Annotated in this window: 421 protein-coding genes, 2 tRNA genes and 5 pseudogenes (1 of these 428 only partly in view); 206 read left to right on the forward strand and 222 right to left on the reverse strand. The window is 66.9% G+C overall.

What is annotated here, in order from left to right; translation table 11 throughout:
- Nucleotides 1-10: 10 nt before the first annotated feature.
- Genes OHB23_RS00005 through OHB23_RS00025 form a run of 5 tightly spaced genes read right to left on the reverse strand, consistent with a single transcriptional unit; the run spans nucleotide 11 to nucleotide 5,153 of the window.
- Nucleotides 11-1,060 (reverse strand): zinc-binding dehydrogenase, encoded by a 1,050-nt coding sequence (locus tag OHB23_RS00005; RefSeq protein ID WP_328810437.1) that lies wholly within the window; start codon nucleotides 1,058-1,060, stop codon nucleotides 11-13.
- Entirely contained in the window at nucleotides 1,036-2,619 is a 1,584-nt protein-coding gene (gene phnE / locus OHB23_RS00010) for a phosphonate ABC transporter, permease protein PhnE (RefSeq protein ID WP_328810438.1), read from the reverse strand. Before phnE (OHB23_RS00010) ends, OHB23_RS00005 begins: the two co-directional genes overlap by 25 nt.
- A complete protein-coding gene (phnC, locus tag OHB23_RS00015) occupies nucleotides 2,616-3,410 on the reverse strand; it encodes a phosphonate ABC transporter ATP-binding protein (protein ID WP_328810439.1) in 795 nt (264 codons plus the stop codon). The genes phnE (OHB23_RS00010) and phnC (OHB23_RS00015) overlap by 4 nt, the downstream gene beginning before the upstream one ends.
- Nucleotides 3,411-3,421: 11 nt before the next feature.
- Nucleotides 3,422-4,390 (reverse strand): phosphate/phosphite/phosphonate ABC transporter substrate-binding protein, encoded by a 969-nt coding sequence (locus tag OHB23_RS00020; RefSeq protein WP_328810440.1) that lies wholly within the window; start codon nucleotides 4,388-4,390, stop codon nucleotides 3,422-3,424.
- Between the two features lie 40 nt (nucleotides 4,391-4,430).
- A complete protein-coding gene (locus tag OHB23_RS00025; RefSeq protein ID WP_328810441.1) occupies nucleotides 4,431-5,153 on the reverse strand; it encodes a phosphonatase-like hydrolase in 723 nt (240 codons plus the stop codon).
- Between the two features lie 108 nt (nucleotides 5,154-5,261).
- Here OHB23_RS00025 and OHB23_RS00030 point away from each other — a divergent pair, with 108 nt between their 5' ends.
- The 4 genes from OHB23_RS00030 to OHB23_RS00045 all read left to right on the forward strand — a co-directional run bounded on the left by OHB23_RS00030 (nucleotide 5,262) and on the right by OHB23_RS00045 (nucleotide 9,419).
- Nucleotides 5,262-5,975 carry a GntR family transcriptional regulator gene (locus OHB23_RS00030; protein WP_328810442.1) on the forward strand — a complete coding sequence of 238 codons (714 nt, stop codon included), beginning with the start codon at nucleotides 5,262-5,264 and terminating at the stop codon, nucleotides 5,973-5,975.
- A gap of 77 nt (nucleotides 5,976-6,052) precedes the next feature.
- Nucleotides 6,053-7,207: a TIGR03364 family FAD-dependent oxidoreductase gene (locus OHB23_RS00035; protein WP_328810443.1), complete on the forward strand. Its 1,155-nt coding sequence runs from the start codon at nucleotides 6,053-6,055 to the stop codon at nucleotides 7,205-7,207.
- The gene (locus tag OHB23_RS00040; protein WP_328810444.1) at nucleotides 7,204-7,902 is read left to right on the forward strand and encodes a phosphonatase-like hydrolase; all 699 of its coding nucleotides are present in this window, start codon (nucleotides 7,204-7,206) and stop codon (nucleotides 7,900-7,902) included. The genes OHB23_RS00035 and OHB23_RS00040 overlap by 4 nt, the downstream gene beginning before the upstream one ends.
- A 203-nt stretch (nucleotides 7,903-8,105) precedes the next feature.
- The gene (locus tag OHB23_RS00045) at nucleotides 8,106-9,419 is read left to right on the forward strand and encodes an MFS transporter (protein WP_328810445.1); all 1,314 of its coding nucleotides are present in this window, start codon (nucleotides 8,106-8,108) and stop codon (nucleotides 9,417-9,419) included.
- Between the two features lie 15 nt (nucleotides 9,420-9,434).
- On the opposite strand, the gene OHB23_RS00050 is transcribed toward OHB23_RS00045, so the two are convergent.
- A complete protein-coding gene (locus OHB23_RS00050; RefSeq protein ID WP_328810446.1) occupies nucleotides 9,435-10,184 on the reverse strand; it encodes a GntR family transcriptional regulator in 750 nt (249 codons plus the stop codon).
- Between the two features lie 336 nt (nucleotides 10,185-10,520).
- On the opposite strand from OHB23_RS00050, the gene OHB23_RS00055 reads away from it, so the two are divergent.
- From OHB23_RS00055 to OHB23_RS00065, 3 genes are all read left to right on the forward strand, one after another.
- Nucleotides 10,521-11,081: a hypothetical protein gene (locus OHB23_RS00055; protein ID WP_328810447.1), complete on the forward strand. Its 561-nt coding sequence runs from the start codon at nucleotides 10,521-10,523 to the stop codon at nucleotides 11,079-11,081.
- A complete protein-coding gene (locus OHB23_RS00060; RefSeq protein ID WP_328810448.1) occupies nucleotides 11,078-12,268 on the forward strand; it encodes a PrsW family intramembrane metalloprotease in 1,191 nt (396 codons plus the stop codon). The genes OHB23_RS00055 and OHB23_RS00060 overlap by 4 nt, the downstream gene beginning before the upstream one ends.
- A 64-nt stretch (nucleotides 12,269-12,332) precedes the next feature.
- On the forward strand, nucleotides 12,333-14,645 hold the full coding sequence (locus tag OHB23_RS00065; RefSeq protein WP_328810449.1) for a putative bifunctional diguanylate cyclase/phosphodiesterase: 2,313 nt from the start codon (nucleotides 12,333-12,335) through the stop codon (nucleotides 14,643-14,645).
- Nucleotides 14,646-15,398: 753 nt separating this feature from the next.
- Here the strand turns inward: OHB23_RS00065 and OHB23_RS00070 are convergent.
- The 5 genes from OHB23_RS00070 to OHB23_RS00090 are packed head-to-tail and all read right to left on the reverse strand — an operon-like array spanning nucleotide 15,399 to nucleotide 20,541.
- Complete coding sequence (locus tag OHB23_RS00070) at nucleotides 15,399-16,448, reverse strand: zinc-binding dehydrogenase (RefSeq protein ID WP_328810437.1); 1,050 nt, start codon at nucleotides 16,446-16,448, stop codon at nucleotides 15,399-15,401.
- The gene (gene phnE / locus OHB23_RS00075) at nucleotides 16,424-18,007 is read right to left on the reverse strand and encodes a phosphonate ABC transporter, permease protein PhnE (protein WP_328810438.1); all 1,584 of its coding nucleotides are present in this window, start codon (nucleotides 18,005-18,007) and stop codon (nucleotides 16,424-16,426) included. The genes OHB23_RS00070 and phnE (OHB23_RS00075) overlap by 25 nt, the downstream gene beginning before the upstream one ends.
- Complete coding sequence (gene phnC, locus OHB23_RS00080) at nucleotides 18,004-18,798, reverse strand: phosphonate ABC transporter ATP-binding protein (protein WP_328810439.1); 795 nt, start codon at nucleotides 18,796-18,798, stop codon at nucleotides 18,004-18,006. The genes phnE (OHB23_RS00075) and phnC (OHB23_RS00080) overlap by 4 nt, the downstream gene beginning before the upstream one ends.
- An 11-nt stretch (nucleotides 18,799-18,809) precedes the next feature.
- A complete protein-coding gene (locus tag OHB23_RS00085) occupies nucleotides 18,810-19,778 on the reverse strand; it encodes a phosphate/phosphite/phosphonate ABC transporter substrate-binding protein (RefSeq protein WP_328810450.1) in 969 nt (322 codons plus the stop codon).
- A 40-nt stretch (nucleotides 19,779-19,818) separates the two neighbouring features.
- Nucleotides 19,819-20,541, reverse strand: a complete 723-nt coding sequence (locus OHB23_RS00090) for a phosphonatase-like hydrolase (RefSeq protein WP_328810451.1) — start codon at nucleotides 20,539-20,541, stop codon at nucleotides 19,819-19,821.
- Nucleotides 20,542-20,649: 108 nt separating this feature from the next.
- Between OHB23_RS00090 and OHB23_RS00095 the strand changes: the two genes are divergently transcribed.
- From OHB23_RS00095 to OHB23_RS00120, 6 genes are all read left to right on the forward strand, one after another.
- A complete protein-coding gene (locus OHB23_RS00095; RefSeq protein WP_328810452.1) occupies nucleotides 20,650-21,363 on the forward strand; it encodes a GntR family transcriptional regulator in 714 nt (237 codons plus the stop codon).
- Between the two features lie 36 nt (nucleotides 21,364-21,399).
- Complete coding sequence (locus tag OHB23_RS00100) at nucleotides 21,400-22,581, forward strand: TIGR03364 family FAD-dependent oxidoreductase (RefSeq protein WP_328810453.1); 1,182 nt, start codon at nucleotides 21,400-21,402, stop codon at nucleotides 22,579-22,581.
- A gap of 121 nt (nucleotides 22,582-22,702) precedes the next feature.
- A complete protein-coding gene (locus tag OHB23_RS00105) occupies nucleotides 22,703-23,263 on the forward strand; it encodes a hypothetical protein (protein ID WP_328810454.1) in 561 nt (186 codons plus the stop codon).
- Entirely contained in the window at nucleotides 23,260-24,447 is a 1,188-nt protein-coding gene (locus OHB23_RS00110) for a PrsW family intramembrane metalloprotease (RefSeq protein ID WP_328810455.1), read from the forward strand. The genes OHB23_RS00105 and OHB23_RS00110 overlap by 4 nt, the downstream gene beginning before the upstream one ends.
- Nucleotides 24,444-25,076, forward strand: coding sequence for a hypothetical protein (locus OHB23_RS00115; RefSeq protein WP_328810456.1), 633 nt, complete (start codon nucleotides 24,444-24,446; stop codon nucleotides 25,074-25,076). Before OHB23_RS00110 ends, OHB23_RS00115 begins: the two co-directional genes overlap by 4 nt.
- Nucleotides 25,073-26,284, forward strand: a complete 1,212-nt coding sequence (locus OHB23_RS00120; RefSeq protein WP_328810457.1) for a PrsW family intramembrane metalloprotease — start codon at nucleotides 25,073-25,075, stop codon at nucleotides 26,282-26,284. The genes OHB23_RS00115 and OHB23_RS00120 overlap by 4 nt, the downstream gene beginning before the upstream one ends.
- A 50-nt stretch (nucleotides 26,285-26,334) precedes the next feature.
- Here the strand turns inward: OHB23_RS00120 and OHB23_RS00125 are convergent, their stop codons facing one another.
- Nucleotides 26,335-26,724, reverse strand: coding sequence for an ACT domain-containing protein (locus OHB23_RS00125; protein ID WP_328810458.1), 390 nt, complete (start codon nucleotides 26,722-26,724; stop codon nucleotides 26,335-26,337).
- 413 nt (nucleotides 26,725-27,137) lie between these two features.
- Between OHB23_RS00125 and OHB23_RS00130 the strand changes: the two genes are divergently transcribed.
- From OHB23_RS00130 to OHB23_RS00140, 3 genes are all read left to right on the forward strand, one after another.
- Nucleotides 27,138-27,698, forward strand: a complete 561-nt coding sequence (locus OHB23_RS00130; RefSeq protein ID WP_328810459.1) for a hypothetical protein — start codon at nucleotides 27,138-27,140, stop codon at nucleotides 27,696-27,698.
- The gene (locus OHB23_RS00135) at nucleotides 27,695-28,885 is read left to right on the forward strand and encodes a PrsW family intramembrane metalloprotease (RefSeq protein ID WP_328810460.1); all 1,191 of its coding nucleotides are present in this window, start codon (nucleotides 27,695-27,697) and stop codon (nucleotides 28,883-28,885) included. The genes OHB23_RS00130 and OHB23_RS00135 overlap by 4 nt, the downstream gene beginning before the upstream one ends.
- Before the next feature lie 154 nt (nucleotides 28,886-29,039).
- A complete protein-coding gene (locus tag OHB23_RS00140) occupies nucleotides 29,040-31,247 on the forward strand; it encodes a putative bifunctional diguanylate cyclase/phosphodiesterase (protein ID WP_328810461.1) in 2,208 nt (735 codons plus the stop codon).
- A gap of 1,140 nt (nucleotides 31,248-32,387) precedes the next feature.
- On the opposite strand, the gene OHB23_RS00145 is transcribed toward OHB23_RS00140, so the two are convergent.
- Entirely contained in the window at nucleotides 32,388-33,077 is a 690-nt protein-coding gene (locus OHB23_RS00145) for a TetR/AcrR family transcriptional regulator (protein ID WP_328810462.1), read from the reverse strand.
- An 85-nt stretch (nucleotides 33,078-33,162) separates the two neighbouring features.
- Here OHB23_RS00145 and OHB23_RS00150 point away from each other — a divergent pair, with 85 nt between their 5' ends.
- Together OHB23_RS00150 and OHB23_RS00155 are read left to right on the forward strand one after the other, a co-directional pair.
- The gene (locus OHB23_RS00150; RefSeq protein WP_328810463.1) at nucleotides 33,163-33,522 is read left to right on the forward strand and encodes an MFS transporter; all 360 of its coding nucleotides are present in this window, start codon (nucleotides 33,163-33,165) and stop codon (nucleotides 33,520-33,522) included.
- A gap of 152 nt (nucleotides 33,523-33,674) precedes the next feature.
- Nucleotides 33,675-34,163: a monooxygenase family protein gene (locus OHB23_RS00155; RefSeq protein ID WP_328810464.1), complete on the forward strand. Its 489-nt coding sequence runs from the start codon at nucleotides 33,675-33,677 to the stop codon at nucleotides 34,161-34,163.
- An 80-nt stretch (nucleotides 34,164-34,243) separates the two neighbouring features.
- On the opposite strand, the gene OHB23_RS00160 is transcribed toward OHB23_RS00155, so the two are convergent.
- Nucleotides 34,244-34,726, reverse strand: coding sequence for a winged helix-turn-helix transcriptional regulator (locus OHB23_RS00160; RefSeq protein ID WP_328810465.1), 483 nt, complete (start codon nucleotides 34,724-34,726; stop codon nucleotides 34,244-34,246).
- A gap of 88 nt (nucleotides 34,727-34,814) precedes the next feature.
- Here OHB23_RS00160 and OHB23_RS00165 point away from each other — a divergent pair, with 88 nt between their 5' ends.
- Nucleotides 34,815-35,516 (forward strand): SDR family oxidoreductase, encoded by a 702-nt coding sequence (locus tag OHB23_RS00165; RefSeq protein WP_328810466.1) that lies wholly within the window; start codon nucleotides 34,815-34,817, stop codon nucleotides 35,514-35,516.
- 29 nt (nucleotides 35,517-35,545) lie between these two features.
- A complete protein-coding gene (locus OHB23_RS00170) occupies nucleotides 35,546-35,965 on the forward strand; it encodes a tautomerase family protein (protein ID WP_328810467.1) in 420 nt (139 codons plus the stop codon).
- Nucleotides 35,966-36,198: 233 nt separating this feature from the next.
- Here OHB23_RS00170 and OHB23_RS00175 read toward each other — a convergent pair whose 3' ends face one another.
- Together OHB23_RS00175 and OHB23_RS00180 are read right to left on the reverse strand one after the other, a co-directional pair.
- Nucleotides 36,199-37,449, reverse strand: coding sequence for an MCE family protein (locus tag OHB23_RS00175; RefSeq protein ID WP_328810468.1), 1,251 nt, complete (start codon nucleotides 37,447-37,449; stop codon nucleotides 36,199-36,201).
- On the reverse strand, nucleotides 37,446-39,029 hold the full coding sequence (locus OHB23_RS00180; protein WP_328810469.1) for an MFS transporter: 1,584 nt from the start codon (nucleotides 39,027-39,029) through the stop codon (nucleotides 37,446-37,448). Before OHB23_RS00180 ends, OHB23_RS00175 begins: the two co-directional genes overlap by 4 nt.
- Nucleotides 39,030-39,082: 53 nt before the next feature.
- Between OHB23_RS00180 and OHB23_RS00185 the strand changes: the two genes are divergently transcribed.
- Nucleotides 39,083-39,736, forward strand: a complete 654-nt coding sequence (locus OHB23_RS00185; RefSeq protein WP_328810470.1) for a winged helix-turn-helix transcriptional regulator — start codon at nucleotides 39,083-39,085, stop codon at nucleotides 39,734-39,736.
- A 3-nt stretch (nucleotides 39,737-39,739) separates the two neighbouring features.
- On the opposite strand, the gene OHB23_RS00190 is transcribed toward OHB23_RS00185, so the two are convergent.
- Both OHB23_RS00190 and mftR read right to left on the reverse strand, forming a co-directional pair.
- The gene (locus OHB23_RS00190; protein ID WP_328810471.1) at nucleotides 39,740-40,612 is read right to left on the reverse strand and encodes an alpha/beta fold hydrolase; all 873 of its coding nucleotides are present in this window, start codon (nucleotides 40,610-40,612) and stop codon (nucleotides 39,740-39,742) included.
- 216 nt (nucleotides 40,613-40,828) lie between these two features.
- Nucleotides 40,829-41,449 (reverse strand): mycofactocin system transcriptional regulator, encoded by a 621-nt coding sequence (mftR, locus tag OHB23_RS00195; RefSeq protein WP_328811691.1) that lies wholly within the window; start codon nucleotides 41,447-41,449, stop codon nucleotides 40,829-40,831.
- 103 nt (nucleotides 41,450-41,552) lie between these two features.
- On the opposite strand from mftR, the gene mftA reads away from it, so the two are divergent.
- Genes mftA through mftG form a run of 6 tightly spaced genes read left to right on the forward strand, consistent with a single transcriptional unit; the run spans nucleotide 41,553 to nucleotide 46,611 of the window.
- Complete coding sequence (gene mftA, locus OHB23_RS00200; protein WP_222633524.1) at nucleotides 41,553-41,663, forward strand: mycofactocin precursor MftA; 111 nt, start codon at nucleotides 41,553-41,555, stop codon at nucleotides 41,661-41,663.
- An 8-nt stretch (nucleotides 41,664-41,671) separates the two neighbouring features.
- Nucleotides 41,672-41,953, forward strand: a complete 282-nt coding sequence (mftB, locus tag OHB23_RS00205; RefSeq protein WP_328810472.1) for a mycofactocin biosynthesis chaperone MftB — start codon at nucleotides 41,672-41,674, stop codon at nucleotides 41,951-41,953.
- Nucleotides 41,950-43,236: a mycofactocin radical SAM maturase gene (mftC, locus tag OHB23_RS00210; RefSeq protein WP_328810473.1), complete on the forward strand. Its 1,287-nt coding sequence runs from the start codon at nucleotides 41,950-41,952 to the stop codon at nucleotides 43,234-43,236. The genes mftB and mftC overlap by 4 nt, the downstream gene beginning before the upstream one ends.
- 47 nt (nucleotides 43,237-43,283) lie before the next feature.
- Complete coding sequence (mftD, locus tag OHB23_RS00215; RefSeq protein ID WP_328811692.1) at nucleotides 43,284-44,471, forward strand: pre-mycofactocin synthase MftD; 1,188 nt, start codon at nucleotides 43,284-43,286, stop codon at nucleotides 44,469-44,471.
- Between the two features lies 1 nt (nucleotide 44,472).
- Nucleotides 44,473-45,150: a mycofactocin biosynthesis peptidyl-dipeptidase MftE gene (mftE, locus tag OHB23_RS00220; RefSeq protein WP_328810474.1), complete on the forward strand. Its 678-nt coding sequence runs from the start codon at nucleotides 44,473-44,475 to the stop codon at nucleotides 45,148-45,150.
- Between the two features lie 15 nt (nucleotides 45,151-45,165).
- The gene (gene mftG / locus OHB23_RS00225) at nucleotides 45,166-46,611 is read left to right on the forward strand and encodes a mycofactocin dehydrogenase MftG (RefSeq protein WP_328810475.1); all 1,446 of its coding nucleotides are present in this window, start codon (nucleotides 45,166-45,168) and stop codon (nucleotides 46,609-46,611) included.
- Nucleotides 46,612-46,777: 166 nt separating this feature from the next.
- Here the strand turns inward: mftG and OHB23_RS00230 are convergent, their stop codons facing one another.
- From OHB23_RS00230 to OHB23_RS00280, 11 genes are all read right to left on the reverse strand, one after another.
- On the reverse strand, nucleotides 46,778-48,220 hold the full coding sequence (locus tag OHB23_RS00230; protein ID WP_328810476.1) for an NAD(P)(+) transhydrogenase (Re/Si-specific) subunit beta: 1,443 nt from the start codon (nucleotides 48,218-48,220) through the stop codon (nucleotides 46,778-46,780).
- Nucleotides 48,220-48,561 (reverse strand): NAD(P) transhydrogenase subunit alpha, encoded by a 342-nt coding sequence (locus tag OHB23_RS00235; protein WP_328810477.1) that lies wholly within the window; start codon nucleotides 48,559-48,561, stop codon nucleotides 48,220-48,222. Before OHB23_RS00235 ends, OHB23_RS00230 begins: the two co-directional genes overlap by 1 nt.
- The gene (locus OHB23_RS00240; protein WP_328810478.1) at nucleotides 48,561-48,713 is read right to left on the reverse strand and encodes a hypothetical protein; all 153 of its coding nucleotides are present in this window, start codon (nucleotides 48,711-48,713) and stop codon (nucleotides 48,561-48,563) included. The genes OHB23_RS00235 and OHB23_RS00240 overlap by 1 nt, the downstream gene beginning before the upstream one ends.
- Complete coding sequence (locus OHB23_RS00245) at nucleotides 48,710-49,822, reverse strand: NAD(P) transhydrogenase subunit alpha (RefSeq protein WP_328811693.1); 1,113 nt, start codon at nucleotides 49,820-49,822, stop codon at nucleotides 48,710-48,712. Before OHB23_RS00245 ends, OHB23_RS00240 begins: the two co-directional genes overlap by 4 nt.
- Nucleotides 49,823-49,886: 64 nt before the next feature.
- Nucleotides 49,887-50,747, reverse strand: coding sequence for an SMP-30/gluconolactonase/LRE family protein (locus OHB23_RS00250; protein WP_328810479.1), 861 nt, complete (start codon nucleotides 50,745-50,747; stop codon nucleotides 49,887-49,889).
- 514 nt (nucleotides 50,748-51,261) lie between these two features.
- Entirely contained in the window at nucleotides 51,262-52,419 is a 1,158-nt protein-coding gene (locus OHB23_RS00255) for a sugar ABC transporter substrate-binding protein (protein WP_328810480.1), read from the reverse strand.
- Nucleotides 52,420-52,463: 44 nt separating this feature from the next.
- Complete coding sequence (locus OHB23_RS00260) at nucleotides 52,464-53,528, reverse strand: ABC transporter permease (RefSeq protein ID WP_328810481.1); 1,065 nt, start codon at nucleotides 53,526-53,528, stop codon at nucleotides 52,464-52,466.
- 26 nt (nucleotides 53,529-53,554) lie between these two features.
- A complete protein-coding gene (locus OHB23_RS00265) occupies nucleotides 53,555-55,069 on the reverse strand; it encodes a sugar ABC transporter ATP-binding protein (RefSeq protein ID WP_328810482.1) in 1,515 nt (504 codons plus the stop codon).
- Between the two features lie 584 nt (nucleotides 55,070-55,653).
- Nucleotides 55,654-57,120: an aldehyde dehydrogenase family protein gene (locus OHB23_RS00270; protein ID WP_328810483.1), complete on the reverse strand. Its 1,467-nt coding sequence runs from the start codon at nucleotides 57,118-57,120 to the stop codon at nucleotides 55,654-55,656.
- 590 nt (nucleotides 57,121-57,710) lie between these two features.
- A complete protein-coding gene (locus tag OHB23_RS00275) occupies nucleotides 57,711-58,544 on the reverse strand; it encodes a mycofactocin-coupled SDR family oxidoreductase (protein ID WP_328810485.1) in 834 nt (277 codons plus the stop codon).
- Nucleotides 58,537-59,442: an HpcH/HpaI aldolase/citrate lyase family protein gene (locus OHB23_RS00280; protein ID WP_328810486.1), complete on the reverse strand. Its 906-nt coding sequence runs from the start codon at nucleotides 59,440-59,442 to the stop codon at nucleotides 58,537-58,539. The genes OHB23_RS00275 and OHB23_RS00280 overlap by 8 nt, the downstream gene beginning before the upstream one ends.
- A 184-nt stretch (nucleotides 59,443-59,626) precedes the next feature.
- On the opposite strand from OHB23_RS00280, the pseudogene OHB23_RS00285 reads away from it, so the two are divergent.
- Together OHB23_RS00285 and OHB23_RS00290 are read left to right on the forward strand one after the other, a co-directional pair.
- A pseudogene (locus OHB23_RS00285) lies at nucleotides 59,627-60,379 on the forward strand (NADPH-dependent F420 reductase); the annotation flags it as partial.
- A complete protein-coding gene (locus OHB23_RS00290; protein WP_328810487.1) occupies nucleotides 60,376-60,921 on the forward strand; it encodes a nuclear transport factor 2 family protein in 546 nt (181 codons plus the stop codon). The pseudogene OHB23_RS00285 and the gene OHB23_RS00290, both read left to right, overlap by 4 nt.
- Before the next feature lie 66 nt (nucleotides 60,922-60,987).
- Here OHB23_RS00290 and OHB23_RS00295 read toward each other — a convergent pair whose 3' ends face one another.
- Entirely contained in the window at nucleotides 60,988-62,097 is a 1,110-nt protein-coding gene (locus tag OHB23_RS00295) for a Zn-dependent alcohol dehydrogenase (RefSeq protein WP_328810488.1), read from the reverse strand.
- Nucleotides 62,098-62,407: 310 nt separating this feature from the next.
- Between OHB23_RS00295 and OHB23_RS00300 the strand changes: the two genes are divergently transcribed.
- Together OHB23_RS00300 and OHB23_RS00305 are read left to right on the forward strand one after the other, a co-directional pair.
- Nucleotides 62,408-63,082, forward strand: a complete 675-nt coding sequence (locus OHB23_RS00300; RefSeq protein WP_328810489.1) for a TetR/AcrR family transcriptional regulator — start codon at nucleotides 62,408-62,410, stop codon at nucleotides 63,080-63,082.
- Entirely contained in the window at nucleotides 63,079-64,170 is a 1,092-nt protein-coding gene (locus OHB23_RS00305) for a CaiB/BaiF CoA transferase family protein (RefSeq protein WP_328810490.1), read from the forward strand. Before OHB23_RS00300 ends, OHB23_RS00305 begins: the two co-directional genes overlap by 4 nt.
- A gap of 58 nt (nucleotides 64,171-64,228) precedes the next feature.
- Here the strand turns inward: OHB23_RS00305 and OHB23_RS00310 are convergent, their stop codons facing one another.
- The 11 genes from OHB23_RS00310 to OHB23_RS00360 form a co-directional block, all read right to left on the reverse strand.
- Nucleotides 64,229-65,299: an acyl-CoA dehydrogenase family protein gene (locus OHB23_RS00310; protein ID WP_328810491.1), complete on the reverse strand. Its 1,071-nt coding sequence runs from the start codon at nucleotides 65,297-65,299 to the stop codon at nucleotides 64,229-64,231.
- Entirely contained in the window at nucleotides 65,296-66,447 is a 1,152-nt protein-coding gene (locus tag OHB23_RS00315) for an acyl-CoA dehydrogenase family protein (protein ID WP_328811694.1), read from the reverse strand. The genes OHB23_RS00310 and OHB23_RS00315 overlap by 4 nt, the downstream gene beginning before the upstream one ends.
- 32 nt (nucleotides 66,448-66,479) lie before the next feature.
- A complete protein-coding gene (locus tag OHB23_RS00320) occupies nucleotides 66,480-67,289 on the reverse strand; it encodes an enoyl-CoA hydratase/isomerase family protein (RefSeq protein ID WP_328810492.1) in 810 nt (269 codons plus the stop codon).
- Between the two features lie 17 nt (nucleotides 67,290-67,306).
- The gene (locus tag OHB23_RS00325) at nucleotides 67,307-68,104 is read right to left on the reverse strand and encodes an enoyl-CoA hydratase/isomerase family protein (protein WP_328810493.1); all 798 of its coding nucleotides are present in this window, start codon (nucleotides 68,102-68,104) and stop codon (nucleotides 67,307-67,309) included.
- Nucleotides 68,105-68,111: 7 nt separating this feature from the next.
- Nucleotides 68,112-68,876, reverse strand: coding sequence for an SDR family NAD(P)-dependent oxidoreductase (locus OHB23_RS00330; protein ID WP_328810494.1), 765 nt, complete (start codon nucleotides 68,874-68,876; stop codon nucleotides 68,112-68,114).
- Nucleotides 68,877-68,949: 73 nt separating this feature from the next.
- Nucleotides 68,950-70,080: a thiolase family protein gene (locus OHB23_RS00335; RefSeq protein ID WP_328810495.1), complete on the reverse strand. Its 1,131-nt coding sequence runs from the start codon at nucleotides 70,078-70,080 to the stop codon at nucleotides 68,950-68,952.
- A 116-nt stretch (nucleotides 70,081-70,196) separates the two neighbouring features.
- Nucleotides 70,197-70,940 (reverse strand): SDR family NAD(P)-dependent oxidoreductase, encoded by a 744-nt coding sequence (locus tag OHB23_RS00340; RefSeq protein ID WP_328810496.1) that lies wholly within the window; start codon nucleotides 70,938-70,940, stop codon nucleotides 70,197-70,199.
- Between the two features lie 46 nt (nucleotides 70,941-70,986).
- Nucleotides 70,987-71,766 carry a crotonase/enoyl-CoA hydratase family protein gene (locus tag OHB23_RS00345; RefSeq protein WP_328810497.1) on the reverse strand — a complete coding sequence of 260 codons (780 nt, stop codon included), beginning with the start codon at nucleotides 71,764-71,766 and terminating at the stop codon, nucleotides 70,987-70,989.
- 56 nt (nucleotides 71,767-71,822) lie between these two features.
- Nucleotides 71,823-72,626 carry an amidohydrolase family protein gene (locus OHB23_RS00350; protein ID WP_328810498.1) on the reverse strand — a complete coding sequence of 268 codons (804 nt, stop codon included), beginning with the start codon at nucleotides 72,624-72,626 and terminating at the stop codon, nucleotides 71,823-71,825.
- Entirely contained in the window at nucleotides 72,623-73,777 is a 1,155-nt protein-coding gene (locus tag OHB23_RS00355; RefSeq protein ID WP_328810500.1) for an acyl-CoA dehydrogenase family protein, read from the reverse strand. The genes OHB23_RS00350 and OHB23_RS00355 overlap by 4 nt, the downstream gene beginning before the upstream one ends.
- On the reverse strand, nucleotides 73,774-75,177 hold the full coding sequence (locus tag OHB23_RS00360; RefSeq protein WP_328810501.1) for an aldehyde dehydrogenase family protein: 1,404 nt from the start codon (nucleotides 75,175-75,177) through the stop codon (nucleotides 73,774-73,776). The genes OHB23_RS00355 and OHB23_RS00360 overlap by 4 nt, the downstream gene beginning before the upstream one ends.
- A 226-nt stretch (nucleotides 75,178-75,403) precedes the next feature.
- Between OHB23_RS00360 and OHB23_RS00365 the strand changes: the two genes are divergently transcribed.
- Nucleotides 75,404-76,636: an acyl-CoA dehydrogenase family protein gene (locus OHB23_RS00365; RefSeq protein WP_328810502.1), complete on the forward strand. Its 1,233-nt coding sequence runs from the start codon at nucleotides 75,404-75,406 to the stop codon at nucleotides 76,634-76,636.
- Nucleotides 76,637-76,641: 5 nt separating this feature from the next.
- Entirely contained in the window at nucleotides 76,642-77,646 is a 1,005-nt protein-coding gene (locus OHB23_RS00370; RefSeq protein WP_328810503.1) for an acyl-CoA dehydrogenase family protein, read from the forward strand.
- Nucleotides 77,647-77,720: 74 nt separating this feature from the next.
- Here OHB23_RS00370 and OHB23_RS00375 read toward each other — a convergent pair whose 3' ends face one another.
- The 5 genes from OHB23_RS00375 to OHB23_RS00390 are packed head-to-tail and all read right to left on the reverse strand — an operon-like array spanning nucleotide 77,721 to nucleotide 84,245.
- Nucleotides 77,721-78,464 carry an SDR family NAD(P)-dependent oxidoreductase gene (locus tag OHB23_RS00375; protein ID WP_328810504.1) on the reverse strand — a complete coding sequence of 248 codons (744 nt, stop codon included), beginning with the start codon at nucleotides 78,462-78,464 and terminating at the stop codon, nucleotides 77,721-77,723.
- A 1-nt stretch (nucleotide 78,465) separates the two neighbouring features.
- A complete protein-coding gene (locus tag OHB23_RS00380) occupies nucleotides 78,466-80,550 on the reverse strand; it encodes a hydantoinase B/oxoprolinase family protein (RefSeq protein WP_328810505.1) in 2,085 nt (694 codons plus the stop codon).
- Nucleotides 80,540-82,633: a hydantoinase/oxoprolinase family protein gene (locus OHB23_RS00385; RefSeq protein ID WP_328810506.1), complete on the reverse strand. Its 2,094-nt coding sequence runs from the start codon at nucleotides 82,631-82,633 to the stop codon at nucleotides 80,540-80,542. The genes OHB23_RS00380 and OHB23_RS00385 overlap by 11 nt, the downstream gene beginning before the upstream one ends.
- Entirely contained in the window at nucleotides 82,633-83,205 is a 573-nt protein-coding gene (locus tag OHB23_RS22920) for a Zn-ribbon domain-containing OB-fold protein (RefSeq protein WP_442973004.1), read from the reverse strand. Before OHB23_RS22920 ends, OHB23_RS00385 begins: the two co-directional genes overlap by 1 nt.
- A complete protein-coding gene (locus tag OHB23_RS00390) occupies nucleotides 83,151-84,245 on the reverse strand; it encodes a thiolase family protein (RefSeq protein ID WP_328810507.1) in 1,095 nt (364 codons plus the stop codon). Before OHB23_RS00390 ends, OHB23_RS22920 begins: the two co-directional genes overlap by 55 nt.
- A 296-nt stretch (nucleotides 84,246-84,541) precedes the next feature.
- Between OHB23_RS00390 and OHB23_RS00395 the strand changes: the two genes are divergently transcribed.
- Genes OHB23_RS00395 through OHB23_RS00410 form a run of 4 tightly spaced genes read left to right on the forward strand, consistent with a single transcriptional unit; the run spans nucleotide 84,542 to nucleotide 87,827 of the window.
- The gene (locus OHB23_RS00395) at nucleotides 84,542-85,147 is read left to right on the forward strand and encodes a MaoC family dehydratase (protein ID WP_328810508.1); all 606 of its coding nucleotides are present in this window, start codon (nucleotides 84,542-84,544) and stop codon (nucleotides 85,145-85,147) included.
- 9 nt (nucleotides 85,148-85,156) lie between these two features.
- Nucleotides 85,157-86,080, forward strand: coding sequence for an HpcH/HpaI aldolase/citrate lyase family protein (locus OHB23_RS00400; protein WP_328810509.1), 924 nt, complete (start codon nucleotides 85,157-85,159; stop codon nucleotides 86,078-86,080).
- A complete protein-coding gene (locus OHB23_RS00405) occupies nucleotides 86,077-87,264 on the forward strand; it encodes a CaiB/BaiF CoA transferase family protein (RefSeq protein ID WP_328810510.1) in 1,188 nt (395 codons plus the stop codon). Before OHB23_RS00400 ends, OHB23_RS00405 begins: the two co-directional genes overlap by 4 nt.
- A 38-nt stretch (nucleotides 87,265-87,302) precedes the next feature.
- Nucleotides 87,303-87,827, forward strand: a complete 525-nt coding sequence (locus tag OHB23_RS00410; protein WP_328810511.1) for a MaoC family dehydratase — start codon at nucleotides 87,303-87,305, stop codon at nucleotides 87,825-87,827.
- Nucleotides 87,828-87,859: 32 nt separating this feature from the next.
- Here OHB23_RS00410 and OHB23_RS00415 read toward each other — a convergent pair whose 3' ends face one another.
- Entirely contained in the window at nucleotides 87,860-88,606 is a 747-nt protein-coding gene (locus OHB23_RS00415) for an NADPH-dependent F420 reductase (RefSeq protein ID WP_328810512.1), read from the reverse strand.
- Nucleotides 88,607-88,964: 358 nt separating this feature from the next.
- On the opposite strand from OHB23_RS00415, the gene OHB23_RS00420 reads away from it, so the two are divergent.
- The 4 genes from OHB23_RS00420 to OHB23_RS22925 all read left to right on the forward strand — a co-directional run bounded on the left by OHB23_RS00420 (nucleotide 88,965) and on the right by OHB23_RS22925 (nucleotide 92,585).
- Complete coding sequence (locus tag OHB23_RS00420) at nucleotides 88,965-90,089, forward strand: oxidoreductase (protein WP_328810513.1); 1,125 nt, start codon at nucleotides 88,965-88,967, stop codon at nucleotides 90,087-90,089.
- Nucleotides 90,090-90,211: 122 nt separating this feature from the next.
- Complete coding sequence (locus OHB23_RS00425) at nucleotides 90,212-91,954, forward strand: CocE/NonD family hydrolase (protein ID WP_328810514.1); 1,743 nt, start codon at nucleotides 90,212-90,214, stop codon at nucleotides 91,952-91,954.
- An 83-nt stretch (nucleotides 91,955-92,037) separates the two neighbouring features.
- On the forward strand, nucleotides 92,038-92,181 hold the full coding sequence (locus tag OHB23_RS00430) for a hypothetical protein (protein ID WP_328810515.1): 144 nt from the start codon (nucleotides 92,038-92,040) through the stop codon (nucleotides 92,179-92,181).
- A gap of 104 nt (nucleotides 92,182-92,285) precedes the next feature.
- Entirely contained in the window at nucleotides 92,286-92,585 is a 300-nt protein-coding gene (locus OHB23_RS22925) for a WhiB family transcriptional regulator (RefSeq protein ID WP_442973005.1), read from the forward strand.
- Here OHB23_RS22925 and OHB23_RS00435 read toward each other — a convergent pair.
- Nucleotides 92,546-93,505, reverse strand: coding sequence for a DMT family transporter (locus OHB23_RS00435; protein WP_328810516.1), 960 nt, complete (start codon nucleotides 93,503-93,505; stop codon nucleotides 92,546-92,548). The two genes, OHB23_RS22925 and OHB23_RS00435, sit on opposite strands and share 40 nt — an antisense overlap.
- Before the next feature lie 76 nt (nucleotides 93,506-93,581).
- Here OHB23_RS00435 and OHB23_RS00440 point away from each other — a divergent pair, with 76 nt between their 5' ends.
- A complete protein-coding gene (locus OHB23_RS00440) occupies nucleotides 93,582-94,433 on the forward strand; it encodes a LysR family transcriptional regulator (protein ID WP_328810517.1) in 852 nt (283 codons plus the stop codon).
- A gap of 110 nt (nucleotides 94,434-94,543) precedes the next feature.
- On the opposite strand, the gene OHB23_RS00445 is transcribed toward OHB23_RS00440, so the two are convergent.
- Nucleotides 94,544-96,184: a CocE/NonD family hydrolase gene (locus OHB23_RS00445; protein WP_328811695.1), complete on the reverse strand. Its 1,641-nt coding sequence runs from the start codon at nucleotides 96,182-96,184 to the stop codon at nucleotides 94,544-94,546.
- A 50-nt stretch (nucleotides 96,185-96,234) separates the two neighbouring features.
- Nucleotides 96,235-96,792: pseudogene (locus OHB23_RS00450) on the reverse strand (zinc-binding dehydrogenase); the annotation flags it as partial.
- A gap of 13 nt (nucleotides 96,793-96,805) precedes the next feature.
- Here OHB23_RS00450 and OHB23_RS00455 point away from each other — a divergent pair.
- Nucleotides 96,806-97,954 (forward strand): LysR family transcriptional regulator, encoded by a 1,149-nt coding sequence (locus tag OHB23_RS00455; protein ID WP_328810518.1) that lies wholly within the window; start codon nucleotides 96,806-96,808, stop codon nucleotides 97,952-97,954.
- Nucleotides 97,955-97,999: 45 nt separating this feature from the next.
- Here the strand turns inward: OHB23_RS00455 and OHB23_RS00460 are convergent, their stop codons facing one another.
- On the reverse strand, nucleotides 98,000-98,587 hold the full coding sequence (locus tag OHB23_RS00460) for a TetR/AcrR family transcriptional regulator (protein WP_328810519.1): 588 nt from the start codon (nucleotides 98,585-98,587) through the stop codon (nucleotides 98,000-98,002).
- Nucleotides 98,588-98,720: 133 nt separating this feature from the next.
- Between OHB23_RS00460 and OHB23_RS00465 the strand changes: the two genes are divergently transcribed.
- The 4 genes from OHB23_RS00465 to OHB23_RS00480 all read left to right on the forward strand — a co-directional run bounded on the left by OHB23_RS00465 (nucleotide 98,721) and on the right by OHB23_RS00480 (nucleotide 103,489).
- Complete coding sequence (locus OHB23_RS00465; protein ID WP_328810520.1) at nucleotides 98,721-100,055, forward strand: NtaA/DmoA family FMN-dependent monooxygenase; 1,335 nt, start codon at nucleotides 98,721-98,723, stop codon at nucleotides 100,053-100,055.
- Between the two features lie 33 nt (nucleotides 100,056-100,088).
- Complete coding sequence (locus OHB23_RS00470; protein WP_328810521.1) at nucleotides 100,089-101,564, forward strand: DHA2 family efflux MFS transporter permease subunit; 1,476 nt, start codon at nucleotides 100,089-100,091, stop codon at nucleotides 101,562-101,564.
- A gap of 6 nt (nucleotides 101,565-101,570) precedes the next feature.
- Complete coding sequence (locus tag OHB23_RS00475) at nucleotides 101,571-102,353, forward strand: NADPH-dependent F420 reductase (protein ID WP_328811696.1); 783 nt, start codon at nucleotides 101,571-101,573, stop codon at nucleotides 102,351-102,353.
- A 125-nt stretch (nucleotides 102,354-102,478) separates the two neighbouring features.
- Nucleotides 102,479-103,489: a zinc-dependent alcohol dehydrogenase family protein gene (locus tag OHB23_RS00480; RefSeq protein WP_328810522.1), complete on the forward strand. Its 1,011-nt coding sequence runs from the start codon at nucleotides 102,479-102,481 to the stop codon at nucleotides 103,487-103,489.
- A 309-nt stretch (nucleotides 103,490-103,798) separates the two neighbouring features.
- On the opposite strand, the gene OHB23_RS00485 is transcribed toward OHB23_RS00480, so the two are convergent.
- Nucleotides 103,799-104,749, reverse strand: coding sequence for a hypothetical protein (locus tag OHB23_RS00485; RefSeq protein ID WP_328810523.1), 951 nt, complete (start codon nucleotides 104,747-104,749; stop codon nucleotides 103,799-103,801).
- A 142-nt stretch (nucleotides 104,750-104,891) separates the two neighbouring features.
- Here OHB23_RS00485 and OHB23_RS00490 point away from each other — a divergent pair, with 142 nt between their 5' ends.
- Nucleotides 104,892-105,296 (forward strand): winged helix-turn-helix transcriptional regulator, encoded by a 405-nt coding sequence (locus tag OHB23_RS00490; protein ID WP_328811697.1) that lies wholly within the window; start codon nucleotides 104,892-104,894, stop codon nucleotides 105,294-105,296.
- 27 nt (nucleotides 105,297-105,323) lie between these two features.
- Here OHB23_RS00490 and OHB23_RS00495 read toward each other — a convergent pair whose 3' ends face one another.
- Nucleotides 105,324-106,163 carry an SDR family NAD(P)-dependent oxidoreductase gene (locus OHB23_RS00495; protein WP_328810525.1) on the reverse strand — a complete coding sequence of 280 codons (840 nt, stop codon included), beginning with the start codon at nucleotides 106,161-106,163 and terminating at the stop codon, nucleotides 105,324-105,326.
- Nucleotides 106,160-108,259, reverse strand: a complete 2,100-nt coding sequence (locus OHB23_RS00500) for a fatty acid desaturase (protein ID WP_328810526.1) — start codon at nucleotides 108,257-108,259, stop codon at nucleotides 106,160-106,162. Before OHB23_RS00500 ends, OHB23_RS00495 begins: the two co-directional genes overlap by 4 nt.
- Nucleotides 108,260-108,364: 105 nt before the next feature.
- Between OHB23_RS00500 and OHB23_RS00505 the strand changes: the two genes are divergently transcribed.
- Complete coding sequence (locus OHB23_RS00505) at nucleotides 108,365-108,988, forward strand: TetR family transcriptional regulator (protein WP_328810527.1); 624 nt, start codon at nucleotides 108,365-108,367, stop codon at nucleotides 108,986-108,988.
- 118 nt (nucleotides 108,989-109,106) lie between these two features.
- Here the strand turns inward: OHB23_RS00505 and OHB23_RS00510 are convergent, their stop codons facing one another.
- From OHB23_RS00510 to OHB23_RS00520, 3 genes are read right to left on the reverse strand one after another with little or no spacing between them, the layout of a single operon-like run.
- Complete coding sequence (locus OHB23_RS00510; protein ID WP_328810528.1) at nucleotides 109,107-109,745, reverse strand: 3-oxoacid CoA-transferase subunit B; 639 nt, start codon at nucleotides 109,743-109,745, stop codon at nucleotides 109,107-109,109.
- Nucleotides 109,742-110,398 carry a 3-oxoacid CoA-transferase subunit A gene (locus OHB23_RS00515; RefSeq protein WP_328810529.1) on the reverse strand — a complete coding sequence of 219 codons (657 nt, stop codon included), beginning with the start codon at nucleotides 110,396-110,398 and terminating at the stop codon, nucleotides 109,742-109,744. Before OHB23_RS00515 ends, OHB23_RS00510 begins: the two co-directional genes overlap by 4 nt.
- Nucleotides 110,398-111,588 (reverse strand): thiolase family protein, encoded by a 1,191-nt coding sequence (locus OHB23_RS00520; protein ID WP_328810530.1) that lies wholly within the window; start codon nucleotides 111,586-111,588, stop codon nucleotides 110,398-110,400. The genes OHB23_RS00515 and OHB23_RS00520 overlap by 1 nt, the downstream gene beginning before the upstream one ends.
- Before the next feature lie 57 nt (nucleotides 111,589-111,645).
- On the opposite strand from OHB23_RS00520, the gene OHB23_RS00525 reads away from it, so the two are divergent.
- Nucleotides 111,646-112,605, forward strand: coding sequence for a LysR family transcriptional regulator (locus OHB23_RS00525; protein WP_328810531.1), 960 nt, complete (start codon nucleotides 111,646-111,648; stop codon nucleotides 112,603-112,605).
- A 206-nt stretch (nucleotides 112,606-112,811) separates the two neighbouring features.
- Here OHB23_RS00525 and OHB23_RS00530 read toward each other — a convergent pair whose 3' ends face one another.
- Nucleotides 112,812-113,741: a helix-turn-helix domain-containing protein gene (locus OHB23_RS00530; protein ID WP_328810532.1), complete on the reverse strand. Its 930-nt coding sequence runs from the start codon at nucleotides 113,739-113,741 to the stop codon at nucleotides 112,812-112,814.
- Nucleotides 113,742-113,984: 243 nt separating this feature from the next.
- Between OHB23_RS00530 and OHB23_RS00535 the strand changes: the two genes are divergently transcribed.
- The gene (locus OHB23_RS00535) at nucleotides 113,985-115,001 is read left to right on the forward strand and encodes a carbon-nitrogen hydrolase family protein (RefSeq protein ID WP_328810533.1); all 1,017 of its coding nucleotides are present in this window, start codon (nucleotides 113,985-113,987) and stop codon (nucleotides 114,999-115,001) included.
- 222 nt (nucleotides 115,002-115,223) lie between these two features.
- On the opposite strand, the gene OHB23_RS00540 is transcribed toward OHB23_RS00535, so the two are convergent.
- The 5 genes from OHB23_RS00540 to benA all read right to left on the reverse strand — a co-directional run bounded on the left by OHB23_RS00540 (nucleotide 115,224) and on the right by benA (nucleotide 123,527).
- Nucleotides 115,224-115,997, reverse strand: coding sequence for an alpha/beta fold hydrolase (locus tag OHB23_RS00540; protein WP_328810534.1), 774 nt, complete (start codon nucleotides 115,995-115,997; stop codon nucleotides 115,224-115,226).
- Nucleotides 115,998-116,115: 118 nt separating this feature from the next.
- Nucleotides 116,116-118,821, reverse strand: a complete 2,706-nt coding sequence (locus OHB23_RS00545; protein ID WP_328810535.1) for a LuxR C-terminal-related transcriptional regulator — start codon at nucleotides 118,819-118,821, stop codon at nucleotides 116,116-116,118.
- Between the two features lie 71 nt (nucleotides 118,822-118,892).
- Nucleotides 118,893-121,637 (reverse strand): benzoate 1,2-dioxygenase electron transfer component BenC, encoded by a 2,745-nt coding sequence (gene benC / locus OHB23_RS00550; RefSeq protein ID WP_328810536.1) that lies wholly within the window; start codon nucleotides 121,635-121,637, stop codon nucleotides 118,893-118,895.
- 16 nt (nucleotides 121,638-121,653) lie between these two features.
- A complete protein-coding gene (gene benB, locus OHB23_RS00555; protein WP_328810537.1) occupies nucleotides 121,654-122,160 on the reverse strand; it encodes a benzoate 1,2-dioxygenase small subunit in 507 nt (168 codons plus the stop codon).
- Between the two features lie 2 nt (nucleotides 122,161-122,162).
- Nucleotides 122,163-123,527, reverse strand: a complete 1,365-nt coding sequence (gene benA / locus OHB23_RS00560; RefSeq protein WP_328810538.1) for a benzoate 1,2-dioxygenase large subunit — start codon at nucleotides 123,525-123,527, stop codon at nucleotides 122,163-122,165.
- A 198-nt stretch (nucleotides 123,528-123,725) separates the two neighbouring features.
- Between benA and OHB23_RS00565 the strand changes: the two genes are divergently transcribed.
- From OHB23_RS00565 to OHB23_RS00600, 8 genes are all read left to right on the forward strand, one after another.
- Nucleotides 123,726-124,652, forward strand: coding sequence for a LysR substrate-binding domain-containing protein (locus tag OHB23_RS00565; RefSeq protein WP_328810539.1), 927 nt, complete (start codon nucleotides 123,726-123,728; stop codon nucleotides 124,650-124,652).
- Nucleotides 124,649-125,752, forward strand: a complete 1,104-nt coding sequence (locus tag OHB23_RS00570) for a mandelate racemase/muconate lactonizing enzyme family protein (RefSeq protein ID WP_328810540.1) — start codon at nucleotides 124,649-124,651, stop codon at nucleotides 125,750-125,752. Before OHB23_RS00565 ends, OHB23_RS00570 begins: the two co-directional genes overlap by 4 nt.
- A 74-nt stretch (nucleotides 125,753-125,826) precedes the next feature.
- Nucleotides 125,827-126,693: a catechol 1,2-dioxygenase gene (gene catA, locus OHB23_RS00575; RefSeq protein WP_328810541.1), complete on the forward strand. Its 867-nt coding sequence runs from the start codon at nucleotides 125,827-125,829 to the stop codon at nucleotides 126,691-126,693.
- Nucleotides 126,694-126,698: 5 nt separating this feature from the next.
- Nucleotides 126,699-126,983, forward strand: coding sequence for a muconolactone Delta-isomerase (catC, locus tag OHB23_RS00580; protein WP_328810542.1), 285 nt, complete (start codon nucleotides 126,699-126,701; stop codon nucleotides 126,981-126,983).
- Nucleotides 126,984-126,987: 4 nt separating this feature from the next.
- Nucleotides 126,988-127,914, forward strand: coding sequence for a helix-turn-helix domain-containing protein (locus OHB23_RS00585; protein ID WP_328810543.1), 927 nt, complete (start codon nucleotides 126,988-126,990; stop codon nucleotides 127,912-127,914).
- A gap of 106 nt (nucleotides 127,915-128,020) precedes the next feature.
- On the forward strand, nucleotides 128,021-129,529 hold the full coding sequence (locus OHB23_RS00590; RefSeq protein WP_328810544.1) for a GMC family oxidoreductase: 1,509 nt from the start codon (nucleotides 128,021-128,023) through the stop codon (nucleotides 129,527-129,529).
- Between the two features lie 47 nt (nucleotides 129,530-129,576).
- Nucleotides 129,577-131,040, forward strand: a complete 1,464-nt coding sequence (locus OHB23_RS00595; RefSeq protein ID WP_328810545.1) for a benzaldehyde dehydrogenase — start codon at nucleotides 129,577-129,579, stop codon at nucleotides 131,038-131,040.
- A gap of 66 nt (nucleotides 131,041-131,106) precedes the next feature.
- On the forward strand, nucleotides 131,107-132,396 hold the full coding sequence (locus OHB23_RS00600; protein WP_328810546.1) for a benzoate/H(+) symporter BenE family transporter: 1,290 nt from the start codon (nucleotides 131,107-131,109) through the stop codon (nucleotides 132,394-132,396).
- On the opposite strand, the gene OHB23_RS00605 is transcribed toward OHB23_RS00600, so the two are convergent.
- A complete protein-coding gene (locus OHB23_RS00605) occupies nucleotides 132,384-133,295 on the reverse strand; it encodes a LysR family transcriptional regulator (RefSeq protein ID WP_328810547.1) in 912 nt (303 codons plus the stop codon). The two genes, OHB23_RS00600 and OHB23_RS00605, sit on opposite strands and share 13 nt — an antisense overlap.
- 111 nt (nucleotides 133,296-133,406) lie before the next feature.
- Between OHB23_RS00605 and mdlC the strand changes: the two genes are divergently transcribed.
- From mdlC to OHB23_RS00625, 4 genes are all read left to right on the forward strand, one after another.
- Complete coding sequence (gene mdlC / locus OHB23_RS00610) at nucleotides 133,407-134,990, forward strand: benzoylformate decarboxylase (protein ID WP_328810548.1); 1,584 nt, start codon at nucleotides 133,407-133,409, stop codon at nucleotides 134,988-134,990.
- Nucleotides 134,991-135,010: 20 nt separating this feature from the next.
- Nucleotides 135,011-136,372, forward strand: a complete 1,362-nt coding sequence (locus OHB23_RS00615; protein WP_328810549.1) for an FAD-binding oxidoreductase — start codon at nucleotides 135,011-135,013, stop codon at nucleotides 136,370-136,372.
- A 249-nt stretch (nucleotides 136,373-136,621) separates the two neighbouring features.
- Complete coding sequence (locus tag OHB23_RS00620; protein ID WP_328810550.1) at nucleotides 136,622-137,947, forward strand: MFS transporter; 1,326 nt, start codon at nucleotides 136,622-136,624, stop codon at nucleotides 137,945-137,947.
- 330 nt (nucleotides 137,948-138,277) lie between these two features.
- Nucleotides 138,278-140,518 carry a putative bifunctional diguanylate cyclase/phosphodiesterase gene (locus OHB23_RS00625; protein ID WP_328810551.1) on the forward strand — a complete coding sequence of 747 codons (2,241 nt, stop codon included), beginning with the start codon at nucleotides 138,278-138,280 and terminating at the stop codon, nucleotides 140,516-140,518.
- Nucleotides 140,519-140,667: 149 nt separating this feature from the next.
- Here the strand turns inward: OHB23_RS00625 and OHB23_RS00630 are convergent, their stop codons facing one another.
- Entirely contained in the window at nucleotides 140,668-142,002 is a 1,335-nt protein-coding gene (locus OHB23_RS00630) for an MFS transporter (protein ID WP_328810552.1), read from the reverse strand.
- 463 nt (nucleotides 142,003-142,465) lie between these two features.
- Here OHB23_RS00630 and OHB23_RS00635 point away from each other — a divergent pair, with 463 nt between their 5' ends.
- Nucleotides 142,466-143,152, forward strand: a complete 687-nt coding sequence (locus OHB23_RS00635; protein WP_328811698.1) for a nitroreductase — start codon at nucleotides 142,466-142,468, stop codon at nucleotides 143,150-143,152.
- A gap of 715 nt (nucleotides 143,153-143,867) precedes the next feature.
- Here the strand turns inward: OHB23_RS00635 and OHB23_RS00640 are convergent.
- The 5 genes from OHB23_RS00640 to OHB23_RS00660 form a co-directional block, all read right to left on the reverse strand.
- Nucleotides 143,868-145,280 carry a cytochrome P450 gene (locus OHB23_RS00640; protein WP_328810553.1) on the reverse strand — a complete coding sequence of 471 codons (1,413 nt, stop codon included), beginning with the start codon at nucleotides 145,278-145,280 and terminating at the stop codon, nucleotides 143,868-143,870.
- Entirely contained in the window at nucleotides 145,277-146,416 is a 1,140-nt protein-coding gene (locus tag OHB23_RS00645) for a DUF6545 domain-containing protein (protein WP_328810554.1), read from the reverse strand. The genes OHB23_RS00640 and OHB23_RS00645 overlap by 4 nt, the downstream gene beginning before the upstream one ends.
- Nucleotides 146,413-146,895: a hypothetical protein gene (locus OHB23_RS00650; protein ID WP_328810555.1), complete on the reverse strand. Its 483-nt coding sequence runs from the start codon at nucleotides 146,893-146,895 to the stop codon at nucleotides 146,413-146,415. The genes OHB23_RS00645 and OHB23_RS00650 overlap by 4 nt, the downstream gene beginning before the upstream one ends.
- Before the next feature lie 31 nt (nucleotides 146,896-146,926).
- Nucleotides 146,927-147,145 (reverse strand): hypothetical protein, encoded by a 219-nt coding sequence (locus OHB23_RS00655; RefSeq protein WP_328810556.1) that lies wholly within the window; start codon nucleotides 147,143-147,145, stop codon nucleotides 146,927-146,929.
- Nucleotides 147,146-147,339: 194 nt separating this feature from the next.
- Nucleotides 147,340-147,729 (reverse strand): hypothetical protein, encoded by a 390-nt coding sequence (locus OHB23_RS00660; protein WP_328810557.1) that lies wholly within the window; start codon nucleotides 147,727-147,729, stop codon nucleotides 147,340-147,342.
- An 814-nt stretch (nucleotides 147,730-148,543) separates the two neighbouring features.
- Here OHB23_RS00660 and OHB23_RS00665 point away from each other — a divergent pair.
- The 15 genes from OHB23_RS00665 to OHB23_RS00735 all read left to right on the forward strand — a co-directional run bounded on the left by OHB23_RS00665 (nucleotide 148,544) and on the right by OHB23_RS00735 (nucleotide 162,744).
- Nucleotides 148,544-149,617, forward strand: a complete 1,074-nt coding sequence (locus tag OHB23_RS00665) for a hypothetical protein (protein WP_328810558.1) — start codon at nucleotides 148,544-148,546, stop codon at nucleotides 149,615-149,617.
- A gap of 273 nt (nucleotides 149,618-149,890) precedes the next feature.
- The gene (locus OHB23_RS00670; protein WP_328810559.1) at nucleotides 149,891-150,496 is read left to right on the forward strand and encodes a hypothetical protein; all 606 of its coding nucleotides are present in this window, start codon (nucleotides 149,891-149,893) and stop codon (nucleotides 150,494-150,496) included.
- A 26-nt stretch (nucleotides 150,497-150,522) separates the two neighbouring features.
- Entirely contained in the window at nucleotides 150,523-152,196 is a 1,674-nt protein-coding gene (locus tag OHB23_RS00675; protein WP_328810560.1) for a cutinase family protein, read from the forward strand.
- A 29-nt stretch (nucleotides 152,197-152,225) separates the two neighbouring features.
- Nucleotides 152,226-152,870 (forward strand): DUF6668 family protein, encoded by a 645-nt coding sequence (locus tag OHB23_RS00680; RefSeq protein WP_328810561.1) that lies wholly within the window; start codon nucleotides 152,226-152,228, stop codon nucleotides 152,868-152,870.
- 43 nt (nucleotides 152,871-152,913) lie between these two features.
- The gene (locus OHB23_RS00685) at nucleotides 152,914-153,207 is read left to right on the forward strand and encodes a hypothetical protein (protein ID WP_328810562.1); all 294 of its coding nucleotides are present in this window, start codon (nucleotides 152,914-152,916) and stop codon (nucleotides 153,205-153,207) included.
- Nucleotides 153,204-153,515, forward strand: a complete 312-nt coding sequence (locus tag OHB23_RS00690) for a hypothetical protein (protein WP_328810563.1) — start codon at nucleotides 153,204-153,206, stop codon at nucleotides 153,513-153,515. The genes OHB23_RS00685 and OHB23_RS00690 overlap by 4 nt, the downstream gene beginning before the upstream one ends.
- Nucleotides 153,512-153,796 (forward strand): hypothetical protein, encoded by a 285-nt coding sequence (locus OHB23_RS00695; RefSeq protein ID WP_328810564.1) that lies wholly within the window; start codon nucleotides 153,512-153,514, stop codon nucleotides 153,794-153,796. The genes OHB23_RS00690 and OHB23_RS00695 overlap by 4 nt, the downstream gene beginning before the upstream one ends.
- 41 nt (nucleotides 153,797-153,837) lie before the next feature.
- A complete protein-coding gene (locus OHB23_RS00700; protein WP_328810565.1) occupies nucleotides 153,838-154,446 on the forward strand; it encodes a hypothetical protein in 609 nt (202 codons plus the stop codon).
- Complete coding sequence (locus tag OHB23_RS00705; RefSeq protein WP_328810566.1) at nucleotides 154,443-155,264, forward strand: hypothetical protein; 822 nt, start codon at nucleotides 154,443-154,445, stop codon at nucleotides 155,262-155,264. The genes OHB23_RS00700 and OHB23_RS00705 overlap by 4 nt, the downstream gene beginning before the upstream one ends.
- Nucleotides 155,261-156,778, forward strand: a complete 1,518-nt coding sequence (locus OHB23_RS00710) for a hypothetical protein (RefSeq protein ID WP_328810567.1) — start codon at nucleotides 155,261-155,263, stop codon at nucleotides 156,776-156,778. Before OHB23_RS00705 ends, OHB23_RS00710 begins: the two co-directional genes overlap by 4 nt.
- Nucleotides 156,775-158,274 (forward strand): SCO6880 family protein, encoded by a 1,500-nt coding sequence (locus tag OHB23_RS00715; RefSeq protein ID WP_328810568.1) that lies wholly within the window; start codon nucleotides 156,775-156,777, stop codon nucleotides 158,272-158,274. The genes OHB23_RS00710 and OHB23_RS00715 overlap by 4 nt, the downstream gene beginning before the upstream one ends.
- A gap of 138 nt (nucleotides 158,275-158,412) precedes the next feature.
- Nucleotides 158,413-160,191, forward strand: coding sequence for an ATP/GTP-binding protein (locus OHB23_RS00720; protein WP_328810569.1), 1,779 nt, complete (start codon nucleotides 158,413-158,415; stop codon nucleotides 160,189-160,191).
- Nucleotides 160,191-160,517, forward strand: coding sequence for a transposase (locus OHB23_RS00725; RefSeq protein WP_328810570.1), 327 nt, complete (start codon nucleotides 160,191-160,193; stop codon nucleotides 160,515-160,517). Before OHB23_RS00720 ends, OHB23_RS00725 begins: the two co-directional genes overlap by 1 nt.
- On the forward strand, nucleotides 160,514-162,151 hold the full coding sequence (locus OHB23_RS00730; RefSeq protein ID WP_328810572.1) for a peptidoglycan DD-metalloendopeptidase family protein: 1,638 nt from the start codon (nucleotides 160,514-160,516) through the stop codon (nucleotides 162,149-162,151). The genes OHB23_RS00725 and OHB23_RS00730 overlap by 4 nt, the downstream gene beginning before the upstream one ends.
- A gap of 17 nt (nucleotides 162,152-162,168) precedes the next feature.
- Nucleotides 162,169-162,744, forward strand: a complete 576-nt coding sequence (locus tag OHB23_RS00735) for a hypothetical protein (RefSeq protein ID WP_328810573.1) — start codon at nucleotides 162,169-162,171, stop codon at nucleotides 162,742-162,744.
- Between the two features lie 3 nt (nucleotides 162,745-162,747).
- Here the strand turns inward: OHB23_RS00735 and OHB23_RS00740 are convergent, their stop codons facing one another.
- Complete coding sequence (locus tag OHB23_RS00740) at nucleotides 162,748-162,957, reverse strand: Lsr2 family DNA-binding protein (RefSeq protein ID WP_442973052.1); 210 nt, start codon at nucleotides 162,955-162,957, stop codon at nucleotides 162,748-162,750.
- A 153-nt stretch (nucleotides 162,958-163,110) separates the two neighbouring features.
- Here OHB23_RS00740 and OHB23_RS00745 point away from each other — a divergent pair, with 153 nt between their 5' ends.
- On the forward strand, nucleotides 163,111-164,127 hold the full coding sequence (locus OHB23_RS00745) for a hypothetical protein (RefSeq protein ID WP_328810574.1): 1,017 nt from the start codon (nucleotides 163,111-163,113) through the stop codon (nucleotides 164,125-164,127).
- Complete coding sequence (locus OHB23_RS00750) at nucleotides 164,124-164,651, forward strand: DUF2716 domain-containing protein (RefSeq protein ID WP_328810575.1); 528 nt, start codon at nucleotides 164,124-164,126, stop codon at nucleotides 164,649-164,651. Before OHB23_RS00745 ends, OHB23_RS00750 begins: the two co-directional genes overlap by 4 nt.
- A 173-nt stretch (nucleotides 164,652-164,824) precedes the next feature.
- Here OHB23_RS00750 and OHB23_RS00755 read toward each other — a convergent pair whose 3' ends face one another.
- Entirely contained in the window at nucleotides 164,825-165,523 is a 699-nt protein-coding gene (locus OHB23_RS00755; RefSeq protein ID WP_328810576.1) for a hypothetical protein, read from the reverse strand.
- Between the two features lie 484 nt (nucleotides 165,524-166,007).
- On the opposite strand from OHB23_RS00755, the gene OHB23_RS00760 reads away from it, so the two are divergent.
- On the forward strand, nucleotides 166,008-166,538 hold the full coding sequence (locus OHB23_RS00760; RefSeq protein WP_328810577.1) for a hypothetical protein: 531 nt from the start codon (nucleotides 166,008-166,010) through the stop codon (nucleotides 166,536-166,538).
- Between the two features lie 326 nt (nucleotides 166,539-166,864).
- Here the strand turns inward: OHB23_RS00760 and OHB23_RS00765 are convergent, their stop codons facing one another.
- A complete protein-coding gene (locus OHB23_RS00765; RefSeq protein WP_328810578.1) occupies nucleotides 166,865-167,476 on the reverse strand; it encodes a hypothetical protein in 612 nt (203 codons plus the stop codon).
- 68 nt (nucleotides 167,477-167,544) lie between these two features.
- On the opposite strand from OHB23_RS00765, the gene OHB23_RS00770 reads away from it, so the two are divergent.
- Nucleotides 167,545-168,048, forward strand: coding sequence for a hypothetical protein (locus tag OHB23_RS00770; protein ID WP_328810579.1), 504 nt, complete (start codon nucleotides 167,545-167,547; stop codon nucleotides 168,046-168,048).
- A gap of 189 nt (nucleotides 168,049-168,237) precedes the next feature.
- Here the strand turns inward: OHB23_RS00770 and OHB23_RS00775 are convergent, their stop codons facing one another.
- Complete coding sequence (locus OHB23_RS00775; RefSeq protein ID WP_328810580.1) at nucleotides 168,238-169,365, reverse strand: hypothetical protein; 1,128 nt, start codon at nucleotides 169,363-169,365, stop codon at nucleotides 168,238-168,240.
- A 708-nt stretch (nucleotides 169,366-170,073) separates the two neighbouring features.
- Here OHB23_RS00775 and OHB23_RS00780 point away from each other — a divergent pair.
- From OHB23_RS00780 to OHB23_RS00790, 3 genes are read left to right on the forward strand one after another with little or no spacing between them, the layout of a single operon-like run.
- Entirely contained in the window at nucleotides 170,074-171,198 is a 1,125-nt protein-coding gene (locus OHB23_RS00780; protein ID WP_328810581.1) for a hypothetical protein, read from the forward strand.
- A complete protein-coding gene (locus OHB23_RS00785; RefSeq protein ID WP_328810582.1) occupies nucleotides 171,195-173,147 on the forward strand; it encodes a type IV secretory system conjugative DNA transfer family protein in 1,953 nt (650 codons plus the stop codon). The genes OHB23_RS00780 and OHB23_RS00785 overlap by 4 nt, the downstream gene beginning before the upstream one ends.
- Nucleotides 173,147-173,575, forward strand: coding sequence for a DUF4913 domain-containing protein (locus tag OHB23_RS00790; protein WP_328810583.1), 429 nt, complete (start codon nucleotides 173,147-173,149; stop codon nucleotides 173,573-173,575). The genes OHB23_RS00785 and OHB23_RS00790 overlap by 1 nt, the downstream gene beginning before the upstream one ends.
- Nucleotides 173,576-173,625: 50 nt before the next feature.
- Here the strand turns inward: OHB23_RS00790 and OHB23_RS00795 are convergent, their stop codons facing one another.
- Nucleotides 173,626-174,630 (reverse strand): LolA family protein, encoded by a 1,005-nt coding sequence (locus OHB23_RS00795; protein ID WP_328810584.1) that lies wholly within the window; start codon nucleotides 174,628-174,630, stop codon nucleotides 173,626-173,628.
- Nucleotides 174,631-174,904: 274 nt separating this feature from the next.
- Entirely contained in the window at nucleotides 174,905-179,746 is a 4,842-nt protein-coding gene (gene mobF / locus OHB23_RS00800; RefSeq protein ID WP_328810585.1) for a MobF family relaxase, read from the reverse strand.
- 330 nt (nucleotides 179,747-180,076) lie between these two features.
- Between mobF and OHB23_RS00805 the strand changes: the two genes are divergently transcribed.
- A complete protein-coding gene (locus OHB23_RS00805) occupies nucleotides 180,077-180,445 on the forward strand; it encodes a hypothetical protein (RefSeq protein WP_328810587.1) in 369 nt (122 codons plus the stop codon).
- A 17-nt stretch (nucleotides 180,446-180,462) separates the two neighbouring features.
- Nucleotides 180,463-181,080: a hypothetical protein gene (locus OHB23_RS00810; RefSeq protein ID WP_328810588.1), complete on the forward strand. Its 618-nt coding sequence runs from the start codon at nucleotides 180,463-180,465 to the stop codon at nucleotides 181,078-181,080.
- Between the two features lie 13 nt (nucleotides 181,081-181,093).
- On the opposite strand, the gene OHB23_RS00815 is transcribed toward OHB23_RS00810, so the two are convergent.
- Entirely contained in the window at nucleotides 181,094-181,408 is a 315-nt protein-coding gene (locus OHB23_RS00815; RefSeq protein WP_328810589.1) for a hypothetical protein, read from the reverse strand.
- A 138-nt stretch (nucleotides 181,409-181,546) separates the two neighbouring features.
- Here OHB23_RS00815 and OHB23_RS00820 point away from each other — a divergent pair, with 138 nt between their 5' ends.
- The 4 genes from OHB23_RS00820 to OHB23_RS00835 all read left to right on the forward strand — a co-directional run bounded on the left by OHB23_RS00820 (nucleotide 181,547) and on the right by OHB23_RS00835 (nucleotide 183,957).
- A complete protein-coding gene (locus OHB23_RS00820; RefSeq protein ID WP_328810590.1) occupies nucleotides 181,547-181,834 on the forward strand; it encodes a hypothetical protein in 288 nt (95 codons plus the stop codon).
- Nucleotides 181,835-182,024: 190 nt separating this feature from the next.
- The gene (locus tag OHB23_RS00825; protein ID WP_328810591.1) at nucleotides 182,025-182,402 is read left to right on the forward strand and encodes a hypothetical protein; all 378 of its coding nucleotides are present in this window, start codon (nucleotides 182,025-182,027) and stop codon (nucleotides 182,400-182,402) included.
- Nucleotides 182,399-183,391 (forward strand): hypothetical protein, encoded by a 993-nt coding sequence (locus tag OHB23_RS00830; protein ID WP_328810592.1) that lies wholly within the window; start codon nucleotides 182,399-182,401, stop codon nucleotides 183,389-183,391. The genes OHB23_RS00825 and OHB23_RS00830 overlap by 4 nt, the downstream gene beginning before the upstream one ends.
- On the forward strand, nucleotides 183,388-183,957 hold the full coding sequence (locus OHB23_RS00835; RefSeq protein ID WP_328810593.1) for a thermonuclease family protein: 570 nt from the start codon (nucleotides 183,388-183,390) through the stop codon (nucleotides 183,955-183,957). The genes OHB23_RS00830 and OHB23_RS00835 overlap by 4 nt, the downstream gene beginning before the upstream one ends.
- Nucleotides 183,958-183,981: 24 nt before the next feature.
- On the opposite strand, the gene OHB23_RS00840 is transcribed toward OHB23_RS00835, so the two are convergent.
- The 4 genes and pseudogenes from OHB23_RS00840 to OHB23_RS00855 form a co-directional block, all read right to left on the reverse strand.
- On the reverse strand, nucleotides 183,982-184,338 hold the full coding sequence (locus tag OHB23_RS00840; protein ID WP_328810594.1) for a hypothetical protein: 357 nt from the start codon (nucleotides 184,336-184,338) through the stop codon (nucleotides 183,982-183,984).
- A gap of 135 nt (nucleotides 184,339-184,473) precedes the next feature.
- Nucleotides 184,474-185,061 (reverse strand): DnaB-like helicase N-terminal domain-containing protein, encoded by a 588-nt coding sequence (locus OHB23_RS00845; protein WP_328810595.1) that lies wholly within the window; start codon nucleotides 185,059-185,061, stop codon nucleotides 184,474-184,476.
- A gap of 15 nt (nucleotides 185,062-185,076) precedes the next feature.
- The gene (locus tag OHB23_RS00850; RefSeq protein WP_328810597.1) at nucleotides 185,077-185,226 is read right to left on the reverse strand and encodes a hypothetical protein; all 150 of its coding nucleotides are present in this window, start codon (nucleotides 185,224-185,226) and stop codon (nucleotides 185,077-185,079) included.
- 42 nt (nucleotides 185,227-185,268) lie between these two features.
- Nucleotides 185,269-185,391, reverse strand: a pseudogene (locus OHB23_RS00855) (NrdH-redoxin); the annotation flags it as partial.
- Between the two features lie 205 nt (nucleotides 185,392-185,596).
- On the opposite strand from OHB23_RS00855, the gene OHB23_RS00860 reads away from it, so the two are divergent.
- The 7 genes from OHB23_RS00860 (at nucleotide 185,597) to OHB23_RS00890 (ending at nucleotide 192,747) form a co-directional block, all read left to right on the forward strand.
- The gene (locus tag OHB23_RS00860) at nucleotides 185,597-186,796 is read left to right on the forward strand and encodes an IS110 family transposase (RefSeq protein ID WP_328810598.1); all 1,200 of its coding nucleotides are present in this window, start codon (nucleotides 185,597-185,599) and stop codon (nucleotides 186,794-186,796) included.
- 529 nt (nucleotides 186,797-187,325) lie between these two features.
- The gene (locus OHB23_RS00865) at nucleotides 187,326-189,392 is read left to right on the forward strand and encodes an MMPL family transporter (RefSeq protein ID WP_328811699.1); all 2,067 of its coding nucleotides are present in this window, start codon (nucleotides 187,326-187,328) and stop codon (nucleotides 189,390-189,392) included.
- A gap of 26 nt (nucleotides 189,393-189,418) precedes the next feature.
- On the forward strand, nucleotides 189,419-189,676 hold the full coding sequence (locus tag OHB23_RS00870; RefSeq protein WP_328810599.1) for a YgaP-like transmembrane domain: 258 nt from the start codon (nucleotides 189,419-189,421) through the stop codon (nucleotides 189,674-189,676).
- Nucleotides 189,677-189,744: 68 nt separating this feature from the next.
- Entirely contained in the window at nucleotides 189,745-190,167 is a 423-nt protein-coding gene (locus OHB23_RS00875) for a DUF302 domain-containing protein (RefSeq protein WP_328810600.1), read from the forward strand.
- Complete coding sequence (locus OHB23_RS00880; RefSeq protein WP_328810601.1) at nucleotides 190,164-190,943, forward strand: sulfite exporter TauE/SafE family protein; 780 nt, start codon at nucleotides 190,164-190,166, stop codon at nucleotides 190,941-190,943. The genes OHB23_RS00875 and OHB23_RS00880 overlap by 4 nt, the downstream gene beginning before the upstream one ends.
- Before the next feature lie 60 nt (nucleotides 190,944-191,003).
- On the forward strand, nucleotides 191,004-192,380 hold the full coding sequence (locus tag OHB23_RS00885; RefSeq protein WP_328810602.1) for an MBL fold metallo-hydrolase: 1,377 nt from the start codon (nucleotides 191,004-191,006) through the stop codon (nucleotides 192,378-192,380).
- Nucleotides 192,381-192,477: 97 nt separating this feature from the next.
- Nucleotides 192,478-192,747: a metal-sensitive transcriptional regulator gene (locus tag OHB23_RS00890; RefSeq protein ID WP_222633379.1), complete on the forward strand. Its 270-nt coding sequence runs from the start codon at nucleotides 192,478-192,480 to the stop codon at nucleotides 192,745-192,747.
- Nucleotides 192,748-193,105: 358 nt separating this feature from the next.
- Here the strand turns inward: OHB23_RS00890 and OHB23_RS00895 are convergent, their stop codons facing one another.
- From OHB23_RS00895 to OHB23_RS00905, 3 genes and pseudogenes are all read right to left on the reverse strand, one after another.
- Nucleotides 193,106-193,693, reverse strand: coding sequence for a DnaB-like helicase N-terminal domain-containing protein (locus tag OHB23_RS00895; RefSeq protein WP_328810603.1), 588 nt, complete (start codon nucleotides 193,691-193,693; stop codon nucleotides 193,106-193,108).
- 15 nt (nucleotides 193,694-193,708) lie between these two features.
- Entirely contained in the window at nucleotides 193,709-193,858 is a 150-nt protein-coding gene (locus tag OHB23_RS00900) for a hypothetical protein (protein ID WP_222647698.1), read from the reverse strand.
- A gap of 89 nt (nucleotides 193,859-193,947) precedes the next feature.
- Nucleotides 193,948-194,073, reverse strand: a pseudogene (locus OHB23_RS00905) (glutaredoxin family protein); the annotation flags it as partial.
- Nucleotides 194,074-194,307: 234 nt separating this feature from the next.
- Between OHB23_RS00905 and OHB23_RS00910 the strand changes: the two are divergent.
- Nucleotides 194,308-194,487 carry a hypothetical protein gene (locus OHB23_RS00910; protein ID WP_328810604.1) on the forward strand — a complete coding sequence of 60 codons (180 nt, stop codon included), beginning with the start codon at nucleotides 194,308-194,310 and terminating at the stop codon, nucleotides 194,485-194,487.
- Between the two features lie 150 nt (nucleotides 194,488-194,637).
- Here the strand turns inward: OHB23_RS00910 and OHB23_RS00915 are convergent, their stop codons facing one another.
- Entirely contained in the window at nucleotides 194,638-195,594 is a 957-nt protein-coding gene (locus OHB23_RS00915) for a DUF4192 family protein (RefSeq protein ID WP_328810605.1), read from the reverse strand.
- 38 nt (nucleotides 195,595-195,632) lie between these two features.
- Nucleotides 195,633-195,773, reverse strand: a complete 141-nt coding sequence (locus OHB23_RS00920) for a hypothetical protein (protein WP_222626631.1) — start codon at nucleotides 195,771-195,773, stop codon at nucleotides 195,633-195,635.
- 548 nt (nucleotides 195,774-196,321) lie between these two features.
- Here OHB23_RS00920 and OHB23_RS00925 point away from each other — a divergent pair.
- Nucleotides 196,322-197,200: a TIR domain-containing protein gene (locus OHB23_RS00925; protein ID WP_328810606.1), complete on the forward strand. Its 879-nt coding sequence runs from the start codon at nucleotides 196,322-196,324 to the stop codon at nucleotides 197,198-197,200.
- Between the two features lie 123 nt (nucleotides 197,201-197,323).
- Here the strand turns inward: OHB23_RS00925 and OHB23_RS00930 are convergent, their stop codons facing one another.
- Nucleotides 197,324-197,464 (reverse strand): hypothetical protein, encoded by a 141-nt coding sequence (locus OHB23_RS00930; RefSeq protein ID WP_328810607.1) that lies wholly within the window; start codon nucleotides 197,462-197,464, stop codon nucleotides 197,324-197,326.
- A gap of 111 nt (nucleotides 197,465-197,575) precedes the next feature.
- Entirely contained in the window at nucleotides 197,576-197,863 is a 288-nt protein-coding gene (locus tag OHB23_RS00935; RefSeq protein WP_328810608.1) for a hypothetical protein, read from the reverse strand.
- 476 nt (nucleotides 197,864-198,339) lie between these two features.
- On the opposite strand from OHB23_RS00935, the gene OHB23_RS00940 reads away from it, so the two are divergent.
- A complete protein-coding gene (locus OHB23_RS00940; RefSeq protein WP_328811700.1) occupies nucleotides 198,340-198,714 on the forward strand; it encodes a histone-like nucleoid-structuring protein Lsr2 in 375 nt (124 codons plus the stop codon).
- Between the two features lie 376 nt (nucleotides 198,715-199,090).
- Here the strand turns inward: OHB23_RS00940 and OHB23_RS00945 are convergent, their stop codons facing one another.
- The 7 genes from OHB23_RS00945 to OHB23_RS00975 all read right to left on the reverse strand — a co-directional run bounded on the left by OHB23_RS00945 (nucleotide 199,091) and on the right by OHB23_RS00975 (nucleotide 204,768).
- Nucleotides 199,091-200,746: a ParB/RepB/Spo0J family partition protein gene (locus OHB23_RS00945; protein ID WP_328810609.1), complete on the reverse strand. Its 1,656-nt coding sequence runs from the start codon at nucleotides 200,744-200,746 to the stop codon at nucleotides 199,091-199,093.
- Between the two features lie 135 nt (nucleotides 200,747-200,881).
- A complete protein-coding gene (locus OHB23_RS00950) occupies nucleotides 200,882-201,142 on the reverse strand; it encodes a hypothetical protein (RefSeq protein ID WP_328810610.1) in 261 nt (86 codons plus the stop codon).
- 31 nt (nucleotides 201,143-201,173) lie between these two features.
- Nucleotides 201,174-201,470: a hypothetical protein gene (locus tag OHB23_RS00955; protein WP_328810611.1), complete on the reverse strand. Its 297-nt coding sequence runs from the start codon at nucleotides 201,468-201,470 to the stop codon at nucleotides 201,174-201,176.
- A 1,271-nt stretch (nucleotides 201,471-202,741) separates the two neighbouring features.
- Nucleotides 202,742-202,912 (reverse strand): hypothetical protein, encoded by a 171-nt coding sequence (locus OHB23_RS00960; protein ID WP_328810612.1) that lies wholly within the window; start codon nucleotides 202,910-202,912, stop codon nucleotides 202,742-202,744.
- A complete protein-coding gene (locus OHB23_RS00965) occupies nucleotides 202,909-203,238 on the reverse strand; it encodes a hypothetical protein (protein WP_328810613.1) in 330 nt (109 codons plus the stop codon). The genes OHB23_RS00960 and OHB23_RS00965 overlap by 4 nt, the downstream gene beginning before the upstream one ends.
- Nucleotides 203,239-203,268: 30 nt before the next feature.
- Nucleotides 203,269-204,009 carry an ArdC-like ssDNA-binding domain-containing protein gene (locus OHB23_RS00970; protein WP_328810614.1) on the reverse strand — a complete coding sequence of 247 codons (741 nt, stop codon included), beginning with the start codon at nucleotides 204,007-204,009 and terminating at the stop codon, nucleotides 203,269-203,271.
- A 159-nt stretch (nucleotides 204,010-204,168) separates the two neighbouring features.
- Nucleotides 204,169-204,768: a hypothetical protein gene (locus tag OHB23_RS00975; RefSeq protein ID WP_328810615.1), complete on the reverse strand. Its 600-nt coding sequence runs from the start codon at nucleotides 204,766-204,768 to the stop codon at nucleotides 204,169-204,171.
- A 208-nt stretch (nucleotides 204,769-204,976) separates the two neighbouring features.
- Between OHB23_RS00975 and OHB23_RS00980 the strand changes: the two genes are divergently transcribed.
- From OHB23_RS00980 to OHB23_RS00990, 3 genes are all read left to right on the forward strand, one after another.
- Complete coding sequence (locus tag OHB23_RS00980) at nucleotides 204,977-206,104, forward strand: tyrosine-type recombinase/integrase (RefSeq protein WP_328810616.1); 1,128 nt, start codon at nucleotides 204,977-204,979, stop codon at nucleotides 206,102-206,104.
- Nucleotides 206,104-206,451 (forward strand): helix-turn-helix domain-containing protein, encoded by a 348-nt coding sequence (locus OHB23_RS00985; protein WP_328810617.1) that lies wholly within the window; start codon nucleotides 206,104-206,106, stop codon nucleotides 206,449-206,451. The genes OHB23_RS00980 and OHB23_RS00985 overlap by 1 nt, the downstream gene beginning before the upstream one ends.
- A gap of 248 nt (nucleotides 206,452-206,699) precedes the next feature.
- Nucleotides 206,700-207,851: a hypothetical protein gene (locus OHB23_RS00990; protein WP_328810618.1), complete on the forward strand. Its 1,152-nt coding sequence runs from the start codon at nucleotides 206,700-206,702 to the stop codon at nucleotides 207,849-207,851.
- On the opposite strand, the gene OHB23_RS00995 is transcribed toward OHB23_RS00990, so the two are convergent.
- On the reverse strand, nucleotides 207,827-208,069 hold the full coding sequence (locus tag OHB23_RS00995) for a hypothetical protein (protein WP_328810619.1): 243 nt from the start codon (nucleotides 208,067-208,069) through the stop codon (nucleotides 207,827-207,829). The genes OHB23_RS00990 and OHB23_RS00995 overlap by 25 nt on opposite strands.
- Nucleotides 208,070-208,558: 489 nt before the next feature.
- On the opposite strand from OHB23_RS00995, the gene OHB23_RS01000 reads away from it, so the two are divergent.
- Nucleotides 208,559-209,350 carry a hypothetical protein gene (locus OHB23_RS01000; protein WP_328810620.1) on the forward strand — a complete coding sequence of 264 codons (792 nt, stop codon included), beginning with the start codon at nucleotides 208,559-208,561 and terminating at the stop codon, nucleotides 209,348-209,350.
- Between the two features lie 95 nt (nucleotides 209,351-209,445).
- Nucleotides 209,446-210,183: a nucleotide-binding protein gene (locus OHB23_RS01005; protein WP_328810621.1), complete on the forward strand. Its 738-nt coding sequence runs from the start codon at nucleotides 209,446-209,448 to the stop codon at nucleotides 210,181-210,183.
- A gap of 273 nt (nucleotides 210,184-210,456) precedes the next feature.
- Here the strand turns inward: OHB23_RS01005 and OHB23_RS01010 are convergent, their stop codons facing one another.
- The 5 genes from OHB23_RS01010 to OHB23_RS01030 all read right to left on the reverse strand — a co-directional run bounded on the left by OHB23_RS01010 (nucleotide 210,457) and on the right by OHB23_RS01030 (nucleotide 214,964).
- Nucleotides 210,457-211,032, reverse strand: coding sequence for a recombinase family protein (locus OHB23_RS01010; protein WP_328810622.1), 576 nt, complete (start codon nucleotides 211,030-211,032; stop codon nucleotides 210,457-210,459).
- Between the two features lie 229 nt (nucleotides 211,033-211,261).
- Nucleotides 211,262-211,621: a hypothetical protein gene (locus OHB23_RS01015; protein WP_328810623.1), complete on the reverse strand. Its 360-nt coding sequence runs from the start codon at nucleotides 211,619-211,621 to the stop codon at nucleotides 211,262-211,264.
- A 177-nt stretch (nucleotides 211,622-211,798) separates the two neighbouring features.
- Nucleotides 211,799-212,557, reverse strand: coding sequence for an SDR family oxidoreductase (locus OHB23_RS01020; protein ID WP_328810624.1), 759 nt, complete (start codon nucleotides 212,555-212,557; stop codon nucleotides 211,799-211,801).
- Entirely contained in the window at nucleotides 212,554-213,354 is an 801-nt protein-coding gene (locus OHB23_RS01025; RefSeq protein ID WP_328810625.1) for an enoyl-CoA hydratase/isomerase family protein, read from the reverse strand. The genes OHB23_RS01020 and OHB23_RS01025 overlap by 4 nt, the downstream gene beginning before the upstream one ends.
- Nucleotides 213,351-214,964, reverse strand: coding sequence for an AMP-binding protein (locus OHB23_RS01030; RefSeq protein ID WP_328810626.1), 1,614 nt, complete (start codon nucleotides 214,962-214,964; stop codon nucleotides 213,351-213,353). Before OHB23_RS01030 ends, OHB23_RS01025 begins: the two co-directional genes overlap by 4 nt.
- A gap of 123 nt (nucleotides 214,965-215,087) precedes the next feature.
- Here OHB23_RS01030 and OHB23_RS01035 point away from each other — a divergent pair, with 123 nt between their 5' ends.
- The 4 genes from OHB23_RS01035 (at nucleotide 215,088) to OHB23_RS22930 (ending at nucleotide 218,980) form a co-directional block, all read left to right on the forward strand.
- The gene (locus tag OHB23_RS01035) at nucleotides 215,088-215,708 is read left to right on the forward strand and encodes a TetR/AcrR family transcriptional regulator (RefSeq protein WP_328810627.1); all 621 of its coding nucleotides are present in this window, start codon (nucleotides 215,088-215,090) and stop codon (nucleotides 215,706-215,708) included.
- Between the two features lie 920 nt (nucleotides 215,709-216,628).
- The gene (locus OHB23_RS01040) at nucleotides 216,629-218,029 is read left to right on the forward strand and encodes an MFS transporter (protein ID WP_328810628.1); all 1,401 of its coding nucleotides are present in this window, start codon (nucleotides 216,629-216,631) and stop codon (nucleotides 218,027-218,029) included.
- A 215-nt stretch (nucleotides 218,030-218,244) separates the two neighbouring features.
- Entirely contained in the window at nucleotides 218,245-218,658 is a 414-nt protein-coding gene (locus OHB23_RS01045; protein ID WP_328810629.1) for a hypothetical protein, read from the forward strand.
- Nucleotides 218,615-218,980 (forward strand): hypothetical protein, encoded by a 366-nt coding sequence (locus tag OHB23_RS22930; protein ID WP_442973006.1) that lies wholly within the window; start codon nucleotides 218,615-218,617, stop codon nucleotides 218,978-218,980. Before OHB23_RS01045 ends, OHB23_RS22930 begins: the two co-directional genes overlap by 44 nt.
- Before the next feature lie 668 nt (nucleotides 218,981-219,648).
- Here the strand turns inward: OHB23_RS22930 and OHB23_RS01050 are convergent.
- The 8 genes from OHB23_RS01050 to mmsB all read right to left on the reverse strand — a co-directional run bounded on the left by OHB23_RS01050 (nucleotide 219,649) and on the right by mmsB (nucleotide 229,945).
- Nucleotides 219,649-220,398 (reverse strand): enoyl-CoA hydratase-related protein, encoded by a 750-nt coding sequence (locus tag OHB23_RS01050; RefSeq protein ID WP_328810630.1) that lies wholly within the window; start codon nucleotides 220,396-220,398, stop codon nucleotides 219,649-219,651.
- Between the two features lie 108 nt (nucleotides 220,399-220,506).
- A complete protein-coding gene (locus tag OHB23_RS01055) occupies nucleotides 220,507-221,703 on the reverse strand; it encodes an acetyl-CoA C-acetyltransferase (protein ID WP_328810631.1) in 1,197 nt (398 codons plus the stop codon).
- Between the two features lie 61 nt (nucleotides 221,704-221,764).
- Complete coding sequence (gene pntB, locus OHB23_RS01060; protein WP_328810632.1) at nucleotides 221,765-223,201, reverse strand: Re/Si-specific NAD(P)(+) transhydrogenase subunit beta; 1,437 nt, start codon at nucleotides 223,199-223,201, stop codon at nucleotides 221,765-221,767.
- Between the two features lies 1 nt (nucleotide 223,202).
- A complete protein-coding gene (locus tag OHB23_RS01065) occupies nucleotides 223,203-224,795 on the reverse strand; it encodes a Re/Si-specific NAD(P)(+) transhydrogenase subunit alpha (RefSeq protein WP_328810633.1) in 1,593 nt (530 codons plus the stop codon).
- A 117-nt stretch (nucleotides 224,796-224,912) separates the two neighbouring features.
- Entirely contained in the window at nucleotides 224,913-225,881 is a 969-nt protein-coding gene (locus OHB23_RS01070; protein WP_328810634.1) for an NADPH:quinone oxidoreductase family protein, read from the reverse strand.
- A 99-nt stretch (nucleotides 225,882-225,980) separates the two neighbouring features.
- Nucleotides 225,981-226,970, reverse strand: a complete 990-nt coding sequence (locus tag OHB23_RS01075; protein ID WP_442973007.1) for a zinc-binding dehydrogenase — start codon at nucleotides 226,968-226,970, stop codon at nucleotides 225,981-225,983.
- 47 nt (nucleotides 226,971-227,017) lie between these two features.
- Nucleotides 227,018-228,496: a CoA-acylating methylmalonate-semialdehyde dehydrogenase gene (locus tag OHB23_RS01085; RefSeq protein ID WP_328810635.1), complete on the reverse strand. Its 1,479-nt coding sequence runs from the start codon at nucleotides 228,494-228,496 to the stop codon at nucleotides 227,018-227,020.
- Between the two features lie 543 nt (nucleotides 228,497-229,039).
- On the reverse strand, nucleotides 229,040-229,945 hold the full coding sequence (mmsB, locus tag OHB23_RS01090) for a 3-hydroxyisobutyrate dehydrogenase (RefSeq protein WP_328810636.1): 906 nt from the start codon (nucleotides 229,943-229,945) through the stop codon (nucleotides 229,040-229,042).
- A 134-nt stretch (nucleotides 229,946-230,079) separates the two neighbouring features.
- Here mmsB and OHB23_RS01095 point away from each other — a divergent pair, with 134 nt between their 5' ends.
- Together OHB23_RS01095 and OHB23_RS01100 are read left to right on the forward strand one after the other, a co-directional pair.
- A complete protein-coding gene (locus OHB23_RS01095; RefSeq protein WP_328810637.1) occupies nucleotides 230,080-230,973 on the forward strand; it encodes a LysR family transcriptional regulator in 894 nt (297 codons plus the stop codon).
- A gap of 257 nt (nucleotides 230,974-231,230) precedes the next feature.
- Entirely contained in the window at nucleotides 231,231-231,437 is a 207-nt protein-coding gene (locus OHB23_RS01100; RefSeq protein WP_328810638.1) for a hypothetical protein, read from the forward strand.
- A 47-nt stretch (nucleotides 231,438-231,484) separates the two neighbouring features.
- Here the strand turns inward: OHB23_RS01100 and OHB23_RS01105 are convergent, their stop codons facing one another.
- Nucleotides 231,485-231,610 (reverse strand): hypothetical protein, encoded by a 126-nt coding sequence (locus OHB23_RS01105; protein ID WP_328810639.1) that lies wholly within the window; start codon nucleotides 231,608-231,610, stop codon nucleotides 231,485-231,487.
- Nucleotides 231,607-232,611 (reverse strand): helix-turn-helix domain-containing protein, encoded by a 1,005-nt coding sequence (locus OHB23_RS01110; protein WP_328810640.1) that lies wholly within the window; start codon nucleotides 232,609-232,611, stop codon nucleotides 231,607-231,609. Before OHB23_RS01110 ends, OHB23_RS01105 begins: the two co-directional genes overlap by 4 nt.
- Nucleotides 232,612-232,809: 198 nt before the next feature.
- Between OHB23_RS01110 and OHB23_RS01115 the strand changes: the two genes are divergently transcribed.
- The 4 genes from OHB23_RS01115 to OHB23_RS01130 all read left to right on the forward strand — a co-directional run bounded on the left by OHB23_RS01115 (nucleotide 232,810) and on the right by OHB23_RS01130 (nucleotide 236,013).
- On the forward strand, nucleotides 232,810-233,442 hold the full coding sequence (locus OHB23_RS01115; protein ID WP_328810641.1) for a LysE family translocator: 633 nt from the start codon (nucleotides 232,810-232,812) through the stop codon (nucleotides 233,440-233,442).
- 242 nt (nucleotides 233,443-233,684) lie between these two features.
- Nucleotides 233,685-234,902, forward strand: a complete 1,218-nt coding sequence (locus OHB23_RS01120; RefSeq protein WP_328810642.1) for an FAD-dependent oxidoreductase — start codon at nucleotides 233,685-233,687, stop codon at nucleotides 234,900-234,902.
- Entirely contained in the window at nucleotides 234,899-235,381 is a 483-nt protein-coding gene (locus OHB23_RS01125) for a MarR family winged helix-turn-helix transcriptional regulator (RefSeq protein ID WP_328810643.1), read from the forward strand. Before OHB23_RS01120 ends, OHB23_RS01125 begins: the two co-directional genes overlap by 4 nt.
- Nucleotides 235,378-236,013: a VC0807 family protein gene (locus OHB23_RS01130; RefSeq protein ID WP_328810645.1), complete on the forward strand. Its 636-nt coding sequence runs from the start codon at nucleotides 235,378-235,380 to the stop codon at nucleotides 236,011-236,013. The genes OHB23_RS01125 and OHB23_RS01130 overlap by 4 nt, the downstream gene beginning before the upstream one ends.
- Nucleotides 236,014-236,463: 450 nt before the next feature.
- Here the strand turns inward: OHB23_RS01130 and OHB23_RS01135 are convergent, their stop codons facing one another.
- A complete protein-coding gene (locus tag OHB23_RS01135) occupies nucleotides 236,464-236,610 on the reverse strand; it encodes a hypothetical protein (protein ID WP_328810647.1) in 147 nt (48 codons plus the stop codon).
- Between OHB23_RS01135 and OHB23_RS01140 the strand changes: the two genes are divergently transcribed.
- From OHB23_RS01140 to OHB23_RS01150, 3 genes are all read left to right on the forward strand, one after another.
- Entirely contained in the window at nucleotides 236,603-237,082 is a 480-nt protein-coding gene (locus tag OHB23_RS01140; protein ID WP_328810648.1) for an epoxide hydrolase family protein, read from the forward strand. The genes OHB23_RS01135 and OHB23_RS01140 overlap by 8 nt on opposite strands.
- Nucleotides 237,083-237,103: 21 nt before the next feature.
- Complete coding sequence (locus OHB23_RS01145; RefSeq protein ID WP_328810649.1) at nucleotides 237,104-237,748, forward strand: hypothetical protein; 645 nt, start codon at nucleotides 237,104-237,106, stop codon at nucleotides 237,746-237,748.
- Nucleotides 237,749-237,856: 108 nt separating this feature from the next.
- Nucleotides 237,857-238,144 (forward strand): DUF1905 domain-containing protein, encoded by a 288-nt coding sequence (locus tag OHB23_RS01150; RefSeq protein WP_328810650.1) that lies wholly within the window; start codon nucleotides 237,857-237,859, stop codon nucleotides 238,142-238,144.
- A 123-nt stretch (nucleotides 238,145-238,267) separates the two neighbouring features.
- Here OHB23_RS01150 and OHB23_RS01155 read toward each other — a convergent pair whose 3' ends face one another.
- The 6 genes from OHB23_RS01155 to OHB23_RS01180 all read right to left on the reverse strand — a co-directional run bounded on the left by OHB23_RS01155 (nucleotide 238,268) and on the right by OHB23_RS01180 (nucleotide 244,478).
- Nucleotides 238,268-238,804 carry a hypothetical protein gene (locus tag OHB23_RS01155; protein WP_328810651.1) on the reverse strand — a complete coding sequence of 179 codons (537 nt, stop codon included), beginning with the start codon at nucleotides 238,802-238,804 and terminating at the stop codon, nucleotides 238,268-238,270.
- Nucleotides 238,805-238,849: 45 nt separating this feature from the next.
- Nucleotides 238,850-239,110, reverse strand: coding sequence for a DUF3263 domain-containing protein (locus OHB23_RS01160; protein WP_328810652.1), 261 nt, complete (start codon nucleotides 239,108-239,110; stop codon nucleotides 238,850-238,852).
- 571 nt (nucleotides 239,111-239,681) lie between these two features.
- Nucleotides 239,682-240,119, reverse strand: coding sequence for an NAD(+)--rifampin ADP-ribosyltransferase (gene arr, locus OHB23_RS01165; protein ID WP_328810653.1), 438 nt, complete (start codon nucleotides 240,117-240,119; stop codon nucleotides 239,682-239,684).
- Between the two features lie 408 nt (nucleotides 240,120-240,527).
- Nucleotides 240,528-241,751, reverse strand: coding sequence for a DUF4041 domain-containing protein (locus OHB23_RS01170; protein WP_328810654.1), 1,224 nt, complete (start codon nucleotides 241,749-241,751; stop codon nucleotides 240,528-240,530).
- 40 nt (nucleotides 241,752-241,791) lie between these two features.
- Nucleotides 241,792-243,060, reverse strand: a complete 1,269-nt coding sequence (locus OHB23_RS01175; RefSeq protein WP_328810655.1) for a hypothetical protein — start codon at nucleotides 243,058-243,060, stop codon at nucleotides 241,792-241,794.
- 176 nt (nucleotides 243,061-243,236) lie between these two features.
- Nucleotides 243,237-244,478, reverse strand: coding sequence for a DUF3761 domain-containing protein (locus OHB23_RS01180; protein ID WP_328810656.1), 1,242 nt, complete (start codon nucleotides 244,476-244,478; stop codon nucleotides 243,237-243,239).
- 243 nt (nucleotides 244,479-244,721) lie between these two features.
- Here OHB23_RS01180 and OHB23_RS01185 point away from each other — a divergent pair, with 243 nt between their 5' ends.
- Nucleotides 244,722-245,726 carry an Abi family protein gene (locus OHB23_RS01185; RefSeq protein WP_328810657.1) on the forward strand — a complete coding sequence of 335 codons (1,005 nt, stop codon included), beginning with the start codon at nucleotides 244,722-244,724 and terminating at the stop codon, nucleotides 245,724-245,726.
- 326 nt (nucleotides 245,727-246,052) lie between these two features.
- On the opposite strand, the gene OHB23_RS01190 is transcribed toward OHB23_RS01185, so the two are convergent.
- The 5 genes from OHB23_RS01190 to OHB23_RS01210 form a co-directional block, all read right to left on the reverse strand.
- Complete coding sequence (locus tag OHB23_RS01190; RefSeq protein ID WP_328810658.1) at nucleotides 246,053-247,201, reverse strand: XRE family transcriptional regulator; 1,149 nt, start codon at nucleotides 247,199-247,201, stop codon at nucleotides 246,053-246,055.
- Complete coding sequence (locus OHB23_RS01195) at nucleotides 247,194-247,910, reverse strand: hypothetical protein (RefSeq protein WP_328810659.1); 717 nt, start codon at nucleotides 247,908-247,910, stop codon at nucleotides 247,194-247,196. Before OHB23_RS01195 ends, OHB23_RS01190 begins: the two co-directional genes overlap by 8 nt.
- 86 nt (nucleotides 247,911-247,996) lie before the next feature.
- Nucleotides 247,997-249,169 (reverse strand): site-specific integrase, encoded by a 1,173-nt coding sequence (locus OHB23_RS01200; RefSeq protein ID WP_328810660.1) that lies wholly within the window; start codon nucleotides 249,167-249,169, stop codon nucleotides 247,997-247,999.
- A gap of 452 nt (nucleotides 249,170-249,621) precedes the next feature.
- Nucleotides 249,622-250,422 carry a ParA family protein gene (locus tag OHB23_RS01205; RefSeq protein WP_328810661.1) on the reverse strand — a complete coding sequence of 267 codons (801 nt, stop codon included), beginning with the start codon at nucleotides 250,420-250,422 and terminating at the stop codon, nucleotides 249,622-249,624.
- Between the two features lie 846 nt (nucleotides 250,423-251,268).
- Complete coding sequence (locus OHB23_RS01210; protein WP_027506918.1) at nucleotides 251,269-251,466, reverse strand: excisionase family DNA-binding protein; 198 nt, start codon at nucleotides 251,464-251,466, stop codon at nucleotides 251,269-251,271.
- A 273-nt stretch (nucleotides 251,467-251,739) separates the two neighbouring features.
- Here OHB23_RS01210 and OHB23_RS01215 point away from each other — a divergent pair, with 273 nt between their 5' ends.
- Both OHB23_RS01215 and OHB23_RS01220 read left to right on the forward strand, forming a co-directional pair.
- Nucleotides 251,740-252,237, forward strand: a complete 498-nt coding sequence (locus OHB23_RS01215) for an XRE family transcriptional regulator (protein ID WP_328810662.1) — start codon at nucleotides 251,740-251,742, stop codon at nucleotides 252,235-252,237.
- Between the two features lie 521 nt (nucleotides 252,238-252,758).
- Nucleotides 252,759-253,535, forward strand: coding sequence for a tyrosine-type recombinase/integrase (locus OHB23_RS01220; RefSeq protein WP_328810663.1), 777 nt, complete (start codon nucleotides 252,759-252,761; stop codon nucleotides 253,533-253,535).
- 141 nt (nucleotides 253,536-253,676) lie between these two features.
- Here OHB23_RS01220 and OHB23_RS01225 read toward each other — a convergent pair.
- From OHB23_RS01225 to OHB23_RS01235, 3 genes are all read right to left on the reverse strand, one after another.
- Nucleotides 253,677-253,748: transfer RNA gene (locus tag OHB23_RS01225), tRNA-Thr, on the reverse strand.
- 25 nt (nucleotides 253,749-253,773) lie between these two features.
- On the reverse strand, nucleotides 253,774-254,910 hold the full coding sequence (locus OHB23_RS01230) for a GGDEF domain-containing protein (RefSeq protein ID WP_328810664.1): 1,137 nt from the start codon (nucleotides 254,908-254,910) through the stop codon (nucleotides 253,774-253,776).
- Nucleotides 254,911-255,070: 160 nt separating this feature from the next.
- On the reverse strand, nucleotides 255,071-256,162 hold the full coding sequence (locus tag OHB23_RS01235; RefSeq protein WP_328810665.1) for a GGDEF domain-containing protein: 1,092 nt from the start codon (nucleotides 256,160-256,162) through the stop codon (nucleotides 255,071-255,073).
- 205 nt (nucleotides 256,163-256,367) lie between these two features.
- On the opposite strand from OHB23_RS01235, the gene OHB23_RS01240 reads away from it, so the two are divergent.
- Nucleotides 256,368-257,837, forward strand: coding sequence for a threonine/serine ThrE exporter family protein (locus OHB23_RS01240; protein ID WP_373425300.1), 1,470 nt, complete (start codon nucleotides 256,368-256,370; stop codon nucleotides 257,835-257,837).
- A 3-nt stretch (nucleotides 257,838-257,840) separates the two neighbouring features.
- Here the strand turns inward: OHB23_RS01240 and OHB23_RS01245 are convergent, their stop codons facing one another.
- From OHB23_RS01245 to OHB23_RS01260, 4 genes are all read right to left on the reverse strand, one after another.
- A complete protein-coding gene (locus OHB23_RS01245; protein ID WP_027506921.1) occupies nucleotides 257,841-258,089 on the reverse strand; it encodes an MbtH family protein in 249 nt (82 codons plus the stop codon).
- Complete coding sequence (locus OHB23_RS01250) at nucleotides 258,086-259,459, reverse strand: lysine N(6)-hydroxylase/L-ornithine N(5)-oxygenase family protein (protein WP_328810666.1); 1,374 nt, start codon at nucleotides 259,457-259,459, stop codon at nucleotides 258,086-258,088. The genes OHB23_RS01245 and OHB23_RS01250 overlap by 4 nt, the downstream gene beginning before the upstream one ends.
- An 86-nt stretch (nucleotides 259,460-259,545) precedes the next feature.
- Nucleotides 259,546-275,670 carry a non-ribosomal peptide synthetase gene (locus OHB23_RS01255; protein ID WP_328810667.1) on the reverse strand — a complete coding sequence of 5,375 codons (16,125 nt, stop codon included), beginning with the start codon at nucleotides 275,668-275,670 and terminating at the stop codon, nucleotides 259,546-259,548.
- A 31-nt stretch (nucleotides 275,671-275,701) separates the two neighbouring features.
- A complete protein-coding gene (locus tag OHB23_RS01260; protein WP_027506922.1) occupies nucleotides 275,702-276,514 on the reverse strand; it encodes an alpha/beta fold hydrolase in 813 nt (270 codons plus the stop codon).
- Nucleotides 276,515-276,677: 163 nt separating this feature from the next.
- Between OHB23_RS01260 and OHB23_RS01265 the strand changes: the two genes are divergently transcribed.
- The 3 genes from OHB23_RS01265 (at nucleotide 276,678) to OHB23_RS01275 (ending at nucleotide 279,209) form a co-directional block, all read left to right on the forward strand.
- On the forward strand, nucleotides 276,678-276,845 hold the full coding sequence (locus OHB23_RS01265; protein ID WP_200933864.1) for a hypothetical protein: 168 nt from the start codon (nucleotides 276,678-276,680) through the stop codon (nucleotides 276,843-276,845).
- Between the two features lie 119 nt (nucleotides 276,846-276,964).
- Nucleotides 276,965-278,440 (forward strand): alpha,alpha-trehalose-phosphate synthase (UDP-forming), encoded by a 1,476-nt coding sequence (locus tag OHB23_RS01270; protein WP_328810668.1) that lies wholly within the window; start codon nucleotides 276,965-276,967, stop codon nucleotides 278,438-278,440.
- A 13-nt stretch (nucleotides 278,441-278,453) separates the two neighbouring features.
- Complete coding sequence (locus OHB23_RS01275; protein ID WP_328810669.1) at nucleotides 278,454-279,209, forward strand: FAD-binding oxidoreductase; 756 nt, start codon at nucleotides 278,454-278,456, stop codon at nucleotides 279,207-279,209.
- A gap of 3 nt (nucleotides 279,210-279,212) precedes the next feature.
- On the opposite strand, the gene OHB23_RS01280 is transcribed toward OHB23_RS01275, so the two are convergent.
- The 4 genes from OHB23_RS01280 to dnaK are packed head-to-tail and all read right to left on the reverse strand — an operon-like array spanning nucleotide 279,213 to nucleotide 283,337.
- Nucleotides 279,213-279,635: a heat shock protein transcriptional repressor HspR gene (locus OHB23_RS01280; RefSeq protein ID WP_027506925.1), complete on the reverse strand. Its 423-nt coding sequence runs from the start codon at nucleotides 279,633-279,635 to the stop codon at nucleotides 279,213-279,215.
- A 27-nt stretch (nucleotides 279,636-279,662) separates the two neighbouring features.
- Complete coding sequence (gene dnaJ / locus OHB23_RS01285; RefSeq protein WP_328810670.1) at nucleotides 279,663-280,844, reverse strand: molecular chaperone DnaJ; 1,182 nt, start codon at nucleotides 280,842-280,844, stop codon at nucleotides 279,663-279,665.
- 43 nt (nucleotides 280,845-280,887) lie between these two features.
- The gene (gene grpE, locus OHB23_RS01290; RefSeq protein ID WP_328810671.1) at nucleotides 280,888-281,496 is read right to left on the reverse strand and encodes a nucleotide exchange factor GrpE; all 609 of its coding nucleotides are present in this window, start codon (nucleotides 281,494-281,496) and stop codon (nucleotides 280,888-280,890) included.
- Nucleotides 281,493-283,337: a molecular chaperone DnaK gene (gene dnaK, locus OHB23_RS01295; protein ID WP_027506927.1), complete on the reverse strand. Its 1,845-nt coding sequence runs from the start codon at nucleotides 283,335-283,337 to the stop codon at nucleotides 281,493-281,495. Before dnaK ends, grpE begins: the two co-directional genes overlap by 4 nt.
- A 452-nt stretch (nucleotides 283,338-283,789) precedes the next feature.
- On the opposite strand from dnaK, the gene OHB23_RS01300 reads away from it, so the two are divergent.
- The gene (locus OHB23_RS01300; protein ID WP_328810672.1) at nucleotides 283,790-284,647 is read left to right on the forward strand and encodes an ABC transporter ATP-binding protein; all 858 of its coding nucleotides are present in this window, start codon (nucleotides 283,790-283,792) and stop codon (nucleotides 284,645-284,647) included.
- Nucleotide 284,648: 1 nt separating this feature from the next.
- Nucleotides 284,649-285,776 carry an ABC transporter permease gene (locus OHB23_RS01305; RefSeq protein WP_328810673.1) on the forward strand — a complete coding sequence of 376 codons (1,128 nt, stop codon included), beginning with the start codon at nucleotides 284,649-284,651 and terminating at the stop codon, nucleotides 285,774-285,776.
- A gap of 5 nt (nucleotides 285,777-285,781) precedes the next feature.
- Here OHB23_RS01305 and OHB23_RS01310 read toward each other — a convergent pair whose 3' ends face one another.
- Nucleotides 285,782-286,498, reverse strand: coding sequence for an SDR family oxidoreductase (locus OHB23_RS01310; RefSeq protein ID WP_328810674.1), 717 nt, complete (start codon nucleotides 286,496-286,498; stop codon nucleotides 285,782-285,784).
- Nucleotides 286,499-286,649: 151 nt separating this feature from the next.
- On the opposite strand from OHB23_RS01310, the gene OHB23_RS01315 reads away from it, so the two are divergent.
- On the forward strand, nucleotides 286,650-287,483 hold the full coding sequence (locus tag OHB23_RS01315; protein ID WP_328810675.1) for a hypothetical protein: 834 nt from the start codon (nucleotides 286,650-286,652) through the stop codon (nucleotides 287,481-287,483).
- A 24-nt stretch (nucleotides 287,484-287,507) separates the two neighbouring features.
- Here the strand turns inward: OHB23_RS01315 and OHB23_RS01320 are convergent, their stop codons facing one another.
- Entirely contained in the window at nucleotides 287,508-288,803 is a 1,296-nt protein-coding gene (locus OHB23_RS01320) for a lipase family protein (RefSeq protein WP_328810676.1), read from the reverse strand.
- A 181-nt stretch (nucleotides 288,804-288,984) separates the two neighbouring features.
- On the opposite strand from OHB23_RS01320, the gene OHB23_RS01325 reads away from it, so the two are divergent.
- A complete protein-coding gene (locus tag OHB23_RS01325) occupies nucleotides 288,985-289,542 on the forward strand; it encodes a hypothetical protein (RefSeq protein WP_156380616.1) in 558 nt (185 codons plus the stop codon).
- A 2-nt stretch (nucleotides 289,543-289,544) separates the two neighbouring features.
- On the opposite strand, the gene OHB23_RS01330 is transcribed toward OHB23_RS01325, so the two are convergent.
- From OHB23_RS01330 to OHB23_RS01340, 3 genes are all read right to left on the reverse strand, one after another.
- Entirely contained in the window at nucleotides 289,545-291,014 is a 1,470-nt protein-coding gene (locus OHB23_RS01330; RefSeq protein ID WP_328810677.1) for a dynamin family protein, read from the reverse strand.
- The gene (locus tag OHB23_RS01335; protein WP_328811702.1) at nucleotides 291,011-292,840 is read right to left on the reverse strand and encodes a dynamin family protein; all 1,830 of its coding nucleotides are present in this window, start codon (nucleotides 292,838-292,840) and stop codon (nucleotides 291,011-291,013) included. The genes OHB23_RS01330 and OHB23_RS01335 overlap by 4 nt, the downstream gene beginning before the upstream one ends.
- Before the next feature lie 239 nt (nucleotides 292,841-293,079).
- Entirely contained in the window at nucleotides 293,080-298,725 is a 5,646-nt protein-coding gene (locus OHB23_RS01340) for an IniB N-terminal domain-containing protein (RefSeq protein ID WP_328810678.1), read from the reverse strand.
- A gap of 353 nt (nucleotides 298,726-299,078) precedes the next feature.
- Here OHB23_RS01340 and OHB23_RS01345 point away from each other — a divergent pair, with 353 nt between their 5' ends.
- From OHB23_RS01345 to OHB23_RS01370, 6 genes are all read left to right on the forward strand, one after another.
- A complete protein-coding gene (locus OHB23_RS01345; protein WP_328810679.1) occupies nucleotides 299,079-300,899 on the forward strand; it encodes an Hsp70 family protein in 1,821 nt (606 codons plus the stop codon).
- Complete coding sequence (locus OHB23_RS01350; protein WP_328810680.1) at nucleotides 300,896-302,839, forward strand: LuxR C-terminal-related transcriptional regulator; 1,944 nt, start codon at nucleotides 300,896-300,898, stop codon at nucleotides 302,837-302,839. Before OHB23_RS01345 ends, OHB23_RS01350 begins: the two co-directional genes overlap by 4 nt.
- Nucleotides 302,836-303,921 (forward strand): hypothetical protein, encoded by a 1,086-nt coding sequence (locus OHB23_RS01355; RefSeq protein WP_328810681.1) that lies wholly within the window; start codon nucleotides 302,836-302,838, stop codon nucleotides 303,919-303,921. The genes OHB23_RS01350 and OHB23_RS01355 overlap by 4 nt, the downstream gene beginning before the upstream one ends.
- A 164-nt stretch (nucleotides 303,922-304,085) precedes the next feature.
- The gene (locus OHB23_RS01360) at nucleotides 304,086-305,180 is read left to right on the forward strand and encodes a hypothetical protein (protein ID WP_328810682.1); all 1,095 of its coding nucleotides are present in this window, start codon (nucleotides 304,086-304,088) and stop codon (nucleotides 305,178-305,180) included.
- Between the two features lie 201 nt (nucleotides 305,181-305,381).
- Nucleotides 305,382-306,653, forward strand: coding sequence for a S1 family peptidase (locus OHB23_RS01365; RefSeq protein ID WP_442973053.1), 1,272 nt, complete (start codon nucleotides 305,382-305,384; stop codon nucleotides 306,651-306,653).
- 458 nt (nucleotides 306,654-307,111) lie between these two features.
- Nucleotides 307,112-307,450, forward strand: a complete 339-nt coding sequence (locus tag OHB23_RS01370; RefSeq protein ID WP_308115504.1) for a hypothetical protein — start codon at nucleotides 307,112-307,114, stop codon at nucleotides 307,448-307,450.
- Nucleotides 307,451-307,520: 70 nt separating this feature from the next.
- Here OHB23_RS01370 and OHB23_RS01375 read toward each other — a convergent pair whose 3' ends face one another.
- Nucleotides 307,521-308,204 (reverse strand): ammonium transporter, encoded by a 684-nt coding sequence (locus OHB23_RS01375; protein ID WP_222633020.1) that lies wholly within the window; start codon nucleotides 308,202-308,204, stop codon nucleotides 307,521-307,523.
- A 493-nt stretch (nucleotides 308,205-308,697) separates the two neighbouring features.
- On the opposite strand from OHB23_RS01375, the gene OHB23_RS01380 reads away from it, so the two are divergent.
- The 3 genes from OHB23_RS01380 (at nucleotide 308,698) to OHB23_RS01390 (ending at nucleotide 313,319) form a co-directional block, all read left to right on the forward strand.
- Nucleotides 308,698-312,078 carry a (Fe-S)-binding protein gene (locus OHB23_RS01380; RefSeq protein WP_328810683.1) on the forward strand — a complete coding sequence of 1,127 codons (3,381 nt, stop codon included), beginning with the start codon at nucleotides 308,698-308,700 and terminating at the stop codon, nucleotides 312,076-312,078.
- 325 nt (nucleotides 312,079-312,403) lie between these two features.
- A complete protein-coding gene (locus OHB23_RS01385) occupies nucleotides 312,404-313,159 on the forward strand; it encodes a type IV toxin-antitoxin system AbiEi family antitoxin domain-containing protein (RefSeq protein ID WP_328810685.1) in 756 nt (251 codons plus the stop codon).
- Nucleotides 313,146-313,319 carry a hypothetical protein gene (locus OHB23_RS01390; RefSeq protein WP_328810686.1) on the forward strand — a complete coding sequence of 58 codons (174 nt, stop codon included), beginning with the start codon at nucleotides 313,146-313,148 and terminating at the stop codon, nucleotides 313,317-313,319. The genes OHB23_RS01385 and OHB23_RS01390 overlap by 14 nt, the downstream gene beginning before the upstream one ends.
- 90 nt (nucleotides 313,320-313,409) lie before the next feature.
- Here OHB23_RS01390 and lhgO read toward each other — a convergent pair whose 3' ends face one another.
- The 5 genes from lhgO to OHB23_RS01415 all read right to left on the reverse strand — a co-directional run bounded on the left by lhgO (nucleotide 313,410) and on the right by OHB23_RS01415 (nucleotide 317,503).
- On the reverse strand, nucleotides 313,410-314,588 hold the full coding sequence (lhgO, locus tag OHB23_RS01395) for an L-2-hydroxyglutarate oxidase (protein WP_328810687.1): 1,179 nt from the start codon (nucleotides 314,586-314,588) through the stop codon (nucleotides 313,410-313,412).
- A 16-nt stretch (nucleotides 314,589-314,604) separates the two neighbouring features.
- On the reverse strand, nucleotides 314,605-315,072 hold the full coding sequence (locus OHB23_RS01400; protein WP_222640661.1) for an SRPBCC family protein: 468 nt from the start codon (nucleotides 315,070-315,072) through the stop codon (nucleotides 314,605-314,607).
- On the reverse strand, nucleotides 315,069-316,121 hold the full coding sequence (locus OHB23_RS01405) for an AAA family ATPase (protein WP_328810688.1): 1,053 nt from the start codon (nucleotides 316,119-316,121) through the stop codon (nucleotides 315,069-315,071). Before OHB23_RS01405 ends, OHB23_RS01400 begins: the two co-directional genes overlap by 4 nt.
- Nucleotides 316,118-316,747, reverse strand: a complete 630-nt coding sequence (pnuC, locus tag OHB23_RS01410; RefSeq protein ID WP_037186937.1) for a nicotinamide riboside transporter PnuC — start codon at nucleotides 316,745-316,747, stop codon at nucleotides 316,118-316,120. Before pnuC ends, OHB23_RS01405 begins: the two co-directional genes overlap by 4 nt.
- Nucleotides 316,748-316,816: 69 nt before the next feature.
- Entirely contained in the window at nucleotides 316,817-317,503 is a 687-nt protein-coding gene (locus OHB23_RS01415) for an SOS response-associated peptidase (protein ID WP_056444003.1), read from the reverse strand.
- An 85-nt stretch (nucleotides 317,504-317,588) separates the two neighbouring features.
- Here OHB23_RS01415 and OHB23_RS01420 point away from each other — a divergent pair, with 85 nt between their 5' ends.
- The 4 genes from OHB23_RS01420 to galK are packed head-to-tail and all read left to right on the forward strand — an operon-like array spanning nucleotide 317,589 to nucleotide 322,249.
- Nucleotides 317,589-318,362, forward strand: a complete 774-nt coding sequence (locus OHB23_RS01420; RefSeq protein ID WP_027506946.1) for an ABC transporter ATP-binding protein — start codon at nucleotides 317,589-317,591, stop codon at nucleotides 318,360-318,362.
- Nucleotides 318,359-319,894, forward strand: a complete 1,536-nt coding sequence (locus OHB23_RS01425; RefSeq protein ID WP_328810689.1) for a hypothetical protein — start codon at nucleotides 318,359-318,361, stop codon at nucleotides 319,892-319,894. The genes OHB23_RS01420 and OHB23_RS01425 overlap by 4 nt, the downstream gene beginning before the upstream one ends.
- Before the next feature lie 55 nt (nucleotides 319,895-319,949).
- Entirely contained in the window at nucleotides 319,950-321,095 is a 1,146-nt protein-coding gene (gene galT, locus OHB23_RS01430; protein WP_328810690.1) for a galactose-1-phosphate uridylyltransferase, read from the forward strand.
- Entirely contained in the window at nucleotides 321,092-322,249 is a 1,158-nt protein-coding gene (gene galK, locus OHB23_RS01435) for a galactokinase (RefSeq protein WP_328810691.1), read from the forward strand. Before galT ends, galK begins: the two co-directional genes overlap by 4 nt.
- Here galK and OHB23_RS01440 read toward each other — a convergent pair.
- Complete coding sequence (locus OHB23_RS01440) at nucleotides 322,240-323,256, reverse strand: DUF3068 domain-containing protein (protein ID WP_328810692.1); 1,017 nt, start codon at nucleotides 323,254-323,256, stop codon at nucleotides 322,240-322,242. The two genes, galK and OHB23_RS01440, sit on opposite strands and share 10 nt — an antisense overlap.
- A 5-nt stretch (nucleotides 323,257-323,261) precedes the next feature.
- Nucleotides 323,262-323,441 carry a DUF2613 domain-containing protein gene (locus OHB23_RS01445; RefSeq protein ID WP_235579024.1) on the reverse strand — a complete coding sequence of 60 codons (180 nt, stop codon included), beginning with the start codon at nucleotides 323,439-323,441 and terminating at the stop codon, nucleotides 323,262-323,264.
- Between the two features lie 147 nt (nucleotides 323,442-323,588).
- Here OHB23_RS01445 and OHB23_RS01450 point away from each other — a divergent pair, with 147 nt between their 5' ends.
- The 11 genes from OHB23_RS01450 (at nucleotide 323,589) to OHB23_RS01500 (ending at nucleotide 332,547) form a co-directional block, all read left to right on the forward strand.
- Nucleotides 323,589-324,029, forward strand: coding sequence for a phage holin family protein (locus OHB23_RS01450; protein ID WP_222633031.1), 441 nt, complete (start codon nucleotides 323,589-323,591; stop codon nucleotides 324,027-324,029).
- Nucleotides 324,026-324,397 carry a DUF3618 domain-containing protein gene (locus tag OHB23_RS01455; protein WP_051613631.1) on the forward strand — a complete coding sequence of 124 codons (372 nt, stop codon included), beginning with the start codon at nucleotides 324,026-324,028 and terminating at the stop codon, nucleotides 324,395-324,397. Before OHB23_RS01450 ends, OHB23_RS01455 begins: the two co-directional genes overlap by 4 nt.
- On the forward strand, nucleotides 324,394-324,666 hold the full coding sequence (locus OHB23_RS01460; RefSeq protein WP_328810693.1) for a DUF4235 domain-containing protein: 273 nt from the start codon (nucleotides 324,394-324,396) through the stop codon (nucleotides 324,664-324,666). The genes OHB23_RS01455 and OHB23_RS01460 overlap by 4 nt, the downstream gene beginning before the upstream one ends.
- A 22-nt stretch (nucleotides 324,667-324,688) precedes the next feature.
- Nucleotides 324,689-325,267: a hypothetical protein gene (locus tag OHB23_RS01465; protein ID WP_056443995.1), complete on the forward strand. Its 579-nt coding sequence runs from the start codon at nucleotides 324,689-324,691 to the stop codon at nucleotides 325,265-325,267.
- A complete protein-coding gene (locus OHB23_RS01470; protein ID WP_222633033.1) occupies nucleotides 325,264-325,911 on the forward strand; it encodes a hypothetical protein in 648 nt (215 codons plus the stop codon). Before OHB23_RS01465 ends, OHB23_RS01470 begins: the two co-directional genes overlap by 4 nt.
- Nucleotides 325,912-325,996: 85 nt before the next feature.
- Nucleotides 325,997-327,268 (forward strand): pyridoxal phosphate-dependent aminotransferase, encoded by a 1,272-nt coding sequence (locus OHB23_RS01475; RefSeq protein ID WP_328810694.1) that lies wholly within the window; start codon nucleotides 325,997-325,999, stop codon nucleotides 327,266-327,268.
- A complete protein-coding gene (gene add, locus OHB23_RS01480; RefSeq protein WP_328810695.1) occupies nucleotides 327,265-328,272 on the forward strand; it encodes an adenosine deaminase in 1,008 nt (335 codons plus the stop codon). Before OHB23_RS01475 ends, add begins: the two co-directional genes overlap by 4 nt.
- 461 nt (nucleotides 328,273-328,733) lie before the next feature.
- A complete protein-coding gene (locus OHB23_RS01485) occupies nucleotides 328,734-329,987 on the forward strand; it encodes a YibE/F family protein (protein ID WP_056443987.1) in 1,254 nt (417 codons plus the stop codon).
- A gap of 155 nt (nucleotides 329,988-330,142) precedes the next feature.
- On the forward strand, nucleotides 330,143-330,397 hold the full coding sequence (locus OHB23_RS01490) for an acyl carrier protein (protein WP_027506958.1): 255 nt from the start codon (nucleotides 330,143-330,145) through the stop codon (nucleotides 330,395-330,397).
- A gap of 6 nt (nucleotides 330,398-330,403) precedes the next feature.
- Complete coding sequence (locus tag OHB23_RS01495) at nucleotides 330,404-331,600, forward strand: acyl-CoA dehydrogenase family protein (RefSeq protein ID WP_027506959.1); 1,197 nt, start codon at nucleotides 330,404-330,406, stop codon at nucleotides 331,598-331,600.
- Nucleotides 331,601-331,602: 2 nt separating this feature from the next.
- The gene (locus tag OHB23_RS01500; protein WP_328810696.1) at nucleotides 331,603-332,547 is read left to right on the forward strand and encodes an amino acid--[acyl-carrier-protein] ligase; all 945 of its coding nucleotides are present in this window, start codon (nucleotides 331,603-331,605) and stop codon (nucleotides 332,545-332,547) included.
- Between the two features lies 1 nt (nucleotide 332,548).
- On the opposite strand, the gene OHB23_RS01505 is transcribed toward OHB23_RS01500, so the two are convergent.
- From OHB23_RS01505 to OHB23_RS01515, 3 genes are all read right to left on the reverse strand, one after another.
- The gene (locus tag OHB23_RS01505; RefSeq protein WP_328810697.1) at nucleotides 332,549-334,966 is read right to left on the reverse strand and encodes a glycosyl hydrolase 2 galactose-binding domain-containing protein; all 2,418 of its coding nucleotides are present in this window, start codon (nucleotides 334,964-334,966) and stop codon (nucleotides 332,549-332,551) included.
- Complete coding sequence (locus tag OHB23_RS01510) at nucleotides 334,963-335,967, reverse strand: DUF1839 family protein (protein ID WP_442973008.1); 1,005 nt, start codon at nucleotides 335,965-335,967, stop codon at nucleotides 334,963-334,965. The genes OHB23_RS01505 and OHB23_RS01510 overlap by 4 nt, the downstream gene beginning before the upstream one ends.
- 79 nt (nucleotides 335,968-336,046) lie before the next feature.
- A complete protein-coding gene (locus OHB23_RS01515) occupies nucleotides 336,047-337,027 on the reverse strand; it encodes an Hsp70 family protein (protein ID WP_222650764.1) in 981 nt (326 codons plus the stop codon).
- Nucleotides 337,028-337,499: 472 nt separating this feature from the next.
- Here OHB23_RS01515 and OHB23_RS01520 point away from each other — a divergent pair, with 472 nt between their 5' ends.
- The 8 genes from OHB23_RS01520 (at nucleotide 337,500) to OHB23_RS01555 (ending at nucleotide 348,652) form a co-directional block, all read left to right on the forward strand.
- Complete coding sequence (locus OHB23_RS01520; protein WP_328810698.1) at nucleotides 337,500-338,582, forward strand: glycosyltransferase family 4 protein; 1,083 nt, start codon at nucleotides 337,500-337,502, stop codon at nucleotides 338,580-338,582.
- Nucleotides 338,579-339,736 carry a glycosyltransferase family 4 protein gene (locus tag OHB23_RS01525; protein ID WP_027506965.1) on the forward strand — a complete coding sequence of 386 codons (1,158 nt, stop codon included), beginning with the start codon at nucleotides 338,579-338,581 and terminating at the stop codon, nucleotides 339,734-339,736. Before OHB23_RS01520 ends, OHB23_RS01525 begins: the two co-directional genes overlap by 4 nt.
- On the forward strand, nucleotides 339,726-341,111 hold the full coding sequence (locus tag OHB23_RS01530; protein WP_328810699.1) for a lipopolysaccharide biosynthesis protein: 1,386 nt from the start codon (nucleotides 339,726-339,728) through the stop codon (nucleotides 341,109-341,111). The genes OHB23_RS01525 and OHB23_RS01530 overlap by 11 nt, the downstream gene beginning before the upstream one ends.
- Nucleotides 341,108-342,109: a CgeB family protein gene (locus OHB23_RS01535; RefSeq protein WP_027506967.1), complete on the forward strand. Its 1,002-nt coding sequence runs from the start codon at nucleotides 341,108-341,110 to the stop codon at nucleotides 342,107-342,109. Before OHB23_RS01530 ends, OHB23_RS01535 begins: the two co-directional genes overlap by 4 nt.
- A gap of 36 nt (nucleotides 342,110-342,145) precedes the next feature.
- Nucleotides 342,146-343,552 carry a hypothetical protein gene (locus OHB23_RS01540; protein ID WP_051613634.1) on the forward strand — a complete coding sequence of 469 codons (1,407 nt, stop codon included), beginning with the start codon at nucleotides 342,146-342,148 and terminating at the stop codon, nucleotides 343,550-343,552.
- Nucleotides 343,543-345,540: a Wzz/FepE/Etk N-terminal domain-containing protein gene (locus tag OHB23_RS01545; RefSeq protein ID WP_328810700.1), complete on the forward strand. Its 1,998-nt coding sequence runs from the start codon at nucleotides 343,543-343,545 to the stop codon at nucleotides 345,538-345,540. Before OHB23_RS01540 ends, OHB23_RS01545 begins: the two co-directional genes overlap by 10 nt.
- A 68-nt stretch (nucleotides 345,541-345,608) precedes the next feature.
- On the forward strand, nucleotides 345,609-347,303 hold the full coding sequence (locus OHB23_RS01550) for an alpha/beta hydrolase (RefSeq protein WP_328810701.1): 1,695 nt from the start codon (nucleotides 345,609-345,611) through the stop codon (nucleotides 347,301-347,303).
- The gene (locus OHB23_RS01555; RefSeq protein WP_027506969.1) at nucleotides 347,300-348,652 is read left to right on the forward strand and encodes a glycosyl hydrolase family 28-related protein; all 1,353 of its coding nucleotides are present in this window, start codon (nucleotides 347,300-347,302) and stop codon (nucleotides 348,650-348,652) included. Before OHB23_RS01550 ends, OHB23_RS01555 begins: the two co-directional genes overlap by 4 nt.
- Nucleotides 348,653-348,655: 3 nt before the next feature.
- On the opposite strand, the gene OHB23_RS01560 is transcribed toward OHB23_RS01555, so the two are convergent.
- Both OHB23_RS01560 and OHB23_RS01565 read right to left on the reverse strand, forming a co-directional pair.
- Nucleotides 348,656-349,915, reverse strand: coding sequence for a glycosyl hydrolase family 28-related protein (locus tag OHB23_RS01560; RefSeq protein ID WP_231476457.1), 1,260 nt, complete (start codon nucleotides 349,913-349,915; stop codon nucleotides 348,656-348,658).
- Nucleotides 349,916-350,146: 231 nt separating this feature from the next.
- Nucleotides 350,147-350,923 (reverse strand): GNAT family N-acetyltransferase, encoded by a 777-nt coding sequence (locus OHB23_RS01565; RefSeq protein WP_155957120.1) that lies wholly within the window; start codon nucleotides 350,921-350,923, stop codon nucleotides 350,147-350,149.
- A gap of 180 nt (nucleotides 350,924-351,103) precedes the next feature.
- Here OHB23_RS01565 and OHB23_RS01570 point away from each other — a divergent pair, with 180 nt between their 5' ends.
- From OHB23_RS01570 to OHB23_RS01580, 3 genes are read left to right on the forward strand one after another with little or no spacing between them, the layout of a single operon-like run.
- Nucleotides 351,104-351,394 (forward strand): phosphopantetheine-binding protein, encoded by a 291-nt coding sequence (locus tag OHB23_RS01570; protein WP_308123935.1) that lies wholly within the window; start codon nucleotides 351,104-351,106, stop codon nucleotides 351,392-351,394.
- Complete coding sequence (locus OHB23_RS01575) at nucleotides 351,391-352,953, forward strand: sugar transferase (RefSeq protein ID WP_328810702.1); 1,563 nt, start codon at nucleotides 351,391-351,393, stop codon at nucleotides 352,951-352,953. Before OHB23_RS01570 ends, OHB23_RS01575 begins: the two co-directional genes overlap by 4 nt.
- Nucleotides 352,954-352,958: 5 nt before the next feature.
- On the forward strand, nucleotides 352,959-353,495 hold the full coding sequence (locus OHB23_RS01580; protein WP_328810703.1) for a YdcF family protein: 537 nt from the start codon (nucleotides 352,959-352,961) through the stop codon (nucleotides 353,493-353,495).
- A 141-nt stretch (nucleotides 353,496-353,636) separates the two neighbouring features.
- On the opposite strand, the gene OHB23_RS01585 is transcribed toward OHB23_RS01580, so the two are convergent.
- A complete protein-coding gene (locus OHB23_RS01585) occupies nucleotides 353,637-355,193 on the reverse strand; it encodes an Hsp70 family protein (RefSeq protein ID WP_328810704.1) in 1,557 nt (518 codons plus the stop codon).
- Nucleotides 355,194-355,330: 137 nt separating this feature from the next.
- The gene (locus OHB23_RS01590) at nucleotides 355,331-356,653 is read right to left on the reverse strand and encodes an NAD(P)/FAD-dependent oxidoreductase (protein ID WP_222633055.1); all 1,323 of its coding nucleotides are present in this window, start codon (nucleotides 356,651-356,653) and stop codon (nucleotides 355,331-355,333) included.
- A gap of 112 nt (nucleotides 356,654-356,765) precedes the next feature.
- Here OHB23_RS01590 and OHB23_RS01595 point away from each other — a divergent pair, with 112 nt between their 5' ends.
- The 5 genes from OHB23_RS01595 to OHB23_RS01615 all read left to right on the forward strand — a co-directional run bounded on the left by OHB23_RS01595 (nucleotide 356,766) and on the right by OHB23_RS01615 (nucleotide 359,634).
- Complete coding sequence (locus OHB23_RS01595) at nucleotides 356,766-357,878, forward strand: GGDEF domain-containing protein (protein WP_328810705.1); 1,113 nt, start codon at nucleotides 356,766-356,768, stop codon at nucleotides 357,876-357,878.
- Between the two features lie 26 nt (nucleotides 357,879-357,904).
- Nucleotides 357,905-358,417: an arsenate reductase/protein-tyrosine-phosphatase family protein gene (locus OHB23_RS01600; protein WP_222647944.1), complete on the forward strand. Its 513-nt coding sequence runs from the start codon at nucleotides 357,905-357,907 to the stop codon at nucleotides 358,415-358,417.
- An 85-nt stretch (nucleotides 358,418-358,502) separates the two neighbouring features.
- On the forward strand, nucleotides 358,503-358,877 hold the full coding sequence (locus tag OHB23_RS01605) for a hypothetical protein (protein WP_328810706.1): 375 nt from the start codon (nucleotides 358,503-358,505) through the stop codon (nucleotides 358,875-358,877).
- Between the two features lie 2 nt (nucleotides 358,878-358,879).
- Complete coding sequence (locus OHB23_RS01610; RefSeq protein ID WP_328810707.1) at nucleotides 358,880-359,254, forward strand: CrcB family protein; 375 nt, start codon at nucleotides 358,880-358,882, stop codon at nucleotides 359,252-359,254.
- Entirely contained in the window at nucleotides 359,251-359,634 is a 384-nt protein-coding gene (locus OHB23_RS01615) for a hypothetical protein (RefSeq protein ID WP_037186944.1), read from the forward strand. The genes OHB23_RS01610 and OHB23_RS01615 overlap by 4 nt, the downstream gene beginning before the upstream one ends.
- Here the strand turns inward: OHB23_RS01615 and OHB23_RS01620 are convergent.
- Both OHB23_RS01620 and OHB23_RS01625 read right to left on the reverse strand, forming a co-directional pair.
- Nucleotides 359,616-360,200 (reverse strand): YdcF family protein, encoded by a 585-nt coding sequence (locus OHB23_RS01620; protein WP_328810708.1) that lies wholly within the window; start codon nucleotides 360,198-360,200, stop codon nucleotides 359,616-359,618. The genes OHB23_RS01615 and OHB23_RS01620 overlap by 19 nt on opposite strands.
- Nucleotides 360,201-360,296: 96 nt before the next feature.
- Complete coding sequence (locus OHB23_RS01625) at nucleotides 360,297-360,857, reverse strand: LecA/PA-IL family lectin (protein WP_328810709.1); 561 nt, start codon at nucleotides 360,855-360,857, stop codon at nucleotides 360,297-360,299.
- A 285-nt stretch (nucleotides 360,858-361,142) separates the two neighbouring features.
- On the opposite strand from OHB23_RS01625, the gene OHB23_RS01630 reads away from it, so the two are divergent.
- Nucleotides 361,143-361,328 carry a hypothetical protein gene (locus tag OHB23_RS01630; RefSeq protein WP_027506979.1) on the forward strand — a complete coding sequence of 62 codons (186 nt, stop codon included), beginning with the start codon at nucleotides 361,143-361,145 and terminating at the stop codon, nucleotides 361,326-361,328.
- A gap of 206 nt (nucleotides 361,329-361,534) precedes the next feature.
- Here the strand turns inward: OHB23_RS01630 and OHB23_RS01635 are convergent, their stop codons facing one another.
- Nucleotides 361,535-363,121, reverse strand: coding sequence for a polysaccharide biosynthesis tyrosine autokinase (locus tag OHB23_RS01635; RefSeq protein WP_442973009.1), 1,587 nt, complete (start codon nucleotides 363,119-363,121; stop codon nucleotides 361,535-361,537).
- A 285-nt stretch (nucleotides 363,122-363,406) separates the two neighbouring features.
- On the opposite strand from OHB23_RS01635, the gene OHB23_RS01640 reads away from it, so the two are divergent.
- The 3 genes from OHB23_RS01640 to OHB23_RS01650 all read left to right on the forward strand — a co-directional run bounded on the left by OHB23_RS01640 (nucleotide 363,407) and on the right by OHB23_RS01650 (nucleotide 365,340).
- On the forward strand, nucleotides 363,407-363,889 hold the full coding sequence (locus OHB23_RS01640) for an Lrp/AsnC family transcriptional regulator (RefSeq protein ID WP_328810711.1): 483 nt from the start codon (nucleotides 363,407-363,409) through the stop codon (nucleotides 363,887-363,889).
- 148 nt (nucleotides 363,890-364,037) lie between these two features.
- A complete protein-coding gene (locus OHB23_RS01645) occupies nucleotides 364,038-365,075 on the forward strand; it encodes a GGDEF domain-containing protein (RefSeq protein ID WP_328810712.1) in 1,038 nt (345 codons plus the stop codon).
- Nucleotides 365,076-365,151: 76 nt separating this feature from the next.
- Nucleotides 365,152-365,340, forward strand: coding sequence for a DUF2795 domain-containing protein (locus tag OHB23_RS01650; RefSeq protein WP_056443925.1), 189 nt, complete (start codon nucleotides 365,152-365,154; stop codon nucleotides 365,338-365,340).
- Nucleotide 365,341: 1 nt separating this feature from the next.
- Here the strand turns inward: OHB23_RS01650 and OHB23_RS01655 are convergent, their stop codons facing one another.
- The 5 genes from OHB23_RS01655 to OHB23_RS01675 form a co-directional block, all read right to left on the reverse strand.
- On the reverse strand, nucleotides 365,342-366,106 hold the full coding sequence (locus tag OHB23_RS01655; RefSeq protein WP_328810713.1) for a GAF domain-containing protein: 765 nt from the start codon (nucleotides 366,104-366,106) through the stop codon (nucleotides 365,342-365,344).
- Nucleotides 366,103-366,879, reverse strand: a complete 777-nt coding sequence (locus OHB23_RS01660; protein ID WP_328811704.1) for a GAF and ANTAR domain-containing protein — start codon at nucleotides 366,877-366,879, stop codon at nucleotides 366,103-366,105. The genes OHB23_RS01655 and OHB23_RS01660 overlap by 4 nt, the downstream gene beginning before the upstream one ends.
- An 88-nt stretch (nucleotides 366,880-366,967) precedes the next feature.
- Nucleotides 366,968-367,711, reverse strand: a complete 744-nt coding sequence (locus OHB23_RS01665) for a polyprenol monophosphomannose synthase (RefSeq protein WP_204869894.1) — start codon at nucleotides 367,709-367,711, stop codon at nucleotides 366,968-366,970.
- Between the two features lie 233 nt (nucleotides 367,712-367,944).
- Complete coding sequence (locus OHB23_RS01670; protein ID WP_328810714.1) at nucleotides 367,945-369,216, reverse strand: O-antigen ligase family protein; 1,272 nt, start codon at nucleotides 369,214-369,216, stop codon at nucleotides 367,945-367,947.
- Nucleotides 369,213-369,974 (reverse strand): CDP-alcohol phosphatidyltransferase family protein, encoded by a 762-nt coding sequence (locus OHB23_RS01675; protein WP_328810715.1) that lies wholly within the window; start codon nucleotides 369,972-369,974, stop codon nucleotides 369,213-369,215. Before OHB23_RS01675 ends, OHB23_RS01670 begins: the two co-directional genes overlap by 4 nt.
- A gap of 113 nt (nucleotides 369,975-370,087) precedes the next feature.
- Here OHB23_RS01675 and OHB23_RS01680 point away from each other — a divergent pair, with 113 nt between their 5' ends.
- Genes OHB23_RS01680 through OHB23_RS01690 form a run of 3 tightly spaced genes read left to right on the forward strand, consistent with a single transcriptional unit; the run spans nucleotide 370,088 to nucleotide 372,895 of the window.
- Nucleotides 370,088-370,546, forward strand: a complete 459-nt coding sequence (locus OHB23_RS01680) for an adenylyltransferase/cytidyltransferase family protein (RefSeq protein WP_204869891.1) — start codon at nucleotides 370,088-370,090, stop codon at nucleotides 370,544-370,546.
- Nucleotides 370,543-371,658, forward strand: coding sequence for a glycosyltransferase (locus OHB23_RS01685; protein WP_328810716.1), 1,116 nt, complete (start codon nucleotides 370,543-370,545; stop codon nucleotides 371,656-371,658). The genes OHB23_RS01680 and OHB23_RS01685 overlap by 4 nt, the downstream gene beginning before the upstream one ends.
- On the forward strand, nucleotides 371,648-372,895 hold the full coding sequence (locus tag OHB23_RS01690; RefSeq protein WP_328810717.1) for a hypothetical protein: 1,248 nt from the start codon (nucleotides 371,648-371,650) through the stop codon (nucleotides 372,893-372,895). The genes OHB23_RS01685 and OHB23_RS01690 overlap by 11 nt, the downstream gene beginning before the upstream one ends.
- On the opposite strand, the gene OHB23_RS01695 is transcribed toward OHB23_RS01690, so the two are convergent.
- The 15 genes from OHB23_RS01695 to OHB23_RS01765 form a co-directional block, all read right to left on the reverse strand.
- The gene (locus tag OHB23_RS01695) at nucleotides 372,846-374,066 is read right to left on the reverse strand and encodes a glycosyltransferase (RefSeq protein ID WP_328810718.1); all 1,221 of its coding nucleotides are present in this window, start codon (nucleotides 374,064-374,066) and stop codon (nucleotides 372,846-372,848) included. The two genes, OHB23_RS01690 and OHB23_RS01695, sit on opposite strands and share 50 nt — an antisense overlap.
- A gap of 216 nt (nucleotides 374,067-374,282) precedes the next feature.
- Nucleotides 374,283-374,459: a hypothetical protein gene (locus tag OHB23_RS01700; RefSeq protein WP_328810719.1), complete on the reverse strand. Its 177-nt coding sequence runs from the start codon at nucleotides 374,457-374,459 to the stop codon at nucleotides 374,283-374,285.
- Nucleotides 374,456-374,818: a hypothetical protein gene (locus OHB23_RS01705; RefSeq protein ID WP_328810720.1), complete on the reverse strand. Its 363-nt coding sequence runs from the start codon at nucleotides 374,816-374,818 to the stop codon at nucleotides 374,456-374,458. The genes OHB23_RS01700 and OHB23_RS01705 overlap by 4 nt, the downstream gene beginning before the upstream one ends.
- A 500-nt stretch (nucleotides 374,819-375,318) precedes the next feature.
- Nucleotides 375,319-377,430: an acyltransferase family protein gene (locus OHB23_RS01710; RefSeq protein WP_328810721.1), complete on the reverse strand. Its 2,112-nt coding sequence runs from the start codon at nucleotides 377,428-377,430 to the stop codon at nucleotides 375,319-375,321.
- A gap of 1,081 nt (nucleotides 377,431-378,511) precedes the next feature.
- Nucleotides 378,512-379,582 carry a polysaccharide pyruvyl transferase family protein gene (locus tag OHB23_RS01715; protein ID WP_328810722.1) on the reverse strand — a complete coding sequence of 357 codons (1,071 nt, stop codon included), beginning with the start codon at nucleotides 379,580-379,582 and terminating at the stop codon, nucleotides 378,512-378,514.
- On the reverse strand, nucleotides 379,579-380,616 hold the full coding sequence (locus OHB23_RS01720; protein WP_328810723.1) for a glycosyltransferase family 4 protein: 1,038 nt from the start codon (nucleotides 380,614-380,616) through the stop codon (nucleotides 379,579-379,581). Before OHB23_RS01720 ends, OHB23_RS01715 begins: the two co-directional genes overlap by 4 nt.
- Nucleotides 380,613-381,719 (reverse strand): glycosyltransferase, encoded by a 1,107-nt coding sequence (locus OHB23_RS01725; protein ID WP_328811705.1) that lies wholly within the window; start codon nucleotides 381,717-381,719, stop codon nucleotides 380,613-380,615. Before OHB23_RS01725 ends, OHB23_RS01720 begins: the two co-directional genes overlap by 4 nt.
- A gap of 40 nt (nucleotides 381,720-381,759) precedes the next feature.
- Nucleotides 381,760-383,007, reverse strand: a complete 1,248-nt coding sequence (locus OHB23_RS01730; protein ID WP_328810724.1) for a hypothetical protein — start codon at nucleotides 383,005-383,007, stop codon at nucleotides 381,760-381,762.
- A gap of 92 nt (nucleotides 383,008-383,099) precedes the next feature.
- A complete protein-coding gene (locus tag OHB23_RS01735; protein WP_328810725.1) occupies nucleotides 383,100-384,473 on the reverse strand; it encodes a flippase in 1,374 nt (457 codons plus the stop codon).
- Nucleotides 384,474-384,518: 45 nt separating this feature from the next.
- The gene (locus OHB23_RS01740; RefSeq protein ID WP_328810726.1) at nucleotides 384,519-385,580 is read right to left on the reverse strand and encodes a nitroreductase family protein; all 1,062 of its coding nucleotides are present in this window, start codon (nucleotides 385,578-385,580) and stop codon (nucleotides 384,519-384,521) included.
- The gene (locus tag OHB23_RS01745; RefSeq protein ID WP_328810727.1) at nucleotides 385,577-386,677 is read right to left on the reverse strand and encodes a polysaccharide pyruvyl transferase family protein; all 1,101 of its coding nucleotides are present in this window, start codon (nucleotides 386,675-386,677) and stop codon (nucleotides 385,577-385,579) included. The genes OHB23_RS01740 and OHB23_RS01745 overlap by 4 nt, the downstream gene beginning before the upstream one ends.
- A complete protein-coding gene (locus OHB23_RS01750; protein ID WP_328810728.1) occupies nucleotides 386,674-388,029 on the reverse strand; it encodes a hypothetical protein in 1,356 nt (451 codons plus the stop codon). Before OHB23_RS01750 ends, OHB23_RS01745 begins: the two co-directional genes overlap by 4 nt.
- Nucleotides 388,026-389,048 carry a glycosyltransferase gene (locus OHB23_RS01755; RefSeq protein ID WP_328810730.1) on the reverse strand — a complete coding sequence of 341 codons (1,023 nt, stop codon included), beginning with the start codon at nucleotides 389,046-389,048 and terminating at the stop codon, nucleotides 388,026-388,028. The genes OHB23_RS01750 and OHB23_RS01755 overlap by 4 nt, the downstream gene beginning before the upstream one ends.
- A gap of 925 nt (nucleotides 389,049-389,973) precedes the next feature.
- Nucleotides 389,974-390,984, reverse strand: a complete 1,011-nt coding sequence (locus tag OHB23_RS01760) for a GDP-mannose 4,6-dehydratase (protein ID WP_328810731.1) — start codon at nucleotides 390,982-390,984, stop codon at nucleotides 389,974-389,976.
- A complete protein-coding gene (locus OHB23_RS01765; protein WP_328810732.1) occupies nucleotides 390,981-392,054 on the reverse strand; it encodes a glycosyltransferase in 1,074 nt (357 codons plus the stop codon). Before OHB23_RS01765 ends, OHB23_RS01760 begins: the two co-directional genes overlap by 4 nt.
- 255 nt (nucleotides 392,055-392,309) lie before the next feature.
- On the opposite strand from OHB23_RS01765, the gene OHB23_RS01770 reads away from it, so the two are divergent.
- Nucleotides 392,310-392,894, forward strand: coding sequence for an acyltransferase (locus OHB23_RS01770; protein WP_261782283.1), 585 nt, complete (start codon nucleotides 392,310-392,312; stop codon nucleotides 392,892-392,894).
- On the opposite strand, the gene OHB23_RS01775 is transcribed toward OHB23_RS01770, so the two are convergent.
- Nucleotides 392,864-394,216 carry a P-loop NTPase gene (locus OHB23_RS01775; RefSeq protein WP_328810733.1) on the reverse strand — a complete coding sequence of 451 codons (1,353 nt, stop codon included), beginning with the start codon at nucleotides 394,214-394,216 and terminating at the stop codon, nucleotides 392,864-392,866. The genes OHB23_RS01770 and OHB23_RS01775 overlap by 31 nt on opposite strands.
- 252 nt (nucleotides 394,217-394,468) lie before the next feature.
- Between OHB23_RS01775 and OHB23_RS01780 the strand changes: the two genes are divergently transcribed.
- Genes OHB23_RS01780 through OHB23_RS01815 form a run of 8 tightly spaced genes read left to right on the forward strand, consistent with a single transcriptional unit; the run spans nucleotide 394,469 to nucleotide 403,524 of the window.
- Nucleotides 394,469-395,464: a GDP-mannose 4,6-dehydratase gene (locus tag OHB23_RS01780; RefSeq protein WP_328810734.1), complete on the forward strand. Its 996-nt coding sequence runs from the start codon at nucleotides 394,469-394,471 to the stop codon at nucleotides 395,462-395,464.
- The gene (locus tag OHB23_RS01785; RefSeq protein WP_051613483.1) at nucleotides 395,461-396,009 is read left to right on the forward strand and encodes an acyltransferase; all 549 of its coding nucleotides are present in this window, start codon (nucleotides 395,461-395,463) and stop codon (nucleotides 396,007-396,009) included. The genes OHB23_RS01780 and OHB23_RS01785 overlap by 4 nt, the downstream gene beginning before the upstream one ends.
- Nucleotides 396,009-397,130 carry a glycosyltransferase family 1 protein gene (locus tag OHB23_RS01790; RefSeq protein WP_328810735.1) on the forward strand — a complete coding sequence of 374 codons (1,122 nt, stop codon included), beginning with the start codon at nucleotides 396,009-396,011 and terminating at the stop codon, nucleotides 397,128-397,130. Before OHB23_RS01785 ends, OHB23_RS01790 begins: the two co-directional genes overlap by 1 nt.
- On the forward strand, nucleotides 397,127-398,305 hold the full coding sequence (locus tag OHB23_RS01795; RefSeq protein WP_328810736.1) for a hypothetical protein: 1,179 nt from the start codon (nucleotides 397,127-397,129) through the stop codon (nucleotides 398,303-398,305). The genes OHB23_RS01790 and OHB23_RS01795 overlap by 4 nt, the downstream gene beginning before the upstream one ends.
- On the forward strand, nucleotides 398,302-399,417 hold the full coding sequence (locus OHB23_RS01800; protein WP_328810737.1) for a glycosyltransferase: 1,116 nt from the start codon (nucleotides 398,302-398,304) through the stop codon (nucleotides 399,415-399,417). The genes OHB23_RS01795 and OHB23_RS01800 overlap by 4 nt, the downstream gene beginning before the upstream one ends.
- On the forward strand, nucleotides 399,414-400,814 hold the full coding sequence (locus OHB23_RS01805) for an O-antigen ligase family protein (RefSeq protein ID WP_328810738.1): 1,401 nt from the start codon (nucleotides 399,414-399,416) through the stop codon (nucleotides 400,812-400,814). The genes OHB23_RS01800 and OHB23_RS01805 overlap by 4 nt, the downstream gene beginning before the upstream one ends.
- Nucleotides 400,811-402,040 (forward strand): acyltransferase family protein, encoded by a 1,230-nt coding sequence (locus OHB23_RS01810; RefSeq protein WP_056443883.1) that lies wholly within the window; start codon nucleotides 400,811-400,813, stop codon nucleotides 402,038-402,040. Before OHB23_RS01805 ends, OHB23_RS01810 begins: the two co-directional genes overlap by 4 nt.
- The gene (locus OHB23_RS01815) at nucleotides 402,016-403,524 is read left to right on the forward strand and encodes a cellulase family glycosylhydrolase (RefSeq protein ID WP_328810739.1); all 1,509 of its coding nucleotides are present in this window, start codon (nucleotides 402,016-402,018) and stop codon (nucleotides 403,522-403,524) included. Before OHB23_RS01810 ends, OHB23_RS01815 begins: the two co-directional genes overlap by 25 nt.
- 75 nt (nucleotides 403,525-403,599) lie before the next feature.
- Here OHB23_RS01815 and OHB23_RS01820 read toward each other — a convergent pair whose 3' ends face one another.
- Nucleotides 403,600-403,770 carry a hypothetical protein gene (locus OHB23_RS01820; protein ID WP_328810740.1) on the reverse strand — a complete coding sequence of 57 codons (171 nt, stop codon included), beginning with the start codon at nucleotides 403,768-403,770 and terminating at the stop codon, nucleotides 403,600-403,602.
- 480 nt (nucleotides 403,771-404,250) lie between these two features.
- On the opposite strand from OHB23_RS01820, the gene OHB23_RS01825 reads away from it, so the two are divergent.
- Nucleotides 404,251-405,687: an HNH endonuclease signature motif containing protein gene (locus OHB23_RS01825; protein ID WP_328810741.1), complete on the forward strand. Its 1,437-nt coding sequence runs from the start codon at nucleotides 404,251-404,253 to the stop codon at nucleotides 405,685-405,687.
- On the opposite strand, the gene OHB23_RS01830 is transcribed toward OHB23_RS01825, so the two are convergent.
- From OHB23_RS01830 to OHB23_RS01840, 3 genes are all read right to left on the reverse strand, one after another.
- A complete protein-coding gene (locus OHB23_RS01830) occupies nucleotides 405,654-406,493 on the reverse strand; it encodes a DUF72 domain-containing protein (RefSeq protein WP_328810742.1) in 840 nt (279 codons plus the stop codon). The two genes, OHB23_RS01825 and OHB23_RS01830, sit on opposite strands and share 34 nt — an antisense overlap.
- Nucleotides 406,494-406,568: 75 nt before the next feature.
- Complete coding sequence (locus OHB23_RS01835) at nucleotides 406,569-407,207, reverse strand: DUF6226 family protein (protein WP_328810743.1); 639 nt, start codon at nucleotides 407,205-407,207, stop codon at nucleotides 406,569-406,571.
- Nucleotide 407,208: 1 nt separating this feature from the next.
- Entirely contained in the window at nucleotides 407,209-407,712 is a 504-nt protein-coding gene (locus OHB23_RS01840; protein ID WP_328810744.1) for a hypothetical protein, read from the reverse strand.
- A gap of 76 nt (nucleotides 407,713-407,788) precedes the next feature.
- On the opposite strand from OHB23_RS01840, the gene OHB23_RS01845 reads away from it, so the two are divergent.
- Nucleotides 407,789-408,145 carry a hypothetical protein gene (locus OHB23_RS01845; RefSeq protein WP_328810745.1) on the forward strand — a complete coding sequence of 119 codons (357 nt, stop codon included), beginning with the start codon at nucleotides 407,789-407,791 and terminating at the stop codon, nucleotides 408,143-408,145.
- Nucleotides 408,146-408,194: 49 nt separating this feature from the next.
- Here the strand turns inward: OHB23_RS01845 and OHB23_RS01850 are convergent, their stop codons facing one another.
- Genes OHB23_RS01850 through OHB23_RS01860 form a run of 3 tightly spaced genes read right to left on the reverse strand, consistent with a single transcriptional unit; the run spans nucleotide 408,195 to nucleotide 411,539 of the window.
- On the reverse strand, nucleotides 408,195-408,896 hold the full coding sequence (locus OHB23_RS01850; protein ID WP_328810746.1) for a TetR/AcrR family transcriptional regulator: 702 nt from the start codon (nucleotides 408,894-408,896) through the stop codon (nucleotides 408,195-408,197).
- A gap of 14 nt (nucleotides 408,897-408,910) precedes the next feature.
- A complete protein-coding gene (locus OHB23_RS01855) occupies nucleotides 408,911-410,563 on the reverse strand; it encodes an FAD-dependent oxidoreductase (RefSeq protein ID WP_328810747.1) in 1,653 nt (550 codons plus the stop codon).
- 4 nt (nucleotides 410,564-410,567) lie between these two features.
- Nucleotides 410,568-411,539 carry an AurF N-oxygenase family protein gene (locus OHB23_RS01860; protein WP_328810748.1) on the reverse strand — a complete coding sequence of 324 codons (972 nt, stop codon included), beginning with the start codon at nucleotides 411,537-411,539 and terminating at the stop codon, nucleotides 410,568-410,570.
- A gap of 375 nt (nucleotides 411,540-411,914) precedes the next feature.
- Here OHB23_RS01860 and OHB23_RS01865 point away from each other — a divergent pair, with 375 nt between their 5' ends.
- Nucleotides 411,915-413,588 carry an EAL domain-containing protein gene (locus tag OHB23_RS01865; RefSeq protein WP_328810749.1) on the forward strand — a complete coding sequence of 558 codons (1,674 nt, stop codon included), beginning with the start codon at nucleotides 411,915-411,917 and terminating at the stop codon, nucleotides 413,586-413,588.
- 17 nt (nucleotides 413,589-413,605) lie between these two features.
- Nucleotides 413,606-414,418, forward strand: a complete 813-nt coding sequence (locus OHB23_RS01870) for an SDR family oxidoreductase (RefSeq protein WP_328810750.1) — start codon at nucleotides 413,606-413,608, stop codon at nucleotides 414,416-414,418.
- Nucleotides 414,419-414,455: 37 nt separating this feature from the next.
- Here the strand turns inward: OHB23_RS01870 and OHB23_RS01875 are convergent, their stop codons facing one another.
- A complete protein-coding gene (locus tag OHB23_RS01875; RefSeq protein ID WP_328810751.1) occupies nucleotides 414,456-415,637 on the reverse strand; it encodes an RtcB family protein in 1,182 nt (393 codons plus the stop codon).
- Between the two features lie 80 nt (nucleotides 415,638-415,717).
- Between OHB23_RS01875 and OHB23_RS01880 the strand changes: the two genes are divergently transcribed.
- Both OHB23_RS01880 and OHB23_RS01885 read left to right on the forward strand, forming a co-directional pair.
- Nucleotides 415,718-416,359, forward strand: a complete 642-nt coding sequence (locus tag OHB23_RS01880) for a class I SAM-dependent methyltransferase (RefSeq protein ID WP_328810752.1) — start codon at nucleotides 415,718-415,720, stop codon at nucleotides 416,357-416,359.
- 87 nt (nucleotides 416,360-416,446) lie between these two features.
- Nucleotides 416,447-417,322, forward strand: a complete 876-nt coding sequence (locus tag OHB23_RS01885; protein ID WP_328810753.1) for a type IV toxin-antitoxin system AbiEi family antitoxin domain-containing protein — start codon at nucleotides 416,447-416,449, stop codon at nucleotides 417,320-417,322.
- A gap of 40 nt (nucleotides 417,323-417,362) precedes the next feature.
- On the opposite strand, the gene OHB23_RS01890 is transcribed toward OHB23_RS01885, so the two are convergent.
- The 5 genes from OHB23_RS01890 to OHB23_RS01910 form a co-directional block, all read right to left on the reverse strand.
- Nucleotides 417,363-418,370, reverse strand: a complete 1,008-nt coding sequence (locus OHB23_RS01890; protein ID WP_328810754.1) for a FecCD family ABC transporter permease — start codon at nucleotides 418,368-418,370, stop codon at nucleotides 417,363-417,365.
- A complete protein-coding gene (locus tag OHB23_RS01895) occupies nucleotides 418,367-419,389 on the reverse strand; it encodes an ABC transporter substrate-binding protein (protein ID WP_328810755.1) in 1,023 nt (340 codons plus the stop codon). Before OHB23_RS01895 ends, OHB23_RS01890 begins: the two co-directional genes overlap by 4 nt.
- A gap of 171 nt (nucleotides 419,390-419,560) precedes the next feature.
- Nucleotides 419,561-419,728, reverse strand: a complete 168-nt coding sequence (locus OHB23_RS01900) for a hypothetical protein (protein WP_155957070.1) — start codon at nucleotides 419,726-419,728, stop codon at nucleotides 419,561-419,563.
- Nucleotides 419,729-419,827: 99 nt separating this feature from the next.
- The gene (locus OHB23_RS01905) at nucleotides 419,828-419,986 is read right to left on the reverse strand and encodes a hypothetical protein (protein WP_155957071.1); all 159 of its coding nucleotides are present in this window, start codon (nucleotides 419,984-419,986) and stop codon (nucleotides 419,828-419,830) included.
- A 70-nt stretch (nucleotides 419,987-420,056) separates the two neighbouring features.
- On the reverse strand, nucleotides 420,057-422,003 hold the full coding sequence (locus tag OHB23_RS01910) for a CocE/NonD family hydrolase (RefSeq protein WP_442973010.1): 1,947 nt from the start codon (nucleotides 422,001-422,003) through the stop codon (nucleotides 420,057-420,059).
- Here OHB23_RS01910 and OHB23_RS22935 point away from each other — a divergent pair.
- Nucleotides 421,957-422,088 (forward strand): annotated as a pseudogene (locus OHB23_RS22935) (hypothetical protein); the annotation flags it as partial. The gene OHB23_RS01910 and the pseudogene OHB23_RS22935 sit on opposite strands and share 47 nt — an antisense overlap.
- A 76-nt stretch (nucleotides 422,089-422,164) precedes the next feature.
- Here the strand turns inward: OHB23_RS22935 and OHB23_RS01915 are convergent.
- The 4 genes from OHB23_RS01915 to OHB23_RS01930 are packed head-to-tail and all read right to left on the reverse strand — an operon-like array spanning nucleotide 422,165 to nucleotide 426,007.
- The gene (locus OHB23_RS01915; protein ID WP_328810757.1) at nucleotides 422,165-423,463 is read right to left on the reverse strand and encodes a hypothetical protein; all 1,299 of its coding nucleotides are present in this window, start codon (nucleotides 423,461-423,463) and stop codon (nucleotides 422,165-422,167) included.
- Entirely contained in the window at nucleotides 423,460-423,906 is a 447-nt protein-coding gene (locus OHB23_RS01920; RefSeq protein WP_328810758.1) for a hypothetical protein, read from the reverse strand. The genes OHB23_RS01915 and OHB23_RS01920 overlap by 4 nt, the downstream gene beginning before the upstream one ends.
- Nucleotides 423,903-424,091: a hypothetical protein gene (locus OHB23_RS01925; RefSeq protein ID WP_222638821.1), complete on the reverse strand. Its 189-nt coding sequence runs from the start codon at nucleotides 424,089-424,091 to the stop codon at nucleotides 423,903-423,905. Before OHB23_RS01925 ends, OHB23_RS01920 begins: the two co-directional genes overlap by 4 nt.
- The gene (locus OHB23_RS01930) at nucleotides 424,088-426,007 is read right to left on the reverse strand and encodes a hypothetical protein (RefSeq protein ID WP_442973011.1); all 1,920 of its coding nucleotides are present in this window, start codon (nucleotides 426,005-426,007) and stop codon (nucleotides 424,088-424,090) included. The genes OHB23_RS01925 and OHB23_RS01930 overlap by 4 nt, the downstream gene beginning before the upstream one ends.
- 111 nt (nucleotides 426,008-426,118) lie before the next feature.
- Between OHB23_RS01930 and OHB23_RS01935 the strand changes: the two genes are divergently transcribed.
- The gene (locus OHB23_RS01935) at nucleotides 426,119-426,802 is read left to right on the forward strand and encodes a TIGR00266 family protein (protein ID WP_328810760.1); all 684 of its coding nucleotides are present in this window, start codon (nucleotides 426,119-426,121) and stop codon (nucleotides 426,800-426,802) included.
- A 9-nt stretch (nucleotides 426,803-426,811) separates the two neighbouring features.
- On the opposite strand, the gene atzF is transcribed toward OHB23_RS01935, so the two are convergent.
- The 8 genes from atzF to bluB form a co-directional block, all read right to left on the reverse strand.
- Nucleotides 426,812-428,509, reverse strand: coding sequence for an allophanate hydrolase (gene atzF / locus OHB23_RS01940; protein ID WP_328810761.1), 1,698 nt, complete (start codon nucleotides 428,507-428,509; stop codon nucleotides 426,812-426,814).
- Nucleotides 428,506-430,497, reverse strand: a complete 1,992-nt coding sequence (locus OHB23_RS01945) for a 5-oxoprolinase/urea amidolyase family protein (protein WP_328810762.1) — start codon at nucleotides 430,495-430,497, stop codon at nucleotides 428,506-428,508. Before OHB23_RS01945 ends, atzF begins: the two co-directional genes overlap by 4 nt.
- Entirely contained in the window at nucleotides 430,494-431,138 is a 645-nt protein-coding gene (locus OHB23_RS01950) for an urea amidolyase associated protein UAAP2 (RefSeq protein ID WP_328810763.1), read from the reverse strand. The genes OHB23_RS01945 and OHB23_RS01950 overlap by 4 nt, the downstream gene beginning before the upstream one ends.
- The gene (locus OHB23_RS01955) at nucleotides 431,135-431,956 is read right to left on the reverse strand and encodes an urea amidolyase associated protein UAAP1 (RefSeq protein ID WP_328810764.1); all 822 of its coding nucleotides are present in this window, start codon (nucleotides 431,954-431,956) and stop codon (nucleotides 431,135-431,137) included. The genes OHB23_RS01950 and OHB23_RS01955 overlap by 4 nt, the downstream gene beginning before the upstream one ends.
- On the reverse strand, nucleotides 431,953-433,506 hold the full coding sequence (locus OHB23_RS01960) for an amino acid permease (RefSeq protein WP_222638827.1): 1,554 nt from the start codon (nucleotides 433,504-433,506) through the stop codon (nucleotides 431,953-431,955). Before OHB23_RS01960 ends, OHB23_RS01955 begins: the two co-directional genes overlap by 4 nt.
- A 102-nt stretch (nucleotides 433,507-433,608) precedes the next feature.
- Nucleotides 433,609-434,433, reverse strand: coding sequence for a Fic family protein (locus tag OHB23_RS01965; RefSeq protein WP_328810765.1), 825 nt, complete (start codon nucleotides 434,431-434,433; stop codon nucleotides 433,609-433,611).
- Nucleotides 434,430-435,776: a putative nucleotidyltransferase substrate binding domain-containing protein gene (locus OHB23_RS01970; RefSeq protein ID WP_328810766.1), complete on the reverse strand. Its 1,347-nt coding sequence runs from the start codon at nucleotides 435,774-435,776 to the stop codon at nucleotides 434,430-434,432. The genes OHB23_RS01965 and OHB23_RS01970 overlap by 4 nt, the downstream gene beginning before the upstream one ends.
- Before the next feature lie 9 nt (nucleotides 435,777-435,785).
- Complete coding sequence (gene bluB, locus OHB23_RS01975; protein WP_222650708.1) at nucleotides 435,786-436,433, reverse strand: 5,6-dimethylbenzimidazole synthase; 648 nt, start codon at nucleotides 436,431-436,433, stop codon at nucleotides 435,786-435,788.
- 81 nt (nucleotides 436,434-436,514) lie between these two features.
- On the opposite strand from bluB, the gene OHB23_RS01980 reads away from it, so the two are divergent.
- A complete protein-coding gene (locus OHB23_RS01980; RefSeq protein WP_328810767.1) occupies nucleotides 436,515-437,243 on the forward strand; it encodes a TetR/AcrR family transcriptional regulator in 729 nt (242 codons plus the stop codon).
- On the opposite strand, the gene OHB23_RS01985 is transcribed toward OHB23_RS01980, so the two are convergent.
- A complete protein-coding gene (locus OHB23_RS01985; protein WP_328810768.1) occupies nucleotides 437,228-437,974 on the reverse strand; it encodes a GAF and ANTAR domain-containing protein in 747 nt (248 codons plus the stop codon). The genes OHB23_RS01980 and OHB23_RS01985 overlap by 16 nt on opposite strands.
- A gap of 226 nt (nucleotides 437,975-438,200) precedes the next feature.
- On the opposite strand from OHB23_RS01985, the gene OHB23_RS01990 reads away from it, so the two are divergent.
- Complete coding sequence (locus OHB23_RS01990) at nucleotides 438,201-439,025, forward strand: GAF and ANTAR domain-containing protein (protein WP_328810769.1); 825 nt, start codon at nucleotides 438,201-438,203, stop codon at nucleotides 439,023-439,025.
- On the opposite strand, the gene OHB23_RS01995 is transcribed toward OHB23_RS01990, so the two are convergent.
- From OHB23_RS01995 to OHB23_RS02010, 4 genes are read right to left on the reverse strand one after another with little or no spacing between them, the layout of a single operon-like run.
- Nucleotides 439,009-439,749, reverse strand: a complete 741-nt coding sequence (locus OHB23_RS01995) for a hemerythrin domain-containing protein (RefSeq protein WP_328810770.1) — start codon at nucleotides 439,747-439,749, stop codon at nucleotides 439,009-439,011. The genes OHB23_RS01990 and OHB23_RS01995 overlap by 17 nt on opposite strands.
- 23 nt (nucleotides 439,750-439,772) lie before the next feature.
- Nucleotides 439,773-441,143, reverse strand: coding sequence for a cytochrome P450 (locus OHB23_RS02000; RefSeq protein WP_328810771.1), 1,371 nt, complete (start codon nucleotides 441,141-441,143; stop codon nucleotides 439,773-439,775).
- Nucleotides 441,144-441,184: 41 nt separating this feature from the next.
- A complete protein-coding gene (locus OHB23_RS02005) occupies nucleotides 441,185-441,925 on the reverse strand; it encodes a GAF and ANTAR domain-containing protein (protein ID WP_328810772.1) in 741 nt (246 codons plus the stop codon).
- Nucleotides 441,922-442,668 carry a GAF domain-containing protein gene (locus tag OHB23_RS02010; protein WP_056443790.1) on the reverse strand — a complete coding sequence of 249 codons (747 nt, stop codon included), beginning with the start codon at nucleotides 442,666-442,668 and terminating at the stop codon, nucleotides 441,922-441,924. Before OHB23_RS02010 ends, OHB23_RS02005 begins: the two co-directional genes overlap by 4 nt.
- A gap of 176 nt (nucleotides 442,669-442,844) precedes the next feature.
- Here OHB23_RS02010 and OHB23_RS02015 point away from each other — a divergent pair, with 176 nt between their 5' ends.
- The gene (locus OHB23_RS02015; RefSeq protein ID WP_328810773.1) at nucleotides 442,845-443,114 is read left to right on the forward strand and encodes an ANTAR domain-containing protein; all 270 of its coding nucleotides are present in this window, start codon (nucleotides 442,845-442,847) and stop codon (nucleotides 443,112-443,114) included.
- Nucleotides 443,115-443,123: 9 nt separating this feature from the next.
- Here OHB23_RS02015 and OHB23_RS02020 read toward each other — a convergent pair whose 3' ends face one another.
- The 3 genes from OHB23_RS02020 to OHB23_RS02030 all read right to left on the reverse strand — a co-directional run bounded on the left by OHB23_RS02020 (nucleotide 443,124) and on the right by OHB23_RS02030 (nucleotide 446,818).
- Nucleotides 443,124-444,527, reverse strand: coding sequence for a sugar transferase (locus tag OHB23_RS02020; RefSeq protein ID WP_037186361.1), 1,404 nt, complete (start codon nucleotides 444,525-444,527; stop codon nucleotides 443,124-443,126).
- A gap of 292 nt (nucleotides 444,528-444,819) precedes the next feature.
- Nucleotides 444,820-445,467, reverse strand: coding sequence for a phosphate signaling complex PhoU family protein (locus OHB23_RS02025; protein ID WP_222646732.1), 648 nt, complete (start codon nucleotides 445,465-445,467; stop codon nucleotides 444,820-444,822).
- A 76-nt stretch (nucleotides 445,468-445,543) separates the two neighbouring features.
- Entirely contained in the window at nucleotides 445,544-446,818 is a 1,275-nt protein-coding gene (locus OHB23_RS02030) for a sensor domain-containing phosphodiesterase (RefSeq protein WP_222646733.1), read from the reverse strand.
- A 213-nt stretch (nucleotides 446,819-447,031) separates the two neighbouring features.
- Here OHB23_RS02030 and OHB23_RS02035 point away from each other — a divergent pair, with 213 nt between their 5' ends.
- Together OHB23_RS02035 and OHB23_RS02040 are read left to right on the forward strand one after the other, a co-directional pair.
- The gene (locus OHB23_RS02035; protein WP_328810774.1) at nucleotides 447,032-447,562 is read left to right on the forward strand and encodes a DUF6328 family protein; all 531 of its coding nucleotides are present in this window, start codon (nucleotides 447,032-447,034) and stop codon (nucleotides 447,560-447,562) included.
- 49 nt (nucleotides 447,563-447,611) lie between these two features.
- Nucleotides 447,612-448,055 (forward strand): ATP-binding protein, encoded by a 444-nt coding sequence (locus OHB23_RS02040; RefSeq protein WP_051613502.1) that lies wholly within the window; start codon nucleotides 447,612-447,614, stop codon nucleotides 448,053-448,055.
- A 3-nt stretch (nucleotides 448,056-448,058) separates the two neighbouring features.
- On the opposite strand, the gene OHB23_RS02045 is transcribed toward OHB23_RS02040, so the two are convergent.
- From OHB23_RS02045 to dcd, 4 genes are all read right to left on the reverse strand, one after another.
- The gene (locus OHB23_RS02045; protein WP_328810775.1) at nucleotides 448,059-449,003 is read right to left on the reverse strand and encodes an Hsp70 family protein; all 945 of its coding nucleotides are present in this window, start codon (nucleotides 449,001-449,003) and stop codon (nucleotides 448,059-448,061) included.
- Between the two features lie 113 nt (nucleotides 449,004-449,116).
- A complete protein-coding gene (locus OHB23_RS02050) occupies nucleotides 449,117-450,238 on the reverse strand; it encodes a hypothetical protein (RefSeq protein WP_328810776.1) in 1,122 nt (373 codons plus the stop codon).
- Nucleotides 450,239-450,302: 64 nt separating this feature from the next.
- Nucleotides 450,303-451,862 (reverse strand): Hsp70 family protein, encoded by a 1,560-nt coding sequence (locus OHB23_RS02055; protein WP_328810777.1) that lies wholly within the window; start codon nucleotides 451,860-451,862, stop codon nucleotides 450,303-450,305.
- A gap of 98 nt (nucleotides 451,863-451,960) precedes the next feature.
- Nucleotides 451,961-452,527 carry a dCTP deaminase gene (gene dcd / locus OHB23_RS02060; RefSeq protein WP_027506388.1) on the reverse strand — a complete coding sequence of 189 codons (567 nt, stop codon included), beginning with the start codon at nucleotides 452,525-452,527 and terminating at the stop codon, nucleotides 451,961-451,963.
- A gap of 72 nt (nucleotides 452,528-452,599) precedes the next feature.
- On the opposite strand from dcd, the gene OHB23_RS02065 reads away from it, so the two are divergent.
- From OHB23_RS02065 to OHB23_RS02075, 3 genes are all read left to right on the forward strand, one after another.
- Nucleotides 452,600-452,673 (forward strand) — tRNA-Gly (locus OHB23_RS02065).
- 172 nt (nucleotides 452,674-452,845) lie between these two features.
- Nucleotides 452,846-453,652, forward strand: a complete 807-nt coding sequence (locus OHB23_RS02070; protein WP_328810778.1) for a transglutaminase-like domain-containing protein — start codon at nucleotides 452,846-452,848, stop codon at nucleotides 453,650-453,652.
- A 73-nt stretch (nucleotides 453,653-453,725) separates the two neighbouring features.
- Entirely contained in the window at nucleotides 453,726-455,054 is a 1,329-nt protein-coding gene (locus OHB23_RS02075; RefSeq protein WP_328810779.1) for a lipase family protein, read from the forward strand.
- Between the two features lie 110 nt (nucleotides 455,055-455,164).
- Here OHB23_RS02075 and OHB23_RS02080 read toward each other — a convergent pair whose 3' ends face one another.
- The 6 genes from OHB23_RS02080 to OHB23_RS02105 all read right to left on the reverse strand — a co-directional run bounded on the left by OHB23_RS02080 (nucleotide 455,165) and on the right by OHB23_RS02105 (nucleotide 457,931).
- Nucleotides 455,165-455,389 (reverse strand): hypothetical protein, encoded by a 225-nt coding sequence (locus OHB23_RS02080; RefSeq protein WP_328810780.1) that lies wholly within the window; start codon nucleotides 455,387-455,389, stop codon nucleotides 455,165-455,167.
- A 16-nt stretch (nucleotides 455,390-455,405) separates the two neighbouring features.
- Nucleotides 455,406-455,843 carry a hypothetical protein gene (locus tag OHB23_RS02085; protein WP_027506393.1) on the reverse strand — a complete coding sequence of 146 codons (438 nt, stop codon included), beginning with the start codon at nucleotides 455,841-455,843 and terminating at the stop codon, nucleotides 455,406-455,408.
- Nucleotides 455,840-456,298 carry a Fur family transcriptional regulator gene (locus OHB23_RS02090; RefSeq protein WP_328810781.1) on the reverse strand — a complete coding sequence of 153 codons (459 nt, stop codon included), beginning with the start codon at nucleotides 456,296-456,298 and terminating at the stop codon, nucleotides 455,840-455,842. Before OHB23_RS02090 ends, OHB23_RS02085 begins: the two co-directional genes overlap by 4 nt.
- A gap of 46 nt (nucleotides 456,299-456,344) precedes the next feature.
- Entirely contained in the window at nucleotides 456,345-456,518 is a 174-nt protein-coding gene (locus OHB23_RS02095) for a CDGSH iron-sulfur domain-containing protein (RefSeq protein ID WP_231476425.1), read from the reverse strand.
- 49 nt (nucleotides 456,519-456,567) lie between these two features.
- A complete protein-coding gene (locus OHB23_RS02100; RefSeq protein WP_328810782.1) occupies nucleotides 456,568-457,245 on the reverse strand; it encodes a HemK2/MTQ2 family protein methyltransferase in 678 nt (225 codons plus the stop codon).
- Between the two features lie 101 nt (nucleotides 457,246-457,346).
- Nucleotides 457,347-457,931, reverse strand: coding sequence for a TetR/AcrR family transcriptional regulator (locus OHB23_RS02105; protein WP_027506396.1), 585 nt, complete (start codon nucleotides 457,929-457,931; stop codon nucleotides 457,347-457,349).
- 227 nt (nucleotides 457,932-458,158) lie between these two features.
- On the opposite strand from OHB23_RS02105, the gene OHB23_RS02110 reads away from it, so the two are divergent.
- On the forward strand, nucleotides 458,159-459,073 hold the full coding sequence (locus tag OHB23_RS02110; RefSeq protein ID WP_328810783.1) for a DAPG hydrolase family protein: 915 nt from the start codon (nucleotides 458,159-458,161) through the stop codon (nucleotides 459,071-459,073).
- Between the two features lie 9 nt (nucleotides 459,074-459,082).
- On the opposite strand, the gene OHB23_RS02115 is transcribed toward OHB23_RS02110, so the two are convergent.
- A complete protein-coding gene (locus OHB23_RS02115) occupies nucleotides 459,083-459,787 on the reverse strand; it encodes a GAF and ANTAR domain-containing protein (RefSeq protein ID WP_328810784.1) in 705 nt (234 codons plus the stop codon).
- Between the two features lie 95 nt (nucleotides 459,788-459,882).
- Here OHB23_RS02115 and OHB23_RS02120 point away from each other — a divergent pair, with 95 nt between their 5' ends.
- The gene (locus OHB23_RS02120; RefSeq protein WP_222638843.1) at nucleotides 459,883-460,944 is read left to right on the forward strand and encodes an NAD(P)H-binding protein; all 1,062 of its coding nucleotides are present in this window, start codon (nucleotides 459,883-459,885) and stop codon (nucleotides 460,942-460,944) included.
- A gap of 45 nt (nucleotides 460,945-460,989) precedes the next feature.
- Nucleotides 460,990-461,373: the beginning of an SDR family oxidoreductase gene (locus OHB23_RS02125; protein ID WP_307109540.1), read on the forward strand. 531 nt of this gene lie beyond the right edge of the window; only the first 384 of its 915 coding nucleotides appear in the window; its start codon is at nucleotides 460,990-460,992; its stop codon lies beyond the right edge, outside the window.

Raw genomic sequence — 461,373 nt, forward strand, 5'->3', positions numbered from 1 at the left:
GGTGACAACGTCAGCGCACGTGCGGAGTCACCGATGATCGCAGGATGCCGGGCCGCGTCGGCACCAGCACCCGCGCGAGATCTGCCAGCGGCACGGGAGTGTCGATCACCTCGGCCCACGGGTACCTTCCCTCGGTCGCGTCGAGGAATGCCACGGCCTGCGAGAGGTGACGGGGTTCGTAGTTGTGCACTCCGGTGATGGCCCACCAGTTCCGGACGACAGCCTCGGGGTCGACGGAGATCGGCGGGCCGGGGGCCACTGATCCGGCGAGGACGAACCGGCCGCCGATGTCGAGCCGGTCGAGGGCGGACTGCAGGGCCGCCGCTGCCCCGGTGAAGTCGACGATCACGTCCGCGTCGCCGCCGTCGTCGTCGATCCCTCCGAAGCGTCGAGAGATGTTCTGTCGCGCCGGGTCGCGGTCGATGACGCGGACGGTCTCCGCACCACGCTCGACGGAGGCAGCGGCCGCGGTGACGCCGAGCATCCCGGCACCCATGACGAGCACTCGCTTTCTGCCGAGATTCCCCGCCGCCTCCAGCGCTGCCATGACCGTCGCGGTCGCGCAGGCTGCCGGAGCGGCAACGGCGTCGGGCATCGACTCCGGGACCGGGACCACGGCCGTTCCGCGGGGCAGGACGATGTGCTGGGCGTACGAGCCGCTCAGCATCCACTCCCCCGTCGCCGGCTCGTGTCCCACCTTGCGGACGTGCAGGCACTTGGCGGTGAAACCGGAGGTGCAGCGCACGCAGTGTCCACAGGGCACGGTCACCGACCAGACGACACGATCACCCGCCACCAGAGCGGCACCGTCGGCGCTGATCGCTCGTGCCCCGTCGCCGAAGGCAATGATCCGGCCGATCGCCTCGTGCCCGAGGATGGAGGGGCACGGGGCCGGTCGTCGCCCGGACACCGTGTGCAGGTCGCTCCCACACACGGTGGCGAGGTCGATACTCACCAGGACCTCGCCGGGTGCCAGCTCGGGGATCTCGAGTGTGCGGACGTCGATTCCGTCCGGTGTCCACAGCGCCGCTCGCGTCAGGCCAGGAGTGATCTGATCCATCCGGAGATCCTTTCCACGGTGTAGACGACGACGAAGATGACCAGGACGATCGCGCCCGCGACGTCGAAGTTGAGAGTGCGGATCGACTCGAAGAGCAGGAAGCCGATACCGCCGGCGCCGACGATGCCGAGGATGGTGGAGGTGCGGATGTTGACGTCGAGGAGATACAGGCTCGAGCCGATCATCGACGGGATCGCCTGTGGGATCACTGCGTTCACGATGCGATTCCACCACCCTCCTCCGACGGAGGAGATCGCTTCGAGTGGGCCCGGGTCGATCTCCTCGACGGCGTCGGCGACGAGCTTGCCCAGGAATCCGATCGACCCGATGGCCAGAGCGCAGGTACCGGCGACCGGACCGAGTCCGAGCGCCGCGACGAACACGACGGCGAGAATGAGTTCGGGAACCGCGCGCACCAGCAGGATCCACGACCGCGCCGCCCAGTACACCGCGGGGTGTGGGGTGACGTTGCGGGCGGCGAGGACACCGACGGGAATGGACAGTACGACGCCGATGGCGGTGGCGACGACGCCGATGGCCACGGTCTGCACGGCGGCATCCACGAGATCGATACCGAGCGAGGAGAAGTCGGGCGGGATCATGCGGCCGAACACGTCCATCGACGGTCCGATCCACGTCAGCAGCGACCGGGGGTCGAGCTCGAGGACGACGAACGATGCGATGGTTGCCCCCACCAGTACCGCGCCGGAGCCGATCTTCATCGCTCGGTCGCGACGCGGGCCCGCCTTCGACGGGACGAGCAGCATGCGTCTGATCGCGATGGCCGCCAGCTCCATCGCGGCGATGATCACCAGGATGACGAGAACGATGCCGAGGGCGCGGGGGTAGATCAACCCGCGTAACGCGTCCTGCAGCGCGAAGCCGATTCCGCCGGCGCCGACGAATCCGAGCACCACGGACATGCGCAGGTTGATGTCGATGCGGTAGACGAAAGCTCCGATCCAGGCGGGAACCACCTGCGGCACCACGGCATTGATCATCTCGCGGATGTACCCGACCCCGGTCGCGCGCAGTGCTTCGCGAGGACCGTCGTCGGCTTCCTCGATGGCGTCGGCGAACAGTTTGCCGAGCATGCCGATCGAGTGCAACGCCAGGGCGAGGATGCCCGGCAGCACGCCGATGCCGAGTGCCCGGACGAACAGGACGGCGAACAACAGGTCGGGCATCGCACGGCAGAAGGTGATGATCGCCCGCGCCGCGGTGTACACGATCGGATGGGGGGTGGTGTTCCGGGCTGCGAGAAAGGCAAGGGGGACAGAGACGATGGCGGCCAGGACGGTGCCGAGGACCGCCATCAGGAGCGTGTCGAGAGCGAGAGAGACGATACGTTCGGAGTCGTCGAGGCGCGGGGGCAGCATGCGCGCGATGAGGCGTCGTACGTCGTCGAGTCCGTCGATGAGCGCGGCGGGCGCGAACTCGATGTATTCGGCGGAGAGCACGGTGAGAACGACCGCGATCGCGGCGAGTGACGGCAGGAGCCACCGCCGCCGCGGCCGGGTCGGTGGCGGTTCGGTTCTCGGTGTCGCGGTGACGGTCATGACGGGAACGCCGCCGACCTGACGTCCCCGGGCGGGGCGATGCGCTGGTAGATCGGCATGATGTCCTCGCGCATCAGACCCGCGGCCGGGCGGTCGAGAACGACCTCTCCGTCACGCAGGCCGACGAGGCGGTGAGCCCAGCCGAGTGCGAGGTCGACCTGGTGCAGGGTGCACACCACGGTCAGTTTCTCCTCGGTGCACACGCGTTGCAGGAGGTCCATGACCACGCCTGCGTTCTCCGGGTCGAGTGAGGCGACGGGTTCGTCGGCCAGGACGATGCTCGGTCGCTGCATCAGGGTGCGCGCGATGGCGACGCGCTGCTGCTGCCCGCCGGAGAGGGTGTCCGCTCGGCGCTCGGCGAAGTCGGCGAGACCGACACGGTCGAGGCACCGCAGGGCTTCCGCTCGCATCGCCTTGGGGTACGTTGCCGCGCCGTATCGAGGCACGGTCAGACGTCCCAGGCCTCCGACGAGGACGTTCTCGAGGCAGGACAGGCGGCCGACGAGATTGAAGTGCTGGAAGACGAAACCGACGTCCTTACGGACCTCGCGTGCCGATCGGCGGGACGCCAGGTCCACGCGAGAACCCAGTGTGGTGATGGCGCCGGACGTGATCGGGTGGAGTCCGTTGATGCATCGCAGCAGCGTCGACTTGCCGGATCCCGAGAGCCCGAGAAGCACGAGCATCTCGCCGCGGAGGACGTCGAGGTTGACGTTGTGCAGTGCGGTGGTGGTGCCGAAGGTCTTGGTGACATCGCGTGCACTGACGACGATGTCCTTACGGTCGATCATCGCGTTCATGGTCAGCCCTGGCACTTCTGGGAGCCGGTGACCTCGCACACGTGGCGGACGCCGTCGTAGTCGCTGTCGTCGGCCGGGACGACACCCCATGCGTCCTCGTCGGTGATGCGGCACTCTTCAGCGCAGATACCGTCGGCGACGAAGGCATCGGAATTCATGCCCTCGCTGAACACCTCCTCCAGCTTGGCGATGGCATCGGTACCCAGATCGTTGTTCGCCGCGAAGAGTGATCCGGCGATCGTCTCCGACTTCCACACCGTCTTCAGCTCGCCGGGAGCCAGTTCGCCGTTGTCGATCATCGTGCGGTCGACCATGGTGTCGAAGGCGAAGCCGGCGTCGCAGTCGCCTGCCTTGACGGCCAGCGCGGAGGCGTCGTGTCCGCCCGCGTAGATCGGTGTCACGCCAGCGGAGATGTCGGCCTCGGAGCCTGAGGCGATGACTCCTTCCTCGATCAGTCCCGCCGACGGGTACAGAAAGCCGGAGGTGGAGCTGGGGTCGACGAAACAGACCTTCTTGCCGGCGAAATCGGCGAGCGAGTCGACAGAGGGGTTGTCCGCGCGGGTGATTCCGTAGGACTGGTATCCGGGGGGTGTGCCCTCGTCCTGCACCACGGCACCGAGGGGAGTCATCTCGGCGCCATTGATGCCGGCGACCACGTAGGCGAAGGGTCCGAAGAAGGCGAGGTCGACGTTGCCGGCGATCAGCCCTTCCACGACGCCCGCGTAGTCGGAGGCCTGAACGAACTCGACGGTGGAGCCGGTCTCGCGCTGCAAGCGCTCGATGACGGGGTCGTAGCTCGCACGCAGGTCCGTGGAGTTCTCGGCGGGGATCGCCGCGAGCGTGATCGTCTCCGGAAACCCTTGATCGTTGGTTGTGTCGGCGGTGGAGCTCGAACAGCTCGCAGCAACGAGTGCGGTGGCGGAGAGAAGCGCTGCGGAGGTCACAGCACGGCGGGAGGCGAGAATGGGCATGGCGTGGTGTCCGTTCGGTGAGGTGGGCCGGAGGGTCGGGTCAGGGCAGGAGCAGAGCGGGGAGGTCGGCGACACTGGCGAGCACGTGCGTCGGACCGGCGGTGCGTAGCTGCGCCTCCGAGTGGGCGCCGGTGAGTACACCGACGAGGACGGAAGCCCCTGCGCGCCTACCGGAGTCGATGTCGTTGGAGGTGTCTCCGACGACGGCGACGGCGGCCATGTCGCTGACCCCGGTGCGCAGGGCTGCGGTGAGGACGAGGTCGGGGAACGGTCGTCCGCGGCCGGCGTCGCCGGGTGCGAGGTAGGCGTCGGCGAGGTCGTGCCAGTGCAGGGTGTCGAGGATGCGGTGTTGCGTCGTCGTGGAGAATCCGGTGGTCAGCACGACCTTGATTCCGGCGTCGCGCAGAGCCGTCACGGTCTCCACGGCTCCGGCGATGGCCTGCACCCCGGTGTCGATGCGAGCGTCGTAGGCCGATTCGAAAGCGCTGTTCGCCGCTCGGGCGCGGTCCTCGTCGCCGAAGAGGGCGCGGAAGACCTCGATCTTCGACTGGCCCATGGTGTCGAGGACGTACCGGCGGGCATCGGCGCGTTCGGTGCCCGTGTCCGGGAGGCCGACGGCGGTCGCGGCTGTGTCGAAGGCTGCCAGGACCAGGCCGTCGTCGGAGACGGTGGTGCCGGCCATGTCCAGCACGACGAGTTCGACGACGGGCGTCCGGGCGGGAGAGGTAGCGGCGGTCACGGTGGGGGCGGGCGCATTCGGCATGGGACAGACCCTGCCGGTTGGTATAGACCAGAAGAGGGTCGGGCCGTGAACAGCTGATGAACGTGCGTCGACCATTTGGTCTAGACCTATTTTTGCTATGGTGTCGCCATGGCCGTCGACACCGAACCTCGGATGCTCAAACATCAGGTCGTGCGCAGGAGCCTCGATGCCCTGCTCGACGGGCTCTCACCCGGTGACCCGTTCCCTTCCGAGCGGGATCTGGCCGAGGCGCACGACGTCTCGCGAGAAACACTGCGCCAGGCCATCCGGGAGTTGTTGGTGGCGGGCAGAATCGAGCGTCGAGGTCGTGCGACGGTAGTGGCGGCTCCCAAGGTCGTCCTCCCTCTCGCCGTGGGCTCCTACACCGAAGCCGCACGCGCGAAGGGCATGACCGCCACGCGTCTGCTCGTCGGCTGGAGCACCTATGGAGCAGACGACACCCTCGCCGAAATGCTCCACGTCGACCCCGGTACGCCCGTGGTGGAACTCGAACGCGTCTTCACCACGGACGACACCCGCGTCGGTCTCGAGACGACCCGGATTCCCGCCGCGCGTGTTCCCGAGCTGAGGGACAGCTTCGATCACCGCTCCTCCCTCTACTCGGAGCTCGCCGTCCGCGGCATCGTCTTCGGACGGGTCGTCGACACCATCGAGACAGTGCTCCCCGACGCGCGCGAGGCCGCTCTGCTGGCAGTGGACACCCGCACCCCGATGTTCCTGCTCAACCGCACCTCCTACGACGACCTCGGGGTGCCGATCGAACAACGGCGCTCGCTCTACCGCGGCGACCGGATGACCTTCACCGCCGTCATGGACGCCTGACACTCGGGTATATATACAGCAGGTAAATTCGGCGAACCTGTATTGACAAGTTGCGGTCCAGGGTCGACAGTTTGTTCATGCACAAGCACACAAACTACGACGTCGTGATCGTCGGCGCAGGCATCATCGGTCTCGCGCACGCCTATCATGCCCACCAGCGCGGTTTCCGAGTCGCTGTCGTCGACCATGCCACCGCGGTCGTCGGCGCATCGGTCCAGAATTTCGGACATGCCTGCATCACAGCGCAATCGGGCGAGGCGCTGCGCTACGCCGGAGCCGGACGCACGCACTGGTTGGACCTGTCACGCAAGGCCGGCTTCTGGTCGTCCGAGTCGGGCACCCATTGCGTGGCCCGTCATGACGACGAACTGGCGGTCCTCCGACAGTTCGCCGAAGTTCGGGGACCGGAGCAGGCACAGCTGCTCGATCGCGACGAGGTCCTGAACAGACTCCCCATCTCTGCCGATGGTGTCACCGGCGGGTTGTTCATGCCTCTCGATCTCCAGGTGGACCCGCGCCGCGCCGCGCCGTCGATCGCCCGTTGGCTCGAGAACTCCGGTGTCGACTTCCATTGGCGCACGGCAGCGACGTCATTCGACCCCGGGGTTGTTCGCACCACTCGCGGCGATCTGTACGCAGACACCGTGTTCGTCACCGTCAATTACGACATCGACCGACTCTTCCCCGAGTACGCCGAACGGGGAGGTCTCCTGCGGTGTCGCCTGCACATGTTGCGAGCCCACATCGAACTGTCGACGCGGCTGCCGACTCCCCTGTTCACCGGCTGGTCCCTCTTGCGGTACTCGGGTTTCGAGGGGCTTCCCGCCGTCGTCGATGTCGCCACTCGGTTGGCAGAGGAGTTTCCCGACTACCTCGACCTCGACCTGCACCAGATGTACACCCCCCAGCCGGACGGCACGATTTTGATCGGTGACACCCACATTCGTGAGACGTCGGCATCTCCGTTTCAGAGCGAAGCAGGGTTCGAGGCCCTCGTCACGGAGGCGAAAGCCATGTTCGGTGTCGACCGGATCGAGGTCACCGAACGCTGGCAGGGTGTCTACAGCTCAGCACCCGACTCGGAGTTCCTTCTGGTCGAACCGATCTCGGGTGTCCACGTCGTCACGGTCACCACCGGAATCGGTATGACCACCAGCTTGGGGCTGGCCGAATCCAGCCTCACTCGCGCGCTCGAACAGAACGCGTCAACCCAGATAGGAGTCGATGCATGACCACGTCCGACACTCACCCGATCAGCCTCGTCGTGTTCGACATGGCCGGAACCACCGTCGAGGACCGAGGACTGGTGCAACAGTCCTTCGCAGCCGCCGACGAACACGCCGGACTCTCCCGCGACGAACAGGACAGAGCTCGTATGCTCACCTACGTCACCGACACCATGGGCCAGTCCAAGATCGACGTGTTCAGACACCTCAGCGGAGGCAACGAAGAGCAGGCTCAGTCCGCGAACAAGGCGTTCGAGGACCGCTACGGACAGCTCGTTCGGGACGGTCACTGCAGCGCGATCCCGGGTGCAGCGGACCTGCTGCACGATCTTCGATCCGACGGCATCAAGACAGCCTTGACCACCGGGTTCGCGCACGAGACCCAGTACGCCATCCTCGATGCCCTCGGTTGGCGAGACATCGCCGACGTCGTCCTGTGCCCCGGCGACGGCATGCGTGGACGCCCCTTCCCCGACATGCCACTGACCGCGCTGCTCCGCACGAGCGCCCCGTCCGTCCAGGCCATGCTCGTCGTCGGCGACACCACGTCCGACATCACCAGTGGCCTCCGATCAGGAGCACGAGTGGTCGTCGGAGTCCTGACGGGCGCTCACGACGCCGACCAACTCCGCGCGGCGGGTGCGACACACATCCTCGAGAGCGTTGCCGACCTGCCCAGCCTGATCGACGCGGTGAACTGAGCCGGCTCGACACTTCTCGAACCCGCACCACCCTCGCCATACCGCCTCGTCGTCCGAGTGGGCAGCCGCATCGACGCCTCATGCTCGCGGATCTCCCGCTCGTCGCGCAGCCTTCCGCGCGGCGAGCGAGGACAACTTTCCTCGATGTTCTTCTTCGCACGACGCTGCGAGTGCTCTCGCGCGTCCGAATCAAGGTGCACAAGATGACGAAAGCCCTGACCTCGACCCCCGAGAAGATCGCCCGTTACGAACGCTGGCGATTCCAGATCTTCGCGATCACCTGGATCGCCTACGCCGGCTTCTACTTCACGCGACAAGCCTTCTCGGTCGCCAAACTCGGAATCCTCGAAGATCCCGTCCTGTCCACGACCCTGACCAAGTCCACGCTCGCCAACCTCGACGCCGTCTACCTCGCCGCCTACGCCCTCGGGCAATTCGTCTGGGGCTCGGTCTCCGATCGATACGGCCCCAGAATCGTCGTCCTCGGCGGCCTGGCCATTTCCGCTGTCGCCACCCTGTTCATGGGACTGCTGCCCGCGCTGGTCTTCCTGCTTCCCTTGATGATCGTGCAAGGGCTGTCGCAGTCGACCGGGTGGTCCGGCACCTTGAAGAACATGTCGCAGTTCTTCTCCATCAGCGAACGGGGCCGCGTCCTCGGTCTGTGGAGCACCAACTACGCCTTCGGCGGACTGGTCGCTGCACCCGTTCTGGGCTGGTTCGCCTACAGCATCTTCGACAGCTGGCGGGCGGCCTTCACCACCGGTTCCGTCGTGGTAGCGGTCATCTTCGTCCTCGTCCTGATCTTCCAGCGGAACAGCCCGACCGACGTAGGCCTCCCGCCGATCGAAGAGTATCGACCGAACACCGAGATCGCCCCGCTCGCATCCGAATCCGCCGTTGCCGTGCCCACACAGTCGGTGCGCGAGACATTCTCCGTCGTGATCAGAGACAGAATGGTCATGACACTCGGTGCAGCCTATTTTCTCCTGAAACCGGCGCGCTACGCGATTCTCCTGTGGGGCCCGGTCATTGTCGCCGAACGCCTGCAGAACGCCGACAACTTCGTCGCCATCACCGTTCCGATCGCGTTCGGAGTCGCAGGGGTGGCTGCACCGATCCTGATCGGCCGGATCTCCGACAAAGTATTCAAAGCCCGCCGCATTCCCGCGTGCGTGCTGAGCCTCGTCGCCTTGACCGTGATTCTGGCGTTGTTCACTCCTCTCACCGCCGCCGGCAACGTGTGGATCATGGTGGCCGTGCTCGCTGTCATCGGGCTCACGGTCTACGGAGCGGACGCCATGATCTCGTGTGTGTCCGCCGTGGACTTCGGAACGTCCAAACATGCAGGGGCCGCAGCGGGAATCATCAACGGCTGCGGTTCGATCGGAGCGATCTTCGGTGGCCTGCTTCCCGGCTACCTCGACACGACGACGCTGTTCTACGGCTTCGCGGGCGCCGCGTTCCTCGCGATGCTTCTGCTTCTCCCGCACTGGAATCGGATGCCCGCGGCAGACTGACGGCCACCTGCGCTGTCAGGAACCGTGGTTGTCCGGCGCGATCATGCGCGGATCGACCGTCCGCGAGTTGACGATGCTGAAGACGACCTGGTCGGAACGGTAGCGATCGTCTGCGAATTCGAACGCGATTCCGTTCTCGTCTCGGGAGGTCCGGCGTTCACGCAGCAACGGACTGCCCACAGCGATGCCGAGGCTGTCGGCGTCCACCGCATCGGCCGACACAGCATCGAGCAGGTGCGACATCGACTCGAACCTCACACCGAGGCCGGTCAGGTAGTCGGTGATCGAGCCCGAGTCGGTGTCGAAATCGAACAACAGCGAACCCACGGAATCGACGAACACGCTTCGTTCGATCATCGTGGGTTCGCTGTCGAGATAACGGACGCGAACGACTTCGACCACGAAATCGTCGATGTCGATCCCCAGCGTCTGTGCAGCGACTGCTGACGCCCGCCGACGCGACACCTCCAGCGTCTTGCTGCCCGATCTGCGCCCAGTGCGCCGCGCCCACTGAGAGAACGGAGTGAACGTGTCCAGGGTCTGCGCAGAATGATCGGAGCGCACCACGGCCGGACGACCTCGAGAAAGGTGGACCGCCCCCTCTGCTGCGAGCGACGCCAACGCTTGTCGCACCGGCCCGCGAGAGACCCCGTACTCGGCGCAGAGCGCACTCTCACTCGGAAGAGACTGCCCCACCGCATAGTCGCCACTCGCGATCAACGCACGAAGTCGCCGAGCGACGAACTCGTGCCTCGCCTCGGCCACGCTCGATCACATCCCCCCACTCGACAGGTACGGCCCCAATCGTAAGCCGCAGCTCGGCGACCTCCCGCACGGCGGTCGCCGCCCGCCCGCGAGTGGTGTGCGTTCGACGCATCGCGCGGATCGGCCCGCATGTCATTCGACCGAATGACACGGCGATCAAATGAACTGCATCGTCACAACGACGACCCCACGCAATGCTTCATCATCTGAAATAGTGATTGCACCCAAACATCGGAGAACACGTTGGTATCCCACACAGAATCACCGACAAGACCCGAGCATCCTCACCGCCGTCGACCACCCGCCGACCACCGCTTCCTCGGCCTCGACACCCGCGTGTTCCCGCACGCCCTGGTAATCCTCGCCGTCTGGCTGCTCTGGGTCATCGCCGTCCCGGCCCTCGACTCCGCTGTGTCGCAGGAGAACCCCGTGCGCTCCGGTGATCGGCTCTCGATCACCGACAGCGTGACGATGACACCGGCCACCGAATGGAACATCGCCAGCGGATTCCGAGTCGACGAGCGCGCGACCGACGACTCCCTGCCGAGCATCGAACTGACTCGGGGCAACATCTTCCTGACCGTGCGCGCCGACTCCTTCGACGGGACACCCGACGACCTGCTCACCCAGGTCGACACCGTCAGCGCCTCCGTCAGCGGGAACTCGGTCCTCGGCCTGTCCGGAGCGCGTACCCCGTTCGTCACCGACACCGGTCTGACCGGTGTGCAGGTCACCTTCACCACTCCCAGTGCCGCCGGGTCGCTCACCGCCTTCGTCGTCGACGGCACCGGTCTCGACGTCGAGGTGTCCGGTCCGCCGGCACAGATCACCGACCGCACTCCCGAGATCACCGCCATGATCGCCAGCATCACCGCCGAGAATCGAGCAGCCCAGTGAGCACCGACACCGTCAGCGCCCGCAGCCGCGCCCTCGAGACGACCGCGTGGGGCGAGAAGTTCCACTTCGTGCAGCCCCGCAACATCGTGTTCTGGATCTACCTGTGGCTCTGCGCCGCAGGGCTCGTGAAGGGGTGGCAGGAATTCTCCCCGTTTGCCGGGTACTTCGGTCGCGCCCTGCTCATCGCGGGCGTCGTCGGCGCCGTCAGCGTCGCGGTGTGGACGTGGTGGTTCCGACACATCGACCGCTACGAACGCCAGCCACTGGCCCTGGTGATCACAGCCTTCGTCTGGGGCGCCACCGCCGCCCCCTTCGCCATCGCCCTCACCGCCAACGGCGCCATGGGATCGCTGTACGCGAAATTCTTCGGCCAGGTCTTCGCGCAGGACTGGCAAGCAGGACTGACCGCCCCGTTCGTGGAGGAGACCGCCAAGGGAGTCGGGATCGTCGTCCTCCTCGCCCTGGCACCGCGTCTGGTGCGCACCCCTGTCGACGGCCTGCTGCTGGGCGCGTTCCTGGGCCTGGGATTCCAGACCAGTGAGGATCTGCTGTACTCCGTCGCAGGCGCAACCCAGGGTTTCGGCGCTCACCAGACCGACGGACTGATCGAATCCATCGGTACCCGGATCTTCTCCGACATCGTCTCCCACCCCCTCTTCACCGCCCTCTTCAGCGCCGGTGTGATCTACCTGATCGGCACACCAGCGCAACCGAGACGCATCGTCCGAGGCCTGGCACTGATGCTCGCACCGGTCATGGTGCACGGAATCTGGGATTCGATGGTCGCCCTGTCCGGTGGCAGCCAGGTCCTGGCGGGCGTGCTCCTGATCGGCGACTTCGTGTTCGCCTTCACCGCGCTGTGGATCGCGTTCGTATGGGCGCACCCACGCGAGTCACAGTTCGTCCGTGAAGTCCTCGCGCCCGAAGTCGAGTCCGGGGTCCTCACCGACGAGGAGATCACCGCCGCCGGTGGATGGCGCCAACGACGCCACTACGTCAAGGCCGGAACCGACCGTGCCGACCGGCGTCGACGCGGGCACATCCTCGCTGCGGCTCTCGATCTCCTGGCCGACCTCGCCGCCGGCAAGGGACACGACACCCCCGACGTGATCGCCGCACGCGAGGAGATCACCCGCATCCGCGGCGGCGCACTGCACTCCGACACGCACCCGTCGACCGCGCCGTGACGCAACGCCCTTCTCACGCGCGGACGGTTCTCGGCTTCTGCGACCACCAGGTGCGCAGCCCGAGATGATCCCGCGCACGGGGGACACGTCCCCACGGGGAACAACTCTGCGCGATGCATCGCCGCCGCCGCCCACGTCGAGGATGTGGACGGCGGCGGCGATCGCCGTCGGGATCACCGCCATCGGCGTGGCGTTGGCCCTCACCCCTGGTGACCACTTCTTTCGCGGTGAGTTCGAGTGGTCGTATCTCCTGACACCGGTTGTCGGTGCGTACACCTGTTCCCTGGCAGCAACCCGGACCCGAGGTATCGACCGCCGGTTCTGGTCCCTCATGACAGCGTCGATGGCGATCTGGCCCGTCGGGCAGCTGATGTTCATCATCACCTCGGCCGTAGGCGCCTACACGTTCCCCTCCTGGGTCGAGATCCCCGTCGTCGCCTCCAACACGATCACGGTCGTCGCGCTGGTGCTCTATCCCCGGCACGGGGCGGCATTCACCGCGCGCAACGTCCTCGACGCCTTGATGGTCAGCCTCTCCGTCGGCCTGATCACCTGGCACCTCTGGCTGCGCCCACTGGTCGAAAACCTGGACGGCGCAGCCGAACTGCGCAGCGTCGCCGGGTTGTACTTCCCTCTCGTCGGTGCCTTGCAGCTGACGCTCGGCATCCTTGCGCTGGGTCGTGCGAAGTACCGCGACCAGCTCCCGCTGACCGTCATCGTGCTGGGTCTCGTCCTGTTGGCAGCCGGCGGGATCTGGTACGCGCAATGGCAATCCGACGGTTCCACATCCACGTCGGGCTTCGCCTTCAACATGCTCGGCAACCTGTGCACGACCCTAGCTCCGCTTCTCGTCTTTCGATCAGCCGACCGATCCCGACGGGCACGGGCAGTGCTGTATCCGACATCCATCGTCCCGTACATCCCCGCCGCCGCTGCTGTCACCCTGTCTGTGGTCTCCGTGCACCGGGGCACCGCGCAATCGGCCGAACTCCTCGTCGTCCTCGTGGTGATTCTGATGCTCTCCGCTCGCCAGTACGCCGTGCTGTGGCAGAACACCCAGCTCCGGCGAACCATCGAGGACACCGAACGACAGATGCGCCACCGCGCCCACCACGACGCACTGACCTCGCTGGCCAATCGGGCTCACCTGCGGGAGAGACTCGACCACCTGACCGAGGCGCGCGAGGAATCCGCGGCCACGGTGTCGCTTCTGTTCATCGATCTGGACGACTACAAGATCGTCAATGACACGCTCGGACACCGGATCGGCGACCAGGTGCTCGTCGACTTCGCCGCGCGCCTGCGGAACGGTATCCGCCGGGCGGACACGATCGCACGCCTGGGCGGCGACGAGTTCGTCGTCCTGCTCGACGACGTCGACGAGGCCGCGAGCACCGTCGCCGCACGAGTGCTCGAGATCCTCGACGAACCGTTCACCCACGACGGCCACACCGTCACCGTTTCCGGCAGCATCGGCGTCGTCACCCACGGGCCGTCGGACCCTCCCACGACATCGGAGGAGATGCTCGCCCGCGGGGACACCGCGATGCTGCGAGCCAAGCGATCCGGGAAGGGCACCGTCGTCGAGTTCGACACCGGCATGGCCCTGGTCGACCTCGACGACACACACCTGCGCGCGGCGCTCACCACCGCGATAGAGCTCGAGACGCTCGGCATCGCACTGCAGCCCATCGTCGACACCGCCACCGGACGGATCCGGGGAACCGAAGCGTTGCTACGCCTCTCGCGCGGAAGCACGGCAGTCGACCCACTGTCGGTCGTCGCCGCCGCGAGCCGGGGAGGCATCCTCCCGGAACTCACATCCGCCGTCCTGCAGCACACCGGCCGGCGCATCGCACCCAGCGCCGGCGACTCTCCGCACCCTGGAACCATCCACGTCAACGTTCTCCCTGTCGAACTCGACACTGCGCACCTCGAAGCGTCACTGAGATCCGTGTTCGACACCGGTCTACTACGACCCGACGACCTGGTTCTCGAGATCGCCGAGAACGCCATCGCAGCGCACCACGAGGACATCCGCCGCGGCATCGCGAAGATGCACGCCCTCGGCGTGCGGATCGCGCTCGACGACTTCGGCAGCACCGACACCAGCCTGTCGACTCTGGCTGCGCTCGACGTCGACATCGTGAAACTCGCACCGACACTCGTCGACGCACTCGATCGACTGCCCAGGATGGCCACAGTCGTCAGCTCTCTGGTGCAGTTGGCCGACAGCCTGGGCGCCGTGGTCATCGCAGAAGGTGTCGAACGGCCCGGGCAGCTCGACATGCTGCGCCACCTCGGAGTGCCCCTCGCCCAGGGGTACCTGCTCGGTGCTCCCCACCTCGACACCGCGCGGTCCGCTACCGCGATCTGACGCCACAACACACCTCTGGGCAGGCGTCGGCCCTGGCCTTCGTCGGGCGGCCCGGCCCCCATCACGAGGCTGTCGAGAACGAACGGTTCATCCCGTCGATGAAGGTATGAACACGTCCATGCCGCCGGCGATCGACGCGAAGCGAGTGGTGTCCGTCCACAGAAGTCCTTGCAAGTCCGCGACGGTAGTGGCCATTCCTGCGCTGAAGTCCACCCACGGCCACTGACGTCCACCCGCGTCCATCGAACGAGTTACGAACGAGTTGTGACAACTCGTGACATCGAGCCGAGATTCGGCAGTTCTCGCAGGTGACCGGACGCCCCTGGACCGTGGCGGACCTGCGCGGACGTACCGGGGGAAGTCGTGAAACGAGAGGTCAGATCAGGCTATTTAGGAGCATTTGTGCTGGTCAGAGGCATATCGAGAGCCTCCTTTCGGGATTGAACCGAAGACCGCTCGCTTACAAGGCTTCGACGACCCGATCAGGTGGATCCACCTGGACTCACGAAACCCGTCCTGAAATGCTCCCTTGTCCACTGGCGTCCGCCTCGGTCCACCTCCGTCCGCTCCGACTTGTGACACTCTCGTGACACCGAGAGTGAGCATCTCGACCGAGTTCGTCTGGTATCAACCTGCACTGCAGTAGATCTCGTCGATGTGGGTAACCGCATCTCGATGACAGCGCTCCCGCGTTGGAACCATCGGTGACGACCGCCCCGGTCCGAGAGAGTCGAGACCGCGGTGGTGACAACGTCAGCGCACGTGCGGAGTCACCGATGATCGCAGGATGCCGGGCCGCGTCGGCACCAGCACCCGCGCGAGATCTGCCAGCGGCACGGGAGTGTCGATCACCTCGGCCCACGGGTACCTTCCCTCGGTCGCGTCGAGGAATGCCACGGCCTGCGAGAGGTGACGGGGTTCGTAGTTGTGCACTCCGGTGATGGCCCACCAGTTCCGGACGACAGCCTCGGGGTCGACGGAGATCGGCGGGCCGGGGGCCACTGATCCGGCGAGGACGAACCGGCCGCCGATGTCGAGCCGGTCGAGGGCGGACTGCAGGGCCGCCGCTGCCCCGGTGAAGTCGACGATCACGTCCGCGTCGCCGCCGTCGTCGTCGATCCCTCCGAAGCGTCGAGAGATGTTCTGTCGCGCCGGGTCGCGGTCGATGACGCGGACGGTCTCCGCACCACGCTCGACGGAGGCAGCGGCCGCGGTGACGCCGAGCATCCCGGCACCCATGACGAGCACTCGCTTTCTGCCGAGATTCCCCGCCGCCTCCAGCGCTGCCATGACCGTCGCGGTCGCGCAGGCTGCCGGAGCGGCAACGGCGTCGGGCATCGACTCCGGGACCGGGACCACGGCCGTTCCGCGGGGCAGGACGATGTGCTGGGCGTACGAGCCGCTCAGCATCCACTCCCCCGTCGCCGGCTCGTGTCCCACCTTGCGGACGTGCAGGCACTTGGCGGTGAAACCGGAGGTGCAGCGCACGCAGTGTCCACAGGGCACGGTCACCGACCAGACGACACGATCACCCGCCACCAGAGCGGCACCGTCGGCGCTGATCGCTCGTGCCCCGTCGCCGAAGGCAATGATCCGGCCGATCGCCTCGTGCCCGAGGATGGAGGGGCACGGGGCCGGTCGTCGCCCGGACACCGTGTGCAGGTCGCTCCCACACACGGTGGCGAGGTCGATACTCACCAGGACCTCGCCGGGTGCCAGCTCGGGGATCTCGAGTGTGCGGACGTCGATTCCGTCCGGTGTCCACAGCGCCGCTCGCGTCAGGCCAGGAGTGATCTGATCCATCCGGAGATCCTTTCCACGGTGTAGACGACGACGAAGATGACCAGGACGATCGCGCCCGCGACGTCGAAGTTGAGAGTGCGGATCGACTCGAAGAGCAGGAAGCCGATACCGCCGGCGCCGACGATGCCGAGGATGGTGGAGGTGCGGATGTTGACGTCGAGGAGATACAGGCTCGAGCCGATCATCGACGGGATCGCCTGTGGGATCACTGCGTTCACGATGCGATTCCACCACCCTCCTCCGACGGAGGAGATCGCTTCGAGTGGGCCCGGGTCGATCTCCTCGACGGCGTCGGCGACGAGCTTGCCCAGGAATCCGATCGACCCGATGGCCAGAGCGCAGGTACCGGCGACCGGACCGAGTCCGAGCGCCGCGACGAACACGACGGCGAGAATGAGTTCGGGAACCGCGCGCACCAGCAGGATCCACGACCGCGCCGCCCAGTACACCGCGGGGTGTGGGGTGACGTTGCGGGCGGCGAGGACACCGACGGGAATGGACAGTACGACGCCGATGGCGGTGGCGACGACGCCGATGGCCACGGTCTGCACGGCGGCATCCACGAGATCGATACCGAGCGAGGAGAAGTCGGGCGGGATCATGCGGCCGAACACGTCCATCGACGGTCCGATCCACGTCAGCAGCGACCGGGGGTCGAGCTCGAGGACGACGAACGATGCGATGGTTGCCCCCACCAGTACCGCGCCGGAGCCGATCTTCATCGCTCGGTCGCGACGCGGGCCCGCCTTCGACGGGACGAGCAGCATGCGTCTGATCGCGATGGCCGCCAGCTCCATCGCGGCGATGATCACCAGGATGACGAGAACGATGCCGAGGGCGCGGGGGTAGATCAACCCGCGTAACGCGTCCTGCAGCGCGAAGCCGATTCCGCCGGCGCCGACGAATCCGAGCACCACGGACATGCGCAGGTTGATGTCGATGCGGTAGACGAAAGCTCCGATCCAGGCGGGAACCACCTGCGGCACCACGGCATTGATCATCTCGCGGATGTACCCGACCCCGGTCGCGCGCAGTGCTTCGCGAGGACCGTCGTCGGCTTCCTCGATGGCGTCGGCGAACAGTTTGCCGAGCATGCCGATCGAGTGCAACGCCAGGGCGAGGATGCCCGGCAGCACGCCGATGCCGAGTGCCCGGACGAACAGGACGGCGAACAACAGGTCGGGCATCGCACGGCAGAAGGTGATGATCGCCCGCGCCGCGGTGTACACGATCGGATGGGGGGTGGTGTTCCGGGCTGCGAGAAAGGCAAGGGGGACAGAGACGATGGCGGCCAGGACGGTGCCGAGGACCGCCATCAGGAGCGTGTCGAGAGCGAGAGAGACGATACGTTCGGAGTCGTCGAGGCGCGGGGGCAGCATGCGCGCGATGAGGCGTCGTACGTCGTCGAGTCCGTCGATGAGCGCGGCGGGCGCGAACTCGATGTATTCGGCGGAGAGCACGGTGAGAACGACCGCGATCGCGGCGAGTGACGGCAGGAGCCACCGCCGCCGCGGCCGGGTCGGTGGCGGTTCGGTTCTCGGTGTCGCGGTGACGGTCATGACGGGAACGCCGCCGACCTGACGTCCCCGGGCGGGGCGATGCGCTGGTAGATCGGCATGATGTCCTCGCGCATCAGACCCGCGGCCGGGCGGTCGAGAACGACCTCTCCGTCACGCAGGCCGACGAGGCGGTGAGCCCAGCCGAGTGCGAGGTCGACCTGGTGCAGGGTGCACACCACGGTCAGTTTCTCCTCGGTGCACACGCGTTGCAGGAGGTCCATGACCACGCCTGCGTTCTCCGGGTCGAGTGAGGCGACGGGTTCGTCGGCCAGGACGATGCTCGGTCGCTGCATCAGGGTGCGCGCGATGGCGACGCGCTGCTGCTGCCCGCCGGAGAGGGTGTCCGCTCGGCGCTCGGCGAAGTCGGCGAGACCGACACGGTCGAGGCACCGCAGGGCTTCCGCTCGCATCGCCTTGGGGTACGTTGCCGCGCCGTATCGAGGCACGGTCAGACGTCCCAGGCCTCCGACGAGGACGTTCTCGAGGCAGGACAGGCGGCCGACGAGATTGAAGTGCTGGAAGACGAAACCGACGTCCTTACGGACCTCGCGTGCCGATCGGCGGGACGCCAGGTCCACGCGAGAACCCAGTGTGGTGATGGCGCCGGACGTGATCGGGTGGAGTCCGTTGATGCATCGCAGCAGCGTCGACTTGCCGGATCCCGAGAGCCCGAGAAGCACGAGCATCTCGCCGCGGAGGACGTCGAGGTTGACGTTGTGCAGTGCGGTGGTGGTGCCGAAGGTCTTGGTGACATCGCGTGCACTGACGACGATGTCCTTACGGTCGATCATCGCGTTCATGGTCAGCCCTGGCACTTCTGGGAGCCGGTGACCTCGCACACGTGGCGGACGCCGTCGTAGTCGCTGTCGTCGGCCGGGACGACACCCCATGCGTCCTCGTCGGTGATGCGGCACTCTTCAGCGCAGATACCGTCGGCGACGAAGGCATCGGAATTCATGCCCTCGCTGAACACCTCCTCCAGCTTGGCGATGGCATCGGTACCCAGATCGTTGTTCGCCGCGAAGAGTGATCCGGCGATCGTCTCCGACTTCCACACCGTCTTCAGCTCGCCGGGAGCCAGTTCGCCGTTGTCGATCATCGTGCGGTCGACCATGGTGTCGAAGGCGAAGCCGGCGTCGCAGTCGCCTGCCTTGACGGCCAGCGCGGAGGCGTCGTGTCCGCCCGCGTAGATCGGTGTCACGCCAGCGGAGATGTCGGCCTCGGAGCCTGAGGCGATGACTCCTTCCTCGATCAGTCCCGCCGACGGGTACAGAAAGCCGGAGGTGGAGCTGGGGTCGACGAAACAGACCTTCTTGCCGGCGAAATCGGCGAGCGAGTCGACAGAGGGGTTGTCCGCGCGGGTGATTCCGTAGGACTGGTATCCGGGGGGTGTGCCCTCGTCCTGCACCACGGCACCGAGGGGAGTCATCTCGGCGCCATTGATGCCGGCGACCACGTAGGCGAAGGGTCCGAAGAAGGCGAGGTCGACGTTGCCGGCGATCAGCCCTTCCACGACGCCCGCGTAGTCGGAGGCCTGAACGAACTCGACGGTGGAGCCGGTCTCGCGCTGCAAGCGCTCGATGACGGGGTCGTAGCTCGCACGCAGGTCCGTGGAGTTCTCTGCGGGGATCGCCGCGAGCGTGATCGTCTCCGGGAAACCCTGGTCGGTCATCGTGTCGGCAGTCGAGCTCGAGCAGCTCGCAGCAACGAGTGCGGTGGCGGAGAGAAGCGCTGCGGAGGTCACAGCACGGCGGGAGGCGAGAATGGGCATGGCGTGGTGTCCGTTCGGTGAGGTGGGCCGGAGGGTCGGGTCAGGGCAGGAGCAGAGCGGGGAGGTCGGCGACACTGGCGAGCACGTGCGTCGGACCGGCGGCGCGTAGCTGCGCCTCCGAGTGGGCGCCGGTGAGTACACCGACGAGGACGGATGCTCCTGCGCGCCTACCGGAGTCGATGTCGTTGGAGGTGTCTCCGACGACGGCGACGGCGGCCATGTCGCTGACCCCGGTGCGCAGGGCTGCGGTGAGGACGAGGTCGGGGAACGGTCGTCCGCGGCCGGCGTCGCCGGGTGCGAGGTAGGCGTCGGCGAGGTCGTGCCAGTGCAGGGTGTCGAGGATGCGGTGTTGCGTCGTCGTGGAGAATCCGGTGGTCAGCACGACCTTGATTCCGGCGTCGCGCAGAGCCGTCACGGTCTCCACGGCTCCGGCGATGGCCTGCACCCCGGTGTCGATGCGAGCGTCGTAGGCCGATTCGAAAGCGCTGTTCGCCGCTCGGGCGCGGTCCTCGTCGCCGAAGAGGGCGCGGAAGACCTCGATCTTCGACTGGCCCATGGTGTCGAGGACGTACCGGCGGGCATCGGCGCGTTCGGTGCCCGTGTCCGGGAGGCCGACGGCGGTCGCGGCTGTGTCGAAGGCTGCCAGGACCAGGCCGTCGTCGGAGACGGTGGTGCCGGCCATGTCCAGCACGACGAGTTCGACGACGGGCGTCCGGGCGGGGGAGGTAGCGGCGGTCACGGTGGGGGCGGGCGAGTGCGGCATGGGACAGACCCTGCCGGTTGGTATAGACCAGAAGAGGGTCAGGCCGTGAACAGCTGATGAACGCGCGTCGACCATCTGGTCTAGACCTATTTTTGCTATGGTGTCGCCATGGCCGTCGACACCGAACCTCGGATGCTCAAACATCAGGTCGTGCGCAGGAGCCTCGATGCCCTGCTCGACGGGCTCTCACCCGGTGACCCGTTCCCTTCCGAGCGGGATCTGGCCGAGGCGCACGACGTCTCGCGAGAAACACTGCGCCAGGCCATCCGAGAGTTGTTGGTGGCGGGCAGAATCGAGCGTCGGGGTCGCGCGACGGTAGTGGCGGCTCCCAAGGTCGTCCTCCCTCTCGCCGTGGGCTCCTACACCGAAGCCGCACGCGCGAAGGGCATGAGCGCCACGCGTCTGCTCGTCGGTTGGAGCACCTATGGAGCAGACGACACCCTCGCCGAGATGCTCCACGTCGACCCCGGTGCGCCCGTGGTGGAACTCGAACGCGTCTTCACCACGGACGACACCCGCGTCGGTCTCGAGACGACCCGGATTCCCGCCGCGCGCGTTCCCGGGCTGATGGACAGCTTCGATCACCGCTCCTCCCTCTACTCGGAGCTCGCCGTCCGCGGCATCGTCTTCGGACGGGTCGTCGACACCATCGAGACAGTGCTCCCCGACGCCCGCGAGGCGGCGCTGCTGACAGTGGACACCCGCACCCCGATGTTCCTGCTCAACCGCACCTCCTACGACGACCTCGGGGTGCCGATCGAACAACGGCGCTCGCTCTACCGCGGCGACCGGATGACCTTCACCGCCGTCATGGATGCCTGACTCTCACCGCCCTCCCCGAGAAAGCGAACCACCCACGTGAGCACATCGACCCACTACGACGTGGTCGTCGTCGGCGCCGGCATCATCGGACTGGCCCACGCCTATCACGCACACCAGCGGGGACTGGCGGTCGCCGTGGTCGATCACGCCGAGACCGTCGCCGGAGCGTCGGTGCAGAACTTCGGCCACGCCTGCATCAGCGCACAGTCCGGAGACGCCCTCACCTACGCCCGCGCCGGCAGACACCACTGGCTGGATCTCTCGCGCAAGGCGGGCTTCTGGGCCTCCGAGACCGGAACACACTGCGTCGCCCGCCACGACGACGAGTTCGCCGTCCTCGAGCAATTCGCCCAGCGACACGGTCCGGATCGAGCACAGGTACTCGACCGCGACGAGATCCTCGAACGCCTGCCGATCTCGGGCACCGGAGTCGTCGGCGGCCTGTATCTGCCGGAGGACCTCCAGGTCGACCCACGCACCGCGGCACCGGCCATTGCGAGGTGGCTGCACGAGTGTGGTGTCGACTTCCACTGGCGAACGGCGGCAACGGCCTTCGAACCCGGTGTCGTCCACACTTCCCGCGGTCACCTCACTGCCGATACCGTCTTCGTCACCGTCAACTACGACATCGACCGACTCTTTCCCGAGCTCGCCGAGACCGGTGGGCTCCTGCGGTGCCGGCTACACATGCTGCGCGCCGTCCTGCCGTCCACCGCACCGCTCCCCACGCCACTGTTCACCGGATGGTCGCTGCTGCGCTACTCCGGCTTCGCAGACCTTCCCGCCACACCCTCACTGGCTCAGCGCCTTCAGGCAGATTTCCCCGACGCGGTCGAACTCGACCTCCACCAGATGTACACCCCACAACCGGACGGGTCGATCCTGATCGGTGACACCCACGATCGCGACGTCGACACCTCGCCCTTCCAGAGAGAGGACGGGTTCGAGCTGTTATTGCGCGAAGCGAGAATGCTTTTCGGTGTCACATCCGTCGACGTGGTCGAGCGATGGCAGGGCGTGTACAGCTCCGCACCGGGATCCGAGTTCCTGCGAGCAACACCTGTACCCGGAGTTCACGTCGTCACCGTGACTACCGGGATCGGAATGACCACCAGCATGGGGCTGGCCGAGTCCAGCCTCACCGGGTCGGCAACCTCCGGGGCCGGCTTCGGTGGCGCTCACAAGTACTGGCCCAACGCAATGGTTCACCATCTGTAATAGTGAGTACACCCAATCATCGGAGACTACTTTGGTATCCCACACAGATGCCCGGACCAAACCCGAACATCATCGCCGTCGGCCACCCGCCGATCACCGCTTCCTCGGCATCGACACCCGCGTGTTCCCGCACGCGCTCGTGATCCTCGCCGTCTGGCTTCTGTGGACCGTCGCCCTTCCCGCCGTCGATTCCGCCCTGCCGCAGGATGATCCGGTGATGCCGGGCGATCTGCTCTCGGTGACCGAGAGCGTGACGATGAGACCGGCCACCGACTGGAACGTTGCCAGTGGATTCCGGATCGACCAACGCGGCGCCGACGATTCGGTTCCGAACATCGAGCTGACTCGAGGCAACATCACCTTCACCACGAGGGCCGACACCTTCGACGGCACGCCCGACGAGCTCCTCACCCAGGTCGACGCCGTCAGCGCCGCCACCGGAGGTGGTTCCGTCCTCGAGCTGTCCGGGTCGCCCACCCCGTTCGTCACCAACACCGGACTGACGGGTGCGCAGGTCGACTTCGCCACCCCCAGCATCGCCGGATCGATCACCGCCCTCATCGTGGACGGCACGGGAATCGAGGTGCAGGTGTCCGGTCCCCCGGAGCAGATCACCGACCGCGCCCCCGAGATCACCACCATGATCGCCAGCATCAGCGCCGAGAATCGAGAAGCCCAGTGAACACCGACGCCCTCAGTGCACGCAGCCGTGCCCTCGACACGACCGCATGGGGCGAGAAATTCCGCTTCGTGCAGCCCCGCAACATCGTGTTCTGGATCTACCTGTGGCTCTGCATCTCAGGGGTCGTGAAGGGGTGGCAGATGTTCTCACCCCTCGCCGGATACTACGGCCGCGCCATGTTCATCGCTGCCGTGGTCGGCGTGATCAGTGTCGCGGTCTGGACGTGGTGGTTCCGGCACGTCGACCGCTACGAACGCCAACCTCTGACCCTGGTGATCGTGGCCTTCTTCTGGGGCGCCACCGCCGCCACCTTCGCGATCGCCGTCTCCGCCAACGGCACCCTCGGATCGCTGTACGCGAAGATCTTCGGACAGGTCTGGGCGCAGGACTGGCACGCGGGACTGTCCGCACCGTTCGTGGAGGAGAGCGCGAAGGGCGTCGGGATCGTCGTACTCCTCGCCCTCGCTCCCCGGTTGGTGCGCACCGCCGTCGACGGTCTGCTGCTGGGAGCTTTCATCGGTCTCGGATTCCAGACCAGCGAGGATTTGCTGTACTCGGTCGCCGGCGCCACCAAAGGGTTCGGTGCGCATCAGACCGACGGGCTGGCCCACTCCATCGGGCTGCGCGTCTTCTCCGACATCCTCTCCCACCCCCTCTTCACAGCCTTGTTCTGCGCCGGCGTGATCTATCTGATCGGCACTCCGGCACAGCCGCGGCGCATCATCCGGGGCCTGGCTCTCATCGTGGCACCCGTCCTGATACATGGCATCTGGGATTCCATGATCGCGCTGTCCGGCGGTGACGGCATCGGCGTGATCGTCGTCATCATCGGCGACTTCGTATTCGCGTTCACTGCACTGTCGATCGCGTTCGTCTGGGCGCACCCCCGTGAAGCACAGTTCGTCCGGGACGTCCTCGCGCCAGAGGTCGAGGCCGGTGTCCTCACCGACGAGGAGATCACCGCCGCCGGCGGGTGGCGACAACGACTTCAGTACGTCCGCGCAGGAACCGGTCACGCCGATCGTCGCCGACGCGGACACATCGTCCGCGCCGCCCTCGATCTCCTGGCCGACCTCGCCGCCGCCAAGGGACAGGACACCCCCGATGTCATTGCGGCGCGCGAGGAGATCTCGCGACTTCGGCACGGCCGCCCGACAACCGTGACCGCGCAGGGCCATTCATGACATCGACCGCTCCGGATCATCACCTGACACGTGTTCCGGCAGAGCACCGCGTTCTCGGCCTCGATCGGCGCACGCTGCTACCCGCACTGGTCGTGACCGGGGTGTTCCTGCTGCTGACCGTCGTGGTGCCCCGAATCGACACCTTCATCCGCTGGGACGACTCCGTGCGCGCCGGCGAACGATTCGCGCTCGCGGACACCATCGACATCACGCCCATCACCGGGTGGAGCGTCGAGAGCGGCTTCCGCCTCGACGAGGAGAGCACGAGCCAGCAGACCGGCGAACTCACCGTCACCGGAGACGGAGTTTCCGTGGACGTGTTCCCCGGTTCCTTCGACGGGACCCCGGCAGAACTGCTCGAGCAGACGGACAAGGTCACCACCCTCGCGAACGACCCCACGTTCCGCGTTGTCGGCGACGTGACCACGCTCACCACCGCCAGTGGGGAAACCGGTGTGATGCAGCCGTATTCGAGTGTCATCAGCGACGGACTGGCCGCCGCGTTCGTCATCGACGGCACCGGCCTTCGGGTCCGCGTGTACGGCCCGCCCGCTCAGATGATCGCCTCCGCCGCGGACGTCGAGGACATGCTCGCCAGCATCCGCACAACCGACAGGAACAACTCGTGAGGGACACCGACACCGACTCCTCGACGGACTCGGCGCACACCGACTCGATCGAACGCCGGCGCCGTGCCGTGGAGGTGTCCGGGTGGGGCGAACGGTTCCACTTCCTGCAACCGCACAACGCGTCGTTCTGGGTGTACATCGTGCTCACTGCCATCGGCGTGCATCAGACATGGGCCTACTTCGCACCCGAAGCCTCCTTCTACGCCGGCGGTTACGCCGTCGCCGCCATCCTGTGCCTGCTGTGCGGTGTCGCCTGGTTCCTCTGGTTGCGCCACATCGACCGCTGGGAGAGGCAACCCGGATCGCTGGCGGTGGCAGCAATCGTGTGGGGCGCGATCCCCGGCACCTTCGCGTTCGCCATGACCGCGAACACGGCGATGCTGAGCATCTACCCCAAGCTCTTCGGCCAGGAATGGGCAGCGAACTGGGGTGCCGGCGCAACGGCACCGATCACCGAGGAGGCCGCGAAGCTCTGCGGGTTCCTGCTGCTGATGAGTCTGGCACCGCGTCTGATCCGCACCGCCAACGACGGTCTCATCGTCGGCGCGTTCATCGGACTGGGATTCGGTGTCTTCGAAGATTTCCTCTACGCCGTCAATTCCGCGGCGACGAACTTCGGGACCGACCCCGCCGGTAACGCGGCACACATGGCAATCACCAGAATCGGCGCCAGTTTTGTCTCCCACCCCCTGTTCAGCGCCCTCGTCTGCAGCGGTGCCGTCTACCTCATCGGGACCGCGGCGCAACCCCGCAGAATCGGACTCGGGTCGATGTTCGTGGCCGCTGGAGTGTTCCTGCATTTCACCTGGGACGATGCCGTCGGACTCGGAGCCGGCAACGGATTCGTCATGTTCGGTGTCATGATCGCCTCGGTCATCCTCGCCTTAACCATGCTGACGATCGCGTTCCGCCGCGCGGCACCACGTGAACACCGATTCGTTCGCGACATCCTCGCCCCCGAGGTCGACCGCCAGTTCCTGACGGACGCGGACATCGACGAAGTCCTCGATCCCGACGTACGCAAGGCTCGCCGCAAGAGTGCACCGAACCGAGCAGCGCGCCGCGCGGACGCCCACCTGCGCACCGCGATACTCGACCTGGCCCACGACGTCGCCCGGGACGACGGAGCCGACACCCACGCTGTGCGGCACTCCCGGTCGGAGGTTCGGCGACTTCGTACCGTCGCAGACCTGGCCCGCACCCCGTAAGACCGGTGAGCGGGAAACCGCTGCCGCAACGAGCACGTCGTCGGTCTCGTTCAGCCGTTGACCGAGATCCGATGTCCCGCAGCGGTCATCGCGATCACGGCGTCGTCCCGGCGACCCGCCGGGACCAGGACGAGATCTCCGTCGAAGGTGGAGACGACGAAGACCGGGCACCCGATGTCCGCCAACGGGGTCGTCATCGCGGCGACGACCCCCGTGGTCCCGAAAGCGATCGCCCCCTCGGTGTAGAACGCCACCCACGGACCGTCGATCACGGCGTCGGCGGGGACATCGGAGTCCACACACACGAGGGACAACTCCCTCGAGGTGCGCGTGACGGACAGTGCACGCGAGACATCCACAGTCGCGTGTGGATCGAGACGAGCTACGACGTAGGACTCCTCGAGCTGAACCAAGCTGACAGAAGGGAAAATGTCGGTCACGGTAGATCCTCACCGGCGGCGCGGAAGGCCGGTGTCACGGCCACGAGTATCGCGCTCGCGACGAGTGTCACACGGCGGTGACAGCTCGGTCACGCCGCCCCGACCTCCAGCGCATGTCCACAGGAGACGCGGCATACGCCTGCGTCCCGGCCCGAGCCTCCGGCATCACCAGCAGCGTCGCCGCCGATGGCGCCGTGTGTCATTCAACCGAATGACGCGGCGGCAGTGGGGCGCCCGATCGAACTCCATCATCGCGACGACGACCCACGCAATGCTTCATCGTCTGAAATAGTGATCTCACCCAAACATCGGAGATCACGTTGGCATCTCACCCAGAAGCACCGATCAGACCCGAACATTCGCATCGCCGTCGGCCACCCGTCGATCACCGTTTCCTCGGCCTCGACACCCGCGTGTTCCCGCACGCCGTGGTGATCCTCGCCGTCTGGCTGCTCTGGGTCATCGCCGTTCCCGCCCTCGACTCCGCTGTGGCACAGGACGACCCGGTGCGGCCGGGCGATCGGCTGTCGATCACCGACAGCGTGTCGATGACACCGGCCACGGAATGGAACATCGCCAGCGGCTTCCGAGTCGACGAGCGCGCGACGGACGACTCTCTGCCGGGCATCGAACTGACCCGGGGCAACATCTTCCTGACCGTGCGCGCCGACTCCTTCGACGGGACACCCGACGACCTGCTCACCCAGGTCGACACCGTCAGCGCCTCCATCAGCGGAAACTCCGTCCTCGGCCTGTCCGGAGCGCGTACCCCGTTCATCACCGACACCGGCCTGACGGGTGTGCAGGTCACCTTCACCACGCCCAGTGCCGCCGGGTCGCTCACCACGTTCGTCGTCGACGGCACCGGTCTCGACGTCGAGGTGTCCGGTCCGCCGGCGCAGATCACCGACCGCACTCCCGAGATCACCGCCATGATCGCCAGCATCACCGCCGAGACTCGAGCAGCGCAGTGAGCACCGACACCGTCAGCGCCCGCAGCCGCGCCCTCGAGACGACCGCGTGGGGCGAGAAGTTCCACTTCGTGCAGCCTCGCAACATCGTGTTCTGGATCTACCTGTGGCTCTGCGCTGCAGGGCTCGTGAAGGGGTGGCAGGAGTTCTCACCCCTCGCCGGATACTTCGGCCGCGCCCTCCTCATCGCCGTCGTCGTCGGCGTCGTCAGCGTCGCGATCTGGACGTGGTGGTTCCGGCACATCGACCGCTACGAGCGCCAACCACTGACCCTGGTGATCGCGGCCTTCGTCTGGGGTGCCACCGCCGCCCCCTTGGCCATCGCCCTGACCGCCAACGGCGCCATGGGATCGCTCTACGCGAAGTTCTTCGGTCAGGCCTGGGCGCAGGACTGGCACGCAGGGCTGACCGCCCCGTTCGTGGAGGAGACCGCCAAGGGCGTCGGGATCGTCGTCCTCCTCGCCCTCGCACCACGGCTGGTGCGCACCCCTGTCGACGGCCTGCTGCTGGGCGCTTTTCTCGGCCTGGGGTTCCAGACCGCCGAGGATCTGCTGTACTCCGTCGCCGGCGCCACCGAAGGTTTCGGTGCGCACCAGACCGACGGGCTGATCGGATCGATCGGCACCCGTATGTTCTCCGACATCGTTTCCCACCCCCTCTTCACCGCCCTGTTCAGCGCCGGCGTCATCTACCTGATCGGCACTCCGGCACAGCCGCGACGCATCGCTCGAGGCGTGGCCCTGATCCTCACGCCCGTCGTGGTGCACGGCGTCTGGGATTCTATGGTCGCGCTGTCCGGTGGCAGCGAGGTCCTGGTGGGCGTGATCATGTTCGGCGATTTCGTGTTCGCATTCGTTGCACTGTGGATCGCGTTCGTGTGGGCTCACCCCCGCGAATCACAGTTCGTCCGTGAGGTTCTCGCACCCGAGGTCGAGTCCGGGGTCCTCACCGACGAGGAGATCACTGCCGCCGGCGGGTGGCGACAACGACGTCGCTACGTCAAGGCCGGAACAGATCGCGACGATCGCCGCCGACGCGGACACATCATCGACGCCGCCCTGGACCTCCTGGCCGACCTCGCCGCCGGCAAGGGACAGGACACCCCCGACGTGATCGCCGCACGTGAGGAGATCACCCGACTCCGCGGCGGCGCACTGCATGCCGACACGCATCCGTCGACCGCGCCGTGACGCAGCGCCGTTCTCACGCGCGGACGGTTCCGGGCCTCTGCGACCACCAGGTGCGCTGCCCGAGATGATCCCGCGGACGGATGACATATCGCCACGGGGAACGACTCTGCGCGATGCACCGCCGCCGCCCACCTCGAGGATGTGGGCGGCGGCGGTGATCGCCGTCGGGATCACGGCCCTCGGCGTGGCGCTGGCCCTCGCACCTGGTGACCACGTCTTCCGCGGTGAGTTCGAGTGGTCGTACCTGCTGACACCGGTGATCGGTGCGTACACCTGTTTCCTGGCAGCAACCCGGACCCGAGGCATCGACCGCCGGTTCTGGTCCCTCATGACAGCGTCGATGGCGATCTGGCCCGTCGGACAACTGATGTTCATCATCACCTCGGCCGCAGGGGCCTACACGTTCCCGTCCTGGGTCGAGGTCCCCGTCGTTCTCTCGAACACACTTACCGTCGCTGCACTGGTGCGTTATCCTCGCCACGGGGCGGCGTTCACCGCACGCAACATCCTCGACGCCCTGATGGTCAGCCTGTCCGTCGGCCTGATCACCTGGCACCTCTGGCTGCGCCCACTGGTCGAGAACCTGGGCGGCGCAGCCGAACTGCGCAGCGTCGCGGGGTTGTACTTCCCCATCATCGGTGCGCTGCAGCTGACGCTCGGCATCCTCGCGTTGGGTCGGGCGAAGTACCGCGATCAGATACCGCTGACCGTCATCGTGCTGGGTCTCGTCCTGCTGGCCGCCGGCGGGATCTGGTACGCGCAGTGGCAATCCGACGGATCGACCTCCACGTCCGGCTTCGCCTTCAACATGCTCGGCAACCTGTGCACGACCCTCGCTCCGCTTCTCGTCTTTCGAGCAGCGGACCGATCCCGGCGAGCACGGGCCGTGCTGTATCCGACATCCATCGTGCCGTACATCCCCGCCGCGGCGGCCGTCACCGTGTCGGTGGTCGCCGTGCACCGGGGCACCGCGCAATCGGCCGAACTCCTCGTCGTCCTGGTGCTGATCCTGATGCTCTCCGCCCGCCAGTACGCCGTTCTGTGGCAGAACAATCGCCTCCGGCGAACCATCGAGAACACCGAACGGCAGATGCGCCACCGAGCCCACCACGACGCCCTGACAGGTCTGGCCAACCGAGCGCACCTGCAGGAGAGGCTCGATCAGCTGACCGACACTCGCGGCGGAACCCCGTCCCTTCTGTTCATCGATCTCGACGACTACAAGATCGTCAACGACACGCTCGGACACCGAATCGGCGACCAGGTGCTCGTCGACTTCGCCGCGCGCCTGCGGAACGGCATCCGCCGGGCGGACACGATCGCACGCCTGGGCGGCGATGAATTCGTCGTCCTGCTCGACGACGTCGACGAAGCCGCGAGCACCGTCGCCGCACGAGTGCTCGAACTTCTCGACGAACCGTTCACCCACGACGGCCACACCGTCACGGTCTCCGGCAGCATCGGCGTCGTCACCCACGGACCGTCGGACCCTCCCACGACATCGGAGGAGATGCTCGCCCGTGGGGACACCGCGATGTTGCGAGCCAAACGATCAGGGAAGGGCACCGTCGTCGAGTTCGACACCGGCATGGCACTGGTCGACCTCGACGACACACACCTGCGCGCGGCGCTCACCGCCGCGATAGAGCGCGAGACGCTCGGCATCGCACTGCAGCCCATCGTCGACACCGCCACCGGACGGATCCGGGGAACTGAGGCGCTGCTACGTCTCACGCGCGGGAGAACAGTCGCCGACCCACTGTCGGTCGTCGCCGCCGCCAGCCGGGGCGGCATCCTTCCGGAACTCACATCTGCCGTCCTGCAGCACACTGCGCGGCGCACCTCCCCCGGCGACGACCATCCTCATCCCGGCACCATCCACGTCAACGTCCTCCCGATCGAACTCGACACCGCGCACCTCGAAGCGTCATTGAGATCCGTGTTCGACACCGGCCTGCTCCGACCCCACCAACTGGTCCTCGAGATCGCCGAGAACGCGATAGCACCACACCACGACGACGTCCACCGCGGCATCGCGAGGATGCATGCACTCGGCGTGCGGATCGCGCTCGACGACTTCGGCAGCACCGACACCAGCCTGTCGACTCTGGCTGCGCTCGACGTCGACATCGTCAAACTCGCACCGGCACTCGTCGACGCGCTCGATCGACTGCCCAGGATGACCACCGTCATCAGCTCTCTGGTGCAGATGGCCGACAGCCTGGGCGCCGTGGTCATCGCAGAAGGTGTCGAACGGCCCGGGCAGCTCGACATGCTGCGCCACCTCGGGGTGCCCCTCGCCCAGGGGTACCTGCTCGGTGCTCCCCACCTCGACACCGCGCGGTCCGCTACCGCGATCTGACGCCACAACACACCTCTGGGCAGGCGTCGGCCCTGGCCTTCGTCGGGCGGCCCGGCCCCCATCACGAGGCTGTCGGAAACGAACGGTTCATCCCGTCGATGAAGGTATGAACACGTCCATGCCGCCGGCGATCGACGTGAAGCGAGTGGTGTCCGTCCACAGAAGTCCTCGCAAGTCCGCGACGGTAGTGGCCATTCCTGCGCTGAAGTCCACCCACGGCCACTGACGCCCACCCGCGTCCGTCGAACGAGTTACGAACGAGTTGTGACAACTCGTGACATCGAGCCGAGTTTCGGCAGTTCTCGCAGGTGACCGGACGCCCCTGGACCGTGGCGGAACTGCACGGACGTACCGGGGAAAGTCGTGAAACGAGCGGTCAGATCACGCTATGTTGAGGCATTTATGCAGTTCAGAGGCATTTCTAGAGCCTCCTTTCGGGATTGAACCGAAGACCGCTCGCTAACAAGGCTTCGACGACCAGATCAGGCGGATGCACGTGGACTCACGAGAACCGGTCTGAGCTGCTCTTTTGTCCACTGGCGTCCGCCGCGGTCCGCCTCCGTCCGTCCCGACTTGTGACACTCTCGTGACACCGAACGTCGGCCCGACTCGGACTTCCGTGCGCCGCATACCGTTGCACAGCAATCTATTCCGCGCGTGCAGTCCGGTACAACGTGTCCGAAGCGAAACAACGCGGCTTTCGCCAGAGCGATACAAGTTATACATAACTCACGACCGGGACGAACTCGTAGTGGCAGAACCGATAGCCGACCACCTCGCGGCGCTACCGAGCGGTGGGGAGAAACGCGGCCACCGAGGCGATCGATATCAACACGATAAGGCTGCTGAAAATGGCCGGACACATCGAGGCCGTGCCGAAAACGCTTGCACCTCATTCGATCTCCCGCAAATCCGGTTCCCTCGCGGGCGGTAGGCGCTGCCTGCGCCGGTGGTGCCCAGCGAGGTGATGGCGATTGCGCCCGTTACCGACAGACCGGCGGTCTGTCCTATCGACACCCCACAGCGAGAACGTTCCGAACCGACGGCCGAAGTCCGTTTCGTCGCCGTGGTGGGATTATAGGACTGCGCTGCGACCATGGTCAGCCGGTTGCCTGCCACCAACCTGATTGCCGGTTACCTCTAATGGTCGACCGCGTCGAGAAGGCATGTCTCGTAGGCGTCGAGTGCTCCGCGCGTTGCGCGAGCGCGGTCGTCGCCGATACCGACGAGCTGGGCGATCGCCATGGGCGCGAGGACGCTCGCGACTGCGTCGCTGTGATCGGCGAAGTGGCCGGCCGCTTCGAGCGAGACGAACCCGTGTACCAGGCTCCACAACTGGGCGGCGATCTGTTCCGGGTCGTCGATGTCGGCGCGACCGGCCGTCACCAGTCGGTGGCAGCTGCGTACCAGAACGGCGTAGGCCTCGCGGAAATGCTGTTGTGGCACGAGGGGAGCGGACGCGCGGTAGGTTCCGCGCGGCGAGAGTCCGAACATCAGGTCGTAGAGGTGCGGATTGCGCTGCGCGAAACCTCTGGCTCCCAGGGCCATGGCGAAGAGCTGCACACCGGGGTCGTCGTTCGACGCGGCCGCGTCCTCGAGAGTCCCTGTCAGCGTCGCGTATCCCCGCACCACGACAGCGTCGAGCAGTCCGCCCACGTTCCCGAAGTGGTGGTAGACCGTGATCGTCGAGGAGCCTGCCCTGTCGCTGATGCGACGGACCTTCATCTCGGCAGGGCCTTCCTCTGCCAGGACAGCGACGGCGGCGTCGACGAGGCGCTCGCGGGTGGATCCGTCGTCCGCCGTGCGGTCGGAGTCCCGTCGAGCGGCCATGACGTCATGGTCGCACAGCTTCACCGCGACAAACGGTATCGCCGATTCCGTCGTAGCGAAGCAGAGCGACTGCTATAACTCTGTTATGACGCATCGAGTCCGCCGCTGGCGCAAGATGGCCGCGCTGGTGGCTCTGTGCTGCGCGGTGTTCGTGGTCAATGTCTCCACCACGATCGTCGACATCGCGCTGCCCACCCTCGTCGAGGACCTGGGGGCGTCCACGCGCGATCTGCTGTGGGTGGTCGATTCCTTCAACCTGGCATTCGCTGCGTTGGTGCTGGCCGGGGGATCGCTCAGCGACCGGTTCGGTCGCCGTCCCTTCCTCGTGGGCGGGCTCGGGGTCTTCGCGGTCGCATCGGTGAGTAAGGCGTGGAGTGGTGAGCCCGCCCAGCTGATCGCGCGGCGGGCGCTGGCCGGTGTCGCGGCTGCCGGGTGTACCCGGTGACGCTGTCGATTCTGACCAACGTGTCCCGGGAGCGGTCCGAACGCGTCATGGCCACCGGATCGTGGTGGGTCACCTCCCTCGCGAGTGGGCTGACCTAGCCCCTCCTCCCGTCGCACTCGGCGACGCGGACCCTCCCCCTGAAAGGGTTGACCATGGATGTCGAAGCTGGCCGGTACACCGCAAACTACGAGGACGACTTCGTCGTGCTGTTCATCGGTCTCCGAGTGAACAGTCTGTGGCGCATCAGAGAGTGGTTCCCGGTCTTCCGAGACGCGTTCTCCATGACCAAGGAGGCACTGAACCTGCCCGACACCCCACTACTGAACTCGAACACGGTGTGGTCGGTGTCCGATCCACGGCTGTTCTTCTTCGTTCAGCATTGGCGCTCGTTCGACGAACTGACCAGTTGGGCGAACGATTCCGATCTCCAACACAAACCCGCACGCAAAGCGTTCTTCAAACGCACTGCCTACAACGGACACGTCGGAGTTTGGCACGAGGCGTACGAGGTCAAGTCAGGCCGCTTCGAGGCGATATACGCCAACATGCCCAGAACGAGCCTGGCATCGGTCGGAGACTACCGGGAATTGCGCAGAACGTCCCGCGCGAAGGACCGAATGGGAGACCCGACAGCGCACTGAGGTGATGTGCCGCCGGCTACCACGCCTCGAGGCAAAGTCGAAGCTTCGTTTCTGCCGCGTCGAGCGACCCCCACCGGGATTCACGGGAGCCGAGGCCCCGACCATCGGACCTCGATGTCCCGCGATGTCAGGTTGAAGACCTCGCCTGCGCTGACGCCGACCCTGACGGGTTCGCCGCTGTCGCGATGGACGAAGGCCAGCGGCGGCGCACCACCCTGCAGATGAGCGTCGCCCCACTGCACCAGAGAGAACACCACGGGCAGCAGGTCTTCACCTGCCGCTGTCAACCGGTATTCGTCCCGTGGTCGGGACCCTTCGTCCCGGTACGGCGTTCGGGCGAGAACGCCGGCGGACTCGAGGTGGCGTAACGACCGCGACACCGTCGGTGCGGATGCACCGGTACGCATGACGAAGTCATCAAACTTGGAGGTGCCGTAGAAACTTTCCCGCAAAACCATGAATGATGCCTTGGTGCTCAGGACTTCGAGTACCAAAGTGATCGAGCACCGCTCCGCCTTCCACCGAGTCCGGTCGGCGAGTCGGTTGTCGAGAGACAAGGGCATGACCGAACTATAACTAATGCTTGCGTTATCCAGGTACGGGATGTTCCACTCTGACTAAAGATTGAATTAGTCAGAGGGGAAGGCATCGATGACCACACTGGTGGACAAGACGGTTCTGGTGACCGGGGGGCGCCGCGGACTCGGCGCTGCGCTCGTGGACGGCGCGCTGGAACGTGGGGCTCGCATGGTTCACTCGACTGCACGCTCGCCCTACACCGATGAACGAGACACCGTCGTGACCCACGTACTCGATGTGCGCTCGCATGAATCGGTCAATTCCCTCGCCGCAGGCCTCGGCGACGTCGACATCGTGATCAACAACGCAGGAGTACTGCTACCGGCGCCCCTGCTCACCGGCGCGTTCGATGATGTCGTGGACACCTTCGAGGTGAATACCTTCGGTCCGCTTCGCGTCGTTCGTGCATTTGCCCCGGTGCTCGCTGCGCGTGGCGGCGGTGCAGTGGTCAACGTGCACTCGGTGCTGTCCTGGCTCGCTGGTAGCGGGGCGTACGGCGCATCGAAGGCGGCGATCTGGTCGGTGACGAATTCGCTGCGCAGCGAGCTGGCCGGCCAGCACACACACGTTCTCGGAGTACACGCGGGTTTCATCGACACCGAGATGGTGACCGACGTCGATTTGCCCAAGACCTCTCCGTCCGTCATCGCCGACCGCGTACTCGACGCTCTCGAAGCGGGTGATGCGGAGGTCCTGGCCGACCAGGTCAGCGTATCGGTCAAAGCGATGCTCGGCGGGCCGGTCGAGCACCTGGCCTTCGACCGCGCCCACTAGACGCCGCCACCGGACAGGAACATACATCGATGCCTCTATGGAAGATCGTCCACACACCCGGCCTGTTCACCGAGACGGACAGAACTCAGCTCTCCCGCGACATCACCGACCGATACGAGAAGGCCGGACTTCCCCGCTTCTACGTCGTGGTCACATTTGCCGAGACCGACCCGAGCAACATCTACGTCGGAGGTGAACAACGGCCGACCGTACGAGTCGAGATCGCCCACATCGCCCGGCATCAAGACGGTGCGACAGGTCGACGCCGCGTTGCACAGTGGGTCAACGACGTACTCGCTACGCACCTGGACCGGGAGGGGCTGCACTGGGAATTCCACATCGACGAGACCAGCGAAGAATTGTGGATGATCAACGGTTACGTACCCCCACCCGGCCGATCCGAGGCGGAGAAGGCGTGGCGGACGGCAAACCGGCCAATGGACTACTGACCGCGTCAGTTCGGATCGATCCCCATTCCGCTCACTGAGGCGACAGTCATCGAGAACGCCGAAGGAGGGACAGCGCTTTTTGGGTCTGTTCGGTTCGGGAATGGCACGTGATGTGCCCACGAGGACGAGTGCACGCCAGCCGAGACCACGAGATCGCGATTCCGAGGGAGGCGTAGTGCCTACGGCGCAGCAATCGTCGCCACGACTGCCTCGCATTCGAACACGCGCCGAGTTCAACGAACTGTGACACCGAGCAGCGGGGCAAGTTGTTGCGCGATCGGGTTGAGGTCGAGAGCGCCGGGGTCCGCCTTCGGCTTGTCGTCCCACGGTTGTGGGACTGCAGGATCGAGATAGGGGACGCTGCCCGCACCGCGTACTCCGGTGACCGCCCCCCTCGGCGCTGTGCATCCCGCCGACAGGTCGATCGGGAAGTCCTGCGCGGTCTCGTCGAAGTTCGGATCGAGCGCACGCTCACGCTCCAGAATCCGCTGGGTTCCCTCGTACCCGACCGTGCACGGAGGTGGGTTGTTCGTCTCCAGCACAAGACCGAAGTGAGTGGTGCCGTCGCCGGGACTCTGCGACTTCGCACCCTCCGCCAGGCCGGGCAGGAATTGCAGCAGTGGTCGCAGCGCCCAGGCCCGTGGGCCGATCGCCGACGTTGCCGATGCAAGGTCGGTGGCGACGGACGTGACGGACGGCCCGGAGGCCGCGACCAGCGCGCCGGTCTCGCGAGCGGCGTCTGTACCGGTGTCGACGAGGCGGCGCAGATCGCCGTCGTTCGACCGCAGTTGCGCCGTGATCTGCTCGAGGCCCGCGCTGAAGTCGGTGATCGCGGACGCCTGATCGCTCTGCGTGTCGAGCACGGTCCTGCCGTCGCGGACCAGGTCGACCGTCGCGGGCAGCGCGTCGAGCTGCGCCGCGCTGAGACTGTCGAGCGACTCGACGAGGGTGGCCAACTCGTCGCCCATGCCGTCGAAGCCGTCGCCGAGCTCGGTCACGACGGTCCTCAGATCGTCGACGGGGATGCTCCGAGCCAGCCCGTCGACGTTCGCGAGCACGCTCTCCACCGGGACGGGGAGAGACGTGCGGGCACGATCGACCACAGATCCTTCGGCGAGATAGGGGCCGGCATCAGTGTTCGGCCGCAGATCGATGTACTGCTCGCCGATGGCCGAGCGGGCGGCGACGACGGCCGCGCTGGATGCGGAGATCGGTGGCGCGTCGTCGTCGATGAACACGTCGACGTCGACGCCGTCGTCCACCAGCCGTAGCGCGCCGACCCGTCCGACGGGGATACCCCGCGAGGTCACCTCGGCATTGGTGAAAATACCGCCGGAGTCGGTGAGCTGCACCGTGACCGTGTACTGACCGATGCCGAGCAGCGAGTCCATCCGCACGTACGACCCGCCCGCGACGGCGACCGCGACAGCCACCACCGCGAGGGCGCCGAGCTTGACGTATGTCGACCGGTCCGTGGCGCTCATGCCGTGGTGACGTCCGCGCGGTGCGCCGGGCGACCGGATTTGCTCTCGTCGGTCGTGCGAGGACGCGACGGTAGGAAAGTCGCTGCCACCACGGCGCCGACGGCGGTGACTCCGGCCGCCACGTAGGAACCGGCCGCGAGACCGTCGAGGAACGCACTGTTCGCCGCGTCGGTGACCGACTGCGCCAGCCCGGAATCGCCCCCTGCGCGAATCTGCTCCGACACGACGACGGCCTGACCGACGGACTCGCCGGCGATGTCACGAACCTCTGTGGGCAGCGCCTGGACGACGGCGGAGTCACTGAGCGACGAGACGTACAGCGACGCGTAGACGCTGCCGATGACGGCGACACCGAGCGTGCCGCCGACCTCTCTCGTCGCGTCGTTCATGCCGGAACCGATGCCGGCCTTCTCCGGTGTGACGGCACCCATGATGGCCTCTGTGGCGGGGGCCGAGGTGAGGCCCAGACCGAGGCCCAGGGGAATCATCTGCAGCGCGATCTCGAGGTACGAGGTGTACTCGCTCACGGTGGAGATCCAGAGGAAAGCGCCCGAGAACAGGACGAGGCCGCCGGCGACAACCAGCTTGTTGCCGATCCGCAGCGCGAGCACCGTGCCCAGGACCGAGCCGACGGCGATGGAGGCGGCCACGGGGATGAACTTCACTCCGGTGTCCAGCGGGCCGAATCCCCGCACCAACTGGAAGTACTGCGAGATGAGGAAGATGAAGCCGAAGAGGGCGAAGTAAGCGAAGGTGACGGACGCGCTCGCCGCGGTGAAGCGCATGTTCGCGAACAAGCTCACGTCGATCATCGGATCGTCCTGGCGTCGCTCCCACAGCACCAGGGCGACGAACAGTGCGGCAGCGGTGGCGAATCCGACCAGGGTGGTGACGCTGCTCCAGCCGTGTTCCGGTGCCTCGATGACCGTGAACACGAGACTGCCCACAGCGAGAACCGACAGGACGAGTCCCCCGTGGTCGATGCGAGGGGTCGCCGGGTCTCGTGAGGTGGTGATCACCACGACCGAGACGAGAACGGCGACGGCCGCACCGACGGCGAGAGCGAGGAACACACTGCCCCACCAGAAGTGCTCGAGGAGCCACCCACCGAGGATCGGCCCGCACGCCACCCCGACACCGGTGGTCGCACCCCAGATCCCGATCGCGCGTGCCTTCTCGGCACGCTCGGTGAAGACGTTCGACAGGATCGACAGCGTGGTCGGGTAGACGAACGCCGCACCCAGGCCCATGACGCCCTGCCACGCGATCAGTTGCCCGGAGCTCTCCGCGAACGACGCACCGACGGCTCCGCCGCCGAAGACGGACAGACCCAGGACGAGCGCACCCTTGCGCCCGTACCGGTCGCTGAGACTGCCGAAGGCGAGAACGAACGTGGCGAACAGCAGGTTGTACGCGTCCACGATCCACTGCAACGCCCTGTTGTCGGCGGACAGATCGAGAGCCAACGACGGCAACGCCACGTTGATCGCCGTCGTGGCGAGGCTGATCGCGAGGGTCGCGGCGCACAGCACCAGGAGGACGGGGAGTCGCGACGTCGAGCGTCGCTGCAACAGATTCACAACTTGATTATTTCAAGTAGTTGAATGATTTTGTCAAGCGTAGGCTTGGAACCGTGAAGTCCTACGGAGAGTTCTGCGCGCTCGCCCGAGCGCTCGACGTCGTCGGCGATCGCTGGACAATGCTCGTTATCCGGGAGCTGCTGATCGGCCCGAGCCGGTACTCGGATCTGCATCGCTCGCTGCCCGGCATCGCCACCAACCTGCTGGCGCAACGGCTGCGGTCGCTCGAGGACGCCGGCGTCGTCCGATCGTCCGACGATCCCGCGCCCGTCTCGGCGAGGGTCTACTCACTGACCGAGTGGGGCCGTGGCCTGCGGCGACCTCTCGTGGAACTCGCTCGATGGGGAGTGCCGCTGATGGCGGCGGGCGTGAACGGCGACCACACCCGCGGCCCGTGGCTCGGGTTCGCCGTCATGGCGCTCTACCCGGAGCGCGCGGGAACGACGTACCCGGACGTCACCGTGCGCCTCGACGTCGACGGCGCCACCCTGCTGCTGAGCTCCACGGCCGACGGCGTCACCACCACCGCGTCCGGCCCCGACGACGTGGCCGACGTGGTCGTCACCGGGACGTCCGAACAGGTCTTCCGCACGCTGTCCGCCGATCGGACCGGAGGCGAGCACGCTCGCGTGACCGGTGCCTCGGACGCGCTGCAACGCTTCTTCGAGCTGACGGCGTCGGTGCCCGCCTCCGTGGTCTCGGCCTGACGCTCAGTCGATCATCGCGGCAACGGCATCGGGCTTCTCCAACGACAGGAAGTGACCCGCTCCCTCGATCCGATGCACGTCTGCGTGGGGCAGGGCCCGGACGTGGGCGCGGCGATCGGACTCGCGGGACCAGTCACGGTCACCGTGCACCAGCGTGACCGGCACGTCCACCCTTTCGTACGTCGACCGCGCGGCGATCAGGCTCGGGAGAGCCCGATACACGGCGCGGGCTACACCGGGGTAGCCGGGCCGACGCCCCACCCGGAGGAGTTCGGTCAGGTAGTCCTCGGTCAGCGCCGACCGGTCCCCGAGGCCTCCGCGCAGGATCTGCCGCACCACGGGCCTCGGTTCCACCCCGGCCAGCAGTGGTCCGACGATCGGCGCAGTCACCCCGCCGATGATCACCCTCGCGAGAAGCCCGGACCTCAGGATCCCGCCCGCGTAGTCGTAGGGATTGATCGCGACGACACGCCGGACACGGTCCGGGCGCTCGGCCGCGGCGGTGAGCGCGAGCACCGCACCCATGGACTCCCCCACCACCGTCACGTCCCGCAGGTCGAGCCCGTCGAGCAACCTCAGCACCCCTGCTCGCATGGCAGGTTCCTCGTAGGACGCACCCGGAACGATGTCCGACCAGCCCATTCCCGGCAGATCGAGCGCGTACACCGTGTGACCGGGCAGTAGATGCGGCAGCAGGCGGTGGAAGTGCTCGGCTTGAGTCCGCACGGTGTGCAGCAGGAGGACAGGCGACCCGCTTCCGCCATGCAGGTACCGGAGTCGACCCGACCCGGGCGCGTCACCCACCGCGGCCTGCAGAACGTGGTTGCTGGTTCCCGCGATGGACAGGGTGCTGGTGCCGTGATTCGCGTCGAGCATGAGAGCCTCCGAATACTTGATTTTATCAAGCTATCACGCATTCGTATTTACGATCGAGGCAGCCCGATTCCTCTTCCCTTTTTAGCGTCGACGGTGCGGTCGATTCCAACACTGCGGACACATCGACACGGGGTCCCAGTGTCCGCCGCGGCGTCTCGATGCCCCGCCCGTGACGTCGAGCCCGGCGAAGGCCCGCGCCTCGCTCGTACCCTCAGGTCACACATCGGGTCTGTGACGCAAACCCTGGTAGAGCGGTTCGGACGCCCGTCGCAGCAAGTCCGACAATGCGGCTCCGTCGTCGGCGAGCCACTGTTCGTATGCGGAGATCGCCACGCCGAGTGCAAGCCAGCCGGCGGTCCGCGGATAGAGGTCGTTCGGACCGAGGCCCTCACGCGAGGCCACGAAGCCGGCGATGACGGCCCGCCATCCCTGGTACATGACCATCGAGTACGCCTGCAGGGCGGGCACCTCGAAGATCAATCGCATTCTGACCCGGTGCACGTCGCGTTCCTCGTCGGGAAAAGAGTTGAACTGCAACAGCGCAGCCATCACCGCATCGGGCACTGACATGGATTCCGGCATCTCGTCGAGCAGACGCTGCAGAACGTGAAGCCCGGCGTCGAAGTCTCCCCAGGGAACTGCGTTCTTGGAAGGGAAGTAGCGGAAAAAGGTCCGACGGGCGATACCGGCGGCCTCGGCGATGTCGTCGATGCTAGTCGCATCGAACCCCCGTTCGGCGAACAGCGCGATGGCTACGTCGCTGATGCCGCCCCTCGTCGTCGCCGGCGGTCGCCCCACCGTGCCGGACGGTTCCTGCTCCACCACGAGATCCCCCATTTCCGCCATCTGTTTACTTTGTGCACTCGATGCCATTATCGTCTGTGGTGTGCGACACCAGTCGGTGATCACGCACCCCACATCACATACCGCGGAGGTTCTCATGTCCGATCAGTCGAACACCACGTCTGAAGCATCGCAGTCCGAGGAGCCGTTGGTGCAGGAGTCGCTGGTGGAGGAAGTCTCCATCGACGGCATGTGCGGCGTGTATTGAGTCGACCGATGAACATCGACGATCGCTGGCAGCTGCACCCACAGGTGGCGCTGCGTCCGGAACCGTTCGGCGCGTTGCTCTATCACTTCGGGACCCGCAAGCTCTCGTTCCTGAAGAACACGGCGATCGTCGACATCGTCCGGTCGCTGCCCGACCACGACGACGCGCGGTCGGCGTTGACGGCGGCGGGCGTGTCGGACGAGGCGATGCCCCGCTACGCCGACGCGCTCGCGGTGTTGGCGCGCTCGAACATGATCGTCCCCTCCCCCGTGAAGGAAGACCCGGCATGACCTCCACCCTCGCCCGCCCCGAGCAACCGGTCGGCCGCCTGGTCGACCAGTTCGAACTCGGGCTCGACGCTCCCATCTGCCTGACGTGGGAGCTCACCTACGCCTGCAACCTCTCCTGCGTGCACTGCCTGTCCTCCTCCGGGCGGCGCGACCCCCGGGAACTGTCCACCGAGCAGTGCAAGTCGATCATCGACGAACTGCAGAAGATGCAGGTGTTCTACGTCAACATCGGCGGCGGTGAACCGACCGTCCGATCCGACTTCTGGGAACTCGTCGACTACGCCACCGCCCACCAGGTGGGCGTGAAGTTCTCCACCAACGGCGTCAAGATCGACGAGAAGGTCGCCGCGAGGCTCGCCGCGTCCGACTACGTCGACGTGCAGATCTCCATCGACGGCGCCACCGCCGAGGTCAACGACGCCGTCCGCGGCCCCGGCTCGTTCGACATGGCCGTCCGCGCCCTGAAGAACCTGAAGGACGCCGGGTTCCGGGACGCGAAGATCTCCGTCGTCGTCACTCGGCACAACGTCTCCCAGCTCGACGAGTTCAAGGCCCTCGCCGACGCCTACGACGCCACCCTGCGCATCACCCGCCTGCGCCCGTCCGGTCGCGGCGCCGACGTCTGGGACGACCTGCACCCCACCGCCGGACAACAGCGCGAACTCTACGACTGGCTCGTCGCCAACGGCGACGGTGTGCTCACCGGCGACTCCTTCTTCCACCTCTCCGCCTTCGGCGACGCCCTGCCGGGGCTCAACCTGTGCGGCGCAGGACGAGTGGTGTGCCTGATCGACCCGATCGGCGACGTCTACGCCTGCCCCTTCGCCATCCACGAACAATTCCTCGCCGGCAACATCGTCCGCGACGCCACCCCCACCATGGGCGGCTTCCAAGCCGTCTGGCAGACGTCGGAACTGTTCCAGGAACTGCGCTCACCGCAGACGTCCGGCGCCTGCACCAAGTGCGCGCACTTCGACGCCTGCCGCGGCGGATGCATGGCCGCGAAGTTCTTCACCGGACTGCCCATGGACGGCCCCGACCCCGAATGCGTTCAGGGTTACGGCGAATCCGCCCTCGCCGCCGACCGCGGCGCGGTACCGAAGTCGAGTGTCGACCACTCCCGCACCGGAAAGCGCTCCAACCCGAAGGCGTCGATTCCGTTGACGCTGCTCACCCGCCGCGACGGCGCACCCGCCCTCGGGGAGGCCGGAGGCCGGCCGGCATCGAAACTCTGTGACGAGAATCCGCTCGCAGGCATGACTTTCAGCAAGGACGACCAGTGAAGCTTCGCGACATCCAAGCCCACAACCCGTGGGCGAGAAATCCGTGGATGGAGACCGTCGCCGAGATGCAGCGACGAGCCAAGAAGCGTCTCCCCCCGTCGGTGTACTCGGCACTGATCGCCGGCTCCGAACGCGGCAGCACCTACGACGACAACATGGCAGCCTTCGGCGAACTCGGCTTCGCACCCCGCGTCGCCGGCCACGCGCACGTGCGCGATCAGTCGACGACCGTGATGGGTCAACACATTTCGATGCCCGTCATCATCTCACCGACCGGGGTGCAGGCCGTCGACCCCGACGGTGAAGTCGCCGTCGCGCGCGCCGCTGCCGCGCGCGGCACCATCATGGGACTGTCCTCGTTCGCCTCCAAGTCCGTCGAGGACGTCGCCGCAGTCAACTCCCAGACACTGTTCCAGGTCTACTGGCTCGGTACGCGGGACGAGATGGTCGCCCGCATGGACCGGGCGAAAGCAGCCGGCGCGGTGGGCATCATCCTCACCCTGGACTGGTCGTTCTCCTACGGCCGCGACTGGGGCAGCCCCGCCATCCCGGAGACGATCAATCTCGCCGCCATGGCGAAGTTCGCCCCCGAGGGCCTGATCCGCCCGGCGTGGCTCTACAAGTTCGCCAAGTCGGGCCGCATCCCGGATCTGACGACGCCGAACATTCTTCCCGCCGGGGCGCCGCAGCCGCCGACGTTCTTCGGCGCCTACGGCATGTGGCAGCGCACCCCGCCGCCGTCGTGGGAGGACATCGCGTGGTTGCGCGCGCAGTGGGACGGCCCGTTCATGCTCAAGGGCATCTCCCGCGTCGACGACGCCCGCCGCGCCGTCGACGCCGGTTTCTCGGCGATCTCCGTCTCCAACCACGGCGGCAACAACCTCGACGGCACACCCGCCACCATCCGCATGCTGCCCGCCGTCGCAGAGGCGGTCGGCGATCAGATCGAAGTGCTGCTCGACGGCGGGATCCGCCGCGGCAGCGATGTCGTCAAAGCCGTCGCGCTCGGTGCCCGCGCGGTCATGATCGGCCGCGCCTACCTGTGGGGTCTCGCGGCGAACGGGCAGGCCGGTGTGGAGAACGTCTTCGACGTCCTGCGCATGGGCGTCGACAGTGCCCTCCTCGGCATGGGGAAGAGTTCGGTCGCCGATCTGTGTCCCGACGACATCGTCGTGCCCGAGGGTTTCGTCAGAGCTCTGGGAGCCACCGGCGATCACGCTGTGCGCACTCTCTGACGTGGCCGATCTGGGGTCCGCTCGGTGGCCGAACGTCGACGGCGGACTGGTGGTCGTACCGGTTGGGTCCGTGGAACAGCACGGACCCCACCTCCCGCTGACCACCGACACCACCATCGCCGTGGCGGTGGCAACCGGCATGTCGGATGCATGGATCGCCCCAGCCCTTTCCTACGGCGCAAGTGGCGAACACGAAGGCTTCCCCGGCACCGTCTCGCTCGGTCGGACGGCACTGAGCACCGTCATCGTCGAGTACGGCCGCTCGATCTGCCGATGGGCCGACCGGGTGATCTTCGTGAACGGTCACGGCGGCAACGGATTCGCACTCGCCGACGCGGCCACGCTTCTGCGCTACGAGGGACGCGACGTGGCCTGGTTCCCGTGCTGGGTACCCGGCGGTGATGCCCATGCCGGGCGAACCGAGACCTCGTTGATGCTGCACATCGCACCGGAGCAGGTCGTCATCGAGGCTGCGGTCGTCGGTAACACCGATCCCATCACCGCCCTGATGGAGCGCCTGACAGCGTCGGGCGTGGCGAGTGTGTCCGGGTCCGGCGTACTCGGCGATCCCAGCGGCGCAACCCCGGCCGAAGGCGCCGACCTGCTCGCAGGACTCAGACAGCGCCTCGTCTTGGCTGCCCAGCGTTGGACACCCGACGACCGCGGAATGCTCCGATGATCTCCAGTCCCGACCGTGGTTGACGTCATCGTCATCGGCGGCGGCAGCGCGGGCTGCGTCGCCGCATCGACGTACGCGCGAGCCGGCGCCTCGGTCCTGATCATCGAAGCCGGCCCTACCTTCGCACCCTCGACCACCGAGTCGTGGCCGACCGATCTGACGAACGCCCGCCGCATGCCGATCGGACCCGAATCCCCCTACATCGATCCCATCTCGGCGCGGACGACGGGGGATCAGCACGTCGTCGCTACGCGAGGACGCGTGCTCGGCGGATCCGGCGCCGTCAACGGGGCCTACTTCGTGCGCGCACCCCTCTCGGACTTCGACACCTGGCCGCAGGACCTGTGGAACCGGGACACCGTCACCCGGTACTACAACTGCATCGAGACCGACCACGACTTCGGACGGCTCGACCATCACGGCTCGACCGGCCCGGTTCCGGTCACACGCGCGATCACCGCGCCTGTCGCACAGGCATTCCTGCAGGCAGGAATCGCATCAGGGCACCGACACCTCGACGACCTCAACGCACCCACGGCGGGCGACGGTATCGGCGCGGTCCCGTCCAACGTGCGACATGGGCGAAGAATCTCCATGGCCGAGGCCTACCTCTCGCCCGTCGCCGACAAGATCACCATCCGGGGGCGCTCGCAGGTGGCGCGCCTGCTGTTCGACGGCGACACGGTCCTCGGAGTCACCGGCCGCGACGACGACGGAACCTTCGTCGTCCACGCTGACCGGGTGGTGCTCGCCGCTGGAGCCGTTCGCACGCCGAACCTGCTGCTGCACTCCGGGATCGGACCCGCAGGCACGCTTCGACGGGTGGGCATTCCGGTGAGGCAGCATCTCCCGGGAGTCGGAGTCGGCGTGGCCGACCACCCCGAGATCACGATCGACTATCAACCGAGAAGAGCACCCGACGACCGAGGAACACCGCTCCAGGTCGTACTGCACTCCGGTCCGATCGAGATCCGGCCGTACACAGCGTCATTCGACCGTCTGATACCCGGACTTTCGCCGATGTTGCCGGCCATCGGCGTCGCACACATGACTCCCGACGCGCGGGGGACCATCGACGTGGTGTCCGATGATCCGTTCTCCGCACCGAATGTCGAGCACAGGTATGGAGAGACCGAAGAGGACAGGACCGCACTGAGTCGTGGAATCGACCTCGCCACGGACATTCTGAGGGCTTCGGGACTGGCGTCGGACATTCACGTACCTGCCGGAATCGGTGCCACGACACCCTTGGGAGGTTCGCTGCACACGATGGGTACAGCGCGAATGGGGTTCGACGACGATCCTTTGGCGGTCGTCGACCTGACCGGGCGGGTGAGGGGTGCTCGCGGTCTGTCGGTCGTCGATGCATCGATGTTCCCCGCGCCAGTTTCTCGCGGCCCTCACGCCACTGTCGTGATGGCAGCGCAACGTCTGGTGGACGCGGCGATATCGAGTCACTGACAGCGGACGGTCTCGTCCAACTTCGACAGGAACTGTGCCGCGTGCCGGAGCGTCCCGTTTCGGGTCTGCGTCTCGACCGTCAAGGATCACGTCCGGTCCCCTCTCGACACCGCGGCCCTGATGCTCCGCCGCCGGTGAGCGGGCGGGGCATCAGGGCCGGGTACACCTAGAGGGCTTTGAGTTCCTCGATGACGGCGTTGACCGACTTCTTCGCATCCCCGAACAGCATCGACGTGCGATCCGCCGTGAACAACGGATTGTCGATACCGGCGTACCCGGAGCTCATCGACCGCTTGAGCACGATCACCGACCGCGACTCGTCCACGTTCAGAATCGGCATCCCGTGGATCGGCGAACTCGGATCGTTGCGCGCCGCCGGGTTGGTGACATCGTTCGCGCCGATGACCAGGGTGACATCGGTGCGGGAGAACTCCCCGTTGATGTCGTCCATCTCCTTCATCGCCTCGTACTCCACGTCCGCCTCGGCGAGCAACACGTTCATGTGACCCGGCATGCGCCCGGCCACCGGATGGATCGCGTACTTCACCTCCACGCCCTTGGACTCGAGGATCGACGCCATGTCCTTGACCGCGTGCTGAGCCTGCGCGACCGCGAGACCGTAGCCAGGGACCACGATGACCTGCGAGGCGTACGCCATCTGGATCGCCGCATCCGCCGCCGAGGTGGACTTCACCGTGCCGCCGGCATCGTCCGGGCCACCGACCGCGGACGCGCCGCCGCCACCGAACGACCCGAACACGATCGCCGGAATCGACCGGTTCATCGCCGTCGCCATCAGATTGGTCAGGATGGTGCCGGACGCGCCGACGATCATGCCCGCCACGATCATCGCGGTGTTGTTCAGCGCCAACCCCGCCGCCGCAGCCGACAACCCCGTCAACGCGTTCAGCAGCGAGATCACCACCGGCATGTCCGCACCGCCGATCGGGAACACCACGAACAGACCCATCAGCGCCGCCGCGACGAGCACCAGCACGATCCACCACTGCGACGTGCCCTCACCCGGGGTCGCTTTCACACCGATGTAGACCGACACCGCCACCGCGATGAGCAGCAACACGATGTTGGTGAGCTGGAAGATGCGGGCGTTCTTCACGAACGCATTCTCGACCTTCTTGTTCAGCAGCTCCTGCAGCTTCAAGAACGCCACCAGCGAACCCCAGAACGACACCGACCCGATGACCGCCGCGAACAGTGACCCGATGACGATGTGCACCGTCGGCTCTTCACCGTGCTGGAACGCCGAGAAACCGTCGGTCTCGATGAACTCCGACCACGCGATCAACGCGACCGTGCCGCCGCCCACGCCGTTGAACAGCGCCACCAGCTGCGGCATCGCCGTCATCTTCGTGCGCTTGGCCGGCGGGACACCCAGCAGGACACCGATCGCCAGACCCGCGGCGATGAGGATCCAGTTGATCGCCGCCGTGTCACGGACCTCGATCAGAGTCGCCACCACGGCGATACCCATACCGACAGCGGCGATCCAGTTGCCGCGCACCGCCGTCTTCGGGCCGGTCAGACCCATCAGGCCGTAGATGAACATCGCGAACGCGACGATGTAGAGAATGTTGACGAGATTGTTCATCAGGAATCAGCACCCTTCTCGCCGGTTGCCGTCGACACAGCAGCGGGCGCCTTCTTGCCCTTGAACATGCCGAGCATGCGGTCGGTCACCAGGAACCCACCGACGACGTTGAGCGTGCCGAAGATCAACGCGACGAACGCGATGATCCGCACGCCCCACGGCGCGTCCTCCGGCAACCGGCCCAACACGATGAGGGCGCCGAGCACGACGATGCCGTGAATGGCGTTGGTACCCGACATCAGCGGCGTGTGCAGCGTGTTCGGCACCTTCGAGATGACAGCGAAACCGACGAACCCGGCCAACACCAGGATCGCGATGTTCGCGAGCAGGGACGTGTACATCAGGAACCTTCCGTGGCGGCAGCCGAAGGCGCCTGATCGTCGAAGAGATTGGCGCAGAACTCAATCTCAGGATCATCGGGTGACCCGATGACTCTGTCGAGAACTGTGAGGACCGGAATCATCATCACCTTGGTCAGCGTGGTCGCGATCATGCGGTAACCGCCGGAATGCCTGTCACGCAGGACTTCGCGAGGACCTCGTCGGAGAAGTCGGGCGCGAACGCACCGTTCTCGTCGAGCATCAGCTCGATCAGCGCCGAGATGTTCTTCGAGTACAGCTCACTCGCGTGCTCGGGCATCGTCGCCGGCAGATTCAGCGGCGAGGCGATGATGACGTCGTTCTTCACCACCGTGCGACCCGGCTCGGTCAGCTCGCAGTTGCCACCGGTCTCCCCCGCGAGGTCGACGACGACACTGCCCGGTCGCATCCCCGCGGCAGCCGCCGCGGTGACCAACTTCGGCGCCGGACGACCCGGCACCAGAGCGGTGGTGATGACGACGTCGAACGTCGAGATCGCCTTCTCCAGCGCCGCCTGCTGCTGCGCACGCTCGTCCTCGGTGAGCTCACGGGCATACCCGCCCTCACCGGCAGCGTCGATCCCCAGATCCAGCCACTGCGCACCGACCGAGCGCACCTGATCGGCCACCTCGGGACGCACGTCGTACCCGGTGGCGCGGCCACCGAGACGCTTCGCCGTCGCCAACGCCTGCAGTCCCGCCACACCCACACCGAGCACCAGCACCGTCGCCGGCTTCACCGTGCCCGCCGCGGTGGTGAGCATCGGGAAGAATCGCGTCGACTCCGACGCCGCGAGCAACACCGCCTTGTAGCCGGCGACGTTGGCCTGCGAGGACAACGCATCCATCACCTGTGCACGGGAGATACGCGGAATCGCTTCCACGGCGAATGCCTGCACGCCCGCAGCGGTCAACTCGGGAATGATCGTGTCCGCATTGCGCGGCGCGAGGAAGCCGACGAGCGTCGACCCGCGGCGCAGCTTGCGCACCTCCGCCGACGACGGCGGCGCCACCTTCGCCACGATGTCCGCGCTGTACGGGTCACCGATGCTCGCGCCGGCATCGACGTACAGCTGGTCGGGGATGAGCGCGCCGAGCCCGGCACCTGCCTCCACCACCACGCGTACGCCCTTGGCCGTGAGTGCGGAGACGACCTTCGGAACGAGCGCCACCCGGCGCTCCCCCTCGTTCGTCTCGCGCACGACGCCGACCAGCGGCCCTGCTTCTCGAGAATTTTTCACCAGCTGTTCGACTTTCTCTGTTCGCGTCCTGGACAGGCTTCATGCAGGCGGATGCTGGCCGCCGAAATCAGGGCAGCCCGGTGATCAGACCGATCTGTGAGATGGCATTTCCACCGATCCAGATCTCGGATCCCACCTGTGCCGCGACAGTGGCGTACCGGTAGTCGTCCGTCGTAGTGCTGAAGACGGTGTCGGATGTTTTCGCAACAGGGTCGACCGACACGACGGTGAATCCGGGAACACAGCCGGTTCCTTCCATCGCACACGACTGGATGGATTCGGCAGTGAGAGGCTCGTATTCCATTCCGGTCGTCAGCAGAGCACCGTCCTCGCTCCATCGCAGATTGTCGGGGAGGAACGACATGGTGGCGACCTCCGTCAGCGTTCCGCCCGTGACCGGGATGGAGACCACGCGCTTCTTCATCGCCTCGGCGATGTACAAGGTCTCGCCGTCGGATGACACTTCCACGCCGTTCGGTCCGAATGCCGCACTACCGGCGACCTCCGACCAGCCTCGTGCACGTTGCCATGTGTACACGGACCCACTGGGTTCGCCTGTGAACAGCTGTGGCAGCAGCGGTTCCCGCGGATCGGTGAAGTTCGTGACGGCGATACCGCCGTCCGGCATCGCGACGACTCCATTGGCCGCGACACCCTCGGGAACGACGACGCAACCACGCCACGCCACCCTGCTGTTTCCACCGGTCAGGTCCAGGTCGAAGATTTCGACGGACTCGCGGCTCCCGTGGTACACGGCATAGAGCATGAATTTGCCGGGCTCCGTCTCCACCGCATTGATGCCATGGGTGGCCGCCTTGCCCTCGTCCGGCGGTGCGTCGCATCCGGGGAAGGCTTCGGTATCCGGTTCGTACACGACGTCGGGTGACGGCCACAACGGCTGCGCCGTCTTCGTCCGTCGGTCGAACAAACTCAGTCCTCCCGGGTGATCGGCAGAGGTGATCGAACTGAGCGCAAGATAGTCCGTCCCGTTCAGCGGCAGAATATCCTCGGGTGGTTGTTCGACATCCGTCAGAGACAAGACCGGTTCTGCTGTAGGAGTGGAGGACTCGCTGTCAGTGCGTGATCCCGTCTCCCCGTTGCCACCACACGCTGCGGTCATCACCATGACCGCGAGAGCAGCTACAGCTGTCAACCTCGCCGTCGGAGGTCTGCGCCGTTTCATGGAAGAGATCGACTCACCTGCTTCGACGTCGTGAAACTTCTCTGCCGACGGGCGCGCGGCCGGAACAGTCATGGATTCTCCAAGCTCTCGTGATCGATGTTGCGAATCGGGTAAAGGTGATGCCAGCGGGCGGTTGGCGCGTGACTCGTCCTGGAGGACGCTGTCCCACGAGGTCTGCGCGTTGCCACTCCGCCGCGATGATGCGCGGAACGCCGGCGAGCTGTGTTCGAACCAGCTCGCCGGCGTTCCGGGTGGTGAACTACGGCGTGACCTTCCACAGTGTCTCGAATTCGGCCCGGTAATTCTTCGGGTACACCGGGACCTCGTCCGTCGTCTCGATGTTGTCGGAGGTGTAGAGCGGAACCGGGTACACGTTGCCCACTGTCGGTTGCCCACTGTCGAGCGCACGCGCGGCCGTGTCCAGCACGAGCCATGCCGTCATGTCCTGCGGGAGTCCCAACCAGAATTCGTCCTTGCCCTGTTCCAGAGACACGAGGTTCGATGCGCTCGGAAGAGCGCCGGCAATCTTCGTCTGAAGTCCTGCCTGCTTGAGAGCCGGCTCGATCCCCTTCGCGAGATCACCCACGGTGAAGAAGGCGAGCGCGACCGACGGGTCGGCCTGGAGCTTGGACGTCACTGCTGTCGTTGCTGCCGGCGACCCGATATCGCTGAAAGGCAGCTCCGTGTAGGAATATCCACACTCGGTGCATTCCTGTTTCATCGTCTGATCGATACCCGCCGCCAAGTCACGCATCGCATCGGCTGCGACACCGAACACTGCCACGCTGCCTTGACAGTTGGTCGCCTTCAGCGCGGCATACGCAGCGGGTTCACCGATCTGTGTCCAGAGGTCGCCTCCGAGGACCGTGGCTCCGAAGCCCGGGATCGACACCGGCGGGTTCTTGGAGTCGAGCATCAACAGGACGCCTTTGTCCTTCGCTGCTGCGATCGGCGCCTGCAGCGCGGATTCCGGAACGCCTGCCAGCGTCACGATGTCCGAGTTTCCGATGGCGTCCAGGAGCTTCCGGTTGGCGTCCTCGACGGACCCGTCGTACGCGACGGACTTGCCTGTCCACCCGAGCACCGGGGCGGCCTCGTTCATCTTCCGCGACACTTCGGCATCTGTCGGAACCGCACCTGCGAAGACACGGGTGATGGTCAGGCCCTCTCGAGGCTTCTTGCTCAGCGGAGTGAGCTCCGGGGGCAACGATTCCGGCAGAGGAGCGCGAGTCTCGAAGTAGGCGTCCGCCTTGTCGACACATTCCTGCTGAGCTGCTGTCAGGCTGCCGCCGCTCGGTGCCGATTCGGTACTGGGCGTACTACATGCGGACACACCGCAGAAGAGAGTCGCGATGACGACGACCCCGGCAAAACGACGGGCGAGTTGGTGAAGCGTGCTTCTTCGGGAGGGAGACATGACGCACCTTTACGATTGAGTGTGGGCTGTGGTGACGGGCTGACTTATCTGCCGCTTCTGCGGTTTCGCACTGCGCGAGCCGTGATACTGACCGCAACCAGGAGCACTGAGCCTTCGACCAGATCCTTGATCCACGGCAGGTCGGGGTACTGCAGCTGCAGCCCCTTCACCGAGATCGCCAAGAGATAGAGGGCAACGATCGTGCCGACGACGTTGAACCGTCCCGGCCGAATTTGGGTGGAGCCGAGGAAGGTTGCGGCGAATGCCGGCAAGAGGTACGGGGCACCCGCGCCGAAGGACGCCGCCCCCAGTTGCATGGTCAGTACGACTCCGGCAAGTGCTGCGAGTGCACTGGTGATCATCAACGACGTGGCCTGAACCCGATCCACCCTGATGCCGGCGAGCTTTGCAGCCTGCCGGTTGGAGCCGATCGCGTAGATGTATCGCCCGAAAGGCGTGTGCTCGAGCATGTACCACAGCCCGATCGACACGATGGCCAGGTAGACGACGGTGATCGGCACCGTTCCGATCATGGACTGACCGGCATCGGTGAAACTGGTGCCGACACCGTCGAGCAGTATCGTCTGACCGTCTGCCACCCAGAAGGCCAGCGCTGCAAGAACAGACGACATTCCCAGAGTGGCGATGATGGGTTCCACACCTAGTCGCGTAATGATGACGGCGTTCACGGCGCCGATCGCCGCGCCTACCGCGATGGTCAACACGACCGCCGGTATCCACGGAAGTGCACCACTGGTCAACAGCTTGCCCAGGAGGCACACCGAGAACGTCATGTTCGCGGCAAGTGAGATGTCGAACGTCCCGGCAGCCATCGAGACCGCCACCGCGAGTGTGAGTATGCCCCCGATCGCGGCGCTGCCGGCGATCACTCTGATGTTGCTGGATGTGGCGAATGTCTGCGGCAGCAACACCGAGAAGAACACCACGAGGATCGCAGCGAGATAGAGACCGGAGAAGCTATCGAGTCGCAGGAGGCCTGTGATGCGGGCCGGGCCCGACGGCTTCTGCTCGGACGGTGCGTCGCGCATCGACGTTGTCATATCGGTCGGTTCTCCGTTGGGTGAGCGCGGACTTGTCTTCGAGGTCATGTCCGACCCCTCCTTCGTGTCGAAAGTCATGAGGTGAGCCCGAGGCTCATACGTACGAGTCGCTTCGTGTCGATGTCCGATCCGACCAATTCACCCACCACGCCGCCGTGGCGCAAGACAACGACCCGGTCGCACAGGCGCTCGAGCTCTGCTTCGTCCGAGGAGCAGACAAGGACGCCCACACCGCTTTCCGCAGCCGAGTCGATGAGATGGTGGATCTCGGCTTTGGCCGCGACGTCGACCCCCTGAGTGGGTTCGTCGAGCAGGAGCACGCAGGGATCGGTCTGAAGCCACTTGCCGATGACGACCTTCTGCTGGTTGCCTCCGGACAACGCCTCGATCGACGCTTCGATCGACGGGGCCTTGACCGTCATCTTGCGACTGATCTCTCGGGCCTGGCCTACATCGCGCTTCGGGCTGATCCTGGCATGCCGGACGAGGCGTCGGACGGTGGTCAGATTAAGGTTCTCGCGGACGTTGAGCCCGACGATGACCCCGTCACGCAACCGGTTCGCAGGTACGAGCGCGACCCCTAGTTTCATGCCGTGGTCAGGGCGCCCCGACGTCAGCGCGCGGTCCCGGACGGTGATATTGCCCGTTCGCGGCCTGGACCCGAATACCAAGGAACACAGCTCTTCTCGCCCCGATCCGGTGATTCCGGCCACGCCGACCACCTCGCCGGCGCGCACCTCGAGGTCCAGGTCCACCAACTCGGTCCCACTGACGCTGTTCAGAGACAGCAGTACATCGGTGCCGACCGACCCGGTCCGCCGCCGTGCCGCATCGACCACTCCCCCGGTCATGAGGTCGACGAGCGAACTCCTGTCGACCTCACCTCTCCGCTTGGTGGCCACCCTGCGTCCGTCCACCAGCACGGTCATCGTGTCGGCCAGTTCGAAAATCTCTTCCAGGTGGTGCGAGACATACAGAATGCCCACGTTCTGGGCGCGAACCGTGTCGATGATCTCGAAGAGCCTCTGAACTTCAGCTTTCGGCATCGTTGCCGTCGGCTCGTCCAGCACCAGAACCGACATCTCGCCGCGTGCACTCTGGAGTGCGCGGGCAATGGCGACCGCTGTCCGCTCGACCGGTTGCAGGTCCTCGACGGCGCGGGTGACGTCGAGTTCGTATCCCACGGCTCGAAGTGCATCTCGGGCAGTGTGTGTTGCCCAGGACCACCTGATCCGACCGCCCCTACCGGTGTCGTATCCATGGCCGAGGGCCAAATTGTCGACCACCGAGAGAGCAGGAACGAGACCGAGATCCTGGTGAACGAAACGGACCCCTGCTGCATGAATACCGTCAGGGTCTCCGAGCACTTCCGGGCGCCCGTCGACGAACACACTGGCTCCCGGGTCGGCATCGTGAAATCCCGCCAGAATCTTGATCAGGGTCGATTTACCTGATCCGTTCTGTCCCACCAGGGCATGCACCTCGCCACCCGCGATCTCCAGGTCGACATCGTGAAGGACGCGGGTGTCTCCGAATGTCTTGGACACCCCCGCGAGCCTGAGACGTGGTTCTCGATCGTCAACTTCCACGGACTTCCCTCATCTTCGGTGGCCTCCTCATGAGGCCAGGGGTGGTGCAACGCAGTAGAACTGGTCCATCGGGGTCGGCACCGGGCATTCCCGAAGGCGCGGCACAGCCCGGATCGCAGGAGCGGCGCTGGTACTTGCCTGACGGTTCCGTGTCAGCGCGACGACTGCGTCCGCGTGAGGCACGTCACAAGAGCATGGTCAACGATTCATAGTTTGTCAACCACATATTGTTTTCGACGGCCAGTCGTCTCCCCACGCCGGACAATCGAGCCGGCGTCGCGTCCATTCCGGCAACGCGAAGGTGGCAACAGCTGTAACGGGCCGCAGCACGACGACTTTCGGAACGAAAAGGGACGAGGCATCGAACGTCCGCGAAGGTCGGCACCGACATCAGTCGTCCGTACGCGTTACGGCTTCCATGGGCACAAACGCGTGATGATCGGTTCGAGAGGTACAGCCGTTCGCGAGAACTCGCGTCGTGAAGCCGCAGCGTCAGGCCACAAGTGATGCGAACACGCCACAGCGGATTCGGCCATAGTCATGGCCGGGTCCGCTGTGGTGATGAACAACCGACGCGCGGAAGCTCACGATGTCGCAGGCACGCTCACCTGCTTGGTCTCGAGAAATTCCTCGACCCCTTCGATACCGCCCTCACGTCCGAATCCGGACATCTTGTAGCCCCCGAAGGGAGCCGTGATTGTCGGGCCGAACCCGTTGATGGCAACTGCACCACTGTCTAGCCTCGGAGCGATCGCGAGCGCCCTGTCCACATCGGAGGTGAAGATGCCGTTGCTCAACCCGTATTCGGTGTCGTTCACGGCGTCCACGCCGGCGTCGATGTCGTCGTAGGTCTCGACCGTGATCACCGGGCCGAACACCTCTTCACGGCTGATCTGCATGGTGGAGGTCGTCCCCGTGAGCAGAGTCGGCATGTACCAGTATCCGCGCTCGAACGCGTCTCCATCGGGCTTCCGACCACCGGTCAATACGGTCGCGCCGTCCTTGCGCGCAGTCTCGACGTACGCCTCGACTCGATCGACCTGCGCCCGCGACACCAAGGGACCGACGGTGGTGTTCTCGTCGGCCGGGTCGCCCGGGACCAGCTTCTCGAACTCGTCGGTGAGAGCGCTGATCCACTCGTCGCCCCTGGAAGCGGGAACCAGGATGCGGCTCTGTGTCGTGCACACCTGCCCGGACTGCATGGTGCACCCGTAGGCGAGCATCGGTGCGAACACCGTCGGGTCGGCGTCGTCGAGCACCAGAGCCGCAGATTTTCCGCCGAGCTCGAGGGTCACGCGCGTCATCCGCTGCGCCGCCGTCGCGAGGACTTTCTGCCCCGCAGCGGTACTTCCGGTGAACGAGATGTTGTTGATACCGGGCCGAGAAATGAGGTACTGCCCGAGCTCCCGAGTACCGGGCAGGAAGGAGATCACTCCGTCCGGGAGGCCCGCTTCCGCGATTGCCTCGGCGAACAAGAACGACACCAGAGGAGTCTCGGTGGAAACCTTCACCACGACAGGGCAACCCGCCAGAAGTGCCGGCGCGATCTTCACGGCGGCGAGCACCAGCGGAGCGTTCCAGGGGACGATCGCGGCCACCGGTCCCACCGGCTCGCGGCTGATGTACACCGAGCCCGCGAGCGTGTCCCGCAGTGTGGGTCCGAGGCCCAGTTGCTCGGCCAGCGACGCGGTGTCTCTGAAGATGACCGCAGCGGTGGCGGCGGTGAATCCTGCGAATGACGCCAGTCCACCCTGATCAAGGGTGTACAGGTGCTCGAAATCTGCTGCGCGGCGGTCGATGGCGTCGGCGACAGCAACGAGCGCCTTTGCGCGTTCGGCAACCGGCATCGACCCCCAGAGTCCGGATTCGTGAAGCTGGACTGCGGCTGCGACCGCACGGTCGACGTCGGCTTCGTGCGCCAACGGCACCCGGCCGATGATTTCTTCGGTGACCGGACTCTCCACGTCGAGCCACTGGCGGTCTGCGTCTTCGACCCAGTCGCCCGCGATGTAGAGGGCGTCACGGGAGCTGAGTTGTTGAGAGGAATTCACTGCGTCTCCTGCTGATCAGTACTGCGGCGCTTGGCGGAAGCGTCCTGTGGCGGCTACCGACGGACGGGCCGCGAGCCGGTGTTGGCCGGATCACAGTCGGTTCATTGTTAGCCAACCAGCAATACTGTGTCAAGGATTACTCCTCTGATTCTGGAGATTATCCGTACGGCCGCCCTCGGACACGCCCGACGTGGCTCTGTCATCGGCATCAGGCTTGTCGGCCCGAGCCGGACCGCCACCTCCACCGGCAGCGCTTTCGGTCGCATCCCCGAGGGCGGCGACGGCGCCCTCTTGGTGCACAGCGATCGGACACACCGGGTTCAGTGGGTCCGACTGTCTCGATTCCCGCGTGCCCTGCCGGGATGTGCTGACGCGGCAACACCCACGGCTACCAGTAGCGTCAGCGGTTCTGCCAAGATGTGAAACCGACGTAGGCGGAGACACCGAACGACCACGCGCCCGACACCTCATTCCTTGTGCCTGATGACGTCACCGCCGAGTCTGTTCGGCTGGTACGCGCCAGGGTCGATACAACACCGACCGAGCGGTGCCGCCACGTCAAGTTCCACCGTCCGAGGTGTGGACTGGATCTAACGGAGGGCAGCGCCCGCATCTATGCGCATCTGGCTGCCGGTATAGAAGCGGGACTTGTCCGAACACAGCCACTGCACGGCGTTCGAGACATCGTCTACCTCGAGCAGATCGACCGGTATGGCGTTGACCAGCGCCTTCAGGTCCTCAGGATTGGCTTCGTCGAATCGAGCCCGCACCATGTCGTTGGTGATCATCGGTGTTCGTACACCGGAGGGGTGGACGGAATTGACTCTGACGTAGTGCGGCGCCAGGACGCTCGCGTAGTTCTCCATCAAGTTGACTACGCCCGCCTTGGCTGCGCCGTACGCGAGTCCTCCGAGAGTGCGGCCACCCAGAGTGCGCATGATCGGCTGCACGCTCGCCATGGAACTGACGATCACGATCGAACCGCCGTCACCCTGCTCGACCAGTGTCGGCCAGGTGACCTCCACTGTGTTCAGGACGCCCGTCAGCATGATGTCGAGGCAGTCGGTCCACGCTTGCGGGGTGTCCGAATGTTCACCCCAGATAGGCATGATGCCCGCGTTCGCGATGACGAAGTCGATCCTGCCGAATTCGGCCAGCCCCTGCCGGAAGATGGATTCGACGCTGTCTCGCTTCCGAACGTCCCCCACCTCTGCGATCATGCGGCGTCCGGTCTTCTCCACCAGCTTCACGGTCTCGTCCAGGTCCTCGACCGTCGACATCGGGTAGTCGACTGTGGAGACCTGATCGCAGAGATCGAGGCCGATGATGTCCGCACCGCCTTCGGCGAGCATGACTGCGTGTGCCCTACCCTGACCGCGCGCCGCCCCAGTGATGAAAGCTACTTTTCCATCGAACTCACCCATGTGTCGATCCATTCGTCGTCGCAACCTGTGACCGGGAGTCGATACGCCCGGCAAGATCCAGAATTCGTTGTGCGTCCCGCACGTGTAGAGCTTCGATCATCGTCCCGTCAAGAGTGGCAACGCTTTTCCCTGCAGTTCTGGCCTCGTCGAATGCCGACACCACGGCTCGAGCGTGCGAGATCTCATCCGTCGACGGGCCGAACGTGTCATTGGCCGGTCCGATCTGAGACGGATGCACGACGGTCTTGCCGTCGAAGCCCATCTCTCGCCCCTGCCGGGCTTCGGACGCGAAGCCCGCATCGTCACCGATCTTGTTGAAGACACCGTCGAGAATGACCTTGCCGGCGCTACGCGCCCCGAGCACCGCCAACGACAGGGCGGTCAGAACAGGGCCGCGGCCCGATACCGCGCGTGCGCGCAGGTCGTTCACCAGATCGTTCGTGCCGATGACCAGAACCTCGACGCGGTCACTCGCGGTGGCGATCTCTTCGGCATGCAGGAACGCGCGCGGTGTCTCGACCATCACCCACAGCTTCGTTCGCGCCGGAGCTCCCGCGGCGACCATCGAGTCGACGAGCATTCTCACCTGGTCTGCAGACTCGACCTTCGGAACCAGGATGGCGTCCGCACCGGAACCGGAGACGGCGACGACATCGGGGTTGTGCCAGGGCGTGCCCACCCCGTTGATGCGCACCACGACCTCGCGCGGTGCCAGCACACCCGTTCGCACGACGTCGATCACGCGCTCGCGCGACTCCGTCTTCACGTCGTCACCGACCGCGTCCTCGAGATCCAGAATGAACACGTCGGCAGCGAGCGTTGCAGCCTTGCCCAAGGCACGGGAGTTGTTGCCCGGCACATAGAGAGCGGACCTGCGAGGCGGTGCTGGTTCAGTCATGACGTCACTTTCGTTCGGTATTCGGTGGTGGATGGCAGCGCCCATCGCAATTAATAGTTAGTCAACTAGCAAAACCTGTCAACCCTCGATGTTCCCGTCGACGCGGTGAAGAAATATTGCTGGTTGACACGCTACTCTTCCGGTGTTCTCCTGATCCGATGATGACCATGTCCCGCACCACACCGGACCGACACAGGAGCACGCCATGAAGATCGGAATAGTGGGAGCCGGGAAGATCGGTGGAACGCTCGCCCGCGCCCTGGGGGGTGCAGGTCATGAGGTGGCACTGGCGAATTCACGGGGACCGGAGACGATCCTGGAAGTCGCCGAGACAGTGGGCGCACGCGCCGTTCATGCGGCGACCGCGATACAGCAGTCGGATGTCGTCATCATGTCGATACCGTTCGCATCGATCCCGGGCCTGGCGCCGCTGTACGTCGATGCACCGCACGAGACGGTGGTCATCGATACGTCCAACTACTTTCCGTTCCGCGACGGGACCACGATCGACTTCGGCGGATCGACCGAGAGCCAATGGGTCTCGGAGGTCATCGGCCGGCCCGTGGTGAAAGCGTGGAATTCCGTGCTCGCGGGCAGCTTGGCAACGAAAGGCACACCGGCTGGGTCACCGCAACGGATAGCACTTCCCGTTGCGGGTGACGAACCGAGCGCCAGGCAGATGGGTCTCGAACTCATGGAGACGAGCGGATTCGACGCTCTCGACGCCGGCGATCTCGCGCAATCTTGGCGGCAGGAACCAGGGACGCCCGCGTACTGCACCGATCTGTCGCTCGACGGGCTACGCGTCGCTCTCGCGCGCGCCGACCGGTCTCGCAAAGCCGAACGACGCGACCTTCTCGCGGGGCAGGTGATGGCTGCGCGACAAGACTTCAGCAACGAGGACATTCTCGCTCTGGGAAGGAAGATCTACACATGACGCCGTTCGAGGAGAACTCGACCGACATCGATGCGCGTGACGTAGCGGAGTTGCTCGACAAGAGTCGACTGAACGAGAACATGGCGCTGTATTGCCGAGGCATGGACCGAAAAGACCTACACTCCATGCAATCCACCTTTTGGCCCGAAGCCACGGATGATCATGGTGCCTACGTGGGCTCTGCACATGAGTTCTGCCGTTGGGCCTGTGAGAATCAGAAGAATGGTGGACATCGGTCACATCACTACATCACGAACGTCCTCATCGATCTGAACGGCGACACTGCGCGGCGCGAATCCGCGGTGCTGTACCTCATGGTTCTTCCGGACGACGATCGCATAGATCTTATGGGCGGGCGATACCGCGACTTCTGTGAGAAGCGGGAAGGTGTGTGGAAAGTGCTCCGGCGCACGGTCATCTTCGATTACGCACATCAGATGACGCCGATCGCGGACTTCGTTGATGTGTTCGGGGGCATTCCCTCGACGGCGCACTTCGGGGCCTTGTATCCGGCGGACGCGATCTACGAGGCCGACTGGTGAAGCCCGGTATCCCGCGAGGCATTCCTCGCCGCTCGCGGGATACCGGAGTCGTTGGTTGCGCGAGTCTCACGCACTCGGGAACGTGATGACCGTTCTCGCGGTAGCCGACCGTTCCATGTCTGCGTAGGCCTCGTTGATGTCGTCGAGGCCGATGGTTCGCGACACCAGGTCATCGAGATTCAGGCGACCCGTCAGATACAGATCGACGTACAGCGGAATGTCGTGGTAGAAGTTCGACGCTCCGAGCCATGTTCCGCGCACACCGAGTTGATACGGCAGCAAGGCACTCTCTCCCGGCGAGGGACGGAGCACGAGTTCCGCCCCTTGTGACATCCCTCCGACGAGATACACCGTTCCGCCGCGCCCCAGCACAGCGAGGGCAGAATCGCCCACGGACGGCACGCCGACCATGACGAACGAATGGTCGACCCCTGCTGATTCCGTGATCTCGGCGATGGCCTTCACGACATCGACGCGCGAGGAGTCGACCGTGTCCGTCGCTCCGAACTTTCTCGCCAGATCGAGTTTTTCCGGCTGCACGTCGACCCCGATGATGCGGGTGGCGCCCGCAAGTGACGCAACCTGGATCGCATTGAGACCGACACCGCCGCAGCCGAACACGGCCACGGAGTCTCCCGGCTCGACTCGGGCGATGTTCAGCACCACGCCGCCACCGGTGGCAACGGCGCACCCGATGAGCGATGCCTGTTCGAACGGCATCCTGGGATCGATCGCGACGAGCTGGTTCTCATGTATCAGCGCCTGTTCGGCGAAGCCGCCGAGTCCTTGAAGTTGGCCCACAGCACCTTCGACACCGGTCAGTCGCGGGTCCGCTTCTGCGTGCCGATCGAGCGCCCCGGGATTGGTGCAGGCCCATAGCTTTCCCCGCAGACATGCACGGCAGGCACCACACGGCTGCAATGCGGCTGCCACCACGTGATCGCCGACGCGGATCCGGGTGACGGCCGGTCCGACGGCGATGACGACGCCGGCGATCTCGTGACCGAGGACGCTCGGCATCGGGACGCCCATGTCTGTCGTCGCCACGGTGATGTCACTGTGGCAGAGGCCGGACGCTCGCACCTCTACCAAGACCTCGTGGTCGATCGGGTCGTCGACGGTCACATCCTCGATCTCGAACCGTCGACCTACACCCCGGATGACTGCTGCTCGCATGACTTCCCTTCCCACGCAGACTCGTAGGCGCGTGACGCACCGAGTGGATGACGGCACGTCTGGAGACGAGCGTCACATGAAGTGTCGTGCTCCAGGTATTAGTTTGTCAACCAATTATGATCGACAACCCAATCGCAGTGGAGTCCGATCGGCCACGCCGCCCCTTCTCCAGGTATACATTGTTGGCTCAACAGCTATCCTTTCCGGAATCGACCGGGCCGCCCCCGCCGCGTGCCGGGACGACGCGCTTGACGCCATCGTCGGCGCGTGACCGACTGTCTCTTGTTGCCGAACAAACTAGGATCGCCTCATGGAATCGAAGCAGACGTTGAACGGGCATCAAGTCCGATCCGAACGCTCCACCCGTCTCTTGCTGCGAGCAGCCGGCGAATTGGTCGCAGAGGGCGGCTACCAGTCGATGACGCTGGCCACGGTGGGCGAGCGTGCCGGGTACAGCCGAAGTCTGGCAACGGCACGATTCGGATCGAAGGCAAAACTGCTCGAGGCACTCGTCGAGGAGATTGTCGTCCGTTGGGATCTGGAGACCCTCGAGCCCGAGCAGAAGGGACTCACGGGACTCGCATCACTCGGAGTGATGCTCAACGGAATCAAGAATGCATACGAGAAGAGTCCGAACTCCCTCACAGTGCTCTACGCGCTCATCTTCGAGGCAGTCGGCCCCGTACCCGAACTGCGAGATCGATTCGTCGCCTTCCACCAAAATCAGCGAACCCGGATCGCGACCTACATACGTCGAGGTGTGGAGGACGGTTCCATCGTCCCGCACAACGATCCTGAACAGCACGCCGCGGTGATCGTCGCGCAGCTTCGGGGCGTCGGCTACCTGTGGAAACTGGACCCCGACAACATCGACTCCGGTGCTGTCCTTCGGACCTTCATCGATCAGGTTCTGTGCACCCTTGCCGGTGTACAGCCGCCGTACGACAAGAACAGTCCCGACGCACTGGTCGGTGCGGCCCGATGACGGGCCCCTTGAGTGGTCTGCGTGTGGTCGAGCTGGCCAGCATCGGTCCCGGCCCTCACGCTGCGATGATTCTTGCGGATCTCGGCGCGGACGTCGTCAGAGTCGAGCGGCCGGACACCCCGTTCGGCCTCGGTACGCACGGACGCAATGAGCAACTGCGTGGAAGACGCACGGTCACCGCAGATTTGAAGTCATCCAGCGACCGCGCGAGTGTTCTCGCCTTGATGGAGCGCGCTGATGTCTTCATCGAGGGTTACCGGCCCGGCGTCGCCGAGCGACTCGGGGTGGGGCCCGAGGACGCCCGCGCCGTGAATCGCCGGATCGTGTACGGCAGGATGACCGGATGGGGCCAGGACGGTCCACTGGCTGCGAAGGCCGGCCACGACATCAACTACCTGTCCGTCTCCGGGATCCTGAAAGCGGTAGGGCCCGCCGATCACAAACCCGTTGTGCCGCTGAACTTGATAGGCGACTTCGGTGGCGGTTCGATGTTCCTCGTCACGGGGATCCTGGCCGCGCTCTGGGAGCGTGAACGGTCCGGCGAAGGACAGGTCGTCGACGCGGCCATGGTCGACGGTGCCAGCATGCTGGCCCACATGATGTGGTCGATGTACGGCGGAGGGTCGTGGACAGCGCACCGCGGGGAAAATTTGCTGGACGGCGGTGCGCCGTTCTACGACACGTACGAGTGCGCTGATGGTGAGTACATGGCCGTCGGATCCGTTGAACCGCAGTTCTATGAGCGGCTACTCGAGACGACTGGCGTCGTCGGCACGGACCTGGCCGATCAGCACGATCGATCCCGGTGGCCCGAGCTACGGGCGCGACTCACCGCCGCCTTCCTCTCCCGCCCTCGCGAGCAGTGGGTGGCTGCGTTCGCCTCGGTCGATGCGTGCGTCACACCGGTCCTGTCCTTCGACGAGGCTGCATCGAACGAGCACATGGTCGCCCGAGGCACCGTGACCGAGATGAACGGGATCGTGCAACCCGCCCCGGCGCCGCGCTTCTCCCGCACCGCACCCGATTCCCCCCGGCGGCCGCCACTCGCGACGACGGATACGGACGAGCTCATCGCCGAGTGGAGCTGATTCCACATTCTGCGGTCGGGGCCCTCCTATCGGACAGGCCCCGACCACGGAGACGGAGTCAGTTCGGGGCGTCCGCCGCGACCGTGTGGGCCGTCAGCATCGGCCACAGTCCGTCTGCACCTGCATCGACAACCGCCGTCCCGACCGACTCCGACCAGCGTCGGACACTGCCGAATTCCTCGCGCCAGCTCCAGATCCTGGTGGTGCTGAGCCGGAGGTCGTGCTCTTCGGTGAATCCGATGGCCCCGTGAATCTGGTGAGCGATTCGCGCCACAGCACCTGCGGAGTACCCGGCAGATGTCCTCGCCGCACCGACCGCGAACGAGTACTCCGCTACCTCGTCGAGCGCTAGAGCAGCCGATTCGGCGACGACCTTGCATACCGCCACCTCGCCCGCAGTCTCGGCGATGAGATGTTGGACGGCTTGGAACGCACTGACGGGTCGACCGAATTGGGTCCGCTCCGCCGAGTAGGCCAACGACATCTCGAGTGCACGCTTCGCTGCGCCCGCGGTTTGCGCCATGCGCCCGACGGCGCCGCGTGCCTCGAACAACGCGGCGGTCGCCTCGGTCCCGCTGGCGTCGAACACGCGGTCCGATGCGAGTGCAACACGGTCGAAGGTCACCGAGTCCCGCGCTTCGCCAGCGAGATTGGCTCCGTGCAGGGCTTCGAACTCGCGGCTGCGAACCATCACGACGTGCTCGCCGACCAACAGGACGACATGAGCGACGTGCCGGGCGTACGGGACTCGGTTGACAGTGCCGTCCAGAACCCACCCGGTCGACGTCCGGTCGAGCGATACCGACCCTGTGCCGACCGCCGCAGACAAAGGTCCGGCCGGAATCGGCGCGCGCGCGGCAGCCAGCAACCAGGCAGCCTGCAGCGCAGTCTCGACGTACGGGACAGTCGCGCTGTGTTCGCCGAGAACCTCCAATACTGCCGCAGCGGTGAGTATGTCGCCACCCGCGCCGCCTCGCTCCTCAGGAACAGACAGCAGGGTGATTCCGATCTGCTCGAGGGCGGACCACAGCGGCGCGTTCCAGCCCGCCTCGATGGTCGACGTCGTCGAGGGATGACGGACACATGCATCGGTCACCGCGTCGACGAGTGCCTGCGTGAACTCGCTCATGACGTCCTCACTGCTTTCGCGACGATTCCACGCAGAATTTCGTTCGTACCACCGCGCAGGGTGAAACCCGGACTGTGCAGAATTGATTCGGCCAGCATTCTCGGGAGTTTCTGTGCTGATTCGAGGTCGGGCTCGACGCCGGCCATGGCTCGCACGGCGTCCACCAGGTCACCTTCGAAACGAGTTCCGAGGTCCTTGACGATGGAGGCCGCGGTCGCGGGATCCTCGCCCTGCTCGAGGCGCCCGGCCACAGCCAAGGACATCTGTCGCAGAGCCCACAAGCGAGAGACCAACTCACCGAGCGCAACCGGGTCGACCCGGTAGCCGGCGCCGGCCACGTACTCCAGCGCCGACACCAACAGGGGGAAGGTCGACAGAATACGTTCAGGGCCACTGCGTTCGAGACCCAGTTCGCTGGTGACCTGCTTCCAACCGGACCCCGGCTCACCGAGCACGCGCGAATCCGGCACGAAGGTGTCATGGAAGACCACCTCGTTGAAGTGATGCTCGCCGGTCAACAACTTGATCGGCCGCACCTCCACATCCGGGTCCGGGAGCTCGACGATGACCTGCGTCAGACCGGCATGTCGGGACTCCCCCTGGGCCTCCGTTCTGATCAGCGCGATCATCGCGTGTGCGTGATGCGCACCGCTGGTCCAGATCTTGGTGCCGCTGATTCTCCACCCGCCCTCGACGCGGACACCGCGACAACGAACAGATGCCAGGTCCGACCCCGTGTCGGGCTCGCTCATGCCGATCGCGAAATAGCAGTCACCACGGGCGATTGCGGGTAGGAAGGCCTGCCGTTGCTCTTCCGTACCGAACTTGATCAGCGCCTGACCCGACTGCCTGTCAGCGATCCAATGCGCTGCCACCGGAGCTCCAGCGGCGAGCAGTTCCTCGGTGACGACGTAGCGCGCCAAGGCACCTTCCTCGGATCCGCCGTATTCCTTGGGGAAGGCCATGCCGATCCACCCCTGCGCAGCCAGTCGTCGACTGAATCCCGGATCCCACCCTGCGAGCCACTGGTCGCAGTGCGGAGCTATGCGCCCTGCAGCGGTTTCCTCTGCCAGAAACTCCCGTACGCGAGCGCGAAGCTCGACGAGTCGCTGCGGAAGCGACACGGGTGACAATGTCAAGAATTCCATCGTTGTCCTTTCGCGGACTGCGAGCGCCGAAGTCATCGCACAGCCCAGCGGCCGGTGTACGACGGGGGCGGGGTCTTGTCGAGGAATGCACGGAACGCGGCGGGCGCATCCTCGGTGGCGAAGTTGACCGACTGCGCGGCGGCCTCGCTGCGAATGGCGGTAGGCAGATCCACGCGGGTTCCCTCGTTCAGTAGCGATTTGGTCTGCTCGAGTGCGATGGGGGGAAGTGCGGAGAACTTTCGCGCCACGTCGGCGACGAACTCGTCCAGACCGTCCGCCGGTGTGATCCAGGTGACCATCCCGAGGCGGAACGCCTCGCGTGCGTCGATGACTTCTGCGAGCAGAGCCAGACGCTTCGCTTGCTGGAGCCCGACGATGCGTGGCAGGAGCCACGACCCACCCGAATCCATGGACAGTCCGCGACGCACGAAGATCTCGCTGAACCGCGCCCGGTCGGACGCAGCGACGACATCACAGGCGAGCGCGAGGTTCAGCCCAGCGCCCGCAGCGATCCCATCGACTTTCGCGATCACCGGCATCGGCAGATCGAACAGTGCCTGAGCCACATCGCCGATGCGGCGCAGTCTGGGTATCGGGTGTTCGTCGTGCTTGCTTTTCGCGACGTCGGCGCCGGCGCAGAAGTCGCCGTTGGCTCCTTGCAGTACGAGCACCCTGACGTCGGGGTCGTACCGCACGTATCGGAGCATCTCTGCGAGTGCGCGCCACATCGATTCGTCGATCGCGTTCTTACGCTCCGGGCGGTTCAGCGTGATCGACGCGACGCCGTCGAGTGTGGTCATGCGCACCCAGCCCTGCGGGTGCACTGCGGTCTGCGAGGTCATGATCGGAGAACCTGCCTTCATCTGCCTTCGAAGAGTGGAGTGCGACGCTCGCGCAAGGCGGCACGAGCCTCGTGCGAGTCACGTGTCCCGTGCACGACGGCCAGGTGAGACGAGATGAGGTCGAGTGCTGTCCGAAGGTCCGTGTGGACGGACTGCTGAACGGCCTTCTTGATCATGGCGACATTGATCGGTGGTAGCCCAGCGAGTCGCGAGACGAAAGCTCGATACGCAGCCTGGAAATCGTCGTCCGCGAAGACGCTGGTGGCCAGGCCCATGGACAGTGCCTCGTTCGCGTTCACGAAATCCCCGGTCCACAGCAGCTCGAGTGCTTTCGACGTTCCGACCAACCGCGGAAGGTAGTAGCATCCGCCGTCGCCGGGGACCAGCCCGACGCGGATGTAGCCCTCCGACATGCGGGCTGACTGCGACAGAATTCGGATGTCGCACATGAGTGCCATGTCCATGCCCGCGCCCACGGCTGCACCGTTCACCGCGGCAATAACAGGTTTCGACAGCTCGTCGACGGCGCGGGCGACCTCGTGGACGCCCTCCGTCAGCATGGATTTGAGAGCGAGGGGCTCGTCACCCACGGCCTCCAGTACGGACAGGTCGATTCCGGAGCAGAAGGCGTTGCCGGCCCCGGTCACCACCACCACTCGGACGTCGGGGTCTCTCCGTGCCGACCGGAGTGCGGCTGCCCACGACTCGATCATCTCGAGTGTGAAGGCGTTCTTGGCGTGGGGGCGATTGAGAACGATGGTCCCGACACCGTCTTCGACGGTGTAGATGAGGTCACCAGCATCGACGTCGGTCATGTCGACCTCAGCGGGGTGCCATGCGGAGCGCACCGTCGAGGCGGATGGTCTCGCCGTTGAGGTAGGCATTCTCCAGAATGTGTGTAGCCAGGTGTGCGTACTCGTCGGGACGTCCGAGGCGCTGCGGGTTGGGGACGCTGGCTGCGAGGCCCTCGCGGATGTCCTCGCGCAGGCGACCGAGCAACGGCGTGTCGATGATGCCGGGAGCGATGGTGCACACCCGGATGCCCCGGCTACCGAGATCGCGTGCAGCGACCAGAGTCATGCCCACGATGCCGGCCTTCGCGGCGGCGTAGTTGACCTGACCGATCTGGCCTTCGAACGCAGCGACGGATGCCGTCAGGACGATGGCTCCCCGTTCGCCGTCCACTGCCTCGTTCTTCGCCATTCGGGCTGCTCCCAGCCGCAACGCCTGGAAGCTTCCGATCAGGTTGAGCTTGATGACGAACTCGAAGTCGTCGATCGAGCCGGGGTTGCCTTCCTTGTCCAGAACGCGAACCCGGCGACCGCTTCCTGCGCAGTGCACGAGTCCCTTGAGCGGGCCCAGCGACTCGGCGACGTCGAGTGCTGCGCCGAACGAGTTCTCGTCCGTGACATCGCCGGCGGCGAACACTGCGTTCTCCCCCAGCTTGGCCGCCGCTGCGTCGCCGTCGGAGGTCGGAAGGTCGATGAGCGCCACCTTCCCGCCTGCCTCGATCACGCGCGTCGCTGTCGCGAAGCCGAGGCCCGACGCCCCGCCTGTCACCGCGAATACGTTGCCGTTCAGTTCCATGTCGAAATTCTCCTTGTCGAAAGCGCCCGGCGATCCGGGCTCGATGGGGTGTCGAGGTGTGGCGAGGGAACGGTCAGAGCAGTTCGAGGACCGTGGCGTTGGCCAGACCACCGGCCTCGCACATGGTCTGCAATCCAAATCGAATCCCGTTGTCGCGCATGTGGTGAACGAGTCGTGTCATCAGGATCGCGCCTGAGCCGCCGAGCGGATGGCCCACCGCGATCGCACCACCCAACGGATTCATCCGATCCTCTTTCGCGCCCGTCTCGGCCAACCACGCGAGAGGGACCGAGGCGAAAGCCTCGTTCACCTCGAAAGCACCGATCTCGTCGATCGACAGGCCCGACTTCTTCAGCGCCAGTGCGGTCGCCCGAATCGGGGCGGTCAGCATGATCACTGGATCGTCGCCGGCCACCACCGCGGTGTGGATCCTTGCAAGGGGTGTCAACCCATGTGCCGTCGCGTTCTCGGATGTGGTCAGCAGCAATGCGCCCGATCCGTCCGAGATCTGCGAGGCGTTGCCGGCCGACACCACACCGTCCTCCTTGAAGGGCGTGGGCAGCGTGGCCAACTTCTCGAGTGAGCCGCCGCGACGGATTCCTTCGTCGGAGTCGAGTCCGCCGAGTGGTATCACCTGTGATGCGAACGCGCCGGCATCGGTGGCCGCCGCAGCGAGGCTGTGCGACCGCAGTGCGTACTCGTCCAGTGCCGTGCGAGAGAAGCCCCACCGTTCGGCGATCATCTCGGCACCGTTGCCCTGATTGAATCCGCTCACTCCGTAGCGTTCGAGGAGTTCCGCGGGTGCAGGCTGCCCGCCTTGCGCAGCGCTGCCCATCGGCACACGCGTCATCGACTCGACGCCACCCGCCACGGCGAACTCGTACTGCCCCGACATGATTCCGGCGGCCGCGAAGCTGACAGCTTGTTGGCTGGAGCCGCACGCTCGGTTGACCGAGGTGGCGGGTACCGTCTCCGGCCACCCTGCAGCGAGGACGGCGTTGCGGCCGATGTTGCTGGCCTGCTCGGACACCTGGCTGACGCAGCCCCAGATCACGTCGTCGACGATCGACGGGTCGATTCCCGTGCGTTCCGTCAGCGCACGCAACACCGCCGCGGACATCGACGCTGGATGGACATCGGCCAGCGCGCCCCTTCTCTTGCCGATCGGTGTCCTGACGGCATCGACGATGACTGCGTCTCTCACTGGTACTCCTAAGATTTATTGGTCAACCAACTAGTTTTATGGAACCACACGTCCGGACCAGGCACAAGGGTCGTCGGATGGGCCTCCGATACACCCGGATCACGCCGGGCGATCGGCTATTGCTTAGCCGTCTCGCCGCCATCGATGACGTAGACCGCGCCGGACACGAATTTCGAACTGCTCGAGGCCAGATAACACACCAGGGGCCCGATCTCGTCCGGCTCGGCCATACGCCGTGCCGGGATCTTGCGAACCCGCTTGGCCAGCACGTCGGGGTTGCCTGTGACGAAAGACTGCGCTTCCGTCGCGAAGGCGCCTGGCGCAATGGCATTCACCTGAATGTCATGACGTGCCCACTCCGCTGCCAACGCCTTGGTCATCTGAATGGCCGCGCCCTTGGATGCCGAGTAGGCCGCCAATGTCGCCTTGCCGAGAATTCCGGACGTCGAGACCACGTTGATGATCCGCCCACCGTGCCCGGCCTCGACGAAGTGACGAGCTGCTGCCTGGGACAGAATCGCGATCGAGGCCACGTTGACCTCCATCACGTCGTCGAACAGCTCCATGTCCATCTCGAGGAAGTTCGCCGCGGGAGCGATGCCGGCGTTGTTGACGACGGCGTCGAGCCGTCCGAGCCGCTCCACAGCGACCGACGCCAACCCACCGACCCGCGCGCGGTCACGCATGTCGCAGACGTACGGGTGGATCTCACCTGCGAAATTCTCGGCGGCGAGCTGGGTCAGACTCTCCTCGGTTCTGGCGACCGCCAGAACGTGAGCTCCCTCGGCTGCCAGCGCCCGGGCAGCAGCTCGGCCCAGGCCCTTGCTCGCGCCGGTCACGATGACGCCGCGCTCGGTCAAATTCAAGTCCATGATGGCTTCTTCGCTTTCTCGACGACATCGTCGGTCATGATCCGGTCCATACGGGAGCTCGCTTCTCCGTGAAGGCACGCGCCCCCTCCACCGCGTCGGCAGACGATCGCACCGGCGCCGCGAACTCCGCTTGACGCTCGAACGCCTCGGCTGCGGGCCAGCCGGGGCCTTGCTGCACGATCTGCTTGGTCGCCGCGACTGCGAGCGGTCCGCACGCCGCGATCTCCGCGGCGAGCTCGAGCGCCGCCGAGAAGGCGGTACCGGGCGCGGTCACTCTGTTGATCAACCCGAGCCGATGCGCCTCGTCGACGGGGAAGCGGCGGCCGGTCAGAGCAAGCTCCATGGCGAGGTGATAGGGGATTCGGCTCGGAAGCCGCAGCAGTCCTCCACCGGTGGCCACCAGGCCGCGCTGAACCTCGGGCAGGGCGAAGAAGACGGCCTCGTCCGCGACGATAAGATCGCATGCCAACACGAGCTCGAAGCCGCCTGCCACGGCCGGGCCGTTCACCGCGGCGATGATGGGCTTGCGCGGCGGCTTCTGCGCGATACCGGCGAAACCGCGGTCCGGAGTCAGCGGCCGCTCCCCGGCGAGAAAAGCCTTGAGATCCATGCCTGCACAGAATGTCGATCCGTTGGCGGTGAGAACGGCGACGGTGAGATCCCGCCGCTCGTCGAATTCGGTCAGGGCGGCGTCGATCGCGGTCGCCATAGCCAGGTTGACCGCGTTACGGGCCGCCGGTCGGTTGAGCGTGATGGTGCGCACGCCCCCGTCGTCGGTCACGAGTACCGGCTGCTCGATGTCGGACTGGGTCATTGATTACTCCCGAGTCGGTGAAGGGACGAGATGATTGTCGGTCACAAACTGCGAGGTCACGATGCCGAAGGAGATTCGATGCCGAGCAGTCGCGCCAGGTTTCCGCCGAGGATCCCCGATTCCTCCTCGGGACTGAGTCCCAGCGCACGAACGGCTGCGATCTCGGTGGCGGGGTCGGTCATCGGCCAGTCGGAGCCGTACAAGACACGGTCCGCGCCATGACGTCGAATGATCGCAATGACGCGTTCCGGATCGAGCACGCCCATGCTGGGAGGCCATGACGTCTCGAGATAGGCGCTGGTTCCCACAGACCACTGTTCGGCCTCGTCGAGAACTTGGTAGCCGCCGTAATGTGCTGCGATGAGCCGTAATCCGGTGATGTCGGAGAGCATCGCATGAAGGTTCTCCGGCGCGCCGTTCGCGTTCTGGTGATCGTCTCCCCCGGAGCCGACGTGCGCGATGACAGGAATGTCGTTCTCCGCGAGCGCGATCAGAATCTCTCTGGTTCGCTCGTCCGAGAAGGCGACCTCCTGGAACAGCGGGTGCAGTTTGACGCCGACCACACCGTTGTCGCGCAGTGCGGCCAGGTTCTCCTCGACCGTCAGATCGGGGTGAACGGTGCCGAACGGGATGAAACGGGACCTGTCCACCTGTCCGACGAATTCGTTGGTACGCCGTACCGTTCGGCCCACGTTCGCCACGGCCAGCGTCATCGCCATGTCGATGCCGGCTGCATCCATGGTGCGCCGCAAGCCGTCGAGCGTTCCGTCGTGGACCGGGTCCAGTCCTACCGGACGATTCGCGAGAACCTTTCGGGCTATGTCGTCAGGCCATACGTGACAGTGGGCATCGATGATCATCCGCGGTGCTCTCTCACGAGCTTCTTCGCCAGCGAGTCGAGCAACACCTCGGTTGCCCCTTCGTACACCCGCATCGGTCGGGCGGCACGATACAACCGTTCGATCTGCGAGCCCCGGACGAGGCCGAATCGGCCCATCACCTGAACGCTGCGGTCGACCACACGTCCGGCGACCTCTGTCGCGCCGATCTTGGCCATCGACGACAGATGCAGATTCCCGGCCGGGTCGGCCGCGGCTGCGCGGGCGACGTCGTAGGTGAAGCTCCGTGCCATCTCGATCTCGGTCCAGGACATCGCCAGCATCTGAGGTACCGGGCCGAGTCGAGAGAGCGTCGTACCGAACAGTTGACGCTCCGTCGTGTGTGCGAGTGCCACGTCCAGTGCCGCCTGTGCGGTGCCGATAGCCGCGCCTGCCACGGAGACCCGGAACGTCGCCAGAGTGGCCAGAACCAGATCGAAACCCTTACCCGGCACTCCGAGTCGATGCGAAATCGGAACGCGCACGCCATCGAACTCGACATCGCCCAGCACGTGCGGGGCCATGATCTGGTGGGGCCTGCTGGTTCGAACACCAGTAGTGTCCGCAGGAACGAGAATCAACGAGAAACCGACACCGTCGTCGGTCTCCTCCTTGCCGAGCACGCAGTAGTAGCTCGCGTCACCCGCATTGGTGATGAAACTTTTGGTGCCGTGCACCACCACCTCGTCACCGTCGGCCTTGACGGTGGTAGCGAGCGCTTTGAGGTCCGAGCCGACATCCGGCTCGGTGAGTGCCAGTGCGGCAATGGCATCCATCGCAGCAACCTTCGGCAGCCAGTGCGCCTTGACCTCGTCGGTGCCTCCCACCGCGATGGCGTAGCTGCCGATGCCCTGCATCGCGAACAGCGAGTCGAGGTGGCTCGACGATGCTGCCAGTTGCTCGCGAATCACGGTGACGGCGAGCGAATCGGGCCGCTCGAAGTGCCCGCCGTACGCGGCGGGTACCTGAACGGACGCCAGACCGCTCTCCTTCAGCAGTGCGAGCACCGAAGCATCGATGGAGTCGCTCTCGTCGGCACGCTCGGCGTGCTCCATGCACGACTGAGCGAGCTCGCGCGCGCGTTCTCGCAAGGTCACGTACTGGTCATCGAGACCGCCCAGCTGTGTGCTCACAGCTTCACCGCCACGAACTTGGTCTGCGTGTAATGATGCAACGCTTCCACACCCTTCTCTCGGCCGTAGCCACTGTTCTTGACACCGCCGAATGGTCCTTCGACCAGTCCGGCGAGCCACTCGTTGACGTAGATCTGTCCGGCCTCCAGACGACCGGCGACGCGGTGCGCCCGCGCTATGTCGACGGTCCAGATCCCGGCTGCGAGCCCATAGTCGGAATCGTTGGCGATGGCGACCGCGTCGTCCTCGGAACCGAAACGCAGCACCGTGAGAACCGGGCCGAATATTTCTTCCCGTGCGACGGCCATGGAATTGGTGACATCGGTGTATACGGTCGGTTCGATGAGCCAGCCGTCCCCGGTGGCCGTGCCACCAGCCGCCAGCGTCGCTCCGTCGGCACGCGCCACCTCGAAGTACGACTGGACCTTCGCGAACTGGTCCTCGGTGGTCATCTGTCCGTAGGATTCGCCGGGACGAATCTTCGCGACTTCGTCGAGAAGAAGCTCGACGAATCGGTCGTGAACCTCGTCCGCGACAAGCAACCGTGTTCCTGCGCTGCAGATCTGACCTGCGTTCGCGGTGAAGGCGAACACGGCCCCTGCCGCCGCCGCGGGGAGGTCCGCATCGGCGAAGACGATGTTGGCCGACTTGCCGCCCAGTTCGAGCGTCAGCGGGAGAATCCGGTCCGCCGCGATGCGGCCGATCTGGCGGCCGGCGCGCACCGAACCGGTGAAGGCGAGTTTGCGCACCACAGGATGTTCCACCAGGGCTTGTCCGGCGCCTGCTCCGTCACCGGTGACGATGTTCAGGACACCGTCGGGAAGACCCGCCGCGGAGGCGATCCGACCGAGTTCCAGCGTGGTCGCGGACGTGAACTCCGACGGCTTCACGACCACCACGTTGCCGGCGAGCAACGCCGGCGCGATCGCACGAGTCGCCTGGTTCAGTGGCGCATTCCACGGGGTGATCACGCCGATGACGCCGTAGGGTTCGCGCGTCGTGTAGCCGAGTCGGCCGGGCCCCAGATCGATCACTTCGCCGGACGGGATGTTGGCCAGTCCGGAGTAGAAGTCGAAGTAGGCTGCAGCTGAATCGATCTCACGCAGGGATTGGGGAGCGGGCTTGCCGGCCTCAGCACCCTCGAGTTCTGCCAGGAGCTCACGCTCGGCTCGGATACCGTCGGCGATGTCTGCCAGCAACCGACCGCGAACACCGGGCTTGAGAGTTCGCCACGCCTCGAGCGCTTCCGCACCGGCTTCGACGGCACGGGCGACGTCCGCTGCGTCACCGGCCGCGATGTCGGCGACCGCATCACCGTTCCACGGCGAGGTCGATCGAATCCGACCACCCGAGTTCGGTGCGTGGTCGCGACCGCCGATCCAGTGACCGTATGTCCTCACGACTCCACCCTCCGACCGTTGAGCGGCGACAGCCGCGTGTTCTGCATCACGACAGCATGCCTGCGGCTGTTTTAATTTGTCAACCAACAAAGTTTCTCTTCCTATCCGCGCTCAGGTCCGCTATGACTGTGTGTAGGCGAAACACGATGCGCCGAGTCGCTTCCGTCACCAGAGCTGTGCGGACCCGCCGGGCACGAGCCGGAAAACTCGACAGGAAGACTGACACATGGACTTCGACGACACCCCCGACCAGAGTCGCTTTCGCGACGAAGTACGCGCGTTTCTGGTCGATCACCACGACGATCTCGCCCACGGCGACGGTTCCAATCTCGAGGAACCGGGAGTTGACCGGGTCGAACTGCTGCGACACACGCAGGCCGTCCTCTACGACGGTGGCCTCATCGGCTACACCTGGCCCCCTGAGTACGGCGGCGGCGGCGGAGACAATGCCAAGCAGGCCGTGATCAACGAGGAACTGCATCGCGCTCGCATCTCGGGGCCGATCGGTCACGTGGGTCTGGGAATGTGCGGACCCACGGTTCTCGCGCACGGCAGCGAGGATCAGAAAGAACGTTACATTCGCAGACTTCTGCGCGCGGACGACATGTGGTGCCAGCTTTTCAGTGAGCCCGGCAGTGGCAGCGATCTCGCGGCCGTGCGCACCAGAGCCGTACTGCAGGAGGATGGTTGGCACATCCAGGGCCAGAAGGTATGGACGACCCTGGCGCAGTACTGCCGCTACGGGATTCTCCTCGCGCGGACCAATCCGGACGCCTCGAGGCACCGCGGACTCACGATGTTCGTCATCGACATGCACGCCCCCGGCGTGACCGTGCGTCCGCTGCGGCAGATGAACGGGCACACCAGTTTCAACGAGGTCTTCCTCGACGATGTCGTCATCGCGGACTCCGAGCGCCTCGGTGCCGTCGACGACGGGTGGCGCGTCGCGTTGACGACACTCATGAACGAACGCATGGCCATCGGCGGAGGTGGCGGTGAGCTGGGCGTCCGAAGCGATGCACTCGTCGCGCATGCAGCGGACCGACTCCCTCATCTGGACGAGACGCAGCGCGTGCTCGCGGTGGAAGCGTTGGGACGGGTACTGGTCGAGTCTCTGGCCGCGCGTTACACGGGCTACCGGTTGCAGACTCGCATCGAGAAAGACGGCCGGCCGGGTCCGGAAGCGAGCGCCGGAAAGCTCACGGCCGTGAAGATCGCGCACGCCACAGCGGATCTCGGGGTGCGACTGCTCGGAGACGACGCCGTGCTGGCGCGCTCCCGCGACGGCGATTGGCGATGGGCATCGTCGCAGGCCTCCACACCGGGCATTGCGCTCGCCGGTGGAACCGACGAGATCCTGCGCAACATCCTCGGAGAGCGTGTGCTGGGTCTGCCGTCGGACTCGGCCCGCACACCTGCCCGCTCGACCCCTGCCACGACAGCCACGGACAAGAGGTAACGATAGTGAATTTCGACATGGACGACGAGCTGCGGAGCTTCTCGCGGCACGCGCGTGATTTCTTCGCCGAGCATGCGGGCCCCGCCCGTGCTCGCCCGCTCCTGGACGAACCGGGCGAGCCGGCGCCGGGGCGTCGAAGCCTCGCCGAGTACGGCTTCTCGTCGCTGACGATTCCGGAGCAGGGCGGCGGCGTCGGCTCCGAGCTGCTGAACCTCGCCCTGGTCGCAGAACAGGCCGGCCGTCAACTCGCCGGGCCGTCACTCGCCACCGCCGCTCGGGTCGCAGTGTTGCTCGAAGGCGACGACGCCCGGCTGAACGCGGTCAGTGAAGGACGTTCGGCGATCGCAGTTCTGGACGGCCCGGGTCCCTCGATGGACGTGGTCGATGCTACGCACTTTCTCGCGATGGACGGTGACGACCTGGTGCTCGGTGTGGGCCGAGTGACTCCCGGCGAGGCCATCGACGGCACACGTGGGCTCGGCACTGTCGAGTTGACGTCGTCGGAGGTGATCGCCACGGGCGCTCGCGAGCGCTGGGATCGGGCCCGTTCGGTCGCCTGCGTGATTCTGGCCGCCGAAGGACTCGGCGCCGCGGACCGCGTGGTCGAGATGAGCATCGAACACGCCAAGACCCGGCAGGCGTTCGGTCGGGAGATCGGCGCTTTCCAGTCTGTCAAGCACCGGCTGGTGGACGACTGGGTGGCCGTCGACCAGCTGCGTTCACTCGTGTGGTGGGCCGCCTGGGCGGCGGACCACGCACCTGATCAACTGCCGATCGCAGCGTCGTCCGCCAAGGCGTACTGCGCCGGAACGTTCGAGACCGCTGCCGAGACACTCATTCACGTGCTTGGCGGGCTGGGTTTCTCGTGGGAACACGATGCACATCTGTACTGGCGGCGTGCGAAGGTGGACCGCATTCTGCTGGGCGACGAAAGCGAGCACCTCGCTGCGGTGGCGCGTCTGAGCATCGACGCCCACCGCGCAGGCGCGGAGGCCCCGGTGCCTGTGTGAGAAGTGCGTTCGACGCGAAACGCCGCCACTGTCAGTGACAGTGGCGGCGTTTCGTATCGACAGACATCCGTCGGTCAGATGTAGTAGCCGCCGTTGATCGCGATGTTCTGACCGGTCATGAATCGCGCACCGTCACTGACGAGGAAGGTGATCACCGGCGCGATGTCACGGTCGGGATCACCGAATACACCTCCGAGCGGAATCTTCTGTCGGATGGCGGCGTCGAACGCTGCCAATTCCTCCTCGGTCATCTTCGCGCGGTGCTGCTCCAACATTGCGGTCGACGCGCTCGGGTGAATCACGTTGGCCCTGATGCCGTGCGTCGCCCATTCCACGGCGATGGTCCGAGTCCATGCAGTGACAGCGCCCTTCGACGCTGCGTACATGGCGCCGTTCGGGTAAGCGGTGAGCGCGGACGACGACGCGAAATTCGCGATGCTGCTGCGTTCGCCCTTGCGCAGATGGGGGAATGCCGCCTGGTTGGTCAGCATGGGCCCGCGCGCGTTGACGTCCATGACGCGTGCCCAGTCGCGATCCGTGACGTCCTCGGCGGGACCCTGGACCAGGATGCCCGCGGCATGGACGAGCGAGTCCAGCGCCCCGAGAACGCCCACCGCCTCGTCCATGACCGCGAACACTTGATCCCGGTCGGTCACATCGCACTGCAGGAACGTCTGGCCGGCTTTCTCGGCAACGCTACGTCCGGACTCCTCCGACCGATCGAGGGAGACCACGGATGCACCCGCCTCCGCCAGCGATCGCACGCATGCCGCGCCCACGCCGCTGGCACCCCCGACGACGACTACTTTCTTGTCCATGTCACTGCGTCCGATCGTTCGACCAGGTGCGCCACCGCTTCGGGCTGGATTCGAAGCTTCGCTCGTCACCGGCCGTGGCCACCTCGGTGTGCAGAATGTGCCCGGTGCCGGGATCGAGGTAACTCCGGGTCTCGACTCCGTGTGCGACCTCCTCCACCAGGAGAGGGCATCCGTCCGTCCAGTGTGCAGGTGCCAGTGCGAGCACTGCGCCCGAGCGCGCGCTGACGGCCACTCCCCCGCGCTGCTCCACCCCGGCCGCGATCGGTCGAGGCGGTGCAGACGCATAGTTCTGGGCATCCACCGCAGCCGGAACACACGCCGGAGGACGCGCGTCCGCCAACCGGGCGCGCAGTATGTCGGCGCGCCCCGAGGTGGATCCGTCGGCCGCGTCGACACCATAGACCCGACCGGCCTCGTCGACGCTGATCAGCCCGTCTGCGACGTCGGCGACAACGGCGGCTGGATCACGATCCAGCGGGTCGCCCCAGCCGCCGCCGCCGGCAGCTCGAATTGCGTAGCTGTGCCCCTCGGGAAGATCGAAACCCTGTGTGAGGGTACCGATCCGGTTCACTACACCGTCTGGTTCGTGAAGTTCGACGGTCGACGGACGCCCCGGAGACCCACCTGCGGTGCCGGGCATCGGAACATTCCCGTGGCCACCGATACTCGCTCCGACGAGACCGGGTGACCCGTCGACGGTGAAGGCGAAGTCGACTCCGCGGCCTCCCCGGAACTGCCCCGCGCCGGACGCATCACACGATCGACGCCGGTAGTCGAACCGGAGTGGGTACCACGACTCGGTGACCTCGACATCGTTGGTCTGGATCGCTGCCTGGTGTCCGACGAGATAGAAGTTGTAATCGGTTCCGTCACGGTCGTTTCCGGCGGGCGATCCTACGGCTGTGCCGTCGATCATGATCCAGGAGTCGGTGGCCCCGCTGAGACCCTTGCCCGAGAAGGTGACGACAGCGTTCGCGGACATCGTCTGCGAGCTCGACAGGAAGGGCCGGCTCGGGCTCTCCGCAGACGCTGCAACGGCTTGGTGGAAGGTACGCATCGCGGCTTCGCTGGCGTCGTGCGACGCCATCAGGTGCGCCGCGCCGACGGGCGCCGGATGAACGCAATCGAGGATGCTTCCTCGGGGACACAGCACACTCAATGCTTCGTAGTACCCCTGATTCAGCGGCAGGTCACGGCCGATCAGCCGCTGCAGCTCGACTCCGATCTTGCCTTTGACGATGTACTGCTTGGTGTTGAAGAAGTGCTGTGTCTGCGGGGCTGCGCCGGTGAAGTCGAACTGGATCGAATCGCCGTCGACGGTGGTGGTGCAGGGAATGCGGAAACGCTCGTCGTTCCATTCCGTCCAGCTCGTCGACCGATACACACCATCTTCGATCTGCGCGATCTCGGCGCGGACTGCTGACTCGGTGCGTCGGTTGAGCTCGTCGAAACCGTCTTGGAGTGCAGTTGCCCCGATCCGTTCGGCGAGCTGCTGGACCTTGGCGGTCGCCACGTCGACGCCCGCCATCAACCCACGAATGTCCATCTCCACCAGATCCGGCATGCGGACGTTGTTCAGAAGAATGTTCCAGATGTCGCGCTGTTCGACGCCGCGAGCGATGACCTTGACCGCCGGAAAGCGAAGTGCCTCCTGGAAGCAGTCCGTCGCATCCGGCGCGAACGAACCCGGCTGCATCCCTCCGACATCGACCAGGTGCGACGAATTCGCCATCCACGCGACCACACGGTCCTCGGCGAAGACGGGACGCATGACGAAGATGTCCTGTGCATGAAGGCCACCACCGCGGTGCGGATCGTTGGCCAGGAAGACGTCCCCGTCGTGGATGTCGTCTCCGTGTTCGATGAAGACGCCCGCGATGGCGTTGGTGGCGGCGTAGAAGTGGTACGCGATATGGCCACCGCCGGTGACGAGTTTGCCGCCGGCATCGAGCATGGTGCAGGAGTAGTCGCCACCCTCGACGACCAACGGACTCACCGCGGTGCGCTTGATCGTCGCGGCACCTTCACCGCAGAACGCCTCGAGCTGGTGCCGCAGAACCTCCACGGCGATGTTGTCAAGCTGCATCGGTATTCACATCCAATCGAAGGGAGCGACGCTCACCGACCGTGAGCGTGGTGCCGCGCGGAACGAACACGGTGGTGTCGACGTCGTCGGCGAGAGCAGGGCCGTCGATCCGGTCGCCGGGAACGAGGTCGGTCGTTCGGTAACACGGAACCGAGTGGCTGCCGTCTCGGTCGAGGAAGACATCGCGGTGCGAGGACGGCTCGACGCCGCCGCTCGACCTGGTGGCCGTGTCGACGGGGAACGTGGCGCGTGGCAACCTGCCGGTGGCCACAGCCCGAACGAACGTGACCTCGAGTTGTGCGTTTCGGCCGATGGCGCCCATTCCGTAGCGCGCGGCGTACTGATCGAGAAAGGCGGTGCGAATCGCATCGGCGTCGAAGGTGGTGTCGCCGAGCGTCACGGACACCTCGGACGTCTGGCGGAAGAAGCGGACGCCGACGTCGTAGGTCACCACCCGATCTGCCTCCGGCACGCCGTCGTCACCGACGTCGCGCGACACCGCAGCACCGAGCCGCGTCAGTTCCGCACTCATGTCCCCCGCGTCGGCGCTGGTGAGCAGGACGTCGGCAGACTTGATGCGCTGGCGACGGACGTCCGCCGACGCTGCACCGAATGCGGAGAGCACCGAGGCGGCCGGCGGAACGACCACATGGGGGATGTTCGCCTCGACCGCGATGCTCGCTGTGAACAAGCCACCGCTGCCCCCGTACGAGATCAAGGTGAGTGTGCGCGGGTCGAGCCCGCTCGACCCCGCGTGCAGCCGCGTAGCCTTCGTCATCTCCGCCAGCGCTATCTCCCGGATTCCCCACGCCGTGGCCTCGGCCGAGAGACCCATCCGATCACCGAGGTTCTTGCACACGGCTCGGGCGGCCTCGCGGTCCAGTGCCATTGTGCCGCCGAGGAAGCTGCTCGGCTCGATGTACCCGAGAACGACGAGCGCATCGGTGATGGTCGCGTCCGTGCCGCCGTTGCCGTAGCACGCGGGACCGGGCCACGCTCGGGCAGACCGGGGACCGACTCTCAGCAGCCCGCGTCCGTCCACCCAGGCGATCGACCCACCGCCCGAGCCGATGGACAGTGTGTCGATGCGCGGCTGCGCAATGATCATCCCGTGCAGTTCCCCGCGTTCGGAGCGCTGGGGCAGGCCGCCGGCGATGACGGCGAGGTCGAAACTCGTTCCGCCCATGTCACCGCAGATGGAGTCGGTTATGCCCTCGTCGGCGCACACTTCCGCAGCGGCCATGACTCCCGCAGCCGGTCCGGACGCCACCAGGACGACCGGTGACCGTCGCGCTTCCGCGAGGGTGACCGTGCCTCCACTCGTCTGCAGAAGCAGAAGCGGCACGGTCAAGCCGGTGTCGGCGAGTTCGTCGGCGAGAGATTCGATCCCGTCCAAGGCTTTGCTCATCACCGCGTTGAGCGTCGCCACCAGAGTTCGCTCGTATTCACGGATGCTGGGGTGGAGCTCGACTCCGCTGAAGACAGGAAGATCAGGGAACTCGCGCCGGACGAAGTCGACCACAGCGAGTTCGTTGTCCGAGTTCTTGAACGACCAGAGGAAGGACACCGCCAGCGCTTCGATGCCGTGCGTCGTGATCAGGTCGTCGACGGCGACGCGTACCGCGTCGAGATCCACCGAGAACAGCACTTTGCCGTCGCGATCGACCCGCTCGTGCACACCGACCACGGCAGCCCGCTCGACGGGACTCCACGGCGGCAGCAGGAAACCGTCGACGGACACGCGACGCGAACGGGCCATGGAGATGGTGTCCTCGAAACCGGCCGTGGTGAGCAGCCCTGCCTTCACCCCCTGCTTCTCCACCAGGGCGTTGGTCACCGCAGTGGTGCCCAGTCCGAAACGCTGCACCCTGCTCAGGAATTCGCCGAGGTCGAGCCCGATCTGATCGGCCACGATGCGGCAGGCGCCGAGCACACCGCGCCCGAAGTTCTGCGGATCGGTCGGGGACTTCGCACGCCACAACGACGTTCCGTCGCCGCAGGCGAGGTCGGTGAAAGTCCCGCCCACGTCGATTCCGATAGAAAAGCCCGCCGATGTCGGACGTGACACGTCGCTGGCACTCATCACCACTCCCTGTTGCTTGATTCGCTTGTGCTCGAGTTGCAGTCGTGGACGAACCCGTGGACGGGCGCGCCATCGCGTGTGTCGAGTAGAACGGCCGTCACCGGGGTTCCCGGGGACAGTGCCTTGTCGCAGCTGCACAGGATTCGGCCCGGTAGCCGAACCCCTACCTCCATGTCGACCGCACCGGTCACGAACGGCGCCATGCTCTTCCACGGTTCCGGCAGGCTGGCGCCACTGTAGGGCATCGTCGACACGCCCTCGTGAATCTTGACTGCCACGTTGACCGTGCCCCGCGGATCGATTCGCTCCCATGCGTAGTCACCACTCAGGCACACGTGACAATGTGTGGAGAGGGGGAACCTGATCGTCGAGCATTCGCCGCACCGTTGAAGTGCGAGATGGCCGGCGGACAGGGCATTCCAGAACCCTGCGACATCCGGATGCACGTGTTGCGACGGACCGCGGCCGGCCTTCACTGTGGTCAGCGCTGTGTCGGCGTCGAATTCGGACGAGGTCATCAGCTCACCTTCTCGTTCGTGAGCACCAGTGAGTCGCCCCACGGGGTACCCCATTGCAGAGCCTCGGCGCCGACGATCTGACGCGCGCCGGCTTCGCCCCGCAGCTGTCGAACCATCTCCGACATGTGGCCGTATCCGTAGGTGTGGCCCTCGGCGAGAGATCCACCGGATGTGTTCATGGGCAGCGGAGAATCGAGTCCGATGCCCGTCTCCCGGCAATAGGCGGCCGCCTCACCCGGAGCGCAGAAACCCCAGCGCTCGAGGGCCATCCAGATCTGATGCGAGAACGGGTCGTAGGTGAAGAATCCGTCGAGGTCGCCGCGCGTCACCCCTGCCATCTCCAGTGCGGGAGAGGTCTCGGGAGCGACGTAGTCGTAACTCGGGCTGACACCGGCACCCATTCCGGGACGCGAGAAGAACACGTAGTTGTCTCGACTCGACCTCAAGCCTTGTATGCCGGCGATGTGTACCGCCGGTCGGCCGAGGTCTGCTGCTCGCTCGCGAGTGGTGACGAGCAAGCAGGACGACCCGTCGACCATCTCGCAGAAGTCGGACTGGCGTAGCGGCCCCATCATCTCCGGTTCGGCCAGGTAGGTCTCGACGGTGAGTTCCTCGCCGTGTTTGACGGCCATGGGATTGTCGGCGGCGTAGCGGCGCATCGTCACGGGGATGCTCGCGAGGTCGGTGGATGTCGCGCCGTAACGGTCCATGTACTGCTGCGCCGCGAGCGCCGCCCCGGCACCCGCACCCGGCGTGCCGTGCAGTGTCCAGTTGGCGTACGGACCGCCGCCGTCGCGGAGCGCTTCGTCCATTCCCCCCAGAGCCGAGCTCATGGGAGGCAGGTGCCGTGCATACCCGGTGGCGGAGACGTGGCTGTTGATCACGGCGACCACGTCGGCCAGTCCCAGAGTGACTGCCATCGCTGCTTGTTGGACGGCGGTGGCGGTCCAGCGACCGTGAGTCCACAGCTGGGACACCCATCCCAGATCGAGGCCGGCCGCGACCACGAACTCGTCGTAATCGACTCCGCGCGGGGCTCCCCACGCGGTGACCAGTCCGTTGATGTCGGACTTCACCAAGTTCGCGTCGCTCAAGGCGGCACGGAAGGATTCGAACTGCAGCCGAAGGGGGCTGCGGCCAGGGTCCTTGCCGATCAGGTCGCTCGTTCCCAAGCCGACGACACAGGCATTCAACGTCACGGAGTCGCGCTCCTCTCCCCGGGAGCTCGACTCCCGCTGTCCACCGTCTACGGTGCGTCAGCACCGTCTATGACGTGGAACACTATCAGGAACATAAGTGACCGGCCAACTATCTTTCACCCGGGCGGCTCTGAGCTGGTCTCCAAAAAGTTGTTCGTTGACAAACTTTAAAACTCCGACAAGATGTACCCATGCCTTCACACCCCGGCAGCCTGGCCGACGACAGCGACTCGCCCACACAGAACGTCGATGTTCAGGGCCGAGGTGGCTCCGGTTCGCAGTCGACTCCGGACAGGACGCTCCCCGATCTCGACACGTTCCCCGTCGTCTCGCGGGGTAACAAATACGAAGACTTCGCACCCGGGCAGACCATGGATCACCACTGGGGCCGAACCGTCACGTCCGCCGACAATGTCTCCTTCTCGACGGCGACGTGCGCGTGGCTCCCCCTCCACCTGAACGTCGAGTACGCCAAGTCTCAAGGTCACCCCGACGCTGTCGTCAACCCCATGCTCGTCCTGTGTACCGCCGTCGGCTTGTCCGTGGAAGACCTCAGCGAGAGCGGCGGGCCCTTCCTCGGAATCGACGACTGCGTCTTTCTCGCGCCGGTCTATCCGGGCGACACCATCACCGCGAGTTCCCGGGTGCTCTCGATGCGCCTGTCCAGCAAGAAGCCGGGCGTCGGGATCGTGTCGTGGCGGACCACGGCGTGCAATCAGCGCGGCGACGCCGTTCTCGAACTCGTCCGAACCAACTTGGTCGCCGCCCGCGGCGACCGACCCACCCTCCAGAAGTAAGGATCACCCATGTCGAGCAGCCGACTTCGTCGAAGCGAACTCTCCACGCCCGCACACAGCACCAAGATGATCGCGAAAGCCGCTGCGAGCGATGCAGATCTCGTCTTCCTCGACCTCGAGGACTCAGTCGTCCCGGCGCTCAAAGCTCCGTCACGGGCGAACATCATCGACGGACTGAACACCCTGGACTGGGGCACCAAGACGCGGGCGTGCCGTATCAATCCGGTCAGCACGCAATGGTGCCACGGGGATTTGTACGAGATCGTCTCCGCAGCCGGCGCCAACCTCGATGTGGTCATCATCCCGAAAGTGTATGGGCCACGGGATGTCTGGTTCGTCGACGATCTGCTGACGCAGCTCGAGATGCAGTTCGGTCTCGAAGTCGGCAAGATCGGGCTCGAGGTGCTCATCGAAGAAACGCAGGCGCTCTCTCGTGTCGAGGAGATCGCCGCCTGCTCGCCGCGGCTGGAAGCACTGATTCTCGGGGTCGGTGACCTGTCCGCGAGTCAGGGCATCCGTCTGGGTCATATCGGCGCGGCGTCGGAGGGCAACCACGGATATCCGGGAGACGTGTGGCATTACGCCCGCAATCGGATGATCGGTGCAGCGCGAGCCAACGGTCTTGACGCGGTCGACGGACCGTACGGTGCGATCTCGAACCCGGAGGGTTACGAGCGCGAAGCATCGTGGGCAGCAACACTGGGAAGCGTCGGGAAGTGGGCGATCCACCCCAGCCAGATCTCCATCGCCAACGAGGTGTTCGCGCCCACCACGACCGAGATCGAACGTGCCACCGCAGCCGTTCAGGCCGTCCAGGAAGCCGAGGCGGCGGGACTCGGCGCGGCGTCGTTCCAGGGCATGATGATCGATGCGGCCACTGCCCGTATCTTCGACGCCGTTCTGGTCAGGGCCCGACTGTGCGGTGTGGCATGACCCTGGCCGCCCGTTCGGGGCCCCTGCACGGAATCAAGGTACTCGACCTGACGTCGATGCTGGCTGGGCCGTTCACCACCATGTTGCTGGCCGACCTGGACGCCGATGTCGTGAAAGTCGAGCCTGCGGTGGGCGATCGAACACGTGGCATGGGCCCGTTCCGCGAGAGTGACGATCGGTCGCAGGCCCTCGGCGGTTACTTCCAGTCGGTGAACAGGGGTAAGCGCAGCATCGTGCTCGACCTGAAGACCGAGGCAGGTGTGTCCGCGTTCCTGGATCTGGTCCGCGTCGCAGACGCGGTGATCGAGAACTTCTCGGCCGGAGTAATGGACCGGCTCGGCCTCGGCTACGAAGTGCTGCACCAGGTGAACCCCCGGCTCGTCTACGCGGCTCTCCGTGGCTTCGGCGACGCGCGGACAGGTCGAAGTCCGTACGAGGCATGGCCGGCATTCGATGTCGTGGCACAGGCGATGGGCGGGTTCGCCGGAATCACCGGGCCTCTCGACGGCACCCCACACAAGGCCGGCCCGGGAATCGGCGACATCTTCCCGGGGACGCTTCTCGCCCTGGGGGTCGTCACCGCGGTACGGCACGCCGAACGCACCGGAGAAGGTCAGTTCGTCGACGTCGCGATGTACGACGCGGTACTCGCACTGTGCGAACGCATCGTGTACCAACACTCCTATCTCGGGGTGACACCAGGCCCCATGGGCAACGGGCACCCACTGCTCGCGCCGTTCGACATCATGCAGACGACTGACGGATGGATCGCAGTCGCCGCTCCCAGCAACCACCACTGGAGAACTCTCACAGAGGCGATGGGTCGACCCGAACTCGCCGACGACCCGCGGTTCGCGGACAACACGTCGCGAGTCGCCAATGCCGACGAAGTTCGCAAGGTGCTCGAGGAATGGCTGTCCGTTCGGACCACGGCCGACGTGATCGCCGTCCTCGGCGGACGCGTGCCGATCGGGCCGGTCAACAACGCCGCGGACATATTCGCCGACGAGCACGTGCGTCGCCGCGAGATGTTGGTCGAGGTGGAACAGCCGGGTTCGGACGAGCCTGTCACCATTGCCGGCTCACCCATCAAGTTCAGTTCGACCCCGGCGCGTGTTCACGGGCGCGGACCCAAGCTCGGAGAAGATGCCGTCGAATCCATTCTCTCCGAGTGGACCCCATGACCACCGATACGACAGAACGTCTGCAGGGAAGGGCTCCCATGACATCGACCGACAGCCGTCACGGCGGCGTACTGGGGTCGTCTGGTTGGTTCGACGACTTCCACCCCGGGCAACGGATGCGGCACTTCCGCGCGGCCACCGTGGGAGAGATCGAAGGTAGTGGCCCGGCGAAGCAGGTGATGAACACCGCCCAGGCACACTTCAACGATCACTTCCTCACGGGCTCGACCCTCGGTGACGAGAGGCTCGTGTTCGGGCTGGCGACAGCATCATTGGTCTACGGTCTGGCGTCACAGGACACCGCGGAACACGCGGTGGCGGAGCTCGGCTGGTCTCGGTTGCGATTTCTGGCGCCGGTGCATCACGGTGACACGATCGAAGCGTTCTCGGAGGTCGTCTCCGTGACTCCCGGCGCTGATGACGAGGCGCCCGGCACCGTCGTGTTCAGGCATTGGGGGCGTAAGCAGGACAAGGTCGTCGTCTTCGAAGGCGAGCGGTCCGTACTGCTGCTGCGGCGAGTTCCCGGGCCCTCCTCACAGGAGCCGACCGCGCCCGTCCAGTAGGGCCGGCGTCCTGTGACCGGAGCAGATGCCCTCTACATGAACAAGATTCGACTCAAATTCACACCATAGTCGGCCGACGGATTGGTCGTGGGACTGTCGTAACGCTCGGCGAATGCGGCCACCGCGATGTCCCGTCTCTTCGGAGATCGAGACGCATCCGCGTTCGCCAGGGCGGCGGGCATGTCGGCCATCGTGAGATCCGTGCAGTACGCGGGCGCACCCGGCTGCTGCCGCCACGACTCGGAGATCGGACCCGCGTCGTATCCATCGAACCCGGTGTCTCCCACCAGATCGATGCCGACCTGTCGATGGGTCGGATCGTCGGCGGCAACCGGAATGGCGATGCGGTCGGAGCTGCCCGCCGGCATACCCTTCGACGCCAGTGAACCCGACCCGATGGCGTTCCATGCCTTAACGACCGGCCTGCCGAGTTGTTCCTGCACCCAGTCACTTTCGACCGTTCCCGACTCGATGGCAGGTATCGTCGAGTCGCGCCCCGGGTAGTAGTTCGAGGTATCGATCACCACGGTGTCCAGCGGTACTGCCGAGATCACGCGTCTGATGCCAGGAATGCTCTGGAGCGGAATCGACAGAATGACGACGTCGACATCGACCACCGCCTCGGACGCATCCACCGCAGTCGCACCGGAACTCAGCGCAGCCGCATCGATGGTGTCGGGCCCGCGCGAGTTGGCGATTTTCACGTGATGTCCGGCAGCACTCAGCTTTCGAGCCACGGTCGCGCCGATGTACCCGGCACCGAGAATTCCTATCTTCATGGTCGATCCTTTTCGTAGTTGTGCGAGAGAACACTCGCCGAGATGCGAATCCTATGGGGCCGCAACAGTTTTTGTCGAGCAATCAGGTATCGGGACGGCGTCTTTCGAGTAGAACTCGGGCACCCGAGTGCCCGCGCCGGACACGCGGCTCGATCGCGGCCACACTCCGTACTCATGCCGAACAACGGCGCCCCTCGGGCGACATCGTCCCGCCGACTGTCGTCCATAAATATTGTTCGTTGACAAACAAGTCATTGAGTGATGTCCTGACTACGAGGGCAGTGAGGTCCGACACACGCGACGACACTCGCGCCGCGACGCCTCCCGCCGCGCCGATCGACACGAAAGCGAGATTCCCATGAGCGACCACGTCGCCGGCACCACGCGCACCCCGGTGCTGGGGCCACTGTTCACGGAGTTCACCGCATCGACACTGACGGTACGTAACCGTTTCGCGATGGCACCCATGACGCGCGAGAGCAGCCCGGGTGGCATTCCGACCGCCGACAACGTGGAGTACTACCGGCAGCGAGCAGCAGGCGGTGTGGGCGTCGTCTTCACCGAAGGCACGCTCATCCCTGCCCCCGCTGCGGGAAGCAGTGCCGCCATGCCCCACATGTACGGCGACGACAGTGCCGCCGGGTGGAGGCAGGTGGTCGACGCTGTTCACACCGAGGGTGCCGCCATCGTCAGCCAACTGATGCACATGGGCGTCATGCGCGGCGCGACAGCGGAATTCGAACCGGATCTGCCATCGGTCGGACCGTCCGGCATCGGTGTGGACGGTGAGCCTCTCGGTCGGCCCCTCGACCGTGCCGATATGGATTCGATCCTCCAGGCCTACGTCGACGCTGCCACACTGGCCGCGGAACTGGGCTTCGACGGAGTCGAGATCCATGGCGCACACGGCATGATCCTGGACACGTTCGTGTGGTCGCGGACCAACCGACGCACCGACCGTTACGGCGGGTCCCTGCACGACCGTGTCCGGTTCCCGACCGAGGTCGTATCGGCAGTGAGAGCGGCAGTGGGGCCACACTTCCCTATCAGCTACCGCTTCTCACAGTGGAAGGTCGGCGCTTACGATGCGCAGGTCGCCGCCACACCGACCGAACTCGAGAGCATCCTCGCTCCCCTGGCCGACGCCGGAGTGGACATCTTCCACCCCTCGACTCGTCGGCACTGGCAGCCTGCCTTCCCGTCGGAGCCGTCGTCGGACAGCACTCTGGGGTTGTCCGGGTGGGCCAAGAAGGTGACGGGTCGTCCCGCGATCATGGTGGGATCGGTCGCCGTGGATCGCCCGTTCGTGGGGGACGAGGCGGCCGACGGTCACGATGACGAGGAGAAACTGAACGTCGTCGTCGAGAAGTTCGAGCGCGGCGAGTTCGACCTGCTTGCTCTCGGCCGACCTCTTCTGGCGGATCCGGCGTGGGTGAACAAGATGAAATTCGACGACCGCGATGCGGTCGTCCCCTTCCACTGAGCTCACCGCACGGGCCTGTCAGCACGTTCACACAGCCGGTGCCGCAACGGAGTCGGCACCGCGCACGGCGCGGGGTCCGACCGAAGTCTGACTTGCATTCGCGATCGACCCGATAGGACGACATGGGATTTCGAGTAGAGCAGAACGTCATGGTGCCCATGCGCGACGGAACGTTGCTGGCCACCGACATCTGGATTCCCGAGGGCACGCCCTGCGCGACACTCGTCGTGCGGGTTCCGTACGGCAAGAGCGCGATGTTCGTGCTGTCGCTGAGGGTGAACCCGGACATCTTCACTCTCCTCGATGCCGGGTACGCCGTGGTGCGCCAGGATTGCCGCGGAACATCCGCGTCCGACGGTGACTTCGTTCCGATGGAGAACGAGCACGACGATGGGGTAGACACCGTCGAATGGGTTCGGGAACAACCCTGGAGCAACGGTGTGGTCGGGGCCTTCGGAGCGTCGTACCTCGGCTTCACACAACTCGCATTGGCGTCGAAGAATCCACCGGGACTCGCTGCCATCGCACCGTCCGTGACGAACCCCGACCTCTATCGGGCATGGCATTCGGACGGCGGCGCTCTCACGTGGCACAACGCCGTGTTCTGGGCGACGTCCATGGGGGTGGCCGACGTGCTCCGATCCGGCGCGAACGGTGACGGGGACCGCGAGCGTCTGCAAAGCCTGCTCGCTGACGTGACTGCTCTGCAAGCCTCACCCGACACCCTCCTACGGGATGCCATGCCCGCTGATCGGGAACTGCTCGCCGAACTGCATCCGTGGTGGTCGGAGTGGTTGCAGCACCCCGGCAACGACGACTTCTGGCACACCCGGTCTCCTGTGACCGATCACAGCACCGTCATGGTCCCCGCACTGCACATCGGTGGGTGGTTCGACTTGTTCGCCGGCGACACGACCCGCACGTACGCGCGGCTGCGCTCGGAGGCCGGAACCGAACACGCGAGGGAAGGCCAGCAGCTCGTCATGGGCCCGTGGGACCATCAGAGCTATACGGGCATGTACAAAGACCGGCAATTCGGCCCCACAGCCGACATCGCCGCGATCGACATCACCTCGACCTACCTCCGCTTCTACGACAAGTGGCTGCGAAACACCACCGATACCGCCGGCGCGGCGCCGGTTCGGATATTCGTGATGGGTATCGACGAGTGGCGCGACGAGGAAGACTGGCCTCTTCCCGACACCACATACGTGGAGTATTTCCTCGACAGTTCCGGTGATGCGAATTCCTCCGACGGAGGCGGCGCGATCAGTCGCGTACTCCCCGCCACCGAGGCATCCGACTCGTACACCTACGACCCGACCTCGCCGGTCCCCAGTCTCGGCGGACGCGTGTGGCAACCGTCCGCACTCAACTTGGTGGGTCCGGTCGACCAGTCCGACATCGAGAAGCGCGACGACGTTCTCTGCTACACCACGCCCGTCCTCTCGGCGGCGGTGGAGGTCACAGGGCACGTGTCGTTGGTTCTGCATGTCACGTCATCGGCCTCGGACACCGACTTCACCGGAAAGCTGGTCGACGTGCACCCGGACGGACGCGCGATCTATCTGACCGACGGGATGCTCCGAGTCCGCTACCGCGACACCGCAGGTCCGCAACTGATGGCGCCCGGGACCGTGTACGAGATCACCCTCGATCTGTCGGTCACCTCCAACGTCTTCCTTCCCGGGCACCGGATCAGACTCGAGGTGTCGAGCAGTGCCTACCCGCGTTACGACCGAAACACGAACACAGGCGGCGACATCAACGAGGAAGGGCTGCACGAGTCTGTCGTGGCGCAGAACCGAGTCATCCACGGACCTGACCATCGCAGCCGGCTGATACTGCCGATCATCGAACGCTGAGGCCCCCGGAGGGCCGAGACCCGGCCGCATCCACCGACACGGCCCGGGTGGCAGAGCACCACATCACATCGAGGAACGCGAACATGAACGACATCAACGATTCCCAGACGGACCGAACCCCGACCGAGAGCACCCGCCTCACGAGTGAGTACGTCGATGCCATCATCAACCTCTTCGGCCCCCGTGTTCGTGGGGGCGCCGTCGACTCCGAACCCAAGGACGCGTGAGTGGCTCATGGAGCACCACGCCTGCACGTCGCCGTCCGGACACACGTCTCCGAGCAATGACCACTGAACGGTCGGACTCTCGATACGCGTTGGTCAGCAACAGAATGCGCGTCGATGACAGCGACGCCGACAACTGGCGTCAGCACGCTGCATGCAGTGGCGCCGACCCGGCGATCTTCTTCCCGAGCAACGATGCGGTCGATGCCGAGTGTCTTCCGGCCAAGAAATTCTGCAGCGTGTGCTCGGTACGAGCTCAGTGCCTCGAGTTCGCCGTGGCTCAACGAGAGACCTTCGGTATCTGGGGCGGGATGCATCCGCGCCAGAGACGGGCGTTTTCCCGGTCTCGTACATCGACCGACCGCAGTCAGCGCCGGCGGGAACAGTGGCGGGCACGAACCGACTGATCACGAGCCTCGACAACAGTTTCGCCGATCGGTTCTTCGCTCGCTTCCGCACTATGCGTCGAACCACTCTGTAGGAGGCAGGCAGCGGCGCCGACAAGCAAGCCGGCGATCGTCAGAACGTGAATCGAATCGTCCAGAGCAATCCACGCCATCACCGTCGCGGCCGACGGAATGATGGCGAACAGAATCGAAGCAGCTCTGGCACCGGCAGCTTTCACACTTGCCGAGTACAACGTCGTGGCACCGATCGAGCCGATCAGCACCATCACCACCAGGATGCCTATGGCCGCAGGAACGCTCGTGACGGTCACCGGGTTCGCGGCAGCGAGTATCACGGCGAAAGGGGTGGACGCAGTGAGTCCCAGCGCCGTCAGAAGCCAGACATCCATATCGGCGCAGAACCGCCCCTGATAGACCCCTCCTGCCGCCAGGCCTACCACGGCGACCACTGCCACGGCGAGTCCGACTCCCACGCCCGGTTCAGCTGCGATCCTCGGTGCACATGCAAGAACGACCGCCGCTGTCGCGAGCGCCAGCGCTGCCAACCCTCGCCGCGACTCGCGGTGCCCCAGAACCACCGCCATCAACGTCGCAGTCAAGACTGGATTCAGAGCGATCACGAGAGCGCCGAGCCCGGGCGAGACACCATGTGCCAGGGCCCAATACAAGCCGAGAAATTGAACACCCTGTGTCATCGATCCAGCGACCATCGCGTGCACGATCGATCGGCGATCCGGCATCGGCGTCCGGCGCGCGAGCACCACGATCCACAGCAGGGCCGCCGAGATCGCAAACCGCAGTGCGATCACGAGGAAGGGGGACATCACGCCGACCGCGACGGAACCGATGGGGTAGCCGGCCGCGTAGAACAGAACCGTCGGGATCGCCAACCTCGGCGGGAGGGCGCGTTGCGATGACATGCAGTAACGGTGGATGCTTCGAGGCCCGTGAAACAACAGCGTTCACATATCGTGAACAGTCCTGCAGACTGTGCACATGCCGACGATGGACATCACACCGCTACGGAGCTTCTCGGCGGTCGTGGCCTTCTCCGGTGTCCGCAGAGCCGCGGAGGCACTCCATTTGTCACCTGGCGCGGTGACCGGCCATCTGCGTCGCCTCGAGCGTGAGTTGGGCGTGCGATTGGTGACCCCACAGGGACGCGGTCTCACGTTGACCAGCGATGGGGAGGAACTGGCACTCAGAGCACGCGAGATCCTCCAGCAACACGATGACGCGATACGTGCCCTGTCTCCACTCGGATCCGACGAGATCCTGGTGGCTGCAACAGAGCACGCAGCGGAATTTCTGGTGCCCACCGTGGTGTCGCTGGTGCGCGGGCGTCTGCCGAGCAGGTCCGTACGACTCAGACTGACGCGCAGCGCCCATGTCCGCGACCTGGTCCATGACAACCGTGCGGACATCGCCCTGATGTTGACCCGCCCCGCTCGCGGAAGCACGCGAATCGCCCCGGTTCCCTTGCAGTGGTTCGCATTGGACGAGGAACCTGTCTCCGACCTGGTGCTGTTCACTCCCCCGTGTGCAGTTCGTCATCAGGCGATCGCATCGCTGGGATCTCGTGATCACCGGGTCGCTGCCGAATGCGGAAATCACACGTCGGTTCTGGGCGCCGTGCGAGCCGGAACCGGCATGACTCCTCTGCCCCGAATAGGTCCCACACCGGATGGGCTACGGGAAGTACGCGGCCTACCCGAGATTCCCCCGGTCGGTCTCTACATCGCGACCAGCGAGCGCATCGATGCCACACTCCGCAACGAGGTCGCTGCCGTGCTGCGCACGGCACTCGGCATACCGAACAGCGGAACCGCTCGCACAGTGATGCTGTGAGCCGACCGACGGTTGTACAGCGACAGTGCGGGTGCCCTCCGCACGGACGACACGAATACTCATGTGCTGCTACTGATCACCGTCGGCCTCGCTCACCGCGGCCGAAACAATCAGAAGGAGGAGATGACGGGTAGGACGATGCAGGATGCTCGGACGCGATCATGATGCACGGTTTGATGTGCGACCCGCATCTGTGTCGCCGTCTTCGGATCTTCGCCCGTGTTCGGGTTGCGGTCCCATCGAGGGAAGTTGCTCGATGTCACCTGCACCCGCAGGCGGTGCCCTACCGCCAGGACGATGCTGGTCGACCAGAGGTCGACGTCAGTTCCATCGACGTGGCCTGCCGTGGTGTGCACTCGAGTGATGCCGTCGACGATGTTCAGAGACACACCGTCTTCGTCCACGTCACACAAGCGTACGACCCAGTCCGTGGACGGTCCGTCCGTGGCTGCGTGAATGGTCGCCGTGACTCGGCCAGTGATCTCGAGAGGTTCGGTCAATGGGGCGGACGTGAAGGTGAGAACGTCTCCACGTTGTTCCACCGACGATTGGTTCACCTGGCCTGCGGGAAACGAGCTCGCAATCGTGGTGGAGCCACCGGAAGTCGGAGCCGGTTTCGCCGGGTCATAGTCGTACTCGGAGACAGACCGGTCATCCGTGGGCGCTGTGCGGGACAGTGTCCCGTCGGAGTGCAGGTAGAACCGTGTGGCTTCGGCACGCTCCGGTGGCCAGTGGTCCTCCCTTCTCCACTCATCGACGCCCATCACGTAGTAGTCGACGGCCGACTCGTGTGACGGGCCCTTGGGGCCACCAGCGAGGTAGTGGTCGAACCAGTCGAGCTGAACGCCGGTCATCGTCCCGTCTCCGCCGGGAGCGACCGAGCCGAGACCGTAATTGATTCCGTTGATGTGCCCGGGCGTCACCGTGATTCCACTCATATGTTCCCACGGGCCGATTATCAGGCGACTTTCGAGACCGGCAGCACGGGTGCCGAGATGGTTGTCGATGGTCCCTTGGGAGAACACGTCGAACCACCCTGCGACGTTGAGCGAGGGCACCGAGACCTCGCTGTACCGTCCCGCGACCCGAGCATGGCGGAGACTGGACGGATCGATCAGGCCGCGCTGGGTCCCGACGTCGGGCTGTCCGGTCCGGGCGATCGCCGGCACGGCAGCCGAGGGGAGCTCCCAGTACGTCCTGTCGGCCAGGTGGTCCAAATCGTCGAAAGTGTTCGCGAGCAGGGACGCCAACTCGTCGTCGCCCGCCACCTCCTTCGCGAACTGCCCCATCGACTGACCCAACGTCCACCAGACGTTCAATCCGAACTCGAGGGCACCGCCGCGGTAGAAGATCCCGTCTTCGGGCGCACTCCACGTGATCTGCGGAGCAATCGCACGGAGGTGTGGAGGTCTGGTCACCGCCGCCGCCCACTGGGTGTTCCCGGTGTAACTCGCGCCGAACATGCCGACCATGCCGTTGCTTCCGTCGATCGTCGCCGCCCACTCGATGGTGTCGTAACCATCGTCCCCCTCGTACTCCCACGGCATCCACTTGCCCATCGATGTGAAGCGACCGCGGGTGTCCTGATTGACGATGATGTAGCCACGACGGAGGGTCTTGTAGAAGTCCAGGACGTTCGCATTGCTGATCGGTGTCTGTTTGCCGTACGGCGTACGTTGCACGAGCACGGGCCACGGCCCGTCACCCACCGGTCGGTAGACGTCTGCCGTCAACACGGTGCCGTCTCGCATCGTCACCGGAACGTCGAATTCTATCGTTGCTGTCCTCATCGGAGCCTTTCTCATCGAGGGATACGTATGGAGTGCGTGACGCCGAGCCCAGCCAGAGGATGGTCATCGAAGTGCCAGTACGGATTTGCCACCTTTAGTGCGGTTTGCGAGCGCTCGGAGCGCGTCGGACGCACGCTGCATCGAATACACGGTGGGTTCCGGACGGAGAGTCGACCGTTACGGATCATCGACAGGATGTCGGACCACTGCCGGTGCGCTCGCGACGGATTCTGGCGGACATACTCGCCCCAACCTGCGCCGACGACAGAGATGTTGGTGCGGAGCAGTCGGTCGACGTCGAGCACGGGTATCGAGCCACCGGCGAAACCCAGTACGACGACCTGCCCTCCCTCGGCCGTGGCGCGGAGCGTGTCGGCGAGTCGATCCCCACCCACCGGATCGAGTGCGACGTCCACGCCGCGTCCAGCTGTGATGTCGAGGGTGCGCTCGAGGAACGCGTGACTGACGACCACGTGATCAGCACCGAGGCGTCGGGCTTGCTCTGCCTTCTCGGTACTGCTCGCCACCGCTACCGTCCGAAGCCCCAGCGCGGGGGCCATCCGCAGAGCCGCACTTCCGACTGTGACCGGAACCCAGCCAACATACTGTCGTCACGAGAAATCCTTGTCGTCGGTGATCGTGGTTTGGCCGCGCGCCTGTCACGAGTGTGACGGATGCAACACTTGCCCTGGTAGGGCCAAACCCGAGCACTGGCTGTGCAAAAACGCGCAGCAAGCTACGGTGGCCGCCATGCGTGCTGATGACATGTTGGTGCTTCTCGAAGTCGGGCGCTGCGGCTCGCTTGCGGCGGCAGGCGCAGCCCTGGGTCTCAATCACACGACGGTGTCCCGGCGCATCGACGCGCTGGAGCGGGAACTCAACGGGCCCGTCATCACCCGAACCGCGCAGGGTTGCGAGCTGACCGAACTAGGGACGAGCATCCTGGGCCCCGGCGAACAGATCGAGGCGGCGCTGGCGGAAGCCCGCGAGTTCGCGCTGAGCGGAGCGACAGGTCACGCCCTGTCGGGACTCGTGCGGGTCGCCACGACCGAAGCGTTCGGGGCGTACGTGATCACCCCGATCCTTGCCGACCTGCACCGGATCAATCCTGATCTGCAGGTCGAGATCGTCACGCAGACGAGGTTGAATCCCTACAACTCCGGAGCGGACATCGAGATCGGCATCGGCGAGCCCGTCTCCGCTCGGGCCGGGTCGGAGCCGCTCACCCGGTATTCGTTGGGTTTGTACGCATCGGTCGAGTACCTCGCGGGCCATGGGTCGCCGACCACGACCGACGAGTTACGTGCCCATTCGCTGATCTATTACATCGAAGGGTTGTTGAGAGTCGAAGATCTCGCGGTCATAGCCGCACTGACGTCGGCTCGACACGTCGCCTTCGCATCCACGAGCGTGCACGCTCAAGTGATGGCCACCAGGTGCGGTGCGGGCATCGGACTTCTCCCTGCTTTCGTCGCCGACGCAGATTCGTCGCTCGTGCGCGTGCTGTACCCCGAAGTGCGCGTGGTGCCCGAGTACACGGCATGGTTGGCATCTCGGCGGTTCCGGCGCCCGGCGGCCGGCCCGGTGATGCAAGCAATTCGTGAGGCCGTGTGGGAACGTCGTGCCGAGCTCCTGCCTCCGACCGGGGCTCGAACCGGTGTCGATGCCCAGTCCGCTGACGGCGACCATGGTGGTCGCGGGCAGGGACGGAAGGCGACCCCGGAGCTCTGAGCGACGAAGCTCGGATTGCCGCGCACGTCACGGCCGCCGAGCTCGCTACTCGGCGACCGACCATCCTTCTCGCGTCAAGGATGCCAACGCGTCCACCGTGCGGCCATCGGCCATGGCCGCGCCGCGGACCCAGCTGGTGGCAAGGGCTGCGAGGAAGAGGTCTCGCCCTCGCACCTCCGGTCGCGCGCTGCCGTCCTCTATGGCTGCTGCCAGGAATTCGTCCGTCGTGGTGATGTAGCCCTGACACGTCACGGCGAGCGGAGATGCCTCCGAGGCCGTGGCCGCGCGGAGAGGTTCCGGAAGACCGTCAAAGGCGCCGGCCCAGTCCACGAGCGCGTCCAGCCAGCTCGACAGCGCCTCCGCGGAGCCCGGCGCCGTGCTGCGGATGTCCTCCATCCTCGAAACGAGCTGCTCGTCACGCGCGGTAAGCAGAGCGGCGAGAAGCGCTTCACGGGTGGGGAAGTGGCGGTAGAGAGTACCCGCACCCACCCCCGCCTGTTTGGCGATGGCATCGAGAGAACCGGTGACCCCGTGTTGCGCGAAGTGCTTCTCGGCCACGTCGAGGATGTGGTCCCTGTTGCGCTGGGCATCCGCTCGCGGAGCGCGGGTTCGACCGGATGACTCTGTGACCATCGACGCCTCCTCGTTGACAAAACGGAGACACTCTCCGTACAGTTCCTGCTAAGTGGAGAGTATCTCCTCTGATCATCCGTGTCACGCCCGCTCACCGAGCGGCGTCGACGGCCCTCGACCCGAGAGGTTCTCCATGACTCGTTCCGATCAACCACAGATGCTGCTGGCACTGCAGGTCGCCAACGGGTACGGCGCTCAGCCGGGTGCATGGCGCATGCCGGGTGTCGACCCCTCCGCCTACGCCGACATGGACGTTCTGGTGCGCTACGCCCAAGCAGCCGAGCGGGGGAAGATCCAGCTGATCTTCCTGGCGGACACCCCCGCGCTCGATGTGGACCTGGAGAAGGAAGCACCGCACTTCGCGACCGACCCACTGGTAGTTCTCACCTCGATGGCGAGAGGCACCGAACGCATCGGGCTCGTCGCGACGAGCTCCACGACACTGAACGAGCCGTACACCATCGCTCGGCAGTTCAAGGCGCTCGATGTGGCAAGTCGCGGCCGGGCCGGCTGGAACGCGGTGCCCACCTCCCAGCCCGCCGCGGCAGCCAACTACGGGATCACGTTGCCGCCGCGCGAGGAGAAGTACGAGCGCGTGCACGAGGTCGTTCAGATCGTTCAAGCACTTTGGGGCAGTTGGGGACTGGATGCCTGGGTGCGGGACGTCGACAGCCGACGCTTCGCCGACATGACGAAGATCGCGCCGGTGAACCTGCAGGGCCGACACGTCGCGTCGGCCGGCCCGCTGCCCATCCCTCCCTCGGAGCAGGGGCAACCGGTAATTTTCCAGGCCGGTGGCGGTGCACAGGGCCTCGAGGTCGCCGCCCGCTATGCCAGCGGGGTCTACGCGAACCCTTTCACCATCGAGGAAGGTCGATCCCACAGGGAGGCACTCCGCGCGGCAGCGGCACGGGCGGGCCGCGACCCCGACGAGGTGAAGCTTCTCGCTGGGTTCATGCCCACCGTGGCCGCATCGCGGCGTGCAGCACTGGACAGGCGCCAGATGCTCGACGAGTCGGTCGAGCTCGCCCGCAGGGTTCAATACCTGGGTGCGATGATCGGACTGTCGCTCTCGGCCGCCGATCTCGACGAGCCACTCTCCGCAGCGCAACTCTCCTCCGCGAGACCCAGCCCGGCCGACCCACGCGCCCCGCACGCTCTGAAGATCGCGCGCGAGGGTTGGAGCATCCGAGATGTGCTGGCGCACGGCGTGATCGACTATCACCCTGTCGTTCCGGGAACAGCGTCCGACGTCGCGGACCACATGCAGGAATGGTTCGACGCCGGAGCCTGCGACGGATTCTCCTTGGCCATCGACGTCTACCACGACGGCATCGACACCTTCGTCGACGAGGTTGTCCCACTGCTTCAGAACCGCGGCCTGTTCCACACCGATTACGACGGGTCGACACTGCGCGACCACATGGCGATCCCCGCCCAGTACGGGCGCGATCCCCGGCTGACCTGACAACCCACATCGACTCGATCAGAAAGCACCAACATGTCCGATACCACCATCCCGACGGCGGTCCCTGCCCGACCCACGACACAGTCCGGAACCCGCGAGCCGCTCGCTCCGGGTGACGCACTGGTCATCGGCCTCCTCATGGGTTCCACGTTCCTGGTGCTCCTCAACGAGATGCTTCTCGGAGTGGCCCTGCCGACACTCATCACCGACCTCGGCATCACCCCGTCGGCCGGCCAATGGCTGACCACCGGATACCTTCTGACGCTGGCCGTCCTGGTCCCGGCGACAGGCTTCGTCATGCGCCGGTTCCACCTGCGCACCATCTTCCTGACTGCACTGTTCCTCTTCATCGTCGGCACGGCCATCGCGGCGTCTGCTCCCGGCTTCGGGGTGCTGCTCGCCGGACGTCTCGTGCAAGCTGCGGGTACCGCTGTCTTCGTCCCGCTGCTGATGACCACCGCCATGCGTCTGGCGCCCCAGTCGCGCCGGGGACAGATCATGGCCGTCGTCACAGCGGTCCCCGCGATCGCACCTGCCCTCGGCCCCGCTGTCTCCGGAGTCGTACTGGCACACCTGCACTGGCGGTGGCTGTTCCTGCTCGTGCTGCCGCTCGCCGTCCTGGCCTTCGTACTCGGCGCCGCCAAGCTTCGGAACATCACCACGCCCGAACACGTCACGCTCGACGTGCTGTCGCTGGCCCTGTCGGCCCTCGGCTTCGGCGCCCTCGTCTTCGGTCTCGCCTCGATCGGCGAGTCCGCGAACGGTCATGCCGCGATCTCACCCCTCGTACCGATCGCCGTCGGTCTGATCGGCGTCGCCGCCTTCGTGTTCCGGCAGATCACGCTCCAACGTAGGGACGACGCGTTCTTGGACATGCGCATTTTCACGTCCCGATCGTTCGTCACTCCGCTGATCGTGATGGTCTTTCTCGCGATGAACGGTTTCGGCATCCTGCTCGTTCTGCCGCTGATCCTCACCGGAGCCCTCGGACTCGGAACGATGGCCATCGGGCTGTTCCTGGTGCCCGGTGGCGCGATCATCGCCGGAGTGTCCGCGCTGGGCGGTCGGGTGTACGACCGAGTGGGCCCGCGCCCCCTCGTCATTCCCGGCGCGATCATCTGGATCGCCGCCATCGCCTTCCTCGCCTCGCTCGACGACACCGACACAGTGTGGCTCTACCTGGCCGCGTATCTCATTCTCTCTGCCGCGCAGGCCATGATCTGGGCGCCCATGACCACCATGGCGATGTCGGCACTGCGCCCCGACCTGTACTCGCACGGCAGTGCCGCATTCACGACCATGCAGCAACTCGCAGGCGCAGCAGGCGGAGCGGTACTCATCTCGGCCTACACCATCGGATCGAATGCGTCGGACACTCGATCACTCGACGTGGCGCAGACCGTCTCCGCCGGCCAGGCAGCCCTGACCACTGCGGCGATCATCGCCATCGGCGCTGTGGTCGCCGTCCTCACTCTCGGCAAGAAATCCTCCACGGCGCGTGCGGCCTGAGTACGACTGGCGACCGCACCATTCGATCGACACGAAAGAGAAACCATGAGAATCGGCATCATCGGAGCAGGCAACATCGGATCCACCACCGCGCTGCGGTTGAGCAGCGCCGGTCACGATGTGTCCATCGCCAACTCACGCGCCCCGGAGACCATTGCCGCCTCGACCCTCGAGACCGGAGCTCGCCCACGGTGGGCCGCGGAGGTGACCGACAGCGCCGACGTGGTCATCGTGTCCGTGAACATGGGCCAGGTTCCGGCCATCGCCGATCTGGTTCGTGCCGCGCCGTCGAGCGCCGTCGTCATCGACACGTCGAACTACTACCCCGCACGCGACGGCCACATCGACGCGCTGGATGAGCACGATGCGGTCGAGAGCCTCTGGGTGGCAGGTCATTACGGTCGTCCCGTCGCGAAGGCCTGGAACGCGATCACCGCAGCGTCCTACGCGGACCGGTCGTCGGAGCGCGGGGCAGTCGGGCGTATCGCGATCCCGGTCGCAGCGGACTCCTCGACTCTCCGTGACGTCGCGATGACCCTGGTCGAGGACACAGGCTTCGATGCTGTGCACACGGGGCCGATAGGCGACTCCTGGCGTCATCAGCCCGGGACCCCTGCTTACTGCACCGACCTGACACGCGACGAGCTCGAGGCGGCCCTCGCGATCGCCGACCGCGGGCGATCGGCCCGACGACGAGACCTCGTCATGGACGTCGTGTCCGAACGGGTTCAGGCCGACGGCGGGATAGGCGGCGACCGACTGGTCGCACTGAACAGAGCCGTCTATTGATCAAAATTGTTTGACACGCATCAAATTATTCCCGGTGCTGAGCCTGGCGAACCGTGCGTGAACGCCGTCTGCGCGGCACAGAACATCCCCAACGCAGTCCGCGTGCACCTCGAAATGGAGAACAGATGAAAGCCTGGCAGTTGAACGATTTCGGTCTCGAGAACCTCGTTCTCTCGAACGTGAACCTCCCGGAGCCCAAGCCGAACGAGATCGTGGTCAAAGTGTCGGCGGTGTCGTTGAATTACCGAGACAAGGCGATCGTCGATGGCATCTACGAGCCCGAGAAGATGCCCAAAGGCCTGATACCTGTGGCGGACGCAGCCGGTGTCGTGGTGCAGACCGGGTCCGCCGTCACCCGCTTCACGGAAGGCGACCGAGTCGCCTCCCATCTCTACTCCCGCTGGATCGACGGCGCTCCCGCAGAGGATGAACCGGACTTCTGCCTCGGCGGTCCGATCAACGGCGGTCTCGCCGAGTACATGCTGCTCGAAGAGACCGCAGCCGTCGCCTCTCCCGACGTTCTCACCGACGAAGAGGTCTCGACACTCCCGATCGCTGCTCTGACGCCGTGGTTCTCCATGGTGGAGAACGGGAAGCTCCGTGCCGGACAAACCGTGGTCGTTCAGGGAACGGGCGGGGTCTCGATCTTCGCGGCACAGATCGCGTCCGCGTACGGCGCACGGGTGATCGCGACGTCGAGCAGTGACGACAAGCTCAGCCGCATTGCCGCATTGGGCGCAACCGATCTGATCAACTACAACACCACCCCGGACTGGGCGACGCGCGTTCGCGAGTTGACCGACGGCGTGGGCGCCGACCAGGTGCTCGACGTCGTCGGCGGAGACGGTCTGAACAAATCGATCGCCGCCGCGCGACCAACCGGCCTGGTCTCCGTCATCGGATTCCTCTCCGGGCAGACTTCGAACCTCGATCTGATGCAGTTGATCTTCAACAAGACTCGCATTCAGGGCATCGCGGTGGGGCATCGGCGTGCGTTCGAGGAAATGAACGAGTTCTTCGAGAAACACACGATCAAGCCCGTCATCGAGAAGGTCTACGGTTTCGACGAGGTTCACGAAGCGTACGAGCACCTCTCGCGCGGCGCCTTCGGCAAGGTGGTCATCCGCGTCGGCTGACGCCCACGTCGATGTGGTGGCGCCGAACCCACGTCGGCCGATCCGCGAACCGGGGCTTGCTTCAGGGGAACGTTCACTGCCCCTGGCCGCCCGGGGGCGTCTCACCCTGCCCCGGTTCGCACCCGATCGGCGTCGGACGCACCCTGCGTCTCGTGTTCTCGACACACGGGTGTCTCGTCGGACCGCAAAGCGAACTTCCTCCGCCTCGAACGGTACCGGCACTCACACACCTCACCGGCAGCGGCGGCCGTCGCCTCGTGGAACAGCGACACGAACGAACGAGACGTCTCGTGGCGAAGTGCATCGCCCTCATTCCAGGCCACGAGTTCGCGTGTCCTTCCAGACGATGAGCGCAGCGGCCACCGCGATCCACACCAGGAGAACCGACCACCCGACCCAGTGATGCGCCCCGCCGAAGTAGCTGACGTCCGTGATCGCACTGATGGCTGCCCCCGGAGGAAGCGTGGCAGCGAACACCCGAGCGAAGTCCGGCAACAGATCCACACCGACGGTCGCACCACTCGTGGAATTACCGACCGTGATCAGCAATATCGTCGCGATCGGCACACCCACGGCCCCGAACCATGCACCCAACGCCTTCGTCGCGAGAGCTGTTGCCGCCGAGAGAAGTGCGAGCGTGATCGCCAATGACACACCGTGACCGGGGAGTGCGCCGAGGACCGGCCCGGCCAACACCGCAGCAAGGACTCCGACCAGCGCGGCGAAGACGGTGACAGTTGCGAGACGGTGACGCAGGTGAAGGTGGGCCGACACCATCATCAACATCTGCGCCAACACGAACGATGCCAACGACACACCGAAGGCGACGTAGAAGCCCGCTGTTCCACGGCTGTCGTAGCGGACGAGCGGAACGACGTCCTCGGTGACCACCTGCGCTCCGGTCGACCGTGCATAGACACCGACCAGTCGCTCCACCGCGCCGACCGTCGACGGTCCGTTCGCGCCGGCCACGTCGAGACCGAACACCGAGGGCGATGTCCGTGAAAGCACCGCGACCACGTCACGACCGGTGAGGAGGGCCGTCCCGGCCTCCGGGTCCGGTACCGCGCGGACGTCCACGGAGTCGCCGAGCGCCTGCGAGAGACTCTCTGCAAGTTCCGTTCCGACCGCTGCGACCGGAACGGACCTGGGCGTCGGATCTCGTTGAAGACCCACGTACATGCCGATGAACGCGGCGGCGATGAGACCGGCGATGACGAGCGGTTGCAACCACGCCCGCACGGGTGGGCGTGCGGACACATTGCGATTAGGTGCGCTGACGGACAACGCTCCTGGTCGAGTCGATTCGGGCACGACGCCCCTTCGGGGGTAGTTTGGTTGGATTATCCGACTCAATGTAAGGCCAAAGAGTTTGAAAGTCCAACCGTCCGACGCCTTGACCGTGGCGCTCGATGCGATCAGCGACCGGTGGTCCCTCCATGTGGTCCGCAGCCTCGCGCTCGGATCGGTACGTTTCACCGACATCGCAGCAGACACCGGCGCCCCCCGCGACGTGCTCAGCGCCCGACTTCGCACGCTGGTCACGGACGGCATCGTCGAACGTCGCCCCTACCGCGAGGGATCTACACGCGACGGCTATTTCCTGACGGCGAAAGGGCGGGACCTTGCCGGAGTGATCCTGGTGATCAAGTCGTGGGGAGACACCTACAGCCCACCGGACGCGCAGCGACGCCGACTGCTCCACACCCGGTGCGAATCGACCATGGAGGCACTCGTCGTGTGCGCGCACTGCCGCAAACCGATCGGCTCCGACGAGGTGGCCGACGACGTTCAGGTGGAGCGGTGACACCCGCACTCCGCAGGAACTCAGTTCTCAATGCACACGTCGTCGCGCCGGGCGCCCCTCTGAGCCTCGTATGCGGCGCGCCGAACTCGTTCGCCAGGACAACCAACCGACCAGACGCGGTGACCATGCGGTCACAGGACGCAGCAGTCGCCACGTGCGAGGGGCGTGTACGTCGTGTCGGTCGCGTTCGACGGTGCCGGTGACGACATCCGCTACCTGCTCGGGGGTCATGGTTCCGATGAGGTTGCTGATGGCCGGGATTCGGTCTTCGGCTCCCGAGTGACGATCGAAGTACGCGGTGGACACCTTCGCGGGGGTCACGGAACTGACGGTGATGCCTGAGTTTCGAAGATCCTGGCGCAGCGCTTCGGTGAACCCGCGGAGCGCGAAGCGTGCCGCGGAATAGCCGACGGCACCTGGCCAGGGCGCGAACGCCGCGGGTGTGTTGATCTGCAGAATAGTGCCGGACCCGCGAGCGATCATCGGTTCGACGAAGGCTCGGGTGACGGTGAATGCGGCGAGATAGGGCACCGCCATCATCTCGCGAGCCTCCGCGGCGCTGGTTTCTTCGATGGACAGGAACCGCCCGGCCCCCGCGTTGTTCACGATGACGTCGGGCACGCCGAACTCGGTTACGACGGTGACGGCCATGGCAGACACCGCAGCCGCGTCCGAGACATCGGTGACGACACGGTGCGCCTCTCCCCCTCGACACCGGATCGACGTCACGACGTCGTCGAGGGCGATTTCGGTGCGGGCGACGAGCACGACGACCGAACCGGCATCGGCGAACGCGCGGGCCGTGGCCGCGCCGATGCCCGAGGACGCTCCGGTGACGAGAACCAGTGCACCTTCCAGCCGGGTCACGGTGCCTCGGTCGCGTCATAGTCGATGGTCACCGCAGGTGAGGACGGCCGGGACTGGCAGGTGAGGACCCACCCAGCGTCGACCTCGTCGTCGGTGAGCGCGTAGTTCTGCTCCATGTTCACGGTGCCCGAATGAAGGAACGCCCTGCAGGTCCCACAGGCGCCGCCGGTGCAGGAATAGGGCGCGTTGACCCCGCTCCGTAACGACGCTTCGAGCAATGATTCATCGCCGTCTGTATCGATCTCCTCTTCCGCGCCGGCGAGTGTGACCGTCAGGAAGGAGGGCTCGGCATCACCGTGGGTGCGGGACTCGCCGGTCGCGAGTCCCGCCGACACGAAGTGCTCACGGTGGATTCCGCGGGGGTCGGTCCCGGACTCCTCCAACGTGGACACCGCGTCGTCGATGAGTTCCTCCGGTCCGCACAGGTACCACTCGTCGCAGACGGTGCGCGCCCTCACTCGTCGTCCCAGTTCGTCCGCCGTCAATCGGCTCGCGACGACGTCCTCGTACTGCGCCGAGGCAGCGTCGTCGTCCGTCGGCACGGTGGTGCCGCGGGACAGGAAGTGCACCACACGCAATCGACCCTCGAAGTGCTGGCAGAGCATCGTCAACTCGGGACCGAACATGGTCGAGTCCTGGTCCCGGTTCGCGTAGTACAGAACAGCGCGTGCCTCGTCGTCCTCGGTGAGAACGGTCGAGAGGATGGAGATGATCGGCGTGATGCCACTGCCGGCGGCGATCGCCGACAGGACGCGGGGTCGATCGGCCCGCTGCTCGGAACCGTTGCCTGTCGGCACGAAGCGCCCGGTCGGAGGGAGGACATCGAGAGTGTCACCCGCGGAGAGCTGATCGTTGAGGAAGCTGGACATCGCGCCACCGTCGACACGCCGGACGGCGATGCGAACGACTCCGGAGGAGGCGACGGTGCAGAGCGAATAGCTGCGCCGTACTTCGGTTCCGTCGACCACGCAGCGGACGGTGACGTTCTGCCCGGCATCGAAGGCGAACACCCGCCGGAGGCTGTCGGGAAGATCGAAGGTGATGGACACCGAATCCGCTGTCAGCCGGCGCACTTCCGCCACCCTCAGCTTGTGGAAGCGGACGCGATCCGACGGGTCGACGTCGTGTGCGGTTCCCGAGTATGCGGACGTGATCTCACGCCAGGCCCGATACTCCGATGCGGTCAGTTCTGTACCCCATGCCGTGCTGATGGGAACGTTGCGCGTCAAGTAGTCGTCGCGAGTGTTGTTCCAGGCGTTGACGTATCGATAAAAAGGGATCGTGGGATGGATGTGATGAACGAGGTGATAGTTCTGGTAGAACATCAACGGCGTGACCACCCGCTCCCACCCCACCCGAACGCGCGTCGCTCTGAATCGATCGGTCCTGGCGGTGACACCCAGGTCGTGGTGGGGCAACCAGTCGAACCACCACGCGAGCACCGCGAGCCCGAGCCGCTGCGGGATCAGGTAGATCAGCGCGAATTCCCACCCGTGCCCGGTCAGCAGCACGACGGCGACGAGCGCGACGACCGTGGCGAGGTTGACCATGATGCCGATGCGCTCGCGGCGGGGGCGTTGCGCGAAGCGACCGGAGTAGAACCTCGCGTACCACAGGTCGATGGCCATCCAGCGAAACGGAAGTTGCCACCACGGCCCGTGCTCGGTCCACGCATCGGGATCCGAATGCACGTCCTCGTTGGTGTTGCGGTGATGCTCGATGTGAATGAACTTCACCATGGGGAACGACCCCCACACCGTCACGAACGGGAGCGACACACGTCCCAGGAGATCATTGACCCAGCCCAGACGGCCCGCCGCGTGATGCACCGACTCGTGCAGGACCGTGAACATCGAGAACGTGACGAACGCGTGGATCGGAATCGTGAGCAGCAGCCACCACCGACTGGCCGAGCTCAGGACTATCGCCGTGGCGGTCAGCCACATCGCGAACGAGACTGCCCACAGCACCGCCGTGGGCACCGCGACGCGCGGCAACGATATGCCTGGATCAGGAACACCGTTCCGGACGGCCGCAGCCTGAGCCTCGGACAGCACCGGGACGCCGCCCTCTCGCGCTCGGGTGGACTCACTCATCACGCACCTCGTTTACATATCGACATCTGATGTAGTCAACGTATACACATTGAACTACTTTGTCCACGAATTGGACAATCCGGGCTCCGGCGTAGAATCGCCGTCATGGCCAGAACTTCCGATAACGGGTTGCGCGCAGAAGTGCGCACCGCGGCACGACTTCGTGCGGTGGACGCGACTCGCGAAATCGTCTGCTCTCGAGGCTGGCAAGCAGTGACGATGTCCGCTCTCGCGTCCGAGATCGGTGTCAGCAGGCAGCACCTCTACAACGAGTTCGGTGACAAACGAGGTCTGGGCGAGGCGCTGCTCGAGTGCGAGACGGACCGCTTCCTCAGCGAGGTGCGAGACCGACTCGGCGAACATCGGGACGATCTCGGAGAAGGACTGGCGGCAGCCGCGATCGGCGTGCTGCGCTCCGGTGCTCGAAATGCGCTGATCCGCGCGATCATCAGCGGTGCCACCACCACCGACTCCGAATTACTCGAGCTACTCGCCGTGAACTCCGAGCCCGTTCTCGCCCATGCGATCGAACCGCTGACGGCCTCGGTGTGCGACATCCACGACGTGCCGCCGCGCCGCCGACGCGACGTGTCGACCATCGTCGAGGTGATGATCCGCCTGACCCTCAGTCACCTCGTTCAGCCGAGCGGCACAGTCGAGCGCGCCGAGGAACACCTGCGCCTGACCGCCGATGCGCTCGCTCGATCGACCGTTCCACTCCACGCCTGAGCTCCGCCCCGGGTCGACAACCCGTTCCCTGCCATCTGGTGCCCGTCGTCCACGGTTCGTACCACCGGCGGGAGAGCCCGAGAACCCAGTCGACCCACACCGTGCGGACGACTCACCCTCAGGGTCGAGACAGTGGCAGACCGACACGTTGGGCCAACTCGTTTCCCGTGATTCCGAAGGTCTCGCGCACAGTCACTCCGGACGCACCGACGTCGAACACGGCGAGATCCGTGTAGATGCGCGAGACGCATCCGACTCCGGTCAGCGGGTAGCTGCACCGCTCGACGAGCTTGGAGGTTCCGTCCTTGGCGAAGAGGGACATCATCACGAACACCTGCTTGGCACCGATCGCGAGATCCATCGCCCCGCCGACCGCGGGGATGGCGTCCGGCGCGCCGGTGTGCCAGTTGGCGAGGTCACCGGTCATCGACACCTGGAACGCACCGAGCACACACACATCGAGGTGCCCGCCGCGCATCATGGCGAAGGAATCGGCGTGATGGAAGTACGCCGAGCCGGGGAGCTCGGTGACGGGCGCTTTGCCGGCATTGGTGAGGTCCGGGTCGATGTCGTCGCCGGTGGCCGCCGGGCCCATGTTGAGCATCCCGTTCTCGGTGTGCAGTACCACCCCCGAGTCGCCGGAGAGGTGGTCGGCGACGGACGTGGGCAGACCGATCCCGAGGTTGACGAACGAGCCGGGCGCGATGTCGGCGGCGACCAGTGCGGCCATCGCGGACCTCGAGAGCGGACCGGTCATACGGCGACCACCTTGTCGATGTAGATACTGGGAGTGACGACGTTCTCGGGATCGAGGTCACCGGTGGCGACGATCTCGCTCACCTGGGCGATGGTGGTCCGCGCTGCGGTCGCCATCACCGGACCGAAGTTGCGGGCGGTCTTGCGGTAGACCAGGTTGCCCATGCCATCGGACCGGTGCGCACCGATCAGAGCCACGTCACCTGCCAACGGATACTCGAGGATGTACTGCCGACCGTCGATCTCGCGCTGTTCCTTGCCGTCGGCGAGCGGAGTTCCGACGGCGGTGGGGCAGTAGAAAGCGCCGATTCCGGCACCCGCGGCGCGAAGACGCTCGGCGAGTGTCCCCTGCGGGACGACTTCCAACTGGATGTCGCCGGCTCGGTAGAGGCCGTCGAACACCCACGAGTCGGACTGCCGTGGGAACGAGCAGATCACCTTCCGCACACGCCCGGCAGCCAGCAGTGCGGCGAGGCCGGTGTCACCGTTTCCGGCGTTGTTCGACACCACGGTCAGGTCGGTGGCGCCGTGCTCGATAAGGGCGTCGATCAACTGGACCGGCATCCCCGCCATACCGAAACCGCCGACCAGCACAGTGCTTCCGTCGGCTATGCCACTGACGGCGTCCACCGCGGAGTCGCAGATCTGCACCATCAGTGGACCTCCCGGGCGTTCTCGACGACGACGGCCAAGGCTTGGCCGACGCCGATGCAGATGGCCGCGACGCCCCACCGTTCACGGGACTCGACCAACCGGTGAGCGAGCGTGCCGACAATGCGGGCCCCGGATGCGCCGAGCGGGTGGCCGATGGCGATTGCTCCACCCTTGGCGTTGACGATCTCCGGGTCGGTGAGTCCGTCAGCGAGCCAGGCGTCGACGCACGCGATCGTCTGCACCGCGAAGGCTTCGTTGAGTTCCACCGCCGACACATCGGACCATGAAATCCCTGCGCGGGCGAGGGCGCGGCCGGCCGCAGCAACCGGGGCGTACCCGAAGTCCTGCGGGTCGCACGCGTGCGCCGCCCGGCCGGCGATGCGCACCAGGGGTTTTCCCAGATCGGCGTGCTCGGAACCGAGGAGCAACGCCGACGCACCGTCGTTGAGAGGCGACGCATTGCCGGCGGTGATCGTCCCGTCGTCACGGAACGCAGGCTTCAGCGCTGCAAGAGAGTCGGCGGTGGAATCGTCGCGGATGCTCTCGTCGCGGGCCAGTCCCCCGAGAGGCACCACGATGTCGTCGTAGAAGCCTGACTCCCAACCCTGGCGGGCCAGGCGGTGGGAGCGGGCGGCGAACTCGTCCTGGCGCTCCCGCGAGATCCCGAACCGCTCGCCGAGCTGCTCGTTGCACTCGCCGAGCGAGATCGTCCACTCCGCGGGCATGCGCTCGTTCACCAGTCGCCACCCCAACGTGGTCGAGACCGCCGTGACGTCGCGGGCGGGGAACGCCCGCGAGGGCTTCGGCATGACCCAGGGGGCGCGCGTCATCGACTCGACGCCACCGGCGACGACGATATCCGCGTCGCCCGCATCGATGGCGCGGGAACCGATGATCGCGGCGTCCAGAGACGAGCCGCACAACCTGTTGATCGTGGTGGCCGGCACGCTGGTCGGCAGCCCGGCCAGGAGCGTGGCCATACGACTGACGTTCCTGTTGTCCTCGCCGGCCTGATTGGCGCACCCGAACACGACATCATCGATCGACTCCGGTTGCAGAGACGGAACTTTCGCCACCACGGCGCGCAGGACGGCGGCGGCGAGGTCGTCGGGACGTTGCCCGGAGAGCGAGCCCCCGAAGCGCCCGAACGGTGTCCGAACGGCGGAGTAGACATAGGACGACGTGGTCATGGGTTCACCGTAGGACGCCGCACTGATCGTGTCCAAGGCCTGATCACGATCGATTGAGTGCCTGAGCCGATATATGCTGCCGCGGTGGACTCGCGTGTTCTGAGGCTGTTCCTCACCCTTGCCGAGGAGCGGCACTTCGGCCGGGCCGCGGCGCGCAGTCATATCGCCCAGCCGGCGTTGTCTCAGACGATTATCGGGCTCGAAACCGAATTGGGGGTGCGCCTGTTCGACCGCTCGACACGGCGAGTCGAGATCACCGAGGCCGGCAGGCGGTTCACCGAGCACGCGCAGCGCATCGTCTCCTCGGTGGACCACGCGGTGTCCGACATGCGAGCGTTCGCCGACGGGTTCACCGGCCGCGTGTCCGTCGGATTCGTCGGGACCGCCACCTACGACGTCCTCCCCCTACTGGCGCACCGTGTGCGTGAACAGCTCCCTGATATCGATCTACAGCTGCGCGGGGAACTGCTCACACCGCAACTGCTCGACGGGCTCGGCGCCGGCGTCTACGACCTCGCACTGGTACGACCGGGCCCGAACGATCGCCCGCAGGATGGCCCTGGATCGCAGCTCGAGTTCGAAGTGCTGCGGACGGAACGCCTGGTCGCAGTTCTTCCGGCGTCGTCTCCCCAAGCGAGGAAATCCGTGGTGGACCTCGCAGATCTCGCCGGCGAGACATTTCTGACCCACCCGTCCCAGTCACGCTCGACCATGCACCACCGTGTGCTGGCAGCCTGCGCACGGGCCGGATTCGTCCCCCGCACAGCAGAAGTCAGTGAGACGGCCACACAGGTCGTCTCGGTCGCTGCGGGACTCGGAGTCGCTCTGGCGCCGGAAGCGGTGCGACACCTCGGTCTCGACGGCGTCGACTACAGACCGCTCGCCGCCGAGGAGACGGTGCAACTGTCCTTGGCGCGGCGCAGCGGCGATTCCACAGCCGCTGTCAGGGCCGTCGCCGAGCTCGTTCGCTCGGTTGCCCGGACTCACCATCCACCTCGATTCGCTCAGGGTCGGTGACGGCACTCACCTCGGGCCGGCCGCGACGTCGTTCGGCAGGAGTGTCCCTCACTCTCCTGGATCGAGGGGCAACTCGGGAATCTGTGCGGGCGAACGGACCCCTGAGGCCATCGACGGCGCCGCCATGTTCGGTGTCACCGTACAGCTGGCGAACCGCGCGTCCACCGCTGCGCGCGTGGTCCTCGAACTCTGCGAGTCGAAGCCGATCAGTACAAGATCGGGTCGGGCACGGTCATCATCCGCTGCACTTGAACTGGAGTGCAACCGAATCGGCGGCGGAACGCCCGCGCGAACGTGGTGGTGTCGGTGAACCCACAACGGTGCGCGATCGAGGCGACAGTCGATTGCCTGCTGGATGGGAGGGTGAGCATGCTCTGCGCAAGGTTCAGCCGTTCTCGCCTGATGTAATCCGCCGGGGTGGTCCCATTCTCCGCGAAGAGTACGTAGAGATATCGCAGCGAGACGTTGTGCTGGTCCGCAAGGTAGCCCGGTGTCAGTTCCGGCAGCGCCAGCGCCCGACGTGCGAACTGCGTGATGCTCTCGAAGCTGGCCACGCGGTCGGACGAGAGCCGGGATGGTCGGTCGTCGAGCAGGCTCTTGACGAGCTCTGTGAGTGACCAGCCGATGCTGTCGAAGCCCTCCGCGCTGTCTCCGTTCGCCAGTTCGGTCAGCATCGCGGTCACGACCCTAAGTCCGATCGAGTCGGAGATGATGCGCGCGGTGATTCGCTTCGAGTCCACTTCGCCGTGGCCGACCAGCGTCCGAGGAAGTTGAAGAACCAGTTCCTCCATGGATGGATCCGGGAAATCCAAAGTGTAGGGGCGAGAGGTGTCGTAGACGACGGCATCGCCTGCATGCAGTTCGACCTGACGACCGTCCTGCTCCACTCGACCACGCCCGCCGCGCTGGATCACGAACAGGTAGTCGGAATCGACCGAGTGACGAAGCGCCTTGGCGGTGCGCCGCAGACGGGCACCGGCGGACGTCACGTGAGTGGATCTGAGCACGTCGGACATGGCGTTCTGCGCGATGGAACCCCGAAAGCCGGGTGCGACACTGTCGACGGCAAGGGGAACGAAGCTGTTGGTGCACAACTCCGCCCATCCGTCTGCATCCACAGCCACAACAGAACCCATCTCGTAATTATGGCGACCCCGTGTTGCGGACATGTGTCTTTCATGTTATTCGGGCGTACTTCATCCAGCGCGATCCGAACTGCTGGCGGACGCGGTGAACATCGACGGATCACGTCGTGCAGAGAATGCCGATTTCTTGTGCATGCGATGCCGTTACGCCACTTCGCGGACTGGATACCGTCGTCGACACCAGCGAACCGGTGTCCGCGACGCGGACACCAGAACGGACAACGGGAGACGGACATGGCCAAAGTGGTACGCGCGGCTGCAGTACAGGCAGAGCCCAAGTGGCTCGACATCGACGAGGGGATCGATCAGGTCATCGGTTACATCGGTGAGGCAGCTGCTGGAGGAGCCCAGATCGTCTCCTTCCCCGAAGTGTTCATCCCCGGGTACCCGTGGTGGATCTGGCTCGACGCGCCGGCGTGGGGAATGCAATTCGTGTCCCGGTACATCCAGAACTCCATGACGCGCGACGGCGAGCACATGACGCGGATCGCCGAGGCGGCTGCAGCGAACGACATCTTCGTCGTACTCGGCTTCAGCGAGCGCAGCGGTTCGACCGTGTATATGTCGCAAGCGATCATCAACGGGTCAGGTGAGATCGTCGCCGTTCGTCGTAAGCTCAAGCCCACCCATGTGGAGCGATCGGTGTACGGCGAGGGTGACGGCAGCGACATCGCGGTCCACGACACCGACCTCGGAAAAATCGGTGCGCTCAACTGCGCGGAACATCTCCAACCGCTGACGAAGTACGCGATGTACAGCATGGGAGAGCAGATCCACGTGGCGAGCTGGCCGAGCTTCTCGGTGTATCGAGGTGCTGCACAGGCATTGAGCGCCGAGGTCAACAACGCAGCAACCCTGACGTACGCGGTGGAAGGTCAGACGTTCGTGCTTGCGCCTTGCGCGGTGGTGGGAGAGGCCGGGCAGGACTTGTTCTGCGACACCGATCTCAAGCGGCAGCTGTTGCAGCTCGGTGGGGGATTCGCTCAGATCTACGGACCGGAGGGAAGCGCCTTGGCTCCGCAGCTCGCGGAGACGGAGGAGGGAATTCTGTTCGCCGACCTCGACTTCGACCTGATCGACATCGCCAAGCATGCCTACGACCCCGTCGGTCACTATTCGCGGCCCGACGTGTTCCAACTGCTGTTCAACCCACGAAAGAACGAGCGTGTCAGCGCATTCGGTACATCTGACCCACTGGTTCGCGATATCATGACCGGCCAGGTGGCACTGACCGAAGGCGACACGGACTGATCCACACACCTTGGTGACCGCCCGGTGCGACCGAGAATGTCGGCCGCGCCGGGCGGTGTTCGTGGGGAGAGAAGAACACGCGGACGCGTCCCTGAACGCAGACGTCGGACACCCCCCTGGGGGGGCAGAGCGTGCCTCGGCAGGTCCGTGCCGTTGCCTCGTCCCGACCGTCAGGTCGTGCGCGCACCCGACCGACCAGCGTCACACGTGCTGGGAAGTCATTCACTCGGGACGCCCGACGTGGTCACGGATCAGAGTTGTCACTTCCTCAGCACGCTCCGTCGCGGCCAGGTGAGCAGCCGGCGACAGCACGTGCATTCGCGCGTTCGTCACTCCGTCGGCGATGACTGCCATGACCTCACGAGGGGTTGCGAGGTCGCAGTCACCGGCGATGACCAGGGTGGGGGCGACGATGCGATCGAGAAACGGACGAGAGTCATAGCTCGCCAGTGCTTCGCAACAGCGGGCGTATCCCTCGTCGTTCACCGCGGAGACCATGTCGACGGCGCGGGCAACGACGTTCGGGTGATCCGCCGCGTAGTCGGTGGTGAACCAGCGGCCCACGATCGACTGTGCGATGGAGGCGAGCCCGTCACGGCGGACTGTCTCGGCACGGGATGTCCAGTTCGTGGGGTCACCGAATTTCGCGGCTGAGCACAGCACTGTCAGGGTGTGAACGCGCTCCGGGTGGTGAGCTGCGATCGTCTGTGCGATGGCGCCGCCGAGGGAGAGCCCCACGAGGTGCACTCGGTCGATCGCGAGCGCATCGAGCAGCGCGATCACATCTTCCGACAGATCATGCACCGTGACAGGACCATCGCCCACGGCGGTGCCGCCGTGTCCTCGAACATCGGCGGTGATCACGGTAGCCATGTCGGAAATCCCTGTGACCTGCGCACTCCACATGGACCGATCCGATCCGAGAGAGCCGAGGAACAGAACGATGTCGGCGTTCGGTGGACCGGACACGACGTCGTGAACAAGGGCGACAGTCATCTGAACTCCTCGAATCGATCAGTGTGCGTTCTGCGCGCTCTCCGGACTGCAACGCGATTGTCACGAGCTGCGCCGTGACGGTGTCCGACTCGAAGTCGGCCGAAGGCGTCGATGGCTGTCATGTTGCAGTGTTCCGCGCAGCCAGCTCGGCTCGTGACCGTATACCCAACTTGGCGTAGACCCTCGTCAGGTGAAATTGCACTGTCTTCACCGACAAGAACAGTTCCGCGGCGACCTCACGGTTGCTCAGGCCGGTGGCGACCAGAGCTGCCACCGCATCCTCTTGCGGCGTCAACATGTCGTGGGGCCGATCCTTATTCAGGACGGCCCGCATGCCACCGGCCTTGAGCTCTCGGTCGCAGCGAGCGACGTAGGCACTCGCTCCGATGGCGAGGTACGACTCGCGCGCCGCGGAGATGACCGCGTCCGCCTCCCGCCGCTTTCCTGCTCGCCGAAGCGTCTGGCCGTACGCGAAGTTGACCCGAGCTCGGTCGTAGATCAGAGGCAGATCGGTGAGGGCGGCCAGGGCGCTGTCGAACGATGCGCGTGCCGCGGCCAGGTCCCCCCGGGCACCGTGCAACCGTCCGCGAGCGTATCCGAGGCGCGCCTGTGTGGACTTGTGCCCGACGGCGACAGCACGTCGCTCGTGCACTGACAGAAAGACTTCGGCGTCGTCCAGTCGCCCCTCGACCACCAACGCGTTCGCGTAGATGTCCGCCCAGGGCCAGAAGCCCGGCTCCGAGACGTCGCCGGCAGCCCAGGACTCGGTCAGCGGGGACAGGGACCGCAGGACCCCGGGATAGTCGGCGCGGGCCTCGGCGATGGCCGCTCTCCCTAGACACGCAGGTACGCGCATGATCTCGTAGTCGCGGGCACCGGCATTGCCGACACGAGCGCTGTCCTCGGCTCGTGTCCAGTCTCCGCGGAGCGCATGTATCTGGGTGGCCGTCCAGTGCAGGAGGGGGGCGATCAACACCGAGCCCGACCGCCCGACGAGATCTACACCGGCCTCGACGACGCGGAGAGCCGCCTCCCAGTCGCCGGTGAGAAAGTACGTACGTCCGAGCCAGGCGTGTGCCCACAGCGAGATTCGGGTCGACCCGCCGAGGAAGTCCGTCGGAACCGCCGATTCGAGTTCGGCGCGAGCGGTGTCGACCAGATCGGTCGCGAGGTGCAGCCATCCCGCACCCATCTGCACTCGCTGGCCGACGGCACCGGTGGACGCGTGGCCCCAGAGGTCCTCGTAGCTGCTGAGGGCTTCTCGCGTGCGGCCGGTGCCACCGAGACCGAGACCGCGAATGGACTGTGCTTCGACGGCGGTCGCGTGGTCCGGCCCGACGAGTTCGACTGCACGATCGGCCCACAGAACCAGATCGGCTCCGCGACACCGGGCGAGATTGTGCAGCACCTGCCGGTGACAGATCACCGCCGCGGTCTGTGGATCGTGTCGACTCCGTACGGATTCCCAGGCGCGCCGGAGTCGGTCGTCCGCTTCCTGCGCTCGCCCGCGGAGGATGGCGAGGTACCCGAGCACGACGTCGCGCATCGGACTGTCGGGCAGGCTCTCCACCTCTGCTATGTGGGCGGCGGCGCCCGGCACGTCACCGGCCCCGATCATCGCATCCACGGCCAACACCAATCGCTCGTCGCGAGCCGTGGGGTCCAGGCTCGATCGGCTCGACAATTCGTACAGCCGCGCAGCGGATGCCCACTCGCCCTTCGCTGCTCGCTCCCCCGCGAGGCTGACGAGCTGTTCGGACAGGGTGTCGTCGGGCAGCGCCGAGGCGTGGACGAGATGCGCGAGGGCGTCAGCCTGGTCCTCGACGACGCCCGCCGCGCGTCGATGCAATCGAGCCCGGTCGGCGAAACCGATCGTGGCGAGGACCGCCGCGCGCACCATCGGATCGGGTGGCTCGAGCAGTATCGCTGTCGGGCTGCGGTGCACCACGACCAGTCCCGCGGTCGTCGCGGTGTCGACCGCATGCCACGGATCCTCGATGTCCGCGACGGCACAGACCACCGTCACGGACGTGGGAGCAGGAAGAACCGCGACTGCCTCGACGACAGCGCGGGTGGTGGGGTCGCACCGAGTCAAGGCCGCACGCACCCGAGAGTCCACGAAGGACGGTGCAGGCAGTTCCGTTCGCCCTCTGTGCCAGGTGGATGCGGGAGTCTCGTCGAGCAGGGCGACGATGTGTCGAGGCAAGCCTCCTGTGTGACGCACCAGATGAGTTGCGGCGGACAGGGGCAGCACCGCTCCACCGAGAGCCGCCAGATCAGCAGCGTCGGACACTCCCAGTGGGGCAACGACATACGTCTCGTCCGCGGCGCGGTCCAGGATCTCGTGCGCGGCTCCCGTCCCGGACGGCCGGGGGTGTCGTGACAGGAGCACGGCGATGCCGCCGACCCGGCCGTGGCGCACCATGGTGGCCAGCAGGCGCAGAGACTCGTGGTCCGCGTGGTGCGCGTCGTCGACGATGACCAGCACGGGCGAATCGCTATCGGACTCCATTGCCGCACCCAGTAACTCGGCCTGCGCGAGAACATCGAGCCCAGCATCTACAACACCCGGGGCCGGGACGAGTTGCCGCACGATCCCGTACGGGATGATCGATTCCCACGGCACCGCAGCGGCGCGCAGAACGACGGCGCGCGGGCACCGCTCGTGGACGAGATGTGCGGTCTCGTCGATCACCGTGGTGGTTCCGGCACCGGGTACGCCGTCGACGACGATGACGACGGACCGCGTCGCGGCACCGACCGCGGCAGCGACCAGATCGTCGAGCAGTCGCTGGCGGCCGACCACGGACGGGCGGATGAACACGGGTTCAGCGTAGTGGGGTCTCGACCTCGACATCGGCGAACGAGCGGCGGCGGCAGGGCCGAGACTCTGTGTCACCCGAGGTCACCGCCGGCGACCGGCAGCACCGTCCCCGTGATGTACGACGCCTCGTCCGACGCGAGGAAGCAGATCGCTGCTGCCTGTTCGTCCAAGGACCCGTATCTACCCAGAAGGGACGAGTCGACCGTCTGCTCGACGAGAGCCTGGTACCACTCGCGTTCCTGGTCGTCTGCGGGGCCGGGCCCACGGGCGATGCGCCTGGGCGGTGCATCGGTTCCGCCGGGCGCCGTGGCGACGACCCGCACCCCGTACGGCGCGGCCTCGAGAGCGAGCGCAGACGTGATGGCGTTGACGCCGCCCTTGGCCGCGGCGTACGGGACTCGGTGAATTCCGCGTGTGGCCACCGACGACACGTTGACGATGGTGCCGCCGCCCTGCGCGACCATGTGCGGGATCGCCGCCCGGCAGGACCACAGCGTCGGCCACAAGGACCGATCGATCTCCTTCTGCACCTGCTCGGGCGGGTACTCCCAGAAAGGCTTCGCCCAGATGGTGCCTCCCACCACATGGATGGAGACATCGATGCGGCCGTGCCGCTCGATCGCCGCCTCGACGGTGGCCGACGCGCCCTCCCAGGTCTCGAGATCTGCCAGCACCGCGTCGGCGGGCGCTGACTCGCTCGACAGTTCGGACGCGACCGCGTCGACCAGCTCGGACCGGTCCGCGAGAACCAGCGTGCCGCCCTCGGCGGAGATGCGCCGTGCCACCCACTCGCCGATACCCTGCGCAGCACCCGTCACCAGCACGACCTTGCCCGCGAACCGGCCGGGGCTGACGAACTTCGGCCGCTTGCTGTCGACCGTCTCCTGCATCGCTCGCTTCATCGTGATCTTCGACCGCTCGGCATGGTCCGCGATCAGTGTCCTGGCGCCGTCGCGGTCGCCTGCTTCGAAGGCGTCGACGATGTCGAGGTGGTCCTGTGCGCACAGCGGGTCGCACCATGTGGCGTTCCGCAGAACCTCGGCCATCGCGGCTTTCACGCCGAGTGCTTGATACGCCTGCAACAGGTGTTCGTTTCGGGTCTGCATGAACAGGTAGTCGTGGAACGCCGCGTTGGTGTCCGTGTACGCCGCGGCGTCGACGAACCTGTCCCCGTCGACGTACCGCGTGGTCGCCTCCGCCAGAAGGCGGTATCCGGCGATCTGCTGTGAGCTGAGCCGTCCGATGACCAGTTCGAGGGCACCGAGCTCGAGCGCACGCCGAGCTTCGAACACGGCGTCCGATTCGTGCACGGACGGATGCTCCTCCCCGATCTCGTACTCGGCCGACTGCGGATCCACCTCGTCCGGCATCGGCTCCATACGCGCCACGAGCGGCTCGGTCGGCGCGGTGGACCACACTCGCTGCCCCGCGACCGCGCCGGCATCGGACGCCACGAGCACGCCCTGCTCCGCATCCGGGGCGAAGGGGCGGCCTCCGCGCGAGCCGGCGGACACCGACTGACCCGCGATCGACCGCATCGCCGTCAGTTCGTCCTCGGCAGCCACGCGCTCACCGGTGGCGGTGTCGAGCGCCGCGACACGTCGATCGAAAACGATCTGGCCACACACCGTCCGCGGCGACCTGTCCTCCGTCTCGTGCTCGAGTGTGTCGGGAACGACGAAGCCACCCGTGCTCTCTTCCTCGGCCGGCACCGATTCGGTACGCGACGCCGGGTTCTCGCGTGTCGGCTGTTCGTCGGCAGGTGCCGCGGTCACGTCGTCCGCCGGATCCGCGTCGGCGGTCGACGACTTCGCGGACGGGGCGAACTTCTCGTAGTAGAAGCCTGTCGGCTCGACTGACTTGTCGGCGAAGTGTCCTCGCACCGCCTCGACCATCGGAGGCGGTCCGCAGAGGTAGACCGCGACGTCTCCGTCGTTGAGGTGCCGGGGTTCGATGAACCCGGTGACGTATCCGGTGTTGGCGGCGGTCGTGTCGGGGTCGGACACGCAGTAGTCCCAGGTGAACCCCGCGAGGCTGTCCGCCAGGTCTCTCAGCGTGTCGAGCTCGACCACGTCGTCGTCCGTGCTGACACCGTAGACGAGGTGTACGTCGCGAGTACTGCTCGTGGCGTCCAGGGTCCGCAGGATCGACAGGACCGGGGCGAGTCCGGTACCGCCCGCGAGAAGAAGCGCCGGCCGTTCCGCTTCGCGCAGGAAGAAGCTGCCGTGTGGTCCGGTGAAGGAGATGACGTCTCCCACTGCTGCGCGGTCCGACAGATAGGTCGACATCACTCCGCCGTCGATCAGCTTGACGAGGAAATCCAGCTCGTGCGCCCCCTGGACGCAACTGAACGAGTACGACCTGGTCTCCTCGGTACCGGGGACGGTGATGTTGACGTACTGCCCCGGTAGGAACGCGAGATCTACTCCCGCCGGGGACGCGACGGCCAATCGAACGGTGGTCGGAGACAGTCGCTCGACTGCACTGACCGTCGTCGCGTAGGTGGACGCCTGCGTCTTGGCCACCGCCGACGTGCTGGCGATCTGCAGGACCAGGTCGGATTCCGGCGTCATGCTGCAGGGGAGGCAGTACCCGTTGTCCGCTTCTTCCTCGGTAAGCGCATCCTCCAGGTAGGTGCCACCGTCGTACTCGCCGGACTCGCACACCGCCTTGCACGTCCCGCAGACGCCGTCTCGGCAGTCGAGTGGGATATTGATTCGCGACCGGTAGGCCGCGTCCGCCACCGTCTGCCCGTCGGTCACGGTGATGAAACGGGTGACGCCGTCCTCGAAGGACAACGCGACACGGTGACTCATGGCTCGTGCTCCTTCGTCAGAAGTGATAGATGTCGACGACGTGGTGGATGTAGTCGTTCTTCAGGACGACCGTCTTGCGACGAATCAACGGTGACTCGCCGGAGAAGTCGATCGTGTAGAAGGACGTCCCGTAGTACGGATCGATCGTCTTGTACCGGAAGTACATCGTGTGCCAGTTGAAACGGACGTCGACGATGTCACCCGTGCGCTCGATCACCTCGACGTTGCTGATGTTGTGACTGGTACGAGGTTCGGGAATCGACGTGGCGCTGGATCGTTCCGTACGGATGCGGAACACACGATCCTCCAGCCCTCCCTTGTTCTCGTAGTAGATGAGAGAGATGTCGGTCTGCGGGTCCTCGGTGAGCAGATCGTCGTCACCCCAGGACGGCATCCAATACTCGACGTCGTCGGCGTAGCAGGTGAGCCATTTCTCGAACTCACGATCGTCGAGGTAGCGCGCCTCGCGGTACAGGAACTGTTCGATCGCCGTCTGCGTGATCCGAGTCTCGGTGGAGGTCATGGTCATTTCACCTCTGCCTCGGTCGAGCGATCGATCGCTGCCAGCATGGTCTTGCGCCAGTACCCGTGCTGGACGTTGAAGAGACCCTCGTCCTCGTTCTTCACACCCGCGGAGATCACGCCGTGCATGTCGAGCGCCTCGGCCACCGGATCAGGCCCGGTGAGCCAGTGCTCGGCACCCCGGCTCATGTCGTTCCACGGCGCATTCGTGGCCTGGAAGGTGAGCTGGCAGGACCGGAACTCCTCGAGATCGTCCGGGGTGGCCATTCCGGAGGCGTTGAAGAAGTCCTCGTACTGGCGGATGCGGTGCGATCGGGCCTGCTTGCTCTCGCCCTTAGGGGCGATGCAGTAGATGGTGACCTCGGTCTTGTTCGGCGCGATGGGGCGGAAGTGCCGGATCTGCGTGCTGAACTGATCCATCAGATACACGTTCGGGTACAGGCAGAGGTTGCGCGAGCCCTTGACCATGAACTCGCCCTTGGCATCTCCGTGCTTCTCCTTGAGCGCATCCATCTGATCCCACAGTGGACGGTCCTGCGGATTGGCGGCCCAGGTCCACAGGCACAGGTGGCCGTTGGGGTAGGACCAGTAGCCGCCTCCCGACTTCCCCCAGCCGCCGGCGTCGAGTGCCTTGGTGGTGTTCTTGGACTCCCCGTTGTTCCGGCGCGAGGTGGTGGCCGCGTAGTTCCAGTGGACCGCGCTGACGTGATAGCCGTCGGCACCGTTCTCCGCCTGCACTTTCCAATTGCCGTCGAAGGTGTAGGTGGACGATCCCCGCAGCACCTCGAGACCGTCGGGTGACTGATCGACGAGCATGTCGATCACCTTGGTGGTGTCACCCAGGTGCTCCTCGAGCGTCGAGACGTCGGGGTTCAGACTCCCGAACAGGAAGCCGCGGTAGTTCCCGAACTGGGGCACCCTCGTGAGGTTGTGCGAGCCGTCGACATCGAAGGTGTCCGGGTAGCCGGCGCCCTCGGGGTCCTTGACCTTGAGCAACGTTCCGTCGTTACGGAAGGTCCACCCGTGGAACGGGCACGTGAGAGTGGGTCGGTTGTCGGTCTTGCGACGGCAGAGCATCGCGCCGCGGTGAGCGCAGGCGTTGATGAGCAGGTGCAGCTCGCCATCCTTGTCACGCGTGATCACGACGGGCTGGCGACCCATGTGGACGGTGAAGTAGTCGCCATTGTTCGGGATCTGCGACTCGTGTGCGAGGTAGATCCAGTTGCCCTCGAAGATGTTCTTCATCTCGAGTTCGAAAATCTCCTCGTCGGTGAAGATGGTGCGGTTGGCGCGGTAGATGCCGGCGTCGGCATCGTCCACCACTGCCGCGGCCACCTGGTCCCGCACATGGTCGAGCATTTCGGTCATCGAGTCCTCCGGACGTTGGGGTTTCCTCGACTGTGACAGTGCGTGTCGCTCGTCACACCAGGTCAAGACCCAGTATCGATTAGGACGTTCATTGATCGCTACTGCTTATCAATGGGACCCTTTCCGGTCTTTGTGGGAAATGTGTCGACGGCCTACCGTGGTGCAGATCACTCAGTCATCGAGATCGGAGCCGAACCAGTGGAGCTGCGCCACCTCCGGCAGTTCGTCGCCGTCGCCGAGACCCGTCACTTCGGGCAGGCGGCGAAAAGACTGTTCCTCGCCCAACCCGCCCTCTCCCAGTCCGTGCGGCAGCTCGAGGCAGAACTGGGGGTCACGCTGCTGGCCCGCACCACGCGGCAGGTCAGCCTGACCCCCGCGGGTGAGTACTTCTACCGCGAGACGGTCCGCCTCCTGGCCGGACTGGACGACAGCGTGACGAGCGTTCGGCGTATCGACGAGGGGCGGACCGGTCTGGTGCGTATCGGTTTCACGGGAACGGCCGCGTTCGACCGGCTGCCGGCCATCGCCCGCGCTCTGCGTCAACGGCTTCCCGAGGTGGTCCTCGAAATACACGGGGATCTGTTGACACCTGCGCAGGTCGAGGGCCTCCGCTCGGCGGAACTGGACCTCGCGGTACTCCGGCCGCCCGTGGCCGGAGACGACCTCGAGGTGCGCACCATCGCCCGCGAATCCATGGTGCTGGCGCTGCCGGTGGATCATCGGCTCGCCCAGGAGCCCGCGCTCGAGGTCCTGGACGTTTCCTTCGAGAGTTTCGTGATGTATTCCGATGCGCATTCGGCTGTCAACGAGGTCGTCGTGAGGAGCTGCCGTCTCGCGGGCTTCACCCCGAAAAGAGAACACGAGGCGCCGGACACCTCGGTTCTCCTCGCCCTCGTTGCGGCGGGCCTGGGCGTGGCGCTGGTACCGGAATCGGTTCGCTCGATGAAGCTCGACGGAGTCGTCTTCCGAGACGTCAGCGGGGCCGACACGATCGATCTGGCACTCGCGTGGAGTCGCGGCAAGTCCCTCCCCCTGGTGACCTCCCTGATCTCGGCACTCGAGGACGCGGGCATCCTGCCGTCCGCCGTACCGACCGATCCTGCTGCCCTGAAGGACATCTCATGAAGATCGTCGCCGTCGACGCGATCCCGTACTCCATCCCCTACCGCAAGCCGCTGCGCTTCGCGAGTGGCGAAGTCACTGCGGCAGAGCACGTTCTGATCCGTGTACACACCGACGACGGCATCGTCGGCATCGCCGACGCTCCCCCGCGCCCCTTCACCTACGGCGAGACCCAACGCGGCATCGTCGCCGTCGTCGAGACTCTCTTCGCACCCGCCGTCGTCGGCCTGACACTCACCCAGCACGAAGTGGTGCACTCCCGCCTCGCCCGCACCGTCGCCAACCCCGTCGCCAAGGCCGCGATCGACATGGCGATCTGGGACGCACTCGGACGCACCCTCGACCTCCCCGTCACAGAACTCCTCGGCGGCTACACCGACCGCATGCGCGTGAGCCACATGCTCGGCTTCGACACTCCCGCCGCCATGGTCGACGAGGCCACCCGCATGCGCTCCGAGTACGGCATCGAGGTGTTCAAGATCAAGGTGGGCCGTCGCCCCGTGTCCCTGGACACCGCGGTCGTCCGAGCACTGCGCGAGAACCTCGGGCCCGACGTCGAACTGTACGTCGACGGCAACCGAGGATGGACCGCGTCCGAATCCGCCCGCGCGATGGCCGAGATGCGCGACCTCGATCTCTCCCTCGCCGAAGAGCTCTGTCCTGCAGACGATGTACTCGGTCGGCGGTGGCTCGTCTCCCAGCTCGACGTGCCGTTCGTCGCAGACGAATCCGCGGTCACACCCGCCGAGATCACCCGCGAGGTACTCGGTGGCTCCGCGACCGCCGTCAGCATCAAGACCGCTCGCTCGGGCTTCACCGGTGCACGCCGCACACATCACCTCTGCGAGGGCCTCGGCCTCGAGGTCGTCATGGGCAACCAGATCGACGGCCAACTCGGCTCCGCGTGCACCGTCGCGTTCGGCGCCGCCTTCGACCTCACGTCCCGACGCGCCGGAGAACTGTCCAACTTCCTCGACATGAGCGACGACCTCCTCACCGAACCGCTCGAAATCCGCGACGGCGAACTCACCGTCCACACCGGCGCCGGGCTCGGAGTCGACATCGACCCCGATCAACTCGGCCGCTACCGGCAGGACACCTGACCCGTCCCGCACACCACCCGTATCAGCCTGCACCACGTATCAGCCCGCATGACACATCAGAAGGAGAACCACCCGTGAGCATCGATCACGCACCCGAGACCGCCACCGCTGCCGCATCCGGATCCAACGCCACTCAGCGCTTCACCTCGGACAAGCAGTTCGCGGCGTCGACGTCGCCCGAACGCGTCAGCACCCTGGCCCGCCAGGTCCTGAGCGCCGTGCACGACACCATCCGCGAACACGGCGTGACCTACGACGAGTACAACGCCCTCAAGGCGTGGCTCATCAATGTCGGCCAGGACGGTGAATGGCCCCTCTTCCTCGACGTGTGGGTCGAACACGTCATCGAGGAGGTCGCCAGCGAGAGCCGCGAGGGCAGCAAGGGCACCATCGAGGGCCCGTACTACGTTCCCGCCGCCCCCGAGCTCGGCCACGATGCGGTCCTCCCCACCCGCGAGGGTGAGCAGGGCACCCCGCTGCTGTTCCAGGGACGGGTCACCGACACCTCGGGGCAGGGCCTCGGCGGCGCGGTCATCGAGATCTGGCACGCCGACTCCGATGGCTTCTACTCGCAGTTCGCACCCGGCATCCCCGAGTGGAATCTGCGCGGCACCGTCACCTCGGATGCCGACGGACACTTCCGCATTCGCACGATGCGGCCCGCCCCGTACCAGATCCCCACCGACGGTGCCTGCGGCAAGCTCATCTCCGCTGCCGGCTGGCACCCGTGGCGGCCCGCGCACCTGCACCTCAAGGTCGCCGCGTCCGGACACCAGCAGATCACCACCCAGCTCTATTTCCCCGGTGACGCGCACAACGACGACGACGTCGCCGACGCCGTCAAGCCCGAACTGATCCTCGACCCCCGCGATGTCGACGGCGGCCAGGAAGTGACCTACGACTTCGTCCTCGACTCGACGACCTCGGCGCAGAAGGCCTGAGCGCCATGCTGTTCGCGGTCACCATGCAGGTGGACATCCCGCTCGACCTGGATCCCGATGTCCGCACGGACACGCTCGCGCGGGAGAAGGCGTACTCGCAGGAACTGCAACGCGGCGGCGAATGGGTGCACATCTGGCGACTGGTGGGTCAGTACTCCAACCTCAGCGTCTTCGACGTGCGCGACAACGAGAGGCTCCACGAGATCCTGTGGAATCTTCCGCTGTTCCCGTTCATGACCATCGACGTGACCCCCCTCGCGACACATCCGTCGGCCATCGCGAACGGGTGAGAAGATGACGACCGACGACACCTGGCGCGCCGAACTCGGGGCGACTTTCGCCGGCCTCGTCCCGGAGCCCTCCGGTGACGAGGCCGGCGTCGATGGTCGGATCGACGGGGCCGCGCTCGGCGATCTGCGGACGTACCGGGTCACCGGTACGCCGCAGGTCGTCCGGCGCACCCCCCGCGCGGTTCGCAGGGAGCCGACGGAAGCGCTCAAGGTGTGTCTGCAGGTCCGCGGACGTGCCATCGTGCATCAAGGTGATCGCGAACTGGTCATCGGTCCGGGCCAGTTCGGGGTGTACGACACACGACGCGCGTACGACCTGCGCCTGGAGGGCGACTGGGAATGTTCTGTCCTGGTCTTCGCACCGGACGCGCTGGCGATGCCGTTGCGGTGGTTGGACACCGTCATGACTCGGGTGCACGACGCCTCGTCTGGCCCGGGAACGGTGCTGGCACCGTTCGTGGACGCCTCACTCGACGGGACCGGCGCCGAGCCTGCCGGCTCCCGGGTACGCTTCGGCGATGCCGGCCTACGCCTGCTCTGCAGCGCATTGTCGTCGGGCGACGTCGATGGGCGTACTGACGACGACACACATGCTCAGGCGCAACGGATGTCGATCGTCGATCACATCCGTCGCCACCTGACGGACCCCTCGCTGAGTCACCGCACGGTCGCTCACGCCCACGGGATGTCTCCGCGGAGCCTCGACCGACTGTTCCAGGACGAGGGTCGAACGGTGGCGACGACGGTGCGCACGATGCGGCTCGAGGCGGCACGGCGCGACCTTCTGGACGTTCGATCTCGTACCGTCGGCATCGGCGCGATCGCGGCACGATGGTGCTTCCTCGATCCAGCCTACTTCAGCCGAATCTACAAGCAACACTTCGGGATCAGTCCTTCCTCGGACCGCGCCTCACTGCGGTCGGTGGCGTGATCTTCCTGATGACGAGGCGCAGGAACACAAGTTGCACGGACCTTTCCGGGTCATAGTGACGTCGGGCCGAATGTGCGGCCCGTCACACTCACGGGAGCAGGGAAACGTGAATCACACGTACGACTACGTCATCGTCGGCGGCGGATCAGCAGGATGCGTTCTGGCCGCCCGGCTGAGCGAAAATCCGGACACCTCGGTGTTGCTTCTCGAGAGCGGTGGCCGCGACGACAAGGCCGAGCTCGCCGTTCCACCGGCATGGCCGACGCTCTGGGGCAGCGAGGTGGATTACTCCTACTCGACCGTTGCACAGCCGGGAACCGCTGGACTGAAACACGATTGGCCACGCGGACACACTCTCGGCGGCAGCAGCAGCATCAACGCGATGGTGCACTTGCGCGGGCACCGCAACGATTTCGACCACTGGACCGAGACCGCCGGCGAGAGTTGGTCGTACGACGCGGTGCTGCCTTACTTCGTACGGTCGGAAACGGTCGTCGACGGCGACTCGAAGGTCCGAGGCGACTCCGGCCCACTGCGACCCGCTCCGTCCGCCGATCCCCATCCCGTGTCGCAGACCTTCCTGGACGCGGCTGCCGAGGTGGGACACCCGATCACGCGGGATTTCAACGGCACCGATCAGGAGGGCGCCGGATGGCACGATCTCGCCATCGCGGACGGCGCGCGCACCAGCGTCGCGAATGCCTACCTGTCCCCCATCGAGGCCCACCGTCCCAACCTCACCGTCTCGGTCCGCTCGCGCGTGGAGAAGTTGGTCGTCGAGGACGGCCGATGCGTGGGAGTGCGTTACCGGGTCGACGGTGGGATCGTCACCGTGTACGCAGCTCGCGAAGTCCTGCTGAGCGCAGGGTCCGTCGATTCGCCGCGCCTGCTCCTGCTCTCGGGTATCGGTCCGAGCGACGAGCTCGAGGCACTCGGCATCCCGGTCGTCCACGACCTTCCGGGCGTCGGCAAGAATCTGCACGACCATCCCCTCTGCTCCGTGGTGTACGAGGCTCAGAAGGTGGTCCCGCCCGGCACCACCAACCACGCCGAGGTCTCGATGCTCTGGCGCAGCGCCCCCGAACTCGACGGTCCGGACATGCAGTTGATGTTCATCCATGTGCCCTTTCACCCGGCCACGCTCAGCGCGCCGCCCAACAGCATCACCTTCGGTGTCACCACCGTTCCCGACAGCCGCGGGAGCGTCACCCTCGCCTCGTCGGACCCGGCCGATGCTCCGCTGATCGATCCGAACTACCTCGGCGAACGGAGCGACGTCGACCGACTCGTGGCCGCTGTCGCCGTGGCACGCGAACTCGCAGGGGCCGAGGCGTTCTCGGAGTGGGGCCTGCAGGAGGTCCTTCCCGGCAGCAGTGTCGTCGACGATGCATCGCTTCGCGATTTCGTGGCCACCGCCACCGGCACCTACTACCACCCGGTGGGCACCTGCCGCATGGGGACGGACCCGCACTCCGTCGTAGGACCCGATCTGAGGGTCCACGGCATCGACGGAATTCGTGTCGTCGATGCGTCGGTGATGCCGACGGTCGTCTGCGTCAACACCAATGCCGCCACCGTCATGATCGCCGAGAAGGCTGCCGATCTCATTCGCTGACCTGAACCGTTACAACACCAGCCGACAACAACAGGAGACAGACAGACATGACCACCACACTGGCCGGAACCGACTGGCACGGAAAAATCTTCAGCGGTGGCTGGCGCGACGGCCGCGGCGGTACCACGACGACCGTCGAACCGGCGACCGGCGCGAGCCTCGGCGACATCGGCCTCGCCGATGCACAGGACGTGTCCGATGCCGTCGATCGTGCCACTGCCGCGCAGCCCGCGTGGGCGGCTCTGCCGGGTGGCGAGCGCGCAGCGGTGCTGCGCCGTACCGCCATCCTGCTCGGCGACCACCGCGGAGAATTCGAGGAGTGGCTCATCCGCGAAGGCGGTGGGGTGCCAGGTAAAGCGGCTTTCGAGGTCGATCTCGTCCTGAGCGAGCTGTGGGAAGCGTCCGCGCTCCCGACACAGCCCTACGGGCATCTGCTTCCGACCAGCGAGGCGGGGCGTCAGTCCATCGCCCGACGCGTGCCGATCGGTGTCGTCGGCGTCATCAGCCCGTGGAATTTTCCGCAGATTCTGTCCATGCGCGCAGTGGCTCCCGCACTCGCACTGGGTAATGCGGTGATTCTCAAACCGGATATTCAGACGTCCGTGGCCGGCGGTGTTCTCCTGGCACGCCTTCTCGAAGAGGCGGGTCTGCCCGACGGTGTGTTCCACGTCCTGCCCGGCGACGCCGAACCCGGCGCCGCCGTCGCCGAGCACCCGGGCATCGGCATGGTGTCCTTCACCGGCTCCACCGCGGTGGGACGCAAAGTCGGCGAAGCGGCCGGTCGCACTCTGAAGCGCGTCTCCCTGGAGCTCGGCGGCAACAACGCCCTCATAGTCCTCGACGATGCCGACCTCGAGGTGGCGAGTTCCGCCGGCGCGTGGGGCGCATTCCTTCATCAGGGCCAAGTCTGCATGACCGCTGGTCGACACATCGTGCTCGAGTCCGTTGCGGACCAGTACCTCGACCACCTCGCTGCGCGCGCAAAGAATCTGCCCGTGGGCAACCCCTTCACCGACCAGGTGGCACTCGGACCCTTGATCAACGAGACGCAACTGAAGAACGTCGACCGTATCGTCTCGGAGACCGTCGCCGCAGGCGCGGAGGTCCGGGCCGGGGCGAATCACCGGGGCCTGTTCTACGAGCCCACCGTTCTCGCGGGTGTGACGTCGTCGATGCCTGCGTTCCGAGAGGAGATCTTCGGACCGGTCGCCCCGGTGATCGTCGTCCGTGACGAGGACGAGGCGATCGCTGTCGCGAACGACAGTGAGTACGGGCTGGTCGCGGCGATTCAGACGGGCTCCGTCGAACGAGGCCGTCACATCGCGGACTCGCTGCGTACCGGAATCGTGCACATCAACGATCAGACGCTCAACAATGACGCCTACGCACCCTTCGGCGGAATGGGTGCGTCCGGTAACGGCGCTCGGTTCGGTACGCAGAGCAGTTGGGACGAGTTCACCCAGTGGCAGTGGATCACCTCCCGTGACCAGGCGCATCCGTTCCCGTTCTGAGCTCGATCCGGAAGAGGGGCCGGGTCGACGACGATGACGCGGCCCCTCGTGCACGAGGGGTGACACGTGACCGAGACAGACGATCGATCGTCCTTCGACAGCGGTGACATCGCATCACCACGACGCCGCCCCCCGGGCCTCCGCGCGTTGAAGCGCAGTTGCAGCACCGAGACCGTGGGGGCGGGCGCGACCGGTGTGCTGTTTTCGGCGACAGGCCCCGTTGCGGTCATTCTGGGTGCCGCATCGGTGGGTGGTCTGACGAGCACGCAGACAGCATCGTGGATCTTCGGGGTGTTCGTCCTGAACGGGGTCCTGACCCTGGTTGTCAGCTGGGTGTACCGAATGCCGCTCGCATTCTTCTGGACCATTCCCGGAACCGTGTTGGTGGGGCAGTCGCTCACGAACCTGGCCTGGCCCGAGGTGGTGGGCGCCTACGTCGTGACCGGCGTTCTCATCGTCGCACTCGGATCGACCGGCCTCGTGGCCGCGGTGATGCGCCTGTTGCCTGTCCCCATCGTCATGGCGATGGTGGCCGGCGCGTTCCTGTCGTTCGGGACCGAGCTCGTGCGATCGGTGACTGCCGATGTCTCGATCGCGGGGACCATGGTCGTCGCCTGGGTCATCGTGAGCAGTTCCGCACGGTGGAGACCGCGGATTCCGCCGGTGCTCGTGTCGCTACTGGCCGGTCTGTCTGCACTCGTCATCACCGACGGCTTCTCACCGGATGCTGCGTCCGGGCTGCCGATGGTCGGACTGCCGGAATTCGTTGTGCCCGTGTTCACGTGGCAAGCCTGCGGTCAGTTGGTGATTCCACTCGCCATCACGGTCATCGCGGTGCAGAACGGCCAGGGTGCAGCTGTTCTGCGTGCGGCCGGGCATCGACCACCCATCACTGTCATCACCGTTCTCTCCGGGGTGTGGTCGGTCCTCGTCGCTCCTCTGGGTGCTGTCTCCACCTGCCTGGCCGGCCCGACGAATGCCTTGCTGACCGCCGTCGGGCGACGCGAGCACCAATACATCGCCGGAATGGTCTGCGGAGCGCTGGCCGTCGTCGTCGGTCTGTCCGCCCCCGCTCTGGTCCGCGGGCTCGTATCGGTACCGCACACCTTCGTCGCCGCTCTGGCCGGACTCGCCATGTTGGAGGCGCTGCGTGGTGCGTTCGTAGCCGCGTTCGGCGAACCCGCCGACCAGGCTGAGTCGGCTCGTCCGGCCCTGGCGCCTCTCGTGACACTGCTCGTGACGGTGTCAGGGGTGCAGGTCGCCGGTCTCGGCGCGCCGTTCTGGGCCTTGATCTGCGGGGTGGTGACCGCACTGGTGCTGGACGGCACAGCAGGAAAGCGCCGTCAACCGGACTGACCTGCCGTCCCCTGCAGTGCATCGCAGATGGTACGGCGGAACCACTCCGCAGCCGGCGAGGGAAGGACACGTTTGTAGGTGTAGAGCGATATCTCCGCCGGCGCGATGTCGAGCGGCAGATCGAAGGTACGCACGTCCGCCAACGTGGTGAACATGTTCGAGACGGTACCGGGAATGACACCGAGCAGGTCCGTTCGTTCGAGCAATCTCGGCAGAGCTGTGAAATGAGGAACTCGAATTGCCACGTCGCGGCGCGAACCCAGCCGTTCCAGGGCACGGTCGACCTCGACGTGGCCACTGGCGTCGGCGACAACGACGTGCCGTTCGGCCAGGTACTCCTCCAGAGTCGGCGCGCTCCCGATCCGTGGGTGGGCGGCGAAACAGAGCCCGGTGTAGCGGTCGCGCAGCAGAACATCGCGTGCGAGATCCGGAGCGGTGAAGCGAGGTGTGCATATCGCCGCGTCAGCGTCGTTCTGACGAAGGTCCCTTCCCATGGTGGTGAAGTCCAACGGTGTGACCTCGACGCGTGCGAGCGGTGCGCGTTCGCGGAACAGCGCCAGGACGGACGGTAGAAGGGCGACCTCGCCGAGATCCGTGGCCAAGAGCCGGAAGGAGCGGGTCGACGTGCGCGGTTCGAACGTCGTGACCGCGTGGACCACGGAGTCCATCACCTCGAGCGCCTGTTGCAGCTCCGGGTACAACCGTTCCGCGACCTGCGTCGGACGGAGACCCAGCGCTGTCCGACGGAACAGATCGTCGGCGAAGTGCTTTCGAAGTCGCTTGAGTCCGTGACTGACCGATGGTTGTGTCACCGAGAGTTCGGCTGCGGTCGCAGTGACACTTCCGGTCTGGAACAACAGTACGAAGGTACGAACCAGGTTGAGGTCGATCTGAGTCACACCACGATATTATTCTCTTCTATACCCGCATAACGAACATTCATTGGATTCACGTGAGTGACCTGGATAACGTCGGTCACACGGCACGTACCGAAGCGGGAAAGGCACCTCATGGCCACGGTCAGCGATATCACCTACGAACTACTCCGGGCGCGAGGATTGACGACGATCTTCGGCAACCCCGGGTCCAACGAGTTGCCTTTCCTGTCCGGAATGCCCTCCGACTTCCGTTACGTTCTCGGGCTGCACGAGGGCGCCGTCATGTCGATGGCGGATGGATATTCACTCGCCACCGGAGAAGCCGTGTTCGTCAATCTGCACGCCGCGTCCGGTTCTGGAAACGCGATGGGCGCGTTGACCAATGCCGTGTACTCACACAGCCCGTTGATCGTGACCGCAGGCCAGCAGGTCCGCTCGACGATCGGGCAGGAGGTGATGCTCGCGAACGTCGACGCGACCATGCTGATGCATCCGCTGGTGAAGTGGAGTGCGGAACCACTGTGCGCCGAGGACGTACCTCGGGTGATCAGTCAGGCCATCCACACTGCGCTTCTTCCCGCGAAGGGCCCGGTCTACGTGTCGGTTCCTTACGATGACTGGGCGCAGGAAGCGCCGGACGAGACCCGTCACCTGCTGGCCCGGACGACGACGGCCGCATCGGACCTCAGCGAAGCTCAACTCGTCGAACTCGTCGAGGTTCTCGATGCCGCAGTGAATCCGGTTCTCGTCCTGGGACCGGCGGTGGATGCCGAGCACGCCAACGAGTTCGCCGTCGAGCTGTCGGACAAACTGGCCGCACCGGTCTGGATCGCCCCGTCACCATCGCGGTGCCCCTTCCCCACCCGCCATCCAGCATTCAGAGGCGTCCTCCCGGCCGGAGTGGAACAGCTTTCACACGCTCTCGACGGGCACGACCTGATCGTCGTCATCGGTGCACCTGTGTTCCGATATCACCAGCATGTGCCCGGAAACTATCTACCCGACGGCGCGACACTGATCCACATCACCGCCGACGCCGGTGAAGCCGCGCGCTCGCCCATGGGTCGCGCGTTCGTCGCCCCTGTACGCGAAGCTTTGGCGGCACTCGCGAAGAGGGTGTCCACCAGCTCACGACCCGCTCTCGAACCGCTCGCAGACTTCCCTGAGCCGAGAACGTCGTCCGATGGCCTCTCTCCCGACCTGCTCTTTGCCACCATTCGTGAGAACGCACCAGCGGACACGATCTACGTCAACGAATCCACCTCCACCTCGCAAGACTTCTTCGCGCAGATGAATCTGTCCCGGCAAGGAAGCTTCTACTTTCCCGCCTCCGGTGGCCTCGGTTTCGGCCTGCCCGCTGCCGTCGGTGTGGCCCTGGCCCGGAAACGACCTGTTGTCGGGCTTATCGGAGACGGATCCGCCAACTACGGCATCACCGCCTTGTGGACGGCAGCGCAGTACGACATTCCCGTCGTGTTCGTCATCCTGAAGAACGGCACGTACGGCGCTCTGCGTGGTTTCGGGGCACTGCTCGGGACCGGAGAAACGCCCGGCCTCGACGTTCCCGGCCTCGACTTCGTGAAGATCGCCGAAGGGTACGGCGTCAGCGCCACGGCAGTGTCCACCACCGAATCGTTCGCCTCGGCGTTCCGCTCGGCACTGAACGCGAACGCCCCACACCTGATCGAAGTGACCACCACCTTCGAGCAACCCTGAACGACGAGGAACCGACCATCATGAACGTGGACTCATTGCGAGAACAGCTTCCCGCCGGATCGGTCGTCACCGACCCGGACACGATGGAGGGCTACCGGCGCGACAGCGCCGATCTCGTACCCCCCGGCAAACCGCTCGCGGTGCTTCGTCCCACCACCGTCGATGAGGTCTCGACCATCATGCGTTGGGCCACAGCGAACTCGATCGTCGTGGTAGCACGTGGCGCCGGAACAGGACTCGCCGGTGGCGCCACCGCGCTGGACGGGTGCCTGGTACTGAGCCTGGAGAAGATGACGTCCATCCGCGAGATCGACGTGGCTAACCAGATCGCTGTCGTCGAGGCCGGCGTCGTCAACGCCGATGTCGGTCGCGCAGTGGCCCAGCACGGCCTGTTCTACCCACCGGACCCCGGCAGCTTCGAAGTCTCGACCATCGGCGGCAACCTGGCCACTAACGCAGGCGGAATGCGCTGCGTCAAGTACGGCGTCACCAGAAACTCCGTCCTCGGACTCGAGGTCGTCCTCCCCGACGGCCGCGTCCTCCACACGGGCGCACGCACCGTCAAGAACGTCGCAGGCCTCGATCTCACGCACCTGTTCATCGGGTCGGAGGGGACACTGGGTGTCATCACGTCGGCAACTCTGCGCCTGCGGCCGAGACCGACGTCGACAGCGACGTTCGTCGCCGGCTTCGCCGACCTGGCCGTCGGTGGGCAGGCCCTGAACGCCATCTTCGCCAGCGGCTCGGTCCCGAGCATGCTCGAGCTGATGGACAACGCGACGATCAACGCCGTAGAGGACTATCGGCGAATGGATCTCGACCGCGATGCGGCGCTGCTCATCATCGGCCAAGCGGACGGTGACAGTGCGTTGGCGGAGGCCGAGGCCATCGCGGAACTCTGCGAGACGCACGGTGCCGAATTCGCGATGGCCACAGACGATCCGACGGAATCCGAGATGCTGGTCCAGGCACGTCGATTGGCCGGGTGGGCGACGATGGAGCAGGGGCCGACGGTCATCGAGGACGTGGGCGTGCCTCGCACCCGGCTGGCGGAGCTCCTCGAACGTATCCACCGAGTGTCGGCGGACACCGGGATTCGCATCGCCACGGTGGGGCACGCAGGTGACGGAAATGTCCACCCGATGCTGTTGCTGACTGATCTCGCCGACGCCGACGAGCAACGCCGGGCACTGGTCGCCGCGGAGAATATTTGTTCTGCCGCAATCGAACTGGGAGGAACAATCACTGGCGAGCACGGGGTCGGTGAACTGAAGTTGCCGTGGCTGGAACAGCAGGTCGGTAGCACATCGATGGACGTGCAACGCAGGATCAAGGCGGCGCTCGACCCCGCGGCCATCATGAACCCGGGACGTGGTTTCTGACACCGACTCGGCCACATCTGAACACACCGACAAGGACTCGGCCCGGAGGGGCCGGGTCCTTTGTCGTCCGAAAGTGGTGCTGCTCAATGACTCTGGATCAGAGTCCTGGTAAGCGCTAGGGTTTCGTCCGATGTGATCGAGCGCACACTGAGACAGCATTGAATTGTCTCGACCGCGAACATCACCCGGCGGAATGCAGACCCTGTTCTCCCCCGCTCTCCTCGTATCCACACAACAGTCAGGACCGTCATGAACATGTCCGAAGGGACACATACAACCAGCTCAGGCAGGGCCGGCCTGTCCGCGCGCGGCGTCCTTCTCCTGTGCTTGCTCACGGTCGTATTCGAGGGATACGACATGGTTGCGTACGGGGCGGCGCTGCCCGCGATGTTCGCCGATGCTCAGTGGAACCTCGACGCCGCCCAAGCAGGCGCCGTCGGTAGCTACGGTCTCATCGGAATGCTCGTCGGATCACTGATCACGGGTGCACTGGCAGATCGTATCGGACGCCGTGTTCTGACCATCGCATCGACCGCGTGGTTCTCGGCATGGATGGGTGTCTGCGGAATCGCACCGAACATCACCGTGTTCGGGTTCGGACGCTTCATGGTCGGTGTGGGTGTCGGTGCCGTCATCCCGCTTGCGGCGTCGCTGGCAGTCGAATTCGCCCCCCGCGGAAAGGAACATCGCTACAGCGCCGGCGTGTGGGCAGGATTCCCGGCAGGCGGAGTCCTCGCCTCGCTGGTGAGCCTCGTACTGCTCGACTCACTGGGTTGGCGTTGGATGTTCTACGTCGGCTTGATCCCGCTGTTCGTGTTCGTACCGTTCATGATTCGCTACCTGCCCGAATCGCCGGCCTGGCTCCTCGCAAAGGGGCGTGTCGACGAGGCCAACCGCGTTGCCGCGCAAGCGGGTATCGAGAACCCCGAACCTCCCGTTCTCGGTGAGAAGGTCGGTCCACGTGCACTTTTCACCCGCCATGCCTACCTCGCCACTCTCCTCCTGGGTCTACTCAGCGCATGCGGCCTTCTGCTCACCTACGCACTCAATACCTGGCTGCCCAAACTCATGCAGAACGCCGGCTTCGGAATCGACTCCGCTCTGACCTTCCTGCTCGTGCTGAACGCCGGTGCGATCGTCGTGCCGCTGATCGCATCGAGGGCATCCGATCGCATCGGACCGCAGATCGTGACGGCATCGGCGTTCGGCGCCGCCGCCATCTCGATCCTGCTGATCAGCCTGAACGTTCCGACCGGCCTGCTCTATGTACTCACGTTCGTCGCCGGCGCCGGAACGATCGGCGCTCAGGTCCTGGTCTACGGCTTCGCTGCTGCGCACTTCCCGGCGTCGAGCCGAGCAGCCGGCACCGCGTGGGTCGCTTCGGTCGGGCGCGTCGGTGGTATCGCCGGACCCAGCCTCGTCGGATTGATCGTCGCTGGTGGCGCCGGGGTAGAGGTGAACTTCTACGTGTTCGCTGCCATCGCGGTCATCGGATCAGCGGCAGCGCTCGCTGTGCCACGAAAGCGGACCACTACCTCCACCGCGCAGACCGTGACGACAGCCGAAGTCGGGTGATGTGGATCCAGCACCACCGAGAACTCGGGTCTGCTCGAGGGCGTACAACGAGCGACGCCTGAATGAAGGGACGAACCGGACCCACCTGACCCGATGCGACGACAAGGCGGGTAACTGGGGACACAGCGCCGCTTCGCGTCCGATCCGATCGCCACCGTGGTGTGACCAGGTCGCAGAGTGGACAGGTTCGACACGTAGTGTCAGGTCGAGAGGACGGTCCACCGCCGGCGCAGTCACAGCGGTCGCGCGAGCACCAGACGGTGGAGGCAGTCCGAGAGAACCTCGGCGCCGAACGGCCCCCGTGCGTGTGTGAACGAGAAAGGCGGTCCGGTGGGGCCATCCATACCTGCTCGGCCGTGCACCCACACGAGGAACCAATGGTGGACGACGGGCCCCGCGAAAGATCCGATCATTCTTCGCCAGCTCCTCGACCTCTCCGCCGACGTCATCGTCCTGTACGACTTCACCAGCCCCGTGGTGTACATCAACGCCGCGGGCCTCGACTTCTTCGGCCTCGACGCCCTCCCCGATGTGCCGATGATGGTGCAAGAGTTGTTCACCGCGAGTGGCGTCTCCATAGGACTGAACATCGCACACGCGCTCACCGTCGAGGGCCGTTGGCACGGGCACAGCGAGGCGATCCACGCCCGCACCGGTGCCCGTACCCCGGTGGACACGTGCAATCACGTCCTCAGTCGTGTCGACGGCGCGCCTCATCTGATCGGGTCGATCATCCGTGACCGGACCGCCCACCACGATCGTGACAGTGAACTGGTCCACGCAGGTACTGCCGCGGCGCTCCGCGCCGCGGCAGGACAGACCGCGCTCGCACGACTGAGCAGCCTCGCCGTCTCGGCGGACCTGAAGTCCCTGATGACCGCCGCCACCACCACGGCCGCGACCATGTTCGGCGTGGAATCCGCTGCGATTGCCCGGTGTGTAGATCCAGCTCGAACCGACCTGAGCATCGAAGCCGTGTCCCGTGATTTCCGCTCGGACGTCGAAGTCTCGGCCGGCACGGGGTCGTTGTCCGGCTTCGCGCTCGCACGCGCCGAGCCCGTCGTGTGCTCGGACATCGCCGACGAGGACCGATTCGACACCTCCGCCATGGCAGCCATGGGATTTCGCAGCGGCGCCGCAGTACCGCTCGCGACGGGAACCGACGTCTGGGGTGTCCTGATCGTGTTCGGAACCCGGACGCGTCATTTCGGGACCGGTGAGGTCGCGTTCCTGAGCGCGATCGCCGGAGTGCTGTGCTCACGGGTGGCCCTCGATCAGCGACACCGTCGACACAACACACACGACGCGCTCACAGGCCTCCCGAACAGCACCCGCGCCTACTCGGAGATCGGTGATGCACTCACCCGCTCACGCGGGCGCAGCGGTCTCGTCGCTGTGTTTCTCCTCAATGTGGATGACTTCAGGATCATCAACGACAGCCTCGGGCACGATGCCGGCGACCGAGCGCTGGCGCGTTTCGCGCGTCGCCTCACGACGGCGACACGAGCGGAGGATTTCGTGTACCGACTGGGCGGCGACGAGTTCCTCATCGTCTGCGACGCCGTCGAGGGCATCGCTCATGCAGAGCGCCTGGCGATGTCGGTGTCCGCCGCCCTCGCATCCTCGGTGGATCTTGTTGACGGGCCGACTCCGGTGAGCGTGAGTATCGGTATAGCTCTGTCCAATCCGGATTCCACGGTACGGGATCTGCTTCGACGTGCCGACCTTGCGATGTACCGCGCGAAGGAGACAGGCGCCGGTGGCTACGCGGTCTTCGAGTCGAGCGACCTCTACGACGCCGACCGGATCAGATCACTGTCGATCGACCTGCGTGTCGCCCTCGCTCGAGACGCACTGACGTTGGTCTACCAGCCTCTGGTGGACACCAGAACGGACAAGATCGTCGCCGTCGAGGCTCTCGCGCGCTGGACACACCCACAGCTCGGCCCAGTGGGACCGGCGGAGTTCGTGGCGGTGGCCGAACGCAGCGGCCAAGCCGCTGCACTGGGCGATTGGGCCCTACGGACGGCATGCCGTCAGGCAGCGTCGTGGCGCGAGCACCACGACATCGCCGTCCGGGTCAACGTCAGTGCACTGCAACTACGTGATTCCTCTTTCCCGAATCGTGTCGCGGCGATCCTGCGCGACACGGGGCTATCGGCGGACGCACTCGGGCTCGAGATCACCGAGACCGTCTGGTTGTCCGACAGCGGACGGGTGTCCGACAACCTCACCGCTATCCACACCATGGGAGTGGCGCTGCTACTCGACGACGTCGGCAAAGGGCACAGCAGTCTCTCCTATCTGGAACAGTTCTCGGTCTTCAGCAGTTTCAAGATCGACAAGTCCTATGTCGCAGGCCTTCCCGCACCGCGGGCTCGTGCGATCGTGGCAGCCATGATCGCACTCGCCAAGGCGTACAAGGTCACCGTCGTCGGCGAAGGAGTCGAGACGCGAGAACAGTTCGACGCCCTCGGCGACGCGGGATGCGATCTGGCACAGGGCTACTTTCTCGGCCGCCCCGCTGATCCGACCAGCATCACCGACCTCCTTGGCGTCCGAGACCACTGACACCCGGCGACGGGAGATGTCGCGGATGGGTCAGAGCCTCGTATCGTGGCCGACCCGACTCACGAGACCGACCCAGTTCGCACTCGGACGCGATGCATGTCCGTGCCGACATCGACGGATGCACATGACGACGTGGTGACCCGCGACCGTCACACTGCGTCGACGGTTGCCGTGTCGCGATGTGCTGGGGACTGCGCCCGGTCGGACGGACTCGTCGAACCGCGGGGTCCGGTCATGCCGAAGACGAGGATCGCCAACGCCCCGAGCGCCAATGCCCCCGCGCCGGCGACCGTCGCCCAGAAGTAGCTGCCCGTCGAGTCCCGGATAGCGCTGAACAGATAGGGATAAGACACGCCTGCGATGCCGCTGAACGCCAGTGCGGTTGCGTACAGGGACCCGAAATTGGTGCGGCCGTACTCCTTCAGGAGGAAATACGCACCGAAGTCCGACTCGGCCCCAGAACTCGCAGCCACCAACATGACTCCTATCGCAGTGATGGCAATGGGAACGGAACCGGCGAGAGTCAGCGACAGAGCGCCGAGAGCGGCGATGAGCAGAATGATGACAGCCACTGCCACCTTGCGCTTGGGAAAGATGTCGAGCAGTGCACCGGCACCGAGTCGGCCGATGACCATCCCGAGGCTGAACAGGGTCGTCACGGTTGTCGCCACCGCCAAGCTCACGCCCCCATCGAGGAGCATGGGCTGCAAGTTTGCGATGAACGCCGTGGTAGAAGCTGTCACCGCGACGATGCTGGACGAGAAAATCCAGTAACGAGGCGTACGAAGCACCGCCCTCACACTGAGGGGGGTGGCCACGTCGGCCGGGGACTCCGATCCGCGACTGCCCGAAAGATCTTCTTCTTGACGAGGTCGCTCTCTGATACCGAAGAGCACAGCCGGCAACGAAATCAGCAGCGCGAAACCCGCGAGTACCAGATAACCTGCCTGCCAACCGATGTTGTAGACAGCGAGCGTCACGAGCGGTATTGCGAGCAGGGGTGTCACAGCCGAACCCACGCCGACCAGGCCGAAGGCCTTTCCTGCGCCCTTGTCGAACCAGGATGCCACTGCACGATTGAACGGGACCATGTACGCGAAGGACCCGACGATACCGGTCGCCACGGCCAAACCGTAGAAGGTGAATTTGCTGATGGGCACTGTCGCGAAAAGCACCAGCATGATGATGTACGGGACAAGGCCGGTCACGATGGTGCGACGGGCGCCCCACCGGTCCGCGATACGGCCAGCAAGCGGCCCGCACGCCGTCAACAGCAGGACGGCTATCGGCGAGACCAGGACCTCACTCGTGCTCCACCCGGTTGCTTGCATGGTGGGTTTGACGAAAACGCTGGCGGTGAGTACGAAAAGAACTGCGCCGGAACCGAATCCAACAGCACTGAACAGTACTGTCCGTCCTCCTCTTCTCCACTCCGCACTCTCGCGATCGTCATCGGCAGCAGTTTCCTCGACAGGGGATGTCATCAACGTCCAATCGTCAGTAGAGGTGAATGTTTCGGTTCAGGGCTTGCAGTTCAGGGCACGCCGTCGGATTCTCATCCGCCGATGCGGTTCGCGATGGCTCGAACGTCATCGCCGCGGCACCCCGCGTGGCGACGGAGTCGCTCGCTCCCCCGCGGATCAGGCCGAACGGACGTCTCAACACAAACTCCTCCCCTGCATGGTGCAGAGCCCGGTGGCACGTGATCGGCGCCACAGCGGAGACGGTAGCATACATAACTGGTTGACAAACTATGTTTGCACCGGACTTTGCTTCTCAGCGACCGACGAGCGACGGATGGCACCGAATGGCCATATGGGAGGTCAACGGCGAATCGCTGTGCTTGCGGAGCCTCGACCTCCTTGCGAAACGGAGCTTCCCTCCGTTACGCTGGATGTTCCCATTTCACAGAAACGGACTCCGCAGATGAGCACTACCTTGTCCGACGTGATCCGCTCGCGCCGTTCGGCACGAAGCTTCCTGCCCACCCCACTTCCGCTGGGTGAGATCGAGGAGATACTGGCGGACGCACAGTCATCGCCCTCCAACAGCAATACTCAGCCGTGGACCGTGCACGTCGTGTCCGACCCGAAACGACGTGTCATCAGCGAGCGCATGCTGGAGCAGTTCGAAGCAGGTCGACAGTCTCCCGACTTCACCTCCGGGTACGGGGATGGCACGTACGCGGATCGCGCCGGCGCACATGGCGCGACGCTGTACGGCGCGCTGGGCATCGAACGTGCCGACGCCGAGCGCAGATTGGAGGTGCAACGTGACAACCTCCGCTTCTACGGAGCACCCCACGTCGCGTTCCTCTTCATGCCGATGATCGGCGACGGGGTGCGCACAGCCAGTGACATCGGGATGTACGCGCAAACTTTCCTCTTGTCGCTGGAAGCTCGGGGCTACAACGGAATTCCACAGACCATGGTGGGGATGTACGCGGACGACGTTCGAGCCGTGCTCGAGGTACCGGACGACATGAAACTGTTGTTCGGAATTTCCTTCGGAACTGCAGATCCGACGGAACCAGTGAATGACCTGAGAATGCATCGGCTGCCAGTAGCGAGCACGGCAGTCGTGCATGACGGGCGTTCGGAGGCCGCGTCGAGCCCTCCGGAACGACAGGCGTGATGGGAGTCGACATCGAGCACAGCGTGATAGCTCGAACGACTACGTTCTGATGCGCGACCGTCCACTGCGACGGGGTTTCTGCGGGTCTGCGCGCGTCTGGCAATGGTCCTCGGTTTCGGGCAGCGGCCTGACGGCACCCCGGCCGTGACACAAGGTCGCCACGAACAACGCGTCACCACCGTCGTGGAGCTCGCTCTCGCACGAATACTCGGCGAACCCTAACTTGCGTCGAGGAGCGACGCGAGACGAGAACGTGCAGAAGGAGTGAGTGGGGCGCAAGTCCCGATGCGAACGGGGCGCAGTCCGCACACGCCACGCGTCTGACGTCTGACGTCTGACGTCTGACGAGTGGTTTTAGTCCGTAAGAGTCCCCGGAGGCTTACGGGCCGTCGTGGACTCTTCGCCTCAGACGTCCACCGACAACCACCCACGTTCACTGGGGTCCATCCAACGAGTTACGAATGAGTTGTGACAACTCGTGACATCGAGCCGCGTTTCAGGAGAATGCGCAGGTGGGCGGACGCCCCTGGACCGTGGCGGACCTGCACGGACGTACCGGGGGAAGTCGTGAAACGAGAGGTCAGATCAAGCTATTTCGGAGCATTCGTGCTGTTCAGAGGCATATCGCGAGCCTCCTTTCGGGATTGAACCGAAGACCGCTTGCTTACGAAGTCAGCAGCGCTGCATCTTCTTGTCGACGGGACCCTGCCGAGAGTTACCCAACCGGATCTGACCGTTCAAGGACCTGCAGGGACAAATTACGGGGCTTCAGAGTGACTGTCTCGTCTACCTCCAGCGAGTAGTCGGGGTCCTCGATCAAGTCGACTCGACCAACTATGAGAGCAAGTGCAACAAGCACTTCGTGATAGGCGAACTGTCGGCCGATACAGCCGCGCAATCCTGTCCCGAACGGCTTGTACAGATCGGCGAGATTTGCCGGAAGGCGACTGCGCTCGAACCGGTCCGGGTCGAATCGTTCCGGATCGGCACCCCACGCCGCATCACGGTGCAGTTGCAGCAACACCACGAACACCCACTCCCCCTTCTCGAAGGGGTGCTCCCCCACCATCGTGTCTCGCCGCGCTTTTCGGTAGTAACCGGGTGCCACCGGCCACAGGCGCAATGTTTCGTCGACCACGCGTCGTAGGTATCGCAGCTTGCCCACGTGATCGAACTGGAGATCACCATCGGGGCAGACCGACGAGAGCTCCGCCCGGATCCGCTCGACCACGTCCGGATGGGTCGACAAGAAGTGCAGGGCGAACGCCATTACTCCGGCTGACGTCTCCTGGCCGGCGACAAGAAAAGTAAGTATCTGATTGCGGATATTCTGATCTGACAGCCGCTTCCCCGTCGCCGGGTCCGCCGTGCTCAACATCAGATCGAGAAGATCGCCAGTGCCCGAGGCGTCTCGCTCGCGCCTCGTCGCGACGATGTCATCCACGAGTCGCTGCGCCACCGCGATGTCGTCTCGATGCTGGTTGCGATCACGCCTGAAGATCGTCGCCTCGACAGCGGGGTGCGAGTACGCAGCCCGGTTGATGTATTTCAGTGCACGAGAGATCCGCACCACCAACTCGTGCGGTGCTGCGTCGTCGAACGATCCGAAGTCGTGGCCGAAGGCCACCTCGCCGATCACTCCGAGAGCGAGCTTGTTCGTGTCCGCCGGTACATCGATCGACGCTCCCGGACCTCGGGCGGCCCACGAGGACAGCAGTTGTTCGGTCTTCCCCACCATCGTGTCGTGGTACCGGCGCATCGACGACTGGGAGAACGCCGGTGCCAGAATCGCGTGTGCGGTTGCCCAGGACGGTTCCGAGTTGTACGCAGTGAACAGCCCGTCGCCGGCTACTTGCCGGAGGTTGCCCATGGGTACACCGAGGAACTTGGCCCACGTCGTCTCGTCGTTGACCGCTGCGACCTCAACGGGTCCCGACACGTACGTCACGCGGGTCCCGAAGACGTTGCGTTCGTATATGGACCCGTACTTCTGCGCATCCCGCATCGCCCACTGGCTGGACTCGGTGACGTGGAGGTCCAGAATGTCGCCGATCACCGGTAACCGCCGCGGTGGATGCGGCAGCACGCGGTCGGACGCTCGTACAGGCCTCACGGTGTTGTCGTTCATTGCTGCTCCCCCTGCGTTGTTGCGATAAGTCTCGGCTCGGTCGGCCAGTGACGGCCGATGGCGGCCAGCACTCGAACTTCTTGCTTCAAGTCGAACGACGGCTCGATCGGCACTTTGATGAACGCTCCTGCCGGCTCGTCGGCGCGTCGTCTATGTGCTGCTATGTAGAAGACCTGCGCGGCTGACTTATTGTCGACCGACCCCTCCACAGGAAGGTCTTCCACGTAACGGCCCAGCAGACTCAGCGAATCCCTGATCTCCACGCACATGCGATGAGCTCGATGCACGGGCGACAACTGCGGAGACGGGTGACGGAGGACAACCTCCGGACAGGTCTGAACGAGGTCGGACCACATCGGCGTCAGAGAGCGAATCGACCGGGTCCAGCAGTCGACGCCCAGCGACTCGGTGACCGCTCGCCAGAGAGGTAACGCCGCGCACAGCGTCGCCACTGCCAGCAAGTAGATGAAGCTGACCTCGTTCAGCGTCACCCGCAAGGCCACGAAGTCCCGAGCGATTCCGATTGCGGCGAACGCTCCCATCAGCAAGATCGAGACGGCCTCCTCCAAACCCCACACGGCCACGATCGCAAACAGCCAGAACACCATCGACACTTGTGTTGGCAGCTGACCGCGGCGCAGCTCCCCCACAGAAACACGCAGGTATAGATACGGCATGAACGCTGCCCATGCAGAAAACAGCGCGAAGTACACCGCCGTTCGCCAACCCGGTTGGACATCGATGTACTCGCCAGAGCCCCGCGCCGAGGAACCGACGACGATCATCAGCGCTCCGCTGGCAAGTGCAAGCATCATCACCACTGTGGTCGTCGAGGCGTGACCCTCAGGTCGTCGCCAGCGGAGGGCGATAGCAATCAGCGGTGCAAGCGCCAAAAGTAGCGCCACGGTACCGAGTTGCTGCATCAGCGGCACGTCGATCACGGTGCCGGTCGCTGACGCCACCGCCGATTGAATCGCCCCTTCGCGAGCGAGACCAGACAAAATGCCGAGCGCCAGAGCCATATTGACGAGACGAGAGGTGGCAGTCCGGCTCGCAAGCACAAGCCTGGCGAGGAGGATGCCGACGCTCCACAGCAGCAGTGGGTATGACACCAGCATCGGCACCGAAGACGTCATGTCAGACCCAAAAAGTCGTGCATCGCGGAGGAACGCCGGTAGCGCGACACTGCCGCCGACATGAGCAGATCAGCGAAGGTCTCGGCTTCGCCTTCCTGATCGTCATCGAAGTTCGATCTTTTCATGACCGATTCGAGCGCATCGAAGTCGATGTCGGGGCAGAGCTCGCGGAGCGTGGCGTCTGCACCTGTCGATCCCCCGTGACCCAGCACCATGTGTCCGACTTCGTGCATGATCGTCTGGTCGACGTGGTAACTCGATGAGTCCGCGTGACAGACAATTTCGTCGTGATCGTGGAACTGCAGCCACAGTCCGCACGGCAAGCCCTGCAGCGTCACCGCGTCGACGGGGACCAGCGCAATCGGCCGACCTCTGTGGGCTGACAGGCTTTCGAGGAAGGCCGTTCTGTCCCACGGACTTGGAACCAAGAGTTCTATGGCGCGGGCTGCCCCGATCACTTCATGTGCTGAAAATGTCATTTCCCCCCCAGGAATCGTGAATCAGAAGCTGTTACGGACCGGCCTCGCGCGCGCGGCGCAGGTCGCCCAGGAGATCCGTGAGGTGCTCGATGCGCATACGTTCATCACCTGTTCGGAGCCTCATGCCGGTGATCCCTCCGTGGAGCACCTCCCCGATCAAACTGAGCTGACTATGGATGCTCGGCGCTGCCGAATCGTCGAGCAAGTAGGTGCTGCTCGACGGGAACACGGTTGCAATCGCCTCGAGCATGTCTCTTGTGGCAGTACGTGTCCCCTCACGGAGAGCGGAGATGTCTCGCGCGGTGACCTGCCTGCCCAGGGCCTCACTTACGGCCGATGCCACAGACTCAGGGCTTCGTTCAGAGCCGTCCTCAGTGCGCCAGATCTTGAAGAGAAGGTCTAGTCGAGCGTTGACTGGCACCGCCTCCTGCGCCGCAGTTCCCGTCATTTCTGCCCCCTCTTCAAACGCTTTTCGAACCGGGCCACTGTCTCCGCCGGCACATCGACGTCACGACCGGCGAGCCAGCGCCTGTACAGACGCTCCTCGCGCTCCACCTCGTCGGTGGACTCATTCGGCTCGTCGAGTAGTTGCCCGAACATCGCGTAGATCGGCGACAGCGAACCGTTCTGACGCCTGTTCTCCTCGAACAAGCGCGTGACGTACTCGCCGTAGATCGGACGCAGGGCAACTCCCATACGTCGCGACAGAGCACTCAGTTCGGCGAGATCTTGGCGGTCGCGCGCCATCGCGTCCAGTTCTCGGGAGATGGACAACAGGTCGAGAACGACTCGCACGGACACGACAACCGTGTCGGGGCCCAGAACGGCGTCCACGTCGGTCGACGACTTGCTCCGCGGTTCGCCACCTCGGAGGACATCGGCGGCGCTCCCTGGCTGCCACTCGAGACCGGTGTCGAGCTTGCCGAGTGTCCCGGCTGACACGGTCCGCCCACTCCCCTCCTCGATGTCCTTGAGAGTCGGCACAGATGGCCCGCCCCGCTCGCGGACCTGCGGACGCGACAGACCCAGCTGCGTACGGCGCTTCCACGCGTACTCGGCCAAACGTCCATAACCGTCCACGCTCGGAACAGTAAGGGGTCCGAACCTGGACCGGCAAGAAAAGCCAAGACCAACTCGGCTGCCTGGAGATCTCACAACATCTCGTCGATCTACGGGAAATATTTATTTGTCTAGCTTTATTTGCGTTTTTATTGCTATCTTTATCTTGCTGCGACGACGGGGGTAAGCGACATGGCATCAGAGAGCGATAGAGCGACCGGGCTTGGGTGTGCGGAGACTGTCGTCGACGTGGTCACGGGCGACCGTTTCCGCTGCTCGTTGGTCGAACATCTCGACCGCGAGCACGAATCGTGGTCGGACGACGGACTCGTCGTCGCGCGGTGGGTCGCACCGAGACCGCTCACCCTGTGCGAGCCGGACTTCGCGGCGAGATAGAGCCGCGATCGGACGAAGCGAACATTGAGCGCAACGGCACGCCACCGTGTCATCCCGAGTTCGACCCTCAGACCCGGGCGGGCACTCGTGACCTCGATGTGGTTGTGCCACAACCAACTAGGCAAGGGACTTTGCAATGCACAATGCCGGTAGACACAGCGCTCATCGATACCGAGCAGGAGCGTGCACTGCGATGCCTCTCTTGATCGCACTCACGGTCGGTCAGGGAATAGCGGAAGGTGCGCCTCAGGACTTCGTCACCGCGCCCGACACGGCCCAGTCTGAAACAACGGACACCACTCCCCTCGCGCAGCCGCCCGAGCCCACCGCGGAACGAGATTTTCTACCGGGCTTCCAGGCGTCACCTCGCGTGCAGCGGAGCGACTGGCGTAGCTACGACGACTATCGATTCGGCAGTCAACAGCCGTCTTACGGCAAGCAGGCACTCGAGCCGGCGGCGGTGACACCATCCCCTCGTCCATCCCCACCGACGTTGCGCCGCAACGCCATCGCACCCATCGACATTCCTGACGGGTACATCGGCGTCGGCGGAGAAATCGTGCCGTACGACCCGAATGTCGTGGACCCGAACCTGGTGGAGCAGTTCAACAACACCAGTCAAGCCTTGCAGGCAGATGGCGGGAACTTCCTCGTCGACGCCGGATTCGCCGACGCACCCCGCGCCGACCGCATCTCCGCGGGAGTCGCCACCGGCATTGTCGCCGGCGGCACCGCAGGATTACTAGCCTCGCTCGTCCCCGCGGCCGTCATCAGCGCTACTGGGGCAGCACTCGGCGGAGCGCTCGGTGTCGCCGCGACCACCGGTAGCGGGGCGATCGTGTGGGGCGGGCCCGTCGGGTGGGTGTTCATCCCCGGCGCAGCTGCACTGGCCGGTGGGGCCGCGGGAGCAGCACTGTCCGCGCCGATCGTCCTCGGCCTGACCGTCACCGGTGCCGCACTCGGCGGCCTCCTCGGCGCCACCGTCACGGGTGGAGAACAGGAGATCATCGAGGAGCCGGTCCCTGTACACGAGGCACCGGCTCCCGCCCCGGCCGCGCCGGTGTGGACGCCGCCGCAGGACGTCCAGCAGGTGCTCGACACGGCCCCGGCCTACGTCGAGCAGGCCCGCCATGCGGTCACCGACGTGCCCGGCGGCGCGGACGTCCTGGCCGCGGTCGACACCGTGATCGCCGACAACGCCCCCGCGCTCGATCAGGGCGCAGCAGCCCTGACCGGCGCACTGTCCGCTCTGACCATCGGGGCCTGACTGGTGTCGGGTGCGGCCGACACCGCTCGTCCGCACCCGACATTCGCCCGACCCGACCGAGGAGGTCCCGCTGTGGCTCATCCCGACGACACAGCAGCCGACGACTGGTTCGCCGCCGCACCGCAAGCCGTAAGCGAACGTTCACCCGTTCCGCCCGGGAGCTCCGCCGAATGCACCGGCACCCCGCTGAACCGTCGTCTCACCGTCCTCGCCCATCGCGGCCCAGGGTCGGACGACCAGTCTCTCGTGGACGCACCGTTACCGACGTTCGACATGCAGACCCAGAACCTGCGCAGCGGCGGCACCGATTCCGGTTCCAGGCGGTCGTGGTGGCGTCGTTACCGGTCTGCCGTGGCGGTCACCGCGTCACTCCTGGTCCTGGTGGGCGCCGCCGCCGTGTTTCTCACCGGAGCTACCGAGAACACCCTCACCGCGGATCCGGCACCACTTCTTCCGACCACGCAGGCCGCTCCTCCTGTCGCGGCGGAGCCGGCAGCGGGCGCCGCTGCCGCCGCGGACTTCACCTGGTGCGCCGGTCAAGGTGCCGGTGAGCCCGTCACCGAGGACACCACCGATCCCGGCCTGAGCGCGATCTGGCGCTTCGAGAAGGCGTTCTACTACGACCGTGACCCGGTCGCGGCCCGCGCCGTCGGCGCACCGGAAGCCGTCATGGCATCGGCCGAGCGCCTGCGCATCGGCATCGACGCCCTCGAACCCGCGGTCGAGTTCTGCGTCCTCGCCGACCCCGTCTCATCCGGCGTCTACGACGTCACCGTGGTCGAACGCGGACCCGGCATCGACCCGCGCACCTCCTCTCAACGCTTCACCACCGCCGAGTCCGGCGGCACCACCTCCATCACCGCCATCACCCGCCGCTGATCCGAGCTCGACGAGAGGCACCACCCATGACCCCCGCCCTGCACCGCACAACGGCTCGCGCCGCCGTCGCGGCCACCGCCGTCACCGCGACCCTGCTCGCCGCCGCGACAGCGCACGCCGCACCGACCACGACGGCACCCGCCGCCGACGGGTGCGCACCGCTGCACCTGGTCGTCGTCCCCGGCACCACCGAGATCGACAAAAACAGCTCGCCCGACGCCGATTCCGGATTCTTCTCCCGGCTCACTGTCCCGGCCATGCGCGACGCCAACTCCGGCGCCCAGCCTGCACTGGACCGCAGCTACGTCCCGTATCCGGCGTCGTTCGGCGGCAAGCCCGGTGATCGGTCCTCCGACACCTACGCCACATCCGTGCAGACCGGCATCGACAACGCCACCACCATGATCGGCGACATCGCCGACAAGTGCCCCGGCACCAGGGTGTTCGTCTCCGGGTACTCCCAGGGCGGTCAGATCGCCTCCGAGGTCATCCGCGAGATCGGAGCCGGGACCGGACCCATCGACGCCGACCGGTTCGCCGGCGGCGCACTGTTCTCCGACCCCACACGCGGACAGGGTGAACCGGTCCTCGGCGGCGGCGACGCCAGTCCCGCACCCGCCCCCGGTACCGACGGCGCAGCGGTGCAGTCCGTGCAGCTCGCACCGACCGTCGCCTCGACACCACCCGCCGGGGGCGGCATCGCCCCCGACCCCGCCGAGGCCGACTTCGGCGCAGTCGCCGACCGCGTCGCCTCCTACTGCACCGCAGGCGATCTCGCGTGCGACACCCCCGCGAACACCCCCGCGGCGAAGATGGTCGCCAACATCGCCGGACAGTCCTCGATGAACACCCGCGACCCGGTGCGGATCCTCACCGACGTCAGTGCCGCCGTCGGACGCTCCGCATTGCTCACCGGCGCCTCGGTGGTCAACGACAACCTCGACTTCGACACCGGCCGCGGTCAGTTCGAGGTCACCAGCGCCCCCGACACCGTGCTCGGGAAGATGGCCAAGTACTCCGACCCGATGGCCGTCGGCGACGACGAAGCCATCGACGAGGCGGTCAGCGCGGTCACCAAGATCGCGGGCATGGCGATCGGCGCTGCCATCACCGTCGTCAAGGACGTCATCACGCCGGAGACCATCGGCCAGCTCGCCACCGTCGGCTTGACCAACCCCCCTGCCGCACTGGGCATCCTCGCTGCGAAGGTCGGCACCGCCGCGGTCAAGCTGGTGCCCCCGGCGACGATCGACTCTGCCGTGAACGTCGCGTTCGAGGAAGTCACCCGCACCATCGACGACAACGCCGGCCTCGCGCAGCTCGTCACCGACACCTCGTACTGGAACACCGCCGTCAAACACGGCTCCTACGACAGCGTCCCGGTCGGCACCCGCGGCGAGACCCCCGTGCAGTTGACGGTGCGGTGGATCGTCGCGCTCGCCGCGGACCTCACCGGTGACAGCACCCTCGCCGACAAGGTCGGAGCCGTCCTCGGCCGCAGCGCCCAGCTCCTCGCCACCCCCGACACCGTCCGCAGCGCAGGCCAGATCCTCACCGCGGGTGCGCGGACCGCCGTCGGCGCTGCACCGACCATCAGCCGGTCCGCGACCACCAACGGCACCACCACCACATCCGCACCGACGACCACCAGCTCGCCTGCACCGACGACGGCCGGGTCCACCCCGACCGCCGCCAGGTGACCGAATTACCCGCAGAAGGAGACGTCGACATGGCCGCACAGCCGATCGACAATCACGAGCTCTACAGCGACGACACCTCGGGGTCGGCCCCGGTCGTCCCTGCCGGTCTGCGGATCCCACCGGTCGATCGCCAGGCACCGGTTCACACCGAACCGATCGCCGGCGTCGGGCGAGCGCCGGTGATGTGGCTGCTCGGCGCACACGGCGGCGCGGGAGTGTCCACCCTCGCCCGCGTCTGGGCACCCGCCGCCGATGCGCACGGTGGGTGGCCGGCACACGACCGGTACCGGTCGGTCATCGTCGTCGCCCGCACCCACCGCACCGGGCTCGCCGCCGCCCACGACCTTCTGCTCCAGTCCGCCGCCGGTCTCACCGGCGGGTGCACCGTCCTCGGTCTGGCTCTGGTCCCGGACGCCCCGGGGAAGTTGCCGAAGACGTTGCGGCGCAGCGCCGACGTCGTGGCGTCCGCCGCGCCCGCGGTGTGGCACCTGCCGTGGGTGCCGGACCTGCGCGTGCACACCTACTCCGATCTCGCGGTGTGGTCACCGGCCGAACCGGACCCTCCACCTCCTGGCCGGATGCGATCGATGACCTCCGCGGCCGCCCCACACCCCTGCCTCGTCGCCGCAGGTCACACCGCGTTCGACGCTGCCCGCCGCGTTGCTCAGCACTGATCCTAGGTCGATTCGACCTACCCCGTTTCCGAAAGGACCCACCATGCTCTCCACGCTTCGCGCCGACGTCACCATCTTCATCGCTCAGAACATCGGCGACGTCGAACCCATAATGCCCAGTGGAGAATTCGGCGACAAGATCAACATGCTCATGGGCTGGCTGATGATGGGCTGCATACTCGGATCCGTCGCCGCCATCTCGATCTGCAGCGCCAAACTCGGCTTCGACAGGCTGGCCGGCAGAAGTAGCGACTCCACCAGCGCCCTCGTGCACATACTCATCGGAGCGGTCATCCTCGGCGGCGGTGCCGGACTGGTTAACGGCCTCGTCCTGTGAGCGCCACCGCCGCGATCGTCCGTACGGGCGTGGCCGAACTCGAAGGCACCGCCACCGGTGTCCTCGACTCCGCGCTGGGCCTGCTCGACACGCTCGCCCGCGGAACTTTGATCGCGTCCGGCATCGCCATCGCGTTCGGTGTGGTCCTACTGGTGTCCGGAAGCTCTCGCGCCGTCGGCACCCTGTTCGGCGGTATCGCCGGCGTCGCCATCTCCACCATCGCCCTGAGCGGCGGCATCGACTGGATGATCGACACCGCACAGACGACGGGCGTCGCCACCTCCACCGGCAGCGGGACCGCACCGTGATCGGCGAAGCCGCCACCGAAGCGGTACTCGCACAGCCGCCGACCGACCCGGTGATCTTTCCCGCGGAAGTATGGGACCCGCTGGTGAGCGCCCTGTCCTGGCTACTCGGGTTTGCCGTCATCGTTTGCGTGGCAGCGGTGTTCGTGTGCGGCGCGGTCTTCGTCAACCAACGCAAGTCCACCGGCACACAGGTCATCGAAGACGGCACCCTCGTCCGCATCCTTCTCTGCGCGGCCCTCATCGGATCCGCCGCCGGCATAGCCAAAGCAGTCCTGGCATGAACCCTCGCCGCCATGTTCACTCCCTGAAAGGTTCACCGCTCGTGACACTGTCCCGCTCCGCCCGCCTGACCTCCGCCGTCGCCGTCGTCCTGATCGCCGCAGCGTGCGGGTCGGAGGCGAGCGACACCGCCGCCCCTGCACCGTCCGACCTCGAGTGGCGCACCGTCGGGGGCGTCGACGTGCCCAGCTCGCCCACGGCCGGACCGTCGACGGGAACCGGAGTGACCCGCCACGGCTACGACAAGAGCCCGCAGGGAGCTGTTCTGGCGGCGATCAACGGGCAGACCGCACTCGCCGTGGCCGACGACCGCACCTGGCCCGAAGTAGTCAACACCGTCACCGCGCCGGGCCCGGGACGCGACGCGTTCGCGGTCGCCCGCGCCGCCGTCACCGTCGCCGGGACCGTGCCGCAGGAGTCCGCGCCGCGGTTCGTCGGCTTCGACGTCACCGCCTACGAGCCCGACGCGGCGACCGCCGCAGTGTCGGTGGCACAAACAATCGGCGAGGACTCGCAGCTCTACAGCTACCCCGTCGCCCTGCAGTGGGTCGGCGACGACTGGCGCATCGTGCTCCCCACTCCCGAAGAGAACATCGACGCCGCCGAACTCGACGACCTCGCCGGTTACACCGCACTGAAAGCTGCCTCATGAGCACCCTCGTCCGCCGGGTGCTGATCGCGGCCGCCGCCCTCGTCCTGGCCGTCATCGGTGGCCTGATCTTCGTCGTCCCGAACCTCGGGGACGACGACGCGGCCACCGACACCGCCGACCCGTCGACGACGTCCGCGCCGTCCGTCCCCGGTTCGATCGACAACGGCCGCACAGGGTTCGGAACCCCCGTCGTGGACATCCTCGGCCGTAAGGTCACCGTCCCGAACAACCCTGTCGGAGCACCGCTCACGCAGGAACCGGCAGGCGAGCGCAGCGGGTGCGACACCGCCGGACCTGTCACCTCACCTACCGGCGTGCAGATCCAGCAGACCGTCGGACTGCCCACGCTGGTCTCCACCAGCGACGGCCCCACCCGCGTCGACGGCAACGTCCTCACCGGGTACGCCCGCACCCCCCAGGGTGCGGCACTCGCCGGGTGGAACTGGATCGGCCGCGTCTACGGCCCTGGCCCCGTGGCGAAGGACGCCTACGAGAAACTGACCGTCGCCACCGACGAGCTGGCGCAGAAGTCGGCCGGCCAGTCCTGGGACGGTGAAGGACTCAGCGGTTCCTCCTTCCCAGCCCCCGAGGCGTTCCGGATCGTCAGTTGCACCGACGACTTCGCCTCCGTCGAGTACGCGATCAACATCCCCATCGACGACAACGGCCAGCGGCGAACCACCCCCGCCTGGACCGTGATGCGAGCGGCACTGTTCCACGACAGCGGCGAGTGGCGCGCTCGACTCGACGGCCGATCCGTCTCCGCGACACCCGATGTCACGAGCATCGCCGGATTCACCCCCTGGACACTCTCGTGACGCGGCTGGCTCGGCTCACCGCGGCCGTCGTCGTCCTCCTCGCCCTGCTCGGCCTCGGCGCCGGCACCGCCGCCGCCCAGGAACCGACCCCACCCCCGGTGGCCCCGGTGACCGGGATCGCCGACGACGGCAACGCCTTCCAACAGGATCGGCGCGAATGCCTCGCCGAGACCGACGCACCGTGGATCGGGGATCTGATCAACGGGGCAACCGGAAACCTCGTACCGGAATCCTTCTGCCTGATCAACGCGTTCGAGGACAACCCCGGCGCGGCCGTGGCCACCGCAGCCTCGTCCGCCGCCTCCGCGTTCTGGGGCGACTCCGTCGGCGACTTCGCCAAAGCCGTCATGGAAGGCAACGCGCAAGCGTTCCGCACCGTGATGACGTTCTGGATGACCACCGGCATACCGGGACTCGGAGCCGAGACGGCGATGTCGGGGCTACGCAACATCGTCTCCGGCTTCACCATCGCGGCGCTGTTCGCCTCCATCGTCATCGCCATGACCAAACTCGCCATCGCCCGCAAACAAGCCGTGATGGAGGGCGCGACGGAGACCGCGAACATGTTGGTGCGCACCGTCTTCACCGTCTCGCTGCTTCCGGTGCTGGTGCTCATGCTCCACCAGGGCGGCGATGCCGCGTCGGCGTTCGCGCTGAAGGAGTTCGTCGGGGCGGACCTGAACGAGAAGATCACCGCCATCACCGCGTTCGACGACAAGACCGGACTGGGCCCCGTGTTCGCCCTCGCGTGTGCCGGATTCGCCTTCCTCGGCTCCGTCGCCCAACTCATCGCCCTGCTCATCCGCGAAGCGGTCTTCTGCGTCGTCGTCGCCGTCATCCCGCTCGCCGCAGCATCCTCGGCAACCGCTACTGGGCGCTCGTCCTACAAGTCGATGATCGCCTTCACCATCGGTGCGTTGCTGTTCAAGCCCGTCGCGACCCTGCTGTACCTGTTCGCGTTCTGGGCGCAGTCCGCGACATCCGGTGATCCGGTGTCCTCGGTCATCATCGGGTCGGTGCTGCTGGCGATCGTCGGGTTCGCCCTACCCACCCTGGTGCGGATCATCGCCCCGGCCGCGGAGACAATCGCCGCCGGGGGATCGCAGGCCGCGGGGCTCGCTGCCGCTGGTGGGGCGCTGGCGGGTGGGGCCGCCGTGACCGGTGCTCGCGCACTGGGCGGTATGGCACGGACCATCTCACCTGCGGCGTCCGGCGGCGGTGGTGGTGGCGGGATGGGCGCTGCGGGTACCGGCGCGAGATCGGTTGCCGGGATGCAGGGCCGCTACACGGGCGGGTCGGCCTCGGCCGGCTCGTCGGGACGGTCCGGGCCCACGGGCGCGCTGTCGAGAGCGGCCTCCGGTGGACGACGGGCGACGGGCGGTGTCATGTCCGGTGCCGCGGGTGCGATGCGCACTGCCGGGTCCGGCGTCCGGGGGGCCGCACAGATCGCCGGGAGCCTCGGCGCCGCCGCCGACGGCGCAGTCGGCAACTACCACGGACGGGTTCGACGATGACCGCACCCACGAACCACGAGGAGCCGGCGATCTACTCCGCCGGAACGCGCCCCAAGAGCACCTTCGCGTTCGGGCTGTCCAACAAGGTCATCGCCTACGCGGGCGGTTTCTTCGCTCTCGCGTTCGCGGTCCTGATCTGGGGCAACGCCCCCGCAGGGTTCGCTCTCATGGCGCTCGGCGCAGTGCTCCTCGTGCCGCTGGCGATCGCGCCGGGCGGGCGTTCCCTCTACGAGAAAGGCCACCTGAGAATGCAGTTCTTCCGCAGCCGCGTCAGCCGCTCCGCCGAGTACCACGCAGGACCGCACTCGTCGATTCCCGGTGGCCGCTACCGCCTGCCCGGGTGGTTGGCGCACACCACGCTCTACGTCGGAATGGACCGGCACGGCAACGAATTCGGGATGATCCATCACCCCAAGAAACAGCGGTACACCGTCGTCATCGACTGTCTCCCCGGCGGCGACGAAGCCGTCGCCCGCGGGGAGAAGGACCTCTACACCGCCGAGTGGGGCGTCTACCTCGCCGACCTCGGACTGCCGGGCGACATCGTCGGCGCCGAGGTGGTCGTGGAGAACATTCCCGCGACCGGGCTGCGCCTGTCCCGTCTGGTCGAGCGTGAGGTCGTCCCGTACGCACCGGAGCTGTCCACGGCGTTCGTGCGGCAGTCGTCGGTGCGGATGCCATCGGGCCGGCACCGCACGCTGGCCCGGTTGTCGATCACCTTCCGCGCCACCACCAAGGAACGGCAGAACGACCCGGAGGAGATGGCGGCCGAGCTGGCGCGGCGCCTGCCGGACCTCTACGGCAACCTCGCCGGGGCGGGCATCGACGCGCAGCCGATGACCGCGGCGGAGATCACCGCCGCGGTGCACCGCTCGTACAACCCGTCGACGGAGAACGACTTCGAGGAACTCGACATCGCCGGCCTCGATCACGGGGTGGCGTGGGAGGACGCCGGTCCCGGCCGCGCCTCCTCGGTGTGGGGGCAGTACCGGCACGACGGTGTCGTCTCCGTCGTCTACGAGATGGCCGCACCGCCGGAATCGGTGTTCACCGACACCGTCCTCAAGCCGCTGCTCCAACCGCACGACGACCTGCTCCGCAAGCGCCTCACCCTGATCTACCGGCCGTTCTCCGCCGGTGACGCCGCGAAGAAGGTCGAGAAGCAGCACCGAGACGCCCTGCACGCCATCAACTCCCGCGGAGCGAAGATCAGCTCCGCCGAGGCGGAGAAGCGCCTCGAGATCACCTCGCAGACCCGCAAGGAGATGGTCGCCGGGGCCGGACAACTGCGCTACTCGGCGCTGGTGACCATCACCGTCGCCGATCCCGCCGACGTCGCGAACGCCGCCGCGGTCATCGAATCGCTCGCCGCCCGCGCCCGCCTCGGACTGCGCCGCGCCCACGGCTTCCAGGACGCCGCGTTCGCCGCCGGCCTGGGCGTCGGGTTCCTGCTGCCCGACCACGTCACCACCTCGGCGCTGGTGCGGCACAGCTGAGCCGGCCGCACCACCCACCTCTCGCTCACTCCGCCCCGCCCCGCCGTTCCCACCGGAAGGTTCCCCATGAGCATTGGCACAAGGTCGCCCACTGGGGTCGCCACCAGTCCCCGCCATGATTTCGATCCGGATGCAGGCGTGGACGTTCAACTGCAGATGCTCCCTCGCGGGGTGCGCTGGTTGATCGCCGACGTCGACTACGAGCAGTTGGCGCAGCGCATCGCCGACGGTGACGACGACGAACCGGCCTGGTGGACCCGCACCGGCCTCGGCCTGGCCCGGTGGCGCAACGCCCACGGCGAGGTGACCGAGGAACTGACGGGCGACCCCTGGTGGCGCGGAGCCAAGCGGGCCACTTCCCGCGGCTACACCGGCCCGGGCGGGGGCCGGATGCTCGCCGTCCCCGCGCCCATCGAGTACGAGGCGTCGTCGGTGCAGGTCTGCGGATTCAACCCGTGGGCCATCGGCGCCGCCGCACCGGCCTCGGGCACCATCGTCGGCCAGCACGCCATCACCGGCGAGGCCGTCTCGTGCGACCCGTTCGCCTACTTCCGCGACAACCACATCGCCAACCCGTCGATGTTCGTCCTCTCCCTCCCAGGGCTCGGCAAGTCGTCGCTGATCCGCAAGATCCTGCTCGGCGCGATCGCGTGGGGGCAGACGCCCATCGTCGCCGGCGACATCAAGGCCGAATACGTCAAGCTCGCGCACCTCGTCGGCGGCCAGGTCGTCACCCTCGGCTACGGCGGCGGGCACCTCAACCCGCTCGCCGCCGGCACCCTCGGGCAAGCCGTAGCCCGCATCCGCCGCGCCCGCGTCGACGCCGCGGCCGCCGGGGACCGCGCCAGGGTCGCCCAGCTCGACGAGCTGATCGGCACCGCGGAGCTGACCGTGCGGACCCGGCAGGTCAACGCCGTGTGCGCGCTGGTGGAGCTGATCCGCTACGACACCCACTCGGTGAAGGCGTTCGAGAACTCCCTGATCGGTACCGCCCTCGACGAGCTCTACTCCGACGGCGGTTTCAGCTACGGCCGGCCCCCGCTGCTGGTGGACCTGTACGAGCGCATCGACGCCGGATCCGGGGCGATGCAGCGCGCGGCCTACCAGACCACGCGGGGCGGATACCGGGAGCAGATAACGGAGCTGATGCAGGCGCTCGGAGCGCTCATCTCCGGCCCGCTCGGTGATATCTTCGCCGACCACACCTCCGAACCGCTAGACCTCGACGCCCCCATGATCGTCATCGATGTGTCCTCCCTCGACCGCGGCGACACCACCCTCAAAGCGGCCGTGATGCTCTCCTGCTGGGCCGACGCCTACGGCACCGTCGAAGCGGCGCATCTCCTCGCCGACGCCGGACTGGACCGGCAGCGGCTGTTCCTGCTCGCCCTCGACGAGCTGTGGCAGGTCATCGGCGCCGGCCCCGGCATGGTCGCCCGCGTCAACGAGATCTCCCGCCTCAACCGCACCGACGGCGCCGGGCTGCTGATGATCACCCACACCGGCCGCGACCTCGAAACCCTGCCCACCGAAGCCGACATCAAGACCGCGAAAGGGTTCATCGACCGCGCCGGCATGGTCGTGTGCGGGGGGTTGCCCATCGGCGAGGTCGAACGACTCTCTGGCGAGCTCAAGTTCACCCCCGCGGAAGCCGGCATGGTGACCTCCTGGTCCCGCGGGGCCGCGCTGCGCTCCGCGGAACGACGCACCGCACGAGCACCCATCGGGCGAGGAAAGTTCCTGATCAAGGTCGCCAAGGACAACACACCCGGCATCCCCATCCGGACCGTGTTCACCGACGTCGAGCTCGACACCGGAGTACACGACACCAACGCCCGCTTCGCCGAATACTTCGATCGCGGCCGACACGCAGCATCGGCGGACACCCCGATCGACGCAGCACCTCAGGACATCTGATGCGACCCGTCTACGGGGCGCACGTCCGCGACTGGGCCATCAGCACCTACCGCTCGTCCCGCCCGAACTACGCCTCCCGTGACCAGTGCGTCACCGCGATCGCCGAACAGATCGGCGCGCACGTCAACACCGTGAACCGGTGGATCAAGACCGAGTTCGGGCCCTCCCGCGCCCCCGCCGCCGACGAGGTCGTGGCGAAACTGCGGGCCGCCGAAGCCGAGATCGAGCGGCTGCTCGCGGTCAACCGAACCCTCACCGACCGGCTCGCCGCCACCTCACCGCGTTCGGTGGCCGCCGAGTCGGTCATGAGCGGGGCGCTGCGGTGAAGAAGGGCGGGATCGTCGCCCTCGTCGCGGTCCTCGCTGCGGCACTGTTCGTGGTCCTGTTCGTCACCACCCTGAGCCCCAGCGGCGACGAGGGCTGCCTGCCCTCTGGCACCTCCGTGCCGTCGGCCGGGGGAGTCCCGGCAGGGTCGTTCGCCAAGCCCATGAAGACCGGAGAAGCGCAGCTCACCAGCGGCTTCGGGCCCCGATGGGGGACGCAGCACAACGGCATCGACCTCGCCGGTCCGATCGGCACACCCATCTACGCCTACGCCGACGGTGTCGTCTCCAAAGCGGGTGAGGCGCAGGGATTCGGGCAGTGGGTCGTCCTCGACCACAACATCGGCGGCCAGGTCGTCTCCACCGTCTACGGGCACATGTTCCCCGACGGCGTCCTCGTCCAAGTTGGCGACCGGGTCACCGCCGGCCAGCACATCGCGAACGAGGGAAACAACGGCGACACCACCGGTGCGCACCTGCACTTCGAGTACCACCCCGGCGGGTGGGCACTCGGCAACGCCGTCGATCCGGCACCGTTCTACGCCGCGGCCGCCGAGCCCGGTTCCGGTGCAGCCGGTTCCGCAACGCCGGGCAGCTCGCCGGCCCCGGCCGCACCGGACGTCGCCGTGTCATCGAGCGGCGCGGAGATGGCAGCACTCCCCGCCTCCGTCGGGTCGGAGGAGCACTTCCAGGTCGACACCGTCCGCGTCGCCCGCGCCGTCCACGCCAAGTTCCCGCAGATCACCACCATCGGCGGATGGCGGGCAGACGGCGGCGGCTTCGACGACCACCCGTCCGGCCGGGCGGCGGACATCATGATCGACAACTGGTCTTCCGAGGAAGGCAAAGCCGTCGGCGATCAGGTGAAGGACTATCTCTGGGCCAACCGCAAGGTGTTGCAGATCGAGTACATCATCTGGCGACAGCAGTACATCCCCGCCGACGGTGAACCGAACATCATGGAGGACGGAGGATCACCGACGCAGAACCACTTCGACCACGTCCACGTCACCACCATCGGCCACGGACCGCCCGCACCCGGACAGAGATACGGGGCGATACCGGGTGGAGCGGGATCGGCACCGAAGGCGAACGGCACCTGCACCACCGCACCCGGCGCGGGGATCGGCGACACGGGTGACCTCGCGGCCGGTCAGATCCCACCGGAGTTCGAGAAGTGGCTGCCGCTCTCCGCGGCGCAGTGCCGCGAACTCTCCCCGGCGATCCTCGCTGCACAGATCAAACAGGAGTCCGGGTTCCAGTCCGGTCTGACCAGTCCTGCCGGGGCACGCGGCTACACCCAGTTCCTACCCGGCACCTGGGCGTCCTACGGATTCCCCGTCGACGACGAGACCGGCGAGGTCACCGGACCCGCCGGAGCCGGAGACCCGGACGACGTCGGGGATGCGGTCATGGCGCAAGGACGGTACAACTGCGCCGTCCTCGACGACCTGCGCCCGGGTATGGAATCCGGTGCCGTCACCGGTGATCCGGTGGAGCTGATGCTCGCCGGCTACAACGCCGGACCCGGAGCCGTGCAGCAGTTCGGCGGCATCCCCCCGTATGCGGAGACGCAGAACTACGTCACCACCATCACCATCACCGCCACCGCCGGCGACTACGACCTCGCCCGATGACCCGACAAGGAGCACCCGTGTTCGACACCCATCACCGCCGACGCCCCACCGCCGCTGCCGCACTTGCGGCCCTGGCCGTCGTCCTGATCGTCGCCGTCGGCACCGCCGTCGCGCTGTGGGTCACCGGCGACAGCGACGACACCCCCGCCGCCGGGGGAACCGACGCCGGGTTCACCATCGACCCCGTCGGCACCGACCCGATCGACGTCGCCACCGTCGTCATGGCCGGCGTGTTCACCTGGCAACCAGCAGTGCAGGACTCGACCTGGGACGCCCTGCACACCCAGGCCGGGCACCTCACCGGCCCGATGGCCACCGCCGCCGCACAGGAGCCGTCACCGGCCCCGAAACCCATCTCGGAGTGGGCGGCGTGGGCCCGTAGCGGCGACACCCTCACCGCCGTCGTACGGCCCGACGGGGACACGACCGTAGACGGCGACACCGCCACGGTGCCGGTGACCATCGCGCAGACCGTGCAGCACCAGTCCGGGCAGGCCACGCCGTACACCACCTACACCGCCACGGTCACCTTGAACGACGTCGTGGGGGAGTGGAAGGTCAGCGACTACCGGATCACCAGCAGCAGCCTGTGAGGTCTAGTGGGCGGCGTCGAACGCCTCCACCACCGCCGCGGGGATCCGGCCGCGGTCACTGACCTCGTAACCGTTCGCGTTCGCCCACTCCCGGATCGCCCGCGTCTGTTCCGGATCACGCTTCGTGGGCTTCCCGGTGGCCGCTGCGGCGTCGATGACAGCAGACGTGCGCGCGGTCCGCTTGCGGCCACCGACCCGCTCGGCGTGCTCGATGTAGTAGTCGAGTTTGCGGTGAAATTCTTAGTTCCCAAGATCTAGAGAGAACCACGACCCGAGATGAATCCTGACGTCGGAAGACATCACAATGGATGGAACGAGAGACGAGACCCTGGCAGTAACGGCACTAATCGGAGGGGCGGTGTAGGTGTGACGCATTGGGTCGAAGTGCTGCTCAAGATCGTCGACGGTCCGCAGCGGCCAGTACTGGGTGTCGCCCGCGCAGCTCACGCGGACACTGGCCCGCGTCACGTCTACGACGTTCACTACGGCACCGTTCCGTCGTATGTGGGCTTCGGGCTGGCAGACGTGCGCCTGATTCGTTTCGGTCGCAAGACACGTATGGAGTCCCTCGACGGGAAGCCGCTGTTCATCGCCGACGGCCAGAAGTGTTGGGTGTTTCACGCTGGTCATGACGATCCGATCGAAACGAACGAGCTCAACATCCGGATTCACGAACCCGGCCGAGATCTGATCGTGTCCCGCCCGGTCGAACACTGGGCGCGTCCGGGCCTCACCCGACCCGTACGTCCGATCGAAGAGGTCGAGTTCATCGGACGGCGCTGCTGGAAAGTGGAAGTTAAGACCGGGAAGAATGGCTCTCCGGTGGTGCTGACGATCGACACCGAGACCGGAACGGTGCTTAAACAGGAATCCGAAGAGGGCAGCGCGGCGTACATCGAATGCGTTGTTATGGACGAAGTGCCTGACTCGACGTTTGTGTGGACCGGCCCCGTCCGAACACCGCGCAACGTGTTTGCCGAAGATCAGGCGCGCTGGATCGAAGAATCGAAAAGCAACATGCAGTGGTTCAACGACAATGTAACCGCGCAGCGGATACAGGCGAATGTGTTCGTCGACTTCACCCCGACCGAGGTGCGGCGAGATCCAGAACACCCGGAAAGCTTTGAAGCTGTTTTCGAGAAAGGCGCAGGCAGACTGTGGCGTCGCTCCCGCTCCAGCGAGGACTGGTTCCTGCCAGTGAACTGGACACGGCACTACCCGTCGCCGATCCGAGCATGGTCCACGCACGAATTCGACTGGGCATGCGCGATAGACCTCGGACTGGGCAGTTTGACCGATGCAACAATGGCGCAACTTCAAGACGTGCTGCACCCAGGTGATGACGTAATCGGTTCACCACCATTGAATCCGAGACAACGGTGAGCAGCACGACGGTCCCGCCGGGGTGGTCGTTCCTGGGTCGAAGCGAGGAAGCAGAGCAGTGGTCTCGTTTCACCGACAAGTTCGGAGAACTGCGACCCGGCCTGACATCTGCCGAATGGCCGGCCATCGTGGAGCCGACTCCATCGGTCACCTTCGATTTGAACGCCGGCACCGCCACTGCGGCTCAGCTCACCGCCAGACTCGACGCTGTCAACGCTGAAGCGATCCGCTGCTTCCTCGACATCGACGAGGCCGCCGAACTCGTCGTACTGGACTGGCAGCATTCGGGATACCGCCTCGACGTCGCAGCTCACGCGACCGCCGTCGACGGCACCTGGCTAGTCCCGGTGTACCCAGACGGTGACTACTACACCTTCGCTCTTCCAGATTTCAGCGAGGGAACCTTCGGACACCCGTGGGAGCGGACGCTATGTGTGTTCGGGCCACGTCTGGTCGACACTCTCGGTGCAACCCTGTCGAGTTGGCTGCCGCGCCTGCGAGTCGACGGTAGACAACAACGGTAATTGCCGGTAACGCGACGTATCTGACGGTGACCAATTAGCTGAGTCTCAGTTCGATGCACACGCCCCGGTCATCGAGAGCGCTCTTTCGTAACGACATGAGGTGGCAGCTCGACACAGGCAGCGTCGAGGACAGCGGACGAATGAGCGGTCCGCTCACGGCCACCCCGACACGCTCAGGTGGGAAAGTCGATCCAGTGGCGACCGTTGACGACTCGTTCCGACTGGAAGATGGGTTGGTCGAACGGAAGTGCCCCGAAGCGGAAGCCTGCTGTCGAGGCACGAGGGTCGTCGAGGGCAGACAATCGCTGCTCCCGCACACCGGCGAGGTCGATGTCGAACCCGTAATACTTGTCGCCGGCGATCAGATGCCAGATGTAGCGCACGACGACACGGTCTATGCCGTGAAGGCTGACCTCCTCGACGGTGAACGATTGGTCACGGCCCAATCGTCCGAGTTCGTCGGCCATGGCGGAGGTGAGCGCAGAGACGAACTGCTGCGCCCACGCCGCGGGCGCAGCAGCATCCGGGTGCAGAATCGAGGACGCGGCCACCAGATCACCGTTGTACCGCAGGTAACGGAGCAACTCAGGGTCACGAGGAATGATCTTCTCGGGGTATGCCCTGCGTCCGCCGCTGACGAGCAACCACTCGAAGTCACTCGGCGCCAGCGCAGGTCGACCATCACCCTGAACGAACACGACGAAGAACACCGGGCGGACTCGGAACCGCCCGGAATCGGACACGACCTTGTAGGCGTAATCGGTGAGCTCGCCCAGAACGGCGCGCACCCAGTGGACCTGCTCGTCGTAGGGGATGTCGATCGGACGGGACGACCCGCCGTCGTGACCGGGTGACGTATCCAGCCTCGTCATGAGGGTGACGGTGATCAGACGGGTGCCGGATGTGCGGTCGAACGTGCCCAGGAACGAAGGATCATCGTCTCGGACTGACAACGAGACCGTTGCGCCGTCGACAGTCGCACTGGGCACCTCGGCGGTATCGCTGCGATCGTGCCGCGACCCAGACAATGGCGTCGACGCAACGATCGCCGCGACATGGTCGCGTATCTGCGCCAAGGCCTCGACAGGTCCGTGTACCGGGGGTTGCTGAGCATCCGTCATTGCACGCACCTCGAACGGACAGGCTCGGGTGGTCTCGGACGCCCATGGGGCCCGATGCGGTCAGCGGCGCTCATGCGCCTTTCGGTGTGGTCATGACGGCGACGCTAACAAATCAGCCGGGTCCGGTCCATGATCGCCGTCACCGCCTATGCGGGCTCGGCCCTTGCCTCCCGTGTTCGGTGGCCGGGTCGGAGCCTCACGCCTGTATTGGGTGCTCTCTCGATATGGTCGCCCCATGAGTGATGCAGTTCGACCACTGCTCGACACCTCGGGTGTCGTTTTCGCCGACCACGATCAATTCGTGATCGCGGACGAGGTCACGGATACGACGGACGCCCGCGCGAAAGGGTCACTCCTCGAAGTGGGGCCCGGGTTTCTGTCGACGTTCACAGGCGTGTCGTACGGGCCTGTGCGCGTGAGCGTCCGCGTCTTCACATCCGAGCCCGCCGACGACGACGGCGACTGGGAAGTGGTCGAGGAATCGACCCTCACTGCGCGCGCACCGGTTGCTGTGCGATCACTTGACGGCCACGCTGTCGCGGCCATGGACGAGGTGTCGGCCGGGCGCTATCGAGTTCGTGCACATGCCCGCGGACGGGACACCGCCACGTCGCTGGAAGTCACCAAACCCGTCGAGGACTACCTGTTCCACTTCTGGCCCGCAGCCACGCCGCCCGATGCAGTGGACCTGTCCGTAACGACGATTCGCAAGACGGATCGAGCCTGGTCCGCGGAGCCACCATCATCATCCGGCTGTACACCATGACGGGTCCGAGAGTTATTGCAGCGACACTGGATCGAACAACTGGGAAATCCTGCACCATATGTGAGGGAACTTCGGTGAGTGGAACTGATGACATTGAGTAGCCCTCATTCCGACGAGTCATGGCGCTTCGAGACTACACAGCGCACAGACCTCGGCGAGTCGCGCCGCTGGCCGGGCAGCGTCCGGGACCGAAGTCGCGCGCTCGGACCAAACCCAACGTCGCAGCGACGGCAGGAGGAAGGTTGATCCCGTACGACACGTGGGTGTGCGCCTCGATGCTCGACGGGCTCGTCCGTGCGGCCCCCCGAACACCTTCGCCGCCGATATCAGAACGACTGAACGACGGTGTACCAATCCCCCTTGAGTTCGGTGTACCAGATCTCGCCGTCGCGCCGAGGCTTCTCGAGACTGGGTGTGCTGTTCGGTAGGTAGACGAACCCGACCGACTCGAAGAGGCCACCTACGACGTCGATCCGGCATCCGCCACCACCGACAGGCCGCACAGCTCGGACCAGGTACGCACCCACGAGCTCGTACTCGGAGGACGGGCTGCACTCGGTCGCGACGGCGCGCAGAACGCCCTCCGACCCTGCGAACGCGGCGCGAGAGGGAACGGAGAACACCACCAGGACGGCCGTCGACAGGACAACGACCACTGCGATCGCCGACAGCTTCCAGACGCCAAATTTCGACCACCCGACGATCGCGAGTATCAACCACACGAGGCCCAGAACGGCCAGCACTGCGGAGGCAAGCGCAAATATCGGGAACAGGACGGTCGGCGGGATGAACGCCCACAAGATGACCACACATGCGGCGATCGCCAACACGGTCACAGCAATGGTGAGCCACCTCCACCACGCTGGCAGGCGAGGGCATTCGGTGCCCGTCGGTGGCATCGGGGGAGGACCGCCACTGCTGGGGGCATCGACCGTCATGGGGACACGGTAGGCCATCGGGCCGAACAGCAGCTCCTCAGAACGCGTACAGAAACTAGAGTGCAGGAATGGCGTTGACGGTGCTCGCGGACCCGCAAGCTGCGCGCTGGTTGGTCACGCAGGACCGGGACTGGTGGGACCTGGTCACACGCGGACCGCTGGGTTTTGCGGACTACTGCCGTGTGCTGTTCATCCCTGATCCCGTGCGCCCGGGCATGAAGGAGAGTGATGTCGCGAGCGCGCCGGGCCCGTCGGAGACCGAGCAGCTTGTTGTCGCGGTCCGCGTGCTCGCGGGTCACACCGCCACACCCGGTGAGTGTTACTTCCTGGTGTGGGGTGGCTGGGGTAGCAGCCCGACAACGGCCCCGTACTCAGCTGCGCCGGTACACGTGGTCCACCAGCCGTCCGGAGTAATCGACCTCGCCGGTGTTCGGGAGCAGCGACTGTCTGCACTCGACGACCCGCGCGCCTCGACCGCAGGCTTCCGCTTCGGGGCACTGCCGTTCGGCCAACCCATCTTCCAGTCGGAACGAATCGTCGACGGTCGCCATTGGATCGACTTTCCCACCTGAGCGTGTCGGTGGCGTACGCGGACCGCTCATTCGTCCGCTGTCCTCGACGCCGCCTGTGTCGAACTGCCACCTCAGATCGTTCCAAAGGCATCTGTGTCGAGCGAGCAGTTCGACGGCACGTGGGGCAATACGTCCACGTGAGGCGTGCGCGTGCGGTAGAGATGAGACACATACCGACCCACATGACTTTTATGCCGCAAGCCGGAGATGTAACTTTTCGACATGCTCCGTCGGCAATCCACCCCATAGCAGCCGAATTGACACCGTCAGGAACCCTTCGATGGCCCTGAGATGCGTCTCGACCTGGTCACGTTCCTCGAGGGTGCCCTCGTCGGCATGTTTCAGACCCTGTAATCCAGTTCTAGCGGCGACGATAGCAACGGCCATCATCTCGTGAAGCGCTGAAACGTTCCCGTCCTCCGGGGTAGCGCCTCCGTGGACAAAACACAACGCCTGACCTCTTTTTGTTGGCCGGGTTCTGCCGTGGTCGTCGTAGACAAAGTCTTTTCGAACTGCTGCGAGCCAACTAATGACTTCCTCATCGGTGAACGCGGTTCTGAACGTCCAATCGATCAGTTCCACTAGAGAGTTCGCCGCCTGGGACACCCCGTCTTCTGAGTGCTGCAGGGCGCTGTTTGCCCCGCGCAACCTCCTCACGAGGCGCGTATTGATCGTTTCTAAAGACTCAATGAGCGGCCCGGTCACCAGTGGCCTCACCTGCTGCAATACATCCGCTAAGGCATCATGATTCGTGAACTGGTCCCGTTCGGGAACTTTCCACTTCGACCAGTCAAATTTGCTTTCGACAAGCTCATCCAGCGCATAGTCAAACTCCACAATGAAACGCAACGCTGATGCCACAAGTTCTCGGGGGAGGCCGATGTCCTTAACTTGCTGATCTGTAAGTAGCACTGTCAGGTCATCGAAAGCCAAAGCATACGGTCGAACATAAGATGCCACCCCGCGAATCCCTCGACTCAAGATGACACAGTCGGCATGAAACGCCTGCAAGAGCAGATCGTAGTGTTTAGAGCCTATCAACTTTTTCGCGAACCTACGGTAATGGTTGTCCCGAAATAGTCGCTTCGCCCACCGAGGAACGGTGTCTTCTGTAAACCCCTCAAGTCGATGCAAGAGTTTCTCGGCAATTTCACTGAAATCGTCCACAGGAACGGTATCGAAATAGTCTTCGAAGATAGCCGCAAGCGAGTCCATTCGCCGCTTCGCCTCGGCAGAGCTGTCCGCATCGGTTAAGAACGACACAGCCGTCACTGCAGAATCCAGCCCGGAAAGGACCCACTCTTCGACCTGAAGCATGCGACGCTTACCTTCGGGCAGGCGCCGCAACTCGAATGCAATCCTAGACGCATGAACCGATGTACTTGGGGTTCCTGGAAGCTCGTCATTCGGATTGTTCATCTACGTCTCGCCCACAGGTAGGTCGGGTGTAGCAGGTCAGGTGCGCACTGTCGGGCGCTGAGGACAGGATAGGCCGCGTGAGCGTCGAGCCCCTCGCGACACGCCGATGTAGTGGTTGGCATGTGCCCGCGCTACAACATGTTGTGCTTCAGGCGACAGGGTAGTCCGCACCGTGGATACTGGCTCGAACGTAGGTGCCCGTGGCCTGCGATCGCTGGCATCCCGCACTTGTCGCACAGGCGGCGTCACTCGACTGCGCTTCGGCGTTCGCGAATTTGGTTGACATCTTCCTCCTCCCGCCTTGCGAGCAATCAACATGAGCCAGAAGTACTGGTTAGCCGCCCTGGGCGTTGCAGATTCGCCCCGCACAGCACCAGATTGGGCCGGGGGTGCGGTATCGTTCCCAGCGTTCGACCGTCGATGAGGGTCACGGTCGAGCGTCAATCAACAGTGCGTACGCGGTGTCGGCACCTATGGGTGCCCACTGTGCGTCTGCGTGCTGATTCGACGCTCCCGAAAGGCCCTCCCTCCAATGCAGGTGTATTCGTTTCCCTCGTTGTCTTCTGGTCCCGCCCGTGTCGTGACGCCCATGGGCGGAGCACAGTCGTGACCGGGCAGATGTCGTTCGTCGACGATGCTGTCCTCGACCGCTCGCTCCCGCCCGGGCTCGCCGAGCAGGTGCGGGACGCTGTGCAGCCGCTCGGTGATTGCGCGATCTGCGGCACCGCACTCGGAGAGAGACCGGTGCGGTTCGGTGTCACCCCGTTCCCTGGGTCGACCCATGTCGATGTCCGCCATGCCACCTGTGGGCCGGCCGATCCGGAAGCGTCGATCCATGTGGTGATGCCGACGACGTACCGCATCGCGCCGATGCGGGTTCCGGTGACCTCCGGCGGCGAGGTGCGGAAAGTGTCGGCGCTGCTGGTGAACCCGTCGATCGACGGGTGGGTGATCGCCGACGACGCACGGTCGCTGCTCGACGGGTACCACGAGCGCGGGTTCACCGCGGTCGACGAACAGGTGCTGCCCGTACCGTCCGACGAGGTGTCCTGGCGCGTCGACGACGACGGCACATTCGTCGTCGCGGACGGTGTCGCCGCGCAGTACCGACTCACGGATCCTCCGCCCGCGTTCGTCGAGCGGATCGTGAGCGAGGGCGGGTTCGTACTGGTGGTGTCCTACACCGTCGGTATCGACGCTGCCTACGCCAGCGGCACGGTGCGGATCGGCGACCTGATGCGGGGACCGGACCGGCTCGCGCAGGCGTGGGTTCCCGCTGATCCCGACACTCGCGACGACGACGGTGCGGTCCTCGCTCACTTGAGCGAGGCGATAGTCGGCAAGACCGACCAATCGGACCCCGACCCCGCCACGAAAATCCCTGTCCTCCAGCGTCTGAACTGGACCCTGACCGCAGCGTGCGTGGTGGTGCTCGCGTCGGTGGCGGCGGCGCTGGGGGTCGACTTCGGCGGTTGGTGGGTCGGTGACGTGCCGGCCGATCGCGCCGACGCGGTCGACGGCGTGCTCGTTGCCGGTAGGACCGGCGTGATTTTCCTCGTCACCGTCTCCGCCGTGGTGGCGGTGGGGATGGTGAGCTGGGACCGGTTCATGAACCGACGGGTGAACGCGCGTATGGCCTGGTCCTACGCCACACAGACGGCGGCGATGCTGCTCGTTGGATGGATCATGTGGGCGTTCTGCGTCGTCGGCACAGCGATGGGTGCGCGATGATGGCCGCCCGCACCACGAGGTCGAACGGCTCGTCGATCGGCGAGACCGCCGCACTCATCAGCCTCGCTGTCGTTGCGGTCGGCGTGGTGATCGCGGCGGGTGCGTGGTGGCTCGGATCGCTGTTCGCCGGCTTCGACACCTCACCCGATCCGATCTTCGGAATGCTGGATGCGGTCCGTGGTCGTCGGCCGTGGCCGTGGCAGTCCACCGTCCTCGCAGCGTTCGCGGGGCTGGCGGTTCTCGTTCCGACAGTGGCTGCGGTGCGGCGGTGGGCGCGCGGTCGCACCTGGATCGACTCCAAGGCGAAGACGATGGCGAATCCGGGCAAGCTGTCCGGGATCTCGCGCTCGGCGTCGCAGAAGCTGGTCCCGCAGTTCTCCCCCAAGGACCCCCGCTCCTGGGGGTTCCTCATCGGCTATACCGTCCGCGGGAAGGTGCCGGTGTACCTGACGTGGGAGACGGTCATGGTCGCCATCGCCGGGATGCGGATGGGCAAGACCGTGACGCTGGCGATCCGAGCCGTGATCAGTGCCCCCGGGCCGGTGATCGCCAACACCACCAAACCGGACCTGCACGCCGCGACCCGCCTCGCCCGTGAACGCCTCGGCAGGGTGTGGATGCTCGATCTGCAGGAGATCTGCGGATCTCGGGTGGTCACGTTCTGGTGGAACCCGCTCAAACGAGTGCGGGAGATGGGGGATGCTCGCCGCCTGGCGTCGTTCTTCGTCTCCGGGTCCTCCACCAAGGGCGCGACGACGAGCAACTACTTCGACGGTGGCTCCGCCGAGCTGCTGGCGCTATACCTGCTCGCCGCGGCCGTGGGCGGCGGAGACATCCTGCACACCCTCGCCTGGCTCGGCCGCGACCAGGACCAGACACCGGCGGACATCCTCGAGGTGGCCGGCCACCGGCGGGCCGCGGACAAGATCCGCACCGCCCTCGACATCAACGAACGCCAGCGCGACGGCCTGTTCGACATGGCTCGCAAATGCCTGAGCGTGCTGATCGACGAGGACTACGCCAATGTCGTCACACCACCGGCGCGGGTGACGATGGAGGTGCTGCCACATCCGGAGACCGGTGAACGCAGCATCCGCCACCGACGGCAGGACGCCACGCACGATCGAGCGGAGTTCGACCCGTACAACTTCGTCACCAGCACCGACACCCTCTACACCCACTCGAACAAGGGCTCGGGGACCGCGACGCCGCTGATCACCGCTCTCCTCGGTCAGATCTTCGACGCCGGGATCAAGGTCGCCGTGCGTAGCCCCCGACGTGACTACCCGGCTCACATGCCCCCGTGGTGGCCGCAGTCCTGGTGGCGGCGAACCCACTCCGCACCGGAAGGTCGTCTCGAGGTGCCGCTCGTCGCCGTCCTCGACGAGGCCGCCAACACCGTTCTGCTCGAAGACCTGCCGAACCAGTTCTCCTACTTCGGCTCCCACGGCATCATTCCGATCGCCATCCTGCAAAGCCCCCAGCAGGGCGAAAAAGCCTGGGGCAGGGAGGAGTTCGAGGCGATGGTGTCCGGCTCCATGCACTTCTACGGCGGCAACGTCAACGTCGAGTCCTACGCGCGCGGCTTGTCCTCCACGGTCGGCACACACGAGGTGCAGACCACCACCCGGAGCAACGGGCGATCCGGAGGCAGCACGTCGCAGAGCTGGCAGGAGCGCCCGATCCTCACCGAGGCCGACATCCGCGCGATGCCCAGCGCGCGTGCGCTGCTCGTCGTCCCCGGCAACAAACCGGTGCTGATCAGGAAGCTCCCGTGGTGGGAGACCGACGACGCCGATCTGATCCGGGAATCCATCGGCCGTTACGCCGGCTCGGTGAAGGTGGCCGCGGAACTGCTCGTCGGCGGTGTCGGCAACAAGCGCCACCTCGATCGGAGCGACGTCGACGACGGGGACGATCCGGACGAGTACGACTGGGAGAAGGACTGATGACCGACCCCTACCCGGACGACGAGGCCGATGTCTTCCCGGACCATGAGGCCGACCCCGCCGATCCGGAGGACGTGGCACCGGAGACGGTGTTCGCCGACGTCGAGGAGTTCGTGACGCTCTACTTCTCTCAGGTCATCAATCGACAGGTGTCGAACTCACCCGGGCGCGGATTGAGTTGGGATCCGCGGTGGTGGCGTCACCGGGAGGTCTACGAGCGCCTGAACGCGTTGTGGCAGGCGTATGAGGGGGCGGTGGTGAGCGATGACCCGTCGGCGATGTCGCGGTGGTGGATCACGGACGTCGACGCGCACCTGAAGGTGCTTCTGGACGGCGCGACCGGCCCCATGAGCCACGTCGACCCGGACGGCAGCTGGAACGGCCACGGCCCACTCCCCTGTGCCCCGATGCCGCAGCAGGAAGGGTGATATGGCGGCCTTCACGGTGTGCCCGGGCGGCGTCGTTGGCGGCCGAAGGGTCAGTCGACCCGGCCGCGGCGTGGTGGGTCGATGCGCCGCTGCCGGTCGACACTGGCATCCGGGTGCAAGATCGACTGCAGGGTGCGAACAGTGTCGTCGTCGATGTCGCATTCCATCATCGCGGCCGCCCAGTCCCACTCGGGTGTCGACCAGACGTAGTGCAGTGGACCCCAGCGCGGCGCCCAGGACCCGTCCACTGATCGTGGCGAGCGTGCAAGCATGGTGTGGTCGTTGTGGCCGTCGAAGGCACCGGTCTCGTCGTCGCGAAACGGCACCGTGGTCGGAGTGAAGTCGACCGCGACGCGGGCCACGACAGGAGTTCCGGTCACGGAAGCTGCGAACCATTCTGCTTGCTGACGGCGCACCTCGTCGCCGCGACGCTGTAGATCGCGCTGACGCTCCTCGTGGGTCTGGGTGGGCCCGGTCCACGTGAACAGCCCGTCGTCTAGCGGCTCGCCGACCGTCACGTCGACGTAGCGGGCGCCGATCTCCAACAGGTCGATCTGATGACCGAGAATCCTGCCGGTCTCGATGTCCACCCAGACTCGCATCGGGTGGGGCTTGCCGGGCGGCGGTGCGAGTTCGACTGTCCAGCAGTCGCGCTCGAGGAAACGCACCTCGTCGATCGGTCCGGCCGGGCTGGTGAAATCGGTGCCGGCCCACTCGGCCGCAGTCCGCCGCCTGATCAGAAACTGGTTCTTGCCGAAATAGAGAACCCGGTTCACCGGTCCTATGAGGGGGCGTTCCGGGTCGGGTGTGAAGTCCCAGGCGGTGGTGCCGTCGGTGACGAACACCGGACGCCCGTCGTATTCGACTCTGGTGGACGCTCCGCGCAGCCACACCGTGCAGTCGTCCACCGCGCGGACGAACATCAGACGGTGCCCTGCTGTCTTGAACGTGGTCGGGTTCCTCTGGGGTTCGGACGGTGTCTCGCGAATAGTTCCTCGTAGCGAGATGTCGGTCGGCGATGTCAGCGCGTGCAGGACGTCGGTCCAGTCGGTCATGACTTCCTCCGATTGTGGTCAACGGACAGAATCGCCGCGATGACAGATCCCGACAGCAGAATGAAGACGACGTCGTCGCTGCGGTCAGCGGCCGAAGCGCTTCCCCATGTCAGGACACGCACCAGTACGGCAAGAAGATAGAGGCCGATCGCACCGGTCCGCGCATTTCCCATTCTTCGAACTTAGGTGTCTTCCCCGAAGCCCGCGTGCCGGGCACGCCGACGGTGAGTTGTGCGCGGGCGGGCAGCAACCGATCGCCCGTTGCTGACAAGCCTCACAAGTCCGGGCCGATGTCGCGGGTCCGGTCGACTGAGGTGTCTGCGGTGCCGGCGGGTTCGGCGCGTGTCGGTTTCGCGGCCGGTCGCCGGCGCCGTTCCTCCGCCGCGGCCTGCTCCGGAGTGAGGTCGGCTCGGCGATCGAGTTCGGCGCGGTAGTTGCGCAGCGTGTTCTCCCGGCGCGCTGCGATCGTTGCGGTGCGTGTGTGGTTCCGGCTCACCCCGACCTCGCGTAGCTTCCGGCGCAGCTCCTCCGTGGGCATCTCGGCCAGCGGGTTCGCCGCCTCGCGCGGCGAGGCGGCGGGTTGCGCCGAACGCACCGCGGTCTCGGTGGCGACCTCCCGGGGGTCGAGGGCGGCACGGCGATCGAGTTCTGCCTGCAGAGCGGTGACGCGTGCGGCCACCGCGGTGCGTTCCGGGCGTGCTGCGCGGAGCGTTGCGTCGGCGGTGGACGCTGCCCGGTTGTCGGCGTGCTGCGCGGCGGCGATCGTGTCGGACAGCGAGTGCTCCGCTGCCTCGGCGTTCGCTTGGATCTGGTCCCACTGCTCACGCGGCGGCGCGGCCGCGGTCGCGCCGGCGGCGGCGTCGACGGCGGCACGGTGGCGGCGGGTCCACAGATCGGTGTCCGCGGCGGCGTCGGCGATCCGGGCGTGATCGACGGTGCGACGACCGAAGCGGCCGGTGTCGGGTTCGCGTGCGGCGCGCTCGGCCTGTGTGGCGCGCTCCAGCTCTGCCTCGGCCCGGTCGACTCGGTGCTGTGCGGCGATCGCCTTGCGTAACGCCGCTGCTGCGGCGTCTGTTTGCGCCTGCTCGGCGCGTACTGCTGCCACGGACTGTCCGCCCAGTGCTGCTGCCCTGGCGGCGCCCGCGAGGCGGATGTCGCGGTCGAGTGCGGTCAGACGGGTGCGGGCCTGTGCGGCGGCAGCGTCGAGCTGGTCGTCGGTCAGTGCTCGGATAGGTGCTCGCCGCATCTGCTCGGCGGCCGCGGCGACGTCCGTGCTCGCGTGCGCGGGGGTGCGCACCGCGTCGGGTCGTTCGTCCAGCGTGCGCCGCGGTGCCTGGTCGGGCGCGAGTGCTTGATGGTCCTGCATTGTCGCTGGTTCGTTCGCGGTGGCTGCGCCCGCACGTTCGGTCGTACTGTCGGTCATGTGGAGGTAGGAGCGCAGTTCGTCGGTGTAGGCGGTGAGATCGGGATCGAGGTCGGTGACGGTCTCCGCGACGGCCGCGACGACAGCTCGGATCGCAGTGCGTTCTGTGTCGTCGAACCGGATCAGGTGTAGATCGAGATCTGCGGTGTCGGCGCCGAGTGCGGTGTCGACGACGCGTCGGGCCAGCTCGGTCCATTCGCGGTCGGTGAGGGTGTCGGCGACGCGAGCGGGAAGCGCACGTTGCAGGGCGGTGTCGGTGTCGATGTCGATCAGCGCCCGCACCGCGTTCCGGTACGCCTGTTGCTGCGGGTGGGTGTAGTCGAGGTCCGTCGCCCACACCGCGTCGGGGCCGTGCGGGTCTATGATCGCCGCGACCATCGCGGTGGCGAAGGTGCGCAGTTCCGTGTCCGCTCCGTGGTGCTGCGGGGGCAGTACGGGCACCGTCGACGGGGCCGCCGGTGTCTGCACGTTCTCGAGGCGGGCGAGGATCGCGACGGGGATGTTGCCGGCGCTGTGCAGTCCACGGTCGCTGAGGGCGTCGATGACGGAGTCGACGTCGGCGCCGCGGGCGATGGCGTCTCGGACACCGGCCACGGCGGCGTCCCACCCGCGCTGCGCCTTCGCGGTGGTGTGGATCGCGGTCGGGAGCACCGTGTCGAGCAGGTGCCGGGCGTGGGCGTCGCCGAGCTTGGCGGCGGCGGTGTCGTAGTAGTCGCGGAATCGGTGCGGGTCCGATGCGCGGGCCAGCCCGTCGCGCAGGTGCTCGACGGCGGCGCGTTCTTCGCCGTCGCGGGCGAGGATGCCGGCGAACACGTCGCCGGGTGTCTGTTCGGGCTGCGGTGGGTGGTCGAGGTCGGGCTCGGCGAGGGTGTCGGTGACGAGGTACGCGTAGTTGCCGGTCTTGCCTCGGGTCATCGCCACGTAGGCGGCCTGTCTGTCCACGGCGTCGGAGAGCAGGGCGCGGCCGACGTCGACGGTGAGTCCTTGGGCGCGGTGGATGGTGTGGGCGTAGCCGAGTTCGGTGTGACCCTGCACGTACCAGGCGGGCAGCACCGTGTGCGCGCCGTGCCGGTTGCCGGTGACGGCGATACTTCCGTCCTCACCGACACCGGTGACGGTCCACAGGTCACCGTTCTGCACGGAGAAGCGGCGGCCGGCGGCGTCGGTGGCGCGCAGCTCGGCGCGGTTGCGCCTGGTGACCACGACGTCGCCGACGTGTGCACGGGCGGTGTCCGACAATGGCGCGGAGATCCCGTCGCCGGTGCCGGCTTCGGTGTGGTGGATCGCCTGGGCGGCGGTGTTGAGTTGGCGGACCTGTTCGTTCGTGGGGGCGAGCATCACCGACGACAAACCGTCGCGGGTGTCGGCGAGGTGATCGTCGAGCAGACGCACCAGCAGCTCGTCGTCCGTGCCGCCGATCATCCGGTCGCGGGTGCGGTAGAACTCGATCGCCGTGTCGTCGCCGGTGCGCAGTCCCAGCGACGCGGTCGCCTCCGCGGGGTCGCGGAAGCGCACCACGTCGACGAGCTCCGGCGCACTCGTCTCGCGGGCGAGCATGCCGAGCGCGCCGCCCGCGTCGACGGCGTTGAGCTGTGCGGAGTCGCCGATCATGCGCACCACCGCGCCGCGTTCGGCGGCCAGGGCCACGAGCTGGTCGAGGTCGCGGGTCGAGGCCATGCCTGCTTCGTCGACGAGGATCAGGGTGCCGCGGTCGATGGCGGTCTCGGTGCCGATGCTGTGCCGGTGCAGTACAGAGGCGATGGTGCGGCCGGGCACACCGACGTCCTCGCCGAGCACCGTCGCGGCGGCGGCGGACGGTCCCAGCGCGAGGACGGTGCGGCCTTGTTCGTGCCAGGAGTCGACGAGCAGTTTCATCGAGGCGGTCTTGCCGGTGCCGGCGGGACCGATACCGACGGCGACGAGTGTTTCGGCGGTGGCCAGTCGGCGTGCCATCTCAAGCTGTCCGTCGTTGAACACGAATTCGACGCCCGTACGGGCGGATTCGAGTGCTTCGCGGCGTGCGCGGGCACCGTCGAACGCGTCCGCCGAGACGGTGAACACCGTCTGGGTGTGGACGGCGTCGATGAGGCGCTGTTCTGCGTCGAGGACCGCTGCGCAGGAGTAGCGGGACGCGCCGTGGTCGGTGAACACCGACTCCCCCGACGCGCGCGTCAGCGCGGACGGGAGGTCGTCGAGGGTGATGTCGAGGAGCAATGAGTCGCGGTGCAGGGCGGCGTGGGTGACCTGTTCGACGGCGCGCCTGGCTTGAGCCGGGTCGGCGAACCGGATGCGGGAGAGCTCGTCCTCGACGACGGTGCGCACGTTCGCCTCCGTCCACGTCGACCGAGCGGTGGACACGCGGTCGATGACGCGACCCGCCCACTGCTGCGCGTCGACCTCGGTGACGACGTCGAACGTCGCCGTGGGTGACTGCACCGAGGCGAGGAGTGCGTCAACCCCGCCGTCGGCGCCGCGCTCGGCGAGGAAGGTCTCGGCGCGTTCACGCCAGTGACCGCGCATCACCGACAGCGACACCGGCGGCGCTTTGCCCGACCGGGTGTCGAGCGTCGCCTGCTGCACGAGTCGGATCTGCTGCGCCTTCGACGGGGTGCGCCCGTGCTCGGCGCGGTACTCCTCGGTCAGCTCGCGCGCGCGGTCCATGATCGCGTCGCGGCGCGAGAACTCCGACAACAGTTCCTGGTCGAACCCGACGATCTCGCGCACCGGACGCTTGCCGTCGGCTCGGGCGCGGTCCTCGAACTGCACGCCGGCGTAGCAGGCGGTCTTGTCCGCGACGAGAAAGTTGTAGCGGGCGGCCGCGGCGACCGCGGCGCGGTGCAGTGGACGCGCATCGAGGGCGCGCCACTTGCCGTCGGCGGTGGTGCGGACCTTGTTCGACACCGCGCAGTGCGTGTGCAGGTTCGGATCCCCCGTGCGGTTGTCGTAGTGCACGAACTGGGCGATGACCAACCCGTCCGTCTCGACTTGCTCGGTCGATCCCTTGCCGCGGCGGGTGAACCCGGCTTCGGCCTGGATCCACTCCAACGTCTCGTTCACCGCTTCGGTGTGGGCACGCTCGACCGCTTCCTTGGCGGCGGCGTCGCCGAGTCCCCACAGGGCGCTGATCGACTTCTGTGGGGTGAACACCAGGTCGTATCCGGCGACGGGGTGACGCACCTTCGACTCCTGGGCGCGGATGAACTCCGTGAGCTCCTTCGGCAGTCCGTCGCGTCCGTGCGCGTCGCGGAAGAACGACTGCGCCACGTCGAGGCGGACACGCTGACGCTCCCCCGCCGACATCGCCTTGCCTGCGTCCTTCGCCGCGGTGGCCGTCGCGTCCTTGACGGCGGCGAGGTAGGGCACCTTGTTCTCGAAGCTGGGGAACGGGCGACCGAGTTGCTGCGCGGCGGCGGTGCGGTCGACGTTCTCTCCCGACACTGCGGCGCGGGCGATGTTCGCCTCCGCGTCCGGGTGCAGCCCTTCACCGAACAGTGCCTTCATCTGCGTCTCGGACACCACACCGTCGACACCGAGTGCGGTCGCTCCGCGGCCGGCCCACAGTCCGGGAGGTGCGCCCTCGGCGGTGTAGTAGTCGGCGATGTTCTGCCCGCGGGTGACGGTGTGATCGCACGCGGCGACCTGCTTCGTGAGGTAGGTGTATCCGTCGCCCGCGTGCAGGCGGTGCAGCGTCATCACCGCACACCACCGCCCCTGGCACCCGTGAGCGGTGCCTCTGCAGGCCGTCCTGCCGTGGTGCGAACTGGCCGCTCAGCGGCCCATTCAGGGCGCGTCAGACCCCCTTTGTGGGGGTCGAACGACCAGGTGTGCACAGTCCGATAGTGCCGCAGGCGCTCTGCAAGAGCGAATGGTGTGTGCGTTACGGGTCAGGCGAGGGACGAGGTGCTGGGTGACGACGGAGGAGGAATGGCTGTTTGAGGGTCGACAATGCAGCGGAACGTCGACACGGGTGGGGTTGTGTTAGGAATCGGCGGGCAAGTGGCGATTGCGGCTAGGGTGACCGGCATGGCGTCCACCTCGGCCCGCGTCGCGGCGCGCACCCGCGCACGCGACGCGCAACGCAAAGTCCTCGCCGCCCGCGCCGAACGCGACAAGGCGAACATGGACTCGCTCACCGAGTTTTTCACCGCAGCCGAAGAGATCGACGCTGCCCGCCGCCGCCAGGCCGGCGCCCTCGCCGCGATCCGTCAGCGGGAGGGAACTCTCACCGCGGCCGCCGCGCTGGCCGGCCTCACCCTCGGCGAAGCGCGCACCCTGCTCGCCGTGCTCACCGCGCCGGACCCGGCGCCCGACGACGACGCCGCGGCGACGTCGACCACGAATCCCGTCCCGCACACCGCCGACGCTTCCGACTCGTCCGAGTCGGCGGTCTAGCACCACTGCGGGTGCAAATGCCTCCCCCCGATCCGGCGTTGCACGACCCGGTGCCCGGTCAACGCGCCCTGCCCGGTCTGCCACCGGTCGACGGTCAACTGCTCCTGCCCGGCTTCGCCGGCGTCGCCGCGCCGCCGGCGCGCAGCTCTCACCGCGGTACCCCGCTGGCCGCTCCCCCGTCGGCTGCGACGATCGCACGGTTCCGCTCCAAAGTGGTGCTCACTCCGGGGTGTCACTTCTTCGTCGGGGCGGTGTCCAACCCGGACGGGTACGGGCGCATCAACTTCGTCGACGGCGGCGTCCAGCGCACCCTCGGTGCGCACCGGTTCGCGCTGATCCTCGCGCACGGCGACCTCGGCCCCGACGTCATCGGGGAACACGAGTGCAACGAGACGTTGTGCGTGCGCGTCGGCGACGGGCACCTCAAGCTCGGCACTCAAGCGGGCAACCTCGCCTACGCCGTCGCCACCGGCCGGCACCTCGGACCGACCCCCGCCTACGCCGATCCGCGCGGCCGTTACGGTCGCGCGCTCGCCATCCGCGACGCACTCGCACACGGGTACGACGCGGAGCGGCTACACGCCGCCCTCATCGGCACCGACGCGAACACCATCGCCGCACCGACACTGTTCTGATTTCGCTGGACGCTCACCCCTCGCGACGGGTGCGCGTAACCCGGACCCCCGTCAGAGCGAGGGCCATTGCGACGACGGCACCCGTTGCCGCACCGATCAGCGGGTAGCTCCACCACGGCAACCTCAACTGGTTCCACCAACTCAAGCTGGTGCCGATCAACGGGTCACTCGGATCCGTCATGGACACCCCGCGCAGCGGGACGTATTCACCGCTGTAGATGACCTCGCCCTCAGGCGAGGGGATGTGGAACGTAATTCCTTCCGCACCGAGAAAGACCAGTCCGAGCACGGCGCCGAACACTGTTGCCCAACCGATCAGCTTCGTCACACGCGCAAGACAATCACGGGGTCGCGTCGGCGGCGGGTTCGTGGTGTCAGACCTGTCCTGTAGGAACCGGGGCACACACCTCGTGTGCCGCACCGACAGACCAGCGGTGCACTCCCCCTCGTCGTTGGGAGACCGCTCGTGCTCACCCCGTTCGCCATCGCCGGTGCAGGACTGCTGATCCTCGCCGTGCGTCACGTCGCCGTCCATGGTCGCGGCCGGTGGGCCACCGCCGCCGGATGGTCGGTCATCCTCGGCAGCATCGCCGCCAGCGTCACGATCGCCGTCGCCACAATCGCGTTCCTGGCCACGTTCTTCGCAGCGTTCGGTCTCGTACTGATGGTGTTGGCGTTCATGATCCCGCTCGCCTACCTCGGCGGGTCGGTGGGCAACGGCAGCCGTGGGGTCTACCCGCGCCGCTACTACTGACCCCCGAGCATGCGCGCGGCGCGGCCGTGCACATGTCGGGACCATGATTTAGAGTCGTCCGTGTTCGACCGTCGATGAGGGTCACGGTCGAGCGTCCATCACCACCGGCACCACCACCGCACGACAGCTCCACCAGTCGTGTGCGTTCGGTTGCGTATGCCGGTCGACGCTCCCATCTCGAAAGGCCCTCATGTCTGCCATCACCACGCTCGACAAGTCCGCTGTCCTCGCTCGCGCTCGCGAGGCGATCGACACCCGCACCCGGTTCGTCGAGACACTGTTCGACGCCGCCACCGAGGCCGCCGCCGCACACTCCGCCGTCGCCGACGCACGCGACGCCGCCGCGACCGCGGACACCGCATTCGAGAAGGCGTACCGCGACGCGCTCGCCGCCGGATGGACCGCCGCGGAGCTCAAGGCCGCCGGCCTCCCCACCCCGTCCGCACCACGCCGGTCCGGTCGCCGCAGCACCCCCCGGCGCAGCAAGGCAACGACCCCGACAGTGCCGACACCGGTCGACACCGCACCGAGCGATGGCGCGGCCGTCGACGAGCAGGCAACCGCATGACCGGCGCGACCACGGCGGTCGAGGCGACGGTCTGGCGGCGCACTCCGGCGGGGGAACCCGGCCGCACACCGTTGGCGCACGGGGTGTTCGTCGACGACGCCGGCGCACACGAGTTCATCGCCCACCAGATGCACACCCTCCCCGACCGTGGGGTCGACGACGTGATGATCCAACTCGTCACCGTCGACGGAGACGGTCCGGCACGACCTACCCGCAACATCGTCGGGTCCACGTCCTCGGTTCTCGCGGATCTAGCCCACCCCGACCAGGCGGCGCACGCGATCGCCTCCGTCCTCACCCGCACCGCCCAGACCCGCAGCGTGGACGTCGCCGCGGTGTTGGAGCATGCGGCCGCGTCGGCGGCGGCGAACGTCGGCGGCACCGACACGTTGTTGGCGGCGTCGCCGCAGTCCGAGTCGGCGCAGCACGTCGCCGCACTGGCGGCGTTCGGGACCGACCCGCAGTTGCCGTTGGCGAAGCGGACAGCTCCGGTGGTGCTCTACCTCGAGACCCGCGACCAACAGCTCTCCGACTACGGGATCCAGGAACTGTGGCACCGGGACCGGACGAGTATCCGGGCGGCGATGCGGCCGGCCGACCTACCGTCCTCGGAGGTGACCGAGCTGGGCGCGGAGCTTGTCGCCGTCGACCGGCTCTACGCCGCGGACACTGACGCCTACCTCGCCGCGTGGACCGCGGCGGCGACGGAGAAGGCGCGGCGGATGGGTTTGCGGGAGTCGGTGCCGGTGGTGGTGTCGACGGAGGAGACGGAGTTCTTCGACGACGGGGATCTCGAACCGATCTACGATCACGCGTTCGCGCTCGCCCCGTTGCCCGGGTGTGGGTACGTCCCCGATACGTTCCCGCACCGGTCGCTGGACGGCGGTGTCGACGTCGAGGCGTTCATCACCGCAGAACATGCCGCCCGCCGGGGGTACCGCGACCGCGTACGCGGACACACCGACACCGACGAACAGGTGGCGTCGTGACCCGGCGTCGCCGAGTCTGCGGCGCGGTGGTCGGCGCACTGTCGGTGTGCGCATTCGTCGTCGCTTGCCGACCACCGGCGGATTTTTCGGTCGTACCGGAGCCGGTCCGCGGTTGGTCGGAGGACGTCGGTGTCAGTGAGGCGGTGACGGTGACGTACGTCGTCGACGGTGACACCGTCGACGTCGTGACCTCCGCCGGCTGGACAACACGGGTGCGGGTCATCGGCATCGACACCCCGGAGACGAAGCGGCCGGAGACGCCGGTGCAGTGCTGGGGTCCGGAAGCAACCGACTTCGCGCGATCGCTGCTCGGCGGGCGACAGGTCGGGATGGTCACCGATCCGAGCCAGGACGAGGTCGACGACTACGGCCGACTCCTGCGATACCTGGTCCTCCCCGATGGGCGGAACTACTCGATCGTGGCAGCCGAGGCAGGCACCGCTCGCTCGTACGTCCACGACCAAAGCAATCCGCCCACCGCCGCGGCGGACATCAACGACGCAGAGAACCGCGCACAGGCAGCGGGTGTCGGTCTATGGGGACCGCCCTGCGACGGGGGTGAGTGATGGACGGGGGCCGACGCTGCCGGTTCAGGGCCGCGTCGACTCCCGTCCGCCGAGCCGGTCGGTGCGGTCGTCGGCCTCGATCTGTTCGAGGAACGTTTCGCTCTCGTGTGTTCGATTGCGCCGCTGGACCAGCATGGCGGTGAGAGCACCGGCACCTGCGCTGAGCAGTGCGATTGCTGCCAGTACGGGAGCAGGGACCTGCATTGCCACCAGGACAGCGAACATGCTGACGATCACGATGACCGGCACGGCCACGTGGAGACCGATCGCGAGTCGGCCGCGCTGTGCGAGTCCGGGCTTCGACGTGCGGGCAACAGCCACAGGCACGGCAACCGCCGCCAGAATCAGGCCGGCAGAGAATGCGATTCCAACGATGCTCAAAGGGTCATCCTTCACGTCTGGGTGTTTTCGCCGCGTTGGCCTCGATAGTGCCGGGCGGTACCGACACTCCCGCCGTGCGTCGCTCGGGTGGGCGCGGTCGGGCCGGACCGTGTCGGTCACGACGGACGTCGTGGATCACGCGCTCGCCCGGGCAGCTCGGAAAGTGTTGAGCCGCTTCCACGCTGCCCGCTGTGCGGTGCCGAGTTCGACCATGTAGTCGAACAGCTCGTCCTCGGGACCTTGTTCAGCCGCCTGGATGAGTCGCTGCCCGGTGATGTGGAACGACCGCCGGTAGGACTGGGAGAGCACGATGTCGGCGTAGTGCACGGCGGCGGAGGATCCGGTGGTGTCGGCGGTGACGACGTCCGCGAGTGCTCGGCGCAGCGGTGCGTCCTTCTGCCCTCCCCCGGCTCGGTGCAGGACGGCGGCGACGGAGGCGGGGTCGTGCGGTTGTCCGCTGGTGACGAGGTCGGCGATGACGGTGAACAGTTCCGCGTAGGCAGGCTCGGCGAAGTCGGCCGGCACCAGGGCGTCGGTGACGCGCACGGCGGCGGCGGTGTCCGTGGACCACATGAGCGCGCAGAGGGTCAACGATTCCGGGTCGGTCCGCGGGTCGAGGCCGGCGCCGGTGTCGGTGCCGGGGTCTGCGATGTCGGGTGCGAGGTCGAGGACCGGGTCGCTTGGGTTCTGCTCGGGTTCGGGGACGGCCCGTAGTGCGCTCATGACGTGTTCCCTGCCTTACCGGGTGTCGGTGGAGTCGGCGGCCGGGTGGGTGGTCCAGGGGCCGGGGATGACGACGGCGCCGATGGTCTCGGCGGCGAGATCCGCTTCGATCTGGGCGGCGATGAAGTCGTGGTCGGGCTGGTAGTCGAACGCGAGGTGCGCCATGGGTGGGGTCTCCTTCGGTCGGTGGTGGGTTGTGAGGTTCGGTCAGGCCGCGGCGGCGGCGAGCTGCTCGATGCGGGTCACCCGATGTCCTGACCAGTGGGTGTCGGGGCCGGCGACCACGACGGGTGCGGCCAGGTAGCCGAGGGCGAGGACGTAGTCCCTAAAGTGCTGCATGTCCGGCAGGACCGGACGCCCGGAACGGTGGGGTGTAGCAGAGGACGTAGTGCATTCGAGTCGCTTCCCGCGAATGGCTGCCCCACCGGACTGGACACTCTGGCCGCACATTGAGATCTGCGACGACAGTGTCGCTGATTAGGGACCTGATGGTGGAGCTGTCCTCGGGAACGACGCACTGACAGAAGGAGAACCGATGGCCGAAGTGGAGCTGTGGATCGGAATCGACGTTGGTAAACGCACCCATCACGCATGCGCGATCGACCACGCCGGCACCATCGTCTGGTCACGGCGCGTCGACAACGATCAGACTGCCATCGACGACCTCATCCGGTCGGTGGGCACCGCGAACGTGCGGTGGGCGGTCGACCTGACCAGCGCGGTGGCCTCGCTGCTCCTCACACTCCTCACCTTGGCCGAGCAACACGTCGTCTACATCCCCGGCCGGGTCGTGCACACCATGGCGTCCGCGTACCGCGGCGAAGGCAAGACCGACGCCAAGGATGCCCGCCTCATCGCCGACATCGCCCGCACACGAACCGATTTGGACACCGTGATGGTTCCGGAGCCTCTGGTGCTCAACCTGCGCCATCTCACCGGTTACCGAGCGGAGCTGATCGCTGACCGGGTGCGCACCGTCAACCGTCTCCGCGGCCTCCTGAACAGCATCTTTCCCGCCCTTGAGATCGAGCTCCGGTTCCTCGGGCGGTCGGCCCTACTGCTGCTGTCCACGTTCTGCACACCAGGGGCGATACTCGGGGTCGGCGCCGACGGTCTCGACGCGCACCTCGCCGGCCTCGGTGTGCGCAGCGACCGGCGCAGAACGGTGGTCACCGCCGCGCTCGCTGCCGCGCAACGGCAAACATGCGTCGTCGCCGGTGAGGAGGTCACCGCGGCGCTGGTCAGGCGGATGGCCGGTCGGCTCCTGGCCATCGACAGCGAGACCAAAGAAGTCGACGAGCAGATCCAGGATTTGTTCCGCCAGCACAAGTACGCCCGAGCACTCGAATCCGTGCCCGGCATCGGCGCACGGCTGGGAGCGGAGTTCCTCGTCGAGACCGGTGGGACGCTGGACGGGTTTGCCACCGCCGGCCACCTCGCCTCGTACGCCGGCCTCGTACCTGTTCCTCGCGACTCCGGCCGCATCACGGGCAACCTTCGACGACCCAAGCGGTACAACCGGGGACTTCGCCGGATGTTCTACCTCGCAGCACAGGGCAGCCTGAGCACCGATGGTCCCTCACGCGAGTACTACCAGCACAAACGCGGCCAGAACAAGGTGCACACCCAAGCCCTGCTCGCCGTGGCGCGCAAACAGGTCGACGTCGTGTGGGCCCTGATCCGCGATGACCGCGTCTTCACCCCAGAGGCACCCGGGCGACTCCGGGCTGCCTGACTGCCGCGGGTCGACCGGCCGATGTCGCGGCGGGACGTCCACACACACTGGTGGAAAGAGCCCTGCGCCCACAGGCTCGTCTCCGTCGATTGAACACGCCTGGCCCTCCCCAATACCCCCTGGGGTACTTGCATACCCCCCCTCGTATATGGCACGGTGGGTGTCGTCCAGGCGATCGAACTCAGAAGGAGCGCCCCGTGTGCCGTCCCGCCGAGTGCCCCCAGTGCGGCAAGACCACGTGGTCGGGCTGCGGCCGACATGTCGACAGCGTGATGACTTCGGTCCCGCAGTCGCAACGCTGCACGTGTGACCGCCGGTCCGCACCGTCCCCATCCGGCGGCCTGCGTTCGCTGTTCCGCCGCTGAGCTCACCTCCACTCAGTTCTCGACGGCGGCCGCTCCCGGCCGCTTGGATACCCCCACCCGTATAGGAGTCCACCGTGTCCCAGCCCGACACCGTCGCCGAATCCCGGCTCGGCGACCACCACCACGACAGTGCCCCCGGCCGCCTCGGCCGGTGGGGCTCGGCCATGGTCACCCGCCGCCGCTGGGTCTTCGGCACCTGGTTGATCTTGTTGATCGCCCTCGGATCCGTTGCGCCGTCGGTGTTCTCGTCCCTCGCGGGTGCCGGGTGGCAGGCGAACGGATCGGAATCGGTGCAGGTCCGCGAGCTGGCCGAGGAACACTTCGGCGGCAACTCCTCCGCCGCGGTGCAGGTCGTCGTCCACAGCGACTCCGGTGCGCTGACGGACCCGGAAGCGACCGCCGCGCTCACCGGCGCGACCGACATCCTGAACGCGGACCCGCGTTTCGGTGAGATCGTGCCCCCGCAGCAGGGGATGACGATCAGCCCCGACGGGCGCACCGGCATCCTGATCGCCGGCGCCGACGGCACCACCGACGAGATGGTCACCGCCGTCGACGACGTCAAGGACCAGCTCACCGCACTCTCCGGCGACGGTGTCGAGGTCTACCCCACCGGTGCGTCGGCGCTGTGGTCGGACTTCAACAAGGCCAACCACGACGCGATGATCCAGGCCGAACTCATCTCCTGGCCCGTCACCCTCGCCATCATGGTTCTCGCGTTCGGCTCACTCGTCGCCGCCGGATTACCCCTGCTGCTGACCATCGCCGGTCTCGTCGCCTCCGCCGGCGGGCTGGTCCTGCTCAACGAGATCACCCCGATCTCGGTGTGGGCCATGAACTTCGCCATGATGTTCGCCCTCGCACTCGGCATCGACTACGCCCTGTTCCTCGTCGCCCGCTTCCGCGACGCCCTGCGCTCCAGCGATCCCCGCGCGGCCGTCGCCGAGACCATGGACACCGCCGGCAAGGCCGTGGTCCTGTCCGGGCTCACCGTCCTGGTGAGCCTGTCCGCCGTGCTGATCGTCCCCGCCCCCGCGGTGCGGACCATGGCCGTCGGCATCATGCTCGCCGTCACCTTCGTCCTGCTCGCCACCCTCACCCTGCTCCCCGCCGCCCTCGGCGCGCTCGGATCGAAGGTCAACGCCGCGTCCCTTCCCTACGCGAAGCGTCAGCAGCACCGCTCGCCGATGTTCGCCGCGTGGGGCGCTCTCCTGCACAAGCACCCGTGGCCGTTCGCGCTCGCCTCGATCGGCGTCCTCGTCGCACTCGCACTGCCGGTCCTCGGCTTGAAGGTCGCGATGCCGTCGATCTCCGTGGTCCCCGAGGACGCACCGGTGCGGCAGGGCTACGCCCTCGTCCAGCAGCAGTTCGGTGACGGCGCCCCCGGCGCACTGCAGATCGTCGTCCCCGAGACCGACGCCGCCGACACGGCCTCTGCCGCTTCGGAGGTGCCCGGTATCGCGATGGTCACCCCGCCGCAACCCGCCGCTGACGGCTCCGGCTACGCACTCCTGCAAGTGATTCCGGCTGTCGACCCGTCCGACGAGTCGATGGGCACCATTCTTGCCGACCTCCGTGGCGAACTGCCGGAGTCGGCGCTGGTCGGCGGCGCACCCGCGGAGAACCTCGACCTGCAGCAGGCCCTGAACGACTATCTGCCGCTCGTCGTCACGATCATCCTGATCCTCGGGTTCGTGCTGCTCCTCGTCGCACTGCAAGCACCCCTGATCGCTTTCCTCGGTACCGCGGTCAGCCTGCTCTCCACCGCCGCCGCGTTCGGCGTCGCCAAGCTGATCTTCCAGGACGGGCACGGCGCCTCGCTGCTCGGCTTCACCCCGCAGGGCTTCCTGAACGGGTGGGGACCGGTGTTCTTCTTCGCGATGATCTTCGCCATCGCCATGGACTACACCGTGTTCCTCCTCGCCACCGCCAAGGAGCACTACGAGCGCACCGGCGACGCGACGACGGCGATGATCGACGGTCTCGCCCACTCGGGTCGGGTCATCTTCGCCGCGGCCGCGGTGATGGTGGCGGTGTTCTTCACCTTCGCCCTCGCAGACCCGCTCCCGCCGAAGGAGATGGGCATCATCCTCGGCGTCGCCGTGCTTCTCGACGCGGTGCTCATCCGGTTGATCCTGCTGCCCGTCCTGCTCCGACTGACCGGTTCCGCCGCCTGGTGGTCACCCGTCTGGCTCCGCAAGGCTCTCCCGTCCATCAGCTTTTCGCACTGACACCCCACGACCGGAAAAGGACACTCATGACCACCACTGTCCGTCCCGCCCGCGTTCCCGCCGGTTTCACCGGCTGGCCGATCGAACGCTCGGTGCCAGCGCTGGCCGGCATCGTCGTCGCCGCCGGGCTGGTCCTCGGGGAGACCGCATCGCCGTACTGGCGGCTACTCAGCGCGTTCGCCGCTGCGAACCTGGCCCTCTACGCTGCGGTCGGGTGGTGCCCGGCGAGCCTGCTGCTGCGCCGGATCGGGGCGCGCAGTCTTCGCGCCGCCGACCGCGGGTAACCCGCAACCACAGCACCGGACATCTTCACCACCGAACGACTGCATCGCCGACGAAAGGAACCACCCTCATGAGTATCGCCCTGACCACCACCCTGACCGGCACCGACTTCGACACCGCCGTCCAGCGCACCCGAGACGCTCTGGCGGAGCAGGGTTTCGGTGTGCTCACCGAGATCGACATGCAGGCCACCCTCAAGGCCAAACTCGGTGAGGACATGGAGCGCTACCTGATTCTCGGCGCGTGCAACCCACCCCTGGCCCACCGCGCCGTCGGCGTCATGCGCCAGATCGGCCTGCTGCTTCCCTGCAACGTCGTCGTCCGCGAGGACCCGGACAACGCGGACGTGATCATCGTCGACGCCATGAACCCCGACATCATGGTCGAGGCGACCGGTGAACCGGCGCTCGGCGACGTCGCGCGCGACGCCGCGACCAAGCTCCGCGCTGCGATCACCGCCCTCGGCGGCGACGGGGACACCCGGAACCGATGACGCTGGCACTGGGGCTGGTCCTCGGCGCCGTCATCGGGGTCCTGTTGGGACTGCTCGGCGGTGGAGGGTCCATCCTGGCCGTACCCGTTCTCGTCTACGCCCTGCATCTCCCGCTGGCCGAGGCGATCCCGGTGTCGCTGCTCGTCGTCGGATCGGCGTCCCTGACCGGGGCCGTCCCGAAGATCCTGGCACGGCTGATCGAGTGGCGACTCGCGGCGATCTTCGCCGGCACCGGCATCGTGGGGACCTTCCTCGGGAGCGGCGCCGGCCGACACCTGCCCGAGTCGGTCGTGCTGGTCGGGTTCGGGCTGGTCATGATCGCGGCCGCAGTACGCATGCTCCGCGGCGACGCCTCTCTCGGCACCGCCTGCCGAACAGGCACCTCGGGGATCGACTGGCGACGCTGCGCCCCACGGTCGATCCCCACCGGCTTCGCCGTCGGTGTGCTGACGGGCCTGTTCGGTGTCGGCGGGGGTTTCCTCATCATCCCGGCGCTGGTGCTGCTGCTCGGCATCGAGATGACCGTCGCGGTAGGGACGTCGCTGGTGGTGATCGTGGCCAACTCCGCAGCGGGACTGGTATCCCACACCGACGGGCTCGGCGGCAACTGGGCCCTCACCGCGACGTTCGCCGGGGCGGCGATCGCAGGGTCACTCGTCGCCGGCCGCTGGGCCGACCGGGTGAACGCCGACCGCCTGAAGAACTGGTTCGCCTACCTGGTGCTCGCCGTCGCCGGATACGTGCTGATCGACGCCGCTCACACCATCGTCACCTGACACCCCCACACCCTCACTGCCCTGACCACCCGATCGACACACCCGTGACGAGGAGCATCCATGACCACCACAGACACCCCCGACATCGCCATCATCGAGACCTCGAGCCTCGGCGATCGCAGCTACCTGATCAGCCACCACGGCATCGCCCTGGTCGTCGACCCCCAACGCGACATCGACCGCATCGAGACCCTCGCTCGGGAGAAGAACGCTCGCATCACCCACGTGTTCGAGACGCACATCCACAACGACTACGTCACCGGCGGGCTCGAACTCGCCCGCGCGACCGGTGCGCAGTACGTCGTGCCGGACGGCGACCCGGTCGGCTTCGAGCGGCGCGCCGTCGTCGACGGCGAAGTCGTCGACGCGGACCCGCTGTTCATGCAGGTGATGCACACACCCGGACACACGCACCATCACGTCAGCTATGTCCTGCGGGGCACGAACGGCACCCCGATCGCCGTGTTCACGGGCGGCTCCATGCTCTACGGGTCCACCGGGCGCACCGACCTGCTCGGATCCGAACACACCCACGACCTCACCCACGCCCAGTTCCATTCGGTGCGCCGACTGGCCGACGAGCTCCCCGCCGACACCGAGGTATACCCCACACACGGATTCGGCAGCTTCTGCTCCGCCACCCCCACCAGCGGCGAGTCCTCCACCATCGGCGAACAACGCAGCGCCAACCCCGCGCTGACCCAGGACGAGCAGACCTACGTCGACACCCTCATCGACGGCCTCGCCGCCTACCCCGCTTACTACGCCCACATGGGCGTCATCAACACCGCCGGCCCCGCCCCCGTCGACCTGTCCATGCCGACACCGGTGGACCCGGCGGAGCTGCGCCGGCGCATCGAGGCCCGCGAATGGGTCGTCGACCTGCGCTCGCGCACCGCGTTCGCCGCCGGTCACCTCGACGGCAGCCTCGGATTCGAGCTGTCCTCCAGCTTCGTGACCTACCTCGGATGGCTCTACCAGTGGGGCGCACCCCTCACCCTCATCGGCGACACCGCCGACGACATCCTCACCGCGACCCGAGAACTCGCACGTATCGGCATCGACTCACCGTCCGGGTCCGCGGTCGGCGACATCACCGACCTCACCGGAGACCACCCCGTCCGCAGCTACGGAACAGTCGACTTCGCCGGCCTGCGAGACACCCTCGGACGCAACGACAATGACCTCGTCGTCCTCGACACCCGCCAACCCGAAGAATACGACGCCGGCCACATCCACGGCGCCGTCAACATCCCCCTCCCCGAACTCGCCGAACGACACCACGAGATACCGGCAGGTGAAATCTGGGTCCACTGCGCCTCCGGATACCGGGCATCCATCGCCGCGTCGATCCTCGACCGCGCCGACAGGACCGTCGTCCTCATCGACGACGACTACGACCACGCCGCAGAACTGGGCCTGGACACCGAACACTGACCACAGGTCCCACACCGCGGCACGCATACCGACAGCTCATATGCCCCCAGGGGTACTATGGCAGATACCATCGACACCACTGAACAGGGGCACCACCATGATCGGCGACGACGACAGCATCGCACTGGTACTCAACCGACTCCGACGCGCCAACGGCCAACTCACCGGGGTCATCTCGATGATCGAGAACGGCCGCGACTGCAAGGACGTCGTCACCCAACTCGCCGCCGTCTCCCGCGCACTCGACAAAGCGGGGTTCAAGATCGTTGCCACCGGACTGCGTGAGTGCATGACAGGTGCCACCGCCGATGACAAGGAACCCATGACCGAAGCGGAACTCGAGAAGCTGTTCCTCGCGCTCGCCTGATCGTCGACGGCTTCTCTTACCGCAGAGCGGTCCGCGCGCGGACCACTCGCGGCATCCGGTGTACTACATGCGGTTCGGGACAGCACCTCTGCGTTCGATCTCATCAAATACGCCCTTCTGACGGTCGCACGTCAGAACAGCGAGCACTGCGTATCGCCGGCTGTTCCGTCACCCGTGCCGCACCATGTGCGGTACAGATGTTCGGCGACGCGGGTATGCACCTCGAGTTCGTCCGCGAGCTCGGCCCAGTTCACACCGCGGGCCCGCTCAGCGTCGAGCCACCGACCACTCTCGAGCCCAACCGTAGTGAGCGTTCCGTCGGCCGCGAAATAGCGTTCATCGATGGCGGATCCAGTCCTCATGCGTGCGCTCCCCCGGCTCGGAAGGTGTTGAGCCGCTTCCACGCTGCCCGCTGTGCGGTACCCAGTTCGACCATGTAGTCGAACAGTTCGTCCTCGGGGCCTTGTTCGGCGGCCTGGATGAGTCGCTGCCCGGTGACGTGGAAGCTTCGCCGGTAGGACTGGGAGAGCACGATGTCGGCGTAGTGCACGGCGGCGGACGATCCGGTGGTGTCGGCGGTGACGACGTCGGCCAACGCTCGGCGCAGCGGTGCGTCCTTCTCCCCTCCCCCGGCTCGGTGCAGGACAGCGGCGACGGAGGCGGGATCGTGCGGCTGCCCGGTGGTGACGAGGTCGGCGATGACAGCGAACAACTCGGCGTAGGCGGGCTCGGCGAAGTCGGCCGGCACCAGGGCCTCGGTGACGCGGGCGGCGGCGGCGGTGTCGACGGACCACATGAGCGCGCAGAGGGTCAACGATTCCGGGTCGGTCCGCGGGTCGAGACCGTCACTGGTGTCGACGCCGGGGTCTGCGGCGTCGGGTGCGAGGTCGAGGACCGGGTCGCTCGGGTTCTGCTCGGGTTCGGGGACGGCCCGTAGTGCGCTCATGACGTGTTCCCTGCCTTACCGGGCGTCGGTGTAGTCGGCGGCCGGGTGGGTGGTCCAGGGGCCGTGGATGACGACGGCACTGGTGGTTTCGGCGGCGAGGTCCGCTTCGATCTGGGCGGCGATGAAGTCGTGGTCGGGCTGGTGGTCAAACGCGAGGTGCGCCATGGAGTGGGTTCTCCTTCGGATCGGTGGTGGATTGCGAGGTTCGGTCAGGCCGCGGTCGACACCTCTACTTGTTGACAGACGGATTGAGATTCGCGGGCTTCGGTGTCGACGCTGATGTCGACGGCGGTGTAGTCGAGGCCGGCCTTGTCGAGTGCCCGAAACGTCGCCCGGCACTGCTGGCAGTTGGGCTTGGTGTAGACGGTGATTCCGGACATGGCTCACGCCTTTCGACTATTCGGTGGAGTGGTTCCATTCTATTTCACAACCGGGTTTATTTCCACCGCTGGATTGTATTTGTTCGATAACGATGAATCGGCTTTATCTGTTGCGCTGCAACCGATATTGCGGCGTTCGAGAATGTCGTTAGGTCCCGTTTCGGCGGGTTTGTGTAGTGCGCTTTTCTCTCGTCATTTGCGGGTTTGTTCGCGGCGAGAGTCTAGGATCGCGGAATGACGTATTCGCGTGTGGAGTCGGATTTGGTGGCGATGGCGTTGGATCGAAGTGCACCGTCGGATCTCGCGGTCGAAGCGATGGTGTCGGGGGTACCTGTCGAGGAGACGCTGCCCCGTACCGCTGCCCCGGGCGCTGTGGATGTGGTGTGGGTGCCGGAGGACATGCCTGACCTGTGATCGCGGTGGCCGGCCCCGGTCGGTGGCGACAGGTTCGCTCGGTGGTGGGTGCGTCGAGGTCGGTGTGAGGGCTCGATGCCCGATCGCCGGCTGCCCCCCGCCGGTGGCCGGGCGTCCCCCGCTGGCTGCGGGAGCCGCCCGGCCCGTGCTCTAGTCCCGGTCGGGTGCCCCGGGCAGGTGCGCCCCGGTGGTGGCGCGGACAGTCTCGGCGTCGACGTCGAGGGTCCGGATCTCGTCGGGGCTCATGGCGGCGTCTTGTGCCTGACGGAGTAGACGGAGCATGTGCGGGGTGGCGATGCCTGCGCTGTTCGCTTCGTCCTCTGCCGCGTCGTAGGCGATGTTCGCGGCCGCTCCGTCTCCGGCGCAGTGGCAGAGCCACCCGGCGATGCTGAGGGCCTGGATGCGGGCTTCTCCTCGGGTGTGGCGGGCGATGGTGGCCATGACGGTGTGCGCGGATGTGCTGCCGTAGAGCGGGAGCCGGAACATCGCGTCGCGGACGGGCAGTGCGGTGATGACGGCGGCGGTGCGGGCGATGAGGCCACTGTCGGGCAGCTCGTCGGCGTAGACGACTGCGGCCAGGTCTTCGAGTACCTGCGCGGCGTCGGCGTGCTCGGCCGGGTGAACCTGGATGGCGTGGGCGTAGCGGTCCCCGATGGCGGTGCGGCTGCCCTCGATGGCCGTTCCGGCGAGGGCGGTGCTGGCGGCCAGTTCGGACGCGATGGGGTCGACGTCGAACGTGTCGAGGGTGTCGAGGTCCTGGGCGGTGGCCGGTTCGGCGAGGGTGGGGACCCAGTAGGTGCCGATCACCTCGACGGCGGTGGCGAGGATTCCGGCGATGACCAGGTTCTCGACGGCGGCCGCTTTCTTGCCGGGTCGGTCTGCGATGGTGACGATGACGACCGACTCGATGCCGTGGCGACGCAGGACGTCGGTCATTTTGTGCGCCTGCGCGGCGACGTCGACGCGGTCGAACCGGGCGGCGAAGGTGAGGGTCTTGCCGGTGAACGCGAGCACGACGATGGACTCGGTGGGGACGTGCCGCAGGGCTGCGGGGATGGCGGCGATGACCTGGGCTGCGCTGGTGAGGGTGATGCGGGGTTGCGTCATGAGGGTGAACCTTTCGGGTGGTGTGGCTGGGGGGACGGTCAGGATCGGAGTGCGCGGCGTGCGTTACGGCGGTCGTAGCGGGCGCTGGCTCGTTTGACGGTGCGGCGGATCTTGGGGGCGCCCTGCTTGTGGACGAGGATGTCGATCTCGTCTGCGGTGGACGGGTGCTGTGCGCGCATGACTGGTGCTTCCTTCCGGGACTCGTGTGGCTCGGTCCTTGTCCCTCACCACGTTCTTTCGCCGTCATCTGGCGTGGCGCAGAGGAGGCGGCGCACGGGAACGGCGTCCTGCACCCGAGACGAAAAGTTCTCAGCCGGAGGCGTTCTGAGAAGTTTTCGGACCCCGGAGGGGCCGGAGCGCAGCGGAGGTCGGGTGTGGGTAAGACGGGCACGGGTGACGCAGCATCGGAGTAGCCAGATGTGTCGAAAGAACGAACGCTCTTCCAGGGTGCGGAGCGCAGCGGAGCTCCACTAGGCGGACGCCCGCAGGGTGGCCTACGCCCGGACGGTCACGGCCGGCCTGCGATCAGGGACCGCCGGCCACTCCCCTGAGCTGCCACCTTCCACTGTCGCGGCCGGGTGGCGATTGTGCGGGAGCGACGGAGCCGGCCCACGTCCCGTGGGTCGCGGTAGCACTGAGGCGTTTCCACAGCGTGGGATGCACTGAACACACCTACTGACCTGCAATTTTATTCAAGCGGCCGGATCGACGCTGATAGTGTCGTTCGATGGCAGACGACGATCTCAAGGTTTTCATCAGCTGGTCGGGCGACCTTTCACGTGAGGTCACCAGGGTTATCCGGCATTGGCTTCCGAAGATGTTTGACCGCATCGATCCCTGGATGTCAGACATTGATATTCAGGCAGGTACACGCGGTCTCACCTTGATCGAAGAGCGCCTGAATGAAAGCCAGTTCGGAATCATCGTGATTACTGTCGACAACATGGAGAAGACGTGGCTGAATTTTGAGGCAGGCGCACTATCCAAGAAGTTTGGTGAAAGCGTTCTCTCACGTGTCGTGCCGATTATGGTTGATCTCGACAGTGTCTATCAGATAACCGGTCCTATTAGACAGTTCCAGGCTGTGAAGTTGGACCAGAACGGGATGCGATCTCTTCTCGAATCGATAGCTCAGGTCACCGGCAACGATTGGGATTCCATCAAGACCAGGTTCGAGTGGTCGTGGCAGGAATTCGAGGAAGCCCTGGATAAGGCGCGAGAGATTGCAGGCGCGCAACCGGAAGCTCCAAAGCTCGGCACTGACGATCTGCTCAAGCAAGTGCTGAACGCGGTGCAACAAATCGGTGCGCCTCAAGCGCCTACGCCGCGCCGGTTCAAAGATCCGTCACAGTCGGCCCGACAGCGCCAAGAAGACGAGGATATTCGTGCAGTGGCCACGGCCATGAATTTGGGTGTGAGGCAGATAGTCAGAGCCTTCGGCGGGGAGATTTTCATATCGGTTGTCTCGGACACTGTGGTGAGTTCGAAACATGCGGATGCGTTCAGGCGCGAATTGCAGAAGTTTCTGACCGGCGATCTGCAGATAGCATTCAAAGAGGCGGACGATGTCGACGGGGGCAGGGACAGCGCAGCGCCGAGAGATTGATCTTCCGGCGAACATGTCGATGCACTTAGTTTGGTGCTGCGTCTGCCGTTCGCCGTTCGCCCGGAGGGCGGACGGTCGCGTGCGGCGCGGAGCGCCGGGAGGAACGGTGCGAGCGAAGCGAGCTCAATGCCCTTCGGTGTTCGCGGGGACGAGGCCGGCGCGGAGGATGCGGAAGGGGTAGGCGCCGGGTGCGTCTGCGTGGGTTTCGCTGGGGGTGATGGTGGCGTGGGTGTCGTCGAGTTCGGTGATCTCGAAGGTGGTCACGCCGTGGGCGTGGAGTTTGACGCGGTCGCCCGTTTGCACAGCCGGTGATCGTATCGCCGGGGACCGACAGGTCCTCATCCGTGAGGCCGGCGTCGGCGAGCAGGTGCGCGGTCAGGGCCGTGGTGTGTCGGGTCGGTGGCCGGGGCTGCTGCTGAGGTCGAAGTTTCCGGTGTGGGGGCTGGCCGCCGGCCGGGTGGCGAGCGCGGCCGAGACCTGCTTTTCGAGGCGGGGGTTGGGCCGTTCGGGGCAGTAGGTAGCGGCGTCGCAGGAGCTGGCGATGCGCATGACGGCGGGGTCGGGTTTGTGGGCCTCGCCGGTGTCTGCGGTGCGCCGTTCGGCGTCGGCGGCGGCGTGTTCACGCAGGCTGCGGGCGTGTTCTGCCCAGTCGACGCGGGTCATGGCGCTCCCCGAGATTGCTTGTGGTGGTGATGCGGGGCCGAGTGCTTCCCGGGTCGAACCGTCGGTGCGACCGCCACTCAGCCCCGCTTCATCAGGCTAACAAGAATCGAACATGTGTACTAGTTCAGGTCGGCCGCTTCAGGGAGCCTGGCCAGGTCGGTGGATCGGTACCAGTCGCGGAGTCGCCCGGGGGCGACGGTGAGGTGGCGGTGCGCTCGTAGGACTTCGGTGACGTGGTCGTGCGCGTCCCGCAGATCAAGATCCTCGGGGTCGTGGCCGTCGCCGGCGAGGACGAGGCCGGCGCGGTCGTCGTCACGGTTCATGACGGGTTGGACGCACCGGACGGCGCGGTGGTTCCCGCCGGCACACTGTGCGCCGACACACCGGCCCGGTCGCGGTACCGGATGGTGTGGTTGTGGGACGGTGAGCAGGCATTTGTCGACCGTTTCACCGAGGAAAGACGGGTACATCGCACCGTGGCCAAGAATTTGATCGTCGAGCTGACCGATGACATCGACGGGTCCGTCATCGCCGACGGCACCGGGGAGTCGATCGAGTTCTCCGTCGACGGCGTCGACTACGCGATCGACTTGAAGGACAAGAACGCGAAGGAGTTTCGGAAGGCGCTCGGTTATTACATCGAGCACGCGGCGAAGGTCGGCGGCCGCAAGCGTGGTGGGCACACCTCTGTTGTCCGCGCCGCCGCTGAGGCCGCCTCGAAGAAGTCGTCGAAGCGTGATCCGGAGCAGACGCGGGCGATCCGTGAGTGGGCCACCAGCAACGGGTACGAGGTCAGTGCCCGGGGCCGGATTCCCGCTGCGGTCGTCGAGGCGTTCGACGCCGTTCACTGACTGGCCTGCCCTCGCCGCGCGGCATCTGATCTCCTGGGCCGCGTGGCGGACTGGGTACCGGCGGTGGCCGGCGCTTCTCGGGGGAGCGCGAGGGGGTGTCCCCCTCGCCCGGCCGGGGACCGTCAGGACCGGACACCACTGCGAAACCTGCTTATTCGCGAACCCACATTCCTAGGAGCTACTTCATGGCACGTAAGACTCGTCGCTCGTACACCCTCGTCAACTTCCTGGTCGACGTCATCCTTTTCTGCCTCACGGCTGGGCTCTGGCTCATCTGGATCTTTGTTCGCGAAATGCGCCGCTGACCCTTCTGAACACACCCACTGTGGGCGGTGCGGGTGCCCCGAGTTGTGGGGCACCCGCACCGGTCACCGGGTCATTCGCCGCTGGTGGCGGTGACTTCGGTGTAGGCGTCCTCGGCGGTGTTCTCGCCGGTGACGACCTTCTCGACCGGGCCGGTGGTGTAGCCGTGCTCGGTCAGGAACGCCAGGTACCGGGCCGCTCCCCTGGGGAGGCCGTCGCGGGTCCACCGGGTCTGCGGGCTGGACCGCCACCACGACTTGTCGGAACCGGCCATGCGGGCTTCGAGCGCGGCGAGCACCAGCGCCAGCATGAGCACCTGGGCGCGGGCGTCGGTGGCCTTGTCGATCAGGTCGGCGATTCCGGTGATCGGGTCGGCACCGGGCACCACCTCGCGCAGCACCTCTCCGGCCTTGCCTTCGGTGAGCAGATCGGGCGACCCGGCGAGGGTCGCGGCGACCCATCCGGCGCTGCCCTTCGGCGCGGTCTTGCGCGTCAGGAGCGCCGTGATGTGCTCGCGGCGGAGCGTGGTCTCGGCGAGACCTGCGGCGTTGAGCGCCTTCACCCGGCGACGCTCGACCCGGTCGGCGTCGGCCGCCTCGGCGGCGCGGCGTGCCGCGTCGTCGGTGTCGACCCCGGCGGTGGCGCATCCGTGGGCCACGGGGGTTGCCTGCGGCACCTGGTAGCCGTGGTGCTCGGCGTCGTCGGCGCTCATCCAGTAAGACGTTTCCCATGCCCACCCTTCCGACACGGTCCCCCGGTGGCGCTTGCCCTCTGCGGGTGCGTCGTCGGGGCCGTCGGCGTCCCAATCGACGGTGTCCTCGTCGACGTGCTCGCCGGTCTCGGTGTCGATCCATGCCTCGACGCGGTCGGCCCACACCGACCACCGGTCGGGGTGCTCGGTCGGGTCGACCGGCTCCCCCTCGCCGGTGCGAACCTCTCCTGCGTAGTACCAGCGCGCGTCACCCGTTTCGGGGTCGACGGTGAGGACCGGGTGACCGGCCTCCCCGTGTGCGGTGAGTGCTTTCGCCCGCTCGCGTGCGTTCTTGCGGTCCTCGGTGAGCCTGCGCGCCAGGTGCGGGAAGTTGTACGGGCGATTCTCGGCGGCGTCGAGGAGCTGCGCGACGGCGTCCTCGTCGCCCATCTTCTCGAACGCGGCGATGATCGACGCCTGCTCGAGGTCGAGTTGCCCGGTATCCAGCGCCGCCCGCGCGGCGTCGGAACCACCGACCCGCCCGGCGATCTTCGCGGCCTTCTGGGTGACCGACAGGGCTTGAGCGACCTCTTTGACGGACACGCCGAGGTCGAGCAACTGGGCGACACCTGCGGCGCGCTGGCCGTCGGTGAGGTCGGCGCGCTGGTCGTTGGAGACGATCTGCTCCACGATGCGGGTGGTGTCGGCGGCGACCTGGTCCCCGTCCTGGGTGCGGATGAGCACCGGGACGACGGGGGTGTCGGTGGCGATCGCGGCGAGCGTGCGCCGTTGGCCGTCGATGACGGCGAGGGTGCCGTCGCCCCGGCGCACGGTCAGGATCGGGTGCAGGACTCCGTGCTCGCGGATCGAGGCGACGAAGTCGGGGGTCTGGTCCAGGTCGACGGTGTCGCGGACGTTGTCGGCGACGTCGAGGACGTTGGGGTCCACCTGGGCGAACACCGTTCCCAGCGCACCGGGATCGGCGTGCTCGGCGGCGGGTTCGGTTGTCGCGGTGGTGGTGTCGATGGTTGCGGTCATGATGGTGTCTCTCCCTGATATTGTTTTCGGTGAGACACCGGGCAGGTAGGCACTGTCCGGTGTTTTTCTGTCTGGTGCTGGTCGGGTGGTGTGGTCCCCGGCCCGGTGGTCCGCGGCTCCGCTCCTGGTCGGCGGTCATGCGGTGCCCTGCGCCCTTCCGGCTGCTTCGGCGACGTCGATCTGGGCCTCGGTGGCTCCGGCTTCGCGTGCGGTGCACGCCCAGTAGGCGGCGCGTTCGCGGTGCGCGGCCTCGGTGGATGCTTCGGGGTTCGCCGCTGCCTTCTGCGCCCTGGCGGTGTAGGCGGTGATCTGGGTGAGCGCCCGGGTGCGGATGGTGAGCACCGCCGCCCCTACTGCGGCGCGGTTCGTGGTCTGAAAATCGGCGGTTGTGGTCATGGCTGCGTGCTCCTCGGTGGGTGTGGGGTGGTCAGAGTGGGCGTTCGACGCCGTGGACGAGGTCGCCTTCGATGAAGGTGAATCCGTCGCCTGCGCTGTCACGCATGGCGAAGTAGTAGTCGGCGCGCATCCAGACGAGCGTGAAATGTCCAGCGTCGGTGAGCGTTCCGAGGAGGTCGCGGTCGGCTCCGTTGGGGAAGAACGCCACCCCGGCGGACGGGGCGAAGTGCCGGTTGAGTGCGGCGATGAGTTCTCCGGTGGTGGTTGCTCCGGCGGCGTCGTCGAGCGCGTTGTCGTAGGTGGTCCAGTAGGTGTCGGTGCTGCTCATGGTGGGTGGCCCCTCCTGACTTGGGCGGCTCGGACCTTTGCTGGCCCTCCCCGCGTTCTTTCGCCGTCATCTGGCGTGGCGCAGAGGAGGCGGCGCACGGGATCGGCGTCCTGCACCCGAGACGAAAAATTCTCAGCCGGAGGCGTTCTGAGAAGTTTTCGGACCCCGCAGGGGCCGGAGCGCAGCGGAGGTCGGGTGTTGGTAAGCCGGGCACGGGTGACGCAGCATCGGAGTAGCCAGATGTGTCGAAAGAACGAATGCTCTTTTCGCGGTGCGGAGCGCAGCGGAGCTCCATCAGGCGGACGCCCGCAGGGTGGCCTACGCCCGGCCGGCTACGGCCGGCCTGCGATCAGGAACCGCCGGCCACTCCCCCGAGCTGCCACCTCCCACCCGGATTCACCGGTGGCCGATTGTGCGGGAGCGACGGAGGTCGGCCACGTTCCGAGGGTCGCGGCAGCGTTGTGCCGTTGTCACGGTTGTGAGGTGTAATCAGGCGTTATTGCATTATTTGTGCAGTTCGCTGGTGTACTTCGCGGTGGTGGCCGGGACTTCCTCGGCAGGCTCGGGGCCGTGATCGTTGGGAGTCGTGTGGTGCGTAGGAGTGTTGTTCGTGCTGTTGTGGGGGCTGCTGCTGTGGTCCCGTTGTGTCTGGTGGGTGCGGGGGCGGCGTCGGCTGCCCCGAACGATGTGACGATCACGGCGGTGGGGATAGACCTCGGGGACGGGGACAGGGGGATCGAGATCAAGGTGACTGCCAACGTGCCCGTAAACTTCGGGGCCCCTATTTGCGATTACGTGGTTGACGGGGTGTCGACTCCGTTCTCGAGTACCGGCCCTATCTTCACTCAGGGCGGACTGTCCACAGGGGAGAGCGCCGCGGACGTGCTGGGGCCGTTGGTCGATGGGTTGTATGCGGTGGACGTGTCATGCCAGGGCATCGGTGAGGTGTATTCGGTGACGGATCTGCCGGTGATCGTGGGGGCGTTCGGTGACGGGGGCGCCACCGGGCCCGCTGGACCTGCCGGGCCTGCCGGACCTGCCGGGCCTGCCGGTGGTTTCGGAAGCATCTTCGGAAGCTGATCTGCGGTAGGTCGTTGGTGGCCCGTGCCCGTCAGGGCACGGGCCGCCGCTGGTGTCAGGGTGGCCGGCGGAGCGCAGCGGAGCTCCGTTTCGTCCGGCCCGCAGGGGCGTTCCTCGGTCAGAGCCCGATCATGACGAGAGGCCCGCACCCCTTCGTGGGGATACGGGCCTCTCTGTCGTGTGTGTGAGGGTCAGGGCTGTTCGGGGGGCACCGTAGTCGGTTTGCCTGCGGCGACGTCGCGGAGCCACTGCGGGACGGGCTTGTTGTCGTACTCGAGCAGTTTGATCGACGCTTCGGCGGCTGCGGATCGGACTTTCATCGAGCGGCCACCGCTCACGGTGCGGCGTTCGGTGGTGGTCATCGCGGATCCTCCGTCTCGGTGTCGGGTCCATTGTCCCCTGTGTCGTCCCGTTCCGCCAGGTCGTCACCGGCGGTGTGCTGCGAGATCGCCTGCAGGGTGTCGCGGTCGGTGGCGGCGATGAACGGTGTCGCCGCGACGGTGCCGAACACTTTCCATCCGAGGGCGGCTTCGTCGTCGTCCTTGCTGACGGTGCGTTCCAGGCACCAGGTGATGCGTTGCCAGGACTGGGCGCGGTTGTCGGCGCGGGTGCGTTGACGGACGGTGAAGGCGACCCCGACGACGGCGAGCGTGCCGACGATCAGGGTCACCCACGATTGAGCGGGCATGACGGTCCTTCCGGTGGGGGGTGGTGCTGGTCAGGCGGCGGTGTCGCCGCTGCCGGTGTCGCTGTCGGCCTGCGGGTCGAGGGCGTCGGTGAGCTCGTGGACGGTGGCGAGGACGGCGCGGGCGGTGTCGGTGACGGTGTCGAGGTTGCCGTCGGCCCATCCGGCGACGTAGCCGACGCTGTAGGCGGCGGTGTCGAGTCCGAGGATCCCGGCGAGGACGTAGGCGACGGATTCGGCTTCGACCTCCATCCGGCCTCGGTGCAGGTCGCGGCGGTCGTCGGCGGTGACGGTGTCGGCGGTGTGCATGAGGGCGTGGGCTGCTTCGTGGATCATCGTCTTCGCTGCCTGGGCGGTTGCGAGGCGGGCGTCGACGACGATACGGCGGCTCCCGTCGACGGTGGTGTACCCGTTGGTCTCTCCGTCGATGAGGTCGCGGGTGACGGTCCAGCCGCGCGCGGTCATGAGGGCGTGGACACGGTCGTAGATTGCGGCGGGGTCGTCGCCGGTGAGCCGGTGGGTGATCTGCTCGGCCCGGGGGTGGCCGTCGATCGGGTCGGTCTGGTCGTGGGCGAACACGGACAGGATCGGGAAGGTGGGGACCTTGCGGGTGGTCTCGTCGCCGGTGGCCTGGTCGGTTTCGGTGACGGTGCGGCTGCTGTAGCCGTAGATGCGGATCGCTTTCTCACCCTTGCGGACCTGCCGTCCCTGGGCCTGCCACGCCCGGAATCCGGCGACCTGCGTCGCTGTCGGCCGCTGAGCCAGGATCAGCATGACGTTATTGAACAAGGATGCGGAATAACATCCGATGCGTGGATGCTACTTCAACGTGGTGCTACGCACCTCAATGATGTTGTCAGACATCACTTTACAGGATCTTCGGTAGCGGATCTCGGATCTCACTCGCTCCTCAACGACCCCAGAGCGTCTTGGTCACCACGACATTCCGAAGTCCGGCACCTCGTCACGCTCCATTGTGGGGCCATCCCAGACGAATCGACTGCTTGGGAAGTCGCGGTGCTCGACCAGATTCTCAAGTCGAAGAGAGTGCTCGTGGTCAGGGCTGTGCAACTCGGTGATGATCCCCGTTCGGTCATCAATAGCGATGGTCGCCGTCATCCCACCTGACGAAGCAAGGTCGACTGTCCATCCTGGACGCTCGTTGTGGGCGCTCGGTCTCGGGGTACTTGCGACTGGTTCAGCTCGCGTGGTGCGCGAGAGAAGGGACCGTGGGCCGAGGAGGTCTCTCGGGGTGAACAGGTCTCCGATGCGAGGAATGCTGTTGCGGCGGTGGTGGACCATCTGCCCATTGACTCGCACGACCGGCACCGTGTCTGTCGAGCTCGACGAGGCGTAGACGGTGATGCCGTTTCGCTCCACCCACCATTGGTTTTCTCGGCCATGGAAGAAAACGAAGTGGTCGTCGACAGGCCCCAAGCCGCCAGAGCCGATCACATGAAGTGATCCCGACACGTTGAGCTTCGTCGCGGCTGCGTTGCGGTCTTTCAGCATCTCCCACGTCGGCGCACTCACCGGTGAAAACTTACCCCTCCAGCCGAGCTGCGCCAACGGCTTCAGGTGCGCTGCCGACCGTCATTCACTGGACCACACCATGCTTCCAGGCTCGACTTCTGCCGTTGGTAAAGCTCTCTCACCTGTTGCGCGGTCGAGTGTGTTGCAAAAGAACCATCCCTCCAACTCAACCGATCATGCATCTGATGCGTGATACGTTCATTTAATTATGGCCGACCTTAGAACCGACGCGCGGTTGCACCCCATATGCGGACTCGCGGACGAACTGTTGCGCGACGGTGTGGCACTGCTCGCCCCCGAGGAGACCGTGCTGGCCGCGATGATCAACGGCTGGGAGAATCAGCAACGATCTCGCGCACTCGCCAATCTGACCATCGAGCGGCGAACGCAGATCGTGCGCAGGATGGTCACTTTTACCAACGACTACCCCTGGCTGTGGACGTCCGTAGACGTCGAGGAATGGACGAGTCATCTGGTCGAGACAGGCGCCGCGCATTCGACGGTGCGGCTCTATCAGATGGCGGTGTCTCTGTTCTGCGGCTACATCTCCGATACCCGGTACCGGTGGTACGAGGTCTGCGAGCGGCACTTCGGGGTGCACCCGGTGCAGGTCTTCCACGAGTGGAACATGGTCGTGCACCGCGGCGACTACGAGGGGCGGCCGGGAAATCGGCCGCTGTCCCGCGACGAGCTACAGGCGTTCTTCGACTACTGCGACACTCGGGTGAGCCGGGTCGGTGCCTCCGGCCGCAAGGGGTGGCTGGCGAGCTATCGCGATGCGACGCTGTTCAAGGTGATCTATGCGTGGGGGCTGCGTCGGCGTGAGGCCTCGATGTTGGACACGGTCGACTGGACCGCCAACCCGGCGGCCGCAGAGTTCGGCCGCTACGGGGCACTGTCGGTGCGCTACGGCAAGGCTCTGACGGGCGGGCCACCACGCCGACGGACCGTGCTGACCACCATGGAGTGGGCGGCCGAGGCCGTCGATGAGTGGGTCACCGAGATCCGTCCCCTCTACGACTCCGACCAGCTCGCCCTCTGGCCCACCGAGCGCAGCGCGCGGGTAGGAGCGGTGTCGATCTCTCAACGCTTCGCCGAGTACCGCGATGCCATCGGCCTGGAGAAGCACCTCGGTCCGCACTGTCTGCGGCACTCGTACGCCACACACCTGCTCGAAGACGGGTTCGATCACCTCTTCGTGCAGCAACAGCTCGGCCACTCCTGGGGATCGACCACCGCGATCTACACCAGCGTCGGCACCGACTACAAGAACAACGCTCTCCGACGGGCACTAAGTCGGGCGTTCACCACCGCGAGCACCGACGGGGAGAACTGATGCCGCAACCGCAGCTGAACTACCAGTGGCACTTGCGCCGCCTCCTGGCCGACCAGGGCATCTTCGCGACCACCGGACTCGGACCACTCCTCGCAGAACGGGGCATAACGCTTTCCGAAGCGCAGGTGTATCGCCTGGTCACCGGGACACCCGAACGTCTGAGCCTGCGCACCCTGATGGCACTGTGCGACATCCTCACCTGCACACCCAACGATCTGATCGAACCGATCGCCGAACCCGCCAGCGGGACCGCGACCGGAACATCGACACACCGCCCCGACACCGCTGCCGCGACCACCCGCGCCAAGACGCGTACACCCCGACGCGCCGACATCCGGCGACAGTGATCGCAGGACGGTGTCGCATCTGCACCACCGCCGAGGTTCGCGGCATGACGGTGTGCGACCGCTGCAGAAAACGAGCCACGCAGCACCGCGGCGCGTGCGCCGGCTGCGCAAAGCCGGACAAACTGTTGGACGACGACGACACCTGCCGGTGGTGCCGCCAGAAGGCGCGTCGCACCTGCACCTGTTGCGATGCAACAGGATTGGCTCTCACCTGCGTCGAAGGCGACACCTTGTGTCACCGCTGCACGATGACCCGCCGCCTCGACGTGATCATCCCTTCAGGAGCAGATAGCCCGCTCGCACCGCTGCGGCAGCCGCTCCTGCACGCCGAACCCGTCACCACCCGTCGGTGGCTCATACGCACCACACCCCTGCTGCAGTCGATCCAAAACGACAGCATCGCTCTGACACACGCCTCGTTCGACACCCTCCCGCACCCGAAGTCGGTCGAGCACCTGCGCGCACTCCTCGTCGCCACTGGCATCCTCGGTCCCGACCTCGACCGAAGCCTGCGCCGCCTCGAAGCCCAACTCCCTCAACTACTGAGCCGCCTGACCCCGAACCACCGCGCACTCCTGACCAGGTGGACACAGTGGGCCGTACTACCCAGATTGCGCGCGGCGACCGAGAAACGAGAAGGTCATGTCGGCGCCCAGAACGCTCGCTCACAGATCCGCCAATCGGCAATGTTCCTCGACCTGCTGCAGCAGCACTCGACCGAGCTCGGCGAGTGCACACAACACGACATCGACACCTGGTTCAGCGCACCCGGAGCAGTCCGTTGGCGCGTTCGGTCTTTCCTGACGTGGGCGCGACGCAACCGGCATCTACCCCTCGCACTCACCCTCCCCTCGAGCTACCGAGGCCGAGCGGAAGTTCCCACCGGCGACGACGAGAGGTGGCAGATCTGTCGACGCCTCGTCCACGACGAGTCGCTGGACCCCGCCGACCGGCTCGCCGGCGCCTTGATCGCGCTGTTCGCCCAACCACTCACCCGCATCGCCGGGCTCACCAATGCCCACGTCACCGAAACCGGCGCCGGGGTCGAACTGCGGCTCGGCAGCACCGACACGCTCCTGCTACCGGATCCGTTCGCCCAGATCGCGCTGCAACTACCCCGACCACGACGCGCAGGAACCTCCGAGCAGATACCTCAGACATGGCTGTTCCCCGGTCACCGTGCTGACATGCCAATAACAGCGACCGCACTCGGAAACCGGCTGCGTCGCATCGGTATCAGTCCGCGGGCTCTGAGACTGTCGGCCATCGCACACCTCACCAGAGAGCTCCCACCGAGCGCACTCGCCACGATGCTGGGCCTGAACGCACACACCGTCGCGCAGCACACCCTCCGGGCCAACGGTCAATGGGCGAACTACGCCGCCGACCGCCACTCCTGAGTCCCGCTATTCGCATGATCGAATACGGCAACCCTGCCAGTGGAGTACGAGTGGAACGCGGCCATGTGGTCGAGGTAGGCGCTCCAGGCGGACGAATCCACCAGCGCGGCAACCTGTTCGGTGATCGAGGCGTGCAGGCGTTCGGCCAACTCACGGCGGGCGTGGGCCTTGTCCTCGGCGGACGTGGTGCTGGTGCGGGCGGCGCGGCGTGTGGTCATGGTGATCGGGCCCCTCTCTACGTGTTCTTTCGCCGTCATCTGGCGTGGGGAGAGAAGGGCGGTGCACGGGAACGGCATCCTGCACCCGAGTCGGAAAGTTTTCGAGGTGAGCGCAGCGAGGCACGGGTCGCAAAGTTTTCGGACCCCGTAGGGGCCGGAGCGCAGTGGAGGTCGGGTGTGGGTAAGACGGGCACGGGTGACGCACGATCGGAGAAGCCAGATGGTCGAAAGAACAACGCTCTTCGACAGAACGGAGCACAGCGGAGTTCCATTCAGGTGGATGCCCGCCAGGGTGGCCTACGCCCGGCCGCTCACGGCCGGCCTGCGATCAGCAACAGTCAGCCACTCCCCCGGCTGCCACCTTCCACCTGCTCGGCTAGATGGCGATTGCGCGGGAGCGACGAAGCTGGGCCGCGTCCCGCGGGTCGCGGTAGCCCACAGTCTCCGCGGCTGAGGAGGTGACTCGATCAGCGGTGGTTTGATTTGGTGATGGATGAGATTGACCGGCGGGTGACAGAAGAGGATGTCGAGGCCAAGTGGGCCGAGATTTCACCTCTGATCGAAAGGGTGACGGTCCGCATGGGTACACCCAGCGAGTTTCCGGTCGGGTCGACGTCGTCTCTGGCTGGCGACGATGCCGCGAGCGCCCCTTATCAGGTCTCGCATTGCGTGCGGATGTGCATGACAGCGGGGGTGGATCATCTTCATGCTGTCAAGAAGTTGGTGGTCGACTCAGGATTCCTACATGTGGCCGCGCCGTTCTCGTTGTCGCGCGGTGCTTTAGAGAGCTTCGCTGCGGCGTTCTGGATTCTCGATCCACCGACGCGTGACGTGCGGGTCGAGTGTGTTTTGCGTTGGAACGCGAAGAACTTTCGGGATGGGGAGCGTGCGTATGGTCGGCTCGGTGTTCCAGGTCGTCGGTCGTTGGAGAGCAAGCTCGCGAAACTTCAACGGGTTGCTGACGCGCGAGGTATCACCGAGAAGGTGACCGGGGGGTTCACGAGCACGGAAGCGCTTGTTCACACGGAGGAGAACTCTGGGTTGAGGGTGATGTTCCCGTGGCAGCTGTGTTCAGGATTTGCGCATGGAAGGCCGTGGGCTTACCTCGGTGTGTCCGATATCGAGCGGTACGGCACGGCGGATCGGGGTGTGCACGATCTTCAGCTGACCAGCAATCGCTCCACCGTTCTGTATCCGGCGCTGGAGGCTTTGCATCTGCTGCAAGTTCTTCTGCGGGTCTACGAGCGGCGCGCTAATTTCGCGTTGGATCGCCTCTCGTGATCGCCTGTTCGTGGGGGCGCCGCTGTGGTGCCCTCATTTCCAGTCCGGCGGTGTCGTGCAGGACACTCTTCATGCGTGCCCGATAACATCGGGGCGTGAGTCTGCCGAAGCTGTTCATAGGTTCGTCCCGTGAGGGAAGCGCGGTTGCCTACAACTTGCAGAGCGTGCTTCAAGAACGGCGGGTCTGTGAAACCACTGTGTGGGATCAGGACGTGTTCAAGCCAGGGGCGTTTGCGATCGACGCGTTGTGTGAGGTCGCGCGGGAGCACGATTTCGCGATTCTCGTTGCGTCGCCTGATGATACGACGATCAGCCGGGGCAGTACGTCGCTTGCGGTGCGCGACAACGTCATTCTGGAGTTGGGCTTGTTCATTGGTGTGCTTGGCAGGGAGCGTGCGTATCTGCTGCTCACCGGCAATGCGCGGTTGCCGTCGGATGTCTTCGGTCTCACGACTCTCAAGTACCCGACGCGTGAGGACGGCAACGTGACAGCTGCTGTCGGGCCGGCTGTTCTGCAGGTTCAAAAGCAGGTGGAGAGGTTGGGGCCGCGTCAGTCGGTGTCCACGGCTGCTGCATCCGGTGTGAGTCGCTCTCTCGAAGCGGAACTGGACCTGTTGTGCGCTAACGCCGAAGCGCAGGGATGGACCGTGAAAAAGAACAGCAAGACCACTCTGCGTTTGGTGTCGCCGAACGGATCCCGAGTCCACAGTCTGACCAAAGGCAACGCCCAGTTGACCCGTGACGAGTTGCGGACGTTCGCGGCCGAGCTGCGCGGTGATGGGATGCGGGTCAACCAGGCGGTCTTACGGCCGGCTGCGCAGTCGCCCTTGTGAGTCGAGCATGCTTCCCTGCACGGTATAGCTACCGTGGCGGCATAACGCTGTCGTGCAGGGAAGCGGCACTCCAACCTGGGCACTACCAGGAACGCCGTGAGGCGCCGCGCCTCGGCCAGCTTCTGCACATCACGTTTGCCCGCAGCGTCGCGCTGCGCGCCCGCCTCCTGGGCGGGCTGAACTCCGCTCTTGTGCGTCTACTGACGTTCTGACTCTAGTGCCGTGGGAACCGTCGATCGGCGCGAGGTAGGGGTCTTCACGGCCGTTTTCCCGTCAGTGGTTTTCACTGAAGTGCCGGTACAGTGTTCGTTTGCTGACGCCGAGCACGTCGGCGATATCACCGACTGTGCTGCCCTGGTTGCGCATTCGGGTGGCCTCACGCTTTCTGGCCGGTGAGAGTGCGGGTGGGCGGCCTCCGATCTTCCCGCGCTCGCGGGCTGCGGTGAGGCCGGCGTTGGTGCGCTCGCGGAGCAGTTGGCGTTCGAAGGCGGCGAGGGCACCGAAGATGTGGAAGATGAGCTCGCCGTTGGCGGTGCGGGTGTCGATTTGTTCGGTGACGGATGCAAACGCCACTCCCCTGGCTTTGAGTCCATCGACGAGCTCGATCAGGTGCGGGAGATTGCGGCCGAGTCGGTCGAGCCGCCAGACGCACAACGTGTCGCCAGGCAAAAGCGTGGCGAGGAGCTCGGTGAGCGCTGGCCGTGTCGTGGTGGATCCGCTGACGGTGTCGATGAAGAGGCGTTGGCACCCGAAGGCCGTCAGAGCGTCGCTCTGTAGAGCGGGGGTCTGTTCGGTCGTCGAGACCCTGGCGTAGCCGTATTTGTGTCCCACAGGGCCGAAGGCTGCCACAACTCACCGACACGAACTGTTTTGACACGATCGGTTCCGCTCACGTTTTTGGCACGCAGCCGCCCCTGGTCGATCGATCAGCGGATGTCAGTTTCAGAAGATAGCTGCACTGCGTCAGAAGTCGAGTGCATTCCCGCGGAGCTTCGCGCCAGTAGCGCCCTCTTCGGCTGGTGTCGTAACGACCGTACCTCCCGGTGCGCCACGTCCCGTTTTGAGAGCCGGCGCGGGATCACAGTTGCCTAACCGGCCGCAGGCGACTGGTCCCGTCGCTCACACCTTGCCCGCACCTGTTGTCGTCTGGACGGCCGTCCTCGGTGTTTGCGTGTCGTTCTGAGCGATCGCGGCGCGTCACCGCAGGACGGGGGGCGATGAGTCGGTGCACGGTTGCGCCGACTTCGGAGTCGGCGAGGCCGTGACGGTCACCGGGGATGGTGAGGACGCCGCCGAGGATCGCCATCACGGCATCGGCCGACGCCACCGCATCGGCTGGTTCCGAAGTTTCCTCGAGAATGCCGATCAGGGTGTCGCGAAGGGTTCGGTACGAGCCGGCCCGTGCGGTCGAGGCGTAGGCGGGTTCGTTCCACAGCACGGCCTCTGCGCGCGATCATCTCCCTCTCGTGGGTCGGCGTCGACCGGAGGCGCACCGTCACACCCTGCACCCGGGCAGCGGCTTGCACGGCGAGCTGCTGCTCGTCGGTCAGCTTCACCACATGCCGACCTTGCCCGGTCTGCTGGGTTCTGCCGCGACCAGCGTTCGTGCCTGTTCTCAGCGGATGGAGGATCCGATGCCGAGTCCGCCGTCGACGTCGAGGACGATGCCGCTGACGTAGCCGGCTGCGGGGGAGCAGAGGTAGGCGGCGGCTTCGGCGATGTCTTCGGGGTTGCCGGTTTTTCGTTGTGGCACTTTGGAGATCAGCTTGTCGCGGGCGGGGGCGTTCATGGAGGCGAGCATGGGTGTCTCGATGAGTCCGGGTGCGATGGCGTTGGCGGTGATGCCGTGTCGGGCGGTCTCGAGGGTGATGGTGCGGGTGAGGCCGACGATGCCGGCCTTGGCGGCGACGTAGTTGGCTTGGCCGTAGTTGCCGCGCCAGCTCATGGAGGAGAAGGAGACGATGCGCCCGTACTGCCGTTCTCGCATGTGGGGCAGTACGGCGCGGGTGCAGTAGAACGATCCGGTGAGCGAGACGTCGACGACGGCATGCCAGTCGGCGTCGTCGATGTCGTCGATCTTGTTGTCGCGGATGATGCCGGCGTTGTTGACGAGGGCGTCGATGCGGCCCCGGTCCTCGGCGACGGTGTCCACCCACTGGTCCACCTCCGCGGAGTCGGTGACGTCGACACGGTGAGCTGTGCACACCTGTCCGTACCGCTGCTGGAGGTCGCCCGCCAATGCTGTTGCGGCGTCGAGCGTGACGTCGCCGATGGCGACGGAGGCGCCCTCGGAAGCGAAGCGCGTGGCCATGGCGGCGCCGAGACCCTGCGCTCCTCCGGTGACGAGGACGACGTGGTCGTGGTATCGGTTCATCGTGTTCCTTCGGTGACGTTGTCGTGCAGGGTCTTTCGATCAAGAAACGCGTTCAGGTCAGCGGGGACGTCGTTGATGCTCCAGTGGTCCTCGAACGCGTCGAGTTCACGGGCGAGTCCATCGGTGGAGTTCAGGGTGGTGAGCTCGTGAAGCAGTGTCTTGAAGTCCGACTGGGCGGGGCCACTGTGTTCTGCGAGCTGGTGCGCGACGCGCAGGGCGGCTGCCTGCAGGTCCGGTGGGGCAACGATGGAGTGGATCCATCCGGTGGCGGCGAGACGGTCAGGTGTCACCAGGTCGCCGGTGAGCGCGAGCCACCGCGCCATGGCGTCGCCCACCTTGCGGGGCAGCCGAACGCTGGATCCTCCTGCGGGCAGGAGGTTGTTGCGGATGTGGCCGTCCCCGATCAGGGTGTCGTCGGCCGCGACGACGATGTCGCAGCCGAGGGCCAGTTCGAGGCCTCCGGCGACAGCGTGCCCGTGCAGCGCGGCTACGACGGGCAGGGGACTGGTCTCGAATCGGGTGATCAGTGCGGAGACCCGGCGCAGAAAGCCGATGGGCGTGCCCCTGTCCCGGTGCAGTTCGAGGAAGTACTGCAGATCCGCTCCCGCGCAGAAACTTTTCCCGCTACCGGCGAGGATCAACGCTCGCGTGTTCTCGTCGTTCTCGGCGGCGGTGAGGGCCGTGTCGAGCGCGCCGACGAGCCTCGCGTCGAGGGCGTTGCGCCGGTGAGGTCGGTTCAGGGTCAGGGTGCGGACGGGGCCGTCGTCGGCTACCAGGACCGCGGGTTCGGCGCTCACGCGATACCTGCGTCGGCGGCGCGTCGGAGTCGTCGCAGTTCGGCACGCTGGATCTTGCCGCTCGGCGTCTTGGGGAGGGTGTCGACGAGGTGGATGCGCCTCGGATAGGCGTGGGCGGCGTAGTGGGTCTTCACCCAGTTCTGCAGCTCGCCGATGAGGGCATCGGTCCCGGCGGCTGCGTCGGCGAGCACGACGTACGCCTCGACGACCTCACCTCGGACCGCGTCGGGTGCGGCGATGACAGCGCATTCGACAACCTCGGGGTGGCGCAGCAGGGCCGACTCGACATCGAAGGGACCGATGCGATACCCGGCCATGATGATGACGTCGTCGTCGCGGGAGGAGAACCGGACGATGCCCTCGGAGTCCATACTCGCGGTGTCACCCGTAGTGAAATATGCTCCGCCACCACACAATCGATCGCTCGGCGCGGTGTGCCCGGCGTAGCCGGTGAAGGTCATGAACGGGCTGTCGGCGACGATCACGGCGAGACGTCCCGTGGTGTCCGGGGCGGCGGGTTCGTCGGTGTCGGCGTGCAGGACGGTCATGGTCCATCCGGGAAGCGCCGGCCCCATGGCGCCCTCGGAGATCTCGCGGCGCACCGCCGGGTGGTGGGGGTAGCCGATGGGCATCCCCAGCTCGGTCTGTCCGAAGTGGTCGTGCACGCGCAGGCCCAGTGCGGCGGAGGTCCACTCGTTCACCTCGGGTGTCAGGGGTTCGCCGGCGCTCGAATGTTGTTGCAGAGCCAGCCCCTCGGGAGGTGTGATGCCGGAGGCGCGCAGTCCGCGGTAGACGGTGGGTGCGGCGGCGAAATCGGTGATGGCCAGGTCTGCGAGCGTCGACCATGTGGCGGCGGGGGAGAATCCGCCTTGGAGCAGGACAGTGGGGACGCCGGCGGCGAGAGGCGCGACGAGTGCGGTGTAGAGCCCGTAGGCCCAACCGGGGTCGGCGCCGCACCAGAAGGAGCTGTTCTCGTCGACACCGAGACCGAATTCGAGGTAGCCGACCCATCCGGCGATGTAGCGGACCGGGTGCACCACGCCAACGCCCTTCGGGGTTCCGGTCGTTCCCGAGGTGAACATGTGGACCAGTGGTGCATCACCGCCGACCGGGGTGGACTCGATGGGGGCCGCGGGCTGCGCTGCGAGGTCGGATGTGATGCCGTTCGGGCCGTCGTCGAGCACGACCGTCGTCCACGGACCGTCCGGGACCTTGATTCTCTGGCCGCGATCGGTGAACACCAACCGGGTGTTCGCCTCCGCCAGCCGTGACTCGATGGCCGACTCCGCGAACGCGGTGAACAGCGGGACGTAGACGGCACCGACGCGCCAGATTCCGATCAGTACCGAGACCAGATCGGCGCTCTTGCCCATCACAGTGGCGACGCGGTCGCCGCGGCCGATCCCGCCGTCGATGAGATACCTGGCGACACGCATGGACGACGCGGCGAGTTCCCCGTACGTGACGATGCGGGTGTCGCCTGCTCCGACGACGGTCACAGCGGTCCGATCCGGAGGATGCCGGTCGCACAACAGCCGCGCGACATCCGCGCCGGTGTCGGAGTAGGTATCGAGGATCTCGCTGACACGGTGGTCGACGTCGACTGACATGACTGCCCTTCCGAGTGTGGGTACCAAATAGGTTCGTATAGTACCGCACAAATTACCTACCACGGCAGGTTTGGGGGGTTGATGATGCCGGGAGGGGCTGCACGGCTGTGGAAGACTGCGACCATGCCTGCCACTCCGAGTCAGCGAGGCGCCGCGACCGTGCGGACGCCGCGGCGGCGACGGGTGGACGTCTCACGTCGCGACGATCTGGTGCGTCAGATCGAGGACATCTTCCTGGCCGAGGGATTCATGTCCGTCACGATGGCCGAACTCACCGAGCGACTGCACTGCTCGAAGGCGACGCTCTACAGCGTGGCCACCACCAAGGAGCAGTTGGTGGTGTTGGCGACGAAGAAGTTCTTCGGCTCCTCCGCCGAGGCCATCGAGATCGACGTCCGTGCACAGTCGGATCCGCGTCTGCGGATCACGACGTATCTGGGCGGTGTCGCCGATGCGATGCGTCGCAACTCACGGGCGTTCTACGCGGACATGGTGGCCTTCGAGCCCACTGCTCAGATCTACCGACGCAACACCGAGACGGCTGCGAACCGTGTCCGCGAGCTCATCGACGAGGGCATCGAGAGCGGCGTGTTCTCCGCGCGGGACGGCGTGTTCGCCTCTCAGATCGTGGCGCTCGCCATCGAGGGGGTGCAGTCGGGTGTCCTGCTCGATCGAACGGGAATGTCCGCTGCCGATGCGTTCGCCGAGCTCGGGCACCTCCTGCTGCACGGTCTCCTGCGCTGATCACAGTCCTCTGACGTGGGCGACCGGTGGTTTTTGCCGAAGCTGCACCAGTTGTCGTCGAGTTAGGTACTTTTATGGCTGCGGCCTAACCACGATGCTGCGATTCGAACTTGAGGAAATCACCCGCCTCGTTCCAAGGGCATGAAGCCGGAACACACGACGCCACCGCCGCGACGCACTCCGTTGTCAGTCAGGAACCGGGGCCACCGTGATTAACACGGTTGCGCGACTGAAGTCTTTGACACGACGCGACACGGGCCGCCGATCGGACTCGATCGGCGCGTCGCAGTCGGAAAAACTGCTCGGCACCCCTGAAATTGGCATTAATCGACGCACCCGCGGTTACAGCTAGTCAGAGACGACATTGACGGTGGGACTCGGACGTCTGGGGCGGACGTCGGTGGCGTAAAACAGGTAAGCAACACTACCAAGAATTAGTAACGACTGTGTCAGGAAGTCGCCAAGCACGCACTTGCGCAACAGCTTTGATGAAGCTATCGCACCCAGTTGGGTGGGCGTGATTGACGGTGGTTCATTGCCGGCGTCGCCGATGCGGGACGTCGGTATGGCTGTGCGTCCTTGCACATCGGCCTTGCAGGTTTCGCAGTAGCGCATTCATGTGACTCGCGGCACAATTTTCGGTAGTGCCCGACCTGCGGCGGGTGCCCGATGGAGGACAAGGGGGCAATGCCCGGTTCAGATAAGGACTAGAACGCTCGCGACAATTCCCGGTAGATGCAAACACGTCGAATCGAACCATCTTCCCCTTGTTGCAACTACTTCTGCAAACTACGGTGTAGCGTCCGGACGAAGGTCCGGTTCCTCAACGTATCATTTGCGCCCGCAGCTCACGGCTAGTTCAGTTTCACACAATATTGAACATAGCCAGCTTCTCAGTAGTGGCCGTACCACCCCGCACCGTGGGCGCCGGCCGCTCCGACGCCGAAAAGAGACCAAAGATGCCAAGTACAGAATCTAAGACAATCGCAAAACCTACGAACAAAGCGCGAAGAAAGGCTTTTTTGGGCGCAATCGTGGGACATTTAATTGAGTGGTACGATTACGGAATATACGGTTTTTTAGCTGTGTATGTTGGGGCGAACTTCTTCGCCTCCGATGACCCAGCCGTCGGGACCATCAGCGCGTTCGCAGTATTTGCACTGAGCTTTTTCATTCGCCCTGTCGGAGGAATGTTCTTCGGCCCACTAGCAGATCGAGTAGGCCGCCGAAAGACTCTCCTCCTTGTAATAAGTCTGATGTGCGGCTCCACTATGCTCATCGGCGCACTGCCGACGATGAGCAGCGTCGGCATTGCGGCGCCTATCTTACTGGTCCTCTTACGGTTGATTCAGGGGTTGTCTGCCGGAGGTGAGGTCTCGACGGTCACCGCATTTATCTCCGAGTACTCGAAGCCTGAAAAACGCGGGTTCTCCACAAGCCTCGTTCTCGCGACAGCGGGGGTAGGACTCCTCCTTGGGGCCGTCGTTGGAAACGGAATCACATGGATGCTGGGCACCGAGGCAATGACTGAGTGGGGCTGGAGGATCCCTTTCCTCATCGCCGGCCCTCTCGGAGTTGTAGCTGTCTTCATTCGTCTGAAGCTGGAAGACAGCCCCGAGTTCAGGGATTTACAAGAGAAAGACATGGTCGCCGAGGCACCGCTTCGTGAAGTCTTCCGGTACCCCCGGCAACTACTCCTCATGGCTGCGGTAATCACATTCTTGGCCTCAGGTTTCTACCTGGTTTATACCTACTTCTCTACTTACCTTAAAACCTCTCTCGAGTTCAGCCCGGGGCGTACGTTCTTTTACGTTCTGTTGGCAGGAATAATCGGCGTAGTCTTGATGCCGATCAGCGGAATGATTACCGACAAGCTGGGCAGTCGACGCAACTTTTTGCTTGTCGTACTCGCTTTGTGGGCCGCTGCAATCGTATGGTTTTTTTCTACTGCTCCATCCGCATCACCCACGGGTGTCTTACTGCCCTTGATCGCGGTTGCCGTAGGAATGGGACTGTACTGCGGCTCGCCTTACGCGACCATGAGTGAGCTCATGCCAGCGCGAGTCCGATCCACTGGAATCGCACTCGGGTATAATATTCCCGTAGCGCTTTTCGGTGGATCCGCACCTCTCATTGCATCTGCCCTCATCCGCCAGACCGGGGATATCTCCTCGCCCATGTATTTCTTTCTGGCCACGGCAGTAGTGTCTGCAGTAGGGCTTTTATTCCTCCGAGACAAAGACCTACTGGGAAGCGATCGGTTTGTTGCCGAAACGACAAACTCTCGCCAAGAGGGCACTAAAGCTCGATCCATGGACTGAGGTGGAGTCGGCGGTCGATGTTCGTCAATTGGCTATGTCCTTCCTTGGGCATGATCGGACCGCCGGTCTCCCCTGCAGTGCACGATTGTGCAGTTCGTGCCGGTGCGGCGAGCTACTGCCGCAGGCGAGTCGGTCACGGACCCGGCGCGAAGAAGCCCGTTCGGCCAGCACGAATCGAGTCGGTACACCCGGCTGGAGCGTTGTGGCGCCAGCGCATGCTCTACGAGGCCGTCGACGCCGCCCCGGACGAGTTGGCCGCCGACGAGGTGTTCGTCGTGGTCGGTATCGGGCGCACCAGCGGCTACGAAGCGGTGCTCGATCTGCGGGTCGCCGGGCTGATTATCGTCGAGAAGAACCACGTGAACCTCGGGCCGGGATGCCTCGACGACATCAGACACCGGCAGGTACTGACCACCGCGGTATGGGCCCGCATCGTGCGGCACGCGCCGAGCGCATCGTTCGGCGCGAATGGCTCGCCGCCCGGGACGATGCGCGCACACCACCAGAACCGGACCCGGCCCTGTTCACCATCGCCCGTCGCCCACTGCGCGATGTGTCCGGGAGCTCGTTGGTCAAGGCCAATTCTTGCCGTATGGTGCTCTGCCTCCCATACGCACTCTGGCCGCTGAACTCGCGATCAATTGCAACACAGTGGCCACCGCATACAAGCAACTAGTTTCAGCGGGCATCTCCCGTACCGGCCATCGCGCAGGAACAGTCATCACCGAGCTTCCCATGGTCGTCGAAGAAGCACGTATAACCCCGCGAACGCTGGACCTGGCGAGCGGCAACCCCGATGTCAGGCTGCTTCCCGATCTGCCCGCCGCAGTCGCTGCCACATCAGCAACCCCCGCGTTGTACGGCGCAACAGCAGCGTCCCGCGCTACGAAAGGCGTCCATTCAACTGTTCGACAACTCGATCGGTGGGGATCTCTTCGTCACGCACGGTGAAGTCAGTGCTGTCGAGCGGGCCTGTCCACCTATCTGATCCGTGGTGACACAGTCGCCCTCGAAGACCCCTGTTTTCCGGCCAGCATAGGCACCGTGCGACTGGCTACCGCGAAGCCCCAATTTCGTTGGACGAGAGGGGAATGACCCCCGGCGGTCTCAAGGATGCCCCTCGGAGCGGAGCACGTGCCGTCATCATCACTCCTCGTGCACACAACCCCACCGGCGTCAGCGTAGGTGCTGACCGAGCCGCTGAACTCGCTGTAGTGCTCAGTCGTTTTCCTGAGGTCCTGGCGATCGAAGACGACCACTTCTCCATGGCGTCGACACCACGGACACACGAGAACGGGTGAGACTCGTCGGTGCCGACGTACGAAGATTGGATCCACATGCTCAGTACAGACGTCTCGACTAGACGCAGGATTTGGACCTTCGGCGCAGTGATTCACGTGCGGCGAGGTCCGCAGCGTCTGCAACGGCGCGTGCCCGAGAACGGGTGAGACTCCTCGCTCCTCCTTGAGCACCGATCTTCGCTGCGGTGGGTAACCTTCGTGCGCTGAGCCCGGCGACTCGCCTCCTGACGGAGGGATAGAAGTGGCTCGATAAGGGTCGTCCCGTAAAGGTAGAGGCGGGCCGATGCGTCCTTCGCCGTGCTCACCGAGAGCGGCACGTCATCTTCCGCGCCATTGAGGCGTGCGCCGTTCCATGAATGCTGCGACCCCCTCTGTGGAGTCGTACGATGCACGCGTGATTTGCTTGGCGCTGTTCGTCGCCTCCCAGCCACAATCATCGCCACTCGCTGCCCACACGGTTGTTGCGCGAAGGGTCTCTCGCACCGCGAGAGGTGCCAGCGTCACGATTCTTTGTGCGAGTTGCATCGCCGCGTCGAGTGCATGACCTGGGTCGCTCACGCGGTTGACCAATCCCAGTGTGTGAGCCCGCTCGGCTGAAAGCGGTGCACCTGTGAGAAGCATTTCGCGCGCTACGTTGAGCGGCAGTGCTCGCGGTGAGCGGAATAGTCCACCGCATTCGGCGACAAGTCCAAGTCCTACTTCAGGAAGTGAAAACTGAGCAGACACCGACGCCACGATGAGACTTGCGGCGAGGGCGATCTCGAAGCCGCCGCCGACAGCTGCTCCCTCGACCGCGGCGATGACCGGCTTAGACAGGGTACGACCGGCGATTCCGTAGGCGCCGCCTCGGGTGGTGGGCTCCCCCGCCCAGGACAACAGATCGGTGCCCGCAGAGAACACGGTTTTCCCCCCGGTGAGGATTCCGACGCGTAGGTTGTCGTCGTCCTCGAAGTCGTTGAGCGCCGTGTCGAGGGCGGCCGTCATGCCGCCATCGAAGGCGTTGCGTTTGGCGGGTCGGTTCATCGTCCACACTGCGACGGGTCCGTGAACCTCTGTCAGCAATCTCATCCACAATCCCGATGTGGGGGTGCCGCGGCGCGGTAGCCAAAGGTCCGCTGCAGGCACCGACGAGCTTCGAGACGCGATCGCGGCGGCGCAACGTCGGTTATCGGCACGTCAGGCGCTTCCATCCGGGACGCGCAGGATAAGGGCGTCGCCCTGACCGCCGCCGCCGCACAGGGCTGCGGCTCCGGTTCCGCCGCCGCGTCGCTTCAGCTCGAGGGCGAGGTGCAGGGCGATGCGGGCGCCCGACGCGCCGAGTGGGTGACCGATCGCGATGGCGCCGCCGTTGACGTTGACCTTGTCGGCGTCGATGCCCAGTTCACGGGTGGAGACGATGCCGACCGCGGCGAAGGCTTCGTTGATCTCGACGAGGTCGAGGTCGGTGGGGGCGATGCCTTCCTTGGCGCATGCAGCGGTGATGGCGTTGGCGGGCTGGGACTGCAGCGACGAGTCGGGTCCGGCGACGACGCCGTGGGCGCCGATCTCGGCGAGCCAGGTCAGACCCAGTTCTTCGGCCTTGGTGCGGCTCATCACGACCACCGCTGCGGCGCCGTCGGAGATCTGGGACGCGGAGCCGGCGGTGATGGTGCCGTTCCTGTCGAAGGACGGGCGCAGCTTGGCGAGGCTCTCGCTGGTGGTGTCGGCGCGGATGCCTTCGTCGCTGGTGACGACGACGGGATCGCCCTTGCGCTGCGGGATGCTGACGGGAACGACCTCGTCGTCGAAGACGCCGTTCTTCCAGGCTGCGGCGGCGCGCTGGTGCGACGCGGCGGCGAAGGCGTCCTGCTCCTCGCGGGTGACGAAACGGGTGTCGGCGTTGCGGTCCTCGGTGAGGGCGCCCATGGCCTGGTCGGTGAAGATGTCGTAGAGGCCGTCGTAGGCCATGTGGTCCTTCATGGTGACGTCGCCGTACTTGAATCCGCTGCGGCTCTTCTCGAGCATGTGCGGGGCGAGGGACATCGATTCCTGGCCGCCGGCGACGACGATGTCGAACTCTCCGGCGCGGATCATCTGGTCGGCGAGGGCGATGGCGTCGACACCGGACAGACACACCTTGTTGATGGTCAGGGCAGGAACGCTGAGGGGGATGCCGCCGGCGTGGGCGGCCTGGCGTGCGGGGATCTGGCCTGCGCCGGCGGTGAGGACCTGGCCCATGATGACGTACTGGACCTGGTCACCGGTGATTCCGGCCTTCTCCAGTGCACCGGCGATGGCGACGCCGCCGAGGTCGGAGCCGGAGAGGGTCGACAGCGACCCCAGGAGGCGGCCGACGGGGGTGCGTGCGCCCGCCACGATGACAGAGGTGGTCACGTAAACTCTTATCTACTAGTTGTTTGTATGGCGGCCGTGATACCCGCGCATGCGGTGTCGTTCATGAGAGAGCGGGGGCCGAATTGTTCGATAACGACGGCTGCTCGCGAAAAGCTTGCAGGATGTCCTCGACGCGTTCTTTGGCGTCTCCGAAAAGCATCTGAGTGTTGTCCTTGAAGAACAGCGGGTTCTGGACGCCGGCGTACCCGACGGCCATCGAACGCTTGAACACGATGACGTCCGCGGACTCCCATACTCGTAGAACCGGCATTCCGGCGATGGGGCTGCCGGGGTCCTCCGTCGCGGCTGGATTGACGGTGTCGTTCGCCCCGATGACGAGCACGACATCGGTCTGGGGCAGGTCGTCGTTGACCTCGTCCATCTCGAGAACGATGTCGTAGGGCACCTTCGCTTCGGCGAGCAGGACATTCATGTGCCCGGGTAGCCGCCCGGCGACGGGGTGGATTCCGAAACGGACGTTCACTCCGTGCTCGCGCAGGACACGGGTGAGCTCGGCGACCGGATATTGGGCTTGTGCCACTGCCATTCCGTAGCCGGGGGTGATGACGACCGACGACGCCGATGCCAGCAACTGGGCCGTCTCCCCCACGCTGGCTTCCTTGTACTCCCCGAGCTGATCGTCGTCATCCGATGACGCGCGCGGAGCCCCGAAACCGCCCGCGATGACAGAGAGAAAGGACCGGTTCATTGCTCGGCACATGATGAACGACAGGTAGGCGCCGGAAGAGCCTACCAAGGCGCCGGTGACTATGAGCAGGTCGTTGCCGAGCAAGAAACCGGAAGCGGCTGCTGCCCAGCCCGAGTAGGAGTTGAGCATTGACACGACGACCGGCATATCGCCGCCTCCGATGCTGGCGACCAGATGCCATCCCAGAGCGAGGGCGATCGCGGTGACGGCGAACATCTGCCACAGATGCGGATGTACGACGAACGCGCTGGTGAGCACGCCGAACAGGATCAGTGCACCGATGTTGATCGCGTTCTTGCCCGAGAGTTCAAGAGGCTTAGAGTTGATTCGGGCGGACAATTTCAGAAACGCGACGATCGAGCCGGTGAGGGTTACGCCGCCGATGAAGACGCCGATGAAGACCTCGGCATGATGAATGTTGGCGAGGGCGCCCCCGCTGTAGGGCGCATCGAGGTATCCGTTCCACCCGACGAGCACCGCAGCGAGACCGACGAACGAATGCAGCAACGCGATGAGTTCGGGTATTTCGGTCATCTGCACCCTGCGGGCGCGCGATAGTCCGACTACTGCACCGACGGTGACCGCAACGAACAGCAATGCCGTTGCTGCAGTACCGGGTTCGCCGGCGACGACGTGAACGACGGTCGCTGTCACTGCAATGACCATGCCCGTCACACCGGCGAAGAGACCGCGCTTGGCTGTCTCGTGGCGCGACAGTCCCGCTAGCGACACAATGAACAGAATGGACGAAACCAAATATGCGGCGGTGGCCGCGGATGTCAACGTCATCTCACGCTTCTTTCGCGAACATGGCCAACATCCGGCGTGTGATGGCGAACCCACCGAAGACGTTGATGGAGGCAAGCAGTGATGCGAATGCTGCCAGGACAAGGACAACACCATCATCGGTGCCGATTTGCAGTAGAGCGCCGACAGCGATGACACCGGATATTGCGTTCGTCACCGACATCAGCGGTGTGTGCAGGGCGTGATGAACCTTGCCGATCACATAGAAGCCGATGACCGTCGAGAGCACCAACACCATGAGGTGGCGCGGGATCGGATCCGGGGCGAAGGCTGCCGCCGCGAAAAGCGCGATGAACCCGGCTGCGATCGCGATTGCAGTAGTCGCGGTGGACCGCGGCTTCTTGGCGGTGGTCGTCGCTGTCGGCGCAGCCTCGTTCGCGGCGGTGGGTGCTGCGGTCACCGGCACGGGCTGCGGCGGCCATAGCGTCTCTCCGGCGCGAGCCACCGTGATGGTGCTCAGTACTACGTCGTCGAGATCGATCGTCCAGGCGCCATCGCTGTGCGGTGTGCACAGTTTCGCGAGGTTGACCAGATTGGTGCCGTACAGCTGAGACGCCTGAGCGGGAAGCCGTCCGGCAAGATCGGCATAACCGATGATGGTGACACCGGTGGCAGTGCGAACCACCTCGCCCGCCACGCTCCCCTCGACGTTGCCGCCGTGTGATGCCGCCATGTCGACGATGACGGACCCGCTTTTCATGCTCGCCACATCGTCGGCTGTGATGAGGCGGGGGGCGGGACGCCCGGGAATAAGAGCTGTGGTGATGATGAGATCGACCTCCCGTGACTGCTCCGAGTACAGGTCCGCAGCGCGCCGGTTGTAGGCCTCGCTGGTCGCTCGTGCGTAGCCGTCGGTGGACTGCATCTGGTCTTCCTCGACCACGACCGGGAGGTACTGACCGCCCAATGATCGGACCTGCTCAGCTACCTCGGGCCGCGGGTCTGTGGCGCGCACAATGGCCCCGAGGCTGCCGGCCGCACCGATCGCCGCCAACCCTGCAACACCGGCGCCGGCGACGAGAACTTTGGCTGGTGGCACCTTGCCGGCGGCGGTGATTTGGCCAGTGAAGAAGCGGCCGAATGCGTGCGCTGCTTCGATCACTGCGCGGTAGCCGGCGATGTTGGCCATCGAGCTGAGGACGTCCATCGACTGGGCTCGTGAGATTCGGGGAACGGCGTCCATCGCCAAGGCAGTGATGTGTCGCTCGGCTAGCAACTTCACCAGAGATGGGTCGTGGGCGGGGCCCAGGATGCCGACGAGGATCGCTCCCGCTCTCAGCGAATCAACCTCGTCGTCGGTGGGTGCATTCACCTTGAAGACCACGTCGCTGTCCCATGCCTGGCTGGTAGAGACGACACGAGCCCCGGCAGCAGTGTACGCGTCGTCGGGGAAGCTGGCTCTGACTCCGGCGCCTTCTTCGACCAGTACCTGATATCCCAGGCGCAGAAGCTGAGCGACGGTAGCTGGTGTCGCCGCAACGCGTGATTCGGCGGGCGCCGACTCGGCCACCACACCGATGATGGAGCCCGTTGCCAGCTCTGTCGGTCGTTCTGTCGTCAGTTCTGCACTGGACATCACGAGGACCTTCCTCTCTTGTCTTGATGGCCGACAGCCGAGCTGTTCAGGAACTCCATCGTGGTAGCAGATTGCATGTGCCGTTCGATCAAAGCCGCAATCAAGTGAGCAAGGTTGTCACCGCAGAGTGAGTACTGATTTGCCGTGGGCGGTTCGGTCGTCGAGTGCGCGCAGGGCCAGTGCTGCGTGGTCGAGCGAGACAGTGGCCGGTTCGGGGACTTTCAATCGGCCGGACCGAACCATCGCGGCGATGTCGGACCACTGCTCTTGCGGGTACGAAGGTCGCACACGGATGTATTCGGCCCATCCTGCCCCCGTAACCGAAATGTTCTTCAGTAGTAAGCGATTGACCTTGACGGACGGTATCTCGCCGGCGGTGAAACCCAGAATTACAGCTTGACCACCGACGGCGAGGCTGCGCAGGGTGTCGAGAAAGCGATCGCCCCCCACCGGGTCGAGCGCAACATCGACTCCGCTGCCGTCGGTGATGTCGAGCGTCCGGTTCTTGAAGTCTGCCGCGTCGACCACGTGGGTGGCTCCGTGACCCCGTGCGGCGGTTGCTTTGGCAGAAGTACTGACGACGGCGATCGTGTCGAGTCCGAGTGCCGGGGCGATTCGGAGAGCAGCGGTCCCGATGCCGCCGGCTGCGCCGTGCACCAGAATGATCCCTCCCGGCGGTGGCTGCGAACGGTTCGTCAGCGCGAAATGAACGGTGAGGAAGTTGAGTAACATTCCCGCCGCCGCAGTCATCGACAGCTCGTCGGGCAGAGGGAACACAGAGGCGGGTTCCACCGCGACGGTTTGCTGCCACGTTCCGGCGTCACTGAAAACCGCGACCCGTTGCCCCGGTGTGAGTGCGCAACCCCGGGGCGCGTGGCGAACGACGCCGGCTCCTTCCAATCCGAGAACCGCTGGTAGTGGCCGAACCAGCTGGTAACCAGCGCGCGTCTGCAAGAGGTCGGGGAAAGAGACGCCGGCGGCATGGATGTCGACGACCACTTTCCCCTCGGAAGCACCGGGTTCGGCGGTATCGACGATCTGTACGCCGTCGGGCCCGATGTGGTTAATGAGGTGGGCTGCCCGCACGGCCTGTCCTTTTGTTGTGGGCGGTTCCGGATACTTGATCAGTGAGTTGTTGGGTAAACCGGTGGGGTGGCGACGATTGTGTCTCACCGCCCCACCGGTTTACCGCACTTCCAAAACCAGTTTGCCGAAGTGCTTGTTGTCGGCAAGCTGGTCCTGGACATCGACAACCTCGTGCCACGGGTAGATTCCGTGCACCACGGGGCGAAGCGCGTCGGCGTGTTCGTCGAGGTCGATCGTGCGTAGTTCGCCGACGATGGCGAATTTGTCTGCGTCGGTACGCGTTCGGAACGTTACTCCGATGAGTTCGACGCGTTTGCGGGCGAGCTCCTCCATGTCGAGCGATCCGACGGAGCCGCCCAGCCGGCCCACACCGACGATCCGGCCACCGATTGCAGCCGCCCGCAGGTTCTGCCCGAGATACGGACCGCCAACATGGTCCAGCACCACGTCGATTCCCCGCCCACCGGTCAACTCGTCGGTCCGATCGGCGAAATCGGTCTCGGTGACGTTGATCAGCTCGTCGACTCCGAGTCGTTCCAACGCCTCTCGGTGAAGGCTCGACCGGGCTGTGCCGTACACGCGCCCGGCTCCTAACACCTTGGCGAGCGAAATCGCCTGAGTAGCAACACCGGCCGCCGCTGCGTGGACGAGCACACTGTCACCGGCGTGGAGTCGCCCCGCAGTGACGAGGGCATTGTGCTCAGTCATCAATGCCACCACCGCGGCGGCTCCCTCGGCGTAGGACCACGCGCTCGGCACCGGCACCAGGGCAGCGGCCGGGACCACCACTTCCTCGGCGAGGCCACCGGGCACCATCGCCATCACCCGATCTCCGACGGCAATGCCGGTCACGTCCGGTGCGACCTCGGTGACGTCGCCGCACGCGTCGAGACCGGCCACAGCAGGGGCGCCACCAACACCTCCCGCCGCGGGGGTATGTGTTCCAGCGCGGATCAGCAGATCTGCGCGATTGACCGACGCGGCGCGAACCGAGACGCGGACGCTCCCCGCCACGAGCTCAGACTTGTCGATCGTGGACAACAAGGGGGTGGTGACCCCGTCGATCTGGGTGAGCAGAACCGCATGCACTGTGATGACCTCGCTGGATTGTCAATGGTGTTGGAGTCGGGTGTATATCAGTTGGGACGGAAGCCGAAGTCCATGCCGGCGCTGGTCTCCCACCGCGAGGTGATGTATTTCGGGCGGGTGTAGAAACTCCAGGACGCATTGTTCAGACCTGTATCGCCGTATGCGGAGTTCTTCCATCCCTGCACTGCGTAGGTGGCGACGGGGACCGGGATGGCGACATTTATGCCGACCATGCCCGCGGTGGCCTGATTGGTGAACTGGTTCGCTGCGGCACCGTTGTTGGTGAAGATGGAGGCTCCGTTTCCGTAGCGGTGGCTTCGGATCAGGCCGATCGCCTCGTCGAGCGTGTCGACGTTGAGAAGGACGAGCACCGGTCCGAAAATCTCTTGTTGGTATGCCTCCGAGGTGGTCGGTAGGCCCGCGAGGATGGTGGGTCCGACGAAGTAGCCGTTCTCGTAACCGGGCACTTCTTCGGTGCTGCGGTCGACGGGTGATGTGGCACCGTCGGCGATTCCCACTCGCACCAGTTCTTGAATGCGCTGTTGCGCGCGGCGGCTGACGACGGGGCCGACTTCGGTCTCTGGGACGACACCGGCGTTCATTTTCACAGCATGAGCACGCGGGACGAGCCGCGCGAGAAGATCGTCGTATACATCTCCCACCACGACGGCGACGGAGATTGCCATGCACCGCTGTCCCGCGGCGCCGAACGCGGAGGATGCGAGTTGGTCGGCCACCGTGTCGAGGTCGGCATCGGGCATCACGACCATGTGATTTTTTGCCCCACCGAACGCCTGGCAGCGCATGCCCGACTGCGCGGCACGTTTGTAGATGGAATGCGCAACATCGCTCGAGCCCACGAACGACGCTGCTTGCGTGCGGGGATCGTCGAGCAACTGTGTGACGGTATCCTGCTGTCCGTGGACGACATTGAGTACGCCGTCGGGAAGTCCCGCTTCCTGCAGTAGCTCGGCGATGCGGACAGCTGTGCCGGGGTCCTGCTCACTGGGCTTCCAGACGAAGGTGTTGCCGGCGGCGAGGGCGACGGAGACCATCATGAGCCCCATCATGGCGGGGAAGTTGAACGGTGTGATGCCGACGCAGACACCGAGGGGATGCATCATCGATCGAGTGTCGATGTTCGGTCCCGACTGCAACGAGGTCGATCCGTGCGCAAGGGCCGGTCCGCCGCAGGCAAGCTCGACCGACTCGACGGCTCTGCTGATCTCCCCCGTCGCGTCGTCGAGAGTTTTACCGTGCTCGGAGGTGATCAGCGCTGCTAGTTCGGATCTGTTGGCGAGCAACAGGTCACGGAAGCGGAACAGTACGTGAGCGCGCTTGGACATGGAGGTTTCGGCCCACGACTCGGCCGCTGCCTCGGCGGCGTCGACGACGGCTTCGACCAGGACAGAATCTGCCATCCAAACCTGGGCGATGGGGGTGTCGGTTGCGGGGTCGAGCACGGGAAGCTGCTCAACGCCGGTCTCGACGGGCTTGCCGTTGATCCAATGGGGGATGGTACGCATAATTGTGGTTCTCCTTCTACTTGATTGGTGCGGAACCAGATGAGGCAGCGGAATGTTTTGCCGCTGAGCTAGTACTGTCGTTGATGAGGCCGGTTATCGCGTCGACCGCCTAGAGCAACTTTCCCTTGGTCTCGCGCATGAAGATCAGCGACGATGGACACGACCGATGCGATGGACCAGTACGGCGATGGGGACCCACGAGCCGTAGCTGCGGAGCAGTGCGGTGGCAATCACGGGGCGAATGAACCGGCGATGATGGTGGCCACCTGATGCCCATTGAGGCACCGAAATAACGCATGTTGGTTGGAGACATTTCAGCAAGATCGCGGGCTGGATGGCGTATATGGTGGCGTGGACGACCAACCCGAGAATCGACGCGGCGAGGATCAGCGCGGTCTGCCCCGTATTCATCAACGGGTATGCGACGTACCCGCCATTCTGCGACGGTGCCTGCCATGGATGCCGCAACGACATTGCGGAAATACCGCATCGGTACTGGGGCAGGCCGTTCGATGGCTACTGGCGCTGAATCCGGGGATCCGCTCACGAGAGCACCTCAGCGTGTGTGTAGTTCGACGCGAGCTGGACCAGGACGGAGAAGTCTTTCCCTCCGCGGCCGGATTCGATCAGCCTGTCCAGTCGGCGGGCCACCTCGGTCGTCATGCCGAGGTCTACTCCGTGGTCATCCGCAGAGGCCAGTGCGAGGCCGACATCTTTGCGCATGAGGTTGACGGTGAAACCTGGCTCGAAGTCGTTGTTGGCGGGTGCGTTGTCGACCACTCCGGGGACGGGATAAAAATTACGCAAGACCCAGCTGTCGCCGGAGGACACCTTGACGATGTCCACGAGGGTATTGTGATCAAGTCCGAGTTCGGCTCCGAGAGCCGCGGCCTCGGCGACACTGGCCATGTTCATCGCAAGCATCATGTTGTTGACGGTCTTGGCGCTTTGCCCGCAGCCTGTCTCGCCGACGTGGAAGGTTCGTGATCCCATTGCTTGCAGGTAAGGGGTCAGCCGCGTAACGGCGTCGCCCGGGCCGCCGACCATGAAAGTAAGAGTTCCCGCGTGCGCACCGGGTGTGCCACCTGATACGGGTGCATCGAGGAACTGCCGACCGGTGGGCGCGACCAGTGCACCGAGGTTTCGTGCATCTGTTCCGCTGATGGTCGAACAATCGACCACCAATGCATCGGGCGCGGTTGATTCGAGTAGTCCCGGCTGCGACAACACATGGTCGACATGTGCGTAGGTGGGCAGCATGGTAAAGACGGCATCGGCGGCGTGCGCCGCCTCAGCGGGTGACGCGCAGGGTGTGATGCTTGCAGCGCGCGCAGCGTCGAGAGCATCGGCGCTGGGATCGAAGCCGCGCACCTCATAGCCACGGGACGACAAGTGGGAGGCCATGGGTAGGCCCATGTGCCCCAGACCGAGCCAACATACCGTTGTCATGCAGTGTCCTTAGATGGGTGAATGTTGTCCGGTCACGCAACCTGCATCAAGTGTGACGGGCGCGACATGTTTAGCGGTAGGGTCAATCACGAGCATCGGTTGTGCGCAGACGCACAGCTGCGGGAGGAGTAGCCGTGCGCGCGGACGATCTGTTGGTGCTTCTCGAAGTCGCAAGGTGCGGCTCACTCGCCGCGGCAGGCGCGGCCCTGGGACTGAACCACACGACGGTGTCGAGGCGTATAGATGTCTTGGAGCGGGAGATGAACGCACCTGTAATCGCGCGGACCGCGCAGGGGTGTGAGCTCACAGATCTGGGCGTCAGCATTTTGGGGCCGAGCGAGCAGATCGAGTCTGCATTGGTAGAAGTGCGGGAATACGCGCGCGGCGGAGCTACGGACCGCGCACTGTCGGGTCTGGTGCGCGTGGCCACAACGGAGGCATTCGGCGCCTATGTGGTGACGCCCATCCTGGCAGACCTGCACACGATCAACCCGGAACTGCAGGTCGAAATCGTCACCCAAACCCGCCTCAATCCCTACAACTCCGGTGCCGACATCGAGATCGGGATTGGTGAACCGGTGTTGGGGAGGGTGGGCGCCGAGTCACTGACCAAGTACTCCTTGGGTCTCTATGCATCGGTGGATTACATTGCTCAGCACGGACTTCCCTCGTCGACTGAAGATCTCAAGTCGCACTCACTCATCTATTACATCGAAGGCCTCCTGCGCGTGGAGGATCTGGTGGTCATCACGGAATTGACGACTGCCCGGCAAGTGGCCTTCGCGTCGACGAGTGTGCACGCCCAACTCTTGGCCACCGTCTGTGGGGCCGGCATCGGCCTCCTTCCGGCCTTCGTCGCGGACCGCGAGCCGTCGTTGAGGCGCGTGATGTATCCCGACGTGCGGATAGTCCCCGAGTACACAGCATGGTTGGCCTCGCGTCGATTCCGCCGTCCGGCAGCTGGGCCGGTAATGCAGGCCATTCGCGAAGCTGTGCAGGACAGACAACTCGACCTGTTGCCTCGTTGAGTACTGCCCGCCGGGACCGTAGGCGACCGCAGCCCGCCTATGGTCTCTCAAACCCCGACTGCTGACGAACAGACAGACGCGGCGAAGAGAATGTGCAAGCTCGTCGTCACGCGTGCCATGTGGCGAAGTGTTCGGCAACTCGGTGAATCGGATGAGAGCACGTTCGACTTCCCGTTGGTACCGGGAGCTCGGCGTGCGTTGGGCACGTACTCGTTGCCGGATGATCTCCGGCGAGTCCGATTGATCTCGTCGGTTCCGTGTCGACTGCACCGCTGTTCTGCAGACACGGCGACGCGGTGGACGCGCGAACACAGTGGCCGGCGTTGCTGTCGGACAACACGATCGCACGCACGGTGTCGACGACGAGCTCGTGCGGCAGGGGCGGTCCGGCGAGGGTGCGAATGCGCATGGACCTCATCGTGCCGCCGGGGTCCGACACGGTCGGCATCGGTGATGCTCCCTGATGCACGCGGCGCGGTGCGGCGAGAGGTCAGGGACTCTCGGTCGTGAATCAGGCGACCGGTGCCGTGGTGGCGTACGCGGTCTGGTTCCGGCCGTACGACTTCGCCGCGTACAGGGCTCGGTCGACGGCGGCGGTCCCCGCGTCCAGCACGGCAAGGGACTGCATGGTCGTCATGCCGGCGTTCCGGGTCGATCACCGCTTCGCGAGAACGTGTCTCGGTACAGGCTCGGGCTTGTTCCGAGATGACGTCGGAAGTGCTTGCGCAGGTTGGTAGCGGTCCCCAGTCCGCACTTCTGGGCCACGACCTCGACGCTCGCGTCGCTGGTCTCGAGTAGTCGTTGGGCCAGGTGGATGCGTTGGCGTTGCAGCCATTGATGTGGTGTGGATCCGGTGGTGGCGGCGAAGTGCCGCATGAAGCTGCGTGGGCTCGTGTGGGCTCGGCGGGCGAGGCTCGCGACGGTCATCGGCTCATCGAGGTGTTCGAGCATCCATGTCATCGTGGTCGCCACCGGGTCGACGTTGCCGGTGACGGGCATCGGTGTCTCGATGAACTGGGCTTGTCCACCGCGGCGGTGCGGTTGCACCACCAGTGACCGTGCGAGTCGACCGGCCATGTCCGCTCCGTGATCGAGTCGCACGATGTGCAGGCACAGGTCGATGCTCGCGGCGCTGCCCGCCGAGGTCAGGACGTCGCCCTCGTCGACGTACAACACGGACGGATCGACGGTGACCGCCGGATACGCCTCGGCGAAAGCGTCGCAGTCTGCCCAGTGGGTGACGGCTCGGCGACCGTCGAGCAGTCCGGCGCGGGCGAGCACAAAGGCTCCGGTGCACAGCGAGACGATCCGGGCACCGCGCTGGTGTGCATGCCGAAGCGCGGACAGGACGCTTTCCGGCACCGTCGATGCGTCGGCGCACGGTGGGACGATGACGGTACCGGCTCGGGAGACGGCTTCGAGTCGGCGCGGAACCTGCATCGAGAGACCGTTGTCCATTCTCACGTGGGCGGTGTCGCCGCACACCGACATCGCGTACCAGTCTCCTCCGAGTTGCGGCACTTCATGGGGCCCGAAGATCTCGACTGCTACCGCGAACTCGAACATCGACAGTCCGTCGTACGCCAGGACGGCGACGTGCGTCGATCGAACATCCGGGCTGGCAGTTTCCGAGCGCATGTAGTCATTATCGCCACTGTCAGCGCGGTCCGCGACGGCGCACGATCGATCCATGACGTCGACCGAGACCGACAGTGCTCCGCGCCGCGCCAGTCTCGATGCCGATGGGGCGCCCGCCGGCAGCAGTTGCTGCGGTGCCGAGATCAGGCGTGGTCGTCGGCCCGCGCTCGTGTGCATCGGCACGGGGGCCGAAGCGGTATGACGGTCGACGTCGCGGTCCTCCCTGGGTACGTGGCAGTGATCGTGCTGTTTCTTTTGCCACCGGGCCCGGACATGGCGTACATGATCGCGGTGGGTCTCGAAGGTGGTCGTCGGGCGGCTGTCCGCGCGATCCTGGGAATCGGAACCGGAATGGCGCTGTACGCGACTGCCGTCGTCCTGGGGGTGGGAACGCTCGCCCGCGACCACCCACATCTGCTCGACGCCGTCACGCTGTTCGGTGCGGGGTATCTGTTGTGGTTGGGCGTGACCACGGTGCGCCGCGCGCGGGACGCCCCAGAGCCCAGCGCCGTCACTGCCGGCCGGTGGTACACGCGCGGTGTACTGGTCACAGTGACCAACCCGAAGATCATGCTCTTCTTCCTCGCGGTACTCCCCGGGTTCGTCGGTGAAGCACGGAACATTCTCGCGCAGTTCACAATGCTGAGTGCGGTGAACATCTCGAGCGAGGTCGTCCTGTACGGCGGCATCGGGGTGATTGCGGGGGGTCTCCAGTCGCGGTTCAGCCACGCTCCCCGCGGCGCCACCGCCCTGCACTACATCGCCGGCAGTGTCTTCGTAGTCCTGGCGATCGTCATCGCAGCCGAGACGACGGTGACGATCGGCCGATAGCTCCCCGGACCTCGGCAAAACCGCCATCGACCCCGACCAGCTGCGCAGCCTCCGAGTACGCGGCACTGCGAGCGGAGATCGGCCACGCCGACACGCGCGCAGCCCGCGAGAACTGACCGGACAACGTCCGCGGTGCAAGCGGGCGTGGGCCCGCGGGCGCGTCCGACCATGCTCCGAACGTGTCGGTACCCCGCACACGTCGCACATTGTCAGTATCAGCACCCTGATACTAAGCTGGTGTCATGAAGGTCATCGTGGTGGGCGCCGGGATCGGCGGGCTGACTCTCGCGCAGGCTCTGGTCGGCCGCGGCATCGAGGTGGTGGTGCTCGACCGGGATCTGGAGATCTCACGCACCGGTGGCTACCGGTTGCACATCAACACCCATGCCTACCGCGCGTTGCGATCCAACCTGCCCAGCAGCATCTTCGCCGCACTGGACGCCTCATCGGCGCCACCGGAGTCGTTCGAGCGAATGCACGTCACCGATCGCCGACTGCGCGTGGTCGCCACCGTCACCAACGGCGACCGGAGCGAGCACCTGATGATCGGTCGGGTCGCCCTCCGCACGCTGCTCGCTCGTGGTCTCGCGAACCGATTGCGGACGGCCACAACGGTGGTGGGGTACGAGAGCACCGACGTCGGAGTCGATGTCGTGACCGACACCGGCGAACGCATCAGCGGCGACCTGATCGTGGCGGCCGACGGTGCCCGGTCGGTGATCGCCGAACAAGCAGCCGGACGAGCGATGTCCAGTCCTGTCGATCTGCGCGGATGTGCAGGCACGGTGCCGATGGCGTCGATGCTCGAGGCGCCCCCGCCGATTCTCCGGCACGGACCGGTGCTCGCTGTCGGTCCGCGCGGTACGGGACTGTTTCTCACTCTGCACTGCCCACGTCGATTCCACCGCTCGACGGGGGAAACGGTCGAGCCGATCATCGAACCAGCGTCGTTGATCTGGGGACTAATCGCCACCGAGCGGGCAGCGTCCACCGTCGGTTCCGGCCCGATGCCCCTGACCGGTGTCGACCGGTTGTTGGGTGGGTGGAGCCCGTGGGTGCGCAAAATCGTCGGTAAGACCGACCCACGCACACTGGGGAACTACGTCTTCCGCGCCGCCGACCCATCCCCGCGGATGGTGCCGTGGACGGATGAGAGGGTGACCGCCCTCGGCGATGCCGTGCACGCGATGCCCCCCACCGGTGGCCGATCCGCGTCGACGGCGATCGTCGATGCGACCGACCTCGCCGAGGTGATCTCACGGGGTGCCGGCGCCACCTCGCTGGGTGAGTACCACGACCGGCTCTCAACGCGCGGCGCGGACGCGGTCCGCGAATCCATGGCGCCGGCCAAGTGGATCACACGGTCCGACACCATCGCTGGGACGATCCTGCTCTCCACCGCTCTGCCGGTGGTGGCGCAGATCCGGTCGTTGGTGGCGGCACCGAAGTGGTCGCGATGACGGAGCCCGGCACCGGGGAATCGGCGGACGTGGAATCTCGTGTTGGTGGGTCGGGTGCTGGGGTGTTGTGGCGGTTGGTCCGGACCTCGCACGTGGTGCGACGGCAGTTCACCGCCGTCTTCGACGCCCACGGCATCACCGGACCTCAGTTCGGGGTCCTGTCGGCGGTGGCCGACGGCGACGACCTCTCGTCAGCGGATCTCGCACGCGCACTCGGTGTTCGACCGCAGACGATGACCGGAATGGTCGACGCACTGACAGACGCGGCGTACCTCTCACGCACCGCCACCGGCCGAGGACGACGCGCCGTGATCACCCTGACAGACCGCGGAAGCGAACTGCTCGCTCGCGCTCGGGCGGACCTCGGCAGCTTCGACTCGGCGACGACCACCGGACTGAGGCCAGAGGACACGGCCGTTCTGGGAGAGCTGCTCGACCGGCTGGAGCGCGCCATGGAACACGGAAGCGGTGACCCGTGACGTCCGCGACGGCACCGTCGAATCGACTCTCCCGGATCCTGGTCGGCGTTGCGCAGAACGTCGGAATGCCGATCGGGGCGTACTTTGTCCTCATCGCGATCGGCGCGGATCCGGTGTGGGCGCTGACGGGGTGCGCGGGTGTGGCGGTGCTCGTCCTCGCCGCCGAGTGGAGTCGAACGCGTCGAATCAACGCTCTCGGCGCGTTGGTGTTGCTGCGGTTCGGGTTGTCGCTCGCGTTGGCATGGGTGACCGGCGATGCTCGAGTGATCCTCGTCAAGGACAGCGCCATCACCCTGGCCATCGCGGTGGTGGCAGGTGCATCCCTGCTGTCGAGGAAGCCGTTGATCGAACGCATTCGGCGCGACCTGTCCGGCGATGCAGAGGGGTTCGAAGAGACCGTCGAACGAAGTCCGGTCCTGTACTCCATCCACCGTCGACTGACAGTCGTGTGGGCAGCCGCACTGGCCGTCGAGGCGTGCGTGAGCGCGAGCATCGCGCTGACAGCACCCATAACTCTAGCGGTGATCGTCACCAACATCACGGGCCCGCTCGTCATCGTCTCGCTCGTCGCCGTCACCGAATGGTCGGTCCGTCGAGCGGCGTCGAGAGAGCAACCGTCCACGCCGCTGTAGCGTTGTCGGTTGTTTCGCCGTGGTCAATGGAGTCTGTCGAATCGCATCGCCAACACGTTGTCCAGCTGTTGCCGCCGGACCGTTCCCAACGGGCTGTCATGCGGTCGGGGCCGGCTCTGATGTGGAACCAGCTACGAATGCCGCCTTCCTCCGGAAGGACCAGTTCGGAGTCGTGCATCGACAGCCGCATGAACCCGGGTTCGGCGGAGTCGTCGAAGGCACACATGAGCCAACCCCCGCCGGGGTGCGATCCGCCGATGACTTCGCGAACCAGGGTGTGCTGCGCGCCCACGACGACATCGACGTCGTGGGTGATCCATTGTTCGCCAGGCAGTATGGAGTACGTGTCCGTACCCGATACCTCACCGTCAGGTCTCCCGTGACTGTCCAGCACGGTGCCTGAGCTTCGCCACCGGCCGAGGAGCGGATCCAGGAGACTCAGCGGGGGCGTCACCGGTCGCCCCGGACTGCGGCATCCAGCGACGCCAGCGATTCGTCGAGGAAGGTCGGCGGAACTGCCGGGACGGAACGGGTCTCCGCCGGCGGCTGCGGACTGCGACTGTCCTCGATCGCTGCCAGGCTCGCAGGTATGAGCATCGAACCGTTCGTACTCCACGTTCCCCAGCACGAGATCGACCTCCTCCACAGTCGGTTGGAGCACACGCGGTGGCCGGCGCCGCTTCCCGGTGACTCCTGGGAGACCGGTGTGCCGGTGCACTATTTGAAGCATCTCGCCGGCCTGTGGCGAACCGACTACGACTGGCGGGCCCGCGAAACGCGCCTGAACGCGTTCCCGCAGTTCACCACCAGCATCGACGGCACACGCATCCACTTCGTCCACGTCCGATCCCCGCACCCCGGCGCCCTGCCGCTGATCCTCACGCACGGGTGGCCCGGGTCGGTGTTCGAGTTCCTCGACATCATCGACGCGCTCACCGATCCGGCCGACCCCGCCGACTCCTTCGACGTCGTCGTCCCCTCACTGCCCGGGTTCACCCTCTCCGGCCCCACACCCGAACCGTGGGACACCGACCGCATCGCAGCGGCGTGGGTGAGCTTGATGACCTAGCTGGGGTACGACCGGTTCGCGGTGCAGGGCGGCGACATCGGCGCCGCCGTCTCCCCCGCGGTCGCACGGAACGCACCCGACCGGGTGGTGGGCGTGCACATCAACGGCTCGCAGACATTCACGGCACCGGAGTCCGTCGACGACGCCACGCTGAGCGCACTGACCGACCTGGAGAAGGACCGGCTGGCCCGAGTCGGGGAGTTCATGCGCACCGAGTACGGCTACATCGCGGTGCAGTCGACGCGCCCGCAGACCCTTGCGTACGGGTTGACCGACTCCCCTGTGGGGCAATTGGCGTGGATGGTGGACAAGTTCGCGGCGTGGACGTGGCCGATCGACGCGTTGCCGGAGGACGTGCTGGGTGCCGATCGGGTGCTCGATCACGTGTCGCTGTACTGGTTCACCGGCACCGCCGGCACCAGCGCCTACACCGGGTACGCCACCTCGGCGTGGGGACCGGCCCCGGAGCCGTCCGGTGTCCCCACCGGGTTCCTGCAACTCGCACACGACATCGGCATCCGGCGGTTCGAGGAACGAGAGCACGACGTGCAGCGGTGGACCGACGTCGACCGCGGTGGTCATTTCGCCGCGATGGAGGAACCGGAAATCCTCGTCGAGGAGCTCCGCATCTTCTTCCGTGACTGTCGGCACCGGCGGAAGCAGTGACCTCGCGATGATCGACCCGATCGTTGCCGACGACGAGACGGTAGTCGGACCGCACGCATCCTTCGTCCGCGACCGCGGACCCGGTGCGCGGCTCTAGGGTGGAGAATCGTGGACTGGGAGTTCGACGCCGACGTGTTCCAGTGGCGCGGGCCCGCGCCGTTCTTCTTCGTGTCCACACCCCCGGAAGTCGACGATTTCCTCCACGTGCACCTCGGTGATCTGACCTACGGCTGGGGCGTCATCCCTGCCCGGGTCGGCATCGGCGCCAGCGAGGTGAAGACCTCGCTGATACCGAGACGTGGGGTGTACCTGGTACCGCTGAAAGTCGCTCTCCGGCGCCCCGAGAACATCGACGACGGTGACCGCGTCCACATTCGACTCCACGTCGGACCGTGAAAAGCATCTGCGTGCGCGGACGACCGTCCGCGCACGCACGCGACCGGCCATGACAGCCGGGATCTCTCTCAACTATCGACTCGTCGACGGAATTTTGGACCGCGACCGAACGACGAGGTGGAGTCAGCTCGCCGCGCTGATGACCGACGGCACGGTCGGACGCGGCACCCTGCCCACACGTTGGAACTGCGCCTGCGCCGACCCCTCCCGTGTCTGCAGTTCGCGCTCGACGAAAGTGTGTACAGCGCCGGTGTCGAGCGGAACGTCGCTCGAGTCCTCGTCGCCGATGATCATCACCGTTGTCGCGCCCGCATCCCACATGAGCACAGGAATCACCATCGACACGGTGGCACACCGTGTGTCCAAGACTCTGTCCGCCGACAGTGCGCCCGGGAGGACACCGAGATCGGCGTGGCAGCCGAGAGAAATCGCGTCGATTGCTGCCTGCAGTGCCGGCGACAGGAACCGGGCGACGACGTCGCCGATGCTCACTTGGCCCCACGAGCATTTCAGGTGCTCCAGGCGCGCAGTCTCGACCTCGAGTCGCACGCCGCTCGTCCGGTCCCAGTCAGGGGCTTCCGGAACAATTCGAACGTCGACCGTGACCGATCGCGCGGATCCGCTCGTCCCGGACATCTGGGCATCACCGTGTTCAACCATGGGATCTCCCCAGATGACCGGGGCTGTCGCGGTGTCCTCGGCCGGTCATTGTCCGACCGACTGAGTGCGCCGCGTTCGCGAACGAGTTCGGCAGAGTGCGCGCAGCGTGGTCGCGTGTGGTTCGGTCAGCATCTCGGTCACCGACGGGTCGTCGCCGTCGAGGATGCGGGCGAGCCGGTCATAGAACTGGTAGGCAGGCATGCCGAAGGTCACGAGTATCTCCTCGTCTGGGCCGCCGCCGTACGGCAGCCACCGACAGGCGAACTCGATCATCTCCCGGGAGTTGTCACCGATGTCCCTGCGCATGATTGTGATCGTTCCCGTGTCCGCAGGACACCGCAGCGGACATCGACAGGTCGTTACACGCCTTTCACACCTACGTGACAGCCGCCGAACGCGGGCCTCCGGCCACCCGCGGCGCACCGGATGAGTGTCGGCAGCGACCGCCGCAACAACCACCGTGGCTCTTCGTCCGCGACCTCACGGGATCGAAGGAGTGGCGGCGGGGGTTGTCAGCGCTCACCTGCCGGGCACAGCGCCTCCGGCGTCGATGTTGATCCGGCACCGTACCGCGTCGTCGACCCGATTCTGAGCGTGTTCACAGGAGCAGACTCGTTCGTGGCTGCTGGTGCGTGCACACCGCGCGCCGTTCATTCGTTCGGACGACCCCGCGCCTGCTCGCAAGAGGTGGACGCTCACCTCCCGCAGCGATCGGCGGCGGGCAGGTGGGCGTCACACGCCAAGCTGGTTGCTGAACTCGACGCGCCCGAGCCGTACCCGGTGGGTCGGCACGCAAACGGGCCGCTCACCACGCAAGAAGTGGACCGAGCTGACATGCACCACGACGACTGAGCGCCCTGAGCACAACGTGGCGATCTCAGTCGTACAGAACGTCCTCGCCTCGTCGCCGCAACTCGTCCAGGCCAGCGCGGAAGCTCTGCAGGTACTCCGGTGAATGCCCGACCCAGTCGATCATCTCCCCGACGACCCTGACTGGTCCCGGGGTGCGGTACGACCGGGTCGGGTTGCCGGGGAACTTCTTGTCGGTGACGTTCGGGTCGTCTTCCACGGGCCCGTCCGGGTCGACGATGTAGACCCTCGGCCGGCCCTGCCCGATCGCCATCTCCGCACCAAGGACCGCGACGTCGAGTACCCGGGTGATGTAGACGTGGTTCGACAGGTGTTCACGGTGATAGTTCGACCTGTGCCCTGCAGTCAGGAGCTCCCCGGCCTGCAGGTCGGCTCGAGTGCCGTGGAAGTACGCCCCGGACTCGTGCACCTGGAAATGTGCCGGTGTATCGGAGGTCCCTGTCATCGATGTCCCCTTCCGTCTGGCGTTGTGCCGGGAGAGTGTGCAGCGCGGAGGGGGTCTTGCCGCAAGCCCCTACCCCAGCGATACGGTGAAGGGGACGAACGATTCGACGGTGACGAGCCGGTGAGTCACGCAGAAACGAAAGTGCACCTGGTCGAGTCGGTGCTGTGTGCAGCATTCCGGACAGGCAGTCGCACGGCGGACAACTCGCGGCCGGACGTCGCGAACACCGTGGCAGATGCCGCCCACGCTGTACGGAGCACAGGTTGCGTGGCCCGTACTGCCGCGATCCCGGCGCCACCGCAAGAGCGCAGGGAGGTGTTAACGCACCGTCATCTCGACTCCGTCGTGACGGGTGTCATGCGACCTGTCAGCTCAGATCTGATGTGCCATCCGCGATCCGTCCGCTGATCACCGAACGGTGGCTGCGGGCCATCTGCCGCGGCTCTGGTAGTACTGAGTTGATTCCGGCTCCTCGGTGTATTCCATCAAGTTGCCCACCTGTTGCGCGAGAACGGCCCGCACCTCTGACGGGCGTGCGAAGAAGTACTCACGCCGCAGGTTCGCGTGGTTCAATCGGCGGTCCGAAAATGCAGCGTGCAGTGACGCTTCCAAGGCGACGGCGTCATCAGAGAAGTACAGCGCGTGCACGTCGAACGGAAACGGCACCGATGCGCTGCCGAGTTCGTGGACTCGGTCCATGGGCTGGAGCCGGCGGGTCATGCCGATCTTTACAACGTCCGGCCCGAACGCGCCCTGGTTGCTGATGACGTAGACGTATCCGGCTCGAATGCTGGTTCGGCGGTAGTCGTTCTGCTCAATGGCGGACTCCAGATCCGCCAATTTTTCCCGCACGCGCCGGGCCTCGTCGTCGTCGCGATCCCCCAGCGAATCGGCCACATTCTGATAGTGCGAGCGCTCCTTATCGAGCTTCTCCCGCTGCGCGGCGAGTTCCTGCTCGACCTTGCGTTCCTCCCGTAGCCGCTCACGCTCCTCACGTTGCGCGAGCTTCTCTTCCTGGACCTTCATCAGGTAGTCCGCGGTCAGTTCGAGTTCCGTCACCCGGAGCCGGTGATAGTCGTTAGAGACGTGCATCTCCATCATCGCTCCGAGCTTGGCTATCGTGGCGGCCGCTTTCTCCAGACGGTTGACAGCGGTGGCGAGGTTGCCCGCTTTGAGGGTCCGCACGCAGTTCTCCGCCTCGGCGTTGTACGCGCGGAGCATCAACTTCGACAGATCCGCCGTCATTTTGCGACCCTTGGCGAGGGAGTTGTTGAAGGAGAACATGTCTGACGCTTCGACGGCCGCGGTGGAGATCACGGACTGCTTGATCCGGTCGCGCACATCGGCCAGCCGTTCGCGGTACTGCTCGGCGTTCTGCAGGGGATGTTGGTAGGTGTAGATGCCCACTTCCTGCAGAACGACGCGGTCGTCGGTCTCGACGACGCCCGGTGATGCCGTGGACACGGCCGCGGGCGTGGGAGTGGGGGCCGGTGTCGACGCGGTCCGCACGGCCTCGTCGCGTTCGCGAGTGACCGCCGCGAGTTGGTCCTGCAGGGATTGCAGTTCGCGTTCCTTCGCCACCAGTGTGCCTCGGAGTGCCCGGATGACATCTGCGCCGGCATCGTCGGTCATACCCTGCACCTCTCGGACCGAGCGTCGATACAGGCTTTTGTCATCCTCGAACTCCTCGGGAGTTGCTGACCGGGACCAGGTCGTGCGGGTTCTTGGAGACACCAGCCCGGAGGTGGTCGAGCGTCGCCCTCGCGTCGACCCGGCCGAGGTCGAGGGCTTCGAAGGTCGCTCTGTCAGTGGCCAACTGGACCAGCTCGACGAAGTGGTCCCGCCCCGTTGCCGGGTCGACGGCGTCCACACCGACGGTCATCGACAACGTCGCCACGATGCCGTCCCGGTCGGCTTCGAAGATCTCATGCGCGGTGCGCAGAGCGACCTGACACACCGCCGTCGCGTAGCGGTCCTTGCGGGCCTTGACCGGCAGAGGAGTGCTGGTGATCGAGTCGCTCGCCTTGGTGTACTTGAAGGCCTTCTCGGTTGGCAGCGCGTCCGGGTGCGGAACGTGCACGGTGAGAGTGAGCTCCCCCGCCGCACCGTCGAAAGCGAAGTCGTGCTCGACCTCGAAGCGCTCCGGATAGGCGGAGTTGGCGAGCACGATGGACACGTACTCCTCCAGCGCCGCGGGTTCGCGGTCCTGCAGGCCTGTCATGAGCTTCTCGAGGCGCACGTTGGCTGCCAGGATCTCGGTGCGCCGCCCCGCGCACTCAGCCTCGTACTGTGCCTGGGCGGCGGCCAGAGCGTTCAACCGCTGCGTCTCGCGTTCCCGGTATGCGGTTTCCGCCTGCTGGTGCGCGGCGTGGCGCTCGCTGGCGTACTGCTCCCACTGTCGGCGGTGTTCCCAGTACTGCGCCTGCGCCGCTTCGATGGCAGCGGCGTACTTCTTCTTGCCACCCAGCACGGCCCCGATGCCCACCGGCGCGGCGGGTTCGATGTAGACCGGTTCCGGGGACAACGGCGGAGGTACGGGGGGCGGCGCGGGCTGGGTCAGGTCGGGGCGGGAGAACGGCGGGTGCTGCACCGGCTGCCGCAGCGAGGCCAGATCCACGTAGTCGTCCACCTCGAGCGTGGCGGCGAGGATCGCGTCGATGTCCTCGAGCTGCTGCGCCAAGGTCGCGTTGAGCAGGTCGACCTCGGCCTGACGCGCCTGGACGTGCAGGCGCGCCTGCTCTTTGATCTGCGCGGCAGTGAGGGCGGCGGCGCGGCGGGCGTCTGCAGCCCTGTTGCGTTCCCACTCTTTCCTCGAACGTTCCGCTTCCCGCGTCGCTCGCGCGTGCGCTTGGGCGGTGGCACGCTGCTGCTGTCGTTCGCGCTGTTCCCGGAGGCGGTTCTGGTGTTGCATCTCCGCGAAAAAACCGCGTCGTTTGGCCATGCCCGTCCTTGTCGTCAAAAGTTGATCAGGTACTGCGTCAGTCGGGTTGTCGGGCCGACCTAACCCGCCCGCGACCCACTTTCAGGGCGCTCTGTCACCTCACCCCGCCACTGGTGTCGGCGAGCCGACTCGGTCGGTGCGTGTTGCGGCCGTCCGAGTCCCGCCCTCTGTACGGGTCAGAGCCACGTTCCGACGCCGCCGTGCCCGGAGCAGGTCCCGCGGCGTGACTGGGAGAAGGAATAGGTGCCGTCGTTGCACTGCGCCGAGGCACCTGCCGGGGCCGACGGCGCGGACATCGGCGACTGGACGCAGTTACCGGCGGAGTTGATGTAGGAGTCGCCGCCGCACGACCCGCCGCCGTACCCGCCGTCACTACTGCTGCTGGGCGGTTCCGGTGCTGAGGTGTAGACGGGCTCCGGTGCAGGTGTGTACGCCGGGACCGGGTCCGGCACCGCCATCGGGACCACGACCGGTTCGACGGTCGGCGGAGCCGCCGCGACTTCGGTGGGGATGATGGTGGTGGGCGCCACCGTGGTCGTCGGTATGGGTGTGCCGCCGCAGTCGGTGAGGATGCCGGCGATGGCGTCGCGTTCGGCGTCGGTCACCCAGAGCCGGTAGTCAGCCTTGACCTCGACCTGGCGTGCGACGTAGGTGCACCGGAAGGCCTTGTTCGGCGGCAGCCACGTCGCGGCGTCCCCGTCGCTCTTCGCTGCGTTGATCGGGCCACTGACTGCCTGCAGGTTGCGGGGGTCGTTGGCGAAGTTCCGCAGCGTGGTGGTGTCGAGCTGCTGCGCGCCCTTCTGCCAGGCGTCGGACAGGGCGACCACGTGATCGATCTGCACGTCCGTCGAGGACGTCTGTCCGCGGGTGAACGAGACGGAGGTTCCGGTGTACGGGTCGGCGAGGACGCCGGCGGTCACCGTGCAGCCGCGGGACACTGCGGTGGCGACGACGGAGGTGAGGTCGCGCCGCAGGACGTCGTTACGGGTGTCGCATCCGTTGTGGCCGGCGTCGACGGTGACGTCGTCGGACCAGGCCTGACCGAAGTTGCCTCGGTCGTACCCGGTCTTGGGGGCTCTGCCCTTGACCTCGAGTGTGGACAACTGAGTGAGCGCGGCAGTCGCAGCCGCCGGGGACTCAACTACTCGTGCAGTGTTCGGAGCGGCCAGCAAAGTGGCCGCAACTGCCTCGGCGATAGTCGTGACCGGCGGCGGCGTAGACGTGGTCGGGGCGCTGGTGGCGGCCTTCTCTGCCACCGGTGCTGTGGCCGGGTCCGTGTCGGGCGGGGCGAAGTGGCCCACCACGAAGAAAAACACCAAAACTGCCAGGGTGATCCACGGCCACCGACGGCGTCGACGACTCTGGGCAGGTACGAGATTGCCGGGGTAGTTGTAAGACGGGTCATGCGGACGGGTCATCGCGTTCCTTGATCAAGGCGAGAAAGTCGACGCGGACCGCGCCGACGTGAAGATCGAACAGACTGGTCCAGACGTTACGGTCAGAGCGGACAATCGCACGACGTAGGACAAACCGGTACCCAGACACTGGTGATCCATCGCGGCCAATGCTTCGTTCGTGCTAAGTTGGCGGAACTACATCCCCCACGCCTCTCAACGATGCGCACTTGGGGGATTTTTTCTGCCACCTGTAGGGAGCGCGGGGTGCCTCGACGATCTGGTTCGCAGCGGCCGATCCGGCCGCGCGGCTCCCTCGACTACAACAAGCCGGCACTGGCCCTCAACGACCTCGTCGGTCGTCTCTCCCAACGCGGCCTACTCATCTCTGACCCGGACCGAGCCGAGCGGTATTTACGCCATATCGGCTACTACCGACTATCGCCCTACACGATTCCGTTCCAGTCGGGGCGACCTGACCATTTCTTTCGCGAGCACACCTCGTTCGACGACGTACTCGACCTCTATGCCTTCGACCGTGCGCTGCGACTGCTCGTCTTGGATGCGCTCGAACGCGTCGAAGTCGCCGTCCGTGCAGCGCTGACCGACAACATGTCGACGATCTACCACGATCCGCACTGGTATCTGAACCCGGAACACATGCAGGACGCCGGCAAACACGACGGACTCCTCAGGATCGTCCGGGAGAGTTGCGACTCGCGGTTGCGTGGATCACCGGAGCGTGGCGACGACGTCCTGGTCCACCGTTCCGCGCTCGAGCACTACCTGACCACGTATCAATCACCTGAACTCCCGCCCTCATGGCTCATGGTCGAAACCTTGACGATCGGACAGCTGACCAGCACCTACCGTAACCTGCAACGGCGCGCTGACCGGACGGCCGTCGCAGCCAGCGTCGGCCTGACAGCACCAGTGCTTGAGTCTTGGCTTCAAACGTATGTGCGTGTAAGAAATGTGTGCGCACACCATGGGCGGCTGTGGAATGTCGGACTCGGCGTCTATCCAGCGATCCCGAACTCATCAGCGATCTCCTGGCTGAGCGGATTCGACGCTCTACCGGAGCGGTCACGAAAGCGTCTGTACCCAGTACTCGTGTCTCTACAATCTACCCTTGACTCTGTCTCCCCCCGTAGCAGCTGGGCGAGACGACTTCACTCACTCCTCCACACCCGACCACGGATGAATCTAGACGGAATGGGCGTCCCGCAAGGGTGGGCGAACGACAACTTCTGGGCGCGACACATCTCCTGATCGCGTGAAACCGCGCGGCAGGCTCCCGCGCCCAGGAGCTAACGCAACGTTCTTACCTCAAAACCATCGGCATCAAGACTGTGAAAGTCACCACCGCCACATGCCGGCAGGTGCCGCACGAGCTGGCCAACTGGGTCACAGGACCGTTTTGCAGGAGTATCCACTCCGATGCACCCGAAGTCGGGTGCGCGATATCGGCGTAGTGCGGGTCGGAAGCGACCACCATCGCAGATCAGAGGCAGCGCCGAATCTCCGACTGTGAACCGCGGCTGCAGGTCACCCACCCCAGCTAGGTGATCCTTCATTGAGCACCAGATACCGCGCCCTTACGCGGTGGGCTCGCGCACGACTGTCAATCTCGGTCGGGTGTCGACGTCGCCGAGCATGGCACTTAAATGCGCATCCGACCAGCACAACTCAGCCGCCAATTGATCTCGCATGTAGTTGGTGGATTCGGCGAGCGCGAGAGCATCCCGGAGGAGACTCGGAACCTCGCCGGGGAACGCCACCAACGCCTCTTCCCTACGAAGACCGGCCATGCTAGCTAACCGTTGATGAGCGCGCCGTATCGATGCTTCGGACACCAGACGGAGTTCACCCATGCGGTAGATCAGCGATTCGATCGAGACCCCCCAGGTTTGGCTGAGTGCGTCCAACGCTGGGATTCGTACCGTCTTGGGCAACAGCGGCTCAATTTCGACGCGTGGTGTAAGGAATTCAGCCGCGAACTGATCGGCTTCGCGCTCCTGTTGACGGTCACCTGGTAACGCGTTCGGATGGAGTAGCAGGTGGCCCAGTTCGTGTGCGCAGGTGAAACGGTATTCATGAACCGACTTGAAGCGTTCCGGGGTGACAATGACGATCGGGCGGCCGAGCGCGTCGGTGGAGTAGGCCTTGACACGTCCGAACGCGTCGTCGGTCATTGAAATCAAGCAAACGATTATCCCGTTGGACTCCATCAATGCTGCGAGATGAGACACCGGGCCTCTTGGCAGCGACCAGAAGTCTCTCAACGTCTTGGCTGCCTGTGCTGGCGTTGCATCAGGATGGATTGAAGGAAGAGCGAGGTCAGGGAATTTGACGCGCTTTTCCAAAGCGTGGCTCAGTTCCCAGATCTGCTCCGCATGAGCGGCCGCCTTCGAGCGATCTTTGGCTCGCGTAGATCGCAAACTTCGAAAGTGAGCGTCGGCAGCATCGAGTCTCCCCACAGGTCGCCCAGTGGCAAAGTACTCCGGTGGCACTTCTAGCACGCGGCTCAGCGTGTCGACGATATCGGCACGTGGCCGCGTGATTCCAGCCTCGAACTGGCCGATAGCCGCTGGTGAAACCGATACTCGCTCGGCCAGTTCAGCCTTGGTGAGTTCAGCGAGCACTCGGGCCTGAGTGAGTCTGGCAGGTTCGAAGCCTCGTGCGACGACGTCCGAACCGCCGTCATCGGAACCGAACAGGTGAAGCTGAGGACGGTCGTCACTCATTGGACCCTGATGCTTTGTCCGAGCCAGAGATTGGGAACTTGTTCGGGATAGGCCCGGACGCAAAGGTTCCGACCGGCGATGTCGAGACTGGTCGCATCTCGGGAAGCACAAGCAGGTCTTCGGGTTGTGCGACCCAGGAGACAAACCCGTTGGAGTCCAGCACTGCTTCGCCCCATTGTGCGGCATTGAGTCCACGTACAGAGCTGCAGATCGCGACCAGCACCAGGCGACCGGAATCGACAACGGGATCCTTGACGTAGCTTTCGAAGCTGTCGACGAGTGAGCGTTCTTCGTCCGTCAGTTGCGGGTCCGGGACATCGAGATCGAGCTCGCCCTGCAGCGACGGCGGACGTAGATCAGAGACCGCAGTTCGCGAGTCAGAGGTACCGAACCGAACCGACGCCATGTCACGCTTGATCGATGGCGAGTAGCGCCAGGGAAATACGGCGACTCCATTTACGACAGGGATCTTGTAAGGGGCCTTGTCTGGCCTAACCAACGTCGCTCCGGGCAATTGGCCAAATTCCTCGAACTTCTCCAGGATTCCACGCCAGAACAGGCCGTAATGCCCTGTTGAACGATGACCGGACGCATCTTGCGCCCCCAGCGATCCGTTGTGTTCCGCTTTGATCAGAGCCGGTATCCGGTCCCTGATGAGCGGTCCGTGCGTGCCGAGCATCTCGAGAGCCCAGCGGCGTCCAGCATCCAAGCCGTCCTCCTTGATCGTGACACGACACTAGCACGTTACTTCAGTTTTGCACACGAATGACGGTTTTACACTTCAGTACAGCGCAGTCACAGGCCGATCTTGGTCACCGCATTGCCCATCAGCGGCGTGTTCTCGCGTGCGTAGCGTTCGAGCATGGCGGGTGTGGTGTGGCCGGTCTGCCGCATGATGGCGTGCGCATCCGCGCCATTGCGAAAGGCTTGGGTGACGAACCCGGATCGGAGGGAGTGCCCGCCGAGTTGGGACACAACAGTGGCGTCGTAGCCGGCGCGCTCCGCGCGGCGGCGGATAGTTTTGTGGATCGCGGCTCCGGACAGTGGTGTGGTTCCAAGGTTGCCGTTCTTGGCAATGGCTCGGAACAGCGGTGCCCGCGCAGCAACGCGAGGTGCTCCCCCGCTGCATACATGGTCCTCGAACGAGTCCCGACCACGGAGCATTCGGATGACGGAGGCTCGACCGCCAGCGTCGCAGGCTGATACGACTCGGACCCACCGCACGTACGCACAAGGTGGGCAGGTGGCGTGGGAGTCGGTGCTCGGCAGCGCCCGGACGACGCCGCGGCCTTCTTGGTCGGTCTTCGTCTTCCGCAGCCGGATGTGCAAGCCGTCCTCGCGGTGCAGGCTGACGTCGCGGCATTCGAGGTCAGCGAGCTCGGAGCGGCGGAACGCTCCGGCAAAACCGAGGAGCAGCAATGCGCTGTCGCGGCGTTCGTACACGTCGTCGGCCCACCCGTCGCACTGGGCGCGGGCGACGTCAACGAGGTGCCGAATGTCGGAGACGAGAAGTGGTGCCCGTTGGGTGCGGGGTCGATCGCCGGCAGTGGCGTACTGCCGTCGGATACCCACCAGCGCAGCAGTGACGAGGTGATGCTTCGTGGGCGAGGCATGTCCGGAGGTCTGGTGGAAGTGATTGATCGCGGATGCCCACGCCGACAGAGTGCCTGCGGCGTAGGCCCTCTCCCCCGCCGCAGTGACGGTGTCGGCAGCGTCCACGAGGTACGCAGCGACCGTGACTGGGTGCGCCGGCAGTGCGACGTGCCCGTTTCGGATGCACCAGTCGGTGAACCGTCGCCACCCAGAGGCGTAGGCGCGACGGGTTCCAGCTGACCGGGATGACTCCACCGCAGCGGCGATGCGTGCGGTCACCGCCGCGGGGATCGTCGGCGCTGCGTCGCCCTCCGGGGGCAGTAAGACGGCTGCCGGAGGGCCTCCGGGGGTCGTTTCGGCAGGTCGAGACTCCATACCGTCAGCGTAGACCCCATGTCCGACACAATAGCGGTCTAAAACTGTACTGAACTGCTACTTCGCCGGTGTGGGTGCGTTAAGTGAAATTAACGAGTCCAACAACCGGCGTTGCCATAGCGAGCTACCGAACGCGCGGCCCCCGCTGAAGCGGCCCACTTCGTTGTGCGAACGGCTGGCCTTGGTTGTGAGTGGCCTCCAGATAATCGACGTACCGCTCCACCGCCTCTGCAGCAAGGTCGGACGGGCCGCGAGGTGCTCCTGGTGTTGCCATCAGCGCCTCGGCCGCATTCAGAAGTCGCTCACTGGTCTCGACGTAGAAGTAGAACGTCCGCTTGGTCTTGGCGGGCTTGTCCCCCGCCGGTGGCGCTGGAGCAGCGGCGGCCGTACCTGGAGCCACCTCGGACACCGGGTCAAGTGGGCTCGAGTTGCCCAAGCTGCTCTTCAGACGCTCAGGACGCACCATGGCCGACACCTTCCATGAGCAACTCCGAAGTGCGGCGGTAGATGCTCGCCAGATTGCGGGCGTCCGTCGTCCCCCAGTCGAGCAAACTGGTCTGCGCCTCGGAGGAGTCCTTCAAAACGACCCGCTTCGGTACCGGGTCTCCGATGATCGTGATGCAGTCGGCGATCTCCGCCAGCTGCTCGCGACCAGCAATGGTGTTGCGTTCGTGGAGGTTGATGATCGCGCCCACCAGCTCCAGCGTCGGGTTGTAGCTGCGGCGCACCACGTCGATGGTGCGTCGTAGCCGTGCCAGACCGTTCGCGGAGAAGAGCGCGGACTGACTGACCACGAGCGCTCGCCGGGCTGCCACCAGAGCGTTGATTGTCAACAGGTCCAGACTCGGCGGACAGTCGATCACCACCAGTCCATACTGCGGAGCGAGTGACTCCAGCGCATCGCGAAGTCGCCGTTCGCGTCCTGCGCCGCCGAGAATCAGCTCATCCCGCACGAAGGCGAGGGATTCCGAGTTCGGGTCGGTGGCGACCAGGTCCACTCCGTCCCAGATGGACGGCGCCACGACGTCTGCGAGGGTGGCGGCCGACCGGTCCGACAACGCGTCCGCCATCCCTGCGTCGCCAGGTGCCGGCTCACCGGCACTAAGCACGGTGCTCAGGTTTCCCTGGGGGTCCATATCCAGTGCCAGGACTCGGTGGCCGGCTCGACGAGCGGCATCCACGATGTGGAAGGTGGTCGTCGTCTTGCCTACGCCACCCTTTTGGTTGCAGAAGGCGATCACGTTGTGTGGCATGTGTGTCCTCTCATGTGTCGGAAGTTCGAAGAAAGAGACTTCCAGTACCCGCAATACCTGCAATACGGGTGTAGGAAGAAAAGTAAGTGATGGCTGTATCGGAGAAGTGGCGGCGCGTACCTCCATACATGCCACCCCAGTGAAGAGTCCGATACCGGTAATGACTGACTGGGACGTGACACCCGCACGGGACGTAATACCAGCAATGCCACCATTACTGGGGTAGCGGTCGATGGTGACAACACCGCCGATACTGCAATCACTGGTAACTCTCACTGTTGTCAACGAACCCGCACCGGAGTCGACCGTTGGCCGGATCCACAGATTCGGTCTCCGAGCAGTGAACCTGAAAACTGTTGGTATGGAGGGTGGTCCCGTCTACTTCATCGGACTACGTGCTGCCACACCCGGACCCCCCAGGGGTGACCCCCAATGTCCGCACCCACGTTGTCCGCTCCACGCCCTCTGGCCCCGCACCCGGATGGGCGCGTGGCTTTCGGTATCGCCACGTCATCAATGATCAGTCGACGGCATGGTGCCCCGGGGCCGGTCTCCGGGGATCGCTACAGGGTGCACAGGCAACGGCGGCAGGCTGGTTATCGTCGGGCTCTGCCAGAGAACGACGGACGCGGACACCAAAGGGGCCCAGCGTTCAGCACCATCAGCCGAATAGCTGATGTGCGGCTCGGCCCGTCAATATTCACCATTGAAGGACGAGCAGGAATGACCTAAGGTTGAATAGCAGAACCTCCGATCTGATGTGAGGCGGTTTGGACGCCCTCGGCCTCGGTGCTGGTAACACCGAGATGCGCCGGGGGCGTCGTTTTGTTCGGGGCGTACCTCAGCTCATGCGACATCCGTCGACAAAGAAGCCTGCGCCTCGAGGCGTTCGATGTACTCGTCGATCGCGGTATCCGGTATGAGGCGGCGCTTGCCCACCTTGATGCTCTTGATCTCACCGGACGCGAGCTTGTTGAAGAAGTTGGACCGGCCCAGGCCGGTGCGGTCCATACCCTCTTGCACGCTGAACAGCTGTCTCGTCATGACACCCTCCGCTGCGTTGATTCACCACATCCGTTCCGCTGAATACGGTGTGTCCACGTGGTTCCACCACAAACTAGCGGACGCGTGTAATCACCGCAAGAGAACCAGCAGAAGGCGGTAGAGTGCGTGTTCATGACGCAAAGCTGGGCCCAAACGATCGTGGATCGAACGGGGGCCGAGGTCCGCCGACTTCGGACGTCGGCGACCCCGCCGATGTCCGGGCAGGCACTCTCCGACCGCACTGCCGAACTCGGCCACCCCATCTCGAGGGCGGTGATCTCCGACCTGGAGACAGGGCGGCGGAGGGGGCTCGACGTCGCTGACCTCCTCGCATTGGCCGCAGCGCTCGACGTGGCGCCGGCCCAGCTGCTGTTCCCTGATCTTCCCCGCGGAACTGTGGACGTGCTCCCTGGTGTTTCCCAGGAATCCCACGACGCCGTCAGGTGGGTGGGAGGAGAAAGCGGCCTGTTGATACTCGAGGATTCGGGATGGTCCGACGAAGCAACCGGGCAGCCGGTTCCGGTGTTCGTGCGCCGCCAGTTCGATGCCCGCAGAGACCGTACGACGCTGACTCACGAATGGCACCGCTCGATTACCGCGATGCGTAGCGCGCGCAAGCAGCTGCAGAGGGCACTCGAGAACAACGAATCGTCCGACCAGATCGAAGCCCTGGAGATCATCTACGAGAACGCGCTCAAGCAGACAGCAGCGCATCGGGACACCATGGCCGGGCTCGGCATGACCGTCGGAGATGGACTCCCCCGTGGGTGATCGCTCATCGAGTACGCGATCGACGCGGATCTCGGGAGCACCGAGAAGTTCCGCTGCCAGTTCGGCTCAGTCGGTCGATGGCTAGGAACCAACTACCTCCGCAGATCCGCAAGATCTCGGTCACCGATCGCCGTACGGGGAAAGACGTCGTCCGATACCAGGTCACCGTCGACGCTGGAACGCGAGAGGTACCGCGCCTCCGACCTGACGGATCCACATATCTCCATACGACGCGATCACAGTCCCGACGGCGATTCGACACCGAAAAGGACGCTCGCGCGTATCTGGCCCGCGTGACCGACGAGGTCAACCGTGGTGTTCACGTCTCGGGTAGCGCTCTGTCCGTCGACGAAGTCTGCGAGGCATGGCTCGCGGGCCGGCGGGTGAGACCCACGACGAAGAACGCCTATCGGCACGCGCTCGAACCGCTGAGGCAATCTCATGGATCTATGCCGGTACAGAGATTGACCAAGGGCCACCTCGACTTGCTTGTGACCGCACTCGCCGCCGGCGGAACACCGATGACACCCCATTCGGTGCGTCGACCGTGGAGCCCGCAGTCCATCAATCCCATGCTCAACATCATCTCGGCGGTGCTGACCGACCTCGTCAAACAGGGACTGCTGGTGCGGAACGTCGCCTTGTTGGTGGATCGACTGCCGCGCACCCAGCCGCAGATGCGAACGTTCTCTGTCGAGGAGATGCGCCAGATGTTGGCTTTCGCGCAGACCGATCGAGTGGGACACGCGTGGAACCTGGCCTTGTCCGGCCTGCGCCGCGGTGAAATCTGCGGTCTTCGGTGGTCCGACGTCGACCTGGACGCCGGCGTCATGTCGATCCGCAACAACCGAGTGTCTGTCGCGGGTCAGGCCGTGGACGGACTGACCAAGACCGAACGGTCGAACCGCGATCTTCCGCTGACCCCGGTGCTGACCGCCGCTCTGATCGCCGCCCGTGAGCGTCAGGACCTCGAGAGCGCCGCTGCCGGTGCGAACTATGGGCCGGGCACCCATATTGTGTGCGACGTACTTGGCCACGCCTACCACCCCGACACATTGTCCAACTTCTGGCAGACGGCGTGTAAGCGCGCCGGGGTGCCGCAGATCAGGTTGCACGATGCGCGCCACACCTGCGCGACGTTGATGCACCTGCAGAACGTTCCCATAGCCGTCATCTCGGCGTGGCTGGGCCACGCGGATTCTGCCTTCACGATGCGCACGTACGCTCACGCCCCGAACGACGCTCTCAAGATCGCGGCCCAGAGCCTCCAAACGATGTCGGACCTTCACGGGGACTGATCACGTCCGTACGCCCCGATTTCGACCCTCTGTGAAGCAGTTCCGAGTGACTTGTGACAACTCGTGACATCGGGGCCCTGCCGCCCATTTCCGTGAAGCGGTCCGAATCGCGAAACCGCAGGTCACGGCGTCTTTAACTTGAGCCTCCTGTCAGGATTGAACTGACGACCTTTCGCTTACAAGGCGAGTGCTCTACCACTGAGCTAAGGAGGCGTGCCCGGCGAACCGAGCGGCACCATCATAACGAGAGCCCCTCCTGCCGGCGCCCGCCCACCCCGTCGGTTCCGGGGTCGGCGACGCTGACCCTGTTCCCGCCCTGCCGCTTCGCCTGGTACATGGCGGCGTCGGCGCGATCGAGCAGGCTGTTGAGCATCACGGCGGTGTCGCCGCGGGCGTGCGACAGGGGTAGGGACGCCACCCCGATGGATGCGGAGATCGGTGTCGCGTCATCGTCTCGATGGATGGCGTGCAGCAACGCGCGGGCGACCGCCGGTCCCCTCGACTCGTCGCCGGCGACGACGACCAGGAACTCCTCGCCGCCGATGCGCGCGGAGACGGCGTCGAAGGACACCCGACCGATCCGGGCGGCGGCGCTGCGGAGGACGTCGTCGCCGATGGTGTGGCCGAAGCGGTCGTTGACGGACTTGAAGGCGTCGAGATCGAGGCAGACGGCGGACACGACGGTGGCGCCGTCGGCGGGTGCGAGTCGCGCGCTGCGGAGCATCGACTCGACGTCGACGAGCAACCCGCGTCTGTTCCGGAGACCGGTCAGCTGGTCGTAGAACGCGCGCGCCGCGTCGTCACGCAGTGCGGTGAAGAACAGGTGATTGAGCGACGACGCGGCGAAGAGGACCACGAGGACGGTGACCAGGGTCGACACGGCAGCGGACACCTCCACCGACGTGGTGGTCACCAGTCGGAGGAACAGCAGCCCGGCGACGCCGATGGCCCAGGCCTCGTGGCAGACGAAGACGCGCACGCCGTGGAACGCATTGGCGTAGTTCCCCACCGTCACCAACAGCGCGGCGGAGATGACGACGATCTGGGAGGGCGGCAGCGCGAACAGCACCGCGGCGATGGTGACGTCGCCGATGATGACGAAGCGCAGCGACCACGTCCGGGAGAGGAAGTGGCCGCGCCCCCACATCAGACCGAGCGCGATGGAGACGACGGTGGCCACGGCGAACACCCACCCGGATGCGCCGAGTCCGGCGTCACGGGCTGTGATCAGATCCGCGACCGTCTTCACTGCGAGCAGGAAGCAGGCCGCGCTGATGAAGTACGGCGCCGACCTCAGGTAGGCGTGGGTCCGGTGGTAATTGGCGACCCACGCGTAGTCGATGTCGGACGACCACCATTCGCGGAGAACACGCACTCGAGCCAGCCTTGCATCGAAACGGACAACAGTGTCGACGGTGGTCCCCACACCGTCGTCGACCGCAATGGTAGGCACACGATCCCCGGTCGACACGGTCATTGCGGGAACAGAGCCCGAAAAAGACCGACCGAACGAGGTATAGGACGGTTTCCGGTCGTCAGAGGCAGTGCACGTCGTCGCCCGTCGCGACGGCTGCGCGATGACCACCGCACCGTTTCGCCTCGTACATGGCTCGATCAGCAGAGGCGAGGACCGTGTCCAGAAGGTCCCGAGTATCGATGCGGCCGTCCGGCAGGGGAACGGTGGCCACACCGATGGACGCAGTGACGGGGGTGGGATCGTCGGGGCGGTGAATGGCGTCGAGAAGGGCGCTCGCCATCTGCGGCCCGGGGTCACCCACACCGACGACCACGAGGGCGAACTCCTCCCCGCCCGTCCGCGCGCTGACGGCGTCCCCGGCGACCGCGGCGATCCGACCGGCCGCGCGTCTGAGCACCTCGTCGCCGGCCGCGTGGCCGTGCCGATCGTTGATCGACTTGAACGCGTCGAGATCGATGCACAGGATCGACACCGCGACTGGCGTGCCGGCGGCGTCATGGATCTGCTTCTCCACGTCGACGAGCAGGCCCAGACGATTACGCAGCCCGGTGAGCTGATCGTGATAGGCCCGCACCGCGTCGTCGCGAAGCTGGGTGAAGAAGACGTGGTTCAGCGTGGATCCGCCGTACACGACGAACGCGATGACCACCGCGGTCGCGGCCACGACGACCAGGCTCTCGGACCCCACGGCGAGCGCGCGCAGCACCAGCGCCGTCGTCGCCCCGAGGACGAGGATGCTGTGCACGAGGTACACGCGCAGGCCGTGGAACGCACTCGCATAGTTGCCGACAGCGAGCAACAGCACGCTCTGCACGACGATCACCGACGACGGCGGCAGCATCACCAGAGGGACCAGGACGACGATGTCGGCGATCGCAACGAACGCGACCGATCCGCACCGGCGCGGCATTCGTCCGCGGACCCACCACAGCGCGAGAGCGGCGGTGACGGCTGCGCACACCAGAAGGATCGGCGGACGGAACCGGTCGCCTCGGACGGTGGCCAGATCCGCACCGGTCTTCACGAGAAGCAGGACGCATGCGAACGCTATGAGGTACGGCGCTCGCCGGATCGCGGTGCCGTGGCGGTGGTACGCCACGACGCTCTCGTAGTCGATGTCGGCCGCCGAGATTCCGGGGAGCACGCGCACGGTGTGGCCGTCCTTGCAGGGTCGGACGTCGTCGCCCCCCCCGACGGTCGACGTGGTTCCAGCACTGTGCCACGAGTGGGCGCATCCGGACGCCGAAAACGGAGTGCGGGCGTGAGCCGCCTCGGTCAGGGAACACCCGGGTGGACCCGGTACCTTCGTCGGGACAACCGGACACCAGAGCGGACCGAGAGAAGGAATGACCTACCTGCAGGGCTTCGCGTCGACGTTACGACGCATGACAGGCGAGCGACGCGCCATCGTCGACACCCCGGCGGGTGCACCCAGTCCTCTCCAGCCCATCGACCTCACCGACGACGCCAGCGTGTCGGAGGTGCTCGACCTCGCGGTGCGTGTCGGTGAGGTGACCCTGGCCGCCGGGACCGGTGCCATCGACACCGCCAACCAGGTGCAGTTCATCGCCTCGACGTACGGCCTGGCCCGGTGCGACGTGGACGTCACCTACAACTCGATCGTCATCAGCGCCTACCGCGGCCCGACCCTCCCCCCGGCAAGCACGATGCGCATCGTGCACTACCGGTCCATGGACTTCACGCGCCTGGCCGACGTGGACGCTCTCGCCCGCAAGATCCGCCTGGAGGTGCCGACACCGGCGGTCGCGCTGGCGGAGCTGAAGGAGGTCACCCGAGCACCGCACCCCTACAACCGGTGGATCGCCACCCTGGCGTGGGCGGGCATGGCCGCGGCGATCTCCGTCCTGCTCGGCGGCGGTGTGCTGGTGGCCGCCGTGAGCTTCCTGTCGACGATGGTGATCGACCGCGTCGGCCGAGTGCTGAACCGTGCCGGTCTGCCCTTCTTCTTCCAGCAGGTGGTCGGCGGTTTCATCGCGTCGGCGCCCGCCATCACGCTGTACAACTTCCAGGAACAGCTGGGCATCTCGATCCTGCCGTCCCAGGTCATCGCGGCCGGCGTGACAGTGCTGTTGTCGGGGCTGTCGCTGGTCGGCTCGGTGCAGGACGCCATCACGGGCGCCCCGATCACCGCCGCGGCCCGCTTCTTCGAGCTGTTGATGATGACGGGCGGCATCATCGCGGGCGTGGCGACGACCCTGCGACTGGCGGCGCTGCTGGGCGCCGAGCTGCCAGTCATGAGCAACGTCGCGCCTCCGGACCTCGCCCAGGTGCCCACCAAGGTGCTGGCCGGCGCCTTCGCGGCCCTCTTCTACGCACTGGCCTGCTACGCGGAGCGCCGAGGTCTCACGGCGGCGTTCGCCGGCGGTTTCGCCGGTGCGCTGGTGTTCCTCATCGCGCAGCAGGTCGGTTTCGGGCCGGTGCTCTCGTCCGCGATCGCCGCGACGGTGGTCGGCTTCGCCGGTGGTCTCATGGCTCGCCGAGCCCTGATCCCGCCGCTGATCGTCGCCGTCGCCGGTATCACCCCGCTGTTGCCGGGTCTGTCGGTGTACCGCGGCCTCTTCGCCCTGCTCAACGATCAGACGTTGCTGGGCCTCAGCGCACTGCTGGCGGCGGTGGGCACGGGCGGCGCACTGGCCGGCGGCGTCACGCTGGGCGAATGGGGTGCGCGCACACTGCGCCGCCCCCGCATAGTCGAACGCACCGAGTCCCTGCGTCGACCCATCATGAGACTGGGCCGCGCGGACTCGGTGCGCTCGAAGCTTCCGGTCAGGTCGCGGAGACGGTCCGCGGCGCGCTGGAAGTAGAGATCAGGAGGGATTCTCGACGCGGTGACGACCCGCGGCGTCCTCTTCCATGGCCTCGCGGAGACTGCGGGGACGCATGTCGGTCCAGTTCTTCTCGACGTACTCCAGGCACGCTGCCCGGCTCTCCTCGCCGAACACGACGCGCCATCCCTGGGGCACCTCGGCGAAGGTGGGCCACAACGAGTGCTGATCCTCGTCGTTGACCAACACGTAGAAGCGTCCGTCTTCGTCGTCGAACGGGTTGGTGCTCATCTTGCCTCGCTCACTGCAAACGTCGATGCCGGGCGTTCCCGGCGGGCCTTGTCGGTCTCGGCGCGGGTCGCCGCGCCTGTGGAACCGGTGTCGACCCTAGCAAGGACCGCGCCACCGGCACGCCTCGCAACGATGGAGTTCAGGATTTCTCCGGATCTGATCGCGACATTCGAGAGCAACGACGACGTGATGCCGTGCGTGGTCTCGGTGCCGCCCTGCAGGTAGACACCGGGTGCACCGGCGGTGTCGGCCTCCGGTGTCGCCAGCAGGCGATAGTCGCGTGTGACGACGCGGGGGCCGCCGTCCTCGGGCGCCAGTTCGCCGAGGAGCGGGCGCAGAGGCGCGGGCCGGAAGCCGGTCGCGAGCACGAGCGCGTCGCAGTCGAGGGTGTCGGCGATGCCGTCGATGCTGTCCCGGATGGTCACCTCGATGCCGTCGGCCGTCTCGACCACGCCGTCGATGGTGGACGCGCGGCGCATGAACAGCCGGCGGTGACCGCTGACGCGCTCCGCGTACTCTGCGCGGTAGAGCTCCTCGATCAGCTCGATGTCGACGACCGAGTAGTTGGTGCTGCGGTGCAGCGCGATGAGCCGCTCCCGCTCGAGGGCCGGTGCCCGGTGCAGTTCGTCGACCGCGGACGGATCGAAGATGCGGTTGGCGTAGGGACTGTCGTCGGCGGGGCTGTAGCCGTACCGCGCGAAGACACTGTGGACCTCGGCGTGCGGGTAGTGACCGTGCAGGTACTGCACCACCTCGGCTGCCGATTGGCCGGCGCCCAGCACCACGAACCGTCCGTGGGTCGGCTTCGGCAGCTCGGCCATACGTGGCAGGAAGTCGTGGTTGTGGAAGCACCGTGCGGACAGCGATGCCCACTCGGGGACCCGCTGGGTCAACCCGGCGCCCACCGAGACGTTGCGGGTGCGCACAACTGTGCCGTCGTCGCACCGGACGGTCAGGACGTCGCCGTCCTGCGTGATGTCTGTGACCGACGTGCTGAAGCGGACGTCGGCGTCGACCCGGTCGGCAGCCCAGGACAGGTAGTCGTGGAACTCGTGCCGCGTCGGGAAGAACGTCTGGTAATTGACGAAGTCCACGAGCCGGTCGCGTTCGTACAGATAGTTGAAGAAGGTGAACCCGCTCCGCGGATTGCGGAACGTGACCAGGTCCTTCGGGAACGCGATCTGCATCGTCGCGCCGTCGAGCAGCATGCCGGGATGCCACCCGAAGCTCTCCTGACGTTCCACGAACACCGCCCGGACGCGCTCGTGCTCCGCGCACGTCTCGTTGTGTTCCTCGATCGCGATCGCCAGCGCGAGATTCGCAGGTCCGAAACCGACACCCACGACGTCGAGTACTTCTGGACTGCTCATGCTTCTCCCACCCGTTCCGTCCCGGATCGGATCGTCGCGTGGACGTCGGGACCGTCGGTCAGCTTAGCCTAGCCTTTGCTGGTCCACTAGCCCTCGACGACCGATCGCAGGTGCAGAGTGAGCCGTTCCACGAACCGACCGATCGCCCCGCGATCGGCACCCGCAGCGAACTGCAGCTGCGCGAAAAGTGCAGCGTCGTGGTCCGATTCGCTCTCGTGGACACTCAGCGTCAGGTCGGCCCACGGTCGACCGACGGGTATCGGCAGGAGTGCCGCGCCGGCGTCGCCGAGATCTGCGACGTGGTGGTGCACCACCAGGAACTGCGGACGGTGCATCTCCGGCACGCCGGCGCCCTCGACGATGTCGACATAGGAAGGACCGGAACGGCTCAGCGCCGCGACGGTCTCCGCCTGCACCCGACGAGCCACCGTCGCCAGATCGGATCCTGTTCGCGTGCGGATCGGCACGACGTCGGCGAACGCACCCACCATGGCGTGCGTGCTCTCGTCGTCGCGGCCGGCGACCATCGTGGCGATCGCCAGGTCCTCACCCGCACCGAGGTCGGTGAGAGCGAGCGCGAAGGCAGCATGCAGAACCGACACGAGACCCGCACCCTCGATGCTGCGCAGTGCTCGCACCACGTCGACATCGATGTCGATCGCGACGGCGTCGGACCCCGACTCCCCCAGCGCGATCGGAAGACTCACCCGACTCGGCACACCGTCCAGGGTCTCGCGCCATGACGCGATCGCCGAGTCGTCGGCGTCCCGTCGGGCGACGGCCCAGCGCGCGACGTCGCTGTACCGCAGCGGTAGCGGCGTGAACTCCGGCGCCTCGGCACCGGAGCGCGCCTGCGCAGCGTGCATCAGATCGGTGAGCAACGGGACGACCGACCACTCGTCGACGGCCCAGTAGTGCATGACCAGGAGAACTATTCCTTCCCTGGAATCGTTCTGTAAGAGCATGATTCGCAGACCCGGTCGCTGCGTGAGATCCAGGGGTTCCTGTGCGATCTCGTAGGCGCGGCGGCGAATGTCGTCTGCCCCGACGTCGACGGTCTCGAGCGCCACCGGGTCGCCGAGGGCGGACCCCTCACCCGGCATCAGAACCGAGTGCAGCGGTTCGTGCCGCTCTGCGACATCGCGGACCGCGGCGGCGAGCACCGCCGCGTCCACGTCGGGCAGCTCGAGAACCAGTGCGTGGTCGGCCTGCACCACGTGCCCGTTCTGCAGCCTGGTCTCCTGCATCGGACTCAGCGGCACGACATCCGGCCTGTCGGCGTGCGCGGTCAGGTGCGGTCCCTCGTGTCCACCGCGATCGGCGAGTCGCTCCGCCAAGGCGCGGACGGTCGACGCCTCGAACACGTCGCGCACCGAGATGTCGACGTCGAGTTCGGCGCGGACGGCCGACACCCACTGCATCGCGGCCATCGAATGACCGCCGAGAGCGAAGAAGTCGTCGTCCGTCCCCAGCTCGTCCAGGCCCAGAACTGCTGCGGCACTGCGTACCAGCACACGCTCGACGTCCGTGGTGGGAGCGCGGCCCCCGACCACCGACGACCACTCCGGCTGCGGCAACGCCGCTCGGTCCAACTTGCCGTTGGGTGTCAACGGCAACGTCCCGTCGACCACCACGACGAGAGTGGGCACCATGTAGTCCGGCAGCACCGTCGCCGCGTGCGTCCGCACCGCGTCGCCCGTGAGATCGTCACGCCCGGTGACGTATCCGACGAGGCGACTCACCCCGGACGACTCGTGCACGACGACGGCGGTCTGATCGACACCGTCGAACGACGCCATCGCGGCCATGATCTCGCCCGGCTCGATCCGGAACCCCCGCACCTTGATCTGATCGTCGACGCGCCCCAGGAAGTCGAGATTGCCGTCGGCACGCCAGCGTGCCCGGTCGCCGGTGCGGTACATCCTGCCGCTGGGAGCGGCGACATCGGGCACGAATCGGTGGGCACTGAGCCCCGGCTGCCCGAGGTACCCGCGCGCCAACCCGCGGCCGGCGATGTACAGCTCCCCCGACACCCCGACCGGGACGGGCCGCAGCCGATCGTCGAGCACGTACGCCCGCTCGTTGGGATCGGGTACGCCGATGGGCACGGAGGACGTCCAGCCCGGACGGGCCTGCCACAGAGTGTTGTTGACCGTCGCCTCGGTCAGTCCGTACGCCGCGAGCAGGTTCAGATGCTCGGACCAGGCGGAGATCACCGCGGGCGGCACCGTCTCGGTACCGACGAGCACGGTGCACCCCTCGGGCAGTGCGCATCCCGGCGGGAGCGCCGCCATGAGCGACGGCGGGATGATCGCGTGGGTCACCCCGTGCTCGGCGCAGAAGTCGGTGAGCTCGGGACCCGCCACACGCGCATCGTCGGGCACGATCACCAGTCGCGATCCCGTGCACAGGGCCATGGCGAGTTCGAAGACCGCGACGTCGAAGCCGACGGACGCGAACTGCAGGACCACCGATCCGGTGGTGAGTCGCATGCGGTCCTCCGCCGTGGCCACGAGTGACGAGATGCCCTCGTGCGGCACCACGACACCCTTGGGGCGGCCGGTCGAACCGGACGTGTAGATGACGTACGCCGCGAGTTCGAGCGAAGCCGGTCGCGCGAGCTCGGCACCGGTCGACGGCGGGATGTCCTCCACGAGGACGTGTTCGGCCGCCGACGGCACCTGCGCGGTGGCCGCGGCCGACGTCAGGGCGAGGGTCGCACCCGCATCGGTGACCATGTACTCGAGCCGGTCCGCAGGATGCTTCAGGTCGAGCGGGAGATACGCCGCGCCCACCGCGAGGACCCCCATGGTCGCCGCGATGGTCCACACCGACCGCGGCACCGCGACCGCGACCACGGCCTCGGGGCCGACACCGCGCCGCTGCAACTCCGCGGCGATGTCGAGGACGTGCTCGTGCAGATCCGCGTATGTCCACGTCGTGGTCTCGTCGACCACAGCGATCGCGTCCGGAGTGGTCTCGACCCACCGCAGGTACGACTCGAACAGCGACTCCTCGGGCACCGCACGGGCGGTGTCGTTGAAGCGCCGGAGGACGTCGTCGCGCTCGGTGGGCAGGAAGATGTCGACGTCGTCGACCACCGCCGTGGCGTCGGTCGCCAGTGCGTCGAGCACCGCGAGCTGACGTGCCGTGACGGCCTCGGCGGTCGACGCGTCGAACAGATCCTCGGCGTACTCGAGCTCGAGCACCAGGCGGTCGGAGGTGAGATCCTCGGTGTAGTTGAACACCAGGTCGAACTTCGCCGGCGTCATCAGCGCCGCGTCACCGTCGCCGAGCGGACCGGTGTGATGGCTGATCATGACCTGGAACAGCGGGTTCCGCGACATGCTGCGCTCGGGAGCGACCCGCGCCACCACTGCGTCGAACGGCACATCCGCGTGCGCGAAGGCCTCGAGGTCGACGCTGCGCGCCTCCTCCACCGCCCGCTGCAGCGTGGAGCGGCCGTCGACCGCGGTGCGCAGAACCAGCGTGTTGACGAAGAACCCGATGAGCTGGTCGAGCCCCTCCTCACCGCGCCCGGCCACCGGGGCGCCGAGCACGATGTCGTCGGACCCGGTGATCCGGTGCAGCAGCACCGCAGACGCCGCGTGCAGGGTCATGAAGACACTCGCGTCGAGACTCCGCGCGAGTGTCCGCAGGGCGCGCACGGTCTCGGGATCGACGGTGCGACGCACCACCGATCCGCGATGACTCGGCCGCGGCGGACGCGGTCGGTCGGTCGCGAGTTCGATCTCGTCGGGAGCGCCGGCCAGGGCGGACTGCCAGTAGGCGAGCTGACGCCCCGCGAGCGACTCCGGATCTGCGGCGTCGCCGAGCAGGTCGGCCTGCCACAGCGTGTAGTCCGCGTACTGCACGGGCAGCGGAGGGCGGGCATCCGTGTCACCGGACAGTCGCGCGGCGTAGGCCGCCATCAGGTCGGCCAGCAGCGGCCGGTCCGACCACTCGTCGGTCGTGATGTGGTGTAGGACGAGCACGACGACGCACGAGGTGTCCTCGTTCCGGATCAGCGCCGCGCGGACAGGAATCTCCCGGCGCAGATCGAACGGCCGCGCCGTCATCTCGGCGACCACGGCGGCGGCATCGCCTTCGTGAACGAACAACTCCGGTGACGCTGTCGTCAGGACTTGCTGCGCCAGAACGCCGTCCGCATCGCCGAAGACGGTGCGGAGCGACTCGTGCCGTTCGACGACGTCGGCGAGGGCGAGCCGGAACGCATCCTCGTCCACCTGCTCGGGGAGCGGCAGAACGATCGGAAAGTTGTAGGCGGCCGAGTCCGGATCCAGCTGATGCAGCAGCCAGAGCCGTTGCTGCGCAGCTGACATGGGCACGACATCCGGCCGGTCGTACCGACGCAGAGCCGGCCGCGCGTCGTCGCCTCGCGATCCGACGAGTGCAGCAAGACCCGCCACGGTCGGCGCGGCGAACAGATCGCGCACACTCAGCTCGGTGCCGAGCGCGGTCCGCGCACGGCCGACGACGCGAGTGGCCAGGAGTGAGTGGCCACCGAGATCGAAGAAGTCGTCGTGAATCCCGGTGCCGCGGCGGCCGAGCACGTCGTCGAACACGCTGCACAGCACGCGTTCGACCTCGGTCCGCGGCGGCACAGCGTCGACGGCACTCTCGTCCGGCGCCGGCAGTGCGGCGACGTCGAGCTTGCCGTTGACGGTCATCGGGAAGGACGAGACGAGCACGACGGTGGGCACCATGTAGTCCGGCAGGACCACGGCACAGGCCGCCCGTACCGATTCGGCATCCGCATCGGTGTCGACGTAGGCGATCAACCGGGCCAGCCCGCCCGGCCCGGTCGAGGTGACGACCGCGGCGCGGCGCACGCCGGCCACCGACGACACGACCGAGGCGACCTCACCGAGTTCCACCCGGTGACCGCGGATCTTGACCTGATCGTCGGTGCGGCCGAGGTAGTCGATCAGTCCCGTTCCGACGCGGCAACGCACGAGGTCACCCGTGCGGTACATGCGCTCCCCCGCCCCGAAGGGGTCGGCGACGAAGCGGTCCGCCGTGAGGCCGAACCGTCCCCCGTAGCCACGGGCGAGTCCGGCTCCGGCGATGTACAACTCGCCGGCCACGCCGTCCGGTACGGGCCGCAGCCAGCCGTCCAGCACGTGCGCCTCGGTGGCGCGGATCGGCAACCCGACCGTCGGCGTCTCGCTCTCGTCGGTACCCGCACCGAGAGTGTTGATCGTGTACTCGGTGGGGCCGTACAGGTTGTAGCCGAGCACGCCGTCGGTGGATCGCAGTGCGGACCACACGTCGTCGCCGACGGCTTCACCGCCCAGCAGGACGAGCGCCGGTCGATGCCCGTCGAGCAGACCTGTCTCGAGGAGGAGGGATGCGTACGTGGGGGTCACATTGATGACGTCGATGCGCTCCTCGTCGATGTAGCGGACCAGGGCATCGGCGTCACGGCGCAGCACCTCGTCGGCGACGTGCACCTCGTGACCCTCGACGAGCCACAGGAGTTCTTCCCAGGACATGTCGAACGCGAACGACACCGTGTGCGCGATCCGCAGTGTCCGACCGTGTGCCGCATCCACCACCGGGTCGAAGATGGCGGACCGGTGATTCAGCTGCATGTTGGTCAGTCCGCGGTACGGCGTGACGACACCCTTGGGCGTCCCGGTCGACCCGGACGTGTAGATCACGTAGGCCGGGTGATCGAGCCGATGCGGCGTTCCGGGCGCGAACGCCCCCAGTTCGGCTGCGGTGAGCGGTGACTCGTCGTCGAGCGGCTCGAGCACGACGATGCCGTCGCGTCCGCTCAGTCGGCGACCGACCGCCTCCGTGGTCACGGTGCACAGCGGACGAGCGTCGTCGAGCAGAGCATGGATGCGGGCATCGGGGTGATCGAGTTCGAGGGGCAGATAGGCCGCGCCGGTGCGCAACACGGCGAACAGCGCGACCACCATGTCGAGACTGCGAGGCAACGCGAGAGCTATCACTATCTCCGGTCCCGCACCGCGGCCCAGCAGGACGCGCGCCAGACCTTCCACCCGGCCGGCCAACCCGGCGTAGGTGAGGTGCTCGGACCCGGCGACGAGTGCGATCGCGTCGGGATTCCTCTGCGCTGTGCGGAGCAGCATCTCGGTCACGGTGAGATCGGGAAGCTCGTCGACCTGTCGGTCGAGGCGTGGCAGCGCCGGCAGAACAGAGCGCGACCCCTCGGTCGCGAATCCGGCCACCAGGCGGGTGAACTCGTCCGCGATCAGGTCGACGCGCTCGACGTCGATCGCCTCCGGCCGGTACTCGACCGTCACGGCGATCCGAGCGCCCGGCGTGACGACGACGGTGAGCGGATAGTTCGTGTGGTCGATGCTGTCGGTGCCCGCGACACCGTGCGCCGCGTTCAGGGACGCCGCCGAGTCCTCGGAGACGAAGTTCTGCACCACGCAGAGCGTGTCGAACAGAGTGCGGTGCGGCGACACCTCGATGATCTCGGCGAGACCGAGGTGATCGAACTCCATCGCCTCCACGCGGTCGCCCTGGACACGGCGGACCAGGGCGTCGACGCTCTCGCGGGGATCGAGCACGGTACGGACGGGCACCGTCGACAGGAACATCCCTGGTGCGGTGTCGAGTCCCTCGACCTCGGGCGGTCGGCCCGCGACCGTGATGCCGAAGACCACGTCGGTGCGGCCGGTGGCCGACGAGATCGCCAGTGCCAGAGCGGCCGTGACCACGGCGTTGAGCGTGACACCGCGCTGACGGGTGGCGGCGACGAGCGCGGCCGTCGTCTGCGCCTCGAGCTCGTCCCGTCGGCGCAACGGGATACCGACCGGCGGTGCGGCGCGGTGCGCCACCAGCGTCGGCTCGTCGAGACCGGCCATCGCCGTCGCCCACGCGGTGCGGGCCGCGACGCGGTCGCGCTCCGCGAGCCACGTCAGGTACCGCTCGAACGCGGTGTCCACCGGCGCGGGCAGCCCCGGATTCTCGTAGCGGGCGAGCAACTCTCCCACCACCACACCGTTGGACCAGCCGTCCCAGACGAGGAACTGTCGGTTGATCACCAGGCGATCGCGCCCACCGTCGAGATGCAGCACGAGCACCCGCCACAGCGGTGGTGTCGACAGGTCGAACGGGGTGTCGCGGTCCTCCTGCATCCACCGCTCGGCCTCGTCGTCGTCTCCGGCGTGTGCCTCGCGCACGGGCACCTCGCACGACGACGACACGACCTGCACCGGCACACCGGCGGCCGTCTGCGTGAACCCTGCGCGCAGCTGTGGGTGGCGGCGCTGCAGCCCGGCGAGGGCACTGCGCAGCCGATCGAGATCGAGGCGGTGATCGAAGTCCAGCGCGAACTGCGCCGTGTAGATGTCGCGCTCCCCCGCGGACAGACTCTCGAAGACCAGCCCCTCCTGCAGAGGAGTCAACGGCCACACGGTCTCGACGGATCCCTGTGCGGTCAGCGCCGTCAGCTCGTCGGGAGTGAGGTCGACAAGAGGAACGTCCGACGGCGTGAGGATCGGCGGTCCGTCGTGTGTGCGGGCGGCCTCCGCGAGATCTCCGAGCGCCGTACGGAACTCGTCGGTGAGCGAGGTGACCGCCTCGGACGACAGGTGCGCGGACGACCAGGCGAACTGGGTCGAGAGGGTCGGCTGCGCACCGTCCGTCACGTGCGCGTTGATCACCAGACGGTAGGGACCGCCCATGTCGGCATCGGGATCGGTACGCACGGCCTCCGGAGCCCTGTCGAACGGGGCCGACCCGGCGGCCGGCACGCGGCCCAGGTAGTTCAGCAGGATCTGCGACTGCTCACCGCGTGCGAGAAGGGCTGCGGTGCGGGCGTTCCCGTAGCGCAGGAGCCCGTAGCCGAGGCCACCGTCGGGCGCCGCACGCAGGGCCTCCTTCGTCTCCGCGAGCACCGTGACGGGATCGGTTCCCGGCCGCAGCCGGACCGGAGCGATGGACGTGAACCACCCCGTGGTGCGCGAGAGATCCGCCGCGTCCGACCGACCGTGGCGCTCGAGGTCGACGAGGACATCGTGGTCGACGGACCACCGGGTGAGGGCGAGCCGGAGCGCTGCGGCGACGACGTCGGTGACGTCGCCGCGCACGAGAGAGGGCACACTGCCGAGCACCTCGGCGGTGACCTCGGACGACACGTCGACGGTGCGGACGTCGCCCTGACCGACCACGGCGTGGTCGGTGTCTCTCGGTGTCTGCGGGGAGACCGGAGGTCGGCCGGTGATGAGCGCGCCGCCCGGCGCGGTGACGGCGATCCAGTGGTCCAGTTCCGCGAGGCGAGCGGGGCTGTGGGCACTCTCGTCGAGCAGGCGCCCGTACTCCCGCAGCGAGGTCCGCACGCGGTCCAACGTCGGGGTCTGGCCGCTGTCGTGCGCGATCCACGCCAGTGCGAGGTCCTCGACGAGGATGCCCCACGAGACCCCGTCGACGACGAGGTGATGCGCGACGAGCAGCAGCCGGCCGGGCTCGGAGCCACGGTCGAACCACACGACCTCGAGCACGGCGCCGGCCTCGGGAGCCAGACGGTCGGTGACGGCATCGGATTCGCGCGCGACGAGGTCGGCGAACGCAGACTCGTCGAGATCGACCGCGTGGACGCGGTGCACGGTGACCGAGGCGTCGGGGCGCACCGCGGTGGTCCAGACACCGCGGAGGTGACGGGTCAGGACGAGGCGCAGGCTGTCATGATGCTGGACCAGCGCATCGACGGTGCGCTGCGGCGTGGTCTCCTCGACCGGAGCCGGAACCACCAGCAGCAGTGACTGGTTGAAGCGATCGGTGCGACCGGACCACTCGGACAGTCGGTGCACCACGGGGAGCGGGCGCACCTCCCCGACACCGGACTCCGCGACCGTGGCGGCGTGCGGAGACTCGACCCGTGCGACCTCCGCGAGCGCACGCGGAGTGCGCTTCTCGAAGACGTCGCGAGCGCTGATCTCGAGACCGCTGCCCCGCGCCAGGTTCACGAGCCGGATTGCCAGGATGCTGTCGCCGCCGCGGGCGAAGAAGTCGTCGTCCTCACCGACCGCCGCTCCACCGAGAACGGTGTAGAAGTGGGTGCACAGCAGCGCGACCGGACCCGACCCCGTCTCCGTGGTGGCCGCAGTGTCCGAACGTAGGGCGGCCAGCAGCGCTGCCCGGTCGAGCTTGCCGCTGGGCCCGGTCGGCAGATCAGCCACCACGGCCAGCGTCGTCGGCACCATGTGCTCGGGCAGACGGTCGGCCAGGTACGACCGCAGTGCGGCCTCGTCCACCGACCCCACCACGAAGGCGGCGATCTGCGCGGTCCCGCGGTCGGTGCGCACCACCGTGGCGGCCCGGTCGACGGACGGATGCGAGCGCAGCGCCGCGTCGATCTCACCGAGCTCGATACGGAAGCCCCGCACTTTGACCTGGGTGTCGGCGCGACCGAGGTAGTCCAGCGCCCCGTCACGCCACCGCACGATGTCGCCGGTGCGGTAGAGCCTCTCCCCGTCCGGCCCGGCGACGAACCTGGTGGAGGTGAGACCGGGGCGGCGAAGATACCCGCGCGCCAGCTGCGGACCCGCCAGGTACAGCTCGCCCGGCACGTCCGGTCCCACCGGCGACAGCCACCCGTCGAGTACGCGGAACCCGACGGCGGGCAGCGCAGATCCGATGGGCACCGCGTCGCCGGGGTGGTTCTGCACGCCCTGTGCGGCGGTGACGTCGACGGCCGCCTCGGTCGGGCCGTAGAGGTTGTCCAGGCGCACGTGTGGAAGCAGCTCGCCGACGCGGCGCGCGGACTCTGCGGACAATGCCTCACCGCTGCAGACGATCACGCGCAGCGACGTGCACGTCGCGACGTCCGGATCGGTGAGGAACGCGTCGAGCATCGAGGGGACGAAGTGCACCCAGGTGATCTGCTGCGCGCGGATCACCTCGACGAGACGGGCGGTGTCGCGGTGCGCATCCGGGTCCGCGAGCACGAGCGTCGCTCCGGACACCAGCGGTCCGAAGAACTCGCTGACCGAGACGTCGAAACTGGAGGGCGTCTTCTGCAGCACTCGGGTGCCCACGGCGAGCGGAGTGTGATCGCGCATCCACTCGAGGCGGGGCACGATGGCGCTGTGCGGCACCACCACTCCCTTGGGACGGCCGGTCGATCCCGAGGTGTAGATGACGTACGCGGCGTCGGCTGGGGCGGGCCCGGGCGCTGCCGTCGGCGCGGCCTCGAACGGTGCGAGATCGCCGTCGATCACCGCGGCGGGCTGCGCGTCCTCGATCATGAAGGCCAGACGCTCGGCCGGGTACCCCGGATCGAGCGGCAGGTACGCCGCGCCCGACCGGACGACCGCGAGCAGTGCGACCACCAGATCGATCGAGCGCGGAAGTGCCACCGCCACCACCGATCCCGGACCGGCACCACGCTCACGAAGGCCGGCAGCGACCCGCTCGGCGCGCAAGTGCAGCTCGGCGTAGGTGAGGGACTCCTCGCCGTGGACGAGGGCGACGCCGTTCGGGGTGGCCCGGCGCTGCACCTCGAGGAGATCCACCAGGGTGGTCGAACTGTCGGACGAGGGCGCGTCGACGACCGCCGGACGATCCGTCGCCGTCACCGCGGACACCAGGGTGTCGGCCGGTGCGATCGCGACGGCGACGACGGTGTCCAGCATCGACTGCACCGTCGCTGCCGAGACCAGCGCCGCGTCGTACTTCAGCTCCAGAGTCAACCGATCGCCGGGGATCACCATGAGCGTCAACGGGTACGGCGAGTTCTCCTCCACCCGAATGCCCGTCAACGCGATGGTGCCGGACGGATCGGCGATGGCGGTGTCGCCCAACGGGTAGTTCTCCACCACGACCAGCGAGTCGAACAACGAGTCCACGCCCGCGACACGACGCAGTGTCGGCACGCCGACATGGTGGTGATCGAGCAGATCGGCCTGCTCCTGCTGCCAGCGCTGTACCGCGGAGGCGATGGTGTCGTCCGCTCGCAGTCTCCATCGTGCCGGGATGGTGTCGATGAAGAGCCCCACCATGGATTCGATACCCGCGACCGGTGCCGACCGTCCGGACACCGTCGACCCGAACACGACGTCGCGTCGACCGGTGGCGCGTGCGAGCGCGAGACCCCAGGCTCCGTGCAGCAGGGAACCCTGCGTCACCGCGGCATCGCGCGCACGTCCCGACACCACGGCGGTGACGTCGGAGGAGAGGTCGACCCGCACGGATGCGGTACCGCTGCCGGCGGCGCCGAACGCCGGGACGGGTACCGACTCGCGGACACCCGCGAGTGCGGCGCGCCAGACCCGCGTCGACGCGTCGATGTCGCGCTCGGCGAGGTGGCGGACCCACGCCGCGGGCGCGGTGACCGCCGGAAGAGCCGGAGTGTCCCCGTAGTGAGCGAGCATCTCGCGCAGCATGATCGGGATCGACCATCCGTCCGCGACGATGTGGTGGATCGACTGCACGAGGGACGAGCGGGTCTCGTCGTGGCGGACGAGGGTGTAGCGCACCAGCGGAGCGGTGCCCAGATCCATGCCGGCACCGGCGTGCTCGGCCAGCACCTCGTCGACGGTGCTGTCGGACACGGTGAACGGGACATCGACGGTGCGGTGCACCACCTGGACCACGCGCCCGTCGGCGAGGGGTCGGAAGCTGGTGCGCAGCGATGCGTGTCGAGCCACCACGTGCTCGAGCGCGGTGCGGAGCACGGCACTGTCGACCGGGCCACTGATCTCGACCACCTGGCCCACGACGTACGGGTCCGCGTCCCCGAAGGTGCTGTGGAAGTAGATGCCGTCCTGCACCGCGGTGAGGGGCAGGACGTCCTCGACGTCGTCCGGGAGCGCCGCGACGTCGTCCGCGCCGAGAGCGGCGAGCGGGAAGTCGGCGGGGGTGCGGCGGGCGCTCGACGCAGATGCGGCGACGCGGTCGAGTGCGGCGGTCCACGCATCCACGATGCTGTCGTCCACCACACCGGGCACCCAGCGCAGGGTCGAGACGAGCTGTCCCCCGGTCTCGATCACGTCGATCGTCAGCGCGTGCGCCGCAGGCTGATCAGGGTCGGAGCCGCCGGTGACAGACACCCCCACGTCGGTACTGCGGCCGAGGTAGTTGAACAGGACGCTCGGCGCTGCGGCCTCCGCCAGGGCGGGCTCGCGGCGCAGGTACCGCAGTGCGCCGTATCCGACGCCCGACGCGGGTGCCGAGCGCAGCGAGTCCCGGATCTGCAGCAGGACATCGGCGTCCGGGTCCGGACCGGTCGGCAGTGCAACGGGACGGACGGTCGTGAACCACCCGACGGTGCGCGTCAGATCGACCCCAGCAGCCTCGACCCCCGCAGCCTCGACGACCTCGACGTCCCGGCCGTGTCCCTCCACGTCCACGACGACCGACGGCGCCGAGTACCCGTCCCACGACGCGAGGGTGCGGGCGAGCGCTGCGAGGAGCACCTCGGTGGGCCCGGTGCGGTAGGCGGTGGCGACGTCGGTCAGCAGAGCCGCCGTGACGTCGGCGGGGGTGGTGACCGTGTGCGTCGCCGACAGTCGATCGGCCGCGGCGAGTGTGCGAGCACCGACAGTGTCGCTCGAGGTCGTCAGAACCTCACGCCACCAGGGTAGTTCGTGGTCGAAGTGGCCGGCGTCCGCAGCATCGGCGATCAGGCTCGCCCAGCGGCGGATCGACGTGGTGACCGGTGGCAGCGTGGGCGTGCGGCCCTCGCTCAGCGCACCCAGTGCCGTCAGTAGATCCCCGAGCAGGATGCGCCACGACACCCCGTCGACGACGAGGTGGTGCACCGACAGAATCAGCGTGTCGGCCTCGAGAGACACGGCCACCATGCCGCCCGGCCGCGTCGGATCGAGGCGGGCCACGGTGTCCGCGACGGAGCCCGTGCCGAACTCGGGGGACACGGTGTCGACCGGCACGGTCAGACCCTCGCTCCACACGGCACGCAGCGCCGGGTGGTGGGCGACGACGAGCTCGACGGCCGCACGCACGAGTGCAGGGTCGGTGCCCGGAGGCAGTGCCACGGAGGCGGTCTGGTGGAACGCGGCGCCGATGCCGCCGTGCTCGAGTGTCCGCGCGACGATGGGCGGGGCCACCACCTCGCCGACAGGATCGTCGTCGACGGTCACCAGCTCCGCCGGAGCCGCGCCGGCGATCGCCTCGGCGGTACGCAGGGTGAAGACGTCGCGCGGGCCGATCGCCAGCCCTCGTTCGCGGGCCTGCGCGACCACCGTGATCGCCACGATGCTGTCGCCGCCCAGGGCGAAGAAATCGTCCGTGACGCCCACACTCTCCACACCGAGCGCCGACGCCATCACCTCGCACAGCACGCGCTCCCGCTCGGTCCGCGGGGCCACGGCGTCGCCGCGCACCTGCTCCGGATCGGGCAGAGCCCGCCGATCGACCTTGCCGTTCGCGGTGGTGGGGAAGGCATCGAGCACCACGTAGGTGGACGGCACCATGTACTCGGGGAGGACGCGTGCACAGTGCGAGCGCAGCACCTCGGGTGTCAGCGCGGCGCCGTCCGGCACGACCCAGGCGGCGAGAAACGCCGCGCCCGCACCGGTTCGGCGCACGTCGACGGCGGCGCGTCGCACTCCGGGGCACGAGCCGAGCGCGGCTTCCACCTCCTCGAGCTCGAGGCGCATGCCGCGCATCTTGACCTGGTTGTCCACCCGGCCGAGGAAGTCGAGGGTGCCGTCCTCCGCCCAACGTGCGCGGTCGCCGGTGCGGTACAGCCGGGCGCCGGCGGGGCCGAACGGATCGGCCACGAAACGCGACGCGGTCATGTCCGGTGCGCCCACGTAGCCACGACCGAGGAGGAACCCGCCCGCGTAGAGCTCTCCCCCGACGCCGACCGGCACCGGGCGCAGCAACGAATCGAGCACGTAGAGGCGCGTGTTCGGGTTGGGGCGGCCGATCGACGTGGCGATGCGAGGAGCGTCGCCCGTGTAGATCACATGGGACACACCGATGGTGGCCTCCGCGGGCCCGTACCCGTGATACAGCGTGGTGCCGAGTCGAGAGCGGAAGCGCGCGAACAACTCCGGAGTGAGCACCTCACCGCCGCACCACACGTGCCGCAGGCCGGACAACGATCCGTCCGTGTCGAGGGCCAGCAGAGCGTCGAGCATGGACGACACCAGGTAGACGAAGGTGACGTGGCGACGCGAGATGACATCCAGCAGGTACAGACCGTCCCGCTCGCCTCCCGGTTCGGCGATCACGAGGGTGCCACCCGACAGCAACGGGAGCAGGATCTCGTTCACCGAGATGTCGAAGGACAACGGCGCCTTGAACAACGACGCGTCGCCCGGTCCGAAACCGAGCACCCGATCGCGCTGCCACACCATGCGGGCACAGATGGCCTCGTGGCGGATCATGGCACCCTTGGGCGTCCCGGTACTGCCGGAGGTGAAGATGACGTAGGCGAGCTGCGAGCCGTGCACCACGACGTCCGGTGCGGACGTCGGCCTGTCCCCGAACTGCCAGTCGTCGAGATCGACCGTCCACCGGCCCTTCTCGTGGCCCGCACCGGTGAGAACGACGCGGGTGTCCGCATCCTGCTGCACCCGCTCGCGGCGATCCGCCGGCCAGTCCGGATCGAGCGGGACGAACGCACCGCCCGCCACCATCGCGGCCAGCACTCCCACGACCATCTCGATCGAGCGCGGCATCGACACGGCCACGACACCCTCACGGGGCAGGCCCGCGTCAAGAAGTGCACGAGCGAGCTGGTGCACCCGCTGCGAGAGCTCGGTGAACGTGAGCGTCCGCTCGCCCAGTACCACGGCCACCGCATCGGGGGTGGCGGCGACCTGCGCCGCGAACAGAGCGGGCACCGACGTCGACACGGACGGTTCCGCGGTGTCGTTGAAGGTGTGCAGCAGGCGATCGAGATCGGGCTTCGACATCGTCGACAGGGAGGACAGCGTCCGATCAGGCTGCGCGAGAACCTGATCGAGCACCCACTCGAAGCGGTCCCGGTGGCCGATCAGCGCGTCGTGGGCGCCGGGGCGCGAGCGCAGGTCGAACACCAGCGGCTCGTCGTCCCGGCCGCCGGTGACGGTGACGTCGAGATCGCGCACCGGTCCGGTCTGGAGGCTGTGCATGTGCGCAGGAGAGCCGCCGATGTCGATGCCGTGCTCCACCATGAGGACGTTGATGCCCGGCCCGTGCACCATGCGGTCGCCGGAGTCCCGCAGCTCCCGAGCGATGTCCTCCCCGCGGAAGCGCCCGTGCCGGACCGCGCCGATCGATGCCCGCTGCAGTTCCCGCGCGACGTCGGCCACCGTCATCGACGGCGAGAGTCGCAGTCGCACGGGAAGGATGGTCGACGCCATGAACGGCGTCGTCCGCGCACGACGGCCCACGCGGGCGGTCGACGGCAGTGAGACGACGAGATCGTGACGGCCGGTGACCGCGGACAGGTACGCGATCCACACCGCCGGCGCGAGGCGGGTGCGTCGGACGTCCTCCGTCTCGGCGACGTCGTACAGCGGGGCGAGTCGGTCGATCGGCACCGAGACCCGCTCGGTGACCGCGGACCCCGTGTCGGGCACGTCGGGCAGCAGCACCGGCGGCTCGGGGGCGTCGGCCATCTGGTCGAGCCAGTAGTCGCGGTCGCGACGGAAACCCTCGGACGCGCGGTACTCCGCATCGGCCACCACCAGCGGCTCGAGAGCCCACGCACCTCCGTTCGAACGACCGGCCTCCGGCCTGCCCGCGGTCGCGACTCCCCGCTCGGGATCCGCATAGCGCGCGCGGACCTCGTTGAAGATGATCGACATGCCGAAGCCGTCGACGATGCCGTGGTGATACCTCTGGTGCCAGAGCACGTGCTCGTCCCCGAGGCGGAGGAGCGCCGTCGCGAAGAGATCGCGGGCGCCGCTGGTGTCCGCCGACGCGATGTCGGCCGCGATCCAGGCCTTCGCCTCGGCCATCGGGTCGGCAGCCGCGCGTAGGTCGACGACCCCGACCGACCACTCGTCGTCACTGCGGTACTGCACGGGCTCGGGACCGGAGAAGTCGAATCGCACGTGCAGCGCGTCCGCGTCGGCGATGACCGACCGGATGACGTCACACGCACGGTCGAGGTCGAGCGGGCCGGTGATCTCGACGAGCAGCGAGATGACGAAGTCGGTGCGGTCACCCAGCAGGTGCTGCGCGGTCCAGACCTCCGTCTGAGCAGCGGTCAACGGCAGCACAGCGGTGGTGACGACAGATCCCCGAGACATGAACGTAGGCTAACCTAACGCTCGACCGGCGTTACTCGCGGAGGAACGTGAGAATCGCCTGATTGACCTCGTCGGGCTTCTCCAGGTATCCGTAGTGCCCCGCGTCGGCGATCTCCACGTAGCGACCGCCCGGAACCAGGTCGGCCACCTCGCGCGAGAGGTAGGCGGGAATCATCCGGTCGTCGGCGAAGCCCATCGCCAGGCACGGCACCGTGATGTCGCGGTAGGCGGACCGGCGGTCGAACGACTCGTCCAGAGAGAGCTGGGCACGCTGGCCCGGGGTCAGCGGCTGCACGGAGAACTCGAACAGGTCGAGCCAGTCCCGTGCCTTCGCGGGGTCGGCGAGCGACGCGGGAGAGAGGTTCAGGGCCGCCGTCACTGCGGCCGCGTACTTCGGCGGCAGCGTCGCCGAGCTGTCCGCCAGCTCGCGCTCGCCGGCGCCGAGCACCTTCTGGAACTCGTCGAGCCGGGCGTGACCGGCCGCGAAGATCGCTCGCGACACCAGGTCGGGCCTGGTCAAGGCCAGTTCCTGCGCCACGCGCGCACCCATCGACGTGCCCACGACGGCTGCCTTCTCGTCGGGGCCGGATCGCAGGTACTCGATGAGCGCCGCGGTGTCGGCGACCAGATCGTCCATCGTCATGCCGCCCGCGCACTCGTCGGTCGGGGCGATGCCGCGGTTGTCGAACGTGCACACCCGGAATCCCGCGGCCGTGAGCGCCGGCACCTGATGCAGCTGCCACACCCGGCCGGGGCTGCCCGTCCCCATGACCATCACGACGAGCGGACCCTTGCCCGTCACGGTGTAGTTGAGGCGGATGCCGTTGATGGTGCCGATGGGCATGGCGGATGTCCTTCTTCCGATACGACAGCTGTTCGGGCAGACGCTACCGGTCACGGTGCGCGTCCGGTTTTGCCGGGAACGAGCGCGAACTCGTAGAGTTCAGGTACGCGAGTGCGCCCCACCGGGCTGCACCACCACATCGTTCGACCCCAGGGAGACCCGCATGGCCACCGAGCCCGCCGAGACCGACATCGCCGACGAAGAGATCGAGACCCTGTCCGACGAGACCGCCCGCATGGCGCGTCGCGTCGTCGCCGCCTACGCGACGGACGCCGACGAGTGCCGCATGCTGCTGTCCATGCTGGGGATCAACCCGCCCGTCCGCGCCTGAGCGCCGCTCGCTCCCGCACTCCGATTGGCGTTCGGCGAGTGGGGTAAGCACGTGCTGACACCGTCGCGGCAGGCTGCCGGCCTCACCGCGCGCCCCGACGTCGAGACAGAGGATCAGCAGTGACCGCATCAGGTTCGGACTTCGTCGTCGTCGCCAACAGGTTGCCTGTCGACCTCGACACGGCGCCCGACGGTTCCCGAGTCTGGAAGCGCAGCCCCGGTGGTCTCGTCACCGCGCTCGAGCCGATCCTGCGGAGCAACAACGGCGCCTGGGTCGGATGGGCCGGTGTCCCCGACGTCGACGTCGACCCGTTCGAGGACGACGGCCTCGAGCTGGTCCCGGTCCCGCTCTCGCAGCAGGAGGTCGCCGACTACTACGAGGGCTTCTCCAATGCCACCCTGTGGCCGCTCTACCACGACGTCATCGTCCGGCCCGTCTACGACCGGAGCTGGTGGGACGCCTACGTCGAGGTGAACCGACGCTTCGCCGAGGCCACGTCCAAGGCGGCCGCCGAGAACGCCACCGTGTGGATCCAGGACTACCAACTCCAGCTGGTTCCGAAGATGCTGCGCATGCTGCGCCCCGATCTGACGATCGGCTTCTTCCTGCACATCCCGTTCCCGCCCGTCGAGCTGTTCATGCAGATGCCGTGGCGCACCGAGATCGTCGAGGGCCTGCTGGGCGCCGATCTCATCGGCTTCCATCTGCCCGGTGGCGCGCAGAACTTCCTCTACCTCGCACGGCGTCTCGCCGGCCAGCCGACCTCGCGCGGCAACATCGGAGTCCGCTCCAAACTCGGTGTGGTGCAGGTGGGTTTCCGGTCCGTGCGCGTGGGCGCCTTCCCCATCTCCATCGACTCGGGCGATCTCGACGAGAAGTCGCGGCGCAAGCCGGTGCGCGATCGTGCACGAGAGATGCGCGAGGAGCTGGGCAATCCGAAGACGATCATGTTGGGCGTCGACCGACTCGACTACACCAAGGGCATCGACGTCCGCCTCGAGGCGTTCCTGGAACTGCTGACCGAGGGCCGGGTGGATCCCGAGGACGTCGTGATGATCCAGCTGGCCACACCGAGCCGCGAACGCGTCGAGAGCTACAAGCAGATGCGCGGTGAGATCGAGGGCATGGTCGGGCGCATCAACGGCGAGTTCAGCCGCGTCGGGCATCCGGTGGTGCACTATCTGCACCGCCCCATTCCGCGCGAGGAGCTCATCGCCTACTACGTGGCCGCCGACGTCATGCTGGTGACGCCCATCCGCGACGGCATGAACCTCGTCGCCAAGGAGTACGTGGCGTGCCGCAGCGACCTGGGCGGTTCCCTCGTGCTCAGCGAGTTCACCGGCGCCGCAGCCGAACTGCGCCAGGCGTACCAGTGCAACCCGCACGATCTGAACAGCGTCAAGGACGCGATGATGGCCGCGATCGGGCAGACGCCGGAATCGGGCCGACGCCACATCCGGGCGATGCGGCGGCAGGTCCTCGCGCACGACGTCGATCGCTGGGCGCGGTCGTTCCTCGCCGCGCTGGGACGCACCGGCGACGAGGAGCCCAATCAGATGATCTCCAACCGGGACATCGGTCAGGCGACGATGTGATGCGCGAAAACCGGTGACCGTGGTCGAAGCGCAAGTGGTGCAGTGCCATCGGCTGCGCCGTGATCTCCTGATCGTCCGCCTCGTCGGCGAGCTGGTTCCGTTCGCCGCGGGGCAGTCCGTCGCCGTGACGGTGCCCACCTCGCCGCACCTGCCTCGTCGGTACTCCCCCGCCCTGCCCCCGTCGCGAGACGGCAAGTACGAGTTCCACATTCGCGAGGTACCGGCAGGCTGGGTCAGTCGCAGCATCGTCCGCGAGACCCGTGAGGGCGACGTCTGGACTCTCGACGACCCGGCGGGCGACCTGCGTGTCGACGACACCGACGACGACGTCGTGATGGTCGCGGGCGGAACAGGTCTCGCACCGATGCGCGCGCTGCTGCTGGGCCTGGCACGTCGGCCACGACCTCCGCGGGTGCGGCTCTACGTGGGAGGCAGGCACCCCCGCGATCTCTATGCAGCCGACATGCTGTCCCTGATGGCGCGATCAGCGCCATGGCTCACGGTGATCCCGGTGGTGGACGAGCCCGTGGACCCGCCGTACCGCGACGAGTTCTTCGATGCCGCCGAGACCGTGCGGCTGCAGACGGCACCCGACTCCGGCTTCGCACCTCACGAGTACCTCGTCGGCCGCGTCGGCGAGGTGGTGGCGCGGCGCGGGCCGTACCTGTCGCAGCGCGTGCTGGTGTGCGGATCACCGGCGATGTCGAGCTTCACGACGCGTGCCCTGGTGACGACGGGAACCCCCGCGGAGAACATCCGCACGGGGTGAGGGTCAGGTCTGCTTCGGGTTGCGCGGCGTCCACACGACGAGCGCGTTACTGCGTTGCACCGGAACGAGATCGCGTCGGTACCCGGCGTGAACCTTGGCCAGCTCGGTCGCCATCTCGGTGACGCGGGCCTGCAGCGCCTCCACCTGATTGGTGAGTTCGATGATGCGCTTGATACCCGCCAGATTGACGCCCTCGTCCTGCGAGAGACGCTGCACCTCGCGGAGCAGCGCGACGTCGCGCGGAGAGTACCGTCGCCCACCGCCGGTGGTGCGGAACGGCGTCACCAGTCCGAGACGGTCGTAGGTGCGCAGTGTCTGGGCGTGCATGCCGGCGAGCTCGGCGGCGACGGAGATGACGAAGATCCGGGCATCCGGGTCCGCGCCTGCGTCGCGCGCATCCTGCGGATCGCTGGGCGTCCGAGTCATCTCATCTCTCCTCTCGCATCAGAACCGTCAGGCTCCGGGCCACCCGGAGCGGGGATCGAAACCACTCGCCTTCTCCGCCGCAGCGTAGGCCTCGAGGGCATCACGTGCCGCGTCGTCCAACTCGGACGGCACGGCCACCTTCACCGTGACCAACAGGTCACCGATCTTCGACTTCTTGGGAATGCCGCGGCCCTTCACCCGGAAGGTGCGGCCGTCCACCGTGCCTGCCGGAACCTTCAGACCGACTCGGCCGTCGAGCGTCGGCACCGACAACGTCGTGCCGAGCACCAGTTCGCTGTACGCGACGGGAACCGTGAGGGTGAGATCGTCACCCGTGCGGCCGAACACGGCGTCGCTCTTCACGTGCACCGTCACCAGCAGATCGCCGGCGGCAGCGCCGCGCAGACCGGCCTCGCCTCGGCCGGCCACTCGGACACGTTGCCCGTCACTGACACCGGCAGGAACCCGCACCGTCACCGACCGGGTGCGGTTCTGCACCCCGGTGCCGCGGCAGTCGGTGCACGGATCGTCGATGATCGAGCCGGTGCCCCGGCAGTCGTCGCACGGCTCGCTGAAGCCGAACGCGCCCTGGTTGCGGCTGACCACACCGGCACCGTTGCACCGCGGGCACACCCGCGGGCTCGTGCCGGGCTTCGCGCCACTCCCGTGGCAGGTGGTGCAGGACGACGGGCTCGTGATGGACAGCGGGACAGACGTTCCCACCGCCGCGTCACGGAAGTCGAGTGTCACCTCGGCAGCGAGATCACTCCCACGCCGGGGACGTGACGACGCGGCCTGGGTACGACCACCGGCCGCGCCACGGTTGAACAACCCGCCGAACAGATCACCGAGATCGGCTCCGCCACCGGCACCTCCGAAGAGGTCACCGACGTCGAACCCGCCGGCCGTACCCCCGCCGCCGAAGTTGGTTCCGCCCCCCGGCGAGAATCCGCCGCGTCCGAAACCACCACTGGCGAACAGTGATCGGGCCTCGTCGTACTCCTTGCGCTTCGCGGGGTCGGAGAGCACCGCATTGGCCTCGCTGACCGCCTTGAAGCGCTCCTCCGCCTTCGCGTCCCCCGGATTGGAGTCCGGATGGTTGTCGCGCGCGAGCTTGCGGTACGCCTTCTTGATCTCGTCCTGCGACGCGGAGGAGGCGACGCCCAGCTCCTTGTAGAAGTCCTTCTCTATCCACTCCCGTTGGCTCACCGGTCGCCTCCTCCTCTCACATCACATCTTCGTTGTGGTCGAACTATGCCTGGTCGGATGCCGCGTCGGCGCCCGAACCGTCGACGACGGCGACCATGGCGGTGCGCAGAACTCGATCACGCACCTTGTACCCCTTGCGGAACACGCTGCCGACGACAGGATCGTTGCCGTCGCCCTCGTGCTGCACTGCCTCGTGCAGTGCAGGGTCGAACGCGTCGCCCTCGTCACCGAAGGCGACGAGACCCTGTGCGGTGATGACGGATTCGAGCTTGTCCGCCACCGACTTCAGCGGCCCCGTCTCGAGGTCACCGTGCTTGCGCGCCCGATCGAGATCGTCGAGCACACCCAGCAACTCGGCCAACACCGACGCCTTGGCGTTGTCGATGTCCACCTGCTTGTCCCGAGCGACGCGTCGCCGGTAGTTGGCGAACTCGGCGCTGAGGCGCTGCAGGTCGGCCGTCCGCTCGGACAGCTCGTCCCTCTCGGGTGCAGCCTCGGAATCCACGGAACCCTCGGACATCTCTGCCTCGAGAACCTCTGCTTCGTCCTCCACGTCACCGGGCTGGGGCGCCGTGGCGGAGCCCGCGAGGGACTCCTCCACGGCGGGGTCGACGTCGGGTGCGTCTACCTTCCCGGTGTCCTCAGCACTCACTTCTTGTCCGTGTCGACCGGCTCGTCCACGACCTCGGCGTCGACGACATCGTCGCTACCGTCGGTCGGGGCGGCGCCGTCGGCACCTGCTCCGTCGGCTGCTGCCGACTCGTACAGTGCCTGACCCAGAGCCTGCGACTCCGTGCTCAGCTTCTCCACCGCTGCCTTGATGGCAGCGATGTCGGTGCCGTTCAAGGCAGTGCGAGCCTCCGCGATGGCCGACTCGACCTTCTCCTTGGTCTCCGCAGGAACCTTGTCCTCGTTGTCCTTGACGAACTTCTCCGTCTGGTAGACGAGCGACTCGGCCTGGTTGCGGGTCTCGGCCTCCTCGCGACGGGTCTTGTCCTCCTCGGCGTGAGCCTCGGCGTCCTTGACCATGCGCTCGATCTCCTCCTTGGAGAGGCCGGAGCCCTCCTGGATCTTGATCGTGTTCTCCTTGCCGGTGCCCTTGTCCTTCGCCGTCACGTGCACGATGCCGTTGGCGTCGATGTCGAACGTGACCTCGATCTGGGGCACACCGCGCGGTGCGGGAGGCAGCTCCGTCAGCTCGAACGAGCCGAGAAGCTTGTTGTGCGACGCGATCTCGCGCTCACCCTGGAAGACCTGGATCTGCACCGACGGCTGATTGTCGTCCGCCGTAGTGAAGGTCTCGGACCGCTTGGTGGGGATGGTGGTGTTGCGCTCGATGAGCTTGGTCATCACGCCACCCTTGGTCTCGATGCCGAGGGACAGCGGCGTGACGTCGAGGAGCAGAACGTCCTTGACCTCACCCTTGAGCACACCGGCCTGCAGTGCGGCGCCGACGGCCACGACCTCGTCCGGGTTGACGCCCTTGTTGGGCTCGCGTCCACCGGAGAGCTCCTTGACCAGCTCGGACACGGCCGGCATACGGGTGGAGCCACCGACGAGCACGACGTGGTCGATGTCCTTGACCGCGATGCCCGAGTCCTTGACCACGGCCTGGAACGGCGCGCGGGTGCGGTCGAGCAGGTCGGCGGTGATCTTCTGGAACTCGGAGCGGCTGAGCTGCTCGTCGAGGAAGAGCGGGTTCTTGTCCGAGTCCACCGTGATGTACGGCAGGTTGATGGACGTGCTCTGGCTCGAGGACAGCTCGATCTTGGCCTTCTCCGCAGCCTCACGCAGGCGCTGGAGAGCCATCTTGTCCTTGGTCAGATCGATGCCGTTCTGAGCCTTGAACTTGTCGACGAGCCAGGTGACGATGCGCTCGTCCCAGTCGTCGCCACCGAGGTGGTTGTCGCCGGACGTGGCGCGGACCTCGACGACACCGTCGCCGATCTCGAGCAGGGACACGTCGAACGTGCCGCCACCGAGGTCGAACACGAGAATGGTCTGTTCCTTCTCGCCCTTGTCCAGGCCGTACGCCAGAGCGGCGGCGGTGGGCTCGTTGACGATGCGCAGGACGTTGAGGCCGGCGATCTGGCCGGCTTCCTTCGTGGCCTGACGCTGTGCGTCCTCGAAGTACGCGGGCACCGTGATGACCGCGTCGGTGATCTCTTCGCCCAGGTACGCCTCGGCGTCACGCTTGAGCTTCATGAGCGTGCGCGCGCTGATCTCCTGCGACGTGTACTTCTTGTCGTCGATGCCGACGGTCCAGTCAGTGCCGATGTGGCGCTTGACGGAGCGAATGGTCCGGTCGACGTTCGTGACGGCCTGGTTCTTCGCGGACTGGCCGACGAGAACCTCTCCGTTCTTGGCGAACGCGACGATGGACGGGGTGGTGCGTGCACCCTCGGAGTTGGCCACCACGACCGGTTCGCCGCCCTCCAGGACGGACACGACCGAGTTGGTGGTCCCGAGGTCGATTCCGACCGCACGAGCCATGTGAAGACCTCCTGATAGATGCTGCTGTGATCGTTCGAGCGTCTGCCTGAGCGAACTGCGCTCAAGTCTGCCTGTCGGATTCTCGCTCCGTCAAGTCGTACTTGAGTGACCCACGCTCAATGGCAGTCGTACGGCTCAACGGAGGGGTGTGCGAGTTTGTTCCCGGAGTGCTCGGCCGGCTGTGGTCCGCGCGTCTGGACCCACCCGATCGCGAGGCTTTCTGCGGATCGGCAGCATTCGACGCGAAAATGTGGCAAAACCTGCACTCGGCCGTGCCTCAGCATCCACAGGTCGACCGGATCGACGGGATCCCGCCTCCGGCAGCGAGTTGAGAGCACTCACGCATGGTCGGCGCGTGTGAACCCACCCGATCGCGAGGCTTTCTGCAGATCCGCGGAATTCGACGCGAGAGTGTGGCTGAACACGCGCGTCCGACGGTTAGGGTCCACGGCATGTCACCGGTTCCCGGCACTACCCTGACGGCACGCGGCCTCACCCGAACCTTCGGCAGACACACTGCCGTCGCGCACGCCGACGTGACGCTCGCTCCCGGCACGGTCACCGGGCTGGTCGGGCCCAACGGCGCCGGCAAGACGACACTGCTGCTGATGCTCGCCGGCCTCCTGGCTCCCGACTCCGGGACCCTCGAGCTGGATGGGTCTCCGGTCGAGACGGTCGCACTTCGGCGGGCCGTGGGGTGGATGCCGGATGTGTTCGGCACCTGGGACAGCCTGACCGCGTCCGAGATCCTGTCGACGTTCGGACGGCTGCACGGGCTGTCGTCGCAGGACGCCCGGGCCCGCGCCGCCGAACTGCTGCAGCAGGTCCACCTCGACGATCGCGCCGACCGACCCGCGCACGAGTTGTCCCGCGGCCAGAAGCAGCGGCTCGGGTTCGCCCGCGCACTGGTGCACCGACCGCGATTACTTCTACTCGACGAGCCGGCATCGGGCATGGATCCGCGCTCGCGAGTCGAACTGCGCGACGAGGTCCGCCGGCTCGCCGACAACGGATGCGCAGTGCTGGTGTCGAGCCACATCCTCACCGAACTGTCGGAGATGGTGGACGACGTGCTCGTGATGACGGACGGGCGCACGCGGGAGTCGGCACCCGCCACCGAACGATCGTGGCGACTACGCGCGGTGGGCCGGCCTGCATCGTCGGCCGACATCCTGCACTTCCCCGACGAGGAGGCCGCGGCGCGACACCTGCGCACGGTCGTCGACTCGGGAGTGCTCGTCGCCGAGTTCGCCCGGGTGGACTCGCAGCTCGAGGACACCTACCTCGCACTCGACGCGGACAGGACCTGACATGGCGGCACGGACGAGCAGCTGGTGGTCGGTGGTCGGCGTACTGATCGGCCTCGAACTCCGGCAGCGACTGCGCACCACCCGGTGGCGCATCACCCTGGCCGTCACGTTCACGGTCATTTCGCTGGCCGTGTTCGGGTCGATGTATCTGGCACTGTCGGTGGACGAGGCCGATGCGAACTACGACGGCTGGGCGCGCAATCTCTACGCGGTCGTACTGGGAGTCGAGCTGTTCCTCGGCGTGGTCCTCGCCCCCACCCTCACGGCGACGTCGATCAACGGTGACCGCAAGGACGCGACGCTCGCCGTGGTGCAGGCGACGCCGATCAGCCACTGGCAGTTGGCCGTCGGCAAACTTCTCGGGTCGTGGGTGTCCTGCCTTGCCCTCGTCGCCGTGGCGTCGCCGTACCTGGTGTGGGGCATCGTCGCCGCGCCCTACGGCATCGGCACCTCGGTGCTGGGCGTGATCGTTCTGTGCCTGATCTTCCTGTGCTACTGCGGGATCGGGCTCGGGTACTCGGCGCTCACCGCACGCCCGGCGGGATCGGCCGTCCTGACGCAGGCCACCGTGTTCTTCCTGGTGTTGGGCCTCCCGGCACTGTTCGGCCTGCTCTACTCGACCACGGCGGAGGACCACGAGGTGGTGGGCGCCGAGTACACGTACGTGGACGATTCGTTCGACACCGTTCCGGACTGTCGCGACGTGGCCACGGTGCGCTCCTACGAGCACACCGAGCGTATCTGGTGGCTGTTGGCGCCCAACCCGTTTCTCATTCTCCCGGATGTGGTGGCCGCACATGACAATCCGAGCGTACGTGTCTGGACGTCGGACGAGCGGCCACCCGATCCCAGCGTGGCGCGCCCGATAGCCGAGACGCTCTCGACGGCGCGCACGGGCCCGTACCTGACGGAGCCGACCTGCGCGGACACCGTGTCGACCTACCGCGTGAGCGCCTCGAACCGCAGCTTCTACGACGAGCAGGTCGCGTTCGAATCCGGAAAGGTCGGCGACAGTTGGTACCTCGGGCTGGCCGTCAATGTCATCCTGGGAGCTCTCGGACTCACGGTCGCCGCGCGGCGACTCCGCGTTCCGGCCCGCACCTTGCCGAGGGGCGTGCGGATCGCCTGAGGCGCTCAGCTCAGCCGTCCACCCCCGTCGACGTGGAGGGTGGTTCCGGTGACGAAGGTGTTGGTCAGGGCGAGCAGCACCGCTGCCGACACGTCCTCCGGGCGGCCCACGCGCCGTGCGGGATTGGAGGCAGCCGTCGCGTCGAACATCTTCTGCTTCCCGTCTCCCATGCCGTCCCACGAACCCGAGTCGACGATGCCGGGCGAGACGGCGTTGACCCGCAACGGTGCCAGTTCGACGGCCAACGCTTCCGCGAGGAATGCGACAGCACCGTTGGTCGTGGCCATGACGGCGAGGCCCGGCGCCGGCTTCCATGCGGCGACACCGGAGAAGAACACGAACGAGCCGCCGTCCCGCAGCGTGGGAGCGAAGTGCTTGGCCAGCAGGATCGGTCCGACGACCTTGGCTGCGAACGCGCGCTCGACGGCGGCGCGGTCGAGGTCTGCGACCGGGCCGTTGGCGTGGTTCGCCGCGAGCGACACGACGTGATCGAGAGGTCCGAGCGTGGTGACGGCGGCGGCGATGGACGATTCGTCGTCGAGGTCGAAGTGCACCGCCGATGCGCCCGAGCCGAGCTCGGCGACAGTGTCGGCCAGGGCCTCCGGGCGTCGGCTGCCGAGGACGACTTCCGCGCCGGCGGCGAGCGCGTCCTCGGCGATGCGCCGCGCGATGCCCGACGAGCCGCCGACGAGAAGGATGCGGGTGTTCTGCAGGGTGCTCATGACGGTGTGTCCCTTCCGCGGCCCCGTCTCTCGCGGCCACGGAAGGTTCAGCGCACCGAGCCCGCAGCATCATCCCATCGCGCTATCGATAGTTCCGGGACCTGCCATTCATACTCTCTATGGCCACAGCGTGGCGGCATAATCGGCCAGCATGACGTTCGACGAGGTGGCCGACGAGCTGTACGGGCTGGACCCGTCCGACTTCGTCGCCGCGCGCACCGGCCGGCAGAAGCAGGCGCGTTCCGACGGCGACAAGGACCTGGCCAAGCAGATCGGTGCGCTGCGCAAACCGACGATCGTCGGGTGGGTGCTGAACGTGACGGTGCGCGACGCGGAGGACGACGTCACAGACCTGCTCGACCTCGGCGAAGCACTTCGTGAGGCGCAGCAACATCTGCGGGAAGGCCGGAGGCCGGCCGGTCGACCGTCGGGTGCCACCCTCCGCACGTTGACGAAGCAGCGGCAACGCGCGGTGCGCGCGCTGGCGAGCCGGGCTGCGGAGATCGCGGAGGATCGCGGTCACCCGATCGGCGAGGACGTCGGGCGCGAGGTGACGCAGAGCCTGAATGCGGCGCTGTCCGATGCGGACATCGCCGACGAGGTGCGGCGCGGCCGGATGCTGGGGGCCGCCGAGTACAGCGGGTTCGGCCCGATGGGGCTGGTGTCCGTCGATCCCGAACCCGCGAAAGAACCGGAACCCGCACCCGACGACACGGCCGAACGGGAGATGGAAGAGCAGCGAGCCCGCGCACAGGCCGAACTCGACGACGCCGAGGCTGCGCTGCAGGGTGCGACCGAGGCGCTGGAGAAGGCCGACCATCGCATCGACGAGCTGCAGGAGTCGGTCGACGCCCTCACCGAGCAACTCGAAAAGGCACGCGAGGACCTGGAGGCGGCGCAGGACGCGCGTTCCGAGGCGGCGTCGGAGAAGGACGCGTCGACCTCGAGGGTCCGGAACGCGACGAAGCGCCTCGATCGACTGTGATCGAGGCGCTTCGGCGGTGACGGGTCAGGCGCAGTTGCCCGCTGTGGGGACGTCGCGGAACCGGGCGTCGATCCAGTTGGTGCCGGCGCCGAGTCCGATGAAGTCGGGCAGGACGTGGCCGAGCGCGAGCCCGGGGAGGAAGAACGGCAACTGCTGCGTGTTCAGCTGGACGTTCGAGCCCTTCCCGCACCAGGTTGCGGCGAGATCGACGGCCTGGCCGTGCGGCACGATGTCGTCGCCCGTGCCGGTGTCGATGTAGACCGGCGTGGTGGGTGTGCGGTTACCGATCTTGTTCTCGGCGAGAACTGTCTGCGCCTCGGGAATGCGCTTGAGGTAGTCCGACAGCGATTCGCCGGTGGTGATCCACTCGTTGGTGCGGTGGAAGCCCACGGTGAGTGCACTTTCCACGACGCACTGATTCTCGAGTGCCGCCAGCGCAGCCTTGCCGGCCGGGTTGGTCGACGCGTCGATGATCGGGCCCAACTCGGGGTTGGACCGGCGCAGACCGTTCAGGGTGTAGCCGATGACACCGGTGAGGATGGTGCCGTCGACCTGCGCCAGCGTCGCGGCGAGATCGGCGACGGGCGCGCCGGCGTAGGTGCCCTTGATGTCCAGCTCCGGGGCGTACTCGGGAGCGAGCTCCACGGCCGCTGCCACGGCGCCGCCGCCCTGGGAGTAACCCCAGAGGCCGACCGGGGAGTCGGAACCGACCTTGGTGTTGCCGAGCTGCTGCGCGGCGCGGGCCGCATCGAGCACCGCGTGCGCTTCCGCGGCGCGGTTGACGTAGGTGTGCGCCCCCGGCGTGCCCAGACCGTCGTAGTCGGTGATGACGACGCCGTAGCCGCGGGCCAGCAACGCGTAGGTGGAGAGGAGCTCGTACTCGACCATGAGTCCGAGAACGGGTGTGTAGGTGAGGACGTTGTTGAGCTGGTGCGACGGCGCGCACTGATCACCCTGGCCGTGGGTGCCGGGGGCGATCACCACGAGCGGGCGCGGACCGGGGCCGGTCCACTCGGCCGACGGGTCGATGTACGTCCCGGTGACGGCCACCGGCGCGTCGTTGGCGTCCTGCGACCGGTACATCAGGCGCGTCGCGGTGCCAGGAATCGGTCCCTGCGGCAAGGGGAGCGACAGTGCGAGATTCGACGGCCCGGTACGGATGAGGTCACCGTCGTTCCCGGCGGGAAGCGGCGAGGGGGGCGTGTAGAAGCTCGAGGCCGGGCCGGGGGGTTCGGCGGTCGCCGTGGGCACCACCGCGCCGAACAGACCGAGACACATCACCAGACCGACGCCGGCAGACCGCAGTTTCCGCACATTCATCCCATCGACAACGGGGCCCTGGCGGGCCCACTACCGCCCTGACCGTAAGTGATGGGGCCCACTTCCGAGAAGCCGGTGTGACCCCGACCGCGGACTTCGTGCTCGATCACTTTCCGAGCCCGAGCGGACGGGGCCGGACCACAACAGGGTCGGACGGAAACAGACCCTCTAGCCTGAAGCCATGAACGCGTCGGACAGTGTCGAAGGCTCGCAACCCCCGAAGCCGCCCCGCCCGTCGGTGCACGTGACGCCCATGCGGGAGCCGGTTCCCGACGAGCGCCCACGCGCCGTCGATGCCGCCGTGATCCTGTGGAGTCTGTGCCTCGTCGTCCTGGCGGCCACCGGCGCGCTGCTGGGACTCGACCACCAGGGACTACGGTCGCGCCTCGCCGACGTCCTCTCGGCCGACGCCCCCGGCACCTCGACGGAGGACATCGACTCGACGGTCCTCATCACGCTCGTCGCCGGTGCTGCCGTCGGCGCCGTCGTTCTCCTGGTGGGACTGGCCGGCATCCTGCAGATCCGCGGCCGACGCCCCACCGGACGATCCACGCTGACCGTGGTCGGCATCGTCGCGGCCGCGGGATCGATCGCGTTCTGGATCGCGACCTCCGATGCGCTGGAGCAGCCCACGACGTATGCGCCGTTCGTCGTCGCGGCCCTCGCTCTGCTGGGCACCGCTCCGCTGTTCGTCCCCGCCGTCGGGCGATGGCTCGCGGCCGCTCCCGTCAGGCGCTGATCTCAGCGGCGGTCGAGCTCCGCGAGGATGCCCTCGGCGCTGCGCGCGGCGATGTCGCACGCCCGCGCCGTGAACCGGTCGAGCAGCGGATGGGACGCGCGGGAGCGCCAACTGCGGACCGCGTCGAAGGCCGTCTTGCGCTGCAGTTCCACCGAGTCGTCCGGATCGAGCCCCAACCGCGTCGTCGTCTCGGTGCCCTGCGCACCCACCAGTCGAGCGAGCTCCGCCTTCTCCGGCTCGGGCAGCCGCACCTCGCGTGCCCGTAGCTGACCGAGCAGACGCAGTTCCTTGAACCCGTGGACGTCGGCGAGGGTGGATCCCACCTCGTCGATGATGGCGCGCGATCCCGCGGCCGGGGAGGCGCGCAGCACGCGATCGAGAGTGACGAGGGCCGAGTGCGCCTTGAGCTGGTCGGCTCGCTCGCCGAACTGCACGTCGATGATGTGCCGTAGCTCCTCGAGTCCACTGCGCTCGACGAGTTCGCGTGCGAGCGTAGGCGAATCGCGCGTGCCCATGCGGATGAGCGTGACGGCCATCCGGATGCCGAAGAGCCCGAAACGGTCGACGAGTCCGGCGCGCGTCTCCGCATCGACGGGGAGTGGCATGTCCGGGCGGGAGAAGCGGTCGGCCGACAGCATCGCCAGTTGGAGGTCGTCGGGCGGAGCGTCGGCCAACGCGACGAGCGCGCCGAACTCGCTCTGCCGCAATGTCCGTGCCCCGAGGGCGAGCAGGCCGGCGACGGGCACGACGGCCTGGCACAGACCGGTCTTCTCGAGTTCCACCGCGAAGCGGGACGCCACTTCCTTGGCCGACATCATCGCGTCCATGCGACCGGCGCCCACCTCGTCGGCACGCGAGACGACCCCGACCACGCCGAGCGGGCCGGAGTCGCCACCGACAGCGTCGTTGATGCGGGTGAGGAACGACGTGTCGGACGCGCTCAGGGTGCGCAGGAGATAGACCACGGCATCGGCGCCGGACGCGGAGTCCTCGGGCGTCAACATCGACAACGTCCGCTCGGACACGTCCAGGGACAGCGACGACGTGCCGGGGGTGTCGATGATGGTGTTGCGGGCCAGGGTTCGCGCCGGCCACTCGACGTCGAGGCGGTCCACGCGGTCGGCGGTGAGATCGCCGAAGTCGAACGACAGTCGACCACCCCGTCGGAGCACCGGGATGCTCATCGAGCGGTCCCCGTCGTACCGGGCCGTCACAGAGGGCGACGTCCCGCGGCGGTACCACGTGACGACGCGGGTGCACTCGGTCGCGTCGGTGGGGGCGATGTCCTGTCCGACGAGCGCGTTGAGGAGCGTCGACTTGCCGGCCTTGAGTGATCCGGCGAGCGCGACGCGCAGCGGCTCGTCGAGCCGGTCCGCGCAGACGCGCAACGCATCCCGGACGTCCGGCTCCCGCACGTACTCCGCCTGCGCCGCCGCGACGAGTTCCCGCGCACGGTCGAGCGTGACACTCACGAGCCGGTACCGATCTGCGTGCGGTCCGCACGAGCCGCCTCGACGACCTTGTCTGCCTCGGCGGCCTCGACGGCCTCTGGGTCGAGCTTCTGCGCGATGCTGCGCAGTGCGGAGATCTTCTTGAGGGTCTGCTCCAGTTCGGCTGTGCGCGCGGCACGCTCGGACGAGGCGCCGGCCGCCGCCTCCTGCGCGGCCCGCAGCGAGTCGCTCACCGAGCGCACCGTCTGATCGGCCATGTCGGTGAAGTGGTCACGGAGCTGGCGCTGAACGAGCCGCAGGCGGTCCTTGGACTCCTTGCCCACCTGGAAGCTGACGTCATCGGTGAACTTGCGGATGGCGACCTTCGCGTCGGCCCGCCGCTTGAGCACCCGCGCCTCCTTGTCGTCCTTGTAGGCCTTGCTGCCCAACAGGACTCCGGCGCCGAGCGAGATCGGATTGAGCAGCGCCAGTCCCATCATCGTCGTGATGAGTCCGAACATGAGCACGCCACCGTAGGAGCCGCGCATGCCCACGAGCACCTTCGAGGTGATGCCCATCCGGCCGGACTCGAGGTCCCCCAGTGAGGTCACCGGGTCCATGACGCCGTCGACGTTCGCGATGTTCATCGCCGGGATGTGCGCATCGGCCGTCTCGGCGAAGTGCCGAGCGACCGTCTCGGCGAGCCACAGGGACCGCTCGTGTGCCCAGACGAAGTTGTCCCCCACGGCGGAGGCGATCTGGTCCTCGAGCCACTCACCGATGCGCGGCCAGTCCTTGCCCGGGTCTCCCCCGTCGACCGCCTCCTCCGCCTCACGGGTGATGACGCGCAGCCGGTCTCGCAGGTCGTGGTCGATGTCGGCGGCCAGATCGGTGATGCCGTCGTTGAGTGTCTGCTGCCACCGACTGCTGCGCTTCTGCATGTCCTCGGCGTTGGCCCGCGCCTGTTGCAGACCGGCCACCGCCGCGGCGGCGGTCTCCGGATCGCGAAGCGCCGCGAGTTCACTGCCCAGGGCGAGGGCGAGGTGCTCGGACACCGAGCGGACGTCGAGAGCGACGGCCTTGCGGGTGGTGGCGTCGGCACGCTGCACCACACCGCGGAGGAAGTCGTAGAGAGCCGGGAAGCCGGCCTCCTTGTCGAGCGAGTCGTCCTTCAGCCGCAGCGCGTGCGAGCGGAGCATCGACGAGATCGGCATCAGCGGGACGTCGATGCCCTGCCGCGCGAGGTGCCCGCGATCGGCCTCGACGATGCGCCGCCAGTGCGGGTACAGGTCGGTCTTGGTCACCAGGCACGCGACCGCCGGGCACAGAGTCACCACCTGGCGCAGGAAGGCCACCTCGGGCTCGGTGAACTCCTGACTCGAATCGGACAGCACCAGAACGGCATCCGCCGACGTGACCAGACCCAGGGTGCTGTTGGCGTGCGGGTTGCCGTGGCCGCCGACGCCGGGGGTGTCGATGACGACGAGCCCGTCCTTCAGCAGCGGGCTGGGCACGGAGATCTCGAGGCGCAGGATCTCGCGACCCTCCGCGCGCGGGTCGGTCGGTGTGACGGCATGGATGTCCGCCATGGGGATGTCGATGCGCACCGGGTCGGCACCGATCTCGCCGACCACCAGCTCCGCCCGCTCGGTCTCCGCGTACGCGACCATCGTGGGCACCGCGGTGGTCTCGTCGTCGCCCACCGAACACACGTCGAGGCCCAGCAGCGAGTTGACGAACTGGCTCTTGCCCTGCTTGAGCGGTCCGACCACGACGATGCGCAGGCGCGGATCGAGCACCCGCTCACGCGCCGCCGTCAACCGGTCGAGAAGGTCGCGGCGACCGGCACCGGACGCCACCTCGCCCATCCGGGACAGGAGCTCGGCCAGTTGCGTCGCCTGCGTCGGCGCGGGGGTCTTCCCGGCGCCGGTCTGCACGGCGGGTGGTGCGTCGTTCTGCATGTGGTCCCGATCTGTCTGCGGTGGCAACGGGTCGAGCGCGTCTGTGAGCATTCACCATCTGCGGCGGTGTGACCCTCACGGTAAGCGCCGACGACCCCGTACGCATAAGCGCGTACGGGGTCGTCGGTGTTACAGAGCGCGGGTGATCAGTTGGCGTCTCCCGCGTCGGCCGCGTTGTCATCGGCCACAGCGCCGGTGTCGAGGCCGTCGTCCGCGGAGCTCAGTCCACCGCCGAGGGTGTTCGACAGGCCGTCGGTCAGGCCACCGGTGAGTCCGCCGCCGAGCCCGGAGACGGTGTCGGTGAGGCCGTCGCCGACTCCGTCGACCGCCGCCGCGGGGCCGTCGAAGGCACCCTCGGCGTCGACGTCCTGCCAGGAGGTGGCCTCGCCGGCGATGTCGCCGCCGAGTCCGCCGTCCGTGGTCACTGCGCCGAGCGCGTCGCCGGTGACGTCGGTGACCGCGCTCAGGCCCAGTCCGTCGGTCGCTCCGGTGACGCCGCCGAGCACGGCGTCGGTGGAGTTCTGGAACTGGCCCACCGCGTCGGCGGTGGCGTCGATGCCGCCGTCGAGTGCGCCGGTGAACTCGGACGTGTTGTCCAGTCCGCCGGTGACCTCGCCGTCGGGCGAGATCTCGAAGCCGCCGAAGACGCCGCCCGCGCCGGTCGCAGCGCCGGTCAGGCCGCCCTGCAGCTCCGAGCCCAGCTCGAGCCCGCCCTGCGTGACGCTGTTCAGGCCCAGCCCGAGGCCGCTGGCGAGGCCGCCGCCCAGGCTCGCCACCGCACCGGTGACCGCGTCGGGATCGGTGACCGCGCCGCCGACACCGGTGAGGGTGCCGTCCAGTCCGCCGGCGACCGCACCCACGGCGCCGAGGCCACCGGTCAGGGTGGTCAGTGCGCTGAGGCTGCCGTCGAGGCCGGTGTTCGCGTCGAGCAGTCCGCTGATCGGCAGACCCTCGGCGTCGAGCGCGCCGCCGGCGGAGACCGCCGTGTCGAGTGCGGCGTCGAGCATCGTGGTGAGGTCACCCGTGGCTCCGAGTGCCGTTCCCAGAGACGCCACCGGATCGCCGCCGCCGGCGATGTCGAGCAGAGCGCCGAAGGCTCCGCCGAGCTCCGCACCCGCCGTGCCGCCGACGCCGAAAGCTGCGGTCAGCGTCGCGGGCAGGTCGCCCAGGGCGCCGGTGTCCACGCCGCCGACGAGGCCGAGCGCCCCGTTGAGCGCGGTGCCGAACTGGCCGACCGGGTCGGTCTCCAGGTCGAGGACACCGCCGACGTTCAGTGCGTCGCCGAGTGCGGCGGAGACGATGCCGCCGAGGTCACCCTCGAGCAGTCCGTTCGCATCCAGATCGGCGAGCACCGTGCCGCCGAGCACCGTGCCCAGTGCGGTTCCCAGTCCTGCTGCGGCTGCGCCGCCCAGTCCCAGTGCCGCGGCCAGGCTGCCCGTGAGGTCCGGCAGCTCCGTGTCGGGCAGGCCGACTCCCGCGACCAGGCCGAGGCCGGTCGAGACAGCGCCGCCGAGCAGGCCGGCGAGGTCGGCGTCCAGATCGAGATCCGGAGCCGCACCGAGCACCGTGCCGAGCGCGGCGTCGAGGTCCAGCCCACCGGCCAGCAGTGCACCGAGCTGGGCCTGCAGATCGGCGGTCAGGGAGCCCCCGAGAGCGGCACCGAGAGTGGCGCCGACCGTGGCGGCGACGTCGCCGCCGGCGGCCAGAGCACCGCCGAGTGCAGCGCCGACCGTGGCGGCCAGATCTCCGCCGACCAGGCCGTCGAGATCGAGCGCCCCGCCGAGTCCGAGCGCCGTGTTCAGGGCGCCGGCCAGGGTGGCCGCACCCTCACCGGTGATGCCGAGAGCGGCGGTGACAGCGGCACCCAGATCGGCACCCGCGGTCAGGTCGGTGACGCCGGCGAGGACGCCGCCGAGGGCGAGTCCGAGTTCACCGGCAGCGTCGCCGCCGAGGCCGAGAGCCACGCCGAGGGCGGTGGACAGCTGCGCCGCCACATCGCCGCCGAGCAGTGCCTGCAGGTCACCGGTGAGCAGCCCGCCGGCGCCGAGGGCAGCGCCGAGCGAACCGGCGAGCGCACCGACGATGTCGGTGTCCAGTGCGCCGGTCAGGCCGCCCAGCAGGTCGGCGTCGAGCAGACCGCCGACGGCTCCGAGCCCGTCCAGATCTGCGAGCCCGTCGAGATCGACCAGCCCGCCGAGTCCGAGTGCGCCGCCGAGGACCGTGCCGAGTGCGGCGTCCAGATCGACGCCGCCGCCCAGCAGACCTGCGAGCTGTGCGCCGAGGTCGCCCGACAGGGCGGTCCCGAGCACGCCGCCGAGGGCGGCGCCCACGTTCGCGGCCAGCGGGCCACCGGCCGACAGTGCTGCGCTGAGCGCGGCTCCGACGGTGGCGGCGACGTCCGCGTCGGCACCGAGGATCGCGGTGAGGTCGAGACCGCCCGCAGCTCCCAGCATCGCGTCGAGTGCGCCCGAGAGCGTGGCGGCGGCATCGCCGGTGACACCGAGTGCACCGGCGAGGACCAGTCCGAGATCGGCGCCGGCCGTGAGGTCGGTAGCCGCTCCGACGAGCCCGCCCAGTGCCAGGCCGAGGTCGCCACCCAGTGCGCCGCCGGCGCCCAGGGCGCCGGAGAGTGCGGCGCCCAGGACGGCGGTGAGGTCGCCGCCGAGCAGTGCGGTGAGGTCGACGTCGGTCAGGCCGCCGACGTTCAGTGCGGCGGCGAGCGTGGTGCCGAGCGTGCCGACCAGGCCGGCGGCCGCGTCGGCACCGATGCCGAAGACCCCGTCGAGGTCGAGAGCGCCGCCCAGGACGGCGGTCAGTGCGGTACCGAGATCGGCGCCGCCTGCCAGCAGTCCGGTGAGCTGGGCGCCGAGGTCGGCGCCGAGCACGGCAGCGAGGGTGGTGCCGAGTGTCGCGCCCAGTCCTGCGGCGACGTCGCCACCGGCGGCGAGTGCGCCCGTGAGCGCAGCCGTGATGTCGGCGCCTCCGACCACACCGAGTGCGGCGTCGAGCGCGCCGGCGAGCTGCGCGGTGAGTCCACCGGTCAGGTCGCCGTCGAGGCCGAGGGCCGCGGTGAGCGCCGCTGCGAGGTCGGCGCCGAGGACGCCGTCCAGGTCCAGACCCGCGGTGACCGTGCCGAGCACGTCGCCCAGGGCCGGGCCCACGTTCGCCGCCACGTCGCCGCCGGCCGCGAGAGCCGTCGCGAGTGCGGCGGAGAGCTGCGCGGCGAGGCCGCCGGTCAGCAGGCCCGCGAGATCGGCGTCGAGCAGACCGCCCGCACCGAGCACGGCTGCGAGCGAGGTGCCGAGCGTGGCGACGAGGTCGCCGCCGAGGCCGAGGGCACCGGACGGATCGAGGACACCGCCCAGCAGGGTGGTGAGGCCGGCACCGAGGTCCAGACCACCGGCGAGCAGGCCGACGAGCTCGGCGCCGAGGTCGCCGGACAGGACACCGCCGAGGGCCGCGCCGAGCGTGGCACCGAGGTTGGCTGCCACCGCGCCGCCGGCGGCGAGAGCGCCGGAGAGTGCGGTACCGAGGGTGGCCGCGAGGTCCAGGTCGCCGAGGACGCTGAGGTCGTTCAGCACGTTCAGGTCGCCCAGCACGCCGAGTCCGCCGAGCAGGTCGAGATCGCCGGCCAGGCCGAGGACACCGTCGAGAGCGGCACCGAGCTGAGCGGTGAGGCCCGCTGCGAGTCCACCGGTGAGTCCTGCGCCGACACCGAGTGCGCCGGTGAGGGCTGCGGCGAGGGTGGCACCGAGTCCGGCCACCGCGTCGACGTCGAGACCGCCCGCCACGTCCACGAGTCCGGCGAGCACGCCGCCGAGGGCGAGTCCGAGGTCGCCGCCCAGGTCGCCGCCGACCGCGAGAGCGCCGGCCAGCGCGGCAGCGAGCTGAGCACCGAGATCGGCACCGAGCAGTGCGGTCAGATCGCCACCGAGCAGGCCGCCCGCACCGAGGAGAGCCTCGAGGGAACCGCCGAGCGTGGCCAGGACACCGGCACCGAGGCCGAGTGCGCCGTCGACGTCGAGCAGGGCACCGAGATCGGCGAGAGCGCCGATGTCCAGGAGGCCGCCGAGGCCGAGAGCGCCGTCGAGGATGGTGGCCAGTGCCGCACCGAGGTCCAGCTCACCGGCCAGCAGTCCGACCAGCTGAGCACCGAGGTCGGCCCCCAGGACGCCGCCGAGGGCGGCACCGAAGGCCGCGCCGAGCGTGCCGGCGACGGTACCGCCGGCGACCAGCACGCCGCTGAGGGCAGTGGAGAGAGTGGCGCCGAGCGTGGCCGCGATGTCGGCTCCGCCGGCCAGGGCGGCCGCGAGGTCCAGGCCACCGGCCAACTCCAGGACACCGTCGAGCGCGGCTCCGAGCTGCGCACCGATACCGCCGCCGAGGCCGAGCACACCGGCGAGGGTCGCGCCGAGGGTGCCGCCGACGCCGAGAAGAGCGTCGAGGTCGAGTGCGCCGGACAGGCCGGTGACGGCTCCGAGGAGCGCGCCGAGGGAGGCGCCGAACTCACCGGCGACGTCTCCGCCGGCAGCGAGGGCTGCGACGAGAGCCGCGGAGAGCTCGGTGGTCAGCGTGCCTGCGAGCGCGGCGACGACGTTCGCGTCGAGGATGGTGGTCAGCGTCGCGCCGAGATCACCGGCGACGTCGACGGCAGCGGCGAGTGCACCCGAGAGAGCAGCGGTGATGTCGGTGGTCACACCGAGCGCGCCACCGACGACGACACCGAGCGATCCGGCGACATCGAGTCCGGCGGTGAGGGCGGCGGCCAGATCGGCGCCGAGCGAGCCACCGGCGGTGACCGCTGCGCCGAGCACGCCACCGAGTGCGGCGCCGACATTCGCGCCGAGCACACCGCCCACCGAGAGTGCGTTGGAGAGAACGCCGGACAGACCGACGACGGCGTCGAGGTCGAGACCGGCGACGGTGCCGAGCACGGCGTCGAGGGCGGCCGTGAGCTGGGCTCCGGCACCCACGCCGAGGCCGAGCGCTGCGGTGAGCGCACCGGCCAGGGTGGCGCTGAGGTCGACGAGCGTGTCGAGGTCGAGGACGCCGCCGAGGGCGAGGAAGGCGTCGAACGCCGCGCCCAGTGCGGCACCGAACTCGGCGGCGAGGTCGCCACCGAGGGAGAGTCCGTTGGCCAGGACGAGGGCGAGGACCGTGGTGAACTGGCCCGCGATGTCGAGGTCGCCCAGGTCGATGAGGCTGAGGTCGAGTCCGCCGAGCAGGTCGATGTCGCCGATCCCGCCGAGGTCCAGCGAGGCCAGGTTCAAGCCGCTGAGGTCGAGCGAGGCCAGGTTCAGGCCGCTCAGATCCAGGTCACCGAGGTTCAGGTTGCCGATGTTGCCGATGCTGCCGATCGCCAGGCCGCCACCGATGAGGGTCGGGCTGAAGGTGAAGCCACCCAGGTCGAAGCCCCCGAAGTTGTTGTTGCTGAAATTTCCGTTGTTGTTGTTGTTTCCGAAGTTCACCGCGTTGCTGCCGAACGTGGGGCCGCCGACGGCGACGTTGTTGCCGCCGAAGACGGTGCTGTTGTTCACGCTGCCCGCATTCACGACGGTCGAGTTCACGACGTTGGAGGAGCTGCCCGCGTTCACGATCGAGGCGAGACGCGATCCGCCGGCGAACAGTCCGGACTCGGCGACCATGGGCGCCACGGCCACGATGTCGGCGTGGCACACGTCGGGCAGGCCGGCAGCGTCCAGCGAGGCCTGGGGGTTCGCGCAGTAGGCGGCGGCGGCCTTGTCGTCGCGAAGAAGGCTGAGGATGAAGTCGAGTACGGCGTTCGTGGCCATCGGGATCTCCTGGGTGTGTGTGAACCGGTGTCGGCAGACGGTGTGTGTGCAGGCGTCGAGGTGGTCGGGCCGACTGTCTCGGCACGTTGAGATCAAAACTAGGTCGACTAGTGAGGTGTCCCAACGGGGCGCAGCCCCCTTCCTGCACCCCGGGGGTCGCCCCGGGGCAGATCGGGGTGACTAGGGGGCATAGGGGATAGGACCGCTCTACTCTTGTGACCTGTAACGAAACGGACCATCGGGACGACAGTGCCGGTGGACAGCTACGGCGTCACGGCGACGTGCCCGACAGCAGGTCCGACACAGCCTTGACGAGCACGAATATCGACGAACACGGAAACGGAGTCGGCGCCATGGCAACGGATCAGGGACGATCATCAGGTCTGGGACTGGACGTCGGCTCGAGCACCTCGACGGCGGTCGCCGTGGACGGTCCGGGACACCTCGGTGACGCCGTCACCGTCGTGCGGTCCACCGCACTGTCGGTCACGCCCGACCGTGAACCCGCCCTGGCCGCGCCGGGCACCGTCGACACCACGGCCCTGACCGGCTTCGCCGGCCGCGTCGGCGATCCGGTCGCGCTGGTCACCGAGGACGGACGCAGCTACACCGGCGACGAGCTCTACGCGACGACGCTGGACTGCCTCGTCCGCGAGGCACGCACGGCCGGCGCCGACGACGATGCCGCAATCGTGGTGACCTACCCGACGTCGTGGCCCGAGTACACGGTGGACCGGCTGCGCAACGCGGCTGCCCGCCACGGCCTCACCGACGTCACCTTCGTTCCCGACGCTCTCGCCGCGACGGCATGGATGCAGCAGTCGCCGGACGCGGTGGCGGACGGCGTCGTGCTGGTCGCGGACCTGGGTGCGAGCGCCCTGACCGTGTCGGTCGTGCGCACGGGTGCCGATTCGGCGATCCTCGGACGCGGTGCGCGCAGCGAGGACGTCAGCGGCGCCCACATCGACCAGGTCGTGTTGGCGCACGTGCTCGACAACGTCGACTCGTCGTCGCTCGATCCCTTCGATCCCGCGACGGTCGAGGCCCTCACGACCCTGCGCACGCACTGCGCGACGGCCAAGGAAGCACTGTCCTCCGACACCGAGACGGTCGTGCCGGTGCACCTGCCCGGCATCGACACCGACGTGCGACTGGTGCGGTCGGAGATCGAGGAACTACTGCGCGAGACGTTCGACGACGTCACCCGGGTACTCGGCGAGGCGCTGCGCACCGCGGGTGTCGACGGCGACGCGGTGGACCGTGTGCTGCTGGTCGGCGGCGGCGCGTCGATCCCCATGCTCACCGAGACCGTGTCCTCCGCGCTGCGCAAGCCGGTGACCGTCGGCGAACAGCCCGCGGCTACCGCCGCAACCGGAGCCGCACTGCTCGCCGCCGACATCGCTTCTGCCGGCGCAGAACTGAACCGCCCGGGCGCAGCGGCACTCGCTGCCGTCGCCGCCGGTTCCACCGTCGACGACGACGAGACCGACCTGCTCCCTCCGGTCACCGAGCGCCCCGCCTCGGCCCGAACCTCCACGCCCGCACCGGTGTCGCGCTTGGCACACGCCAAGGACGCCCCGTCGCGCGGTAAGCGCACCGCCGTCATCGGTGGCGTCGCCGCTGCCGTGATCCTGCTGGCCGCGGGTGGCCTCTCCGTCGGCACCGGCCTCGTCGGCGGATCGTCGGAGAACACCGGCCCCTCCACCAGCAGCGCGGTGGCCCCGGCCGCCGCGGACGGTTCCGTGAGCGCGACCCCGACCACCGCCGCCGCCGGCGTCGACCCCGTGACGGGACAGCCGCGCACCACCGGAGCCGCCGGAGCGCCGACCAGCGGCGCCGCAGCAGCACCGGGGGCTGCGGCTCCCGGCGCGACCGCGCCCGGCTCGACCGGATCGGCCGCGGTACCGGGCGCCACCGCGCCGAACGCTGCTGTGCCGAACGCACCGGCGCCCCAGTTCACCGCTCCGAGCGTCCCGACGGTCCAGGTACCGCAGGTGCCCCAGGCTCCGGCCTACACCGCACCCTCGCTGCCGCAGTACACACCGCCGAACGTCATCGGCGGAGTCACGGACGGCCTCGGCGGTGTCGTCGGAGGCGTGGGTGACACCTTGGGCGGTGTCGGCGCCGGTCTGGGCGGTGCAGTCGGAACGCTGACGAGTCCCCTCGGACTGTGACTTCGCCCGACGAGCGATCGGCCCTCGACGCTCTGCTGTCCGCGCACGATCACACCGCCCTCGTGGTGGTGACGCTCGCGTCGGTCGGTGTGGCCCCGGATCCGTATCTCGTCGCCGATGTCGCCGACGTCCCGATGCCCGACGCCGCCGCCGCCGTGGAGCGCACCCGGGGCTGCGGGGTCCTGTCCGACGAGGGCCTGCTGTCGGACTCCGCGCGCGGTGCCCTGCGCGTGGTGATGGGCGAGCACGGAATGCTCGGCGTGCTGCGTCGCCTGGCACGGGTGCACCTCGACAGTGGCGGTCTCGGTGGTGATCTCGCGGTCTCGCTCGCGGATGCGGGTCTGCGCGATCCCGATCTCGCACAGCACCTGGTCGGATTGGCCTCCGCCGCAGACCGTCTCGCCGCACGACGACTCTGGGACGCGGCCTCCGCGGCGGGTGCGCAGGGCACCGACATCTCCGTGCCCTACGCCGACGCCCTGCTCGCGAGCGGAGATCTCGACACTGCGGCGCTCACGGTGGACGCGGTGCTGTCCGCCGAGGCGCCGTCACCCGACGGAGTACGCGGAGCCGTTCGCGTCGCCTCCACGGTCGCACTGATGCGCGGCACCGCGTCGCACGCCGCCGACCTCTACCGGTGGCTCGGGCCGGACCGCATCGGACCGGATGCGGCGTACGCGGTGACGACGCTTCTCGCCGTGGGGGACGCCGACTGCGCCGCGACGTTCGTCCGCGCGCACGGCGGCCTCCGCCCCGTCCCGCCCACGTCGGCGAACGCCCGCTCGACGCTGGTGGCCCGCGGGCTCCTCGACTCACTGACCGAACCCGCCACTGTGGCAACGGGTTCGCTGCTGCGCGCCGCCTCGATGGCCGACACCGCGGTGGGCGCCCGGGCCGAGCCGGAACATCCCGCGGTGATCGCGGCACTGATCGCTCTGCACACCGGCGACCCCGCCACCGCCCGAGCGGTGCTGACCGAGACCATTGCCGCGGATCCGGGATGCGCGGTGTCCACGCGGTGCCGTCTGCTGCTCGCCTGGTCGGCACTCGTGGCCGGCGACACGGGTGTCGATCCCACCTCGGGCGTCGACCCGGCCACGCTCCCCCAACGGGACGCCCTGTCCTACTTCGCACTTCGCGTCGCCACCGCCCGCCGACGCGGAGATACCGGCGCCCTCATGTCCGCGTGGCAGGAGGCCCGGCGCACCGTCGCGGAGGCCGAACCCGATCTCTTCTCCCTCATCCCGCTCGGTGAACTGTGGCTCGCCGCAGTGCGCCTCGGGGACACGGCACGCATCGCGCACTCCGTCTCCGCGGCCACCGCACTGGTCGCCTCGCTCGACGAACCACCGACCTGGGCGGCCACGTGGCACTGGTACGGCGTGCAGGCCGCCATCCTCGGCGGCGCCCCGGCCGACCTGCTCCCCCACGCTCGTGCGCTCGGCTCGTTCGCCGACCGCAGTCCCCACGCCGCAGCACTCGCCTCCGCCGGCAAAGCATGGCTCCGCGTCCTGCAGGGCGAGCCCGACGTCGCCGAGGTCGAGACGTCCGCTCGCACCCTGGAGAAGTTCGGGCACGCCTGGGACGCGGCGCGGCTCGCCAGTGACGCCGCCCTGCGTGTCGCCGACACCCGCGACGCCACCGCCCTGCTGCAGATCGCCCGCGACATCGGTGCCGTCGCGGCGACGGCCGAGCCCACCGAGCCCGGTTCCGCGTCGCTGGGGGCGCTGACCGAGCGCGAGGCGGAGGTGGCGCATCATCTCGTACTGGGCCTGACGTACCGCGAGATCGGCGCCCAGATGTACATCTCGGCCAAGACGGTCGAGCACCACGTCGCACGGATCCGTCGACGTCTGGGAGCGCAGTCGCGCTCGCAGATGCTGTCGATGCTCCGCGCGGCCGGCTACGCACAGGACAAGGAACGACGGGTACACGCATGAACACCGGGCACGACGCCGCACCGATCACCCGAGCCACCGGGATCCACATCACCGATCTGACGTCGACGGCCGTCGTGGTGTCGACGACCTCGGGTGAACTGGTCCGCGTGCCGGTGACGGCCGAGACGGTCCTCTACCTCCTGCCCGACGGCACGACGACCCTGCACCGGCCCGACGCGCTGACGGCGGACATCGACGTCGTCGATCGCTTCATGGCTCGCGTCGGTGACCCGTCCGGCGTGGTCTCGTCCCGCGGCGTACCCATGCGCGCCGAGGACCTCGTCGCGACCATGATGTTCCTGCTGCTCAGTGAGACCGTCGACGCCGGCGAGGACGTCCGCGTCCTCACGGCCGGAGCTGCCCATCCCGCCGACTGGTCACCCGAGCGCATCGCCGCGCTGCGGGAGGCGCTCGACTTCGTCGGACTCACCGCGCTGACGCTGCATCCCGAGTCGGCCGATCCCCACGCCACCCTCGGTGCGTCGGAGGAACGGCTGGCGGCCGCCGCGGCCGCCGCACGTGCCGCCGCCGGGCTCGCGCCGACGACGGGGGCACCGCTGCTCGCGACCGCTGCCGCCTCGACAGCCACCGACAGCGGTGCATCGACGTCGACACCGCGCGGCCCCCTCGCCCTCCTCGTGGCGGCCGCAGTCGCGACCCTGCTGATCGTGGGCGGCGGTATCGCCTACCTCGCGTCCGATCGGACGGTCAGCACCGCGGTTCCGGCCGTCGAGGACGCCGCCGGTGTCACAGCGCGGCCGACGACGACTCGTCCCGCCCCGTCCACCAGCATCGGCTTCCCGACCGTCGTCCCCGGCGCACCCGCGCCCGTCGAGGCCACACGTGCACCTGCTCGGATCACCACGACGGTGCCCCCGCGCGCACCGGACCCCGTGCCGGCACCCGCGCCCGCTCCTGCTCCCGCCCCGGCTCCGGCACCCGAGCCGGCACCCGAACCCGTGCCGAGCGACCCGCCCGTCGTCGTGGAGCCCTCGCCCACCAGTCCGTCGCCGTCACCGTCGCCCGATGCACCGATCGAAGACTCGGACGAGACCGCGGACGACCCGCCGACCGGCGGCTGAGTGCTTCCCGTGCGCGTTGTGCGTGCCGCGGGATGCGCGAAGCGCGCACGGGGGGCGGAGCCCATCGGGTACCCCCTCACCGTGACGACCGGTACGGTGATCGGACGGGTGCTCGCGGTCGACGTGGCACCGTGTCTGCAACTCGCCGAGGGGGTCGAGTCCGAATGAGCGCGCGCAGCCAGGGGTTCGACGGACCCCGGGTCGACAAGACGATCCACCTCGTCATGGCGGTGACCGATGCCGAGACGGCCGTGTCGGTCGACATCGACGGTGGTACCGAGCTGTTCGAGTGCCCGACGGCGGTGGGCCTGGACCCCGATGGACGCGTGCGCCTCGATGACTCCGACCAGGGCGTTCGCGGTTTTCTCGTCGCGGTGGGCGACCCTCGCGGACTCGGCCTGGCCGACGGTCGCGTGGTGCGCGCCGAGGATCTCGTCGCCGGATTCGTCCACGCTCTGACGGGCATGCTGTCGGAGCTCTACTCTCTGCCCGCCGACGCGCGATGCATGCTGCTCCACCCTGCAGGACTGTCCGCCGACTCGGTAGCCGCGTTGCGGGACGCCCTCGATTACGTCGGTCTGCAGGACTGCTCGCTGGCTCCCGCGATGTCGGAGAACCCGGCGGCGGCCGTTCGCGCCGCAGCCTCACGTCGGTCGTCGCCGCTCACCTCGGCGGCCTCGAACAAGGCATTCGCGGCGATGGTGTCCGACTCGGCCACCGGTAAGACCGCTCACACTCGACCACATAGGAGAACACCCACGCGCGCGGCGGTCTCGGTAGCCGCGGTGGCTCTCGCGTTCCTCGCCGTCGGCGGCGCCGTGGGCACCCACGACCTCGACTCCAGCTCGGTCGCGCCCCTGAACTCGCAGCAGGCCATCACGCCCGCCGCTCCCGTCGTGACGTCGTCGTTGGACAGCACCACGACGTCCGCCGCGCCGCTGCCCGTCCAGGAGCAGGCACCGGCTCCGGTGCAGGAGGCCCCGGCTCCGGAGATCGACACGCTCGACCCTGTCATGGAGACGATGCCGCCCTCGCTGCCGGAACCCAGCGGCCTCACCGACATCGTGGAGCCGCTCGATCTGTTTCCTGATGGTGGGATATTCGGTGGAGTCGGGTCCCCACCCCCTCCAGACACCACCACCACGACGGCACCGTCCACGACAATCGCCACCACGACACCGGAAACCTCGGCCTCGGAGACCACTGCCCCGGCCCGGTCCGTCTCGCGTACCTCTCCCGGTTCTGTGAACCGTCCCTGACGCTCGTCGGGCGCCGGAAACGCTCAGGATGATGCCCTATGCTCGTGCGCTGGCATCGGTACCTCTGCGAACCATGTGCGGACCCGACGGGCCACGGACTGTCACCACTGCGAAGGGAACTTCTTGCGTAACTCGGCGGCCACAGCGGCCACGGGCCAGAGTCACTCCGAGTCGAGCGGCGCATCTCGCAGCGCACGGGTGATGGGGGTGGTGGGCGCGTCGCTGCTGATGCTGAGCCTCGGCACCGCCACTGCCGGCGCAGCACCCGCGTCGGCGGCTCCCGAGCAGCTGTCCGCGGATCGCCTCCCGTCCGAGTTGGTCGACGCCGTGCAGCGCGATCTGCACATGTCGCCGCAGGAGTACCTCGACCGCGCTGCCGAGGCGCAGAAGCTTCGTACCTACGCCGACGACTTCCGTCAGCAGCGCCCGGCGGACTTCGCGGGTGCCTGGATCGGCGACGACGGCGTTCCCGTCGTCGCGGTCACCACCTCGGAGGCCGCGAGCCAGGTGGCGCAGGACGGCTACCGCAGCCGCCAGTCGCCCGTGTCGGCGGACACGCTCGAGCAGTCCCTCGACGACTTCGGTCGCTGGGTGTCGGGTCTGCCCCGCGAGGTCTCGTCACAGATCAATTCGGCGGCTGTCGACGTGCTCGGCGGACGGGTGATCGTCGACATCGCCAACAGTCCGATCGGGCGCGCACTGAATCTGCCGACCGCCATCGCCAACCTCCAGGTGCAGCTGTCCCCACCCGCTCCCGGTCCGACGCCTCCGCCTGCCGTGATGGGCGGCGACGACTACGTGACGTCCGCCGGCGACATCACCACCGCGCCGCTCGAGGACATCGAGATCTGCTCGTTCGGGTTCAGCGCCACCGACGGGGCCGGCACGCCGGTCAGTCTGTCTGCGGGACACTGTGATCCGGGCAACTCCGCCTCGGTCTACCTGCCCAATCGTGACGACATCCGCGCCAGTACTCCCGTCGGCGACTTCACCACGTCGAGTGTCGGCGGCGGCGACGGACTCGACTACTCCGTCATCGCGCTGAACGACGCCGGCGTGGCCGCGGGGCTCGACCAGCCCACCGTGCGGGGAGCCAACGGCACCGCCCTCACGATCACCGGAACGGCCTCGCCCGTCATCGGTGCCCCGGTGTGCAAGTCCGGTCAGGCGTCGTCCTTCACGTGTGGTCTCGTCGCTGCGGACCGCGTCGAGACGCAGCTCTTCCTGGGTGACGGCGACAGCCGCACGGTGCGTGGATTCGCCAGTACCGCCTGCACTCTCGCGGGTGACAGCGGCGGCGCCATCGTCACAGGGACACTCGCACTGGGCATCACCAGCGGATCCAACAGCGGCGCTGCTCCGAGCTGCGGCGAGGCGAACCTGGCCTTGGCTCAGTACGGCGGAACCGCCAGCCTGGGCATCCCTGTCGACGCCGTCACCGCGGCCACCGGAACGACCGTCCGCACATCGTGAGATAGCACAACGTTCGGTCTCCTTGGTGCGGTAATGTCACGTGTCGAGGCGAGGCGCCTCCGCGCCTCGAGTGGGTGCGTTTCATTCATGAAAGGCCCGACATGGATTTCTTCGAACTTGCTTTCACGGTGATCGGTTACATCGTGCAGATCGTCTCGAATGCCGGCGTTCTGAGCTGACCGACTGCGCAGTGATCGCAGCCCGTCGTCTTCGGACGGCGGGCTGTCGCCATTTCTGGAGGGAACCAATATGACACGGGCGCATCACTTTTCGGATTCCGTCGCGTAACGCACTCTGGTCACAGTGGTATCGTGGGACACGCGCAGTCCACTCCGTCACCAACGTCGGTGACGTCCGAGTGTCGACCGTTCCGTTCATCCCACGAGGAGGTGTACCGCTGTGCTGCGCTGCGTTCGATACCCGATGACCTTCGGCCGTTCCCCGAAGGAGGTATCGCTGTGACCGACATCGCCGATTCGTCACTCCCCCGCGAGACTCAGTCCCCCGCCGCGATCTACACGGCGGCGAAGATGTCGTCTGCTCGGGCGGCCCTGAGTTCCGTTGCCCGCGATCCCCGACTCGCCGACGCTTCCGTGCTGTTGGGCGCGCTGTCGGTGGTGGCGTTCTGGAGCTTCGGCTTCGGCGTTCTGCTGGGCATCGCCGCGCTCGTCGCCGGCGTCCTGGCGACACGCGTTCCCGATGCCGATCGCGCAGACACCGTCATCGGACTGCTCACCGGAGCCGTCGGTGTGATCGCGGGTGGCATCTTCCTCGCCGCCGCCGTTCCCTGGCTCTGATCCACTCCGCCTGAAACGAGAGAAGGCCGCCACCCGATGGGTGGCGGCCTTCATCGTGTTCAGCCGTAGATCAGTTGGCCCACTGCGTGGTGCCGGGAGGAGCCAGAAGGGTGTTCACGAAGTCGACGCCGGCAATTGCCAGAGTCGGTCCGCCGACGACGATCGTGCCGATGATGCCGCCGAGCGTCGCGCCACTGGGAATTGTGAGCACGCCGAGCGGGCCGGCGACGAAGCCGATAGCGCCGAGACCCGCACCGATGATCGTGCCCGTGAGGCCGCCGACAGCTGAGGCGAGCCCGAGCTGAGACGCGAAGTTGTCCTGCGCCTTGAGGTTCTCAGCAGGCGATGCAGCATTCTGCTCGAGCGAAACGGGCGTGAGGCCCATCGGTGCTGCGAGGTTCGGAATGAGCTTCACGGTGCGGCCCTCGTCGGTGTACTCGACACCGTAGGGGAACTCGATGCCGTTGAGGTTGAACGACAGCGGGAGGCTCAGGACGTCGTTGCCCTCTTCGTCCTCGAGGACGACGGCCTTGCCGTCGTCGGACGCACGGAACATACCGGCGTCGACGGTGGTGACGACGCCACCGGCCTCGACGCGCGACGCCCAGTTCAGCTCGGAGTTCTCCGCGGGAGCACTCTCGGTGGTCGTCGCGGAGGGGGTGGTGGTGGCCGGCTGCGCGTACGCAGTACCAGTGGCCACGCCCAGGGAGGCGATCGCGATCGCAGAGGTTGCGACGAGTCGACGCAGTGTCATCTAGATGTTCCGTTCGTTCAGGTTCGTGGTGTCGGACCCCGACACGAGCACTGTAGCGGTTGACAGGGACACAACCGAATATCAGGTCCGTTTTCAGTGCTCGATCCGGGAATTGTCCGTGTGAACAGCCACGATGTGACCTCACCCACGGACGAGGTGGCTCGTGAAGGGTAACAAAATGGTCGCGATGAGGGGCGACTTCCTCGGCGGCCCGAAGTTACCCACGAGGCAAGTTAGGAATACCTGTGCGCGAGGCCTGTCGCTGTGCCGTAATACGGTAGGGCTCATCGCCTGTGTAGGACGGACCAGCCCTCCGTCCGACCTGCGGTGATGTCGACCGAAATGCTAAGTTACCGATCGGTAGAACCCTTGTGGTTACCGGCTGGTAACTTCGAGTGGGACAGATGCATCCGGGCTGACCGTCGGACCGCCCCCTGTGGCCGGCCGGAAGCGTAGGGCGACGGAATGGCCGTCGCCGAAGAAAGGCAGCGTCATGAATGCCCTGACGATCACCCTCGGCACCGTCGGTGCCCTGCTCAGCATCGTGTGTTGGGCCTACTTCTTCCGCGGTGCCGCGATGATGGTGCGATCCATCGCGCTGGGACAGCCGGACAGGACACGTCTGCGACCGTTCGTTCCGCGGTTCAAGCAGATGTGCATCGAGTTCGCTGCGCACACCCGGATGAACAAGTTCCGCTCCGTCGGCTGGGCGCACTGGTTGGTGATGGTCGGCTTCATGCTCGGCGCCATCCTGTGGTTCGAGGCCTACGGGCAGACGTTCAATCCCGAGTTCCACTGGCCACTCATCGGTGACCTCGCGATCTACCACCTCATGGACGAGATCCTGGGCCTGGGCACCGTCATCGGCATCGTGACGCTGATGATCATCCGGCAGCGGAACCACCCTCGCTCCCCCGAGCGCCTCTCCCGCTTCTCCGGCTCCAACTTCCGTGCCGCCTACTTCGTCGAGTTCGTGGTGCTGCTCGAGGGCCTCGGCATGATCTTCGTGAAGGCCGGCAAGATCGCCACCTACGGACACGCCAACCCGTGGACCGACTTCTTCACCATGAACCTGGCCAAGCTGCTCCCCGCGAGCGCGGTGCTGGTCTCGATCTTCGCCTTCGTCAAGCTCATGTCCGGCATGGTCTGGCTGCTGATCGTCGGACGCAACATCACGTGGGGTGTCGCATGGCACCGGTTCAGCGCGTTCTTCAACATCTACTTCAAGCGTGAGGACGACGGCGGAGTCGCGCTCGGCGCGGCCAAGCCGATGATGTCCGGCGGCAAGGTCCTCGAGATGGAGGAGGCCGACCCCGACGTCGACGCGTTCGGTGCCGGCAAGATCGAGGACTTCACCTGGAAGGGCTGGCTCGACTTCACCACGTGCACCGAGTGCGGCCGCTGCCAGTCGCAGTGCCCGGCGTGGAACACGGGGAAGCCGCTCTCACCCAAGCTGCTCATCACCTCGCTCCGCGACCACGGCAACGCCAAGGCGCCGTACCTGCTCGCCGGCGGCCGCAAGGACATGGCGGGCGACGAGGTCGGCCTGGTCGACGCGGACGGCAAGCCGGACGAGGCCAAGCTCGCGAAGATCCCGCAGGCCGCCCGTGACGAGGCCGAGCGCCCGCTGGTCGGCGAGACCACTCTCGACGGCGGTCTCGGCGGAATCATCGATCCCGAGGTGCTGTGGAGCTGCACCAACTGCGGCGCCTGCGTCGAGCAGTGCCCCGTCGACATCGAGCACGTCGACCACATCCTCGACATGCGTCGCTACCAGGTGCTCATCGAGTCGGAGTTCCCCTCCGAACTGGCCGGCCTGTTCAAGAACCTGGAGAACAAGGGCAACCCCTGGGGCCAGAACGCCAAGGACCGCACCAACTGGATCTCGGAGCTCGACTTCGACGTGCCGGTCTTCGGCCAGGACGCCGACAGCTTCGAGGACTTCGAGTACCTCTTCTGGGTCGGCTGCGCCGGCGCCTACGAGGACCGCGCGAAGAAGACCACCAAGGCCGTCGCGGAACTGCTCGCCACCGCCGGCGTGAAGTTCATGGTGCTCGGCGCCGAGGAGACCTGCACCGGTGACTCCGCTCGCCGCGCGGGCAACGAGTTCCTGTTCCAGCAGCTCGCGATGCAGAACATCGAGACCCTGAACTCCGTGTTCGAGGGTGTCGACGAGAGCCGTCGCAAGATCGTCGTCACGTGCGCGCACTGCTTCAACGCACTCGGCAACGAGTACCCGCAGGTGGGCGGCAAGTACGAGGTCGTGCACCACACCCAGCTGCTCAACCGCCTCGTGCGGGCCAAGAAGCTGGTGCCGGTGGCGTCGGTGCAAGAGGACGTCACGTACCACGACCCGTGCTTCCTGGGACGCCACAACAAGGTGTACGACGCACCCCGCGAGCTGATGGCGGCGTCGGGCTCCACACTCAAGGAGATGCCGCGTCACGGCGAGCGCTCCATGTGCTGCGGCGCCGGTGGTGCTCGCATGTGGATGGAAGAGAAGATCGGCAAGCGGATCAACATCGACCGCGTCGACGAAGCGCTCGACACCCTGGGCGGCAGCACCACCGCGACGCAGAAGATCGCGACCGGCTGCCCCTTCTGCCGTGTCATGCTCAACGACGGTGTCACCGCACGCCAGGAGGCCGGCGGCAACGACAACGTCGAGGTCATCGACGTCTCGCAGATGCTGCTCAGCTCGATCACGCGCCTGGACTCCGCACAGCTCGGCGAGAACATCAAGGTGGTGCCGCGGGCCAAGCCCGTGGTCGTCCCTGCCGAGGAGCCCGTCGACACCCCCAGGGCCGAGTCCGTCGCCACCGAGGACGTCGCCGCCGCCGAGGAGAAGGGCCGAGTCGAGGAGATCGAGACGGCTGCTGCGGGTGGCGATCCCGCTGCCCCCGCGCCCGGCAAGGGTCTGAAGATGAAGGGCCTGGCCAAGGCTCCGGGCGCCAAGGCACCCGGTGCGAAGGCTCCGGCCGAGCCCGCCGAGTCGCCCAACGCCGACGGTGACGACGCAGCCGACGCGTCCAAGCCGAAGGGCCTCGGCATGGCCGGCAAGGCGAAGGCACCGGGCGGCAAGGGGCTGCAGCTCAAGGGTCGTCCTCCGGGCGCGAAGGCACCGGGATCTGCCGCAGCTGCTCCGGCCGAGAAGCCGGAACCGACCGACGCTCCCGCCGAGACGGCCAGTGAGGCATCCGAGTCGTTGCCGACGGTCAAGCCCAAGGGTCTCGCCGTGAAGTCCGGGTTCAAGAAGCCCGGCGCAAAGGCACCGGGTTCTGCGGCTCCTGCTTCTGCGGCTCCTGCTTCCGAGGCTTCTGCCGAGGCACCGTCCGAGGCTTCTGCCGAGGCACCGGCACAGGCGGCCGAGTCGATGCCGACCGTCAAGGCCAAGGGTCTCGCCGTGAAGTCCGGGTTCAAGAAGCCCGGCGCCAAGGCACCGGGTTCCCCGGCGGCTGAGGCACCGGCGGAGGCTTCTGCACCCGCACCGGCGGCCGAGGCACCGGCGGAGGCTGAGGCCGAGGCACCGGCCCAGGCGTCGGAGTCCATGCCGACCGTCAAGGCGAAGGGTCTCGCCGTGAAGTCCGGGTTCAAGAAGCCCGGCGCCAAGGCACCGGGTTCCGCGGCACCCGCCGCAGCGCCCGAGCCGGAGGCACCTGCCGAGTCGGAGGCACCTGCCGAGTCGGAGGCACCGGAGTTGGCGGCACCCGCAGAGCAGGCACCCGAGGAGACGGCCGCTCCTACGCCGGAGTCGAACGGTGCTGCCGAGTCGAACGGTGCTGCGGAGCCCGCAGACACCCCGGCGCCGCCGCAGCCGAAGGCCGGTGGGCTCGGGTTCAAGTCGGGAGCGAAGGCGCCGGGCAAGAGGTCCTGACCGAACACCCGTTGCAGTAGCCGAACACCCTCTCCAGCGTGCTGGGGAGGGTGTTCGCGTTGTGTGCGGTGTGCGGCTCGGGACCGCACTCCCCGCACCGCAGAAGGCACCACAGGCCCCGCACCGCAGAAGGCAGCACCCGGCACGCGGCTCCGCTCCCCCAGAGCCACACACCACTTGCCGCCTCAGACACCCTGTCCGGCGTGCTGCGAGGGGTGTACGCGTCACGGACTCTGTGCAGCTCACGCATCCACAGGCCTCGGGCCATCCCCAGCGCGGAACCTGAGCCCCGCCCGAGCACCACCGGTGCGGCAACGATCGGGGCATGGCTCGCATCATCACGCGCTCTCAGGCATTGACCGACGGATTCACCGACTCCGAGCTCCGCCGATTCTGCCGCGACGGCACCCTCACCCGCCTGCGCCGCGGGGCCTACGCGGGTGCGCGTGACATCGAGAATCTGACCGACACCGATCGGCACCTCCTCGTCGTGCGGGCCACCATGGCGCGCGCAACCGCCCCCGACACCGTGTCGAGCCACGCGAGTGCCGCCCTGCTGCACGGGATCACGCTGTGGGACGTGCCGCTGGGCACCGTCCACCTGACGCGGAACCGTAGAACCGGGGGTCGCCGCGGACAGCTCCGCACAGTGCACGCATCGCCTTACGACCCGGACGAGATCACCGAGGTGGAGGGCCTCCGCGTGACCACTGTGGCCCGCACGATCGCGGACCTGGCCTGCAGCCTCCCGTTCGAACAGGCGGTCTGCGCGGCGGACGATGCGGCGCGGCGGCTCGGGGTACTCGGCACGGAGGTGGCCGCTGTGCTCGCCCGACGGCCGACCCGTAACGGCCACGCTCGCGCGCTGCGGGTGGCTCGGTTCATGAACGCGGGAGCGGAGAGCGTCGGCGAGTCACGGAGCCGCGTACTGCTCCACGAGTCGGGCTTCGTCGTCGAGGTGCAGCGAATGGTGCACCTGCGCGAACAGATCTCATCGCGTGGACTTCTTCCTGCCCGAGTCGAACGTGGTGGGCGAGTTCGACGGGCGCGTGAAGTACGGCCGCCTCGTGCCCACGGGTGACACTCCCGCTGACGTGCTGTGGCGCGAGAAGCTCCGGGAGGACGAGATCCGCGACACGGGGTACGAGATGGCGCGCTGGACGTGGGGCGATCTGGAGTTCCCCGAGTCGATCATCGGGCGGATCCGCCGCGCCGAGGCGCGATCCTCACGCCGACCGTGACATCCACACCCCCTCCAGCCTGCGGAACGGGGTGCAGCTCAACGCAACCGGTGCACGACGCCACAAGCAGCACCCGACGACACACCGCCCCTACCGCGCCCCCTCCAACTGCCCGGCGATGTGCTCCGCGATACCCAGCGCCGCGGTGGCGGCGGGTGAGGGCGCGTTGAGCACGTGCACCTGGCCGGGCCGCTGTTCGTAGTAGAAGTCGTCGACCAGTGCACCGCTGCGGTGGATCGCCTGCGCCCGCACTCCCGCATGGGTGGGGACGAGGCTGTCCGAGGGCAGGTCCGGCACCAGCTCGCGCAGACTGGCGAGGAAGCGCGCGGACGACACCGACCGGGCCACCTCCTGCGCTCCGGTGCGCCAGTAGCGCCGACCGAGTCGCCACAGCCCTGGCCATGCCAACGCGTCGGCCACGTCGCGCGGCGCGATGTCGCGCCACCGATAGCCCTCGCGCGCCAGTGCGAGAACGGCATTCGGTCCGGCATGAACGGTGCCGTCGATCATGCGGGTGAGGTGGACGCCGAGGAACGGCAGCGTCGGGTCGGGCACCGGATAGATGAGCCCGCGCACCAGGTGGCTGTACTGCGGTGCCAGTTCGAAGTACTCGCCGCGGAACGGCAGGATGCGGACGGCCGGGGTGACTCCGGCCATGCGGGCGATGCGGTCGCTGTGCAGTCCGGCGCAGTTCACCAGCAGGTCGGCGGCGATCAGCGTCTCCGACTGCCCTGTGCGACAGCGCACCTCGATCGATCCACTGATCGCGACGACCTCGGCGCCCAGCACCACGTCACTGCCGGCGTCTTCGATCTCACGTCGCAGCCTGGCACACACCGCCCGGTAGTCGATGATGCCGGTGGACTCCACTCGCAGCGCCGCCACCGCGCGCACCGCGGGTTCGTACTCCCGCGCCTCGTCCGCGGTGATCATCCGGCACGGCACCCCGTTGACGGCGCCGCGCTCGGCCAGGGCTCGCAGTGCCGGTACCTGCGCCTCGGTGGTGGCGACCACGAGCTTGCCGCAGACGTCGACGGGCAGGTCGTGCTCGCGGGCGAGGTCCCGCATCGACACGGAACCGGACACGGCGAGCGTGGCCTTGAGGCTGCCGGGCGCGTAGTAGAGACCCGAATGGATGACACCGGAATTGTTGCCCGTCTGATGAGTCGCGATGTCCGACTCCTTGTCCAGCACCGTCACCCGGTACCCGCGGCGCACCAGCGCCCGCCCCGTCGCGAGGCCCACGATGCCGGCCCCGACCACTACCACGTGCTCACCGTGCATGTCAGGACTCGACGATCGCCTTGATCGCGGCGAGCGTGCGGGGAATCCCGTCGAGTGCGGCGGTACGGCGGATCTCGATCTCCTCCTGCGCGCGATCGCCGAACTTCGTGTGGAAGTACTCGATCCCCTGATCGGTGAACAGCCACGATTCGGTGAGCTGCGTCGAGTTCTCGTCGATCGCCTCGAGGGTGTATCCCCACCGCACGAACGAGTCGCCGACGAGCCAGGCGAACTCGGTGCCCGGGATGGCGACGGCGACGGTCGAGACCGTCTCCCAGGTGCGGTCGGCGGTGACGTTGCGCCCGGTGAAGGTGGACCCGACCACGTCGGCGCTGCCGCCGTCGTTCCACCAGCACTCCTGGCAGATCGGGCTCCACTCCCCGGTCCGGGTGACGTCGGAGACGAGGGCGTACACGGCGTCGGGCGACGCGGCGATCACGATGGAGTCGGAATGCTCGAGTGCGGTCATGCCTCGAGTATGCCGCCGAGCGGCGCCGTGAAGGTGGTTCGTCGCCGAAGTTCCTGCTCCGCCACCCGGATCGCCAACTGCAGGCGCTCCTCGCGGCTGCCAGTGAGCAACACCCAGGACCGGCCGGTGCGTGTGAGCGCGTCGAGGAACCACCCGGTCATCTCCGCCCGCACTTGTTCACCGTCACGAATACCGTCCTGCACGAACGGAACTCCATGATGATCCGTCACCAGATACAACGCGGGTCGATCGTCGGCGACGGCGTGGTGTGACTCGGGGCCGAGGTAACGCCGCTCCCACACCGTCGTCGCGAACGCGTCGGTGTCGCAGATCAGCACAGGCGATCCGCGCCGCGCTGCCGCGTCCTCGTGGGCAGTCTGGGTGCGCGCGATGCGGGCGAAGTCGTCACCGGTCCACACGATGTCGTCGACCGATCCGACCTCCGCGACCTTGTCGAGGGTGTCCTGCCGGCCGAACTCGTCGACGCACTCGGTGTCCGACCACCGTTGTCGAAAGTGTGCAGCCAGCGCTCCGGCGACGGTGGTGGTGCCCGTCGACTCGGAACCCACCACGACGATGCGTGTCGTCAGACCGGCGCGGGCAGGCGCGTCGAGGCAGCGCCACGAGGCGGCGAGGTCGCGACGACACGCGGTCCCGGACACCGGGAAGGTGCTGCGCGGCAGATCGAACGGCACGTGTCGAGCGTCGAACCACCGCGCCAGTTCCTCGCCGTACGGCTCGCTGGTGACCACCACGTCGACGGGCTCGTTCCCGACGGCCGCGCGCATGCACGCCACCTGGGCCGCCCACACGGCCCGTGAGGTGTGGTCGATCGGTGCGTCGCAGACGATGCCGGTGATCGTGACCGTCTTCTCGCCTGCGTGCGACTCGGTCATCCACGCCACACGGTCTCGCAGAGACACCGACTCCACGGTGGCTGCCATCACCACGACGGTCACCCGGTCGGCCACCGTGGCGGCGAACCGGACCATCGCGTGGTGACCGACGTGCGGCGGATAGAACTTGCCGATGATCAGCGCGTGCCTCATGCCGGCACCTCGACGGCGGCGGGGGTCATCGACCGTGTCCACGCTCGCAGCCCGGCAACGCACAGCGCGATGAATCCCAGATAGAGAACACCGGTCAGCACCAGGTCCTTGTAGAGGTAGAGCGGCACGTACACGACGTCCGCGGCGATCCACAGGAACCAGGACTCACGACGCTTCGTCACCTGGCCCCACGTCGCCAGCAGTGACAGCACGGTGGTCACCGCGTCCCAGAACGGCACGACCGACGTCGTCGCGGTGTCGAGGAACCACGTCATGGCCAGCGTGGCCGTCACGCCGACGGCGCCGAGCCACCACCATTCCCGACGGCTGGTGGACGTGACCACCAGCGGCCCCTGCGTGCCGCCGCCGACCCACAGGACCCATCCGGACACGGCGAGAGCGATGTAGACGAACTGCAGCGCCGCGTCGGCGAACAGCCCGGCGCCGAAGAACAGCAGGACGAACGCCAGATTGTTGGCGATACCGATGGGCCAGTTCCACACCGACTGCCGTGCGACCAGGACGACGCAGGTGGCGCCCGTGACGAATCCGACGACCTCGACCCACGACGTGGGTGCCCCGAAGGACACGAACGCGGTGGATCCGAGCCACTCGATCAGGGTCATGACGCCTCCTTAGCGTGATTATGCGCTAAGCATGGCGCAGAAGTGCTCGAAGTGCAACTCGACCCCTCGTCAGGCCACCGGCTCGAGCAACTGCGGCCCGTTGTTGCGCACGCTGTTGACGGCCGTGCTCACCTCGTACGGAGACAGGTGCGGCTCGGGCATCGACTGGACCAGGTCCGCCACCGCGCCGAGATCGGTCAGCGTCGGGTCCAACCAGGCATCGCGCATGTCCGCCGGCACCACGACGGGTGACCGGTCGTGGATGTGTCCCAGCGCGTCGGTGGCCGTCGTGGTGAGCACAGTCGTGGTCCACACCCACTTGCCCGGATCATCCTCGGGCAGTGCGGGATCCGGCCACAGCTCGTACAGTCCCGCCATCGCGAGAACACCGTCCGTGTGCAGGAAGTGCGGGATCTTCTTCCCCTCGCGCTTCTCCCACTCGTAGTACCCGTCGGCGGGAACGAGGCAGCGCCGCTTCGCCGCGGCCTTGCGGAACGCCGGCTTCTCGGTGATGGTCTCGGACCGCGCGTTGATCAGCCTGCTCGCGATCTTTCGATCCTTCGCCCACGACGGGATCAGACCCCATCGGACCGTCCGCAGCTGGCGCGCTTCCTCCCCACGCTCGAGCACGATGCGCACCGGATCCGTGGGCGCCACGTTGTAGGACGGTTCCGGCGCCTCCCCCAGCGCCACGGCGGCATCGAAGATGGACGACAGGTCGTCGTCGGACCGGGTACTGGCGTAGCGACCGCACATCCCTCGATTCTGCCCCGCTCGGGTAGCGACATGCCAGGCGGTCTGGTTAGTGTCGGAAAGTACCGCAACCGACGAGGGGGATCGCATGTCGACCGTGGACGAGACACCCGGCGCGCTGCAGTCGTGGGGGCTGAGCAAGCAGTACGACGGGAGCGCACCGGCCGTGCGCGACCTGTCCTTGTTCGTGCCGGCCGGCACGCTGTACGGGCTGGTCGGACCCAACGGAGCAGGCAAGACCACGTTTCTGTCGATGGCGACGGGCATCGTGCGCCCGTCCGCCGGGCAGGTGTGGATCGACGGTCACGACGTGTGGGCCGATCCGGTCGCCGCCCGCGGGCGCGTCGGACTGCTTCCCGACGGGCCGTCCCTCCCCGAGGCCCTGCCCGGTCGGCGCGCACTGCACTACGTCGGAGTGCTGCACGGTCTCGATCCGGCGGTGGCGCACGAACGCTGCGAGGAACTGCTCGCGGTGCTGGACATCGCCGAGGCCGGTGACCGCGCGGTCTCCACGTACAGCGCCGGAATGAAGAAGAAGATCGGCCTGGCCGCGGCGATGATCCACTCGCCGCGGCTCCTCGTGCTCGACGAGCCGCTGGAGGCGGTGGACCCCATGTCCGCCCGCACCATTCGGCACCTTCTCGAGAGTTTCGTCGCGCGGGGCGGCACCGCGATGGTGTCGAGCCACTCCATGCCGCTCATCGAGCAGATGTGCTCGCACGTGGCCATTCTCGCCCGCGGCTCTCTGCTGGCCGCCGGCACGATCGACGACGTGCGTGCCGGCGGCACCCTCGAGGGCGCGCTGTTCGACGCGGTCGGCGGTGGTGACCAGGCGGCCGAGTTGCCATGGCTGGGCTCATGATCAGCGCGCCGGTCCGCACACTGCTGTCGTTGGATCGCGAGATACGCAGAGCAGCAACCGGATCGGGTGCCCGCATCGCGATCGTGATCACCGCGATCGCGTCGCTCGGGGCGATGTACGCGATCACGCTGAGCGCACAGCCCTCGGCGCGTGCCACGCTCGCCGCACTGTGCGCCGTGGTGGTGGTCGTCCTCACCGTCGTCGCTCCCCTGCTGACCGGAGTGGGCGACCGCGGACTCGTCCCGGCACACGTGCGCCACCTACCGGTGCGTGCCGATGATCTCCGGAGAGCCCTCGCCCTCATCGGTGCGCGCAGCGGGGTGACCGTCTTCCTCGTCGTCGGACTCGCCCTCACGCCCGTCGCGGTCACGGACGTCTCGCCCGTGGCACGCATCGTGACCGCCGTGATCGCCCTGCTCACCGTCGGTGTCGCGCTCGCCGTGTCCCGTATCGCCGTCCTCCGCCTGGATGCGGCATCGCGCACTCCACGCGGCCGCATCCTCTCGACGATCGGTGGCACCGTCGTCGCCGCGGCCGCGTACGCGGCCTTCCTCCTGCTCGGCAACGTCTCGACGTCGTTCGCCGACAACACCTTCCTGCGCACCGCGGTGCGCGTCCTGCCGACGGGATGGGCGGCGGTGTCGAGCGAGGCAGTCGACGACGGGAGGTGGTGGGTGCCCGTCCTCGTCGCCGTCGCGCTCGCCGGACTCGGCGCACTGGTGGTGCGGTGGTGGACCTCGGCGGTGTCGGCCGCGCTCGACAGCACGCCGCCCCGCTCCCGGACCGACCGCCGTCGGACGACGACGTTCCGTGCGCGTGGACCGATGATCACGGCCATCGCCGCCGAGAGCAGGTTGCTGCTGGTCGATCCGCGCCGAGTGGGACTGCTGACGATGCCGGGGGTGTTCCTGCTCGTCGGAGTCGTGCTCATGGCCACCTCGACCGACATCTACGGCCTGCAGTACGGCGCACCGATCGTGATCCTGCTGACGAGCAGCATGTTCGCCAACTCGTACGGCCTCGACGGCGCAGCGGCGTGGCGCGTCACGTCGGTGCCGGGTGTGGCGCGACGCGTCATCGACGCGCGTCTCGTCATCGCGGCCGTGGTGGCCGCGGCGTTCGGCGCCGTCGGAACAGTCCTCGGTCGCCTCGTCGGCGATCCGTCGCCGCGCACTCTCCCCGTGGCGGCCGCCGTCGTCGTGGCCGCGTCCCTGGCCACCGCAGCGGCCGGCGCCGTGCAGTCGGCGGCCAGCCCGTACGTCGTCGCAGGACAGACCGCGGGGAGCGCGTTCAATTCCCGCGGGTCGATGACCGGCCGTGCGATCGGGTGGACGCTCGCCGTGATGGCCGGGGGTGCCCTCCTGTGCCTGCCGGGCGTCCTGATCGCGCTGGCCCTCCCGGGCGTCCTCGTCTGGCTCGCGCCCGTCGTCTCCCTGCTGCTCGGCGGATGCCTCGTGGCGGTGGCCCGGCGTCGAGCCGTCGCTCTGGTGACCAGCCGCGGCCCGGAGATCTTCGCAACCGTCAGCGCCTGATCACGATTCCGTGCACGATGTGGTCCGGGGAGCCGAGAGCGAGGAACACACAGGCATGACCATGCACGAACCGTCGACGCACGTCGTTCGCAAGACCAGCACCACCCTCGCCGACGGTCGAGAGTTGCTGTACTTCGACGACTCCGAGCCCTGGGTGTCCGGGGAGAAGACGCGGGACCTGGTGGACACGCGCCCCCTCCCCGCGTCGGAGTCGTTGTCGCAGATGCGACTCGACGTGCTCACCGGCGACTGGGTGGTCATCGCCGCGCAGCGGATGGACCGCACGTTTCTCCCACCGCCCGACGCGTCCCCGCTCGCGCCGAGCCGCCCGGGACGCCCACCCACCGAGATCCCCGCTGCCGACTACGACGTCGTGGTCTTCGAGAATCGCTTCCCCTCCCTCGCGCAGTCGGCAGCGGCGCAGCACCTTCCGTCGCACGTCGACGGCGAGGAGCTCTGGCCGCTCGCTGCCGGCACGGGCCGGTGCGAGGTGGTGTGTTTCGCCAGCGACCCCGACGCCTCCTTCGCCTCGCTCGACCTGCACCGGGTGCGCACCATCGTCGACGTGTGGGCCGACCGCACCGAGGCGCTGTCCGCCCTCCCGGGGGTGCGCCAGGTGGTCTGCTTCGAGAACCGGGGGCGGGAGATCGGGGTGACCCTCACTCACCCGCATGGGCAGATCTACGCCTACCCGTACCTGCCGCAGAGGACCGACGCGATGATCCGGCAGTCCCGGCTGCACCGGGAGCGCACCGGTCGCTCACTGCTGTCCGACGTACTGGACACCGAGCTGCGGTCCGGCCGCCGCATCGTCGTCGACACCGAGCACTGGGTGGCCTACGTGCCGGCGGCCGCCCGCTGGCCCGTCGAGGTGCACCTCGCGCCGCGCCGCGCCGTTCCCGATCTCGCTGCGTTGTCGACGGCCGAACGCGACGCGTTGGCCGGTGTGTATCGCGCTCTGCTGCGTGCCGTCGACGACTTCTTCGAGGGCGTCGACGAGGTGCCCTACATCGCCGCGTGGCATCAGGCGCCCGTCGGTGCGGACCGTGACCTGGGGAGTCTGCACCTGCAGCTGTTCTCGATGATGCGATCGCCGGGGCGGATGAAGTTCCTGGCCGGATCCGAGTCCGCCATGGGCGCGTGGATCAACGACACCACACCCGAGGCCATCGCGGACAGGTTCCGGGAGGTGCTCGCGTGACCGCGTGGCTGCCGGTCGTCGACGAGGCCGAGCTCGCCGACGGTGCCGTCGAACGGTTCCGCACGACCTTCGGCGGCGAGCCGGACGGCGTCTGGATCGCGCCGGGACGAGTGAACCTGATCGGCGAGCACGTGGACTACGCGGGCGGGCTCGTCCTTCCCTTCGCGTTGCCTTACGTCACCGCCGTCGCGGCCCGCCGACGCGACGACGCAGTACTGCGGGCGGCGTCGACAGGCTCCGACATGCACTGGGGTATCGCACTGTCGGCCATCGCTCCCGGCAGCCCGGACGGGTGGGGCGCGTACGTCGCCGGCGTCTCGTGGGCACTGGGGCTCACGATGGGCGCGGACATCGCGGTGCACTCGTCCGTCCCCGTGGGCTCCGGCCTGTCCAGCTCGGCTGCTCTCGAATGTGCTGTGGCGGTGGCGCTTCGGGACCTGTTCGATCTCGACGCCGACCGGCGGGCACTGATCGACGCGTGCATCCGCGCCGAGAACGAGATCGCCGGCGCATCGACGGGCGGGATGGATCAGTCGATCGCGATGCTCGCGGAACCGGGCCACGCGCTGCTGCTGGACTGTCTCGACTTCTCCTCCCGGCAGATTCCGCTCGATCTCCCGGACGCGGAGATCCTCGTCATCGACACGAACGCACCGCATCGGCTGGTCGACGGTCAGTACGGCCGGCGGCGCGCGTCGATCGAGAAGGCGTGCGCCGACCTCGGCGTGTCGACGCTGCGCGGTCTCGACCCGGAGGCGGCGGCGTCCGCGATGACCGACCAGGTGTCGGCGGCACGCGTCCGGCACGTCACCAGCGAGATCGTCCGCGTGGAGCAGGCGGCCGAACTCCTGAACGCCACACCCGATCTCGCGGCGTTGGGGGCGCTGCTGACCGCATCGCACCGATCACTGCGTGACGACTACGAGGTGAGCTCGCCCGAACTGGACTCCGCCGTCCGGGCATCGCTGGACGCCGGCGCGTTCGGCGCCCGGATGACCGGCGGCGGGTTCGGCGGTTCGGCCATCGCCCTGGTCGACCGGACGCGCACCGAGGCGATCGCGGACGCGGTCACCGAGGCGGCATCGTCAGCCGGGCTGCCCACCCCCACCTTCCTCACCGCCACCCCGTCCGGGGCAGCGCACCGTCAGCGCTGAGAACGCCGACCCGAGACGACGAGTAGCGCCGCACCCAGAACCAGACCGACACCCCCGACGGACCACAGCAGCACAGGTCCGCGGTCGGTGAGCCACATCAGCTTGGTGGCCGACTCGTGGGCGCGGTCGAGCTGCTCCTTCTGCCCGTCCTCGTCGAGCCCGAGGGTCGCCTTGAACACGGTGACCTCCGGAACGGCAGGGTCGCGCGCGAAGTACTGGTAGGGCTGCTCACGACCGCCGACGAGACTGCCGCTGCGCGGCTCGACGTAGATGTCGCGGACGGTGGAGTAGTACCGCTTCATGGTGATCGACTGCTCACCGAGCCCCTCGAGCCCCCACTTCGACGCGGGCAGCGTCACGGAGTTGATCGGCGACTGCGTCGTCTCGGAGAGATCGGCACCGGTGACCTGCGTGCGGAAGTGGTAGATCGGGAGCCCGTCCATCGAGATCTCCTCGACGAACTCGGCAGGGAAGCTCGTCCAGGCCGTCGCGTCGTAGACCGAGTACGTGATCGGCTGGGTGTCGAACGGGAAGCGCTGCTGATATCCGGTCCGCGGCACCGGGATGGCCGGCTTGCCGACGGTGGTCTGCAACGACGCCACCGGATCGACCGGCTGCGACGTGCGTCGATCGACGGTGACCCGGTCGACCGACGCGGTCAGCAGACCGGCATCGCCCTCCCGGTCCGCACGGCGCACGGTCGCGCCGGACTGGAACGTCACGCGATCCGCGTCGCTCGGATCCTCGGTGGTGATGAAGCGCTGCACCACCAGCGGGACCCCGGTGGCCACGGACAGCGGGCCGGGCCGCGTGATGGACGTCGCGTCGAGCACGTCGCCGCCGGTTCCCGGATCGGTGACCGCGACCGTCGTGGTGCGGATGTCCAGGGGCGTCACCGCGAGTCGATGCTCGACGTAAGTGGGCAGCATGATCGCCCCCACCACGGCCGCACTGCCGATCGCGAGCAGGACACACGCGCTGCCGCGCAGGAGGGTCGGTCGCGCCACGTCGATCACCTGCTCCCGTACTGCACGTCGCCGAGCACCGAGGCCGACGGATCGGCGGTGACCACCGGCTCCGGCCGGACGGTCTCCTCGGCGGACCACGTCAGGCCCACCACCGCGCCGGCGGACAACACCCCACCCACGAGCAGGCTGGCCACAGCCGGCACCACGACACTTCTCACAGCCACGTCCCCCACATCCGATCCTCGACGTCCAACTGTGTCATTTCGGACACCGCCCGAGGCCGTCCCGACGTTGTGAACAGTCCACGATCTGGGCGCGGACCTCTGGAGGCTCCCGTTTCGCCCGGTCGGGTCGCGGGTACAACCCGGCTCATGAACGAAACCCGGCACACGAGCGATACGGGCGGCCACGCACCGGCCGCGGCCGATCTGTCCACCGTGCAATTGGTCGAGCGCCTGACCCAGCAGGTGAGCACGCTGGTGCGCACCGAGGTGAGCAGCGCACTCGACGAGGTCAAGTCGAAGGGCACCAAGCTCGGGGTCGGCATCGGTGTCTCCGGCGCCGGCGCCCTGCTGTTGTTCCTGGGCCTCGCGACCCTCGTCGCCACCGCCGTCCTCGGCCTGGCGACGGTCCTCGACCCGTGGCTCGCGGCACTGATCGTCGCCGTCGTCCTGCTGATCGTCGGCGGCATCCTCGCCAAGGTCGGCGCGACCAAGGCGAAGAATGCCGTTCCGCCTGCACCTGCCGCCACCGTCGCCAGCGTCCAGCGCGACGTCGAGACCGTCCAGAACGCCCGAAAGGCTCACTCATGACCGACCCGAAGGACGCGTCCGAACCGCGTCACGCCCTGCGTACCGAGGCCGATGCCGAGCCGCCGTCCGTCGAGCAGCAGCGCGAGGAGCTGGCCGAGACCGTCGAGGCGCTCGCGGCCAAGGTCGACGTGCCCGCTCGCGTCTCCGCCGCGGCCCACGAGTCGACGGAGAAGGTGCAGGAGGTAGCTCAGCAGGGCGTCGCCAAGGCACAGGAGGGTGTCGCGCAGGTGAAGGAGAACCCGCAGGTCGCGGGCATCTCGCTCGCCGGTGCGCTCGCCGCCGTGGTCCTCGTGGCCCTGGTCCGCCGTCGTCGTGCGCGCACGGCGCTGCGCCGACAGAGCGTCCTCGACATCCTGGCCGGCCGATGACCAGCACGTCGAAGGCGTTCTACAAGCCGCTCTCCCTGGCCACGAGCATCGTCGGTGGCTTGGTCGCCGGACAGATCTTCAACCAGATCTACAAGCGCGTCGGCAAGAACGACGCTGAGATGCCCGATCCGAAGGACCTCTCACGCACCAACCGTGAGGTCCTGGTCGCCGCAGCGCTGCACGGTGTCGTGTACGGGCTGGTCAAGGCCGGGGTCGACCGCGCCGGCGCCAAGGGATTTCGCGCACTCGCCAAGGAAGACCCCAAGTGACGATCATCAGAAGGAGCCTTTCGTGACCGAGAACCAGGGTGCAGCCTCCGAGGCGCGCAGCGACTTCGTCGACAAGATCAAGGGCCGTGCCAAGGAAGTGGCCGGCGCCGTGACCAACAACGACGAACTCGCCGATCGCGGGCGGCTCGAGCAGGCGGAGGTGGAACGCCGCCGCGAGGCCGAGGCCACCGAGACCGCCGCCGCCCTCGAGATCGAGGAGGCGCAGCAGGACATCGCGGAGACGGAGGCCGAGGCGGACGTCGCACGGCAATCCGTCGAGGACCGTACCGACGCGTCCGAGGCTGCGGCGCAGAACGACCGGCTCCGTGCGCACACGACGGCGGAGGCCGACGCGATGCGTGACGCCGAGCAGGGTCGCGTCGCCGCCGAGGCACAGTCGGAGCGGCGCATCGCCGAGGCCACCAGCGAGCGGCAGCAGGAGGAGGCCCGTGCGGCCGACGAGATCTCCGCTGCACGAAGCGAATACGACGAGAAGCTCGACGAGGCCGACGCACTGGAGCAGGAGGCGGCGCAGGCACGCGAGCGCGCCGCCCGGGCCGAGCGCGAGGCCGCGTCGACCGACACCGAGGAGACCAAGTGAGCCTGTCCCTGCCCCGCCGGATCCTGCGTCTGCAGTACTCGATCGCACGACTTCCGTTGCAGGCGTTCGAGTCCACCGTGATCAGTCGGCTCGACGCCGAGGGTCCGGTCCGTGCGACGTATCAGCAGATCGTCGGAGGCATCGACGCCACCGCGGGTGCCGTCCTGGGTGACGAGGACCTCGCGAGGCGCGGCCAGAAGATGCGCAGCGCGGCCGCGGATCTCGAGAAGGCCACCCGTCTCGAGGCGCAGGCCCGCGAGAAGCGTGCGCAGGCGACGCGCGAGACGCAGAACAGGGTCGACGAGGCGACGACGCGGGCGAAGAAGGCTCGCGAGACCGCCGAGGAGAAGGCGACCGACGCGGCCGACCAGGAGATCGAGAACAAGGTGGCCGCGGGCAAGAAGGCCGCCGCACGACTCGAGGACCGCAAGTCGCGCGCCGACGACATCGCCGACAAGCGGATCTCGGCGGCCGAGGCCGAGCGTGAAGCGAAGCTGTCGGAGGTCGAACGCCGCGAGGCCGAGGCCAAGGCTCCGCGCACCGAGGAGATCGAGGACGCGGCAGAGAAGCTCGAGGACGCCGCCGAGAAGCGCGACGACGCCGAACGCCTGGCGGACGTCGCGGAGGCGTCGAAGGACAGCTGACACCGCCCGTCGACTCACCGTCTGCCCCCGGACAGTCACTGGACTGCTCGGGGGCAGACCACTCGACGGGGCCGACAGTGAGACGATGGCGGACGTGAGCACATCAGACACGACGCCGCGCCAGGCCGGCCAGCGCACGCTGCGCCCGCTCGAGCAGTCCGTCAAGCTGCAGAACGTCCTCTACGAGATCCGTGGACCCGTGCACGCCCACGCCGCCCGTCTCGAGGCCGAGGGCCACCGCATTCTGAAGCTCAACATCGGCAACCCGGCTCCGTTCGGCTTCGAGGCACCCGACGTCATCGTGCGCGACATGATCGCCGCGCTTCCCACGGCGCAGGGGTACTCCGAGTCCAAGGGCATCATGTCGGCCCGCCGCGCCATCGTCACTCGCTACGAGCTGGTCGACGGCTTCCCGTTCCTCGACGTCGACGACATCTACCTCGGCAACGGCGTGTCCGAGCTGATCACGATGACGATGCAGGCGCTGCTCGACGACGGCGACGAGGTCCTCATCCCGGCGCCCGACTACCCGCTGTGGACGGCGATGACGACGCTGTCCGGCGGCAAGGCGGTGCACTACCGCTGCGACGAGGAGAACGACTGGAACCCCGACCTCGCGGACATCGAGTCGAAGATCACCGATCGCACCAAAGCGCTCCTGGTCATCAACCCGAACAACCCGACGGGTGCGGTGTACTCCGAAGAGGTGCTGCGGGGGATCGCGGCGCTGGCACGCAAGCACAGCCTGTTGCTGCTGGCCGACGAGATCTACGACAAGATCCTCTACGACGGCGCCCAGCACGTGTCCATGGCGACGATGGCGCCGGACCTGCTGTGCCTCACCTTCAACGGTCTCTCCAAGGCCTACCGGGTGGCCGGATACCGCGCGGGCTGGCTCGCGATCACCGGACCCAAGGACCACGCCGCGGGCTTCCTGGAGGGCATCAATCTGCTGGCGTCCACCCGGCTGTGCCCCAATGTGCCTGCGCAGCATGCCATTCAGGTCGCACTCGGTGGCCACCAGAGCATCGGGGACCTCATCCTGCCGGGCGGGCGACTGCTCGAACAGCGTGACGTCGCGTGGGAGGGACTCAGTGCCATTCCCGGCGTGAGCTGCGTCAAGCCGCGCGGTGCGCTGTACGCCTTCCCGCGCCTCGATCCCGAGGTGCACGAGATCCACAGCGACGAGAAGCTGGTGCAGGACCTGCTGCTGCAGGAGAAGATCCTGGTGGTGCAGGGAACCGGCTTCAACTGGCCCGACCACGATCACCTGCGCATCGTCACGCTGCCGTGGGCCCGCGATCTGCGCACGGCGATCGAACGGTTCGGCAACTTCCTGTCGTCGTACCGGCAGTGACCGTCAGGGCGTTCGTCGAGGCGCTGCCCAAGGTGGAGCTGCACGTCCACCTCGAGGGGTCGATGTGGCCGAGCACGCTGAAGGCGCTGGCCGACAAGCATCAGGTCGAGGCCATCCCGCGCACGGAGGACGCGCTGCGGGAGTGGTTCGAGTTCCGCGACTTCCCGCACTTCATCGAGGTGTACCTGACGTCGATCGGCGTGCTGCGCGATCCCGAGGACTTCGCGCGGCTCGCGTACGACAGCCTCACCGCGCTGGCGACGCACGCCGTGCGGTACACCGAGATGCACATCAGTCTCTTCGGGCACCTCATGCGTGGGGTGGATGCGGCGGCGGTGTTCGAGGGCGTCGAGGAGGGCCGGCTGCGTGCTGAGACCGAGACCGGCATCGTCGCGCGTTGGATCCCCGATTTCCCCGGTGACTTCGGTACCGATGCGGCAAACCGCACCCTGGACGCCGTGCTGGCGCATCGCGTCGACTCGATCGTCGGATTCGGCATCGGGGGCATCGAGGTGCCGCGGGCGGAGTTCGCCGACGTGTTCGCGCGAGCGAGCGCGGCGGGACTGCACTCGCTCCCCCACGCGGGCGAGACCGGCGGGCCGGACAGCATCTGGTCGGCGCTGCGTGATCTGGGGGCCGAACGCATCGGCCACGGCATCGCCGCGCTCGGCGACCCCGAGCTCGTCGCACACCTGATCGAGCACCGGATCCCGCTCGACGTCTCCCCCACCTCCAACATCCGGACCCGCGTCGTCGAGTCGCTCGACGTGCACCCGCTGCCGGCCATGATCGACGCGGGGCTGACCGTGACGCTCAACAGCGACGACCCGTCGATGTTCGGCACCGACCTCACCACCGAGTACCTCGCCGCACACGGCATGGGGCTGGACGCGTCGGCTCTTCGTTCGCTCGCCCTCGCGGGGGTGGACGCGTCGTACGCGGACGCGGACCTGAAGGAGCAGTTGCGGGCGGAGATCGCGGCGGTCGAACTCCCGGAGGCCTAGGGGCGCTGCACGTCCTCCAGCTACCCGCGCCCCTCCCCGCAGGCTGCAGGGGGTGTGCGCCTCACGGAACCCGCGCAGCACGGCGTGCCGGTATTCCCGCGGGCGTTCCAGGTTCCCGCGGATGCTGCAACACCTACGAGAACCCGGAACCCCTACGGGAGCGCCGGCACACTCCCTGACCTGCACTTGGTGTGACGCGCAGTGCCATACATCGCGCTGTGTGACACAACACAACGTCTCGGGCACATTTTTCAACCCCGTGATGATCGAACCGTGCGTTCGCGGGTATGTTCGTACATGAGCCCTTCGGGGTTCCGAAAGCGCCGAACGGCCCCCCACCCCCCCGGTGGGCCGCTCGGTCGGTGGCGGGGGACACCCCCCCTGCTTCCCCGCCACCCGCTTTCGTCCCGCGCCGCTCGCGCCCCCAAATCCTTGTCCGCGCCACCGTTAGTGTTGGCGTCGTGACACACGGCCACGGACACAGCTCCGGTCCCGCCCCCATCGGGAAGATCGCTGCGAGACTGGTGCTCGGCATCCTCGCCGTCGTCGGCATCGCCGCGATCGTGGGCGTGGTGCTGCTGTGGCCCAGCGATCGCACCGTCGAGGTCCCCGCGCCGTTCCAGAGCGCGGCCGGCGGCGTCGTGGCCACCGAGTACGGCACCGTGGTGTCCCAGGACATCGGTCCGTGCGGCAGTTCGTCCAACGGTCGCGTCTTCAGCGGCGCCCCCACTCCGCCCACCGTCTCGGGCTTCGAGTGCAATCGGAGCATCGTCTCGATCGACACCGGCGTGAACGAGGGCACCCGCACCCTGCTCGAGGTGACGCCGGGGCCGGGCACCCCCGATCTGCGCGTCGGCGAGGAGATCCGCCTCGTCCGCGGCACCGACGACAGCGGGACCGCGATCTACGGGTTCGACGACTACTCCCGCACCACGCCGCTGCTGCTGGTGGTCGCGGTCTTCGCCGTCGTCATCTGCGTGGTCGCACGGTGGCGCGGGCTGCGCGCCCTGCTCGGACTCGGTCTCGCGCTCGGAGTGCTGGTGGGCTTCGTGCTCCCCGCGATCCTCGACGGCCGGTCCGCCATCCTCGTCGCCCTGGTCGGCGGCACCGTCATCCTTTACGGCGTGCTGTATCTGGCGCACGGGCCCAATCTGCGGACCAGTTCGGCGTTGCTCGGCACCGTGGTGTCGATGGGTGTCGCCGCGGGACTGTCCGAAGCGGCCATCAGGCTGACCCGGGTGACCGGTCTGTCGGAGGAACAGAACACCGACGTGCAGGCCTATCTCGACCATGTCAGCATCACCGGGCTGCTGCTCGCCGGGTTCATCATCGGATCGCTCGGCGTGCTGAACGACGTGACGATCACCCAGGCGTCGGCAGCCTTCGAACTCGCGGCACTCGATCCCGACGCCACCCGGCGGTCGATCTTCACGTCCGCGATGCGCGTCGGGCGGGACCACATCGCCAGCACCGTCTACACGCTCGTCCTTGCCTATGCGGGTGGCGCGCTGCCGCTGTTGCTGCTCTTCAGTGTCGCCGGCCGCTCGTTCGGCAACGTCCTGACCGGAGACGCGGTGGCCATCGAGATCGTCCGCTCGTGCGTGGGCGGCACGGCGCTCGCGCTCTCCGTTCCGCTCACCACCGCGATCGCCGTGATGCTCGCCCGGCCGCCCCGCGGACGCGCCCCCGTGAGCGGTCGGCACTCCGCGCGCTGACGCTCGACCGCGCATCGGGAAACTTCACAGAGTTCGGCCACGAGGTATGCACTGGCACTACAAAACATTCTCCTGTATTGTTTCAGTGGGTTCGGGAACCTGCGCGTTTGTTTGACGCAACTTCGCAGAGCACGACGACTATGTGAGGACACACAATGAACACTCTGGCCGCAGAGGACGTCGACCGTATCCGCCGGGTACTCGACAAGTACGGAAAGCTCCCGGTCGCCATCGACGCAGTCGCCAACGACGCCGATCTGTACGACGCAGGTCTGACGTCGCACGCGAGCGTCAATGTGATGATCGGCCTCGAGGACGAGTTCGATGTCGAGTTCCCGGATCGCCTGTTGCAGAAGGCCACGTTCGCGAGCGTCTCGGCCATCGCCGACGCCGTCGCAGAGCTGGCGTGATCTGAGATGACCACACTCGAGGCTCCCTCCGCCCTTCCCCCCATCGATCCGGACGCGCCCGCAGGCCTGGCGCAGATCCCGCTCGAGGACGTGCTCGCCGTGGTGCGCAGCAACGCCGAGCTCGTCGACCGTGAGGCTCGCTTCCCCACGGAGTCGGTGCAGGCGCTCAAGTCCGCGGGCCTGCTCTCCGCGTCGGTTCCGACGTCGCTGGGGGGCGCCGGACTCACACTCACCGAACTCGCGACCGTGGGCCGCGCTCTCGGTGGAGAGTGCGCGTCCACCGCGATGATCTACGCGATGCACCACACGCAGGTGTTGTCGCTGACCCGCCACGGCATGGAGTCCCCGGTCATCCGGGAGTTCCTGGCGAACATGGTCGTGGAGCAGCCCCTCGTGGCCTCCGCCACCACCGAGATCAACATCGGTGGCGACGTCCGCACCAGCGGGTGCGCGGTGGAGTACGACGGCGACCGCTACACGCTCACCAAGAATGCCCCCGTCATCTCGTACGGCGAGTACGCCGACGTCATCCTGGCCACGGCCCGTCGGTCCCCCGACGCAGCGCCCAGCGATCAGGTGCTCGTCGCGTGTCAGCGCGAGGACGTCACGCTGCAGAAGACCGGCACGTGGGACACCATGGGCTTCCGCGGTACGTGCAGCCCCGGCTTCATGCTCCGCGCATCGGGTTCGGCGGAGTGGGTCGTTCCCGCCACGTACAGCGACATCTCGGCCCAGACGATGCTGCCCTCGGCACACGTCCTGTGGGGTGGCGCCTGGTTGGGCATCGCCGACGCCGCGGTGCGCAAGGCTCGCAAGTCCGTGCAGAAGCTGGCCCGCAAGACGCCCGGTGTCACGCCGCCGTCCGCCGCGCGCCTCGCCGAGCTGCTCGTGGTCCATCAGCAGCTGTCCGACACCGTGTTCACGGCCGCCGCGAAGTTCGACTCCATCGCCGACGATCCGGCTGCGCTCAGCGCCATCGGTTTCGCGCTGCAGATCAACAACGTCAAGGTCACGGCGTCCGATCTGCTCATCGACATCGTCGCCCGCGCGCTGCTCATCTGCGGCATCGCCGGCTACCGCGAGGACAGTGAGCTGCGCATGAGCCGCCACCTCCGCGACTCGCACGGTTCCGCGATCATGGTGAGCAACGAGCGCATCCTCAACCACAACGCGCAGCTCTCGCTCGTCTACAAGGGGATCTGACCATGACCTCCACACTCGACCGCGACGTGGTCTCCGACCTCGATCTCGCTCGTGCCGATTTCCGCGATCAGCTCGTCGGCGCCGGTCTCCTCGTCCCCAGTTCCCTCGACGGTCTCTACGGCCGCTCGGGCGAGTTCGAGGACATCGTCGATCTCATCGACTCCAAGGTGAAGGCCGCAGGCGCTGCCGCACACGGAGATGCGCTGCGCCGCTTCCGGTTCCCGCCGGTGTTCCCGCGCGATGCGTTCGAGAAGACCGACTACATCGCCTCGTTCCCCAACCTCACCGGTGCCATCACCACCTTCTCCGGTGACAACAAGGCCCATGCCGAGCTGCTCGCGGCACGGTCCGAGGGCAAGGACTGGGACCACTGGCTCGAGTCCGCCGGCACCATGCTGGTGTCGGCCGCGTGCCACCCGTCCTACTCCATGCTCACCGGTCAGCTTCCCGACGGCGGCACCATGCTCGACGTCTACGGGTACTGCTTCCGCCACGAGCCCGCCGTGGATCCTGCTCGCATGCAGGCGTTCCGGATGCACGAGTTCGTCCAGGTCGGCACGCCCGATCAGGCAGTGGAGCACCGTGAGTCGTGGATCGAGCGCGGCATGACGGTGCTGTCCGACCTCGGGCTCGACGCCTCGCCCGTCATCGCCAACGACCCGTTCTTCGGTCGGGCGGGACGCATGCTGGCCGCGAACCAGCGCAACGAGAACCTCAAGACCGAGCTGGTCGTGCGACTCTACGGCGACCTCGACGAGGGCACCGCGGTGGTGTCGTGCAACTGCCACCGTGACCACTTCGGCCAGACCTTCGACATCCGCACCGCGGACGGCAACGAGGCCCACAGTGCCTGTGTCGGTTTCGGTATGGAGCGCATCGCCCTCGCGATGGTGCGTACTCACGGCCTCGACACCTCACAGTGGCCGGCGTCGCTCCGCCTGAGCTGATCTACCTCTCGAGAACCGTCACCGTCGCCCTGGCTGTGCTGTTCACCGCTCGGACATGCCCTCGCGGCGTGGTCGAACCCGAGCGTGGCAGCAGAGTCAGGGCGCGGCTCGTTCCGGGGGCGAGGTGGAACCACGAGTCGGACGCCCGGTAGCCGTCCACGTCCACGCACACGTACTGCGCGGCATCCGTGCACGCGACGGTGAGGGTCCACCGGCCGTCGCCCTGCGGGGCCGCCGACGCGGTGAGACCCACCGAGTTCTGCAGCGGGAGCAGCCCGTTCTCCACCAGATGCACTGCCTCGGCGAGCACGGTGCCCTCCGGGGCGGCCAGCACGACACTCACCGCGTCGACGGTGCGCGACCCGAATCGGTGAGCGTGCGTCATGTCGGTGAACCTGCCGACGACACCGTCCGCGGTACCGGTCCACGACGAGTGGGCATCGAGAGCGAGCTGCCGAACACCCTCGGCAGCAACGGCTCCCGTGCGCTGATGCGCCCGCACGGTGAGTGTTCCGGCGACGGGATCCGCGCCGTCGTTCATCACGTCGAGACGAAGCCCGTCCATCCCCTCGTCCGTCACGAGGACGGTGATCGGTGCGCTGGCCCGCGCCACCGCGTACCAGGGCGCCTTGGCGATGCCGGTGCTGTCGGTGAATCCCCACCCCGCGCCCGGCTCGAGGTCGCGGAGAGTCAGCACCAGCGCTCCCCCGCAACCCGAGTCCACCTGCCTCCAGAACCCGAACGACTGCGTCACCGCCTCACAGACGGCCGCGCGACCCAGGTCGAGGTAGCGCTCCGGATCGTCGCGGCGCACCGCGGACGGCTCCACGTCGAAGAGAGTGCGCACGTAGTGGTCTCGCACGTCCTCGAAGTCCCACGACGCTCCCCGATCACGCGGAACCGTGGCCTTCCAGCGCGGATCGTGGCCCGCCGGATGGGCCGAGCCGAACACGGAGTCGACGACGCGCCGCTCCGGGGGCACGGAGAACGCCAGGCACTCCGTCGCGAATGCCACCCGGGCGTACCGCACGTCCGAGAGAGGTCGCAGGTAGCCGCCGATGCCGAAGTAGTGCGCGAAGCCGGAGCCCACGTGGGTGGCGAGGTCGCCGCCCGACGGGGTGGACGGGACGTACGCGACACCGGAGAAAGCGTGCACCACGTCTGGGATGATGCTGTCCAGCAGCGGTATCCGTGACTCGTCCGCGGCGAGCCCGAGCATCGTCGGCTGCTGGTACGTCTCGCTACCGCCGCTCACCACCACGAGTGAGGGCCCGCCGGCGGTCGCGAGCATCGCCCGGACCTCGTCGACGACGGCGGACTCGACGGCAGGATCGTCCGGTGGATCGATGGTCGCCAGCATGACGTCCTGCCACACCATGATGCCCAGTTCCGAACAGAGCGTGTGGAACTCGGCCGACTCGTAGACCATCGTGCCCGTCAGTCGCACCATGTTGAGCCCGGCCTCGACGTACGAGGTCAGGGTGTCCCGCAGGTGGTCGAGATCGTTCTGCAGCGTGATCGGGTCGAGCGGGACCCAGCATCCGCCGCGGCAGAAGACGGGCACCTCGTTCACGAGCAGCGTCGTGTCGCGCAGTGCGCTCGAGCGGAACCCCACTCGGAAGTGCACGACGTGACCGTCGACGGTCACGGTGACGTCGTGGAGGGTCGGATCACCGTGCGTGTGCGGCCACCACAGGGCCCGCTCACCCGCGTCGATCTCGTCCGTCACTCGTCCGTCGGCATCGGCCGAGAGCTCGAACACACTGTCGCCCAGCTCGATCCGCACAGCAGCGCCGGTCGTGGCCGTGCCGTCGACCTGCAGGACGCAGCGTCCGTCCCGCACCAGCCCGCGCACCGTCACGGCAGGGACGTCCACGGCGACACAGCGCACGGCGCGCCAGGGTCCGACAGGAGCCGGGGCGCCGGTGAACACGGGGGCGCGGCCGAGCATCGAGGTGCGGACCCACCGCAGGCCCTGCGACGAGATCATGGACGATCGCCACCGGCCGCGCGGGCGGCGCTTCGCCAGTGCCGCGTCGAGCGAACGGCAGCACAGCGCGATCGAGACGGTGCCGGCGACGAGGGCCTCGACGGTGACGGGAACGAACATCGACGTGCTGGTGGTCGTCAGCGTCCCGTCGACCCAGACCTCCGTGAGGGTGGCGATGCCCTCGAGATGCAGCCGTATCGACTCCGTCCCGTCCGGCACCGACACCTCGGTGCGGAACCACCAGTCGCGCCCGTCGAGGTCCTCGATCGGCAGCCCCGCCGCGGCCAGCGCGCCGGCGACGGTACCCGGAGCCCGTGCGGGCACAGCAGTATCGGTGTCCGGGAGACCATCGGGGCTCTCGACGGCACCGGCATCGGTCGACAGAAGCGTCCAGTGTGCGTCGGCCAGCAGATCGAGCGGCGCGGTCACAGCGCCGAACGCACTGCGTCCATACCGCGCTGCCAGGCCGCTGCCATGCCGGCCATCGAGTCACGCACGTCGACGTCGCGTCCCCGAGCGGCTCGCGCCATCCGGAACTGCACGGATTTGGCGCCGGACGCCACCTCCCGGAAGGGCTCGGCGGCAGCAGCCGCACCCTCGACTCCGCGGCGTTCGAGGTACTCGGCCAGGTCGGCCGCGAGTTCGGCGGTGGAGCCGCACTGACGGAGGGTGCCGAACGACCACAGGTGGAAGAAGTCCGGGCCCGCCTGCTGGATCAGCGCGACGTCCTCGACGACCCGCTCGCCGAGGCGCTCCACCGGGTTGCCCGCATCGGCGCGCTCGAGGTGAGCACGCACCACCTGCAGGTCGTGATCGTCGGTCTCCGGACCGGCGGCCAGAGCGTCACGGTCGACGACGACCCGTTCGACGTAGGGCGGCAGCGCCACCGTTCCGGGAGCGAGCGACCGAGCGAGTGCGCCGTCGAAGTCGTCGCCCTCGAGGCGGAACAGACCGGCGTTGTGGAAGTAGTCGAGCCGGCGCGCGTCGGCATCGATGGCCGTCGGCACGATCGTCGTCTTGGTGTGCTCCCGGCCGTAGCTGGTGCCGTCGGTGTCGGGGAGGTAGAAGGCGTCGATCTCGACCGTGCTCAGCACACCGTCGTGCATGTTCTCGATCAGGTGCTCTCCGAACGGCTTCCAGATGTTCATCTCGGAGACGTCCACCCCGTAGAGGAGGCGGAGATCCTCGGGCTGGAACTTCACGAAGTCCCACTGCCGGCCGTCGAACCCCGCGCTGAGGGCGAACGCCAGTGCGGGTGTCGGATCGGCGCCCATCGCGTGCAGCAGTTCGATCCACAGGTCGACGTAGCAGTTGGTCTCGGACCACGTGCGCTCCGACGAGTGCAGGGAGTGCGATCGGTACGTCGCGAGATCGAGGTCCGCGGGCAACGGGGACCCGCCCACCGGCGTCGCCGAGAGATTCACCGTCACTGCTCCTCCATTGGTCGTCGACACGAGGTGTCGGCCCACGCGTTCACATCACGCACGACAGTAGCCGCGAGAGAGGTGATCAGAACCCCCCGAAGTCCCCGCCACCACCGAAGTCCCCGCCACCGAAGTCCCCGCCACCGCCGAAGTCCCCGTCGGTCTCGTCGGCGAACGGGTCGGCGGTGGTGGTGACGGGCGGCGGGACTCCACGCGACCCGACGGGCGCCACCGCGCTGGTGGGTGCCACGGACGGGGTGCTGACCGTGGCGGGGTCCATCGGCTCGGGCATCGAGGTGAAGGCCCACGCCGCGGCGCCCGCCATGACGGCGCACGAGAAGGCGAGGACGAGGGCGACGGGGACCCTGCTGCGCTTCGGATCGGGCACCGGTTCCCCGCCCACGTCGACGACGTCCGCGGGCGCCGACGCGTCGGGCTCGCGTTCCGGCTCGGCGGGGGCGGCCGCGAAGGCGACGGTCCGATCCGTGGACGAGGGCTCGGGCGCCGGCGCCGGTACCGACACACGCGTCGCGCGCGGGTCCAGCGCGGTGAGGACCGGAACGCCGAAGCGTTCCGCGGCGGCGATCGACAGGATCGGGATGGGCGAACCGCCCCCGACGAGGATCACCGCGTCGAGGTCGCGCTCGCCGAGAAGCGACGCCGCGGTGTCGAGCGAGAGGTCGAGCAGAGGGCGAACCGCGGTCTCGAACTCCTGACGCGTGATCAGTGTGGTGCCGCCGCCGGGGGTGCGCGCGACGGTCGCGGAGGACAGCGACTCCTTCACGCGGCGGCAGAAGACGATGACGTCCGTGTCGTCCGCACCCTCGGCGGGGCGCTCCAGAATGCCGCGGTCGACGATGTGATCGAGCACGATGTGATCGAAGACATCCCCGCCGGCCACCGAGGAGTCGACGGAGCCCAGGACCGCCATCTCGTCGACGTCCACGAGGCTCGCCGTCGCGCCGCCACGGCCCAGGTCGTAGAGCAACACCGTGGTGAGACCGGACAGAACGCCCGAATCGACCACGTCCCGAGGGACCGACGTCACAGCTTCGGTGTCGGACATCCGTCGGCGCTTCCTCTCTGTGGGTGGTCATTCCCCTGCGTTGTCACTTGTCACAGCCCTGTTCACGTCGCACCCGCTTCGAGCGCAGGAACCGGACAGCTCCTGCTGTATGGCGCCCAAAAGAATCTTCCGGTATGTTAAACGATGAAATAGGGAACTGCGAGATCGATACCGGTCGTGGATGCGACCGGGCACACCTTACTGCCAGGTAGGGCCCCAGGGCGACTGTCAGTGGCACATCGATCGCAGAAATCCCTCACCGAGCAGCGTGTCGAGCGGGGCCGACGCGCACGGCCGAGCTTCGCCGATGCAGACGCGGCGCACCGGACGCTCCGATCCAGAAGTTTGGTTCGGAGTCACAAACCCGGCGCCGTGGACGCACCGACGAGCACCGGACCGAGACGAAAGGCTGTCGACCCCGATGATCCCCGCACCCGCTACTCGTGACCGCACGGCCACGGTGCAGGTACACATGACCGGCGCCGAGTGGTTCGCCGACTCGCCGGGTGGCCTCAACCGCTACTTCACCGATCTCTACGTCGCGCTCTCCGCCCTCGACGGTGTCAGCGCCTCCGCGTCCGCGTTCGGCGACTCCAATCTGGACGACGGCCACCACGGCACGTCCTCGTGGGGGCCCTCGACGGGTTCCACGCTCTCGCGCGTCTGGTCGGCCCTCTCCGCCGATCGCGGTCTGCCGAGGAACACGGTGATCGACCGCCACTTCAGCCTCTTCGGACGCCCCACCGTCGGCCTGCGCGGCGCGCACCCGTCGGTGGCGCACTTCCACGGACCCTGGGCCGCCGAGAGCGCCATGTCCGGCGAGAGCGATCTGGTGGTGCGCGCCAAGTACTGGGTCGAGCGTCTGCGCTTCCTCGACGTGCGCCGGTTCATCGTGCTGTCGGGGCACTCCGCCCGCATCCTCACCGAGGACTACGCCGTCGATCCGGCCGCGATCACGATCATCCCGCCGGGCGTCGACCTGGACCGTTTCGCCGTCACCCCGGCACCGAGCAACGCTCGCCGCACCGTCCTCTGCGTGCGCCGACTCGAGCGCCGCATGGGCATCGACCGGCTCGTCGCGGCCTGGCCCGCGGTCGCGGCGGACCACCCGGACGCGCAGCTCGTCGTCGTCGGGACCGGCACCGAGGAGGCGGCACTGCGCAGCCAGGCCGCCGAGTCCACCGCCGGCGACTCCATCGTCTTCACCGGCCGGACCAGCGACGAGCGCCTCGCAACGCTCTACGCCGAGGCCACCGTCTCCGTGGTCCCGACCCTGAGCCTCGAAGGCTTCGGGCTCATCGCCCTCGAGTCCTGCGCCAGCGGACGCGCCCCCGTCGTGACCGACTGCGGCGGCCTGCCCGACGCCGTCGCGGGCCTCGATCCCTCCCTCGTGGTGCCCGCCGGCGACGTCGACGCACTCGCCCACCGCCTGTCCACCGCGCTGAGCGGCGACGTGCCGAGTGCCGCCGCGTGCCGCGCCCATGCCGAGTCGTTCTCGTGGGAGTCCTCGGCTCGCCGGCACGTCGACGTGTACCGAGAGTTGGTCCAGCGATGACCCGCGCACTGTTCCTCGCCCACACCGCGGCGCCGTCCGGCGCCGAGATCGCGCTGCACCGCCTGGTGCGCGCCATGGACAAGACCGAGGTCACCGTCGTCTTCACCGAGACGGGTCCGATGGTGGACAAGCTCCGTGCCGACGGCATCGACACCGTCGTCGTGGACGGCGCGTTCGACAGCCGCTCCGTGACCATCGAGGGCATGTCCGTCCGCCGCATGATCGGCGGAGTCACCGGCCTGCTCCGGCTGGGGTGGGCCGTGGGCGCCGTCGTTCGCGAGTCGGGAGCCGACGTGGTCGTCGCCGAGTCGTCCAAGGCGTTGCTCATGGGCACCATCGCCGCTCGGCGAGCGGGCGTGCCCCTGGTGTGGCACTCCCACGACCGCATCTCCCGCGAGTACTTCGGCACGCTGTTCACCGCCGTCCTCCACGTTCTGGGTTGGACGGCGTGCCGCGGCTTCATCGCCAACAGCACGTCCACACTGGCCTCGCTGCCCACCTGGCGTCGGCCCGCCGTGGTCGCCTACCCCGGCGTCGACGGGTCGGCGGACCGCCCGGTGGGTGCCCGCCCCGAGCAGTCCGCTCCCGCGGACACGGTGCTGTGTCTGGTCGCCCGCCTCACCCCGTGGAAGGGACACGTCCTCTTCCTCGAGGCGGTCGCGGCGATGACCACCCGGCCGGCGCACGTCTTCCTCGTCGGCGGCACCTTCTTCGGCGAGGAGCCGTACCGCGCAGAGCTCGAGGCCATGGCCGCCGAGCTCGACCTGCCCGTCACCTTCACCGGCCACGTCGACGATCCGCGGGACTACATGCGGATGTCCGACGTGCTGGTCCACTGCACCCTGACGGCGGAACCGTTCGGTCAGGTCGTGGTCGAGGGCATGCTCGCCGGCTGCGCCGTGGTCGCGTCGCGGCCCGGCGGACCCGCAGAGATCGTCGAGCACGGTGTCAACGGCATGCTCGTCGACTCCGGCGACCGCGCGGGCCTCACCGCCATGCTCGATCGCGTCGTCGCCGACCGTGACCTGCGGACGCGCCTGTCCGCCGCCGCGCCGGCCCGTGCCGCGCACTTCGACATCGAGGAATCGGCCCGCACCGTCGAGAGCTTCCTCGAGGACGTCCTCGACACCGTGAGCGTGCGTCATGGTCGGTGAACTCACTCGTGGCGGGTCGCGCGGCGGCCCCACCACCGAGCCCCCGAAGCACCGCCGTGGATCGCTGCACAAGTTGTCGGCGGTACGCGACATCGCCTTCGTCAGCTTCGGCAAGTACGGCCAGTACCTGGTCACGATCGTCACGCTGCCGCTCACGGCCCGCATCCTCGGCACCGAGGGGCTGGGTCTGCTCGCGATCGCGATGTCGGCGTACTTCATCGGCTCACTGCTGGTCGACTTCGGCATCACCACGTTCCTCGCGGCGATGGCGAACGACGAGAACCTCAACCAGCTGCGTGGCAACTACCTCGCGCTGCGCGCCACGGTGCTCGCCGTGATGGGCACCGGGCTGCTAGCGAGTCTCCTGGTCGGTGCGCACGTCCACCTGCACATGATCCTGCTCGGCCTCTTCGCCGGCGGCTTCGCGTCGTTCGGTGATGACTGGGTGCTCGTGGCCCAGGCCCGCTTCGGCATCGGCGTGGTCTACCAGGGCATCGGCCGCATCCTGTACCTCGTGCTGCTGGTGACGCTGCTGCCGATGTTCCCCAGCGCCGCGGTCGCGATGCTGTGCCTGCTGGCGTCGTCGGTGGTGTCCGTGGCCCTGACCTGGCGGCTCACCATCCGCGAGTTCGGCCCGCCGAGCAAGCCGAAGGACGTCACCGCGATGGTCCGCATGGGCGTGCCCGTCCTGACCTCGCGGTTGCTCATCACCAGCTACGGCCAGGGCGCCGCGACCTTCTACTCCGTGGCGCTGTCCGCGGCGTCGCTCGGCATCTTCTCCGCGAGCGACCGGCTGATCCGCGCGTTCCAGTCGCTGCTCGACGCCATCGGCTACGGCCTGCTGCCGCGGCTGGCCCGCGGCCGGGAGGACCACTTCTGGCAGAACGCACTGCGCGGACTGACCGCGTGCGTGGGTGTGGCCGTCGTGGCCACCGTCGGGCTGTGGGTGAGCGCGCCGCTGCTGATCTCGCTGGTGTTCGGCGATCAGTTCTCGTCCGCGGTGGACATCATGCGCGTGCAGGTGTTCATCCTGCCCTTCACCGCCATCACCTCGTTCGTCACCACCGCGATCCTGCCGGTCCGCCAGGACACCAAGGGAGTGCTGATCGGCGCCGTCGTCGGCACCGTCTTCGCCGCGGGAGCGCTGGCCACCGCGCTGTCCACCGAGTCGGTGTGGGCGCTGGTCTACGGCACGCTCACCTGCGAGGTCGCAGTCGCGGCCTGGTACCTGTTCCGGGTGCGCATGCTGCATCGCCGCAACGACGATGCGCTGCACGCGGAATCGGAGGCACCCACCGTGCCGATGGCCGTGGTCGCCTCCGATGCCCCCACCGTTCCCCTCGCCGTTCGCCGCTTCCGGGAGGCAAGTCGATGAAGATCCTGTTCCTCGGAGACGACTGGATCGGCAGCAACGCCCGGTCCATGGCCGACGGGTTCCGCGAGGCCGGCCACACCGTGCTCGTCGTCGACACCACTCCGGTCGCGCTGCCGACCCGGCTGTCCCCGCCGTGGGTGTACAGCAAGCTCGGCCGCGGCCGCGCCCCCTGGGTGCTCGAGGCGCTGCACCGCCGCATCGAGGCGGCGGCAGCGCAGTTCCGCCCCGACATGCTGTTCGCGTTCCGCACCGTGCATCTCGACCAGGACCGACTGCTGGCTCTGCCGGCGGGTCTGCACGTGCACTACAGCCCGGACGACGTGTCCAACCCGTACAACACCACGCCGGAGTACCTGCGCCGCGAGGCCGACTGGGACCTCGTCGTCACCACCAAGCGGCACAACGTGCCCGAGCTGGAGTCGCGCGGCGCGAAGTCGACGCTCTTCGTCCACAGCGCGTACGACCCGGCCTGGCACCGTCCGACCGCCCGTCGTGATCCGGCCGAGTACCTCGTCGGCTTCATCGGTGCCTGCCGACCGGACCGCCGCGACTCGATGGTGGAGCTCGCCCGCACGCACGGCTCCGCGATGACGGTCCAGGGTCCGGGATGGCGACGCGTGTCCGCGCTGCGGACGACGTCGGCTCACATCGGCGGCGCCGTGTACGGCGAGGGGTTCTCGGTGGCGGTGTCGGCCGTGCTGGCCAACCTCGTCCTGCTGAACTCGGACAACCGCGACACCCACACGTGCCGCACGTTCGAGGTGCCCGCGGCCGGCGGTCTGTTCGTCGGTGAGCGCACGGACGAGCACATGGCGCTGCTGGAGGACGGACGGGATTGCCGTCTTTTCTCCAGTTCGGACGAACTCGATGACATCCTGGCGTGGTGCCGCACCGAACCTGATGCAGCCAGAGAGATGGCGGAGCGCGGCCGGCTGCGGATCGTCGGTGATCACCACGCGTACGTGGACCGAGCACGGGAGATGACCGATGCGTTGTGACATCGTCGCCCTGCGCCGCCCGACGGGGGCCGCGTCGTGACCGCCTACACCGCCGTCGCGCTCACCACTGCGGCCATCGTCGCCCTCGTCGTGTCCGCGATGTTCGTGCCGGGTGTCGCCAAGGTGTTCCTGCTGGCGCAGTCCGCCTACTGGTCGCTGAGTTACGTGGCGCGTCCCCTCGTCCTGCTGTGGACGCTCCCGCAGCCGCAGTTCGCGGACAGCCTGGCGGACCCGCGACTGGCGAACATCGGCTACGACATCGGCATCGCCGAGGTGCTGAAGCCCGTCGTGTTCGGTCTGTGGTTCTACGTGGCTCTCGTCGTCGGATACGTGCTGTTCCGTCGGTGGCGCCGGGGACCGCAGGAGCGGACCACCATCGGCGCGGCCGTCGCGGATCCGTACTTCTTCCGCAGCCTCGGCACCATCTACGTGCTGGGTCTCGGCGGACGCTTCGTGTCCTTCGCGACGGGCAACACCGGATCCGCCGGTGAGGTCAGCAGTTCCAACCCGCTCCTCGACTTCGCCGCCACGATGGCGACGGTGGGCGCCCTCGGCCTCATCGTCTTCGCGCGACCGGAGAAGCTGTGGCAGACCGCGGTCCTGCTGCTCGGCCTGATGGGCATGGAGCTCGTGTGGACCGTGATCGTGGAGTCCAAGACCCCCGTGCTCGGTGCGGCTCTCGCCGTCGCCGTGCGCTTCGCCCTCATCGGGTGGACGCGCGGGACCATCCTCGGCGTGCTCGGTATCTCGGCGGGCGCCATCGGCGCGTTCGGCATCCTGCAGTCGCTGAAGGTGGACCCCGAGGCCCGTGCGATCTCGGCGGCCGCCGAGGCCAGCTATCCCCCTGTCGTGCAACCGTTCCTGCCGATCCTGCGCCGCTTCGACCTCCTAGAGGCCGCGACGGACGCGTACTACATGCAGGGCCGGGAATGGATCTCGCACGGCGACGTGGTGAAGAACGCGCTCCTCAACTTCATCCCGTCCCAGCTCCTCGGATCGGAGAAGTTCCAGTCCGGCACCGCGTGGGCCAACCAGGTCCGTGGGTCGTCGGTGGACATGCGCAACGTGTCCGTCTCCCTGGCCGAGGGAAACATCAGTGAGGGCTTCGTGTTCGGCGGGTACGCCGGCGTGGCCGTCACCATGACCTTCACCTTCGTCATGGTGCTGGTCGCCGTTCGATGGCTCCTCGCGAGGAACTTCCTCTTCGTGGTGCTCGGGCTGACGCTCATCGAGTATCCCGTGCTGTTCGAGCGCGGGATCCTCGGGACGACCGAGTCCATCGGCAAATCACTCCAATTGGCAATTCTCGTGTGGATCGTGACGCTTCTCGTCGGCGAGTACTCCCGACAGTGCGCGGAGACACCCCCTCCGACCACGCACGTTCCCGACGACATCTCCACACTCGACCGCTCTTCGAGCAAAGGATCTGCATCATGGGTTTGATCGATTACGTGAACATCGCACGACGCCGGTGGATGACCATCCTGGCCTTCGTCGTGTTGGGAACGGTGGCAGCGGCGGCGTACACGTCGACGCTGAGCTACTCCTACACCTCCTCGAGCCGTCTCTACGTCTCGATGGCGACCGGCACCTCGGTGTCGGACGCCTACCAGGGCAACATGGCGGCGCAGCAGCGTGTCACGTCCTACGTGAACCTGGTGACCAGTGAGCGCGTCATGTCGGGTGTCATCTCCGATCTGCAGCTCGACACCACGCCGGCGGCTCTCGCGTCGACGGTCACCACGTCCTTCGCGCCGGCCACCGTGCTCATCGGCATCTCGGTGTCGGACACGACGCCGGACGGTGCGCGGGCGATCAACGACGCGGTGGTCACCGAGTTCCGTGATCTGGTCAACGAGATCGAGACCACGGAGATCGGCGCGGCTCCCGCGGCGAAGGTGACGGTCGTCGACCCGGCGACCACCCCGGCCGCCGTGGGCGGGCCCGCACCGATGCGCACCCTGCTCATGGGCGCCGTCGCCGGCATGCTGCTCGGCTGCGCTGCGGCGTACCTGCGTGACCGGCTCGACAAGCGCATCCGCACCACCGGCCAGGTCGCCGCGGTCGCTCCCACCACGTTCCTCGGTGACGTCAAGGCGGCCACGCGCACCGCGGACGCACGGCGCGCCGCACTGCGCCTCGACGCCTCGGTCGGCCGGACGACCCCGCACTCCATCGCGGTCGTCGGCGTCTCCCCCGCCGGCGGGTCGGACACCGTCCTCGCCCTGGCGCGTGCGCTCAGCGGACTGGGCCGCCCGACTCTCGTGGTCGACGCCTGCACCGACGGCACCGGAGTGTCGTCTCGCATGCAGAACGCCGGCGGGCTCGCCGATCTCGCACGCTCGCCCAAGCGGTCGGCCACCGATCTCACGCGGCCGAGCCAGGTCGAGGGTCTGAGCATCCTGCCCATGGGCGTGGGTGACGATCGGACCACCCTGTTCCTGGCCTCCCCGCGCTTCGGCACCATCGTGCAGAGCCTGAAGGCCGATCGTGACTACGTGGTGATCGACGCGACCTCGGTGGCGGACGCGACCGATGCGCTCGCCATCGCCGTGCACGTCGACCACGTCGTCGTGGCCGTCGAGAACGGCACCACCACCGCCGCGCAGCTCCGCGCACTGCTGACCGAGCTCGACAGCATCGGGGTCGCCGTGGCCGGAACCGTTCTGGTGCCGCACGTCTCGGCTCGCCGCTGGCCGCTGTCGCTGCTGAAGTCCTCCGCCGCGAAGGACGACGTCGTGCCCGCGACGTCGCCGAAGGCTGCTCCCGTGGCCGAGGTGCGCGACGTGCCGACCACCACCCGGACCACCACCGCTGCGCGTCCGACCGCACCGCAGTCCTACCGCGCGCCGTCGCCGGTCCACGAGTCCGAGTATCGGAACGACGACTACCGCGACCGCGACCACCGGAACGACGACCACCGCAATGACGGCTACCGCACCGACGGCTACCGGGACGATCACCAGGATCGCTGGGACACCGTCCAGCCGGCACCTCGTGCCGAGCGCGCCGCCCGTCCCGAGCCCCGCCAGGAGGAGCGTTACGACGTGGTCCAGTCGCCGGCGGACGCCGAGACCGACCGCTTCCACGCGGTGACGGCGGAGCCGATCGAGGTTCCGCAGGACGACGCAGAAGATGGTGTCGCGGAGAAGGGCTCGACCGAGTCCGAGGTGAACGACACCATCACCGCGGACGTCGAGGACGTCGACACCGACGAGTCCGAGACGGACGACGCCGACACCAGCGCGACGCCCGAGCCGGTCTCGATCACCAAGGCCGACACGACCACGCCGGCCGCGTCCGACAAGGCGGACAAGGCCGCGCAGGACACGACGGTCACGAAGACGACCCGTCCCGCGGAGCCCACCACCTCGCGGCCCGTCCGCCCTCGGACGCAGACCGGCCGCCGCACCTTCCGGGTCACCAAGTGACGCAGACCCTCCACTCCACCCGTATACCGAGCCCGATCGGCTCGTACTCCCGAGAGGACCGAGCACCCATGTCGACAACACCGACCTGGTTCGGATCGGACGGCCGTCGCCTGTTCGGCGTGGTTCACCTTCCCGAAGGCGACCACGCGCGCGCGGGCATCGTGCTGTGCCCGTCGATGGGCAAGGAGCACGTCGACACCTACCGTGGCCTCAAGCTGCTCGCGCAGGAGCTGGCCGCGGCAGGCTTCGCCGTGCTGCGGTTCGACTACCTCGGTGTGGGCGACTCGGGCGGCGACCAGAACGACGCTGCGGCGATGGACGGGTGGCTCGCGAGCATCGGGGACGCGGTGAGCCTGGTGCGCTCGCTCGGCTGCACCACGGTCTCCGCCGTCGGCCTGCGCGCCGGTGCCCTGCTTCTCGATCGCGCCGCCGACGCGGTCGGCCCGCTGCACACGGTCGTCCTGTGGGATCCGGTGCCGCGCGGCCGCGCGTACCTGCGCGAGCAGCAGGCGCTGTACCGGCTCGGTGTGGGCACCGACACCGTCGGAACCGACACCGACGACACCGATCTGCACACCATCGGGCACTCGCTGTCCACCGAGGCCGCGGCAGCGCTGTCCGCCCTCGAACTCACCGCGGCGTCACCCGCCGTGTCGCAGTGGATCTTCGCGCTGCGTGACGGGTACTCCTCGCCTCGGCTCGACAAGGCGATCGAGCGGTCGGGCGCGACGGTGCGGCACGTCGGCACGATGACCGAGTTCGTCACGCCCGAGAGCTTCCTGGTGCCGCTGCCGAACACGGCGATCCGCGCGGTCGTCGACATCCTCGACGGCGCACACGACTCCGCCCGCGACTGCGCGGTCGAGTTCACCCCGACCACCAGCGTCACGCACCAGGCGGGCGACGGGTCGACCTTCACCGAGCACATCGAGAGCATCGGTGCGCACGGCCTGTTCGGCATCCGATCCACTCCGGTCGGGACACCGGACTCCGCACCCACTCTGGTCTTCTGCGCCACGGCGAACGACACGCGCACCGGACCGGCGCGGCTGTGGGTCGAGCTCGCTCGCGAGGCGGCGCGCTCCGGTGCGTCCGCGCTGCGCTTCGACCGACGCGGAACCGGTGAATCGGAGGTGGTGCGTGCCGACGAGCACACTCCGATCTACTCGGCGGAGAGCGCCGACGACGTGGTCGCGGCCGCCCGTGCGGCGCATGCGGATCCGCGTCGCGTGGTGCTCACGGGCATCTGCTCCGGGTCGTGGAACGCTGCCCACGCCGCCACGGAGATCGGGGCCGGCGGCGCCGTCATGGTGAACGCCATCGCGTGGAGCTGGAAGCGCAAGAAGTCGACGCAGGGCGAGATCGATCCTGCAGATCTGGGCATCCCGCGGTCGGATCCGGCGTGGCAGAAGACGCCCCGGGCGCGCATCAAGAACGCACTGCAGACGCACCTGCCGTACCGGGCGTGGCGGCTGCTCGGTGTGCGCGGCGTGACCCAGGTTCCCGAGGTCATCCTGCGTTCGCTGGCGGACAACGACGTCGACGCCACCGTGATCCTGGCTCCGGCCGATCACCGCTGGTTCGTCGATCAGCGTGGGCCCGAGGGCCTCACGCGCATCCAGCGCCGCAGCGGCACCGTGCCGTTGATCGTCAGCGCGCCCGTCGGTGACCACTCGGCGTACCACGCCGACATGCGCCGCACGATCATCTCCTCGGTGCTCGCCCGGACCATCGAACCGCAGAGACAGCAGGTCACCGCGTGACCGCGAGTTCCTTCGGCCGGCGACGGCTGCTCACCGGCACCCTCGTCGCCGCCACCGTTCCGCTCGCGGTCGCGTGTTCGCGCGACGACGCCGAGTCGGTGCAGTTCCAGTCGCCGAACGTCACGGACACCCCGGCTGCGCGCAACGTGCGTGACTTCGGGGCGACGGGCGACGGCACCACCGACGACACCGAGGCGATCGCGCGGGCGTTCGAGGGCATCACCCAGGCCTCTGCGGTCTATCTGCCCGGCGGCACCTACCGGGTGACGGCGTGGCCGGCGATGGCCGACTACGCCACCGTGTACGGCGACGGCGCCGATGTCACCACCGTCCTGTACGAACAGAACGGCACTCTGATCGACCTGCGGGGACGCCAGCGCGTCAACTTCCGCCGGATGGGGTTCTTCACCACCGGCGCCACGTCGACGTGCTTCTCACTGTCCGCGTGTTTCCGCTGCTCGTTCGACTCCGTGACCATCCGCGGCAACCACTCGTCGTCCACGTTCCCTCAGTACGAGAACCAGCGCGGAGTGCTGCTGACCGACAACACGGGCGGCACCACGTTCACCAACTGCGACATCAACAACTACGGCATCGGCCTGACGTCGGAGTGCATCCAGAACTACGTGACGGCCTCGAAGTTCACGAGCAACCGCGTCGGGGTGCTCGGCACCGGTGGCGACTTCAACGCCGGCATGGCGTTCACCAACGTCGAGTTCGTGTCGGACAACGACCCGGACACGACGGATCGGCACGTCCGCGTCGACGGTCCCGCGAACGACTGGTGGTTCACCAACGTCTGGTTCGAGGGGTCCGAGGTGGCCCTGAGCATCGGCACGCGCGAGACCGGCGGGCCGTCCCAGTTCGGCATGGTCAACTGCAAGATCTCGGCGCGCACCACGTGTGTCGAGCTGCTGTACTGCCGGCAGCCCTACCTTGCCAACATCATCTTCGATCCGGACCCGAACAGCCGGCCCGCCGAGCTGGTCATCGACGCGGAGCACGTCCCGACGGGCACCGCGGTGAACCTGATCTCGGGCGTCAACGACGACGTGAACGGCGCGGTCTTCCCCGATGCGTGGACCGTGATCGGTCGCGGCACCATGTCGGGGCCCACCTTCACCAGCACGGTGGTCACGCGCACCGTGCAGGACGACGTCGACCTGCTGCAGGCGCGGGACAGCGGCGATGCCGTGACCGCCGCCGTCCTGTCCGACGGCACCTGGTTGTCCGACCGCCGCGAGGCGGGCGTGGTGCTCAAGGACGAGTCCAACGCGTACTGGCGTCTGGTGGTGGGGACGGACGGAACCCTGAGTACCGAGTCCCTCGGCACCGATCGGCCGCGCTGACCGCTACAGCACCCCGAGGTTCTGCCCGCTCACCACACCGGTGTTGCTGATCGACAGCCGCCAACTCTTGCCGTCCGGCGACTTGACGACGGGTCCGCCGCCGGCGGAGAAGAGCTTGCCGCGGCCGAGCACCGACCAGCCACCAGGGAAGGTGTTGCCGGGGAAGTCGGCACCCTGGCTGGTGATGAGGTTGATCGCGGTCCCCTCCGCGACATACTGCGCGTTCACCCTGATGAGCTGGGGATTCGACTGTTGGTCGGCGTCGAACGCCACGTTGGCGAGGTACGGCTGGCGGCAGTGCTGCAGATCGAGGCAGATCCCGCGAGCGGCGACCTTGCAGTTGACCATGCCGAACTGCGACGGTCCGCCCGTGCCCGCCTTACCGATGGTGAGGGCCGTCGCCGCTCCCTCGAACCACACGTTGGTGAGCCACCAGTCGTTGGCCCGGCCGTCCACGACGAGATGCGACGTGGTGGTGTTCGCATTGATGTCGGAGACGAACTCGGTGTTGACGATCGACATTCCCGACGCGAAATTGTTGCCCGTTCCCAGCAGCCCGATCCAGTTGGTCGCGAACTTGCAGTTGGCGATGTACGACTGAATGGCCGTCGTCGACATCGCCGTTCCGTAATTGTTGAAGTCGCAATTCACGAACGACGTTCCGCCGGTGTTGTTGATCAGCGACACGCCTTTCTGCGGCAGGAACCGGGGGTAGCTCTGCGGGGTGTGGTTACCGCGGAAGACCACCGAGTCGAACGAGCAGCGGAAGCAGGCGTCGAGAAGCACGGCCAGCGACGAGGGATCCAGCGAGAAGATGCCCAGGTTCTTCAGTGCGACGCGCTGACGGCCCTTGAGGGTGAGCAGCGTGCCCGAGCTGGTGTGCACGATCGTCGTCAGATCGGCGCCGGCTCCGAACACGGTGGCGTAGTTGGCGAACTGTGGGAGCGAACGCACCCGGAACATGCCGGGCGGGAAGTACAGCGGCCGGTTCTGTTGCTGCGCTGCGGTATACGCGGCGGCGACGGCGGCGGTGTCGTCGGCGGCGTTGTCACCCTTCGCGTTGTACGGAGCGGCCTTGACGTTGACCCACCCGAGCAGGGCGCCGGGGTCGGTCTCGCCCGCCGCGAGGGTCACGGCCACGGGGTCGTCGGCCTGCGCGAGGATGCTGCTCGCCGCGAGCGTGGTGCCCACTCCAGCGGCCAGTCCCCCCATGAGCAGTGCGCGGCGGTCGAGCCGCGAACCCGAAGGACCTCTGTCGTTCATGGTTTACCCCTTCACCATCGTGGTCGGCGCACCTCCTGCCCCCGCTCGGCGCCTGCCCATACACAAGCAAAGAAATGCGCATTCACGACGCGACGCGCCGCCGCGGGAGACCCGCGATACACGGCGGTGTGAAAAAGACCGACCGCGGCTTTCACATCGAAAGCCGTTCACTGATGGGCATCGTGTTTCGCGCCCGCCCACCAAGACAAAGGCAGGAAAGTGTGTCGGCCGTCACGCGGCGCCGAGCACCCACCGAGGCCGCGACCACACCTGCCAGTACTCCGTCGTGTGAAAGCCCAGCGACGCGTAGAGCGGCACTCCGGCCGGGGAGGCGAGGCACAGATCCTGCGACGGCCCGTGCAGTCCGGTCTCGACGTACTTGCCGCCCGCGATGAGGCGCGCCGCGTGTCCGGCACGGCGGTGGTCCGGATGAGTGGCCAGCGCCCACCCCGTGACGGTGTCGCCGGCGCGGCAGGACAGGAGGCAGGACACGAGCTCATCGTCGACGAACAGGCCGAACGCCATGGCGTCGGGACGGCGAAGCGTCTCCGCGGTGTAGACGGCGGCGGCCAGCTCGGGTCCCACCCCGAACGCGAGCGACGCGACCTCCTGGCAGGCGGGCAGGTCTGCCTCTGTGATCTCGCGCACCCCGTCCACCGGCTGCGACCCACCGGCGGACCGGTGCATGAACGGCATGGCCTGCAGGCTCACCCAGCCGGCGTCGGCCAGGGTCTGCGCCCCCGAGAGGCCGGCGCCGGCCAGCATCACCAGAGCCGGTCGGCGGAGCGCGGTCACCGAGTCGATCACTCGTCCGACCTGTTCAGCGGCGTCTCCACCGTGCACCAGGGCGAGGTTGTAGTCGGGTCGGGCCAGCCCGCTGAACGCCACCCACCCAGAGTCGGTCGACTCGAACGTGTGGTCCGCCCAGGAGCGCGTCGTCTGTCCGAACGACTGCCGGAGCGCCTCCATCTCGCGCTCCGACGACCGTCCGATCGGCATCTCACTCACGCCTTCACCAAAACCTTCCTGCGGTACGGAAACTTCTCATATACACTTCTCGTAGATTGTTGCGGCGTCCACAAGAGCCGACGCGGTCGAGTTCTTCCATGTAAGTCGACGATGCATTCGCCGCGGGGCGCGATATGAGCGTGACTGTCTGTCTGAACCGTAGGCAAGGAGTAAACCCTCGTGACGCACCCGTCACCAACCCGGGACACCATCGTCCGTAGCTCGCTTCACCGAGCCGGTCGGCTACCCGTCGATCCGTGGACGCTGGGCGACGACGAGAACCTGTTCGACGCCGGCCTGAGTTCGCACGCCAGCGTGGCCGTGCTCGTGGATCTGGAGGAATCGGCCCAGGTCGAGTTCCCCGATCACCTTCTCCGTCGTTCCACGTTCTCCACGATCGCCACCATCCGTGACGCGCTGGACCATGTGTCCGACACCTCCGCCGCCGTCCAGCCGGAGGCGAGCCGATGACCACCTCGCACCCCGACACCTCGCCGATCGATCTCCGTGGCGACAACCACCGAGGCGACAAGCGCCGCGGGGCGGACTCACCCGATCTCGAGCCGGAGAACCTACTCCCCCGCTTCGCCCGCCATGCCGAGGCCGTGCAGTACGCACAGGCAGCGCAGGAGGCGACGGCCACCGAGGTCACCCCGCCCATCCCGCTCCGTCCCAACATCCCGGATCCGCGCAGTCGTCTGTCGCGCTGGCCGGCTCTGCACCTGAGCGCGGTGCTCGGCATCGTCCTCGAGTCGATGTTCGTCTCCCTCGCTGTCGCGCTCGCGCCGTTCGACGGCCACCCGGTGATCGTGACCGTGCTGATCGTCCTGTTCGCGGTGCTGCCGCAGCGCCGTCGTCAGCGTCTCACGCTGTCGATGCTGGACGATCTGCCGCTGATGGCCGCCATCGTGCTGCTGGTCTCCATGAGCGCCATCGTCATCGTGGCGCCGTCCACCACCCTGCTCACGGCCGCCCTCATCTCCCTGTCCGTCCTGGCGGCCACCATGGCGGGGCGCGAGGCGTCCTACTTCGTCGTCCGTCGGCTGCGGCGTCGGCCGCGCTTCCAGCGCCGCACCGTCGTGATCGGCAGCGGGCTCGTGGCCACGCAGCTCGTCGAGAGCATGCAGTCCTACCCGGAGCACGGTCTCGAGCCGCACGCCCTGCTGGACGATTCACCGATGCCGGCGAGCGTGGCCAGCCACATCCCCGTCGAGCCGCTGGCGAACCAGCTGCGGACCTACATCGACCTGCACCAGATCGACACCATCGTCATCGCGTTCTCGGCGATGCGGGAGTCGGCTCTGCTGACACTGCTGCGCGAGTGCGACCGGATGGACTGCGAGATCTTCGTGGTGCCTCGTCTGTTCGAGTTCGTGAGCGTCACCGGTGAGATGGACCGACTGCACGCCATCCCGCTGGTGCGTATCCGACGCGACGCGCACCGGTCGCTCGCCTGGCGCATCAAGCGCGTCCTGAGCAGCATCCTTGCGGGTATGGCTCTCTTCGTACTGTCCCCGCTCCTGCTCGCCATCGCGGCAGCCGTGCGGTTCTCCGATCCGAGCGCGCCCGTGCTGTTCAAGCAGTTGCGCGTCACCGGCAACGGTCAGCTGTTCGCCTGCCTCAAGTTCCGGTCGATGAAACCCGCGTCGCGCACCGAGTCGGACACGACGTGGAACATCTCCCAGGACGACCGCGTCGGGCGACTGGGCCGCTTCCTGCGCAAGACCTCTCTGGACGAGTTGCCTCAGCTGTGGAACATCATGGTGGGCGACATGGATCTGGTGGGCCCGCGCCCCGAGCGACCGCACTTCGTCGACAAGTTCACCACCGAGATCCCGGGCTACTCCGCGCGTCACCGCGTGCCCGGCGGGCTCACGGGATGGGCTGCGGTGCACGGACTCCGAGGCGACACGTCACTCAAGGACCGCGCGCTCTACGACAACTTCTACATCGAGAACTGGAGTCTCTGGCTCGACGTCAAGATCCTGCTCCGTACGGTCCTGTCCGTACTGCGGCGGACCGGTGGCTGAGACTCGTGACCTTTCGCCGCCTTCTGGTGGCGTTCTCGGTGCTGCTCGTGGCCATCGTGGCCGCGGGATGGCCCGTGTACGTCCACCCTCAGACAGACCCACTCCGACCGGCCGACGCCGTCGTGGTGCTCGGGGGAAAGCCCTACGGGCGCTTCCACTACGGCATCGACATCGCCGAGCAGGGGTACGCACCCGAAGTGGTGCTCTCCAACTCGGTGGGCCCGGACGACGTGCGCATGCAGCAGATCTGCAACGGCACCTACACCGTGACGGTGTCGTGCTTCCTTCCGGATCCGTACTCCACGAAGGGCGAGGCGGAGGAGATCGAGCGCCGCGCCGCCGCGGAGAACTGGAAACACATCATCGTGGTGACCTACACGCCGCACCTGTCTCGGTCGCGCTACATCGTCCAGCAGTGCTTCGACGGCGAGGTCACCATGTCTCCCAACCCCACTCAGGAGGGGATCGGAGAGTGGATCGGCAGCTACATCTATCAGACTGCCGGCTACATCAAGGCTGCACTCGACAGCGAGTGCTCGTGACCGTGGCCTGACGGCCCGGACACGCGACGAACACGAACGCCGTAGTGCGGCATCGCTGCGATGCGATGCCGTCGGGGGCTACGGCGCTCGTGTTCGACGACATTCACAGCAGGACAACGATATCCACCGCGAACGGCAGGATCAGAACCCGGGAATCAGACCCGGCGGGATCTGGATGCCGGGCGGCAGCTGCACACCGGGGAGACCCGGGATGGTCGGCGGAGCGGGCGCGGGAGCAGGCGCCACGTCGGGAATCTCGGCGGCCGGAGCGGGCGCCTCCACCGGAGCCGGAGCGACCGGGGGAACGGTGGTGGTGGTCGGCGGCACCGTGGTGGTGGTCCGTGTGGTGGTCGCCGTCGTCGTGGACGGTGCGTCCGAACTCGACGTTCCCGCCTGATCGGCCGGGGTGACGTCGGCGGTGGACTGCGACGGCGTCGCGCCGTACCCGAGCGCGAGCCCGACGGCAGCGATCACCGCGAGACCGACGGCCGCGATGAGCGGCAGCCGTGGGCGTGACGAACGCTGTTCCGGCGCTGCGGAACCGGACCCGGAGAGCCACGAGGGAGTCTCCGCCGCGCGCGGATCCGCCACGTCGGGGCGATGCTCCGAGTCGCGAGCCGCATGGTCGATGTCGCGCGCGGAGTGCTCACGGCTCTCCACGTCGCTGTAGGCCATGGTCTCCGCGGACGGTGCGCTGAGCGCCTTCTCCGGCGCCGGTGCGTCCGGCGTGCGCGGCTCGACCGGCCCGGCGACCACGGGAGCGGACACCAGCGGTGCCGCGACGGTCCGAGCGGGAGCAGCGGGACGAGGGGCGGCCATCGGGACGGGACCGGAGTTCGACTGGCCGTCCACGGGAGTCGCGGACAGTGCCGCACCCTTCGCGGCGACCAGCTCGGGCTCCGCGGGCGTGATGGTGGGGAGACCGACCCAGCCCGCGAGCGTCGCCCGGACCAGGGGGATGCGGGATCCGCCGCCGATCATGACGAGAGCCTCGACGGGGCGGCCGGCGCGCGTGATGACATCGCGGGTGAGCCGCGCGGACTGCTCGATGGGGACGGCGACCATCGACTCGAACGCCTCGCGGGACAGCAGGATCAGCCCGCCGATACCCGGCAGGCACACGGCGCCGCTCGAGGAGAGCTGTTCCTTGGCCACGCGGCACCGGAGCTCGAACTCGCGTCCGTCCACGTCGTCCAGGCCGCTCTGCTGGCGGCCGATCTGGTTGTCGCGGATGGTGGCGTCGAACATGTTGCCGCTGACGGCGAAGCTGCGCTCGGAGGCGAGCACCTGCCCGTTGTCGAGGTCGACGACGGTGACGCTGAGACCCGAGCTGCCCAGGTCGTACAACCCGACGACGTGGAGCCCGTCGAGGTCGCCCGTGGACCGCAGGAACTGCACGGCGGCATGCACTTCGGGGACGAGGCGGTAGTTGACGATGTGCTGGCGGGCCATGGCCCGGGCGACGGCGCCGGCCTGCGCGTCGTCGCGGTAGGCGACGCCGGTGGCGGAGATCGACTCGGGGTCGGCGGGGTCGGCGAGGATGACGCCGATGGACTCGGCCGCGAGCTGCTCGGCCTGGTCGAAGGTGGTGTCGATGGCGCGGTGACGGAAGGCGGCCTCGACGCCCGCGCGCAGCCCCTGAACGGGCCTGGCCAAGCGCACGGCACTGGTGCCTACCGACACTCCCAGTACTGTCATGAGCCGCCTTGTCCGGACCGATGTACCGCACGACGAGCGCGTGCGATCACAGAGTGTAACCAGGCCGCGCCATCGCCGTCACATCGGCTGTTACGACCTGACAAACGGGGCAGGCGTCCACTTTGTCCGGAGGCCGGTCACGCGTAGGGCATGCGGGCGGTCTCCGGATCGCCGAACGTGACCGCTCGCTCGCGTCTGGTTCCCGAGGCGAGGGTCGCGGCCCAGTTGATCAAGGTGCCGGCACGGTTGCGTCGACCCGAGAGGAACGCGATGTGGATCGCGCCCCACGCGGCCCACCCGGCGAAGCCCGAGAGCTGGATCGGGCCCGCCTGCAGCAGTGCGTGCCGACGCGCGATGTAGGCCGCGCTACCGAGGTCGTGGTACTTGAACGGCGACGATGCGCGCGTCCCGTTCTCGATGGTCTTCGCGATCATCGCGCCCGCGTGGCGGCCGCCCTGCATGGCGACCTCCGCGACGCCGGGCAGATCGTTCAGCGCGGCCACGTCGCCCACGACGTACACGGTGGGGTGCCCCGCGACCGAGAGGTCCTTCTCCACCGGAATGCGTCCGCCACGCGCCTGCGTGACGCCCAGTGCCGACGCCAGGGTCCCGGCGAAGGGCACCGCCTCGACGCCCGCGGTCCACAGCACCGTGTGGGTGTCGTAGGTCGTCTTCTGCTTGTCCGACTTGCGGGTGACCTCGATGTGGTCGGCCGTCACGTCGGTCACGTGGACCCCGAGGTGGGTCTCCACCCCGATGTGGTCGAGGGTCTTCTGAGCCTTTGCCGACAGCGTGGCGTCGAACGACTCGAGGACGCGGTCACCGCCGTGGAACAGCAGCACCCGCGCCTCGCTCGGGTCGATCGAGCGGAACTCGTGCTCGAGGGCACCGACGGCGAGCTCACGGATCTGACCGGCGATCTCCACGCCGGTGGGGCCGCCGCCGGACACCGCGAACGTGAGCCACGGCCGACGCTCCTCGGGAGTGGGCAGCGACTCGGCCATCTCGAACGCGCTGATGAGCTTGCGGCGGATCGCGAGCGCGTCGTCGACGGTCTTCATGCCGGGCGCGTACTTCGCGAACTCCTCGTTGCCGTGATAGCTCTGCCGCATGCCGGCCGCGAACACGAGGTAGTCGAAGGGGAGCTCGAACGTCGACCCGTCGATGCGCGACGCGGTGAGACGTCGTTTCTCGAGATCGATGCCCGACGCCTCCCCGAGCGCGACGTGGGTGTTCTTCTGTCGACGCAGGAGGTGCCGCAGCGGCGAGGTGATGGATCCCTCGGACAGCAGGCCGGTGGCGCACTGGTAGAGCAGCGGTTGGAAGACGTGCGAGGTGCCGCGGTCGATCACGGTGACGTCGCCGTCGATGTGTCGCAGTCGCCGGGCGGCGTACAGCCCACCGAATCCGCCGCCGACGACGACGACACTCGGGCGCTGTCGTGAGAGTTCATCAGCCATGCTCGAAATCCTGCCACGCGAGGCCGCAGTGCTGTAACGAAGCGGGGCGTCGTCACGAACCTGTGAGTAGGTTTACCTTTCACCATTCTTCCCAGCCGAGAGTTGCCAGTCGATGTTCCGTGTTGTGGGCGAGTGGTGGAGTCGACCCTTCGACTACTCCGCGATGCCCGGCTACATGGCGCAGCGCGGACTGCAGCGGCCCTACCGCCGCATGATGGCCGCAGTGGTGCTCATGGTGGTGCTCGCCGGTTCCCTGCTGCTCTTCACCAGCGGGGCACCTCCCTCACCTGCCGCCCGCGCCGTGTTCATCGCCTGCCTGGTCACGGGCGCCGTGTCGGCGCTGCTGTGGCTCCGCGGGACGTGGCCGACTCGTCGACAATCCCTCGTCTTCCTGTTCGGCGACGACGTGGCACTGGTGGTGGGGCTGTCGATGCTGGCCGACGTGCAGGCCTCGTTCACCGTGTCCGTGGTGTTCGCCCTTCTCGGCATCTACTGCGGCTACTTCCACTCGATCCGCACGCTCGTGGCGCACATCGCGCTGACGGTGGCCGTGTCGCTCTACTTCTTCGGCTCGGCCGCCGCGGAGGGCGACAGCGACGTGGCGTATTTGTCCGTCCTGCTGGTCGTGCAGCTGGCACTGTTCCTTCTCGCACCGCTGCTCTCGCAGATCCCGCTGTCGAACCTGCGGGACGACGCGTACCAGTCGGGCACCGATCCACTGACCGGGGCGCTGAACCGTCGGGGGCTGAGCGCGGTGGTGCACGCGCCGCTGCTGGCTGCGGCACGTCACGACGAGGTGGTGGCGATGATGGTGATCGACCTCGACAGGTTCAAGTCGGTCAACGACCGCGTGGGCCACGAGGGCGGCGACGAGGTGTTGCGACGGGTCTCCGAACGGTTGCAGACCAGTACGACCACCTGGGCGTATGTCGCCCGTCTCGGCGGCGAGGAGTTCTGCGTCGTCGGGATCGTGCCGTGGGCGGAGATGCGGAACCGTCTCGACGACGTCCACGCCGCCGTCCGGTGCGACGCCGACGAGGTACCGGTCACGGCGAGTGCCGGAGTGGCGTGGATCCCCGGCAGCCGGTGGACCCGCAACGCCGACGACGTCGAACTGCTGATCCGCCGCGCCGACCGTCTGATGTACGAGGCGAAGCGCGCGGGAGGGGACAGCCTGCGGTTCGACGACCAGGCGTACACCACGACGGACAACGCGCGCACCTGACACCGGCGCGGACCTACACTCCGCTCATGCATGTCCTCTACGTCTGCACGGGCAACATCTGCCGCTCCCCCACCGCGGAACGGTTGACCGCCGCGTTCGCTCGTGACCTGAACCTGGACGTGACCACCGACAGCGCCGGCACTCGTGCCGTGATCGGGCACGGCGTCCAGGCCGAGGCGGCCCGCGTTCTGGAGTCCCTGGGCGGCGATCCCACCGGGTTCGTGGCCCGCCGGCTCACCCCGACCATCGCGTCCGGGGCGGATCTGGTGCTGACGATGACCTCGCGGCACCGTGACGAGGTGCTGACGGTGGCGCCGCGCAACCTCCGCCGCACGTTCACGTTGCTCGAGGCGGCGGAGTTCGCGCGGCGCACCGGTGTGATCGACGCGTCCGCGTGGGTCTCCGAGCGAGCGGCGAACCCGGTGACGCAGCTCGACATCATGGATCCCATCGGTCAGTCGACCGACGTGTACGAGCGGGTGGGCGACGCCATCTCGGAGGCGCTCGGTCCGCTGTTCGAGATCTGGGGCGCTCGCTGATCGAAGTTCGGACTGCCACCCGCCGTCTCCCCGGCTACGGTATGACTCGGCTCGAGGACACGGGCGGAAACGGAGCGCGGAGACCATGCGTGAGAGAGCTGCCGTCGCCGTCGTGATGGGCATCGCCGCGGCCGCCCTGGCCGGCGGGCTCACCGTCGCTGCCGCCGGCGGAGTGTTCGACGCGGACGTTCGACGGGTCTCTCCCCCACCCATCGACGGCACGGTCGCCGTCGTGGGCAGCCTGACCTACGCGCCCACCATCGAGGTGCCGCCGTCCCCGACGTGGCAGATCGCGCCCGTCACCACACCCCGGCCCACCACCACGCCTCCGCCGACCACCACCGCGGCCACGACGGCCGACGAGCCGACCACCACGACGCGGCGCACCCGCACGTCCACGACCACCACCACCGACGCGGACGACGCCGAGTCCGGGAACACGGACTCGGGGGACAACTGACAGTGCCGCGTCCCCCGGTCACTGACGTGGTGCTCGTCGCGCTGGGTGGGGCGATCGGGTCGGCCGGCCGTCACGCCGTTCTGTCGGATGCCGTCCCCGCGGCCGGACTTCGCGTCACCGTCGCCGCGACGCTCGTGATCGGCTGTCTCGCACTGGGTCTCGTCCTGGGAGCGACGACGCGATCCCCCACGAACCCGCTCCGTGTCTTCGCGATCGGACTCTGCGGCGGCTTCGCCAGCTTCTCCCTGTACGCGGTGGTGGGATCCGCGTTGTCGACCGCGTGGATCGGCGTCGTCTTCCTGGTGGTCACACCCGTCGTCGCTCTCGCGGCGATGGCTGCGGGCGCTCTTCTCACCGCCTCGATCGTGCGCCGATGAGCTCCGCCGTGGCCTTCGTCGTCGGCGGAACACTGGGCACGGTGGTCCACTACGTAGCCACCTCGATGTCGAGGGCACCCCAGCGAATGGTGCTGGCGGCCAACGTCGCCGCGTCCGCGCTGTACGGGGTGGTGGCCGCGATGGGTGCGCACTACGCCGGCGGCTGGAACACGCCGTGGGCCGCCGCGTTGCTCGGATTCGCCGGGGCGGCAGCACCGTTCACTGCCCTGGGCCTGCAGGCGAGTACGACGACCGGCCCCGGCCGGGTGCGCACCATCGTTCTCGGGATCGGCGCGAACGTGCTGGCCGGTGCGGCCGCTGCCGTGCTCGGCTACCTGTCCCTACGTTTCGGTGTGACGCTCTATCGCAAGCTGCGCTGAGAGACGTCGGCGCACGTGCCCTGCGCGCGAGCCTTGACGAAGCCGGCGACCTGGTAGAGGTAGGTGTACTCCCAGTCGGCCAGCGAGAAGGCATACGACCGAGGAACGGCCCGCATGGTGACCTCACCCGAGAAGCACCGTCCGAAGATGTATCTCGCGCGCGGAAGGTGATACCGCCAGCTGATCACCATGACGTGCGACCATCCGTACTGCTGCGCCAGGCGTTGCGTGAAGATCGCTTCGCCTCGCGTGGTGCTCGGCACCGGCGCGGGGCACAGCACCGTCAGGGTCGAGGTGCCGGACGCGCACCACGCTGCCATGCGCCGATCCCGCGAGTTGTAGGGATCGGACAGGACGACCGTGTCGGCGACTCCGGAACGGGCGAGGTCGAGGCCGTACTCCTCGCGCCCGTCGTGCTCACCACCCAGCACGATGATGGCGTCGACGGACGTCACCGGATCCTCTGCTGCACGGGTGAACAGCACATATCCCGAGGCGCCGAGTCCCACGGTGCCGGCGACCACGAGGGACGCCATCACCAGCGCGAGGCGCACCGTCCAGGACATGGGTCAAGGCTAGGCGAGAACGCTGCTGCACCACTGAGTGAAGCCCCCTCGCCGGGCGGAACGAGGGGGCTTCGTGTCAGCGCGATCGGTCAGATGTCAGGATCCGAAGGCGGAGAGCGGGATGCACACGAAACCGAGGTCGAGGCAGTCCGGCTGCTCGGGCTCGGGCTGGGGCTCGGGGGTGATGCCATTGTCGTAGGCGATGGTGACGGCGTAGGAACCCGTGTTGTCGGCGTAGCTGCCGGCACCCGCCGCGTCGTTGTAGGCGAATCGAACTGCACCCACACCGGTGACCACGGTCGGTCCGGAACCGACGAAGGTCGGAGCGCCGTCACCCACCGTCACGACGAGAGCGCCGATCTGTTGATCCGGCAACACACAGGTGTCGCCGCACAGGCCGTACGCGCCGTCCGGAGTGGTGGTCGTACGCGGGTCGTCGGCGAAGAACGCGGTACCGGTCGCGGTGATGGTGGTGGTGCCCGCCGCCGTGGCGACGACGCCGGAGTCCTGGAAACCCTCCACTGCCGCCTGGACGTCGAACTGGGCCGTCACCGGCGCTGCTGACGCGGTCGATGCTCCGAAGAGCAGCGCACCGAGAGCAAGCGGTACGGAAGCAGCGTAGAGAGTGGGCTTCGCGAATGTTCGAGAGGTCATCATTGGCCTTCCGTCACGCGCCGCGTGGTCGTACCAGACTGCACCCCCGCATACCGGTCATCGCGAACGGCGCAAATCGACTGTAGCGCAGCATTTTTCACACCAAGGGCGTAATTCAATCATTCGTTCGATCTTTCATTCGATCGAATGAACCCCGAGAAGGCGATCGCCCGGCAGTGACGGCATCATCACGGACTTGCGTGACTGCCTCGGCTGGCAAACGTGCACGAACCTGTGAAACGTAACCAAACTGCGCCTGAATGCTTGGTTACATGTGACACTCGGCCGATGGGGTGGGTGATCGTCGGCATCGTGGCCGTCTGGATTCTGATGGCCGTCGTTCTCGGCGTCTGGATCGGTTCTTCGCTGCACAACGCCGAGATCGAGGACGAAGCCGACCGGGTCCGCCGCAGCGAGCGTGACAGCCGTGAGACGCCCGCGCACCACGATCCGGAATGGGGATCGGCAGCCTGACACACCCGGGATACTCCGGCCACGGGTGCCGTTGAAGAGGCCGACGGTGTTCGATCCCACTGCCCCGGGTACCAACCATCAGCCGCTTCGAGCGGCCACCTGCCGAGAGGCGCACTGGCGGGCACCGTCGCCTGATGACAAAGCCGCAGACCCCTGGTCTGCGGCTTTCGTCGTTCACGCGGTGCGGGTCCGAGCACCCACCCCTGTCAGGACTGATACGGACGGCGAGGCGGCGGACGCATCGTCGACCGACTCGGAACCTGCTCGGCCTCGTACCCGTTGCCATTGCCGTTGCCGTTGCCGTTCGCGTTCTCGGCCTGACGCCGGGCAGCTCGGCCGCCATGGCTCCGGGTGGGCTCGTAGCGGGGCGCGGGGTAGGCCTCGGGGACGGGTTCCGGAGTGGGCTCCGGTGCGGGCTCGGGCACCACGACCGGCGCTGCCGGCCGCACGGCGGCGGACGGAGCGTCCTGACGAGCGACCGTGGTGTCGGTCTCGTAGTAGTGGCGGTAGTCGTAGTCCCGCTTGCCGCGCGACGGGGCCATCGTGAGGATGACGCCCAGGATCGGGGCACCCACCTGCGTCAGGTTGCCCAGTGCACGGGTGAGTTCGTCCCGCTTGGTGTGGCCGTGGCGCGCCACGACGATGGCGCCGTCGGCATGCGCCGTGATGACCGACGCGTCGGTGACGGGGAGCAACGGCGGTGCATCGACGACGACGTAGTCGAAGCTCGCGCGGAGCGTGTCCATGACGGTGCGCGCCGCCTCGGACCCGAGCAGCTCGGACGGGTTGGGCGGCAACGGTCCGGAGGCGAGCACGTCGACACCGTGGAACTTGGTCGGCTGCAACACTTCCTCCACGCCCGCCTGCCCCGACAGCACGGTGGAGAAGCCGACCGACCCGACCAGGCCGAGGTACTTGGAGACGCGGGGCCGACGGAGGTCGCCCTCGATGAGAGCCACGTGGTGGCCGGCCTCGGCGAGGACCAGCGCGAGGTTGACGGCCGTGGTGGTCTTGCCCTCGGCGGGCACGGCGGACGTCACGACGATGACGCGCGGCGGCGAGTCCACCTCGAGGAACTGGAGGTTGGTGCGCAGTTCGCGGAAGGCCTCGGCAGTGCCGGAGGACGATTCGGCGAAGGAGAGCGCTGCCTCCTCCTTGATGGTCTTGTCGAAGGGCACGACGCCGACGACGGGAACGCCCGAGAGGTCGGCGAGCGCGGTGCGGTCCTTGATGGTGTTGTCGAGCCGGTCGCGGATCACGGCGAGCGCGATACCGAGCAGCAGTCCGACGGCCACACCGAGAGCGAGGTTGCGCGTGGTCTTCGGCGAGATCGGGCCGGTGGGAACCTGTGCCGGCTCGACGACGCTGACCTGGGCCAGCGGAGCGCCGCCGCCGGGAGGCGTCTCGAGGTCGTCGACGAAGTCCACGAACGTGGTGCCGATGCCGTTGGCGAGATCGCGCGCGGTCGTCGCACTGGCGTCGGACACGCACGTGTCGATCAGCACGGTGTCGGGCGACGACGTGGTGCGGACCTTCGACGCCAGTGCCGACGGGCTCATGGAGAGGCCGAGGCTGTCGATGGTGCGCTGCGCGACACTCTCGCCGCCGAGGAGCTGCGTGTAGGAGGCGACGCGCTGCTGCGACGCCAGGTTGCCCTGGTACACCTCGGTCACCGAGGACGACGACGAGCCGGTGGAGACGTAGAGGCGGGTGCACGCCTCGTAGACGGGCGTGGACACGAGTGAGAACACCAGCGACGCCGCTGCGGCGATCACCGTGGTCAGAACAATCACGATCCACCGCGCGCGGAGAATTCTCACGTAATCAGATATCTCCACCGAGACGACTCCTCACATCGATGACGGCCGGACCGAGCACCCGGACCACACATCTGGGGCAAACTTCTGGACTCACCTTAACCATGTCGTGACCATCGGGCATCTCGGGAACGGGGCGAAAGCCCCGCTCCGGTTTTTACGCGATAAATGTGAGAAACACCGATTTTTAAAATCACGATCAAGTTCGTGAGCACTGCATACTTCGGGCTGCTCCGCTCGCCGTGTGGCACAGTTCACCACGTGACCAAGCTCGACCGCACCGATGCTCGCCTGTTGCTCGTGCTCTGCGACATCCCTCGCGCCACCGGAGTCCACCTCGCCTCGGTTCTCGGACTGGCGCGAAACACGGTTCAGGCCAGACTCTCTCGTTGGGACGACTCACATACCCTCGCGCCGATGGACCGGCTCGTCTCCCCTCGGGACCTGGGGTATCCCCTCCGCGCGTACGTGGGCGCAGTGACGGACCAACACCGCCTCGAAGCGGTCATCGATCGACTGCGGGACATCGCCGAGGTGACCGAGGTGGTCGGCGTCTCGGGCGGAGCAGATCTGCAGATCGGCGTCTCCGCCGCGGACGCCGACGATCTGTATCGCGTCGCCGGGCTCATTCTCGCGGTTCCCGGAGTCGAACGCACGACGGTCTCCGTCGTGATGCGCGAAGCGATTCCCTATCGCACCCGGCCGCTGATCGAAAGACTTGCGCGCGAGAACGACAATTCCTGATTCCACTCCTGTTACGTGTGCGCAAAACAGGGATCGGGCCCGACGGAAGCGCGCAACCACCCCTCGACGCAGGTTCCACGCTGATACCGTCCGACAGGTGATACGCCCAGGTTCCGGCGGCCGCAGTCGTGTTCGGTCCCGGGCGCCCTTGACCGACGTCGTGCGTCGCCGTATCGCTGTGCTGATCCCGACGTTCGCCCTCCCCGGCATCCTGACGATGTTCAGCGCCGCCGGCCCGGCCGCCGGCGCCCCGCGTATCGCTGCCATCGCCGTTCTGCTGTCCACTCTTCCCGTGGCGGCAATCGTCGCCACCGCTCGCAAGTCGTTCACCTGGTGGCGCCGGGCGCGCACCCAGCGCGCCGTCGCTCTGGCCTTCACCGTCTACGCCGACGTGGGGACGTCTACCTTCCTCCTGCTGTGCAGCAGTCACGCTCTGGGTCTCGCCGGGTGTGCCCTGTTCGCGGTCATCAGCTCGTACGTCGCCTTCTTCGGCGGACGCGCCACCGTGGTGGTGCACCTGGTGCTGACCACCGTCGTGATCGGCTGGATGACAGCACTGGTCCTGCGCGAGCAACCGATCGGCGCGATGGCCACCATCGCCGCGGCGACGAGCATCTGGCTGGCGGTCAACGCGACCATGTCCATCGTCAGCACCACCTCGATGTCCTTGCACCGGCACCTCGAGCGTCAGATCGACAGCGCCCGGACCGACCCGCTGACGGGACTGCTCAACCTGCGCGGCCTGGAGGTGCAGGCGAAGCGGCAGCTCCGCGGACGGTCACAGGTGGGATTCCTGCTCGTCGACCTCGATCACTTCAAGTGGGTCAACGATCATCACGGGCACATCGCGGGCGACGGGGTGCTCGCGCTCGCCGCGCAGCGCCTGCGCGATCACCTGGGTGACCGGGCAGTGGTCGCCCGACGCGGCGGCGAGGAGTTCCTCGTGGTGCTCGACGCGCAGTCCACCGGTCTGCACGCTCTCGCCGAATCGATCCGGCTCGCGCTGTCCGACGCGTCCGACCTCATCCCGGTGACGGTGAGCATCGGGGTCTCGTGTCTCGACACCACGCGAATGACGGCGGCCCCGATCGCGTCGACCGTCAACCACGGCATGCACCTCGCGGACATCGCCATGTATCGAGCCAAGGCCGCGGGCCGCAATACCGTGGTGGTCTACGCGGACTGACGTCCGCACGGTTTGCCGTCCCTCTCCTCGGGTAGCTCGCACGCGAGCCATCACCCGACGACGAGAGGACCGTCCCATGGCCGTCAATCCGATCGAACTGCAGAAGCACCTGGCCGGCGCCGACTACCCGGCGTCGCCGAAAGACCTGGCCGATCTCGCGAAGAGCAACGGCGCGGACGACGACGTGGTCGACGCACTGTCGTCCATGCCCGACGACAGCTACGACGGGCCCGACGCCGTCAGCGCCGCCATCACCAAGAAGTAGGTCAGGAGTCGAAGCGCCGGGGCGGCACCGGACTCGTCGGCAGGTAGATCAGCTCCGATGATCCGATGTTCGCCGGCGCGACGTTCTGCGCGGCGATGATCGCGGCGGCGTGCTCGCTGTCCGTGGTGCCGTGCGCCCGCGCCAGGCGGGACAGCCGAGTGCGTGCCGCCGACGTGGAGTCGTCGAAGAATTCGGCCAACACACCGGTCGCACCCGAGATGGTGGCCGCGCCGCTGAGCACTGCCTGCACGGCGGCCGACGCGTCGACGCGTCGTATCTCCGACGCTCCGGTGGTGAGGGCCAACGCCGTCAGGTCGGCGAGCATCTGCCCCAGCTCGTCCGGACGCTGGGTCCCCCACGGCTCGGCGGTGTAGACGGCCAGGGCGCCGAGTCCGACGCCCAGGGCGACGACCGGATACGCCCGCACGGCGCCGACGCCGCTCTCCTCGGCGATTGCGCGGTACTGCTCCCACCGGCTGCTTCCCGCCGCCGAGGCATCGCCGATCATGGCCACGGCCGTTTCCCGGGCACTGGTGCGGACGGGGCCGGACGTGAAGAGCCGCTCGTCGGCGGCCGCACTGCCGACACTGGCGGTGGCCACGGTATGCAGGGCATCGCCGTCCAGCAGGGAGATGACGGCGATGTGTGCGTCGAACCCGGTGAGTGCGGTGCCCGCGATACGCTCGAGGAGGGCGGGCAGGTCGAAGCGAGTGACCAGCGCGGCGGTGATGTCGGCGAGGGCGAGCCGAGTGGGCGTCGTGTTCACCGGGGACCTCCGTTGTCTCGTTCGTCTCTCATGCTGATCCGACGGGCCACGACGTCGGCGGCGACCTCGGTGACGCTGCGCCCTCGCGCGAAGGCGTGCGCGCGCAGACGGTCCATCGCCACATCGGTGGTCACGGCCAGTTGCACCGCGATCATGCCCGCCGCCACGTAGACGTCGGCGCGGCTGTACGGGCCGGCGCCCTCGATGGCGGCGACGTCCTCCGATGCCAGAGCATCCTCCGGGGTGGCCGCCGCGTCGTCGGTGTCGTCCGGGTTCACGTAGTGCCCGAGCACCGTACGCGCGATCGCGACAGCGCACATGCGGGCCGCGTCGTGCTCGACGTCGGTCAGGTCCACGGGCGTCGAGCGGTAGAGCTCCAGGACGCCGAACGACGACGCGCCACCCAGCAGCGGGTAGGCGTACATCCCGCGAGCGCCCAGCGTGGCCGCGCCCTGTCCGAAGATGGGCCAGCGGGCCGCGGAATCGGGCGAGCGGATGTCGCCCACCCGCACCGGCTCTGCGGAGTGATGCGCGTCGATGCACGGGCCTTCGCCGACGGTGAACTGCAGTTCGTCGAGCTGCTGTGAGAGGGCGTCGGTGGCGAAGACGAGTTCGCGCACGTCGTGTGAGGTGCCGAGAAGCGCGACCGCGGCCCCGTCGACACCCGTCAGCCGCACCGACGTCTCGGTGACGTGGCGGATACCGGTGAACGAGGATGCACCGTCACGTGAGGACCCACGACGATCGTCGTCACGGGTGGGGTCGTCGGGCATGGAATCCACGAGCGAACCTCCTCCGGACGCCCGGTGCGCCTCGCACCCAGTGTCCCACGCTCTGTGTCCCGGACGCGGAATGCGCCTCCTACTTTCCGATGCCGCTGCGGAGCAGCTTCCACGGGACGGCGGCGGACTCGAGCTGCACCGCGAGGCTCATCTTGGAGGTGCCGTCGACGCGCTCCTCGAAGCGGATGGGCACCTCGGCGATGCGCAGCCCGTGCTTGATGACGCGGTAGTTCATCTCCACCTGGAAGGCGTAGCCGTTGCTGCCGACGGACGCGACGTCGATGGTGCGCAGCGTCGACGCGCGCCAGGCCTTGAAGCCGGCCGTCGCATCCTTGACCTTCAACCGCAGGATCGCGTTGACGTACAGGTTGGCCCACTTCGACAGCGCCTTGCGGTGCCACGGCCAGTCCTCGGCGACGGCGCCGCCCGGCACGTAGCGCGATCCGAGCACCACGGCGGCGTCCGACTCCTCCAGGCGCTGCACCATGCGTGGAATGGCCTCGCACGGGTGGGAGAGATCGGCGTCCATCTGCACGACGATGTCCGCCCCCTCCTCCAGCGCGCGCAGGATGCCGGCGACGTACGCGCGGCCCAGCCCGTCCTTGGTGGTGCGATGCAGAACACTCACCGGGATGGCGGCGGAGGTGGTGAGCCCGTCCGCCACGTCGCCCGTCCCGTCCGGCGATCCGTCGTCGACCACGAGGACGCCGAGGTTCTTCATTTGCAGGTCGGTGAGCATTCCGACCAGCTTGGGAAGGTTCTCGCGCTCGTTGTACGTGGGTACGACGACGGTGATGCGGGGGTCAGCGGAGGCTTCGGACACTGTGGAATGGTGATGGATCGGCCGGTAGATCGCAAGAACCGGACACGTCCGGCGACGCTGTCGCACACACGCGGACCCGGTTGACCTGGTCAGTCACGCGTGTAACGGCACGACGCGCACGTGCAGGTGTACGCATGGTCACGTCGGGCCAGATGTGCGGATCGTGACCGCACCCAGCTGAGAAGACGACCCAGTAATCGCACGACTGAACATTCTGCACCCCCCGGGCCGGGTCATCGAGTCGGAGTCGATCGACCGTTCTCGACGGGGTCGTCGACGTTCCGCTGCATTTGATGGGCGCCCGCCGCCGCGACCACGACGAAGAAGGTCAGGAACCCGGAACTGGCATCCATCATTCCGCTCTCGAGGATGCTGCGACCGACGGAGAAGACGAGGAGGACCACGAGCAGCACCGACACTGGACGCACGGTGGCCACCGCGGCGGATGCGCCGAACACGATCAACCCCACCAGGAGAAGCAGTCCGATATACCCCGCCTGCACGAGCGTGGACACCCACGTGCTGTCGAGAGTCTGACTCGACCAGTACTGACCGCTCACCGGAATGATCTTGCGGGACATCCCGGCACCCAGAAGATGCTGCAAGGGCTCTCGTGCAAGATCGACGGCCGCACTCCACGCGATGGTGCGGGAGTTCAATGTCGCAGTGTTTCCCGTACCGCCTCGATCAAGGAATCCGGCTACCGCATCGGTGTAGAAGACGACGTAGAAGAGCAACGGAAGGCTGGCGAACGCCGCCACCATGACGGTCGCGCGAACGTGCCGAGCGCGGACGAGGGCGAGCACCGACGACGCCACCAACAACGCGATGCCGGTACGCGACGCGGTCGCGAAGACGATGCCCGCGAGCGTTGCTGTCAGCAGTACGAGGCCGGCGGTGCGCTCGACATAGACAGCCCGCCAGAACAACACGATGAACGGAACGCCGCACAGAATCGCGATTTCGTTGGGCGCGATGGGCGGCACCCCACCGGAGAGCCGCCCCGAGACGAGTGTCGGCAGGCCGGTGAGGGCGGCGAACAGGCCCACGGCCAACATCACGCGGGTGAGAGCGGCGATCACGTCGAACGGGTGGAACGACGTCAACAACGAGTGGACGACCACCGCCGCGAGACCCACTCGGAGCACCAACGCGAGACTGGGGACGAGATCGCCGTACATCGACGCCCCGACCGCGGAAGCGAACAGGTAGAGCCCCAGGAGAAGGAACGGTGCGGCCGGAACTCGCCGGTGAGTGACACGCGCGGTCGGCAGCGCTATCGCGGCAGCGATCACGGTGATCGCTGCCTTCAAGAGCACCACGGTGTCGAGGCCGCCCGAGAAATAGACCCCGCGGCGCCATGGAATGGATGCGATCACCAGGAGGAGGAGCGGAATCCACAGCTTGCGTGGGAGGTGGGTCGTCAGGGCGGGGAAGCGACTTCCCGGAGTGGTCGGGGCAGCCCAGTCCTCGATGCCCGCCCCGGAGACTGAACCGAGGGTCATCCCGAGATACCGGAACGTTCCGAATCCACCACCGTCAGCTCACGCCACCACTTCACCAGCGCTAGCGCCAGTGCGGCCGCTGCGGCGACGAAGAAGAAGCTGTAGACGACTGCGAACACCGAGGGGAAGCCCAGCAGGAGAAACGCGACGCACAGTGCGCCGTAGTCGGTCGGGAGCATCAAGTACATGCGGAGGGGATGCTCCCGGTCGCCGTCGACCGGAGCCGACGGCGCCGACGGATTCTTGGCTCGGAGCGACCACATCAGAATCCAGCCGAAGAATGTCGTGGACGCGACGATGGTGTAGCCGAGCGGAATCAGCAGTGCCGCACTGCTGTCGAAGGGCGACCAGCGAAACCACGCGACGAGAACGGCCGAGTGGAGAGTCAGTGTCTTGATGCAGTCGACCGTGTGATCCAACCATTCGCCGCGGACCGACCCTCGGCCGGCGAGTCGGGCCAGCTGGCCGTCCACGGAGTCCATGACGTAGCCGGCCATCAGGGCAAGCCCCACGACGATGCCGACCCACCATCTCGGCTGCACCAGCGCGATCATCGCGATGCCCACCCCTGAACACAGAGCACTGAGACCCGTTGCCTGGTCAGGTGTCATGCCGACGGTGCTGGCGTACGCCGCCACGCGTCGGCCCACCGGCCGGTTGACGAGCCGCGAGTAGGCGGCGGTTCCGCGGGCGGGTTTCTGAGCGGCCCGCAGACGGTCCAGCGCAGACCGGTACGGAGAAGGGCCGGCGTCGTGCATGAGATGTTCCGTTCTGAGGTCGATACAGACTGTTCGGTAGATGATAACCTTTGTTTCACCTGTTCTTCGCGTCGAAGCAATCGCCGACTTCGCCCAATGCTGGAGAAACCCTCATGCGCCACGGAATCGTCGGGTACGCCCCGGGGGTCTACGACCTGTTCCACGTCGGACACCTCAACATCCTCAAACACGCCCGCAGCCAGTGCGATCACCTGGTCGCCGGCGTGGTCTCCGACGAGATGTGCGAACTGGCCAAGGGTCAGCGGCCGTTCGTCCCCGCTGCCGAGCGACTCGAGATCGTCTCGCACATCTCCTACGTCGACGAGGTGTTCGAGGAGGTCGTCCCGGACAAGCTCGACACATGGAAGTCCGTACGGTTCGACAGGATCTTCAAGGGCGACGACTGGCGCGGCACTCCGCGCGGTGATCGACTCGAACGCGATTTCGCTACCGTCGGAGTGGAAGTCGTCTACTTCCCCTACACGGTGCACACGTCCAGCACGATGTTGAGGCGCGCACTCAACCTTGTTCTGGATGCGAGCGACTCCATCGAACGCGCGGCGCAGGCATGACCACGGTTCTGCTCGCGCACCCGTCAGCCGAGTTGTACGGCTCGGACCGGATGCTTCTCGAGTCGGCGCGTGCCCTTCTGCGTCGTCATCGGGTGGTCGTGGCGCTGCCGACCACCGGGCCGCTGGTCACCGCTCTGGAGAGTGAAGGGGCCGAGGTGGAGGTCGTACCGGTCCCGGTACTCCGCCGGGACTCATTGCGGCCCAGAGGTTTCGCTCGGTTCATGAGCTCGGGCGCACTCGCCGTCCGACCGATGATCGACGTGCTGCGCCGCTACCGGGTCGACGCGCTGTACGTCAACACCATCGTCCTTCCGTTGTGGACCATGGCCGGCCGCGCCGCCGGTGTTCCGACGCTGTGTCATGTTCACGAGGCCGAGTTCATCCGGAACTCACTCGTGCGCAGCACCTTCTTCGCACCGCTCAGGTGCGCGGACTCGGTGGTGTTCAACTCCCACACGAGCGCCTCCACAGTCACGATGCCGCGGAGCCGCGTCATCTACAACGGTGTGGTCGGACCGAGCAGTTCCACCGCAGTGCGTGAGAGTCTCAGCTCGCCCGTACGCCTCGTTCAGGTGGGAAGGATCTCTGAGCGCAAGGGCACCGATGTCGCGGTCCGTGCGGCACAGTTGCTCACCGATCGTGGTCTTCACGTCCACCTCACAGTGGTCGGCGACTCGTTCGCCGGCAACGAGGCATTCGAACGTCGGGTGCGCTCGAGCGCTGGTGCCAACGTGACGTTCGCAGGCCACCGCACCGATGTGTGGGACAGCCTCGCGTCGGCTGACATCGCCCTGGTCCCGTCGAGGCTAGAACCATTCGGAAACGTTGCAGTGGAGGCGATGTTGAGTGGTCGCCCTGTCATCGCATCCGCCACCGAAGGTCTTCTGGAGATCGTCGATCATGGTCGCACGGGCCTTCTGGTCGAACCGGGGAACAGTCGAGACCTTGCCGACGCTGTCGTCGCGCTCACCTCGGACTGGACGGCCGCGACGGCCATGACGACGTCAGCCCTCAGCGACGCCACCCGACGCTTCTCCCTCGAGCGCTACCACCGGGAGGTCGTCGATGCGGTTGCCGATCTTTTGGACGTGGACTTCGCCGTTGCAGCCTGACACCGCCAAGGCTGCTCGTCGCGTCCGGCTGAGCAGGGTCGCGTCCTCGGCGGGCGGAGCAGTGGTCACGCAGTTCGTGCTGGCCGGTGCAAGTCTCGTACTCCAAGCCGTCGCTGCCCGCTTCCTCGGCGCCGAGGGCTTCAGTCACTTCGTTCTGATCTACGGTGCTCTCGTTCTCGGAATAGCTCTGTACACGAGCTGGTTCGGCGACGCACTGACCGTGTTGGACAGATTCGATCCTCGCATTCGCGCGGCCCTTCTACGGTCTCTGATTCTCGGCGGCGCGATGGTGAGCGGCGCCGTCGCCGTGTTCGGAAACGTCTTTCTCGACGGGCGCGAGACCGCAGCAGCGGCGACCGTCGCTGCCGCCTGGGTGCTCAACGAAAGCGTCAGACGCATCTATTCGGCTCGCACGGCTTTCTGGGCGCTCGCGAGCAACGACGCAGTGGGTGCAGCCGTCACGCTGGCGACACTCACAGCGATCGCGCTCCTCGGAGGCCGCCTGACTCTCACACAACTTTTCTGCGCCATGGCGATCGGGTACATCGGGGCAGCCGTGCTGGGCGCGATGCGCCAACCGCGAGAGGAATTACGGAATCCGGGCATCCGTGATGCAGCTGTCAGGGACGTCGCGGGATTCGCAGCGTGGCGATCGTTGCAGGCAGGTGTTCGTCCGTTCTCACTTCTGGTGTCCCGTGTCCTTGTGGGATCGTTCGGTGGTGCGACAGCACTGGCCGGCGTCGAGGCCGCACGGTTGTTGCTGGCACCCGCGTTGACCGTGGCCAACGGGTCCGGTTCCTATTTCCTCAGCACCTTCGCGTCCAGGAACACGTCGGGCCGACCGCCCCGGTCTCGCGACGCTGTGCGTGGCGCGGCGGTTCTCGGCGGAGCCGTCATCGCGGTCGGCGGCACCGCCGTCGCATTGACCGAGCCGTTGTCCCGCTTACTCACGGGCGGCGAGTTCGATGTCGACGTTCGTGCTGTACTCGGATGGGCGCTGTACACCACCGTCTTCGCCGCAACCCTGCCGATGACGAGTCTTGCCACCGCGCGCCGCCGGTCACGTTTCGTGTTCGGGCTACGCGCACTTGAGATGTCCTGCGGCCTCGGCGTTCTCGCCGCTGTTCTGGCGTTGAACTCTGCAGCCTCCTGGACGGCGCCCTACTGTCTGAGCGCCGGCGGAGTCATCACAGGGCTGTTGCTGTGGGCGCACCTACGGCGGGGCGATCCGCAGTGACACGAGTGCGGACGGTATGGGATCGAGGCGTGGTGCCGGATCCGACGGCTGAAATCCTGGGTCCAGTTATCTCCCGTGGCAGGTGACGTCGGAGCAGAGTGTCGTACTGCTCGCAGATGGAATCCCACGAGTAGTGGTGTCGGGCTCGCTCCTCAGCTCCAGCGCCGAGCCGCTGCTGAACCGTCGGCGCCTCCAGCAGTGCCGTGACAGCTGCAGCGATCTCCGGAGCGGTGGGCGGCACGAACACCGCGTTATCGCCCAGCACCTCGCGATTGAACACGGTGTCTCGAGCGACGGTGGGGGCACCGCATGCCATGGCCTGCACGAGAGCCGGGTTGGTGCCCCCCACACTGTGTCCGTGGAAGTACGCGCCGGCGTGGCGCCACAGCGCGAACAACTGCTGGTCGTCGTGCACATGGCCTAGCCAGCGAACGCGGGTGTTCTCCGCAGCCAGCTTCTCCGCCTTGGCATCCAGTTCACCGCCGTATCCCGAGCTGCCCACCAACACCACATCGTGCTTCTCGGCGATCACCGACGCTGCCTCGAGAAACTCGTCGACGGTGTTCTCCGGAACGAAACGTGAGACCAGTAGCGCATACTTGCCCGAGGTGAGCCCTAAGGGCACATCGAGCACACCGGGAACGGTCCCGCCGTAAGCAATGGTCGTCCCGTCCCGGCCGAATCCGGTTTGCCACCGGTCCGCGATGCCCACCGAGTCGAAGATCAGGGATGTCCCGTGGGTCGCGGTGAGCTTGGCTCCGAGCCGGAAAGCACGCCGAGCGTTCGCCCCCCACTTCTCACGCTCCCACTCGATGCCGTCGACGTTGACGACCGTCGGAATGCGCGCTGCTCTCAGGAACGGCAACCAGAAGCCATTGGCGACATTCATGATCAACGCCACGTCAGGCCGACGACGGACCGTGGACAGCGCCGATGTGGCACCGAAGCTCAACGTGCTCAACGACTGAGTGTCGAGACCGCGAGAGACGATCGACTGGATACGCAGGTCACGGGCCGGGTCATCGTCGACGGTCGCGCCGGGTCGGCTGTACACCGAGACGTCCCAGCCCGTATCTGCCAGGTACGGAGCGAGAGTCCGCACGAGAGTCTCGAACCCGCCGTAGTAGCTGGGGTATCCGCGGGTGCCGAGGATGGCGACATGACGAGCCACAGGGGTCTCCTGATGTGGGGCAGCGAAAGTGCTGACACCACCGCAGGTTTAGAGCAGCGCAGCCATTCCGGGACGAGGGGGTCGGACGACGCCGACAGTTCACTTGCTGTTCTCATTAAAGCATCCCAGAACCGGCCAAACCACCTCGAACCAACCTTTTCGACGGTTTCACCCCCAGTTTGCGTGCCGAGTAGATCGAATGAATGACACCCGACGTCAGGTGCGTTCGCCACCCCGCCCGCCCCCGGTCATCGCGAGCGCCGCCGCGATGACCGTGGAGATGCTCGAGCACCACACCATGGCCGGCGACCCGCCGCAGATCATCAGCCCCAGTGAAGTGCAGAGCAACAGCACCGCGAGGACTGCCATGGTGCCCGGCCCGAATCGAGTCACCGGCGTCCACTCCCTTTGTGTCCTTTCGTGCCGCTCGCGGGTTCTGGCACCGCCCGACCCGAGATCACCCGCTCCTCGCAGGACGTCTCGCCCCCACCGACCTCGCCGACAAAGCCACCGACGGCCGCACCGACCGCAACGCCCAGCGGGCCGCCTGCGGCGCCCAACATCCCGCCAACGCTGGCGCCGCTCAGAGCGCCGGAGAGCATGCCGGAAGAGCACTCGTCCACCGCGAACTCCCACGACTCAGCGAATCCCTGCACCGGATCGGTCACCTCGGTCGCCGCTGCCGACCCCGTGCCGACGGTCGCGCACGAACCGACAGCTACTGCGATGACGAGTGTTCGTGCGAGCTTCATCTGATCCCCCGATTCGTGGCGACGCCGTGTCGCCTCGCTATCGAGAGAAACAGACCCCTAACAGGTAGTCCATGACGCACACGCACGAATACAGGTTCTGTGCACGGGTGCACGTCGACGCGCTCGTTGCGCCGGCCATGACCTTGGGCGTCAGGCGTGTCGGCTCAAAATGCGGGAACTCAGGAATAAATGTGGGTCTCTGAAAGAACATTTACACGGACGGCCGTGTGCCCCAACCGCAGACGCCCGCGCCTTCGTGCACGGCAGATTACATATGCACCGCTTTGGCAGCCGAGCACCGCTCACACCGCGGGCGAGTCCGTGCTATGCCGAGGGGAAGACGTGCACCGAGCTGAGACGGAAGGCGACGCGCGGCTGAGGGTTCTGCCTCGCAGTACGCGAGCAGGTCGGCGTGGACATCAACTCACCGAGCGACTGGACGACGGCGGGCCTCAATCTCGAAGTGACGGTGTTCCTGACGCCGCAAATGGAGCTGTCCCCTATCGCAATACTCCAATGTTGCTGAGGTACTCGCCCATCACGGGCGCGATCCGCTCCGCGTACTCAGGGCTGGTGTGCGCGGAGTCCACCTTCGTCGGCAGGGTTCCCACGAAGGCAGGGCAGTAGCCGGTCGAGGTGCAGTACCAGGGCAGTGCGTCGGCCCGCAGTCCTCCGACCTGTGTGGCGACCTGGTCGTCGACTGCGGCCATCTGCTTGTACTTTGTGGGGACCTGGCCGAGGCAGTCAGCCGGGACACTCTGCGGGGTGTAGCACTCGTTCACGTCTTTGTGCAGCGGGATCGGGGACAGGAACACCACCTTGCCCACGTTCGGGGAGAACTGAGTCACGAACCGCGACAAGCTCTCGGCGCGTTGCTCCTGAGACTGTTGCTCGCTCGTCGACATGAACGCCCTCGGATTGTACGAGTTCGTCACGAACACGATCGACGGCCGAAGCTCGTTGATGGCGGCGATCGCCTTCGCGTTGCGCCCCGGGCATCCTGTCTGGATAGCTTCATTCGGAGCCTTGATGTCCGCGTCGAGGAAACTGCAACCCGAGGTCGCGAACAGTCGCACCGACATCTGCCCGCCACTGTCGTTGGCCATCTTGATCAGCCCCTGGCCGTATGCCTGCGCGGTGGAATCACCGACCAGGACGGTGCTGATCGGCGCGCTCGGGTCGCCGTAGACGCACCCGGTGGTAGTGATGCCGGCAGTGACGATACCGCACTTCCCGACCTCCGGCCGCAGCGTCTCGCGGGCCATCGCCTCGTCCATCGAAGGGCTCAATTCCGGCCACTGCTGAGCGGTGGCCGCATCGTTGATCTCCTGGGTGAGCGCGGCCTGTTCGGGGCCGACGGTCGCACCAGCGCTAGGGCTGTCGATCTCGGACACGGCACTGGCGACGACATTGTCCGGCAGAACCGCTGCGGGCTCTGCCGGGCGGATCGCGTACGACGCGAGACCGACGGTCACGAGTACGGCTGCGCCGACTGACGCGAGCTGGGTGCTGCGGGCCATGGGTTTCCGTTGCGAACTGCTCTTGCTTTTGTTGCTCGACCTTGGCTTGCGCTTCGCCGGCGCGAGTCGCGGCCATGACGACTTCCTGATCGGGTCCTCGAACAGGTGATACGAACCGACGGACAGCCCGAAGGTCAGTGCCAGTGCCGCGACGTAGTAGTAGCCGCCGACTTCCATCTGAGATCCGAGAAGGATGATGATTGGCCAGTGCCACAGGTACACCGAGTACGAGATGTCACCGACGTAGACGCTGACCTTGTTCGTGATGGGCTGTAGGTACTTGGTCTCGCCTCCGACACCTGCTGCGATGACGACCGCTGTGCCGAGGACGGGGATCGCGGCTGCGGGCGCCGGAAATCCTGCGTTCTCAGTGATGAGCAGCGCCCCGCCCGCGATGGCCAGAAGTCCTGTCCAGGCGATGAAGGGGCGCGCGGTTGCCGGGATCTTGGCGAATGCTCCTGCGCAGATCGCGACCAGTGCGCCGAGTCCGAGTTCCCAGACGCGGGTGAACGTCGAGAAGTACGCCCAGGTCGGGTTGTTCGCGGATTCCGTCAGCGCCCAGGCAAACGACGCGACGACGATCGTTCCCATGACCGCAGCGGTGAGGTTGCGCCTGACGGCCGAGGACCAGGAGCGTCGGGCGACGACGAGGCCGATGATCAGGATGAGGGCCGGCCAGACAAAGTAGAACTGCTCTTCAATGGACAGCGACCAGTAGTGCTGTAGCGGCGACGGCGGCGTGTCCGATGCGAAGTAGTCGGTCCCCACGGACCCGAAGCGCCAGTTGGCGGCGAAGAGGAGCGCCCACACCGCGTCGGTGCGGATTCCGCTCGCTCGAGTGACAGAGAACGCTGCATAGGACGCCAGGCACGTCAGCACCAGTACGAGCGTCGCGACGGGGACGATGCGGCGCACGCGGCGTTCGTAGAACTTCACGAACGAGATGCGGCCTGTCCGGTCGAACTCGCGCAGTAATAGCCCGGTGATGAGGAAACCGGAGATGACGAAGAAGACGTCCACGCCGACGAACCCGCCACGAGGCCACCCGTAAAGATGATCGAGGACCACGAGCATCACCGCGACGGTGCGCAAGCCTTGAATGTCCAGCCGGGCTGAGCTTTTCGCCTTCTTCGTGCGACGTCGACGCGTGGCAACGGGGGGTGGGACGTCGAGGGCAGTCATCTGGATCTCCCGGGCGCAGCGTCAGCCGACTCCACTGCCGACTGGGATGCCGATGATGGTAACCGGACCAATCAGTTTGCGCTCAGTTGGAGACAATTCACAGGCGCTGGAGAAGACTGGCTCCGGTCCTATCTCTGTGTCTGGCGCGGCGCGTGACGATACGCCCCACGGCAGACGGCCAACGAGCATCTGCTGGACCCCAGAACACCCGGGCCAGAAAACGAAAAGGCACAACTGGTCTAGGTCTTCACGGCGTTGCCAATCGGTAACCTTGGATCGAGTCAAACATGGGAGCATTGAAGGCACTGGTCTACGTCATTCGGAAGGCCTTGACGGCCCCCGGTGGACTGTAGATCGCGCTGATGACGAAGTTCAGCCGGTCCCAATTGGACAGGCGGCGCTTCGGAGCTTGGTCAATTTGAATCTCAACGTTGTGGACTTGACAGGGCAAACCAGGACGTCTTTCACAAGCTCGCGCACGCGTACAAGATCCCGGCAGTCATAAATGCCGCATCGAGTGCGGAAAGCGCCGCTTGACATCTGCAGCCTATGCTCGCCAGGCCTGAGGTTTCAGTCGGAGAAATGGCTGCCGAGGTCGGGCTCACGGTCCCACGGCTTCTCATCTGGATGGTCGGCAAATCGGCCCGTCTGCCCGATCTCGCGCTGCCACCTCCCGCACCGGGCACAACAGCGGTATGCCACCTCGATCTCGAGCACCTGGCCGGAGAGCGTCCAGACGCCGGGCCGACTCTCGGAGATCGACCAGTCGTGGCGCCCGAGACGGCAGAGTAAAGCGTGCATGGTGTGTATTTGTACCCGAGAAACCTGCGGCCCACCTGTGGAACCGCCCAATCCCATCAGACTGACCAACTCGCGCGTAAGACGAGGCTCCAACCTGCCCGCGTAACCACGTCGGTCTTACCGGCGCATCTACCAACCGCGGTAGATCGGGGAACTCCAAGAGGCCCGCTGATGTGCCGACGATCGGCTGTCAGACAGGTGTCGTGAAGGTCCTGAGCCGATCAATGAGCGTTTCGTAACTCACTGACGCTTCCCGTAGCGTTCGCTCCACCGCATCGTCGTACAGGGCTCGAGCCTCAGGAGACTGCTGAAGAAGGCGAATCTGCTCAAGAACCTGCGCAGGCTCGAACATGTTCACGTTGTGCACATATTCGTCGAGGCCCAAATCCTTGAAGGCCCCGAAACCTTTACGCTCGTACGCTAGGTGGATAACGAAGTGGCCTGCCCGCAACGCCATCAGTGCAGCATGTAGGCGAACGGCCACCACGACCCGACGGCCAGCGTTACGCCCGGAGCCCATCAACTCCTGCCTTGTCAGTATCAACCGTGGTTTAAGTGCAACCATTGCATCACGGTCTCGGTTGCCCCCAGTGTCACTCTGGACGTAGCCGTCGAAAGTGTTCAATGAATGTGCCAGCACCCGAACCAGGTCCGGAACCGATCCGCCCACCGGCCGGACGGAGAGAACCGGCACATCAACAGGTGCCTCTCCAATTTTTCGTGACATTTGAGACGAGCCTGTAAGTATGGCTAGATCAGACGTCCTAATTACATTACCTAGACGAAGTTCCTGCACTGATCTATCGTCCCGAAGATAGACAACGCCAGCATGACGAAGAAGAGTGCGAATCACGTGCACAGAACCCCACCGAAATGGACCAATACTCTGCGGGAGGTATGCAACGGGCGTTGATGTGAGCGCCGCGGCTATCAATTGTGGACCATGAACCAACACCGTTTTGACACCCTCGACCACCCCACCAACACGCAGGTAGCCACCACCAACTGCCACCACCGCATCGAATTCGTTCACGCCCACCAAGACGCGAAGGTAGGAGCGATTGAACCCCGCCTTCCCAGGCCTGGAATTAACAATCGTTACTCCGGGCAAATCAAAGGTCTCCGGATAGGATGCGCAGATCGTGATCAAAGCGTCAGATCCAAAAACCCGCCTGACAATTTTCAGAGACTCGGCCACCAACAAACCATCGCCCAGGTTATCAGCACTGTATGCGTGGAGGATCACAATGTTTAATCTCATTCGCCCAAAACTCCCCGATAAACTTCGATATGGGATGCGACGCTGGATTTCCAGGTGAATTGATCAGCCCACGCCGGGCCCGCAGTTTCGCACGAAAGTAGCCAGGAATCGTCGTTCATGGCCGACACAATCGAGGTTGCAATCCCCTCACTCGTGAGTTCCTCGACGATATACGACGGCCCTGCGACTTCGGCTAGCGACCCTCGATCTGAGGTTATTACCGGCCTACCCGACGAAAGCGCCTCCAGCACCGGAAATCCAAACCCCTCATAGAGACTAGGAAACACGAAGGCGCGACACCGCCTCATCAAAGCATTCCTATCGGAATCAGATACATAGCCCAAGTACACGACGTCACGGGACCGTTCGATTGCCGACATTGCGGCACCAAAATTCCATGCCGGCTTACCTGCGACCACAAGATCTAGGCCCAACTCTCTAACACTTGGCATTCCCATAGCGGCTACCAAAGCTTCGAGATTCTTACGGGGTTCTATGTTGCCAACGTATAGAATAAATTCTCGACGCAACTGTCGCTCTACTACATCCGACAACACATCGGCGCACGGAGAGGAGGATTTCATGTGCTCAATCCCGTGAGGAATGACAGCGATATTTTCGATCGGAATATCGAATACATCAGATATGTCTTGAGCGGAGGACGAGCTCGGCGTGATCACGGCCGAACATGTCGTCAGAGCACGCCGGACTCTAGACCTCCACACGAACTCCTGAGCCGGGTTTCGAACTCCGTCAATCCAACGACTCGCGATCCCGTGAACGGTCACTACCGCCGGCGAACCTCCCCCCACCAACGGCCCGGTATCCGCAAGATAGTGAATCAAGTCACCCGTTACACGGCCACGATAACGCGCCATGTTCTCACGCAGCATAGTCGAAAGTGGATTTCGTCCGAACCCAATCTCTACCGTCTCAAATCCAGCCTGTTGCACGCCCGCCATCACCGCACGGCCGTAGGTGCTATTGCCACCCACATTACGGCTAACTATCCGTCCTGGGTACACCAGCCTCATCGGTCACGACTATCGGCACCCCAGGCAACGGTCATACTTGCGCTACTAACGTCGTTGTATGATTGACAGGATCGAACATCGAACGCATCTCCCATGTACAAATCACGAAGCGCTTCTCGTTGGACTTCTTCTGAGTGGACACGCATCGACATATCGCAAATACTCCGCACTCTAACGCTTTCTGCATCGTCAACGAAGAACCTCTCGATTGCGTCCGCCATATCCTCAGCATCAGCTCCACCCGTCGGAAACCCTAGCCCTCCAAGAGTCGGCACATCTCGCGCAATGACCGGAATGCCGTTTGCCACCGCTTCGAGGAGTGTAAGCGGCGCACCCTCCCATGCCGCGCCATGGACGTAAAGGGCCGCGCCCTGCAGCAAGCTGATGACTTCGGCGTTGGGCAACCAGCCAGTCACTTGAATGCCCGCCGACCGGAGGACTTCCTTGGATTCGACGTCGCCATCACCAACCCACACCCACCGCCACCCCTGGCTCAAATGACGAGCAACCTCCGCAACGAACTGGGGATCCTTCTGCGCAGTTATTCGTCCGATTGTAATAATGTCCATACCGCCAGCTTGGGCGGCAGAATCTAGTTGTGGGACAGATGAAGTCGGAGAAGCTACATTCGGCAGGTAACGCACCTGAGCGCGACGGGGCGCCAGCCGCTTTGCCAATTTGTACTCGAACGGGCTGATGGCCGCGATAACATCCACTTTCCGCGCGAGCAATATTTCGATTATCAGATACGCTAGCCGACTCATTCTTCGGACATCAAGCCTCAAGAATGCGAACGCATGCGGGGTATGCACCACTGTGACACCACGCGGAGCAAAAAGTCGGAAGATTCCCGCGTAACTTGAGTGTAAGTGCACGACTGTCGGTTGAAGAGCCGCAATCTCGACGCTTACCGATTTGAAGAACTCGCGCAATCCGCCAGTTACCAAACGGACGGGGCAACCTAAATCCGTATTCGTCTCATGACCAGACCGCCCGCGGGCGATGATCGAGTGTCGTATTCCAGCCGGCGAGTTGCGGATGTAAGAAGCAATCGCTGTTTGGATACCACCACCGTAAGCTTCTGTCACATGGAGTATGCGCATCTCGGTCACATCAGTCCGATCTCCTACCGGAGCCTTCCTCTCACTCATTGACCAGAATCACCTGACCATCAAAATCCGTGAAGCCACCCGCTTCGCTTCCGTAACGCTCGATACGAGACGCGATTAGACCATCGGCACCATCTTCGACCGACGAGATAGGGCGCGCGAGCACGTATGGCAAAGACGCAGTCTCCTCACGAACCCAACCCATAGCCGCTGGATGACACCTCTCGACGACCGACTCGGACCCGGTGTTGCGAACCAACGTAACGTCGGACGACGTTCTTGGGTAAGCCTGGAAAGCCGCGCCTGACAGATAATTTGCGGTTTCCGAATGTCCAATGCGTGTGCCAGCTGGGCCTAAGCTGAACGACGACCATAATTCTTCACCTGGTGAGGCCGACGCAACGAAGTATGTAGCGTTGTCTTCATCGTCTTGATCCCACTCAGCGTAGAGCACAGCGGGCGCACTAGGCCCTGCGGCAACACCCAAAAATCGTCTTCGCCGACTGCCGAGTTCAGCAGGCCGCACGACGTAACCGAGTTCTCGATCTGTTCGATTAGCGAGTGGGTCACCGTCCAGAGACCACATAAATTCCCCCGACGAGTTGTAGACAGCGTTATCAGTTACATCATATGTTGCGAAGCGGATCGGCGCTTGGTCGCCGGGCGTTACCGGGTGGTAACCGATCGCCAAACGAACTGTACGTCTACCCTCATCATCCAGAGCGGCACTCAGATACGGAACACGGTTGTTCGTAGACGCAACAAGTGTCTGTTCCTTGCCTTGCCACTCGACCGTCTTGCTCTCCTTGTCGACAAGAAAGGTGCAAGCACTCCAGGAATAGACGTTTGTGCCATCATTCACGTATCGGACACGAACCAGCAACCGGAATTTCCACGCGTTCGAGTCTGTATAGTCTACAACCCGAAACAATTTCGCGTAACTAACAGTGCCTCCAAGCTGTACTGTGGATTCCCGTCCGAACGACAGTGCATCACCAGCGCCGGGCAGGCCACCGATTCTCACCCTCGCCAACTGGTCTGCATTATGGAAGGACCATGCACAGACTAATGGCACGCCAGATTCCGCCCAAACGGCCGGCCCGTTATGGTCATCAACACCTGACTTGGCAATCACAAACGATTGTGCGGAATCACGGTTGAAACTGTTCATTAGAACAGAGCCGTCTGAGCCGGCCGCACCGAAGTACGTAGTTCCTTCCACGCCCATCGCAGGGGGATCGATCCACCACCCGGTGATGGCGTTATCGACAAGTACGTTCACCTCGCTGCTCGAGCGAGTACTCGAAGAGCAAGCTGATGCCACACCTAAGAGCACACTTCCGACACCAAACTTCAACGCCTCACGCCTGTTCATCATGAACGTGCTCCGCTGGCGCGATCAGATACACCGGATGCAGAAGGTAATGAATCAACTAATTGACGCACGCGCCGCGATCCCCTCTTTCCAGGCTCCGCAGCGGATAGCACGATCCAAAACAGAACGCGCGTGCGTGATGTCAACAGTAGGAAAAGGAGGCCGGAGGTCGCGTAAGACGCTACCGACACCCATGCCGCACCAACGATCCCGAACCGATCCAGCACAATGAGATTCCCAACGATGTTGACGGCCGCCCCGGTGCCGTGTGAAACGAGACTGAAGATATAAAGATTCTCGACGATAAGCCATCGCGAAAGAGCAGTTCGTATGAATAGAAACATGCCACCGAAGATGTGAATCGACAAGATCGTCGAGCTTGCACTGAAAGCATCGCCGTATAAAAATTTGATTATCCAAGAACTTGCCATGAGTACCACGAGCGCTCCGCCGAAGCTGATCCAGATCAGAAGTCGAAGCAGTGTTGTCAGTCCTTTAGCATATGAATCCCGATCCGATCGAGAGGATCGGACCAGGCCTGGGAACATCGAAGATACGACGGCCATTGCGAGGACTGTCCATGACTCGGAAAGCCGGCCCGCCGCGCTGTAAACACCGACTTGACTCACCGAGACGAAGGCCGCAATCATTATTGCGTCAATACGTAGGTTGAGCTGGGCGAGGAAACCGGACATCATAATTGGCCAGCTACGACGCAGCAAACTGCGCATCTCAGACCATTTGAACGCGTATTTGTAACTTGTCGACTCTCTCGGCGCTTTAGCTATTCTCCCAAAAAAATAGACAGCAGGCAACGCATATAATAAGGCGTAGTCCAAGGCATATCCGACTGCTAAAAATTGGATGCTGCCACCCGTAGCGATAACCACCACCTTGACTGCGGTAGCAACAGACACTCCCGCTACATGCAAAGCAACCAAACGCTTGAAGTCACTATCTGCGTTGAAGTTTGCTTCAAAAACGTCGAAGGAGGTAAACATGTACCCAAATCCGATGATCGCCGTCAAGACCAAGATATCGGATGCGTCGAAAAGGAACATTGTTGCAATCATGCCAGCGTACAGAATAAGACCAAAAACCAGTTTGCACACCACGACAGTCGTAATGATCGCACCACGCGTCGACGGTTTCTCTATCAGCTCTTTGACGAGGATTCCGCTCATACCCAGTGCGGAGAATCCCAACACAATCGTACATACAGCGATCGCGGTCGTTATGGCACCTAAACCCTCTGGGCCGAAGGTCCGAGCGACAAGGATCCCAATCAGCAGTGCAGCACCCATCCTGATGACACTGTCTGCAAGTAAGAATGCCGCGTTTCCCCCGGCGGTGGACGGGCCCCGTAGCTTCACCGCGCTGAGCTTGTTCGGACGATGACAGCAATACGATTATTCTTCTCAGCCATAAGAACGAGCCGAATCAATCGACTTTTTGCCAGAAAATGGAGTCAGACCAGCAGGATCCGGAAACCCGAATGCAACCAGCATTACAACCCGTTCATACTTCTCCAACCCAAGCAATTGGGCCATCTTTGCCTCCCGTCTTGGTATGTCGGGCCAATTGATACAACAGCTCGACACGTTCGCAGCCTGAAGCGACAGCACGAAGCTCATCGCCGCAAGTGAAGCATCAATATAAATCAGGTGTCTGTCACGCTCATCGAAATAGGCCGATTGATCACCAACAAAGACGGCCACGTTCGCAATACTCTGCAGGTATCCAGCGGTTCCCATCGCAAGTGCTGCTACCTCGCGAGCCGCGCCGGGCTCATCAAAGATGCGAATCTGCCAGGGGATGCGATTGCAAGCCGTCGGCGCTTGAAGCGCGGTCGATACCGCCGTATCGATGACCTCGCGCGGAACCTTATCGGCGGTGAACCACCTGACCGACGTTCGAATGTTTGCAAGATCGTGAAGATCAATCTGGGCAACCTGTGATATTGGCTGACCCACCTCGTAAGGCGCGCTATCACGGAAGTCCTGCGCCGCTAACAACCCGGACGCCATCGCGATGGACGCAGCCCGTTGCACTCGCACGTCATCACTGGCGCTAGTCGCATCAACGTAATCGGCTAAAACCGAGCCGACCCATTCACGCTCCTCGGTGTCTAGAGTCGGAGCAAGATTGACGTAAGCAGCTACAGTTGCCTCGATGTATGCGGCTGCGAACGTTGCCCGGCGGGGCTGCATACACAGGCCCTTTTCTATCATATGAACGTGTCGGCGAAGTTCAAACCTCTGCTGCGCATTTGCAGACTCACGATAATATTTCCTCGCGCCAGCGTGGAAAGCTGACTTCTCGCGTCGATAGCTTTTTGCTCCGCGGCTATAGATGAGACGAGTGAACCGGTAACCATCATCGAAGTACCACCGCCGGAGCACCTGTTGAGTGCGCGCGTACCGTTCGCCAGCGTCAGAAGGCAGCACTCGTCTGACGGCCCGCTTTACCGCTGCAATCATACCGCGCTCCCAAGCGTCTCATTGACCTGCCGCCACATCTCAGATACCTGGCCCTTGATTTCGGCCCCCCTCCGCCTCACCTGCTCAAGCCCAGCCTGGTCCTGAATGACGTAGCGAACAAATTCGCTAAGGTCTTCGCCGTTAGAAGCAACCCATTGTGGTACACCGTAGTCCGCAAACAATTCGTCATACTTATGAGACCAGCCGAGGCCGACCGTGGGGCGCCCGGAAGACAGTGCCCCGACGAGCGCGTGGAACCGACTACCGACCACCACCTCAGCCGCAGCAAGAAAACCCTTGATCTCGAGGGGATTCGCTGCCCAGAACGTGTCAGCCTCTGTGCCATCGACTATCAGATGGGCAAGGCGGACATCCGTTGACTCGTGGGGCGCGACGACGGATCGCAACCCCATGTCGGTGAACGTTCTCAACACCCGTTGTGCGGATGCGATGTATTCTCTCTCTGATTGGCCACCATGAGTGATCAGCTTCGAGTTTGGCACGAATATCCCAGCTGGTTCCTGCGGGGATTCGCGACAATTAATCCCAGTCTCTAGAACAGTGAAGTCTGGACAGATACGGACAATAGACGCATCAATGCCGAGTCTGTCGAGATGGTTCAAACTGATTTGATCTCGCGCGTATATTAGATCGGCATCCTTGAGGAGCTCACGACTGTATCTAGCGGTGTCGTCATCTACAAACGGCCCGAAAGCTTGCGGTAAAAAGATTCTAACGGTCCCATTTCGGCGCCAAAGCGGCACGAGCGACGCTTCGCGGCGAGCCCGCAATGCGCCGAACGAATCGGAGTAAGCGAATCCCGATGCATCCAGGACTCCGCTAATATCCTTCATGCGCGCTAGACCGAACATGTCTGCTAGACGCTCGGGAATAAGTGATCCAGTAACGCCAGTCAAACGAGCGGCTTGATCAAGAACGAAGGTCTGCCTGAGACCAAGAGCCGCTCGGTCCGCGTACGTTGCGCCGTTCGGACTGGTTGCCTTAGTCGTCTTGTCAGGTAACTGACGAGTAATCGACGAGAGCATTAGGTGAGCACCCTTGTTGTGCGTGTTGACTCCCCGAATGTCAGTGATCATTCTGTTAGCGCTCCCTGTTTGCTCAACTGAATTCTTGGGGCCTGTTTATGCGCCACAAGCTGACTCCGGTCCCGTCTTACCACGTAGGCCAGTACGAGCAGGATGAGCATTGTCGCAGTAAAACGGCCTTGCATCCAGTATATGATGCGTGGAAGTTCGATCAAACCGACATAGCAAACGGGTAGGGCGACCAGGCCGAATACTGACGCTCGCCGGAAAGATCGATATATCAACGCTATGGCGGCGCCCGCCACGAACCAGTACAGCGCCATTTGGGCCAACCCGAGTTCGGCACCTGTCACGGCGAACGATCCCGGGTTATTGAATTCTGGGTTCGCCTGAGATGCGAGAGTCCATCGCCACCATGTTCGAACACCAACCGATCCGATCTCGGGCGTGCCTAGTATCGAAGACAAAATAGGAGCGTCCCAGAAGGATGCAAACGAATATAATGGTTGAGTATTGACGGTGGGGTATAAATCGTAAAATAGAGCGCTATTGTTGATTGATGTGGCATAATAACCGCTGAGTCGCTGCGTGACGAACTCGGCGTAGCTTCCATCGAAGGACCGTTTGTATGCTGCCCAACTGCGACCGTATTCGAATACTGCGAAGATCGTCCACAGCGCGGGCAGAGCTGCAGCTGGGGCCCACTTCCCCAAGCTCGACCTCCAGGATGACGTCGCGCGATGCGGGAGTGCAAGACATATGAAGGCCAGAGGCAGCAGCACCTCGATCAGCGCAAGCCGTTCTCCATAGAACAATGCGCGAACGGAGGCTAGCGCCACAACGATCACGACTACGCGACGGTTGTCGCGCATGGATGCACGAAGTAAGACAATCTCTAGCACTACGATCGCGGGGCCCAGTTGGGTGAACGAGGTCAAGCCTCCTACCGGTGCGGCGCGATCTTTCACCCCAGAAACTGCTCCGCGTTCGAACCCGAGGACTGCTTGGATGTCTGCAGTACTCAACCCTCCCCTGACAGCGAGGAAGCCCCAGACAGCGTACGAAAGCAGCAACAACACAAGGGACACTGTGCTTATGCGTTTCAGGGTCTCCAGCAACGCCCTCGACATGACAATATCTCGAGGAGGCGCCGGCACCCTGACCAAGCCCGCAATCGCGTAACCGATCGCCATGGCCAAGAGTCCCAGCAACATCACAGATGCCGTGTCGAAAGATACGAATTTCTGCACCCGCCACACCGCGTACTGCCGCGGGTTTGATCGATAGGCGTAGATAACGATTAACGGCAGGAGAACTGCGATGACCCAGATGGGATTCATCCACCAATATGTTCTGAAGTGAATGCTGGCTGATGCTGACTCGGTCTTCTGCTGGTTCTTCACGGATGCCTCCGCCCCAACTGGGAATCGTACACGTCATCAATGATCGCCATCAGGTCGCGCGATCGAGCATGCCAATCGAACGCGCGAGCATGGCGAACGCCCGCTGAGCTCCAGACATCAGCCAGAGCGCGTCCTGCTTGATCAGCGGGATTTTCCTCATGATCCCAAAGCCACACGCGAGGCGCATCCCGATTCTTCAGTTCAGACGTCCGAGTGCCTGCGACGGCAAGTCCAGCTGACAAGTACTCGTAGAATTTCATTGGGCTTCGACCAGCGTTGAGAGAATTGCTGTTGAACGGTAGCAATCCGACGCGAGCTCGCGACAGCACACCTGGCGTTTCCAGATACGGCACCGCGCCAGTACACAGTACGTTCGGCGGGAGTGAATTGCGGCCAACTGTCACCGGACCTACCAATGTTATCTTTTCTTGCGGGTACGCATTGGCGATAGCAATCACTGCATCCCAATCGAAGCGGTCATCGATGGCCCCTACGTATACGAAACCACACCGTTCGTTTGCGGAAAGCTCGATTGATTCGAACATGGCGCAGTCGACGCCATTCTCAAGTACAAATGTTCGGAGGCCAGGCCGCGCATCCGTCTGCTTCAGGACCGTATCCAGGGTGATTTGTGAGGTCGCTATAACGGCATCCGCCACCTGAATCAAGCGGTGCTCTGCCCTAGCAAGTGCTCCGCGCGGATGGATGTCCGTAGGACGATAGATGATAAGAGTTTCAGGCCCGAACGTGCGCCGAAGGCGTTCAGCAGTATGTACAAACAGTGGTTGGTCGACCAGAATGACAACCTGCGCAACACCGCGTTCTGAGAGCTCGGCCGATACCCACGCCTCTGTCTGCCTCCCGATGCCCAGTCTGGGCGGCAGGATTTGCTTGGGCACTAGGTCGCGCACTCCGGCGCGCGAAACCGGGTCGTTCAGGGCGGCGACATAACGTGGAGTTTTCAACTGCCGTCGGAGTCTTGCTTGTACTGAGGACACCGGTGTGGAGGCATGTAACACGACCGCGTCCGTCTCTGTTTCGGCTATCTTTTCGGACAGATGGTGGCTGCCAACCCTAACATTGCCATCGAAATGGCTGTGACTGAGAAAGACATATCCCAAACGGTGCAAAACGCACTCACATTCTTCTACGTGACAGTTGATTCTTAGTGCAGACGTGTTCGGTCACATTTTGTTGCTTTATTAAGGTCAAAGCTACATGCATGGTCGCGAAGTGTGGTCGCGCAAGACTCGTTCGTTGGCACTTCTCTTGCCACCCCTCCACTCTGTGCACCGCTGTGTCGACATGCGTCAGAGTACGGTCCAGCCCGGCTCGGGGCGACTCGAGGGATGACGAGGAATCAGGACTACGTTCGGTCGGTTGATGCTAGTTCGGAATTTCGCCGATACCTGGGCAATTTTCGGCCGCCGTGCATAGACGACTGTGCGAATACCCGGTTGGAGGCGATTATCCGGTGGTAACGCGTCCGCAGCGAACTCATTCGAGACGAACAACAACCTGCGTAAGCGGCGGGGTTGGCGACTACGTGTCGACGTCGGCCACCGCGCACTCACCCTGCGGCATCGAGGGAGTGCGGTTGAACACAGCAGGGACGGGCGGCTTTCGATGGCGCAGAGACGGTTGACTTATGTGTTTGACCTCACAGAAAACCGGGCCGTCGGGTCGACTACGCGAATGTCGGGTTGACTCTGGACGACAAACACAGTTTGTGGCTTTCTCTAAGCTGACGACACATCCAGGTGGACGCATCTGGCTTGTGCTGGCGTTGGGCGCATAGACATGGACTCGCAGAATGCTCTGATGCGACTTGTCTTGAAAAACCCACCACACGGAATGCGCTAGAAAGCGATCCCGGCACAACTGACGTGGCGGACTGCGCCTGTTGCTACCGACCGTAGCCGCGGCCCTGGCAGCCACCTGTCGCTAGCCTTCGGCTCTTACAACCAAACTATCGGACTGTGTCATCGAGGCGACTAGCGCACTGAAGTCTCGGGAGACGGTCCAGGACAACTCCCGCCGCACCTTCGATGGGTTTCCAACACTCACCCGTTGGTCCACCGGCCTCGATAGCGTCGTGTCTGATCTGACGAATTCCTCCCAATCGCCGATCTCGACCGCATCGAAGGCCGCCTGTACAAACTCCATGATCGACCGCGCCTCCCCCGTCGCCACGATGAAGTCGTCGCCTTTGCCGTGCATCGCCATCCTGTACATCGCGTCGACGTAGTCCGGGGCCCAGCCCCAGTCACGCCGGATGCTCGTGTCGCCGAGGGTGAGGGTGTCCTGCTTGCCGGCCGCGATCGCGGCGACGGCCGCGGTGATCTTGCGGGTGACGAAGGTGGTGGGTCGGCGAGGTGACTCGTGATTGTAGAGAATCGCGTTCGTGCCCTCGAGCCCGCGGGCGCGGTAGATCTGAACGAGGTTGTGCGAGAGCGCCTTGGATGCTCCGTACGGCGAGGTGGGCTTGATCGGGGTGTCCTCGGTCTGCGGTGATTCGGTCGATCCGGCGAAGATCTCGGCGGACGAGGCGTTGACCACCATCACCTTCTTCCCCGATTTCTCCTGCTGGTGCAGGCAGGCGTCGAGCAGCGCTGCCGCGGAGACTCCGTTGACGCGCGTGGTGGTCACCGGGTCCTGCCACGACTTCCACACGGACGAGATGCCGGCCAGGTGGAAGACGTAGTCGGGCGCGATCTCCTGCACTGCCGTCGTGGTCGCGACCGGGTCGGCGATGTCCTGGTATCGCACGGTGACACCGTCGAGGTACTGCAGAAACGGCGGTCCATCGTCGTCCGGGCGGGCGATGCCGTGGACCTGCCACCCTTTCGACACCAACAGCTCGGCCAGGTACGTCCCGTCCTGACCACCCACTCCGGTGATCAGAGCCACGGGTGCGGTGTCGTCGAGCTCCACGTCGGTACGGCCGGTACTCATGCGGTCAGTATGCCGTCCCGCGTGCCTCGATCCCCAGCCACGTTCGCTGTGTTGCCCAGTCGTGAGCGCGCGAAGTCGTACGCCTCGGTCAACCGCCCGGCCATCAGCGCGAAGTCGAAGGACTTGGCCACCTCGACGGACTGGGCACGGACAAGCTCCTGGTAGTCCAGGTCGGCGAAGAACCGTCGGACGGCGATAGCCATCTCCACCGGGGTGGTGCCGGCCAGGGGGTAGTTGAGCGACACCATGCTGGGAATCGAGCGGCTGAGAATCGGGCATCCCATCTCGGCCGCCTCGAGGGTGGACAGCGGAGCCCCTTCCCATGCCGCCGTGTGGAGGTAGAGGCTCGCGGTCTGGACCAGACGACGAACCTCGGCCGGCTCGATCCATCCCGTGATACGGACGCCGGCTCGCTCGAGGCGCTCGCGTCCCTCGTCACCCGACCCGATCCACACGAACTCGCACGACGGGCCCACCACCTCGGCCACCTCGGCGAAGAAGCGCGGGTCCTTCTGGTCGGCGATCCGTCCGAGCATCGCCACCAACGGGCGGTCCGACGCGGGCGGTCGCTCCACGACGAGGGACATGGGGGTGGCGGTGTTGGGCACTTCGCGGCTCGGCATGCTCGGGCGCAGATCGTGCCCGATGGCCAGTTCGCGAGGACTCACGGCCATCAGCATCTGCTCGCGGCCGGCGAGGAAGCGTTCCACCGCCCAGTACGTGAGGCGCTTCGCGGGCGGGTGGCCCTCCTCCATGGCGTAGCAGTGCGGGGAGTAGACGATGCGGGTGCCCTTGGGGAGCATCGCGCGGAGCAGCCCCGCGTAGCTCGAATGCAAGTGCACGATGTCGAAGTCGTTGTCCAGGATGAACCTTCGTGCGTCACGGAGGAACGCCATGAGGTCGCCGTCGAACGTCTGGACGGTCGCCGTCTCCGGCACGTCGAAGGTCTCGTGGCCCACGCGGGTGCGGACGAACAGGTGGTGTTCGTGGGCGTCGGCACCGCGGACGTAGTTCACGATGGCGCTCCGCAGCCCGCCGCCGAACGCTTCCGACACATGCACGATCTTCATCTCGCACCTTCTCGGTCGTGGGTGGCACGACGCTCCCCACCCGCGTGCAGACGAAACATAACGCCCAGAACCATTCTTTGCACGTCGAACAATGTTTGTTCACATCGGTCGCGTTCTTACAATGGAAAAGGCGTGGCTACTTTACTCATAAGGGCGCTGAAACTGGACAGAAAGCGGCGTCGTGACTGTTTTGGGGCTGCGGGCGCACGGTGACAGACCACGACGATCCGTCCATTTTCGTGCAATAGTTGTCGCATGGCGGCACCGGTCTCGACGGACGATTCGCGCAAGCAGTGGGTCTCCCGCGTGCAGACGGGCGCTCGGGAGCAGGCCGGTGAGCGGCTCTACAACGTGGTGATCACCCGGATCCCGTCACGCACGCTTCGAGTGGGCTGGTTGCGGCTGTTCGGGGCCACCATCGGCGAGGGCACGACCATCAGGATGGGTACCCGAGTGCTGGGGCTGCGCTCCCTTGTCATCGGTGCGCACTGCGCCATCGGTGCAGGCTGCCTGCTCGACGCGCGGGGGCAGGTCACCATCCACGACGACGTGGAGATCGACACGCACGTGCAGATGATCAGCGGCCAGCACGTCGTCGACTCGGACGATTTCGGCACCACCTACTGCCCCATCGTCATCGGACACCACGCCTGGATCGCCAGCCGGTCGATGGTGGTGGTCGGCGTGCGCATCGGAGCCGGTGCAGTGGTGGGAGCCGCGTCGCTCGTGCGCGACGACGTGGCGCCGAGGACCGTCGTCGCGGGTGTCCCTGCTCGTCCCATCGGGACACGCGACGCGGCTCTCGACTATCACCCGGTAGGGAGCCCGCGCCTCACCTGAGGTGCGTCGTGCTGCCTGCGCCGACGGTGGCTGGTGGCCACGCACCCGAGGACAATCGCGCCGGACAGTCCCAACTTCCCCACCGAGTGCGTCAGATCCGCCGAGGTGGTCGACCCCAGAAGCGCCACCAGCAGGACGCCGTCCGCGACTCCCGCGAGGACGGCCGCGTCGGCCGAGCACAGCACCGGCGGTGCGTCGATGATGACGAACTCGAAGTACTCGTGAAGTTGCTTGACCATCTCGTTCATCGTCACGCGGCCGAACAGGGCGCTCGACGACTCGGTGGCGACGCCGGTACCGATGATGCTGAGGTTGTCGCGGTCGGTGGGCACCACGGCGTCGTCGAGTGTGGCCTTGCCGCGCAGCAACTCGCTCAGCCCCGGCACTCCCCCGATACCGAACAGAGTCGGGAGCCTCCCGCCGCGGAAGTCGGCGTCGATCAGGGCCACCGATCTGCCGGTGTCCGCCAGTGCAGCCGCCAGTCCTGCCGCCACCGTCGTCGATCCGGTCCCCACCGTCGGCGCCGCCACCACGATGGTCCGCGGCGGTGTGCCCGTTCTGAGCGCGAGGATCGCTGTGCGGATCTCGCGGAACGCTTCCTCCGCCGTCGGAAACGACGAGCCGAGAAGCAAGGAGTCGGCGTTCGCGTCCTCCTGGCGGGGAACGACACCGAGCACGGGCCCGGCGGCGCCGGCCGCGATGTCGTCGTCGGTGTGCACGGTCGAGTCGAGGGCCGAGCGACCCACAGCCGTCGCGAGACCCAGGATCAACCCTCCGAACAGCCCGAACACCAGATTGCGGCCCCAGCGGGGACTCGAGGGAGCGACAGGGAGGTCGGCGAAATCAGCCACGGTGGCGGTGGCTGCCGGCAGTTGCCCCGCCTGCGCCGTCTCCAGCTCCTGCACGAGCTGGCTCGTCTGGGACGCCACCGCATTAGCCAGGTCGCGAGCAGCGGCCGCATCGGAATCGCTGGCTGTGACGTCCAGCAGAACCGATCCCGTGACGGCCGCGGCGGTGACTCTCGACATCACGCTCTCCGGAGGAACGTTCAGACCCAGTTCGTCGATCGCGCGCTCGGCCACCTGCTTGCCCACCGCGAGCCCCGCGTACGACGCGACGCGACCGGTGGAGAACAGGCTGCCCTGATACGCGTCGCTGATGGATCCCGCACCGGTGGTCGAGATGAAGAGTCGCGCCGTCGCCACGTAGGTCGGTTGCGACAGGGCCGACACCGCGCCGGCAGCACCGACCGCGAGCACGGTGCACAGCACGATGGTGACCCAGTGTCTCCGCCAGGCCGAGAAATACTCCCGTATGTCCATGACCCGTTCTCCCCGCGGAAGATACCCAGCGATTGTGGCCGGGAATGATTGCTCATAGTATGCGGATCATCAGTGAAAAGCGCAGGGCAACATGGGTGTCACAGAATGGTCATCCGCTCGCGCAGTCGCACTGACAGAATGAAACGGCGATACCCGGAAATGGCCCCGTTTACGGGGACGTACACGAGCACGACGCGACGGAGTTCGGCGTTTCGGACACTCGAGCTCGACTGACGGAAGCGATGGTGTGTCTTGACCAAGCGAGCTCTCATCACAGGAATCACCGGGCAGGACGGCATGTACCTCGCCGAACTGCTGCACGAGAAGGGGTACGACGTGTTCGGCCTGGTGGCCGGACAGAACAATCCCAAGGCAGATCTGCTCCGCGTCACACACCCGTACGTCGAGATCATCAGCGGCAACCTGCTCGATCTGGTGAGCCTCATTCGCGCCGTCGCCCATGCGAAGCCCGACGAGGTCTACAACCTCGGCGCCATCTCCTTCGTCGCGTACTCGTGGGAGAACGCCCGCCTCACCAGTGACGTCACCGGCGGCGGTGTGCTGAACATCCTCGAGGCGGTGCGCTTCTTCCAGGACAGCTCCGGCCGCGACGTGCGGTTCTACCAGGCATCGAGTTCCGAGATGTTCGGCAAGGTGCAGGAAGTACCGCAGACCGAGAAGACGCTTCTCTGGCCGCGCTCGCCCTACGGCGTCGCCAAGGTGTACGGCCACTACATGACGATCAACTACCGCGAGTCCTACGGCATGCATGCCAGCTCCGGCGTCTTGTTCAATCATGAATCACCGCGCCGTGGACCGGAATTCGTCACCAGAAAGGTGTCGCAGGCCGTCGCTCGCATCACATTGGGCCTGCAGGACCAGATCGCACTGGGAAACCTGGACGCCAAGCGCGACTGGGGCTTCGCCGGCGACTACGTCGAGGCGATGTGGTTGATGCTGCAGCACGACCACGCCGACGATTACGTCATCTCCACCGGTGAGACGCACTCGATCCGCGAACTGCTCGACATCGCGTTCGACGAGATCGGCATCTCCGACTGGAGCGAGCGGGTGCACATCGATCCGGCCTTCATGCGACCGGCCGAGGTGGACGAACTCATCGGCGATTCCACGAAGGCGCGGGAGACGCTCGGCTGGCGCCCCAAGGTCGGCTTCGACGAGTTGGTCCGCATGATGGTGCGGCACGACGTCGACGATCAGTCCAAGCGTGCGGCCGGTGCCCAGTGAACTCCGCGCCCTACTCGAGCACGCGCAAGGAACAACTGGGTGAGCGCGTCTTCAACTTCCTGATCACCCACATCCCGTCGCACACACTCCGTCAGGGGTGGCTCCGCTTCTTCGGCGCCACCATCGGCACGGGCTCGTCGATCATGCTGGGCTCCACGACGTTCGGGCTCCGACGGCTGGTGATCGGCAACAACGTGTCCATCGGGTCGTCCGTGCTGCTGGACGCCCGCGGGGGTCTCCTCATCGACGACGACGTGGTGATCGCGTCCGACGTCCACATCATCACCGGGGACCACGACGTCGACAGTGACGATTTCGGTGTCCGCCTCGGGCCGGTGCACGTGGGACACCACGCGTGGATCGCGAGCCGCGCCACGGTGCTGAGGGACGTGGAGATCGGCGCCGGCGCCGTGATCGGTGCCGCGTCTCTGGTCCGCCGCGACGTGGGCGAGATGGAGATCGCCGCCGGCGTCCCCGCCACGGCGCTGGGCAAGCGCACGTCCGCGTTGGACTACCACCCCACCTTCCGCCCACTCCTCTACTGATGGGACCCGACGTGGTGGATCTCGCCCGTACACGGCTGGTCTACGTCGCGCCTGCTGCCGGCCGCAGCGGCGTCGGCGACTACGCCGACGATTTTCTCGCCGAGGTCGCCCCGCACTTCCTCGACGTCGTCGACTACCGCATCGAGACCGAGGGCGCGGAGACGGCGCGCGAGGTGCTCGCCCATGCGAGACGGATCCGCGCGCTGGTGAAGGCCTCGTCGGCGCAGGGCCCCACCCTCGTCCACTTCGAGCAGAGCGGCGGGTCGCTGTCGGTGTTCTGGGCATCGCTGCTGCGCGGGGTGACCGTCACGGCCACGGTGCACGATCCGCCGTACCCGGTGTGGTGGCCGTTCAAGACCAAGTCGGTGGGGCGCCACCGCCTCCTGCACCACGCCGTCCACTATCCGTTCCGGATCGTCACCACCGCGCTGCAACGTCGAGTACTGCGGGGGCGCACCGTCTTCGCCCTCACGACGATGGGCGCCGACAGCATCCGTCGTACCTTTCCCCGGTCACACCCGGTCGCGGCACGCATCTTCGTGCCGGCCCGCCCCGACCTCACTCCGCCCGCGGAGCGTCCACTCGCAGTCGGACTGTTCGGCCATGTCTACCGCGGCAAAGGCTTCGATCTCATCGGCCGTCTGCGCGAGGAACTGGACGTCGACATCGACATCCGCGCCGCCGGACGAGGAACGGCGGCACTGCCGGCGATGGACGGTGTGACCCTCGTGGGCGAGGTCAACGGTCCCGACGAGGACCGCTTCTTCGAGTCGATCCGACTGCTGCTGGTGCCCTACTCCAAGCACAATCCGTACGGCAAGGCCTATCCCGCCTCGAGCGCCGTCACCCGATCGTTCGCGTACGGAACACCCATCGTCTGCATCACCGAGGGAGCGCTCGCCGAGACGGTGGAGCGCGGAGGCGCCGTGGGAGTCGACAGCGTCGACGATCTCGCCGCCGCGGTCCTCGACGTGGTGCGCGACGGCGCCCGGCTCGACGACCTCACCCGCCAGGTCGACGCGGTACGGCGAGCCGATGCCATGACCCACTGTGCGGCCGTCTTCCTCGACGCGTGGTCCGCCGGGGCGAGCGTCGACGCCGCCGAGTACTCGGCGCGATGAGAGCGCTCGACAGCCATCTCCTCCGCACGGGGGTGGCGTCGTTCTGGAACTACAGCGGCCGGCTCGTCGGGCTCGGCTGGACGTTCGCTCTCATCCACACCCTCGGCATCGGCTCCTACGGGCAGTACGCCGTGGCGGTGGCGACGGCTGCCATCGTGAACGCCGGCATCGACAACGCGTTCTACGTCCGCTCCCTTCGACTCGACGAGGCCAGGTATGAGCGGGAACGCTGCGCCCGCGTGTTGTTCGGCTCGGTGGTGGCGGTGGTCGGTGTCGTCGCGTTCACCTCGTCGTTCGTCGTGGGTTTCGCCGTGATCGTCGCGGCGGGTGAGCTGCTGTTCAACACCTGGAAGAGCCACCTGCTCCGGGAGGGACGTCCCGACGTCGCCATGCGCTTCGACGCGGTCCGGCAGATCACGAGCATCGTCCTCGGTGCCACGTATCTGTATGCGGTGGAGGCACCGTCACTGTCGACAGCCGCGGCCCTGTACCTGCTCCCCTACCTCGTGGTGGCGGCCGCCTGCCTCCGGTACGTTCCCGGACGGACCCCCGCCGCACCCGGCGGGCCGAAGGAGTTCGCGCTGCTCTCCTTCGAGGCTCTCGCCGCCGCCCTCTACGCGCAGGGCGACGTCGTCGTGATCGGGTGGGTCGCGGGCGACGAGGTCGCGGGCTACTACTCCGTGGCACTCGTGGCGGCACTGGCCATCTCGACCATCGGCCAGAACTACGCCAACACCTACCTCGAGAAGATCCGGGCGGTCGGCGGTCACGTGTCGGGAGCGCCGGCGCTTCGCGACGTCGTCAAGGTCGGCCTGCTCACCGGTGGGTCGATGGCCGTCATCGGCGTCGGCATCCTGCTCTGGGGCGGCGCCGACTACACCGGCCACATCACGCTGATCCTCTCGCTGTTCGTGGTCGCGCGGGCGATCAACCACTCGTTCATCGTGGTGCTGTTCGTGCAGAAGCGCGACGCCCTGCGGGTGAAAGCCACCGTCGCCGTCGCGGTGGCGAAGCTCGCGGCACTGGCGTTGCTCGTGGGACCGCTCGGCGGGTACGGCGCGGCCGTGGCCTGTGTCGTGTGCGAGGCCGCCCTGCTGTTCGTGTACCACCGCGCCGTGCACGGCGCGGCGTCGTCCTCCATCCGAGAACCACTCCACGACAGGGCTACTCGATGAAAGCGGCATTTCTCCTGGCCAAGGATCCCCGGTTCGAGTCGACCGGCGACCTGACGATGGCCAAACTGGTGATCACGCTCGCCCGGTCGTCGTACGACGTCGCCGTCGTGTGCCTCTCCGGACGCCCGGAGGTGGCGGAGGCCGACGTCGTCCGTATCCCCAAGACCGCCCCACGACCGGCAGACTTGGTGAACCGGAGCCTGCGCACCCGTCGCAGTCTGGTGCACACCCGCTTCACGTCAGGGACGCTCGTGAAAGCTGTGGACGACAGCGACGCCGACATCTTTGTCGCCGACCACAGCTACATGGCCGAGGCCTTCCTGCACTCCTCGCGGGCACACACCCGTCGACACGGAGACCCCATCCTCGCGGTGAGCACCGTCGTGTCGGAGACGTTGGTATGGAAGGCGACCCGCGGGGTGCTCGGCCGGGTCGACGCACGTCGAATCGTCAGCGACGAGCTGCGTGTGGCGCGAAAGGCCTACACCGTCGGCACGTACGACGAGGAGGAGGAGGCACAGTTCTACCTGGACCACGGGGTGCGACGAGCCCATTGGCTGAATTTGACGTTACCTCCGAAACCGAGAGTGGACATCGGAAGTTCCGGCCCTCGACTGGTGTTCCTCGGCGACCGCCAGTGGTCGCCCAACCAGGAAGCGTTCGAACGGCTGCTGACGTGGTGGCCGGACATCGCCCGCGGCATCGACGGTGCGGAACTGCGCATCGTCGGCTCGCGCGGACCCGGACGGCCCGTACCGCTGCCGCCCGGTGTGGAGGATCTGGGCTTCGTCGACGACCTGGACGCGTTCCTCTCGACCAGCCGCGCCATGGTCGCGCCCATCGTCACCGGCGGCGGAGTCCGGGTGAAGATCCTCGACGCGGCCAGCCGGGGCATGCCCGTCGTCGGCACCACCGCGGCCGTCGGATCGCTCGGACCCGTCCTGGGAATCGACGGCATCGACGACAAGCACGAGTTCGTGCAGCGCTGCCGGCGCTACCTGCTCGACCGTTCGGCCGCGGTGGCCGACGGCGACGCCCTCTACCGAGCCAACGCCGACCGTTGGAACGAGGGCGCGCCGCACCGCGCGGTGCAGGAGTGGTTGGCGCCATGACCCCCCGCAGAGCGTCTCTCCTGGTGGGCATCCTCGGCGCCGGTGTGGCCGTCGCGGTGGGCCTGCTGTCCGGCTCGAGCACCAGCGCCGCCCGGCTGCTCGCGGTGGGCCTGATCGGCATGGTGGTCGGCGTGACGGTCACCCTTGCCTCACCGAAATTCGTTTATGCCGCATTGGGATTCACGCTCGGTGGCATCCCGTTCGCGGTGATTCCCGGCGCGGGACCTGCGGTGCTGCTCCTCGCGGTCGCGGTGTGGGCCGCGATGCTCACCCACCCGCCCCCTGTCTTGCGGGTGCGCAGCCTCGACGTGATGGTGGCGCTGCTCCTGCTCGTCTCGCTCGCCTCGGTCACCCAGAGCGCCACCAGCGGAGTCCATGTCACCGAGTTCATCAAATGGGCAGCGGCGACGTCACTGATCTTCCCGCTGCTCCGACTCGATGCGGTCGACCTGCGCCGCTTCGGCCTGTCCTATGTGTGCGGCGCGGCCATGGGCGGCGGCGCCTCCCTCCTGATCCTGTTCTTCGACCGCACCGGGACGGCGATCTCCGTCCTGTCCCCCATCGGGTACGGGAACACCGGGACCATCGGCACCACGCTGCGCTGGTTCGAGGTGGGCGGCACGTCCATCCGTCGGTTGGCCGGCACCTACATCGACCCGAACGTGGCGGGCATCTTTCTGTTCCTCGGCTTCGCCCTCGCGTTGGCGTTGACCCGCGGGTGGATCCGCATCGTGTCGAGTGCCGTCATCGGACTGGCGCTGATGGCGACCCTGTCGCGCTCGGCCATCCTGTCGGTGATCGTCGCGCTGGTGGTGTACCTCGCGTTCCAGCAACTGCGGACACGGACCCGCGTGCTCGTCGTGGCGGCCACGCTGCTGGGCGCGGCTGTCGCACTCGCCATCCCCGCCGTCAACGCGCGGTTCCTGTCCAGCTTCGGCTCGTCCGACCGCGGAACCGACGACAGGGCCCGCGCACTCGCGAACTTCCTTCCATCGATGGACGGGCATTGGCTCTTCGGGCGCGGATGGGGTGCCCTCGAGCTCATCGACGAGGTGGCCGGCTACAACGCGAACTACGTCGCCAACACCCCGTTGCTGACGCTCTATCGCGGGGGCATCATCGTCGGCGTCGTGTTCCTCGCGCTGCTGCTGGCCGCGCTGGTCATCGCGTACCGACGGATGCGCTCGTCGACGCACTGGCAGACCGGTGTGATCGGTGCGGCCTTCATCGGATTCCTACTCGTCGCACTGCAACTGGACTTCCCGGTGGTCACCAATCCGATCGTCACGATGGTGTTCTCGGTCTTCCTCGCTCTGCTCACCGTCAACCCGACACCCACACCGGACGACAGCGCCGTCGAACCCGATCATGCTCGACTGCAGGAGGTTCCACGGTGACCGATACTCCCGCTCCCGTCACCGCACCGCCGACCCAGCGGAAGGCCTGGATCGCCGGGCTGGAAGGCCCCCGCGGTGTTGCCGCGATCTGCGTCGTCCTCGCCCACGTGGCCGTGGTGCACACCCCGAACATCGTCGCGTCGACGCGGATCGACTTCCTGGGCCAGGCCCTCACGTTCTTCTTCGCGCTGTCCGGGTTCCTGCTCTACCTTCCGTACGTCACGCGCTTCGCCGACGGGGCAGCGTTCCCGAACACGAAGCGCTACTTCGTCGCCCGCGTCCGACGGGTGTTTCCCGCCTACATCGTCATCTTCCTGATCGTGAACTTCGTCCTGGGCGCCGGCTACGTGGTGAATCCCGTGACGAGCGGCTGGGATCATTCCGCCGACGGCACCGGCACCATCACCGCGCCGCTGCCCCTCCTGGCGCACCTGACGCTGACGCAGTCGTACTTCCCCAGCACTCTGCAGACCGGAATCAATCCCTCCTGGTCGCTGAGCACCGAGTGGGGCTTCTACCTCGTCCTCCCGATAGCGGGCTTCCTGCTCTTCCGGTTCGGCCGCGGCGGCCGGCGACCCCTCGTGACCGCGCTGATCCCCGCGGTGGCGCTCATCGCGCTCGGGCTGATCGCCAACACCATCGTCGGCAGGCTGCAGCACGCGAGCGGCCTCCCACCGCTCGAGCAGTACTGGGGACCGAACTGGGTCGCGGTGTTCTCGCGCAGCTTCCTCGCTCTCGCCGACCACTTCGCCTGGGGCATGGTGGCGGCCGTCGTCTACGCCGCGATCGCCCGAGGAGCTTTCTCCCGCTTGTCGACGTCGCGGTTGTCGGCGGTTCTCCTCAGCATCGCCGTCCTGGCGCTGTCCGGCTCGATGCTGTTGTTCGCGCTCGGATCTCGCTACATCTCCTCGGTGTTCGCGATCGCCTCGTGCGCCTCCATTCTCGCGATCGTCGCGCCTCTCGGCCGCGGCGAGGACTCCCGCCTCGCGAGGATGACCGACTGGGCGCCGCTCAAGTATCTCGGCATGGTCTCCCTGTCCTCCTATCTGTGGCACTACCCCGTTCTGATCCTGGTCGGCCGTGCGGGGATTCCCATCCCGCCCACCGCACTCGGTCTCGTGTGGGGATTCGTGCTGGTCATGTCTCTGACGGTGGCGCTCGGGTCGCTGACGTACTACCTGGTGGAACGACCGATGATGCGATGGCGAGCCGGACGTACCACGTGAACCGACGGGGGTTCCTCGTGCTCGCGGCCGCGGCAGTGGCGGCGGCGTGCACGCGGGACCGGAGTGCGCCGCCCGTGCCCGAGGAACTCCAGGCGCCTCCCCGGGTACTCGGCTACTCCACCGGATCGTCCATCCTGTGGGCCGACGACGCGGACGTCTCCCGGACGATGGCCGCGGTCCGCGACGGCGGGGCGACATCGGTTCGTATCGACATCTCGTGGCGCTTCGCCGAACCTGCTCGGGGTCAGTACGACTGGCGACCCTCCGATCGGGTGGTCGACGCTGCCAGGGCGGCCGGCCTGGACGTGGTGGCCACGCTGACCACGACACCGGCGTGGGCGGCCATCGGGTTCTCCGACCTCGCCGCAGCGGCTCCCCGGAACCCGCAGGAGTACGGCGCGTTCGCGGGCGTCGTCGCCGATCGGTATCGCGGGCGGGTGTCGACCTACGAGATCTGGAACGAGCCGAACGGCCGACTGTTCTTCTGGCCGAACCCCGACCCCGCCCGGTACACCGCCATGCTGCGGTCCGCCTTCACCGCCGTCACCGCGTCCGATCCCGACGCCGTCGTCGTGGCCGGGGCACTGGGCAACACGGACACCACCGACGGCCGGATGGACTCGAACGAGTTCCTCGTGTCTATGTACGACGCCGGTGCGGCCGGGTCGTTCCACGCGCTCTCGTACCACGCGTACGACTACGGCACCACCCTCGCCGACGCCGGCCTGTACCCCAATTCCGCTGTGCAGCAGATCATCAGGATGCGGCAGACGATGGTGGCGCACGGGGATGCGGCGGCACGCATCTGGATCACCGAGTACGGCGCGCCCGACACCGGCGTGGACGCGGACACGCAGGCGCGGCTCATCGTGGAGTCGGCGCAGCAGTGGGGCGAGGTGCCGTACGGCGGGCCGTTCTACGTCTACACCGTCCGTGACGGCGACAGCCTGTCCCCCGATCCCGAGGCGCGCTTCGGTGTGCTCGACGATGCCTTCGTACCCAAACCCGTCTACGGACAGTTGGCCGCACTGGCCGCGGCGGGGCTGCCCCAGCGCGACATCGCGAACCGGTTCGACGCCGCCGCACCCTTCGACTTGGGCGAGCCGTGGGGCCCGGTCTTCGCACTCCCCGCGGGCTCGGGCCGCCAGTACACCCACGGCAGCCTGTACTCGACTTCGAGCGGCTGGCTCACCTCGCCGCCGGCGGTCGCCGACATCGCCCGCACCACGGGGCTCGTTCCGGCGGGCCCGTTCCACGACGGATACCAGGACCTGCTGGCCGACGGCGGGTTCCGGGTGTTCTCCGATCCGCGGTTCGGCACGTGGGCCGTCGTCGGCGCGATCCTCGATCAGTGGCGGCCGGAGCTCGGGTTCCCGGTCACCGGGGAGTACGAGGCGCCCGACGGTCAGCGCGTCGTGGACTTCGAGTCCGGCCGCATCCTGTGGAACCCGACGGACGGGGCAGTGGTGGTGCGCGACCGGTGACGCGGCTGGGCGCGCTGCGCCGGGTTTCCGCTGACGTCGCCGTTGCTGGACATTGCGGCACCGTTTCACGGGCCGCTACTCGAGCGTGACGGGCGTCCGGGAATTGCGGTTCAGAGGCGTCTCCTCGCGCAGAATGCGAGCCCCGTCCTCGATGTCCGCATTGTGAATGGCACGGCCCATGACGACGCCGATGACCAGGGCTGCGACAACCCAGACGGCGCCGATGCCGTAGACGATCCACCACATCGCACGAGTGTGACACCGAAATTCGGAAATGTGACCAGAAATGGCAATAAAACCATTGAGAACGTTTCTCGGCGGGGTTCGAAGCGCCACCACGGGCGTCTTCGGTACGCAATCCGCACCACAGAGCCTGTCATTCGATCGGAGGACGGGGTCGACGACGCTTCCGTGCACTCTGCCTGTTCAGGCGTGTTTCGAGTTCTTCGACGCCGAGGACGAGTCGGATGAGATGACGGGATGACTTGCAGCGGAAACAGCGGATGGCCATACTTTCCGCATGGCCAGACGACGTTCGCGCATTGTTGCGCCCGATAAACCGACTCTCGGACAAGTCAGCTCCGTCGGTGTCAGTTTCGTCGCTTTTCTCGTTTTGCTGTTTCTCTGCATCAGCCACGGCCTTCTCTGAGTTTCAGCCCACTTGCGCGCATGTAGGTAGTTCGAACACATGTTCGATTTTGTCGGTGGGTCGCGGTACTGTGAGGCATGTTTTCGGGGGGAAACGCAGGGGATGGTCGTCGTGACGACGGCTCCATCGGTGACCCCGTTCTCGCTCAGCTCGTCGCTGCGCAGGAGGAGCTGACGCGCCGTATCGCGGCCTACGACACTCAGCACATCGGGACGGCCGACCGTCTCGCCCTTCTGGTGCGGGACGAGAAGGTGACGCGGTCGCGGCAGGCGCAGGCGCACGTGTGGCTGGCCGAGCTCGTCCAGCAGCGCGGCTTCGAGGAGACCGGAGCGCACAACGCCGATGCGCTGGCTCAACTCCTCACCATCGATCGCGCAGCCGCTGTGGCGCGACTGTCCGTGGCCGCCCAGCTCGGCAACAGGACCACCCTGCTCGGCGACGTCATGGAACCCGAGCTGCCCGCCACCGCTGCGGCGCTGCGCGAGGGTGCCATCGACCCGGCCCACGTGAAGGTGATCAGGAAGTTCGACAAGAACCTCCCTGCCGCTGTGGATGCAGACACCCGCGCCCACGCAGAGCGTCACCTGGCCGACGCGGCGCGCGAGGTGCGTCCCGCGGAGCTCACGGCTCTCGCCGAGCGCATCACCGCGCACATCGTCGAGGAAGGCGAGTTCGAGCTCCCGCCGGAGCGCGTCCGCAAGCGCGGCATCTTCATGGGCAAGCAGGACAGCGACGGGATGCGCAGCGGCAGGTTCGTTCTCGATCCCGAGACCGCGGCGTACTTCGACGCCTACAACAGCAAGTACGCGGCGCTCGGAGTGGGCAATCCCGAGGACACACGCGCGCCCGTCATCGGAGAACCGGACGACGAGACCCGCCAGCGCGACACCCGGACCACACCGCAACGACGGCACGACGCCCTCAAGCTGCTACTACGCGACACACTGTCCTCCGACGATCTCGGCAAGCACCGCGGTGTGCCGGTCAAGGTCATCATCGTCGCCCGTCTCGAGGACCTGATCCGAGGCACCGGACTGGCCACCACCGCAACGGGTTCCACCATGCCGATCCGCGACGTCATCCGCATGGGGTCGCACGCCGATCACTACCTCGCTGTCTTCGGCGACGACGACGGCAGGCCACTGCACTTCGGCCGCACCCGCCGCATCGCCAGTGAGGACCAGCGCCTCGTCCTCATGGCCACAGACCGCGGATGCACCGCACCGGGATGCGATCGCCCCGCCGTCGCCACGCAGGCGCACCACATCCACGAGTGGCAGGACGGCGGGCCCACCGACATCGAGTCGCTCACCTTCGTGTGCGACATGCACCATCCGATGGTCCATGACGGAGCACTCGGATGGTCCACCACCACAGCGCCGCCAGGCCATCCCTACGCCGGGCGCACTCTGTGGCACCCGCCTGCCCTCATCGACCCGTCGAGGACAGGCCGGGTGAACCACTATCACCACCCACAGGACTATCTGTGGGAGGACGACGAGCCGGCGGCCTGAGTCATCTCGATGAGTCGCAACGCATCCCACGGCGCGAAGCCCTTCGCGTCGTTGTCGAAGTAGACGTACACGTCTCGCTTCGCAGCGCGCCACTCACCGATGCGCTCGGCCCACCGGCCGAGCGCCTCGTCGGAGTACCCACTCGTGTACAGCTCGGTGTCGCCGTGCAGCCGGACGTAGACCACGTCGCTGGTCACCTCGGTGAGCATCGGGAACTTCCCGGCCGAGTCGGCCACGACGCACCCGATGCCCTGTGTCCGCATCAGCTCGTATGCCTCCGCTGAGTCGAAGCTCGGGTGCCGCACCTCGAGACAGTGTCGCAGCGGCCGGTCCTCGTCGACGTCCAGGAACACGCGGTCGTCGGCGAGCTTGTCGTCGTGCTTCTCCCCCAGCCGAGCGGCCTCCGTCGTCGACCGCGGCAGCAGCGCGAAGAAGTCGGCCATCCTCGTGGCGTCGAAACGGAACGTGGCCGGCAGCTGCCACAGGATCGGCCCGAGCCGTGGCCCCAGCGCGAGAACACCCGACGCGAAGAAATTGCCCAGCGCCGCGTCCACTCCGACGAGCTTCTTCATGTGCGTGACGAAGCGAGGCCCCTTCACCGCGAACACGAACCCGTCCGGCGTTTCGGCACGCCACCGCTGATAGCTCGACGGCCGTTGCAGGGAGTAGAACGAGCCGTTGATCTCGATGGAGGTCAGTGCACGGGAGGCGTACTCGAGCTCACGGCGCTGCGCCAGCCCCGCGGGGTAGAAGTCGCCCCGCCAGCCCGCGTAGCGCCAGCCGGAGATGCCGATGCGCAGTTCCATCGGCTACCTCCCGTCCTCTCGGCCTCCGTCAGCAGATACCCGCACACCTAGCTGCGACACATGGGCCTGGTGCGATCACTGGCGCGGTGGCCAGGCGGCCCAGCCGTCAGGCAGTGCACGGAGAATGGGATCCGCAGCGTCGAGACGCGCTGCGGGGATATCGCCGGCGCCGGTCCGCCCCGAGCTCGCGCCGTCGGGAAAGGTGAATGCGTACCCGACCATCGGACGGAGCCCGCGCTTCACACTCTCCTGATAGCTGCCGTTCACGACCGCGAACACCTGACGCTCGAGGCCGTCGGCTTCGTCCTGCCAGGTCGAGTCGCACGCGTCGCACCCGCAGCTCGGGAAGTAGAAATCGTGCAGCAGACCAGCGTGCATCCCGATCCCGGGGTAGGACGTGAAGATCAGTGTCAGTGTCGCGCAGTCGGAATCGCTCGGTCGGATTCGAACAGCACGAGTCGTGTCGCGATGCGGGCGAACCAACTCCGCAATCGCCTCCGGACCCTCGTCGATCTCGACGTCGTAGGTGTCGCGTAGGTGCTCGATGAGGGGATCCGCGATCACATGAAGTGGCGCATAGCGTTCCGGGTGTTCGGTCACGGAATAGGCACTCTCCGGCGGAGAGTCGGCCCACAGGTTCCCGTAGTCGATGACCCGACCGTCGGAGTCGCGGAACACCGGCTCCTCGATCGTGGGGCGTACGTACGAACTCACGTCAGTCATCCTCTCTCGCTGCGAGCAGTCCGATCGGCGCTACTGCCCGGTCGGTGCGGGGATCGCGCCATACTGCCTCGCCGTCGACGACCGTCGGCCACAGCAGACGCTTCTCTTCGACGGGCCACTCGACCCACGGCGGGTACCCCGCGAGTTCGGTCTGCACGATGTCCGCGATGACGACGGTCGCCTCCGCGAGGGACAGATCCATGTGCAGGTCAACCGTGTACCGCGCGATACCGAGCGTCCTCTCGTCGACGTTGCTCGCCTTCAGGCGTGGGCGAGGGCCGCTGGAGTTCACGCCGAGTCCGACGACACCCGTCTCGTGGAGCGAGAGGGTCCACCGAAGTCTGTCGAGGTCCAGGTGCGCACCGGACCGGCGCCAGTGCAGGTCCGACCCCACTGCGACACACGCGTCGACCATCTGGGTGGGCGCACCCATTCCGGAGTCGGGGAGCAGCGGAAACGTCCATTCGTCGACGTACTCGAGATCGGGGCCCCACATCGGTCCAGTGTGGCAAGCATTCCGGTGCTCGAAAAATTGTTTTTCACGATCCCCTCGACACCGTACGGTTCGGTGCATGGACGAGGTCGTGACCCGACGGAAGAACCAACCACCGCCCCGTCATGTGGTCTTCGACGATCTCGCGCATCCGGGTCGAGAGACCAGACGACCGTGGTTGCACCTGCTCGACGACGAGACGCTTCCGCGCGTCATCGCGACCGAGTCGCCGTCGCTGGTCGTGTGGTCGTCGCTCTGGCCGGCGAGACCCGATGCCCGTATTCGATTCGACCTGGCCGACGATGGCGCTGGGACGAACCTCCGGTGGACATTGCTCCTCGACCCACCGCGCCCGGACGACGACGCCGTTCGTGGCTTGCGCAAGCGCATCGACAGGCTGATCAACTTCAACCTCCGATTCACCTACGGGCAGTGACCGACCCAAGCAGTGGACGGGAGCGTGCGAGCCACCATGACGCCAGGAATCAGGGGCCGTCCAGCACCCGCTCGAGTGGCACGTTCGGGATCGTGATCCCCCTCGACGCGCCGAGGCCGGTGATCTGCAGCCAGATGGTGTCGGCGAGGAAGGCGGCGAACGTGTCGAGATCGACCGAATCCTCCTGTGCGCGCCACGTTCTCACCGCGCCGACGCAGCCGGAGATGAGGCTCGACACCCACGGTCCGACCAGGCGCAGGTCCTCGTCGCCCAGGTCGGCGTCGACGAGAGCGAGGAATCCGCCGACGGCCACCTCGATCTTCTCGGCGACGCGGGCGATGGTGCTCTGCAGCGGTGATTCGGACGATCCGGTGACGTTCTGCTCGATGACGTACGTCCAGGTGGGATGGGCCACCACCCAGCGCACGTACGAGTCGACCACCCGTTGCACCACCGAGCGTGGCAGACCCACGAGTGTCACCGACGCCGTCAGGGTGTGTTCCAGCTGCTCACAGATGGTGCGCTGGATGGCGACGTCGAGGTCAGCCCTGTCGGCGAAGTAACGGTAGATGCCGGTGCGATGGATGCGCGCCTCGTCGGCGATCTGCTGCGCCGTGACCCACTCCCCCGGATGCACGCCCCGCTCGAGCACGTCGAGGGCAGCGGCGATCACCTGACGGCGGCGGTCGGCGTTGTGCTGATCCCACCGTCGCCTCCGGCCGTCACCGGAGGTGGTGCGCTCGGTGCTCATCGCACCGAAGCATCTCACGTACGCAGTAGTCTCCGCGGAGCCCTGACGTTCACACGTGCCGCGACGGCCTCCTGATCGAGCCGATCGACGATCTTCACGCGCGGCCGACCGTTCCGTCGACCGAGAGCGAGCTCCTCTGCATCCAGCCGGCGCCATGCCGCCAGGTCACCCGCCCGCGGGATCGCCGCTGCGATCAACTCGTCGGGCGTGTGGTGCGGCTCGGTGATGTCGGAGTCCAGGTGGTCGAGCACTGCCTCCACCGTCTCCTGCGCGCAGGTCTTGTTCGTGCCGATGAAGCCGCGCGGACCGCGTTTGATCCACCCGACGACGAACACACCCGGCGCCACCCGCCCGCGATCGTTCGGCACGGTGCCCGTGCGCTCGTCGAACGGGAGCCCGGGCAGACCGACACCGCGGAAGCCGACCGACCGCACCACCAGGCCGGCGTCGAGGACGTACTCGTCGGACGTCGGCACGGCGACGACGGCACCGTCAGCACCCTCGACCAGGTCGTTACGGGCGACGCGGACGCCGGTCACCCGGCCGTCCCGGCCCAGGATCTCCACCGGAGACACCGCGAACGTGAGCACGATGCGACGGCGCGTGGCGTCCGTCGATCGCGGCCGAGCAGCCAGCTCCTCGAGTAGGCGACTCCGCTGATCGTCACCCTGCAGCTGCGCGGGGTCCGCCTCGACGATGACATCGACATCGGTGAGCGCTGCGAGACCCATCAGCTCGGGCACGGTGAAGGCCGCGTCGCCCGGTCCGCGTCGGCCGAGAATCTGCACCTCTCGGATCCGAGAACCCCGGAGCTGGTCGAGAGCGTGCGGCGCGATGTCCGTTCTCTCCGAGAGCCATTCGGTGTCGCGGGTGAGCATGCGCGCGACGTCGAGGGCGACGTTGCCGTTGCCGACGACGACGGCGCGCTCGTGATCGAGCGTGACGGCGGCGTCCCGATGGTCGGGATGGCCGTTGTACCAGCCGACGACGTCGGTGGCCGCCACGGAGCCCGTCAGGTTCTCACCGGTAATGCCGAGCAAGCGGTCGGACGACGCGCCGACGGCGAACACCACCGCGTGGTAGACCGACTGCAGTTGCGCCACAGTGACAGTCGTTCCCACCTCGGCGCCCAGCACGTAGCGGAAGCCGGGCTCGTTCTCGATCGCCTCGAAGAGGTCGGTGACCTTCTTGGTGGTCGCGTGGTCGGGTGCGACGCCGTGCCGCACCAGGCCATGCGGAGTGTGGAGCTTGTCGTAGACGTCGACCGACGCCACCTCGGGATGCTTGAGCAGCTCGTCCGCGGTGTACAGCCCGGCCGGCCCGGCACCGATCACCGCGACGCGGAACGGGCCACCGCGGCGCAGACGTCGTTGCGGCGCAACGAGAGCCAGCGGAGTGCGGTCCGCGTGCGGAGACCGCTCGAAGTACTCCGCGTTGAGGGCCGCGTACGGAGCGGTCTCGATGGTCAGCTTCGTGTCGGGGACGATCGCGCCCACCGGGCACGCCGTCACACAGGCACTGCATCCCACGCATGTCGCCGGGTCGATGAACAGCATGTCGGTGGTCCCGAACCCGGGCTCACCCGGCGCGGGGTGGATGCAGTTGACCGGGCACGCGAGGACGCAGGACGCGTCGGCGCAGCACGTCCCGGTGACGACGTGGGGCATCGGATCAGGCCGCGGCAGAGGCGGGCTCGCTGCGGAACCGCGACGGGCGTCCGTCGATACGCAGACTCGTCCACAGACGCTTCGAGACGCGGTTCATCAGGCCCATGTCCTCGGACAGCTTGCGGACGTCACCGAACATGTCGCGCAACGTCTTCGCGGAGGCCTCGTTGTCCCACCACACCTCACGCACCACCTCGGGCGGGATTCCGAGCTCACGCTGCACCTGCTTGCTGGGCTTCATGATGACGTCGCACAGCACGCGCATGATGATCGGCGTCGCGATGGACATCGCGAACCGCTGACGTCGGGACAGCTTGGGCGCGCGGTGCTCCAGGTACTGGTGCGCGAAGCCGATGTGCCGCGCCTCCTCGGCGACGTGGATCTGCATGATGCGCGTCATCAACGGGTGCTGCGATGCACCGGCGCGCAGGATCGACTTCTGTGCGTGGTCGATGGGCTCCTCGCCGGCCAGCACTCCGACGAAGAAGCCGAACGGGAGCGGGCCCGCGAAGAGGGGAAGAAGAGGGCCGGCCTTGCGGAACCACCTCGGGCCACCGGGCACGGCGACCCCGATGCGGTTCACCAGCTCCTGGAACATCTGGGTGTGGTGGCACTCCTCCGTCGCCTCGTGCGTGGAGTAGCGGAACTCCGGCGAGCCGTTCGGGAGCCGCAGCGCGTAGTTCATGATGCCGGCGATGAGTACCTGCTCGAACTGCAGACCCACCTTGAGGATGTTGGCCTGCCGGTACATCCCGACCGCGATCTGCCGATCGAGAGGCAGCGACCGGTACCACTCGGTGTTGCCCAGCGGATCGGCTGCCGGGAGCACCCAGCGGGGATCGTCGGCCACGATCGCGTAGTGCGGATCGTCCCAGGGGATGTCGAGGAATGCATCGAAGTGCTGGTGAACGGACGCTTCGGACAGGGTGCGCAGCGTCCGCTCGTACTCGGAGCGCGTGTCGGATGTGATCGTCATGGCGTGAACCTCCGTGAGTGCCGGGCCGACTTGGTGCGACAGGCTGTTGCAGTAAAAGTTACTGCAACTCGGTGTACCACGCAAGCAGTGAGCCGTCGCAAATTGGTACAACGAACGTTGTCATCGTGGCCGGAATCAAGCCATTCTCGGTTGTTGCATTCACTCGGCATCTATTCTTCGATCATCGGGTACCGTTTGCCCGTCCTTGCGAACCGCAGCTCCGAATACCGGGAACTCGACCAGTCCTTCTCCTCACTGCCGCATCGTTCGTCGGGGTCGACGCGGCACGACGAACGAGAGTGTGTGTTGCCCGTACGTCCGATCCCGACCGCTGACCACGCGGCGGCCCGCCTCGAGTACCCGAGCGTGCCTGCGATGCGTCTCGTCGTGTTGACGCTGGTCATCATCGTGGGCCTGGCCGGGATCACCTGGGGTCTGTCACCGCAGTTCGACAGGACGTCCTTCGTCATCGTCGCCGTGGCGGCGCTGACCACTCTTCCGTCCGCGTTGCTCATCTACCTCTACGGGCGGAACCTCCGCTACTCGATCCCTTTCGTCGTCTACGCCGACATCGGCATCACCGTCGTTCTGTTCGCCTCCCGCTCGCCGTTCGACGCCCTTCCCGGCGTCGTCCTGCTGATGCTGGTGTCGTTGTTCGCGGGCGTGTACGTCTCCGGGCGGATCCTGGCGGCCCAACTGGCCTTCGCCGCGGCGATCCTCGTCGTGCTGTCTGTGCTCTCGGTACACGACGGAGTCCCCGGCTGGCTCGTTCTGTCTCGAGCGCTCACCCTGCTCACCGCGGTCATCGTGCCGATCCTGCTCAAGATGCACGTCGACTTCCTCACCGACAAGCTCGAGAACAGCCGACGCGACAGCGTCAGCGGCCTGCTCAACCGTCGCGGCCTCGACGGCGCCGTCGCCCGGTTCGATGTCCCCCGCGGAGTCGAGCAGACCCTGGGCACGGCCGTCGTCCATCTCCGCGACTTCGTGCAGATCGAGCGACGCCTCGGCCGCGCCACGAGCCACGACCTGGTCGCCGAGACATCGAGTCTCCTCACGGACGCGTTTCCCGACGCCATCGTCGCCCGGACCCAACCGGGCGAATTCGCCTGTGTCTGGCTCGGTTCCGCGGACGACGTGGCCGAGCGGCTCGCCGCGGCGCGCGCCCTGGTGGAGTCGACCCGCCTGCGCAGCGCCACCGTCAGCACTACGTGCACCAGTTCCACCGTGCCGGTCGACTACCGCACCACCGTGACCGTCGCGCTCGGCAAGACCCTCACCGCCGCCGCGTTCCTGCAGTACGGCGACGCTGTGGCTCCGCGCAGCAACCACCACGTCGCCGAGCTGATCGCCGACGGCGGGCCCGCCATCGTCTTCCAACCCGTTCTGTCGGTGTCGACGGGTCGCGTCATGGGCTACGAAGCGTTGTCCCGCTTCCCTTCCGGGCACGGCACCACTCAGAGCTGGTTCCTCGACGCGGCCGCCGACGGCCTGCAGATCCCGCTGGAGCTCGCCGCTGTCCGACGCGCCGTCGCGGCGTCCCGAGACCTCCCGACCGACGTCTTCCTCGCCGTCAACGTCTCGGCGACCACCATCGTCGCCACCGACCTGGTACCGATTCTCGACGAGGCCGCCGAGTGCCGACGCGTCGTCGTCGAGATCACCGAGCACGACCTGGTCAGCGACTACACCGCACTCGGCGCCGCCCTCGATCATCTGCGCGACGAGGGCCTGTCCATCTCCGTCGACGACGTCGGGGCCGGCTACTCCGGTCTCCGTCAGCTCGTCGAGATCAAGCCCGACGTCCTCAAGCTCGACGCCTCGATCGTGCGCGGCATCGACACCGACCCCATGCGCCGCGCCGCCGCCAGCGCCCTCACCACCTTCGCGGCCGCCATCGGTGCGGAATGCGTGTACGAGGGCATCGAGACGCCGCAGGAGCTGGAGTCGGCGCGCAGCCTCGGTGCCGACATGGTGCAGGGGTTCCTGCTGGGGCGCCCCACCTCCACTCCGATCCTGAGCCGTCAGGACGGCATGAACGCACTCTGAGCGGGTATGGCCCGGCCATGACGACACCAGGTTCCGACTTCGTTCCCCGCACCGCCGTCGTGACCGGCGGCGACTCCGGCATCGGCCGCGCGGTGGCCGTCGCATTGGCCGGTGGCGGCCTCGACGTCGGGGTGACCTACAACCGCGACCGCGAGGGCGCCGAGGCCACCGTCGCGGAGATCCGCGCGCTCGGGTGCAGCGGGTTCAGTGCCCACATGGACCTGACCGACCTCCCGGGCGCCCCGTTCGCCGTGGACTCGCTGGCCAGTGAGCTCGGCGGGATCGACGTGCTGGTGAACTGCTCCGGCACAGGCACCGCCACCTCGTTCCTCGACCTGGACTTCGACTCGTGGCGCACGGTGCTGTCGGTCGACGTCGACGGGGCGTTCCTGTGTGGCCAGCACGCCGCACGGCTGATGGTGGAGCAGGGTCACGGCGGGCGCATCGTCAATGTCACCAGCGTGCACGAACACCTGCCCAAGGTCGGTGCTGCACCGTACTGCGCCGCGAAGGCCGGTCTCGGCGGACTGACGCAGGTGATGGCGATCGAGCTCGCGCAGTACGGCATCACCGTCAACTCGGTTGCGCCGGGTGAGATCTCGACACCGATGACCGGTCAGACCGACGAGAACCCCGAGAGCAACCCCCGGCCGGGTGTCCCGCTCGGGCGTACCGGCGACGCACGGGAGATCGCCTCCGTCGTCGCGTTCCTCGCCGGCCCGACGTCGTCGTACATGACGGGCGCCTCCCTCGTCGTGGACGGCGGCATGGCCCTGATGGGGCCGCAGGCCGTCCAGTTCGTGAAGGACGACGCCTGGCGGAGCGTGTGACGTCCGATGGCCCTGCACTGCAGGGCCATCGGGGTCGTCAGGTGCCCTTGACGTTCATGATCTGGCGGAGCTCGTGGAGCACCGTGACCAGATCGCGAGCATCCTCCATCACCACGTCGATGGACTTGTAGGCATCGGGGATCTCGTCGATGAACTCGGCCGAGTCCCGGTACTCGATCCCCACCATCCGCTCACGCAGGTCGTCCTGCGTGTAGCGCTTGCGCGCCTCGGCACGGGAGAACCGCCGACCCGCACCGTGCGGAGCCGAGTGCAGACCGCTCGCGCTGCCCTTGCCCTCGACGACGTACGACCGCGTTCCCATGCTGCCCGGAATGATGGCCCGCACACCCTCGGCCGCGTGAACTGCGCCCTTACGGGTGAGCCACACGTCCTTGCCGGCATGCTTCTCCGGCCGGGTGTAGTTGTGGTGACAGTTGATTCGGTCCGACTCGACACTCGTGTCGGTACCGGCCCGATGCACGAACTGGTGCAGGAACCGATCCATCATCTCGGCCCGGTTGAGGTACGCGAACCGCTGCGCCCACGTCAGATCCGCGATGTACCGATCGAACTCGGGCGTGCCCTGGGCCAGGTACGCGAGGTCACGGTCGGGCAGCTGGATCCACCACTTCTCGCACATCTTCTGCGCGATCGCGATGTGCTTCTTGGCGATCTTGTTGCCCACCCCTCGCGAACCCGAGTGCAGGAACAGCCACACCCGGTCCCGCTCGTCGAGACACAGCTCGATGAAGTGGTTGCCACCACCGAGAGACCCCAGCTGCTGACGCCACTTCGGCGAGTGCGACAGGTCCACCCCGCTCTTCTCGGCCAGTTCCTCGAGCTCCGCGATCTTGGCAGCGGTGAACTCGAAGCGGTCGAGGTGCCCGTTGTAGTTGCCGGGCGAGAGGGGGATGACGCGCTCGACGTCCTGACGCAGCTGCGCCAGGTCGAGGTCAGTGATGTCGCTGTGGCTCAGCGTCGTCTCGACGCCGATCATCCCGCACCCGATGTCGACGCCGACCGCGGCGGGGATGACCGCGCGCAGTGTCGGAATGACCGTGCCCACAGCGCTTCCCATTCCGGGGTGCGCATCGGGCATCAGGGCGACGTGGGGGTGGATGAACGGCATGGCCGCGGTGCGACGCGCCTGCTCCAACGTGGCGTCCTCGATGGCCGAGGCCCAGTTGAGCAGCCGCGTTCCCGCGCCTGTCGGTGGCATGGTGATCTCCTTCGTTGTCGGTGAGGGGATGACGGTACGAGGTGTGGGTACCTCGGTGCCAGGCAATTACGCTGTCCCGCATGCACTCGGAGTACGACGCGATCGCCCCGGACTACGCGGCCGCCTTCGCCGACGAGCTCGGCTCGCGCCCCTTCGACCGCGGGTTCCTGTCGTCGTTCGCTCGCTCGGTACGGTCCTCGCGCGGCACGACGGTGCTCGACGCCGGGTGCGGGCCCGGCCAGGCGGCACGCGAGCTCGCGGGTGCCGGCCTCGACGTCCTGGGTCTCGACGCGTCGAAGGGCATGATCGCCGCAGCATCGGGGCCGGCCTCCTGGGTGGTGGGCGACATGGCCGCGCTCCCCCTGGCCGACGGTTCTGTTCACGGCGTGTGCGCCTGGTACTCGATCGTGCACACCCCCACCGCCGATCTGCCCGCTCTGTTCTCCGAGTACCGCCGCGTCACCGTTCCGGACGGCTGGCTGCTGCTGGCATTCCAGACCGCCGCACCCACCCGCGAACTGCGCACCGCGTTCGGGCGGGACGTGCACCTCGATTACCTCCGCCACGACGTCGACGAGGTGCAGTCGCTGCTCATCGACAGCGGGTACGTGCTGCACCGGGACGCCGTGCGATCCGCTCACGGCACGGAGACGGCGGCGCAGGCGTTCGTCGTCGCGCGGGCACGCGATCACCTCGTGGAGCCGCCGCCGCGGGGGTGTTGATCGTGGATGTCAGACCCCGGTTTCCGGGGTCCTGGTTCCACTATTGCTCCCGGGATCCCCGGTGGGCCCACGCCCGTCCAACAGTGCGTGGACGAACTGGACAGATTCGCTGGTCGGCACGACGGCGTCATCAGCCGGGCGCAGGCCCTGGCACTGGGGCTGTCGTCCACTGCGCTCGAACGCCGCGTGTCCGCAGGACGCTGGACCCGCATGGCGTCGGGCATCTACATGCCGGCAGGTCAACCGGTCACCCAGCAGGCGATGGTGCGCATCGCGGTGCTCCGTTGCGGTCGCGGAGCACTGGCGAGTGGGCCCACCGCCGCATGGTGGCTCGGCCTGCTCGAGCGGCCGCCCGCCCACTCCTGGGTGACCATTCCGCGTGCTCGGCGCTACCTCGATCGGTCGGTCACCGTGCGACGACGCGACGTTCCTGCAGTCGACGTGGCGGTGGCCCGCGATCTCCGCGTCACCGGCCTCGCTCTGACTGTGCTGGAGACCGCGGTGATCCTGGAGGAGGCGCGACCCGGCGACGGAACCCAGTTCCTCGACCGCGCACTGCAGACCCGCACATCACTGGACCGGCTGCAGAGTGCCCACGCTCGCAACCCCGGACGTGTCGGCAGCCCTCGCGCCGCGGCGATGCTCGTGCACGCGGCGACCGGCGGCGAATCCGAGGCGGAGCGAATCTTCCTTCGACTGCTGCGCACCTTTCGCATCACGGGATGGGAGTGCGCCGTGCGATCGTGCGGCTACGTGATCGACGTGGCCTTCGTCGACCGGCGGGTGGCGATCGAGATCGACGGCTGGGCGTATCACCGCACGGCCGAGCGCATGGCACACGACGCGGTGCGTCAGAACGCGCTCGTGAACGACGGCTGGACGATCCTCCGGTTCACCTACCACCGGCTGATCCGGGAGCCCGATGCCGTGATCGCCGAAGTTCGTCGAGCACTGCGTAGATAGTGGAATCTGCGCCCCGGATTCCGGGGTTCAGATTCCACGATCAGCGTTTTCCACGCAACAGGATGATCGCAAACGCCGGCACACCCACGAGCGCCGTCACGACCCCCACCGGAATCTCCTGCGGTGCGAAGACGCTGCGCGCCAGGGTGTCCGCCCACACCATGAACACGGCACCGATCGCCATGGACACCGGCAGCACGCGGTGATGGGCGGTGCCGACGAGGATGCGAGCCGCGTGCGGGATGACCAGCCCGACGAATCCGATGGCTCCCGCCGACGCCACGATGGTCGCGGTCATCAGTGCAGTGACTCCGAGCAGGACGACGGACAGGCGGAGCATCGAGACACCGAGCGCGCGGGCCGTGTCCGATCCCAGCGTGACCGCGTCGAGCGACGGCGCCGCCACCACGCACGCCACCGCCCCGATCCCCACGGCGCCGGCGCACACCGCGACATCGCTCCACCCGGCACCGGCGAGCGAGCCCAGCAGCCAGAACAGCACCCCGCGTGTCTGTTCCGCATCGGCAGAGGACAGCACGATGAACGAGGTGAGGGCCGAGAACAACTGCGTACCGGCCACTCCCGCCAGAATCACCGGCCCTGTTCCACCGCCGGCGCCGCTGGCCAGCATCATCACCAGCACGAAGGACACGAGAGCACCGACGAAGGCGCCGGTCGACAGCGACAGTGCGCCCGCACCCACACCGAGCACCGCCACCGACACGGCGCCCGTCGAGGCACCGGACGAGATGCCGAGAACGAACGGATCCGCCAAGCGGTTACGCAGCAGTGACTGCATGATCGCACCACACAGCGCCAGGCCGCACCCGCAGATCGCCGCGAGAAGTGCACGGGGAAGCCGCAGTTCCCAGACGATGCCGTCCTGGATGCGGCTGACGTCCGCCGGCGGGCCACCGAGATGCGCGACGACGACGGCGACCACGTCGGGCACCGTCACGTTCGCCGGGCCCAGCGCGATGGACACCGCCACCGACGCGACGACCGCCAGCAGCGTGGCCACGACCGCCAATGCCGGTCGCACCCTCACCCGTTCGACCACTCCTGCAGTGCCGCAGCCACTTTCTCGATACCGTCGATGGTCCGGATCGACGGATTGAGGTCGGCACCGTTCACGACGATGTAGCGCTTGTCGATCACCGCCTGCATACGACTCGTCACCGGGTTGCTCTCGAGGAATGCGATCTTGCTCGCCAGCGCGTCACCGTCGATGCTGCGCCGGCTGAGGTCGGCCAGCACGAGTGCGGAGGGATTGCGGTCGGCGACACTCTCCCAACTCACCTGCGGCCATTCGTCCTTCGTGTCCGCGAAGACGTTGCGCACGCCCACCGCGTTCGAGATGACACCGGACGCTCCGCAGCACCCGGCCATGTAGGGAGCAGTGGTGTCGGCGAACCAGTACGCGAGCGACGCCTCCGACACCGGCGTCGATGCCGCGTCGTAGCGCGCCCGCAGCTCGTCGACGAGGGCATCCCCTCGGGCGCGCACGTCGAAGATCGCCGCGAGATCGCGCACCTCCTCGAACACCGTCTCGATGCTCAGTGGCTCGTCCCGAGCACCGTCGGCGTTGACGCTGGTGGCCGACTTACCGGTGCAGTCCGTGGGCGACAGGTACGTCGGGACGCCGAGGGCATCGAACCGGTCGCGGTCCGCGACTCCACCCTCTCCCAGCGTTCCGCCGAACGACGCGGTGACCAGATCGGGCTCGGTGTCCAGCACCACCTCGAGCGAGGGCTTGTTGTCCGCCAGCCGAGGAACCTGCGCGTCGGCGTCCGCGAGGTCGGCCCGTACCGGGTCGGTCCAGGTGGCGGTACCGACCATCCGATCTTCCAGCCCGAGGGACAGCAGGATCTCGGTGGATCCCTGGTTGAGGGAGACGGCGCGCTGCGGCGGCGCGTCGATGGTGACGGTGCGGCCGCAGTTCTCGAGGGTGACGGGATAGTTGCTTCCGGCCTCGGCCGCAGCCGTCGTGGTCGGGCCGGTGGAGCATCCTGTGGCGAGGAGGCCGACTGTCGTGACGACAGCGGCGATCGCGAGGCGTGAGGTCATGTTCGGTTGTGCCGTCCTGCTGGGAGCCCGTGCGCGGAGCTTCGAGGGTGGTGCCGGACAGCAAGCGATCGGACTTCGAGCCGAAGCTCGTCACCGTTGCGCGCCAGTCCCGGAATCGCACCGGGTTCCCTCGCTGAACGACTGTTCGAGGGTCACTCTAACGGTCGGTCGTCAGGCCGCCGAGTCGCGGCGGTGTTCGGGAGTCGACTCCTGCCGACGCGCGTCGCGCTCGTCGCGCTCCGCCTTGCGGACGGCGCGACCGATCCAGACACCGATGAGGACCGCCATGAGAAGCCACGCGACCGCGATGCCGACCACGAGCATCCAGCCCGTGGTCACGAGCGGGTCCCGAGGTGGTGCGGTGTCGTCACGACGAGTTTTCGTCACGGCCATTCGCGAGGATTGCCGTGCTCGATCACAATCCGATCTCGGTCCCCATCACCTCGTGGGAGCGAGTGGCGCGTCACCGTCGACGTCGTGCGCGTGCTCGACATCCTCCTCGACGTCGGCCACATGAATGGCATGGCCGACTCGGACGCCGAGAACGACCGACACCACCATCCAGACGGCCACGAAGCCGATGACGAACCACCACATGTCACGAAGTGTTCCACCGATACCGGCGACCGAACCGCCTGCGAGGACGCGACATGGTCACGGTATCCGCTCAGTTCACATACGGAATGTTCACGAAGCTGGGGTTCGCGGGGTCGAGTTGCACGTGCTGAGGTGCCAGCGCGGAGTCGACGAGCATCGGCCCCAGTGGCAGGTAGCGCGGCACGCTGGCGGCGTAGACGTCGATGCGGATCCGGTGGCCCGGCGCGATCACGGCATCCGTGGGGAGCAGGTTGATGTCCACCGTGGTCGGGACGCCGGGCACGAGCGGCTGCCGGCTCGCGAGCGTGAGCGCCGGCTTCGCGTCGACGTAGTCGCCGTTGGCCGAGCGGGTGCTCTTCGCCTCGTCGATCTGGCGCAGCGATGCGGTCAGAGCGCCGTGGCTGATCGGGGTGGACGTGCCGTCCGGCGCGACGTCGTTCATCGTCGCGGCCCAGAAGCCGTCGGGCCGATCGAGCACCGTGTTGAGATGCAGGTTGGTGGCACCCGAGATCTGAGTGGGCTTCTCGGCCGGCGCGCTGGTGAAGGTCAGCGCCTCGGCCTCGTTGAACCGGGAGTCCTTCGTGCACACGGACCCCAGGACCGCCGCCGCACCCGCAGTACCGACCGCGGCGTCGCGGGAACAGACCCCGCGAAGGCCCGGCGCGACGGTGAGGCGCGCGGTGTCGGACGTCGGCGACGAGGACAGCGAGCCGTCGTGGAGGCTGTGCCCGGCGGTGCCGCTGGGGGCGGCGGAGAGGTAGGTGCGCTGAGACTGCGCTCCGGCACGGGGGAACTGATCGGTGGTGGTCCACCCGCCGCCCTGCTGGAACAGCGTCACGGGGCCGTACTTCTCGACACCGTTGTCGACGCCCTTGAGCCAGTGGTCGAACCACGCGCGTTCGAGTGCATCGAGTCGCGGCGGGTTGCCCGGGCGTCCGAAGCCCGCGCCCGGATTGACGTGGTACCCGTCGCCCATGATCAGCTGCTTGCGTCCGGGCGCGACCGGGATGTCGTTGTAGATGCGCGGCTCGCTGTTGGTGAAGATGTCGTGCCAGCCGCCGTAGACCATAGTGGGTACCTCGATCTGCGACAGATCCGCCGAACGGTCGGCGTAGAACTCGCCGTCCTGGGCGACACCGAGGGTCTCCGGCCGGATGTCTCCGATGGTCGGCGCCGTGAAGGCGTTCGCGAGTTCGGGGATCAGGATCGCCGGATCAGCCAGTCGATCGGCGAGCCACCGAGTGTCGAACTGCCCCTGCAGGATCGACTGCACGTTCGGGACGAACTTCAGCACGTTGACCAACGTGAGCCACAGCGGCATGAACCCGACACCCAACGCGCCGCCGGTACCCACGATGTCGCGCAGCAGGTCGTTGCCGGGCTCGACCGGGAAGATGGCCTTGAGCGCCGGCGGACGCAGCGCCGCGGCCTGCACGGAGTTGATGGCCGAGTAGGAGATGCCCGACATGCCGACCTGACCGTCGGACCAGGACTGCCGTGAGGTCCAGTCGATGATCTCCGCCGAATCCTGTTGCTCGCGTGGACCCAACACGTCCCATGTGCCCTGCGAGAACCCGGTGCCGCGGGCGTCGACGACCACCTGGGCGTAGCCGTTCTGGACCAGGTTCCGGTTGACGGCGAAGAGACGCAAGCCCCCGCCGTCGACCGCCTGCGTGAGATCGGTGATGCCGTCGAACGGCGTACCCGCGAAGTTGAGGCTCGCCAGAAAGTCGAGCACCGGCTCGCTCACTCCGGGGATCTGCTGGATCGAGTCGATCAGGTTGCCCACGAGCTTGGTGTACGGCGTGATGTTCAGGACGGTCGGGAGGGCGGTCTCCACCGGGCGACCGGATGCATCGGCGGGCCGGTAGATGTTGGCCTGCAACACCGTTCCGTCACTCATCGTGATGGGGACGTCCCAGTCGATGGCCACCTGCGGGTACTGCGGCGGCGCATCGGCCGCGGCGGTCCAGGCGACGGCGTCCGCGCCGCCGGTGGGATCCGCCGTGGCAGGCACCGCGGTACCGGATGCGACGAGGAGGGCGACGAGAACGCCCGAGATGACCGTGGAACGACGCCGCACACGAGCCCCCATGCTCTGATCGGCACCCTCCCCTGTGATGGGCGCCACTAACCTACCGGACGGTAACCTACGGTCACGGAAAGGTCAACGACCATTCATGCGCCGAACAACAAGAAGAGACCGAGGAAGGTGTACAGCACCATCACCAGCATGAGAGCCAGTTCGCCGAGCAGCGCGTCCTTCTTCGGTAGGTGCCGCAGAGCCGCGTCGTGCGCCAGTGTCACTCCGACGATGTGCCCGATCACCACGCACAGCACCGTGATCGATGCGACCACCGATGGATGCGAGGACAACGCGTAGTTCACCGACGCGTCCGCGATGCCGAGCGGATTCCATCCTCGGTCGAACGGATCGAACAACGTGAAGACGCTCTGCTGACCTTTCTCCACGAGATAGGTGAGGTAATGGGCGAAGAAGTACCCGACGACGATCGGGATCAGCGAGTGCGCCAGCAAGCCGGGCAACTGCGCGCGACGCTCCCTCGTCACGCCGCCGGTGGTGCGCGCCGCGAGCCAGAACACGGTGCCCACCAGTGCGACACACGCCAGCACGCCGGCCGTGCGGATCAGCACCGGGTCACCGAGGTCACGCGCGAACGACTTCCAACTCGGCGTCTGCGCCAGCGAGTCGAACGCGGTGGAGCCGAGCAACGTGGCCGTCACGGCGACGGTTCCGCGTCGTACAGGGAGGGTGGCGGCGCCGTCGAGCGGGTTGCGCACCACGAGGGCACGAGACTCCCTGTCGCGCGCCAGGATCGACAACCGCGCCACGGTGTCGCTGAACACCTCGAACGGATCCGCGCGCGCGAACCATTCCTCGCCGAAGATCAGGGCGCCGCCGAGCAGGATCACCACGTACAGCAGACACCAGGTACGCACGGCGGCAACCGAACCGGGATCACTCGACGCCAGTTCGAGCCACACGAAGGCCAGTAGGCCCAGCACCGCCGGGACCACCCCGATGCCGTCGGGCAGGGCCCGCGGCCGGCCGTGCGGCAGAACGCGATACAGCGCGCGGACCGGGGACACGATGCGCCACACCGGCCCGAAGACCAGCGATGCCGGGACCAGCCCGACCCACACCAGCACGTAGAACACGCCGAGCAGAGCGTTGGATGCGTCCTGCGGACCCAGCACCGACGCCGCGCCGACCCACACGGCCAGCGCCACCGACGCGGTGCCGACGACGCCCCGGAACGCGGCAGCGTCCACGAGTCGCGCCAGCGGCGTCCGGACCAGGTGTCGATCGGGCGTCAGACGCGGAGTCTTCCACGCCAACAACAGGACCGCGAAGGACGCTGCCAGCGCCCAGGCACCGCCGATGAGAGCGTACGTCACCGGGATCGGCAGGTCGGTCGACCCGCCGAGACCGTGCGCGAGGAGCTCGCTGCTCACGACCGGACGAGCACCGTCGCCACGGTGACGTCGGCCTCGTGCAACTCGATGTCGACCGAGCCCGGCACGTCGACCGTGAAGCGGAACTGCTGATCGTCACCGACCGCCACCGGGAAGCTGTGCTCGGGAACGGAATGCACGTGGATCTCGTCCTCCGCGTCGCTGGACACGGTCACGAGGATCTCCTCGCCGACCCTGCCCTCGAGACGCTGGTCGACCGGGGTGACCTCACCGCCCGCGATGGAGACGTCGAGCGTGGTGGTCGGCGTGATGCGTGGGACGTCGGACGCCGCTACGGACGTGGCCGGTGTCGAGGAGACCTGCTCGGGCGTCGCCTCGGTCTCCGGCTCCGCCTGCGAGCACCCCGCCAGCGCCAGTACCGCCAGCCCGACCACCACTGCGCGCATGCCGATTGCCGACCGGCCTCCGGCCTTCCCGCTCACTCCGTGCCCTCCCTCTCGTTCGCGTCCTTCAGGTCGTTCTCGGCGTTCTCCGCCCGCTCGGCCCGCCGGTCGCGCACGACGATGACGATCACCACGAGAGCGATGAGCACTGCGGGGATGACGGCTGGAAGTGCCAGCACGACAGAGTGATCCGCGAGGTAGATCACGTTCGGATCGGGCGTCATACGCGACTGCGCTCCTTGCTGCCCTTCGTCGCGGTGTTGCCGGGGGTGGCCAGGCTGATGCGCGCGGCGCCCCAGGACAGCGACCAGATGAGGGCCAGCGAGCAGGCCAGCACCACGAGGCACGCCGCCGTGAACAGCCACGCCGGGTGGTCGAACGAGCGCTCGCGCTGCAGCAGCTTGGTCTCGTACTGGAATTCGCGGGTGAACTCGGTGGTCGCGGGGACCTCCTCGGCGCCGATGCCCTCGTCCGCGGCCATGAAGATGGGCGCACCGGCCATGGTGCGGCCGTCCTGGATGCGCAGGAACGTCTTCCACGTCCCGTCGACCGGCATGGCACGCGTGGAGCGGTACTCACCCGGGCCGGTGCGCTCGAGGTTGTCGACGACGAGTCCGTGCAGCGAGTCGCCTGCGCCCTGCCAGGCGAGGATGGAGACCCACTCGGGATCGTCGGACACCAGGTCGCTCGGGTCGATGCTCACCGTGGCGGTGACCATGCGGAAGCCGTCCTCGCGGGGAGCGTCGGTGAGACTCAGGGTCGCGTTCGCGCCCTGCGGAACGTCGATCATCAAGCCGTTGGCGACGCTGCCGCCGAGCACCAGCACCATCGCGACGACGACGGAACGCCGGACGGCGGGACGCGGGAGTCCGTCACCGCTGAGCGCCTGCGCGAAGAGACCCGCGGTGAGACCGACGACGAGGCCGGCGGGGATGCAGGTGGCGAGCGCCTCGACCCACATGCTGTTCGGCCACGGGTAGAGGAAGACGGCGTCGACCCACATGGACTCCAGGTACAGGCCGACGGTGCCCACGGCGACACCGGTGACGGCGCCGAACAGGAGGCGGCGGTGGACGAGAGTGGTCAGACCCATGATCTCGACGACCACGGCCATGCCCAGGTAGAGCGTGAACACGCTGTGCGGCTCACCGAGGACGGGACCGACGATCAGCGCGGTGATCTCGCGGATCACCGCGGCGAAGGCGACGGCGAACAGAGCGGATCCGCGGCCCACCATCAGGCGGGCGGCGATGAGCGCGAAGGCGCCGGCAGCCGTCATGAGCAGCGGCTGGAAGACGAGGCGGAACTGCTCGACGCCGAAGTCGTACTCGATCTGGAAGACGGACAGGCCGATGACGAGACCACCGAAGGCGGAGCTGCGCATGAACCAGGTGATGATCGAGCGCTTGCGGGAGTCGACGGCCTGCGCCGGGTCCGCCTTCGTCTCGCCGTCGGGCTCACCGGCGGTGGCGGCGGTGGTCACGGCGGTGGAGGCCATCGCGACGCGACCCTCGTGCTCGAGCAACAGCACGCCGACGAGCGAGAGCCCGGCGCCGCCGATGAGCATGAGGTGCGTCGGTCCCCACAGCGTCACGTCCTGGCCGAACATGCGGTGCCAGATGTCGTCGAGCGGGAAGCCGATGAGCGCGTACAGGCCCGAACCGGCGATGAGCAGCCCGCCGGTGGGGGCGTACCAGGTCCGGGTGATCTTGATGGCTGCCGGACCGGGCTTCTCGTCGCGCGGCAGGATGATCGCCAGCGCACCGGCGATGAACAGGAAGAACAGGCCCACCAGGATGAAGTAGTGCGCCGGGTTGGCCAACGGGCCCTCGTCGCGACCACGTCCGATGTGCAGGCTGACGTCCCAGATGAAGCCGAAGAACGCGGTGAGGATCGTCGAGATGAACATGACGAGCGGCAGCGCCACCCACCCGGGGCGGTGCAGCTTCTCGCCCGCGTAGTCCGCGAGGCGCTGCAGCCACGTGATGCGCCTCGTCCGGTGCATCACGGCCAGATACAGCAGGAACAGCGAGATGACACCGGCTGCCGCGGTCATGCCGAAGACCTGATCGAGCGCGGCGCCGCCACCGGCCGGAGCCTGTGCGATCAGGTTACTCGAGGTAACACCTACATTGTTCACGCATCGGATTATGTCTGTAACCGGGCGTCGACACCAGAGCTACCCGAAAGTAATTTCTCGGGCACTCTCACGTGCCGCGCGCGGCGGTCGTCGCTGCTCTATCGTCTGCGCATGGACGTCGAACTCCGGCACAACCCTTCCAACACCGTCGCCCGATGCCGCCTGGCGCCACGGGAATCGCTGAACACCGAGGGCGGGGCGATGCTCGCGTGTTCGGCCGGTGTGGACATCCGGAGCAGCACCCCGGGCGGATTCCTCGGCGGACTCAGACGCAGCGCGCTGAGCGCCGGATCCTTCTACGTCACCACGTACACGGCACCGGACCAGGGCGGCTGGGTCGACCTGGCCGGCAAGCTGCCCGGCGACGTCATCACCGTCGACGTCGCCGACGGGCAGGAGTGGTTCGTGGGCCACGGTTCCTGGCTCGGCAACTCCCCCGACGTCACCGTCGACCCGCAGTTCGGCGGAATGAAGCAGATGTTCGGCGGCCAGGGCGCCTTCGGCTACAAGGCGTCGGGACGCGGGCACGTGCTGCTGGGTGTGTACGGCGCCATCGACGTCATGGACCTCGGTCCCGGGGAACGCGTCACCATCGACACCGGTCACGTGGTGGCGTACCACCTCGCGATGACGTTCGACGTGCGTCGAGCGGTACAGGGGAAGACGATGCAGACGCTGAAGTCCGGCGAGGGGCTGGTGTTCGACTTCACCGGTCCGGGCCGCGTCCTGCTGCAGACCAGGAACCCTCGCGAACTCGAACGGCTCATCGACGAGAACCGGCCACGCTCGAGCTGATCGTGGAACTCAGACCCCGGAATCCGGGGTTCGGACTCCACTATTCGCGGTGTAGGCCCGCCAGCCGCCGAACTCGGTGATGTCGGTGCCCGCCTCCGCCGCATCGGCGGCGCACATGAAACCGACCACCTCCCGACCGTCGGACAGCGTCACCGATCCCAGGCCCATCGGTGCGGGCAGCCCGGCCAGGAACGTGCCGAGGTGCGCCGGGGCCATCCGATACAGCTCGCCCGCGATGGAGGCGCTGCCGCCGCGCACCAGTCCGGGCTTGGGCGGCGTGGTGCCCAGATCGACCAGGCGGTAGTCGGCGGAGGTGCTCACCTCACCGACGAACCGCGCACCACGCTCGACCAGCTGACCGTTCAGCGGGAACCCTCGCAGGTGCGCGCCGACGACGAGCACGTCCACGCCGCCCTCCACGAGTACCGCCGTGTCCTGATCCGCCACCGCGGCACCGATGTCGAGCAGTACCTGATCGGTGAACGCGGGGCCCACGACCATGACGCCGAAGGGATCACCCGCCGTCGTGCGCGCACCCGGCACCGCGACCGCCGCCATGTCGAGAAGGTTGCAGAAGTTGGTGAACGTGCCGAGCCTGCGATTGATGCCGAGCGGATCCGCCTGTACCGCAGCGATGGTGGGGTGCTCGGTGGTCGTCGGCAGCACCAGGCCGTCGAGCCCGTCGAGAATCGACGCCGCGTGCGCCTTGGCCGCCAGCAGCGTCGAGAGGTCGTCGACGTACGCGTGCGCTGCCGGATCCTTCGCGCCCAGCACGATGCGGGAGACGGTCGGGTCGGCGTGCTCGGGCGATGTCGACAGGAACTCGCCGACCGCCGCGTAGCGCTGCGCCACGATCGCCCCGTCGTACAACAGCACGGCCGCGTCCAGCAGCACGGAGATGTCGACGATCTCGTGGTCGATCCCTACAGCGTCCAGTCCCGACACCGTGCGCTCGAACGCCTCCGCGTACTCGGGGCACAGCGCGCGGAGATCCTCGGTGCGTGGAACGGCGACACGGGGGCGCGGCGGCGCCGACAACGGCACCGTCGCGGGCCACGCACGACTCCGTGGATCCGCCGAGTCCGCACCGATCATGAACGCCATGGCTGCTGTGGCCGTGGTGATGTCGGCGGCGAAGACCGTCACGGCGTCGTAGTCCACGCACGCCGGGACGACGCCGGTGTTCGGCACCAGTCCCAGCGTCGGCTTGATGCCCACCAGGGACGCGAAGGCCGCAGGAACTCGGCCCGACCCTGCCGTGTCCGTTCCGAGGGCGATGTCCACGATGCCCAGCGCGACCGCGGTCGCGGAGCCGGAACTCGACCCGCCGGAGATCTTCTCGGGGTCGTGCGCGTGCCGCACCGCGCCGTACGGGCTGCGCGTTCCCACGAGTCCGGTGGCGAACTGGTCGAGATTGGTCTTGCCCAGCACCAGAGCGCCGGCGGCGCGGAGTCGCGCGACCACGGTCGCATCGACGTCCGGGGTACGCGAGAACTCGGGGCACGCCGCCGTCGTCGGGAGACCCGCGACGTCGATGTTGTCCTTGACCGCGAGCACGGTCCCGTACAGCGGCAGGCTCTCGTCCAGACCGGCGGCCTCCGCGAGGACGTCCGCCTCGTCGCGCAGCGTGATCCACACCTCGGGGCGGTCGACCTCGGCAATACGCTTGTACGCGAGCAACACTCGATCGGTGGCGGTCGTCATCATGCTCCCTGTGCTGTGGTGAGGGCGAACTCGCCGGCCGCGGACCAGGCATCGCGCTCGATGCCGAACGCCTCGGCCTGCTTCTTGCGGAACTCGGCGATGGAGCTGTCGTTCTCGGCCAGGAACTCGTCGTGGTCGGCCAGAGAGAAGGTGCCGTCGGTGATCTCGACACCCGCTCCGCGCCCGGCCGCGAGATCGGCGCGCATGTCGGCGAGCTCCTCGGTGCTGACGGGGTACCAGGAGATGCGGTCGAAGAAGCGCAGCAGCCAGGGCGTGCCCTCTTCGAAACCCTTGACTGCGGAGGGGTGTCGGTGGTTCCAGACCTGCGTGGTGCGACCGACGAACTGGTAGCCGCCGGGTCCCTCCATGCCGTAGATGCACAGATACGCGCCGCCGATCCCCACGGCGTTCTCCGGTGTCCACGTGCGGGCCGGGTTGTACTTCGTCGTGACGAGGCGGTGCCGTGGATCCAACGGAGTCGCCACCGGCGCACCGAGGTACACGTCGCCCAGGCCCAGCACCATGTACTCGGCATCGAAGACCGTGTCGTACACGTCGTCGACGGACTCGAGCCCGTTCATCCGGCGGATGAACTCGATGTTCCACGGGCACCACGGCGCGTCGGAGCGTACGCCGTGCATGTAGCGCTGGATCGCCTCGCGCGTGGACGGGTCGTCCCACGAGAGCGGCAGCCGCACATGCCGACTGGGCACCGTGAGCTCGGAGGTGTCCGGCAGCGCGTCCTCGGCCTCGAGCAGCAGATCGAGGAGTTTCGCAGTCGGCAGCACGTCGGGGTCGACCTTCACCTGCAACGACCGGATACCGGGCGTCAGATCCACCAACCCGGCGGGGGCGATGGCCTCGACGGCCTCGTGCAGCGCGTGCGCGCGGGCCCGCAGTGCCAGGTCGAGGGACATCTCGCCGTACTCGACCAGGATGTTGTCGTCACCGGAGCGTCGGTAGGTGACCGGCGTCGCGCCGTCGCGGCGCGCGATGACACCGTCGTCCCCGTCGCCGCCGCGCGAGAACACCACGGGCAGGCCGGCGCGCCGGCCGACGCCCAGCGTGTTCTTCGAGGCGGCCGCGGCGGCCTCGAGCGCGACGAAGCGCACCGTGTCACCGGGGCGCAGCTGACCGAGCTTCCAGCGATCGGCCGCGACCACCGTCACCGGGCACACGAAACCGCCCAGGCTCGGGCCGTCGGGACCGAGCAGGATGGGGGTGTCGCCCGTGAAGTCCAGCGCCCCGACCGAATACGCGTTGTCGTGGATGTTCGACGGGTGCAGACCCGCTTCTCCCCCGTCGGTACGCGCCCAGTCCGGGCGGGGTCCGACCAGCCGCACGCCGGTGCGATCGGAGTTGAAGTGCACCTCGTAGTCGGTGCCGAGAATGGTGTCCATGTCGGTGCGGGTGAAGAATTCGGGTGCTCCGTGCGGGCCCTCCGTGACGGCGAGCTGCCACGAGTGCGTCAGCGCCGGAACGTGTTCCATCGGCACGGGTGCGGGCGTGCCGGTCGCGCGATCCGCCGGGGCGAGGTCGTCGCCCGCCTGCAGCACACGGCCGTCGAGCCCGCCGAACGTCCCGAGCGTGAAGGTCGACGCACTGCCGAGGTACTCCTCGGCCAGGACGCTGCCGCGGATCGCGACGTACATCCGCAGACCGGCCCCGGACACCGCACCCACGTCCAGCACCCCGCCCGCGGGCACCGTGATCGGAGTCCAGCGCTCGGCGGGCTCGCCGTTCACCGTGACGGGTGCGTCCGCACCGGTGACGCACACGACGGTCTCGTCGTCGAAACGCAGTGCGGGACCGCTCATCGTGGTCTCGAGCGCCGGCGCTCCCTCCGGGTTGCCGACGGCGACGTTGGCCAACCGCAGCGACAGGTCGTCCATCGGCCCCGACGGGGGTACTCCCACCTTCCAGTACCCCACCCGGCCGGGCCAGTCCTGAATGGTGGTGAGCATGCCGGGGCGCTCGACGCGGATGCTCATGCGGGCCGCGTCACGATCAGACGAACCGGTGTCGGGTCGAAACCGTTGCACGGGTTGTTGATCTGCGGGCAGTTCGAGATCAGGACCAGCGAGTCGATCTCCGCGCGCAGCGCGATCCGCTTGCCCGGCGCGGACAGTCCGTCGACGATGCCCAGGGTGCCGTCCGCGTCGACCGGGACGTTCATGAAGAAGTTGATGTTGGAGACGATGTCGCGCTTGCCCAGACCCCACCGCGACCCCTCGAGCACGAAGTTCTCGACACACGCGTGCTGGTGCTTGGTGTGGTGGCCGTAGCGCAGCGTGTTCGATTCCTGCGAGCACGCACCGCCGATCGTGTCGTGATTGCCCACCTCGTCGGCAACGATGGTCATCATCGGCCGGGACTCGCTGTCGCGCAGCACCGTTCCCGTGGTGAGGTAGACGTTGCCCTGGCCCACCATGGTGGCCGGTGCGCTGTAGCGGACGGTGTGGTCGTCGGCGCCGTAGACCAGGGTGTCGACGGCCTGGTTGCCCTCCAGGTCGAGGATAGTGAGGACGTCACCGGCGCGCACGACGGCGGACCACGGGCCACGGGCAGGTGCGACCTCGTCGAGGATCACCCGGCCTGCCACCAGCGCCAGTTCCTGTACTGCTGCGGTCATTTCGAGCCTCCTGCTGCGTACGTGTCCTCCGTGTTGGCGACGGCACGGAGGTATTCGGGGTCGGTGTTCGGCAGCGCCTCGAGATCCTGCGGCGACGGCCAGGCCAGCACCTCGAGCGACGTGGTGTCGAAGGTGGGCGACGGATCGATCGGGTGCGCCGTGTTGGCGATGCTCACGATCACCGGCAGGTGCAGGATCAGGTCGACCTCGCGGCCGGCACCCGCGGAACCCGTGCTGCGGAGCGCCCCGTCGGGATCGACGGTGACGCCGTGGAAGAAGCTGAGTGTCGGCGGCACGTCGCGGGGACCGAGGCCGTTCTTCAGGGCGGCCAGGATCAGCAACTCGCGGCCCGCGGGCGACGCCGAGTACGCGCTGCCGTCACCGTACTTCGCGGTGTTGGTGAGCAGCGTCGTCGTACCGCACAGTGCGTCGTGGTGTCCGGACGAGTCGGCCAGCACAGTGGCGATCACCCGCCCCTGGTCGGACAGCAGCGGATGACCCACCCCCATGTACGCCTGCCACGGCACCTTGACGGTGTCGGCGGTGTTGAGGCGTTCCCACGGTGCGTCGGCACGGTGGAGCAGGACGTGCGCGCAGGCCGCTCCGTCGAGGTCGCGCAACCGGACTCGGGTTCCGCGCTGGAGCACCTTCGTCGTGTACCGCCCGCCGGGAACCGTCTCGGCCCAGACGAGCGACGCGGCATCGGTTCCGGGAACCTCGTGCGGCCACAGGGAGGGTGGGACCACCGGCATCGAGTCGGTGATCTCCCGAGCCTGCGACCGGGCGTGCTCGCGGGCAGCTGTGGTGGTGGCGGTCATGCGGACACTCCTGTGGTGACGGGGTTGGGGTGGGCCTTGCCGCGCGGGAAGCACAGCGCACCGACGGCGACGACGGCCAGCACCGTGAGGGGCGCGGCCCAGCGCAGCAGCGGGAAATCGCCGGAGGGGTCGTAGATCTCGGGGCGCGGCCAGGACAGGTTGACCACCATGGCAGCGCCGTAGACGACGGCGAGAAGGTTGACGGGCAGGCCGAGGCGGCCGAGGGTGAACAGCGGCTTGCCCTCGGAGTCGACCTTCGGTGCGCCGGTGGTGTTGTGGGGCCAGCCCTTCAGCCGCTGGAGGAGCAGCGGCACGGTGACCATCATGTAGGCGAGGTAGATGAGCACGATGCACACGCTGGCGAGGGTGGAAAAGATCGCCGAGTTGCCGACGTTGACCACGAGCACCAGAACGCAGCCCAGCCCGATGACGACGGCCGGGGCGATGGGCGTGCCCGTGGTCTTGTTGACCGATCCGAGAACACGGGACGCGGGAAGCCGGCCGTCACGGGCCATCGAGAACATGAGCCGGGACGCGGCAGTCTGAATGGCCAACGTGCAGATGAGGATCGCGATGGCCACGTCGATCAGGAGCACGGTGCCCCACGGGGACGAGAGCACGGAGTTCAGCACGTACGGCAGGCCCTGCGTCGCGAGTTCACCGTCGGTGAGGCTGGGTGCCGCCATGAGCGCACCGATGATCATGAGCCCGCCGCCCAGCGCGGAGACGGACAGCGCGAGACGGATGGTGCGCGGTGCGACCCGACGGGGATTCTTCGTCTCCTCGGCCAGTTCGCCGGCGGAGCCGAATCCCACCATGACGTAGGCGGCCATGAGTCCCGAGACGATCCACGCCCCGATGTAGCCGGAATCGACGGGCACGCCGCCGGTGTCGAACACGACGTCCGGTCCGCGCTGAGCATGAGTGAAGAACACGCCGATCACCGCGATGACACCGACGATCTCGCACGTCACGCCGATCGAGTTGATGCGCGCCATGGCATTGACACCGATGGAGTTGATGGTCGTGGTGATCACCAGCAGCGCGGTGCCCAGCACGACGGCGTTGGTGGCGCCGTCCGACGAGGTCAGTGCGGTGTCGGTGCCGACGATCTGGAAGCCGCTCCAGACGTTCGGCAGCACCACCTGCAGTGCGATGGCGGCGGCGGAGGCCGTCACGATCTGCGCGATGATCATGAACCATCCGGCGAACCAGCCGGTGATCTCACCGCCGACGCGGCGTGACCACTGGTAGATGGCCCCGGAGATGGGGTAGCGCGCGGCCAGTTCGGCGAAGCACAGCGCCACCATGAACTGGCCGACGAACACCACCGGCCACGCCCAGAAGAACGCCGGGCCGGCGAAGCTGAAGCCCAGGCCGAACAGCTGGAAGATCGTCGTCAGGATCGAGACGAACGAGAAGCCCGCCGCGAAGGACGCGAACTTCCCCAGCTTGCGATGCAGCTGTTGTTCGTACCCGAACTCGAGGAGATCGTCGGAGTCGCCGTCCGCGTGACGGTCCGACGGGGGTGGGAGCACGGCCTGGCTCATGGGTGTTCTCCATCGACGGGAGGGGTGTATCTGTCGAGTGATAGTTAATCGGACGCAGCGGCCGCGGTGGTGTCCGTGATGTATCGAGATGTTGCGAGTGCGTTACGAGCTCAGGGCGCGCAGGAAGAGGGGGAGGAAGGGGCGTGCGGACGGTGCGCCGGCCTGGCGGAACGGTGCCGAGTCCTGCGATGCGGCGATCCAGTCCCGCCGCTCGACGTCGGTCAGATCCAGCCGGAACCCGGTCGGCGCGACGAGCAGATGCAGCAGCATGGTCGCGGCCCGTCCGTTGCCCTCACGGAAGGGATGCACCTGATTGAGGTCGGCATAGGTGCGGCTCAGGAGGTACGCGAGCTCCCCCCGGTCGGCGGCCGCCCAGTCGGCGCTCAGGATGGTCTCGTGCACGCCCATGAGGCCGTCCCACACGACGGAGCACCTCGCGAACGCGGTGCCGTTCTTCGACAGTTCCACGGTGCGCACGTCGCCTGCCCACACGTAGACGTCCTGGAAGACGTAGCGGTGCACGCTCAGCAGGCGGTGCACACCGACGGCGCCCCCGAGGTCGGCCCGCCCGGTGTGACAGCGGACCAGACGGAGTGCGGTGAGGATGCTCTCCGCGCGGTGCAACTCGGCCGCGTCGACGATGCCCAGCACGTTGCGCAGCGTCGTCGACCCGGGCAGCAGGTACGGGGTGTGCCGCGGACGCAGTGCCGCCCAGCGTGATTCACGCCTCGGTCCGTCGTCGACGAGCCCCTCGCGCACCGACGGCAGCACCGTCTCGCCGCGACACTCGGCGACGAGGAGTGCCAGGTCCGCCGGCGTGGGACGCCATCCCTCGAGCCGTTCGGCGGCGACGGCCTGATCGACGGCGTGGCACTGCTCCGGGGTGAGCCCGGCGAAGGTGTCGGGATGTTCCTCGGACGGCCTCATCGAGCCAGGTACGCCGAGGCCCGTTGCACGCCCGCCACTTCCCGCGCAGCCGCGTCGAGCAGGCTCCGGTCGAGGGGCGTGAGGTCCGACGGGCGCACCAGGTCGTCGACGGGGCGGCCGTCGCGCAGTGCCTCGCACTGGTGCCGCAGCCGGATGCGCTGGACGACGTCGAACGATTCCGCGAGCACCGCGGCGTCGTCCTCGGACAGCACCTGCGCGCGAGCACCGTGCTCGAGCCGAGCCGGCGTGCCCACGGCGTCGTGCCCGGCGGAGACACCGGCCCAGCGCGCGATGTCCACGATGGGAGTCAGGATCCCCGCCTTCACGTCCATCGTGTCCGCACGACGGAAGAGCTTGTCCCGCAGCGTCACCCGCGCCTTGATCGTCGTCGCCTCACGCAACATCAGCAGTCGCGAGTGAGCGGCGTCGGCCAGCGCGGCGCGCGCGGGCTCCGCCGGTGTCCATCCGCCAGGCACCACCGGACGCGTATCGAGCGCGAGCGAGAGCATCACCACACCGGTGTCCTCGTACGGATCGGCCACCCAGCCTGCCACCGCGTCGGACCACTCGTCGACCGTCCGCACGAAGCGCGGCGACGCGGCACTCGCGTGATGGGGATCGGCTGCGAGACCGCAGCGTTCGAGTACGGCGTGCACGTCCGACCCCATCGGGGACGGGCCGCCCACCCGCGCCGTCTCGACATCGGACGACGGGACCGATTCGCGCCGAGCGACGCTTCCGGAGACGAGCCAGGTGGACGCGTCGTCGCCCAGCAGTTCGGCGGCCCGGCGCACGGTGGCCGTCACCACGGACGATCGCACTGCCGTCACGTCGGCCGACGGGACGCGGGAATCGTTCAGCGACAACGTCACCGAGGCAAGCCGCCCGCACGCCTCGACCAGATCGTCGACACTCGCCGAGCGCTCCACCGCGGTGCGCAGCGCTGTGCCCGCACGCAGCGCCGGCGAGAGCAGATCCTGTTCGAGGGCGATGCCGAGCACGCCCCCACTCGCATCCAGCACCACCAGTCGGCGGACACCCGCAGTGAGCGCGAGGGCGGCCGCCTCCGCGACGGGCACCTCGGCGTCGACAGTGACGGCAGGAACGGATGCGACGGCCGACACCGGTGCCGCGGTGCTCAGGCCCGCGGCGATCACGCGTCGGCGCAGGTCGCCGTCGGTCACCACTCCCCACACCGAGCCCGGGCACTGCACGACGAGGGTGCTCGACCGCGCCCGGGTCATCGCGTCGGCTGCCTCCGCGACGGTGATGTCGGCTCGACCGATCGGGACACCGCGACGCGTCAGCGCGCTCACCGGGGAACGCCGACGCGAGGAGGTCACCCGGCGACGTTAACCCCGACGGCCCCACTGTTCCCGGTGCACGGCGTCGGACAGGGGCCGACGCGGACGCCACCCGAACCGCTCGAGGTCCGGAACCTCCTGGAACTGCGTCACCGGACCGACGCACAGCCACGCGACGGGACGCACGGCGTCGTCGCCGGTCAGGCCGATGATGTCCCGCAGCACCGCCTCGTCGTAGAACGACACCCACCCGACGCCGACACCCTCGGACACCGCTGCGAGCCACAGGTTCTCGATGGCCAGGGCCACGGAGAGCAGGCCCGTGTCCCGCACCGTGGCCCGGCCCAGAACGTGCTCACCACCGCGGGAGTCGTCGTACGTCACGACGACGCCGGTGCCACTGGTCTCGATCCCCTCGACGCGGATCGGGTCGAAGGTCTCGGCGCGGTCGGCGGGCAGTGATGCCGCGAAGTCGGCGCGGCACTGCGCCACGTGCGCGGCGAATCGCCCCAGCGTCTCGGGGTGTCGGACGATCACGAAGTCCCACGGCTGGGTGTTCCCGACACTGGGTGCGCGGTGGGCGGCGGCGAGAAGGCGGGTGAGGACGGCGTCGTCGACCACCTCACCGCTGAATTCGCTACGGACGTCCCGACGTGCGGCGATGGCGTCGTGGACGGACAGGTGCTCGGTGCTCATGTGGTGACCGTGCCAGAACACGCCTAGTGTCGACACCACTCGGTGCGTCCGAGTCTCGAGACAACGGGGGGTCGATTCATCGTGGGTTCGACACCCGGCACCACGCCACCGCCCGGTAGGGGTCAGCTCACCCGCACCGTCATCCTGCGCGCGGGCATTGCCTTCATCGACGACAACGGCGCTCGTGATCTGACGATGCGCCGACTCGGCGGGCGTCTCGGCGTCGAGGCGATGGCGCTCTACCACTACTTCGGTGGCAAGGAAGAACTGCTCGACGGCATCGTCGACCAGGTCATCGACGATCTGGGCAGCGACCCGCAGGTGCTGATGAAGGGCGCCTCGAGCTGGCAGGACTACCTGCAGCGGCTGTCGCACGGCGTGCGCCGGATGGCGCTCGAACATCCCGAGGTGTTCCCGCTCATCGCGACCCGGCCGAACAGCGCGCCGTGGGTGCGGCCCCCACTCCGCAGCGTGCGGTGGCTCGAGAACTTCCTCTCCAGCCTGAAGGAATGGGGATTCGACGACGCGGCCGCGGCCGCCGCCTACCGCTCGTACACGAGTTTCCTGCTCGGACAGCTGTTGCTCGAGGTCTCGGCGCAGGGAGTCTCGATCGGTCCGACGGACCCCAACGATCCCGACGATCCCCGCGCCACCGCTCAGCCCGGAGACGACATCGACCCGACGGAGTTCCCCACCGTGGTGCGGATGAAGGCGGAGCTGGCGCGCGATCTCGGCCTGCCCGAGTTCGAGAAAGCGCTCGAGGCTCTGCTCGACCGACTCGCCGCGACCCTGCCTCAGGTGGACGGGTAGCGCAGCTTGGCTCCGGCCTCGACGATGTCCGCGGCAAGCTTGTGCAGCGGTCGGTTGTTGTTCTGCGACAACTTCGAGAGCATCTCGAACGCCTGGACCGAGTCCACCTCGAACCGCTCCATCAGCATGCCCTTGGCCTGACCGATGATGTCGCGGGACGCGAGACCGGACCGGAACTGCGCTTCCTTCTGCAGACTTTGCACCGCGATGGCGGCGTGCGCCGCGATCGCCGTCGCCACGGTCAGGCTGTCCTCGTCGAACGCCGCGGTCGACGACGAGTACAGCGTGAGCACTCCCAGCGTGCGCTCGTGCATCGCCAGCGGTACGGCGGCCAGAGCACGGACACCGACAGCGTCGGCCGCCTCCGCCAGACCGGGCCAACGATGCACCGGACCGGCGACGACGGCAGCGAGGTCCACGCCCGCCTCGGAGGACCGATGCAGGAGATCGACGGTCGGTCCGTCCCCCGGTCGCCTCTGCACCCGGTCGAGTGCGGCCGCGATGTCGCTGCTCGTGCGGCTGGGCTCCACAGGCCCCGACACATCGGCCGCGAGCCGCACCGACGCGTGATCCGCGGCGTCGATCAGATCGACCGACACCGCGAGGACGTGATCGAGAACCTCGTCGATCGTCCGGACCTGGCGCGACCCGGCGAACTCGCGCGCCAGCTCGGCCAGAGTGCGCACCAGATCGAGGTGCTCGGAGCTCGGCGGCCGACCGTCGTTGCTCATGTGTGGTGCTGATCCCTTCGGTTCTCTCATCATCCGTCGTCACTCGGTCGTCGCAGACCGGACGACAAAAGGCGACACCCACCAGTGCCGACGCCTACTGCTGGACGCCGGGCGGGGTATCGCCTTCCGCGCAACTATAACCGGACAGCCCGACAGCGGTACGGTGGTCTCGCACTCCGCGTACGGGTCGTCGAGTGATGAGTCGGCGAAGTTGGGAGATGCGGTAATGACCGACAGCGCGGACACCACGGACGAACGACGGGCGTTGGCCCTGTTGGCGGAGGCCCTGACAGACCTGGACAGTGCGCTCGCCGTCTCCCACACGGCCGACGGCGCGCTCGACACGATCTGCGCGCGCGTCGTGACGGCGATTCCCGACGCCGACGCAGCGGGCGTCACGGTGTTCCGCCGCGGCAGGCCGCAGACCGCCGCGAGCACCGAGACGTTCGTCCTCGAGGTGGACCAGGCCCAATACCGCAGCGAGCAGGGACCGTGCATCGAATCGGCGTTGACCCACGAGGTGGTGCGTGCCGATCTCGACGACGTGTCCCAGCGCTGGCCCGTGTTCGCGAAGGCGATCGATCACCTCGACGTCGCGAGTTTCCTGTCCGCGCCCGTCACCGCGGGTGGTGCCCACATCGGCGCCCTCAATCTCTACAGCCACACCGGCCACCGGTTCGATTCCGTCGACGAGTCGGCGATGCGGGTGTTCGTGCAGGCCGCCCAGTCCGCCCTGACCGGCGCGGAGAACTCCGAGCACGCCGCCAGGCAGGTCGAGACCTACGCCGCCGCGATGGAGTCCCGCGCCGCGATCGAGCAGGCCAAGGGCGCCCTGATGCTGGGACTCAACGTGTCGGCCGACAAGGCCTTCGACCTGCTGCTCTGGCGCTCGCAGACCACGAACATCAAGGTACGGACTCTCGCCGAGCAACTGGTCCGCGACATCGGCTCGCTCGGCGATGCACCGGACGCTCTGTCCACCGAACTCGGCAAGCTACTGATGACAGCGCACACGCGCGTGCCGTCGGGTCAGGTCACTCCGGCCGAGTAGTGCGCCCCGACCGCGTCGACGGGTCTTCGCCTCGGGTCAGCGGCGGCACGTGTTCCACAGCACCCGCCACCGTCGCGAGCAGTCCGCTGGTGCGCTGCAGCAACTGCACCGCCGACGGCGTGGTCACCCGCCTCGACACCACGTCCAGTGCGTCCCGCGACCGGTCGAGCACCGTGAGCGGCAGCGCGGCGACGACGTTGCCCGGTGGGCGGCGGGCCACCACCGGATGCGGCCTCGTCGGGGCCGTGCGCCGCACCGCGGTCCACGCCAGGCCGAGCCGACGGAGCTGCGCGTCGTTCATCGCGCGGCGCAGCATCGGGAACAGCCGGTCCTCCTCGTCGCGCACGTCCTCACGCAGCAGGACGACGATGCGATCGAGCAGCGCGCTCCCCTCGTCGGTGCCGTCGCCCTTCTCCTCGAGCGTGGAGAACAGCTCGTTGATCTCCTGATGCTCGCGCTCGATCTCGAGGGTCAGCGACTCGCCGTCCGGCACCCACTTCCGGATCGCGGGCCACAGCACCGACTCCTCGGCGAACGCGTGCGGGAAGACGAGCCGACAGATGCGGTTCAGCACGTCGGCACGATCTGCGGCCGGCGTCTCGCCGAGCTCGTGGAGCAACTGGTCGAGCTCGATGTGGTCGTCGCGTTGCCGGGTCAACACGCTGGTGCGGCCGCCGAGCTCGGCGACGGAAGCCGTGGCGATGGACGGAAGTTGTTCTGTCACAGCAGATCCTTCAGGTCGGGGACTCAGGTTCGGGGCTCGAGAGACAGCTCGACGCCGTAGGTGTTCAGAGTCGGGGGAAGTGGTCGCGACGGTGCGAGCGCAGGGTTCGTGAGAGCCACCCCCGACCGAGCGAGAATCGACGCCAGCATCGACGACGCGGTGAACAACACGAGATTCTGACCGGGACACACCACCGGCCCGGCACTGAACGGCACCAGCTGCGGGTACTGCTCCGCGGTGCCGTCGAGCCAGATGTCGGGCGCGAACCGATCGGCGAAGGGCAGCGCGTCCGCGTCCCGGTGGAACCCGGACGCCAGAATGGCGAACGCCGTGCCGGCTCGCACGATTCGAGTGCTCGAATCACCGGTCCACTCCGTGTCGACGGTCGAGTCCCGCAGGATCGCCGGCGTCGTCGGCCACAGACGAATCGACTCCAGGATGCACGCCCGCAGGAACGGCAGTGCTTGCGGACGGCCGACGTCACCCGCGCTCGCCTCCTCGACGGCCCGCCGCTCGTGGTCGGGATGCGAGGCCAGCAGCGCGAGCGCCCGCAGCGTCGCCATACCGGCCGCGTCGAACGCGAAGAGCCATTGCGGCATCTGACCCACCGGGTCCACCGCACCGCCCACCCGACTGTGCGCGACGACGGCGGCGAGCGAGTTCGGCTCCGCCGCATCGACATACGAGTACAGGTCGTCGATGAAGCGATCCCGCGCACGGCGTCGCTGCGGTACGAAGTACGACCAGTTACCGTTCCCGCGCAGGGAGCGCAGACGGTCGGTCACCGTCTCGTCGTCGCGCGCGGACGCACCCAGCACGACCCGGCGCACCACCCGCCACCACAGCTGCAGGAACTCGTCCGCCGACACCGGGCGCGGCGCTCCCGCACCGGGACCGGACAGCAGAGTGTCGACCTCCTCGTCCACCACGGCCACGAACGCCGACGCGAGATGGTGCAGCGGCTGAGGGGTGTCCAGGACCTGCTCGTTGAACGCACGTCGCTCGTCGCGCAGCCGGCCACGGGAGATGAGCACCCCGTGCGGCTGGAACGGTCCCAGCGCGCCGATCTTCTCCCGGTTCGCCGCCGTGAAGTCCTCCGGGGAGTCGACGAGGATGCGCCGGACATCGGCAGGGTCGAGCACGACGGCGATGGTGCGACCGGGCAGAGCCAACTGCACGGGCGCGGAGCCGTACCGGAGTCGCAGCTCCCGCATCGCGGCCAGCGTGGCCGCATCGGCGTCGACCTTCTCGGCCAGCGCCATGGCCGCCGGACGACGAAGGATCACCCCCGAGGTGATTGAAGGTCCCATCAGCCGCGCCGCGTAGGCGAGGGCCCGTGGGCCGGTGACGGCCGGCGCGACGGCGGGGCGGTCGTCGGTCGAGGTGTCGGTCATGGACCTGCGGTACCCCGGCAGGGGGCCGTGAAACGAGCCGGTCAGCTCAGGGCATCGATCACCGCACGCGCCCGATCTGCGAGCGAGGTCCGTGAGCGGCGGGCGTCGGTGACGAGCAGGTCGGTCGCGGGGCCGATGCCGAGACCATGGGTCTCGGCGAGCACACCGATGGCCTGATCGATCACGGCGGCGTCCTCGAGGACCTGCTGTCGACGCGTCGCCTCGACCGACAGGCGCACGTCGCCCTCGGTGTCGACGCTGACGGCCAACGCCGCCAGATCCGCGACGGCCTGAACGAACGCCGCCGCGTGACCCGGTGCCCGCCACGGCCCCGACGTGTGGACCACGACGGCGCCGATGACCCGGTTCGCGATCCGAGCCGGGTAGGCACGCATACCGCCGATGCCGGCCGCACGCGCCTCGCGGGCGTGGTCCTGCCAGCGCCCCGGAGCGTTCTCCAGATCGTCGAGCAGCACGGCCGCGCCGGTGCGCACGCACATCGCCACCGGTCCGCCCACGGACAGCGATCGGTCGAGCAACCCGGTCGAGGCCGCAGCGACCAGGTCGAGGTCGACCGACCCGGACCCGTCGAACACCACCGACACCGCGGCGGCCCGCAGGGCCTCGCGGGTGCGGGTGGCGAGGAGGTGGAGCAGATAGGGGGCGTCGACCCCGGCGGCCAGATGGCCCGTCAACTCGGCGAGGACGACGACGGGCGACGGCACGTCGGTGTCACCGACGGGGCCGGTGCCGGGCGGGTCGAAAGTGGGCGGGAAAGTCACGACGGCTGTCCTTTCGTCGTCGAGTCCGACGCGGTGTCGTCGGTGGAGAAGCGCACCTTGCGCTCGACCACCTCGCGGGCGATGTCGTCGACGGGGCGTCGGGCCGAGTACGCCGCGGCGCGCAGCCGGGCGAGCGCCTCGGTCGGCGACACCCGCATCTGCACCGTGATCATGCCGACGGCCAGATTGACGTAGGGCCGGGTGCGATGGTCGCCCAGCGGCGAGTCGTCCGAGGCGTCGCCGAGCGACTGTCCCGCGCCGAGGCCGGGCGCGAAGGCTTCCAGCAGGCTGATGGCTGCCGCGTCCGCGGTCAGCTGGGCGACAGCGGCGAACTCGTCGCTGAGTTCACCGACGGATGCGCGATACAGCTCGAGCACGCCGAACACGGTGTTGCCGCCGCGCAGCGGGAAGGCGAACAGAGCGGCCGCGCCCCCGTCCGACGCGTCGGCGGCGAATCCGGGCCAGTGCTCCTCCGCCTCGCTGTCGAGATCGGCGACGAACACGGTCCGGCCACGGTGGAAGGCGTCGACGCAGGGACCCTGACCGGTGGTGAACTGCAGTTCGTCGAGGTACTGCGACACGGCGTCGGTGGCGTAGACCAACTCGCGCGTGGTGCCGCTCATGACGGTGATGGCGGCGCCGTCCACCTCGACCAACTGCACGACACTGCGGCACAGATCGGCGATGTCGGTGATGGACAACGGTGCGTGCGCGTCGTCGTCACCACCCGATCGCGTCGTCATGACCTGCACTCACTCCTCGTCGATCGACGTCCACACCGTTGTCCGCGACCCGAGGAATGCCCCGTGTGCCGCGAGTCAACCGTAGCGACAAGTCTGGACCGCGCGGGCGACCGGCGTAGAGTTTTCCCGCACCGTTGCACTCGTGAACGGGCGAACGACCGAGAACACGGAGACCCATGACGAGCGACCCGGAGCAGTCGTTGCACGAACGCATCCGTGCGGCCGCAGACGAGCTCGTACTGCTCGAGCGACTCGGGGCCGTGGTCACCGAGCGCATCCGGCTGTCCCTCGATGCGCGCGCCGCGATCGATCTCGCCGTGGGTGCACTGATGGTGCGGCACGGATGCGAGGCACCTGCCGCGGTCGCGCGACTGGCGTCGACGGCGTCGTCGCGGTCCGCCACGATGCCCGAGATCGCCGCCGAGGTGCTCGCGGCCATCCGATGAGCGGTCGACTCAGTACGCGCCGTCGCTGCCGACGACGGCCTTGAGGGTCTTCAGCACGATGAGCAGATCACCTGTCATGGACCAGTTCTCGACGTAGCTCAGGTCGAGGCGCACCGATTCCTCCCAGGACAGGTCGGAGCGGCCACTCACCTGCCACAGGCCCGTCAGACCGGGTTTGACCAGCAGCCGGCGGCGCACGTCGCCGTCGTAGGTCTCCACCTCGCGGCGCAGCGGCGGCCGCGGGCCCACGATCGACATCTCGCGGCGCAGCACGTTGAAGAACTGCGGCAGCTCGTCGATGCTCAGCCGCCGCATCACGCGGCCGACCTTGGTGACACGCGGATCCTCGCGCATCTTGAACAGGACGCCGCCCTCGCTGTCGTTGAGCGCCAACAACTCCGACACCCGAGCGTCCGCGTCCTGCACCATCGAGCGGAACTTGATCATCTGGAACGGTGTGCCGTCGAGGCCCATGCGCTCGGACCGGTAGAACACCGGACCCTTGCTGGTGGCCTTGACGAGAAGGGCGGCGAGGAGGAACAGCGGGGCCACGGCGACGAGGGCGACCACGGCGAACACCATGTCGAACGCCGTCTTCCCGAAGCGGCTCGCACCGTTGTACTGCGGCTTCTCCACGTGGATGAGCGGGAGGCCGGCGACCGGCCGCATGTGCAGGCGCGGGCCGGCGACGTCGACGACGCCGGGAGCCACGACCAGATCGACGTTCTTCTTCTCGAGATCCCAGACCATGCGGCGGATGCCCTCGTGGCCGATGTGGTCCGTCGCGGTGACGGCGACGGTGTCCGCGCCCGTGGCCTCGATGGCATCGAGCACGTCGTTCTCGTTGCCGAGGACGGGAATCTCGAGACCGTCGACGGACAGCTGATCCTCGGTGACCGACTGGGTGCGCGGCAGGCACACCCCGACCACGGCGTATCCGGCACTCCCGTCGCGGTTGAACGACCGCGCCATGGAGAGGGCCGAGCTGTGACTGCCGACGATGACGACCGACGTCTGATAGTCGCCGCGACGACGTCCGCGAGCCACGTGCTTGCGGAAGAGCCACCGCGAGACGAGGAGCCCGATCAGCCCGACCGGCAGTGCGATGGCCAGGTAGCCCCGCGCCAGTTCGAAGCGGAAGAGCAACGAGATGATGGCCACGAGCCCGAAGAGGCGGAAGGTGGCGGACAGCAGACGCCTGTACTCCTCGGCTCCCCCGCCGAGCACACGCGGCGAGCGGGTGCGGAAGATCGCGAGGAATGCGATCCACGTCAGCGCGAGGGTGACCGAGACCAACGTGTAGTTGAACGCCGCGCGCGGTACCTCGAGATCCGGCCGACCGAAGCGCACCACCTGTGCGCAGGCGACGGCGGCGACGACGACGAGCACGTCGGTCACCCGGAGCCGGTCCATGTACGCGCGCTCCCAGTCGCGTCGCGAGGTCGCCCTCCGCGATCGCCGAGCCCGCGGCAGTGCGACGTCGCGGCGCTCGGCCGACTCGCTCTCCGCCGGGCTGGGAGCAGACACGTGTACCTCGTTCCGTTCGACTGGATCCGCCTGGGACTCGACCGCTGATACGTGTACCAGGGCAGTCGGTAGCTTATTGCCTTCCCGCAAGGCTCGCTCAGACAACCACAGTGCGGTGAATCACACGGTGAGTTCACACAGATTTAGCGTGTTCGAACGACACAATTTCAGAGGACCCTCAGGCCATTTGTTTGCGGCCGCTCACGAAGAAGACGATCCGCGACGCGACATCGATGATCTGGTCGGCGTAGCGCTCGAAATACCGTCCCAGCAGTGCGATGTCCACGGCATTCATCACGTCGTGCCCGTGATCGTCCGCCGACACGGTGTCCACGACCGTTGTCTTGAGAGAATCGACCCGATCGTTCTGTGAACTCAGACAATCGATACGTCCGAGATCACTCGTACGCAGTGCGTCGACTATTCGACCGGACATGTCGAGACACAATTCGCTCATCTCGCGAAACTGCGGCATCAGATGATCGGGAACGATCGGCTCGGGAAAGCGACGGCGTGCGGCTTCGGCGATGTGCACCGCGAGGCCGACCATCCGTGAGAGGTCACTGCTGATGCGCACGGCCGAGAACACTCGCCGGAGATCTGCCGCGACGGGTGCCTGCAGCGCCAGTACGGTGACAGCCTGATCCTCGCAGCGGGCACCGAGTTCGCCGAGTACCTCGCCGCGGGCGATGACGGACTCCGCAGCCTGCAGGTCGCCGTCCAGCAGAGCGATGCTGGCGTCGCGCATGGCGGTCTCCGCCGCCTGCGCGAGAGCGCACAGATCGTCGTTCAATCCCTCGAGTTGAGCTGTGTACGCGTTGCGCATGATGTCCCCGATCCTGGCCGTCCCGCCGACGCGTCCCGGAGGACGCGACGATGGGGAGTACCCACGAGAGCGCCCCCTAATCGAGCAGAGAGCGAACATCGCGCGCGGGCACCGCACGAGAGTAGAGAAATCCTTGGACGCGAGTGCACCCAGTATGGCGGGCGGCCGCGACCTGGTGGTCGCTTTCGATTCCCTCGACGACCAGGGCACGGCCGGTGTCGACCGCGAATCCGGCCAGTGCGCGGACCAACGAGTCGCCCGCGGCGGTACCGAGCGTGCGCGCGATGCCCGCGTCGATCTTGAATCCGTCGACCGGGAAGTCGACGAGGCGTTCGAGCGACGAGAAGCCGATGCCGATGTCGTCGAGCAGCACCCGGAACCCGACGGCCTGCAGGGCGCTGACGAACTCGTGTGCCCGTGCCGGTCGAGCATGCGACACGGTCTCGGTCAGTTCGAAGACCACGCGCGCCGCCGGTACCGCGGACGCGGCGACGATCTCGATCAGGTGGTGCACCGCGTCGGGGGCCGCGAGATGCCGCGCGGACAGGTTGACGTGCAGGTCCATCTCGGGAGCGTCGACCATCCACCGCTCGAAGTCGACGAGCGCGCGGACGAGGACCGCGTGGTCGACGTCGATCTCGAGGTCGCTGCCCTCGATGGTGGGCAGGAAGTCCGCGGGACTCACCATCGACGGCGCAGTGGTGCCGTCGCCCGGACGCGTCCAGCGGGCGAGAGCCTCGACCGCGGTGACGGCGCCGGACGACACGTCCACGATCGGCTGATACCAGGGGGTGATCTCGCCCCGCTCGATCGCGGCCGCGACAGCGCGGACGCACCCGGCGGTCTTCGAGCGCCCGTGACCACGCAGCGCCTCGAGATGGGTCTCGACCACCCGACCGAACTCGGTGAGAGTGGTGACCGTGTACTCGTTCGCGGGGTGCGGCTCGGTGTCCAGCACGCAGAGGGTGCCGATGATCAGCCCTTCGCGTCCACGGAGCGGTACCGCGACGTAGGACCCGAGGGACAGGGCGTGCAGCGACTGTGCGGTGGCCGCCCGGACCGGATCGTTCGAGAACCGGTCGAGGCCGGAATCCGAGACCGCGACGGGCCCCGCGGACGCGACGACGTGCTGACAGGCGGTGACGGAGCGCGGCAGTGTGTGCGGGAACGGTCCCCCGTGCTGAGCACGGGTGTACTGCACGTCCTCGTCGAGGATGTTGAGCTGCGCGGCGGAGAACCCCAACGTGGTCGCCGCGAGAGTCGTGAGGGTCTGCAGCGTGGAGTCCGTGGCCGAGAAGTCGACATAGTGTCGCGCCGACTCACTCTGGCGCCGGAGTGCGCTCCTCTGCATGACGTGTCCGTTCTACGAGGCCACCGTCGGATGGTTCCGACGTGGCATGTCCCGACACCGTGACCCCCCGGATCGTCAGTGATTCGTACCTGTTCCAGCCCCGTATCGGTCACGGGCGAGAAAAGGTTTCGTCCATTCCACAGCCGAGTCATCGTACAAGCCGTCAAACAGGCACGACGCCGGGTATCGGAGGTTCCGCCGTAGTATCACCGAATGACAGCGGACGGGCCCCTGACCGGGTCGGACTGGAACGCACGCGAGCGGCACGAGACCGAGACCGAGCGCCTCGATCGCAACTGGTCGAACCTCCTGCAGGAGCTGCGCGTGGTGCAGACCGGTATCCAGTTGCTCACCGGCTTCCTGCTCACCCTCCCGTTCCAGGCCCGGTTTCCGGAACTCGAGACGTACGAGCAGGCCGTGTACCTCGTGACGCTCGGAGCATCGGTCACCGCCACCATTCTTCTGGTCGCGCCGGTGGCTCTGCACAGGATCCTGTTCCGTCGCCGGGCACTGCGTCAGCTCGTCGACCACGCGAACCGGTTCGCTCTCGCCGGCTTCGTCCTGCTCGGCACCGCGATGTCCGGCGTACCGCTGCTCATCTTCGACCTGGTGGTGGGTCCCACCGCGGGCATCATCGCGTGCGCAGTGGCGGCCACCCTGTTCGTCTCGGTCTGCCTCGTACTGCCCGTCTCGCTGCGCCGCCGGCTCGGTCCGGTGAACGATCGGTCCGATTCGACCGAGTGATCTCGACCATGGATGTGCAAAATCTGCGCGCAGTGGGTACAGGGCTTCCATGATCACCGACGTCGCCGACGACATGCCGGTCACCGACCGTGGTGACGCGACCCGCGATCTGATCCTGCAGGACATCCCCGCTGAGCCTCGGGCGCTGACCGGTGTGCGTACGACGGTGCTCGCGTGGCTGCGCGACCGCGGCCTCGACGAGGACCTGTGCCAGGACATCACCCTGGCCACGTACGAGGCACTGGCCAACAGCGTCGAGCACGCCTACGAGCGCTCCGCGGACACCGTGGTGCGCACCGTCGGACTCGAGGTGCGTACTCCGCGGGCCGGCGAGGTGACCATCGACGTGACCGATCGGGGATCCTGGGTCGACAACGGCAACGATCCGCGCCGAGGTCGAGGGCTTCCCCTCATCCATGCGCTCGCGCACGAGGCGTCGGTGGATTCGTCGGAGGACGGCACGACCGTCCGGATGCGGTGGAACGCGGCCTGACGGTCAGACCAGTGCGTGCCGCGACTGCGTCGTCACCGCGGGCACCGGTTCCGGCCGCGTCGGTACCACCGGCAGCGGCGCGCTGAACGGAGACTCCGACCGTCGTGCGGCGAGAAGGGCAGCCCCCGTCGCGGCGATGGACTGCGGATCCTGCGGCATCACCAGAGCGGAACCCCACTCGCGCGCGAACACACCGCGCAGCAGAGGGAGGTTCGCCGGTCCGCCGGCCAGCACCACGGCGTCGACACGATGCGCACCCCGGCGCACCACATCGCTCACCCAGTCGGCAGCCTCGGTGACGTAGTCCAGCATCAGCCGGTCCACCGTCGTCCGCCAGACGTTCACGGTGCCCCCGACGAACGGTCCGCCGACGCGCACGACGCGGTGCAGGGCGATCATCTCCATCGCCCACTCGACGCCCTCGGTCAGTAGCTGAGAGTCGTTCGGCGACAGCGGTTCCGCTGTGCCGTAGGCAGCCAGGAGGTGCTCGCGGACACTGTCCGCGAAGGCACTGCCCCGGTAGCGGTCGGTCCACGTCGCGTCCTTGACGAAGCCCGTGGCCACGTCGACGACGGACACCGACGTACCGCTCTTCCCCATGTCGACGACGGCGATCGTGGATCCCGACTCGACCAGGCCGCGCATTCTCAGATACATCAGCTGGGCGCCGAGTTCCGAAGCGAGACGGACACATCCGCCGGTGTGCACGGACAGGGAGATGGTACCCACGCGTGACCGGGGCTCGTCCGGAACCACCAGCACGGCGGTCTCACGATCGGCGCCGTGGCGCGCACAGACCGAATCCACCACGTCGACAGCGGCTTCGAGTCGATCGCGACCGCGTGCCACCGTGACGGACTCGGTACCGAGCAACGCACGGCCCATGGGATCCATCACCGCGGCTCGTATCGCCGACGCTCCGAGGGAAATTCCTACCACTGCTCGCATGACCCGCCCCGTTCCTGGTGTTCCGCGACGAAGCCTAGGCGCTCGAACAGGGAAAAGGTCTGTTCTCAGTGGCTATTGGCAAAGTTTGGTTGGTTTCACTAGGAACCGGGGCGTCACTCGACCGACGCGGTACCGGACGTGTCCGGCGTCGGGTCGGGCTCGGACGGCTGAGTCGGCGGCTCGGAATCCGTCGGCGGCTCGGACGACGAGCCTCCCGTCGATCCGGGTGTCTCGTCGCCGCCGGAACCACCGCCCGTACCGGTGCCGGGGTCGGTACCACCCGTGCCGGTTCCGCCGCCGCTGGTCGATCCGCCACCGGTGGAGCCTCCGCTGGTCGATCCGCCACCGGTGGAGCCTCCACTGGTCGAGCCTCCACTCGTCGAACCACCGCTCGTCGAACCACCGCTCGTGGAACCACCGCTCGTCGATCCGCCGCTCGTCGATCCGCCGCTGGACGGCGCCGCCGACGAGGTTCCCGGTCGCGTGGTCGCGGCACCGGGTGCGGCGGGCACCGACGCGGCGCCGTTCTGCTGCGTGACACCGGGGCGGATGCCGGTGAGGGCGTCCGCGGCCGTGATGCCGCCGGGCACGGGTGCCGGCACGGCCGTGGGGCTCGATCCGGCGGGCGCTGCGGGATTGGGAGCGATACCGGTGCCCGCCTCGGCCGAGTCGGTGGCCGACGTGGACAGAGGTTCCGCGACACCGGCGGCCTCGGGAGCCCGCGGTCCCGTCACGGCCCAGACCGCGAACGATCCCGCCAGGACGGCGGCAGCGACTCCCGCACCCACGACGGCGAACCCTCGGCGCGTCTCGCGTGAGGACGCGTCGACCGGCTCGGGCAGCACCACCGGGATCGGACCGGTGATCGCGTCGCCGGCGTCGTGGTCGGCCCACAGCGCGACGGCGACCGCCGGTTCGAGGGACGGATCGACGTCCACCGCGTCGACGACGACCACGTCGCGAACGTGACCGTCGCGCAGCGCGGACTCGACGGGCTCACGCAGATGCGGCGACTCGAGGACGACGGCGGCACCGGTGAGCAGCAGATCGGCGCGGGCAGCCCGGAGCCGCATGACACCGATGGACGTCGCGACCGCCGCGGCCACCTCGGCCGGCGACCCGGTCTGCATCGGGATGGTGCGCTCGTCGACCGGACCGAGCCGAGGCAGCTCGACGTCGACGAGAGCCGCCGTCACCTCGTCGCTCGTCGCCGAGATTCCCAGCACGATGTGCATGTCGTCGTCGTCCGCCTGTTCGTTCTCGATGATGCGTGGTCTCGTACGGTCCCGCCCGGCAACGTCAGGGCGTCGTGGTGGCCTGCGCGCTGGTTGCCGTGGGCGTGGTCGTCCGAGTCGTCGTGGACGTCGGCGACGGAGCCGCAGATGTCGTCGTCGTGCTGGTGTTCGAGTTCGGTCGCCGTGTCGTGGTGGGCGCCGGCGTCTCCTCCGGCTCGTCCTGTACCGCGGTGGAGGGTGCCGGGGCGAGCGTCGGGCGCTGGGAGATCGAGGTCGACGGGGTGACGCTCGACGGTGCTGCGACGGGCGTCTCCGTGGACGGCGCCGGCGCGGCGGTGGCGGTGGCGCTCGACGACGCCGCCGAGGGCGAGGCCGACGCCGCGTCGACGCGCGGGGCAGTGCTGGGCACGGTGGTGGCGGTGGGCGTGGCGTCGACGGACGACGTGACGACGACGCGATCCGTCGCCTGCACGGCCTCGGTCTCCGACCGTCCCGACGCACCGGCGGCCGCGCCGAGGGTGACCGCGGCGACGAGCGCCGTGGTTCCCACCACGACACCGGCACGGGACCGACGTCGCCGCGTGGAACGGGCGCGTCGAGGCGCACCGGTGACGACGCGCGGCGTGGGCAGCGGTGGTCGAGCGGTCTCCGGCTCCGGTGCCACCTCGGGTTCCGGGGTGGGAACCGGCTCCGCCGCTGGGGTGTGAGCCGGCTCCGCCACCGTGGTGAAGGCGGCCGTGATCTCGTCGTCGGCCGGAGGTGCGACGACGACGGGCAGCGGCGCGGCGTCCACGGCGGGGGGCACGACGGTGGAGAGATGTGCGGCGCCCATCGCCGCGAAGAACTGCGGCCAGCGCGGCGTGATGACGGGGACCGCGACGCGGGCGGCGATGTCGCGGCGCACCGACGGGATGTGCGCGCCGCCGCCGACCAGGAGCACGGCATCGGCTCCGCGGGCCACGGCGTCGTCCACGAGGTCGACGAGCATCGCGGTGGGCTGGGCGATGAGAAGTTCGAAGTCGGTGCGGCGCAGGCGAACCGAGTCGGTGACGAACGGCCCCGACAGGTCGACCGCACGCTCGTCGGACAGCATCTCCTTGGCCGCGAGACTGTCTCGCGCCAGGGTGCGCACGGCGGCGGGGCTCATCTTCTCGGCAGCACCGAAGGTGGTGGACAGGTGATCGGCGACCGTGGCGTCGATCGCGTCACCGGACAGCTCGGTGATGCCCACGCTCGAGTACAGGTCACCGGTCTGTGTGTCCAGGACGTGCACGCGCGTGCCGACCCGACCGAGGTCGACGATCGCGAGGGTGCGAGCCGCGTCGACGCAGCCCTCCATCCGTGCGGCGGCCAGCAGCGCGTCGCACTCGGCGACGAGTCGGACTCCGCCGGGACCGTAGGTGCTCTCGGGGTCTCCCCCCACGGCGATCACCGGCGCGTCCGGACCCACGCACAGATCCGCGGCCATCTCGAACGCTGCCGCAGCGGCCGCGGACAGAGGATGGTCGGATCCGGTGGCGAGCGAGCGCACCTCGACGACCCGGCCCTCCGGGTCCATCACGACTCCGCGCACGCACCCGGTGCTCATGGAGACACCGAACGTTTCCGTCTCGGTTCGCATCATGGATCACCACCATCGGCTGTCGGGGTTTCAGACAGACCGATAGTAGAGCGTCAAACCGGGCATAGCAACGTATACGACGGCGAAAACCGACCGTAGGTCTACTGGAGAAAGTTCAAATAAGCCTTCGACGGGGTCGGGCCGCGCTGTCCCTGATACTTCGATCCCAGCGCTGAGCTGCCATAAGGATTGATCGCCGGACTGGAGAGACGGAACAAGCAGAGCTGCCCGATCTTCATGCCCGGCCACAATGTGATGGGCAGATTGGCGACATTCGAGAGCTCCAGCGTGATGTGTCCGCTGAAGCCCGGATCGATGAATCCCGCCGTCGAGTGTGTGAGAAGTCCCAGCCGGCCCAGGCTCGACTTGCCCTCCAGTCGCCCCGCGAGATCGTTCGGCAGCGTCGTCAGCTCGAGCGTCGACCCGAGCACGAACTCGCCCGGATGCAGAACGAACGGCTCCCCCTCGGCGGGCTCCACCAAGGTGGTCAGCTCGTCCTGCTGCAGCTTCGGGTCGATGTGGGTGTAGCGCGAGTTGTCGAACACCCGGAACAGCCCGTCCAGGCGCACGTCCACACTCGACGGCTGCACCATCGCCTCGTCGAACGGTTCGATGCCGAGCGTTCCGGCATCCACCTCGGCCTTGATGTCGCGATCGGAGAGCAGCACGCACAGAGACTATCGACCGAGCCCGCCGAGGCCACCCGGGCGCCCTGCTAATCTTCAGGGGCAGCTCCACCGGCCGATGTAGTTCAATGGCAGAACATCAGCTTCCCAAGCTGAATACGCGGGTTCGATTCCCGTCATCGGCTCCACGTCTCCCCTCGCCGCCGGGCGATGGTGGAATCCGGACCCCGGAATCCGGGGCCTACATTCCACAGTTCACACTCGCGGTCGTCCCACTGTGTCCAGCGACACGCGTCGTTCCTGGTCAGGCTGGGTACACCTCCGCGCACACCCCCTCTCCCCCCGGAAACGAGCACCTCCATGACCGAACGCGTCGTCTCCGCACGCCTCGATGTCGACATCACGGCCGCCAGCACCTTGGAATTCCAGATCGCCGTGGCCCCGCATCCCGGCGCGCAGGTCGCCGAGACCCTCTCGTTCGTCCTGGACGGGAAGACGGTCGAGGCCCACGAGGTCAGCGGAGCCCACGGCAACCGGATCCACGTCCTCGAGGCGCCGGTGGGCAACCTGCAGGTCTACTACGACGCGACCGTCACCGGGAACGCGGAGCCGTCCCCCGTCACGGATCTTGATCGCTCGGTCTACCTCCGTCCGAGCCGGTACGCGGAGGCCGACAAGTTCTTCGGCTTCGCCGCCACGGAGTTCGGCAGCGAGTCGGACGACGCGGTGCTGTTGTCGGAGGTGTCCGACTGGGTCGGCCGTCGACTGCACTACGTCCCGGGGAGCAGCGATCCCATCGACGGTGCGGCGGACACGCTGCTCGCCGGTGCCGGCGTGTGCCGTGACTACGCGCACCTGGTCGTCGCGATGCTGCGCGCGCTGAACGTTCCGGCTCGTCTGGTCGCCGTCTACGCACCCGGATGCGACCCGATGGACTTCCACGCCGTCGCGGAGGCCCTGGTGAACGACACCTGGCACGTCGTGGACGCGACGTGCCTCGCACCTCGGTCGACGCTGGTCCGGATCGCGACCGGACGCGATGCGGCCGACACCGCGTTCCTCGACAACCACAAGGGTTCGATCACGCTGAACAGCTCCACGGTCACGGCCGTGGCGACCGACGGCCTGCCGAAGGACGACATCCACGAGCTGGTCTCCCTCACCTGATCCGGCGCATGCGTCGGTCGCCTCCTGCGTCGTCGGGTTACTGTGACTCGACGAATCAGGAAGCGAGACGCACATGAGCATCGAACGAGATGCAGCGTTCACGGGTGGGCGAGGGACGGCGGCGGACCGGAGCACTGACTCCGACGATGCCGTCGAGCGGCTGACGACGACGCCGAACAAGGATCCGTTCTACCGCTCCCCCGCCGGGTTCGAGAAGGCCGAGCTGGGGGCCGTGCTGCGGTCGCGCCGTGTCGAGATCGCCCTGTTCGGCACCATCCGCCAGCGCGTGTCGGCATGGCAGCTGCTCTACCGGTCGTCCGACATGCACGGAGAACCGCGCACGGGTGTCACCACGGTCCTGCTGCCGGCCGGCGCGGTTCCGGGTCGGAGCAGGCCGCTGCTCTCCTACCAGTGCGCCATCGACGCCGTCTCGGACCGCTGCTTCCCGTCGTACGCGCTGCGGGACGGCGCACACGCCCACGGCGCCGTCCCACAGTTCGAGCTGCTCATCATCCTGTACGCGCTGCGCCGCGGGTGGGCGCTGTCCCTGCCGGATCACGAGGGCATGGACGGCCGCTGGGGTGCACCGATCGAACCCGGATACTGCACTCTCGACGGCATCCGCGCCGCCCTGTCCTTCGCACCTCTGGAGCTCGACGACTCCGCGCCCGTCGCTCTGTGGGGATATTCGGGCGGCGGCCTGGCCACGTCGTGGGCCGCCGAGGCCGCGGACGAGTACGCGCCGGAGCTGAACGTCGTCGGTGCCGCGCTGGGCTCGCCCGTCGGTGATCCGGCGTCGGCGTTCTCCCGCCTCAACGGCACGATCTTCGCCGCGTTGCCCACCATGGTGGTCGAGGGGCTGCGCCGCACCTACCCCGATCTGGACCGGACGATCCGCGATCACGTCGCACAGCCCGGCATGACCATTCTGTCCTCGCTCGAGCGCAAGACCACGGTGCACGCCGTTCTGACGCTGCTGATGCACGACCTCGAGCGCTACACCGACATCCCGCTCGCCGACGTCATGGCGACCCCCGAGCTGGTGCAGATCTTCCAGGACATCCAGCCGGGCAAGTCCGCACCGAGCTTCCCGCTCCTCGTCATGCAGGCGGTGCACGACCCCATCATCGCCGTCGACGACGTGGACGGGCAGGTGGAGCGGTACCGCACCGCCGGCGCCCACGTGACGTACGTGCGCGACCGGCTCAGCGAGCACCTGTCGCTGCATCCCATCGCCGCACCCGCCACGCTGAACTGGCTCGCCGATCGCATCGCCGACCGCCCGGTGCCCCCGAACACCACCGAGACCGTATGGTCCTCGGCCCTGTCGGTGTCAGGTGTCCGAGGGCTGCTCGGGCTCACCGTCTCGACCGGTCGCGCTCTGCTCGGCCGGGTCCGCTAGCCGGTCGTCGCCGGGGTCGCGGCGCGTCGGCTCGATCCCGAAGTCGGGTGGCCCCGACGCCTCCGCGAAACCGGAGGGCTCCGAGTGCTTCTCGTCGGACGTCGACATGATCATGCCCCGAGCTTGTCGACCATGTCGTTCAGCGCGGTGGCCGCCGTCTCGAGTCGCTCGGGTGACCTGTCGTCTCCCAGTTGCTCGACGAGTGCCGCCTTGGTGGTCACCAGAACGGCACCCGAATCGTCGTCGGTCATCGTCAGTTCGCCGTCCCGGATCACCAGCAGCGTTCCGTCGGGTGCGTCGAGCACGCCGCGCACCGTGTCGCTCGTCATCGTCATCGTGTCGATCCTCCTGTCAGGGTGTTGCCTCGTGACCGCGCTTGCCGTGCGTGCGCCGGTCCTCCTTCATCTCCGCCTCGAAGACGTGACGGCGGCCGTCCATCAGGTCGTCGCGGATCCGGCGTTCGTGCTCACGCGCGGTGGTCCAGTACCCGTCGTCGAAGTCCTCGACCATCTGGAACGTCCACCGACCCTCGATGACGTTGCGGCCGATCACCTCTCGCTCCAGTGCGTCCGCTGCGTCACCGTGCCCTGCGTCGCGGAGCTCGTCCGCGGCAGAGCCGAACTGGAGATCGGCGTGACCCATCAGCTGGTGGAACGTGTACAGGTGGCCGCGGGCGCGTTCCACCCACTCGAGGGCCTCCGAGACCGAACCGACGGCGGACACCGTGGCATCGTCGGACCCGTCCGGACGGTGGTGGTCCGTCAGCATCTTCTCGCGATCATCGCTCATACCTGCTGGTTACCCGTCCGGCAGTCACGACACACACCCCAGAAGAAGACGTCGACGCCGTCGATGTCGAAGTCGTCGTCCTCCGGCTCGGGAGCGCGTCGACGCACATCGGAGGTGAGGGCCGTGTCGAACACTCGGCGGCACTGCCGGCACATCAGATGGTGGTGGTCGTCGCCGTCGACCCGAAGTTCGTACAGCGCGGGCGAATTGGCGGGCTCGATGCGCCGCAGCAGGTCCACCGACACGAGTGCGTCGAGGTTGCCGTAGACAGTCTGCCGCGACATCCCCTGGCTCTTCAGCGTGCGGGCCACGTAGCCGGCGTCGACGTGTGGGTGCCGCGCCACGACGTTCAGCACGCGAAGGCGCGGACGGGTCACGCGCAGCCCGCGCTCACGCAGTATCCGACGCCACTGCTCTTCCGACGAGACGTCCGGCGACTGTTCCTTCGTGTCCACGACGCCGGAGTGCCCCCGCAGGGCGCCGTGAAACGTCCGGGCCGTGTCAGTCGTCGCGACCCCGGTCCTCGGTGGTGGCCGCGCGGATCTTGCGGCGATGGCTGGTGTCGCAGAAGGGGTAGTTCTTGCTGCGTCGACACGCGCAGAGCGCCACCATGAAGCGGTCGGACCGCACGCGGGTGCCGTCCTCCATCTCCACGTCGACGGGCCCCTCCACCATCACCGGCCCGCCCGGAACAACACGGACGAGCCGTGCTGCGGGAGCAGCGTCAGGCGCGTCGGGCACGGACGACCACCAGTTCCTCGGAGCGCCGACCCGGCTGCAGGGCGCCCGTGGCCTCGAGCCACTCGGCGCGCGCGTGCATGACGGGACCGAACGCGATCCGACGGCGAGCCACCACGTCGACCGTGGTGCCGGACCGCATCAGACGCTCGATCGTGCGGTCCACACCGGCGAACTCGGACTGCACGATCAGCATGGTGCCGCCCGGAGTGAGGAGATCGAACGCGTTGTCGCACAACGGGTCCAGGACGATGCGACCGTCGGCGCCGGCGTCCCACGCACGGTGCACACCGCGCCCCTCCGGCGCGGTCGGCGACGGCACGTACGGCGGATTGGAGACCACGAGGTCGAACGGCGCCTCGGCGAGGGCGTCGATGAGTGTGCCCTGTCGCGCATCGACCTCGACACCGATGCGCTCGGCGTTGTCCAGGGCGCACGCGACGGCGCGAGCATCCAGGTCGTAGGCGAGCACCTCACGTGCACCGAGACTCGCAGCCTGGAGCGCGAGCACTCCGGTACCCGTACACAGATCGAGGGCACGCGCACCCAGGGGCGACGCCGCCACCGGCATGACCTCGCAGAGCAGTCTCGAATCGTCCTGGGGGGCGTAGACACCGGGGTGTGCACGCACCATGCTGATCGTGTCGCGATGAATCGTCGTCACACGAGAACCTTCCGTCGGCGCAGATGCGCTGGCAGCATCTGCCGCCTTTCTTCAGGAATGGCATTCCCGAACGGACGCGATTCAAACGCGGGACCGGCGCGTCACCACCTCCGGGCGATGATGGAGACGATGCGCGGAATCTCCTCGTCGGCAAGCGGTTCGACCCCGATGACCACCTGGCGGGTGAGCAGACCGTCCACGGACATGGCGAACAGTTCCGCCGACGCCACGGTCGCGGGGTAGCCCGCCTCGCTCATCTTGGACGACACCAGGCCGACGAACGCGGCCAACTGGGCGTCGAACGCCGCCTTGAGTTCGGGCCGCACCAGACCCTCGCCGAGAAGGTGGTGCCGTGCGACGACGCGGCCGCGATGCTCCTCGCTGCACATGTCGCGGACGAACCCGACGACGGCGTCGACCACGGCGTCGTGATGCCAGGTGTCGAGTGCGAAGTGCCGACCGGCGACCTCGAGATCTCTCCGGAACACCTCGTCGAGCGCCAGCGAGAGCAGGGTGGCTCGATCGGGCGCGTGATAGTTGACGGCGCCGGCACCGAGACCGGTGGCCTGATCGACCGCACGATGAGTGAACCCACGGGGACCGCGTTCGGCGAGTACCTGCACCGCGGCGGCAGAGATGAGTGAGCGCCGACTTCTGGGCTTCTCCACCGTCTCACCATCACTCATTGGTGAGATGTTACGGCCCTGACGTGCCGGTACCACCATCACCGGTCACGGTCGGCTCACGATGATCGCGCCGGCGGAACGGGCTGATCGAGCCCGCTCCACCGTCCCCCGACTGCCGCGTCACTGTCATGACAGGCGTTGAGGATACACCCGTCTCGGCACGTCCGCTCGTGCTTGACACCGGGGTCGCCGGCGTCTTTTCTGTACAGATGTTGAGGAATCGGGCCATGAGTCGTCGCGGGATGTTGGGAGCGGCCGCCGTCGCCGCGGGAGCGGTCACGGTGGGGATCGCCCCGCGCGTCCGCGCAGCGCCGACACTCCCCTCGGCGGCCTGCGCCGTTCGCTACCCCGGCTACCGCGGCGCCGACTTCGCGCTCCCGTACGCCCACTACATGCAGGCCCGGACCGCCCCCGCGCCGCAGGTCGTGACCGACGCCTTCGCCGGCCCGGCGCTACCTCCGGGAGCGGTACCTCGGTTCGAGGACATCACGCGCGATCTCGGCCCGACCGGGACGTCCGCCGTGGAGACCGGGTACGGCCAGGGCGCCGACGGGGTGGTCTTCGTGGCAGTGCGCACCGTCATGCCGAGAGTCACTGCGGCCATGTGGGACTGGTGGTTCGGGTGGCACTCCAGCGAGGCCGCGCGCTACAAGCTGTGGCATCCCGACGCGCACCAGTTCGCCGCCCTGGACACCGACCTCACCACCGCCGACCTCACGGACCGGCAGAAGTACATCGGCAACACCACCTACGTCGACGAGTACGTGGGGCCGAAACTGCAGCAGCTCGGGATCAACTTCCGAGACCCGGTGGCGCACGGGTTCACCGTGCCGTCGGATCAGACCATCGTCTTCGGCCGCGTCGGAAGCAGCATCGCCCCCGTGGACCTGGGGTGGCTCGCCCACCAGGTCCGCCCGATCGAGGGCGGCGCCGAGATGCGCAGCCGGTTCCACCTGAACCTCCGCGGCCTGCACGTACCGAACGTGACGCAGGCCGCGTGTGCGGTGGCCCGTGGTGCGTCGGTCGATCCGACCGATCTGCAGCTGAGCCTCGACCTCGGTCGTGACCTGCTGATGCACTGCGGGCAGGAGATGAACCACCTCGCGGCGTTCCTCCCCGAACTGCACGCCGAGTTCTCGTGACCCGGCACCTCAGCGAGCCGACTCCGACCCCTTCTCCACCAAGTGGACCGACAACCGGCTGATCGGGGTGTTGGAGTCCTGGGACAGCCTGGTCAGCAGGGTGAAGGCCTGCTGGGCGTCGACGCCGAAACGCTCCATGATCATGCCCTTGGCCTGCCCGATGACGTCCCGGGACGCCAGGGCCGAATGCAGTTGATCCTCGACCCGACCCGCTGTCAGAGCGATCGCGGCGTGGGTGGCGAGCGCCTCCCCGACCATGATCGCGTCGTCGGTGAAGGCTCGGGGCTCGAACGCGAACAGGTTCAGGGCACCGAAGGTGTCGCGGTGGGTGAAGAGCTGGAAGGAGAGCGAGCTCCGCACGCCCTCCGCCACGGCGATCGGCGCATACTTCGGCCACCGGGTGTCGGTGGTCAGATCATCGGCCCGCACCACCGCGGTGGTGGTCGCCGCGTCCAGGCACGGGCCCTCCCCGAACTCGATCTGAGCTGCATCGAGCCGCGGCGGAAGGGACGACGTGGGCCCGTGCGAGGTGAACGACGACCTGCCCGAGATCGCCACCACGTCGGCGGCGTCCGTTCCGGGAACCAGATCGAGGGCCGCCTCGGTGACCCTGCGCAACGTGTCGTCGAGATCGGTGTGCGCCGTCAGGTCGCGAGCGAATGCCGCCAGCGCCGACGCGATGTCCGACGGCTCCCGTTCTCGAGACGCGTTCATCCGACCTCCTCGAGCAGCAGCGGGCATGACACTCGGCACAGATTGACCGCGACCGGGGACGGGTAAACCAGGACCACTCACTCGAAAGGCATGTCTTGCGCATCCTGGTCACCGGGTCCACCGGCTACATCGGCTCACGTCTCGTTCCCATCCTGCTGGGCGACGGTCACGACGTGCTCGCCGCCATGCGCGACGACAGCAAGGCGTCCTCCTTCAGCTGGGAGGACGACGTGACGCCGGTCCACTTCGACATCACCGACGAGAAGTCCATCGACGCCGCGCTCGAGGGTGCGGACGCGGTCGTCTACCTCGTGCACTCGATGGACGACGGCGACTTCGTGACCAAGGATCGCGAGGCCGCGCAGGCCGTCGCGCGCGCCGCGGAGAAGCACGGCGTGGGCCGCATCGTCTACCTGTCCGGCCACGTGCCCGACGACGACGAGGACCTCTCCGACCACATCACGTCCCGCCTGCAGGTCGAGGAGGTCTTCCTCAACTCGTCCGTCCCGGCGACGGTGTTCCGGGCGGCCATCATCCTCGGGTCCGGCTCCACCTCGTTCGAGCTCGTACGCAGGATGGTCGAACGGCTCCCGGTCACCCCCGTGCCGAGCTGGATGGTGAAGAAGGTGCAGCCGATCGCGACGACCGACGTCCTGCACATCATCGCCGCCGCTCTCGGTGACGAGCCCATTCCGGGGTCGTACGACATCGGCGGGACCGAGGTGCTCACCTACCCCGAGTTGCTCACCCGCTACGCGACCATCGCCGAACTGTCGCGGCCCCAGTTCCGCGTGCCGCTGGTTCCCACACCGATCGTCGGGCGAGCCGTCGCCGCCATCACACAGATGCCGCCCGGCACCGTGATCTCGTTGGTGGACAGCCTGCATCACGACATGATCGTCCGTCGCGGCAACGCGGCCACGGACACGTTCGCGCACGCCGTCGACTCTCTCGTGGGTATCGACGAGTCCATCAGGCGGTCGCTGACGGTCAGCTCGCACGACGGCACCGACGCCGAGGGCACCACCGACCCGCAGTCCGCGGCGGACACCGACCCCTCGTGGGCCGGCGGCGTCGTGTCGATCGGCCGAGACGGACGGGTGCGTCACGACGTGTCCGGACGATTCTCGCGAGCGCTGTTGCACCCGCGTTCCTGAGGCGGGACCAGGATTCCCGGTCGGGTACGCGGGTACCCGACCGGCATGACTTCTTCGAACGGCTCGATCGACCAGTACTCCAAGAGAGACCCGCGTACCGCCTACGCGACGCCGGATCGCGAGGGGCAGCAACCGATCTCGCATCCCGGGCTGACCGAGGACATGCGGACCACCCCCGACCACGGGGAGTCCACCTACCGCGGATCAGGGCGGCTCACCGGCCGGAAGGCACTGATCACCGGAGCGGACAGCGGCATCGGCCGCGCCGTCGCCCTGGCGTTCGCGCGCGAGGGCGCCGACGTCGTGCTGTCGTACCTCGAGTCCGAGGAGCCCGATGCGCGCGAGACGGTGCGGCTCGTCGAGGAGGCCGGCCGCCGGGCCGTCAGCGTCCCCGGTGACATCCGCGACGAGGCGCACTGCGACGCCCTG

The sequence above is a fragment of the Rhodococcus sp. NBC_00294 genome (genome assembly GCF_036163995.1).
GTDB lineage: Bacteria > Actinomycetota > Actinomycetes > Mycobacteriales > Mycobacteriaceae > Rhodococcoides.

Coding starts and splice junctions, on each gene's coding strand:
- OHB23_RS00255 (WP_328810480.1), bottom strand. CDS start 52,419: ATGTCTCCCTCCCGAAGAAGCACGCTTCACCAACTCGCCCGTCGTTTT.
- OHB23_RS01305 (WP_328810673.1), top strand. CDS start 284,649: ATGGCGGCACGGACGAGCAGCTGGTGGTCGGTGGTCGGCGTACTGATC.
- OHB23_RS01600 (WP_222647944.1), top strand. CDS start 357,905: ATGCATGTCCTCTACGTCTGCACGGGCAACATCTGCCGCTCCCCCACC.
- OHB23_RS01990 (WP_328810769.1), top strand. CDS start 438,201: ATGACCGACAGCGCGGACACCACGGACGAACGACGGGCGTTGGCCCTG.
- OHB23_RS01520 (WP_328810698.1), top strand. CDS start 337,500: ATGACCGGCGCCGAGTGGTTCGCCGACTCGCCGGGTGGCCTCAACCGC.
- OHB23_RS00400 (WP_328810509.1), top strand. CDS start 85,157: ATGTCGAGCAGCCGACTTCGTCGAAGCGAACTCTCCACGCCCGCACAC.
- OHB23_RS01220 (WP_328810663.1), top strand. CDS start 252,759: ATGACACCCCATTCGGTGCGTCGACCGTGGAGCCCGCAGTCCATCAAT.
- OHB23_RS01630 (WP_027506979.1), top strand. CDS start 361,143: ATGGGGTGGGTGATCGTCGGCATCGTGGCCGTCTGGATTCTGATGGCC.
- OHB23_RS01085 (WP_328810635.1), bottom strand. CDS start 228,496: ATGCGTACCATCCCCCATTGGATCAACGGCAAGCCCGTCGAGACCGGC.
- OHB23_RS01340 (WP_328810678.1), bottom strand. CDS start 298,725: ATGGCCACGAACGCCGTACTCGACTTCATCCTCAGCCTTCTTCGCGAC.
- OHB23_RS00825 (WP_328810591.1), top strand. CDS start 182,025: ATGTCTGCCATCACCACGCTCGACAAGTCCGCTGTCCTCGCTCGCGCT.
- OHB23_RS00620 (WP_328810550.1), top strand. CDS start 136,622: ATGAACATGTCCGAAGGGACACATACAACCAGCTCAGGCAGGGCCGGC.
- OHB23_RS00935 (WP_328810608.1), bottom strand. CDS start 197,863: ATGACCCGCGTCGACTGGGCAGAACACGCCCGCAGCCTGCGTGAACAC.
- OHB23_RS00885 (WP_328810602.1), top strand. CDS start 191,004: ATGACCACCACAGACACCCCCGACATCGCCATCATCGAGACCTCGAGC.
- OHB23_RS00090 (WP_328810451.1), bottom strand. CDS start 20,541: ATGCCGCACTCGCCCGCCCCCACCGTGACCGCCGCTACCTCCCCCGCC.
- OHB23_RS00480 (WP_328810522.1), top strand. CDS start 102,479: ATGAAAGCCTGGCAGTTGAACGATTTCGGTCTCGAGAACCTCGTTCTC.
- OHB23_RS01825 (WP_328810741.1), top strand. CDS start 404,251: ATGTTTTCGGGGGGAAACGCAGGGGATGGTCGTCGTGACGACGGCTCC.
- OHB23_RS01705 (WP_328810720.1), bottom strand. CDS start 374,818: ATGAAGCTCGCACGAACACTCGTCATCGCAGTAGCTGTCGGTTCGTGC.
- OHB23_RS00470 (WP_328810521.1), top strand. CDS start 100,089: ATGTCCGATACCACCATCCCGACGGCGGTCCCTGCCCGACCCACGACA.
- OHB23_RS01125 (WP_328810643.1), top strand. CDS start 234,899: ATGACGGAGCCCGGCACCGGGGAATCGGCGGACGTGGAATCTCGTGTT.
- OHB23_RS00765 (WP_328810578.1), bottom strand. CDS start 167,476: ATGACGGTCGATGCCCCCAGCAGTGGCGGTCCTCCCCCGATGCCACCG.
- OHB23_RS00165 (WP_328810466.1), top strand. CDS start 34,815: ATGACCACACTGGTGGACAAGACGGTTCTGGTGACCGGGGGGCGCCGC.
- OHB23_RS22920 (WP_442973004.1), bottom strand. CDS start 83,205: ATGGGGTACCCCGTGGGGCGACTCACTGGTGCTCACGAACGAGAAGGT.
- OHB23_RS00795 (WP_328810584.1), bottom strand. CDS start 174,630: ATGACCGACTGGACCGACGTCCTGCACGCGCTGACATCGCCGACCGAC.
- OHB23_RS00115 (WP_328810456.1), top strand. CDS start 24,444: ATGACATCGACCGCTCCGGATCATCACCTGACACGTGTTCCGGCAGAG.
- OHB23_RS01660 (WP_328811704.1), bottom strand. CDS start 366,879: ATGCCCGACGACCCCACCCGTGACGACGATCGTCGTGGGTCCTCACGT.
- OHB23_RS01855 (WP_328810747.1), bottom strand. CDS start 410,563: ATGCCCCACGTCGTCACCGGGACGTGCTGCGCCGACGCGTCCTGCGTC.
- OHB23_RS01880 (WP_328810752.1), top strand. CDS start 415,718: ATGCACTCGGAGTACGACGCGATCGCCCCGGACTACGCGGCCGCCTTC.
- OHB23_RS00175 (WP_328810468.1), bottom strand. CDS start 37,449: ATGAGCGCCACGGACCGGTCGACATACGTCAAGCTCGGCGCCCTCGCG.
- OHB23_RS01725 (WP_328811705.1), bottom strand. CDS start 381,719: ATGCGCATACTCCATGTGACAGAAGCTTACGGTGGTGGTATCCAAACA.
- OHB23_RS00235 (WP_328810477.1), bottom strand. CDS start 48,561: ATGTACACGTCCCTGCTCGCGAACATCGCGATCCTGGTGTTGGCCGGG.
- OHB23_RS01590 (WP_222633055.1), bottom strand. CDS start 356,653: ATGGCTGATGAACTCTCACGACAGCGCCCGAGTGTCGTCGTCGTCGGC.
- OHB23_RS01425 (WP_328810689.1), top strand. CDS start 318,359: ATGATCAGCGCGCCGGTCCGCACACTGCTGTCGTTGGATCGCGAGATA.
- OHB23_RS01495 (WP_027506959.1), top strand. CDS start 330,404: ATGACCACACTCGAGGCTCCCTCCGCCCTTCCCCCCATCGATCCGGAC.
- OHB23_RS01455 (WP_051613631.1), top strand. CDS start 324,026: ATGACCGACCCGAAGGACGCGTCCGAACCGCGTCACGCCCTGCGTACC.
- OHB23_RS01740 (WP_328810726.1), bottom strand. CDS start 385,580: ATGATTGCAGCGGTAAAGCGGGCCGTCAGACGAGTGCTGCCTTCTGAC.
- OHB23_RS00785 (WP_328810582.1), top strand. CDS start 171,195: ATGATGGCCGCCCGCACCACGAGGTCGAACGGCTCGTCGATCGGCGAG.
- OHB23_RS02020 (WP_037186361.1), bottom strand. CDS start 444,527: ATGGACCGGCTCCGGGTGACCGACGTGCTCGTCGTCGTCGCCGCCGTC.
- OHB23_RS02030 (WP_222646733.1), bottom strand. CDS start 446,818: ATGCAGAGGAGCGCACTCCGGCGCCAGAGTGAGTCGGCGCGACACTAT.
- OHB23_RS01545 (WP_328810700.1), top strand. CDS start 343,543: ATGGGTTTGATCGATTACGTGAACATCGCACGACGCCGGTGGATGACC.
- OHB23_RS01205 (WP_328810661.1), bottom strand. CDS start 250,422: ATGCCACACAACGTGATCGCCTTCTGCAACCAAAAGGGTGGCGTAGGC.
- OHB23_RS01535 (WP_027506967.1), top strand. CDS start 341,108: ATGAAGATCCTGTTCCTCGGAGACGACTGGATCGGCAGCAACGCCCGG.
- OHB23_RS01115 (WP_328810641.1), top strand. CDS start 232,810: ATGACGGTCGACGTCGCGGTCCTCCCTGGGTACGTGGCAGTGATCGTG.
- mobF (WP_328810585.1), bottom strand. CDS start 179,746: ATGACGCTGCACCGCCTGCACGCGGGCGACGGATACACCTACCTCACG.
- OHB23_RS01365 (WP_442973053.1), top strand. CDS start 305,382: ATGGGGGTGGTGGGCGCGTCGCTGCTGATGCTGAGCCTCGGCACCGCC.
- OHB23_RS02000 (WP_328810771.1), bottom strand. CDS start 441,143: ATGACCGACACCTCGACCGACGACCGCCCCGCCGTCGCGCCGGCCGTC.
- OHB23_RS00030 (WP_328810442.1), top strand. CDS start 5,262: ATGGCCGTCGACACCGAACCTCGGATGCTCAAACATCAGGTCGTGCGC.
- OHB23_RS00860 (WP_328810598.1), top strand. CDS start 185,597: ATGGCCGAAGTGGAGCTGTGGATCGGAATCGACGTTGGTAAACGCACC.
- OHB23_RS01020 (WP_328810624.1), bottom strand. CDS start 212,557: ATGAACCGATACCACGACCACGTCGTCCTCGTCACCGGAGGAGCGCAG.
- OHB23_RS01325 (WP_156380616.1), top strand. CDS start 288,985: ATGAACGCGTCGGACAGTGTCGAAGGCTCGCAACCCCCGAAGCCGCCC.
- OHB23_RS01180 (WP_328810656.1), bottom strand. CDS start 244,478: ATGACCCGTCCGCATGACCCGTCTTACAACTACCCCGGCAATCTCGTA.
- OHB23_RS00980 (WP_328810616.1), top strand. CDS start 204,977: ATGGCCGACCTTAGAACCGACGCGCGGTTGCACCCCATATGCGGACTC.
- OHB23_RS01685 (WP_328810716.1), top strand. CDS start 370,543: ATGACCACGGTTCTGCTCGCGCACCCGTCAGCCGAGTTGTACGGCTCG.
- OHB23_RS01475 (WP_328810694.1), top strand. CDS start 325,997: ATGGCGGACGTGAGCACATCAGACACGACGCCGCGCCAGGCCGGCCAG.
- OHB23_RS00385 (WP_328810506.1), bottom strand. CDS start 82,633: ATGAGTGCCAGCGACGTGTCACGTCCGACATCGGCGGGCTTTTCTATC.
- OHB23_RS00020 (WP_328810440.1), bottom strand. CDS start 4,390: ATGCCCATTCTCGCCTCCCGCCGTGCTGTGACCTCCGCAGCGCTTCTC.
- OHB23_RS01965 (WP_328810765.1), bottom strand. CDS start 434,433: ATGAGGCCGTCCGAGGAACATCCCGACACCTTCGCCGGGCTCACCCCG.
- OHB23_RS01800 (WP_328810737.1), top strand. CDS start 398,302: ATGAAAGCGGCATTTCTCCTGGCCAAGGATCCCCGGTTCGAGTCGACC.
- OHB23_RS01500 (WP_328810696.1), top strand. CDS start 331,603: ATGACCTCCACACTCGACCGCGACGTGGTCTCCGACCTCGATCTCGCT.
- OHB23_RS01250 (WP_328810666.1), bottom strand. CDS start 259,459: ATGAGCAGTCCAGAAGTACTCGACGTCGTGGGTGTCGGTTTCGGACCT.
- OHB23_RS01255 (WP_328810667.1), bottom strand. CDS start 275,670: ATGTCTCGGGGATCTGTCGTCACCACCGCTGTGCTGCCGTTGACCGCT.
- mftA (WP_222633524.1), top strand. CDS start 41,553: ATGTCCGATCAGTCGAACACCACGTCTGAAGCATCGCAGTCCGAGGAG.
- OHB23_RS00850 (WP_328810597.1), bottom strand. CDS start 185,226: ATGGCGCACCTCGCGTTCGACTACCAGCCCGACCACGACTTCATCGCC.
- OHB23_RS01190 (WP_328810658.1), bottom strand. CDS start 247,201: ATGAGTGACGACCGTCCTCAGCTTCACCTGTTCGGTTCCGATGACGGC.
- OHB23_RS01035 (WP_328810627.1), top strand. CDS start 215,088: ATGCCTGCCACTCCGAGTCAGCGAGGCGCCGCGACCGTGCGGACGCCG.
- OHB23_RS01625 (WP_328810709.1), bottom strand. CDS start 360,857: ATGATGACCTCTCGAACATTCGCGAAGCCCACTCTCTACGCTGCTTCC.
- OHB23_RS00290 (WP_328810487.1), top strand. CDS start 60,376: ATGACGCCGTTCGAGGAGAACTCGACCGACATCGATGCGCGTGACGTA.
- OHB23_RS01945 (WP_328810762.1), bottom strand. CDS start 430,497: ATGAGCATCCGCGTCGAGCGCCCCGGCATGCTCACCACCATTCAGGAC.
- OHB23_RS00880 (WP_328810601.1), top strand. CDS start 190,164: ATGACGCTGGCACTGGGGCTGGTCCTCGGCGCCGTCATCGGGGTCCTG.
- OHB23_RS00145 (WP_328810462.1), bottom strand. CDS start 33,077: ATGGCCGCTCGACGGGACTCCGACCGCACGGCGGACGACGGATCCACC.
- OHB23_RS01375 (WP_222633020.1), bottom strand. CDS start 308,204: ATGACACTGCGTCGACTCGTCGCAACCTCTGCGATCGCGATCGCCTCC.
- OHB23_RS01265 (WP_200933864.1), top strand. CDS start 276,678: ATGGCCACCGAGCCCGCCGAGACCGACATCGCCGACGAAGAGATCGAG.
- OHB23_RS00040 (WP_328810444.1), top strand. CDS start 7,204: ATGACCACGTCCGACACTCACCCGATCAGCCTCGTCGTGTTCGACATG.
- OHB23_RS00445 (WP_328811695.1), bottom strand. CDS start 96,184: ATGCGAGACGGCACCGTGTTGACGGCAGACGTCTACCGACCGGTGGGT.
- phnC (WP_328810439.1), bottom strand. CDS start 3,410: ATGATCGACCGTAAGGACATCGTCGTCAGTGCACGCGATGTCACCAAG.
- OHB23_RS01895 (WP_328810755.1), bottom strand. CDS start 419,389: ATGACCTCACGCCTCGCGATCGCCGCTGTCGTCACGACAGTCGGCCTC.
- arr (WP_328810653.1), bottom strand. CDS start 240,119: ATGACAGGGACCTCCGATACACCGGCACATTTCCAGGTGCACGAGTCC.
- OHB23_RS00995 (WP_328810619.1), bottom strand. CDS start 208,069: ATGACCACACGCCGCGCCGCCCGCACCAGCACCACGTCCGCCGAGGAC.
- OHB23_RS01840 (WP_328810744.1), bottom strand. CDS start 407,712: ATGTGGGGCCCCGATCTCGAGTACGTCGACGAATGGACGTTTCCGCTG.
- OHB23_RS00190 (WP_328810471.1), bottom strand. CDS start 40,612: ATGCTCGACGCGAATCACGGCACCAGCACCCTGTCCATCGCGGGAACC.
- OHB23_RS02025 (WP_222646732.1), bottom strand. CDS start 445,467: ATGCGCAACGCGTACACAGCTCAACTCGAGGGATTGAACGACGATCTG.
- OHB23_RS22925 (WP_442973005.1), top strand. CDS start 92,286: ATGCGCGTCGATGACAGCGACGCCGACAACTGGCGTCAGCACGCTGCA.
- OHB23_RS01745 (WP_328810727.1), bottom strand. CDS start 386,677: ATGATCACTGACATTCGGGGAGTCAACACGCACAACAAGGGTGCTCAC.
- OHB23_RS01140 (WP_328810648.1), top strand. CDS start 236,603: ATGAGCATCGAACCGTTCGTACTCCACGTTCCCCAGCACGAGATCGAC.
- OHB23_RS00675 (WP_328810560.1), top strand. CDS start 150,523: ATGACCCCCGCCCTGCACCGCACAACGGCTCGCGCCGCCGTCGCGGCC.
- OHB23_RS00650 (WP_328810555.1), bottom strand. CDS start 146,895: ATGACATTTTCAGCACATGAAGTGATCGGGGCAGCCCGCGCCATAGAA.
- OHB23_RS01680 (WP_204869891.1), top strand. CDS start 370,088: ATGCGCCACGGAATCGTCGGGTACGCCCCGGGGGTCTACGACCTGTTC.
- OHB23_RS00760 (WP_328810577.1), top strand. CDS start 166,008: ATGAGTGATGCAGTTCGACCACTGCTCGACACCTCGGGTGTCGTTTTC.
- OHB23_RS00895 (WP_328810603.1), bottom strand. CDS start 193,693: ATGAGCGCACTACGGGCCGTCCCCGAACCCGAGCAGAACCCGAGCGAC.
- OHB23_RS01605 (WP_328810706.1), top strand. CDS start 358,503: ATGCGTGAGAGAGCTGCCGTCGCCGTCGTGATGGGCATCGCCGCGGCC.
- OHB23_RS00515 (WP_328810529.1), bottom strand. CDS start 110,398: ATGGTGCAGATCTGCGACTCCGCGGTGGACGCCGTCAGTGGCATAGCC.
- OHB23_RS02095 (WP_231476425.1), bottom strand. CDS start 456,518: ATGGTGGAGGGGCCCGTCGACGTGGAGATGGAGGACGGCACCCGCGTG.
- OHB23_RS01200 (WP_328810660.1), bottom strand. CDS start 249,169: ATGGAGTCTCGACCTGCCGAAACGACCCCCGGAGGCCCTCCGGCAGCC.
- OHB23_RS00510 (WP_328810528.1), bottom strand. CDS start 109,745: ATGACCGGTCCGCTCTCGAGGTCCGCGATGGCCGCACTGGTCGCCGCC.
- OHB23_RS02070 (WP_328810778.1), top strand. CDS start 452,846: ATGACCGAACGCGTCGTCTCCGCACGCCTCGATGTCGACATCACGGCC.
- OHB23_RS01950 (WP_328810763.1), bottom strand. CDS start 431,138: ATGACCGCAGCAGTACAGGAACTGGCGCTGGTGGCAGGCCGGGTGATC.
- OHB23_RS01515 (WP_222650764.1), bottom strand. CDS start 337,027: ATGTCCGACACCGAAGCTGTGACGTCGGTCCCTCGGGACGTGGTCGAT.
- OHB23_RS00460 (WP_328810519.1), bottom strand. CDS start 98,587: ATGGTCACAGAGTCATCCGGTCGAACCCGCGCTCCGCGAGCGGATGCC.
- OHB23_RS00990 (WP_328810618.1), top strand. CDS start 206,700: ATGACCCGCCGCCTCGACGTGATCATCCCTTCAGGAGCAGATAGCCCG.
- OHB23_RS00535 (WP_328810533.1), top strand. CDS start 113,985: ATGGCCAAAGTGGTACGCGCGGCTGCAGTACAGGCAGAGCCCAAGTGG.
- OHB23_RS00500 (WP_328810526.1), bottom strand. CDS start 108,259: ATGAGTGAGTCCACCCGAGCGCGAGAGGGCGGCGTCCCGGTGCTGTCC.
- OHB23_RS00395 (WP_328810508.1), top strand. CDS start 84,542: ATGCCTTCACACCCCGGCAGCCTGGCCGACGACAGCGACTCGCCCACA.
- OHB23_RS00615 (WP_328810549.1), top strand. CDS start 135,011: ATGAACGTGGACTCATTGCGAGAACAGCTTCCCGCCGGATCGGTCGTC.
- OHB23_RS01805 (WP_328810738.1), top strand. CDS start 399,414: ATGACCCCCCGCAGAGCGTCTCTCCTGGTGGGCATCCTCGGCGCCGGT.
- OHB23_RS01790 (WP_328810735.1), top strand. CDS start 396,009: ATGGGACCCGACGTGGTGGATCTCGCCCGTACACGGCTGGTCTACGTC.
- OHB23_RS00845 (WP_328810595.1), bottom strand. CDS start 185,061: ATGAGCGCACTACGGGCCGTCCCCGAACCCGAGCAGAACCCAAGCGAC.
- OHB23_RS00775 (WP_328810580.1), bottom strand. CDS start 169,365: ATGCTTCAGGTCGAAGAGTGGGTCCTTTCCGGGCTGGATTCTGCAGTG.
- OHB23_RS00275 (WP_328810485.1), bottom strand. CDS start 58,544: ATGGGTGAGTTCGATGGAAAAGTAGCTTTCATCACTGGGGCGGCGCGC.
- OHB23_RS01155 (WP_328810651.1), bottom strand. CDS start 238,804: ATGGTTGAACACGGTGATGCCCAGATGTCCGGGACGAGCGGATCCGCG.
- OHB23_RS01110 (WP_328810640.1), bottom strand. CDS start 232,611: ATGCGCTCGGAAACTGCCAGCCCGGATGTTCGATCGACGCACGTCGCC.
- OHB23_RS02050 (WP_328810776.1), bottom strand. CDS start 450,238: ATGCACATCGTGCTGGGAATCTCGGCGACGAGCGACGAGGTGACGGCG.
- OHB23_RS00325 (WP_328810493.1), bottom strand. CDS start 68,104: ATGACCGACGTCGATGCTGGTGACCTCATCTACACCGTCGAAGACGGT.
- OHB23_RS01300 (WP_328810672.1), top strand. CDS start 283,790: ATGTCACCGGTTCCCGGCACTACCCTGACGGCACGCGGCCTCACCCGA.
- OHB23_RS01490 (WP_027506958.1), top strand. CDS start 330,143: ATGAACACTCTGGCCGCAGAGGACGTCGACCGTATCCGCCGGGTACTC.
- OHB23_RS01905 (WP_155957071.1), bottom strand. CDS start 419,986: ATGTGGTGGTTCGTCATCGGCTTCGTGGCCGTCTGGATGGTGGTGTCG.
- OHB23_RS00790 (WP_328810583.1), top strand. CDS start 173,147: ATGACCGACCCCTACCCGGACGACGAGGCCGATGTCTTCCCGGACCAT.
- OHB23_RS01955 (WP_328810764.1), bottom strand. CDS start 431,956: ATGACCGCCACCACCACAGCTGCCCGCGAGCACGCCCGGTCGCAGGCT.
- OHB23_RS01550 (WP_328810701.1), top strand. CDS start 345,609: ATGTCGACAACACCGACCTGGTTCGGATCGGACGGCCGTCGCCTGTTC.
- mmsB (WP_328810636.1), bottom strand. CDS start 229,945: ATGACAACGGTATGTTGGCTCGGTCTGGGGCACATGGGCCTACCCATG.
- mdlC (WP_328810548.1), top strand. CDS start 133,407: ATGGCCACGGTCAGCGATATCACCTACGAACTACTCCGGGCGCGAGGA.
- OHB23_RS00160 (WP_328810465.1), bottom strand. CDS start 34,726: ATGCCCTTGTCTCTCGACAACCGACTCGCCGACCGGACTCGGTGGAAG.
- OHB23_RS01315 (WP_328810675.1), top strand. CDS start 286,650: ATGACGTTCGACGAGGTGGCCGACGAGCTGTACGGGCTGGACCCGTCC.
- OHB23_RS00260 (WP_328810481.1), bottom strand. CDS start 53,528: ATGACCTCGAAGACAAGTCCGCGCTCACCCAACGGAGAACCGACCGAT.
- OHB23_RS00830 (WP_328810592.1), top strand. CDS start 182,399: ATGACCGGCGCGACCACGGCGGTCGAGGCGACGGTCTGGCGGCGCACT.
- OHB23_RS01525 (WP_027506965.1), top strand. CDS start 338,579: ATGACCCGCGCACTGTTCCTCGCCCACACCGCGGCGCCGTCCGGCGCC.
- OHB23_RS00665 (WP_328810558.1), top strand. CDS start 148,544: ATGCCTCTCTTGATCGCACTCACGGTCGGTCAGGGAATAGCGGAAGGT.
- benB (WP_328810537.1), bottom strand. CDS start 122,160: ATGACCTCCACCGAGACTCGGATCACGCAGACGGCGATCGAACAGTTC.
- phnE (WP_328810438.1), bottom strand. CDS start 18,007: ATGACCGTCACCGCGACACCGAGAACCGAACCGCCACCGACCCGGCCG.
- OHB23_RS00985 (WP_328810617.1), top strand. CDS start 206,104: ATGCCGCAACCGCAGCTGAACTACCAGTGGCACTTGCGCCGCCTCCTG.
- OHB23_RS01210 (WP_027506918.1), bottom strand. CDS start 251,466: ATGACGAGACAGCTGTTCAGCGTGCAAGAGGGTATGGACCGCACCGGC.
- OHB23_RS00865 (WP_328811699.1), top strand. CDS start 187,326: ATGGTCACCCGCCGCCGCTGGGTCTTCGGCACCTGGTTGATCTTGTTG.
- phnE (WP_328810438.1), bottom strand. CDS start 2,619: ATGACCGTCACCGCGACACCGAGAACCGAACCGCCACCGACCCGGCCG.
- OHB23_RS00685 (WP_328810562.1), top strand. CDS start 152,914: ATGCTCTCCACGCTTCGCGCCGACGTCACCATCTTCATCGCTCAGAAC.
- OHB23_RS01065 (WP_328810633.1), bottom strand. CDS start 224,795: ATGTCCAGTGCAGAACTGACGACAGAACGACCGACAGAGCTGGCAACG.
- OHB23_RS01175 (WP_328810655.1), bottom strand. CDS start 243,060: ATGGCCAAACGACGCGGTTTTTTCGCGGAGATGCAACACCAGAACCGC.
- pnuC (WP_037186937.1), bottom strand. CDS start 316,747: ATGACCCTGATCGAGTGGCTCGGATCCACCGCGTTCGTGTCCTTCGGG.
- OHB23_RS00585 (WP_328810543.1), top strand. CDS start 126,988: ATGACGACCGACGACACCTGGCGCGCCGAACTCGGGGCGACTTTCGCC.
- OHB23_RS00435 (WP_328810516.1), bottom strand. CDS start 93,505: ATGTCATCGCAACGCGCCCTCCCGCCGAGGTTGGCGATCCCGACGGTT.
- OHB23_RS01400 (WP_222640661.1), bottom strand. CDS start 315,072: ATGACCGCACTCGAGCATTCCGACTCCATCGTGATCGCCGCGTCGCCC.
- dnaK (WP_027506927.1), bottom strand. CDS start 283,337: ATGGCTCGTGCGGTCGGAATCGACCTCGGGACCACCAACTCGGTCGTG.
- OHB23_RS01865 (WP_328810749.1), top strand. CDS start 411,915: ATGCGTCTCGTCGTGTTGACGCTGGTCATCATCGTGGGCCTGGCCGGG.
- OHB23_RS01360 (WP_328810682.1), top strand. CDS start 304,086: ATGAGCGCGCGCAGCCAGGGGTTCGACGGACCCCGGGTCGACAAGACG.
- OHB23_RS01715 (WP_328810722.1), bottom strand. CDS start 379,582: ATGAGATTAAACATTGTGATCCTCCACGCATACAGTGCTGATAACCTG.
- OHB23_RS01795 (WP_328810736.1), top strand. CDS start 397,127: ATGAGAGCGCTCGACAGCCATCTCCTCCGCACGGGGGTGGCGTCGTTC.
- OHB23_RS00530 (WP_328810532.1), bottom strand. CDS start 113,741: ATGGGTTCTGTTGTGGCTGTGGATGCAGACGGATGGGCGGAGTTGTGC.
- OHB23_RS00705 (WP_328810566.1), top strand. CDS start 154,443: ATGAGCACCCTCGTCCGCCGGGTGCTGATCGCGGCCGCCGCCCTCGTC.
- OHB23_RS00570 (WP_328810540.1), top strand. CDS start 124,649: ATGAAGATCGTCGCCGTCGACGCGATCCCGTACTCCATCCCCTACCGC.
- OHB23_RS02115 (WP_328810784.1), bottom strand. CDS start 459,787: ATGAACGCGTCTCGAGAACGGGAGCCGTCGGACATCGCGTCGGCGCTG.
- OHB23_RS00320 (WP_328810492.1), bottom strand. CDS start 67,289: ATGACCTCGCAGACCGCAGTGCACCCGCAGGGCTGGGTGCGCATGACC.
- OHB23_RS00630 (WP_328810552.1), bottom strand. CDS start 142,002: ATGACATCCCCTGTCGAGGAAACTGCTGCCGATGACGATCGCGAGAGT.
- OHB23_RS00465 (WP_328810520.1), top strand. CDS start 98,721: ATGACTCGTTCCGATCAACCACAGATGCTGCTGGCACTGCAGGTCGCC.
- OHB23_RS00770 (WP_328810579.1), top strand. CDS start 167,545: ATGGCGTTGACGGTGCTCGCGGACCCGCAAGCTGCGCGCTGGTTGGTC.
- OHB23_RS01105 (WP_328810639.1), bottom strand. CDS start 231,610: ATGACGACCATGCAGTCCCTTGCCGTGCTGGACGCGGGGACCGCCGCC.
- OHB23_RS00150 (WP_328810463.1), top strand. CDS start 33,163: ATGACGCATCGAGTCCGCCGCTGGCGCAAGATGGCCGCGCTGGTGGCT.
- OHB23_RS01420 (WP_027506946.1), top strand. CDS start 317,589: ATGTCGACCGTGGACGAGACACCCGGCGCGCTGCAGTCGTGGGGGCTG.
- OHB23_RS00170 (WP_328810467.1), top strand. CDS start 35,546: ATGCCTCTATGGAAGATCGTCCACACACCCGGCCTGTTCACCGAGACG.
- benC (WP_328810536.1), bottom strand. CDS start 121,637: ATGAGTCACCGTGTCGCGTTGTCCTTCGAGGACGGCGTCACCCGTTTC.
- OHB23_RS00330 (WP_328810494.1), bottom strand. CDS start 68,876: ATGGAACTGAACGGCAACGTATTCGCGGTGACAGGCGGGGCGTCGGGC.
- OHB23_RS01560 (WP_231476457.1), bottom strand. CDS start 349,915: ATGAACGACAGAGGTCCTTCGGGTTCGCGGCTCGACCGCCGCGCACTG.
- bluB (WP_222650708.1), bottom strand. CDS start 436,433: ATGAGCACCGAGCACCTGTCCGTCCACGACGCCATCGCCGCACGTCGG.
- OHB23_RS01000 (WP_328810620.1), top strand. CDS start 208,559: ATGGATGAGATTGACCGGCGGGTGACAGAAGAGGATGTCGAGGCCAAG.
- OHB23_RS00310 (WP_328810491.1), bottom strand. CDS start 65,299: ATGAGCGAGTTCACGCAGGCACTCGTCGACGCGGTGACCGATGCATGT.
- OHB23_RS01595 (WP_328810705.1), top strand. CDS start 356,766: ATGTTCCGTGTTGTGGGCGAGTGGTGGAGTCGACCCTTCGACTACTCC.
- OHB23_RS00025 (WP_328810441.1), bottom strand. CDS start 5,153: ATGCCGAATGCGCCCGCCCCCACCGTGACCGCCGCTACCTCTCCCGCC.
- OHB23_RS00420 (WP_328810513.1), top strand. CDS start 88,965: ATGAGCGACCACGTCGCCGGCACCACGCGCACCCCGGTGCTGGGGCCA.
- OHB23_RS02010 (WP_056443790.1), bottom strand. CDS start 442,668: ATGACGACGCGATCGGGTGGTGACGACGACGCGCACGCACCGTTGTCC.
- OHB23_RS00035 (WP_328810443.1), top strand. CDS start 6,053: ATGCACAAGCACACAAACTACGACGTCGTGATCGTCGGCGCAGGCATC.
- OHB23_RS01770 (WP_261782283.1), top strand. CDS start 392,310: ATGGCGGCACCGGTCTCGACGGACGATTCGCGCAAGCAGTGGGTCTCC.
- OHB23_RS00365 (WP_328810502.1), top strand. CDS start 75,404: ATGGACTTCGACGACACCCCCGACCAGAGTCGCTTTCGCGACGAAGTA.
- OHB23_RS00915 (WP_328810605.1), bottom strand. CDS start 195,594: ATGACGCAACCCCGCATCACCCTCACCAGCGCAGCCCAGGTCATCGCC.
- benA (WP_328810538.1), bottom strand. CDS start 123,527: ATGACCGAAATGCTCGACCATGTGCGGGACCAGGTGGCCGCGGCAGTG.
- OHB23_RS01530 (WP_328810699.1), top strand. CDS start 339,726: ATGGTCGGTGAACTCACTCGTGGCGGGTCGCGCGGCGGCCCCACCACC.
- OHB23_RS01345 (WP_328810679.1), top strand. CDS start 299,079: ATGGCAACGGATCAGGGACGATCATCAGGTCTGGGACTGGACGTCGGC.
- OHB23_RS01820 (WP_328810740.1), bottom strand. CDS start 403,770: ATGTGGTGGATCGTCTACGGCATCGGCGCCGTCTGGGTTGTCGCAGCC.
- OHB23_RS01875 (WP_328810751.1), bottom strand. CDS start 415,637: ATGCCACCGACAGGCGCGGGAACGCGGCTGCTCAACTGGGCCTCGGCC.
- OHB23_RS01775 (WP_328810733.1), bottom strand. CDS start 394,216: ATGGACATACGGGAGTATTTCTCGGCCTGGCGGAGACACTGGGTCACC.
- OHB23_RS00890 (WP_222633379.1), top strand. CDS start 192,478: ATGATCGGCGACGACGACAGCATCGCACTGGTACTCAACCGACTCCGA.
- OHB23_RS00085 (WP_328810450.1), bottom strand. CDS start 19,778: ATGCCCATTCTCGCCTCCCGCCGTGCTGTGACCTCCGCAGCGCTTCTC.
- OHB23_RS00520 (WP_328810530.1), bottom strand. CDS start 111,588: ATGACCACGTCGTCCTATGTCTACTCCGCCGTTCGGACACCGTTCGGG.
- OHB23_RS01280 (WP_027506925.1), bottom strand. CDS start 279,635: ATGACTCGGACGCCCAGCGATCCGCAGGATGCGCGCGACGCAGGCGCG.
- OHB23_RS00345 (WP_328810497.1), bottom strand. CDS start 71,766: ATGACCCAGTCCGACATCGAGCAGCCGGTACTCGTGACCGACGACGGG.
- OHB23_RS00305 (WP_328810490.1), top strand. CDS start 63,079: ATGACGGGCCCCTTGAGTGGTCTGCGTGTGGTCGAGCTGGCCAGCATC.
- OHB23_RS01380 (WP_328810683.1), top strand. CDS start 308,698: ATGAATGCCCTGACGATCACCCTCGGCACCGTCGGTGCCCTGCTCAGC.
- OHB23_RS02105 (WP_027506396.1), bottom strand. CDS start 457,931: ATGAGTGATGGTGAGACGGTGGAGAAGCCCAGAAGTCGGCGCTCACTC.
- OHB23_RS01575 (WP_328810702.1), top strand. CDS start 351,391: ATGACCACCTCGCACCCCGACACCTCGCCGATCGATCTCCGTGGCGAC.
- OHB23_RS01170 (WP_328810654.1), bottom strand. CDS start 241,751: ATGACCGACGATGCCGGCGCAGATGTCATCCGGGCACTCCGAGGCACA.
- OHB23_RS02110 (WP_328810783.1), top strand. CDS start 458,159: ATGAGTCGTCGCGGGATGTTGGGAGCGGCCGCCGTCGCCGCGGGAGCG.
- OHB23_RS00645 (WP_328810554.1), bottom strand. CDS start 146,416: ATGACGTCTTCGGTGCCGATGCTGGTGTCATACCCACTGCTGCTGTGG.
- OHB23_RS01960 (WP_222638827.1), bottom strand. CDS start 433,506: ATGAGCCAGGCCGTGCTCCCACCCCCGTCGGACCGTCACGCGGACGGC.
- OHB23_RS00405 (WP_328810510.1), top strand. CDS start 86,077: ATGACCCTGGCCGCCCGTTCGGGGCCCCTGCACGGAATCAAGGTACTC.
- pntB (WP_328810632.1), bottom strand. CDS start 223,201: ATGACGTTGACATCCGCGGCCACCGCCGCATATTTGGTTTCGTCCATT.
- OHB23_RS01120 (WP_328810642.1), top strand. CDS start 233,685: ATGAAGGTCATCGTGGTGGGCGCCGGGATCGGCGGGCTGACTCTCGCG.
- OHB23_RS01870 (WP_328810750.1), top strand. CDS start 413,606: ATGACGACACCAGGTTCCGACTTCGTTCCCCGCACCGCCGTCGTGACC.
- OHB23_RS00925 (WP_328810606.1), top strand. CDS start 196,322: ATGGCAGACGACGATCTCAAGGTTTTCATCAGCTGGTCGGGCGACCTT.
- OHB23_RS00945 (WP_328810609.1), bottom strand. CDS start 200,746: ATGACCGCAACCATCGACACCACCACCGCGACAACCGAACCCGCCGCC.
- OHB23_RS00715 (WP_328810568.1), top strand. CDS start 156,775: ATGACCGCACCCACGAACCACGAGGAGCCGGCGATCTACTCCGCCGGA.
- OHB23_RS00440 (WP_328810517.1), top strand. CDS start 93,582: ATGCCGACGATGGACATCACACCGCTACGGAGCTTCTCGGCGGTCGTG.
- OHB23_RS01850 (WP_328810746.1), bottom strand. CDS start 408,896: ATGAGCACCGAGCGCACCACCTCCGGTGACGGCCGGAGGCGACGGTGG.
- OHB23_RS01050 (WP_328810630.1), bottom strand. CDS start 220,398: ATGAGATTGCTGACAGAGGTTCACGGACCCGTCGCAGTGTGGACGATG.
- OHB23_RS00955 (WP_328810611.1), bottom strand. CDS start 201,470: ATGAGCAGCACCGACACCTACTGGACCACCTACGACAACGCGCTCGAC.
- OHB23_RS00910 (WP_328810604.1), top strand. CDS start 194,308: ATGACGTATTCGCGTGTGGAGTCGGATTTGGTGGCGATGGCGTTGGAT.
- OHB23_RS01615 (WP_037186944.1), top strand. CDS start 359,251: ATGAGCTCCGCCGTGGCCTTCGTCGTCGGCGGAACACTGGGCACGGTG.
- OHB23_RS01585 (WP_328810704.1), bottom strand. CDS start 355,193: ATGACAGTACTGGGAGTGTCGGTAGGCACCAGTGCCGTGCGCTTGGCC.
- OHB23_RS02045 (WP_328810775.1), bottom strand. CDS start 449,003: ATGCGAGCAGTGGTAGGAATTTCCCTCGGAGCGTCGGCGATACGAGCC.
- OHB23_RS01450 (WP_222633031.1), top strand. CDS start 323,589: ATGAACGAAACCCGGCACACGAGCGATACGGGCGGCCACGCACCGGCC.
- atzF (WP_328810761.1), bottom strand. CDS start 428,509: ATGATGACGACCGCCACCGATCGAGTGTTGCTCGCGTACAAGCGTATT.
- OHB23_RS01760 (WP_328810731.1), bottom strand. CDS start 390,984: ATGAGTACCGGCCGTACCGACGTGGAGCTCGACGACACCGCACCCGTG.
- OHB23_RS01720 (WP_328810723.1), bottom strand. CDS start 380,616: ATGAGGCTGGTGTACCCAGGACGGATAGTTAGCCGTAATGTGGGTGGC.
- OHB23_RS02040 (WP_051613502.1), top strand. CDS start 447,612: ATGATCACCGACGTCGCCGACGACATGCCGGTCACCGACCGTGGTGAC.
- OHB23_RS01675 (WP_328810715.1), bottom strand. CDS start 369,974: ATGCACGACGCCGGCCCTTCTCCGTACCGGTCTGCGCTGGACCGTCTG.
- OHB23_RS00240 (WP_328810478.1), bottom strand. CDS start 48,713: ATGATCGCGACCACGCTGACCAAGGTGATGATGATTCCGGTCCTCACA.
- OHB23_RS01985 (WP_328810768.1), bottom strand. CDS start 437,974: ATGAGCAACGACGGTCGGCCGCCGAGCTCCGAGCACCTCGATCTGGTG.
- OHB23_RS00350 (WP_328810498.1), bottom strand. CDS start 72,626: ATGATCATCGATGCCCACTGTCACGTATGGCCTGACGACATAGCCCGA.
- OHB23_RS00870 (WP_328810599.1), top strand. CDS start 189,419: ATGACCACCACTGTCCGTCCCGCCCGCGTTCCCGCCGGTTTCACCGGC.
- OHB23_RS00900 (WP_222647698.1), bottom strand. CDS start 193,858: ATGGCGCACCTCGCGTTTGACCACCAGCCCGACCACGACTTCATCGCC.
- OHB23_RS00505 (WP_328810527.1), top strand. CDS start 108,365: ATGGCCAGAACTTCCGATAACGGGTTGCGCGCAGAAGTGCGCACCGCG.
- OHB23_RS00655 (WP_328810556.1), bottom strand. CDS start 147,145: ATGCTCGAGGCGATTGCAACCGTGTTCCCGTCGAGCAGCACCTACTTG.
- OHB23_RS01385 (WP_328810685.1), top strand. CDS start 312,404: ATGGCTCGCATCATCACGCGCTCTCAGGCATTGACCGACGGATTCACC.
- OHB23_RS00070 (WP_328810437.1), bottom strand. CDS start 16,448: ATGGATCAGATCACTCCTGGCCTGACGCGAGCGGCGCTGTGGACACCG.
- OHB23_RS01335 (WP_328811702.1), bottom strand. CDS start 292,840: ATGGGCGAGGTGGCGTCCGGTGCCGGTCGCCGCGACCTTCTCGACCGG.
- OHB23_RS02015 (WP_328810773.1), top strand. CDS start 442,845: ATGACGAGCGACCCGGAGCAGTCGTTGCACGAACGCATCCGTGCGGCC.
- OHB23_RS00595 (WP_328810545.1), top strand. CDS start 129,577: ATGACCACCACACTGGCCGGAACCGACTGGCACGGAAAAATCTTCAGC.
- OHB23_RS00300 (WP_328810489.1), top strand. CDS start 62,408: ATGGAATCGAAGCAGACGTTGAACGGGCATCAAGTCCGATCCGAACGC.
- phnC (WP_328810439.1), bottom strand. CDS start 18,798: ATGATCGACCGTAAGGACATCGTCGTCAGTGCACGCGATGTCACCAAG.
- OHB23_RS00805 (WP_328810587.1), top strand. CDS start 180,077: ATGGCGTCCACCTCGGCCCGCGTCGCGGCGCGCACCCGCGCACGCGAC.
- OHB23_RS01030 (WP_328810626.1), bottom strand. CDS start 214,964: ATGTCAGTCGACGTCGACCACCGTGTCAGCGAGATCCTCGATACCTAC.
- OHB23_RS02055 (WP_328810777.1), bottom strand. CDS start 451,862: ATGATGCGAACCGAGACGGAAACGTTCGGTGTCTCCATGAGCACCGGG.
- OHB23_RS01935 (WP_328810760.1), top strand. CDS start 426,119: ATGGACGTCGAACTCCGGCACAACCCTTCCAACACCGTCGCCCGATGC.
- OHB23_RS01045 (WP_328810629.1), top strand. CDS start 218,245: ATGCTCTACGAGGCCGTCGACGCCGCCCCGGACGAGTTGGCCGCCGAC.
- OHB23_RS00920 (WP_222626631.1), bottom strand. CDS start 195,773: ATGCGCGCACAGCACCCGTCCACCGCAGACGAGATCGACATCCTCGTC.
- OHB23_RS00380 (WP_328810505.1), bottom strand. CDS start 80,550: ATGCAGCTTGACAACATCGCCGTGGAGGTTCTGCGGCACCAGCTCGAG.
- OHB23_RS01310 (WP_328810674.1), bottom strand. CDS start 286,498: ATGAGCACCCTGCAGAACACCCGCATCCTTCTCGTCGGCGGCTCGTCG.
- OHB23_RS00970 (WP_328810614.1), bottom strand. CDS start 204,009: ATGCTGATCCTGGCTCAGCGGCCGACAGCGACGCAGGTCGCCGGATTC.
- OHB23_RS01355 (WP_328810681.1), top strand. CDS start 302,836: ATGAACACCGGGCACGACGCCGCACCGATCACCCGAGCCACCGGGATC.
- OHB23_RS01765 (WP_328810732.1), bottom strand. CDS start 392,054: ATGAAGATCGTGCATGTGTCGGAAGCGTTCGGCGGCGGGCTGCGGAGC.
- OHB23_RS00950 (WP_328810610.1), bottom strand. CDS start 201,142: ATGACCACAACCGCCGATTTTCAGACCACGAACCGCGCCGCAGTAGGG.
- OHB23_RS00540 (WP_328810534.1), bottom strand. CDS start 115,997: ATGACTGTCGCCCTTGTTCACGACGTCGTGTCCGGTCCACCGAACGCC.
- OHB23_RS00095 (WP_328810452.1), top strand. CDS start 20,650: ATGGCCGTCGACACCGAACCTCGGATGCTCAAACATCAGGTCGTGCGC.
- OHB23_RS01405 (WP_328810688.1), bottom strand. CDS start 316,121: ATGAGGCACGCGCTGATCATCGGCAAGTTCTATCCGCCGCACGTCGGT.
- OHB23_RS00415 (WP_328810512.1), bottom strand. CDS start 88,606: ATGAAGATAGGAATTCTCGGTGCCGGGTACATCGGCGCGACCGTGGCT.
- OHB23_RS02085 (WP_027506393.1), bottom strand. CDS start 455,843: ATGAGCGATGATCGCGAGAAGATGCTGACGGACCACCACCGTCCGGAC.
- OHB23_RS00960 (WP_328810612.1), bottom strand. CDS start 202,912: ATGACCACCACCGAACGCCGCACCGTGAGCGGTGGCCGCTCGATGAAA.
- OHB23_RS01830 (WP_328810742.1), bottom strand. CDS start 406,493: ATGGAACTGCGCATCGGCATCTCCGGCTGGCGCTACGCGGGCTGGCGG.
- OHB23_RS01460 (WP_328810693.1), top strand. CDS start 324,394: ATGACCAGCACGTCGAAGGCGTTCTACAAGCCGCTCTCCCTGGCCACG.
- OHB23_RS01620 (WP_328810708.1), bottom strand. CDS start 360,200: ATGTCCTGGACGGTGCGCCTCGCGCTGGTGATGGCGTCCCTCGTGGTC.
- OHB23_RS00045 (WP_328810445.1), top strand. CDS start 8,106: ATGACGAAAGCCCTGACCTCGACCCCCGAGAAGATCGCCCGTTACGAA.
- OHB23_RS00295 (WP_328810488.1), bottom strand. CDS start 62,097: ATGCGAGCAGCAGTCATCCGGGGTGTAGGTCGACGGTTCGAGATCGAG.
- OHB23_RS01415 (WP_056444003.1), bottom strand. CDS start 317,503: ATGTGCGGTCGCTACGCCAGTACCCGGTCCGACGACGACCTGTCGTCC.
- mftC (WP_328810473.1), top strand. CDS start 41,950: ATGACCTCCACCCTCGCCCGCCCCGAGCAACCGGTCGGCCGCCTGGTC.
- OHB23_RS00155 (WP_328810464.1), top strand. CDS start 33,675: ATGGATGTCGAAGCTGGCCGGTACACCGCAAACTACGAGGACGACTTC.
- OHB23_RS01650 (WP_056443925.1), top strand. CDS start 365,152: ATGGCCGTCAATCCGATCGAACTGCAGAAGCACCTGGCCGGCGCCGAC.
- OHB23_RS01860 (WP_328810748.1), bottom strand. CDS start 411,539: ATGACGATCACATCCGACACGCGCTCCGAGTACGAGCGGACGCTGCGC.
- OHB23_RS00670 (WP_328810559.1), top strand. CDS start 149,891: ATGCAGACCCAGAACCTGCGCAGCGGCGGCACCGATTCCGGTTCCAGG.
- OHB23_RS01845 (WP_328810745.1), top strand. CDS start 407,789: ATGGACGAGGTCGTGACCCGACGGAAGAACCAACCACCGCCCCGTCAT.
- OHB23_RS00875 (WP_328810600.1), top strand. CDS start 189,745: ATGAGTATCGCCCTGACCACCACCCTGACCGGCACCGACTTCGACACC.
- OHB23_RS00410 (WP_328810511.1), top strand. CDS start 87,303: ATGACATCGACCGACAGCCGTCACGGCGGCGTACTGGGGTCGTCTGGT.
- catC (WP_328810542.1), top strand. CDS start 126,699: ATGCTGTTCGCGGTCACCATGCAGGTGGACATCCCGCTCGACCTGGAT.
- OHB23_RS00375 (WP_328810504.1), bottom strand. CDS start 78,464: ATGGACAAGAAAGTAGTCGTCGTCGGGGGTGCCAGCGGCGTGGGCGCG.
- OHB23_RS01925 (WP_222638821.1), bottom strand. CDS start 424,091: ATGACGCCCGATCCGAACGTGATCTACCTCGCGGATCACTCTGTCGTG.
- galT (WP_328810690.1), top strand. CDS start 319,950: ATGACCATGCACGAACCGTCGACGCACGTCGTTCGCAAGACCAGCACC.
- OHB23_RS00430 (WP_328810515.1), top strand. CDS start 92,038: ATGAACGACATCAACGATTCCCAGACGGACCGAACCCCGACCGAGAGC.
- OHB23_RS00810 (WP_328810588.1), top strand. CDS start 180,463: ATGCCTCCCCCCGATCCGGCGTTGCACGACCCGGTGCCCGGTCAACGC.
- OHB23_RS00280 (WP_328810486.1), bottom strand. CDS start 59,442: ATGACTGAACCAGCACCGCCTCGCAGGTCCGCTCTCTATGTGCCGGGC.
- OHB23_RS01320 (WP_328810676.1), bottom strand. CDS start 288,803: ATGAATGTGCGGAAACTGCGGTCTGCCGGCGTCGGTCTGGTGATGTGT.
- OHB23_RS00965 (WP_328810613.1), bottom strand. CDS start 203,238: ATGCCCGCTCAATCGTGGGTGACCCTGATCGTCGGCACGCTCGCCGTC.
- OHB23_RS02075 (WP_328810779.1), top strand. CDS start 453,726: ATGAGCATCGAACGAGATGCAGCGTTCACGGGTGGGCGAGGGACGGCG.
- OHB23_RS01135 (WP_328810647.1), bottom strand. CDS start 236,610: ATGCTCATACCTGCGAGCCTGGCAGCGATCGAGGACAGTCGCAGTCCG.
- OHB23_RS00315 (WP_328811694.1), bottom strand. CDS start 66,447: ATGGAATTCTTGACATTGTCACCCGTGTCGCTTCCGCAGCGACTCGTC.
- OHB23_RS00755 (WP_328810576.1), bottom strand. CDS start 165,523: ATGACGAGGCTGGATACGTCACCCGGTCACGACGGCGGGTCGTCCCGT.
- OHB23_RS00005 (WP_328810437.1), bottom strand. CDS start 1,060: ATGGATCAGATCACTCCTGGCCTGACGCGAGCGGCGCTGTGGACACCG.
- OHB23_RS00725 (WP_328810570.1), top strand. CDS start 160,191: ATGCGACCCGTCTACGGGGCGCACGTCCGCGACTGGGCCATCAGCACC.
- OHB23_RS00680 (WP_328810561.1), top strand. CDS start 152,226: ATGGCCGCACAGCCGATCGACAATCACGAGCTCTACAGCGACGACACC.
- mftR (WP_328811691.1), bottom strand. CDS start 41,449: ATGGGGGATCTCGTGGTGGAGCAGGAACCGTCCGGCACGGTGGGGCGA.
- OHB23_RS02035 (WP_328810774.1), top strand. CDS start 447,032: ATGACAGCGGACGGGCCCCTGACCGGGTCGGACTGGAACGCACGCGAG.
- OHB23_RS02080 (WP_328810780.1), bottom strand. CDS start 455,389: ATGACGATGACGAGCGACACGGTGCGCGGCGTGCTCGACGCACCCGAC.
- OHB23_RS01260 (WP_027506922.1), bottom strand. CDS start 276,514: ATGCCCATCGGCACCATCAACGGCATCCGCCTCAACTACACCGTGACG.
- OHB23_RS00065 (WP_328810449.1), top strand. CDS start 12,333: ATGATCCCGCGCACGGGGGACACGTCCCCACGGGGAACAACTCTGCGC.
- OHB23_RS00640 (WP_328810553.1), bottom strand. CDS start 145,280: ATGAACGACAACACCGTGAGGCCTGTACGAGCGTCCGACCGCGTGCTG.
- OHB23_RS01160 (WP_328810652.1), bottom strand. CDS start 239,110: ATGCGCAGGGACATCGGTGACAACTCCCGGGAGATGATCGAGTTCGCC.
- mftD (WP_328811692.1), top strand. CDS start 43,284: ATGGAGACCGTCGCCGAGATGCAGCGACGAGCCAAGAAGCGTCTCCCC.
- OHB23_RS01670 (WP_328810714.1), bottom strand. CDS start 369,216: ATGACCCTCGGTTCAGTCTCCGGGGCGGGCATCGAGGACTGGGCTGCC.
- OHB23_RS00425 (WP_328810514.1), top strand. CDS start 90,212: ATGGGATTTCGAGTAGAGCAGAACGTCATGGTGCCCATGCGCGACGGA.
- OHB23_RS01815 (WP_328810739.1), top strand. CDS start 402,016: ATGGCGAGCCGGACGTACCACGTGAACCGACGGGGGTTCCTCGTGCTC.
- mftB (WP_328810472.1), top strand. CDS start 41,672: ATGAACATCGACGATCGCTGGCAGCTGCACCCACAGGTGGCGCTGCGT.
- OHB23_RS00230 (WP_328810476.1), bottom strand. CDS start 48,220: ATGAACAATCTCGTCAACATTCTCTACATCGTCGCGTTCGCGATGTTC.
- OHB23_RS01245 (WP_027506921.1), bottom strand. CDS start 258,089: ATGAGCACCAACCCGTTCGACGACGAAGACGGACGCTTCTACGTGTTG.